This is a genomic window from Salinibacterium sp. NG22 (genome assembly GCF_015864925.1).
GTDB lineage: Bacteria > Actinomycetota > Actinomycetes > Actinomycetales > Microbacteriaceae > Rhodoglobus.
In genome coordinates this window covers 1,311,160-1,769,973 of record NZ_JADYWG010000001.1, presented here as the reverse complement: position 1 = coordinate 1,769,973, position 458,814 = coordinate 1,311,160, and the positions used below count along the sequence as shown (strand labels likewise).

Annotated in this window: 434 protein-coding genes, 7 tRNA genes and 2 pseudogenes (2 of these 443 cut by a window edge); 262 read left to right on the top strand and 181 right to left on the bottom strand. The window is 62.0% G+C overall.

The window, feature by feature from the left end:
• From I6E81_RS08635 to I6E81_RS08610, 6 genes are all read left to right on the top strand, one after another.
• A protein-coding gene (locus I6E81_RS08635; RefSeq protein ID WP_197106907.1) for a sugar ABC transporter substrate-binding protein crosses the window boundary here: on the top strand, positions 1 to 517 show its 3' portion. It extends 476 nt beyond the left edge of the window; the window shows 517 of its 993 coding nt (coding positions 477-993); its start codon lies beyond the left edge, outside the window; the stop codon is at positions 515 to 517.
• A 70-nt stretch (positions 518 to 587) separates the two neighbouring features.
• Entirely contained in the window at positions 588 to 2,054 is a 1,467-nt protein-coding gene (locus I6E81_RS08630; RefSeq protein ID WP_197106906.1) for an ATP-binding cassette domain-containing protein, read from the top strand.
• Positions 2,051 to 3,058, top strand: coding sequence for an ABC transporter permease (locus I6E81_RS08625; RefSeq protein ID WP_197106905.1), 1,008 nt, complete (start codon positions 2,051 to 2,053; stop codon positions 3,056 to 3,058). The genes I6E81_RS08630 and I6E81_RS08625 overlap by 4 nt, the downstream gene beginning before the upstream one ends.
• 68 nt (positions 3,059 to 3,126) lie before the next feature.
• Complete coding sequence (gene pdxY, locus I6E81_RS08620; RefSeq protein WP_197106904.1) at positions 3,127 to 3,978, top strand: pyridoxal kinase PdxY; 852 nt, start codon at positions 3,127 to 3,129, stop codon at positions 3,976 to 3,978.
• Between the two features lie 92 nt (positions 3,979 to 4,070).
• Complete coding sequence (locus I6E81_RS08615; RefSeq protein WP_197106903.1) at positions 4,071 to 5,678, top strand: amidohydrolase; 1,608 nt, start codon at positions 4,071 to 4,073, stop codon at positions 5,676 to 5,678.
• 67 nt (positions 5,679 to 5,745) lie between these two features.
• Positions 5,746 to 6,756, top strand: a complete 1,011-nt coding sequence (locus I6E81_RS08610; RefSeq protein WP_197106902.1) for a DUF389 domain-containing protein — start codon at positions 5,746 to 5,748, stop codon at positions 6,754 to 6,756.
• Positions 6,757 to 6,838: 82 nt separating this feature from the next.
• On the opposite strand, the gene I6E81_RS08605 is transcribed toward I6E81_RS08610, so the two are convergent.
• Positions 6,839 to 6,922, bottom strand: a tRNA-Leu gene (locus tag I6E81_RS08605).
• Positions 6,923 to 7,134: 212 nt separating this feature from the next.
• On the opposite strand from I6E81_RS08605, the gene I6E81_RS08600 reads away from it, so the two are divergent.
• The 8 genes from I6E81_RS08600 to pknB all read left to right on the top strand — a co-directional run bounded on the left by I6E81_RS08600 (position 7,135) and on the right by pknB (position 16,771).
• Positions 7,135 to 7,851, top strand: a complete 717-nt coding sequence (locus I6E81_RS08600) for a M23 family metallopeptidase (RefSeq protein WP_307784130.1) — start codon at positions 7,135 to 7,137, stop codon at positions 7,849 to 7,851.
• An 80-nt stretch (positions 7,852 to 7,931) separates the two neighbouring features.
• The gene (locus I6E81_RS08595; RefSeq protein WP_197106901.1) at positions 7,932 to 8,648 is read left to right on the top strand and encodes a DUF3662 and FHA domain-containing protein; all 717 of its coding nucleotides are present in this window, start codon (positions 7,932 to 7,934) and stop codon (positions 8,646 to 8,648) included.
• Positions 8,645 to 9,169 carry an FHA domain-containing protein gene (locus tag I6E81_RS08590; RefSeq protein ID WP_197106900.1) on the top strand — a complete coding sequence of 175 codons (525 nt, stop codon included), beginning with the start codon at positions 8,645 to 8,647 and terminating at the stop codon, positions 9,167 to 9,169. Before I6E81_RS08595 ends, I6E81_RS08590 begins: the two co-directional genes overlap by 4 nt.
• A gap of 4 nt (positions 9,170 to 9,173) precedes the next feature.
• Positions 9,174 to 10,418: a Stp1/IreP family PP2C-type Ser/Thr phosphatase gene (locus I6E81_RS08585; RefSeq protein WP_197106899.1), complete on the top strand. Its 1,245-nt coding sequence runs from the start codon at positions 9,174 to 9,176 to the stop codon at positions 10,416 to 10,418.
• Positions 10,402 to 11,847, top strand: a complete 1,446-nt coding sequence (locus tag I6E81_RS08580) for an FtsW/RodA/SpoVE family cell cycle protein (RefSeq protein ID WP_197106898.1) — start codon at positions 10,402 to 10,404, stop codon at positions 11,845 to 11,847. Before I6E81_RS08585 ends, I6E81_RS08580 begins: the two co-directional genes overlap by 17 nt.
• Positions 11,844 to 13,298: a penicillin-binding protein 2 gene (locus I6E81_RS08575; RefSeq protein ID WP_197106897.1), complete on the top strand. Its 1,455-nt coding sequence runs from the start codon at positions 11,844 to 11,846 to the stop codon at positions 13,296 to 13,298. The genes I6E81_RS08580 and I6E81_RS08575 overlap by 4 nt, the downstream gene beginning before the upstream one ends.
• Positions 13,295 to 14,977: a protein kinase gene (locus I6E81_RS08570; protein ID WP_197106896.1), complete on the top strand. Its 1,683-nt coding sequence runs from the start codon at positions 13,295 to 13,297 to the stop codon at positions 14,975 to 14,977. The genes I6E81_RS08575 and I6E81_RS08570 overlap by 4 nt, the downstream gene beginning before the upstream one ends.
• A 69-nt stretch (positions 14,978 to 15,046) precedes the next feature.
• Entirely contained in the window at positions 15,047 to 16,771 is a 1,725-nt protein-coding gene (gene pknB, locus I6E81_RS08565; RefSeq protein ID WP_197106895.1) for a Stk1 family PASTA domain-containing Ser/Thr kinase, read from the top strand.
• Positions 16,772 to 16,845: 74 nt separating this feature from the next.
• On the opposite strand, the gene I6E81_RS08560 is transcribed toward pknB, so the two are convergent.
• The 3 genes from I6E81_RS08560 to I6E81_RS08550 are packed head-to-tail and all read right to left on the bottom strand — an operon-like array spanning position 16,846 to position 18,409.
• Positions 16,846 to 17,481 carry a gamma-glutamyl-gamma-aminobutyrate hydrolase family protein gene (locus tag I6E81_RS08560; RefSeq protein WP_197106894.1) on the bottom strand — a complete coding sequence of 212 codons (636 nt, stop codon included), beginning with the start codon at positions 17,479 to 17,481 and terminating at the stop codon, positions 16,846 to 16,848.
• A complete protein-coding gene (locus I6E81_RS08555) occupies positions 17,478 to 17,636 on the bottom strand; it encodes a hypothetical protein (protein WP_197106893.1) in 159 nt (52 codons plus the stop codon). Before I6E81_RS08555 ends, I6E81_RS08560 begins: the two co-directional genes overlap by 4 nt.
• Entirely contained in the window at positions 17,636 to 18,409 is a 774-nt protein-coding gene (locus tag I6E81_RS08550; RefSeq protein WP_197106892.1) for a class E sortase, read from the bottom strand. The genes I6E81_RS08555 and I6E81_RS08550 overlap by 1 nt, the downstream gene beginning before the upstream one ends.
• 81 nt (positions 18,410 to 18,490) lie before the next feature.
• Here I6E81_RS08550 and I6E81_RS08545 point away from each other — a divergent pair, with 81 nt between their 5' ends.
• The gene (locus I6E81_RS08545) at positions 18,491 to 18,721 is read left to right on the top strand and encodes a cell division protein CrgA (protein WP_197106891.1); all 231 of its coding nucleotides are present in this window, start codon (positions 18,491 to 18,493) and stop codon (positions 18,719 to 18,721) included.
• A 59-nt stretch (positions 18,722 to 18,780) separates the two neighbouring features.
• On the opposite strand, the gene I6E81_RS08540 is transcribed toward I6E81_RS08545, so the two are convergent.
• Both I6E81_RS08540 and I6E81_RS08535 read right to left on the bottom strand, forming a co-directional pair.
• The gene (locus I6E81_RS08540; RefSeq protein WP_307784129.1) at positions 18,781 to 19,494 is read right to left on the bottom strand and encodes a rhomboid family intramembrane serine protease; all 714 of its coding nucleotides are present in this window, start codon (positions 19,492 to 19,494) and stop codon (positions 18,781 to 18,783) included.
• A 125-nt stretch (positions 19,495 to 19,619) separates the two neighbouring features.
• Positions 19,620 to 20,159, bottom strand: a complete 540-nt coding sequence (locus I6E81_RS08535; protein WP_197106889.1) for a peptidylprolyl isomerase — start codon at positions 20,157 to 20,159, stop codon at positions 19,620 to 19,622.
• Between the two features lie 133 nt (positions 20,160 to 20,292).
• On the opposite strand from I6E81_RS08535, the gene I6E81_RS08530 reads away from it, so the two are divergent.
• A complete protein-coding gene (locus I6E81_RS08530; RefSeq protein WP_197106888.1) occupies positions 20,293 to 20,844 on the top strand; it encodes a hypothetical protein in 552 nt (183 codons plus the stop codon).
• A 496-nt stretch (positions 20,845 to 21,340) separates the two neighbouring features.
• On the opposite strand, the gene I6E81_RS08525 is transcribed toward I6E81_RS08530, so the two are convergent.
• The 10 genes from I6E81_RS08525 to dnaA form a co-directional block, all read right to left on the bottom strand.
• Positions 21,341 to 21,413: transfer RNA gene (locus tag I6E81_RS08525), tRNA-Ala, on the bottom strand.
• Positions 21,414 to 21,443: 30 nt separating this feature from the next.
• Positions 21,444 to 21,517, bottom strand: a tRNA-Ile gene (locus tag I6E81_RS08520).
• A 48-nt stretch (positions 21,518 to 21,565) separates the two neighbouring features.
• Positions 21,566 to 21,973, bottom strand: coding sequence for a DUF3566 domain-containing protein (locus tag I6E81_RS08515; RefSeq protein ID WP_197106887.1), 408 nt, complete (start codon positions 21,971 to 21,973; stop codon positions 21,566 to 21,568).
• Positions 21,966 to 24,542 (bottom strand): DNA gyrase subunit A, encoded by a 2,577-nt coding sequence (gene gyrA / locus I6E81_RS08510; protein ID WP_197106886.1) that lies wholly within the window; start codon positions 24,540 to 24,542, stop codon positions 21,966 to 21,968. Before gyrA ends, I6E81_RS08515 begins: the two co-directional genes overlap by 8 nt.
• Before the next feature lie 59 nt (positions 24,543 to 24,601).
• Positions 24,602 to 26,596 carry a DNA topoisomerase (ATP-hydrolyzing) subunit B gene (gene gyrB / locus I6E81_RS08505; RefSeq protein ID WP_197106885.1) on the bottom strand — a complete coding sequence of 665 codons (1,995 nt, stop codon included), beginning with the start codon at positions 26,594 to 26,596 and terminating at the stop codon, positions 24,602 to 24,604.
• A 166-nt stretch (positions 26,597 to 26,762) separates the two neighbouring features.
• Positions 26,763 to 27,263 (bottom strand): DUF721 domain-containing protein, encoded by a 501-nt coding sequence (locus tag I6E81_RS08500; protein WP_197106884.1) that lies wholly within the window; start codon positions 27,261 to 27,263, stop codon positions 26,763 to 26,765.
• The gene (recF, locus tag I6E81_RS08495; protein WP_197106883.1) at positions 27,256 to 28,419 is read right to left on the bottom strand and encodes a DNA replication/repair protein RecF; all 1,164 of its coding nucleotides are present in this window, start codon (positions 28,417 to 28,419) and stop codon (positions 27,256 to 27,258) included. Before recF ends, I6E81_RS08500 begins: the two co-directional genes overlap by 8 nt.
• Before the next feature lie 11 nt (positions 28,420 to 28,430).
• Positions 28,431 to 29,315: a phosphogluconate dehydrogenase (NAD(+)-dependent, decarboxylating) gene (gene gnd / locus I6E81_RS08490; RefSeq protein ID WP_197107223.1), complete on the bottom strand. Its 885-nt coding sequence runs from the start codon at positions 29,313 to 29,315 to the stop codon at positions 28,431 to 28,433.
• A gap of 15 nt (positions 29,316 to 29,330) precedes the next feature.
• Positions 29,331 to 30,476, bottom strand: coding sequence for a DNA polymerase III subunit beta (gene dnaN / locus I6E81_RS08485; RefSeq protein ID WP_197106882.1), 1,146 nt, complete (start codon positions 30,474 to 30,476; stop codon positions 29,331 to 29,333).
• Positions 30,477 to 30,802: 326 nt separating this feature from the next.
• Entirely contained in the window at positions 30,803 to 32,218 is a 1,416-nt protein-coding gene (gene dnaA, locus I6E81_RS08480; RefSeq protein ID WP_197106881.1) for a chromosomal replication initiator protein DnaA, read from the bottom strand.
• A 287-nt stretch (positions 32,219 to 32,505) separates the two neighbouring features.
• On the opposite strand from dnaA, the gene rpmH reads away from it, so the two are divergent.
• From rpmH to I6E81_RS08440, 8 genes are all read left to right on the top strand, one after another.
• Positions 32,506 to 32,643 carry a 50S ribosomal protein L34 gene (gene rpmH / locus I6E81_RS08475; protein ID WP_055810406.1) on the top strand — a complete coding sequence of 46 codons (138 nt, stop codon included), beginning with the start codon at positions 32,506 to 32,508 and terminating at the stop codon, positions 32,641 to 32,643.
• A gap of 9 nt (positions 32,644 to 32,652) precedes the next feature.
• Positions 32,653 to 32,994 carry a ribonuclease P protein component gene (gene rnpA, locus I6E81_RS08470; RefSeq protein WP_307784128.1) on the top strand — a complete coding sequence of 114 codons (342 nt, stop codon included), beginning with the start codon at positions 32,653 to 32,655 and terminating at the stop codon, positions 32,992 to 32,994.
• Positions 32,991 to 33,302, top strand: a complete 312-nt coding sequence (gene yidD, locus I6E81_RS08465; protein WP_197106880.1) for a membrane protein insertion efficiency factor YidD — start codon at positions 32,991 to 32,993, stop codon at positions 33,300 to 33,302. The genes rnpA and yidD overlap by 4 nt, the downstream gene beginning before the upstream one ends.
• Before the next feature lie 7 nt (positions 33,303 to 33,309).
• Positions 33,310 to 34,293, top strand: a complete 984-nt coding sequence (yidC, locus tag I6E81_RS08460) for a membrane protein insertase YidC (protein WP_197106879.1) — start codon at positions 33,310 to 33,312, stop codon at positions 34,291 to 34,293.
• Positions 34,290 to 34,820 (top strand): R3H domain-containing nucleic acid-binding protein, encoded by a 531-nt coding sequence (locus I6E81_RS08455; RefSeq protein WP_197106878.1) that lies wholly within the window; start codon positions 34,290 to 34,292, stop codon positions 34,818 to 34,820. The genes yidC and I6E81_RS08455 overlap by 4 nt, the downstream gene beginning before the upstream one ends.
• Before the next feature lie 14 nt (positions 34,821 to 34,834).
• Positions 34,835 to 35,470: a 16S rRNA (guanine(527)-N(7))-methyltransferase RsmG gene (gene rsmG / locus I6E81_RS08450; protein WP_197106877.1), complete on the top strand. Its 636-nt coding sequence runs from the start codon at positions 34,835 to 34,837 to the stop codon at positions 35,468 to 35,470.
• Positions 35,471 to 35,534: 64 nt separating this feature from the next.
• On the top strand, positions 35,535 to 36,452 hold the full coding sequence (locus I6E81_RS08445) for a ParA family protein (protein WP_307783756.1): 918 nt from the start codon (positions 35,535 to 35,537) through the stop codon (positions 36,450 to 36,452).
• Positions 36,452 to 37,402, top strand: coding sequence for a ParB/RepB/Spo0J family partition protein (locus tag I6E81_RS08440; protein ID WP_197106876.1), 951 nt, complete (start codon positions 36,452 to 36,454; stop codon positions 37,400 to 37,402). The genes I6E81_RS08445 and I6E81_RS08440 overlap by 1 nt, the downstream gene beginning before the upstream one ends.
• A gap of 1,043 nt (positions 37,403 to 38,445) precedes the next feature.
• Here the strand turns inward: I6E81_RS08440 and I6E81_RS08435 are convergent.
• Entirely contained in the window at positions 38,446 to 39,396 is a 951-nt protein-coding gene (locus I6E81_RS08435; RefSeq protein WP_197106875.1) for a D-alanine--D-alanine ligase, read from the bottom strand.
• Positions 39,397 to 39,405: 9 nt separating this feature from the next.
• Positions 39,406 to 40,710: a PLP-dependent aminotransferase family protein gene (locus tag I6E81_RS08430; RefSeq protein WP_197106874.1), complete on the bottom strand. Its 1,305-nt coding sequence runs from the start codon at positions 40,708 to 40,710 to the stop codon at positions 39,406 to 39,408.
• 238 nt (positions 40,711 to 40,948) lie between these two features.
• Here I6E81_RS08430 and I6E81_RS08425 point away from each other — a divergent pair, with 238 nt between their 5' ends.
• Entirely contained in the window at positions 40,949 to 41,893 is a 945-nt protein-coding gene (locus I6E81_RS08425; RefSeq protein WP_197106873.1) for an oxidoreductase, read from the top strand.
• 33 nt (positions 41,894 to 41,926) lie between these two features.
• Here the strand turns inward: I6E81_RS08425 and trxA (I6E81_RS08420) are convergent, their stop codons facing one another.
• From trxA (I6E81_RS08420) to I6E81_RS08405, 4 genes are all read right to left on the bottom strand, one after another.
• Positions 41,927 to 42,253 carry a thioredoxin gene (trxA, locus tag I6E81_RS08420; RefSeq protein WP_197106872.1) on the bottom strand — a complete coding sequence of 109 codons (327 nt, stop codon included), beginning with the start codon at positions 42,251 to 42,253 and terminating at the stop codon, positions 41,927 to 41,929.
• 27 nt (positions 42,254 to 42,280) lie between these two features.
• Complete coding sequence (gene trxB, locus I6E81_RS08415; protein WP_197106871.1) at positions 42,281 to 43,267, bottom strand: thioredoxin-disulfide reductase; 987 nt, start codon at positions 43,265 to 43,267, stop codon at positions 42,281 to 42,283.
• Between the two features lie 158 nt (positions 43,268 to 43,425).
• A complete protein-coding gene (murJ, locus tag I6E81_RS08410) occupies positions 43,426 to 45,114 on the bottom strand; it encodes a murein biosynthesis integral membrane protein MurJ (RefSeq protein WP_197106870.1) in 1,689 nt (562 codons plus the stop codon).
• Positions 45,107 to 46,777 (bottom strand): DUF6049 family protein, encoded by a 1,671-nt coding sequence (locus I6E81_RS08405; protein WP_197106869.1) that lies wholly within the window; start codon positions 46,775 to 46,777, stop codon positions 45,107 to 45,109. Before I6E81_RS08405 ends, murJ begins: the two co-directional genes overlap by 8 nt.
• Before the next feature lie 124 nt (positions 46,778 to 46,901).
• On the opposite strand from I6E81_RS08405, the gene I6E81_RS08400 reads away from it, so the two are divergent.
• The 15 genes and pseudogenes from I6E81_RS08400 to I6E81_RS08330 all read left to right on the top strand — a co-directional run bounded on the left by I6E81_RS08400 (position 46,902) and on the right by I6E81_RS08330 (position 58,490).
• Positions 46,902 to 48,329 (top strand): CCA tRNA nucleotidyltransferase, encoded by a 1,428-nt coding sequence (locus I6E81_RS08400; protein ID WP_197106868.1) that lies wholly within the window; start codon positions 46,902 to 46,904, stop codon positions 48,327 to 48,329.
• 162 nt (positions 48,330 to 48,491) lie between these two features.
• Positions 48,492 to 48,854, top strand: a pseudogene (rpsF, locus tag I6E81_RS08395) (30S ribosomal protein S6); the annotation flags it as partial.
• A 113-nt stretch (positions 48,855 to 48,967) separates the two neighbouring features.
• On the top strand, positions 48,968 to 49,480 hold the full coding sequence (locus I6E81_RS08390; protein ID WP_197106866.1) for a single-stranded DNA-binding protein: 513 nt from the start codon (positions 48,968 to 48,970) through the stop codon (positions 49,478 to 49,480).
• Positions 49,481 to 49,522: 42 nt separating this feature from the next.
• Positions 49,523 to 49,786 carry a 30S ribosomal protein S18 gene (gene rpsR / locus I6E81_RS08385; protein WP_009773575.1) on the top strand — a complete coding sequence of 88 codons (264 nt, stop codon included), beginning with the start codon at positions 49,523 to 49,525 and terminating at the stop codon, positions 49,784 to 49,786.
• A 12-nt stretch (positions 49,787 to 49,798) separates the two neighbouring features.
• A complete protein-coding gene (gene rplI, locus I6E81_RS08380; protein WP_197106865.1) occupies positions 49,799 to 50,251 on the top strand; it encodes a 50S ribosomal protein L9 in 453 nt (150 codons plus the stop codon).
• 396 nt (positions 50,252 to 50,647) lie between these two features.
• The gene (gene dnaB / locus I6E81_RS08375) at positions 50,648 to 52,036 is read left to right on the top strand and encodes a replicative DNA helicase (protein ID WP_197106864.1); all 1,389 of its coding nucleotides are present in this window, start codon (positions 50,648 to 50,650) and stop codon (positions 52,034 to 52,036) included.
• Between the two features lie 87 nt (positions 52,037 to 52,123).
• A complete protein-coding gene (locus tag I6E81_RS08370) occupies positions 52,124 to 52,768 on the top strand; it encodes a hypothetical protein (RefSeq protein ID WP_197106863.1) in 645 nt (214 codons plus the stop codon).
• Positions 52,768 to 53,013 carry a hypothetical protein gene (locus tag I6E81_RS08365; RefSeq protein WP_197106862.1) on the top strand — a complete coding sequence of 82 codons (246 nt, stop codon included), beginning with the start codon at positions 52,768 to 52,770 and terminating at the stop codon, positions 53,011 to 53,013. Before I6E81_RS08370 ends, I6E81_RS08365 begins: the two co-directional genes overlap by 1 nt.
• A 223-nt stretch (positions 53,014 to 53,236) precedes the next feature.
• Positions 53,237 to 54,220 (top strand): siderophore ABC transporter substrate-binding protein, encoded by a 984-nt coding sequence (locus tag I6E81_RS08360; RefSeq protein ID WP_197106861.1) that lies wholly within the window; start codon positions 53,237 to 53,239, stop codon positions 54,218 to 54,220.
• A 91-nt stretch (positions 54,221 to 54,311) separates the two neighbouring features.
• Complete coding sequence (locus I6E81_RS08355) at positions 54,312 to 55,298, top strand: ABC transporter permease (protein ID WP_197106860.1); 987 nt, start codon at positions 54,312 to 54,314, stop codon at positions 55,296 to 55,298.
• 49 nt (positions 55,299 to 55,347) lie between these two features.
• Positions 55,348 to 56,343 (top strand): iron chelate uptake ABC transporter family permease subunit, encoded by a 996-nt coding sequence (locus I6E81_RS08350; RefSeq protein ID WP_197107219.1) that lies wholly within the window; start codon positions 55,348 to 55,350, stop codon positions 56,341 to 56,343.
• The gene (locus I6E81_RS08345; RefSeq protein WP_197106859.1) at positions 56,340 to 57,095 is read left to right on the top strand and encodes an ABC transporter ATP-binding protein; all 756 of its coding nucleotides are present in this window, start codon (positions 56,340 to 56,342) and stop codon (positions 57,093 to 57,095) included. Before I6E81_RS08350 ends, I6E81_RS08345 begins: the two co-directional genes overlap by 4 nt.
• 113 nt (positions 57,096 to 57,208) lie before the next feature.
• Complete coding sequence (locus I6E81_RS08340; protein ID WP_197106858.1) at positions 57,209 to 57,634, top strand: hypothetical protein; 426 nt, start codon at positions 57,209 to 57,211, stop codon at positions 57,632 to 57,634.
• Positions 57,635 to 57,723: 89 nt separating this feature from the next.
• A complete protein-coding gene (locus I6E81_RS08335; RefSeq protein WP_197106857.1) occupies positions 57,724 to 58,059 on the top strand; it encodes a hypothetical protein in 336 nt (111 codons plus the stop codon).
• An 89-nt stretch (positions 58,060 to 58,148) separates the two neighbouring features.
• Positions 58,149 to 58,490 carry a hypothetical protein gene (locus I6E81_RS08330; RefSeq protein WP_197106856.1) on the top strand — a complete coding sequence of 114 codons (342 nt, stop codon included), beginning with the start codon at positions 58,149 to 58,151 and terminating at the stop codon, positions 58,488 to 58,490.
• 55 nt (positions 58,491 to 58,545) lie between these two features.
• Here the strand turns inward: I6E81_RS08330 and purB are convergent, their stop codons facing one another.
• Together purB and I6E81_RS08320 are read right to left on the bottom strand one after the other, a co-directional pair.
• On the bottom strand, positions 58,546 to 59,937 hold the full coding sequence (gene purB, locus I6E81_RS08325; protein WP_197106855.1) for an adenylosuccinate lyase: 1,392 nt from the start codon (positions 59,935 to 59,937) through the stop codon (positions 58,546 to 58,548).
• 8 nt (positions 59,938 to 59,945) lie between these two features.
• Positions 59,946 to 60,476, bottom strand: a complete 531-nt coding sequence (locus I6E81_RS08320) for a low molecular weight protein-tyrosine-phosphatase (protein WP_197106854.1) — start codon at positions 60,474 to 60,476, stop codon at positions 59,946 to 59,948.
• Between the two features lie 125 nt (positions 60,477 to 60,601).
• On the opposite strand from I6E81_RS08320, the gene I6E81_RS08315 reads away from it, so the two are divergent.
• A complete protein-coding gene (locus I6E81_RS08315; protein ID WP_197106853.1) occupies positions 60,602 to 60,862 on the top strand; it encodes a hypothetical protein in 261 nt (86 codons plus the stop codon).
• Positions 60,852 to 62,279, top strand: a complete 1,428-nt coding sequence (locus I6E81_RS08310; RefSeq protein ID WP_197106852.1) for a hypothetical protein — start codon at positions 60,852 to 60,854, stop codon at positions 62,277 to 62,279. The genes I6E81_RS08315 and I6E81_RS08310 overlap by 11 nt, the downstream gene beginning before the upstream one ends.
• Here the strand turns inward: I6E81_RS08310 and I6E81_RS08305 are convergent.
• Positions 62,276 to 62,671, bottom strand: a complete 396-nt coding sequence (locus tag I6E81_RS08305) for a phage holin family protein (RefSeq protein WP_197106851.1) — start codon at positions 62,669 to 62,671, stop codon at positions 62,276 to 62,278. The two genes, I6E81_RS08310 and I6E81_RS08305, sit on opposite strands and share 4 nt — an antisense overlap.
• Positions 62,672 to 62,845: 174 nt before the next feature.
• Between I6E81_RS08305 and I6E81_RS08300 the strand changes: the two genes are divergently transcribed.
• The 5 genes from I6E81_RS08300 to I6E81_RS08280 all read left to right on the top strand — a co-directional run bounded on the left by I6E81_RS08300 (position 62,846) and on the right by I6E81_RS08280 (position 68,640).
• Positions 62,846 to 63,916, top strand: coding sequence for a histidinol-phosphate transaminase (locus I6E81_RS08300; RefSeq protein ID WP_197106850.1), 1,071 nt, complete (start codon positions 62,846 to 62,848; stop codon positions 63,914 to 63,916).
• Positions 63,917 to 63,940: 24 nt separating this feature from the next.
• Entirely contained in the window at positions 63,941 to 65,056 is a 1,116-nt protein-coding gene (locus I6E81_RS08295) for a thiamine pyrophosphate-dependent dehydrogenase E1 component subunit alpha (RefSeq protein ID WP_197106849.1), read from the top strand.
• A complete protein-coding gene (locus I6E81_RS08290; RefSeq protein ID WP_197106848.1) occupies positions 65,056 to 66,033 on the top strand; it encodes an alpha-ketoacid dehydrogenase subunit beta in 978 nt (325 codons plus the stop codon). Before I6E81_RS08295 ends, I6E81_RS08290 begins: the two co-directional genes overlap by 1 nt.
• 14 nt (positions 66,034 to 66,047) lie before the next feature.
• Positions 66,048 to 67,436, top strand: coding sequence for a dihydrolipoamide acetyltransferase family protein (locus tag I6E81_RS08285; RefSeq protein ID WP_197106847.1), 1,389 nt, complete (start codon positions 66,048 to 66,050; stop codon positions 67,434 to 67,436).
• A 70-nt stretch (positions 67,437 to 67,506) separates the two neighbouring features.
• Positions 67,507 to 68,640 carry an AI-2E family transporter gene (locus I6E81_RS08280; RefSeq protein WP_197106846.1) on the top strand — a complete coding sequence of 378 codons (1,134 nt, stop codon included), beginning with the start codon at positions 67,507 to 67,509 and terminating at the stop codon, positions 68,638 to 68,640.
• Positions 68,641 to 68,644: 4 nt separating this feature from the next.
• Here the strand turns inward: I6E81_RS08280 and I6E81_RS08275 are convergent, their stop codons facing one another.
• The gene (locus tag I6E81_RS08275) at positions 68,645 to 69,898 is read right to left on the bottom strand and encodes an FAD-binding protein (protein ID WP_197106845.1); all 1,254 of its coding nucleotides are present in this window, start codon (positions 69,896 to 69,898) and stop codon (positions 68,645 to 68,647) included.
• Positions 69,899 to 70,052: 154 nt separating this feature from the next.
• On the opposite strand from I6E81_RS08275, the gene I6E81_RS08270 reads away from it, so the two are divergent.
• From I6E81_RS08270 to I6E81_RS08230, 9 genes are all read left to right on the top strand, one after another.
• Complete coding sequence (locus tag I6E81_RS08270) at positions 70,053 to 71,054, top strand: metal ABC transporter solute-binding protein, Zn/Mn family (RefSeq protein ID WP_197106844.1); 1,002 nt, start codon at positions 70,053 to 70,055, stop codon at positions 71,052 to 71,054.
• Positions 71,029 to 71,907, top strand: a complete 879-nt coding sequence (locus I6E81_RS08265; RefSeq protein WP_197107218.1) for a metal ABC transporter ATP-binding protein — start codon at positions 71,029 to 71,031, stop codon at positions 71,905 to 71,907. Before I6E81_RS08270 ends, I6E81_RS08265 begins: the two co-directional genes overlap by 26 nt.
• Entirely contained in the window at positions 71,904 to 72,812 is a 909-nt protein-coding gene (locus tag I6E81_RS08260; RefSeq protein WP_197106843.1) for a metal ABC transporter permease, read from the top strand. The genes I6E81_RS08265 and I6E81_RS08260 overlap by 4 nt, the downstream gene beginning before the upstream one ends.
• 14 nt (positions 72,813 to 72,826) lie before the next feature.
• Entirely contained in the window at positions 72,827 to 73,210 is a 384-nt protein-coding gene (locus tag I6E81_RS08255) for a Fur family transcriptional regulator (protein WP_197106842.1), read from the top strand.
• 161 nt (positions 73,211 to 73,371) lie between these two features.
• On the top strand, positions 73,372 to 73,608 hold the full coding sequence (gene rpmB / locus I6E81_RS08250; protein ID WP_129072582.1) for a 50S ribosomal protein L28: 237 nt from the start codon (positions 73,372 to 73,374) through the stop codon (positions 73,606 to 73,608).
• Positions 73,608 to 73,775, top strand: coding sequence for a 50S ribosomal protein L33 (rpmG, locus tag I6E81_RS08245; protein ID WP_009773536.1), 168 nt, complete (start codon positions 73,608 to 73,610; stop codon positions 73,773 to 73,775). Before rpmB ends, rpmG begins: the two co-directional genes overlap by 1 nt.
• A 2-nt stretch (positions 73,776 to 73,777) precedes the next feature.
• The gene (gene rpsN / locus I6E81_RS08240) at positions 73,778 to 74,083 is read left to right on the top strand and encodes a 30S ribosomal protein S14 (protein ID WP_197106841.1); all 306 of its coding nucleotides are present in this window, start codon (positions 73,778 to 73,780) and stop codon (positions 74,081 to 74,083) included.
• Positions 74,084 to 74,155: 72 nt separating this feature from the next.
• Positions 74,156 to 74,446 (top strand): HU family DNA-binding protein, encoded by a 291-nt coding sequence (locus tag I6E81_RS08235; RefSeq protein WP_100387826.1) that lies wholly within the window; start codon positions 74,156 to 74,158, stop codon positions 74,444 to 74,446.
• Between the two features lie 117 nt (positions 74,447 to 74,563).
• Positions 74,564 to 76,525, top strand: coding sequence for a cytochrome c oxidase assembly protein (locus I6E81_RS08230; protein ID WP_307784127.1), 1,962 nt, complete (start codon positions 74,564 to 74,566; stop codon positions 76,523 to 76,525).
• 37 nt (positions 76,526 to 76,562) lie between these two features.
• Here the strand turns inward: I6E81_RS08230 and thrC are convergent, their stop codons facing one another.
• Both thrC and I6E81_RS08220 read right to left on the bottom strand, forming a co-directional pair.
• Complete coding sequence (thrC, locus tag I6E81_RS08225; protein WP_197106840.1) at positions 76,563 to 77,996, bottom strand: threonine synthase; 1,434 nt, start codon at positions 77,994 to 77,996, stop codon at positions 76,563 to 76,565.
• Positions 77,997 to 78,047: 51 nt separating this feature from the next.
• Positions 78,048 to 79,088 (bottom strand): hypothetical protein, encoded by a 1,041-nt coding sequence (locus I6E81_RS08220; protein ID WP_197106839.1) that lies wholly within the window; start codon positions 79,086 to 79,088, stop codon positions 78,048 to 78,050.
• A gap of 95 nt (positions 79,089 to 79,183) precedes the next feature.
• Here I6E81_RS08220 and I6E81_RS08215 point away from each other — a divergent pair, with 95 nt between their 5' ends.
• Positions 79,184 to 80,482, top strand: coding sequence for an ATP-dependent RecD-like DNA helicase (locus I6E81_RS08215; RefSeq protein WP_197106838.1), 1,299 nt, complete (start codon positions 79,184 to 79,186; stop codon positions 80,480 to 80,482).
• A 28-nt stretch (positions 80,483 to 80,510) separates the two neighbouring features.
• Here I6E81_RS08215 and I6E81_RS08210 read toward each other — a convergent pair whose 3' ends face one another.
• The 7 genes from I6E81_RS08210 to I6E81_RS08180 all read right to left on the bottom strand — a co-directional run bounded on the left by I6E81_RS08210 (position 80,511) and on the right by I6E81_RS08180 (position 87,487).
• Positions 80,511 to 81,407 (bottom strand): carbohydrate ABC transporter permease, encoded by an 897-nt coding sequence (locus I6E81_RS08210; RefSeq protein WP_231599617.1) that lies wholly within the window; start codon positions 81,405 to 81,407, stop codon positions 80,511 to 80,513.
• Positions 81,404 to 82,285: a carbohydrate ABC transporter permease gene (locus I6E81_RS08205; RefSeq protein ID WP_197106837.1), complete on the bottom strand. Its 882-nt coding sequence runs from the start codon at positions 82,283 to 82,285 to the stop codon at positions 81,404 to 81,406. Before I6E81_RS08205 ends, I6E81_RS08210 begins: the two co-directional genes overlap by 4 nt.
• Before the next feature lie 85 nt (positions 82,286 to 82,370).
• On the bottom strand, positions 82,371 to 83,639 hold the full coding sequence (locus I6E81_RS08200; RefSeq protein ID WP_197106836.1) for an ABC transporter substrate-binding protein: 1,269 nt from the start codon (positions 83,637 to 83,639) through the stop codon (positions 82,371 to 82,373).
• Between the two features lie 2 nt (positions 83,640 to 83,641).
• Positions 83,642 to 85,054: a protein O-GlcNAcase gene (locus tag I6E81_RS08195; protein WP_197106835.1), complete on the bottom strand. Its 1,413-nt coding sequence runs from the start codon at positions 85,052 to 85,054 to the stop codon at positions 83,642 to 83,644.
• Positions 85,051 to 85,809: an SIS domain-containing protein gene (locus tag I6E81_RS08190; RefSeq protein WP_197106834.1), complete on the bottom strand. Its 759-nt coding sequence runs from the start codon at positions 85,807 to 85,809 to the stop codon at positions 85,051 to 85,053. The genes I6E81_RS08195 and I6E81_RS08190 overlap by 4 nt, the downstream gene beginning before the upstream one ends.
• Positions 85,806 to 86,729: an N-acetylglucosamine kinase gene (locus I6E81_RS08185; protein WP_197106833.1), complete on the bottom strand. Its 924-nt coding sequence runs from the start codon at positions 86,727 to 86,729 to the stop codon at positions 85,806 to 85,808. Before I6E81_RS08185 ends, I6E81_RS08190 begins: the two co-directional genes overlap by 4 nt.
• Positions 86,729 to 87,487: a GntR family transcriptional regulator gene (locus I6E81_RS08180; protein WP_255529026.1), complete on the bottom strand. Its 759-nt coding sequence runs from the start codon at positions 87,485 to 87,487 to the stop codon at positions 86,729 to 86,731. The genes I6E81_RS08185 and I6E81_RS08180 overlap by 1 nt, the downstream gene beginning before the upstream one ends.
• Positions 87,488 to 87,678: 191 nt before the next feature.
• Here I6E81_RS08180 and I6E81_RS08175 point away from each other — a divergent pair, with 191 nt between their 5' ends.
• Genes I6E81_RS08175 through I6E81_RS08165 form a run of 3 tightly spaced genes read left to right on the top strand, consistent with a single transcriptional unit; the run spans position 87,679 to position 90,248 of the window.
• The gene (locus I6E81_RS08175; protein ID WP_197106832.1) at positions 87,679 to 88,272 is read left to right on the top strand and encodes an N-acetyltransferase; all 594 of its coding nucleotides are present in this window, start codon (positions 87,679 to 87,681) and stop codon (positions 88,270 to 88,272) included.
• Positions 88,269 to 89,285: a Gfo/Idh/MocA family protein gene (locus tag I6E81_RS08170; protein ID WP_197106831.1), complete on the top strand. Its 1,017-nt coding sequence runs from the start codon at positions 88,269 to 88,271 to the stop codon at positions 89,283 to 89,285. Before I6E81_RS08175 ends, I6E81_RS08170 begins: the two co-directional genes overlap by 4 nt.
• A 51-nt stretch (positions 89,286 to 89,336) precedes the next feature.
• Positions 89,337 to 90,248, top strand: coding sequence for a TerC family protein (locus I6E81_RS08165; protein ID WP_197106830.1), 912 nt, complete (start codon positions 89,337 to 89,339; stop codon positions 90,246 to 90,248).
• Positions 90,249 to 90,352: 104 nt separating this feature from the next.
• On the opposite strand, the gene I6E81_RS08160 is transcribed toward I6E81_RS08165, so the two are convergent.
• Entirely contained in the window at positions 90,353 to 91,000 is a 648-nt protein-coding gene (locus I6E81_RS08160; protein WP_197106829.1) for a heme oxygenase (biliverdin-producing), read from the bottom strand.
• Between the two features lie 132 nt (positions 91,001 to 91,132).
• On the opposite strand from I6E81_RS08160, the gene I6E81_RS08155 reads away from it, so the two are divergent.
• Positions 91,133 to 92,620: an MFS transporter gene (locus tag I6E81_RS08155; RefSeq protein ID WP_197107214.1), complete on the top strand. Its 1,488-nt coding sequence runs from the start codon at positions 91,133 to 91,135 to the stop codon at positions 92,618 to 92,620.
• Here I6E81_RS08155 and I6E81_RS08150 read toward each other — a convergent pair.
• The 3 genes from I6E81_RS08150 to I6E81_RS08140 form a co-directional block, all read right to left on the bottom strand.
• On the bottom strand, positions 92,617 to 93,216 hold the full coding sequence (locus I6E81_RS08150) for a hypothetical protein (protein WP_197106828.1): 600 nt from the start codon (positions 93,214 to 93,216) through the stop codon (positions 92,617 to 92,619). The two genes, I6E81_RS08155 and I6E81_RS08150, sit on opposite strands and share 4 nt — an antisense overlap.
• Before the next feature lie 44 nt (positions 93,217 to 93,260).
• Positions 93,261 to 93,668, bottom strand: coding sequence for a DUF4383 domain-containing protein (locus tag I6E81_RS08145; RefSeq protein ID WP_197106827.1), 408 nt, complete (start codon positions 93,666 to 93,668; stop codon positions 93,261 to 93,263).
• Between the two features lie 101 nt (positions 93,669 to 93,769).
• Complete coding sequence (locus tag I6E81_RS08140; RefSeq protein ID WP_197106826.1) at positions 93,770 to 94,177, bottom strand: DUF4383 domain-containing protein; 408 nt, start codon at positions 94,175 to 94,177, stop codon at positions 93,770 to 93,772.
• A 249-nt stretch (positions 94,178 to 94,426) separates the two neighbouring features.
• On the opposite strand from I6E81_RS08140, the gene I6E81_RS08135 reads away from it, so the two are divergent.
• Entirely contained in the window at positions 94,427 to 95,506 is a 1,080-nt protein-coding gene (locus I6E81_RS08135) for a mandelate racemase/muconate lactonizing enzyme family protein (RefSeq protein ID WP_307784126.1), read from the top strand.
• A gap of 65 nt (positions 95,507 to 95,571) precedes the next feature.
• On the top strand, positions 95,572 to 96,333 hold the full coding sequence (locus tag I6E81_RS08130) for a FadR/GntR family transcriptional regulator (protein WP_197106824.1): 762 nt from the start codon (positions 95,572 to 95,574) through the stop codon (positions 96,331 to 96,333).
• A 19-nt stretch (positions 96,334 to 96,352) separates the two neighbouring features.
• On the opposite strand, the gene I6E81_RS08125 is transcribed toward I6E81_RS08130, so the two are convergent.
• From I6E81_RS08125 to I6E81_RS08105, 5 genes are all read right to left on the bottom strand, one after another.
• Complete coding sequence (locus I6E81_RS08125) at positions 96,353 to 97,264, bottom strand: carbohydrate ABC transporter permease (protein ID WP_231603895.1); 912 nt, start codon at positions 97,262 to 97,264, stop codon at positions 96,353 to 96,355.
• Positions 97,251 to 98,207, bottom strand: a complete 957-nt coding sequence (locus I6E81_RS08120) for a carbohydrate ABC transporter permease (RefSeq protein WP_231603894.1) — start codon at positions 98,205 to 98,207, stop codon at positions 97,251 to 97,253. Before I6E81_RS08120 ends, I6E81_RS08125 begins: the two co-directional genes overlap by 14 nt.
• Positions 98,208 to 98,233: 26 nt before the next feature.
• Positions 98,234 to 99,616, bottom strand: coding sequence for an ABC transporter substrate-binding protein (locus I6E81_RS08115; protein ID WP_197106823.1), 1,383 nt, complete (start codon positions 99,614 to 99,616; stop codon positions 98,234 to 98,236).
• A gap of 68 nt (positions 99,617 to 99,684) precedes the next feature.
• Positions 99,685 to 100,599 carry an amidohydrolase gene (locus I6E81_RS08110; protein ID WP_197106822.1) on the bottom strand — a complete coding sequence of 305 codons (915 nt, stop codon included), beginning with the start codon at positions 100,597 to 100,599 and terminating at the stop codon, positions 99,685 to 99,687.
• 48 nt (positions 100,600 to 100,647) lie between these two features.
• A complete protein-coding gene (locus I6E81_RS08105; protein ID WP_197106821.1) occupies positions 100,648 to 100,947 on the bottom strand; it encodes a DUF2470 domain-containing protein in 300 nt (99 codons plus the stop codon).
• Positions 100,948 to 101,018: 71 nt separating this feature from the next.
• On the opposite strand from I6E81_RS08105, the gene I6E81_RS08100 reads away from it, so the two are divergent.
• The gene (locus I6E81_RS08100; protein ID WP_197106820.1) at positions 101,019 to 103,055 is read left to right on the top strand and encodes a heavy metal translocating P-type ATPase; all 2,037 of its coding nucleotides are present in this window, start codon (positions 101,019 to 101,021) and stop codon (positions 103,053 to 103,055) included.
• Positions 103,056 to 103,084: 29 nt separating this feature from the next.
• Here the strand turns inward: I6E81_RS08100 and I6E81_RS08095 are convergent, their stop codons facing one another.
• Complete coding sequence (locus tag I6E81_RS08095) at positions 103,085 to 103,363, bottom strand: hypothetical protein (RefSeq protein WP_197106819.1); 279 nt, start codon at positions 103,361 to 103,363, stop codon at positions 103,085 to 103,087.
• Positions 103,364 to 103,497: 134 nt separating this feature from the next.
• Entirely contained in the window at positions 103,498 to 104,256 is a 759-nt protein-coding gene (locus I6E81_RS08090) for an SDR family oxidoreductase (protein WP_197106818.1), read from the bottom strand.
• A 111-nt stretch (positions 104,257 to 104,367) separates the two neighbouring features.
• On the opposite strand from I6E81_RS08090, the gene I6E81_RS08085 reads away from it, so the two are divergent.
• The 5 genes from I6E81_RS08085 to I6E81_RS08065 all read left to right on the top strand — a co-directional run bounded on the left by I6E81_RS08085 (position 104,368) and on the right by I6E81_RS08065 (position 109,071).
• On the top strand, positions 104,368 to 105,381 hold the full coding sequence (locus tag I6E81_RS08085; protein WP_197106817.1) for a LacI family DNA-binding transcriptional regulator: 1,014 nt from the start codon (positions 104,368 to 104,370) through the stop codon (positions 105,379 to 105,381).
• A gap of 21 nt (positions 105,382 to 105,402) precedes the next feature.
• Positions 105,403 to 106,374 (top strand): aldo/keto reductase, encoded by a 972-nt coding sequence (locus tag I6E81_RS08080; RefSeq protein WP_197106816.1) that lies wholly within the window; start codon positions 105,403 to 105,405, stop codon positions 106,372 to 106,374.
• A gap of 28 nt (positions 106,375 to 106,402) precedes the next feature.
• Complete coding sequence (locus I6E81_RS08075; RefSeq protein ID WP_197106815.1) at positions 106,403 to 107,269, top strand: amidohydrolase; 867 nt, start codon at positions 106,403 to 106,405, stop codon at positions 107,267 to 107,269.
• Between the two features lie 125 nt (positions 107,270 to 107,394).
• Positions 107,395 to 107,718, top strand: coding sequence for an L-rhamnose mutarotase (locus I6E81_RS08070; RefSeq protein WP_197106814.1), 324 nt, complete (start codon positions 107,395 to 107,397; stop codon positions 107,716 to 107,718).
• A 36-nt stretch (positions 107,719 to 107,754) separates the two neighbouring features.
• The gene (locus I6E81_RS08065) at positions 107,755 to 109,071 is read left to right on the top strand and encodes an L-fuconate dehydratase (RefSeq protein ID WP_197106813.1); all 1,317 of its coding nucleotides are present in this window, start codon (positions 107,755 to 107,757) and stop codon (positions 109,069 to 109,071) included.
• Here I6E81_RS08065 and I6E81_RS08060 read toward each other — a convergent pair.
• From I6E81_RS08060 to I6E81_RS08045, 4 genes are all read right to left on the bottom strand, one after another.
• Entirely contained in the window at positions 109,035 to 109,418 is a 384-nt protein-coding gene (locus tag I6E81_RS08060) for a hypothetical protein (protein ID WP_197106812.1), read from the bottom strand. The genes I6E81_RS08065 and I6E81_RS08060 overlap by 37 nt on opposite strands.
• Positions 109,418 to 109,855 (bottom strand): hypothetical protein, encoded by a 438-nt coding sequence (locus tag I6E81_RS08055; protein WP_197106811.1) that lies wholly within the window; start codon positions 109,853 to 109,855, stop codon positions 109,418 to 109,420. The genes I6E81_RS08060 and I6E81_RS08055 overlap by 1 nt, the downstream gene beginning before the upstream one ends.
• A complete protein-coding gene (locus I6E81_RS08050) occupies positions 109,852 to 110,364 on the bottom strand; it encodes a hypothetical protein (RefSeq protein ID WP_197106810.1) in 513 nt (170 codons plus the stop codon). Before I6E81_RS08050 ends, I6E81_RS08055 begins: the two co-directional genes overlap by 4 nt.
• Before the next feature lie 163 nt (positions 110,365 to 110,527).
• A complete protein-coding gene (locus I6E81_RS08045) occupies positions 110,528 to 111,070 on the bottom strand; it encodes a hypothetical protein (protein ID WP_197106809.1) in 543 nt (180 codons plus the stop codon).
• A gap of 488 nt (positions 111,071 to 111,558) precedes the next feature.
• Here I6E81_RS08045 and I6E81_RS08040 point away from each other — a divergent pair, with 488 nt between their 5' ends.
• Complete coding sequence (locus I6E81_RS08040) at positions 111,559 to 113,097, top strand: sugar transferase (RefSeq protein ID WP_197106808.1); 1,539 nt, start codon at positions 111,559 to 111,561, stop codon at positions 113,095 to 113,097.
• A gap of 389 nt (positions 113,098 to 113,486) precedes the next feature.
• Here I6E81_RS08040 and I6E81_RS08035 read toward each other — a convergent pair whose 3' ends face one another.
• Positions 113,487 to 114,599: a glycosyltransferase family 1 protein gene (locus tag I6E81_RS08035; protein ID WP_197106807.1), complete on the bottom strand. Its 1,113-nt coding sequence runs from the start codon at positions 114,597 to 114,599 to the stop codon at positions 113,487 to 113,489.
• An 83-nt stretch (positions 114,600 to 114,682) separates the two neighbouring features.
• Here I6E81_RS08035 and I6E81_RS08030 point away from each other — a divergent pair, with 83 nt between their 5' ends.
• Positions 114,683 to 115,447 (top strand): CDP-alcohol phosphatidyltransferase family protein, encoded by a 765-nt coding sequence (locus I6E81_RS08030; RefSeq protein WP_197106806.1) that lies wholly within the window; start codon positions 114,683 to 114,685, stop codon positions 115,445 to 115,447.
• Here the strand turns inward: I6E81_RS08030 and I6E81_RS08025 are convergent.
• From I6E81_RS08025 to I6E81_RS08015, 3 genes are read right to left on the bottom strand one after another with little or no spacing between them, the layout of a single operon-like run.
• On the bottom strand, positions 115,444 to 116,370 hold the full coding sequence (locus I6E81_RS08025) for a hypothetical protein (protein WP_231603893.1): 927 nt from the start codon (positions 116,368 to 116,370) through the stop codon (positions 115,444 to 115,446). The genes I6E81_RS08030 and I6E81_RS08025 overlap by 4 nt on opposite strands.
• A complete protein-coding gene (locus tag I6E81_RS08020; protein WP_197106805.1) occupies positions 116,367 to 117,470 on the bottom strand; it encodes a Gfo/Idh/MocA family protein in 1,104 nt (367 codons plus the stop codon). Before I6E81_RS08020 ends, I6E81_RS08025 begins: the two co-directional genes overlap by 4 nt.
• Positions 117,467 to 118,657: a DUF1972 domain-containing protein gene (locus I6E81_RS08015; protein ID WP_197106804.1), complete on the bottom strand. Its 1,191-nt coding sequence runs from the start codon at positions 118,655 to 118,657 to the stop codon at positions 117,467 to 117,469. The genes I6E81_RS08020 and I6E81_RS08015 overlap by 4 nt, the downstream gene beginning before the upstream one ends.
• Before the next feature lie 170 nt (positions 118,658 to 118,827).
• Between I6E81_RS08015 and I6E81_RS08010 the strand changes: the two genes are divergently transcribed.
• From I6E81_RS08010 to I6E81_RS08000, 3 genes are all read left to right on the top strand, one after another.
• Positions 118,828 to 119,505, top strand: coding sequence for a hypothetical protein (locus tag I6E81_RS08010; protein WP_197106803.1), 678 nt, complete (start codon positions 118,828 to 118,830; stop codon positions 119,503 to 119,505).
• Positions 119,506 to 119,642: 137 nt separating this feature from the next.
• Positions 119,643 to 124,973, top strand: a complete 5,331-nt coding sequence (locus tag I6E81_RS08005) for a PKD domain-containing protein (protein WP_197106802.1) — start codon at positions 119,643 to 119,645, stop codon at positions 124,971 to 124,973.
• An 11-nt stretch (positions 124,974 to 124,984) separates the two neighbouring features.
• A complete protein-coding gene (locus tag I6E81_RS08000) occupies positions 124,985 to 126,190 on the top strand; it encodes a hypothetical protein (protein WP_197106801.1) in 1,206 nt (401 codons plus the stop codon).
• A 60-nt stretch (positions 126,191 to 126,250) separates the two neighbouring features.
• Here the strand turns inward: I6E81_RS08000 and I6E81_RS07995 are convergent, their stop codons facing one another.
• Entirely contained in the window at positions 126,251 to 128,002 is a 1,752-nt protein-coding gene (locus tag I6E81_RS07995; RefSeq protein ID WP_197106800.1) for a right-handed parallel beta-helix repeat-containing protein, read from the bottom strand.
• Between the two features lie 169 nt (positions 128,003 to 128,171).
• On the opposite strand from I6E81_RS07995, the gene I6E81_RS07990 reads away from it, so the two are divergent.
• From I6E81_RS07990 to I6E81_RS07960, 7 genes are all read left to right on the top strand, one after another.
• Positions 128,172 to 129,767 (top strand): Wzz/FepE/Etk N-terminal domain-containing protein, encoded by a 1,596-nt coding sequence (locus I6E81_RS07990; RefSeq protein WP_197106799.1) that lies wholly within the window; start codon positions 128,172 to 128,174, stop codon positions 129,765 to 129,767.
• Positions 129,768 to 129,811: 44 nt separating this feature from the next.
• Entirely contained in the window at positions 129,812 to 131,038 is a 1,227-nt protein-coding gene (locus tag I6E81_RS07985; RefSeq protein ID WP_197106798.1) for an O-antigen ligase, read from the top strand.
• A 4-nt stretch (positions 131,039 to 131,042) separates the two neighbouring features.
• Positions 131,043 to 131,486 carry an adenylyltransferase/cytidyltransferase family protein gene (locus tag I6E81_RS07980; RefSeq protein WP_197106797.1) on the top strand — a complete coding sequence of 148 codons (444 nt, stop codon included), beginning with the start codon at positions 131,043 to 131,045 and terminating at the stop codon, positions 131,484 to 131,486.
• Between the two features lie 109 nt (positions 131,487 to 131,595).
• Entirely contained in the window at positions 131,596 to 132,240 is a 645-nt protein-coding gene (locus I6E81_RS07975) for a peroxiredoxin-like family protein (protein ID WP_197106796.1), read from the top strand.
• A 67-nt stretch (positions 132,241 to 132,307) separates the two neighbouring features.
• Complete coding sequence (locus tag I6E81_RS07970; protein WP_197106795.1) at positions 132,308 to 132,496, top strand: hypothetical protein; 189 nt, start codon at positions 132,308 to 132,310, stop codon at positions 132,494 to 132,496.
• A gap of 6 nt (positions 132,497 to 132,502) precedes the next feature.
• Positions 132,503 to 133,267 carry an SGNH/GDSL hydrolase family protein gene (locus tag I6E81_RS07965; RefSeq protein WP_197106794.1) on the top strand — a complete coding sequence of 255 codons (765 nt, stop codon included), beginning with the start codon at positions 132,503 to 132,505 and terminating at the stop codon, positions 133,265 to 133,267.
• Between the two features lie 54 nt (positions 133,268 to 133,321).
• Positions 133,322 to 133,759: an OsmC family protein gene (locus I6E81_RS07960; RefSeq protein ID WP_197106793.1), complete on the top strand. Its 438-nt coding sequence runs from the start codon at positions 133,322 to 133,324 to the stop codon at positions 133,757 to 133,759.
• Positions 133,760 to 133,773: 14 nt separating this feature from the next.
• Here I6E81_RS07960 and I6E81_RS07955 read toward each other — a convergent pair whose 3' ends face one another.
• Positions 133,774 to 134,391, bottom strand: coding sequence for a bifunctional 4-hydroxy-2-oxoglutarate aldolase/2-dehydro-3-deoxy-phosphogluconate aldolase (locus tag I6E81_RS07955; protein ID WP_197106792.1), 618 nt, complete (start codon positions 134,389 to 134,391; stop codon positions 133,774 to 133,776).
• Positions 134,392 to 134,429: 38 nt separating this feature from the next.
• A complete protein-coding gene (locus tag I6E81_RS07950; protein ID WP_197106791.1) occupies positions 134,430 to 135,338 on the bottom strand; it encodes a sugar kinase in 909 nt (302 codons plus the stop codon).
• 89 nt (positions 135,339 to 135,427) lie between these two features.
• Between I6E81_RS07950 and I6E81_RS07945 the strand changes: the two genes are divergently transcribed.
• Positions 135,428 to 136,165 carry an IclR family transcriptional regulator gene (locus I6E81_RS07945; RefSeq protein ID WP_197106790.1) on the top strand — a complete coding sequence of 246 codons (738 nt, stop codon included), beginning with the start codon at positions 135,428 to 135,430 and terminating at the stop codon, positions 136,163 to 136,165.
• 37 nt (positions 136,166 to 136,202) lie between these two features.
• Positions 136,203 to 136,412 (top strand): hypothetical protein, encoded by a 210-nt coding sequence (locus I6E81_RS07940; RefSeq protein ID WP_197106789.1) that lies wholly within the window; start codon positions 136,203 to 136,205, stop codon positions 136,410 to 136,412.
• Here the strand turns inward: I6E81_RS07940 and I6E81_RS07935 are convergent.
• From I6E81_RS07935 to mgrA, 3 genes are all read right to left on the bottom strand, one after another.
• Entirely contained in the window at positions 136,409 to 137,176 is a 768-nt protein-coding gene (locus I6E81_RS07935) for a DNA alkylation repair protein (RefSeq protein WP_197106788.1), read from the bottom strand. The genes I6E81_RS07940 and I6E81_RS07935 overlap by 4 nt on opposite strands.
• An 86-nt stretch (positions 137,177 to 137,262) precedes the next feature.
• Entirely contained in the window at positions 137,263 to 138,288 is a 1,026-nt protein-coding gene (locus I6E81_RS07930) for a DUF3179 domain-containing protein (RefSeq protein ID WP_197106787.1), read from the bottom strand.
• A 128-nt stretch (positions 138,289 to 138,416) separates the two neighbouring features.
• The gene (gene mgrA / locus I6E81_RS07925; protein ID WP_197106786.1) at positions 138,417 to 139,445 is read right to left on the bottom strand and encodes an L-glyceraldehyde 3-phosphate reductase; all 1,029 of its coding nucleotides are present in this window, start codon (positions 139,443 to 139,445) and stop codon (positions 138,417 to 138,419) included.
• Between the two features lie 124 nt (positions 139,446 to 139,569).
• On the opposite strand from mgrA, the gene I6E81_RS07920 reads away from it, so the two are divergent.
• Positions 139,570 to 140,262, top strand: coding sequence for a TVP38/TMEM64 family protein (locus I6E81_RS07920; protein ID WP_197106785.1), 693 nt, complete (start codon positions 139,570 to 139,572; stop codon positions 140,260 to 140,262).
• Between the two features lie 46 nt (positions 140,263 to 140,308).
• On the opposite strand, the gene I6E81_RS07915 is transcribed toward I6E81_RS07920, so the two are convergent.
• Genes I6E81_RS07915 through I6E81_RS07900 form a run of 4 tightly spaced genes read right to left on the bottom strand, consistent with a single transcriptional unit; the run spans position 140,309 to position 144,448 of the window.
• Positions 140,309 to 141,430 carry an ABC transporter ATP-binding protein gene (locus I6E81_RS07915; protein WP_197106784.1) on the bottom strand — a complete coding sequence of 374 codons (1,122 nt, stop codon included), beginning with the start codon at positions 141,428 to 141,430 and terminating at the stop codon, positions 140,309 to 140,311.
• Entirely contained in the window at positions 141,427 to 142,314 is an 888-nt protein-coding gene (locus tag I6E81_RS07910; RefSeq protein WP_231603892.1) for an ABC transporter permease, read from the bottom strand. The genes I6E81_RS07915 and I6E81_RS07910 overlap by 4 nt, the downstream gene beginning before the upstream one ends.
• Entirely contained in the window at positions 142,311 to 143,171 is an 861-nt protein-coding gene (locus I6E81_RS07905; protein ID WP_231603891.1) for an ABC transporter permease subunit, read from the bottom strand. Before I6E81_RS07905 ends, I6E81_RS07910 begins: the two co-directional genes overlap by 4 nt.
• Complete coding sequence (locus I6E81_RS07900) at positions 143,171 to 144,448, bottom strand: ABC transporter substrate-binding protein (protein ID WP_197106782.1); 1,278 nt, start codon at positions 144,446 to 144,448, stop codon at positions 143,171 to 143,173. Before I6E81_RS07900 ends, I6E81_RS07905 begins: the two co-directional genes overlap by 1 nt.
• Positions 144,449 to 144,589: 141 nt before the next feature.
• Here I6E81_RS07900 and I6E81_RS07895 point away from each other — a divergent pair, with 141 nt between their 5' ends.
• Positions 144,590 to 145,321 (top strand): TVP38/TMEM64 family protein, encoded by a 732-nt coding sequence (locus tag I6E81_RS07895; protein ID WP_197106781.1) that lies wholly within the window; start codon positions 144,590 to 144,592, stop codon positions 145,319 to 145,321.
• Positions 145,322 to 145,371: 50 nt separating this feature from the next.
• Positions 145,372 to 145,968: a CDP-alcohol phosphatidyltransferase family protein gene (locus I6E81_RS07890; RefSeq protein WP_231603890.1), complete on the top strand. Its 597-nt coding sequence runs from the start codon at positions 145,372 to 145,374 to the stop codon at positions 145,966 to 145,968.
• A gap of 29 nt (positions 145,969 to 145,997) precedes the next feature.
• On the opposite strand, the gene I6E81_RS07885 is transcribed toward I6E81_RS07890, so the two are convergent.
• Entirely contained in the window at positions 145,998 to 147,437 is a 1,440-nt protein-coding gene (locus tag I6E81_RS07885) for an NAD(P)/FAD-dependent oxidoreductase (protein ID WP_197106779.1), read from the bottom strand.
• A gap of 113 nt (positions 147,438 to 147,550) precedes the next feature.
• On the opposite strand from I6E81_RS07885, the gene I6E81_RS07880 reads away from it, so the two are divergent.
• The 9 genes from I6E81_RS07880 to I6E81_RS07840 all read left to right on the top strand — a co-directional run bounded on the left by I6E81_RS07880 (position 147,551) and on the right by I6E81_RS07840 (position 155,758).
• On the top strand, positions 147,551 to 148,300 hold the full coding sequence (locus I6E81_RS07880; protein ID WP_197106778.1) for a flavodoxin family protein: 750 nt from the start codon (positions 147,551 to 147,553) through the stop codon (positions 148,298 to 148,300).
• A 9-nt stretch (positions 148,301 to 148,309) separates the two neighbouring features.
• On the top strand, positions 148,310 to 148,942 hold the full coding sequence (locus I6E81_RS07875; protein ID WP_197106777.1) for a class I SAM-dependent methyltransferase: 633 nt from the start codon (positions 148,310 to 148,312) through the stop codon (positions 148,940 to 148,942).
• Positions 148,943 to 149,039: 97 nt separating this feature from the next.
• Positions 149,040 to 149,735, top strand: coding sequence for a Crp/Fnr family transcriptional regulator (locus tag I6E81_RS07870; RefSeq protein ID WP_197106776.1), 696 nt, complete (start codon positions 149,040 to 149,042; stop codon positions 149,733 to 149,735).
• Between the two features lie 81 nt (positions 149,736 to 149,816).
• On the top strand, positions 149,817 to 150,494 hold the full coding sequence (locus I6E81_RS07865) for a hypothetical protein (protein WP_197106775.1): 678 nt from the start codon (positions 149,817 to 149,819) through the stop codon (positions 150,492 to 150,494).
• Between the two features lie 75 nt (positions 150,495 to 150,569).
• On the top strand, positions 150,570 to 151,232 hold the full coding sequence (locus I6E81_RS07860; RefSeq protein WP_197106774.1) for a hypothetical protein: 663 nt from the start codon (positions 150,570 to 150,572) through the stop codon (positions 151,230 to 151,232).
• A gap of 213 nt (positions 151,233 to 151,445) precedes the next feature.
• Positions 151,446 to 152,549: an ABC transporter substrate-binding protein gene (locus I6E81_RS07855; protein WP_307784125.1), complete on the top strand. Its 1,104-nt coding sequence runs from the start codon at positions 151,446 to 151,448 to the stop codon at positions 152,547 to 152,549.
• Between the two features lie 73 nt (positions 152,550 to 152,622).
• A complete protein-coding gene (locus I6E81_RS07850) occupies positions 152,623 to 153,423 on the top strand; it encodes an ABC transporter ATP-binding protein (protein WP_197106773.1) in 801 nt (266 codons plus the stop codon).
• A gap of 22 nt (positions 153,424 to 153,445) precedes the next feature.
• Positions 153,446 to 154,303 carry an ABC transporter permease gene (locus I6E81_RS07845; RefSeq protein ID WP_197106772.1) on the top strand — a complete coding sequence of 286 codons (858 nt, stop codon included), beginning with the start codon at positions 153,446 to 153,448 and terminating at the stop codon, positions 154,301 to 154,303.
• 87 nt (positions 154,304 to 154,390) lie between these two features.
• Positions 154,391 to 155,758, top strand: coding sequence for an NtaA/DmoA family FMN-dependent monooxygenase (locus I6E81_RS07840; protein WP_197106771.1), 1,368 nt, complete (start codon positions 154,391 to 154,393; stop codon positions 155,756 to 155,758).
• Here I6E81_RS07840 and I6E81_RS07835 read toward each other — a convergent pair.
• On the bottom strand, positions 155,755 to 156,354 hold the full coding sequence (locus I6E81_RS07835; RefSeq protein WP_197106770.1) for a PadR family transcriptional regulator: 600 nt from the start codon (positions 156,352 to 156,354) through the stop codon (positions 155,755 to 155,757). The genes I6E81_RS07840 and I6E81_RS07835 overlap by 4 nt on opposite strands.
• Positions 156,355 to 156,495: 141 nt before the next feature.
• On the opposite strand from I6E81_RS07835, the gene I6E81_RS07830 reads away from it, so the two are divergent.
• The 3 genes from I6E81_RS07830 (at position 156,496) to dcd (ending at position 158,112) form a co-directional block, all read left to right on the top strand.
• Positions 156,496 to 156,990 (top strand): flavin reductase family protein, encoded by a 495-nt coding sequence (locus I6E81_RS07830; protein ID WP_197106769.1) that lies wholly within the window; start codon positions 156,496 to 156,498, stop codon positions 156,988 to 156,990.
• Between the two features lie 42 nt (positions 156,991 to 157,032).
• Positions 157,033 to 157,440, top strand: a complete 408-nt coding sequence (locus I6E81_RS07825) for a riboflavin kinase (RefSeq protein ID WP_197106768.1) — start codon at positions 157,033 to 157,035, stop codon at positions 157,438 to 157,440.
• A gap of 66 nt (positions 157,441 to 157,506) precedes the next feature.
• On the top strand, positions 157,507 to 158,112 hold the full coding sequence (dcd, locus tag I6E81_RS07820) for a dCTP deaminase (protein WP_010204399.1): 606 nt from the start codon (positions 157,507 to 157,509) through the stop codon (positions 158,110 to 158,112).
• A gap of 50 nt (positions 158,113 to 158,162) precedes the next feature.
• On the opposite strand, the gene idi is transcribed toward dcd, so the two are convergent.
• Positions 158,163 to 158,693 (bottom strand): isopentenyl-diphosphate Delta-isomerase, encoded by a 531-nt coding sequence (gene idi, locus I6E81_RS07815; RefSeq protein ID WP_197106767.1) that lies wholly within the window; start codon positions 158,691 to 158,693, stop codon positions 158,163 to 158,165.
• A gap of 106 nt (positions 158,694 to 158,799) precedes the next feature.
• On the opposite strand from idi, the gene I6E81_RS07810 reads away from it, so the two are divergent.
• The 5 genes from I6E81_RS07810 to I6E81_RS07790 are packed head-to-tail and all read left to right on the top strand — an operon-like array spanning position 158,800 to position 162,739.
• The gene (locus tag I6E81_RS07810; protein WP_197106766.1) at positions 158,800 to 159,666 is read left to right on the top strand and encodes a squalene/phytoene synthase family protein; all 867 of its coding nucleotides are present in this window, start codon (positions 158,800 to 158,802) and stop codon (positions 159,664 to 159,666) included.
• Positions 159,663 to 161,252: a phytoene desaturase family protein gene (crtI, locus tag I6E81_RS07805; protein WP_197106765.1), complete on the top strand. Its 1,590-nt coding sequence runs from the start codon at positions 159,663 to 159,665 to the stop codon at positions 161,250 to 161,252. The genes I6E81_RS07810 and crtI overlap by 4 nt, the downstream gene beginning before the upstream one ends.
• On the top strand, positions 161,249 to 161,581 hold the full coding sequence (locus tag I6E81_RS07800; protein WP_197106764.1) for a lycopene cyclase domain-containing protein: 333 nt from the start codon (positions 161,249 to 161,251) through the stop codon (positions 161,579 to 161,581). The genes crtI and I6E81_RS07800 overlap by 4 nt, the downstream gene beginning before the upstream one ends.
• Entirely contained in the window at positions 161,578 to 161,889 is a 312-nt protein-coding gene (locus I6E81_RS07795; protein ID WP_197106763.1) for a lycopene cyclase domain-containing protein, read from the top strand. Before I6E81_RS07800 ends, I6E81_RS07795 begins: the two co-directional genes overlap by 4 nt.
• Positions 161,882 to 162,739: a prenyltransferase gene (locus I6E81_RS07790; RefSeq protein WP_197106762.1), complete on the top strand. Its 858-nt coding sequence runs from the start codon at positions 161,882 to 161,884 to the stop codon at positions 162,737 to 162,739. The genes I6E81_RS07795 and I6E81_RS07790 overlap by 8 nt, the downstream gene beginning before the upstream one ends.
• On the opposite strand, the gene I6E81_RS07785 is transcribed toward I6E81_RS07790, so the two are convergent.
• The 3 genes from I6E81_RS07785 to I6E81_RS07775 all read right to left on the bottom strand — a co-directional run bounded on the left by I6E81_RS07785 (position 162,736) and on the right by I6E81_RS07775 (position 165,579).
• The gene (locus I6E81_RS07785) at positions 162,736 to 163,197 is read right to left on the bottom strand and encodes a hypothetical protein (protein WP_197106761.1); all 462 of its coding nucleotides are present in this window, start codon (positions 163,195 to 163,197) and stop codon (positions 162,736 to 162,738) included. The genes I6E81_RS07790 and I6E81_RS07785 overlap by 4 nt on opposite strands.
• 28 nt (positions 163,198 to 163,225) lie before the next feature.
• Positions 163,226 to 164,029, bottom strand: coding sequence for an isocitrate lyase/phosphoenolpyruvate mutase family protein (locus tag I6E81_RS07780; RefSeq protein ID WP_197106760.1), 804 nt, complete (start codon positions 164,027 to 164,029; stop codon positions 163,226 to 163,228).
• 92 nt (positions 164,030 to 164,121) lie between these two features.
• Positions 164,122 to 165,579, bottom strand: coding sequence for an MFS transporter (locus tag I6E81_RS07775; RefSeq protein ID WP_231603889.1), 1,458 nt, complete (start codon positions 165,577 to 165,579; stop codon positions 164,122 to 164,124).
• A gap of 362 nt (positions 165,580 to 165,941) precedes the next feature.
• Between I6E81_RS07775 and I6E81_RS07770 the strand changes: the two genes are divergently transcribed.
• The 15 genes from I6E81_RS07770 (at position 165,942) to I6E81_RS07700 (ending at position 187,862) form a co-directional block, all read left to right on the top strand.
• A complete protein-coding gene (locus I6E81_RS07770) occupies positions 165,942 to 173,216 on the top strand; it encodes an SdrD B-like domain-containing protein (protein ID WP_197106759.1) in 7,275 nt (2,424 codons plus the stop codon).
• A 236-nt stretch (positions 173,217 to 173,452) separates the two neighbouring features.
• Positions 173,453 to 175,321: a molecular chaperone DnaK gene (dnaK, locus tag I6E81_RS07765; protein WP_197106758.1), complete on the top strand. Its 1,869-nt coding sequence runs from the start codon at positions 173,453 to 173,455 to the stop codon at positions 175,319 to 175,321.
• Entirely contained in the window at positions 175,322 to 175,972 is a 651-nt protein-coding gene (locus I6E81_RS07760) for a nucleotide exchange factor GrpE (RefSeq protein ID WP_231603888.1), read from the top strand.
• 17 nt (positions 175,973 to 175,989) lie between these two features.
• Positions 175,990 to 176,988, top strand: coding sequence for a DnaJ C-terminal domain-containing protein (locus I6E81_RS07755; RefSeq protein WP_197106757.1), 999 nt, complete (start codon positions 175,990 to 175,992; stop codon positions 176,986 to 176,988).
• 5 nt (positions 176,989 to 176,993) lie between these two features.
• Positions 176,994 to 177,428, top strand: coding sequence for a heat shock protein transcriptional repressor HspR (locus tag I6E81_RS07750; RefSeq protein ID WP_197106756.1), 435 nt, complete (start codon positions 176,994 to 176,996; stop codon positions 177,426 to 177,428).
• A 13-nt stretch (positions 177,429 to 177,441) separates the two neighbouring features.
• The gene (locus I6E81_RS07745) at positions 177,442 to 178,227 is read left to right on the top strand and encodes a YqjF family protein (protein ID WP_197106755.1); all 786 of its coding nucleotides are present in this window, start codon (positions 177,442 to 177,444) and stop codon (positions 178,225 to 178,227) included.
• A gap of 241 nt (positions 178,228 to 178,468) precedes the next feature.
• On the top strand, positions 178,469 to 179,314 hold the full coding sequence (locus I6E81_RS07740) for a nitrilase-related carbon-nitrogen hydrolase (protein ID WP_197106754.1): 846 nt from the start codon (positions 178,469 to 178,471) through the stop codon (positions 179,312 to 179,314).
• Between the two features lie 73 nt (positions 179,315 to 179,387).
• On the top strand, positions 179,388 to 180,851 hold the full coding sequence (gene hydA, locus I6E81_RS07735) for a dihydropyrimidinase (protein ID WP_197106753.1): 1,464 nt from the start codon (positions 179,388 to 179,390) through the stop codon (positions 180,849 to 180,851).
• 81 nt (positions 180,852 to 180,932) lie between these two features.
• Entirely contained in the window at positions 180,933 to 181,949 is a 1,017-nt protein-coding gene (locus I6E81_RS07730; RefSeq protein WP_197106752.1) for a TIGR03842 family LLM class F420-dependent oxidoreductase, read from the top strand.
• 4 nt (positions 181,950 to 181,953) lie between these two features.
• Positions 181,954 to 182,907: an ABC transporter permease gene (locus I6E81_RS07725; RefSeq protein WP_197106751.1), complete on the top strand. Its 954-nt coding sequence runs from the start codon at positions 181,954 to 181,956 to the stop codon at positions 182,905 to 182,907.
• Positions 182,904 to 183,794 (top strand): ABC transporter ATP-binding protein, encoded by an 891-nt coding sequence (locus tag I6E81_RS07720; protein WP_197106750.1) that lies wholly within the window; start codon positions 182,904 to 182,906, stop codon positions 183,792 to 183,794. The genes I6E81_RS07725 and I6E81_RS07720 overlap by 4 nt, the downstream gene beginning before the upstream one ends.
• The gene (locus I6E81_RS07715; RefSeq protein WP_197106749.1) at positions 183,791 to 184,636 is read left to right on the top strand and encodes an ABC transporter permease; all 846 of its coding nucleotides are present in this window, start codon (positions 183,791 to 183,793) and stop codon (positions 184,634 to 184,636) included. The genes I6E81_RS07720 and I6E81_RS07715 overlap by 4 nt, the downstream gene beginning before the upstream one ends.
• Before the next feature lie 90 nt (positions 184,637 to 184,726).
• On the top strand, positions 184,727 to 185,869 hold the full coding sequence (locus tag I6E81_RS07710) for an ABC transporter substrate-binding protein (RefSeq protein ID WP_197106748.1): 1,143 nt from the start codon (positions 184,727 to 184,729) through the stop codon (positions 185,867 to 185,869).
• A 138-nt stretch (positions 185,870 to 186,007) separates the two neighbouring features.
• Positions 186,008 to 187,333 (top strand): aspartate aminotransferase family protein, encoded by a 1,326-nt coding sequence (locus I6E81_RS07705; RefSeq protein WP_197106747.1) that lies wholly within the window; start codon positions 186,008 to 186,010, stop codon positions 187,331 to 187,333.
• 88 nt (positions 187,334 to 187,421) lie between these two features.
• Positions 187,422 to 187,862 (top strand): hypothetical protein, encoded by a 441-nt coding sequence (locus I6E81_RS07700; RefSeq protein ID WP_197106746.1) that lies wholly within the window; start codon positions 187,422 to 187,424, stop codon positions 187,860 to 187,862.
• Between the two features lie 9 nt (positions 187,863 to 187,871).
• On the opposite strand, the gene I6E81_RS07695 is transcribed toward I6E81_RS07700, so the two are convergent.
• The 4 genes from I6E81_RS07695 to I6E81_RS07680 form a co-directional block, all read right to left on the bottom strand.
• Positions 187,872 to 189,941: a YcaO-like family protein gene (locus I6E81_RS07695; RefSeq protein ID WP_197106745.1), complete on the bottom strand. Its 2,070-nt coding sequence runs from the start codon at positions 189,939 to 189,941 to the stop codon at positions 187,872 to 187,874.
• Positions 189,941 to 192,277 (bottom strand): YcaO-like family protein, encoded by a 2,337-nt coding sequence (locus I6E81_RS07690; RefSeq protein WP_197106744.1) that lies wholly within the window; start codon positions 192,275 to 192,277, stop codon positions 189,941 to 189,943. Before I6E81_RS07690 ends, I6E81_RS07695 begins: the two co-directional genes overlap by 1 nt.
• A gap of 261 nt (positions 192,278 to 192,538) precedes the next feature.
• Positions 192,539 to 194,431 carry an ABC transporter ATP-binding protein gene (locus tag I6E81_RS07685; protein WP_197106743.1) on the bottom strand — a complete coding sequence of 631 codons (1,893 nt, stop codon included), beginning with the start codon at positions 194,429 to 194,431 and terminating at the stop codon, positions 192,539 to 192,541.
• Positions 194,428 to 196,257, bottom strand: a complete 1,830-nt coding sequence (locus I6E81_RS07680) for an ABC transporter ATP-binding protein/permease (RefSeq protein ID WP_197106742.1) — start codon at positions 196,255 to 196,257, stop codon at positions 194,428 to 194,430. The genes I6E81_RS07685 and I6E81_RS07680 overlap by 4 nt, the downstream gene beginning before the upstream one ends.
• A gap of 89 nt (positions 196,258 to 196,346) precedes the next feature.
• On the opposite strand from I6E81_RS07680, the gene I6E81_RS07675 reads away from it, so the two are divergent.
• The 8 genes from I6E81_RS07675 (at position 196,347) to I6E81_RS07640 (ending at position 203,582) form a co-directional block, all read left to right on the top strand.
• Positions 196,347 to 197,501 carry an iron ABC transporter permease gene (locus tag I6E81_RS07675; protein ID WP_307784124.1) on the top strand — a complete coding sequence of 385 codons (1,155 nt, stop codon included), beginning with the start codon at positions 196,347 to 196,349 and terminating at the stop codon, positions 197,499 to 197,501.
• An 88-nt stretch (positions 197,502 to 197,589) separates the two neighbouring features.
• Positions 197,590 to 198,591 (top strand): ABC transporter substrate-binding protein, encoded by a 1,002-nt coding sequence (locus I6E81_RS07670; protein ID WP_197106741.1) that lies wholly within the window; start codon positions 197,590 to 197,592, stop codon positions 198,589 to 198,591.
• Positions 198,588 to 199,343, top strand: a complete 756-nt coding sequence (locus I6E81_RS07665; protein ID WP_197106740.1) for an ABC transporter ATP-binding protein — start codon at positions 198,588 to 198,590, stop codon at positions 199,341 to 199,343. The genes I6E81_RS07670 and I6E81_RS07665 overlap by 4 nt, the downstream gene beginning before the upstream one ends.
• A gap of 82 nt (positions 199,344 to 199,425) precedes the next feature.
• Positions 199,426 to 199,911, top strand: a complete 486-nt coding sequence (locus tag I6E81_RS07660) for a DUF6153 family protein (protein WP_197106739.1) — start codon at positions 199,426 to 199,428, stop codon at positions 199,909 to 199,911.
• 90 nt (positions 199,912 to 200,001) lie between these two features.
• Positions 200,002 to 200,592: a DUF305 domain-containing protein gene (locus I6E81_RS07655; protein ID WP_197106738.1), complete on the top strand. Its 591-nt coding sequence runs from the start codon at positions 200,002 to 200,004 to the stop codon at positions 200,590 to 200,592.
• An 83-nt stretch (positions 200,593 to 200,675) separates the two neighbouring features.
• Positions 200,676 to 201,959 (top strand): APC family permease, encoded by a 1,284-nt coding sequence (locus I6E81_RS07650; RefSeq protein WP_197106737.1) that lies wholly within the window; start codon positions 200,676 to 200,678, stop codon positions 201,957 to 201,959.
• Positions 201,960 to 201,990: 31 nt separating this feature from the next.
• Entirely contained in the window at positions 201,991 to 202,335 is a 345-nt protein-coding gene (locus I6E81_RS07645) for a metalloregulator ArsR/SmtB family transcription factor (protein ID WP_197106736.1), read from the top strand.
• Positions 202,332 to 203,582 carry an MFS transporter gene (locus I6E81_RS07640; protein WP_197106735.1) on the top strand — a complete coding sequence of 417 codons (1,251 nt, stop codon included), beginning with the start codon at positions 202,332 to 202,334 and terminating at the stop codon, positions 203,580 to 203,582. Before I6E81_RS07645 ends, I6E81_RS07640 begins: the two co-directional genes overlap by 4 nt.
• A gap of 46 nt (positions 203,583 to 203,628) precedes the next feature.
• On the opposite strand, the gene I6E81_RS07635 is transcribed toward I6E81_RS07640, so the two are convergent.
• From I6E81_RS07635 to I6E81_RS07620, 4 genes are all read right to left on the bottom strand, one after another.
• Positions 203,629 to 204,441: an ABC transporter permease gene (locus tag I6E81_RS07635; RefSeq protein ID WP_197106734.1), complete on the bottom strand. Its 813-nt coding sequence runs from the start codon at positions 204,439 to 204,441 to the stop codon at positions 203,629 to 203,631.
• 7 nt (positions 204,442 to 204,448) lie between these two features.
• Positions 204,449 to 205,276 carry an ABC transporter permease gene (locus I6E81_RS07630; RefSeq protein WP_197106733.1) on the bottom strand — a complete coding sequence of 276 codons (828 nt, stop codon included), beginning with the start codon at positions 205,274 to 205,276 and terminating at the stop codon, positions 204,449 to 204,451.
• Positions 205,277 to 205,404: 128 nt separating this feature from the next.
• Entirely contained in the window at positions 205,405 to 206,583 is a 1,179-nt protein-coding gene (locus tag I6E81_RS07625; protein WP_197106732.1) for an extracellular solute-binding protein, read from the bottom strand.
• A 111-nt stretch (positions 206,584 to 206,694) separates the two neighbouring features.
• The gene (locus tag I6E81_RS07620; RefSeq protein WP_197106731.1) at positions 206,695 to 207,753 is read right to left on the bottom strand and encodes an ABC transporter ATP-binding protein; all 1,059 of its coding nucleotides are present in this window, start codon (positions 207,751 to 207,753) and stop codon (positions 206,695 to 206,697) included.
• 131 nt (positions 207,754 to 207,884) lie between these two features.
• Between I6E81_RS07620 and I6E81_RS07615 the strand changes: the two genes are divergently transcribed.
• Positions 207,885 to 208,688, top strand: coding sequence for a FadR/GntR family transcriptional regulator (locus I6E81_RS07615; protein WP_197106730.1), 804 nt, complete (start codon positions 207,885 to 207,887; stop codon positions 208,686 to 208,688).
• A 97-nt stretch (positions 208,689 to 208,785) separates the two neighbouring features.
• Positions 208,786 to 209,490, top strand: a complete 705-nt coding sequence (locus I6E81_RS07610) for a cache domain-containing protein (protein WP_197106729.1) — start codon at positions 208,786 to 208,788, stop codon at positions 209,488 to 209,490.
• Here the strand turns inward: I6E81_RS07610 and I6E81_RS07605 are convergent.
• The 7 genes from I6E81_RS07605 to I6E81_RS07580 all read right to left on the bottom strand — a co-directional run bounded on the left by I6E81_RS07605 (position 209,477) and on the right by I6E81_RS07580 (position 213,239).
• Positions 209,477 to 209,728, bottom strand: a complete 252-nt coding sequence (locus I6E81_RS07605) for a hypothetical protein (protein WP_197106728.1) — start codon at positions 209,726 to 209,728, stop codon at positions 209,477 to 209,479. The genes I6E81_RS07610 and I6E81_RS07605 overlap by 14 nt on opposite strands.
• Complete coding sequence (locus tag I6E81_RS07600) at positions 209,725 to 210,288, bottom strand: GNAT family N-acetyltransferase (protein ID WP_197106727.1); 564 nt, start codon at positions 210,286 to 210,288, stop codon at positions 209,725 to 209,727. Before I6E81_RS07600 ends, I6E81_RS07605 begins: the two co-directional genes overlap by 4 nt.
• A gap of 43 nt (positions 210,289 to 210,331) precedes the next feature.
• Complete coding sequence (locus I6E81_RS07595) at positions 210,332 to 211,021, bottom strand: hypothetical protein (RefSeq protein ID WP_197106726.1); 690 nt, start codon at positions 211,019 to 211,021, stop codon at positions 210,332 to 210,334.
• A gap of 64 nt (positions 211,022 to 211,085) precedes the next feature.
• Positions 211,086 to 212,186: a CU044_5270 family protein gene (locus I6E81_RS07590; protein WP_197106725.1), complete on the bottom strand. Its 1,101-nt coding sequence runs from the start codon at positions 212,184 to 212,186 to the stop codon at positions 211,086 to 211,088.
• Positions 212,152 to 212,379, bottom strand: a complete 228-nt coding sequence (locus tag I6E81_RS14345) for an RNA polymerase sigma factor (protein ID WP_231603887.1) — start codon at positions 212,377 to 212,379, stop codon at positions 212,152 to 212,154. Before I6E81_RS14345 ends, I6E81_RS07590 begins: the two co-directional genes overlap by 35 nt.
• A complete protein-coding gene (locus I6E81_RS07585) occupies positions 212,280 to 212,732 on the bottom strand; it encodes a sigma factor (RefSeq protein ID WP_307784123.1) in 453 nt (150 codons plus the stop codon). The genes I6E81_RS14345 and I6E81_RS07585 overlap by 100 nt, the downstream gene beginning before the upstream one ends.
• 213 nt (positions 212,733 to 212,945) lie before the next feature.
• Positions 212,946 to 213,239 (bottom strand): hypothetical protein, encoded by a 294-nt coding sequence (locus I6E81_RS07580; protein ID WP_197106724.1) that lies wholly within the window; start codon positions 213,237 to 213,239, stop codon positions 212,946 to 212,948.
• 187 nt (positions 213,240 to 213,426) lie between these two features.
• Here I6E81_RS07580 and I6E81_RS07575 point away from each other — a divergent pair, with 187 nt between their 5' ends.
• The 3 genes from I6E81_RS07575 to I6E81_RS07565 are packed head-to-tail and all read left to right on the top strand — an operon-like array spanning position 213,427 to position 215,414.
• On the top strand, positions 213,427 to 214,239 hold the full coding sequence (locus tag I6E81_RS07575; protein ID WP_197106723.1) for a shikimate 5-dehydrogenase: 813 nt from the start codon (positions 213,427 to 213,429) through the stop codon (positions 214,237 to 214,239).
• A 10-nt stretch (positions 214,240 to 214,249) separates the two neighbouring features.
• The gene (locus I6E81_RS07570) at positions 214,250 to 214,522 is read left to right on the top strand and encodes a hypothetical protein (protein WP_197106722.1); all 273 of its coding nucleotides are present in this window, start codon (positions 214,250 to 214,252) and stop codon (positions 214,520 to 214,522) included.
• Between the two features lie 55 nt (positions 214,523 to 214,577).
• Positions 214,578 to 215,414, top strand: coding sequence for an alpha/beta fold hydrolase (locus tag I6E81_RS07565; protein ID WP_197106721.1), 837 nt, complete (start codon positions 214,578 to 214,580; stop codon positions 215,412 to 215,414).
• 160 nt (positions 215,415 to 215,574) lie between these two features.
• Here I6E81_RS07565 and I6E81_RS07560 read toward each other — a convergent pair whose 3' ends face one another.
• From I6E81_RS07560 to gabT, 5 genes are all read right to left on the bottom strand, one after another.
• The gene (locus tag I6E81_RS07560) at positions 215,575 to 216,123 is read right to left on the bottom strand and encodes a hypothetical protein (protein ID WP_197106720.1); all 549 of its coding nucleotides are present in this window, start codon (positions 216,121 to 216,123) and stop codon (positions 215,575 to 215,577) included.
• A 61-nt stretch (positions 216,124 to 216,184) separates the two neighbouring features.
• Positions 216,185 to 216,976, bottom strand: coding sequence for a CPBP family intramembrane glutamic endopeptidase (locus I6E81_RS14615; protein ID WP_197106719.1), 792 nt, complete (start codon positions 216,974 to 216,976; stop codon positions 216,185 to 216,187).
• A gap of 263 nt (positions 216,977 to 217,239) precedes the next feature.
• Complete coding sequence (locus I6E81_RS07550) at positions 217,240 to 218,376, bottom strand: methyltransferase (protein WP_197106718.1); 1,137 nt, start codon at positions 218,374 to 218,376, stop codon at positions 217,240 to 217,242.
• A 278-nt stretch (positions 218,377 to 218,654) separates the two neighbouring features.
• Positions 218,655 to 220,121, bottom strand: coding sequence for an NAD-dependent succinate-semialdehyde dehydrogenase (locus I6E81_RS07545; RefSeq protein WP_197106717.1), 1,467 nt, complete (start codon positions 220,119 to 220,121; stop codon positions 218,655 to 218,657).
• A gap of 120 nt (positions 220,122 to 220,241) precedes the next feature.
• Entirely contained in the window at positions 220,242 to 221,618 is a 1,377-nt protein-coding gene (gene gabT / locus I6E81_RS07540) for a 4-aminobutyrate--2-oxoglutarate transaminase (protein WP_197106716.1), read from the bottom strand.
• Between the two features lie 160 nt (positions 221,619 to 221,778).
• On the opposite strand from gabT, the gene I6E81_RS07535 reads away from it, so the two are divergent.
• Both I6E81_RS07535 and I6E81_RS07530 read left to right on the top strand, forming a co-directional pair.
• Complete coding sequence (locus tag I6E81_RS07535; RefSeq protein WP_197106715.1) at positions 221,779 to 223,350, top strand: PucR family transcriptional regulator; 1,572 nt, start codon at positions 221,779 to 221,781, stop codon at positions 223,348 to 223,350.
• Positions 223,351 to 223,435: 85 nt separating this feature from the next.
• Positions 223,436 to 224,800 carry an NAD-dependent succinate-semialdehyde dehydrogenase gene (locus I6E81_RS07530; protein WP_197106714.1) on the top strand — a complete coding sequence of 455 codons (1,365 nt, stop codon included), beginning with the start codon at positions 223,436 to 223,438 and terminating at the stop codon, positions 224,798 to 224,800.
• A 21-nt stretch (positions 224,801 to 224,821) separates the two neighbouring features.
• On the opposite strand, the gene I6E81_RS07525 is transcribed toward I6E81_RS07530, so the two are convergent.
• Together I6E81_RS07525 and I6E81_RS07520 are read right to left on the bottom strand one after the other, a co-directional pair.
• The gene (locus tag I6E81_RS07525; protein WP_197106713.1) at positions 224,822 to 227,623 is read right to left on the bottom strand and encodes a hypothetical protein; all 2,802 of its coding nucleotides are present in this window, start codon (positions 227,621 to 227,623) and stop codon (positions 224,822 to 224,824) included.
• Positions 227,620 to 229,479 carry an HSP90 family protein gene (locus I6E81_RS07520; RefSeq protein ID WP_197106712.1) on the bottom strand — a complete coding sequence of 620 codons (1,860 nt, stop codon included), beginning with the start codon at positions 229,477 to 229,479 and terminating at the stop codon, positions 227,620 to 227,622. Before I6E81_RS07520 ends, I6E81_RS07525 begins: the two co-directional genes overlap by 4 nt.
• 119 nt (positions 229,480 to 229,598) lie before the next feature.
• Here I6E81_RS07520 and I6E81_RS07515 point away from each other — a divergent pair, with 119 nt between their 5' ends.
• Entirely contained in the window at positions 229,599 to 231,761 is a 2,163-nt protein-coding gene (locus I6E81_RS07515) for an ATP-dependent Clp protease ATP-binding subunit (protein WP_197106711.1), read from the top strand.
• Between the two features lie 46 nt (positions 231,762 to 231,807).
• Here the strand turns inward: I6E81_RS07515 and I6E81_RS07510 are convergent, their stop codons facing one another.
• Entirely contained in the window at positions 231,808 to 232,644 is an 837-nt protein-coding gene (locus I6E81_RS07510; RefSeq protein ID WP_197106710.1) for an exodeoxyribonuclease III, read from the bottom strand.
• Between the two features lie 71 nt (positions 232,645 to 232,715).
• Between I6E81_RS07510 and I6E81_RS07505 the strand changes: the two genes are divergently transcribed.
• The 3 genes from I6E81_RS07505 to I6E81_RS07495 are packed head-to-tail and all read left to right on the top strand — an operon-like array spanning position 232,716 to position 234,916.
• The gene (locus I6E81_RS07505) at positions 232,716 to 232,859 is read left to right on the top strand and encodes a hypothetical protein (protein WP_197106709.1); all 144 of its coding nucleotides are present in this window, start codon (positions 232,716 to 232,718) and stop codon (positions 232,857 to 232,859) included.
• A gap of 30 nt (positions 232,860 to 232,889) precedes the next feature.
• Positions 232,890 to 233,441 (top strand): orotate phosphoribosyltransferase, encoded by a 552-nt coding sequence (pyrE, locus tag I6E81_RS07500; RefSeq protein WP_197106708.1) that lies wholly within the window; start codon positions 232,890 to 232,892, stop codon positions 233,439 to 233,441.
• On the top strand, positions 233,438 to 234,916 hold the full coding sequence (locus tag I6E81_RS07495) for a septum formation family protein (protein ID WP_307784122.1): 1,479 nt from the start codon (positions 233,438 to 233,440) through the stop codon (positions 234,914 to 234,916). The genes pyrE and I6E81_RS07495 overlap by 4 nt, the downstream gene beginning before the upstream one ends.
• Before the next feature lie 56 nt (positions 234,917 to 234,972).
• Here I6E81_RS07495 and I6E81_RS07490 read toward each other — a convergent pair whose 3' ends face one another.
• Together I6E81_RS07490 and I6E81_RS07485 are read right to left on the bottom strand one after the other, a co-directional pair.
• On the bottom strand, positions 234,973 to 235,746 hold the full coding sequence (locus I6E81_RS07490) for an HAD-IIA family hydrolase (protein ID WP_197106707.1): 774 nt from the start codon (positions 235,744 to 235,746) through the stop codon (positions 234,973 to 234,975).
• On the bottom strand, positions 235,743 to 236,603 hold the full coding sequence (locus I6E81_RS07485; protein ID WP_197106706.1) for a site-specific DNA-methyltransferase: 861 nt from the start codon (positions 236,601 to 236,603) through the stop codon (positions 235,743 to 235,745). The genes I6E81_RS07490 and I6E81_RS07485 overlap by 4 nt, the downstream gene beginning before the upstream one ends.
• Before the next feature lie 232 nt (positions 236,604 to 236,835).
• Between I6E81_RS07485 and I6E81_RS07480 the strand changes: the two genes are divergently transcribed.
• The 7 genes from I6E81_RS07480 (at position 236,836) to I6E81_RS07450 (ending at position 259,703) form a co-directional block, all read left to right on the top strand.
• Positions 236,836 to 255,063 (top strand): DUF11 domain-containing protein, encoded by an 18,228-nt coding sequence (locus tag I6E81_RS07480; protein ID WP_197106705.1) that lies wholly within the window; start codon positions 236,836 to 236,838, stop codon positions 255,061 to 255,063.
• Positions 255,060 to 255,509 (top strand): hypothetical protein, encoded by a 450-nt coding sequence (locus I6E81_RS07475; protein WP_197106704.1) that lies wholly within the window; start codon positions 255,060 to 255,062, stop codon positions 255,507 to 255,509. Before I6E81_RS07480 ends, I6E81_RS07475 begins: the two co-directional genes overlap by 4 nt.
• Positions 255,510 to 255,587: 78 nt before the next feature.
• On the top strand, positions 255,588 to 256,223 hold the full coding sequence (locus I6E81_RS07470) for a TrmH family RNA methyltransferase (protein WP_197106703.1): 636 nt from the start codon (positions 255,588 to 255,590) through the stop codon (positions 256,221 to 256,223).
• Between the two features lie 6 nt (positions 256,224 to 256,229).
• Positions 256,230 to 257,477, top strand: a complete 1,248-nt coding sequence (locus I6E81_RS07465; protein ID WP_197106702.1) for an FAD-binding oxidoreductase — start codon at positions 256,230 to 256,232, stop codon at positions 257,475 to 257,477.
• A gap of 170 nt (positions 257,478 to 257,647) precedes the next feature.
• Positions 257,648 to 258,226 (top strand): hypothetical protein, encoded by a 579-nt coding sequence (locus I6E81_RS07460; RefSeq protein WP_197106701.1) that lies wholly within the window; start codon positions 257,648 to 257,650, stop codon positions 258,224 to 258,226.
• Between the two features lie 8 nt (positions 258,227 to 258,234).
• Positions 258,235 to 258,798 carry a signal peptidase I gene (locus tag I6E81_RS07455; RefSeq protein WP_197106700.1) on the top strand — a complete coding sequence of 188 codons (564 nt, stop codon included), beginning with the start codon at positions 258,235 to 258,237 and terminating at the stop codon, positions 258,796 to 258,798.
• An 8-nt stretch (positions 258,799 to 258,806) separates the two neighbouring features.
• The gene (locus I6E81_RS07450; protein WP_197106699.1) at positions 258,807 to 259,703 is read left to right on the top strand and encodes a hypothetical protein; all 897 of its coding nucleotides are present in this window, start codon (positions 258,807 to 258,809) and stop codon (positions 259,701 to 259,703) included.
• A gap of 18 nt (positions 259,704 to 259,721) precedes the next feature.
• Here the strand turns inward: I6E81_RS07450 and I6E81_RS07445 are convergent, their stop codons facing one another.
• Complete coding sequence (locus I6E81_RS07445; RefSeq protein ID WP_231603886.1) at positions 259,722 to 260,078, bottom strand: protealysin inhibitor emfourin; 357 nt, start codon at positions 260,076 to 260,078, stop codon at positions 259,722 to 259,724.
• A gap of 112 nt (positions 260,079 to 260,190) precedes the next feature.
• Positions 260,191 to 261,294, bottom strand: a complete 1,104-nt coding sequence (locus I6E81_RS07440; protein WP_197106698.1) for a M4 family metallopeptidase — start codon at positions 261,292 to 261,294, stop codon at positions 260,191 to 260,193.
• Between the two features lie 168 nt (positions 261,295 to 261,462).
• Between I6E81_RS07440 and I6E81_RS07435 the strand changes: the two genes are divergently transcribed.
• From I6E81_RS07435 to I6E81_RS07420, 4 genes are all read left to right on the top strand, one after another.
• Complete coding sequence (locus I6E81_RS07435) at positions 261,463 to 262,749, top strand: adenylosuccinate synthase (protein ID WP_197106697.1); 1,287 nt, start codon at positions 261,463 to 261,465, stop codon at positions 262,747 to 262,749.
• A gap of 198 nt (positions 262,750 to 262,947) precedes the next feature.
• Positions 262,948 to 263,568 (top strand): GNAT family N-acetyltransferase, encoded by a 621-nt coding sequence (locus I6E81_RS07430; RefSeq protein WP_197106696.1) that lies wholly within the window; start codon positions 262,948 to 262,950, stop codon positions 263,566 to 263,568.
• Positions 263,565 to 264,518, top strand: coding sequence for a DMT family transporter (locus I6E81_RS07425; protein WP_197106695.1), 954 nt, complete (start codon positions 263,565 to 263,567; stop codon positions 264,516 to 264,518). The genes I6E81_RS07430 and I6E81_RS07425 overlap by 4 nt, the downstream gene beginning before the upstream one ends.
• A gap of 104 nt (positions 264,519 to 264,622) precedes the next feature.
• Positions 264,623 to 265,525 (top strand): amidase domain-containing protein, encoded by a 903-nt coding sequence (locus I6E81_RS07420; protein ID WP_197106694.1) that lies wholly within the window; start codon positions 264,623 to 264,625, stop codon positions 265,523 to 265,525.
• A 27-nt stretch (positions 265,526 to 265,552) separates the two neighbouring features.
• On the opposite strand, the gene pgm is transcribed toward I6E81_RS07420, so the two are convergent.
• Positions 265,553 to 267,187, bottom strand: a complete 1,635-nt coding sequence (gene pgm, locus I6E81_RS07415) for a phosphoglucomutase (alpha-D-glucose-1,6-bisphosphate-dependent) (RefSeq protein WP_197106693.1) — start codon at positions 267,185 to 267,187, stop codon at positions 265,553 to 265,555.
• An 82-nt stretch (positions 267,188 to 267,269) separates the two neighbouring features.
• On the opposite strand from pgm, the gene I6E81_RS07410 reads away from it, so the two are divergent.
• Positions 267,270 to 267,614 carry a chorismate mutase gene (locus I6E81_RS07410; protein WP_197106692.1) on the top strand — a complete coding sequence of 115 codons (345 nt, stop codon included), beginning with the start codon at positions 267,270 to 267,272 and terminating at the stop codon, positions 267,612 to 267,614.
• A gap of 23 nt (positions 267,615 to 267,637) precedes the next feature.
• Here the strand turns inward: I6E81_RS07410 and I6E81_RS07405 are convergent, their stop codons facing one another.
• The 6 genes from I6E81_RS07405 to I6E81_RS07380 are packed head-to-tail and all read right to left on the bottom strand — an operon-like array spanning position 267,638 to position 272,724.
• The gene (locus I6E81_RS07405) at positions 267,638 to 268,498 is read right to left on the bottom strand and encodes a MurR/RpiR family transcriptional regulator (protein WP_197106691.1); all 861 of its coding nucleotides are present in this window, start codon (positions 268,496 to 268,498) and stop codon (positions 267,638 to 267,640) included.
• Positions 268,495 to 269,292 (bottom strand): phosphonate ABC transporter, permease protein PhnE, encoded by a 798-nt coding sequence (gene phnE / locus I6E81_RS07400; protein ID WP_197106690.1) that lies wholly within the window; start codon positions 269,290 to 269,292, stop codon positions 268,495 to 268,497. Before phnE (I6E81_RS07400) ends, I6E81_RS07405 begins: the two co-directional genes overlap by 4 nt.
• Positions 269,289 to 270,155 carry a phosphonate ABC transporter, permease protein PhnE gene (gene phnE / locus I6E81_RS07395; protein WP_231603885.1) on the bottom strand — a complete coding sequence of 289 codons (867 nt, stop codon included), beginning with the start codon at positions 270,153 to 270,155 and terminating at the stop codon, positions 269,289 to 269,291. The genes phnE (I6E81_RS07400) and phnE (I6E81_RS07395) overlap by 4 nt, the downstream gene beginning before the upstream one ends.
• Entirely contained in the window at positions 270,152 to 270,976 is an 825-nt protein-coding gene (gene phnC, locus I6E81_RS07390) for a phosphonate ABC transporter ATP-binding protein (RefSeq protein WP_197106689.1), read from the bottom strand. The genes phnE (I6E81_RS07395) and phnC overlap by 4 nt, the downstream gene beginning before the upstream one ends.
• The gene (phnD, locus tag I6E81_RS07385) at positions 270,977 to 271,960 is read right to left on the bottom strand and encodes a phosphate/phosphite/phosphonate ABC transporter substrate-binding protein (RefSeq protein WP_197107203.1); all 984 of its coding nucleotides are present in this window, start codon (positions 271,958 to 271,960) and stop codon (positions 270,977 to 270,979) included.
• Between the two features lie 23 nt (positions 271,961 to 271,983).
• Positions 271,984 to 272,724 (bottom strand): HAD family hydrolase, encoded by a 741-nt coding sequence (locus tag I6E81_RS07380; RefSeq protein WP_197106688.1) that lies wholly within the window; start codon positions 272,722 to 272,724, stop codon positions 271,984 to 271,986.
• 101 nt (positions 272,725 to 272,825) lie between these two features.
• Here I6E81_RS07380 and I6E81_RS07375 point away from each other — a divergent pair, with 101 nt between their 5' ends.
• Positions 272,826 to 273,560, top strand: coding sequence for an amino acid deaminase (locus tag I6E81_RS07375; protein ID WP_197106687.1), 735 nt, complete (start codon positions 272,826 to 272,828; stop codon positions 273,558 to 273,560).
• 32 nt (positions 273,561 to 273,592) lie between these two features.
• Here the strand turns inward: I6E81_RS07375 and I6E81_RS07370 are convergent, their stop codons facing one another.
• The 6 genes from I6E81_RS07370 to I6E81_RS07345 all read right to left on the bottom strand — a co-directional run bounded on the left by I6E81_RS07370 (position 273,593) and on the right by I6E81_RS07345 (position 278,735).
• Positions 273,593 to 274,429 carry a peroxiredoxin gene (locus tag I6E81_RS07370; protein WP_197106686.1) on the bottom strand — a complete coding sequence of 279 codons (837 nt, stop codon included), beginning with the start codon at positions 274,427 to 274,429 and terminating at the stop codon, positions 273,593 to 273,595.
• A gap of 1 nt (position 274,430) precedes the next feature.
• Complete coding sequence (purL, locus tag I6E81_RS07365) at positions 274,431 to 276,740, bottom strand: phosphoribosylformylglycinamidine synthase subunit PurL (RefSeq protein ID WP_197107202.1); 2,310 nt, start codon at positions 276,738 to 276,740, stop codon at positions 274,431 to 274,433.
• 89 nt (positions 276,741 to 276,829) lie between these two features.
• Positions 276,830 to 277,225 (bottom strand): hypothetical protein, encoded by a 396-nt coding sequence (locus I6E81_RS07360; protein ID WP_231603884.1) that lies wholly within the window; start codon positions 277,223 to 277,225, stop codon positions 276,830 to 276,832.
• A 59-nt stretch (positions 277,226 to 277,284) separates the two neighbouring features.
• Entirely contained in the window at positions 277,285 to 277,932 is a 648-nt protein-coding gene (locus I6E81_RS07355; RefSeq protein ID WP_197106685.1) for a DUF6226 family protein, read from the bottom strand.
• A gap of 30 nt (positions 277,933 to 277,962) precedes the next feature.
• Complete coding sequence (locus tag I6E81_RS07350) at positions 277,963 to 278,115, bottom strand: hypothetical protein (RefSeq protein WP_197106684.1); 153 nt, start codon at positions 278,113 to 278,115, stop codon at positions 277,963 to 277,965.
• 98 nt (positions 278,116 to 278,213) lie between these two features.
• Positions 278,214 to 278,735 carry a GNAT family N-acetyltransferase gene (locus tag I6E81_RS07345; protein WP_197106683.1) on the bottom strand — a complete coding sequence of 174 codons (522 nt, stop codon included), beginning with the start codon at positions 278,733 to 278,735 and terminating at the stop codon, positions 278,214 to 278,216.
• Positions 278,736 to 278,926: 191 nt separating this feature from the next.
• On the opposite strand from I6E81_RS07345, the gene I6E81_RS07340 reads away from it, so the two are divergent.
• From I6E81_RS07340 to I6E81_RS07325, 4 genes are all read left to right on the top strand, one after another.
• Complete coding sequence (locus I6E81_RS07340; protein WP_197106682.1) at positions 278,927 to 279,283, top strand: GntR family transcriptional regulator; 357 nt, start codon at positions 278,927 to 278,929, stop codon at positions 279,281 to 279,283.
• A complete protein-coding gene (locus tag I6E81_RS07335) occupies positions 279,280 to 280,290 on the top strand; it encodes a hypothetical protein (protein WP_197106681.1) in 1,011 nt (336 codons plus the stop codon). The genes I6E81_RS07340 and I6E81_RS07335 overlap by 4 nt, the downstream gene beginning before the upstream one ends.
• 1 nt (position 280,291) lies before the next feature.
• The gene (locus I6E81_RS07330; RefSeq protein WP_197106680.1) at positions 280,292 to 281,125 is read left to right on the top strand and encodes a phosphotransferase family protein; all 834 of its coding nucleotides are present in this window, start codon (positions 280,292 to 280,294) and stop codon (positions 281,123 to 281,125) included.
• Between the two features lie 243 nt (positions 281,126 to 281,368).
• Positions 281,369 to 282,340: an Abi family protein gene (locus I6E81_RS07325; protein ID WP_197106679.1), complete on the top strand. Its 972-nt coding sequence runs from the start codon at positions 281,369 to 281,371 to the stop codon at positions 282,338 to 282,340.
• A 57-nt stretch (positions 282,341 to 282,397) separates the two neighbouring features.
• Here the strand turns inward: I6E81_RS07325 and I6E81_RS07320 are convergent, their stop codons facing one another.
• The 6 genes from I6E81_RS07320 to I6E81_RS07295 all read right to left on the bottom strand — a co-directional run bounded on the left by I6E81_RS07320 (position 282,398) and on the right by I6E81_RS07295 (position 286,618).
• Positions 282,398 to 282,781 carry a hypothetical protein gene (locus I6E81_RS07320; RefSeq protein WP_197106678.1) on the bottom strand — a complete coding sequence of 128 codons (384 nt, stop codon included), beginning with the start codon at positions 282,779 to 282,781 and terminating at the stop codon, positions 282,398 to 282,400.
• A 34-nt stretch (positions 282,782 to 282,815) separates the two neighbouring features.
• The gene (locus I6E81_RS07315) at positions 282,816 to 283,052 is read right to left on the bottom strand and encodes a hypothetical protein (protein WP_197106677.1); all 237 of its coding nucleotides are present in this window, start codon (positions 283,050 to 283,052) and stop codon (positions 282,816 to 282,818) included.
• Positions 283,053 to 283,118: 66 nt separating this feature from the next.
• Positions 283,119 to 283,700: a hypothetical protein gene (locus I6E81_RS07310; RefSeq protein ID WP_197106676.1), complete on the bottom strand. Its 582-nt coding sequence runs from the start codon at positions 283,698 to 283,700 to the stop codon at positions 283,119 to 283,121.
• A gap of 49 nt (positions 283,701 to 283,749) precedes the next feature.
• A complete protein-coding gene (locus tag I6E81_RS07305) occupies positions 283,750 to 284,586 on the bottom strand; it encodes an ABC transporter ATP-binding protein (RefSeq protein ID WP_197107200.1) in 837 nt (278 codons plus the stop codon).
• Between the two features lie 32 nt (positions 284,587 to 284,618).
• A complete protein-coding gene (locus I6E81_RS07300) occupies positions 284,619 to 285,290 on the bottom strand; it encodes a FadR/GntR family transcriptional regulator (RefSeq protein WP_197106675.1) in 672 nt (223 codons plus the stop codon).
• Positions 285,291 to 285,511: 221 nt separating this feature from the next.
• Entirely contained in the window at positions 285,512 to 286,618 is a 1,107-nt protein-coding gene (locus I6E81_RS07295; protein WP_197106674.1) for a hypothetical protein, read from the bottom strand.
• Positions 286,619 to 287,694: 1,076 nt separating this feature from the next.
• Here I6E81_RS07295 and I6E81_RS07290 point away from each other — a divergent pair.
• Positions 287,695 to 288,144 (top strand): Fur family transcriptional regulator, encoded by a 450-nt coding sequence (locus tag I6E81_RS07290; protein ID WP_197106673.1) that lies wholly within the window; start codon positions 287,695 to 287,697, stop codon positions 288,142 to 288,144.
• 78 nt (positions 288,145 to 288,222) lie between these two features.
• Positions 288,223 to 289,722, top strand: a complete 1,500-nt coding sequence (locus tag I6E81_RS07285) for a catalase (RefSeq protein WP_197106672.1) — start codon at positions 288,223 to 288,225, stop codon at positions 289,720 to 289,722.
• A gap of 169 nt (positions 289,723 to 289,891) precedes the next feature.
• Here I6E81_RS07285 and I6E81_RS07280 read toward each other — a convergent pair whose 3' ends face one another.
• The 3 genes from I6E81_RS07280 to I6E81_RS07270 form a co-directional block, all read right to left on the bottom strand.
• Positions 289,892 to 290,632, bottom strand: a complete 741-nt coding sequence (locus I6E81_RS07280) for a sulfite exporter TauE/SafE family protein (protein WP_197106671.1) — start codon at positions 290,630 to 290,632, stop codon at positions 289,892 to 289,894.
• A gap of 74 nt (positions 290,633 to 290,706) precedes the next feature.
• Positions 290,707 to 291,171 (bottom strand): GNAT family N-acetyltransferase, encoded by a 465-nt coding sequence (locus I6E81_RS07275; RefSeq protein ID WP_197106670.1) that lies wholly within the window; start codon positions 291,169 to 291,171, stop codon positions 290,707 to 290,709.
• Between the two features lie 54 nt (positions 291,172 to 291,225).
• The gene (locus I6E81_RS07270) at positions 291,226 to 292,146 is read right to left on the bottom strand and encodes a phage tail protein (RefSeq protein ID WP_197106669.1); all 921 of its coding nucleotides are present in this window, start codon (positions 292,144 to 292,146) and stop codon (positions 291,226 to 291,228) included.
• A 173-nt stretch (positions 292,147 to 292,319) separates the two neighbouring features.
• On the opposite strand from I6E81_RS07270, the gene I6E81_RS07265 reads away from it, so the two are divergent.
• Positions 292,320 to 294,548 carry a beta-glucosidase gene (locus I6E81_RS07265; protein WP_231603882.1) on the top strand — a complete coding sequence of 743 codons (2,229 nt, stop codon included), beginning with the start codon at positions 292,320 to 292,322 and terminating at the stop codon, positions 294,546 to 294,548.
• A gap of 47 nt (positions 294,549 to 294,595) precedes the next feature.
• Here I6E81_RS07265 and I6E81_RS07260 read toward each other — a convergent pair whose 3' ends face one another.
• Positions 294,596 to 296,056, bottom strand: coding sequence for a glycosyltransferase (locus tag I6E81_RS07260; RefSeq protein ID WP_197106668.1), 1,461 nt, complete (start codon positions 296,054 to 296,056; stop codon positions 294,596 to 294,598).
• Between the two features lie 63 nt (positions 296,057 to 296,119).
• Positions 296,120 to 297,502, bottom strand: a complete 1,383-nt coding sequence (locus I6E81_RS07255) for a DUF2254 domain-containing protein (RefSeq protein WP_197106667.1) — start codon at positions 297,500 to 297,502, stop codon at positions 296,120 to 296,122.
• Positions 297,503 to 297,598: 96 nt separating this feature from the next.
• Here I6E81_RS07255 and I6E81_RS07250 point away from each other — a divergent pair, with 96 nt between their 5' ends.
• The gene (locus I6E81_RS07250) at positions 297,599 to 298,834 is read left to right on the top strand and encodes a mechanosensitive ion channel family protein (protein ID WP_197106666.1); all 1,236 of its coding nucleotides are present in this window, start codon (positions 297,599 to 297,601) and stop codon (positions 298,832 to 298,834) included.
• A gap of 12 nt (positions 298,835 to 298,846) precedes the next feature.
• On the top strand, positions 298,847 to 299,689 hold the full coding sequence (locus tag I6E81_RS07245) for a CPBP family glutamic-type intramembrane protease (protein WP_197106665.1): 843 nt from the start codon (positions 298,847 to 298,849) through the stop codon (positions 299,687 to 299,689).
• A 7-nt stretch (positions 299,690 to 299,696) separates the two neighbouring features.
• Here I6E81_RS07245 and I6E81_RS07240 read toward each other — a convergent pair whose 3' ends face one another.
• The 3 genes from I6E81_RS07240 to purS are packed head-to-tail and all read right to left on the bottom strand — an operon-like array spanning position 299,697 to position 301,150.
• Entirely contained in the window at positions 299,697 to 300,161 is a 465-nt protein-coding gene (locus I6E81_RS07240; RefSeq protein WP_197106664.1) for a DUF3817 domain-containing protein, read from the bottom strand.
• Positions 300,162 to 300,179: 18 nt separating this feature from the next.
• Positions 300,180 to 300,878 carry a phosphoribosylformylglycinamidine synthase subunit PurQ gene (gene purQ / locus I6E81_RS07235; RefSeq protein WP_197106663.1) on the bottom strand — a complete coding sequence of 233 codons (699 nt, stop codon included), beginning with the start codon at positions 300,876 to 300,878 and terminating at the stop codon, positions 300,180 to 300,182.
• Positions 300,878 to 301,150 carry a phosphoribosylformylglycinamidine synthase subunit PurS gene (gene purS, locus I6E81_RS07230; protein ID WP_197106662.1) on the bottom strand — a complete coding sequence of 91 codons (273 nt, stop codon included), beginning with the start codon at positions 301,148 to 301,150 and terminating at the stop codon, positions 300,878 to 300,880. The genes purQ and purS overlap by 1 nt, the downstream gene beginning before the upstream one ends.
• 75 nt (positions 301,151 to 301,225) lie before the next feature.
• Between purS and I6E81_RS07225 the strand changes: the two genes are divergently transcribed.
• Positions 301,226 to 302,473, top strand: a complete 1,248-nt coding sequence (locus I6E81_RS07225) for an MFS transporter (protein ID WP_231603880.1) — start codon at positions 301,226 to 301,228, stop codon at positions 302,471 to 302,473.
• Positions 302,474 to 302,531: 58 nt separating this feature from the next.
• Here I6E81_RS07225 and I6E81_RS07220 read toward each other — a convergent pair whose 3' ends face one another.
• Entirely contained in the window at positions 302,532 to 303,089 is a 558-nt protein-coding gene (locus I6E81_RS07220) for a YceI family protein (RefSeq protein WP_197106660.1), read from the bottom strand.
• Between the two features lie 138 nt (positions 303,090 to 303,227).
• Here I6E81_RS07220 and I6E81_RS07215 point away from each other — a divergent pair, with 138 nt between their 5' ends.
• The 3 genes from I6E81_RS07215 (at position 303,228) to I6E81_RS07205 (ending at position 306,517) form a co-directional block, all read left to right on the top strand.
• Complete coding sequence (locus tag I6E81_RS07215; RefSeq protein WP_197106659.1) at positions 303,228 to 304,238, top strand: serine hydrolase; 1,011 nt, start codon at positions 303,228 to 303,230, stop codon at positions 304,236 to 304,238.
• 280 nt (positions 304,239 to 304,518) lie between these two features.
• Positions 304,519 to 305,487 (top strand): ABC transporter ATP-binding protein, encoded by a 969-nt coding sequence (locus tag I6E81_RS07210; protein WP_197106658.1) that lies wholly within the window; start codon positions 304,519 to 304,521, stop codon positions 305,485 to 305,487.
• Positions 305,474 to 306,517 carry an ABC transporter permease gene (locus I6E81_RS07205; RefSeq protein ID WP_197106657.1) on the top strand — a complete coding sequence of 348 codons (1,044 nt, stop codon included), beginning with the start codon at positions 305,474 to 305,476 and terminating at the stop codon, positions 306,515 to 306,517. The genes I6E81_RS07210 and I6E81_RS07205 overlap by 14 nt, the downstream gene beginning before the upstream one ends.
• A 44-nt stretch (positions 306,518 to 306,561) precedes the next feature.
• Here the strand turns inward: I6E81_RS07205 and I6E81_RS07200 are convergent, their stop codons facing one another.
• Positions 306,562 to 307,422 carry a VOC family protein gene (locus tag I6E81_RS07200; RefSeq protein WP_197106656.1) on the bottom strand — a complete coding sequence of 287 codons (861 nt, stop codon included), beginning with the start codon at positions 307,420 to 307,422 and terminating at the stop codon, positions 306,562 to 306,564.
• 82 nt (positions 307,423 to 307,504) lie between these two features.
• Here I6E81_RS07200 and I6E81_RS07195 point away from each other — a divergent pair, with 82 nt between their 5' ends.
• On the top strand, positions 307,505 to 308,488 hold the full coding sequence (locus I6E81_RS07195) for an oxidoreductase (protein ID WP_197106655.1): 984 nt from the start codon (positions 307,505 to 307,507) through the stop codon (positions 308,486 to 308,488).
• Positions 308,489 to 308,497: 9 nt separating this feature from the next.
• Here the strand turns inward: I6E81_RS07195 and I6E81_RS07190 are convergent, their stop codons facing one another.
• Together I6E81_RS07190 and I6E81_RS07185 are read right to left on the bottom strand one after the other, a co-directional pair.
• On the bottom strand, positions 308,498 to 308,863 hold the full coding sequence (locus tag I6E81_RS07190; protein WP_306790143.1) for a GntR family transcriptional regulator: 366 nt from the start codon (positions 308,861 to 308,863) through the stop codon (positions 308,498 to 308,500).
• On the bottom strand, positions 308,860 to 309,810 hold the full coding sequence (locus I6E81_RS07185; RefSeq protein WP_197106654.1) for a hypothetical protein: 951 nt from the start codon (positions 309,808 to 309,810) through the stop codon (positions 308,860 to 308,862). Before I6E81_RS07185 ends, I6E81_RS07190 begins: the two co-directional genes overlap by 4 nt.
• 548 nt (positions 309,811 to 310,358) lie before the next feature.
• Between I6E81_RS07185 and I6E81_RS07180 the strand changes: the two genes are divergently transcribed.
• The 3 genes from I6E81_RS07180 (at position 310,359) to I6E81_RS07170 (ending at position 312,928) form a co-directional block, all read left to right on the top strand.
• Positions 310,359 to 310,700 (top strand): PadR family transcriptional regulator, encoded by a 342-nt coding sequence (locus I6E81_RS07180; protein ID WP_231603878.1) that lies wholly within the window; start codon positions 310,359 to 310,361, stop codon positions 310,698 to 310,700.
• On the top strand, positions 310,697 to 311,650 hold the full coding sequence (locus I6E81_RS07175) for a hypothetical protein (RefSeq protein ID WP_197106653.1): 954 nt from the start codon (positions 310,697 to 310,699) through the stop codon (positions 311,648 to 311,650). Before I6E81_RS07180 ends, I6E81_RS07175 begins: the two co-directional genes overlap by 4 nt.
• Positions 311,651 to 311,956: 306 nt before the next feature.
• Entirely contained in the window at positions 311,957 to 312,928 is a 972-nt protein-coding gene (locus tag I6E81_RS07170) for a GlxA family transcriptional regulator (RefSeq protein ID WP_197106652.1), read from the top strand.
• A gap of 71 nt (positions 312,929 to 312,999) precedes the next feature.
• Here the strand turns inward: I6E81_RS07170 and I6E81_RS07165 are convergent, their stop codons facing one another.
• Positions 313,000 to 314,076 carry an alkene reductase gene (locus tag I6E81_RS07165; RefSeq protein ID WP_197106651.1) on the bottom strand — a complete coding sequence of 359 codons (1,077 nt, stop codon included), beginning with the start codon at positions 314,074 to 314,076 and terminating at the stop codon, positions 313,000 to 313,002.
• Positions 314,077 to 314,231: 155 nt separating this feature from the next.
• On the opposite strand from I6E81_RS07165, the gene I6E81_RS07160 reads away from it, so the two are divergent.
• A complete protein-coding gene (locus tag I6E81_RS07160) occupies positions 314,232 to 315,239 on the top strand; it encodes a hypothetical protein (protein ID WP_197106650.1) in 1,008 nt (335 codons plus the stop codon).
• Positions 315,240 to 315,332: 93 nt separating this feature from the next.
• Here I6E81_RS07160 and I6E81_RS07155 read toward each other — a convergent pair whose 3' ends face one another.
• The 3 genes from I6E81_RS07155 to I6E81_RS07145 all read right to left on the bottom strand — a co-directional run bounded on the left by I6E81_RS07155 (position 315,333) and on the right by I6E81_RS07145 (position 316,546).
• A complete protein-coding gene (locus tag I6E81_RS07155; RefSeq protein WP_231603877.1) occupies positions 315,333 to 315,791 on the bottom strand; it encodes a GNAT family N-acetyltransferase in 459 nt (152 codons plus the stop codon).
• A gap of 82 nt (positions 315,792 to 315,873) precedes the next feature.
• Positions 315,874 to 316,335 carry a Clp protease N-terminal domain-containing protein gene (locus tag I6E81_RS07150; protein ID WP_197106648.1) on the bottom strand — a complete coding sequence of 154 codons (462 nt, stop codon included), beginning with the start codon at positions 316,333 to 316,335 and terminating at the stop codon, positions 315,874 to 315,876.
• Positions 316,328 to 316,546 (bottom strand): helix-turn-helix domain-containing protein, encoded by a 219-nt coding sequence (locus I6E81_RS07145; protein ID WP_197107196.1) that lies wholly within the window; start codon positions 316,544 to 316,546, stop codon positions 316,328 to 316,330. Before I6E81_RS07145 ends, I6E81_RS07150 begins: the two co-directional genes overlap by 8 nt.
• Positions 316,547 to 316,761: 215 nt before the next feature.
• Here I6E81_RS07145 and I6E81_RS07140 point away from each other — a divergent pair, with 215 nt between their 5' ends.
• A complete protein-coding gene (locus tag I6E81_RS07140; protein ID WP_197106647.1) occupies positions 316,762 to 318,414 on the top strand; it encodes a molybdopterin-dependent oxidoreductase in 1,653 nt (550 codons plus the stop codon).
• A gap of 48 nt (positions 318,415 to 318,462) precedes the next feature.
• On the opposite strand, the gene I6E81_RS07135 is transcribed toward I6E81_RS07140, so the two are convergent.
• Complete coding sequence (locus tag I6E81_RS07135) at positions 318,463 to 318,831, bottom strand: VOC family protein (protein ID WP_197106646.1); 369 nt, start codon at positions 318,829 to 318,831, stop codon at positions 318,463 to 318,465.
• 62 nt (positions 318,832 to 318,893) lie between these two features.
• On the opposite strand from I6E81_RS07135, the pseudogene I6E81_RS07130 reads away from it, so the two are divergent.
• The 3 genes and pseudogenes from I6E81_RS07130 to I6E81_RS07120 all read left to right on the top strand — a co-directional run.
• Positions 318,894 to 319,289 (top strand): annotated as a pseudogene (locus tag I6E81_RS07130) (MarR family winged helix-turn-helix transcriptional regulator); the annotation flags it as partial.
• 149 nt (positions 319,290 to 319,438) lie between these two features.
• Positions 319,439 to 320,020 (top strand): DUF4166 domain-containing protein, encoded by a 582-nt coding sequence (locus tag I6E81_RS07125; RefSeq protein ID WP_197106644.1) that lies wholly within the window; start codon positions 319,439 to 319,441, stop codon positions 320,018 to 320,020.
• A 65-nt stretch (positions 320,021 to 320,085) separates the two neighbouring features.
• Positions 320,086 to 320,433 carry a hypothetical protein gene (locus I6E81_RS07120; RefSeq protein ID WP_197106643.1) on the top strand — a complete coding sequence of 116 codons (348 nt, stop codon included), beginning with the start codon at positions 320,086 to 320,088 and terminating at the stop codon, positions 320,431 to 320,433.
• Here the strand turns inward: I6E81_RS07120 and I6E81_RS07115 are convergent.
• Together I6E81_RS07115 and I6E81_RS07110 are read right to left on the bottom strand one after the other, a co-directional pair.
• Positions 320,430 to 321,074, bottom strand: a complete 645-nt coding sequence (locus tag I6E81_RS07115) for a DNA-binding response regulator (protein ID WP_197106642.1) — start codon at positions 321,072 to 321,074, stop codon at positions 320,430 to 320,432. The two genes, I6E81_RS07120 and I6E81_RS07115, sit on opposite strands and share 4 nt — an antisense overlap.
• Positions 321,071 to 322,303 carry a sensor histidine kinase gene (locus I6E81_RS07110; RefSeq protein WP_197106641.1) on the bottom strand — a complete coding sequence of 411 codons (1,233 nt, stop codon included), beginning with the start codon at positions 322,301 to 322,303 and terminating at the stop codon, positions 321,071 to 321,073. Before I6E81_RS07110 ends, I6E81_RS07115 begins: the two co-directional genes overlap by 4 nt.
• Before the next feature lie 177 nt (positions 322,304 to 322,480).
• On the opposite strand from I6E81_RS07110, the gene I6E81_RS07105 reads away from it, so the two are divergent.
• Positions 322,481 to 322,954, top strand: a complete 474-nt coding sequence (locus I6E81_RS07105; protein ID WP_197106640.1) for a hypothetical protein — start codon at positions 322,481 to 322,483, stop codon at positions 322,952 to 322,954.
• Between the two features lie 99 nt (positions 322,955 to 323,053).
• Here the strand turns inward: I6E81_RS07105 and I6E81_RS07100 are convergent, their stop codons facing one another.
• A complete protein-coding gene (locus tag I6E81_RS07100) occupies positions 323,054 to 323,548 on the bottom strand; it encodes a GNAT family N-acetyltransferase (protein ID WP_197106639.1) in 495 nt (164 codons plus the stop codon).
• Between the two features lie 88 nt (positions 323,549 to 323,636).
• Between I6E81_RS07100 and I6E81_RS07095 the strand changes: the two genes are divergently transcribed.
• From I6E81_RS07095 to I6E81_RS07085, 3 genes are all read left to right on the top strand, one after another.
• Positions 323,637 to 323,999: a PadR family transcriptional regulator gene (locus tag I6E81_RS07095; RefSeq protein WP_197106638.1), complete on the top strand. Its 363-nt coding sequence runs from the start codon at positions 323,637 to 323,639 to the stop codon at positions 323,997 to 323,999.
• Entirely contained in the window at positions 323,996 to 324,145 is a 150-nt protein-coding gene (locus tag I6E81_RS07090) for a hypothetical protein (RefSeq protein WP_197106637.1), read from the top strand. Before I6E81_RS07095 ends, I6E81_RS07090 begins: the two co-directional genes overlap by 4 nt.
• A 123-nt stretch (positions 324,146 to 324,268) precedes the next feature.
• Entirely contained in the window at positions 324,269 to 324,838 is a 570-nt protein-coding gene (locus I6E81_RS07085) for a hypothetical protein (RefSeq protein ID WP_197106636.1), read from the top strand.
• Here I6E81_RS07085 and I6E81_RS07080 read toward each other — a convergent pair.
• Positions 324,825 to 325,190 (bottom strand): hypothetical protein, encoded by a 366-nt coding sequence (locus I6E81_RS07080; RefSeq protein ID WP_197106635.1) that lies wholly within the window; start codon positions 325,188 to 325,190, stop codon positions 324,825 to 324,827. The genes I6E81_RS07085 and I6E81_RS07080 overlap by 14 nt on opposite strands.
• Positions 325,191 to 325,297: 107 nt before the next feature.
• On the opposite strand from I6E81_RS07080, the gene I6E81_RS07075 reads away from it, so the two are divergent.
• On the top strand, positions 325,298 to 325,780 hold the full coding sequence (locus I6E81_RS07075; protein WP_197106634.1) for a GNAT family N-acetyltransferase: 483 nt from the start codon (positions 325,298 to 325,300) through the stop codon (positions 325,778 to 325,780).
• Between the two features lie 125 nt (positions 325,781 to 325,905).
• Here I6E81_RS07075 and I6E81_RS07070 read toward each other — a convergent pair whose 3' ends face one another.
• The 3 genes from I6E81_RS07070 to purD form a co-directional block, all read right to left on the bottom strand.
• Positions 325,906 to 326,562 (bottom strand): NYN domain-containing protein, encoded by a 657-nt coding sequence (locus I6E81_RS07070; protein ID WP_197106633.1) that lies wholly within the window; start codon positions 326,560 to 326,562, stop codon positions 325,906 to 325,908.
• A 76-nt stretch (positions 326,563 to 326,638) separates the two neighbouring features.
• Positions 326,639 to 327,508 carry a phosphoribosylaminoimidazolesuccinocarboxamide synthase gene (locus I6E81_RS07065; protein WP_197107195.1) on the bottom strand — a complete coding sequence of 290 codons (870 nt, stop codon included), beginning with the start codon at positions 327,506 to 327,508 and terminating at the stop codon, positions 326,639 to 326,641.
• A gap of 35 nt (positions 327,509 to 327,543) precedes the next feature.
• Entirely contained in the window at positions 327,544 to 328,794 is a 1,251-nt protein-coding gene (purD, locus tag I6E81_RS07060; protein WP_197106632.1) for a phosphoribosylamine--glycine ligase, read from the bottom strand.
• 47 nt (positions 328,795 to 328,841) lie between these two features.
• Here purD and I6E81_RS07055 point away from each other — a divergent pair, with 47 nt between their 5' ends.
• On the top strand, positions 328,842 to 329,213 hold the full coding sequence (locus I6E81_RS07055; RefSeq protein ID WP_197106631.1) for a sterol carrier family protein: 372 nt from the start codon (positions 328,842 to 328,844) through the stop codon (positions 329,211 to 329,213).
• Positions 329,210 to 329,572, top strand: a complete 363-nt coding sequence (locus I6E81_RS07050; RefSeq protein ID WP_197106630.1) for a hypothetical protein — start codon at positions 329,210 to 329,212, stop codon at positions 329,570 to 329,572. Before I6E81_RS07055 ends, I6E81_RS07050 begins: the two co-directional genes overlap by 4 nt.
• A 46-nt stretch (positions 329,573 to 329,618) precedes the next feature.
• On the opposite strand, the gene purF is transcribed toward I6E81_RS07050, so the two are convergent.
• Positions 329,619 to 331,076 (bottom strand): amidophosphoribosyltransferase, encoded by a 1,458-nt coding sequence (purF, locus tag I6E81_RS07045; RefSeq protein ID WP_197106629.1) that lies wholly within the window; start codon positions 331,074 to 331,076, stop codon positions 329,619 to 329,621.
• A 140-nt stretch (positions 331,077 to 331,216) separates the two neighbouring features.
• On the opposite strand from purF, the gene purM reads away from it, so the two are divergent.
• Together purM and I6E81_RS07035 are read left to right on the top strand one after the other, a co-directional pair.
• Positions 331,217 to 332,323 carry a phosphoribosylformylglycinamidine cyclo-ligase gene (gene purM, locus I6E81_RS07040; RefSeq protein WP_197106628.1) on the top strand — a complete coding sequence of 369 codons (1,107 nt, stop codon included), beginning with the start codon at positions 331,217 to 331,219 and terminating at the stop codon, positions 332,321 to 332,323.
• A 102-nt stretch (positions 332,324 to 332,425) separates the two neighbouring features.
• Entirely contained in the window at positions 332,426 to 333,799 is a 1,374-nt protein-coding gene (locus I6E81_RS07035; protein ID WP_197106627.1) for an aminotransferase class V-fold PLP-dependent enzyme, read from the top strand.
• Between the two features lie 80 nt (positions 333,800 to 333,879).
• Here I6E81_RS07035 and I6E81_RS07030 read toward each other — a convergent pair whose 3' ends face one another.
• Positions 333,880 to 334,113 (bottom strand): DUF3073 domain-containing protein, encoded by a 234-nt coding sequence (locus I6E81_RS07030; protein WP_197106626.1) that lies wholly within the window; start codon positions 334,111 to 334,113, stop codon positions 333,880 to 333,882.
• 155 nt (positions 334,114 to 334,268) lie between these two features.
• Here I6E81_RS07030 and I6E81_RS07025 point away from each other — a divergent pair, with 155 nt between their 5' ends.
• A complete protein-coding gene (locus I6E81_RS07025) occupies positions 334,269 to 335,390 on the top strand; it encodes an NAD(P)-binding domain-containing protein (protein ID WP_197106625.1) in 1,122 nt (373 codons plus the stop codon).
• A 39-nt stretch (positions 335,391 to 335,429) separates the two neighbouring features.
• Here the strand turns inward: I6E81_RS07025 and I6E81_RS07020 are convergent, their stop codons facing one another.
• On the bottom strand, positions 335,430 to 336,323 hold the full coding sequence (locus I6E81_RS07020; protein ID WP_197106624.1) for a LysR family transcriptional regulator: 894 nt from the start codon (positions 336,321 to 336,323) through the stop codon (positions 335,430 to 335,432).
• Positions 336,324 to 336,450: 127 nt separating this feature from the next.
• Here I6E81_RS07020 and I6E81_RS07015 point away from each other — a divergent pair, with 127 nt between their 5' ends.
• Genes I6E81_RS07015 through I6E81_RS07005 form a run of 3 tightly spaced genes read left to right on the top strand, consistent with a single transcriptional unit; the run spans position 336,451 to position 338,886 of the window.
• Positions 336,451 to 337,362, top strand: coding sequence for a pseudouridine-5'-phosphate glycosidase (locus I6E81_RS07015; RefSeq protein WP_197106623.1), 912 nt, complete (start codon positions 336,451 to 336,453; stop codon positions 337,360 to 337,362).
• Between the two features lie 13 nt (positions 337,363 to 337,375).
• Positions 337,376 to 338,260, top strand: a complete 885-nt coding sequence (locus I6E81_RS07010) for a carbohydrate kinase family protein (RefSeq protein WP_197106622.1) — start codon at positions 337,376 to 337,378, stop codon at positions 338,258 to 338,260.
• Positions 338,257 to 338,886, top strand: coding sequence for a phosphoribosylanthranilate isomerase (locus tag I6E81_RS07005; RefSeq protein ID WP_197106621.1), 630 nt, complete (start codon positions 338,257 to 338,259; stop codon positions 338,884 to 338,886). Before I6E81_RS07010 ends, I6E81_RS07005 begins: the two co-directional genes overlap by 4 nt.
• A 31-nt stretch (positions 338,887 to 338,917) precedes the next feature.
• Here the strand turns inward: I6E81_RS07005 and I6E81_RS07000 are convergent, their stop codons facing one another.
• Together I6E81_RS07000 and I6E81_RS06995 are read right to left on the bottom strand one after the other, a co-directional pair.
• Positions 338,918 to 339,295 carry a CrcB family protein gene (locus I6E81_RS07000; protein WP_197106620.1) on the bottom strand — a complete coding sequence of 126 codons (378 nt, stop codon included), beginning with the start codon at positions 339,293 to 339,295 and terminating at the stop codon, positions 338,918 to 338,920.
• Positions 339,292 to 339,687 (bottom strand): CrcB family protein, encoded by a 396-nt coding sequence (locus I6E81_RS06995; protein ID WP_197106619.1) that lies wholly within the window; start codon positions 339,685 to 339,687, stop codon positions 339,292 to 339,294. Before I6E81_RS06995 ends, I6E81_RS07000 begins: the two co-directional genes overlap by 4 nt.
• Before the next feature lie 104 nt (positions 339,688 to 339,791).
• Here I6E81_RS06995 and I6E81_RS06990 point away from each other — a divergent pair, with 104 nt between their 5' ends.
• Together I6E81_RS06990 and I6E81_RS06985 are read left to right on the top strand one after the other, a co-directional pair.
• Positions 339,792 to 340,433, top strand: coding sequence for a hypothetical protein (locus I6E81_RS06990; protein ID WP_197106618.1), 642 nt, complete (start codon positions 339,792 to 339,794; stop codon positions 340,431 to 340,433).
• 97 nt (positions 340,434 to 340,530) lie between these two features.
• Positions 340,531 to 341,316, top strand: coding sequence for a MerR family transcriptional regulator (locus I6E81_RS06985; protein WP_197106617.1), 786 nt, complete (start codon positions 340,531 to 340,533; stop codon positions 341,314 to 341,316).
• Positions 341,317 to 341,395: 79 nt separating this feature from the next.
• On the opposite strand, the gene I6E81_RS06980 is transcribed toward I6E81_RS06985, so the two are convergent.
• Positions 341,396 to 342,046: a YitT family protein gene (locus tag I6E81_RS06980; protein WP_197106616.1), complete on the bottom strand. Its 651-nt coding sequence runs from the start codon at positions 342,044 to 342,046 to the stop codon at positions 341,396 to 341,398.
• A 61-nt stretch (positions 342,047 to 342,107) separates the two neighbouring features.
• Here I6E81_RS06980 and I6E81_RS06975 point away from each other — a divergent pair, with 61 nt between their 5' ends.
• The 7 genes from I6E81_RS06975 to I6E81_RS06945 all read left to right on the top strand — a co-directional run bounded on the left by I6E81_RS06975 (position 342,108) and on the right by I6E81_RS06945 (position 352,701).
• Positions 342,108 to 343,529, top strand: coding sequence for a PLP-dependent aminotransferase family protein (locus I6E81_RS06975; protein ID WP_197106615.1), 1,422 nt, complete (start codon positions 342,108 to 342,110; stop codon positions 343,527 to 343,529).
• Between the two features lie 165 nt (positions 343,530 to 343,694).
• Positions 343,695 to 346,850, top strand: a complete 3,156-nt coding sequence (locus I6E81_RS06970) for an efflux RND transporter permease subunit (protein ID WP_197106614.1) — start codon at positions 343,695 to 343,697, stop codon at positions 346,848 to 346,850.
• A gap of 103 nt (positions 346,851 to 346,953) precedes the next feature.
• The gene (locus I6E81_RS06965) at positions 346,954 to 347,163 is read left to right on the top strand and encodes a hypothetical protein (RefSeq protein ID WP_197106613.1); all 210 of its coding nucleotides are present in this window, start codon (positions 346,954 to 346,956) and stop codon (positions 347,161 to 347,163) included.
• A gap of 311 nt (positions 347,164 to 347,474) precedes the next feature.
• The gene (locus I6E81_RS06960) at positions 347,475 to 348,518 is read left to right on the top strand and encodes a TM2 domain-containing protein (RefSeq protein WP_197106612.1); all 1,044 of its coding nucleotides are present in this window, start codon (positions 347,475 to 347,477) and stop codon (positions 348,516 to 348,518) included.
• Between the two features lie 370 nt (positions 348,519 to 348,888).
• A complete protein-coding gene (locus I6E81_RS06955; RefSeq protein ID WP_197106611.1) occupies positions 348,889 to 351,246 on the top strand; it encodes a DEAD/DEAH box helicase in 2,358 nt (785 codons plus the stop codon).
• A gap of 177 nt (positions 351,247 to 351,423) precedes the next feature.
• A complete protein-coding gene (locus tag I6E81_RS06950; RefSeq protein WP_197106610.1) occupies positions 351,424 to 352,272 on the top strand; it encodes a hypothetical protein in 849 nt (282 codons plus the stop codon).
• A 24-nt stretch (positions 352,273 to 352,296) separates the two neighbouring features.
• Complete coding sequence (locus I6E81_RS06945; protein ID WP_197106609.1) at positions 352,297 to 352,701, top strand: PGPGW domain-containing protein; 405 nt, start codon at positions 352,297 to 352,299, stop codon at positions 352,699 to 352,701.
• Between the two features lie 77 nt (positions 352,702 to 352,778).
• Here the strand turns inward: I6E81_RS06945 and I6E81_RS06940 are convergent, their stop codons facing one another.
• Entirely contained in the window at positions 352,779 to 353,321 is a 543-nt protein-coding gene (locus I6E81_RS06940; protein ID WP_197106608.1) for an NUDIX hydrolase, read from the bottom strand.
• Positions 353,322 to 353,461: 140 nt separating this feature from the next.
• Between I6E81_RS06940 and kynA the strand changes: the two genes are divergently transcribed.
• The 9 genes from kynA to I6E81_RS06895 all read left to right on the top strand — a co-directional run bounded on the left by kynA (position 353,462) and on the right by I6E81_RS06895 (position 365,952).
• A complete protein-coding gene (kynA, locus tag I6E81_RS06935) occupies positions 353,462 to 354,319 on the top strand; it encodes a tryptophan 2,3-dioxygenase (RefSeq protein WP_197106607.1) in 858 nt (285 codons plus the stop codon).
• Positions 354,316 to 355,497 (top strand): amidohydrolase, encoded by a 1,182-nt coding sequence (locus tag I6E81_RS06930; RefSeq protein ID WP_197106606.1) that lies wholly within the window; start codon positions 354,316 to 354,318, stop codon positions 355,495 to 355,497. Before kynA ends, I6E81_RS06930 begins: the two co-directional genes overlap by 4 nt.
• Positions 355,494 to 356,780, top strand: a complete 1,287-nt coding sequence (locus I6E81_RS06925) for a kynureninase (RefSeq protein WP_197106605.1) — start codon at positions 355,494 to 355,496, stop codon at positions 356,778 to 356,780. The genes I6E81_RS06930 and I6E81_RS06925 overlap by 4 nt, the downstream gene beginning before the upstream one ends.
• 5 nt (positions 356,781 to 356,785) lie before the next feature.
• Positions 356,786 to 357,604: a PaaX family transcriptional regulator C-terminal domain-containing protein gene (locus I6E81_RS06920; RefSeq protein WP_197106604.1), complete on the top strand. Its 819-nt coding sequence runs from the start codon at positions 356,786 to 356,788 to the stop codon at positions 357,602 to 357,604.
• 197 nt (positions 357,605 to 357,801) lie between these two features.
• Positions 357,802 to 362,061 (top strand): ExeM/NucH family extracellular endonuclease, encoded by a 4,260-nt coding sequence (locus I6E81_RS06915; protein WP_197106603.1) that lies wholly within the window; start codon positions 357,802 to 357,804, stop codon positions 362,059 to 362,061.
• 168 nt (positions 362,062 to 362,229) lie between these two features.
• Positions 362,230 to 363,168, top strand: coding sequence for a cysteine synthase A (gene cysK, locus I6E81_RS06910; protein WP_197106602.1), 939 nt, complete (start codon positions 362,230 to 362,232; stop codon positions 363,166 to 363,168).
• Positions 363,169 to 363,238: 70 nt separating this feature from the next.
• Positions 363,239 to 363,808, top strand: a complete 570-nt coding sequence (gene cysE / locus I6E81_RS06905) for a serine O-acetyltransferase (RefSeq protein ID WP_197106601.1) — start codon at positions 363,239 to 363,241, stop codon at positions 363,806 to 363,808.
• A gap of 114 nt (positions 363,809 to 363,922) precedes the next feature.
• Positions 363,923 to 364,894: an ABC transporter ATP-binding protein gene (locus I6E81_RS06900; protein WP_197106600.1), complete on the top strand. Its 972-nt coding sequence runs from the start codon at positions 363,923 to 363,925 to the stop codon at positions 364,892 to 364,894.
• Positions 364,891 to 365,952 (top strand): ABC transporter permease, encoded by a 1,062-nt coding sequence (locus tag I6E81_RS06895; protein WP_197106599.1) that lies wholly within the window; start codon positions 364,891 to 364,893, stop codon positions 365,950 to 365,952. The genes I6E81_RS06900 and I6E81_RS06895 overlap by 4 nt, the downstream gene beginning before the upstream one ends.
• Positions 365,953 to 365,971: 19 nt before the next feature.
• Here I6E81_RS06895 and I6E81_RS06890 read toward each other — a convergent pair whose 3' ends face one another.
• On the bottom strand, positions 365,972 to 366,685 hold the full coding sequence (locus tag I6E81_RS06890) for a DUF981 domain-containing protein (RefSeq protein ID WP_231599634.1): 714 nt from the start codon (positions 366,683 to 366,685) through the stop codon (positions 365,972 to 365,974).
• Between the two features lie 263 nt (positions 366,686 to 366,948).
• Here I6E81_RS06890 and I6E81_RS06885 point away from each other — a divergent pair, with 263 nt between their 5' ends.
• The 3 genes from I6E81_RS06885 (at position 366,949) to I6E81_RS06875 (ending at position 370,526) form a co-directional block, all read left to right on the top strand.
• A complete protein-coding gene (locus I6E81_RS06885; RefSeq protein WP_197106598.1) occupies positions 366,949 to 368,280 on the top strand; it encodes an ABC transporter substrate-binding protein in 1,332 nt (443 codons plus the stop codon).
• A gap of 147 nt (positions 368,281 to 368,427) precedes the next feature.
• Positions 368,428 to 369,561, top strand: a complete 1,134-nt coding sequence (locus I6E81_RS06880; protein WP_197106597.1) for a carbohydrate ABC transporter permease — start codon at positions 368,428 to 368,430, stop codon at positions 369,559 to 369,561.
• Complete coding sequence (locus I6E81_RS06875; RefSeq protein WP_197106596.1) at positions 369,558 to 370,526, top strand: carbohydrate ABC transporter permease; 969 nt, start codon at positions 369,558 to 369,560, stop codon at positions 370,524 to 370,526. Before I6E81_RS06880 ends, I6E81_RS06875 begins: the two co-directional genes overlap by 4 nt.
• Positions 370,527 to 370,568: 42 nt before the next feature.
• On the opposite strand, the gene I6E81_RS06870 is transcribed toward I6E81_RS06875, so the two are convergent.
• Entirely contained in the window at positions 370,569 to 371,447 is an 879-nt protein-coding gene (locus I6E81_RS06870; RefSeq protein WP_197106595.1) for a DMT family transporter, read from the bottom strand.
• Between the two features lie 62 nt (positions 371,448 to 371,509).
• On the opposite strand from I6E81_RS06870, the gene recQ reads away from it, so the two are divergent.
• Entirely contained in the window at positions 371,510 to 373,588 is a 2,079-nt protein-coding gene (gene recQ, locus I6E81_RS06865; protein WP_197106594.1) for a DNA helicase RecQ, read from the top strand.
• Here the strand turns inward: recQ and I6E81_RS06860 are convergent.
• A complete protein-coding gene (locus I6E81_RS06860) occupies positions 373,585 to 374,946 on the bottom strand; it encodes a HAMP domain-containing sensor histidine kinase (protein ID WP_197106593.1) in 1,362 nt (453 codons plus the stop codon). The two genes, recQ and I6E81_RS06860, sit on opposite strands and share 4 nt — an antisense overlap.
• Complete coding sequence (locus tag I6E81_RS06855) at positions 374,943 to 375,635, bottom strand: response regulator transcription factor (protein ID WP_197106592.1); 693 nt, start codon at positions 375,633 to 375,635, stop codon at positions 374,943 to 374,945. The genes I6E81_RS06860 and I6E81_RS06855 overlap by 4 nt, the downstream gene beginning before the upstream one ends.
• A gap of 118 nt (positions 375,636 to 375,753) precedes the next feature.
• Here I6E81_RS06855 and I6E81_RS06850 point away from each other — a divergent pair, with 118 nt between their 5' ends.
• The 7 genes from I6E81_RS06850 (at position 375,754) to I6E81_RS06820 (ending at position 382,108) form a co-directional block, all read left to right on the top strand.
• Positions 375,754 to 376,443, top strand: coding sequence for a DUF2202 domain-containing protein (locus I6E81_RS06850; protein ID WP_197106591.1), 690 nt, complete (start codon positions 375,754 to 375,756; stop codon positions 376,441 to 376,443).
• Positions 376,444 to 376,539: 96 nt separating this feature from the next.
• Complete coding sequence (locus I6E81_RS06845; protein ID WP_197106590.1) at positions 376,540 to 377,034, top strand: helix-turn-helix domain-containing protein; 495 nt, start codon at positions 376,540 to 376,542, stop codon at positions 377,032 to 377,034.
• Positions 377,035 to 377,072: 38 nt separating this feature from the next.
• Positions 377,073 to 378,026, top strand: coding sequence for a siderophore-interacting protein (locus tag I6E81_RS06840; RefSeq protein WP_197106589.1), 954 nt, complete (start codon positions 377,073 to 377,075; stop codon positions 378,024 to 378,026).
• A 21-nt stretch (positions 378,027 to 378,047) separates the two neighbouring features.
• Complete coding sequence (locus tag I6E81_RS06835; protein WP_197106588.1) at positions 378,048 to 379,085, top strand: iron ABC transporter permease; 1,038 nt, start codon at positions 378,048 to 378,050, stop codon at positions 379,083 to 379,085.
• Between the two features lie 5 nt (positions 379,086 to 379,090).
• Positions 379,091 to 380,131 carry an iron chelate uptake ABC transporter family permease subunit gene (locus I6E81_RS06830; RefSeq protein ID WP_231599816.1) on the top strand — a complete coding sequence of 347 codons (1,041 nt, stop codon included), beginning with the start codon at positions 379,091 to 379,093 and terminating at the stop codon, positions 380,129 to 380,131.
• Complete coding sequence (locus I6E81_RS06825) at positions 380,128 to 380,964, top strand: ABC transporter ATP-binding protein (protein WP_307784118.1); 837 nt, start codon at positions 380,128 to 380,130, stop codon at positions 380,962 to 380,964. Before I6E81_RS06830 ends, I6E81_RS06825 begins: the two co-directional genes overlap by 4 nt.
• Before the next feature lie 133 nt (positions 380,965 to 381,097).
• A complete protein-coding gene (locus I6E81_RS06820) occupies positions 381,098 to 382,108 on the top strand; it encodes an iron-siderophore ABC transporter substrate-binding protein (protein ID WP_197106586.1) in 1,011 nt (336 codons plus the stop codon).
• 80 nt (positions 382,109 to 382,188) lie between these two features.
• Here the strand turns inward: I6E81_RS06820 and trxA (I6E81_RS06815) are convergent, their stop codons facing one another.
• Positions 382,189 to 382,590, bottom strand: a complete 402-nt coding sequence (trxA, locus tag I6E81_RS06815) for a thioredoxin (RefSeq protein WP_197106585.1) — start codon at positions 382,588 to 382,590, stop codon at positions 382,189 to 382,191.
• A gap of 230 nt (positions 382,591 to 382,820) precedes the next feature.
• Here trxA (I6E81_RS06815) and I6E81_RS06810 point away from each other — a divergent pair, with 230 nt between their 5' ends.
• Positions 382,821 to 384,947: an acyl-CoA dehydrogenase gene (locus I6E81_RS06810; protein ID WP_197106584.1), complete on the top strand. Its 2,127-nt coding sequence runs from the start codon at positions 382,821 to 382,823 to the stop codon at positions 384,945 to 384,947.
• A gap of 75 nt (positions 384,948 to 385,022) precedes the next feature.
• Here I6E81_RS06810 and I6E81_RS06805 read toward each other — a convergent pair whose 3' ends face one another.
• From I6E81_RS06805 to I6E81_RS14485, 3 genes are all read right to left on the bottom strand, one after another.
• Entirely contained in the window at positions 385,023 to 386,678 is a 1,656-nt protein-coding gene (locus I6E81_RS06805; RefSeq protein ID WP_197106583.1) for a DHA2 family efflux MFS transporter permease subunit, read from the bottom strand.
• The gene (locus I6E81_RS06800) at positions 386,675 to 387,472 is read right to left on the bottom strand and encodes a tryptophan-rich sensory protein (protein ID WP_197106582.1); all 798 of its coding nucleotides are present in this window, start codon (positions 387,470 to 387,472) and stop codon (positions 386,675 to 386,677) included. Before I6E81_RS06800 ends, I6E81_RS06805 begins: the two co-directional genes overlap by 4 nt.
• A 110-nt stretch (positions 387,473 to 387,582) precedes the next feature.
• Entirely contained in the window at positions 387,583 to 387,717 is a 135-nt protein-coding gene (locus tag I6E81_RS14485; RefSeq protein WP_255528431.1) for a hypothetical protein, read from the bottom strand.
• 58 nt (positions 387,718 to 387,775) lie between these two features.
• Here I6E81_RS14485 and I6E81_RS06795 point away from each other — a divergent pair, with 58 nt between their 5' ends.
• A complete protein-coding gene (locus tag I6E81_RS06795; protein WP_197106581.1) occupies positions 387,776 to 388,642 on the top strand; it encodes a neutral zinc metallopeptidase in 867 nt (288 codons plus the stop codon).
• A gap of 26 nt (positions 388,643 to 388,668) precedes the next feature.
• Here I6E81_RS06795 and I6E81_RS06790 read toward each other — a convergent pair whose 3' ends face one another.
• Positions 388,669 to 389,730 (bottom strand): formylglycine-generating enzyme family protein, encoded by a 1,062-nt coding sequence (locus I6E81_RS06790; RefSeq protein ID WP_255529022.1) that lies wholly within the window; start codon positions 389,728 to 389,730, stop codon positions 388,669 to 388,671.
• A 39-nt stretch (positions 389,731 to 389,769) separates the two neighbouring features.
• Positions 389,770 to 390,180, bottom strand: a complete 411-nt coding sequence (locus I6E81_RS06785) for a hypothetical protein (RefSeq protein ID WP_197106580.1) — start codon at positions 390,178 to 390,180, stop codon at positions 389,770 to 389,772.
• Between the two features lie 333 nt (positions 390,181 to 390,513).
• Between I6E81_RS06785 and I6E81_RS06780 the strand changes: the two genes are divergently transcribed.
• The gene (locus I6E81_RS06780) at positions 390,514 to 390,981 is read left to right on the top strand and encodes an isoprenylcysteine carboxylmethyltransferase family protein (RefSeq protein ID WP_197106579.1); all 468 of its coding nucleotides are present in this window, start codon (positions 390,514 to 390,516) and stop codon (positions 390,979 to 390,981) included.
• A 123-nt stretch (positions 390,982 to 391,104) separates the two neighbouring features.
• Here I6E81_RS06780 and I6E81_RS06775 read toward each other — a convergent pair whose 3' ends face one another.
• The 4 genes from I6E81_RS06775 to I6E81_RS06760 all read right to left on the bottom strand — a co-directional run bounded on the left by I6E81_RS06775 (position 391,105) and on the right by I6E81_RS06760 (position 392,164).
• On the bottom strand, positions 391,105 to 391,521 hold the full coding sequence (locus tag I6E81_RS06775; protein ID WP_197106578.1) for a hypothetical protein: 417 nt from the start codon (positions 391,519 to 391,521) through the stop codon (positions 391,105 to 391,107).
• A gap of 318 nt (positions 391,522 to 391,839) precedes the next feature.
• Positions 391,840 to 391,912: transfer RNA gene (locus I6E81_RS06770), tRNA-Phe, on the bottom strand.
• 78 nt (positions 391,913 to 391,990) lie between these two features.
• Positions 391,991 to 392,064 (bottom strand) — tRNA-Asp (locus tag I6E81_RS06765).
• Between the two features lie 24 nt (positions 392,065 to 392,088).
• Positions 392,089 to 392,164, bottom strand: a tRNA-Glu gene (locus tag I6E81_RS06760).
• Positions 392,165 to 392,420: 256 nt separating this feature from the next.
• On the opposite strand from I6E81_RS06760, the gene I6E81_RS06755 reads away from it, so the two are divergent.
• From I6E81_RS06755 to I6E81_RS06745, 3 genes are all read left to right on the top strand, one after another.
• Positions 392,421 to 393,695, top strand: a complete 1,275-nt coding sequence (locus tag I6E81_RS06755; RefSeq protein ID WP_197106577.1) for a M23 family metallopeptidase — start codon at positions 392,421 to 392,423, stop codon at positions 393,693 to 393,695.
• 247 nt (positions 393,696 to 393,942) lie between these two features.
• On the top strand, positions 393,943 to 395,253 hold the full coding sequence (locus tag I6E81_RS06750) for a M23 family metallopeptidase (protein ID WP_231599820.1): 1,311 nt from the start codon (positions 393,943 to 393,945) through the stop codon (positions 395,251 to 395,253).
• Between the two features lie 51 nt (positions 395,254 to 395,304).
• A complete protein-coding gene (locus I6E81_RS06745) occupies positions 395,305 to 396,123 on the top strand; it encodes an SDR family NAD(P)-dependent oxidoreductase (RefSeq protein ID WP_197106575.1) in 819 nt (272 codons plus the stop codon).
• Between the two features lie 83 nt (positions 396,124 to 396,206).
• On the opposite strand, the gene I6E81_RS06740 is transcribed toward I6E81_RS06745, so the two are convergent.
• A complete protein-coding gene (locus I6E81_RS06740) occupies positions 396,207 to 396,698 on the bottom strand; it encodes an inorganic diphosphatase (protein ID WP_197106574.1) in 492 nt (163 codons plus the stop codon).
• A 48-nt stretch (positions 396,699 to 396,746) separates the two neighbouring features.
• On the opposite strand from I6E81_RS06740, the gene tilS reads away from it, so the two are divergent.
• The 16 genes from tilS to I6E81_RS06660 all read left to right on the top strand — a co-directional run bounded on the left by tilS (position 396,747) and on the right by I6E81_RS06660 (position 410,569).
• Positions 396,747 to 397,790: a tRNA lysidine(34) synthetase TilS gene (tilS, locus tag I6E81_RS06735; RefSeq protein ID WP_197106573.1), complete on the top strand. Its 1,044-nt coding sequence runs from the start codon at positions 396,747 to 396,749 to the stop codon at positions 397,788 to 397,790.
• On the top strand, positions 397,780 to 398,331 hold the full coding sequence (gene hpt, locus I6E81_RS06730) for a hypoxanthine phosphoribosyltransferase (protein WP_197106572.1): 552 nt from the start codon (positions 397,780 to 397,782) through the stop codon (positions 398,329 to 398,331). Before tilS ends, hpt begins: the two co-directional genes overlap by 11 nt.
• 10 nt (positions 398,332 to 398,341) lie before the next feature.
• Positions 398,342 to 399,775, top strand: coding sequence for a serine hydrolase (locus I6E81_RS06725; RefSeq protein ID WP_197106571.1), 1,434 nt, complete (start codon positions 398,342 to 398,344; stop codon positions 399,773 to 399,775).
• Between the two features lie 127 nt (positions 399,776 to 399,902).
• A complete protein-coding gene (ftsH, locus tag I6E81_RS06720) occupies positions 399,903 to 401,903 on the top strand; it encodes an ATP-dependent zinc metalloprotease FtsH (RefSeq protein WP_197106570.1) in 2,001 nt (666 codons plus the stop codon).
• A 6-nt stretch (positions 401,904 to 401,909) separates the two neighbouring features.
• Entirely contained in the window at positions 401,910 to 402,494 is a 585-nt protein-coding gene (gene folE, locus I6E81_RS06715; protein WP_197106569.1) for a GTP cyclohydrolase I FolE, read from the top strand.
• A 10-nt stretch (positions 402,495 to 402,504) separates the two neighbouring features.
• Positions 402,505 to 403,314 carry a dihydropteroate synthase gene (folP, locus tag I6E81_RS06710; RefSeq protein ID WP_307784116.1) on the top strand — a complete coding sequence of 270 codons (810 nt, stop codon included), beginning with the start codon at positions 402,505 to 402,507 and terminating at the stop codon, positions 403,312 to 403,314.
• On the top strand, positions 403,311 to 403,730 hold the full coding sequence (folB, locus tag I6E81_RS06705; RefSeq protein WP_197106568.1) for a dihydroneopterin aldolase: 420 nt from the start codon (positions 403,311 to 403,313) through the stop codon (positions 403,728 to 403,730). Before folP ends, folB begins: the two co-directional genes overlap by 4 nt.
• The gene (gene folK / locus I6E81_RS06700; RefSeq protein ID WP_231603876.1) at positions 403,730 to 404,257 is read left to right on the top strand and encodes a 2-amino-4-hydroxy-6-hydroxymethyldihydropteridine diphosphokinase; all 528 of its coding nucleotides are present in this window, start codon (positions 403,730 to 403,732) and stop codon (positions 404,255 to 404,257) included. The genes folB and folK overlap by 1 nt, the downstream gene beginning before the upstream one ends.
• Positions 404,251 to 404,739, top strand: coding sequence for a DUF3180 domain-containing protein (locus I6E81_RS06695; protein ID WP_129072313.1), 489 nt, complete (start codon positions 404,251 to 404,253; stop codon positions 404,737 to 404,739). Before folK ends, I6E81_RS06695 begins: the two co-directional genes overlap by 7 nt.
• The gene (locus tag I6E81_RS06690; protein WP_129072312.1) at positions 404,736 to 405,221 is read left to right on the top strand and encodes a PH domain-containing protein; all 486 of its coding nucleotides are present in this window, start codon (positions 404,736 to 404,738) and stop codon (positions 405,219 to 405,221) included. Before I6E81_RS06695 ends, I6E81_RS06690 begins: the two co-directional genes overlap by 4 nt.
• The gene (locus tag I6E81_RS06685) at positions 405,218 to 406,930 is read left to right on the top strand and encodes a PH domain-containing protein (RefSeq protein WP_307784115.1); all 1,713 of its coding nucleotides are present in this window, start codon (positions 405,218 to 405,220) and stop codon (positions 406,928 to 406,930) included. Before I6E81_RS06690 ends, I6E81_RS06685 begins: the two co-directional genes overlap by 4 nt.
• Positions 406,930 to 407,679 (top strand): Rossmann-like and DUF2520 domain-containing protein, encoded by a 750-nt coding sequence (locus tag I6E81_RS06680; RefSeq protein WP_129072311.1) that lies wholly within the window; start codon positions 406,930 to 406,932, stop codon positions 407,677 to 407,679. The genes I6E81_RS06685 and I6E81_RS06680 overlap by 1 nt, the downstream gene beginning before the upstream one ends.
• Complete coding sequence (gene panC / locus I6E81_RS06675; protein ID WP_197106566.1) at positions 407,676 to 408,539, top strand: pantoate--beta-alanine ligase; 864 nt, start codon at positions 407,676 to 407,678, stop codon at positions 408,537 to 408,539. The genes I6E81_RS06680 and panC overlap by 4 nt, the downstream gene beginning before the upstream one ends.
• A 58-nt stretch (positions 408,540 to 408,597) precedes the next feature.
• Complete coding sequence (gene lysS, locus I6E81_RS06670) at positions 408,598 to 410,097, top strand: lysine--tRNA ligase (RefSeq protein WP_197106565.1); 1,500 nt, start codon at positions 408,598 to 408,600, stop codon at positions 410,095 to 410,097.
• An 8-nt stretch (positions 410,098 to 410,105) separates the two neighbouring features.
• Positions 410,106 to 410,282 (top strand): hypothetical protein, encoded by a 177-nt coding sequence (locus I6E81_RS06665; protein WP_197106564.1) that lies wholly within the window; start codon positions 410,106 to 410,108, stop codon positions 410,280 to 410,282.
• A gap of 98 nt (positions 410,283 to 410,380) precedes the next feature.
• On the top strand, positions 410,381 to 410,569 hold the full coding sequence (locus I6E81_RS06660; RefSeq protein WP_197106563.1) for a hypothetical protein: 189 nt from the start codon (positions 410,381 to 410,383) through the stop codon (positions 410,567 to 410,569).
• Positions 410,570 to 410,674: 105 nt separating this feature from the next.
• Here I6E81_RS06660 and I6E81_RS06655 read toward each other — a convergent pair whose 3' ends face one another.
• Complete coding sequence (locus I6E81_RS06655; protein ID WP_197106562.1) at positions 410,675 to 411,697, bottom strand: LacI family DNA-binding transcriptional regulator; 1,023 nt, start codon at positions 411,695 to 411,697, stop codon at positions 410,675 to 410,677.
• Positions 411,698 to 411,932: 235 nt separating this feature from the next.
• Between I6E81_RS06655 and I6E81_RS06650 the strand changes: the two genes are divergently transcribed.
• The 5 genes from I6E81_RS06650 to I6E81_RS06630 all read left to right on the top strand — a co-directional run bounded on the left by I6E81_RS06650 (position 411,933) and on the right by I6E81_RS06630 (position 419,354).
• Positions 411,933 to 413,972, top strand: coding sequence for a beta-galactosidase (locus I6E81_RS06650; protein ID WP_197106561.1), 2,040 nt, complete (start codon positions 411,933 to 411,935; stop codon positions 413,970 to 413,972).
• On the top strand, positions 413,969 to 414,901 hold the full coding sequence (locus I6E81_RS06645) for a carbohydrate ABC transporter permease (RefSeq protein WP_197106560.1): 933 nt from the start codon (positions 413,969 to 413,971) through the stop codon (positions 414,899 to 414,901). Before I6E81_RS06650 ends, I6E81_RS06645 begins: the two co-directional genes overlap by 4 nt.
• On the top strand, positions 414,901 to 415,779 hold the full coding sequence (locus I6E81_RS06640; protein WP_197106559.1) for a carbohydrate ABC transporter permease: 879 nt from the start codon (positions 414,901 to 414,903) through the stop codon (positions 415,777 to 415,779). The genes I6E81_RS06645 and I6E81_RS06640 overlap by 1 nt, the downstream gene beginning before the upstream one ends.
• A 79-nt stretch (positions 415,780 to 415,858) precedes the next feature.
• A complete protein-coding gene (locus I6E81_RS06635) occupies positions 415,859 to 417,190 on the top strand; it encodes an ABC transporter substrate-binding protein (protein ID WP_197106558.1) in 1,332 nt (443 codons plus the stop codon).
• Positions 417,174 to 419,354 (top strand): alpha-galactosidase, encoded by a 2,181-nt coding sequence (locus I6E81_RS06630; RefSeq protein WP_197106557.1) that lies wholly within the window; start codon positions 417,174 to 417,176, stop codon positions 419,352 to 419,354. The genes I6E81_RS06635 and I6E81_RS06630 overlap by 17 nt, the downstream gene beginning before the upstream one ends.
• 19 nt (positions 419,355 to 419,373) lie before the next feature.
• Here I6E81_RS06630 and I6E81_RS06625 read toward each other — a convergent pair whose 3' ends face one another.
• From I6E81_RS06625 to I6E81_RS06600, 6 genes are read right to left on the bottom strand one after another with little or no spacing between them, the layout of a single operon-like run.
• Positions 419,374 to 420,330: a pirin family protein gene (locus I6E81_RS06625; protein ID WP_197106556.1), complete on the bottom strand. Its 957-nt coding sequence runs from the start codon at positions 420,328 to 420,330 to the stop codon at positions 419,374 to 419,376.
• Between the two features lie 34 nt (positions 420,331 to 420,364).
• Complete coding sequence (locus tag I6E81_RS14335; protein ID WP_307784114.1) at positions 420,365 to 421,510, bottom strand: peptidase C39 family protein; 1,146 nt, start codon at positions 421,508 to 421,510, stop codon at positions 420,365 to 420,367.
• A 42-nt stretch (positions 421,511 to 421,552) separates the two neighbouring features.
• Entirely contained in the window at positions 421,553 to 423,190 is a 1,638-nt protein-coding gene (locus I6E81_RS06615; protein ID WP_231603875.1) for an ABC transporter ATP-binding protein, read from the bottom strand.
• Entirely contained in the window at positions 423,187 to 424,044 is an 858-nt protein-coding gene (locus I6E81_RS06610; RefSeq protein ID WP_197106555.1) for an ABC transporter permease, read from the bottom strand. The genes I6E81_RS06615 and I6E81_RS06610 overlap by 4 nt, the downstream gene beginning before the upstream one ends.
• The gene (locus I6E81_RS06605; protein WP_197106554.1) at positions 424,041 to 425,030 is read right to left on the bottom strand and encodes an ABC transporter permease; all 990 of its coding nucleotides are present in this window, start codon (positions 425,028 to 425,030) and stop codon (positions 424,041 to 424,043) included. Before I6E81_RS06605 ends, I6E81_RS06610 begins: the two co-directional genes overlap by 4 nt.
• 3 nt (positions 425,031 to 425,033) lie before the next feature.
• Complete coding sequence (locus tag I6E81_RS06600) at positions 425,034 to 427,706, bottom strand: ABC transporter substrate-binding protein (protein ID WP_197106553.1); 2,673 nt, start codon at positions 427,704 to 427,706, stop codon at positions 425,034 to 425,036.
• 123 nt (positions 427,707 to 427,829) lie between these two features.
• Here I6E81_RS06600 and I6E81_RS06595 point away from each other — a divergent pair, with 123 nt between their 5' ends.
• The 8 genes from I6E81_RS06595 to I6E81_RS06560 all read left to right on the top strand — a co-directional run bounded on the left by I6E81_RS06595 (position 427,830) and on the right by I6E81_RS06560 (position 437,000).
• Complete coding sequence (locus tag I6E81_RS06595; protein ID WP_197106552.1) at positions 427,830 to 428,897, top strand: hypothetical protein; 1,068 nt, start codon at positions 427,830 to 427,832, stop codon at positions 428,895 to 428,897.
• A gap of 53 nt (positions 428,898 to 428,950) precedes the next feature.
• Entirely contained in the window at positions 428,951 to 430,078 is a 1,128-nt protein-coding gene (locus I6E81_RS06590) for a hypothetical protein (RefSeq protein WP_197106551.1), read from the top strand.
• A 65-nt stretch (positions 430,079 to 430,143) separates the two neighbouring features.
• On the top strand, positions 430,144 to 431,256 hold the full coding sequence (locus tag I6E81_RS06585; protein ID WP_197106550.1) for a hypothetical protein: 1,113 nt from the start codon (positions 430,144 to 430,146) through the stop codon (positions 431,254 to 431,256).
• 164 nt (positions 431,257 to 431,420) lie between these two features.
• Positions 431,421 to 433,898, top strand: coding sequence for an ATP-dependent Clp protease ATP-binding subunit (locus I6E81_RS06580; RefSeq protein WP_197106549.1), 2,478 nt, complete (start codon positions 431,421 to 431,423; stop codon positions 433,896 to 433,898).
• Between the two features lie 191 nt (positions 433,899 to 434,089).
• Positions 434,090 to 434,593 (top strand): amino-acid N-acetyltransferase, encoded by a 504-nt coding sequence (locus I6E81_RS06575; protein WP_197106548.1) that lies wholly within the window; start codon positions 434,090 to 434,092, stop codon positions 434,591 to 434,593.
• A 26-nt stretch (positions 434,594 to 434,619) separates the two neighbouring features.
• Positions 434,620 to 435,246, top strand: a complete 627-nt coding sequence (locus I6E81_RS06570; protein ID WP_231599639.1) for a hypothetical protein — start codon at positions 434,620 to 434,622, stop codon at positions 435,244 to 435,246.
• Between the two features lie 12 nt (positions 435,247 to 435,258).
• Entirely contained in the window at positions 435,259 to 435,693 is a 435-nt protein-coding gene (locus tag I6E81_RS06565; protein WP_197106547.1) for an SseB family protein, read from the top strand.
• Positions 435,694 to 435,899: 206 nt separating this feature from the next.
• Positions 435,900 to 437,000, top strand: a complete 1,101-nt coding sequence (locus I6E81_RS06560) for a DUF2510 domain-containing protein (protein ID WP_197106546.1) — start codon at positions 435,900 to 435,902, stop codon at positions 436,998 to 437,000.
• 91 nt (positions 437,001 to 437,091) lie between these two features.
• Here I6E81_RS06560 and radA read toward each other — a convergent pair whose 3' ends face one another.
• From radA to I6E81_RS06540, 4 genes are read right to left on the bottom strand one after another with little or no spacing between them, the layout of a single operon-like run.
• A complete protein-coding gene (gene radA, locus I6E81_RS06555; RefSeq protein ID WP_197106545.1) occupies positions 437,092 to 438,447 on the bottom strand; it encodes a DNA repair protein RadA in 1,356 nt (451 codons plus the stop codon).
• A gap of 31 nt (positions 438,448 to 438,478) precedes the next feature.
• Positions 438,479 to 438,793 (bottom strand): metal-sensitive transcriptional regulator, encoded by a 315-nt coding sequence (locus I6E81_RS06550; RefSeq protein WP_197106544.1) that lies wholly within the window; start codon positions 438,791 to 438,793, stop codon positions 438,479 to 438,481.
• A gap of 2 nt (positions 438,794 to 438,795) precedes the next feature.
• A complete protein-coding gene (locus tag I6E81_RS06545) occupies positions 438,796 to 439,098 on the bottom strand; it encodes a rhodanese-like domain-containing protein (protein WP_197106543.1) in 303 nt (100 codons plus the stop codon).
• A gap of 52 nt (positions 439,099 to 439,150) precedes the next feature.
• A complete protein-coding gene (locus I6E81_RS06540; RefSeq protein WP_197106542.1) occupies positions 439,151 to 440,806 on the bottom strand; it encodes an FAD-dependent oxidoreductase in 1,656 nt (551 codons plus the stop codon).
• A 174-nt stretch (positions 440,807 to 440,980) separates the two neighbouring features.
• Between I6E81_RS06540 and I6E81_RS06535 the strand changes: the two genes are divergently transcribed.
• From I6E81_RS06535 to I6E81_RS14675, 3 genes are all read left to right on the top strand, one after another.
• Positions 440,981 to 441,559 (top strand): hypothetical protein, encoded by a 579-nt coding sequence (locus I6E81_RS06535; protein ID WP_197106541.1) that lies wholly within the window; start codon positions 440,981 to 440,983, stop codon positions 441,557 to 441,559.
• Positions 441,560 to 441,595: 36 nt separating this feature from the next.
• Positions 441,596 to 441,685 (top strand) — tRNA-Ser (locus tag I6E81_RS06530).
• 225 nt (positions 441,686 to 441,910) lie between these two features.
• Positions 441,911 to 441,997, top strand: coding sequence for a hypothetical protein (locus tag I6E81_RS14675; protein WP_368855406.1), 87 nt, complete (start codon positions 441,911 to 441,913; stop codon positions 441,995 to 441,997).
• A gap of 70 nt (positions 441,998 to 442,067) precedes the next feature.
• Here the strand turns inward: I6E81_RS14675 and I6E81_RS06525 are convergent, their stop codons facing one another.
• The 5 genes from I6E81_RS06525 to I6E81_RS06505 form a co-directional block, all read right to left on the bottom strand.
• Entirely contained in the window at positions 442,068 to 443,000 is a 933-nt protein-coding gene (locus tag I6E81_RS06525; protein ID WP_197106540.1) for an NAD-dependent epimerase/dehydratase family protein, read from the bottom strand.
• A gap of 319 nt (positions 443,001 to 443,319) precedes the next feature.
• Positions 443,320 to 443,592: a MerR family transcriptional regulator gene (locus I6E81_RS14670; RefSeq protein WP_368855405.1), complete on the bottom strand. Its 273-nt coding sequence runs from the start codon at positions 443,590 to 443,592 to the stop codon at positions 443,320 to 443,322.
• A 992-nt stretch (positions 443,593 to 444,584) separates the two neighbouring features.
• The gene (locus tag I6E81_RS06515; RefSeq protein ID WP_197106538.1) at positions 444,585 to 444,827 is read right to left on the bottom strand and encodes a hypothetical protein; all 243 of its coding nucleotides are present in this window, start codon (positions 444,825 to 444,827) and stop codon (positions 444,585 to 444,587) included.
• Complete coding sequence (locus I6E81_RS06510; RefSeq protein ID WP_197106537.1) at positions 444,824 to 445,822, bottom strand: TerC family protein; 999 nt, start codon at positions 445,820 to 445,822, stop codon at positions 444,824 to 444,826. Before I6E81_RS06510 ends, I6E81_RS06515 begins: the two co-directional genes overlap by 4 nt.
• Before the next feature lie 211 nt (positions 445,823 to 446,033).
• Positions 446,034 to 446,636 (bottom strand): TetR/AcrR family transcriptional regulator, encoded by a 603-nt coding sequence (locus I6E81_RS06505; protein WP_197106536.1) that lies wholly within the window; start codon positions 446,634 to 446,636, stop codon positions 446,034 to 446,036.
• A gap of 56 nt (positions 446,637 to 446,692) precedes the next feature.
• Here I6E81_RS06505 and I6E81_RS06500 point away from each other — a divergent pair, with 56 nt between their 5' ends.
• The 3 genes from I6E81_RS06500 to I6E81_RS06490 are packed head-to-tail and all read left to right on the top strand — an operon-like array spanning position 446,693 to position 450,854.
• Positions 446,693 to 448,054 carry an NAD(P)/FAD-dependent oxidoreductase gene (locus tag I6E81_RS06500; RefSeq protein WP_197106535.1) on the top strand — a complete coding sequence of 454 codons (1,362 nt, stop codon included), beginning with the start codon at positions 446,693 to 446,695 and terminating at the stop codon, positions 448,052 to 448,054.
• A 2-nt stretch (positions 448,055 to 448,056) separates the two neighbouring features.
• Positions 448,057 to 449,145: an agmatine/peptidylarginine deiminase gene (locus I6E81_RS06495; protein ID WP_197106534.1), complete on the top strand. Its 1,089-nt coding sequence runs from the start codon at positions 448,057 to 448,059 to the stop codon at positions 449,143 to 449,145.
• On the top strand, positions 449,142 to 450,854 hold the full coding sequence (locus I6E81_RS06490) for an amidase (RefSeq protein ID WP_197106533.1): 1,713 nt from the start codon (positions 449,142 to 449,144) through the stop codon (positions 450,852 to 450,854). The genes I6E81_RS06495 and I6E81_RS06490 overlap by 4 nt, the downstream gene beginning before the upstream one ends.
• Before the next feature lie 12 nt (positions 450,855 to 450,866).
• On the opposite strand, the gene I6E81_RS06485 is transcribed toward I6E81_RS06490, so the two are convergent.
• On the bottom strand, positions 450,867 to 451,376 hold the full coding sequence (locus tag I6E81_RS06485; protein WP_197106532.1) for an N-acetyltransferase: 510 nt from the start codon (positions 451,374 to 451,376) through the stop codon (positions 450,867 to 450,869).
• A gap of 53 nt (positions 451,377 to 451,429) precedes the next feature.
• Here I6E81_RS06485 and I6E81_RS06480 point away from each other — a divergent pair, with 53 nt between their 5' ends.
• Positions 451,430 to 451,939: a molybdenum cofactor biosynthesis protein B gene (locus I6E81_RS06480; RefSeq protein WP_197106531.1), complete on the top strand. Its 510-nt coding sequence runs from the start codon at positions 451,430 to 451,432 to the stop codon at positions 451,937 to 451,939.
• 72 nt (positions 451,940 to 452,011) lie between these two features.
• Here I6E81_RS06480 and moaC read toward each other — a convergent pair whose 3' ends face one another.
• Together moaC and glp are read right to left on the bottom strand one after the other, a co-directional pair.
• Positions 452,012 to 452,491: a cyclic pyranopterin monophosphate synthase MoaC gene (gene moaC / locus I6E81_RS06475; RefSeq protein WP_197106530.1), complete on the bottom strand. Its 480-nt coding sequence runs from the start codon at positions 452,489 to 452,491 to the stop codon at positions 452,012 to 452,014.
• Positions 452,488 to 453,810, bottom strand: a complete 1,323-nt coding sequence (gene glp, locus I6E81_RS06470) for a gephyrin-like molybdotransferase Glp (protein ID WP_197106529.1) — start codon at positions 453,808 to 453,810, stop codon at positions 452,488 to 452,490. Before glp ends, moaC begins: the two co-directional genes overlap by 4 nt.
• 96 nt (positions 453,811 to 453,906) lie before the next feature.
• On the opposite strand from glp, the gene I6E81_RS06465 reads away from it, so the two are divergent.
• The 6 genes from I6E81_RS06465 to moaA form a co-directional block, all read left to right on the top strand.
• Positions 453,907 to 454,320: a molybdopterin-binding protein gene (locus I6E81_RS06465; protein ID WP_197106528.1), complete on the top strand. Its 414-nt coding sequence runs from the start codon at positions 453,907 to 453,909 to the stop codon at positions 454,318 to 454,320.
• 68 nt (positions 454,321 to 454,388) lie between these two features.
• The gene (gene modA, locus I6E81_RS06460; RefSeq protein WP_307784112.1) at positions 454,389 to 455,165 is read left to right on the top strand and encodes a molybdate ABC transporter substrate-binding protein; all 777 of its coding nucleotides are present in this window, start codon (positions 454,389 to 454,391) and stop codon (positions 455,163 to 455,165) included.
• Positions 455,162 to 456,049, top strand: coding sequence for an ABC transporter permease (locus I6E81_RS06455; protein WP_231603874.1), 888 nt, complete (start codon positions 455,162 to 455,164; stop codon positions 456,047 to 456,049). Before modA ends, I6E81_RS06455 begins: the two co-directional genes overlap by 4 nt.
• Positions 456,050 to 456,052: 3 nt before the next feature.
• Positions 456,053 to 457,207 (top strand): ABC transporter ATP-binding protein, encoded by a 1,155-nt coding sequence (locus I6E81_RS06450; RefSeq protein WP_197106526.1) that lies wholly within the window; start codon positions 456,053 to 456,055, stop codon positions 457,205 to 457,207.
• A gap of 77 nt (positions 457,208 to 457,284) precedes the next feature.
• The gene (locus I6E81_RS06445) at positions 457,285 to 458,112 is read left to right on the top strand and encodes an MOSC N-terminal beta barrel domain-containing protein (RefSeq protein ID WP_197106525.1); all 828 of its coding nucleotides are present in this window, start codon (positions 457,285 to 457,287) and stop codon (positions 458,110 to 458,112) included.
• A gap of 9 nt (positions 458,113 to 458,121) precedes the next feature.
• Positions 458,122 to 458,814, top strand: partial view of a GTP 3',8-cyclase MoaA gene (gene moaA / locus I6E81_RS06440; RefSeq protein ID WP_231603873.1) — the 5' portion only. 372 nt of this gene lie beyond the right edge of the window; 693 of the gene's 1,065 nt are visible here — the first part of the coding sequence; it begins with the start codon at positions 458,122 to 458,124; its stop codon lies beyond the right edge, outside the window.

Genomic DNA, 458,814 nt, shown 5'->3' with positions numbered 1-458,814 from the left:
GTGGATCAACGAGAACATGGCTGACGAAGCTGAAGTAACGGTTGCTCTCATCGCCGACAAGACTTCGGACCTCGGAAAGGGTCGCACCGAGGGAATCGCAGATGCGCTCCTCGAGACCGCCTCCAACGCCGTAATTGACGAGCTCCCCGGCATCTCGCGCGCCGAAGGTAACGACAACGCCAAGAGCCAGCTCATCGCCGACCCCGACACCAAGATCTGGTTGGGCACAAGCAACGACAACACGGCCGGCGTTTACCAGGCCCTGCTCGACTCCGGCGTAGCAGCGGATGACGACAGCTACCTCGTCGGCTCGCTTGACGCCACCAACGAGACGCTCGACATCGTGAAGGATGCCAACAGCATGTGGCGTTTCGCCTTCATCCTGCCCGCTCAGCTGCTCGCAGAGAGCAACGCCTCGCTTCTGCTCAAGGCCGCGGCCGGCGAAGAACTCGAAGACACCGTGCTGACCTCGATTCAGGTCACTCCCGAGAACGCAGAATCTTTCTACGTTCAGTAAGCACGCAGCACTTGTCCCGCCGTCGACTCCATTGGGTGTCGGCGGCGGGACTTCTAAAAGAGAGCAAGTCATGACATCCACCACTGAGAGCGTTCGACTCCGCTTCGACAAGATCACGATGCGCTACGGCTCAACTCTCGCGGTTGATGGCATCGATCTCTCCATCAAAGCGGGTGAAATCGTCGGCCTGCTCGGCCACAACGGCGCAGGCAAGTCCACCCTGCTGAATGTGGCAACAGGGGCTGCCACAGCGACATCAGGTGCTCTCTGGCTCGACGGCGAAAAAATCCCTGCCGGATCTACACCAGGCGAGATTGCTCACAGCGGGATTACAGTCATCCACCAGGAGCCAGCACTTGCTTCTAACCTCTCGATCATCGACAACCTGTTCCTTGCTCGATCGAATGTGCCGGGCCGCGCAGAACGGTTGCGCCGCGGCCGCGAAGCACTTGACTCAGTCGGCGCGGAAGGACTCGCGCTTGACGTCCCCGTTGGTGCGCTGACTCTAGGCGAACGCCAACTCGTCGATCTGGCCAGAGGCTACCTCGCCGGTGAGATGAAAGTTCTCATGCTCGACGAACCGACGGCAGCCCTCGGCGCCGCCGAAACGGAAGCGCTGCACGACCTCATTCGCCGCCTCGCTAGTCAGGGAACCGCGATCATTTACGTTTCGCACCGTCTTCCCGACATCCTCGAAGTATGCGAACGCATTGTCGTTTTGCGTGGCGGAGAACTCGTCATGGATCACTCCGCCAGCGGCATGAGCCTCGCTGCACTTTCAGCAGCCCTTGCCCCCGAAGTCGACTTCGATTCCGAATGGCATCCCGAGGTCGGCGAAGAACGTCTCGTGGTCAATGACGACGATCGCCCATTAGTTTTCCGCGACGGCGAAATCGTGGGGCTCTTCGGCATGGCCGCCGGGGAACAGTTCGACCTCCTTGCCGAACTCTTCGGCCTCGGTAAGGCTGTCGACGCAACACTCTCCGGGCTACGATATCGAGCCCTGTCTCCCCAACATGCGATCAAAAGTGGTGTGCACCTTGTTCCCGCCGATCGTGAGGTCGACGGACTAGTCGTCGGCATGAGTGCAATCGACAACACGTTTCTTCCTTGGCGCGGCCGCCTAGGGCGCGCAGCAATGACGAAGCAGTACGCCACCATCCGGGACACCCTCAATGTCGTCGGCCCCGATGGCGACGCTCCCATTGCGAGCTTCAGCGGCGGAAACCGTCAGAAGCACCTCCTCGCCCGATGGATGTTCCCCGTTGCCCCCAAGGTGCTCCTGCTCGCTCAACCAACGCAGGGGGTCGACATCGGCGCAAAGCACGACATCAAGCTCGCCCTCCGGGCACTCGCCGCAACGGGAGTGAGCATCATCATCGCGTCAGCCGAAACCGACGAAATCGCTTCACTGTGCGACCGCAGCTACGTGCTGGCCCACGGCCGCCACCAGGAACTCCACCGCACTGGAGGCTACGAAGAGCGCCTCCTCAACACCCTTCTTGATCTCACTTCAGCCGAAAGAAGCCCCGCATGAACCGCATCAAAATCGCTCTCGCTCAGAACGGGACATTCATCGCTCTCCTCGTGATGATCATCTTCTTTGCGTCGATGAATCCGCGATTCCTCAGCCTTGCAAATGGCCAGACCATTCTTTTGCAGATCGCTGAGCTGGGAATCATCGCTCTGCCTCTGGCATTCCTCGTCATGTCGGGAACTCTCGACCTGTCCGTAGGTTCCGTCGCTAGCTTGAGCGCTGTCGTATCGGCCATGGTGATGCTCGAAACCAACTCTGCGCTGTGGGGCTTTGCGGCCGCAATTGTGGTCGGAGTGATCACCGGGGCGCTGAACGGACTTCTCGTTGCGTACCTCAAGCTCAATCCCCTCGTCATCACACTCGGGTTCCTCAGTGTGTGGGGCGGCTTAGCGTTGTTCCTCACGCAGGGTTCGACCCTGGTGGGATTCCCCGATTCCTTCAAAGCGCTCGGAACGATGACAATCGGGCCCGTGCCTCTTCAAATCATCATCCTTGCCGTCGGCGTTTTCTTGGCGTGGTACGTCCTGAATAGAAACTCGCTGGGCCGCAATGTGCTCGCAATCGGTGGTAACCCGCGGGCCGCTCACCTCATGGGCATCCGGGTTCCCCGCACGATCTTCTCGCTCTTCGTCGCTACCGGAGTTGCTGCCGCCATTTCAGGAACTCTGCTCGCCGCCAAACTACAGTCCGCCCCTCCTACGGTAGGCAACGGTATGGAGATTCAGGCCCTCACGGTAGTGCTGCTTGGTGGTGTCGCCCTTGAGGGAGGCATGGGCCGCATTACGGGCGTCGTGTCCGGTCTGCTCTTTGTGGGAGTGCTCCGCAACGGCCTCGTCATCATGGGCGTCTCGCAGTTCCTGCAGACCATCCTTATCGGTGCCACTCTGGTGGTCGCTGTGCTGCTCGACGGCTCAGTCCAGCGCCTGCTCAAGAAATCGTGGACGACGCTCGACGTCAAGAAGTCACCGAAGTCCGATACGGCGAAGACCGAGGTCACAGCCTGAGCGCTTCAACCGCGCGATAGCACCTGCCGTTGCAGCAGACACAGAGTGGAAGGTGGGAGAATTAGAGGATGAAGATCCTCTCGATTCAGTCAGCAGTCGCGTTCGGCCATGTCGGCAATTCAGCCGCGGTGTTCCCGCTGCAACGCATCGGCGTTGAGGTGTTGCCCGTTTATACGGTCAACTTCTCTAACCACACCGGCTACGGCGCGTGGCGCGGACCGATGATCGACCCGAGCGATGTGTCTGAAGTTATCGCCGGCATCGAGGATCGCGGCGTCTTCCCCCAGATCGATGTCGTGCTCTCCGGCTACCAGGGCGGCGAGGGCATCGGCGATGTCATCATCGACACGGTTGCACGCGTCAAGGCAGCGAACCCCCGCGCAATTTACTCGTGCGACCCGGTGATGGGCAATGCGAAATCCGGATGCTTCGTGGCCCCGGCCATCCCGATCCTGCTGCGTGAGCGCGTGGTCCCGGTCGCTGACATCATCACGCCTAACCAGTTCGAGCTGGGTTTTCTCACCGAAACCGAGCCCGACACCATTGAGTCGACGCTGGCATCCGCAGATCTCGCCCGCGCCATGGGCCCCAGCACGGTTCTCGTGACGAGCGTCGAGCGCCCCGACCGTGAGACCGACACCATCGAGATGATGGTCGTGACGGATGCCGGAGCCTGGATCGTGCAGACCCCGCAGCTTCCGATGAAGGCCAATGGTTCCGGTGACGTCACCGCCGCCCTCTTCACCGCCCACTTCACGCAGACCGGCGACGCTGCGGATGCCCTGGCTCGCACCGCGTCCAGCGTCTTCGACCTCCTCGCTAAGACTCTCGAGTCGGGCGAGCGCGAGCTGCAGCTCGTCGAGTCGCAAGAGTTCTACGCGAACCCGCAGATGCAATTCACCTCGCGCCAGGTTCGCTAAGGACTTCCCCGGCGAGGATGCCCCGGCCGCCAATCAAGCGCCGCTAGAGTTTTGGAGAGATCCTCACTCAGCGGCACCTGAAAGGAAACGGCATGTCTTCGACGCTATTCGTCGGTACGGTCCTCACCCTCAACGACGATGCTCCCCGCGCCAGCGCGGTTCTTGTAGAAGACGATCGGATAAGCGCCGTCGGAGAAGAAGGCGATCTTCGGTCACGGCTTTCCGCTGACACGACAATCGTTGACCTTGGCGAGGGCGTGCTCATGCCCGGCCTCATCGAGCCACACGGCCACCCGACATCGAGTGCCGTTTTGTTGAGTGAGAACGTGGTCGACATTCGGCCCGTAATCGTAACGGATCCCCACGAAGTGATGAAGCGCATTCGCGCTGCAGTCGCTAGCGACTCTGATGGGGTCTTAGCCAACGGCTGGGACCCGCTGCTTCAGGTGGGGCTCGTCGATCCCACGCGCGCAAGCCTCGATGAGCTCGCCGGCGATGTTCCCCTGGTGATCGTTCACAATTCGGGCCACAGCGCATTCTTCAATTCGGCAGCAGCAGCTATGGCCGGCATCACTCGTGAGACTCCCGATCCACCCGGGGCATCTTATGGCAGGGATGAAGACGGCGAGCTGGCGGGCGTGGCCCACGAGACGGCGGCTATTTTCACTGTCGCGGGGCCCTTCCTCAGTAAGTCGTATGCAGAGTTCGGTCGCCTTATTACCGCGGAGCTCACGCGCGCCAATACGGTCGGCGTGACGACCCTGTGCGATATGTCGTGGAATCCCGCTCAGACCGCTCTGCTCGACGCGGCCAGGGAGCACAGCGAGTTCACGGCGCGCCTTCGGTTGTACGAGATGTCGCATCCCGGCGGCACGAGCGCGGTAGCTCGAGTTAACGGCGATGACGTGGTTGCACAGGTCGGAATCAAAACGTGGGCCGACGGATCCCCCTGGGTCGGCAATATTGCGACCTCTTTTTCCTACCTCACGAATCCGACGACAGCGGCGATGGGTCTCAAGCCTCATCACCGGGGCGCCGCGAACTTCTCCCAAGAAGAACTTCGTGAAATCTCGCGAGCCTACGCAGCTCAAGGGTGGCAACTCGCCTGCCATGCGCACGGCGACCTCGCCATAGACAGTGTCCTCAACGCGTGGGAAGCCGTCATCACCGAACTCTCCCTCAGCGACCATCGTTTTCGTCTCGAGCACGTCGGTGCGATCACGCCGGCACAATGCGAACGTGCCGCCGCCTTGGGCGTTACCGTGAGCGTCTTCGTCGACCACATCCACTATTGGGGCGATGTTCTCGTAGACAAACTATTCGGTGGGCCAGGAACGAAATGGGCGGATGCTCAGAGCGCTGTTGCCGCCGGCATCCGCACCACGTTCCATAACGACGGCACCGTCACTCCGCTCGAGCCCTTTCGCAACATGGCCGTTGCGATGACCCGACGGAGCAACACGGGCAGAGTGTTGGATGGCGCCGAAGGAGTCACTCTCGACGCCGCGCTGAAGGCCCACACGACCTCCGCAGCCTGGCAGTTGCAGTCGGAGGACCAGATTGGCAGCATCGAGGTCGGAAAATACGCCGACCTGATTGTCATCGATCGAAATCCGCACGACGTAGACGCCGAAGCTCTGGCGCACACTCAAGTGCTTTCAACCTACTTCGCAGGCACCCTTGTCTACGAGAAGAACTGATTAAGCAGCACGATAATCCTCAGGATGCAGTTCGCAGGCAGGGGGCCTGATACCGATTATGGATGCAGTGACGAATGATCTTCCGCCAACAAACCGCAACGGCATCGAGCACATGCGAAACGCGGTTCTCTTTGAAGGAACGGATCGTGGGCAACGGCTGAGTAGATTCTGGATTTTGCTGATTCTGGCATCCACGATCGCCGCCGCCGGAATCGTGGCCGAATCGACCGCTGCCGTCATCGGCGCCATGATCGTAGCGCCCATGATGCTTCCCATCCAGGGAACGATGCTCTCTACTGTGCTGGGAGATCGCGTCAACCTTGTACGTTCCATTGCGCTCATGGCGACGGGTGCCGCCGTAGCGATCGGAATCGGCTTTATTGTCGGCCTGCTCGTGGCGAATGACGTAGTAGCGGCGACGAACAATCAAGTTGCAGGCCGCGTGCACCCCGGACTCATCGATCTACTTGCTGCGCTCGCTACCGGAGTTGTGGGCTCTTTCGCTCTCATCCGTCGCGATATCTCCGACACCCTGCCCGGAGTCGCTATTGCGATATCTCTCGTGCCACCGCTCGTCGTTTCGGGGCTAACTTTGGAATCAGGCGCCTTCGAAGAGTCATTGGGCGCACTGTTGCTCTTCGTCACTAATGTCGCCTCCATTCTTGCGACCGGTGTCGTCGTTATGGCGCTCTTCAAGGTCCAGCGCTCCCCCGCGCTCAACTCGGCGCCAGCGATGTCAATCATGCACAAGCACAAAGCGGGCATCGCGATCACGACGATGCTCGTGCTGGTCGCAATACCCCTCACTATCTCTTCGATTAACACGGGTGCCGCTACTGTTCGAGAAAACACGATCCGGGCCGCGGCTGAGCAGTGGGCTGACGAGGCCGGCTGGGATTTGGTGACCGTCAACACCGGTCTCAATCGGGTATTCCTGCGGGTGACGGGGCCTCTTCCGGCGCCTGACACCGATGAACTCGCCGCTCAGATCGCCGAGAGCGGGATCGACCCCAGCGTGGTTGAAGTCGAGCTTGTTCCGTCTCGGTTCGTCAACCTCGAGACGCCTTCGTCACCCTAGGCGCGTTTAAGCACATCGGCCGCAGAAATAAAATAGCCCTTGTTGTGGCATGAACTGCCACAACAAGAGCTATTTCTCACTGTGCGCGAGGGGGGACTTGAACCCCCACGTCCTTTCGAACACACGGACCTGAACCGTGCGCGTCTACCAATTCCGCCACTCACGCGTGGGTTGAGTTGAACACTCAACTGAGTGAGATTATCACAGCGCCCAGTGGTTCAGCGATTCCATGCCCAGAAGATCAACAGTGACGATTCCCAGCTTCGTCATATAGAATCGATAGCTGTCCGTGTGCCTAAAGCCACGGGTTCAACCAGACTTGATCCAAAATCTGTCCAACCAGACAGAACTACAGACCACACCCCTGGGGGTTACCGCGTGAAACGATTGCTGATCATCAGCACAATCATGGCTGTTGTCGTGAGTGTGACTGTTCCAGCCGCAGCACACATGGAGCCTTCGTCGCGCGATATCGAGTCGACTGCTTCTGCAGCGTCGGCATCCGCAATTTTGCAGCAGTCTGCTGCCGTCGCCACGACTGAGCCTGTTCAGAGTGTGCCGATCCAGTCCTTTGCTTCTTCAGTAGAAACCGAAATCAGCGCCGCAGAGCGCGACAAGCTCTCGATCAAAGAACCTGAGCCTGAGCCAGAGCCCGTTGCAGAGGTTTACTCCGCGGGCGCTTCCGGTTCATTTGCGGGAACCTACGACGGAGCCTTCGCTGGATTCCTTGCCGTCTGGCCCGCCAACGCTCCCGTCAACGACGGCTTCGGCTACCGCGGTTCAGAATTCCACGGCGGCATCGACATTATGACCGGCAGCGGGGCGACAATCGTTTCCGCTTCCCCCGGAGTTGTCACCCAAGTCACCTACGGTGGCGGCTGGGGCCAGTACGTCAAGATCGATCACGGCAGCGGAGTCTCAACCCTCTACTCGCACATGATTGCAGGATCGCAAATGGTCTCCCCCGGCCAAACTGTGGCAGCAGGCACCCCCATCGGCCTGAGCGGCAGCACCGGTTACGTCACCGTCGCCCACCTCCACTTCGAGACCTACGTCAACGGCACTCGTGTTGACCCGATGGGTCTCCTGCCCTAATTGCTCGACCGTGGGTAACGGGTTAGCCACAAGCACCGGCTAACATCGACGTACTACAACGAGCCACAACGAGGAGAGCTTTGGGTCTTCTGGACAACTTTGAACGAGGTCTCGAACGCGCCGTCAATGGCGCTTTCGCTAAGACCTTTAAAAGTGGTCTGCAACCCGTCGAAATCACGAGCGCCCTGCGCCGCGAACTCGACACGCAGGCCGCCGTTGTATCGCGAGAACGCATCCTCGTACCCAACAACTTCACCGTGCGCCTCGGCCAAAGCGACTATCAGCGCATGGCTGGCCTCGGCAGCACGCTCATCTCCGAACTGACCGAGTTGGTGCAGCGTCACGCTACCGCCCAGCACTATTCGTTCTCAGGCGGCATCTCTATCGTTCTTGCCCCCGATGACTCTCTCAGCCAGGGAATGATCGAAGTCGATTCCGTCAACGTGAAGGGCACCGTGGCCTGGACTCCGGTGCTCGACATCAACGGCACCCGTCACACCCTCAAACACGCCCGTACGATCATCGGTCGCGGCAGCGAAGCCGACATCACCGTCGACGACAATGGCATTTCCCGCAAGCATGTGGAGATCCTGTGGGATGGCAGCCGGGCTGAAGTTAACGACCTGAACTCCACAAATGGGTCAAAATTGAACGGATCTCCTGTTTCTCGTGCACCACTCGCGCCGGAATCCGTGATTGATATCGGTCGAACCCGTATCGTATTCCGTGTGCTTGCCCAATCTGCAGATGTCGACCAGCCCGCTGATCGTCGCGACGACGGGGGGTTCACCCTATGAGTGAACTAACCCTCCTTTTGTTGCGCGTCGCGTTCCTGGCCATCATGTGGGGCTTCATCTTCGCTATCGTCTACGCGCTGCGCTCCGATCTCTTCGGAGAAAAGGTGCGTCGGATGCCCGTACAGAGCGCAGCTCAGGCGCAACAAGCCGCCGCTCCCACCGCTCCTGCTCCCGCCGCAGCCCAGCCCACGCGCCCCGTACCGCCAGCTCCTGCCGACGGAAGCTCGCTTGATGCCACGCGCCTTGTAATTGTTTCTGGATCAAAAGAGGGGCTAGAGATTTCGCTCCCCGAAGAGCAGCTGACTATCGGCCGTTCAAGCGAGTCCGGCTTGGTTATCCGTGACGACTACACCTCAACCCATCACGCACGCTTGTTGCGTTGGGCCGATAGCTGGGTTGTTCAGGATCTGGATTCCACGAACGGCACTTTCTTGGCTGGCCAGCGGGTGAGCGTTCCGACGCCGATTCCGTTGAATACGCCGATCAAGATCGGCACTACTAGCTTCGAACTGCGACGGTAATTGAATGGCCACTTCGGGCAACAGTGCTGCCGCATCCCATGTGGGTAAGGTTCGGGCTAATAACCAGGACAGTGCGTACGCCGGCAGTCATTTATTTATTGTTGCGGACGGCATGGGTGGCCACGCCGGTGGTGATGTCGCCTCGGCGATAACGATCAAGCACGTTGCAGAAGCCGACCACGTTTTCGAGACAGCGGAAGAAGCTGCTCAGGTATTGCACGACACGCTACTCGCCGCCAACCGCATCCTGTCTGACACCGTCATCGAGCACAATGAGCTCACCGGTATGGGCACCACGGTCAGTGGAATGGTTCGTGTCGGCGACAAGATGGGCATGGCGCATATTGGCGACTCGCGCATCTATTTGCTGCGCAACGGCGCCATGAAGCAGATGACGCACGATCACACTTTCGTGCAGCGTCTGGTTGAGAGCGGTCGCATCACGCTTGAAGAAGCTGCCGTGCATCCGCGCCGCTCTGTCTTGATGCGCGTGTTGGGTGACGTTGATGCTTCGCCCGAGATCGATACGGACGTTTTTGACACGCAGGCCGGTGACCGTTGGTTGCTGTGCTCCGACGGGCTGAGCAGCTTTGTCACCGAAGAGAAGATCGCGGCAATCCTTCGTCGCGTAACCGATTCGCAGGTCGCGACCGAGCGTCTTGTTCAGGCGGCTCTCGATCAGGGCGCCCCCGACAATGTCACCGTCGTGTTGGTGGATGTCGGTGACGACGCGTCGTCAGCCCACGAGCCGCCGCTCATGGTTGGTTCCGCAGCTTCCCCGCTCTCATTCGAGCCGACGATCGTGAAGAAGCCGGTTCGTTTGCCGAACCTCTTGCTGCACCCGTTGAAAGCGACGCAGACCGACGACAGTCACTTCGAGCCAGAGTCTGACGAGTACTACCAGGCCATCATCCGCGAGGATCGCCGCCGCGTTCGCCGCCGCCGCATTTCGTGGATTACGTTCATCACTCTCACAATTGCAGCAATCGTGGCTGGTCTTGTTGTCGGCTACCAGTACACCCAGCAGCAGCACTTTGTGGGCACGGATGACGGCAAGGTCGCGATTTATCAGGGTGTGCAGCAGAGCATCGGCCCAATTTCGTTGTCGCACGTCTACCAAATCACCGACGTTCGCGTTGTCGATTTGCCCCTCTACTTGCGCACGAGCGTTGAGCACACCATCAACGCGAGCGACCTCCAGGATGCCCAACGCATCGTAGAAATGTTGTCTGATGCCCGTATCCCCTAGCGCTGATGCTCGGGCCTCGGCTGCAGCCGGCCCTCGAGCTATCACCGAAAACATCCGCCTCAAGCTGCGGGTTCCTGCCCGCCTGCGCAATCTTGAACTGCTGCTGATCATTGTGGCGATCGGCATCAACTTGGGTGCGATCGCGCTCGTGCAATTGGGCGCGCTTGGCCACCTTGGCTACACCGTCTTGGGACTCTCGGGACTGCTTGGTGTGCTCGTGTTCGCAATGCACATCACGCTGCGCAAAACAGCGCGGGATGCCGACCCTCTGATCTTGCCGATCATTACGGTGCTTAATGGCCTCGGTATTGCCATGATCTACCGCATCGACTTGGCTGATGAATCCACCGGCTGGGGCAGCGGCGGCGTTCGCCAGATTGTCTGGACCGGCATTGCCATCGTCATCGCCATGGCGGTGCTGATCATCATCAAGAATCACCGTGTCCTGCAGCGCTATCGCTACATTGCGATGTTCAGCGGTATCGCACTGTTGCTGCTGCCGCTCGCTCCCGTGATCGGTGACACACGTTTCGGCGCGCGCCTGTGGGTCCAAATCGGTGCGTTCTCGTTCCAGCCGGGCGAGCTCGCCAAGATCGCCCTCGCTGTGTTCTTCGCCGGCTATTTGGTGTCGGCGCGAGATTCCCTCTCCATGGTCGGCCGCAAATTTATGGGAATGACCTTCCCCCGTGCCCGCGATCTCGGCCCCATCATCGTTGTCTTCGTGGCATCCATGCTCGTGTTGATCTTCCAGCGCGATATGGGTACCGCCCTGCTTTACTTCGGTTTGTTCCTTGTGATGATCTATGTCGCCACGGGGCGTTCGAGTTGGATTCTGCTCGGAATGGCCATGTTCTTGGGCGGCGCTTTTGTTGCCAGCCGCTACCTCACCTACATTTCTGGGCGCATCGATGCATGGCTCGATCCGTTTAACCAGGAGGTCTACGAGGCAACCGGAGGAAGTTACCAGTTAGTCCAGGGCCTCTTCGGTTTCGCTGACGGTGGCCTTATAGGAACCGGCCTCGGACGCGGCAGTCCCGAGATCACGCCCCTCGCTGAGAGCGACTACATTGTGGCGTCGCTCGGCGAAGAACTGGGTCTTATCGGCATCTTCGCAATTCTGGCGTTGTACCTTCTGTTTGTGTCTCGTGGATTCCGCATCGGCTTTGCCGGTCAAGATGATTTCGGCCGCCTCTTAGGGGTCGGTCTCGCTTTCGTGATCGCTCTGCAGGTGTTTGTTGTTATCGGTGGTGTCACGCGAGTGATTCCGTTGACCGGTCTCACGACGCCGTTCTTAGCTGCCGGTGGATCGTCGCTGGTTGCTAACTGGATCATTGCAGCACTTTTGCTGCGTCTCTCTGACACTGTGCGTCATCAGCCGCAACTCGTTATTGAGCCTTCGATCGAAAACCGATTGGTGGTGGGACAGTGAACCGTGAACTTAAGCGAGTAAGCACCGTCGTGCTTCTCATGTTCGTGAGCCTATTCATCTCAAGTTCTGTCATTCAGGTCGTCACAGCCGACAGCCTGCAGGCGGATGGCCGCAATGTTCGAACGCTTTACGCAAGCTATTCGGCCGAGCGTGGCCCCATCCTCGTCAACGGCGAGCCGATCGCGTACTCCGAGCCTGTCGATGACGAATTCAAGTTCTTGCGGGTCTACCCGAAGGGTGAGTTGTACGCGCCCATCACCGGCTACCTCACTCTGAACCAGGGAAACACTGGTCTGGAGAATTCGCTCAACGACTATCTCAGTGGTTCTTCCAACGATCAGTTCTTTGATCAAGTGAACTCGATCCTCACCGGACAGAACCCTACGGGTGCTGCGGTCGAACTGACAATCGATCCTGTGATTCAGCAAGCGGCCTGGGATGCACTCGGAGATCTCAAGGGCGCAGTTGTCGCCATCAAGCCCGATACCGGCGAAATTTTGGCCATGGTGTCCAAGCCGTCGTATGACCCCAACGAGTTGGCCGTTCACAACACGAGCGAGGTCATCGATGCGTACGACCGTTTGCTCGCTGACCCCGACGACCCGTTCTTCAACCGCACGCTTGCCGGACCTTTGGACCCTCCCGGGTCGACGTTCAAGCTCGTTGTCGCGGCTGCCGCTCTCGAGAGCGGCGACTACACCGCAGAGAGCACGTTCCCCAACCCTGCAGAATTGCAGTTGCCGGAGAGCACCTTCGTCATCAGCAACTCCGACAGCGCGACGTGTGGCTCGGGCAGCACCGCGTCAATTGCTACGGCCATCCGCCTGTCGTGCAACATCCCCTTCGCTCAGCTGGGTGCAGAGCTCGGTTCCAACGCTATTCGCGAGCAAGCCAACCTCTTCGGCTTCAACGAGAGCGTCTCCGTGCCACTGGCATCAACCGAGAGCGTTTACCCGCGCGCTCTTGACGCTCCCCAGACGATGCTCTCGGCCTTCGGTCAATCCAGCGTTCGTGCTTCCCCGCTGCAGATGGCCATGGTGTCGATGGCGATCGCCAACAGCGGCACTCTGATGCAGCCCAATCTTGTTGAGAGCATCGTGTCTTCCGATCTCACAACCATCCAGTCCTTCGAGCCAACTCTGTTCAGTCAGGCACTCAGTCCGCAAACCGCCGCCGCACTCACCCAAATGATGGTGGATGGGGTCAGTAACGGTGCTGCGAACACTGCCAGTATTGATGGGGTTGAGGTTGCAGGAAAGACCGGTACAGCAGAAAACGGAGAAGGCGAGCCATACACGTTGTGGTTCACCGGATTCGCGCCGGCAAATGATCCAGAAGTTGTTGTCGCGGTAGTTGTCCAAGACGGTGGCGGGCTAGGACAGTCCGGCACATCGAGTGGGCTCTCCGCACCAATTGGGCGTCAAGTACTAGAGGCGGTGCTAAACAGATGAGACCAACTAGTGGACTCACATTCGGCGGTAGATACCAGCTTTCCAGTCGCGTAGCGATTGGCGGCATGGGTGAGGTCTGGCAAGCAACAGACCTCGTGATCGGCCGAACGGTTGCGATCAAAATCCTTAAGGATGAGTACCTCGGCGACCCCGGGTTCTTAGAGCGTTTTCGCGCCGAAGCGCGCCACGCTGCTCTCGTCAACCACGAGGGCATCGCCAACGTCTTCGATTACGGCGAAGAAGAGGGCAGCGCCTACCTCGTCATGGAACTCGTTCCTGGCGAAGCTCTCAGCGCCATTATTGAGCGCGAACGCGTGCTCGACCCCGACCGCGTTCTCGACATCGTGTCTCAGACTGCCGCCGCTCTTCAGGCTGCTCACGCCGCAGGTCTCGTGCACCGCGACATCAAGCCCGGAAACCTTCTCATCACGCCAGAAGGCCGCGTCAAGATCACCGACTTCGGCATCGCGCGCATTGCCGACCAAGTACCGCTGACCGCGACCGGTCAGGTCATGGGAACAGTGCAGTACCTCTCGCCCGAACAGGCCAGTGGTCACCCCGCCTCCCCCACGACTGACATTTACTCCCTCGGAATCGTCGCCTACGAAGCTCTTGCCGGGCGTCGCCCGTTCACGGGCGAATCGCAAGTCGCGATCGCTATGGCACAGATTAACGAGACTCCACCCGAGCTGCCGATGACGGTGTCCGAACCGGTGCGCAATCTTGTGTACGCGTGCTTGGCTAAGTCACCTGGCGACCGCCCGGCATCCGCTTCGCATCTGTCCCGTGCAGCGCAGTCGTTGCGCCGCGGGGATGTCGCTGCTGCGGCCACCGCTGTTCCCGGCATCTTGGGCGATAACTCTCATGCCGCCACGGTGGGCCTCAACTACGGCAACAACACACAGGCAACTCGAGTTCTCACGACCGCGAACCCGGCCGGTGCTGCCGTCACCACCGGTGAGGTCCTCGAGGAAACCAAGCGTCGCAATCCGTGGACCTGGCCAATCGTTGCGTTGATTTCGCTGCTTGCGGTTGTCTTGATCGGTGCGATCATCGCGCTGCTCGCCAGCCCGGGCGACGAAGAACCTGTCGCGACAAGCGCATCACCGAGCGCATCAGAGACCGTAGCTCCCGAGCCAGAACCCACGTCCACGCTAGTCGCGCTCAGTGAGGATGAGCTCTTGGACCGCAAGCAAGACGCGGTCGCGCAAATCTTGGAAGACAAGGAACTCGTGCTCGATGCTCAAATCGGCACCGAAGCGCCTTCGTCTGAGAAGGTCGGATTCTCCTACCAGGCAGCCCCGACCGGCAACGTCTCTAAGGGCGAAACCATCACGGTCTACTTCTACGACAAGATCGCGGTGACGCCGAATCCGACGCAACCTTCTGCAACGACCCTGACTCCACTCGGCCCGTACTACGGAGACGAGCCTGTCACTGTGAAGTGGACGTCCTATCAGGGTTGCCCCGCTGGTCATCCCCTCACCTCGTTCAACTTCCTCGTTGTCGGTGGGCCAAGCGCAGGAGCCTCCAGCTATGCCGCCGGCGTGAACCAGTTCGAAATCACGTTGCCGCCAAATGAGGGCGACACTACAAAGATCTCGTACACCGCCGTGTGCACCGATCTTGAATCGCCGTCATCCGAACCTGTAACGGTCACTATCGTTGCCAGTCCGTGAGGCAATATCACTACTCGCAACGGATAGACTGAGGCGGTACTAACCGCGACAACAAACAGGAGTGAACCAGTGAGCGAAGGCGTGGCACAGGGCGTACGCCAGCTCGCTGGGCGATACCAAATTGGCGAGCTTCTCGGCCACGGCGGTATGGCCGATGTTCATTTGGGAATGGATACGCGACTGGGGCGCCGGGTAGCAATCAAGCTACTCAAGCCCTCGCTCGCTAACGATCCCGCTTTCCGCACCCGTTTCCGTCGTGAGGCCCACGACGCAGCAAAGATGGCGCACCCCACTATCGTGCGAATTTTCGATGCCGGCGAAGAGTCCGTAATCGATGAAACGGGTCATGAGACCCTCATCCCGTTCATCATCATGGAATACGTCGACGGTCGGCTGCTGAAGGACATCGTCGCTGAAGGCCCGATTGCCCCCGACGAGTCGGCGCGCATTGTGTCGCAAGTACTCACCGCTCTCGAATACTCACACCGCGCTGGCGTCGTTCATCGCGATATTAAGCCCGGCAACATCATGGTCACCAAGAGTGGCCAAGTGAAGGTCATGGACTTCGGTATCGCCCGTGCGGTGTCGGATTCTGCTGCCACGATTGCCGAGTCGAGCGCTATTGTCGGCACCGCCCAATACTTCTCGCCGGAGCAAGCCCGCGGCGAAGGGGTGGATGCGCGTTCCGATCTCTACTCCACCGGCGTTGTTCTCTTCGAACTTCTCACCGGACAGCCTCCGTTCACGGGAGAGAACCCTGTTGCCGTGGCCTACCAGCACGTCAACTCCGAGCCTGTTCCCCCGAGCACGATGGTGGCCGCGGTCTCCCCCGCTCTTGATGCTGTCGTATTGCGGTCGCTCTCCAAGGATCGCTTCGACCGCTACCAAAGTGCTGCCGAGTTCCGCACCGATGTTGAGGCTGCTGCTGCCGGTTCCGTACCCGAACGCAAACAGCTCGCATCCACAGACTTCAATTCCACGCTCTTCGGTGTCAACCCGAACGCAACGGCCGGCAGTGACGCCACGTTCCGCCAGCTCGCGGTTGATGAGAATGACCGCACCCCGCGCACTCAGAACCGTCCTCCGGTTGCCTGGATCTGGGGCGGCATCGCCCTCATGGCCGTCATTATCGTCTCCGTTGTGGTCTGGGCGTTCAGCCTCACCCCTGCGCAGCTCAGCGGAACCAGCGCCGTAGATATCCCCGATGTTGCAAGTCTCACCTACGACGAGGGCGCCGCTCAGCTCACCGAGCTAGACCTCGTTCCCAAACGCGTCAACCAGGCCAGTGAAACCGTCGAAGAGGGCATCATTATCCGCACGGATCCTGGCCCCGGCCAGACTGTTCCGCTCGGTCTCGAGATCCAAGTTGTGGTGTCGCTGGGGCGCACCCCGGTGACTGTGCCCAATGTCAGCAATATGCAAGAAGACGCGGCGATCAAACTCCTTGAGTCTGCGGGGTTGGTCTACGGAACAAGTTCCCAAACCTATTCGCCGAACCTCAAAAAGGGCACCGTTATTAGCTCTGACCCGCGCGGCGATGCCGAGCGCAATGCAGACGGCGCGATCATCCGTGAAGGCGAGACAGTCAACTTGGTTGTCTCCAACGGACTCGTGCAGGTTCCCGACGTCACCGGCAAAGACATTGGCGAAGCCAACACCACGCTCACTGGCCTGCAACTTAGCGTGAAGCTAAATGCGGACTTCGGATGCTCGGGCAATACGGTCAGCTACCAATCGATCGTCGGCGACCAAGCTCAGAAGTCCGAGATCACGCTCCAATACTGCGCCGGCTAAAACGGCAACAACGAGCCGCCGCCTAACTGAGGGCGGCAAGGTTCGACCGTACGCCGCAGCGCGCGCCGACTCCTCTAATTGTGAACGAGTGGCGTAAGCGTCTTCGCAAGCGCGGGCGCTTCGGTCATCCCGACCCGAGATAACCAGTTGCCGAGCATCAAGTAGCCACCCTCGGTGAGCACAGACTCGGGATGGAACTGAACGCCGTACACCGGCTGTGTCGCGTGCTGCACGCCCATGATGATTCCATCGTGCGTGCGCGCCGTGACCACGAGCTCGTCTGGCACAGTGCCGTCAACGATCGCGAGCGAGTGATACCGCGTCGCCGTGAATGGCTGAGGAAGGTCACGGAAGATCAGGCTGTCGTCGTGTTCGATCTGCGACGTTTTGCCGTGCATGAGTTCGGCCGCGTGAGTGACCGTTGCGCCAAGCGCCTCGGCGATCGCCTGATGCCCGAGACACACTCCGAGCAACGGAATACCCGAGGCAAGAGCGGCGTGCACGATCGGGATGCTCACTCCAGCGTCGGCCGGCGTGCCCGGTCCAGGCGAGAGCAGCACGGCGTCGTAGTCAGCAAGAACAGCGGCTGCGTCATCCGCGCTAAAAGCGTCATTGCGCACGACCTCTGTTGTAGCGCCGAGTTCGAGCAAATACCCGTTGAGGGTGTAAACGAAGCTGTCGTAGTTATCAACGACAAGGATGCGGGTCACTGTTGCACCGTCGCATCCAACGGGGTGACGAGCGGCAACGCCCACGGGAAGACCCACATGAATAGCGCAGCCACGATGGCCGCAGTCAGCACCAACACGATCAGGATGCGGACAATTACGGGGCCAGGAAGCACCCGCCAGAGGGAAGCGTACATTAGCCAGCTCCTTCAAGATTGAGGGCGATCGCCGCGATCTCCGAAGGAGCTCCTTCGGAACGCGGGTACCACGTGTCGTAGACGCCGTACGCGATGATGCGTTCATCTGCGGTGTGAATGGGGTTGCAGCTCGTGAGCGTAATGATGCGATCGCTGGCCGCGGCGCCGCCAAACTGAGGCACGGGCTCAAGCACGCCAACGCCAGATGCCAGCACGTATTCGAGCGAGCGGTAGACGTAACGGTACCAACCTGCTTCAGTCTCGACATAGATGCTGTCGCCCAGCTGGAGCTTGTCGATGTCGAAGAAAGGGTCACCATATCCGGTGCGGTGAGCAGCAACCGCGAAGTTGCCAACCTCACCAGGCATTTGGGTGCCGGTGTAGTGGCCAACACCTTGAGAGTTGAGCACGCTGTAAAGGCTGACACTCTCGGCGATCGGAACCGCATAATCTTCGCCGAAACGCGGAACAATCAACGTGCCGAACGCAACTGCTTGCGCGGGAGCTTCGTCGACTACCGGAACACCGGGGTCGGCGCGCTCGTCGGGGGCCAGCGTGAGGGCTTCGCCCTTGTTCCACTCTTGGCTGAGCTCAAGCGCATCATCGCGTTGGGCGTTGCTGACGAAATAGCTGTTAACCCAGGTCTGCCAGACAAGAAACAGCAGCACAACGACGCCTGCTGTGATGAAGATTTCACCAAGCACTCCTATGAAGGAGATAGGGCGGCGGGCCTTCGCACTGCGCCGCACGCGGCGGCCGTCTTCGAGAACCATAAGCGCAATTCTATCCGCAGACTCTGCGTGGTTTCCGCGCGGCCGTTCGGCACTCAGGGCGTTCGCGCTAGAATCTCTCCCATGGCCCGTAACTCTGCAGAAAAATCATCGTCGCGTCCCGCTGAAGACGCTCCCAACGCGGTCTGGTTCAAGCCCGTCATGTTTGGCTTCATGCTGATTGGGCTCGCCTGGATCATTGTGTTCTATGTCAGCAACCAGCAGCTGCCCATTGCTTCGCTCGGAAGCTGGAACATCCTTGTTGGTTTCGGCATCCTCTTCATCGGATTCATGATGACTACGCGGTGGCGTTAGAAATTACACGCGTGTAGTTATACCCAGTGTTAATAACCCTGTGGATAACTTTTAGTCAGCTATAGAACGAAGATCCGCACCAGCGTCAGGCTGATCAAAGCCACGACAACGAGCGCCACTAAAGCGATCTCGGTATTCGTGCTTCGCTTGTTGCGTTGACGCAAAAAGATGAGTGCGAGAACGGCACCCGTGATGAGTCCACCCACGTGGGCCTGCCACGAGATGTTCAGTCCGGGGATAAAGCCGGCGACCAAGTTGATCACGAGCACGATCAACAGCACTCGGTTGTTCACGCCCATGCGGCGCTGAATGACGAAGAACGCGGCGACGATTCCGAAGATCGATCCGGATGCGCCCAACACGACCGAGGTCGGGGCTAGCAGCAGCACGGCGACCGAGCCACCCAGCGCGCTGATCAGGTAGAGCGCGATAAACCTCGCTCGCCCCAGCGGAATCTCCAAGGTGCGCCCAAAGATAAAGAGCGTGAACATGTTGAAGCCGAGATGGAAAATGCTGCTCGTCGAATGCAGGAACGCAGAGGTGATCATCCGCCACGGCTCAACCGCCGTCAGGGGCGGGTAATACACAAGCGCTTGAGTAACGCCGAGACCTGGAATGAGCTGCAGCAAGAAGATTGCGACAGTCAGGCCAATCAGCGTGTAGGTGACTACAGGCTTGCCTTGGGAGGCTCGAGCCGCGCGAACCAGAACAGGTTTACGTTTCGGCCCATTAGCGCGGGCTTCTTTAATGCACTCGGGGCAATGTACGCCCACAGCTGCCTGCGTTTGGCAGCTGGGGCATACGGTGCGCCCACATCGTTGGCAGAGTGTAAAACTTTGCCGGTCAGGATGCCGGTAGCAATAATTGCCGCTGGCATCCGGGGATGTGGTCACGAAGGTTAGACCTCGTCGATCGTGACGGACTCGATGACGATGTCGGTGAGGGGCTTGTCGCTGCCGTCGGTGTCAACAGCTTCGATTGCGTCGACTACCTTGCGGGACTCGTCGTCAGCAACAGCACCGAAGATGGTGTGCTTGCCCTGAAGCCACGGAGTAGCAACGGTGGTGATGAAGAACTGCGAACCGTTGGTTCCCTTACCGCCGCGCGTTCCGGCGTTCGCCATAGCGAGGATGTAGGGAGCGGAGAAGTCGAGCTCAGGGTGGATTTCGTCGTCGAAGTTGTAGCCGGGGCCACCGATGCCCTTACCCAGGGGGTCGCCACCCTGAAGCATGAACTGCTTGATGATGCGGTGGAAGATCACGCCATCGTAGAGAGGTGCGTTGGTCTTCTGACCGGTAGCGGGGTGGGTCCATTCGATGTCGCCCTTGGCGAGACCAACGAAGTTAGCAACGGTCTTCGGCGCGTGGTTGCCAAAGAGGTTGAGACGGATTTCTCCGAGGTTTGTCTTGATTGTGGCAACTGCGGTGTGTTGAGACATAAGGTCAATTCTTACATAGCCAACCTGAGCCTATGATCCGGGTTATTCAGCGTGCTCACAGCCAAAGCAGTGCGCACACAGAAGAGGCCATGGCAGTATGGACTCACCGATCGACCATCTTTGGAGGTTTCCCGTGGCACTAACTCGCAAACGCCGGAAAGAACTCAAGCGCTTGAAAGGTCAAGCTGAAGACCTGTGGGCCGACCAAAAGGAGCTGCTTGACCATGCTTCTGCGGTTGTCCGAGAGGCTAGCCACCAGGCTGCCAACTACGCCCGCGAAGAAGTCAGCCCCAAGATTCACAACACGATCGACTCCCGGGTGAAGCCCGTTGTGTCGTCATCCGTTGCTGGAGCCCGCTCAGTGGCCGAGAGCACGCGCTCCAAGGTCAAGGGTGATGTATTGCCTGCAGTCACGTCAGCGCTCGGCACAGCCCTTGCCGCTCTCGAGGTAGCTAAGAATCAGCAGGTTCGGGATGCGTTCGCTCGCGTTTCGGGTCTCGCTGCGACTGCCGGCGAGAAGACCGGGCTTATGAAGGCACAACCGCAACCCAAGTCGGCCGGCTTCGGTCGCTACATCCTCATCGGTATCGGCGTAGTCGCTGCAGTGGGCGTCGCGTACGCCGCGTGGCAGACACTTCGCGCGGATGATGACCTGTGGATCGACGACGAAGCAGAGACGGCGTAGCCTTCCGCTGCTTCACACCGCACACGGTGTAGCTCCAACCTCTAATAGTTCTGGCCCGGTTCCCAAGGAACCGGGCCAGAACTATTTTTGTGCGTGGAGTGATCGCTCGCGCTGACTAAGTCAGGCAAGTGCTCCGTTGGCGACAACAACTAGGCCGTCGACCCCTCGGGCGAGTCCAGGCGCCACAGCACTGACTGTGACGTCTTCGCCTCGCTATACGCGGGCAAGTGTCACCGTGAGACTTTCCACAGCCGCTTTGCTGCGCTGTACGGCCCATAGGAGGGGAATGGCGTGCACGCCACCGGGTGGAGAAGTTCACGCGTGCTCCGCCCTCCTGCACCCGTCTAGCGGCCTGCTGAGAAACCACGAACGTGCCGCGGATATTGGTGCGGTGCATCCGATCTCGTCGGCGACATCGCCGCTCACTGCGAGTGCCCCCCCCGGGGAACGCAAAAACCCCGGCCAGAAGACTGGCCGGGGTTTTTGTTTCTTGCTGTGGAGCCTAGGGGAATCGAACCCCTGACCTCCTGCTTGCAAAGCAGGCGCTCTACCAATTGAGCTAAGGCCCCAATTTAAGGAACCTCTTGTGGAGATTCCAGTGGGGGTACGTGGACTTGAACCACGGACCTCTTCGTTATCAGCGAAGCGCTCTAACCGCCTGAGCTATACCCCCGTTGGGCAGATACGAGAGTACCGCATTCTGACCGTTTGGCGTAATCGACTAGTTGTTAGTGAAACCCACGAGGATTCCGCCAGTAAGTCGAACGCTGAAGTTATAAAGCATACTCGAAATTGCACCGAGTGCAGTACCGATCAAAACGTTCAGGATCGCAACGACCAGCGAGAATCCGCCGACCTGTGCGAGCGAGAACGTTGTGGCCACACTAAAGGTTTCGTCGCTCAAAATATCGCGGAAGATCTCATCGAGTTTTCCGAAAATTCCGGTGGAGTTCAGCACGATCCACACCAGGAGCGATGCCACCACGAGAACGATTCCTAAGGACACTGCTACTAGGAATGAGAACTTAACAGCCGACCAGAAGTCGATGTACACCAGCTTCAGGCGAACCTGTTTCACTGATGTTTGGCGCTGCGACTTGCGCTGCAGCTTCTCTGCGACACTACTCATCTACCGACTCGTCCTTCCCAGCAGGGGCATCTTCGCTTGGAACACTATCGTTCCCAGCTTCAAGTTCTTTTTTCTCTAGATTTCGTTCGCTGTTTCGTGCGATTGCAATGATCTTGTCATCCGCCGCAAAGCGAGCAAAGACCACGCCCATAGTGTCACGGCCCTTGGCCGGAACCTCAGCGACAGATGAGCGTACCACCTTGCCACTGGCAAGGACCACAAGAACTTCGTCCTCATCCCCGACCATCAAAGCGCCCGCCAAGTCACCACGAGTGCCGTCAAGTTTGGCAACCTTGATGCCCAAACCACCACGACCCTGAACACGGTATTGGTCGGCAGCAGTGCGCTTTGCGAAGCCACCCTCAGTGACGACGAACACGAAGCCACTGTCGGGCACCACACTCGCGCTGAGCAGCTGGTCATCCTCACGGAAGCTCATACCCATCACACCCGACGTTGAACGACCCATGGGGCGCAACGCTTCATCGGATGCCGTGAAGCGAATCGACATTCCCTTGCGCGACACCAACAACACGTCGTCGGTGTTCTCCACCAGCAGGGCCGACACGAGTTCGTCACCTTCCCGCAAATTCACGGCGATGATGCCACCGCTGCGGTTGGTGTCGTATTCCGCGAGGGCCGTCTTCTTGACGAGACCGTTGAGCGTGGCCAGTACTAGGTAGGTGGACTGCTCGTAGTCGCGGATGTCGAGAATTTGAGCGATCTCTTCGCCGGGCTGCAGCGCCAAGAAGTTGGCAACGTGCTGCCCCTTGGCATCCCGACCACCCTCTTGCAACTCATAGGCCTTGGCGCGGTACACGCGGCCGGTGTTCGTGAAGAACAGCAACCAGTGGTGCGTCGTGGTGACGAACAAGTGGTCAACGATGTCATCGGCACGGAGTTGCGCGCCCTTGACTCCCTTGCCTCCGCGGTGCTGGCTGCGGTAGTTGTCGCTGCGGGTGCGCTTGACGTAACCGCCGCGCGTCACAGTAACCACCATCTCCTCTTCGGGGATGAGGTCTTCCATGCTCATGTCGCCATCGAAACCCATCATGATTTCGGTGCGGCGGTCGTCGCCGTACTTGGCAAGCAACTCCGTCAGTTCTTCACTGACGATGTTGCTCTGGCGTTCCTTGCTCGCAATGATCGCCTTGAATTCAACAATCTCGAGCTCGATAGCGTCGTGCTCGTCGATGATCTTCTGGCGCTCGAGGGCTGCGAGTCGACGCAGCTGCATGTCGAGAATTGCGCGAGCCTGAATTTCATCGATATCAAGAAGGTCGATCAGGCCGTTGCGGGCATCTTCAACGGTGGGCGAACGACGGATGAGCGCAATAACCTCATCGAGAGCATCCAGAGCCTTGAGGTAACCACGCAAGATGTGGGCACGTTCTTCAGCCTTACGCAGGCGGAATTCGGTGCGGCGAACGATCACTTCGATCTGGTGCGTAGCCCACTCGGTGATGAAGCCATCGATCGAGAGCGTGCGCGGAATGCCATCGACAATTGCGAGCATGTTCGCGCCGAAGTTTTCCTGCAGCTGCGTGTGCTTGTAGAGGTTGTTGAGAACAACCTTTGCCACAGCATCGCGCTTGAGCACGATGACGAGGCGCTGGCCCGTGCGGCCCGAAGTCTCATCGCGGATGTCGGCGATGCCGGCAAGCTTGCCGTCCTTGACGAGGTCGGCGATTTTCAGTGCCAGGTTGTCGGGATTCACCTGGTACGGGAGCTCGGTGACGACGAGGCACGTGCGACCCTGAAGTTCTTCGACATTAACTACGGCACGCATCGTGATCGAGCCACGACCCGTGCGGTACGCATCCTGAATTCCCTTGATACCCAGAATCTGCGCGCCGGTCGGGAAGTCAGGTCCCTTGATGCGCTGAATCAGTGCCTCGACGAGCTCTTCGTGAGAAGCATCCGGGTTGGCCAAGTGCCAGAGAGCACCCTCGCCAACTTCGCGGAGGTTGTGCGGCGGGATATTCGTGGCCATACCGACCGCGATACCCACTGAACCATTGACGAGCAGGTTCGGGAAGCGGCTCGGGAGAACCGTGGGCTCTTGAGTGCGACCGTCATAGTTGTCTTGGAAGTCGACGGTGTCTTCTTCAATGTCCCGCACCATTTCCATAGCGAGCGGGGCCATCTTGGTTTCCGTGTAACGGTGGGCAGCAGCACCATCGTTACCGGGAGATCCGAAGTTTCCTTGGCCTAGCGCCAGTGGATAACGAAGGCTCCACGGCTGAACCAAACGAACGAGCGCGTCGTAGACCGACGAGTCACCGTGCGGGTGGAACTGCCCCATGACATCACCGATGACACGGGTGCACTTGGAGAAACCCTTGTCTGGGCGGTAGCCACCGTCGTACATTGCGTAAATAACGCGACGGTGCACAGGCTTCAAACCATCGCGCACCTCGGGAAGCGCACGACCCACGATGACGCTCATCGCGTAGTCGAGGTAGGAGCGCTGCATCTCCAGTTGGAGATCGACCTGGTTAATCTTGTCGTGCCGGTCGTCTACGGGTGCATCTTTGAAGGTCTTCTTCGGAGTTTCTTCGTCAGCCATTAAGTGTCAATTCCAGTCTGTGTCAGTCGCGAGTGCGGGCGCCGTGTGCTCTGAGCGAGCTAGATGTCTAGGAAGCGGACGTCTTTGGCGTTGCGCTGGATGAAGTTTCGGCGAGACTCAACGTCTTCGCCCATGAGGGTTGAGAAGATTTCGTCTGCTGCGGCAGCGTCATCCAGGGTGACCTGAAGCAACGTGCGAGTGGCGGGGTCCATCGTGGTTTCCCACAGTTCCTTGTAGTCCATCTCACCAAGACCCTTGTAGCGCTGGATCCCGTTGTCCTTCGGCATGCGCTTGCCTTCGGCGAGTCCCATTTCGGTCAGGGCATCGCGCTCAGCATCGCTGTACACGTATTGGTGCTGCGCGTTGCTCCACTTGAGGCGGTAAAGCGGCGGCTGAGCCAAGTACACGTAACCCAAATCGATCAGCGGACGCATGTAGCGGAAGAGCAGAGTGAGAAGCAAGGTCGTGATGTGCTGACCATCGACATCAGCATCGGCCATCAAAACGATCTTGTGGTAGCGAGCCTTCTCGGGGTCGAAGTCTTCGCCGACACCCGCGCCGAACGCGGTGATCATTGCTTGGACTTCCGCGTTGCCGAGTGCGCGATCGAGGCGCGCCTTCTCGACGTTCAAAATCTTGCCTCGCAGCGGGAGAATCGCCTGGAACTCGGGGTTACGACCCTGAACGGCGGAACCGCCGGCCGAGTCACCCTCAACCATGAAGATTTCAGACAGCGACGGGTCTTTACTCGAGCAGTCGCGCAGCTTTCCGGGCATTCCACTCGACTCAAGCAAACCCTTACGACGAGTCTGCTCGCGCGCCTTGCGGGCAGCGAGTCGAGCTTGGGATGCCTGAATGGCCTTGCGAATAACGTCGCGTGCCTGAGTGGGGTTGCGATCGAACCAGTCACCGAGCTGCTGGCCGGCGATGCGCTGAACGAATGCCTTGGCTTCGGTGTTACCGAGCTTTGTCTTCGTCTGACCTTCGAACTGAGGTTCGCCGAGCTTGATCGAGATAACCGCGGTCAGTCCTTCACGAACGTCATCTCCCGAAAGGTTGTCATCCTTTTCTTTGATGATGTTCTTGTCGCGCGCATAACGGTTAACCAGAGTGGTGAGCGCAGCGCGGAAACCCTCTTCGTGGGTTCCACCCTCGTGAGTGTTGATGGTGTTGGCGTAGGTGTGAACACTTTCGGAGTATCCCGCCGTCCACTGCATCGCTACTTCGAGCGAAATCTTCTTCTCAGTGTCTTCCGATTCAAAGGCGATGACATCCGGGTGGATGAGTTCGTTCTTCTTCGTCTTGTTCAAGTACTCCACGTAGTCAACGAGTCCACGCTCGTACATGTAGCTCTCGGCGATTTCTTCTTCACCGCGCTCGTCAGTGATGGTGATGCGCAGTCCCTTGTTAAGGAAGGCCATCTGCTGGAAACGTGCGCGGAGCGTCTCAAAGTCGAACTCGACTGTCTCGAAAGTCTCTTTGCTCGGCCAGAAAGTCTGCTGGGTTCCTGTTTCGTCGGTGCTTTCCCCCTGGGCAAGGGGACCTGTCGGCACACCGTTAGCAAAGCTCATCCGCCAGACGTGTCCCTGACGACGAACCTCGGTATCGATTTCTGCGGAGAGTGCGTTCACGACGGAAATGCCCACACCGTGGAGTCCACCCGACACGGCATAACCGCCGCCGCCGAATTTTCCACCCGCGTGAAGGATGGTCATAACGACTTCTACAGTGGACTTCTGTTCTTGCTGGTTCAGATCGACCGGGATACCACGGCCGTTGTCGCGAACCCGAACCGAGCCGTCTTTGCGAAGCCAAATGTTGATCGTGTCGCAGTAACCCGCGAGAGCCTCATCCACAGAGTTATCCACAACCTCATACACAAGGTGATGGAGACCGCGGGGGCCGGTGGAACCGATGTACATACCGGGGCGCTTGCGCACGGCCTCAAGACCCTCAAGGATCTGGATCTGATCGGCACCGTAACTGTCAGCGGCAACATGACCGTTGGCAATGATATGGCTTTCGGGCACGTCGTTCTCGGGCGTCGATGTCATCTGAAGTTAGGCTCCTGCCGCTAGTTCACGCTGGCCATTCGGAGCGGATAACTCCCTGAGGAGGCGCGTCCGACGGCTTCTGAGATTCTACCAAATTCCGAGAGGCTGCGGCGCTCAAATTGCCTTCTGCGGGAGTTTCTTTAGTAGCGTGACCTATTTTGCCTTCCTAGCCGTAAGTATCTCGCGGACCCCTACCTGGAATTGATCTGGGGCCTCTTTTCCACGAAGGGGCGTTGGGCCCTTCAAAGCGCACCGATTCCACGCCAGCTTCTGGATGCTGTTGAGCAATCGTCGTCGTGATGTGTCCACGCATGAGTCGAAGCTGAGTTGCCCACGCTGTCGAATCGCACCGAATGGTGAGAACACCCTCTTCAATTCCGATCGGTTCAGAATGCTCCGCAGTCTCGGCGCCGACGATTGTTGTCCACGCTAAGAGCAATTCGGAGCGCGCCAGCGGAGAACTCCACCCCATACTCACGGTGAGGTTATCCATCACATCGCCTAATCCATGCGGATCGCGACCGGGAGCAAAAGGCACGCTTGTGCCGGGTTCTTTACGATTGCGCTTGCGCGCCATATAGGAACGTTTACTGGCATCACCAAAAACATCGCGGAATCTGAGGTAGACCGCTACGTGTTCATCCACAGCGGGATCGCGGTCATTCATTGCTGATTACCTCCCCGGCGCTGATGCGAACCACATTCGCGGCGAGCTCGGTCGGAACGTCTCCAAAGACTGCGGCCGTAATGAGCACCTGCTCGAATCCTGCGATCGACGTCGCCAATCGTTCGCGACGAGATTGATCGAGCTCAGCAAAGACATCATCCAAAATCAGCACGGGGTCTCCGGCTGAAGACTCACGACGCAACAGCTCGGCGGATGCCAATTTCAGTGCGAGGGCGAATGACCAGGATTCACCGTGGCTGGCATACCCTCGCGCCGGCAACCCATTGAGTCCGAAGATGAGGTCATCGCGGTGTGGCCCTACGAGAGTTATCGCCCGGTCTCGTTCTGCTTTTCTTACGGATGCCAAGGCGGCAGTAAACGATGCAGTCGCGTCAGCGACCGAAATTATTTCACCGACTGCACTGGTGGCCACGGGGTTCTCAGGGTCATCCTGCCGCGAAATGATGCTCAGCGAGTTTGCTAATGACGCACCGTGATCGGCACCGACAATGCGTTCGTACGCACTCGAAACCTCCGGGCTTAAGTCGGCGACCAGTGCGCTGCGGGCGCTTATGATTTCGGAACCAAATGCAACGAGCCGCTCATCCCACACATCAAGGGTGCTTAATTGGGTGTCCCTAACACCGGATGCGCGTGCCGACTTCAGCAGCATGTTGCGTTGTTTCACGACACGTTCGTAATCGCTCATCACGCCGCTAAAGCGCGGAGAGCGAAGCACGAGAAGTTCATCGATGAAGCGTCGACGACCCGAAGGTTCGCCGCGCACGAGCGCCAGATCTTCGGGCGCGAAGAGAACACTCGAGAAGTAGCGCGGAAGTTCGCGGGTGCGGATGACCGAACGATTGATCTGGGCACGGTTAGCCCCGGATCGATTGATCTGTACCTCAGCCAGAAATTTTCGTTCGTTGTGTTCGAGACGAACCCGAATAATCGCGGCATCCGTCGACTGGCGAACCATGGCGTGATCTGTAGAAACACGGTGTGAACCAAGGGTGCTCAAGAAGCCGAGCGCCTCGACCAAATTTGTTTTACCTTGACCATTCGAACCAACAATGAGGGTCGGTCCTGCCCCGAGTTCAAGAGTCAGACCCTTGTAATTACGAAAGTCCTTGAGCTCCACATGAGTTACACGCATCGCGGCGAAGCTTAACTCTTGCGGACGCTATGCCCGCCGAACTGATTGCGGAGAGCGGCGACCGCCTTCATGGAAGGGGAGTCTTCTTGGCGAGAAACAAAGCGCGCAAAAATGGCGGCACTAATAGTCGGAACCGCAACGGCCTGGTTGAGGGCTTCGTGCACGGTCCAACGGCCCTCCCCTGAATCCTCGACGTAGCCAGCAATGTCAGCAAATTCGGGATCTTCTTCGAGAGCTTTGACGAGAAGTTCAAGCAACCAGGAGCGAACGACTGTTCCTCGCTGCCAGGCTTTGAAGGTGCCGGGAACGTCTTCGATGAGATCCTTGCGGCTGTCGAGGAGTTCAAAACCTTCGGCCCAGGCCTGCATAAGGGCATATTCGATGCCATTGTGGACCATCTTGGCGTAGTGACCTGCACCAACGGGGCCAGCATGAACAAAACCCTCTTCGCGCGGGCCTTCGGGGCGCAGCGCGTCGAAGATCGGCATCGCTCGTTCGATATCCGTCTTGTCCCCACCGGCCATCAGCCCGTAGCCGTTTTCAAGTCCCCAGATTCCGCCAGACACTCCAACATCTACAAAGGAAAGTTTGAGTTCTGCGAGCTGATCACGGTGAAGTTGGTCATCGGTAAACCGGGTGTTTCCACCATCGATGACGAGATCGCCCGGTGTGAGCAATGCCGCAACATCGGTAATTACAGAATCTGTGATCGTGCCGGAAGGAACCATGACCCAAATAATTCGGGGCGAAGGCAGCGCCTCTACAAGATCCGACAACGCTGTGACATCACTCACCTCAGGATTGGGGTCGTAGCCCGTCACTGTGAGGCCATGAGCTCGCATGCGCTCGCGCATGTTGCCGCCCATTTTTCCTAGGCCAATAATTCCAACATGCATGGTTTCTGCCATGACCTACCTCAACAAAAGGTTGGGCTGCAGGAGGTACTTGTAGTTATCGCTGCCCGGCTGATCCTTCGACGACTGACTTGTAATGAGCACCGGGCCAGGCTTGTTCGGATTTTCGGTTTTGGTAAACGAAATTCGTACAAATTCTGAATGCACCGAACTCAAGCCATCAATCAAGAACTGAGGCTTGAGCGAAACGACCGTGTCATCGCCGGTCAAGAAGGCATCGATGGTCTCGGATGCCTGAGCTTGCTCGGATCCGATCGCTTCCAAAGTCACACCTTCAGTCGTGAAAGTGAAGCGCAACGCGGCTTCTCGCTCGAGCACGAGAGAGACTCGACGAACTGCCTCGATGAGCTCGCCCGTGTTCATGACAGCGAAGTTATCCACAGTCTCGGGAAACAGTCGGCGAACCGGTGGAAAGTTGCCCTTGATAAGCAACGACGTCACAGTTTTTCTGTCTGCTTGGAACGCGATGAGCTCGCGTTCGTCAGAACTCGTGATGGCGACGGAAATCTCTCCGCTGTTGCCGAAAGTCTTTCCCACTTCAACCAAAGTCTTGGCCGGCACCAGGGCTGTTGCTGCTTCGACTCCGGATGCTCCGGCATCCCATTCGATGTCACGAACTGCTACTCGGTAGCGGTCAGTGGCAACAAGCGAGATGTTATTTTCAGAAACTTCGAGCTGCACACCTGTAATGACCGGGGTGACGTCGTCACGCGATGCAGCGACGGCGACCTGAGAGATTGCGGCGGCAAAGAGGTCAGCCTTGAGCGTTCCCACCTTGTCGGAGATCTGAGGAAGTGAGGGATACTCTTCGACCGGCATGCTCGACAAGGTGAAATGACCGGTGCCACACGCAACAGTAATTTTGTTGTCTTCGGTGCTAAAACGCACCGGAGCATTGGGAAGTCGGCTGGCAATATCTGCCAAAAGCTTGCCAGAAACCAATACGCGACCGGGCTCTTCGACCTCGGCGATGATCTGTGTTCGAGCGGAAACTTCGTAGTCGAACGACGAAAGAGTGAGCCCTTCGTCGGTAGCTTCGATCAAGACACCGCTCAGAATCGGCAGCGTTGTTCGCTGCGGCAACAGTTTTACCGCGAACGAAACCGCCTCGCTGAAGACGTCACGATTGACTTGAAACTTCATGAACTACCCCTAACCGGATCACGCTCTGGCCGTTAATACTGGCACAGCCAATCCACTTGCGAACTACAGGTTATTTGGGATTCAAATTTCATTCTTTAAAGGTCACACTCTTAACCGTTGTGGATTCTGTGAATAACTCGACGGATTTCATGTAATTACTGGAAACTACATTCGTGTGACTTGTTGACGAGCAGTGGAGAACACTCGCACTCTTCGTGGAAACTCGAATCACAGGAATTCTTGATTCCACAGAAATTTTCTTGTGGTCAACAATCTTTCCGGCGAGTTGGGGAGGTTATCCCCAAGTTATCCCCAAGTAGGAAAACCTATTTTTGGCTGAAACGCTGGTTTTGTTTGATGCGGCTAGTGAGCTCGGTGACCTGGTTATAGATCGAGCGACGCTCTTTCATGAGCTCGGTGATCTTCTTGTTGGCGTACATCACGGTGGTGTGATCGCGGTTTCCGAACAGCTGACCAATCTTGGGCAAAGAGAGGTTCGTCATTTCTCGACAGAGGTACATCGCGATCTGACGTGCTGTGGCGATGGCTTGCGAACGAGAAGAGCCATAGAGGTCGTCAACCGAAAGCTTGAAGTAGTCAGCGGTGTGATTGATGATGTCGACTGGCGCGATGACGTTGTCTTCATCAAGAGTGATGAGATCTTTCAACACGGTCTGTACAAGAGCCATGTCGACTTCGGTGCGGTTGAGGCTCGCAAACGCGGTAACCCGAATCAACGTTCCTTCAAGCTCACGAATATTTGACGAGACCTTCGACGCCATGAATTCGAGGATGTCGTTGCCCACCTGCATCTTCTCGCTCTGGGCCTTTTTGCGAAGAATAGCGATTCGCGTTTCAAGGTCTGGCGCCTGGACGTCAGTAATCAGGCCCCACTCGAAGCGTGACCGCATCCGATCTTCAAAGCCGGTGAGGTGCTTCGGGGGCAGATCACTGGTGATGACCACTTGCTTGTTGTGATCGTGCAAGGTGTTGAAAGTGTGGAAGAAGGCCTCCTGAGTGGAGTCCTTACCCTGCAGGAACTGGATGTCATCGATAAGCAGAATGTCGATCTCACGGTAGCGAGACTGAAATACTGACGCCCGGTTATTAGCGATCGAGTTGATGAAGTCGTTCGTGAATTCTTCTGAGCTGACGTAACGCACTCGGATGCCGGGGTACAGGCTTTCGGCATAGTGCCCGATGGCGTGCAACAAGTGAGTTTTACCTAGACCCGACTCTCCATAAATAAAGAGGGGGTTGTAGGCCTTGGCCGGCGCTTCAGCTACGGCGACTGCCGCGGCGTGAGCGAAACGGTTGGATCCACCAATAACGAAATTGTCAAAGCTGTATTTGGGGTTGAGTCGCGAATCGCTGCGACGAGGTGTTGATGTTTCGACCGGCTTTTGTGGTGTCGGTTCGATGTAAGGCTGCTCGGTGCGCGGTATTTCTTGCGAAAGCGCATCTTGCTGGATTTCTGGGTTTACGACGGTGGCGAAGTTCGAAATGCCGTGTTCGTCGTCGAGAGCTGCAATCGCGTCGATGAATGGCTGGCGAAGTCGCTGCTCGAGCATCCCGCGCGTGAGCTCGTTGGGAACCTCGAGATAGAGGGTGCCGGCCATGACGCCTTTTGGTTCAACCAGGTTCACGAACCCCTGTAGTTGAGGGGTAATTCGCTCATCACCGTTGAGGTGTGTCAGAACTGTTTGCCACAGTCCTTTGGTCGGGTCGGGTGTTTCCGACATTCTTTTCCCATCCCTTGGCAGTATTTACTCACAGGCTTATCCACTGGTGAGTACAGCTATTCTCGCTGAAATACTGCGGTCTTTTGGCCGTTGTGCACTGATAGTCATCGTAGTTGTCCACAGCATGTCGTTACCAATAAGGATGTATTCTGTGTGGATAATGCGCCGTTGCACAAAGTGTGGTTTGACCGCACCCGTTTAACGCCGTAGTTTTAATCAGTTGACTTCTGGCCCTTGGGCCTACCAATTCTTCCCGGCTGCTAGAGCTGGGCCTTGGAGATATAGCTATGAGCAAGAGAACTTTTCAGCCCAACAACCGTCGCCGCGCGAAGGTTCACGGTTTCCGTCTGCGTATGCGCACCCGCGCGGGTCGCTCGATCCTGAGCGCTCGTCGCCGCAAGGGACGCACCGAACTCTCCGCGTAATCTCGTCCGGTGCTGTCTAAGGCAAACCGTGTGGCGCTTCCGAGTGATTTTCGCTTGGCGGTGCGTCGCGGTCGTCGTTTCACAGCACCGCACTGCGTTGTCCACATTGTGAACAATGAGCGGTCTCAGAGCGTTCGCTTTGGTTTCATTGTTTCTAAAGCGGTTGGCAATGCGGTTGTACGCAATCGAGTTCGGCGTCGGCTTCGCGCTGCTGCTGCTCAGCTTCTTCCTCACGTCCAGTCGAATGTAGACATTGTGGTTCGTGCTCTGGCAGGTTCTGAGCAAGCTGAGTGCACTACGCTTCAGGCTGAGATTGCAGAAGGGATCGACCGCATCGTGGTGAAGGTATGAGTTCCGTCGTTACGTTCGCGCTGCTCATCCCGCGAAACCTCTGTGTTCTCATTTTGCGCGTCTACCGTGCAGTCATATCTCCGCTGTATGGAGACGTCTGCCGGTATTACCCGTCGTGCTCTCACTACACTCTTCAAGCTATTCAGCAGCACGGTGTTTTCCGTGGTGTGTGGCTTGGCTCTCGTCGAATCCTTCGCTGCCACCCGTGGGCAGAGGGCGGTATCGACGACATCCCGGCTCGCCGGCATGACCGCTACCAGATCACCCGGTTCGGCTTTGTTATAGCCGCAAGCCACGAAAGGGGCTAACCACTTCATGGATCTTTTTGCTTTCTTTGGCAATCTGCTTTGGCCAATCAAGTGGGTAATCGAGGCAATCCTCGTCGCCTTTCACGAAATCCTTACCTTCTTCGGAATGGATGCGGATGCCGGCCTGACCTGGGTTCTTTCGATCGTTGGTCTCGTCTTGGTTGTGCGAGCAGCATTGATTCCGGTCTTTGTGCGCCAGATCAAGAGCCAGCGTCGCATGATGGAGGTCGCGCCTCAGCTCAAGAAGATCCAGGACAAGTACAAAGGTAAGAAGGATCAGTTCTCTCGTGAGGCGATGTCTCGCGAAACGATGGCGATGTACAAGAACGCGGGAACCAACCCGTTTAGTTCGTGCCTCCCTCTTCTTCTGCAGATGCCGATCTTCTTCGGACTCTTTTCGGTGCTGCGCAACGCACAGCTCGAGGGAAACGCTCCTGGTGTTGGCCTCCTCAACGCTGAGCTCTCAGAATCCTTCGGAACCTCGTCACTGTTCGACATCGCTCCCCTGCACCTCGCGATCAGCACTGCAGAGGGCAACGTAGCCGTCATCGTCACCGCCGTCATCATGGTCATCCTGATGACCGGCTCGCAGTTCATCACCCAGCTTCAGATCATGTCGAAGAACCAGTCGGCTGAGATGAAAGCTAGTCCCATGTACCGCCAACAGCGGATCATGTTGTACCTACTCCCCCTCGTCTTCGCCTTCTCCGGGTTCACTTTCCCCTTGGGCGTCATGTTCTACTGGCTCGTTTCCAACTTCTGGACAATGGGTCAGCAGTTCCTCGTTATTCGCAATATGCCGACTCCCGGTAGTGAGGCAGCGCTCGCACGCGAGGCTCGTCTAGCGAAGCGCAATCAGCGCAAGGGAATCATTGAAGAGGCTCCCGAATCTGATTCTGGAACCGCAGTAATTGAGGAACCCAAGAATCCGCAGCGGGATCAACCCGTAAGTAAGAACCGTGCAAAGAAGAAGCAGGGAAAGAAGAAATGACGAACGTTTCTGACGTCGATACAACCGCAGTCGAGTCCGCTCCTGTGGAAGATCGCGAAGATCGCACAACTGCTCAGCTCGAAGAGGAAGGCGACATTGCCGCCGACTACATTGAGGAGCTGCTCGATATTGCGGATCTCGATGGAGACATCGAGATTGACGCCCGTGCCGGCCGCTCCTACGTCTCAGTGACGTCGAGCGAAGACACAAACCTCCGCCTCCTGTCTAAGCCTGAAACCGTCACGGCACTTCAGGAACTCACTCGCATCGCTGTGCAGAACAAGACGGGAGCATTCTCGCGTCTCATCCTGGACATCGGAGGTTCGCGTGAAGCGCGTGCTGCTGAATTGTCGAAGCTTGTAGACACGGCCGTGGAGCGTATCGAGGCTGGTGCGGATTCTGCCGCACTTCCGGCGATGTCGTCATACGAGCGCAAGCTCGTTCATGATGTCGTTGCGGAGCGTGGGTTTGTTTCGCAGTCGAGTGGTGAAGGTCGCGACCGTCACACTGTCATCACGCGTTCATAGTTTCACGTGAAACATTGACTGACGAGTTAGGGCTTGAGCGCGAGCCGGAAATAGCTGCCGAGCTGTTTGGCGATCGCATTGATGTCGCGCGCGCCTATACGGAGAGCCTTGCTCTTCGAGGTGAGGAGCTTGGACTCATTGGTCCGTTTGAGGTCCCCCGTCTGTGGACGCGACACATCGTTAACTGTGTACTCGTCGCTCCCCTGCTCCGTCCAGGGCTTGTGGGAGACATAGGTAGTGGCGCCGGTCTTCCGGGTCTTGTTCTCGCAATTGCGCGGCCTGATGTCGAGTTCGTTTTGATTGAGCCGATGGAACGCCGGGTTGATTGGCTCAAGGCAGAGTCTGAACGTCTCGGCCTATCCAACGTTGTAGTCGATCGTTCTCGTTCACAAGATGCTCCGTATGCTGAGGCTTTAACCCAGATTACTGCTCGCGCGGTCACTGCTCTTTCTAAGCTCATCCCCTCAACCGAACACCTTCTTGCGCCCGGCGGCGAGATGGTCTTCATGAAGGGTGCCCGTATCGATGAAGAGATTGAAGCTGCTGCCAAGGCGATTCGCAAGGCTCGACTCAAGGATGTTGAGTCACTTGTTCTCGGTGAAGGGATTACCCCCGAGATCACTAGGGTCTTTCGGGCTAGAGTGGACTGATTCGGCCACGCTCTGAGCTGCCTCCAGTCCTACCTATTGTCACCACCCCGAGAGAAAGTTTCACGTGAAACATCCCGAAAGCGAAGTCAACGAACAAGGCAAGTCGTTCGATGAAACCACGCCGCTTGCGCGGGAGATCGCGGATCTGACTCGCCGTCGCGAGGCAGTAGCCTCTGCTTCACTCCCCCTCCCGGAGAAGCCCCGGGTATTTACCGTGGCAAACCAAAAGGGGGGCGTCGGAAAGACAACCTCTACGGTCAACCTTGCTGCTGCTCTCGCCCGCACCGGCGCTCGAGTCCTAGTGATCGACCTCGATCCGCAAGGAAACGCGTCTACTGCTGTCGGCGTTGAGCATCGTTCCGAGACTCCCAGCGTTTACGACGTCATGATCAACGACGTTCCGATGGCGGATGTCGTGCAGAAGAGCCCGGAATTCAACGCGCTTTACTGCGTTCCCGCCACGATTCATCTCGCCGGCGCGGAGATCGAGCTCGTCTCTCTCGTCGCTCGCGAACAACGCCTTCGTTCTGCGCTCGATGCTTTTCTTGCGGAGACGCCAGAACCGTTCCACTATGTGTTTATCGATTGTCCGCCGTCGCTTGGTCTGCTCACGATCAACGCTTTCGTGGCCGCGCAAGAGGTCCTCATTCCCATCCAGTGTGAGTACTACGCGCTTGAGGGTCTGAGTCAGTTGCTTAACAACATCAAGCTCATCGAGCGTCATTTGAACCCACGTCTTCGGGTCTCGACGATTCTGATGACGATGTACGACTCCCGCACTAATCTTGCCAACCAGGTGGTTGACGATGTGCGCCAACACTTCCCCAAGCAGGTGTTGACCACTGTTATCCCTCGCTCGGTGCGCATTTCTGAAGCACCCAGCTACGGGCAAAGCGTCATTAGTTATGACCAGAACTCCCCCGGATCGCTCTCCTATCTTGAAGCAGCGGCCGAGATTGCTTATCGAGGAGCACGCAAATAATGGCAGCACCAAAACGTACTGGTCTTGGTCGGGGTATCGGCGCGCTCATCCCCTCGTCGGATGAGAACGAAGAACGCCCCGTCGACGTGTTTTTCCCGGGTGGGGAACTGTCACCCGAAAAACTTCGGTCGGTTCCTGGCGCTCGGCTAGCGAGCCTCTCCCCTCTTGATATCGTTCCCAACTCTCGCCAACCGCGTACTGAGTTCCGTCAAGAGGAACTCGAAGAGCTGATCGTTTCGATCCGCGAAATCGGTGTTCTCCAACCGATCGTGGTGCGCCCCGTCGTTGGCGCCCTTGAGGGTCAGCCTCAGTACGAACTCATCATGGGTGAACGTCGACTTCGTGCGAGCAAGCACTTAGGCCTCGCCACAATTCCTGCTGTCATTAAGAGCACCGCCGACGAAGACATGCTTCGGGATGCGCTGCTCGAGAACTTGCATCGCGCTAACCTCAATCCTTTGGAAGAGGCGTCGGCTTACCAGCAACTTTTGGCCGACTTCGGCATCACGCAGGAGCAGTTGGGCGAACGCATTGGTCGCTCGCGCCCCCAAATCACTAACACTTTGCGTCTTTTGCGCCTTCCAGAAAGCGTTCAGCGCCGCGTTGCCGCCGGAGTGTTGTCCGCGGGACACGCTCGAGCGCTCCTATCGCTTCCTGACAACGCCGGAATGGAGCGTTTGGCAGAGAAAATCGTCAATGAAGAGCTCTCCGTTCGTGCTGCTGAAGCAGCTGCGGGCTCGCTCTCGACCAAACCGCCGCGCTCCAAGCCCTCCCGGGGTAAGAAGCAAGGCCATCTGGATGAGATCGCGGAGCGTCTGGGCGACCGTCTCAACACTCGTGTGAAGGTGTCGCTTGGTGCCAGCAAAGGCCAGGTCGTTATCGACTTCGCAACTGTGGCGGATCTAAATCGAATCCTCGAAGAACTCGGCGACACCGGCTTCAACTCTTAGCCAGCTCCTCGTCAGCCGACCCCGAACGCGAGGTCTTCTTGATCCGGGATTTTTTGGTTCCGGTTGCCTCAGTTTCGTGAGAACACTAGGTTCGCGGGCACAATCGCGAAACTTTTCTAGTTCTAGTTCTAGTTCTAGTTCTAGTTCTAGTTCTAGTTCTACGTCTAGTTCTAGTTCTACGTCTAGTTCTAGTTCTACGTCTAGTTCTAGTTCTACGTCTAGTTCTACGTCTAGTTCTACGTCTAGTTCTACGTCTAGTTCGGCTCCGAGTTTGAGCCCGCTGATGGCGCTCGCGCTGTAGAAGCTGATCCCTGCTCTGTGCCTCGGCACGAGCTGTGTGAATAGTCGTTGATCGAATCTAGGTTGCAGTGGGATTGCGTGTCGCCGCGCACAGCTGATGCGTGCGGTGTGGTCACTCCCCCGCAAACCATTGGACGCGCGGGAACTGGAGCGGGAGTCACGGCCTGCCCCTGATAGCCCTTGTGTGCCAAGGGTGGTTCTCGGGGCTTTCCGCTCGGGCCGCGCAAGTGGGACTGCCGGCCGCTGCGCCGCTGCGCCCCGTCGACGATTGGGCCCTCACCTCGGCTCAGGAACCCTATTGCTCTCGTTCGAAGGGCGAGCGCCTGAAAGGATCGCCCTCGCGCTGATTGGGAAGCGATTGTTCCACGTGAAACATTGACCGGGGCTTTGGCTCGCCCTGTCGTCGGGTCTCTATGTTTCACGTGAAACTGTCGCACTCGCACTCGCACTCGCACTCGCACTCGCACTGGCACTGGCTGCGGAAACGGAAACGGAAACGGAAACGGATCTGCAAAGCTAGGAACCCGAACCTGCTAGTTGCGGAGGTTCCACGTGAAACATTGGGCAACCCGGAGGCGGTTAGCGACGGAATCTTCCCCGCTGGGCCACCCGGTGCCCCAGCGGATCGTTGCTCCGCCGTTTGTTGGAGGGACGAATGATTGCCCGAAAACGGCGCGAACCAAGTCGACGACGCGTTGTACAGAAGGCGGGACCGCTCCCCCGGCGAAGACGAAAGCGGCTGCCTAGCCCTCCATCGCGATGTCGGCGAGAGCAGCGTAAACCCAGCCCAGATCATGTCCCGCAGCGACAAGGGCTTGGGGAAGGATGGAGGTCTCGGTGAGGCCGGGCAACACATTTGCCTCGAGGAACCAGGGCGTGCCTGCGCCATCTACGATGAGATCTACCCGTGACAGGTGACGAAGTCCGAGCGCGGAGTGGGCTGCGAGAGCGGCTTCGGCTGCACGATCGGCTTCACCATCGCTGATTCTGGCCGGGGTGTAAAAGCGCGTCTGACCAGCATTATAGCGAGCCTCGAAAGTGTAGGCGCCATCCACTGGTTCGATCTCGACGGCGGGCAGAGCAACTGGACCCATGCCACTGTCGAGAATTCCGATGGCAATCTCGACACCGGTAATGCGTTGCTCGATGAGAGCCACGTCGCAGTAGTTGTAGGCGTTGACCATCGCCTGCGGAAGGTCTGAACGGTCGGTCACGATCGAGACACCCTGAGCGGAACCACCCTGAGCGGGCTTCACGACGAGGTCACCCGAGAGTTCATCGGCGAGCTCATCGAGAATGCTGTGGGCTCCGAGTTCACGGAAGGAATCACGGGACAACGCAATCGAGAGCGGCGTGCGTACTCCGACACGGGAAACGAGTGCCTTGGCGGTCGGCTTGTCCCAGGCGAGGCGGGCGGCATCCGCGCGGGAGCCGACATACGGAATGCCGATGAGATCGAGAAGACCACGCAGAGCACCATCCTCACCGCTGGCGCCATGCAGGGCTGGCCACACGACATCCGGCTTCGATTCGCGAATGTAAGGGAGCAATGTGGCATCCGGGTCGCGCAGCTCAACGCTCTTGCCCTGAGCGCGCAATCCGTCGGCAACACGGCGACCGGACCGGAGGGAAACGTCGCGCTCGTGCGAGATTCCGCCGGCAAGAACGAGAACGCGGGTGGGTGAATCGTTCATGAGGGGGTCCTAGCTGAGGTTGGCTGGAGGGTTGATCATCGACGGTGTGGGAGGCACAACCGTGAGAGGGGCTGTCTGCGAGAACGTGCTGAGCAACTCAAGCTCTCCGTTGATCACAGTGGAGAGCCGACGAATACCCTCACGGATGAAGTCAGGGGTTGGATAACAGAACGACAAACGCATGTTGCTGCGCCCGTTTCCATCCGCGTAGAAGGCCGTACCCGGCGTGTAGGCCACTAACTCCTTGACCGCACGGGGCAACATCGACTTTGAGTCAAGGTTGTCGGGAAGCGTGACCCAGATGTAGAAGCCACCGTTGGGCACAGTCCACTCGAGGTCGGGTAGATAGTCGTCGAGAGCATCCAACATGGCATCGCGGCGTTCGCGGTAGACGCCACGGAAGGTATCGATCTGCCCCTTCCAGTCAGAGACATTCATGTATTCGCTAATGATGTTCTGAGTGAAGGAACTCGGTGACAACACAGCCGCCTCGTTCGCTAAGATGAGTTTCTCTCTAATTGCGTGCGGCGCGAGCACCCAACCAACCCGAAAACCGGGGGCGAGAGTCTTCGAGAACGTGCCCAAGTACACGACACCGTCTTCTTCGACGGAACGCATCGCATGCGGCGGCGGACCATCGAAATAGAGGAGACCGTAAGGATTGTCCTCGAGCACCAGAATGCCGTTTTCCCGGGCAATCTCCAACACTTCGAGGCGTCGCTCCCAGCTGAGAGTGACTCCAGCGGGGTTGCTGAAGGTCGGAACGGTGTACAAGAACTTGATGGTCTTGCCCGCGGCGCGCACCGAGGCAATATGAGCCCGCAGTGAATCGGGAACGAGCCCGAACTCATCCATCTCAACGTGCGTTATCTCTGCCTGGAATGATTTGAAAACGACCATTGCCGTGACATAGCTGGGGCCCTCGGCAATGACGACATCGCCGGGATTGATGAAGAGCTTCGTGACGAGCTCGAGGGCGTGCTGAGAACCGGTGGTGACGACAACGTCATCCACGCTGGCGCGGATGCCCTCGAGGGCCATCACTTCGAGGATTTGTTCGCGAAGCGCAGGCAATCCTTGGCCGGAACCATACTGAAGTGCCGCCGGACCGCGATCGCGCATGACGCGATCGATGGACTCGGTGATGAGGTCTTGAGGCAACGCTGAAACATAGGGCATACCGCCAGCGAGCGACACAACTTCGGGGCGCGAGGCCACGGCAAACAACGCTCGGACCTCAGAGGCGGCAAGGCCGGAGGCGCGATCTGCATAGTGGTCGAACCACTGGTCGAGGTTGTTTGGCTGTGTTGTCATGGGCAATCCCGTTCGGTTGACTTTAAACAATAGGCGTTTGACCCTTGGGACTCGAAACTGAGCAACGGTTATCGGGGTATCTCGGCCAAACCAGACTCGGCTTTGCTCCGAACAACGTTCAAAGGCGATGCATAGAAACCCATGCTGAACTCATGAGGTCTGCTATCGCAGTGTGCAGAATCCGTCACAACCGCCGCATCGCGCTGGCGGCCCTCGACCATGAAATTGAGAACAACTAGTGAACGCTCGCACCACATGGACCGAATCAGAGATCGGGGACCTCACCGGCACCGTTGCAATCGTGACGGGGGCAAATTCTGGGCTCGGATTCGAGACGAGCCGTGCCCTGTTGCAGGCTGGCGCGCACGTTGTCATGACGATGCGCAGCGCCGAGAAGGCCGACGCGGCCAAGCAGGCACTGCTTGACGACCTTGGTGCGGTGTCTCTCGAGACGATGCTTCTTGATCTCGCGGATCTAGAGTCCATTCGACGTTTCAGCGAGATGTTTCACGGGAAACATTCGCGCCTCGACCTCTTGGTCAACAACGCGGGAATCATGATGACGGATGCCCAACTCACGATCGATGGGTTCGAATCCCAACTTGGCACCAATCACCTGGGCCACTTCGCGTTGACTGGTCACCTGATGGATCTGATTGAGTCAACACCCGCAGCGCGCGTGGTGAGCCTTTCCAGCCTCGCTCATCGCTGGGGTTTCATGGAATTCGGCAACCTCATGTTCCACAATGGCTCGTACACTCCCCGGGCGGCCTACGGTCGCTCCAAACTGGCTAACCTTCTCTTCGCCTATGAGCTTCAACGCCGCTTCGACGCTGCTGGGGTCGATGCGATTTCTGTGGCAGCCCATCCGGGAACTGCCGGCACAGGCCTCGCAGATCATCTCTTCAACCGTTGGTACCTGCGACCACTGAAGGCGCTGGTGTTCCTGGGGCTGCAAACACCCAAGCAAGGCGCGAGGCCGTCTCTGCGGGCAGCAACTGACCCTACAGCGCAGGGCGCCGACTTCTTCGGCCCCAGCGGCCGCAACCAACATCGGGGCGCTCCTGTGCGCGTTGAATCGACTGCAGCCTCCCATTCCCAAGTCGACGCGGCGAAGCTCTGGGCCGAATCAGAACGCCTCACGGGTGTTAACTACGAAAGCCTCCGCACACCCACCAAATAGTGGATGCCGGAGGCTTTCGACAGAGACTGAGCTTTAGGCCAAGAACTCTGCGAGGTCTGCTTCAATCGCAGGCTTCGGCTTTGCGCCGATAACGGTCTTCACGACCTCGCCGCCCTTGAAGACCTTCATCGCGGGGATGGAGGTGATCTGGTACTTCATAGCCATCTGGGGGTTGTCGTCAACGTTGAGCTTGACGATCTTGATCTTGTCGGAGTTCTCGCTGGCGATCTGGTCAAGGATCGGGCCAACTGCGCGACAGGGACCACACCATTCAGCCCAGAAGTCCACCATGATGGTGTCCTTTGAGTTGATGACGAGTTCTTCAAAGTTGGCGTCGGTTACTTCTGTTGCTGCTGACATGACTAATTCCTTTGTTCGATGGGACGTTTAGGCGGAGACAGCTACGGGAGCTGCTGGTTCCGCGGGCTGGATTGCGCTGGCGACAAGTTCGCGGGGCAGTGATGCGAGGTAGTGCTCGGCATCGAGAGCAGCGACGGTGCCGGAGCCGGCGGCCGTTACTGCTTGGCGGTAGGTCGGGTCGATGACATCGCCGGCTGCGAAAACTCCGGTGATGTTGGTGCGAGAGGAACGACCATCCACTGCAACGGTTCCGTCGGCGTTGATGTCGAGTTGGCCGTGTACCAAGTGGGTGCGGGGGTCGGCGCCGATCGCGATGAACAACCCGCTGAGGTCAACGTGTGAGGTGGAACCATCGACGGTGTCCGTGAGATCAATGCCATCAACGAGGGTGGAACCAGTAATGCCGGTTACAGCCTTGTTCCAGAGGAACTCAATCTTCGGGTCGCTGAAAGCACGCTCCTGCATCGCCTTCGAGGCACGCAGCTCATCCTTGCGGTGAATCACGTAAACCTTTTCAGCAAACTTGGTGAGGAACGTCGCTTCTTCCATGGCCGAGTCTCCCCCACCAACGACAGCAATCGTCTTCTGGCGGAAGAAGAAACCGTCGCACGTAGCGCACCAAGAAACTCCATAGCCGCTGAGGCGTTCTTCGTCGGGAAGGCCGAGCTTGCGGTAGGCAGAACCAGTCGCAAAGACAACCGCGAGAGCTTCGTGCACTTCTCCGTTGCCGAGCGTGACCTTCTTGACCTGGCCCTCAAGTTGAAGGTCAGTGACGTCGTCGAGAACAATCTCGGCGCCGAAACGTTCAGCTTGCTTCTGCATTTCCATCATGAGCTCGGGGCCTTGGATGCCGTTGGCAAAGCCTGGGTAGTTCTCGATCTCGGTGGTCTTCATGAGCTCGCCACCGGCCTCAACAGAGCTCGCAATGACGAGTGGCGCAAGGTTTGCGCGCGCCGCGTAAATCGCAGCGGTGTACCCAGCTGGGCCGGATCCGATGATGATGAGTTGGCGCACTTTTCGTGTCTCCTTGGGATTGTGATTACCCGGTTCAACACATCCTAGCCACGGAGTATTCCGAGTGGCTGGGGCGGGCGGGGCTAACACCGAAGAGTTCGGAGTGCCGTCACTTTAAGTTCGCTTCGTGGCGAGAAAAGTGTGCAGGAGCGGAATGATTAGCGACGGCGTAGGCGGGCCATGATCGGGCCCACGAACGCGAGATACTCATCATTCTTGGTGAGAGCCAGAACGGTTGCGTACACCAGGAGCATGGCTGTGCCTGCCATCGCGATCGAAGCAAAACCACCAACGAAGCCCGAGACGACGAACGAGCCTTCACCGAATCCGCCCAGCAGCATCAGGATGCCGTAGCCGACGCCAGCGGCCGGAATCATGGCTGCAGCAAACCACAGGATGCGGAGCATCAGCGGAAGCAGCGCGAATCCCGGTACGCGTTTGCGGATCACGAAGAGTGCCACCGTGGTCTGGATCGTGCCGGAGATCGTAATCGCGGTCGCGAGACCCATCGCGATGCGATCTACGGGGAACGTGGAAACGAAGAGAGCGGCAGAGATGTAGAGAACTACTTGGAAACTCTGCAAGAAGAACGGGGTGCGGGTGTCTTCGAACGAATAGAACACCCGCTGCAACACGTACATCATGCTGAACGGCACGAGCCCGACCAGATAGATCATGAGTACACCCGACAGCGCGACGACTTGCTCGTGATCGTTGCCGAAGAGGGCACTAAAGGGAAAAGCGATGACGATGAGTCCTATTGCCGCGAATACCAGCAACATCAGGATGGAGCGCAGCGCGCCCGAGACATCGGTGCGCATTGAGACGAGGTCTTTGTCTCTCGCGTGACCACTCATCCGTGTGAAGTAGGCCATTCCGATCGAGACGGCGATTACCGAGTGCGGGAGCATGAAGATGAGCCAGGCGGTCCCCATGGCGAAGACGGAGGCGCTGCCGGAGGCTCGAGAGGCAACGTTCGTTTCTACGACCGCGCCGATCTGGGTGACCAAGATCATCCCAAAGGTCCACGCGGCGGCCTTACCTGCCGTTCCCAGGCCAACCCCGCGCCACTGGAACTCGGGACGATAACGCAACCCCGCGCGGTGCCAGAAATAGCCGAGCAGGGTCGCTTGCACGGCAATACCGAGTGTCGCGCTTCCAGCGAGCACGGCAATCATGTCCGGAGTCCACGCTGTGGAGGAAAGGCCGTCGGCTGTGCCAAACAAGAACTGGAAGATGAGGAGGCCCGAGACCATCACCACGTTGTTGGCGACAGGAGCCCACGTGAACGGCCCGAACTTGCCGCGAGCGTTCAACACCTCACCGAGGAGTGAATACAGCGCGTAGAAGAGAATCTGCGGCAGACACCAATAGGCGAATGCGGTAGCGAGGGCGACCTCGTCGGCCCCGAACTTCGCGGTCGTCTGCGTGTAGAGGTCGACCAAGAGAGGAGCGCTGAACGTTGCCGCAACCGTCACGGCGACAAAGATCACGATTCCGAGAGTCACGAGGCGGTTGATGAACTTTTGGCCGCCGTCTTTATGCACGGCAGCGCGAACGATCTGAGGCACGATGACTGCGCTGAGCATTCCACCGGCCACAATCGCGTAAACACTCTTGGGCAACTGATTGGCGATGGCATACGCGTCTGCACCGGAGCCGATGACGCCGAGGGTTTGAGCGAGCAGAATTGCGCTCAGAAAGCCCAGGATGCGTGACACGAAGGTTCCGGAGGCCAGAAGCGCACTCGCCCGACCGATACTCGATGTTTGGGGGGTGGGGAGCCCCAGCGAGGCGCTGGGAATGCCGGGCTCGGGCTCGGCTTCGGGACCGGGCTGGTTAGTCATTGACAGGCTTTCTGCGACGAACGATGCTGCGGACAAAGCCGACGGTAAAGATGACGACGACGACAGCGCCGAAGGCCAGCACGAGCGGGGTCTCCCAGCCAGCCTGCACGTTGATCTCGCTGACTGTTGTGGAGCCGACGCTGAGGCCGGTGCTGCTGGTGAGACTGATCTCGACATCCACAACACCGTTCGACAGCGACTGCACAGGAACCTCGCCCTTGGCTTGCGAGTTCGCTTCAATCGTCAGTTCTACGCGGCCGTCCCCCACGGCCAAGAGTCCGGTGCGCGGATCAACCGTGATGTAGACGGTGACGGCCTGGTCGAGGTTGTTGCTTACGGAGACGGGGAGGAAGCCGTTGTCGGCCACGAGGAGGAAATTGCTGGCTTCCACGACGGTCACCGAGGTGCGTAGGTCGCGGGAATCAACGAGGAAGCGGTTGACCTCGGTGAGCCAGTCAGCGGGATCCTCGGTTTCCACCGTGCCAAGTACATCGAGCAACTCGAGCCGGCGTTCGGCAACAAGGGCTTCAGGGTCAGCGGCGATAGAGAAGAAGGTGCGTTCCGCTCGTGCGGCCGTGAACACGCGAGAAACGTCAGTAATGCGCGATTCGGACTGAGGCATGTCGTTGATCGTTGCCGTGACCGCTGGTGTCGACGCGAGTTCGGTGAGCGTGACCATCGTGATTGACGGGCTTGCCGTCATGGTGGCGAGAGCAGCGTCTAACCTCGCCGAGCTCAGCTCTAGTGAGTGGTCGATAGCGATGAGAACGGATGCGGTGCCCGCCGTTTGTGCTGCTCCGGCGTTGAGCACCGCTTCGCTGAGGGCGGTATCGGCCGCGGTGACGTCGCGGTCGACGGTAGAGCCGAGGGCATCATCCATTGCTGCTGAGGCGGTTGCGTCGGCGACGAGAGCAGTAACACCATCGATGGTGGTTACTGAGCCAGCGCCGGCCGGTCGAGTCACATTCGTCGACGAGAGCACGATGGTGCTGTAGCCACGTTCAGTAAAGGCGGCGAGGTCGCTGGCAACAACAGTGTCAGTGCGGGGCCGAAGAAAACCATCGATCGCGTAGTCCCAGGAGAGCAGATTTTCTGTTGTTGGGTACGCGGGCACTGCGTTGGGGTCGTCGTCCATCGGATCAGACGTCTGCGTTGGCGCAGGGGTCGACTCTTCAACGGCGGCAAAGTTGGCCGCATTCAGTGCGAAATCGAATGAGATCGGCTCCAGAGTGGCGCCCACCTCCGACTGAGTCGCCAGCGTGACATCCGCGTTGGCATAGGGCAAAGGTACGAGCTCATTGCTGATGAGCGAAAGCCGCTCAAGCCATTCCCGCGCAGAGTCGGGGGCGCTCGTGCCCAGAACGCGAATGGAGGCCACAATCATGGGGTCAATGGCAATCGCGACGGGCTTGCCTGCCATGGCATCCAATTGGCGCGTGAGCAGACCGAGAGGTTCGGTGTAGTCGGCGAGAGTGTCGGCATCAAGAAGCCCGCCGTTGTCGCTGGGAACCGTTAGTGGTGCGATCACGGCAACATTGGTCGCAGCGGATGCCGTCGTCAGCGCCGGAGCATCGGTGACAGTGGGCGCGGCGCTGGCTCCGCTCGCGGCAAGAGTAAGCCCGAGACCGAGCGCCAGGGCGGCACTAAAGACTCTTATAGGCAAGGGACTACCCCGTACTCTCGCGTGGCCAGCATGGTGTGAGTTTATTCGTCCTTGTCTGAATGGTGGGTGCTTTGCGCGGTTGGGGACAAATTGCACTCGGCGCTCGTGCGAAACTAGTCGCATCATGGAGAGTGTTGCCCACGCGATCGAGAGTCTCGGACAGCTTGCCGACTCTAAACCCGTAGCCACCTTATCGGCGCGCTTCGCTGCCGAAGGATTCGAACTCGCCCTTGTGGGTGGTCCGGTGCGGGATGCGTTCTTGGGTCGCAAGGTCACGGACCTCGATTTTGCGACCAATGCCACCCCTGACGACATCATGCGCATGGTGAAGCCGATTTCCGAGGCCCAGTGGGATATCGGTCGGGACTTTGGCACGATCGCTGCCCGCATCGACGGTGAGACGGTTGAAATCACGACGTACCGTGCCGATAGTTATGACGGTGCAACTCGCAAGCCCGTTGTCGCGTTCGGTGATTCGCTCGAGAAAGATCTGGAGCGTCGCGACTTCAGCGTCAACGCGATGGCCCTTCGGCTGCCTGAGCGCGTGCTCGTTGACCCGTGGGGTGGTGTCGAACATCTGCTCAGCAAGACGCTGACCACTCCTGGCTCCCCCGAGGTTTCATTTGGTGATGACCCGCTGCGGATGATGCGTGCCGCCCGCTTTACGTCCCAGCTAGGTTTCACGGTCTCCCCCGCGACCGTCGAGGCGATGAAGCAGCTCGCTCCGCGCCTCGACATCGTGAGCGTTGAGCGGGTGAGCGATGAGCTGACAAAACTGTTGAAGACGGATGACCCGGTGCCGGGCATCCGCCTCATGGTCGAAACAGGTCTCGCCGACCAGGTGCTGCCTGAGGTCCCCGCCTTGAAGCTTGAAGTGGATGAGCATGCTCACCACAAGGACGTCTACGAACACTCCCTCACCGTGTTGCGTCAGGCGATCGATCTCGAGAAGAGTCGCCCCGGCATTGAAGGCCCCGACCTGATCCTGCGTCTTGCCGCGTTGCTGCACGACATTGGCAAGCCATCGACCCGCAAGATCGAGCGCGGTGGCGTCGTCACTTTCCACCACCACGATGTTGTGGGTGCGAAGCTCGCGACGAAGCGTCTGCGCGCACTGCGCTTTGACAAGGAGACCATCACCTCGGTGGCGCGCCTTATTGAATTGCATCTGCGGTTCTTTGGCTACACCGAGGGTGCCTGGACTGATTCGGCCGTGCGCCGTTACGTTCGGGATGCCGGTGACCAACTTGAGCGTCTTCACATCATTACGCGGGCGGATGTCACCACGCGCAATGTGCGCAAGGCCGACCGACTGTCATTTGCGTACGACGATCTCGAAGACCGCATTGCGGCTATCGCTGAGGCAGAGGGAGTCGCTGCAGTTCGTCCCGATCTCGATGGAGAGCAGATCATGGCGATCCTGGGCCTCAAACCCAGTCGCGATGTGGGCGAGGCGTACAAATTCTTGCTCGACCTGCGTCTTGATGAAGGACCGCTCGGCGATGAGGAAGCAGAAGAGCGTTTGCGAGCCTGGTGGGCTGCGCGCCAGTAGACGCCCGCTAGCGAAAGCGGCTTTTCTTCTCGCCTTGAGTATTGGGGCGCCAAGCAACTACACTGGGCAGGTTGTCTGACTGCCCTTAGGCAGTTCGATGAACGTCAACACCCTCCTGTTACAGACCGTCTGTAACCGTTTAAGTCCGAAGGAGGTGGGTTTGTGACGCATCAGTACGAACTCATGGTCATCCTCGATCCAGAGATCGACGAACGCACCGTGGCTCCCAGTCTCGACAAGTTCCTCAATGTCATCCGCAATGACGGTGGCACCATCGATAACATCGATATTTGGGGTCGCCGTCGTTTGGCCTACGAGATCAACAAGAAGACCGAAGGCATCTACGCCGTCGTCAACTTCACCGCAGAGAGCAAGTCAACAGACGAGCTCGACCGCCAACTCTCACTCAGCGAAGCTGTCATGCGCACCAAGGTGCTGCGTGCAGAAGCTGGGTTCGCTCAGGTAGCTGCTGCCAAGAAGGTTGCTGAAGAGAAGGCCGCCCGCAAGGCTGCTGCTCCAGCAAAGACTCCTGCAGCCGCAACCAAGGCTCCTGCTGACGAAGCTAAGGCTGCTCCGGCACCTGCCGCTCCTGCTGCTCCTGCTGACGAAGCCAAGGCTGAAGCGGAAGCTAAGTAACCGTGGCCGGCGAAACAGTCATTACGGTCGTGGGGAACCTCACGGCAGACCCCGAACTGCGTTACACGCAGGGCGGACTTGCCGTAGCTAACTTCACCATTGCCTCTACGCCGCGCACCTTCGATCGAGCATCCAACGAGTGGAAAGACGGAGAAGCACTTTTCCTCCGCGCTTCCTGCTGGCGTGAATTCGCCGAGCATGTTGCCAGCTCACTGACCAAGGGAACCCGCGTTGTTGCGCAGGGTCGTCTTCGTCAGCGTTCCTACGAAACCAAAGAGGGCGAAAAGCGCACGAGCATGGAACTGGAGATCGACGAAATCGGTCCCAGCCTCCGTTATGCAACGACGCAGATCACCCGCGCCCCCCGTGACAGCTCGGCCCCTCGTGGAGTCCAGCAGAACAACGGCGGCGGCGGCCAGGCAAAGGAAGAGCCGTGGGCAGCTAGCGCTCCCGCAGCCTCATCCGGCGATGTATGGAACACCCCTGGTAACTACTCCGACGAGACGCCTTTCTAGGCACTCGACGATCAGTCTTATTTACAGAAAGAAGTAACACTCATGGCAGGAAAGAGCAGCGGCGACCGCCGCAAGCCCATCCGCAAAGGCAAGGACGGCAAGAACGCCGCACCAGCCAAGTCGATCCGCGTAGGCGTTATCGACTACAAGGATGTCGCTACGCTTCGCAAGTTCATCTCCGAGCGTGGAAAGATCCGCGCTCGTCGTATCACCGGTGTTTCCGTTCAGGAGCAGCGTCTCATCGCCACGGCCGTCAAGAACGCCCGTGAGATGGCACTGCTGCCTTACGCCGGCGCGGGCCGTTAAGGAGCCACCGACATGTCAAAGCTCATCCTCACTCACGAAGTGACTGGTCTCGGCGCGCCTGGCGACGTTGTAGACGTAAAGAACGGCTTCGCTCGTAACTACCTCATCCCCCAGGGCTTTGCCGTGGCGTGGACTCGCGGTGGCGAAAAGCAGGTCGAGTCCATCAAGGCAGCACGCGCATCGCGCGAGCACGCCACTCTCGAAGAAGCTCAGGACCTGAAGGCTCGCCTTCAGGCAACCAAGGTGAAGCTCAGCGTTACCGCTGGTCGCGAAGGCCGTCTGTTCGGTTCAGTCAAGCCCGCTCACGTGGCTGACGCTGTTGCCGCTGCAGGACTTGGCGACATCGACAAGCGCAAGATCGAGATCTCGTCGGCAATCAAGACTGTTGGTGACCACGAAGCTACGATCCGTCTGCGTGACGACATCGTTGCGACGATCACTCTTCAGGTGGTTGCTAGCAAGTAACTGCTTTACAACAAGGACGGCGGGCCAATCGGCTCGTCGTCCTTGTGTTTTAAGGGCCGTTGTCAAGCCTTTTGTGCACAGGATTACGAAAAATACGGAACCCTCAATCTCCACTTTAGGCATGTTTTTACACATCGTGTGTGAAAACTAAAAGTGCAGGTCAGGACCCGCTAATTCGCTTTATCCCCCGTTGTTTCCACAGTTGTTTCCACAGGTTGTTCACACGGCGCCCGGCGTTTCGTCCGAGTTGTGCACAGGTTTATACACATCCCCAGTTGTGGGTAGTTGATTCTGCTTCGTAGGGTAAAGCAGCCTTGGAGCGGGTCCCAGTGTGGAGCCTGCCCGAGTGTCAGGGGTTACTCGTATAAATGGAGTTACCCCACTAGGAGGAAAACCATGTCGATCGCGCACCTAGGCCTCTCGGGCGACGAACGCCAGTCCGGCGAATCGCGAGGCAGCTCACGTGGCGACCGCGTACCTCCACACGACCTTCTTGCAGAACAGAGCGCCATCGGCGGAATGCTTCTGAGCAAGGATGCCGTTGCCGACGTCATCGAAACCGTGCGTGGTGTCGACTTCTACGTTCCGAAGCACGAAACCATCTTCAACGCAGTGCTCACCCTGTACTCGCACGGAGAACCCACCGACGTTATCGCCGTCACCGATGAGCTAACGAAAACGGGTGAACTCTCCCGAGCCGGTGGAGTCGAATACCTCCACACGCTCACCGGTCTTGTTCCCACTGCAGCCAACGCTGGCTTCTACGCCACCATCGTCACCGAGAAAGCGGTTCTTCGCCGCCTCGTTGAAGCGGGTACCCGCATCGTCCAAATGGGTTATGCCAGTGAGGGCGAAGTGCTCGACCTCGTGAACAACGCACAGGCCGAGATCTACTCCGTGACCGGTGGAGTCGAAACCGAAGACTACGTACCCCTCACGACGGCCGTCGAGAGCGCGATTGATGAAATCGAAGCAGCTCGCGGCCGCGACGGCCAGATGATCGGTGTTCCCACCGGATTCGCTGAGCTCGATGAACTCACCAACGGACTACACCCCGGGCAGCTCATCATTTTGGCCGCGCGACCAGCTATTGGTAAGTCGACTCTTGGTTTGGACTTCGCTCGCGCAGCATCCATCCACCATGATCTGCCGTCGATTGTGTTCTCGCTAGAAATGGGTCGAAGCGAAATCGCTATGCGACTGCTTTCGGCAGAAGCCAGCGTTCCGTTGCAGCACATGCGTAAGGGTTCGGTGCACGCCAACGACTGGACCACGATCGCTCAGACGCGTGGTCGCATCAATGATGCTCCGCTATATATCGATGACAGCCCCAACATGACTCTCGTTGAGATTCGCGCCAAGTGCCGCCGACTCAAGCAGAAGGTCGGCCTGCGCATGGTCATCATCGACTACCTGCAGCTCATGACGAGCGGTAAGAAAGTTGAATCGCGTCAGCAAGAGGTCAGTGAGTTCTCGCGTGCACTCAAGCTGCTTGCCAAAGAGCTTGAAGTTCCCGTCATTGCTATCTCCCAGCTGAACCGTGGACCTGAACAGCGCGCAGACAAGAAGCCGGCCCTTTCGGACCTTCGTGAATCGGGATCGCTCGAGCAAGACGCCGACATGGTGATTCTGCTGCACCGCGAAAGCGCGTACGAAGCAGACAGCCCCCGCGCCGGTGAGGCCGACCTGATCATTGCCAAGCACCGTAACGGACCGACTCGCACCGTCACCGTGGGATTCCACGGTCACTTCTCGCGCTTCGTCGATCTACCGCCAGGATCGTAGGCGAGTCTGTCGGGCCTCCGCCGACAGGGGAAAGCCACAAGCGGCCTACACTAGAAGCATCCGCTTGTTGAGAAAGAAGGCGATCGCTTGACTAGTGCTCACGCTGAGCCGCTGCCGGCATCCACTGCGTGGTACGTGCCGCTAGCCCGCGCTATTCCCGCCATCGCCTTGGCGATTGTGATTACCTTCTCGGCCGACCATTCGTCGCGCCTCGGTCTTGTTACCCTCGCCAGCTTCACGCTCATCGTCGGCGCCGTGCTTCTGACCGCGAGCATCATGTCGCCGCACCGGGGAATCGCCCGATCCTTTACGATCACGCAGGGCGTTGTTACGCTCGCCACCGCCGTCGCCGCGTTTGTTGCGACCGGCGGAGGTCAGGCCTACTTCGTCTTCTTGCTAACTGCGTTCGCCGCCATCACCGGCTTCCTTGAGCTCTACCTCGGGCTCCGCAGCCGCGGCCGCGATGCCTCATCCCGTGACTGGGTCTTCGTCGGCAGCCTCACCGCGCTGCTCGCGCTCGTCGTGTTGCTTGTACCGCCAGGATTCAGCCAGCCCTATACCGGCCCCGACGGAATCGACCGTGAGCTCACGGCATCCATTGTGGTGGTCGGTCTTCTCGGAGCTTATTGGGCCATTCTTGGGGTGTACCTCGTGATTGCGGCACTCTCGCTCAAGTGGAGCAGAACCGATCATGATGTTGTTACCGCAGTCGTGCAAGAGAAAGAAGAATAGTGGCCTCCCCAGACAAGCGTGATCGCACGCGCCCAGCCGAAATGCTCGGTCTTTCCGCAATTTTCGGGCTGTTCGCCGGTCTCGTCGTTTTCATGTCGACGCGTGAATTGATGCTTGCCCTGATCTTTGCCGGGGTTGCCTTCATCGTCTCGCTTATTGTTATCGCGATGCTCGTGCTCGCCGTGCGTCCAGACAAGGACGAACTTCTTGACATGGATGAGCAGGACCGCGACGCCTCGCACTAGTCTGCTCTGACGCGCGGCGGTAGTCGCTCACCGGACTGAAACGGCTGACTCAGGCCCCGATTGATGTCATTGGCGCGCCCGCAAATTGATGCGGCTGCTGACTGAAGCTCCTTTGACTCCCAGTCTTTATTAAGGTTAGGCTTACCTAAGCAACACTCGCTGCAGCGGGTGTTGCGTTTTTACGCCCGACCGCTTTCGGTCATCCGAAATAACTAAGGACATCATGAACTTTTCACGAACCCGGCACGGAGTACTCGTTGGAGTACTGGCTCTCGCGCTTGCTGCCTGCAGCACCGCGACGCCTGAAGCTGCAGATTCAGACGGAGCAGAAGCATCCGTTCAGTTCGAGGACAACAACGGCAGCCAGACGCTGGCGACGCCGTTCACCTCGGTAGTCGCCACCGACAACCGCACGTTCGAGACGCTCGCCTCCTGGGGTATCGAACTCAGCGCCGCCGCGGTAGCGCTGATGCCCAGCACGATTTCGTACACGCAAGACGACTCGATCATTGACCTCGGCAACCACGGTGAGCCCGACCTCGAGGCAGTCGTTGCGGCACAGCCCGACGTGATCATCAATGGGCAGCGCTTTGCGCAGTACCACGACGACTTCGCCAAGCTCGTGCCCGATGCCGTGATCGTTGAACTCGACCCGCGTGAGGGTGAGCCCTTCGACGCCGAGCTCAAGCGCCAGACCACCGTTCTTGGTGAGATCTTCGGCAAGCAGGCAGAGGCCGAAAAGATTAACGCTGACTTCGACGCCGCGATCGAACGCGTGAACGCGGCTTACAACGGCGAAGACTCCGTGATGGCCGTAATCACCTCGGGTGGAGAGATCGGATACTCGGCTCCGAGCGTCGGTCGCACCCTCGGCCCGCTCTTCGACATCTTCGACTTCACCGCCGCGCTGGATGTCGATGACAGCAGCGAAGACCACCAGGGTGACGACATCTCAGTAGAGGCAATCGCTGACTCGAACCCTGACTGGATTCTGGTCATGGACCGTGACGCCGCGATTCTCGCCGACGATCCCACCTACGTGCAGGGCAGCGAAGTTCTCGAGAACTCCGAAGCGCTCTCGGGCGTCACCGCGGTGCAGGAAAGCAACCTCGTGTACATGCCGGCTGACACGTACACGAACGAAGGCATCCAGACGTACACCGAGTTCTTCAACGCACTCGCTGACGCGCTAGAAGCCAAGAACTAGCGTTACTCACGCCGTCCGGTGCTGGAGCTTGCCCCCGGCGAGCTCCAGCACCGAACGGTTCTGGCCTTCAATCAGAAACCCTCACTCACGGATGACGTCAACACTGGCCCGACGGCGGCCCGCCACCACGACCACCCTCTTCGACTGGAAACTCCTGCTCGCGACGGTGGGTGTTGTTCTGCTGCTGATCGCCTCCCTCTTTACGGGTGTCTATGACATCTTTGGGGCGGATGACGGCCAAAGAATGTTCGGCATCACGCGCGTTCCCCGAACGATCGCCTTGGTGCTCGCGGGCGCAGCAATGGCGATGAGCGGGCTCGTCATGCAGCTACTGACGCAGAACCGGTTCGTGGAACCGACGACGACGGGCACCACCGAGTGGGCAGGTCTTGGACTGCTCACCGTCATGATCCTCTTTCCGGGAGCCAGCATCCTCGCCCGTATGAGCGGTGCGGTCGTAGCCGCGTTCATCGGCACCGGAATCTTCTTCCTCTTCTTGCGCCGCGTAACCCTGCGTTCCTCGCTGATCGTGCCGATCGTCGGCATCATGCTCGGCTCGGTGGTCGGCGCCATCTCCACCTACATCGCTCTCTCGACGGACATGCTTCAGAGCCTTTCCGTGTGGTTCGCCGGTAGCTTCACCTCAGTGATGCGCGGGCAATACGAACTGCTCTGGATCGTTGCGCTCGTCGTCGTCGTCATTTTCCTGTTCGCTGACCGACTCACCGTTGCGGGGCTCGGCCAAGACGTAGCGACGAACGTCGGCGTGAACTACAACCAGATCCTGCTGATCGGCACAGCGCTCATCGCCGTCGCGACCGGAGTCGTGACAGTTGTCGTGGGCAATCTGCCGTTCCTCGGCCTGATCGTGCCCAACATCGTGTCGATGTTCCGTGGCGACGACCTGCGCAGCAACCTGCCCTGGGTCTGCCTGCTGGGCATCGCGATCGTGACGGTGTGCGACATCGTCGGCCGCACAATCATCATGCCGTTCGAAGTTCCGGTGTCGCTCATCTTGGGTGTCGTGGGCGCGATCGTCTTCATTGCTCTCCTGTTGAAGCAGCGCCGTCGTGCATAGCCCCGTGGATGCGCGGGAGAAAGCGACTGTTAGCGTCGGGACGCCCGGCGTGACGGGGCCGTTCCCCACGGTGCGGGCGCGACGCCGCTACTGGACGCTGCTCAGCATCCTGAGTGTGCTCGCTGTGGCGATCGGGTTCGGCCTGCTCGCCTGGAACAACCCGATGCCGGTGGGCACCGAAGGGTTCTGGCTAATCGCAGAGCTGCGCGCCACCAACGTGATCGTGATTGCCGTCGTGGCTTTCTGTCAGGCGATTGCAACCGTGAGTTTTCAGACGGTGACAAATAACCGGATTCTCACGCCATCCATCATGGGTTTCGAGTCGCTGTACGTGGCCGTTCAAACCTCTGCGGTGTACTTCTTGGGCATCAGCGGCATCGTCGCCCTGCAGGGCCTCCCCCAGTTCTTGCTTCAGATCGCCCTGATGGTCGGGCTCTCGCTGCTGCTGTACGGCTGGTTGCTTTCTGGAAAGTACGGCAATCTGCAGATCATGCTGCTCGTGGGCATCATCATCGGGGGCGGGCTGGGAGCAGTGTCGACGTTCATGCAGCGCCTGCTCACGCCCAGTGAGTTCGACATCCTGACGGCCCGACTGTTCGGCTCCATCTCCAATGCGGATGCCAGCTACCTGCCTATCTCGCTCGTGCTCTGCCTGGTGGCCGGCACCGTGCTGCTCTCGCAGGGCCGGCGCCTCAACATCATTGCGCTGGGTTCAGACACCGCCACGAATCTAGGAATCAGCTACCGCTTCGAGATCATGCGCGTGCTGTTCTTCGTATCGATTCTGATGGCGGTCTCGACGTCGCTCGTCGGCCCGATGACCTTCTTCGGGTTCTTGGTCGCCACGCTCGCCTACCAATTCGCGGATACCTACGACCATCGCCACATCTTCCCGATCGCGGTATTGGCCGGGTTTGTAGTGCTGGGCGGAGCGTACTTCGTGATGAAGAACCTGTTCTACGCGCAAGGAGTGGTCTCGATCATCGTTGAACTTGTCGGAGGAACCGTCTTCCTCATCGTCATTCTGAGAAAGGGACGACTGTGATCACCCTGAGCAATGTGGGCAAAAGCTATGGTCACGACGTGACCATCGGGCCCGTCGACCTCACCATTCCCGAGGGAGGTATTACCGCGCTGGTGGGCCCGAACGGTGCGGGCAAATCCACGCTGCTGACCATGATCGGTCGCTTGCTCGGGATCGACTCTGGCCACATCGAAGTCGCAGGCTACGACGTCGCGAAGACCAAGTCGAAAGACCTCGCCAAGATCATCGCGATCCTGCGGCAAGAGAACCATTTCATCGCTCGCCTCACGGTGCGTCAGCTCGTGGGGTTCAGCCGCTTCCCGTATTCGCAAGGTCGACTGACCGAAGCGGATGAGGTGGCGATCAACAACTCCATCACCTTTCTGAATCTTGAAGGCCTGCAAGACCGCTATCTTGACGAGCTCTCAGGCGGACAGCGCCAACGCGCCTACGTTGCCATGGTGCTCGCGCAAGACACCGAATACGTGCTTCTGGATGAGCCCCTCAACAACCTCGACATGAAGCATTCGGTGCAGATGATGCGTCATCTGAAGCGCGCCGCTCAAGAACTTGGCCGCACCATCATCATCGTGCTTCACGACATCAACTTTGCCGGGCACTACGCCGACCACATTTGCGCCGTCAAGGATGGCCAAGTCACCGAATTCGGAACGCCCGCTGAGATACTGACCGACTCCGTGCTCACCCGGATCTTCGATACCCCTGTGCAGGTCATCGACGGCCCTAACGGTGCCCTCGCTGTGTACTACTAGCGCTGCCTCACGACGACACCGTTAGCCCCGGCGGCCGTCCCGTCCCAGCGGGCCGCACCCCTGCAGGTAATGTCGTGAGTATTCATCGCCTGCAACGACGATAAGGGGTTCCGATGTTTCAAACGAACGGTTCATCGACGGAAATGACAGACTCCGAGCGGGGGCTCAGTTGGCGGGTTGTCGGACGGATAGAGCAAGGCTTAGTGATAATCGTTGCAATCACCGTCAATGGGTTAGAGATTCCCTATGAGTACTCCGTGCGAGAGAAGCGAACGGAGTCCGGTTCTTGGTTCGATATAGAAATCGGAGCTTTCGGCACTAGTCCAATAGGTCAGCTCGAGATGGGTCTCAGCCCGGTCTACTTTGATTCTGCGCAAGATCGTGATCCGGTAGTTCTTCTTGCGATTGAAGCGGTTCTCGCTTGGGAGCCCCATGGAGCTGGCATGCGCAGGGGCGACGGTTATAACCGCTGCACGTTCAAAGGCGTGCAGTACCGATTGAGTGACTTTGGTCCGTATTTTGACGATGAGGGGCGCTGATGTTTCAGCTGAGCGAGTCAGATACGAGGATGACGGACCCTGATAGGGGAACCACCTGGCGCCATGTAGGCGACATAGAGCAGGGTTTGGTGAGTATTGCCGCGATAACGGTCAACGGAGTGGAGATTCCTTACGAATACCGGGTCGAGCAGGAGCTCGACAAATCTGACCCTTGGTACAACATTCAGCTTGGAGCTTTCGGCACTAGTCCGATAGGTCAGCTCGAGATGGGTCTCAGCCCGGTCTACTTTGATTCTGCGCAAGATCGTGATCCGGTAGTTCTTCTTGCGATTGAAGCGGTTCTCGCGTGGCGGCCACAGGGGCTAGGCGTGCGTCGCGGCGACGGTTACAACCGCTGCACGTTCAAGGGCGTGCAGTACCGATTGAGTGACTTTGGTTCGTACTTTGACGATGAGGGGCGCTGATGTTTCAGCTGAGCGAGTCAGATACGAGGATGACGGACCCTGATAGGGGAACCACCTGGCGCCATGTAGGCGACATAGAGCAGGGTTTGGTGAGTATTGCCGCGATAACGGTCAACGGAGTGGAGATTCCTTACGAATACCGGGTCGAGCAGGAGCTCGACAAATCTGACCCTTGGTACAACATTCAGCTTGGAGCTTTCGGAACCAGCCCGATAGGGCAACTCAAGATGGGCCTGAGCCCGGTCTACTTTGATTCTGCGAAAGACCGTGATCCGACAGTGCTTTTAGCAATTGAGGCGGTTCTCGCGTGGAGACCGTACGGGCTTGGCATGCGCAGGGGCGACGGTTACAACCGCTGCACGTTCAAGGGCGTGCAGTACCGATTGAGTGACTTTGGTCCGTACTTTTCAGAGGCGCCCGATGAGCTGTAGGGCATCCACCGCCTGAATAATATGGCCCAATCGCACCGGTCGAACAGAGCGTGAACTACTTGGTGTCGCCGAGGTAGTCGACGAGCGAGCTGGCAAGGCCGACATAGGTGGCGGGGGTCAGCGCCTGCAAACGTGCTTTGGCATCCGCACCAATGTCGAGCCCTGAGATGAACTCGGTGAGGTCGACAGAGTTGATGCGCTTGCCGCGCGTGAGTTCCTTGAGGATGGCGTAGGGGTCGCTGATGGTGCTGCGGCCCGCGGTGACCTCGGCGCGAATGACGGTCTGGATGGCCTCGCCGAGGATCTCCCAGTTGCTGTCGAGATCAGCGTCGAGAGCATCAGGGTTGAGGGCGATCTCCTTGAGGCCGCGCTCGATGTTGTCGAGAGCGAGCAGCGAGTGACCGTAGGCGACACCCACGTTGCGTTGCGTCGTGGAGTCGGTGAGGTCGCGCTGGAGTCGTGAGGTCACGAGAGTCTGAGCGAGCGACTCCAGAAGAGCGCTCGAGAGCTCAAGGTTGGCCTCAGCGTTCTCGAAGCGGATCGGGTTGATTTTGTGCGGCATTGTCGACGAACCCGTTGCGCCCGCCTGCGGAATCTGGCGGAAGTAGCCCATTGAAATGTACGACCACACGTCGGTGCAGAGGTTGTGCAGCACGCGGTTGGCGTGACTCGTGGCCTGGTACAGCTCCACTTGCCAGTCGTGCGATTCGATTTGCGTGGTCAGCGGGTTCCAGTCGAGCCCGAGGGACTCCACGAACTCCTTCGAGAGGGCTGGCCAGTTCTGTTCGGGGTCTGCAGCGAGGTGAGCGGCGAACGTGCCAGTTGCACCGCTGAACTTGCCGAGGTAGCTGATGCCCTCAATGCGAGTCAGGATGCGGTCGAGACGGTATACGAAGACCGCGAATTCCTTACCCATGGTGGTCGGCGTCGCCGGCTGACCGTGGGTGTGAGCGAGCATCGCGTTGTCGCGCATGAGCTCGGACTGCGCGCGAAGGGCAGCCAGCACGGTACGGAACTTGGGCAGCCAGACTTCGCGTACGGCATCCGAAATGGTGAGCGCGTAGGAGAGGTTGTTGATGTCTTCGCTCGTGGCGGCGAAGTGAGTGAGTTCAGCGATCGCGGTGAGACCGAGCTCGTCGAGCTTGGCGCGCACGAGGTACTCCACGGCCTTGACGTCGTGGCGAGTGGTGGCTTCGAGGCGAGCGAGTTCATCGATCTGCTCTTGGCCAAAATCAGTAGCGAAGGCGCGGAGGGCGGTGACCTGATCGGCGCTCATCGGGCTCGAACCAAACAGGCTCTTGCTCGTGAGAAAAATCAGCCATTCGACTTCAACGTGCACGCGGGCCCGGTTGAGGCCTGCCTCGGAGAGGTGCTCGCCCAGAGCCGAAACGGCGGGACGGTAGCGACCATCGAGGGGGCTCAGTGGTTGAACGGGCAACGGGCTCATGGGGCTCCCTAGTTGTTGGCGGTTGGTGCAGTGATGCCTGGTGTGATTTGACGAAATAGTGAGCCGCACGCTTTCTCGATCATGCCGAGGACATGATCAAAAAGTGCGGCGTCCGAATAGTAGGGGTCTGGCACGTCGATAAGAGGAGCGAGTTCGCTGTCGAAACTCAACATGGGTTGCACCTTCGATCGGTCTTGATCGTTGGGGGCCCACGTGCGCAGGATGCGTTCTTGTCCTCGATCGAACGCGACAATGAGGTCGAACTTGTCGAACCATTCGGGGTCGAACTGGCGGGCGCGATGCCCAGAACCATTGTAGCCGCGTGCTGCAAGGGCACTAATGGTGCGGTCGTCGGCTGCTTCGCCTACGTGCCAGTCGCCGGTGCCCGCTGAGGTCACCGCGATGCGGTCCTGGAGCCCAGCTTCAGCAACGAGTTCTCGGAACACGGTTTCGGCCATGGGCGACCGACAGATGTTGCCGGTGCACACGAAACAGACCCTGAAGGCGGTCGAGTCGGAGAGTGCTCGCTCGAAGGTCATGGTTCATTCTGTCGCAGTTTCAACTCCTCAACATCGCTGGCTCAGGGATTTCCTTCCCCGATGCGTGCTGGCAACCAGTGCGTGGGGCGGTGTTTGGCGAGAGTTGTGACATCGAAAGGCGATCAGTGAATACACCTCTGGATGCGACTGCCCGCGGCGCACTTGAATTTCAAGCCCAACAGCTCCGCATGATTATTGAACGGCTCAGCTCTGTGCGGGAGCTACTCCCCCGCGCAGGCATCGACTGGCGCGGCCCGGCCCAAGAGCTGTTCGATGCCGGGGTGCTTGAGCTGCACCGCGACCTAGCGCAAGCACGAACCTTGGTCGAGACGGCAGAACATCGAACGATGTTGGCGCTTCAGCAGATGGGCTCCTATGTCGGATGAACTCATCATCTCCGGTGGTGGCAGTGTTTCGGTATCTACGGAGGAAATGCTCGTTGCTGTCGGCGCACTCCAGCGCACGGCCGAAATGACGCGGGACATCGCTGGTGCCATTCAGATGGTGGATGCCCGGCTCACCATTAGCCAATTGGAGACGCTCGGCATCCCCACCGCTGCCGCCCGCGCCGAGGATGATCTCGACTTCGCTTTCTCTGACCTTCAGAGAGTCGCTCATCGTGCCGAGCACCTGAGTAATCTCGTGCGATTCGCTGCCGACAGCTACGGGTTGGCCGAAGCCTTCGCCGAGGGAGTCTCCCGCAAGATCATGGCCGATGCCGCGGCGTGGCTCGGTTTTTTGTTCCCGACGCATGCCGCAGTGTTGGCTTTGTCGGTGACAGCGGTGCCGATTCTATTGGGGATCACAGCAGCAGCTCTCGTCACGGGCCGCAATCCAGCAGAAGTGTTCGTCAGCGAAAAGTTCACTGCTGAACTCAATGAACTCATTAGCGATCCGGCGTATGTGCTCGCCGTTCGCTTCGGTGTGATGAATGCCGATGAGTTCTTGGCGGGAGCCGCAGGGTTACCGCCATCACTAGTGAGTGTCTTGAGCGCCGCGGGTGTTCTGGGGCTTCCCACCGCAGCCGGGGCGATCCAGCGGCTAGGAGGTGTCGCCGGGGTGCTGAAAGAAACGCCGGTGCAACTGGTCAGTAAGAGCGACACAACTCGCGTGGAGCCTGCTCATTCTGTCGAGGAACGCGCCAACCGAATTGCCCAACCGACCCCAGATTTGCCGTTTCAGATCCGAATAGAAAAGACATCATTTCCCGGAGAGGACGACTCATTCGAGGTGTACGTTTCCGGAACCGTTGATTTCGCTTTTTCTGACTCCGAGCAACCGTTCGATGGCACGAGCAATCTCAGCCTTGCTGCAGATCAGGAAGCAGCGGCGTATAGCGCTGTGGTTGCAGCGATGGCAGAAGCGGGTATTACCGCCGAAAGCGCGGTTGCTTTGACCGGGCATTCTCAGGGGGCAGCGATCGCCGCGCGGCTCGCAGAATCGGAAGACTACAACGTCACCGGTTTAGTCGGGTTCGGAGGCAACACGGGTCAAATTAAGATCCCACCAACGGTTCCCACGCTCCTCTTCGAACACAGCGATGACATCGTTCCGGCTGCTGGGGGGATTCAAGGAAATCAGCACGCGGTGATCGTGGAGCGAGAGGTCTTTGCTGGCCGTCCGCTACCCGACGGTGTTATGGCGCCAGCCCATCAGCTCGACGAGTATCGAGAAACAGCGCGCCTCCTGGACGGCACAGACAGTGAATTTCTTCGCGACACTGTGTCGAATCTAACGCCGACCGTTCACAAGGATGCTGTAACCACCGTCACTAGTTACGAGTACGAGCGGGTGCAGCCTTAGCGCTTGCGGCCTACGACGGGCCGAACAAGGATGCCGATGAACCAGCTGATGAGACCCAAGACGAGGGCGCCAAGCACTCCCCACCAGAATCCGTCAACAACGAGACCGAAACCGAAGAGGCCCGAGATCCAGCTCGTGAGCAACAGCAGCAGACCATTCACCACGAGAGCAAGCAGGCCCAGCGTCAGAACGTACAGCGGGAAAGCGACAATGCGGATCAGGTTGCCGAGCACCCCATTCACGATGCCGAAGACGGCAGCGACCAGCAGGAAGGTCACAATGACCTCAACCGTTCCGCCCGGAGCAAAAGGAATGATCTCGACCCCGGCAACAACCACCGTAGTCAGCCACAAAGCAAGAGCGTTGATCAGCAAGCGCACGATGATTCTCATACGACAACTATGCAGCACGCGTTTGTGCTGCCGCAATGACCATCCACTGAACTGCGCCAGAACCCGAGATGCGGTCCGAGACACGACCCGACGCATAACCGAACCTCCGATTCGACCGGCACATTGTCACAGGCGCGAAACGAACGTGCCCACTCACGGCCCTAGGCTGGTTAGGTGACCAGCAAACGAGTACAGCTTCGGCCCGAAATCGCCGCCATCGTGCCCTACCGCCAGGGTGCGCCTGCCGCCGCGGATGCCTTCAAGCTGTCCTCCAACGAAAACCCTTACGAGCCGCTGCCATCAGTGCTCGCGCAACTCTCCACCGACACCATCAACCGCTACCCCGACGCATCCGCCGCTGTATTGCGTGTGCAGATTGCTGAACGCTTCGGCGTAACCCCCGACAGCGTGCAGGTTGGGGCAGGTTCGGTAGCCGTTCTCGCGCAACTCGTGAGCGCCGCCGCAGCCGCCGGCGACGAGGTCATCTACGCCTGGCGCAGCTTCGAGGCGTACCCGCTGCTCGTATCTGCGGCCGGAGCCACAAGCGTGCAGATCGCGAACCAGGGCGACCACCGGCACGACTTGGCGGCAATGAGCGACGCCATCACGGCATCCACTCGCGTTGTTATTGTCTGCAGCCCCAACAACCCCACCAGCACTGTGGTGACGGATGCCGAATTCCGCGACTTCATGGCAACGGTTCCCGAGAACGTTCTTGTCGTTCTCGATGAGGCCTACCGCGAGTTCGTGACCGACGCCGATGCCGTGCGCGGAGAGACACTCGTCGGTACCTACCCCAACCTTGTATTGCTGCGCACCTTCTCCAAGGCTTACGGCCTTGCAGGCCTCCGCATCGGCTACGCGGTTGGCCCCGAATACGTGATGGATGCAGCGCGAGCGGTAGCGATTCCGCTTTCGGTAACGGAGATTGCGCAGAAAGCAGCTATCGCATCCCTCGAACATGAAGATGAATTGTTGGAGCGGGTGACCCGCATTAATGCGGTGCGCGACAGAATCGTTGCCGGCCTCAGCGAGCAAGGCTGGGACGTGCCCGCCCCCAACGGCAACTTCGTCTGGTTGCCCACCGGGTCAGTAACCGACTGGGCTGCAGAGGTATTCCGGTCACACGGGATCGTCGTTCGTGCACTCGGCGAAGGCCTTCGTGTGAGTGTCGGCGAAGAGGAATCTGTGGAGAAACTCCTAAGAGCAGCGCAAGAGGTTGTCGCTTCAAGGGAAACGATCTAACGCTGGCCGCGTTAGATTAGTCGAATGTCTTATACCGCCGCGACGGTTCAGCTGCTGTCTCCCGAGGGCACGCTCGTTCACAGCGATGCCAGCGAACAGTACCTCCCGTATGTCGACAAGCTCAGTGATGACGCTCTTCAGGAATTCCACCGCCACATGGTGGTGATGCGCCGCTTCGATATTGAGGCAGCAAACCTGCAGCGTCAGGGCCAGCTTGCCCTCTGGGTTCCGAGCCACGGCCAAGAGGCCGCTCAGGTCGGTTCAGCACTCGCCGCCAAACCTCAAGACCACCTCTTTCCCTCCTACCGGGAACACGTCATTGCGCTCATGCGCGGCGTTGACCCGATCACAATCCTGTCGATGTTCCGCGGCCTCAGCCATGGTGGCTGGGATCCGAAGGACCACGACAACTTCCACCTCTACACGCTCGTGATTGGTTCGCAGACCCTGCACGCCACCGGTTATGCCATGGGCATGAACCTCGAAGGTCGCTCGGGCACCGGCAACCCCGACACCGATGCGGCCGTCATGGTCTACTTCGGCGACGGTTCTACGAGCCAGGGTGACGTCAGCGAAGCAATGGTCTTCGCCGCCAGCTACCAAACCCCTCAAGTCTTCTTCTTGCAAAACAATCACTGGGCAATCTCGGTGCCCGTGTCACGCCAGTCGCGCACGCCGCTCTATCTGCGCGGCGAAGGCTTCGGCATCCCGAGCGTTCAAATCGACGGCAACGACGTTCTCGCAAGCTTCGCCGTGAGCAAAGCCAACCTGGATGCTGCCCGCGCTGGCGAAGGCCCCCGCTTCATCGAGGCCCTCACCTACCGCATGGGTGCCCACACCACGAGTGATGACCCCTCGAAGTACCGCGAGAACAGCGAACTCGAGTTTTGGGCCCAGCGCGACCCCATCACGCGCTTCGACACCTACCTGCGGAGCCGCGGCGCGAGCCAAGCGTTCTTCGACGAGATCGCGGCTGAAGGCGACGACCTCGCTGCCGACATCCGCAAGCGCATCACCGAATTGCCGGTGCCGGCCACGTCGACGCTCTTCGACCATGTCTATTCCGACCCGCATCCGGTGATGGATGCGCAGCGCGCAGCACTCGCCGACTTCGAGGCATCGTTTGAAGAGGGCAACTAATGACTGAGACGATGACAATGGCGAAGGCCCTCAACGAGGGATTGCGCGCCGCCATGGGCAGCGACAGCAAAGTACTTCTCATGGGTGAAGACATTGGGCCGCTCGGCGGAGTCTTTCGAGTCACCGAGGGTCTGCAGGCTGAGTTCGGAGACAAGCGGGTTCTCGATACTCCCCTGGCTGAGTCCGGCATCGTGGGTACCGCGATCGGGCTTGCCATGAGCGGATTCCGCCCGGTGTGCGAGATCCAGTTCGATGGTTTTATTTTTCCCGGCTTCGACCAGATCACTTCCCAACTGGCGAAGCTGACCGCGCGCCACGAAGGCACGCTTCAGATGCCTGTCGTGATTCGTGTTCCCTACGGCGGACACATTGGTGCCGTCGAGCATCACCAAGAGAGCCCCGAAGCCTACTTTGCGCACTCTGCCGGGTTGCGTCTGCTCAGCCCCGCTACGCCTCACGATGCGTATTGGATGATTCAAGAAGCTATTACGAGCAATGACCCCGTGATGTTCTTCGAGCCCAAGTCCCGCTACTGGCAGAAGGGCGAGGTTGACCGCGAGTCGGCCGGTATCGCCACTCACTCCAGCCGGGTAGTGCGTGACGGCACCGAAGTGACCCTCGTGGGTCACGGTGCGATCGTGTCGATGCTGCTGCAAGCAGCTGAGCTCGCCGCCGAGGAAGGCACGAGTGTCGAGGTTGTTGACCTTCGATCGCTCTCCCCCATCGACTACGACCCGATTGTGGCATCCGCCCAAAAAACGGGCCGCGTTGTTGTTGTTCAAGAGGCACCCGGGAATGTCAGCGTGGGCTCGGAGGTTGCGGCTACCGTGGCAGAGCGTGCGTTCTACTCACTCGAGGCACCTGTGCTGCGCGTGAGTGGTTACGACACCCCGTTCCCTCCTGCCAAGCTGGAATCCGTGTACTTGCCCAGTGTTGACCGCATCTTGGATGCTGTCGACCGGGCATTGGCCTACTGACGAAGGAGGCCCCCGTGGCCGTATCTGAATTTCCTCTCCCCGATGTGGGCGAGGGGCTTACTGAAGCCGAGATCGTCTCCTGGAAGGTTGCGCCCGGCGACGAAATCGTTGTGAACCAGGTTCTCGTGGAGATCGAGACGGCTAAGTCGCTCGTCGAACTCCCCTCGCCTTTCGCCGGTACCGTGCAGCAGCTGCTGGTCGAGGAGGGGTCGACCGTTGAGGTTGGCACCCCGATCATCAGCGTGCAATCCGTCGGCGGCTCAGTCGAGCTGACCGCACCCGGTTCCGGTGAAGACGAAAGCCACGGGATGATGTCCGACGTTGGGGCAGAGAGCAGCGCGGCCGACGACGCTGCCGCTGCCGTCGCTGACACGGCATCCACAATTGCCAACGACGATGACAAGCCCGGAGCGGTCCTTGTTGGTTACGGCACGGGCGGACATGTCAGTTCGCGCCGTCGCAAGGGTGGGCAGCCTGCGAAGGATGGCGCTGCCGCCGCAGCGGCAAAGCCTCGCCCGGCATCCGTGCCCGCGTCGTTCGCCAGCCCGATCATCGCGAAGCCGCCGATCCGCAAGCTCGCCAAAGACCTGGGTGTTGAACTCGCCGAGGTCGTAGCGACAGGGTTGGCCGGTGAAACCACTCGCGAAGACGTGATTCGTCACGCGTCGCAGGCGAGCGTCTTCCGCAACATCGAAACTCCCGAGTGGGGCGACGAGCGCGAAGAACGCATTCCCGTGAAGGGCGTGCGCAAGGCCATCGCGAAAGCCATGGTGCACAGTGCCTTCACGGCGCCGCACGTGAGCGTCTTTACTGACGTGGATGCCACGCGAACCATGGAGTTCGTGAAGCGTCTGAAGAACTCCACCGATTTTGCTGGTGTGCGCGTGAGCCCGCTGCTGATCATGGCGAAGGCCGTGAGCTGGGCTGTGCGCCGCAACCCCACGGTGAACTCAAGCTGGACCGATAAAGAGATCATCGTTCACCACTACGTGAACTTGGGCATTGCGGCAGCAACGCCTCGTGGGCTCATCGTTCCGAACGTCAAGGACGTTCAAGAGTTGAGCTTGCTCGAGCTCGCGAAATCCCTCGAACAGCTCACCCTCACCGCGCGTGATGGCAAGACGCAGCCCGCTGAAATGTCGAACGGCACGATCACGATCACCAACATCGGTTCGTATGGCATGGATACGGGAACGCCGATCATCAACCCGGGTGAGGCCGCGATCGTGGCTCTGGGTTCGATCAAGCAGAAGCCGTGGGTTGTCGACGGCGAAGTGCGGGCGCGCTACGTCACGACGGTCAGCGCAAGCTTCGACCACCGCATCGTTGATGGGGATGTCGCGAGCCGTTTCGTGGCCGACCTCGCGAGTGTGCTCGAAGAGCCTGCCCTCCTGCTCGACTAACAGCCGAGCATTCGACACTAACCACCCGGCGTTGCACTCAATTACCTGAAACGGTAGGTAATGTGGCCGCATGGTCACGAAGAAAAAGTCGTCTGCAGTAGCGCCAGCATCCGATTCGAAGCGCCCCGGAATTCACGAGCTGTGGACCGACCGCTTAGGAGCCTGGTCCATTCGGGCTCTGCAGGTGCTCTTGCTGCTCACGCTGGTTTCGGTGATCGTTTTTGCTCTCACGCAGCTCAAGCTCGTCGTCATCCCCGTGCTGATCGCCCTGATCTTCGCTGCTGCCGCGAGCCCGATTGTGGTGTGGATGCGGCGCCGCGGTGTCGGGCGTGCTCTGTCGACCTGGATCGCGTTGCTCGGCGGCATCGCGGTGTTCGGTGGCTTGGTCACCGCAGTCGTGTTTGCGGTGGAGGACCAGTGGTCTGAGCTCTCCGACTCGGCGGTTGAAGGATTCGAGCAGCTCAAGGACTTCGCGCTTGATGGTCCGTTCGCAATTGATCAGGCTGCCCTCGATGAGGCGTGGAACGCGGGTATCGACTTCGTGACGAGCGCGACCTTCGGCCTCGGCGCCATTCAGGGAGTGTCTGCGGCGGCGCAGATTGTCACCGGTATTCTGCTCGGCCTGGTCATCCTGTTCTTCTTCCTCAAAGACGGCGACCGCATTTGGGAGTTCTTCCTCAAGCCCATGTCAGGCGAACGTCTCGCACGAGGACACCGCATCGGCCACACCGCGGTTCGCACTCTCGGTGGCTACGTTCGAGGAACCGCAACGGTTGCCGCCGTCGACGCGCTCGGTATCGGTATTGGGCTCACGATCTTGCAGGTACCGCTCGCGCTGCCCCTCTCGGTGATCGTCTTCTTGGGAGCCTTTATCCCACTCGTCGGTGCCACCGTCGCCGGTATCCTTGCCGCGGTCGTCGCTCTCGTGACGAATGGCTGGGTTGTGGCACTCATCGTGCTGGGCATCGTCGTGCTGGTCAACCAGCTCGAGGGCAACTTCCTGCAGCCCGTCGTGATGGCGCAGTCCCTGAGCATCCACCCGCTCGTCATCTTGGTGGCGTTGACGGCCGGCACGATCCTCGGCGGCATCGTGGGCGCTGTGCTTGCCGTGCCGATCGCAGCGGTGGGTTGGGCGATTCTCAAGACCTGGAACGAAAATGGGCACAAGCCGAGCGTTGCTTCGGCTCCTGAGAAAAAGAAGTAGCGCGCTAGCGGGGCCCGAGGGTGCGTTCGAGGAAGGGATTCCAGAACTTGCCCTGCGGGTCATACTCGCGCTGCAGTGCAAGAAAGTCGCCGCTGCGGGGGAAGCGTTCGTGGATGACGTCGGCGCCATAATGGAACAACTTGCCCCAGTGCTGCCGCGGTGCGAAGGGCGCGAGAGCCTGTTCGATCACGGGGAGTAGCGCCGCGACCTCGGCCGGATGTTTAGCCCAGGTGAAGCCGATGCAGAGAACATCGCGCTCGTAGGCGGGGCTCATCCAGAGTGAGTCGGCGGCGGCGGTGCGGATTTCCGAGATCAGCAGGTGGGGCGAGATTTGGGTGCCCAGAGTTCGCAGCACCTCCAACGCTTCGACGCCGTGTTCGCGCGCGACGTAGTACTCGCTTTGGAGTTCGTCGCCGCCGTTAGACGGCTGACCGTCAAGGCGGAAGTGCGGCATCCGCTCTGACCACGGGCCGGGAACACTCGCGCGCGGGTTCACGTTTTCGGGCGTAAGTTCTTCGGAGTCGTCGTACCAAACCCCGCCGAACAGGGTGGATGCGACCTCGGGTTCCATTCCGTTGGCCAGACGGGTTTTCAACCAGATCTGCATGACGGTGGGGCTCGCGAAGTCCGCGAGGAGACTGACGCTGTAGGCGCTGGCCATCACGTCATCCAGTTGTTCGAGCACGGTTTCCCACGGCGCGAAGCGGTAGACGTCTTGGCGCACGCGGTAGCTCGGTTCGATGTCGAGGGTGACGCGCGTGATGATGCCAAAGGCTCCGAGCCCGACGGCCAGCGCGGGCAGGTGCGCGCTGGTGCGATCGACGGTCACCAGGGAGCCGTCTGCCGTCACCAATTCCACCGCGGCGATGGCCGTGGAGAGGATGCCGTTGCCGTCTCCTGAACCGTGAGTGCCGGTTGCGGTCGCGCCGGCCACCGAGATGTGCGGCAGCGATCCGGTGTTGTGGAGGGCGAAACCGTGTTCTTCGAGTTCGTTGATCAGGATGCCGAAGCTGGTGCCGCCGGCGACGCTGACGGTCATCGTTGCCGGGTCGATCTGGATCGCGGGATCGAGTTCAGCCAGAGAAATCAGCGCGCCAGGGGTGTCGGCGATGTCGGTGAAAGAATGCCGGGTGCCGAGCGCACGCACATGGGGCCACTGGGCGACGAGTTGTTGCACCTCAGTGGCGGACGTCGGGTGCAGGACTGTCTCGGCGCTGTAGGTGAGGTTGCCTGCCCAGTTTGTGGTGGTGGATGACACGGCGATCCTTTCGATAACGGCGAATTGCTCGCCACGATCGAGATTATCGGCGAGACACGTGTGTTGCCTGATTCGCCGACAGCAATTCATCATGTACTCTATTGATAACGAATCTCATTACCACGACTGGCTTCGGCCTTAGAAGGACATTCTGATGTCTCGCTTCACCACTTCCCGACCACGCGCCCTCACCGCGGGTGCCGTTCTCGCCGTCTCTGCCCTCACCCTTGCCGGGTGCGCGGCGGCCACACCCGTTGAGGATGACGGCACGATCACCGTCGTTGCCTCCACGATCGTCTATGGCGACCTTGTCTCCACTCTCGGCGGCGACGCTGTGACTGTCGCGAGCCTCATCGAAAGCGCAGCCCAAGACCCCCACAGCTACGAAGCCTCAGCGCGCGACCAGCTCGCTGTCTCGGAGGCAGAACTTGTGATCGTCAACGGCGGTGGCTATGACCCCTTCGCCGAAGCACTCTACGAAGCGGCCGGTGAGGGCGCGATTCTCGTGACCGCCGTTGACGAGTCAGGCCTCCTCGAGGACGACGACCATGCTGAAGACGAGCACGCTGAGGATGACCACGCCGAAGATGAGGCCGACGACCACACCACGGATGACGGCCACGATCACATCGAAGGCTTCAACGAGCACGTCTGGTACAGCTTCCACGCCATGGAACACATCGCCGAGCACATCACCGAAGAGTTGATTTCGCTCAGCCCCGACGATGCCGATCTGTTCAACACCAACTTGGACAGTTACCTCTCTGACCTTGAGGTTCTTGAGGCACAGGCCGACACGATCGCCGAGACCTCAGGCGACCGTGGTGCTGCGGTCACTGAGCCGGTAGCGGTCTACTTGCTTGAGGCTGTTGGGCTCCACAATGACACTCCCACCGACTTCACCGAGGCCATTGAAGAAGGATCTGATGTGCCGCCCTCGGCGCTGCTCGAGGTGCTTGCACTCGTCGAAGATGACCACATCGCCCTGCTCGCGTACAACGATCAGACCTCGAGCCCCGAAACGGAGCGCGTGCGTGAAGCCGCTGTCGAGGCGGGACTTCCGGTGGTGTCGTTCACCGAGACCCTGCCTGAGGGGTCAGACTATGTCGAATGGATGTCGTCAAACCTCGATGCACTCGCGGAGGCCCTTGCTTAATGAGCAGGGTGACCGCGTGACCAGCACCACAGCAGAGCCCGTGAACGGCACTGCACCTGCAACACCCGTGCTGAGCATCCGTGATGGGGTGCTCGGCTTCGGGTCGCGCACGCTCTGGTCCGGCCTCAATCTCGATGTCGCACCTGGCGAGTTTGTGGCGGTGCTCGGCTCGAACGGTTCCGGTAAGTCGAGTTTGTTGAAGGCGATCCTGGGGCAGCAGAAGCTGGATTCAGGCACGATTTCTTTGAACGGGCATCCGGTTCACCGCGGAGATCGTTGCATTGGCTACATTCCGCAGCAGAAACTTGCGGCCCCAGGCACTCCCCTGCGTGGTCGCGATCTCGTGACGCTCGGGGTGAACGGTCACCGCTTTGGTGTACCAACACTCCCCCACAGCGTTCGCCTGCGGGTAGATGAACTGATCGCTGACGTCGGCGCGACCGAGTATGCGGGTCAGCCCCTTGGTTCGCTGTCGGGCGGCGAGCAGCAACGATTGCGGGTCGCACAGTCGCTGGCAGCCGACCCCGTGTTGTTGCTCTGCGACGAGCCTTTGTTGAGCCTTGACCTGCAGCACCAGCGTGGTGTCTCTGAACTCATCGACCGTCGACGTCGCGAACACAACACTGCGGTCATTTTCGTGACGCACGATGTGAACCCGGTGCTCGGCATGGTCGACCGCATCCTGTATTTGGCTGGCGGAAAGTTCACGATTGGCACCCCAGACGAAGTGCTGCGCAGCGAAGTGCTCACTGAGCTCTATGGCACTCCCGTTGAGGTTGTGCGGGTGGGCGGCCGCGTGATTGTGGCCGGTATCCCCCAGGGCGATCACCACCACGAGGAGGAGATCGCGTGACCTTCGCAGACTTCTGGAGCCAGGTCGTCAATTTCAGCGACTATGGCGAATTGCTCAACCTCGTGCGGTTCTCGCTCATTGCCGCGGCAGTGCTCGGTATCGCCGGTGGGCTCATTGGCGTCTTCGTCATGCAGCGCGACATGGCTTTTGCTGTGCACGGCATCAGCGAACTCTCGTTTGCGGGAGCAGCAGCAGCCCTGTTGTTTGGTGCCAATGTGGTGGCGGGTTCCATTGCCGGCTCGCTTGTAGCCGCCATTCTGATCGGGATGCTCGGGGCGAAGGCTCGCGATCGAAACTCGATTATTGGCGTGCTCATGCCGTTTGGGATGGGTTTGGGCATCCTGTTTCTGGCGCTCTACCCCGGACGCAGTGGAAACAAGTTTGGGCTCCTCACCGGGCAAATTATTTCGGTCGATAGCGAGCAACTTGGCCTACTGATCGTGATCAGCGTTGTCGTGCTGGCCGCTCTGTTTGTTGTCTGGCGACCGCTCACGTTCGACAGCCTCGATCCCGAGGTTGCTGCGGCGCGCGGTGTTCCTTCGCGGATGCTTTCGCTCGGGTTCATGGTGCTGCTCGGCCTCATGGTGGCCGTTGCGGTGCAGATCATCGGTGCGTTGCTCGTGATGGCGTTGCTCGTGACGCCGGCGGCAGCAGCGATGCAGGTTTCGTCGTCGCCGCGTCTGGTTCCGGTGCTCAGCATGATCTTCGGCTTTGTCTCGGCCACCGGCGGTGTGCTGTTGGCGATCGGTGGCTCGCTGCCGATTAGTCCGTACATCACGACGATTTCGTTCCTGATTTACCTGGTCTGCCGGGTGGTGGGCGCTCGCCGTGCTCGTGGTGGTCGCCGCAGCACGAGCCGCGCATCCGGCGCTGAACTGATCACAGCAACCCCGGCGGGGAAATAGTTAGAATGACGACTATGAAGCGCAATACGTGGCAGCGAGAAGCGGTGCGGGATGCTCTGAGTCAGTCAGAGGGTTTCGTGAGCGCTCAATCGCTCCACGGTGCGCTGCGCGACGCCGGCAGCGCGATCGGCCTTGCCACCGTCTATCGGGCCCTGGCAGACCTTGCCGGAGCGGGTGACGCTGACTCGCTGCAGCAAGACGGCGAAAGCCTGTTTCGGGCCTGCACGCCCGACTCGCACCACCACCATTTGATCTGCCGCGAATGCGGAACAACCGTGGAAATCAAGGCGGATGCCGTCGAACAGTGGGCGAAAAATGTGGCCGCAGAACACGGCTTTACCGACCCTCACCACATTGTTGACGTTTTCGGGTTGTGCCCAGCGTGCTCTAGCACGTAACATATACCGTTGATCGAGCGGTATCTTCCGCTCTCGCAGACACATCCCACCCTGATTGAATTCGTGCGAAAACACGGGTTTGAGAAGAATGCAGTGTGTGTGCCGACAAGTGATCTTGGGTAAGGCTTTGTCCTTACGGTAACTAGAACAGGAGTATCACCATGGCAGCAACCTGCCAAGTGACCGGCGCCATTCCCGGCTTCGGACACGCAATCTCGCACTCGCACCGTCGCACCAAGCGTCGTTTCGACCCGAACATCCAGAAGAAGACGTACTACGTACCGTCGCTTCGCCGCAACGTAACTCTTCAGCTGTCCGCAAAGGGCATCAAGGTAATTGACGCTCGTGGCATCGAATCCGTTGTCAAGGACCTCCTTGCACGTGGGGAGAAAATCTAATGGCAAAGGCACAGGACGTACGTCCGATCATCAAGCTCCGTTCAACTGCTGGAACGGGCTACACCTATGTGACGCGCAAGAACCGTCGCAACAACCCCGACCGCCTCGTACTCAAGAAGTACGACCCGGTGGTTCGCAAGCACGTTGAATTCCGCGAGGAGCGCTAAACATGGCTAAGAAAAGCAAGATTGCAAAGAACGAACAGCGCAAAGTTATCGTTGCGCGTTACGCCGAGCGTCGTCTCGAGCTGAAGAAGGCTCTCGTCGACCCCGCCGGAACTGACGAGTCACGCGAGGCTGCACGCCTCGGACTTCAGAAGCTCCCCCGCGATGCTTCGCCGATCCGCGTACGCGGTCGCGACGCCATTGACGGACGTCCCCGTGGATACCTCAAGCAGTTCGGTGTTTCCCGTGTTCGCTTCCGTGAAATGGCTCACCGGGGCGAGTTGCCCGGAATTACCAAGTCAAGCTGGTAGATTCCAAGCGGTTCCGACGTTTTCTAACGTTTCGGAACAACTAACTGCACTACGTCCGAGGAGGACCACCTTATGGCTGACAAGTCGCTAAACCGTACTGAATTCGTAGCGGCGGTTGCCGCAGAGTCTGGCCAGAGCCAGGCTGCCGTTTCCGGCGTCGTTGACGCATTCTTCTCCGTACTCTCGAAGTCGGTCGGCGAAGGAACCAAGGTTTCGATCCCCGGATGGATGGCTGCAGAGCGTACCTTCCGCGAGGCTCGCACCGGCCGCAACCCGCAGACGGGTGAAGCTATCGAGATCAAGGCCAGCCACGGCGTAAAGCTCAGCGCAGGCAGCAAGCTCAAGGCAGCAGCCAAGGGCTAAGTAGCAACTTTAAAAGGGCGACATCCTTCGGGATGTCGCCCTTTTTGCGTTCCCGCCTACTCTCAGGCGAGTTCGGCGTCGGGCTAACTCCCGTTTAACCGCGAGTACTCTTGAGGGGTGCTAAGAATCAGCCGGATCGCCGGACCCGCCCTGCTGATCCTTGTGGCAGCAATCGCGGCTATCGTCGGTCTCCAGTTCGGTGGCGGCGCTGCGGTTCCGATCCTTCTTGACCCCGGTGCTGTTGTGCGCTGGGGATTACCGATCGCGAAACTCTTCGTCAACCTCGGGCTTGCGGCAACCATCGGCGGGCTTATGATCGCCGTCTTCGCGATGAGCCCCAAGCGCGACGAATTCGCGATCACTCTCGACTTTGCCGCCGCTGGCGCCGCTGTGTGGGCTGTGGCATCCGCTATTACGGGGTTTTTCACGTTTTTGGCGGTGCGCAACCAGCCCATTGACCTCTCCAGCGCCTTTGGTGACGTTCTCGCAAGTTTTCTGACCTCTACCGAACTGGGTCAGGCGTGGCTCGCCACGGTGCTCATAGCGGCCGTTGTGACCGTTTTGTGCTTCGCGGTGCGCAATATGAGCGCGTTGGTCTTCGTGCTCGTGCTCTCCGTTGCCGGACTCATCCCCATGGCCCTACAGGGCCACAGCGGCGGAACCGCCGACCACGATGCCGCCACGAGCGCCATCTTCTTGCACCTGATCTTCGCCGCACTCTGGCTCGGCGGACTCCTCGCGATTGCGATCGCCCGCCCCACCCTCACTAAAGACCGACTGAGTCTCGTGCTGCGACGCTACTCATCGGTGGCACTCGTGAGTTTCATCGTGGTGGCCGCCTCCGGCTATGTGAGTGCAGAAATTCGGGTCGAGAACCTGACGAACCTGCTGTCGCCCTACGGCATCCTCGTTCTCGTTAAAGTTTTTGCTCTGATCGTGTTGGGCCTCTTCGGCGCCGTGTACCGCAACTATGCGATCGGCCGGCTCGAAGCCAGCCCCCGCAAGAAGCGCGGATGGTTCTGGTGGATTGTCACCGCCGAGCTGGCCTTCATGGGGCTCGCTTCCGGCGCGGCCGCCGCTCTCGCGGCGACACCCACTCCGGTGCCAGAAATCGTGGCGGCTGACCTGCCCGACTCCTCCTCCGCGGCCTACCTCACCGGCTCCCCGCTGCCTCCGACCGTGACCGCAAGCAACCTGTTCACCCTGTGGAGCTTCGACCTCATCTGGGTGCTGATCTGCGCGTTCGCGATCTTCTTCTACCTTGCCGGTGTCTGGCGCCTTCACAAGCGAGGCGACTCCTGGCCCATCTACCGCACCGTGTTCTGGGTGCTGGGAATGCTGCTGCTGTTCTACATCACCAATGGCGGCGTAAATGTTTATGAGGGCTACCTGTTCTCGATGCACATGCTGGGGCACATGACCCTCGGCATGATGATCCCGGTGCTGCTCGTGCCCGGTGCTCCCGTCACGCTCGCAATGCGGGCAATTACCAAACGCACTGACGGCAGTCGCGGCGCGCGCGAATGGATTCTCAGGATCGTGCACTCGCGGTACATGGCCGCGATCGGGCATCCGGTAGTTGCGGCACTTATCTTCGTCGTCTCGCTGTGGGTTTTCTACTACACACCGCTGTTCCGTTGGGCTTCCACCGACCACGTCGGGCACGAGTGGATGATCATCCACTTCTTGGCCTCTGGCTACTTGTTCGTGCAGTCACTCATCGGTATCGACCCGTCGCCGCACCGCACCGCGTTCCCGATTCGCTTGCTCATCTTGCTCGCCACAATGGCGTTCCATGCCTTCTTCGGCTTGGGCCTCATGACCGGCACCGGGCTGCTGCTGGCGGACTGGTATGGCGCAATGGGCTGGGACAACGGGGTGACGGCGCTCGAGGATCAACGCATCGGTGGCGGCATCGCCTGGAGTGTTGGCGAGATCCCCACGATCGCGCTCGCCATCTCCGTGGCGATCATGTGGTCACGCAGCGACCGTCGTGCATCCGTGCGCTACGACCGCAAGGCCGACCGCGACGGAGATGCAGAGCTGGATGCCTACAACGAGATGCTCGCTAAGCGCTAAGCGCTAAGCGCTAAGCGCTAAGCGCTAAGCCTGCCGGCTAGGAGCGTGAGTGGAGTGCGTGTTCCGCTATGTAGGCGCGTAATTCGTTCGGATCCGCGGGCATATCGATCTGGTGCTGCGGAAGCTCGAGCATCTCGCGATAGGCCTCGTCGGTGGCGGGAATGCGGCCGAGTGCCTCAGCGATAACGTCGGGGAACTTGGCCGGCTTTGCCGTTTCCAGGACCAGCATCGGAATACCGGGCTCAATGTGGGCATGGGCGACAGCGACACCGTCCGCAGTGTGCGGATCGAGAAGCACCTGCGTGCTCTCGAAGACTGACCGGATGGTGTTGACCCGATCCTGGTGAGTGCTCGTGCCGCTGACGATTCCGAACTCTTCCAGGAAGCGTGGCTGCTCTGCGGTGAGGTCTACGAAACCGTCGTTGCCGAGGTGCTGCCAGAGGCCACGAAGGCGGTCCGCATCGTTGCCGAGTAGGTCGAAGAGAAAACGCTCGAGGTTGGATGCTTTAGACACGTCCATGGACGGGCTCGAGGTCGCGAGCGTATTTGCTGCGTTTCGGGGACGGTAGATACCAGTCCTGAAGAACTCGTCGAGGACATTGTTTTCGTTTGTCGCTACGACGAGTTTTCGAATGGGCAGACCCATCGTTCGCGCGTAGTGACCCGAAAGCACGTTGCCGAAATTGCCGGACGGTACCGAAAAGGAAACCTCAAAGTCTGCCCGGTCGTGCACGTCTACGGCATCGGTCACGCGCAGCCACGACCAGAAGTAGTAGACGATCTGCGCGGAGATTCGCCCAAAGTTGATGGAGTTCATCGCGCCCAAATTGTGCGCCTGCTTGAAGGCAGCATCACTCGAGAGTTCCTTGACGAGCTCTTGGCAATCGTCAAAAACACCGTCGACCACGAGGTTGTGGATGTTCGGCTCCTGCAGCGAATACATCTGCGCCCGCTGAAACTCACTCATGCGGCCGCGGGGCGACAGCATGAAGGCGCTGAGTCGTTCTCTGCCGCGGATCGCGTACTCGGCGGCTGAACCGGTGTCACCGGACGTAGCGCCCAGAATGTTGAGGACGCCGTCAGACTTCGCGAGAGCGAAATCCAGTGCCTCGCCAAGAAACTGCATGGCGATGTCTTTGAAGGCAAGCGTCGGGCCTTCGGACAAACCGACAAGCGTCAGACCGTTGCCGAGATCGCTGACGGGAACAATCTCACTCGTAGAAAACTTGGCCGGGTCGTACGCTGCGTGGCAAATGCGCGCGAGGTCGTCTTCTGCAATGTCGTTCGCGAACAGTGAGATGACCGCCGTCGCGAGTTCGGCAAAGTTCAGATCGCGCCACGACTCGAGCAGGGCTGAATCGACCTGCGGGAGTGGCCCGGGGACCGCCAACCCGCCGTCGCTCGCAAGACCTTCGAGGATGACATCGGTATACGAGCCGAGGGCGTGGCCTCGCGTAGAGGTGTACTGCAATCGGTCCTACCTTTCGTGACGCTGAGGCACCAGTTTATCGGCTGGGGAAGACTAGTACTGCGGTGTGATGAGCAACTGGTCGTCCGGCAAGAAGGTGACGAGGTAACTCGCGGTGAAATCAACGTCTTCATCGAAGCTGGAAATGGAGCCATCGAAAATGGAGCGGACATCGACCGTGAGGTGCGCTGCGGCATCCGTCTCCGGCATGAGCCAGCTTCCCGTCTCAGCACCGGGCACGAGCGAAACCTCGGGATAGCTCGCCAGGCTCCACTCCGGAGTGGTGATGATGCGGTTGGCCATGGGCTGGCCAAACGGACAGCCGGTTGGCAGCAGCACGACCTGGGTGGCGCACTCATCGAGGTAGTCGTTCACTTCGCGTTGCACCTGGGAAATCATGGTCTGGTTTGCGACGGCCTCAAGCCGCGCCCGGATAGTGCCGCCGGGGTCAGTGGCAGCCACGACGATTGGCTCGGCGGTAAGGAACGTGGATGAATGGCTGAGCTCGAAACTGCTGGGCGCCAACACTACGTAGGGCGCAGGAGTGTCTTGGGCTGGCGTGACAAATTCGGAGCCGTTGGCGGTGAACTCCTGAGTGTTCGAGACGGTGAGGCGCACGATCGTGAGGGGCGCGGTGACGAACTTCCAGTCGGCGAACACACCGAAACGGGTGCCGTCGCGTTCCACCGTGAACGTGGTGTGAGAGGTCTCGCCATCGAGTTCGAACACGAAGGTGACGGTTTCGGAGCCGTCGTCGTTGATCTCCCGCGAGACCAGCGCAACATCCTCAATCGTGCTGAGCGCTGAGGGCCGCAACAGATCGTGCGAGCCCGCAAGCAGCATCGAACCAGCGCCGGTCGTGTCGATGGGCGTCGCGCCCGAGCCATCGTCGGACGATGCCCCATGGTCTTCGGCCAGTTCGATGTCAGCAATCTGCAGAGCGGATGCCATGTCGTGGCGAGCGAGGGCGCCAAGATAACTGCGCACAAAGCCGCTCGCGCTGAACAGGGTCGCGTTCACAATGAGGACAGTCGTGATGAAGGCGACAACGATCAGCCCAAACACGATTGACCAGGTAACAAGCTCGCGACGCATTCACACATCCTAAACCGCTGAGGCGTGCCGGAGACGAACCACAGATTGTGGCGCGCGGGCACGAGACCAGCAGGCAGCAGCATTAGGGTGATTGGGTGTCCGAAATTACCCTGTCGCCCGAGCAAGCAGCCGTTTTCGCTGCCATCGAGACAACGCGGGAGAACCTCTTCGTCACGGGGCGAGCCGGCACCGGTAAATCCACTCTGCTCAACCACCTCGCGCACAACACGTCGAAGCAGATTGTGATCTGTGCTCCGACCGGTGTTGCGGCGCTTAATGTGGGCGGACAGACCATCCATTCGCTGTTCCGTTTGCCCATCGGAGTTATTGCCGACCACGAGCTCGAACAGACTGATCAACTCCGCAAGCTGCTCAACACCATCGAAACCCTCGTGATTGATGAAGTGTCGATGGTCAACGCCGACCTTCTCGATGCGATTGACCGCAGCCTGCGCCAGGCTCGTCAGCGCAAGAAGGAGCCTTTCGGTGGGGTGCAGGTCGTGTTGTTCGGTGATCCGTATCAATTGGCCCCGGTTCCGGGCGACCCGGATGAGCGGGCCTACTTCGAAGACCGCTACGAGTCGATCTGGTTCTTCGACGCTCTCGTGTGGCAACAGACCGACCTGACGATTTACGAACTCACGAGCATCCATCGCCAGCATGAGGATGAGTTCAAATACATGCTCAATGCCGTGCGCCACAACGGCGTCACCGCTGAAATCGCAGGCCGTCTCAACGCGGTGGGCGCGCGCCCCGCACCCAACGACGGCACGATTACCCTTGCGACCACGAACAGCACCGTCACGCGCATCAACGCGACAGCGCTCGCGCGACTCCCCGGTCGGGTACTGACGGCGAAGGCCGAGATTTCGGGAGAGTTCGGCGGTCGCGCCTACCCCGCCGATGAATCCCTTGAGCTCAAGGTGGGCGCGCAAGTGATGTTCTTGCGCAACGACACTCAAGAGGGTGGAACGCAACGCTGGGTCAATGGCAGCGTCGGCACTGTCGTTAAGATCGCTGACACCGTGTGGGTCGAGATCGACGGGCGCGATTACGAAGTGAAGCCCGTCGCCTGGGAGAAGTTCAAATACTCCTACTCGGCGCGCACGAAAGCGCTTCGCAAAGATGTCGTTGCCGAGTTCACGCAGTTTCCGCTGCGGCTCGCCTGGGCGGTCACGATTCACAAATCACAGGGCAAGACCTACGACAGCGCGATAGTGGATCTCGGGCCACGCTCCTTCGCTCCCGGCCAGACCTATGTTGCCCTCAGCCGCATCAGCAGGTTGGAGGGGCTCTACCTGACTCGGCCGCTTCGCCCGAGCGACATCATCGTCGACGAGAACGTCGTGCGGTTCATGTCCCGGGCCCAGCCCATCCCGGCTATTCAGGCCTGACTCCCCCGGGCTCGCATGAGCTGCTGAGCTACTTCACGCTGCCGGCGGTGATGCCTTCGACGATCTGCTTGTTGAAGACGATATAGATCACGATCATCGGCAGGGTCACGATCGAGAGCGCTGAGAACAGCAGGCCGTAGTCGGTTACATACCGGCTCGAGAATGCAAGGAGTCCGGTGGGGATTGTCTTGAGCGCATCATCCTGAATGTAGAGCAGGGCGAGCAAGAACTCGTTCCAGCTCGAGAGCGCGGAGAAGATTGCGACGGTGGCGAGCCCGGGGCGCAGCAGGGGCAGCGCGATCGAGCCGAAGATGCGAAGGTCGCTGGCGCCATCGATGCGGGCGGCCTCGAAGAGTTCGTCGGGCACGGCGTCCAGATAGACCTTGAGAAGGTAGACCGCGAGCGGCAGGCCCATCGCGGTATACGGAATGATCAAGGCCCAGCGGGTGTCGGTGATGGCCAGCTGAGTGAACATCGTGGACTGCGCGATGAAGTACGACTGCAGGGGAAGCAGCAAGCCGAGCGCCAGTAACCCCATAAACAGGTTACGACCGCGGAAGCGATAACGGCTGAAGGAAAAAGCCGCGGCTGCGCCCAGCAGCAGGATGGCGAGCACCGAAGCTCCGGTGACGATCACGCTGTTGAGCGCGTATTGGCCGATGTGGCCAACCTCGAACGCTTCGACCCAGCGGCCGAAGTCGATCTCGGTCGGGAGGGCGAAGGGGGTTGCGAAGATCGCGGAGTTCGATTTGAAACTGGAGAACACCATCCAGAGCATCGGAAAGAAGAACACGACAGCGATGACGATGAGCGCTGCGGTGAAGAGCACATCGGCGATCCGCAGGGGAGCGCGCCGGCCGGCGTGATGCTTCGCGGTGTGCGTGCGGGCTAACCCGGATGACTTCTTGCGAGAGTCGATACTCATGAGCGCACCTCCTCAGGTTTCTCGCGATTGATTCGCGTGAAGATCAGGCCAAGCCCCACAACGACGACGGTGAGCACGACAGCCATGGCCGATCCGTAGCCAACATTCTGGAAAGTGAATACCGACTTCACGAGATAGGTGGTGGGGATCTCGGTGGCACCGTACGGGCCGCCGTTCGTCATCACGTAGAAGAGGTCGAAGCCTTGGAAACCACCGGTGATGCACAGCAACAGCGCGACCGTGATCGCATTGCGGATCATCGGCACCTTGATGCTGCGGAATAGTTGCCATTCGCCGGCGCCATCGAGGCGAGCGGCCTCAATGACCTCGGTGGGCACCTGGTTGAACGCGGCGTAGAAGATAGTCATGTAGAAACCGGCATATACCCAACCGGACACGACACTCACGGCGATCAACGCAGTGGAGGTGTCACCAAGCCACACCCGCTGGAGGTCCTCAAGACCCAAGGATTGCAAGGCGGCATTGAGCAGACCGAAGTCGTTGTTGTAGACGAACGCCCACAGGACAGCCACGACGACCATGGGGAGCATCACGGGGGTGAAGATCGCAACCCGGAACCAGAGAGAACCGCGGCGGCGCACACTCACAAGCCCCGCGAGAACCAAACCGACAACGACCTCAAGCACGATCGTGATCGCGATGTAGATGAGCACGTGCACAAAGGAATCGCGGAACAGTACATCGTTGGCAGCCTTGACGTAGTTGTCGATGCCGACAAAAACCATGGCCCCGTAGCCGTTCCACTCCGTGAAACTGTAGGCAAACGTCATGATCACGGGGAACAACACGGCGAAGCCGAAGACGCCCATTGCGGGCACCAAGAACAGATACGGGGTTGCCGTGCGGTTCGGCTTCATGCGGTGGTTCCTTCGAAGGAGTGCTGGTCGTCCGCCTTCGGGTGACGGACGACCAGCACGGTTGGCTAACTAATGGGGGAGATGGTTAGCCAAGCTTTTGATCTATGCCGGCAACGGCATCCGCGGGGGACTTCTGACCACCCAGAACCTCTGCCAGTGCAGCGTAGAGAGCGTTCGCGGTCTCGAGGTCATAGCCGTTGTCGGGCGGCAGCACGATCGCCGGGGCGGTCTCAAGCAGAGCCGTGAGTGACGCAGTGCGCGAGTCGATGTCTTCGCCCGACGCGGCCGACAGAGTCATCGGAGTGAGCTCCGCACCGATGAACTGCTGAACATTCTCGTCGTTGTTGAGCAGGGCCAAGAACTCGGCGGCCTCATCCTGCTTGGTGCTCTTGGCGTTGACGACGTACCCGGTGACAACACCGATGACGCTCTCCTGGTTGCCTTCACCCGGCATGGCTGGCAGGTTTACGTAGTCGAAGTTGAGGTCGGGTGCCTCATCGATCGCCCAGCTCACGAGCCACGAACCAATCGCGTGCATGGCGGCCTTGCCCTGGAAGAAGAGCTGAGCACCCTCGTTGTCATCAACCGCGTTGACGCTTTCGTTGACGCAGTTGTGGTCAGCGAGCTCTTCGACGTAACCGAAGGCTTCGATCCACTCGGGAGTGTTGAAGTCGGCGTCGCCCGAGAGCGCTGCGCTGTAGGCCTCTTCCCCGACAACACGCGAGGTCAGGTGGGCGAGCCAGTTGCCAGCAGCCCACAGGTCCTTGTTGCCCGAGGCGATCGGGATGATTCCCTCGGCGTCGAGTGCGTCGCAGGTGGCGAGCAGTTCATCCCACGTCGTGGGAGGCGTGAGCCCGGCATCCGCGAAAATATCTTCGTTGAACCAGAGCACGTTGGTGACGTCAGCGGAATGAGGCACCATCACCACGGCACCATCGACGGTGAGCGAGGTGAAGACTTCGTCATCGAAGAGACCAGCAATGGGGCCGGATGTCACGGCTTCCGTGAGGTCGGCAGCAAATCCGTCAGCGGCACGCTGTTCCAGCCGCGCTCCCGCCCATTCAAAGTAGATGTCTGGAGCGTTGCGCCCGTTGAGCAGGTTAGGAAGCCCGATGGTTTGGTACAGATCGTCGTCTTGGTAGTTCATCTCGACGGTGACGTCGGGGTTGGCGGCTTCGTACTGTGCCGCTACGTCATCCCAGACGCGGATCTGAGCTTCTCCGGGGGAACCCATGGCGATGCGGAGCACGTTGTCGTCGGAGCTTCCGCCGTCGGCTGAACAACCGGTAAGGATCAGTGCTGTGGCGCTGAGGGCAGCGACAGCAGCGAGAGTCTTCTTTCTCGTGACGGGCATGATCATTCCTTTGCTGTAGGTGATGCAGTGTCGGGCGATGCAGTGCGGGGTGATGCAGGTGTTGCGGGTGGTGAGCCCCCGGCAGAAACGAGTTCTGCCAAAGTCATATCGAGCAGGTCGCCGAAGACGCGACGGTGGGCTGCGCGAAGGGTGTCGAGATAGGGGAGAAGCCGGCTGGGGCCAGCGGTGGCGAGGCGACCGGCGGCGGCGAGTTCTGCGATCTCCACAAGCGCACGCGCGCCCAATCGGAACGATTCAAGCCACGGCCGCACCTCGGCAATGAGTTGCGGGTTTGCCACGGGGCCGTCGAGCAACCGGTCTGCGGCGCCACGCATGGTCTGGGCAACCATGAGCAGATCGGCGGCAGCAGTCGCGGCATCACCGTACTCCGACTCAAAAGTGAAGCGCTCGAGGGCCTCGCCCAGTACCGGCGCATCGTCGGCCGAGAGACACGAGGAACGAACCGTGTCAGCAAACAGACTGAAATCGTCGAGGTTTTCTGGACCAACGACATCCAGCAGCGCTTGTTCCCAGCTGGCCTCGGGGTCGTAGTTTTCGGGGTCGCGCAGGTAGTCGGCGACGGTGGCGAAGGGAATCTTGGATGACTCGAAGAGTTCCATGCCGTTGGCAATGATGCCCGTGGAGAAGCGGTGCAAGTGCGGATCGCGACCCTGGTAGGGGCCGATGTGGAGCTCGTGGCCCATCGCGACATCGTTCACCGGGTAGTTATCCCAGTAGGTCGCGGGGCGGCCGGTTGCCCGGGCAAAGACGGCAGCGTCGGCAAGGTCGAGGGTGGCGGAACAAATGGCGCGGCCGGTCCAGAAGAGGTCGATGCGCGGATCAATGCCGCGCCCAAGGCGAGTGATGTAGTCCTCGTTGCCGTAGCCCCAGTACTGCGTGGGACACACCGTGAGGTGGGTGTCGGCGTCGAACTGCGAAAAGACATTCCCAATGAGCGATTGGTGGGCGGTAACGAGATCGGGGAATGCTGCCACGTCGGCCGGATGCTGCAGCCGGACCGGGATGTCATCCAGAAGCAGTCCAAAGCTGGTGACGCCCAATTCGCGCACGGCGCTGAACTTGGCGAGCAGCATCTCGATGTCGTCGCTGCTTGAGTACTTCATGGTGAGCCCGGGGGAGAGGCAGTACATGAAGGTCATGTCGTTGTCGTCACAGCGCGTGATGAGTTCGGCCATGCGGGCGAGCTCGGCGCCAGCGTAGGGGGTGCGCCATTCGTGACGAACGAGCGGGTCATCTTTGGGCGAGTACACAAAGGTGTTCATGCCGCGGTTGCCGAGGAAGTCGATGAGATCGAGGCGTTGTTCGTGGCTCCAGGGCGCGCCGTAGAACCCCTCGATGACGCCGCGAATGGCGAAAGCTGAGGAGTCGGAGCTGGCTCGGGAGCGTGGAGTCATGGTGTGGTTATCGTGGTGGTGAATTTGAGGTTGCTGGCATCGCCGCTGGTGGTGTTGCTGCTCTCGTAAATATCGGGAGTGACTCCGGCATTAACAGAGAGCTGGATAGCTTCAGCCATGACGGCGTTGAGAATGGCCGCTCCCACCACAGTAGAGGTGGCAGACACCCGGCTGCTCAACCCGGCGATGTCAACGGCCGCGTCGCCGACGGCGCCACCGTTATCGATCACGACGGTGGCGAGTTCGTGCAGTCGCGGCAGGGCTGTCGCTCGGGCCTCGGGGGAGGTGGCGTGCGTCAGGCTTGTGAGGGCAATGACGGGGGTGCCATTGGCCATCACCTGCTGCACGAGTTCAGACGTGACGGCGTTGCTGCCGGAGTTGGATGCCACGATCAGCACGTCATTCGCGGCGATGGGGTGATCGCGCAGCAGTGCCGCGGCGAGCCCGGGCAGTCGTTCGAGGGAGGTGCTGAGCGGGGCACTCGTGTGCAACATGAGGCCCTCGAAGAGCAGCGGCTGAACGTTGACGAGGCCGCCGGCGCGGTAGTAGAGCTCCTCGGCGAGCATGTGGGAGTGCCCGGTTCCAAAGATGTGAACCGTGCGGTGGTTGATAAGCACGTCAGCAACGAGGCGGGATGCCGCCACAATGTTGGGAGCTTCATCAGTGGTCAGTCGCTCGATGAGGTGCGTCGCGCGCGCCAAGTAGCGCGCAGCTGGCGACTGCACATCGAGAGTCGGGGGGCTCGTGAGAGTCATGCGGGTGTTCCTTTTTTCCACACGTGGATGAGATCGCGATAGAGATTGTCGGTGTCGCCAGTGCCGAGCAGCAGCGCTCCTTCGAGAGCGGACGCATCCGCCGGGCGGAATGACATGCCTTCACTGGCGAGATGCTCGACAAGGCGGGCGAAGAGGAGAGTGTTCGGTCCCAGCAGCTTTCCGCCAAGAGCCAGCGGGGCATCGTTGCCCACCCACCGAACTCCGACACGAGCGGTAAGGAAGAGCTCGTAAGCCGCTTCGATCACAATGGCGTCGGCGGCGGCATCCCCCTCAGCGGCTGAAGCGAGCACGCCACGGGCGAACTGGGCAATGCGGTTGACCGGGCGGTGGGCGCTATGGAGGCGTGCGGCGATATTCGTGAGGCCATCGAAGTGTTCTGCTGCTCGCGCTGTCAGAGTGGTGCGTGGTCCGCGGCCGTCGAGTTCCTTGAGCACCGCAGAAATGCCGCGACTGCCGATCCAGAACCCACCACCGGCATCCCCTAGGAGATAGCCGTCGCCATCAACCGCGTGGGATTCTCCCGTGGGGCGCAGAGCGAGACAGGCAACGCCGGTGCCGGTGATGAGCGAGACGCCAGATTCGATGGAGAGTGCTCCGGCGTGGGAGGTGACGGTGTCATCCGCGATCCAGACCTCGCTGGCTCCCGTGGTTGCTGCGACAAGGTCGGCGAGACGCGTGGAAGAGGCAGCATCCGCAGGGGACGTAGTGAGACCCATCACGACACGATCAACGGGCTCGAACTTGCCGTGTGCCCAGGCGCTCGCGACTGCGGCCGCTACCGTGCGCATGGTGTCGCCCTCAAGGCGGCTCACCCCATCGACTTCAACAGTGCCGGGCTGCGCACTGCTTTTGAGGCGGATTCCGGATTGGCCGCCATCGACAGCGAGAACCCGAAGCATTAGCTGTTCCGGGATTGTTCGGCCGAGAACGCGCCGCCTGAGACCTGGGCTGTGAGCTGGTACTTGTCGCCGCGATAGAAGCAATTGGCGATCATGATGATGTTTCCGCGGGCATCAGAGTCGACCATTCGGATGCGCAGGCAGGCCTGGTTTTCGGAGATCGTGAGCAGCTCGCGCACCCGCTCGTCGGGCAACACTGGCTCGATCGAAACATTGGCGGCACCGGGGGAGATGCGGTAACGGCTGCTGAGGAGTTCGTAGAGGGACCCGCCCAAGTCGCTGCCGTTGATGCCGGGAACGAGGGCTTGGGGAATCCAGACGGTCTCAACCGCCATCGCTTCGCCACTGCCCAAACGCAGGCGCGTGAAGCTGACGACAGGATCACCGGCAGCTATCCGCAATTGAGCGGAGATCGCGGCATCCGCTGGGGCCACCCGGTAAGCAAGAAGGCGGGCGCCCGGTTCAAGGCCGCGGTCACGCATATCTTGGGAGAACGAGGTGAGACCGAGCAAGCGCACGAACGGCTGTGGGGTCACGTAGGTGCCTGAACCATGGCGTCGCTCGACGAGGCCTTCGGCGACGAGAGCGTCGACGGCGCGACGAATCGTCATACGCGCGACACCCCAGCGTGCACTGAGATCGCGTTCGCTTGGCAGGCTCTTGCCCACCTCTGTCGACGCTACGAGTTCTCGTAAGCGTGCTCTCAGGGTGTGTCTGGTGGATTCCTCGACAACGGTCACGCTCTCATTAGAGCCCATTTTCGCTATCCCGGTAAAGAGGGAATTAGACCACTCCGGGGTACATTTGGCCGAAATGTGTTCGAAACATACAAGCAAATAGGCCCGGAAAGCCGGAGAGTACGCGGTCGACGCTGCCTCGTCTAGACCACTCCGTTGCCAACGTGAGACCTCGGAACTAGACCAGTTGACGCAGGCGATATGGTGAAACCATGAGTCACATTCGGCCTGCGGGTCTCTATGACCTCCCCGGCACCTACCGAGTCTGTCTTCAGACAGCGGATGCCGGGGCTGATGGGAGCGCTCTCTACGAGAATCCCGACCTCCTCGGCCACATCTACGTTGGCCCATATCTGGTCGGTGAGCCCGATCTCGCGTTCGTGATCGCGGACGAACTCGGAGTCGCCGGCTACGTTCTTGGCGCCGCAGACACCCGCCAGTTTGAGGCGTGGCAAGAACGTGAGTGGTGGCCGGTATTGCGCGCCCAGTACCCGGCGACGGCGGGCGATTCGCTCGACGATGAACTCATCTCGCACCTTCACTCTCCGGTGGAGGCACCTGCGGCTGTCGTGGCCGACAATCCAGCGCACCTGCACATCGATCTTCTGCCGCGCGCGCAGGGGCAGGGCCTGGGGCGAACGATGCTCGAGACGCTGTTCGAGGCGCTGCGCGCTCGCGGTGTGACCGGCGTCCATCTCGATGTGGGCGAAGATAATCACAATGCCATCGCGTTCTACCGCCATCTTGGTTTCACTGAACTTGCTCGGGGCGCTGACTCGATTTATCTGGGAATGGAACTGTCGTGATTCTGCCTGAACCGACTGCAACCCCGCTTCGGGGTGGACCAACGTTGCGCTGGGGCGTTCTTGCCCCGGGTGGGATTGCCACCGACTGGGTTGCCGCCATGCATGCCAACACCGATCAGCGAGTGGTGGCCGTCGCGTCGCGCTCTGCTGATCGTGCCGCAGAATTCGCCAGGAAGCACGGCATCGGGCGCAGCTATGGCAGCTATGACCAGCTGGTGGCCGACCCCGAGGTCGACATCATCTACGTTGCCGCGCCGAACATTTTTCACCGGCCGCTGGCGTTGCTCGCCATTTCGGCAGGCAAGCACGTGCTCATCGAGAAGCCGCTCGGTATCGATGCCGCTGATGCTCGCGTGATTGTGGATGCCGCCCGTGCCGCTGGCGTGTTCGCCATGGAAGCCATGTGGACGCGCTTCTTGCCGCAGACCACGATCATCGCGCAGCTCCTCGCCGAAGGGGAGCTTGGTGATCTGAAGGTCGTCACCGCCGACTTTGGGGCTAACTTTGGCGCCCCCGCCGGCCAGCCCGTGTTTGACCCGACTATGGGCGGTGGCTCGCTGCGCGACATCGGTATCTACCCGGTCTGGTTCTCTCGCTTCGCCCTCGGCGCCCCCACCGCGGCGTTCGCTCGGGGACGGATGCTCGACACGGGTGTTGATGGGCAGGCGGCCATGATTCTCGACCACGCCACCGGTGCCCAGGCTGTGTTGCACACGACCATGCAGGCCGACACCCCCACGGAGGCCCGCATCAACGGCACCCGTGCTCGCGTTGAGGTGCGCACACCTTTTTATGCGCCGAACGGGTTTGCGGTGGTGCGCGACGACGAGCGCACCGAGTTCACCGACGGCACCGGACTCCGCGGCCGCGAAGGGCTGTCGTTTCAGACGACGGCGATTGCCCAGCACATTGCGGATGGGCGCACCGAAGCCCCCGAGCATCCGTTGGATGTCTCACTAGAGATTCTGGAGACGCTCGACACGATGCGCGCCCAGATCGAAGCGATGGGCTAACTTTCTCAGGCGCACTCTCCCAATTGCGGCCCTCTAGTGGAGAATTGACGAATGGAATTCTCCTTCGCCTTCACGCCTGACCTCATCGCGGTCTTTCTCACACTCTTCGTCCTGGAAATTGTGCTCGGCGTCGACAACGTCATCTTCATTTCGATCCTCGCATCGAAACTGCCGAAAGATCAGCAGGCGAAGGCTCGCAACCTCGGCCTCACCCTCGCGATGCTCATGCGAATCGTTCTCGTGCTCTTTGCAGGCTGGATCATCACCTTGAAAGACGAAATTTTCGTCATCGGTGAGCTTGGCTTCTCGTGGAAAGACATCATCCTCATTGCGGGTGGCGTTTTCCTGGTCTACAAGGCCGTAACGGAAATACACCACAAACTTGAAGGCGACGAAGAGCACAGCTCTGGCGGAGGCAGGAAAGCGGTCACCTTCGGGTCAGTCATCGCGCAGATTCTGGTTCTCGACCTCGTCTTTTCGCTCGATTCCGTCATCACGGCAGTCGGTATGACAGAAAACCTCGTCATCATCATCACTGTGGTTGTGCTGTCGTTCGGCATCATGCTCTTCGCGGCCCGCTTTATCTTTACCTTCGTGAACCAGCATCCGACAGTGAAGATGCTGGCCCTCTCGTTCTTGCTCCTCATTGGAGTCTTCTTGATCGCCGAGGGATTCGGGGTCTACATCGACAAAGCTCTCATCTACGCGCCGATGGCGTTCGCGATTCTGGTCGAAGCTCTCAACTTGATAGTTGCGGCCCGGCGAGCGAAACGCGAGGAGCGTCGCCAGCGCCCCGTGGGCCTGCGCCCGCGGTACGCCGATGTCGACGAGTCGATCGCGGTGCACACTGCTCTCGAGGGCCGTTCCAGCGCCGGGTCGGTAGGGCTGTCAAAGAAGCCCGTTGAGGGATCCGTGGATTCCGAGACTGACGGCGTTCGCGATGAGCGCTCGGGTCTCGGATAGCGCTCAGGCCTCGGACAACGCTGCGGCCGCAAGTGCAGGCAGTAGGGGAGAACCCTGCCCCAAGCGGGCCATGCCGGTTCGGCGACACGGCCCGCGCGGCGGGGCTAGGCGGCCGCTTTTGCGCGCGACAGGTCGATGAACAAGTCCGTGTTGAACTTGTAGGCGGCGAGTACTTCGTTAATGACGCGGTCACGCTCGGCGTCATCCCACTCGACAGCATCGAGCTGGTCGCGATACGTGATTTTGAACTCTTTGGGCTTGGCGATCTGGTCGAAAAGGTAGAAGCCGACACCGTTGGTTTCGAACCCGAACTGGCGCTGCATGAGCGTGCGGATGACTTGGCCACCCGAGAGGTCGCCGAGGTAGCGCGTGTAGTGGTGGGCGATGAATCCGCCAGCCCAGTCCTGGGCAGCAACTTCGCGCACGCGGGCCGCATAGGCGGCGGCGGTGGGGAGGGGAGCGATCTGGTCGCGCCAGTCGGCGCCGATCAGAAACTCGAGGTCCGCTTCGATCGCGGGCAGGCGCGTGAGCTGCGAGGTGATGAAAGGCGCGGCAACGGGGTTGCTGGCGAAATGGTCAGCAGCGGCTTCAATGGCTTCGTAGATGAAGTAGTGCTGGGCCACCAACGCGATGTAGTCCTCGCGGGTTCCCTTTCCCGTCATGAGGTCTTTCATGAAGTCGGCGCCTTCGCTGTCTCCGTGGCTCGACCAGGTGCGCTCACGAAGTGCTTGCGAGAAAGGAATTACAGCCACGGGGTCTCCTAGAAGGGGGGTTAGGTTACCCTCACTCTAGCGAAGGCGAATTGGGCGAAACATCATCCGAAAGTTGGGTATTCGGCGGGACTGTATCGTGAGCACGTGAGTGCAACTGAACAACCCCGGGTGATGGCAACGACTAAGCAGTGGTTGGCGCTGGGGGTGCTGATGCTGCCGACTCTGTTGGTGTCGATCGACAACACCGTACTGAGCTTTGCCCTGCCGAGCATTGCCCGCGATCTACGCCCGAGCGCGGTTGTTCAACTCTGGATTGTTGACGTCTATCCGCTGGTGCTGGCCGCACTGTTGGTGGGGATGGGCAACCTTGGCGATCGCTTTGGCCGCCGTCGGCTGCTGCTCGTCGGCGCTTCGGGGTTCGGCATCGTTTCGGTGCTCGCGGCCTTCGCTCCCGACGCGACGTCGCTTGTTCTCGCTCGCATTCTGCTGGGCGTCTTCGGCGCGATGCTGATGCCCTCGACGCTGTCGTTGCTTCGTTCGCTGTTTGCAGATCGCCGTCAGCGGCGCCTCGCGATCGCGATTTGGGCCGCCGGGTTCTCGGCGGGTTCTGCCATCGGGCCACTCGTCGGGGGAGTGCTGCTGGAGAACTTCTGGTGGGGATCGGTGTTTCTCGTCGCCGTGCCGTTCCTGCTGCCGCTGCTGATCTTCGCGCCCGTTTTGATTCCCGAATCGAAGGATCCCACCCCCGGGCCGTTTGACCTGGGCAGCATCCTTTTGTCGATTCTCACGCTCGGCCCGGCGGTGTACGCGATCAAAGAACTCGCTACCGAGGGCGTGGGAGTGCTGCCCATTGCCCTGTTAGCAATTGCGGCGCTGTCCGGCGTCTTCTTTGTGCGCCGGCTGCTGGGGCAGGCCAACCCCATGCTCGATATGCAACTCTTTCGCGTGCCCTCCTTCAGTGGTGCCGTGCTCGTGAACCTCGTGAGCGTCTTCTCGTTGCTCGGTCTGCTTTTCTTCCTCACTCAGCACCTTCAGCTTGTGGAGGGATTGAGCCCGTTCGACGCTGCTCTCGCTCTGACGCCCGGCATTCTCGTGATCATTGTGGCGGGGCTCGTTGTGGTGCCGCTCGTGCGTTTCGTGCGGCCGGGCTATCTGATGGCGGGCGGCCTCACGCTGTCGCTGCTTGCGTACGGCTCCATCGCGCTGACCGGTAGTGATGCCACGGTGCTGAGCTACATCGTGGCGTTCTGTGTTCTCGGTGCCGGAATCGGTTCGGCCGAGACCCTCTCGAACGACCTCATCATTTCGAGCGTGACGCCAGACAAAGCGGGGGCGGCATCCGGAGTCTCAGAGACCGCCTATGAACTTGGCGCAGTGCTGGGAACCGCGGTATTAGGCAGCATTTTGACTGCGTCGTACCGTTCGACGATCGACGTTCCCCAGGGACTGAGTGCTGTGGATGCGACCGCCGCGCGTGAAACGTTGGGCGGTGCCGTAAAAGTTGCGTCCACGCTTCCCGGAGGGCTTGGCGAAGAACTGTTGGAGTCAGCGCGTCACGCCTTCGATTCAGGCGTAGTGGCCACATCGTGGGTTGCCGTCGGCCTCATGGCTGTTGCTATCACAATCACTCTGGTGACCTTGAGGTCAGTGCGGAGCTAGTGACCTTCGTGGCTGGGAAGGTCGAACATGTCGTCAACGCCTTCGTCAGTGCCCTCGTCAGTGGGAACATCGCGCTGCGGAGTGAATGAGCCATCGTGTTCGCCATGGGGCTGGGCATAGATTCCAGCCTCCGTGGCAGCAAGAGCAGGGGTCGTCAGGGCAGCGACTGCCAGGGCGCCAACCGTGAGAGCGATGAGGTAGCGTCCAGCACTGGGTGCTGACGTAGTGGCGTTCGAGCCTTCACGAGTTCGACGAGAGTGGAGCGCTAGGGTGCCCGCCACAAAAAGCTGGAACAGGGCGGCGATTCCCCACGGCACGACATCCAGGGACGCACCGAGCGCCGGATTCTGGAAGACGGATGCTGCGGTAAGCAGCAGGCCCCAGGCAACAAGCGGCGTCACCGCTACGACCATGGCGATGCGCACAAACGGCAGTGTGTCGCGGGTGAAGGCCAGAATGCCCCACCCGAACTCGACGACACCAAGAATGGCGAGAGGGATGCCCAGCGCGAGAGGGGAACCGATCACGAGTGCAACATGGATTAGGCCGGTGCCTACTGCGGCAAAAGCGATCCAGGTTCGGGTAATTGCGGACATGACGGTTCTCCTCTCGGTGCGTGATCTGGGACTAGTGGTGCGAGTTATGCGGTGACGCTAGATGCACGCTTGTCGGCACCGAGGCCAACTGCAAGCAGGACGACGGCGCTGGCAAAGTGCAGCACGTTGTCAGCAGCGTTCAGGGCCAAGATGTTTAGCGCAGAACCTACGAGAAAGAGACCGAGGAAGCCGAGCGCCAAGTAAGCAAAACCGACTACGGAGTTCACGGTTCGGGCAGCCTTCACGTTGGAGAGGCCAGCCAGCAGCAGGGCAGCTCCAATAAGGAGGTGGGCCACGTTGTGGAAGATGTTCACTTCGAACAGGCCCAGCAGCAGTCCGCCCTCAGTGGCGAAGAATCCGACACCGTTCGTGACGGTGAAGCCGAGCAGTCCGACGAGAATGTAGACCGCGCCGAAAACTGTTCCCAGCAGGCGGTTAGGTGATTTAGTCATTACGGTGCCTCCTTTGCGCAAACCTTGTGTTCGCGCGGTTGACTCTTATTCGTAGCCCTCGCCGAACTGGTTTGGAGCGCGAATTAGTGAGTCGGAGAGGATTACGCGCTCACGCCGGTCACACGGCTGTCGGCACCGATGCCAACGAGTAACAGCACGACGGCGGCCGCAAAGTGCAGAACGTTGTCGGCGGCATTGAGCGCCAGAACGTTGAATTCTGACCCGACGAGCAGCAGCCCGGCGAAGCCAAGGATGAGAAGGGCAAAGCCCAATCCGGAATTGACCGCGCGCGCCGCAGTCCGGTTCGAGAGCGCTGCCAGCACCAGAGCCGCGCCAACCACTAGGTGGATAACGTTGTGGAAAACGTTCACTTGGAACACGCTGGCGAGCATTCCGCCCTCGGTCGCGAAGAAGCCAGCTCCGCCGCTGACAGTGAAGCCGAGCAGACCAAAGAGAACAAAGAATGCTCCGACGATGGCTCCGAGCATGCGGTTGGGTGATCGGGTCATGATTGTTCCCCCTTGTGCGCACACTAGGTGAGTGCGCATCGTGTGCTCTCTATTCGTAGTCGCTTCGAGCAACGCGCGCTAGGGGGAGGGGGAGGTGAATTTTCTTCCCAGCCCCGCTAGAACATATGATGTATGCTGTTTACGTTCAGTGGTTCACTGCGCACACAGCGATCATCAAAGGCGAAGATGAAGATTACCGGCTACCGCTGCCTCAGCAGCGTCCACAACTGGGGGCGGCCAGTAGGCGACGTGAACGGATTCGTTGCCTCGGGCGTCACCGAGTTTCCGATCGTCTTGCTCGAAACTGACGTCGGCATCACCGGGGTCGGCACCGGTTCGCACCGCGACCTCGCCCACATCTTCCCCGCCATTGAAGGTCAAGACCCTCGCGCGGTATCGGCCTTGTATGACCGGATGCTCGCCCAAGTCTTCAAATCAGGTCACGGTGGAGCCACATTCGGCGGCATCGGCACCTTCGACATGGCGCTCTGGGACATCAAGGCCAAAGCTCTCGGCGAACCACTCTGGCGATTGCTCGGGGCGCGCGACAAATTCGTGCCCGGCTACGCCTCGGGTCTCGACATTGCGCTCGACGATGATGCTCTTTCTGGCTTCTACTCAATGATGGCCGAGCGAGGCTACACCGCTGGAAAGCTGAAGGGCGGCCGAGACCACGAGGATGACATCCGTCGCCTTAAGCTTGTCGAAGACGCACTGAGCGTCAATGCCCGCAAACCCGGTCTCATGCTTGATGCGAATGAATCGTGGAACCTCAAGCAGGCGGAACGATTCATGGCCAAGATCGAGAACGAACTTGATCTCGCGTGGATCGAAGAACCGTTGCGGCGCTGGGATGCCGCTGGTCACGCCCGCTTAAGTCGCTCCATCCGCGCCGCTGTTGCCACCGGCGAGAACCTCACGGGGCTTGAACAGTACTCGCCACTCTTCGACGAGGGCGGAATCGACATCGTGCAGGTCGGCAGCGTGTGGGGCATCACTCATTTCCTCCGCGTGGCGCACGCCGCGCACAGCCGCAACCTTCCGGTTAGCCCGGTAGGGCTGACCCTGAACCCCGCGTTGGCAGCCGCCGCCGCAGCCGTGCCCAACCACCTCACCGCTGAAGTGCAAGACGTGAACGCACCCTTCGGTGTCACGATCGATCAAGAGTTCATCGATGGCGGAATTGTCGTGGGGGATACTCCCGGCGTCGGAGTCTCCATCGACGAAGAGGCCATTGCTTCGCAGGCAACAACCCACGCAGGATGGTTGGCGCCCGGCGGCCCCCACGTGCGTTCCGAGCGAGCAGGACTGCGGCTCGTTGGCGAATAGTCCGGCGCAATGCCGGGCGGTGTGCCACAGACCGGAGCGAAGATACGCTCCCCTATGCTGGGTGAATGGATCCTGTGAGTGCCGATGACGCTGCGCCCAAGTGGCTGGCCAGTGGTGAGGTCGCCCGTGCGCCGGCTGCTCGCCTGGGAGTTGCCGTCGTTCGCGAGCTCGTAGATTCGATCGTCACCGAGAAGGTTCCCTCGGGCACCACCCTGCCTCCCGAAGGCACCCTGAGCTCACACTTCGGCGTGAGCCGCACGGTTATTCGTGAGTCTGTAAAGCGGGTTGAAGAAAAGGGTCTGGTGACCGTCGCACAGGGTCGCGGAACCACCGTCAACCCGGCAAGTGCGTGGAACATGCTTGACCCGGTCGTGCTGTCGTCGCTCGTCGACAATGACGACACTCTCGGAGTGCTCGACGAACTCGCGGTAGTGCGCGGAAGTCTTGAATCATCAATGGCCGGTGCTGCTGCCACGCGCCGCACTGACGACGACCTTGCTGCCCTTCGTGCCCTTGTGGAACGTATGGAAGCGACCCTCAGCGACGCCGAAGAGAACAACCAGGCAGACGCAGAATTTCATCGCCTCGTGATGGAGCAGTCGGGCATCCGCTTGGCCGCAAACATCACGGGAATCCTTTTCGACCGCGCGCTCTCAAGCAACCGATTTGTGGGTGAGCGCGCCGATGAAGGCTCACTGCGGGTCACGCTCGCCGAGCACGTTGCCGTCTTGGATGCCATCGAGAGCGGAGACAGCAAAGCCGCGTCTGAAGCGATGGCTACCCACATCTCGCGCGCGTGGCTGCGTCGCCGCCCCACCGCATCCTGACTTTCGGTCGCTGCAGGGCTTAGCCCTTGGTGCCGCCCGCGGTCATTCCGGTGACGAGGAAGCGCTGCGAGAACAGGAACAGGATCAACACGGGCGCCACCGACAGCAGTGTTCCCAGCGCCAAAACCGGCAGCTCAATCGTCGTTGAGCCCGCATTGGTGGGGTTGAACTGCGGCACGTTGGCGAGCATTTCTGCGAGCCCGACCTGAATCGGTGCACCCTTGCCCGGCACGGTCACGAAGGGCAGGAAGTAGTTGGTCCAGTTGGCCACGAAGCTGAAGAAGCCGACCAATGCGATCACGGGAACGGCAAGCGGCATCGCGACCTGGGTGAAGACCCGGAACTCTCCGGCACCATCGAGGCGGCCGGCATCCAAGAGGTCACGCGGCACCGTGGTGGAGAAGTAGATGTAGGTCAGATAGACGCCAAACGGAAAGAACGAGTACGGCAGGATGACGGCCAGCGGTGACCCAATGAGGTCGACTGCGCTGAGCTCGAGAAAGACCGGCAGCACGAGGGCGGTGTTGGGGATGAGCATCACGATGAGCGTGGTCGCGAGCAGGAGCTTGCGGCCCTTGAACTCGGTGAGCGCGAGCGCGTAGCCACACGGGATGCTGATCACGAGAGTGAGCACGAGGGCCGCTCCGGAGTAGAGCGCGGAGTTGCCGAGCCAGGTCCACACGAGCCCGTCTTGGTAGGCCACGAGACTTGCCCAGTTCTCGGCCAAGGTGCCAAAGCTGCCGAACGAGAACGGGAAGTCGAGCAGCAGCTGTCGGGCATCCTTCGTCGGGGCAAAGAGCAGCCAGACGATGGGGATCACAAAGAACGAGACGAAGATGACCGTGATGGACGCACCCAGCACTCGCCAGAGCCACTGGCCGGGGCTGCGTTCACTGCGACGTGCGGTGAGTGAACTGTTAGTCGCGCTCAAAGAGACCTCCACGGAAGACAAAGAAGCTGCTCAAGCCCAGGGCGACTGCGAGCAAGACGAGCGAAATCGCTGCCGAACCGTTGAAGTCGTTTTGCTTGAACGCATAAAGGAAAGCGAGTTGGTTGAGCGAGTAGTCCTGAGGCACAACGCCCTTGCTCGCGATGGAGAGAACGCGCGGCTCCACGAAGAGCTGGGTTCCTGCCGCGAGGGAGAGGATGGCCATGTAGGAGATCCATTTGCGCAGCAGCGGGATTTGGATGTGCCAGGCCATGTTGATGGGGCCAGCGCCGTCGATGCGGGCGGCTTCCATAATCTCCGAAGAGATGTTGTTGAGAGCGCCGTACATGATGACGATCCAGCCGCCGGCGCCGGTCCAGAACGCGATGATCGCGAAGATGACGGGGAGCTGATCGACACGTACAACCTGCACGAACGAGTCGAAGCCGAAGGCGTCGAGAATGAAGGAGACGGGGCTCACGGCGGGGTCGAGCACGAACAACCACAGCATGACGCTGGAGGCTCCGGCGAGGGCGCCCGGAATGTAGTAGAAGAAGCGGATGCTGGTCGAGAGCCAGCGGGTTTTGATGGCGTGGGTGATGATCGCGAGTAGAACGACGATGATCACGAGCCCCACAAGCCAGACGGCAACGAAGAGAGCAACGTGGCCGAGGGCGGGCAAGAAGCGGTAGTCGCTGAAGATTTTGGTGAAGTTGGAGACGCCCGCGAAGCTGCCGTTCTTCGTGAAAGCCAAGTAGATGGCGTAGATGGCTGGCAGCACACCAAACGCGATCAAGAAGAGGGTGTAGCCGCTGGAGAAGGCCGCCCCCACTTGCGCTTGTGAGCGCGAAAGTGAGGGTGAGGCCGAGCCGCGGGGGGACCGCTGCCGACTCGTGCGAGAGTCGGCAGCGGCCTTAGTCGTGGATGTCACGGTCGTGGATGTCACGTGTCTCCTGGGTAGAGGTGTGGCGGTTACTGAACTTGGTAGCCGACGACCTGCGCTTCATTCTGCATCTCTTGCTGCCAGGCATCCGACAGCTCTGCAATCGACTTGCCTTCGGCTAGACCCGGAACGATGATCTTGGCGTAGGAGGTTTCGATACTGAAGTCGGGGTAGCTCCACCCGCTCCAGACGGAGGTGGCGGCAGCGTTCATGGCTCCCGTGAAGTCTCCACCGAAGAAGCCACTTGATTCTTGGTCGGCGAGCCACGATTGAGCAGCGGCGTCGTAGGCGGGAAGTCCACCCGTGCCGGCTACCGCTGCATCGCTGGTGATGAATTCCATGAAGGTTTCCACCGCGTCGAGGTTCTCGGAGTGGCTCGAGGCGTACCAAACACCGCCGCCGATGTTGCCGGTGACTGCTTCTTCGCCTTCCCACACGAGTGGCGCAGCAGCTGCCCAATCGCCAGCAGCAGCGTTGATGTTGCTGGGATTCTGGATGAGCGCTCCGGCGTACCAAGCGGCTCCGGGCGTCGCGAGCAACTTGTCTGACTGCTCAACGAATTCGGCGCTGAAGAGGCTGTCGGAGATGAGCGAACCGTTGTCGTGCATCGTGTCGAGCATGGCCGTCACTCGCTGCGAGTTCGGGTCTTGCAAATCTGAATTGAAGGTGTCGCCATCGAGCTGGAAGATGGGAGCTTGGCCAGCCCAGTAGTAAACGTAGGGGCCAACGAAGGAGTCGCCGATGGAGCCGAGAAAGTAGCCCGGGTTCTCGTCAGCGAGTTGGGCGCCGAGAGCTTCGTAGTCTTCCCACGTGGTCGGAACGTCGTAGCCGAGTTCGTTGAAGAGGCTTTCGTTGTACCAGAACAGAACCGGGGCGAGGTCGTTACGCAGGCCGTACACGGTGCCATCGACGGTCACGGGGTCGAGCGCGCCGGCGGTGAAGCCGTCGAGGAAGTCTTGCTCGAGATAACCGTTGTTGAGGGGTGCAGCGAAAGCTTGGTTGCCGTTGGTCTCTTGCGCGGCCCACGAAGCGTCATTGGTTTGGCTGGAGAAGACGGCGTCTGGCCATCCTTCGCCGGCCTGATCGGCGAGCGAGATCTTGGTCTTCAAGGTTCCGGATGCTCCGGCCGAGCCATCGTCGATCACGAGGTCGACATCAATCTCGGGGTGAGCCTCAATGAAGGCTTCGACGGCGGACTGGCGGGCGGCATCCGCCCAGATGGTGATGGTGGAGTCGGCGACTTGTTCCGCGGCGGCGAAGCCGTACTCGTCGTTGAATTCTGCGGATTCGCTGCTGCAGCTAGCGAGGAGTCCGAGCGCTGCGAGGGTTGCTACGGCAGTAAGAAAGCGGCGTGATCGCTGGGGGCCAAAGTGCTGTGGTGCCATGTCGGTGGTGCCTTTCTGGGTCGACATCGTTGACGACTAGCCGCAGATTGCGGTGAGAACAGTAGATCATACGTGTGACGTTTGCGCAATAAGCTCTACCGGGGGAGAGAATCCCCGTTCTCTGAGCCGGGCTGGCCAAGGCGCGGGGCAAGCCGGTACACGGTCGAAGCGGTGCCGCCAGCGACAGCAGCGCGCCCCGCACTATCGAGGTCGGCGAAGATTTCGGAGAGGGCGCTCCACGTGCGGCTGTAGCCGCCCGCGAGAATCGACACAGGCCAATCGCCCCCAAACATCAGTCGGTCGGTGCCGAAAATCTCGAGCGCATCGTCAACAAAGGGGCGGATGAGGTCGACCGTCCACTGCTCCATGTCGCCCGCTGCGGGATAGAGCCCCGACACCTTCGCGGAGAGCAGAGGGTTCTCGGCAGCGCTCGCCAAGAGCGACCGCCACTCGCGGCGCTCAGCGGTGGTGCCACCGATGGGCGGTTTGCCGAGATGATCAAGCACGATGCGCAGTGTGGGGTGCCGTTCGCCGATGCCGGGCAGATGCATGAGGCTGGCTGGGCTGCCAGTGACGTAGTCGAAGGTGAGGCCGGCGGCTTCGATCAACGCGAGGGTCGCGTCTGGGGTGGGCTGCGTGATCCACGCGGGGTCGGGGCGCGTGTGCAGGAGCGAGCGAATGCCGACGATGCGGCGATCGGGCTCGTAGCTGGCCAGGAGTTGTGCCGCGGCATCCGCATCGTCGAGGGGAACCCAGCCAACGATGCCGGTGACGATCGGGTTTCGGTCAGCGACCGCGATCATGTTGGCGGTGTCTTCGGCGTTATCGGCAGCCTGAACCAGAATGATCTGGTTGATCCCCGCGGCGTTGAGCGCGGGGGCGATCTCGGGGACGTCGATTTCGCGGAACAGCGGGCCGTCGATTGGCCACGAGTATTCGGCCCGTTCGAGGTTCCAGACGTGCACGTGCGAATCGACGACAGGGCTGGTCGGTGCGCTGGGCAGAATCATTCGCACAGCATCCCACCTTGCGGGCAGATCACCAATCGCGAGGGCTGGCTAGTGGGGGCGAGCCGGCACGCCGAGCTTTTCACACGCAGCATCATAGAGCTTCACGATCTCGTGGCGGATCTCCGCGCGCTCGGTGATCTCCGTGCTCCACGGCACGGTCACGTGATGTTCGATGCCGTCGACATCCGAATACTGCCACGTTCCCTCGGTGCCATCGAGCGACACCATGGCCGCAGAAATGGCGGAGGATTCCGCGAAGGCTCGCACAATGAGCAAGTTGTCATCGTTGTGGTCGCTGTTCATATGGGCGAGTACTGCGGACACAATTTCTTCACTGAAAGTAGTCACGACTCTACGGTAGCTGGGAGTCGCCGGGTTTGGGGTTGCTCCATACCCTAGAGGGGTATAGCGTGGCGCCCATGGATGGAATGACCGAGCACGACACGCAGACCTCCCACAAGCAGCACTCTGGCCACTCTGGCCATAGCGATCATGTCGCGCAGTTCCGCCGCCTGTTCTGGATCATGCTGGTGATCGCGGTGCCCGTCACGGGTTTCAGCATGATGTTTTCCGAGATCATCGGCTACACGATCCCGGATGTCGCGGTGTTCCACTGGATCTCGCCAGTGCTCGGAACGGTCATGTACTTCTGGGGCGGAAAACCCTTCCTCACGGGCGGCTACTCTGAGCTGAAGTCGCGCAAGCCCGGAATGATGCTGCTGATCTCACTGGGCATCACGGTCGCGTATGTCGCCTCGCTCGCATCCACTCTTGGCCTCATCGACCAAGCCCTTGAGTTCTGGTGGGAGCTCGCGCTTCTGCTCGTCGTCATGTTGCTCGGCCACTGGGTCGAAATGCGGTCGCTGGCTCAGACCTCCAGCGCACTCGATTCTCTTGCCGCTTTGCTTCCGGATGAAGCGGAGAAGGTTGAGGGGGACGACTTCGTCACCGTGCCGCCGTCTGATCTCGTTGTGGGCGATGTCGTCATCGTGCGTCCCGGCGGACGAGTACCCGCCGACGGCGAAGTGATTGACGGTTCAGCCGAGGTTGATGAGTCGATGATCACGGGAGAGTCGCAGCCGGTTTCGCGCGGCGAGGGCGACCGCGTTGTGGCGGGAACCGTGGCTACCGATAACTCGATCCGAGTGAAGGTCACCGCGATTGGCGATGATACGGCGCTCGCGGGCATCACCAAGCTCGTTGAAACGGCGCAAAACTCCTCGTCGCCCGCCCAGCGCATTGCCGACACCGCCGCCGGCTGGTTGTTCTGGTTCGCTCTCGGTGCCGCAGCGATCACCGCGACCGTGTGGACTCTCGCGGGCAGCCCGGATGACGCGATCGTGCGCACCATCACGGTGCTTGTCATTGCGTGCCCGCACGCTCTTGGCCTTGCCATCCCGCTCGTTGTCTCGATCTCTACTGAGCGCGCGGCTCGTGCCGGAGTGCTCGTGAAAGACCGCATCGCCCTCGAAACAATGCGCAAGGTCGACACCGTTCTCTTCGACAAGACGGGAACGCTCACGAAGGGCGAGCCCGCCGTCACTCACGTCGCGGCGGTCGGGGATGCGAGTGAAGATGACGTTCTTCGACTCGCAGCCGCTGCTGAGAACGACAGTGAGCATCCGCTGGCTAAGGCGATTGTGACCGCCGCGAAGGAGCGCGAACTTGAACGAGTCGGAGCTTCGAACTTCAGCTCATCGAGCGGAGTTGGCGTCGAAGCTTCTGTCGATGGTGCGACGATCAGCGTTGGCGGGCCGAGCATGTTGCGCCAGCACGACCAGCAGCCAATCGATGTAACGACCGAGTGGGCGGCAGACGGCTCGATCATTCTGCACGTGCTCTCTGACGGTCACGTGATCGGGGCAATTGAGCTCGCGGATGAAGTGCGCGAAGACTCGCGCCAGGCGATCGATGCGCTGCACGCGCGGGGCGTCACGGTCGTGATGATCACGGGAGATGCGGATGCCGTGGCACAGTCGGTGGCCGCTGAACTCGGCATCGACCGGGTGTTCTCGGGCGTGCATCCGGAAGACAAAGCCAGCAAGGTTGCCGAACTGCAGAAGGCGGGCGGCACCGTCGCAATGGTCGGTGACGGCGTGAACGATGCGCCAGCGCTCGCCCAGGCGGATGTCGGAATCGCGATCGGCGCCGGAACAGACGTGGCCATCGCCTCGGCCGGTGTTGTGCTCGCCAGCGACGACCCGCGCTCGGTACTCGCCGTGTTCGAACTCTCGCGCCGCAGCTACGCCAAGATGCGCCAAAACCTGTGGTGGGCTGCCGGCTACAACCTGATCTCGGTTCCGCTCGCTGCAGGCGTGCTCGCCCCCATCGGGTTCGTGCTGCCGATCTCCGTCGGGGCGCTGCTCATGTCGGCTTCGACCGTGGTCGTTGCCGCGAACGCGCAACTCTTGCGTCGCCTCGACCTGCGGCCAGAAGCGGTTATCGCCAAGGACTGAGTCAGTGCTGCGCTAGGTCGACCGCGCTGTCAGACGAATATCGGCAAGCCCGGGGCTGCGTGGGCTATCGCGGTGAGAACGCCGAGGATGATCAGGAGTGCGCCCAGCATCCCAATGTAAAGCGGGGATGGCGCGAGCGGAGAGCGGGAGTTGTAGCTGGGGAGCCACTCCTCGGTGGCCAAAGTCCATAAAGCGAAGAGGGGGCGACGCGCGATGACAAGGACAATGCCGGCCACGATCAAGCCGATGATCAAGAGAATCTGATCCCACGTAAGACCATTCGTGTAGCTGGAAACCTTTCGCCGCATTCTCGAGTGGGACGTCGTGGCTCGCGAGCAGGCATCCGACCTCAGTAGTACCAGAAAACGAACCCGAGAGATACCCAGAAACAACTGTTGGCACCCACCGACGAGGATGGATGCCAACAGTCTGCGCGTGAGCTCTAGCGGCCCATCCACCCGCCATCCACGTTGAGGATGGCGCCCGAGACGTAGTCGGAGGAGCGCGATGCGAGGAACACGGTGGCACCCGCGAGGTCGCTTCCGACGCCCCAGCGACCGGCGGGGATGCGGTCGAGGATTGCCTTCGAGCGGTCGGGGTCGTCTTGCAACGCCTGGGTGTTGTCGGTCGCGATGTAGCCGGGGGCGATCGCGTTCACGGTGATGCCCTTGCCAGCCCACTCGTTGGAGAGTGCCTTGGTGAGACCGGCGATGCCGGACTTTGCTGCCGTGTAACCGGGCACGTTGATGCCGCCCTGGAAGCTCAGTAGCGATGCGGTGAAGATGATCTTGCCGCGGCCACGTTCGATCATCGAACGAGCGATGGCTTGCGTGAGCGTGAACTGGCTCGACAGGTTCACCTGAAGTACGCGATCCCACAGTTCAGTGGGGTGCTCGGCGGCGGGGGCGCGCTCGATGGTTCCGGCGTTGTTGACGAGGATGTCCACGTTGCGGGTCGAGAGTGTCTCGCCCAGCGCGGCTACGGCATCCGGGTTGGCAAAGTCGCACGCAATGCCCTCGAAGGTGCGGCCATACGAGGTGACCGCCTTTTCGGTGTCGCTGCCCGAGGCTTCGATGGAGGCGCTGACGCCGATGATGTTCGCGCCAGCAGCGGCGAGTGCCTCGGCCATGGCGAAGCCGATTCCGCGTCGTGCGCCCGTGACGACCGCGGTGGTTCCGGTGAGGTCAAACATGCCGTTCATGGGGTTGGCTCCGTTTTCGATCGTGATGCAGCGGGCGGCAGTGACCGGTAAGGGATTTGATCTGGTCAATCGACTTACCAAAGCCGGGGTGCACTAATACACTAGGCAACTATGGCCACTTTGAGTGATGTTGCAGCTCGTGCCGGGGTCTCCATCTCAGCGGTGTCTCGGGTATTGAGCGATAAGCCCGGCGTGCGCGTGAGCGTCGCAACGCGTCAGCGAATTCACGACGCGGCTAAAGAGCTCAACTATCGCCCCAACTTCACCGCCCGCGCCCTCAAGTCGTCGCGCACCCATGCGGTCGGTCTCGTCGTTCCCGGCGTCACGAACGCCATCTTCTCCGAACTTATGCGTGGGGTTGAAGAAGAAGCGAGGGCGAAGGACTACATGGTGCTGATTGCCAGCACCGAACGACTGCCCGAGGGCGAAGAGTCGATTCCGCGCCTCATGGGCGAGGGCCGGGTAGACGGGGTGATCGTGCAATTCGGCGATCATCTCAGTGGTGACGACCTGCGCACCGTGACCGAGAGCGGCCTGCCCGTCATTTCTGTCAACGCGATCAACCCGGGCAGCGGCGGCTCAGTTCGGCTCGACGACGAAGCAGGGATGCGGTTGGCAACGCAGCACCTCATCGAGCTGGGGCATACCCGCATCGGCTATGCCGGCGGCCTGCCCACCTCAGAGTCGGGCCAGCGGCGGCTCGCCGGTTTTCGTGACGCCATGGCCAGCGCATCCCTCGCTATCGACCCCGAACTGGTCACCGATTTCGGCTACTACCCGAAGGATGGAGTGCAGGCCCTCACCGCGATGGCTGAGGCTCCAGCGTGCCCGACGGCGGTCGTTGTCGCTAACATCAACGCAGCGCACGGTGTGCTTTCCGAAGCACGACGGCTGGGCATCCGCGTTCCCGAAGAGCTGTCAATCGTTGCGATGCACGACACCTGGACTGCGGAGATTGCCTGGCCGCCCCTGACCTGTGTGCGCATGCCGTTGTACGAACTTGGCCGCAACGCCATGGCAAACCTGTGGGACTACATCAACTCAGGAACCGCCGAAAACCGAGTAATCGCCGATCCAGCACCGCAGCTGATCGTGCGCGAATCCACTGCGCCGCCCGCGCACTAACACTCCACGGAGGAGCCAACAGTGAAAACCAGATCAACTCAGCGTGGACTTGAACTGACCGAGATTGGCCTCGGTGCCGCCCAGCTCGGCAACCTATACCGCGAAACCACTGGCGTCGAAGTGAAGGAGGGCGTCGCTGCAGCGTGGAATGCCGGCGTGCGCTATTTCGACACAGCGCCGCACTACGGGCTTGGCCTGTCTGAGCGCCGCCTTGGCGAACAACTCCGCGCCCATCCGCGCGACGAATATGTGATTTCAAGCAAGGTAGGAAAGCTGCTGGTCGACAATCCCGGCGGCGAAACCCAGATGGATGACGAAGGCTACGCCGTGCCGGCCAGCATCAAGCGGCAGTGGGATTTCAGTCGCGATGGCATCCTGCGCTCGGTTGAATCCTCGCTCGCCCGCACCGGACTCGACCATTTCGATGTGCTCTACCTCCACGACGCCGAGAATCACTTCGAACAGGCATCAACCGAGGGAATCGGCGCCCTTATCGAACTGCGAGAGCAGGGGATGGTGAAGGCTGTCGGTGCCGGCATGAACTACGCCGAGCCCCTCGCCGAACTCATTCGTCGCGCCGATATCGACCTTGTCATGTGTGCCGGTCGTTTCACTCTTATCGATGACAGCGCGCTCGCCGATTTGATGCCTCTTGCTCTCGAACGCCGCGTCGGCGTCGTCGTTGCTGGCGTCTACAACTCGGGGCTTCTTGGTCGCAATCGTCCAAGCCCTGATGCGACCTTCGACTACGGTCCCGTTCCGCCGGCGATTCTTGAGCAGGCCAATCGCGTCGCCGACGCGTGCGAAGCCCACGGCGTCACGCTTCCCGAAGCGGCTATTGCTTACGTGCTGCGGCATCCGGCGGTCGTCTCCGTTGTTGTGGGAGCCCGTGGCGGCGCACAAACGCAGTCGAACATCGATCGCTACGCGGCCACCATGCCCGAGGGGCTGTGGGCTGACCTTGAAGACGCCGGCTTGATCGCCGCGCTCTAGAACTGACGACGACAGGGAGCGAATTGCCGTGACATTTCCCATCATCGACGCCCACCAGCATGTGTGGGACCCCAACCGTGCGCACTACGACTGGATGGGCGATTCGCTCGAGCCGATCAACAAGAAGATGACCCTCGCCGACCTTCTTCCTGAGTTGCGCACTGCCGGGATTGACTACACGGTGCAAGTGCAGTCTGCCGACAATTCGGATGACACCCGGTTGATGATGGAGTCCGCCGCCGCCCACAATGAAGTGGCAGCGATTGTGGGATACGTGCCACTCGAGCGGCCGGAGCAGGCAGCACGCATTGTTGAATCCTGGAAAGACGACACTCGCATGGTGGGAGTGCGCTGCCTCGTGCACAACCAACCTGACCCCGAGTGGTTGCTGCGGCCCAACGTCGACGAGGGGCTCACGGTGCTTGAAAAAGCAGGGCTGACCTTTGATGTGGTCGCTGAGTCGCCCGAGCTTCTCGCCCTGTTGCCCGAACTGTCGCGGCGGCATCCGGAACTCAAAATGGTTGTTGACCATTTGGGCAAGCCGCCCATCGACCTTGATGAGCGCGAGCCGTGGTGGACTGCGATCGCAGAGGCGGCCGAGAACCCCAACGTGTTCGCGAAGGTGAGCGGTTTGTATTCCGCGAGCGGTGATCTTGCCGCGTGGACGGCCGACAGCGTGCGCCCGTTCTACGAGCGCGCACTCGAAGTCTTTGGGCCGTCACGGTTGATGTATGGCGGAGACTGGCCGATCTCCATATTGGCCGGCGGGTACCGGCGTGTGTGGGCCGGAGTTTCTGCGCTTCTTGAAGGTGTGGATGCTGCCGACCGAGAAGCGATTCTTGGGCGCACTGCTGCGGACTTCTATTCGATCGATAGCGCCAGAATCGGCTTCTAGCGCTCGTTAGCTGACGGCCAATTTCGTTGCGCTGGCCGGGTGGTCCTCGCAATGCTTGCACATGACCGCCCCTAGGTATAACGTTTGATCAAGCATCGAACGACGCTGTGGGAAGAGGGAAAACTGTGAAACGAGTAGCTCAGGTGATCGGTCTTCCGCCCGAGAGCCGCGAGGAGTACGAGCGGTACCATGCCGCCGTGTGGCCGACGATTCTCGACCGTCTCGCTTCCAGCAACATCCACAACTATTCGATCTACCGGCACGGCGATCTGCTGTTTTCATACTTCGAGTACACCGGCGACGATTATGACGCTGACATGGCGGCCATCGCGGCCGACCCTGAGACGCAACGCTGGTGGGCGATTCAGGAGCCCCTTCAGCGACCCGTGGATGACCGCGCCGAGGGCGAGTGGTGGAAAAAGCTCCCCGAAGTTTTCCACACCGACTAATTCGATTTTGGTTCTGATCAAGGAGCACCTTTCACGATGACCGCCATCACCAGCGTCGACGTCTATGACGTGCGTTTTCCGACGTCGCTCACCGCCGATGGCTCAGACGCCATGAACAAAGATGGCGACTACTCGGCCGCCTATGTTGTACTCCGCACCGACGAAGAGGGCGTCGCGGGCTACGGCTTCACCTTCACTATTGGTCGAGGCAATGACATCTGTGCGCTCACTGCTGAACAGCGGGCTGCACCGCTTGTTGGCCGGGATGTCGATGAGATTGTCGGTGACCTCGGCGGCATTTACCGCGAGCTGAAGTCTGATTCGCAACTGCGCTGGCTTGGACCAGAAAAGGGTGTCGAGCACTTGGCGATGGCCGCCGTGATGAACGCCGTCTGGGATCTTGCTGCGCGTCGCGCGGGTAAGCCGCTGTGGCGTTTGCTTGCCGATATGACTCCCGAGCAACTCGTCGACACCGCCGACTTTCAGTACCTCACCGACGCCCTCACTAAAGAGGAAGCGATCGCGATGCTGCACGAACTCGCTCCTACCAAAGAGCAGCGCATTGTCGCGCTCACCGAGTCGGGCTACCCCTGCTACACGACGAGTGCCGGCTGGTTGGGTTACTCCGACGAGAAGCTTCGCCGTCTCTGCCAGGAGGCCGTGGATGCTGGCTACCGCCACATCAAACTGAAGGTCGGCGCGAACCTCGACGAGGACATCCGTCGCTGCGGTATCGCCCGCGAAGTGATCGGTGCCGACGCGAAGCTCATGATCGACGCCAACCAGGTGTGGGACGTCAACGAGGCTATCGACTGGGTGAAGGCCCTCGCCGAATTCGACCCGCTCTGGATCGAAGAGCCGACGAGCCCGGATGACGTGCTCGGCCACGCAGCAATCCGCAAGGCCGTCGCCCCGATCGGTGTCGCCACGGGAGAGCACGGCATGAACCGTGTGCTCTTCAAGCAGATGTTCCAGGCCGAAGCCATCGACTTCTGCCAGCTCGACTCTGCCCGCCTTGCCGGCCCGAACGAGATCATTGCCGTGTACTTGATGGCCAAGAAGTTTGGCGTTCCGGTCTGCCCGCACGCTGGTGGCGTTGGCCTCTGCGAGCTTGTGCAGCACCTCTCGATCTTTGACTACGTCGCCGTGTCAGGCACGCTCGAGAACCGGGTAACCGAGTTCGTCGACCACCTGCACGAACACTTCGTTGACCCCTGCATCGTCGAGAACGGCGCCTACCGGGTGCCGATGGCTCCGGGCTACTCGGCCCAAATGCACGAGTCGTCGGTCGCCGAGTTCTCGTTCCCGGCAGGGAGCTACTGGGCGGGGGTCGCCGCGTCCGTCGCGTCGTAGGCGCGGGGGCGGGGGCGCCGCAGGATCACGCCGGTCTCATCGTGCACGAGCGGGAGTTCGTACCGTCGGCTGCTGATCGTGTTGTAGCCCGCACCAGCTTCTAGCTTCCCTCGGGCCTCTACTCGGTTATAGCCGTAAAGCTGCATCCACCCGAGAGCGAGTCCACTCACTATTGCAAGCGTGACTCCGACGGGATACGCAACGGGAACGCCTTGCGTGCCGACGACAGTCAGAGTGAGCCCGACGGCGGAGAGAGCAACGCACACTGTGATGAATTGAACCGCGCGTCGATGAAGGCGCCGCGCGCTTGTTCCGGGCACGAGTGGCATCCGTCGAGCTTTAAGCATCACACCCACGCTTTCCACGTGCGGATCACGCGAGAGGTGCGGCGCGCCATCCACTTGTCGAGCTCGGGCTCGGCGCCGGGCGCTCCGAGCAGCGTGGGGGAGAGGAAGCCGAGATACGGGCGCGTCTGGAGTTTCACCACTCCGAGCTGCCCGAAGGTTTCAATCTGCTCCGCAATCTCGGCCACCTGGGCGTCGATGCCGCCGGGTTCGGTGTTGCTTTCGAAGACGAGATCGGGGCCGGCCTCAAGAACGTAGCCGCCGTCAGAAACCACGGTCACAGAGATGTCGACAGCGTCGGGCGTGGGCGGAGTGAAGTCAACCGTCGCCGTAAATGTGTTGAGAAATTGCGGATGCACGACGACCTCAATTGTCGGAAAGCGGGCGGCAATCCGCTCGGCCACCTTCTCGGCAACGGGTGCGGCAATGTTCGTGGTCACTTCGGCAGCTCCGGTCCGTTAGGGATCAACTCGATTCGGCCGCGACCCTGATGGCGGTTCCACGGAAGCCACGTCGCTGAAATGCGAAGCACGCCCCGCCCACCATGACGCTCCCACCCCACTCGGGTTTTTAGGCCGCGCAGGTTCTGGGTCCCGTAACCCGCCGGTCCGCCGACGCCATACTGGTACCTCATTAGGGCGTTCACGAGTTCCGGCAGTGTTGCATCGGCCGAAATTTCTATTCCGCGTTGCCTCACCCCGTCGTCGTTCAGGTAGGTGCGCAGACGCTGCGCGAGTTCGGATGGTTTCGACTCACCGCTGACGTCCACTTCGATCGAGACGCGTTCTCCGTGGGCGGTGATGGTCAGCGTGCGGCCGAGTGCATCAAACCCCTCGTACTCTTCGTTGACAACGTCGATCGCTTCAACGGCAAGACAGGCAGCTTCGATGGTGAGAAACATCGAAAGGTCACCGTTCTCATCGAGAACGATCGGGAGCGTTGCATCCATCACGACACGTTCTCTTGAGACTGCAGATCTTTCACGTACCCGTCAGCTCCCTCGCAATTCCTGCGCGGTACAGGACACTGTCACGCTAGCGGTTGAGCGCGGTCAATCGCTAGGAAAACTGAGCATTAGTGGGCGCTTGTGCCTCTATTGGGGTGCGGGCTCGTTATCGCAGCTCCCGGGCGCCGAGGGAGCGTCGTGGTGGCACGAGTCCGGAGGGCTCGGGCTTGCGTTCGGGAGGGAGGGCGCGCAGTCGCACCGAGGAGTTGATGAAGTAACCAGCGGTGAGCATGAACTGCAGCAGAGAGAGAATGTGCGCTACCCAAGCGATCATTCCCACTGCGGGCTCAGTGACGAGAAGCCATATTCCGTAACCGGCAACCCAAATCTCGAGCGCTCCGAGAACGAACCCGGCGGTGGGGCGCGCAGTCGCGCGCCACCAGGGCCGAGGAGGAGTGATGGGCTCGGCGCGGCCGCGAAAGGTGCGCACCGCCACTACGAACGCAAGCGACGTGAAAGCGACGCCGAACAAGAGTGAGACGGCCGATGATGCTCCGACGGCATCCAGCAGAAGATAGCAAAGTTGAAGCAACGCTATTGCCGTGACAAAGAAGAGCAGCTTTGCCCACCACGCCATGAATCGCAGGGGATCGGTCGTGAAGCCGCTCATGCGTTTTCGGGCCTCCCGCTCGGTGAATGTTGAGTTCACTTCGAAAGCTACACCAGCCGATGCACCTGGGGCACGTGCTCAACACCGTCAAGCGGGTAGACCACTTGGCGGTACTGGCCCGGGGCGTTTGCGGCGAGCACAACTCTGAAGTGGGGCTGCATCCCTGTAGTTCCGCTGGATTTGGCGGGCGAAAACGGTCGTGTCACCTAGCCGACACGCCGCGTACCCCCCAAAATGGGGGTACGCACCCACGGGGAGGGGGAGTATCTTCACCACTACCCCCTTTGGGGGGTCAGAACGATCAGAGCAGTTTAACCAACCCGCCCCCGCAGTGCGTGCCGATTGGCACGCCATCCCGCAGCGCGCCCCCGCAGCGCTCCTATTAGCGTCCCCTCTATGCCGACACCCGAAATGTCGTGATCCCGATGCAAGCCATGATCGAATCTCCCCTGTCATCCGCCCAGCAGCTGCACCAACTTTCTGTGCAACGCCCGGAAATTCAGGCGTGCCAGATCGGGAGTTGACCGATGAGTCAGCTCCGAAAGTTTCCTGAAGCAGAGCCCAGCGACAACGAACGTGCACGACTTCGACTGGTCGATGGCGTTGAATTCGAACCCCATGCTCCGAGCAATCCCCACCCTGACTCTGGGGTGGCGTGGGCTCGTGCCTACCAAACGCGACTGCTCATTTCGGATGCCGCCATCATTGTCGTCACGATGATCGCAGCGGTATTTACCCGGGCGGTCGTCGATAGCACCCCCGGTTTCATCTCAGAGTTGCCGCCAATCGTGTGGCTGGGGTTGGGCGCGATTGCGCTCGTGTGGATTCTGGTGCTTGAGGCATTTCACACCCGGGATTGGCGCATCATCGGTTCTGGTCCCAATGAATATAAGCGCGTAATCACGGCATGCATGACCGCGTTCGGGCTGCTGTCGGTCACAGTGTTGGTGATTGAGGTCGGCTTCCCCGGCAAAGCCACTGTGGTGACTATGGCGTTGGGCGTCGTTGGCCTGCTCGTCAGTAGGTGGGCGTGGCGTCGGTGGCTCACGACGCAGCGTCGGTACGGGCACGCGCTCTCGCGCGTGGTGGTGGTGGGCACTCGCTCCGAGATCGATTACGTGGTGTCCCGCATTAAGGGAAACCTGAGCACTGCGTTCAAACTTGTCGGGGTTCTCACCGACCCAGAAATCAGCGCCCCCAGGACCGCTGGCGCTCCCCACCCCTACAGCTTCACGCCCGAAGAGGTAGTGGAGGCCGCAGCGGATCTCGGGGCTGACGCCGTGATCGTCGCCGGCGATCACGGCTTTGGCAATGACTTCATCCGCAATCTCGCCTGGAGATTGGAAGGCACCGCGGCTGAGCTGATCTTGGCTTCGTGCCTTGCCAATGTGGCTGGACCCCGCATCCACTTTCGGCCAGTGGAAGGTCTGCCGCTCATCCACGTAGAAATTCCGCAGTTTGATGGTGGCAAGCATGTAGTGAAGCGAGGGCTCGACATTGCGGTCTCTGCGATTGCCCTCATCGTGCTGGCGCCGCTGTTTCTGCTTCTGGCGCTCGTCATCCGTGCCGAAAGCCCGGGTGGCGCGTTTTACAGCCAAGTGCGGGTAGGTCGAGATCTCGAGACATTCCGCATGTTCAAATTCCGTTCCATGGTCTCGGATGCCGACGCCAAGTTGGCCGAACTGCAAACGGAGAACGAGGGCTCCGGTGTGCTCTTCAAGCTGAAGAACGACCCCCGGGTGACCAGAGTGGGACGCTTCATCCGCAAGTACTCTCTCGACGAACTGCCGCAGATCTGGAACGTACTCAAGGGGGACATGAGCCTTGTCGGCCCCCGACCGCCCCTACCCAGCGAAGTGCGCGCCTATAAGGGCAAAGTAAACCGTCGCCTCTACATCAAGCCAGGCCTGACCGGAATGTGGCAGATCAACGGCCGCTCCGACCTGAACTGGGAAGACAGCATGCGCCTCGACCTCTACTACGTCGAGAACTGGTCCGTCGTCGGTGATCTTGTCATCATGTGGCGCACCTTCAAAGTGCTCGTCAAGCCGGTCGGAGCCTACTGACGATGTGCGCGCACCGCTATTCACCTCAACCAGCATGTCTCCCCCCAGACGCCCTCACCGTTGTCATCGGGAGATCGGTGAGGGCAAAACCCGTCGCTGATATGCGCCACGAGAAGTGGGATTTTCGTGTACCCGTGCAGGCCGACATGAGAGGAGCTGTCGTGAACGGAACCGATGGCACGCTCGGGAGGCCTCGGCGCCCTCCGACACTCACTCATCACCGCCGCACGGCAAGTCCACCAGCTCACGCGAAGCGGACTGCGCAGTCAGCGGCGGGCGCCCGATCATGAGCCACAAAGGCCACCCCATTAAGAGGAATGAAGCCGCGTCGGGAAGGCCGTGCGCGCGCGCCTCCATTAAGAGGAGTAGCTCTGTTCGAAATGGAGCGGTTAGAGTGAGGCCCGGTGTGGGTCGTCGACGATGCGCGCGCGGAGGGCGCGAACGCTGGCAGCCCAGGAATAGCGGGTGCTTTCTGCTGACTGTGGAGCGGCATCCGAGGCTAGCGTCACGCCGTCCGTGGACGGATGCTCGCGCGCGGGCGCCGAACGGATTGCCGCAGCGATAGCCGCCACATCATCAGGGTCGGCGAATGTCGCCTGCGCTCCGGCTAGTTCGTGAAAGACAACGATGTCGCTCACGACAACCGGTGCGCCGAACGAGAGCGCCTCGATGACGGGAAGCCCGAAGCCTTCGTCACGAGTGAGAAAGAGCAGCAGCGCCGTGTGGGCGTAGAGCCATGCCAATTCGTCGTCGTCGATGAAGCCGAGAAATCGGATGGCGCCGCGCTCCGCGGCGGCGTTTACCGCAGCCGGCAGCTCAGCGCTGCGCCCTTGCGGTTCGCCGACGATCACGAGCGGAGTGCGCTCGGTGGCGCGACCTGAGGCGAGGGCTGCCTCGATGGTGTTCGCCAGATTCTTGCGGGCATTGAGTCGGCCAACACAGAGCAGAAAATCGCCTGCTAGGTCGTCGAGCCCCGGCGGCTTTCGTGGAGCGGACTCCGTGAGCCCGCGCCCCACGGCCAGCCCAATGGGCGTGACGGGGCGACCCTGGCTCAGACGACTGATGCGCGCGGCCTCCGTTGCCGACGATGTGAACAGCCATGTCGCCCGCCGAGAACTCAAGGGCATTAGCGCAAAGTACGCACGTTCCTTGAGCGTGAACCACTCGGGCGATGTGAGAAACATGTAGTCGTGGATGAAGACCGCCGACCGCCCGAATGCTGGCGTGAAATTGTGGGTGATGGTGACATCCGCGTGCAGTCGTTTCGCGATGAAGGGCAGCTCGACGATCGCACTGACGCCCTGAGGTCGGAGGCGGGTGCCGACAACGTCCGCGCTCGCGGGCAGCTCTGAACGCGCAGTATCGATGGATGCTCGGGGCACCGCCACGGTGACCTCGTCAGCGGGGAACTCGCGCAGCCAGGCCCACACGAACTCGCGCAGCACTTGACGGTTCGAGGCCGGACCTCGAACCCACCAGAACCCGTCAAAGAGAACGCGCATGACCCCCATGCTAGACCCGGTGGTTTCGCTGCCCACCGGGGAGAACCCTCGACCCAGCCCGGAGCCTGGGGCTATGGTGAAACATGACCGCCACAGGGGAACGCCCAGAAGTGCCGGAAACATTCGGTGCGATTGTCCGCTCGCTCGCGTCCGCTCAAAAGCCTGGGCGAGGTGCTCCGCCGTATTCGCGGTGGATCAACCGCCGCCTTGGCCGCCTGCTCGCCGCCGCGGCCTATCTCGCCGGGCGCACGCCCAATCAGGTCACCGGCCTCAGCGCGCTCATGACGGCGATCGCGCTTGTGCTCGTGGCCACCGTGCAGCCGAGCTGGTGGCTCGGCATCCTCGTGGCATTCCTGCTGCTGCTCGGATACGCCCTCGACTCTGCTGACGGCCAACTGGCGCGCTTGCGTGGCGGCGGTACGAAAGCGGGAGAGTGGCTCGACCACGTTGTCGACGCGTTCAAGATCGTGATTTTTCACGGTGTCATCCTGATCTCGCTGTACCGTTTCGACACTGGATGGCCCGACAGCATCTTGCTGATTCCGCTCGGCTTCATCGTGGTGTCGTCGGTGTTCTTCTTCGCGATGATTCTCACCGATCAGTTGCGCCGCATAGCCTCCGCCGAGCGCGGGCGCAGCTACGCCAAGCCCAGCGGTGGCGGCGGTTGGCTGCAGACGATTGTCGCGATCCCCACTGACTACGCCGTGCTCTGCCTCAGCTTTGTGCTCTTTGGCTGGATTGACGGCTTCGTAGTGTTCTACGGGCTGCTGTTTCTCGCCAACGCGCTCATTCTGCTCGCTGTGCTTGGGCGCTGGTTTCGGCAGCTGCGCGCTATCGACGCGAGCTAGTTCTCGAACTCGCGCACGAGCGCAACGGTGCTTTCGATGTGAGAGCGACTGGATGCTCCGAACACGATTGATTCGATTCCGGGCTGCGCATAGATCCACTCCAGTGCCTCTCGCGGGGGGATCGCTCCCGACGCAAACACCGACATCGCGACAGCACGGAACGGCCGCTTCGCCAGCGCATCCTGATACGCCTCGACGCCACCCGACATCCGGAACCCGATCTTGTTGATGTTGGAACACACGAGCGGATTCTCGATGCCGGCCTGATCGAGGTGATCGAGCAGCATCGGCAGGTTCATCGTGATGAAGCCGGGCTCGGCGCCGTAGCGGGTGCGCACGTGATTCGCGAAGATCGCAAAGGCATCGGTAAAGCCGAGCCCCAGCAGCAGATCGACGACGACGTTCTGCAACCAGACCACCGGGGTGCGCACGCCAGCGAAGCCGGCCATCTCGGCATCCACGAGCAGGGTGATGATGCCCTCGATGTCTTTCTTGGCCAGCGAACGGCCGCCGCGCATCATTGCGTTGAGCATGCCTTCGTCGGGCATGAAGCGATTGAGGGCCCCCAGGATTCCGTTCTCGGTGACCGCGTCGGCGTACTTGTGCGCATAGGGCATGCAGGGGAAAAACGAGAACCCGTCGTAGCGCTCAGGGTCAGCGCGCACCCGCTCCACAACATCGGCAATGCGGTCGTGCGTTGTGCACATGAGAGTGCGGATGCCGCTGGCGTAGGCATCGTCGATGACCGCCATGATCGCATCCAGATCCTGAAAGCGCATGGCCTGCTCGCGCGCTTTCTCCTCGGAGCGATGGTTGATGCCAAAGAACTGGTTATCGCCAAACAGCACCGGGTCGAGTTTCGACGAACCGGGAGTGCTGAGCGGGCCGCCCGAGTCGGCGGTGCGCGGGGCGGTGGTGCTCATGAGCGTCTCCCTAGAAGGCTTCCGCGGCGGGCTTTGGGCGCGGTCGAAGCCGTGGTCTCGCCGACGAGGGTGGTCGTGGCGGGCCCGGCAGCGGCATCCGCTGTCAGCCGTTCGATGATGCGGTCGGTGATGGCAGCACTCGCGAAGTCGTTGGTGGCGGGCAGCGAGGGGTCACCGATGCGCTGCACGAAGTGATCGAGTTGAGCGCTGTATTCCTCGCCGCGGAGGTAGAACCACACCTCATCGGTGAGCTCGGTGGTCGACTTGATCGTCCAGCCGGGTTCGTAGCCCTCGAGCTCGGGGGCGGTGCTGCGCAGGTAGACCTGAATCTCTTGGCGGTCGGCAATGATCTTGCCCTGAGTGCCGAAGATGCTCACCCGGGTGGTCATCTTGCGGTACGACTCATCCGACCAGTTCACCGACAGCTGACCACTGACTCCGTCGGGAAAGTAGATCGTGCTGTACACCTCGTCTTCGGTGTTCTCTGAAAAGACGCTGCCCAGAATGGTGCCGCCGACGCCTGTCGCGTTGCCGACAAACCACGTCGCGAGGTCGAGCGGATGCGCGGCATAGTCATAGAGACAGCCGCCGCCCTCGGTGCGCTTGCTGCGCCACGTCGTGCCCTTCGCCTTGAGCACGACCGGGCCATACGACTCGGCCTGCAGGTGGGTGACCCGGCCGATCGCGCCTGCCTCCAACAGTCGCTTAGCCTCGCGGAAGGTGCCGACGAAACGGTTGTGATAACCGACTTGTGTGACGAGGCCACGGACGGCTGCCACTCCCGCAAGCTCGGCGGATTCGGCGGCGGTGAGCGTGAGGGGCTTCTCGCAAAACACGTGAAGCCCGCGGTCGAGAGCCGTGCGCACCATCGCCGCATGAAAGCGGGTCGGGGTCGCGATGAGCACCGCATCGAGTTCAACGCTGTCGAGCATCTTCTCGAAATCGGTGAAGGTCTTTAGGCCCGTGTACTTTGAGAGCACCCCGAGAATGTAGCCAGCCGAATCGACAACCGCCTCCACCGAGACGTCCGGATGCGCGCGAATCATCGACAAGTGCGAGAGCCCCATTTTGCCTAGGCCAACCACTCCCACGCGGATCATGCGTTCGCTCCGGGTCGCGGCGACGGGGTCGAGCGCGGAGCCGAGACGGGAGCCGTGCCAGCGGGGAGCTGCTCGGCGAGGAGCTCCGCGTATTGCCCCGCGACGCGCTCCCACGTGAACTCGGCGGCATGCCTGGCGCGGCTGGCGGCCGCGAGCGAAGCCCGGCGATCGGGCGACGAGAGCAGCGTCGTGATGTGGGCGGCTGCGTCATCCACGCCCGAAAAATAGAGCGCACCGTCACCGGCTACCCAGCGGTTGTAGGGATTGTCGTGGGCGATCACCGCGTTGCCGGCGGCCATTGCTTCCACGAGAGAAGGGTTGGTGCCACCAACGGTGTGGCCGTGCAGGTAGCCAACGGAATGGAATCTCAACGAAGACACCTCATCGGGTTCGTAAATCGGGCCGACGAACAGCACCTCATCGCTGGCGGCTTCGCGCACCGCCCGCGCATAGGGATCGCTGTCGTCGTAGGTGCCGAAGATCGCCAACTGGTGATCGCGGCGTTCTCGGGAAAACGCGGTGACAAGTTCGAGAATCGTGTTTTCGGGAATCGGGCGGCAAATGAGCGTGAGATAGCGGCCTGGCGTGAGGCCGCGACTGGTTACCGGCAGAGTGTCAGCGGCTTCGACAGCGTGGGCGCCGTACGTGATCGTGACGAGTTTCGAGCGTCGAGCGCGTGTGGCCAGATAAGTTTCGATGACCGGATGATCGGCGATGAGTCGATTGCCCACCCAACACGCGATCCGTTCGTTTATCCACAGAATTGCCTGCCGACCCTTGCCCCAGCGCGAACGAGACCACTCGATGCCATCCATGTTGATGACATTCGGGATGCGCTTGAGGCGCTGCAGGATGTTGAACACGGCCGTGTTGTACCCAAAGGTGAGGCAGATATCCGGGTGTCGAATCGCATGCCGGATCGAGGTGAGGTCGAAGCGTGCGGTGCCCAACCATCCTTCGCGTTGTTCCGGAATCAGCACCCGTTCGATGCCGTGCCACAGGTCTGTCGTGATGGCGCCGGTGCCCGGAACTTGGCAGTAGACAACAGGGCGCCAGCCGTGGTCACGCAGAAAAATGGCGACGTTCTCGGCGGCAGTTTCAAAGCCACCGTAGGCGGCAGGAATGCCGTGGGTTCCGAGGAGGCGAACGATCGGTTCGCGCTCGGCAGGGGGGCGTGGGCCGTTCAACTTTCCCTCCTCCGTTGACGGACTCAAGAACTTCGACCAGACTCCCCACTGTCTGGCTTGGAAGTGTACGCCGCTCACGTTTCTCGCTGTGGCCCCAGAACAGGGGGTACGGTGCTGAAGGGCGCGGGTGTACCGTCCAGTACCGACCACTCCCGAGGCACGGAGCTGCCATGACTATGTCGAAGCACCCAGGAACCGAATTCGAGCCTGAAGCTGTAGCGGCCACGCCGTCGTGGCTAGGCACCCGCCCCCGTCGCATGATTGCGGGCGGTATCGTCGTTGCGCTCCTCGTCGTGCTCGGGGTGGTGCTGTTTGGGCAGTTCGCGCCGACCGCGAATCCCGGCGTTTCTCCCGGGGCGACGCCGAGTTCAGGGGCAGCGACTGAGTCGCCAGCAGCACCTGCGACGGCGACAGCGGCACCGGTCGACGGGCCAGCCGTGCCCGATGTCACACCCGTTCCGATCGAGGAGCCAGCGGATGTCACCCCCGGCCTCGTGGCAAAAGTCACCAAGGTTGAGGAGGTCGATGGCACCGCTCGCGGCCCCGGTGAAGTCGCTGGTCCGTCGTTGCGCGTGACGGTCACGATGACAAACTCGACCTCGTCAGTGGTCTCGTTGCGCACAACCGTGATCAGTTGTTACTTTGGCGCCGACCGCACGCCGGCGCCCGAACTTCGTGAGCCGGGCGGCTCACCACTGCCGGCATCCCTCGCGGCAAATTCGGCGATCGATGGCGTATACATTTTCACTGTTCCTGCTGATCAGCGTGGCAATGTCACCCTTCTCGTCGACTACTCCGTCGACGTGCAACCGGTTGTTTTCCAAGGGGATATCGCGGACCTGCTGTAACGATCGGTCTACCCACCTCGGCGGGCGACCCCCGAAACGTGACCCCCTTTTGGGGGGCACCCAAACGGGGCGGAGGGGGAGTATGGTGACCCACCAAGTGGAACCTGAATAGCCACAAACCCCCGAGAAGGCACATCATGCGCTTAACCCGCCAGATGCCACCGAACCCGCTGAGACTTGTTTCCGCCGCAGCGGCGATGACATTAATTGCGACTTTGCTCACCGTAACGCTGCCCACCGCAGCTGTTGCCGACACTGCGGCTGCCCCGCCTGTGCCCACGACTGTGTCTACTGATCCCTTACCCACGCCCCAAATCAATGGTGTGGTCTGGGACCAGGTCATCGTGGGCAACACCGTCTACGCGTCTGGCGATTTCAGTTCGGCCCGACCGTATGGTTCGCCCGCGGGCACCAACGAGCAGAGCCGCTCGTACGTGCTCGCGTACAACCTCACGACCGGCGCCCTGCTGTCGTGGGCTCCGACGTTCAACGGGCAAGTTCGTGCTCTGGCCGCATCTCCTGACGGAAGCCGGCTCTATGCGGTCGGCGACTTCACGTCGGTGAACGGTGTCTCCAAAAGTCGCATCGTTGCGTTCAACACCGCCACGGGAGCCATCTACGGTGGCTTCGATGCTGGCGCCAACTATCGCGTTTATGCAGTCGTGGCCACGAATACGCAGGTCTTCTTCTCGGGACCATTCACTTCGGTGAGCGGAAACACTCGGCTGGGTGGCGCTGCCGCCCTCGCCTCGAACGGTGCGGTGACCTCGTGGGCTCCCGAGCTCGCCGGCGGTCGTGCCTTCGGCATCGTTGTCTCGCCGGATGAATCCAAAGTCGTGATTGGCGGAGACTTCACGACCGTGAACGGATCGAGCAATCCCGGCTACGGCCTTGCCATGGTCGATGCCACTGGGGGCGCGCTCATCACGCCCTTCGCCACCAACAATCAGGTGCGTAACGCCGGCCTCAACGCCGCCATTTTCTCGCTCTCGTCTGACGCTGACAGCTTCTACGGCACCGGCTATGTCTACGGCTCCGGCGGCAACCTTGAGGGCGTCTTCCGGTCGAACTGGTCGGATGGCGAACTCGTCTGGGTGAACGACTGCCACGGTGATACCTACTCGGTTTCTCCCGCGCCCAACGGAGCCATCTATGCCGCAGGGCACTCGCACTACTGCGGCAATATCGATGCCTTCCCGCAGACGAACCCGTGGTCGTTCAACCGCGGAATCGCCTTCTCAAAAGACGCCACCGGAAGCATCTCCCGTGACCCTTACGGCTACCACGACTGGTCGGGCAACTCGAGCCCGTCGCTGCTGAACTTCTTTCCCGACATCAACCTCGGAACCTTCACTGGCCAGTACCAGGGCCCATGGGATGTCACGTCTAACGCTGAGTACGCCGTGTTCGGCGGCGAATTCACGCGCGTCAACGGGCAGAACCAGCAGGGACTGCTGAGATTCGCGATCCCGGCGATCGCTCCCAATGCGGATGGCCCGCGCCTGACGGGTGCCGACTTGACCCCGACGATGAGCTCTCCCGCTCCCGGCACGATTGCGTTGAGCTGGACCGCCGACTGGGATCGTGACAACGAAAACCTGACGTACCACCTCATCCGTGATGGCAAGAGTGGATCACCCATTTACGTGACCGAGCAGGCCTCGCGGTTCTATGACCGCCCGACCATGACCTACGTGGATACCGGCCTGACGCCCGGCCAGACCTACACCTATCGACTACGCGCCATCGACCCCTATGGCAACAACGGCTGGGGTTCGACGGTGTCGTTCACCGCCGGCGCCACCGGTCAGTTGAGCGATTATGCGGCAGCCGTGATGGAGGATCAGCCCTCCAACTATTGGCGCCTCGGCGAGAGCGGAAACACCGTGGTCGACAGCGTGGCTCGCGACAACGCGACCGCCACCAACAACGTGGGCTTCGGAACATCCGGAGCAATCATCGGCGACAGCAATACCGCCGCGACCTTCACGGGAAGCTCGAACAGCTACGCCGGATCGAACACCCAAATCTGGCGCGACAACACCTTCTCGGTCGAAGCCTGGTTCAAGACGAGTACAACCTCGGGCGGCAAGATCGTCGGCTTCGGTAACCGTCAAACCGGCAACTCGAGCAACTACGACCGCCATGTGTACATGGACAGTTCGGGCCGCCTGAACTTCGGCGTGTACACCGGAAGCACTCGCATCGTGCAAAGCGCGAAGGCGTACAACGACAACGAGTGGCATCAGGTCGTCGCCAGCATGGGCGCCGACGGAATGGAACTCTTCGTTGACGGAGTGCGCGTTGGCGTGAATCCCGACGTGGTGTGGGGCCAGAACTATTGGGGCTACTGGCGCATCGGTGGAGACCGCAGTTGGAGTGGCTCTGACTACTTCAACGGTGCCATCGACGAAGTAGCGGTGTACCCGACCCCCCTCACCGCGAGCCAAATCCAGAACCACTTCGAGCTCTCGGGCCGGTCGCTCTCCGGACCGCCCGCACCGACCGACGCCTACGGTGCTGCGGTCTACAACGCGAGCCCGCAGCTGTACTGGCGACTGGGGGAAGCCTCCGGTGCCGTCGTGAACGACTCCGGTCTGCAGGGACTCAACGGAAACCTCAGCGGCACCTACACGCGCAACGTGCCCGGTGCCCTCGGGGGAACAACAGACTCGGCAACGCAGTTCACGCAGGCGCTCGCGGCGACAACAACTTCGCTGCCGAACCCCTCGACGTTCTCGAGTGAAGTGTGGTTCAGAACCACGAGCAGCACGGGCGGAAAGCTCGTGGAGTTCGGATCCTCCGCCACCGGCACCGCCAGCAACTATGGCGACAACGTGATCATGCGCAACGACGGAACGCTCGTGTTCGGCACGGGCAGCACCACCGTCTCGAGCACGGCCTCCTACAACGATGGCAATTGGCATCAGGCGGTAGCGACCCAGGGATCAGCAGGGCTGCAGTTGTTCGTCGATGGTGCGGTGGTGGCATCGAGTGCTGCAACACCGACCCAGACGTTCTCGGGCTACTGGCGACTTGGCCGCGGCAACACCGTGGGAGTGGCATCGTCGAACTACTTCGACGGTGACCTTGACGAGTTCGCGGTGTACCAGACGGTGCTGACCCCGAGCGAAGTCAGCTCGCACTTCCTCATCGGTACGGCGAACGAAGCACCGGTTGCGGAGTTCACGCACTCGGAGAGCGATCTCGTCGCGAGCTTCGACGCGACCGGATCGTCCGACCCCGACGGCACTATCGACGCCTACGCGTGGGACTTTGGTGATGGTGCGTCGAGCACGGATGCCGTGGTCGATCACACGTATGCCGCCGCGGGAACCTACGACGTCGCCCTCACCGTGACCGACAACAAGGGAGCCTCGGCAACCGCCTCCGCCACAGTGACGGTCTTGGCTCCGAATGTGGCGCCCACCGCAGCCTTCACGAGTGAAACCACCGACAACGTGGTGAGCTTCGACGCGAGTGGCTCGGCCGACAGCGACGGCACGATCAGCTCGTATGCGTGGGACTTCGGCGACGGAGCATCCGCTAGTGGAGAGAGCACATCGCATCTCTACACGGCGGCCGGCACCTACGCCGTCACCCTCACCGTGACCGACAACCAGGGGGCAACGGGAACGGTCAGTCATGACGTGATCGCTCTCGATCCGCCCGTCGTAACCGTGCTGGCTCGCGACGAATTCGCTCGCTCCGAAAACTCCGGCTGGGGCACAGCTCTCGTCGGTGGTGATTGGTCGACGAACAGCAACGGCAACTTCTCGGTCGAATCGGATGCCGGAGTCGTGAACCACAGTTCGTCGGGCACTACCCGGCATGCGTGGTTGCCGAGCGTCTCCACGGACGACGTGACGGTCAGCGCGAGCATCTCCGTCGACAAAGCAATCACGGGTGGTGGCGCCTACACGGGCATCACGATGCGCGAAGTGGGCAACGGCTTCTACCAAGCCCGCGTGCGCTACTTCTCCAACGGCACCCTCGCCTTCCAGCTACTGAGTGGCAGCTCGACCAACATTGCGTACACGGATGTTGCGGGCCTCACTTTCAGTCCAGGCGACGTGCTGCTCGTGAAAGCGCAAACCTTCGGAACCTCACCGACGACCATTCGCGGCAAGGTCTGGAAGCAGGGAACAAGTGAACCCAGCGACTGGACCCTCACCGCAACCTCGTCGGTTGCCAATCTGCAAACCGCGGGTGCCGTCGGTCAGTACAGCTACCTGTCTGGGTCGGCCACCAATGCTCCCGTGCACGTGAGCTACGACTCGTTCGTAGCGACTGCAGGCCACGCCGAGGAGCCCGTGACGCCGACGAATTTGCTACCAACGGCATCCTTCACCAGTGCGGTGAACCTGTTGACCGCGAGCTTCGACTCGAGTGCGTCAAGTGACCCCGATGGCAGCATCGCTTCTCGATCGTGGGACTTCGGTGATGGTCAGTCGAGCACCGCAACGAGCCCCGATCACAGCTACGCGACCGCGGGTACCTATTCGGTAGTTCTGACGGTGACGGATGATCAGGGCGCCACGGCTACCGTGACGCACCCCGTCACCGTCAGCTCGACTCCGGCGAACCAGGCACCCACTGCCGCATTCACGTCGTCGGCGACCGAGCTCGCCGTGGCGTTCGATGCAACAGGATCGACGGATGCCGATGGCAGCGTCGCAAGCTACGCCTGGGACTTCGGAGATGGTGCGAGCGACACCGGCGCAACGCCCTCGCACACGTATGCCAGCGCGGGCACCTACGCGGTCGTGCTCACGGTGACGGACAACGAGTCGGCGACCGGAACGGTCAGTCACGACGTCGTCGTGTCGGCGCCGCCGGGCGCAGCCTTCGCCGAAGACACCTTTGAGCGCACGGTTGCCGCTGGCTGGGGCTCCGCCAACACGGGAGGTGCCTGGTCGTCAAATACGAACTCGACCTACACCGTCGGTAGCGGCGAGGGTGCTTTCGTGCACACGAGCTCGGGTACTACTCGCCGGGCGTTACTGGCGGGCGTGAGCGAAACCTCGGTAGAAGCTCACGTGGAGATCACCACCGATAAGGCTGCCGAATCCGGCCACATTGTCGTGGGCGTGATTGGTCGTCAGGTCGGGTCGGCGTTCTACCAAGCGCGCCTGCGCCTGCAAACTGGCGGAGTCGTCGGACTGCAGATCATGTCGGGCTCCACGGTGGTGCTCGCCAACATGAACGTGCCGGGAATGACCTACGCGGCTGGGGATACCTTCATCCTGAAGACCACGGTGGAGGGCACGAGCCCGACCACGATTTCGGCCAAGTTGTGGAAGGAGGGTGACACCGAGCCGGCCGCCTGGCAGCTCGTGACTACCGATTCCACGGCAGCGTTGCAGGCGGCAGGTTCGGTCGGATTTGAGAGTTACCTCTCGGGCTCGGCACCCAACGCTCCCGTCACCGTGAGGTTCGACAACTTCAGCGCGCGACCCGTGCAGTAGGCAGCCTGAGCGTGTCAGGCACACGGTCGGCCCTCGGAGCAATCGGCTCTCAGGGAATGCAGGCTCTCTCGAGCTTCACGATTCAGGTGCTTGTCGCGCGCACGCTCGGCTTTGACGGCCTCGGCGCTTTTGCCATCGCGTATGGCGTAATGGTGCTCGTCGCCGGACTTGCGAGTGGGATGGTCGGCGACTCGCTCGTCGTACTGGAACGGCGTGCTCCGGCCGTGCGCTCGGCGCTGCAGCAGTTCGCTCTCGGTATTGCCGTGGGGGCCGGAGTGCTGTCTGCTGCGCTCGCGGGAGCATCCGGACTTCTGGATGCCTCCACCGCCGTCATGTTCGGAGCCGGCGTCGCCCTCTTCGCGCTCGAAGAACTCATGCGTCGCCTGCTCATGGCCGGGTTCGGATTTTGGCGCGTCATGCTGATCGACTTCGCGTCGTTCGCGGTCGCGCTCGCCGTGATCGGGCTGAGTGCGCTCGTCGGCACCCTCAGCCTCTTCGTGTTTCTCGGTGCCGTCGCGGCCGGTCAACTCGCCGCTATCGGGCTCGGCGCAGTGCTGCTGCCGCGGGAAGAACGCTTCGTCGTGGGCTTCGTGCGCGGGGGCGTTGGCACCGTCTTTCGCTACGGCATCTGGCGGGCTGGTCAACAGTTTCTGCGGCCTGCACTTCTCACCGTCGTGCGCACTCTCGTGACCGTGCTCGCGAGCCTCGCCGCCACCGGACTCCTCGAAGCGGGTCGCGTCTTCGTCGCCCCAGCCACTCTCGCGGTCAGCGGCCTCAGCTCGTATCTCTTCGTCTCGTTCGCCCGCGACAACAGCAAGCCTCTGGCCGAGAAACTGCGGCGAGCGGATCGTGCCGTCAGCACTCTGGTCAGCCTCACCGTGGTCGTCGGCGCGCTACTCGTCGCGCTGCTGCCGTGGGGAGGTGCACTACTTTTTGGCACCGCACCCGACCTGCTCGCCGTGATTGGCTGGATCGCCTACACCGCGTCTATTGCCGCCGTGACTCCGTATGGTGCGCTCGCGGCGGTCGGCGGAAAACAAGCGGCCGTGTTCGCTATTCGGGCGGCCGATACCGTTCTCGCCATCGGATTCGTGAGCGCGGTGTTGCTGGCCGGGGGAGATGTGCAGTGGGTGCCGGCGGCGCTTGCTGCGGCATCCATTCTCGGCGGTCTCGGTATTCGGTGGCTGATTCTGGTTCCGCTGGTGCGGGCGACCTAGCGCTCGGGCTGAACGTTGCGCTGCGGTGCGGTCGGCGAAACGCTCGGCCCAGCGACCGGCCTAGCGCTCGATCACGCTGCCGCCGAGGTGCTCGAGCCCGGTCTGCTCTTGCCCGGTGCCGCGTGCAAAGTCGGCGAGCGAGCTAAACGGGGTCACCCCGATCGCGTTGGTCGGCCAGGCAATGAGCGTGCGCGGCTCGAGTTCGGTCGCGCGCACGTAGAGGTTGTTGTCGACGGTGATGCCGAAGTCGCGGGCGCTGCGGGTGCGGGAGTAGTCCTCGATCCAGATGAGAGCTTCACTGCTGCCGACGAGAGTGTTGCCGACGATGCTCACGTCGGTGCCGACCCAGGTCATCTCGGCGTCATCCAAATACCGTTCGTCGTGACCGGCTTCGTTCTCGTCGCTCTTGAGGCGGTTGTCTTGCAGCACCGCGATGGCGTTGCGGCTGCCCACGACGACGTTGTCGCGAATCTCGACGCTGCTCGTGTCATTGATCTTCATACCGAAGATGCCATTGTCGGCGAGGTAGTTGTCGGCCACGAGCGCGCGGGCCGAGATTTCGAGAAAGAGCCCGTGGCCAGCATTGCCCACGAAGGTGTTGCCGGTGATGGTCAGGTCGCGGCAGGACTGATCGAACCACAGGGCCGTCGCGTTGTTGTCGGAGAAGTCAGAGTTGCGGATCTCCGCAGTGCGCGAGCGCGTGAGTTTTAGCCCGCCCGCGACGGGTGCGCGGTTGAACCACTCCGTGTTGTTGCCGGATGCTTTCAGCCCGTCGATCAGGAGGTTATCGGCGTAGTTGGCGGCCACTCCGATCATCCCGCTTTCGGTAACCGTCACCTGGCGGATCGTCGTGTTGGCCGCCGTGATGAACAGGCCCGTTGTAGCCGACTCGGTGATCACCACGTTCTCGATTGTCACGTCGGATCGCTCGACCGTGACTGCGCCAAAGTCGGGCACCGAGGGCGCAAAGCGACGAATGCCGATGCCGCGAATCGTCGATCCTTCTGCCCGGATGCTCAGGGCCCGCTGAAGCGTGCTTGCCCTCACGGTGTGGCCGCTGGGGTTCTCGCCGAGGTACAGCACGCCTGCGCTCTCGTCGTGGAAGAAGCTCGACACCGTCACCTCGTCTCGCGAGCCGACCTGCGTGAGTGGGGCGTCATCCAGCCACAGTTGGTCCGGATGGGCGGCAAGCGGATGCCCGGCAGTCACGAAGTTCCAGTACTGCTCGGTGTTGTCGGGGGCGCCCCGTTCGTAGGTGGGGCTCGAGTCGAAGACGGTGCCCCACGCCACCGACCAGAGCTCGCCATCAGCCTGCTCCCCGTCGGCCTGCCAGCCATCGACCACTTCGCTGCCGTCGAGCCAGACGACCTCTCCCGGGTGCGACTGCACCGTCACCGGGGTGCCCTCGGCGATCGTGAACGCCTCGTGATACTCGCCACCCCGCAGCACGATCATGCCGCCGGCAGTCACCCGCGCCAGCGCCGCCTTGATCGTACGGAGCGGTGACTCGAGGCTGCCGTCCGCGTCGTTGTCGCCGGTGGGCGAGACGAAGAGAGCGCCAGCCTGGATGTCGTAGCTGGTGGTTCCGAGCGTGGCCGCTCCGGCATCCGCAGCGCTCGCCGCAACATCGTCGGGGGCGCCGACGCCCTCGACAACAGGAACGTTCGGTCGAGCGGTGCTGTTGGCGCTGCCGCCGAGAGACGAGACCACTAGAGCACTCGCAGCGATGGCGAGAGCGAGCACGATTGCGACCGCAGCGAAGACCTGTCGGCGTCGAAAACGCCGATTCGTCGTGCCTGTCGCAACGCTCACTAGCGCTCCTTATGGCGTGAAAACCGCAGCAATCGGGGGTGCGCTGCGGAATCGATCCGGTATCTATTCTCCCAGAATCGTGGGAAAGCTACTAGGGTAATGAAACCTGCAACGCTTGTTCGGCACACTGTTGTGTCGATTGTTACCCATCCCGATTGGGGTTCAACGCGTGGAAAGTTTGAGCTATCTCGAAATTTTCCGGCAGCGATGGCGTGCGATCCTTATTGCTGTCGTGGTCGGAGTGGGTTCCGCTGCGCTTATTGCGTTCAGCATCGCGCCGACCTACACGTCGACCGCCACTCTCTTCTTGTCGGTGAAAGACGTCAACGCCACGCTCGCGGAGCGTTCACAATTCTCCCTCGCTCGGGTCAACTCATACACCGACCTCGTGCGGAGCTCGGAGGTTCTAGAGCCGGTCATTTCTGACCTCGGCCTCGACCTCACGGTGCAAGAGTTGCGCAGCCAGGTCTCGGCAAGCAACCCCAACAGCACCGTCAACATCAACATCGCTGCTCAGGCCAGTAGCGCTCAGGATGCCGCCCGCATTGCCAACGCGGTTGCTGACAGTTTGTCGCGCCTTGTTTCCCGCGTCGAAAATTTCGGCACGTTCTCGGTCTCGCTTGAGCGACTCATCCCGGCGCTGCCGCCAGCGGCTCCGAGCGCTCCGCAGAAGACGGTCATTCTGGGTCTCGGTCTGGTTGCGGGGCTCGCCGCCGGCGCTGTACTCGCCCTGCTTTTGGCGCGCTTCGACCACCGGATGCGTCAACCCAGTGATGTGCGCCGCGTTACAGGATTGCCCGTGCTCGCGGCCGTTCCGCGAGGGCATCGTCGCTCGCGAGGCAACGGTGCTGACCCCGAGTCGACAGTAGAGGCTGCGTACACAGAAGCTCTCGCCCGCATCACCCAGGCCAACGGTGGCACGGTGCCGCGCATCCTGTTGCTCGCGCCGGCCGGAGCCACAGCCAATCACGCTTCGGTCTCGTTGGGCGTTGTCGCTGCAGTTTCTGCAACCGGCAGGCAAGCGCTCTTTGTCGAAGCGGAAGTTTCTGGGGGCGATGACACCGCCCTTGGCCACTTCGCCGGCACCGCAGGCCTCGCTGAACTGCTCAATGAGTCGACGACTCTGCCTGAAGTCACGCGCACACTCGACGGTTCGGAGGCACTATTCGTTTCCGCCGGGGTTGCCGAAACGACCGAAGTGGCCGCCGACAAGACCCTGCGATCGGTGCTTACCCGGCTCATTTCGCGAGCGGATGTTGTGATCACGCAGGCGACATCCGAGAGTCGCCCGCTGAGCATTCCCCTCATCGCCCCATTCGTGGAGGTGGCCATGATCGTGGTTCGCTACAACCACACCTCCGAGGCAGAACTTGCGCAGACCGTCAGCCAGCTTCGTATTGCTGGTGTTCGCCCGCTCGGTGTCGTGCTGACGGATGTGCCGAATGCTCGCCACCTCGAACTGATGGCGACGTGGACTCCGGATGACTTCGCAGGCGGCCCCGCGAAAGCGCACGTGCATTTGCGGCGCAAGGCCAGCAAGCCCGCGGCGCCCACAGCGACCGCTACTGCCACCGCGGGCCCTTCAACGGACACCAAGGTTGGCCCCGACAGGAAGAAGAGCATGGCATCCGAATCCTCACCTTCGCCGACGCCCGTGCCGAAGCCCTCACCGCCTAAGCCTGCCCCGCCCTCAGGGCGCACCGAGCCTGCTGACGCCTCAGCCGCCGAGCGCTCAAGCGAGAATGAACGAGTGGTCGTGGACTGATGTTCGCGACAGAACAGCGGGGGCGCAGTACCGTCTCACGTTCCTTGATCGGAACGTGGCTCCTCGTTGTTCTGAGCGTCGTCTCGTGGCGACCCGATGCCCTTTTTGATGGTGGCTTCGATGTCGTGGTTATTGCGAAAGCCCTTGTCGCGTTTACTGCTTTTCTGGGCGCGGTAGCGATTCATTCGCGCGCTCGCGTTCACGCGCGAGTGGGTGTGCGATCGGTCATCCTGCTCTTCATCGTTGTGGGCCTCTCGTGTGTTGGCGCACTAGCGGCAGACAGCCCGATGCCGTCGCTCGTGCTCGCCGTACGCATCGTGCTGCTCGCCGCTACGGTCTACGTGCTGGCGAGTAGTGCTGCACCGCTCGAGGTGTTGACGTCCCTGTTCATTGCGATGGGCATCCTGACTCTTATCGGTGCCGCGAGCGGGCTGCCCGACTTTCTGAGCGACGGCCGGCTGCCGAGTGGCATCCCCGCCATGAAACCCAACGAGCTCGCCGGGCTTGCCGCGCCGCCCCTGCTCGCTATTGCGATTGATATCGCGCAGCGAGGGCTCACCCCGCGCAAGTCGGTGCTGCTCGTCACCTTTGCCGCGATCCTGTTGGCGACCGGATCCCGCACCACCCTGATTGTCGTCGTCATCGCGATGGTGCTGGCGGTCGTGCTGGCGTGGCCGGTTCCGCATTCCACGGGCATCGCCCTCATCCTGCTCGTGCCCGTCTCCTATGCCATGGTGGCGTTCACAAATGTGGTGTCTGAGGTCGCTATTCGCGGTCAGGATGTCAGTGAACTCGCGACTCTCAGTTCCCGCACGATTGCGTGGCAAGCGGTGTTCAGCATCCCGATGGACACCTGGCACAAGTGGATCGGTGTCGGCCTCGCGGCCAAGACCATCGAGGTGGATCAGCGCTGGTGGGATGTTCAAGTGCTCGACAGCAGTTGGATCTCCATCTTGTCGCAGGCCGGCATCCTCGGTCTGATCGCGGTCGGAATCTGGGTGCTCTTCACCCTGAGGGACAGTCTCAAGAATCGCGAACTGCGCACCCTCACGCTTCCCCTGCTCGTTCTGCTTCTCGTGCGTAGTGCGCTCGAGAACGGGCTTATCGAGTCGAGCGTGATCTTCACGCTCTTCTTCCTCACGTCGCTCGTCCTTGAGCGAGGGCACCGTTACCCCTTCGAACGCAACCACTCTGTGCGGTTCGCGCTCGCTGTGGCACCAGCGCCCATCCCCCTCGAAGAACTCACACCTCCCCCGACCCGAACCCGGTGAGCACATGTCTCAAAGAATTGGATACGCCGCAGGAGCCTACGACCTCTTTCACGTTGGCCACCTCAACATTCTCAAACGCGCAAAAGAAGAGTGCGACTACCTGATCGCCGGCGTTGTTTCCGACGAAATGCTGGAGCAGACCAAGAAGCTGCGACCCACAGTTCCTCTTGAGGAGCGCTTAGAAATCGTGCGCAGCATCTGCTACGTGGATGAGGCGGTCGCCGAAACGGTGCCAGACAAGTTGGAGATGTGGCGTCGCTTGCAGTTCACGACGTTCTTCAAAGGTGACGATTGGCGCGGCACCGAAAAGGGGCTGAAGTTGGAGCGCGAGTTCGCCGCCGTCGGCGTCGAGGTTGTGTACTTTCCGTACACGGCCAACACGTCGAGCACCGGCCTGCGGCGGGCGTTGGAGTTGATCGAAGAGATGTCAGCCCGCGCACGGGCGTAGCGGAGCAAGCGCACCCGATTCACGCGGCAACCATTCAGACACCCGGAATAGCGTGGCGTTGCGGGCGGTTCTCCCCTGCAACGACATTTTCCCCAATTTTTGGAGCGCCATGAATCTCACCCAGCAGCTCAAAGAACGTGCCGACAACAGTGCGGCCACAAAGTCTGCCGAAGACAGCGCGACCCTCACGAACTCGGTGACCGAAGTCGAAAAGGCTGGCATCGTCAACAACGCGCTCAAGGTCGGCGACACCGCCCCTGACTTCTCGCTGCCGGATGCCGAAGGCAACACGGTGCGCCTCAGCGAACTGCTCGAAAAGGGCCCCGTTGCGATCGCGTTCTACCGCGGCTCCTGGTGCCCCTACTGCAACATCGAACTCAAGGCGCTGCAGGACATGCTTCCCGAGTTCCGTGCCGTTGGAGCAACGCTCGTGGCGATCTCCCCTCAAACCCCCGACGAGTCCCTCTCTCTCGAAGAGAAGCACAACCTCGAATTCCCAGTGCTCTCCGACGGCGAGCTCGAAGCGATCAACGGCTTCGGACTCCTTCACCCCGTGGATGACCGCACTAAGGCGTTCTACGAAAAGTCCGGCTACGACCTCGTGAAGTCCAACGGTGCGACCGGCTGGCAGCTGCCGCTTCCCGCAACCTACGTGATCGCGCAAGACGGCACTATCGCGTTCGCGTTCGTGCAGGCCGACTACAAGTTGCGTGCCGAGCCCGCCGACGTTGTTGAGGCGATCAAGGCTCTTTAGTCCCTCGGCCGCGTACCGATTTTTAGTACGCGGCCGCCGCCCTCCGGCTCAGGCGTAGGCTGGCGGGATGATTGAAACTCAGACACTTCTCGATGGCAGTTGGGCGTGGATTGCCCTCGCTATTGTCACCGCCGGCCTTGCGGAAATGAAGCATCGTCGGCGCTGGGTGTGGTTTCTTCTCGCCCTCATCTTCGGGCCGATCGCCACTGCGCTCGTCGTGATCTGGCGCCGCCCCGATTCCCCCTTCGGAAGGTAACGCAGTATGTCTCACCAGTTCGCTAGCTACGTCGCCATTGGTGACAGTTTCACCGAGGGCGTCGGAGATGAACTGCCGGATGGTCGGGTGCGCGGTTGGGCAGACCAAGTTGCTCTCGGTCTTGCGCTCGCATCGCCTGAGCCAGTCACCTATGCCAACCTCGCCATCCGTGGGCGGCTCCTCGCACCCATCGCGGGGGAGCAGCTGAAGGCTGCCGTTGCCCTCCGGCCTCAGCTGATGAGCCTCAATGGTGGCGGAAACGACATCATGCGCCCCAAAGTGTCGCTGGAATCGATCACAGACCAGCTGCTGGCCGCAGTCGACACGGCCACGGCCAGCGGCATCCACGTTCTGCTGCTGAGTGGTGGCAACCCCAGCAAGCACTTGCCGTTCGGTTCGGTGATGGCCACGCGCGGTGATCGTTTAGCTCAGGAGGTCATGTCGCGCGCGTCGAAGGACAACGTGACTTTCGTCAACAACTGGGCCGATGCCGAACTCACCAAGCTGCAGTACTGGTCGGTCGACAAACTGCACCTCAACGCGCGCGGGCATGCCCGCGTGGCGAGCAACGTCTTGTCGGCGCTCGAGATTGCGGTGCCCGACTTTGGCGCTGATGAGGGGCCAGCGGATGACGCTCGCCCCCGCACCGCGGCCTACTGGCGTGAATACGTGCTCCCCTGGATCGGTCGCCGTCTCACCGGGCGTTCCTCGGGCGACAACCGCGAACCGAAGAGTGCAACCCTGCAGCCGGTGGAGATCGCGGGGCGCTAGGTTTTTCCGGCGGCGTTGGCGAGGCTGGCGCCGCACAACGATGAAGGAGCTCTCATGACAACGGCACCGACGACGTACGAAGTTCATGGGCGAAGCGTTGCCCGTCACGAGGCGTCAATTCAGGCCGGGAATCAGACGATTCCGATTGATGCGCTGTGGGGTGCCTCAGAGTCTTCTGCGCTGCCAGGGCCAGCGGATCTACTCGCGTCAGCGTTGGCCGCATGCATGCTCAAGAACCTCGAGCGATCCGGTGCGCTCATTCCGTTCAGCTACGAGAGTGCTGAAATTGATGTTCGCGCCCGCCGCCAAGATGCGCCGCCGAAATTCGTCGAGTTTGAATACGAAATTCGCCTTGTCACGAACGAAGACGAACGACGGGTTGATATGTTGCACCGGAACCTCAGCCACTACGGCACCGTGTACAACACGCTCGCGGCGGTGGCCGACGTGCACGGCACCATTGTTGTGGTCAAGCCCTCCGCCGAGATCTAGGCGCGCGCGGCGAGCTAGTTGCGCGCGGCGAGCAGTTCCGCGAGACGCGGCAACTGGGTCTCATCGGCGAGTGCCGAACCGACCGCAACAACCTTTGCGCCCGCGGTGAGGTACTCGCCGGCGTTGCCGGCATCCATTCCGCCGGTGGCGACGAATCGCATCGCGGGGAACGGTCCGCGCATTGCGCCGAACCAGCTGGTGCCCAAGAGGGATGCCGGGAAGGCCTTCACCCAGGTGAGGCCAGCGGCTTGTGCGGTCTGAACCTCGGTCGCGGAGGCAACGCCCGGCAGCGGGGGCATGCCCGCTTCGAACGAGGCGCGAACGACATCAAGGTCGAAGCCGGGGCTGACGGTGAACGCTGCTCCGGCATCCGCAGCTTGGCGCACGTGTTCGAGGGTGACGACGGTTCCCGCGCCGACGGACTTGCCGAGCTCCTTGCCTGCAGCAACGACGGCGCGCAGTGCTTCAACATCTTCGTCGCTCTGGATCGGCACCTCTACGGAGTCGATGCCGAGCTCCCACGCGGTGCGCGCGAGGGCAACACTGCGTTCGACGCCGAAGCCGCGAAGGATCGCCATGAGGGGCTGACCATCGAAGAGCTGGTCGAGCGATGCGTTAGAGATCTGAGCCATGAGAGTGAGCCTTTCAGCGGTGTGGGGGAGGAGAAAAGTTAGAGCGTGGGGAGGTCGGTGGTCGATTGCAGAACGAGAGCAGCGCGGTCGTGGCCGAGGCTCAAGCGCTGCTCGGGGGAGAGCCCGGTGAGGTAGCCGCTGAGGTAGCCGGCAGCGAACGCGTCGCCCGCTCCGACGGCTTCAACGACGTCGACCTTGTGGGCGGGCACGAAGACGCTGCCCTCGGCGCTGAACTCTGTCGCGCCGACGTCGCCGTCTTTGATCACGAGGATGCCGGGGGCGTCGAGCAGCGCCCGCACTTCTTCCGGCGTGGTCGTGCCCCACAGCACTTCGGCCTCATCGAGACCGACGAGCACGATGTCGGCGCGGCGGGCGAGAGCGAGAAGGGTAGGGCCTGCCTCTTCGACCGGCCACAGCGCGGCGCGGTAGTTCACGTCGAAGCTGACGACACTGTCGCTGAGCGTGGCGCGGTCGAGAACCGCCTCGATCAGTGCGGTGCAGCTAGCGGAGAGGGAGGGCGTGATCCCTGAGATGTGAGTGATGGCCGCCTGCTCGAACGGAACGGTGGCGAGATCATCCGGTGTCATTGTCGAGGCCGCAGAGCCCGCGCGATAGTAGGTCACACCGTTGCCGGGATCCTTGAAGTAGAAGCCGGTGGGGGCATCCGGAGTAAATTTCACGAGACTCGTATCAACACCGCGCTCGCGCAATTGGCGTTCAACGCGACGACCGAAAGCATCGGTGCCGAGGTGGCTTGCCCACGCGGCGTGATGGCCGAGAGCGGAGAGGTGCACGGCAACGTTCGACTCGGCGCCACCTGTTTCGAGGTGGAACAGTTCGGCGGTTTCGATGGGCTCGGCGACCGTGGGTGCGATGAGCACCATGGTCTCGCCGATCGTAATGATCTCCGGCTTCGTTGTCGTTTGCACAGTCTTACTATCGACCATGTGCGCATTCTGTGCAACACTGTTGCATATACTGCAACACGCGCGTGAGGCGAGTCAGCCGACCTGCGCGGCAATCAGAGGGAGCCCGCATGTCGCAAAGCGTTCGTCGAGCAGCGCGCATCATCGACTCGGTTGCCCTTCGCCCGGCTAGCGTGAGTGAGCTCGCCGAAGAGTTCGGCGTGCACCGCTCCACGATGTTCCGCGAAGTGCAATCTCTCGAAGAGGTCGGCTACCTGCGTAAGCGAAAGAATGGCGAGTACGTGCTCGGCCTTCACCTCATTGCTTTGGCTCATCAGGCATCCGACAGTCTCGACCTGCGGGAAATCGCGCACGATCGACTCGCGAAACTTCACCGCACGGTCGGCAACACCATCCATCTCGCCGCCATGGTTGACCACAGCATTTTCTACGTCGACAAGATCGAAGACACCAGCGGCGTGCGCATGTATTCGCGCATCGGCAGCCCAGCCCGGCCGTACTGTAGTGGCGTTGGCAAGGCGATCCTCGCGGAACTTGCTGCCTCTGACCGGGATGCCGTGCTGCGAAACGTGGTGTGGGAGAAGTTCACGCCCAAGACGCTCACGACGCGCCCCGAGCTCGATGCTGAACTCGCGATCGTCTCCGCCCGCGGCTGGGCGGTCGACGACGGCGAGTTTGAGGACTTTGTGAACTGCGTCGCCGTGCCGATCTATGGCCCTGCCGGTGTCGTAGGCGCACTCTCGAACACGGCCATCCGGATGGTCGCCGACCTCAACGCCCTCAAAGCCAACCTGCCGCTGCTGCAGAGCGTGGCGCGCGAGATCTCGACGGAGCTCGGCGCGGCCTGAACAGAATTTTTCTCGCGTATTCGCCTAGGGTTGCAGCATGGCCAACTTCACCGCGTTCCTCTATCGCCTCGGCGCGACGGCGGCGAACATCGCGCAGAGCGTTCTGCAAGCCAACGGCGGCGGTAACGGTGATCCCCAGGTTTTCGACGAAACGTCGAAGCGTAAGCGTGACTCGGCGGCTGAAGCCAGCCCCAACGTTAAGCCCGACGCGGGGCCCAACGCTGAGCCCGAAGCCGACCCGAGCTAAGCAAGCGACGCGCGAACGCGGTCCCGCTGTGGCTGCGGCAAGCGCTCCGTCGCGCGACGAATTGCGGGCCGCGGCAGGCGCTCCGCGTGCGTCTCAAGAAACGCGAGTACGGCATCCGGATGCACGGCCAGCAGTTCGCGCAACACCCAACCGAGCGCGCTCGAGACGGTTTCGCGCCGGTCGTCTACGCAGTTCGCGAGCAGGCTAAGGCAGGGCTCGATCGGCATGAAGACGGCATTTTTGCCGCTGTAGTGGATGAGGCTCACCATTGCGATGCGGCGCTGCCATTCGCTGTCGGCGCGGCTCCACTCCTCGAGCGTCGGATACACGAGTTCTGGCCGGTCGGCTAGCGCGAACGAATACAGCCGAGCCAGGTCGTCGGCGTGGGCCCAGTTGTCGATGCGCTCGATCCAGCCGACGGTGGTGCTCCAGAGTTTGGCGCTGTCGTCAGCAGTCCAGGAGCGCGAACCGATCCGGCGCCGATAGAAATCGAGTGCCGCGAACATCACGTCGCCGTTGTTGGTCAGGTTCCAGATCTGATCCCACGCAGCGAGTACGGATGCAGAATCTTGGTCGGTGAACGAAAAGCCAGCCTCAACCCGGCGGCGTCGGTCGGGCGTTCGGAGTCCGAGGTACTCATAGTCGGAGCGCCGGTCGGCCCGCACGAGATCGCCTCGTTCGGGCGAGATGCCGGTCTCGGTGGCGAGCGCGGAAAGCGCGCCGAGTACTTCGGCGAGGTGCTGATGCGTGTCGGAAGAACTCACGCCCAACCTTCCCACAGCACACTCCGCGCGGCGAGGCGGATGCGCGGCCCAGTGCGCACCCAGGGCAGTGCGCACGCAGGTGACCCCTACCGCGTGGGGTCGAAAACTTCGCCGTCGTCGTTTTGCACAGCCCAGCTGAACCACATCTCGAAGTAGAACGGAATCTCAGCTCCGTCTGGCCCGATGATCTGCAGCTCGCCATCAGTCTTAGTGAGCGAGACCGTGCCCTCAGCGACAGTGGTTTCGTAACTGATGCCGTCGTCGAGCGTCAGCCACGGGGCTGCCACGTGGGTGTCGCCCACCGTGAACGCCACGAAGATTTCTTTGGACGGGTAGCGGTCATCCACTCGGCTGGGCACGAAGTAGAAGCTGTCGCTGTCGTCATAGCCGGCGTAGGGATTGTTGGAGTAGTCGCGCGTATGGCCGGTAGCTTCGCTGAGCACCACGGCATCCGGGTGGCGCTGCTTGATTTCACCCAGACTGAGCAACTGGAAGCTGTGCAGCTGGAGTTCGCTCGGGTAGTGCGTGCCAGCCAAGGCGTTGCCGGTGCTCTGCTGCCAGAGCGTCTCAGTCTCGCGGTCGAACATAATCATGTTGCTCTCGAGAAGTCCGCCGCTCACTCCGAAAGTAGTGACGGTTCCGTCGGGCAGCACGCTGTCGTACACGGCTGCGCTGCCGCAGAGCGGGCAGAAGCTCACAGCGATCGGTGCACCATCGATCGTGTCGTTCACAATTTCGTGCCACACCAGAATGTTGTAGGGGTACACCTTCGTTTCGGTGTCGCCCTGCACCACAATGGCGAGAACGTCATCCGGATGCTCGAAGTCGGCTACTGGCTCAAAGCGGGGCTCATCGATCGCCGGGATGCCATCTTTGGGCGGCCCGCCGCTGAGCGCTTGGCTGATTGCCGGGTCGGCCTGCGACCAGTCGGTGGCGGCAAAGCCTTGCTCAAGGAAAGGCGGGATATCAACCGCGCTGGATGACGAACCTGTCGTTCCCGCGGAACCGCTCGGCGAGGTGAGGTTACTGCCGCTCAATGCAATGCCCGCGACGATGGCGGTGATTCCCGCGACGGCGGCGGCAATCACGATTGCGGTTGTTCGCTTCTTCATGAGCTGGCTCCCGGTCGTGGCGCGTGGTGTTCGCCCAGACTAAGAGGAGCCTGCTATTCGTGTCTGTGACATGGCGCACAGAGCGGTCGATAGTGCGCTATCGACCGCTCTGCCGCTAAGAATTTGGTTTAGGAAACCGCGCTCGACGCCGCCCACAGGTTGATGCCGGCATCCTTGGCGTGCTCGTCGATCGCAGCCAGTTCAGCATCCTCGAACGAGAGGTTCTGAACCGCAGCAAGGTTCTGCTCAAGCTGCGTCACGCTCGAGGCGCCGATGAGGGCCGACGTGACGCGGTCGTTGCGCAGCGCCCACGAGATGGCGAGCTGCGCGAGCGACTGGCCGCGTCCGGAAGCGATGTCGTTGAGCGCCTTTACGCGACCGAGCGTTTCGTCGTTGAGCATTCCCGACTTGAGCGAGCCACCCTTGGCTGCGCGCGAGTCTGCGGGAACTTCGCCGAGGTAGCGGTCAGTGAGAAGACCCTGGGCGAGCGGCGAGAAGGCGATAGTGCCCAAGCCGAGCTCTTCCACGGTGTCGAGCAGACCGTCTTCGATCCACCGGTTGAACATGGAGTACGAGGGCTGGTGGATGACCAGAGGCGTTCCGAGGTCGTTCATGATGCGCACGGCTTCGCGCGTGAGTTCGGGGGAGTAGCTCGAAATTCCCGCATAGAGCGCCCGGCCCGAGGTGACGGCGGTGTGCAGCGCACCCATCGTCTCCTCCAGAGGAGTGTCGGGGTCGGCGCGGTGGGAGTAGAAGATGTCGACGTAGTCGAGACCGAGTCGGTTGAGGGACTGGTCGAGGCTCGCGAGCAAGTACTTGCGTGATCCCATCACACCGTAGGGGCCCGGCCACATGTCGTAGCCGGCCTTGCTCGAGATGATCATCTCGTCGCGGTACGGGCGGAAGTCTTCGCGCAGAATCTGGCCGAAGTTCGACTCGGCAGAACCGGCGGGAGGGCCATAGTTGTTGGCGAGGTCGAAGTGGGTGACGCCGAGATCGAAAGCGCGGCGCAGAATGGCGCGCTGATTCGCGATCGGTTTGTCATCTCCAAAGTTCTGCCAGAGGCCGAGAGACACGGCCGGCAATTTCAGGCCACTACGCCCAACACGGCGGTAGGGCATCGGTTCGTAACGGGCATCATCAGCGACATAGACCATTCGCTAATGCTGCCATAAGTTTCCTCACTACAGCAGGGAACGGGAGTTCCTCATCGGGACCAGTCTGCTGCTGAGTAAGTCACATCACACTTCCGGCCAGTGCGGGAGCCGTAGCATTGGCCTAATGACAAAGCCCCGCACCTCAACTCTGTGGCGCGCTGGCGTGCTTCTTGTCATTTTTGTGGCAATTGTGGTCGTTGCGTTGACGGTGCAACTTCCTTCCGTGGATGAGATCCACGAGTGGACCCAGAGCGCCGGAAGTCTCGGGATTGCCCTTTTTGTGATCGGCTACGCGCTCCTCACGCTGACTCCCATTCCCAAGAGCGTGCTGAGCATGGCTGGTGGTGTCGCGTGGGGACTCTGGGTAGGCACTCTTATTGTGCTGATCGGCGCCTTGATCGGTGCGACCCTCTCGTTCTGGCTGGGCAGAGTATTAGGGCGGGATGCTGTCGAACACTTCACGGGAGGGCGAGTGCGCGCCGTCGATGAGATGTTGCAGCGCCGCGGACTGCTCTCGGTGATTGCGTTGCGACTCATCCCTGTGCTCCCGTTCACGCTCATCAACTACGCGGCAGGACTGACTGCTGTACGCATCCGGGATTACGCCCTGGGCACTGTCATCGGGATCATCCCGGGAACCTTCGCGTATGTCGCCGTTGGGGCGTACGGGGCAGAGCTCAACAGCGGGTTCTACATCGCGGTGGGAGCACTTGGCGTGCTCGCCCTAGGCGGTGTGATTATTGCGCACCGCATCCGCAAAGATGACTCGGCGCCAGAAGAAGTTGTGCCAGAGCAGGCTGCTCCAGAGCAGGCATAGTCCTGCAGGGGCGGATGATCGCCCCAAGGTCGCCGCGTCTGTCCCGCTAAGCGGGCACCGTCCACAGCGCTTCGCAGGGCAGGCTCACGGTGACGGGGTCGCCGACCGAGAGTAGATTGCCGGGAGCTGCCTCAGTGTGAACATCCGCATCTCCGACCCGCACGACAAGTTCGCGGCGCGGGCCACGTTGAACGGCAGCCGTGACGGTGCCGCGAAGCTCGCGCGGGCCTAATCTTTGGCAGGCCGCAGCATCAGGGTGGGCAGCGGTAAGCCCCGCATCGCTGGAAGGGCTGCCCGTGAGACGCAGGGACGCTGTTACTGCTTCGTGGCGGAAGACCAGCGTGGCGGGGCCCGAAGCAACGTGCGCGTCGATGGCGACGGCACCGATTGCGGAATGGTGCACGCCGTTGTCGACCACGCCCGCAAAAGCATTCTTGCCGCCAAGCAACCGGGCGACGGCAAGCGACGCAGGCTGATGAAAAACATGATCAACGGTGTCGTGCTGCAGCAGTTGACCGTTCTCCAACACGACGATCCGTTCGGCCATCGCGCTCGCTTCGTCGCGGTCGTGAGTAACGAAGAGAATAGTCGGATTCACGGCCGCACGAATGCTCGCAATCATCGCGTGCATTTCATCCTTCAGCCCGGGATCGAGGGCGCTGAATGGCTCATCGAGCAACAGCACCGAGGGCTTCGCTGCGAGAGCGCGCGCCACGGCAACGCGCTGCTGCTGACCGCCCGAAAGCGACTGCGGCGAGCGGGAAGCGAAAGTGCCCATCTGCACCATCTCAAGATGTTCGCGGGCCTGTTCCCGCGCCTGCGCACGGCTGACGCCCGCAGCGCGATCGGCGAACGCGACATTGTCGAGCACCGTCAAATGCGGAAACAGCAGCGGGCGCTGGAACACCATCGAGATACCGCGCTGCTCCGGGAGAAGCGCGGTGACATCCCGGCCGCTGAGGCGCACACGGCCACCATTGGCATCCTCAAGACCAGCAATAATGCGCAGAATCGTGCTCTTGCCTGAGCCACTCGGCCCGACAATGGCGGTGCTCGTGCCCGGCAGAATGTCAAGGTTCACGCCGTGCAGCGCGGCTGGCGCGGTGGTCGAATAGCTCTTCGTGACAGACGTGAGCGTGATCGCAGAGGTCATCAATTCAGTGGTCATCGTTGTCTCCCTGGGTCAAGATTACGGCTGCGAGCGATGAGGCCAAGCAGAATGAGCGGCGGAATCACCGCAGACAACGACAGCACCGCCACACTTGATTCGTTGCCGACCCCGGATGCGCTTGACGCAATAATCAGCGGCAGTGTCACCAGGTGGCCACCTCCCACCACCAAGGTGATGAGGTAATCGCTCCACCCGACGAGGAACGCGAGAAACGCGGACCGTGCCAGCGCCGGAGCAATCAGCGGCAGGTGGATGCGCCACAACGTCAGCCGCGAACTCGCCCCGAGCGTGCGGGCGGCTTCATCGTACCCATCGTCGTAGGCGGCGTAGGCGGCACGCATCGAGAAGGTCGTATACGGAATCGCGACGGCCACCAGCACGAGAACCACGCCAACAACGGGAGGAACCCACGCCCGCAACAGCAGCACATTGAGACCGAGTACCGCAGCAAAGGGCGGCAGCATCACCGGCGAGAAAAGCAGAACGCTGATCGCCTTGCCGAAACGCACCTGACCGCGAGAAAGGGCGCGGGCGGCCATCGCACCGAGCGGGGTTGCGATCGCGGCCACGACAAGTGAGAGCGCAAGCGAATGGAGGAAAGCGCGCCCGCCCCCGTTGGCGATAGCGGCGGTGAGGCCGTCGGTGCCGGTCTCCATCGGAAACGCTGCGGGGTGCATCCATTGGTCAGCAAACGACCACAGCACGAGCGGTAAGAAAGGTAACGCGAACCACAGCGCAATCAGCACGGTCGACAGGATGCGCAGGGCACGGGCGAGCCCGCGAGACTGGGTCAGGGGCCGACCGTGATCTCCGGGCATCCGCCGCTGCTGCTGGTTGCTGCGCGCTGTGTCGAGGTCGACGCTCGTGGTGGTGACGGTCATTGCCACGCTCGCATCCGGCGGAGTCCGAGCATGGCGAGCACGACAACGGCGGCAGTGAGAAGCAGAGTTATCACGGCAACGGCGGCCGCTTCTGGTCGCGCGGTGAGGCTAGCCGAGTTGAAGAGGCGCAGCGCCATCACCGAGAGCGGCTCGGGGTAGGTCTTGCCGAGCAGCCATGCGACCTCATAGGAACCGAGCGTGTAAGCGAAAGCGATAGTGGATGCCACGAGCAGCGACGGGGCGGCCAGCGGCAAAACGACGAAGCGCAGCCGTGCTCCGCGGTGAGCGCCGAGCACCGCGGCAGTTTCGTCGTAGGACGTGATGCGGGTGGCGAGGGTGCCGACAATGATGAGCGCGATGAACGCTGACTCTTTCCACGCGTACTCCGCGATCACGGCAAACCAGGTGGGGCCGGCGACGAGCGCGGGCCATGACTCTGGCGGGATGCCGAAAATGCGTGCGAGCACACCAGAGTCGGAGAGGAGGAGTCCAACGCTCGCGGCGCCGACGAGGTGGGGCACGGTAACGGCGGCAGCGCTGAGCGCCCCCACGATGCGGCCGCCCCAGTTTCCGGAGATGATCAGCACGGCGGTGAAGAAGCCGACGACGGCAGCGATCGCGGTTGAGACGACGGCGATCCCGAGGGAGAGCAGCGCCGAGCTGAGGAGATCGTCGGTGCCTTCGAAGGCCTCAACGCTCAACGCGGGCGTGCCCACGAGGGGCATGAGGCCGAGACTTTGCACCACTGTGGTGCCGATGCCACCGATCACCACAATCGCGACCGGGATCACCGCCGGCAGCACGAGAAGGGTGGCGCGCACCCCTCGGCGTCGCGGCCGGCTCAGCATCGCTGTCATCAGCGAGCAGCGATCCTCGTGCGCCAGGCGTCATCGAGAGCGGGGACCCATTCGGCCGAAAGTTCGGGGTTGGCGTTCTGCGAAAGGATGTCAAAACTCGGCACGACGGGCGATTGCGGCAGCGCATCGAAGAGGGCGCGGTCATCGGCGGAGAGAGCATCCAGATCAAGAACCGTGAATTGGCCCCACACGGCCGGGTCAGCTTTCGCGACCTGCTGCTCGACCGACAGGGCCTCGTTGGCGACGACCATGGCGCCGGCAATGTTGCCGGAGTTGCTGGGGATGCCGAAGAAGCTGGCGTTGCCGAGCGTTCCGTCGTCGACGGTCAGCACTCGCGTCGTGTCGGGCAGGGTGCCGTTCTCGACGAGGGCGGTAAGGGTGGCTGGCCCGTAGGTCATCATCATGTCGATCTCACCATCGGCAAAGAGCTTGGTGAGTTGTTCGGATGTTGCGGGGTACGTGCTGCCTTCACGCCACAGCGACGGAGCGAGGGCATCGAGGCGGTCGAACAGCGCCGGCGAGAGTTCGTCGAAAGCCTCATCGCTGAAGGTGGATGGGACGTTCTCATAGCCACCGGACTCGCTGTAGAGCACCGACCGCAAGAAAGCGGAGCCGGTGAAGTCGGGGGCGGCCGGATACGTGAAGCGACCAGGGTTGGCTTCAGCCCACTCGAGGATGCCTTCGATCGTGGTTGGCGGGTTCGGCACGGTCGCCGAGTTGTAGACGAACGAGAACTGCGCTTTGTGCCAGGGCGCCTCGCAGCCGTCGACGGGGGTGCCGAAGTCTTCCGTGAGCAGCGGGTCGGTGGCGGAAACTGCCGTCATGTTGGGCAGGAGGTCTGTCCACTCGCAGAACCAGGCATCCGCCTGTTTGCCGGTGCGGAAGTTGTCGCCGTTGATCCACACGAGGTCGACAGCGCCATCCGTATTGCGGCCAGCCTGCAGCTCAGTGAAAACGCGGTTGAGCGCATCCTTGGTGTCGGCAATCGGTACGCGTTCGAGCGTGACGCCCTGCGCAGCCGCGGCCGGAGCTAGTACGTCGTCGACGTAGGCGTTGCCCTGATCGTCGCCGCCCCACATCCACAACTTCACGGTCTGGCCGTCAGCAGCAACCTGTACGTCAGACCAATCGAAGAACTCAGGACCGCTCGGAGCGGTCGTCGGCGCCGAGCACGCGCTCAGGGCCAATGCGGTCACTGCTGCCGTAGCAAGCACGGGAAGGATGCGGCGGCGTGCGGTCGTGCAGTGTTGAGGGCGAAACGGATTGCGAATCGGCACGCACGTGCTCCTTGACGGTCGACGGAAGAGGAAGCGCCAGACACCCAGCGCAGCGAACTCTAAGACTAAGTGCGAACTTCTTCATTGCTCAGTAAGCCACATCACATACGCAGCGCGGAGCCTCGACATAACATTGGCCAAATGAAAAAGAACCGGTCCTCTTCCCTGTGGAAAGCTGGCGCGTTTGTCGTCTTCCTCATCGCAATTGTGATCGTGGCGTTCACGATCGAAATCCCGTCCGTTGACGAGATTCAAGGATGGGCGGAAGGCACCGGACTGCTGGGTGCTGTGATCTTCATCGTCGCCTACGCCGTGCTTACCCTCACTCCAGCGCCGAAAGCCGTGATCAGCATTGCGGCCGGGCTCGCCTGGGGATTGTGGATCGGCACGCTGCTGGTGCTCGTGGGCGCCGTTATCGGCGCAGCCCTCTCCTTCTGGATTGGCCGCCTTCTCGGCCGCGATGCCGTTGAGCAGTACACCGGCGGCAAGGTTCGCGCCGTCGACGAGATGCTGCAGAAGCGCGGACTGCTCTCCATGATCGCGCTGCGCCTCATCCCGCTCATCCCCTTCACTGTTATCAATTACGCCGCTGGCCTCACCGCCGTGCGAGTGCGCGACTACATGATCGGCACCGCCGTTGGCATCATCCCCGGCACCATGGCCTTCGTCGCCGTCGGCGCCTACGGGGCCGAACTCAACAGCGGCTTCTTCATCGCCCTCGGAGCGCTCGGCGTGCTCACTATCGGCGGCGGCATTGTTGCTGGCCGGCTGCGCAAAAAAGATGCTGCGGCCGCAGCGGCTGCCGGTGAGAGCCCGGTGCTCGCGACAACCGACGACGTCACAACCGGCGACGCGGCTGCGGAGAACAACTAACGATGCTGGATGTCCAGCTGCGTCGGGCGGTCAGCAAACCTCTCAACGCAATGGCTTCCGCGCTCGACGTGCCCTGGATCACGCCCGACCGGCTCACCATCGCCGGACTCGTGATCGGGTTGAGCAGTGCGGCGCTCGCCGCAACGCAGCTCTGGGCGCTGGCCCTCGTGGCGTGGTTGCTCTCGCGAGTGCTCGACGGGCTCGACGGAACGCTGGCTCGCCGCCGGCGCGCTGCGGCATCCGTTCCCCGGCCCGCCACGGCGAGCGAAGCGGGCGGTTTTCTCGATATCGTCGCCGACTTCGTGGTTTACGGCGCGACGGTTCTGGGCGTCGCAATCGGCGCCACGACCGCTTTCGATGCGCCGTGGTGGCCGTTCTTGGTCGTGCTGTTCGCGTACTACATCAATGGCGCTGCGTTCTTGGCGTTCTCATCGATCGCTGAACGCACCGGCCGCACGCTTTCAGACGACGACAATCGCTCGCTGTTCTTTCTCGGACGCATCGCCGAGGGCGGCGAAACAGTCTTCGTTCACACCCTGTGGCTCGCGCTGCCGTTCATTGCCTGGCAGATCGCACTCGTCTGGAGCGTAGTTGTTCTCGTCAGCGCTGCCCAGCGGATGATCGTCGGCTACCGCATACTGCGCTAGCGCCGCCTTCTCGCTGGGCCGCCTCACCTCTAGTCGCGGGGCGTGCCCAATAGTGCACGCCGCACTCGAGCCAGCAGCTGGATGCCCGACTTCACGACTCCGCTCTTCAAGCGGAATTGCACGTCGGCGATCGCGGCATTCCACAGCGCATCGGTGAACGTCGGGTAGGCGTGAGTGGCGCTGGCCAGAGTGCTCGTGGAGAGTTTTGCGCTCACGGCAACCGTCAGCTCGCCGAGGCTTTCTCCGGCACGGGGGCCGACGATTGTTCCGCCGAGCACGCGCCCGCCGGAGTTCACAACGATCTGCGCGAAGCCGTCGTCGTCGCCTTCAGCGATGGCGCGATCAGTGGCACTGTGTTCGCCGGTAAAGACGCGGTGCTTTCCTTCGACGGCATCCGCTGCGGTGAGGCCAACCGCGGCAATTTCGGGCGAGGTGAACGTCACACGCGGCACGACTGCGTCGTTGAATTTGCGGCGCAATCCGAGGATGGCGTTGGTGCCGGCAGTGCTGCCGCTCACGCCAGCAACGTGACTGAACTTCGGCAGCCCGGCAACGTCTCCCGCCGACCAAATGTGCTTGTTTGTGGTGCGCAGCGAGGCATCCACGTCAACGTAGCCCTGATCGGTGACGGCAACGCCGGCCGTTTCGGGGGAGAGAGTGTCGAGGTTGGGGGTGCGGCCGATAGCGGCGAGCAGGCGATCGAAGGGAACGCGGGTTCCATCATCGAGCACGAGTTCGCCACTGAGGCCATCGCTCGAGACGACCTCAACGGCGCTGCGGTTGTGCAGCATGGTGATGCCGTCGCGCTCGAACGTGGCGTGAAGCACCGCGCTCGCGCGCTCTTCTTCGCCGGGGAGGATGCGGCTGCTGCGGTTCACGATCGTGACGTCAGAACCGAGCCGTGCCATTGCTTGGCCGAGCTCGCTGCCGATTGCGCCGCCACCGAGAACCACTAAGCGTTGAGGGAGTTCGTCGAGTTCCCAGATGGTGTCGCTCGTGAGTATCTGAACGCTGTCCGCGCCGGGGAAAGAGGGAACGCGCGGCACGGTGCCGGTCGCGATGACGGCCTGCACGAAGGTGTGGCGAGTGCCGTCGATCTCGAGAGAGTGGCGCCCCGTGAAGCGAGCATCGCCGTGGGCGACTTCGATGCCGAACTCGGCAAAGGCTTCAACCGAGTCGTGTGGTTCGATCGTGGCTACCGCATCCTGAACGTGGCCCATCGCGCGAGCGAAATCGACCGTCACGTTCTCGGCGATGACGCCAAAGCGTTCCGAGGTGCGCGCAACGTGCGCGGCATGAGCGGCAGCAATCAGTGACTTGGAGGGCACGCAGCCGGTCCATAAGCAGTCCCCACCGAGGCGGTGTCGTTCGACAAGCAGCACGCGTGCTCCAAAACGGGCGGCGGTCTTGCTGGCGACAATTCCGGCGCTGCCGGAGCCGATGACGATGAGATCCCACTGAGCGGGCATGCGTGTTCCTTTCGAGAGGGCGTTTGCCCCCAGTCATGTTTAGCAGCGCATTGTTCAGCGAACCGTACGCTAGATCACAGTTCGCAGGGAGGGCTCGCCCGTAACATCGGGTCATGGCTACCGAAACTAACGCGAACACCGTTCCTGCTGACGCTCCCCGCTACGACGGGCTCAAGGCCGTCTTCATTAACTGCACGCTCAAGAAGAGCCCCGAGATGAGCCACACCCAGGGGCTCATGGATTCCAGCATCCAGCTGATGCGCAGTGCCGGAGTGCACGTCGACAACGTGCGCTTCATTGACCACGACATCGCGATCGGCGTCTACCCCGACATGCGCGAACACGGCTGGGAGAAGGACGCCTGGATGGACGAAGTCTGGCCCCTCATCGAAGCGGCAGACATCCTCGTCATCGGCGGACCAATCTGGCTGGGCGACAACTCCTCTGTCACCCGGATGCTCATCGAGCGCCTCTACGCGATGAGTGGCGAGTTCAACGACAAGGGCCAGTACGTCTTCTATGGCAAGGTTGGCGGCGCGCTCTTCACCGGTAACGAGGATGGCGTGAAGCACTCCGCCATGTCGGTTCTCTACAGCCTTCAGCACATTGGTTACGTCATCCCGCCCGCAGCGGATGCCGGCTGGCTCGGCGAAATCGGCCCCGGCCCCAGCTACCTCGACGAGGGTTCAGGCGGCCTCGAGAACGACTTCACGAACCGCAACACGACTTTCATGTCGTGGAACCTCATGCACATGGCCTCGATTCTCAAGAACGCCGGCGGCATCCCCGCTTACGGAAACACACGTAAAGCGTGGAACGACGGCGAGCACTTCGGCTTCGAAGCCAACCCCGAATACCGCTAGGCGCACGACATGGCTTGGAAGAAATACCGCTTCGGCACGCAATTTTACGATGCGATGTCTGGCGAATGGGCGGTCTATCGTTCAGGCCGTGTTGCCGGTATCGAGCTCATGGGGCTGCGCCCGGGAGACACTGTTGTGGATCTCGGCTGCGGCACCGGGCTCAGCTTTGAGTTGCTCGTCGATGCGGTTGGCCCAACGGGCCAGGTGATTGGCGTCGATGCGAGTGCCCAGATGTTGCAGGTCGCGGCCAAGCGGGCGGCCCGCAAAGGCTGGTCGAACGTGCGTGTCGTACAGGCGGATGCCACGAAAATGTCGGCAGAAGATCTTGCGATAGATGGTTTAGCACCCACCATCGATGCCGTCTTCTCGGCTTACGCGCTCAGTGTGATGGGGAGCCACCCCGAAGTGCTGGCAGAAGCAGAACGGCTGCTCACCCCTGGTGGTCGAGTCGGCATCGTCGACATGCAGCGACCTGTGGGGATGGCGAAAGTGTTCACCCCGCTCGCGCGCCTCGCGTGCCGAATGGGTGGCGCCGATATCGAAGCGCATCCGTGGAAGTGGCTAACCGAGCGTGCCGACGACGTGCTGCAGGCAAGCCGTCGCGGCGGTCACATTCAAGCCGTCACGGGAACACTCAAGTGAGCATGTCATGATGGATCCGTGTGGCGAGAGAGTGGCGTCAGCCCCTGTGGCGGGCGAACGCCCGTGGTCGCCTCAGCGAAGGGATCCTGAACCACTCATGCCGATCGACAACGGTTCATTTAGTTGCCTCAGCGAAGTCGACCTGTTCGCCGACCTCTCGCCTGCCGAGATCGAGCAGATGGATCGCATGGCGCCCTCGCGCTCGTATTCGCTCGGCGAAATGGTCTTCAGCCAAAGCCAGCCCGTCACGGCACTCTTCATTCTGAAGAAGGGCCGCATCCGCATCTTCCGGGTCACCGAAGACGGCAAGGCGCTGACGATGGCCATTCTTGAGCCCGGCGCAGTCTTTGGCGAAATGATGATGGTCGGCCAGCGCATGTACGACAACTACGCCGAAGCGATCGACAACGTCGAAATCTGTCTCCTCAATACGGCGGATGTCGAACGGTACCTTCTTGCCGACCCACGCATCGCGATCCGCATTTCGCGCCACCTTGGCGAGCAAGTAGTTCGGCTCGAAGAGCGCCTCACCGATCTTGCGTTGCGCCCGCTGCAATCGCGCGTGTGCAGCACCCTGGTGCGCTTGGCGGAAACCTCGCGCACCCCACGCTTCGCGAACCCCACGATTCGACTCAGTCACGACCAGCTCGCTGGGCTCCTCGGCGCGACCCGCGAATCCACGAGCAAGGCCATGTCTGATCTGGCCAGCCGCGGCATCATCCGGCAGGGCCGCGCCCGCGTCGTCATTCTCGATGCGGATGCCCTCGGCCAGCTTGCGCGTCAGTCCAGCTAAGGCGCTCGCGAACGTCCCGCTCGCGCGATGAAGTAATTCTTACTCACGCGCAGGGTAGAGCGGTTGTTCTACCTTGCTGTTATGGATGTTCTACAGGGCCCAAAAACAGGGGTGGCGAGTTCACCCGTTCGCGCGATCGTGGCGTCAGCCGGAGCGTTTCTCGTTGCGCTTTCGCTGGCTGGGTGCACGCCAGCTAGCCCTGATGGGGGAGCGCCGTTGCCATCGCAGCCGCCAACCACGGCTGAACCAGGGCCGTCAGTGTCGTCAGAGCCCGAGGTTGACCCACTGTCTCTTCCGGAATGCGACACGTTGTATCCGATCGCTGATGCACGGGCCCTGTGGGGTGCAGCAACCGAGCTCTACTTCGAGGGAGACGGGTCAGATGCCGCGCACTTCACTGCCGAGCCCATCGCGGCTATCGATACTGCGGGGGCGAACGCGACGGTAGGGCGCACCTGCTTTTGGGGCCTCCCCAACTCGGGTGCGATTTTCGGACTCACCGTTGCCGATATCGCGCCGACAGACGCCGACCTGCTCTCGGCGGCTCTGATGGGGGCTGGGTATTTCAGCTTTGAAAGCCGCGGCGCAACGTCCCTCATGCTCGAAGCAGATGGTCCGATAGAGGCCAGTGGCCGAACGCATTATCTGATCGATGACCTCTGGGTTTACGCCGCAGGCACCAGCTTCAGCATTACGGTTCCCGTCGCGAATAGCGCGCTTGAGCAGGTTCGCGCAGCCAACCCGACTCGTGACTACTAGAGGCCTGAGAGCGGCGCGCGCATCAGCCGGAGTTGCCGTCTTCCGGTGCGAGCCGTACGGGGTTACTCTTCAATCATGAACAGTGGGTGGGGCGAAAAATTGGTACTCGGGCGTCGACAACAGACGCGGATGATGGTGGCTGCGGCATCCGCACTGCTCGTAAGTGGGGTGCTTGCCGGGTGCGTTCCCGCGGCGCCAGAAAGCTCAACGACATCGAGCGCGCCTTCGGCCACTGCCTCACCGAGCTCCACTCCGATTCCGACGCCGGATCCGCTGATCCTTCCCGGCTGCGACACTTTGCTGCCGTTGAGCGACGCGAAGAGTCTGTTCTCTCCCTCAACCGTTGTCTTGGGCGCTGACGACACGATTCCGATTCGCGGCGATGAACTGCCCGAAATCGAGACCGCGGCAGGCAACGCCTCGATCGCCAAGAATTGCATTTGGGGTGTTCCGAACTCCGATGGTGGCTTCACCGTGATCGTCACCGATATTTCAGAGGCGGATGCCACGAACCTCCAAGACGCGCTGCTCGCAACGGGATTCACCGGTGCAAGCGCGGGAACGGTGACGACTCTGGAGAAAGAGTTCGAAACCGCGGTGGGCTGGAGCGCTCAGACTCACTACTTCGTGAGCGACCTCTGGGTGTACGTCTCCGGCACGAGCACCGAGCTCACGGTTAACGTCGCTGACGCGGTGCTCGACGAAGTGCGAATGGCGAACCCCACGCGCACCTATTGACTCTCGCTGCCCTCCGCTAACGTCAATAGCAACCATCCGTGTGCCGTCGGGCACACGATTTGTCTACCCGCGACACAATTATTGGCGCGCACTGTCGGCGCGTGGTGGCAGTCAAAGCGACCGTAAATCAAGTTTGCACAGTCAATCTTGATCATGTACGTTTTGTATAGCCATCCAATGACGGATACGGCCTAGGAAGGAACCTGGATCCAAGTGACTACACCTCTTGATTCCAAGAAATTGCGAGGCCTCGGCATCGCATCGCTCTTGGTAGCAGCACTCACGCTCTCCGCCTGCACAGCCCCCGCAGAAGAATCCACGCCCGACGCCGGCGACCTCCTGATTTCTCAGGAAGCCTGCGACCGCAACGCCGCGGTGGGCACCATCACCTACATCTCCGGCTACGGATACTCGGCCAGCGCTGGCCAGCTCGACGTATTCCTCGCCGAAGAGCTCGGCTACTTCAAGGACCTGTGCCTTGACGTAGAGATCAATGCCTCCGGTGCGAACGGACAACAGCTCGTTTCCTCCGGCCAGGCCGAATTCACCGCCCTCGGTTCGGCATCCGATGTCATGCTTGCCGCCGCCAACAGCAAGAACCTCACCGCGGTAGCGACCTACGGCAACACCCCGCCGTTCTCGATCTTCGCCAACGAAAAGATCGAGAGCCTCAAGGATCTCGAAGGTGGTTCGCTCGGCTATTTCATCAACCTCACCCCGATCGCATCCGCCATGTTGGATGCCGCTGACGTCGATGTCAGCAAGGTCGAACTGATCAAGATGACCAACTACGACCCCACCGTGGTCACCCGCGGACAGGTCGACGCGATCGTCGGCTATGCCTCAAACCAGCCCGAGAACCTTCGCGCTCAGGGTCTGCCGTTTAGCGAGTTCTTCCCCTCTGATTTGGGTGTCGAAGGCACCTACAACGTCATGGAGATCAACTCCGAGTTCCTCGCCGACAACCGCGAAGTCGCCGCTGACTTCATGCGCGCATCGCTGCACGCCCTGCAGTTCTGCCTCGACAGCTCCGACGAGTGCCTCGACATGATCGCCCAGCTTGCCGAAGACAACGGTCAAGGCTCTGCTTTCCCGCGCGAACAGCTCGAGCGCACCTGGAATGTGGAATCGCAGTGGGTCGAGGACAGCAACAGTGGGCTCCCCGGAACCCAGACTGCTGCTGACTGGGAGGCCGAGTACGAACTCGTGAAGAAGTTCGGCAACGTCGACACCCTTCCCGCTATCACCGACATGATGGATGAAACGCTTGTCGCTGATCTCTATGCAGACGGCGAACTGATCTGGCCGGGCAACTAACCCGACCACCCCGCTCGGATGCCGCACCAACCCACCCGGTGCGGCATCCGGCTTCACAACTCAGGGAGTAACTGTGGAAACCGCACAGCCACACACGGGCGTTCATATCGAGAACGTCTCTAAGAGCTTCGGCCCCGATGGGGCTCGCACGCTCGTGCTCAATCAGGTGAGCCTCTCGATCAAGATGGGCGAGTTTGTCTCCGTGATCGGACCAAGCGGTTGCGGCAAGTCGACACTGCTCAAGACGGTCGCTGGCCTCATCGACGCCGACAGCGGCACCGTCATGGTCGACGGGATGACGGTGAAAGCCGCGACGAAGAACAAGATGATTGGTCTTGTTCCCCAGTCCCCAGCGCTGCTCCCGTGGCGCACTGTGCTCGACAATGTGCGGCTGCCGATGACGGTGAACCCGAAAGCGAATGCGAACCGCAACCTGCGAGACCCTCGCGAGATTCTGGAGTCGTTCGGGTTGGGTGCCGCGCTCGACAAGTACCCCGGTCAGCTCTCGGGCGGAATGCAGCAGCGGGTCGCTATTGCCCGCGCGTTCGTGTTCGACCCGAGTGTGTTGCTCATGGACGAGCCCTTCTCGGCACTCGATGAGATGAACCGTGACGCTCAACGTTTGGGGCTGCTCGATTTTTGGCAGTCCAACCGCAAGGCCGTCATGTTCGTGACCCACTCGGTGCCGGAGGCAATCATGCTCTCTGACCGCATCGTCGTGATGGGAGCCCACCCGGGCCACATCGCCGAGATCATCGATGTTCCCCTGCCGCGCCCTCGCACGATCGACGTGTACGCGACCGACGAATTCCGTGACCTTGAAGGCCAAGTTCGTGGCACGCTGCGCGAAGTGATGGGACAAAAGAGTGCCTAAGTCACGCAAGAACGAGGACACCATGTCAACAACCGACACGTCAGCGCTCGCCGTTCAGGCGGCCACGAGCGCTACCGGCCGACGCTTCTCACCGTTGGCCTCGGCCAAGTTCAAACAGAATCTGCGCTGGAGCAACTGGGCTCCCGCCGTCATCACCTTTGTGATTGCTGCTGCGCTCTGGCAGATCACCGCGATCGCGAACCCGTACGTGATTCCGACCATCGACCAGGTGTGGGTGAGCCTCATCAAAGATGCCGACACTTACTGGGCGAACATGCTCGTGACGGGGCTTGAGGTTCTGGTCGGTGCCAGCTCCGGCATCATCGCCGGGTTCATTTTGGCGATCATCATGGCTGAGTTTCAGGTCATGGAACGCGCGGTCATGCCGCTTGTCGTTGTCGTCATGGTTACTCCAATCGTGGCCATCGCGCCGGCCCTGGTCGTGGCCTTCGGCTTCGGCATGACGCCCAAGTTCATCGTGACCGCCCTGGTCGTGTTCTTCCCGATGCTCGTCAACTCGCTTGCCGGGCTGCGAGATGTGGATGACCGAGCTCTCGACGTGATGAAGACACTGCATGCCAGCCGCTGGGAGATCTTCCGCGACCTGCGTTTCACCGGGTCAATGCCCTACGTGTTCGCGGGACTGCGCATTGCGCTTCCCCTCGCGATCGTCGGTGCGGCCGTTGCCGAGTTCGTCGCCGCCGGCCAACAGGCAGGGCTCGGATCCCTCGTGACGATCGCCGCAGCCCAAGCCAACTTGCCCGTCACCTGGGCCAGCATCACCTTGCTCTGCTTCATGGGCGTCGTGCTCATTTCACTGCTCGCTCTCGTGCGCAAGCGAGTGCTGTGGTGGAGCGATGGAGCCGCCGTCGGCCGCTAGTTTTCGGCTCCGCCCACCTTTTCCCGCCACCACTCTGACTTTTTTCACCACCACCTGACTTTTTTCACCACCACGAAAGGTTTCACCATGAAGAAGCTTCGCTTCGGTCTATTCGAAAACCCCCAGGCCAACGACTCGGGAACGTCCACGTGGCGTCACCCCGACAACAAGCGCGACATGTTTGACCGCCTCGACTACTGGCGCGAAATCACCACCATCTGCGAAGAAGCCGGCTTCGACTTCATGTTCTTGGCGGATGCCTGGGGCTGGGCTGACGTCAACGGCGAGCGTCCCGAGATCTGCTCGGTCGAGGGCCTCGACCTGCCGCGCCTCGATCCGGCGATTCTGGCTGCTGCCCTCATCTCGACCACCACGAACCTCGGACTCGTGCTCACGGGATCCACTCTTCTTGAACAGCCCTACGCTTTTGCTCGCCGCATTGCGAGCCTCGACCACCTTTCGGGTGGGCGCATCGGGTGGAACGTCGTGACGACGGGAACGGCCGAGACGGCATCGCAGGCCTTTGGTGTCCCGATGGTCGCGCACGACGAGCGCTACGACATGGCCGATGACTTCATGGAGGTCGTCTACAAGTTGTGGGAGGGCGCCTGGGAGCGTGACGCGCTTGAGCGTGACAAGAACGGTCGCTTCGCTGACCCCGCCAAGGTTCACCGCATCGAGCACGATGGTCCGTACTTCACGTCGCACGGCTACGGAAATTCCTCGTACTCGCCGCAGGGCACCCCGGTGCTCTTCCAGGCCGGCACCTCACCGCGCGGTCGCGAGTTTGGCGGCAAGCACGGTGAAGCTGTTTTCCTCGGTGGCGGAGCCGTGGAGAAGGTGGCCGAGCAGGTCGCATCCATTCGTGAAGAAGCGGTGAAGAACGGTCGCGCCGCCGACTCGGTCAAGATCATGTCGGCGTTCACGTGCGTCATCGGCGACACGGCCGACGAAGCGAAGGCCAAGCTGCAAGCGGTGCTGGATGCCGAGAGCCCCGACGTTGCTGTCGCCTCCTACGCGTGGTTCACGGGCCTCGATCTCTCATCCTTCGACCCGGCAACCCCGATGAAGGAGCTCCACACTGAGCTGTCGCAGACTCAGGTCACCCGCTTCGGCGACCAGACCGTTGGCGATGTTCTCGCTCAGTGGCACGGCAACGGTGTGCGCAGCAAGCCTTTCGTGGGCACTGCTGAGCAGATCGCTGACGAGATGATCGCTCTCGCTGAGGGTGCTGACCTCGACGGCTTCTTGCTGACGCCGATGATCCAGCCCAGCTCGACGGTCGAGTTCATTGAGAAGGTGCTGCCGATTCTGCGCGAGCGGGGAGTTGCTGGCGAAGGCTATGACGCTCCGACGCTGCGCGAGCGTCTGCTCGGCACCGACGATTCGATCTTGCGCGACGACCACCCGGGTGCCGCCTACCGGGCGACAGCCGCGGTCGAAGCGACGAGCTAGCTAGTAGCGCGTCGAGCGGGACGGTCGCCATCTTCTCCGGCAAAGACATAGTCGCCGGAACGGATGCGACCGATCACGTCTCGAGCCCACTGCTGTTCTCCGCGCAAGCGAGATGTCGCAAGTTCGAAGATTTCGCGAACGTAGGCGGGAGTGGAAGTCGAGGTCGCAACATCGCCGATGTGGTACGCGTTGCTGGCAATGCGGGCATCAATTTCGGTGACGCGATGCTCAAGGCCGGCGAGCACTTCTTCGCGCTGCAGGGCGTACATAAACGAGGTGAGCACCATGACGGGTTTGGTGTCGAAGACCTCGACCGTCCAGAGGGCATCGCGCAGCATCCGGAGCAGTTCAACTTCGCCGGCTTCGGTGACGCGGTAGGTCGTGCGCTCGGGTCGGTTGCCAGCAGACTCGGTGCCGTTCTCTGCGAGGTAACCGTCGTTGGTAAGCGATCGCAGCGCGTTGTAGATCGAGCCGGGTTGGATGTTGGCCCATTCGTCGATGTGCCAGGTCATGAGTTCGCGGCGCAGGAAGTAGCCGTGAACTGGCTGGAACTGGTTTACAGCTCCCAGCACGACCAAGCGAGTTGTAGTCGACATGCCCCCAATCGTAGGCCAAGCGGTGTGCGTGCAGGGCAGAAAGTCAGTTGTTTACATGATCAAAAATGACTAACATGTAGTCATATGTTCAAACTTGACTAGCAGTCGCTGGTTGAACATTTCAAGCAAAGGAGTCCGCCCATGTCGCATCAGACCACCGCGGAAGAAGTTCCCCCACAGGTTGCTCTTCGCCGAGCACTCTCGCTCTTTCCCACCGGCGTCGTCGCTCTCGCGGCCGTCGTTGACGGCGCGCCAACCGGCATCGCGGTCAATTCGTTCACCTCCGTGTCCCTCGACCCACCCCTCGTGGCCGTGTGCCCTGCGCGCACCTCCACCACGTGGCCGGTGCTCGCTCGCGCCACTCGCATTGGTCTGAGCGTGCTCGGCGCCGATCAAGAGAGCACTGCCCGCAGTCTGGCGTCCCGCACCGGCGACCGCTTCGCCGACATCGCGTGGCGTGCCACCGAAGGTGGAGCAATACATATGGATGGCGCCGCGCTCTGGCTTGAGTGCGAGATCCGCAACAGCTTTGATGGCGGCGACCACGAGATCGTGACTCTCGAAGTCATCCACTCCGAGGCATTCCCTGAAGTCACCCCTCTTGTCTTTCACCTCAGCCAGTTCCGCGGGCTGTAGGCCGCGAGCGTGCTCGGCAGGCCCGCCGCTAGGGTTGGGCTAATGGAGAATCCACCGACGCTGAGCTTTCGTGGCATCGTGGTGCACGGCGATAAGCGTGGTCGCGAACTGGGATTTCCCACCGCGAATATTGCGGTCACCGACCACGCGGCGTTGCCTGTCGACGGTGTGTACGCGTGCTGGGTGACATTCCCGCCAGCTGCCTCCCGTCACGGCGCGACCATCAGCATCGGTGACAACCCCACTTTTGACGACGTGACCGAGCGTCGAGTTGAAGCCTTTATCCATGATTTCGACAGCGACCTTTATGGCGCTGAGGTCGAGTTCACGGTGCACGCCTGGTTGCGGGGAATGTTCCGTTACGAGAGCCTCGACGAACTCATCGAGAAGACGGCGGCGGATGTCGCGGCCTCCCGCATCGCTCTCGCTCTCCCGGCGCAGCGCCCGTAACTTTCGCGGCTCCCCAGATTTGCTCATCTGAGCACTACGCAGCCGGGATTTCGTTAGTCTTAGGCCATGCTTCTCAGTGATCGTGACATCCGGGCCGAACTTGCCACTGGCCGCATCGGCCTTGACCCTCTCGATCTCGACATGGTGCAACCGTCGAGTGTTGATGTGCGGCTCGATCGCTTCTTCCGCCTGTTCGATAACCACAAATACCCATTCATTGACCCGGCCGTAGATCAGCCAGACCTCACTCACCTCATGGAGGTGGATGCCGACCAGCCGTTCATCCTTCACCCCGGTGAGTTTGTGCTCGGTTCCACATTCGAACTCGTGACTTTGCCCGACGACGTTGCGGCTCGCCTCGAGGGCAAGAGTTCACTCGGGCGCCTCGGTCTGCTCACGCACTCGACTGCTGGCTTCGTTGACCCTGGCTTCTCGGGTCACGTCACCCTCGAACTCAGCAATGTGGCCACCTTGCCGATCAAGCTCTGGCCAGGCATGAAAATTGGGCAGCTGTGCTTCATCAAGACCACGTCGCCGGTTGAGTCGCCTTACGGCTCGGGGCAATACGGTTCGCGCTATCAGGGCCAGCGTGGTCCAACGGCTAGTCGCAGCTTCCAGAACTTTCACCGCACCGACGTGCGCGCGAATGACGCGGGTTCGCTCGGGGGCTAGCGCGCGATTACTCGTCGTGCGAGCTCCGCGTGGTTCACTTGACGCGGCTACTAGTCGCGCTGAGCGTCCAGCTGCTCCAACTGCCAGCCGAGCCACGGGCTAAACGCGAACGGAGTTGCGGCCACCGCGGTGTGCAGCGATTGAGGGTCGACCCAGTCGAATCCGTCGACCTCGGCCGGGTTGGGGGCTGCGGCATCCGTCGTCACTGCACGGTAGACGGGGCAGATCTCGTTCTCGACGATGCCGGAGGAATCAACGGCGCGGTAACGAAAATCGGGCAGTACGAGTTGCACGTCGCTGACGGTAATTCCGAGCTCGTACTTGGCCCGGCGGATGATCGCAGCGGCCATGTCCTCGCCGGGAGCCGGATGCCCGCAAAACGAGTTTGTCCAGACGCCAGGCCAGGTGAGCTTGGAGAGTGCGCGACGAGTGACAAGTACTTTGCCGTCGGCGTTGTAGACGTGGCACGAGAACGCGAGGTGCAGGGCGGTGTCGGTCGTGTGAACGAGGGCCTTGTCAGCGACGCCAATGTGCTCGCCGGACTCGGAGAGAAGTACAACCTGCTCAGGGATTTCACTCATGATCGCGATAGTCTGCCTAGGTGGAACGAATCGAAATGCCGCACCCCATGTGTCGGCCTGCACTCAGCCTAACTAATGTGCCTGAGCATGCTGAAGGCGGGCGCGCGTGAGCTCACGCCTCAAGTTGTATGACCGTGTCGCCGAAGACGCGGCCGGTATCGTCATCCGCAGCTATTCCACGTCATTTTCCGCGGCATCCCGCCTTCTCGGCGCGGATGTTCGCCAGCACGTTGAGAACATTTATGCGCTCGTGAGGGTTGCCGACGAAATCGTCGACGGTGGGGCTGAAGAGGCCGGACTCGACCTGATCGCCACCGGGCGCCAGTTGAACGAGCTCGAGCGAGAAACCGAAAATGCGATCGAGAGCGGTTTCAGCTCGAACCTCATCGTGCACGCCTTCGCCCTCACCGCGCGTGAGGTGTCGTTCGGCGCAGAACTTACAGCTCCCTTCTTCGAGTCGATGCGCATGGATCTCAGCCAAAAAGAGCACGACCAGGCCAGCTTTGACCGCTACGTCTACGGCTCCGCTGAGGTTGTTGGTCTCATGTGCCTGTGTGCCTTCTTGCATGGCCACGATGTCAGCGACGAGCAGCGCGCCAAGTTTGAGCACGGCGCACAAGCGCTCGGCGCTGCCTTTCAAAAGGTCAACTTCTTGCGTGACCTCGCCGACGACTTCGAGACTCTCGGGCGCAGCTACTTCCCCGGAATTAATGTCGCGTCGTTCACTGAAGCGGAGAAGATTCGTCTGCTCGACGATCTCGACTCCGATCTGCGGGATGCCGCGATCGGTGCCGAGCTGCCGGCGAGCAGCAAGAAAGCGGTTGCGCTCGCGCATTCCCTTTTTGCCCAACTTTCCAAGCGCATCCGGGCAACTCCGGCGAGTGAATTGGTGAAGACCCGGGTGCGGGTTCCAGATGTTGTGAAACTGCGGTTGGCTGCGGCTGCCGCGATGGGAGTTACCCCTCGATCATGAGTGACGTTGTTGTTATTGGTGGCGGAATTGCCGGGCTCGCGAGTGCGGCGCTATTGGCCAAAGAGGGCCATTCGGTCACGCTGCTCGAGGGCCGCCCCGAGGTGGGTGGCCGTGCTGGCTCGTGGGAGCACGACGGGTTCCGTTTCGACACGGGGCCATCCTGGTATTTGATGCCCGAGGTCTTCGACCACTTCTACAAGCTCATGGGCACGAGTGCCGCCGAGCAACTCTCGCTTGTCACCCTCGACCCCGGTTACCGGGTCTACTTTGAGGGCGAGAAAGAATCCCTCGACATCTCGACCGACCTCGAAGAGAACTTGGCTTTGTTCGAGAGCATCGAGCGCGGTTCGGGTGCCCGCATGCGCAAGTACTTGGCCTCGGCCGAAGACACGTACGAGCTCGCCAAGAAGTACTTTCTCTATACGAGCTTCGCCGATCTGCGCACGAGCGCGACGAAAGAGGTGCTCGCGAAGGCGGCACGCTTCATCCGGTTGCTCATTGAACCTCTGTCAAAGCTGGTCGCTCGCACCGTCAAGGACGATCGCTTGCGCAAGGTGCTCGGCTACCCGGCGGTTTTCCTCGGTTCCTCGCCGTACCTCACGCCCAGCATGTACCACCTCATGAGCCACCTCGATCTGTCGGATGGCGTGCTTTACCCCATGGGCGGTTTCACCCGGGTGATCGAGAGTATTGCCGACATCGCCCGGGCTGCTGGCGTCGACATCCGCACCGGTTCGGCGGTCACCCGCATCGTGACGGTCGATGGCGTTGCCACCGGCGTTGAGTACACGGATGCCGCGGGCAAGCGTCACACTCTGAACGCCGACACCGTGGTTTCTGCGGCCGACCTCCACCACACTGAGACCACGATGCTCGAGTCAAGCGAGCAAACCTATCCCGCGGAGTACTGGGAGAAGAAGGTTCCTGGCCCCAGCGCGCTCCTGTTGTATCTGGGTGTGAAGGGTGAGCTGCCTGAGCTCGAGCACCACACGCTGTTGTTCATGAAGGATTGGCAAGAGGGCTTCGAGGCCATCTTCGGCGACGAGCCCAAGGTGCCCGAGCCGGCATCGCTCTACATTTGCAAGCCCAGTGGCGTTGACCCGAATGTGGCGCCCGAGGGATACGAGAATGTGTTTGTGCTCGTGCCGATTCCAGCCGACCCCGCCATTGGTCACGGTCAACTGGCGGGCGCTGGAGCTGGCGATGAGCGCATCGAAAAGCTCGCCGATTCGGTGATCTCACAGATCAGTGAGTGGACCGGCATCCCCGACCTCGCCGACCGCATCATCGTGCGCCGCACGGTAGGCCCTGGCGACTTCGCCGACGATCTCAACGCGTGGCGTGGCACCGCACTGGGGCCGGCTCACACGCTCAAGCAGAGTGCGTTTTTCCGCGCGGGCAATGTGAGTAAGAAGGTCAAGGGGCTCTACTACGTTGGTGGGTCTACCATCCCCGGCATTGGTCTTCCCATGTGTCTGATCAGCGCCGAAGTGCTCGTCAAGCGACTGCGCGGCGACACCTCTGCCGGCCCGCTTGCTGAGCCGCTGACGCCCGTGGTTGCGCCCCAACCGAGGCCCTGGCCGTGATCGTTCTCTACCTTCTTGCTCTGCTGATTTCGCTCACCGGGATGGTCGTGCTTGATCGACGTTTCTCGCTGTTCTTCTGGCGGGATGCCCGGCGTGCACGCATCGTGCTGCCGGTCGGGGTGCTGTTCTTCCTCGTGTGGGATCTCTTCGGAGTGGGGCTCGGCATCTTCTTTCGGGGAGAGACCGACTTCATGACCGGGCTGCTCGTCGCGCCCGAAGTTCCGCTCGAAGAAGTGTTCTTCCTCACGCTGCTCTGCTACCTCACGATGAACGCCTACGGGGCACTCTCCCGTGAGCGTTCGGCGGCGATCGAGGAGAGCGCAGCATGACCTACTGGCTCCTGAACGCCGTGTTCTTGGCGCTCGTCGCCGCTCTCGTGATTGCGGTCGTCGTGCGTCGTCGCTCGCCGCAGTGGCGCGCCATCGCTATCACGATGGGCATTTTGCTCGTGATGACCGCGGTCTTCGACAACGTGATGATCTCGGTCGGGCTGGTCGGGTACAGCGCGGATGCCATCAGTGGTGCGTTCATCGGCGTCGCCCCGCTCGAAGACTTTGCGTACACGATCGCAGCCGTCGTCGGTCTACCGTGCTTGTGGATGCTGCTGGGTTCGCGCCGAAAGGACTCCAATGCTTAAGGATCTGTTCCTCTCCTCGCGTCCGCTCAGTTGGGTCAATACGGCGTTCCCGTTTGCGGCCGCGTATTACCTGACCGCGGGTGCGATCGATCTCACGTTCGTGCTCGGCACGATCTTCTTCCTCGTGCCCTACAACTTGGCGATGTATGGTATCAACGACGTGTTCGACTACGAATCCGACCTGCGCAATCCGCGCAAGGGCGGCGTCGAGGGTGCCCTTCTTGACCCGCGGATGCACCGGCCAACGCTCATCGCCGCCGCCGTCACGACCATCCCGTTCCTGATCTATCTCGTGATCGTCGGCAACCCACTCTCGTGGCTCGTGCTGCTGATCAGCATGTTTGCCGTCGTCGCTTATTCGGCGAAGGGTTTGCGTTTCAAGGAGCGCCCGTTCCTCGACTCGCTGACCTCAAGCACGCACTTTGTCTCGCCGGCAATCTACGCGCTCGTGCTGACAGCAGCCTCGTTCACTCCGCAGCTCTGGGCTGTTCTCGGCGCATTCTTCCTCTGGGGAATCGCCTCGCACGCCTTCGGCGCGGTGCAAGATGTGCTGGCCGATCGTGCCGCCGACATCTCGTCGATTGCGACCGTCATCGGAGCGCGAGCCACCACTCGCTTCGCCGTTGTGGCTTACGCGACCGGCGGCATCCTCTTGCTCTTCTCTGCCTGGCCAGGCCCACTCGCCGCCATTCTCGTGCTGCCCTATGCGGCCATGTGTGCGCCATTCTGGAACATCACGGATGCCACAGCCGAGTCAGCAAACCGCGGCTGGAAGAACTTCCTAGCCCTCAATTTCGTCACCGGGTTCTTCGTGACGATGCTGCTCATCTGGTGGGCGTTTATCCGCTAAACGGGTCGGCCGGTGAGGTGCGGGGTGAGGTTTCTCGCCATGGTTTCGAGCACCGTGACCGTCGTGTCGTACTGCTCAGGCGTGACGCCCTCGGTCGCTTTCTGGCGACCATCGGCAATCACGATGGTGAGGCGGTCGACAACAACACGGCCGCGATCAGTGAGTTCATACAGTGCACCATCGGTGGTGAGCCAGTCGCTTTCGACGAGTTCGGTGAGCGACTCGAGCGACGTGGTGTGCAAACCCTGGGTCGGAGGAACCGCACCATTCGGGCGGTCTAAGAAGGGCGCGATTTCGATGTCGAGAAGCTCGACACCGGCAGCGCCTTTCGACAGCACGGTGAGCAGTTGCCATTGGCGGCGGGTGATTCCGTGCTCTTCGAGGGTGGTGGCGAAGAGCTCATCAACGATGCGATCGACGAGCTTCACCCAGTAGCTGATGGGTTGTTGCGTGTCCATAATCCGACAGTACTCCTCACCCCGCGAATTAGTAGACGAAACCGAGTTCTTTGGGGTAGTCGCCCAGAGCGGTGAGCTGAGTGGCAGCCTGCTGTAGGTGGGACAGCGTGAGACCCAGCGTGCGCGGTCCAAAGCTCACGCGGGCGACCCCGAGCTCGGCGAGAGTCTTCAGCGGCACATATCCTGCTCCGCCAATCACTGAAATGGGCCCATCGATCTGAGCGATCGCTTGGGCGACCATGTGCTCGTCGGCGAGACCGAGAACGAAAATGCAGTCGGCGCCAGCGGCAAGGTAGGCGCTCGCTCGGGCGACCATGTCATCCCATTCCCCGCCACCGGCCAGCACATCAACGCGGGCATTGATGGCAATCGGCACGCCGGTAGCCTCGCCTGCTGCGCGGACCGCAGCAACGCGGGCGGCCGCATGCTCGAGGTCAAAGAGGGGCGCCTTGGCCGGGCCAGAGCTGTCTTCGATGTTCAGCCCAGCAGCGCCGGCCGCGATCAATCGTTCGACGTTTGCTTGCACGCCGGCGGCATCCGAAGAATAGCCCTTCTCGAAGTCCACAGAGACAGGAATCTCGACGGCGTTGCACATGATGGATGCAGCGTTGATCGCCTGGTCAACCGTCAGGCCTTCGCCGTCGGAAACTCCGTGCGCGAAGCTCACGGCGTGGCTCGCGGTGGCGAGGGCACGCACTCCGGGGGCTTCGGCAACGATGCGGGCGGTGATGGCGTCCCACACGTTGGAGACGATCACGGGCGTGCCAGGGATGTGGAGTGAGCGGAGAAGTTCCGCGCGCGCGGCGGGGGAGCTGGGGGCGATTTCAGTCATGAACCAAGCATCCTCCGCGTGCGCGCTCGGCGCCAGCGAATTTCAGACGTGACCAGCACACTCTCGCAAACGAGAACTCTCGGATACCCGGACTAGTCGATCACTGACTGCTTCGCCTTCACCGGCAGCATGAGCGCGAGGCCGGCGAGCAGCACGATCACGATTCCGATGAGGCCGTAGCGAGTGTCGCCCGTCATCGCGACGAAGAGAGTGAAGAGGCCGGGAGCGAGGAAGCTCACGGCACGACCCGTTGTGGCATACAGGCCGAAGATCTCGCCTTCACGCCCGACCGGTGTGATGCGAGCGAGGAAGCTGCGGCTTGCTGCTTGAACTGGTCCGACGAAGAGGGTCAAGAAGAGGCCCGCGATCCAGAACCCGGTTTTGGCGTCGCCGACGAAGAGCACTGCCAAGCCGGCGAGTACGAGACCGATCAGTGAGCCGATGATCACGTTCTTGGCGCCGAGCGTGTCGTCGAGCCATCCGCCAATAAAGGTTCCGATACCGGCGACCAAGTTGGCGGCCACCGCGAAGTAGATGACCTCGCTCGGGCTGAAGCCGAAGACCTGGGCCGCGATGATCGCGCCGAAAGTGAAGACGGCGGCGAGACCATCACGGAAGACCGCGCTGGCGAGCAAGAACATGAGAACCTGCGGGCTCTTCTTGGCGAGCGTCTTGATGGTGCCAAAAAGCTTGGCGTAGCTGGCCAAGAAACTCACGCGGTTTTCACGAGCTCCCGCAGGAATCTCGGGAACTGCAATCAGTACCGGAATAGCGAAGATCGCGAACCACGCTGCCGAGGCCAGCACGGCATAACGGATGTCGAGAGCCCCGCCCTCGGTGCCAAACGGAACGTTCAGGAGGCCGTTGCCGGTGTCGCTTCCGAAGTTCTGGATGAACAGCACGAGCAGGATGATCAGCAGCACGATTCCGCCGATGTAGCCCATGCCCCAACCGAACCCGGAGACCCGACCGACTGTCTTGGGCGTGGAGACCTGCACGAGCATCGCGTTGTAGTTGACGCTGGCGAACTCGAAGAAGATGTTGCCGGCGGCCAGAAGGGCAGCGCCGAGGTAAATGTAGGAGGGCACCGGGGCGACGAAGAACATCGCGCCCATCGCGACCACGACAAGGCCAGTGTTGATCGCGAGCCAGAGCTTGCGACGCCCCGACCCGTCGGAACGCTGACCAAGAATCGGAGCCAAGAGCGCAACGAGGATGCCGGCGATAGTGAGGGCACCGGAGATGACTGTGGTGTTGTTGGCCTTCGCGAGCACGAGCGCGGGATTCTTTTCGTCATCACCTGCGGCGGCAATGATCTCAGGATCGATGAATAGACCACTCGCCAGGTAGGTGCTGAACACAAAAGTGGTGACGACGGCGTTGAACGCGGCGGAGCCCCAATCCCAGAGCGCCCACGCGCGAACGCGGCTCTTGGGGATCGTGGCATCCGTGATGAGGCCTTGCCCGACAGTGCCGATCGCGCGGGTATTCGAGACGCGCGGAACAGCCGGGGTGCTGGGGGCTTCGTTGTCGCCAGTGTTGTCCGTCATGCGAACAGGCTAGTGGTGTGCGGTTAACAATGGGGGCCGCGCGGGCAGCAATCTGCGTGTTATCAAAAAGTTGTTTCGAAGGCGGGGCTCGTGCGCGGGACGAAAATTCGCGCACATCCCCGCGTTTCCGGGCTTGTCAGCGCTTGGGGGGACAAATCGGGGGACGTAGACAGACCGTTTCACCCACCTACTAGGGCTACAAGCGATCATGGGCCCTCACGTACCGTGGTGCACGGTGTTACAAATCTGTCCTCCATAGGGGGGACTCATCCCGAATAACACCAACCCGACACCACCCGAGTTATCTATGGCCTACACCCGAATCTAGGTAGGCCCTAGGTCAATCTTTAAGGCTCTTACCCGTGAAGTTTCTGCTGCGCTCATTACTCATTGCTGCCCTGCTAGCCGCCGGAATTACCGTGCCCGCCGCAGTGGCAACTGCCGCCGAGGCAACTATCGCCGTCGACCTCCAGCGCCAGGTGAGCGCGTCGACGTTGTTTGGCGACGATGTCTCCGTGACGCTCACAGCACAGCAAACCTCGGGCACTAACGCTTACAACCTAACGTTCACCGACATTCTGCCCGCGGGAGCAACGCTGGTTACGAACTCCAACTACGGCGCACCGCAGCGGATTCCGCTCGCCGATGGCAGCACCAAGCTCATCTGGAACAATGTTGCCGACCTCTCGTCAGGCGCCGTCGTTTCATTGACCTATTCGTTCTCGTACCCGACGACGGGCACCTACAAGGTCGGCGACACATTCACGGGTGCCGCTGAAGCGCTGGCCAACACCAACGAGCGCACGCTGGTGAAGTTCGATGCCAACACCGGTGATGTCATCGAAGACTCACGCGATGTCGGCGGAGCCGCAGAATCAAGCACCACGCTCGTTCCCTTCGTACTCGATAAGGCCGAGCTGAACACCGCTGAATCTGAACTGCTGCGCGGTGTGCACGATCACCAGACGGTCTACGAACTCACCATCACCAACAACGGTGTGAACCCCAGCTCCGACTTCACCATCACCGACTACCTACCCGCGGGCCTAGAGTTCCTCGGGTGTGAGGCCGCCGATAACAGCGCAGCCGATACTGAGGAATACGCCGGGTCTGGTCGCATCGTTAACTTCCCCAGTGCGGTTGATTGTGACGGCTTGGTCCCAACCACGAGCACCGTTGTGGTTGACCCTGATGGAGCTGGCCCGCTCGCCGAGGCCGTCTACACAAAGGTTGTGTGGACTATCGATCGCGAGCTCGCGGCCGGCGAAGTAGTGACCATTGCCTATGCCGCTGCGATCCCGCTGCGCGAAAATGTTGCGTTCGATGGCGAAGCGACCGCGAACCTCGACAACAACACGGGTGACCTCACTCATGACGAGCAAGTGCTTACCAACTACGCCGCAACGAGCGGCACCTACTCCGGCGACGGCGAGAGCTACACCGACGACGCCACAGCAACTGTCTCGGCTGAAGATGTCGCCATCCAGAAAACAGTCGACGTGGATGCCATCACTCAGGGTTCCGACAGCGTCTGGACGCTCGACTACCAGTCGTCTGAATATGCGCTTTCCACCGACACGATCGTGATCACCGACACGATTCCCGACGGACTCGAATTCGAAAGCAGCATTCCTGATCCGACCTCTGGCCCCACTTACAACGACGACGGAACCATCACCGTGTCGTGGGATGCCGCAGCATTTGACGAAGCATCCGACAGTGGAGAAATCAAGGTCTTCACGACCGCGCTCGCCTCGTACCGCGTCACAGGCTCTGGTGACGTGGAACGCCCCGTCAGCTCGAATGACTCGTGGACGAACACCGTTGACCTAGCGACATCCACCACCATCATCACCGACAACGAGGCCACGACTTCAGTTTTCGAGATTCTTGATACCTCAAGTGCCAGCCAGCAGGCTGAAGGCATCACGCTCACCAAAAAGGTAGCTGAACCAGTTGCCGCGATGACGGGCACATGCGACACAATCAGCGGTCTTGATTTCAAGGATGAGCTTGCCGTGGGTGCGTTCCACCCGGGCGATTGGGTTTGCTACGAGCTGACCGTCACGTTCCCGAGCCAACTCGACACGCTCGACAATGTCGTGAATGACTTCTTGCCGGCCGGCTTCACTTTCGTTGACTACACCGAAACCGCGCTCAACAACGTTGCCTCCACGTTCGTGCCGGAAGATCCCGCCGACCCGTCACGTCTGCTCACGTGGAATATCGGAAATGTCGACAAGGGAACGACGTTCCAGGTTCTCGTCACCGCCGAAATCACCAATCCTGCGGCCATTACAGATGGCGACATCACATCGAACCTCATGAAGATGACGTACCAGAACACAGCTGGCGATGTCTTTCAGCTGCGGGACAGCGCAGACACGCTCGTCGAGAAGCCGATCGTGACCCTCAGCAAGGGCATCACTCACCTCAACACTGACGCTGTTACCAATGGCCCGCTCAACACTCTTAAGGTGCAGGCGACTGATCGCGTCACGTACGCGGTTGTCGTGACCAACAGTGGCGGCCAGGATTCCGAAAACGTCTCCATCCGTGACAACCTCCCGGGCCTCTTGGAGTGCTCGGATGTCGAGAACATCAGCGATGCGGGCGTCTGTGGCAGTGACCCGCTACTCCCGCGCTCAATCGAGTGGACGATTCCTTCGCTGGATGCTGGCGACTCCTACACGGTCACCTACGACGTCATCACTCCGGCAGATTCGTCTGCCGGCGACACCTTCCTCAACACTGCCGGTGTTCGCAACTACGAAGGCGTCACAAACACGGGTGACCAGCAGGTCTACGTTCCGGTCAACAACATCGACCCCACGCTTGAGGACGATGCGAACAGTGTCGAGGCGAAGGACACCGCCAGCACGAGCGTGCGCCTGCCTACGATCCTGAAGACTGCGACGACCTCGATCACTGAGTCCACCTACAACACCCTGAGTGAAGCGACCATCGGTGAGGAAATCACCTACACGGTCACGACGACGATCCCCGAGGGTTCGTCGGTCTACCAAAAGCCTGTGGTCTCTGACACGATCGACAGCCGGTTTGTGATCGTCGGTACGCCTACCTTCACTGTCGAGGGCGGTGCCAGCCAGAATGCAACCGTCACAGGGCAAAAGGTTGAGGCGCCCTTGGGGGAAACCTACGAGAACCTTCCGAATAGTGGCGATGATGCGGTAGTTCTGACAATCACCGTACGCGTGCTGGATGCTTCGGGGCCGGTGCGTAACAACAACGTCAACAACACGGCCAGATTTACGTGGAAGCCGGTCAACGGCGACGCGAAGACGATCTCGAGTTCTGCAGCTATCCGCATTGTGGAGCCAGTGATTTCAGTCGCTAAGACCAGTGACGCCGTTGCTGGCCGCGTCATTGCTGACCAGGTTGTGGAATACACACTTGCTGTGCGCAACAGCAGCACAGCCACCGCTTCAGTTGCTCATGACACCACCGTTGTGGACCACGTCCCCGACACCATCCAGCCCGTTGATGCGAGCAATAACCCGGTGACTACGAGTCAGATTTTGCCCGGTGGAGGCGCGTGGGACCAAACAGCGCGCACCATTACTTTCACGGTCACCAGCATCAACCCCGGTGCCGGCCCCAACCTCAAGTACAAGGCCCGCGTGATCGACCCGCTGTTGAGTGGAACTGAAATCGTGAACACGGTTGATGTCACCACGACATCACTTGCGGGCACCGATCCCAACGAACGAACCTCAACGTCAACGACGGGTTCTGCAGCGTACAAAGACGACGATGTGCTGACACTGCGGGCGCCAGACTTGGGCGTTAGTAAGTCAGCATCGCCCGGAACCCGCACCATTGGTGAGGTCGTGACGTACACGATCGACGTAACAATTCCGAAGAACGTCGTTGCGTACGACGCGACAATCCTCGACACGATGCCGACCAACGTTCGCTTCGGTCAGTTCCTCGACTCGACGTGTGACCAAAATGGCACGCCGTGTGCTGCCGCGGCCACACTCATCGGATCGCCGTCAGTGACCGACCGCACCATCGGCTACTTCATCGGCGACCTCGACCCGGCCGAGGCCGAAGCTCGCACCGTCACGATCACCTACACCGGCATCGTGACGACTGCTGCAGCATCCGGAAACACTCTCGTCAACACGGTTCGCCCGTACTGGAACAGCGTTAACACCATCACGGGAACCCCCACAACGGTGCCGGCACCCGGCGACTTCGACAAGGTGGGAACGCCGTCGACCGCCAACGTTTCGGTTATCGAACCGCGACTGACTATCGATAAGGATGTTGCTGGCCAGGTTGGCGACAGCGACACTCGCCGTGCCAAGCCCGGTGAGCCGCTCGAGTACACGATTGTTGTGCGCAACGCGGGCAACTCGCCTGCGTATGACGTGACAGTCACCGACACTCCTGACGTTCGCGTCACGGACTTCACCTCCGCGGGAGTTGTGGGAGTTTCCCCGACCGATATCGATCCGTCAGACGGAACGCTCGGCTGGACGATTGCTGGTCCGATTGCGGCTGGCGCATCCGTGACGATCAAGTACACGGTCACGATGCCTGTCGTCGACGAAACGAGTGAAATCGTTGCGTCGCAGGAAGTCATCAACACGGCTGACGTGCCGCACTACTTCGGTGTTGCTCCTAGCGCGCAGGTCGATGACATCGACTACAAGGACTACGACAATGTGACCCCGGATGTGGTGAGCGTCGAACTCGACCTCGCCTCCATCGGTGACTTCATCTGGTTCGACGTCAACAACGACGGCGTGCAGGATGCCACCGAGCCCGCTCTTGAAGGAGTCGGCGTCACGGTTCTCTACGCGGGAGCAGACGGAGTCTTCGGCAACGCCGACGATGAGACGTTCACTCGAACGACTGACAGCGATGGCGAATACCTCGTCAACCAGCTGCCCGGTGGTCTCTACCGCGTGACAGTGGATGCCTCCACGCTCCCCGCCGGTATGACTCCGAGCTACGACCTCGATGGCACCACCGCCACGCCTAACGGCATCTGGCAGGGCACCCTCGCCGAGAACGACAAGAAGCGCGACGTCGACTTCGGCTACACGGGAACCGGCTCGATCGGTGACTTCATCTGGTTCGACCAAGACAAGGATGGCGTTCAAGACACGAACGAGCCCGGCCTGCCCGGCGCGACCGTCACGGTTGTCTTCGGCGGCCTCGACGGGGATCTCTCCACGACTGACGACAACATCACGTACACAACGTCGACGGATGCCGATGGCGAGTACACGGTTGGCCTACTGCCTGCTGGTCCGTACACCGTCACGGTGAGCGACCTGCCCGCAGGTTACGCCGTTGTCTCCGACCCCAATGGCGGAACGAGCACGAGCTCGACAACCGCATTGACGGCCGGCCAGAACCGTGTTGACCAAGACTTTGGCTACGCCGGTACGGCATCCATCGGTGACTTCGTGTGGATCGACCGCAACGGCGATGGTGTTCAAGATGACGCCGAGCCCGGAATCTTTGGCGCTCAGGTTGAACTGACCTGGTTTGGCGAAGACGGTGTTCTTGGCGGCGGTGACGACGGAGTCTTCACTACGACAACCGACGGCGACGGCCTCTACAGCTTCCCGAACCTGCTCCCGGGCAACTTCTCGGTAGCGGTAACGGGTGGCCTGCCGGCCGGCGCTACGAACAGCTTCGACCTCGATGCCGACAACGACTCCGAGGCGCCTGTGACGCTCGAGAACGGCGACGCTGTCACCAACGTTGACTTCGGCTACGACGTGACCTCCGTTATCGGAGATCGCGTGTGGTGGGACCGCAACAAGGATGGCGTTCAAGACAGCAACGAGCCTGGGTTGGCTGGCGTGAAGATTCTCGTCACCTACCTCGGTACCGATGGTGTTCTTGGCGGCTCAGGCGCTGCTGGTGACCTCGAGTTCGAGGCAACGACGGACAGCAATGGTGACTGGACTGTCACCGAGATCCCCGACGGTAACTTCATCGTCGAGGTTGTCAGTGGCGTGCCTGCTGGCTTCAGCCCCACCTTCGACAACGACAGCGGCACGACGTCACCTGACGAAGAGTCGGCTGTAACGCTCGTCGGCTCTGATCTCAAGCAGGACTTCGGTTATGCCGGCAACTCCAGCATCTCCGACACCGTGTGGCTCGACCTCAACAAGGATGGCGTCAAGGATGCTGGCGAGCCCGGCTTGCCCGACGCCGAGGTCACCCTCGTCTGGTTCGGTGCGGATGGCGTAGCGGGTGGCGGCGATGACGTCACGTTCGTTGAAACCACCGACTCCAACGGCAAGTACCTCTTCGACGGTCTGCCCGAGGGCAACTACACCGCCACGGTTGACACGACGACGCTGCCTTCTGGCGTGACGCCGACGTTCGATGCGGATGCTGGACCCAACCAGCCGACGGCAGCCACGGTTGCTTCCGGTGTTGGCCCCAACTCCACGACCGCCGTTGCGCTGCCTGCAGCGACCGATCTCGACAACATAGACTTCGGTTATGTCGGCACCGGCAAGATTGGCGACACTGTCTGGCTTGACCAGAACGGTGACGGCATTGTTGACGCGACTGAGCCCGGCATCGCCGAGGTAGTCGTCACGCTCACTTGGGCTGGCCTCGACGGCGTACTCGGCAATGCCGACGATGTGGTCTCGACGACGAAGACGGATGCCAACGGCAACTACCTCTTCGAAGACCTTCCTTCGGGACTCTTCACCGTCGAACTCTTGAACCTGCCTGCAGGGCTGACCTCAACGGTTGACCCCGATGGTGGAGCCGACGACGCTTCTGAGCTTCCGCTCCGTGGCGGCGAAGAGAACCTCGATCAGGACTTCGGTTACCGCGGTGACGCGGGAGTCGGCGACCTGCTCTGGCTCGACGTCGACAACGACGGAGTTCAGGACACCAACGAGCCCGGACTTTCCGGAATCGTCATGACGGTGACGAGCCCCGGTTCCGACGGAATCTTCGGTAACGAAGACGACCTCGTCATCACCACCACGACGGATGAGAACGGCAACTACCTCGTTGAGGGACTGCCGGCTGGCGAAGTGAAGGTCTCCTATGACCCCACGACGTTGACCGAAGGTTACGTGCCGAGCTCGGACCTCGACGGCGACGTGTTCTCCGAGACCACGGCAACGCTCGTCTCGGGTGAAACTCGCCTCGACGTTGACTTCATCGTGGTCGGTAGCGCAACGCTCAACGGCATTGTGTTCGATGACCCGAACGGCAATGGCGTCCGCGACAGTGGCGACAAGGGCATCCCGAACGCGGAGTTGGATGTCGTGTGGGATGGCCCGAATGGTCCGGTAACCGTGCGCGTCACCACCGACGCGAATGGAGCGTGGGAACTCACGAACCTGCCTGCCGGTACCTACACGGCAACGGTCGACCTCGCGTCGGTTGACGCCGAGTACCGCCCGTCGACGGGAACTACTTCAACGGTCGAGCTGCCTGCCTTTGGCACACGCTCGGTCATCCAGGGACTCACAACGTTGATGCTCGCCTTCACGGGTTCGAACATCGCGTTAGGAGGATCGCTCGCAGGGCTGCTCCTGCTCGGCGGACTGTTCCTTCTCTTGCCAGCACGTCGGGTGCGTGGCGGAGAAAAGCAGAAGCAGATAACAAGTAGCTAGCAGCGCTAGCGAGTTGGCGCGGTGAGCGTGTGGGGCGTCGGGCCCTGTGCATGCTCACCGCGCCATTTGCTTGTGCCCTCGTGGCTCGTCAGTCATTGATTGAGCCAACGACGTTACCTTGAGTCACTCCCACTCAACTTTCAGCTACGCGGCTTGACTCTCGGCGCGAGCAGGCGCAAACTTGATACAGCGCGACTCAAGTTCGTGCTTCACGAGACTTAAAGGAGTAAGAGCACATGGCTCGAGCAGTAGGTATTGACCTCGGAACCACCAACTCGGTAGTTGCCGTACTCGAAGGTGGAGAACCCACCGTCATTGCAAACGCCGAAGGAATGCGCACCACGCCATCCGTCGTCGCATTCACCAAGGATGGCGAAGTCCTCGTTGGTGAAACCGCAAAGCGCCAGGCCGTCACTAACGTCGACCGCACCATCGCATCCGTCAAGCGCCACATCGGTACTGACTGGACCGTCGCGATCGACGACAAGAAGTACACCCCGCAGGAAATTTCCGCTCGCACGCTTGCCAAGCTCAAGCGCGATGCCGAACAGTACCTGGGTGAAGACGTCACTGACGCAGTAATCACCGTTCCCGCCTACTTCAACGACGCTGAGCGTCAGGCAACGAAGGAAGCCGGTGAGATCGCGGGCCTCAACGTTCTGCGCATCATCAACGAGCCCACCGCTGCTGCACTGGCCTACGGCCTCGACAAGGGTAAAGAAGACGAACTCATTCTGGTCTTCGACCTCGGTGGCGGAACGTTCGACGTCTCGCTGCTCGAAGTGGGCAAAGACGACGACTTCTCCACCATCCAGGTCAAGTCGACCTCTGGTGACAACCGCCTCGGTGGTGACGACTGGGACGCCCGCGTCGTTGACTACCTGATCAAGCGCTTCAAGGACTCGACCGGTGTTGACGTTTCTGGCGACAAGATTGCCAAGCAGCGCCTCAAGGAAGCTGCCGAGCAGGCCAAGAAGGAACTCTCCTCGCAGATGACGGCAAGCATCCAGCTCCCGTATCTCTCGCTCACCGAGAGTGGCCCAGCCAACCTCGACGAGACCCTCTCGCGCGCCAAGTTCGAAGAGCTCACCGCCGACCTGCTCGAGCGCGTTCAGAAGCCCTTCAACGATGTCATCAAGGAAGCCGGCGTCAAGCTGAGCGACGTTGCACACGTTGTACTCGTGGGTGGATCGACTCGTATGCCCGCCGTCGTTGAGCTCGTCAAGAAGCTCACCGGTGGCAAGGAACCCAACAAGGGCGTTAACCCCGATGAGGTCGTAGCCGTTGGTGCTGCACTCCAGGCTGGTGTGTTGAAGGGTGAGCGCAAGGACGTTCTGCTTATCGACGTCACCCCGCTGAGCCTCGGCATCGAGACCAAGGGCGGAATGATGACCAAGCTCATCGACCGCAACACGGCAATCCCGACCAAGCGCAGCGAGACCTTCACCACGGCGGATGACAACCAGCCTTCCGTGTCGATTCAGGTCTTCCAGGGTGAGCGTGAGTTCACTCGCGACAACAAGAACCTCGGAACCTTCGAGCTCACCGGTATCGCACCGGCGCCTCGTGGAATCCCGCAGGTTGAGGTCACTTTCGACATCGACGCTAACGGCATCGTGCACGTGTCCGCTAAGGACAAGGGCACCGGCAAGGAGCAGTCGATGGTCATCACGGGCGGTTCAAGCCTGTCGAAGGACGACATCGAGCGTATGGTTCGCGAGGGCGAAGAGCACGCTGCAGAAGACAAGGCCCGCCGCGAGGCAGCCGAGGTTCGCAACAACGCAGAGCAGCTCGCGTACTCCACCGGAAAGCTCATCACCGACAACGCTGAGAAGCTCCCGGAAGACGTCAAGACTGAGGTTCAGGCCGACGTTGACGCACTCAACACTGCGCTCGCCGGAGACGACGAAGCAGAGGTCAAGACCGCGTTCGACAAGCTCACCGAGAGCCAGCAGAAGCTGGGCGAAGCAATCTACAAGCACCAGGAAGAAAACCCTGAGGCCGCTGCAGAGGGCGAAAGCGCTGCCGCTGACGAAAGCTCCGACGAGGACATCGTCGACGCTGAAGTTGTCGACGAAGACGAAGCTGACACGGACAAGAAGTAGATGTCTGACAAAAACACGGACCACGACGACAACCAAGAGCCGGTGAACGACGACGAAAGTCGTGTTGATCCGGAAACTGGCGACGTGAGTGCGGCCGACTCGGCTGCTGCAGAGGAATCTGCGGCAGCCGAGGGGCAGCCTTCCTCTGACGAGGAGCCTGCCGAGGACGCCACGAAGGCCCCCGATGAGCTGAGTGAAGAAGACAAGCGTCTTCTTGAGGAAGCTAGTCGGGACCTCGTCGCTGAGATGCGTGATCAGATGTTGCGTGCTCAGGCTGAGTTGGTGAACTTCCGCACTCGCGTTGAGCGGGATCGGGTCGCGAACCGCGAAGCCGTAATCGCCGACGTCATCCGTTCACTGCTTCCCGCCCTTGATGACCTCGATCGTGCCGACAAGCACGGCGACATCCTTGAGGGAACCCCCATCGCGCTTGTCGCACAGAAGATCAACTCAAGTTTTGAGCGGTTCGGACTGCGCAAGATCGGTGAAAAGGGCGAAGTCTTTGATCCTGCGTTCCACGAGGCTGTTGTTCATTTGAACGATCCTGAGGCGACCGAAAACACGATCGCTGATGTCGTTGAGCCGGGCTACATTCTTGGTGAGCGCGTTGTGCGTGCCGCGAAGGTTGCTGTCTCCGGCCCCGCTGATTAGGTCGGGGGTGGCGTGTAGTGGCTAGCCAAGATTGGTTCGATAAGGACTTTTACAAGGTGCTCGGGGTGTCGAAAGACATCTCCGAGGCCGAGTTGAAGAAGACCTATCGCAAACTCGCGCGCCAGTTTCACCCGGATTCGAACCCGGGAGATCCGAAGGCCGAAGAGCGCTTCAAAGAAATCAGTGAAGCGCACTCCGTGCTTTCTGATGCCGAGACGCGCAAAGAATACGATCAGGTTCGTGCCATGGGCTCGGGCGCTCGCTTCCAAGCGGGTGGCCAAGGTGGTCAGGCCGGCGGCTTCGAGGATGTCTTCGGTGGCATGTTCGGTGGCGGTGGCCAGAGTTATGGTGGCGGTCAGAGCTACGGCGGAGGGCAATCAAGCGCAAGCTTCGAAGACCTTCTCGGTGGCATGTTCGGTGGCCAAGCCGGCCCCGGCGGTGGCCCCGGATTCCGTGGTGGCCCCGCAAAGGGCCGCGATCTGGCAGCAAACACGACACTCGATTTTGCAACCGCGATAAACGGCGAAACGATCAAACTCCAGCCTGCTGGCGGTCGTCCGATGAACGTCAAGATTCCTGCGGGCGTCAGCGACGGTCAGAAGATCCGCCTCAAGGGCAAAGGCGAGGCGAGCCCCAATGGTGGCCCCGCTGGCGACCTGGTGCTCACGGTCTCTGTGCGCAAGCATCCGGTGTTCGAGCGTGACGGCAGCAACCTTCGTGTTGTTGTTCCTGTGACGTTTGCGGAAGCTGTGCTCGGCGCCACTATCGAGGTGCCGACCCTGGGCGGTGCACCGGTGAAACTGAAGGTTGCGCCGGGAACCCCGAGCGGACGAGTATTGCGAGTAAAGGGTCGCGGAGTGGCGACAGCGAAAGCAACCGGAGACCTGCTTGCTGAAGTGCAAGTGGCGGTGCCTAACCGCATCCCAGAAGCTGCGCTCAAGCACCTCGAGGCCTTTGCTGAAGCGATGCCCGCGGAAAATCCGCGGGAAGAACTGATTGCCAGAGCCAGGAGCTAATAGTCATGGATGAGCTGAGTCCCGCCTTTGCTATCGCCGTTGCGGCGGAGTTGGCGGGCATGCATCCGCAGACACTGCGACAGTACGACCGTCTGGGTCTCGTGTCTCCCACGAGAACCAGCGGTCGTTCGCGGCGCTACTCCATGCGCGACGTGATGCAGTTGCGTGAGATCGCAGCGCTCAGCGCTGAAGGTCTCAACCTTGAGGGCATTAAACGGATCCTCGATCTTGAAAATCAAGTGTCCGAACTCAGCACGCGCGTGCGCGAACTCGAAGCGGCGCTTGCCGATGAACTGCTGTCAAAACCGGGCCGACGCGTCTTCGCGGCCGGTTCTGCTGGTGAGGTGATCTCGCTCAAAGCGGGAACCCGCACCGAGCGCGCCAATCAGGTCGAACTGTGGCGCCCCTTCGTGAGGCGCGATAACCAACTTCCCCGGTGATTGCGGGCATCTGATGATGTTTCGGCAAGCCCCACCGCTCGGCGGCTCCGCTATTCTGCGGCAGCGCTGGAGCGAAGTTACGTTCCTGCACTGGCGGGTTGATCCTGCGGTCGTGGCTCCGTTGCTGCCCGCGGGATGCCGCCCCGATACGCTCAATGGCAGCACGTGGGTGGGGCTCATCGCCTTTCAGATGTCGCAAAGCTCCTTCTTTGGCGGGCCAAGCATCCCGTGGCTCGGTGACTTTCCCGAAGTGAACGTTCGGCTGTACTCCGTTGATGAGCACGGGCGGCGCGGAGTGGTCTTCCTCTCGCTCGAAGCGTCGCACCTGATTCCGGTGCTCACCGCGCGGCTCGCTTTTGGGCTGCCGTACCAGTGGGCGTCGATGAAGATCGGGCAGCGAGACGGGCAGATTGCCTACAAAACGAAACGGCACGGTCAGCCGGATGCCGCATCCCACATCATTGTGAAACCGGTGGATGATCCGGCGGCGAGTGTTGCGCTCGCGGCTGACCCCTTGGCTACGTTCCTGACCGCTCGGTGGGGGTTTCACGAAACTCATCGTGGACGCACGATCTACTCGCGCAACCACCACGAACCGTGGCCGTTGCAATCGGCTGAATTGGTCTACCTCGAGGATGGCTTGCTCGCTGCGGCTGGTTTTGAGGGTCTGGCCGACCGTGTTCCGGATTCGGTGATGTACGCGAGCGAGGTGACGACGGTGTTTGCGGCGCCTCGCCAGCCTGCTCTTGCGCGTCAGCCTCGAGCGAGCGCAATCTGGACATTCGCGCCGACTTCGTAAGTATTTCGAGAAATATTGTGGAATTGTATAGACAATTTTGCACAACATGGTCTCATCAGCACAAATGAGCATTGCCTCTTACGCTGGAGAGGGACATGATGAGTAACCACACCGTCACATAGGCACAACACGATTGAAACGATGAACCTAGAGAATGGGTGAACGGGGATAGTTCCCGTTCGCGTGTCATTTTCCCGGTTCATCGCCGCAGGCAATGACGCCGAATAACGCAGGAGGCACAATGACAACGGTTCGCGCAGCAATCACTCAGACCACTTGGACAGGCGACAAGGAGTCGATGATTCAGAAGCACGAGCAGTTCGCTCGGGATGCGAAGGCGCAAGGCGCCCAGATCATCTGCTTCCAAGAGCTTTTCTACGGTCCCTATTTCGGGATCACTCAGGACAAGAAGTATTACCGCTACGCCGAGCCTGTTGATGGCCCGATCGTGACGCGCTTCCAAGCCCTGGCTAAAGAGCTCGATATGGTCATGATTCTGCCGATCTACGAAGAAGCGATGACGGGCCTGTATTACAACACCGCCGTCGTTGTTGACTCCGATGGCACCAACCTTGGTTCGTACCGCAAGCACCACATTCCTCACCTCGACAAGTTCTGGGAGAAGTTCTACTTCACGCCCGGCAACTTGGGTTTCCCGATGTTCAACACCGCCGTCGGCAAGGTGGGCGTTCACATTTGTTACGACCGCCACTTCCCCGAGGGATGGCGCGAACTCGGGCTCAACGGCGCCGAGATCGTCTTCAACCCGAATGCCACGAAGCCCGGACTCTCCAACCGCCTCTGGGAGGTTGAAGGTCCAGCAGCAGCAGTGGCCAACGGCTACTTTGTGCTTCAGCCCAACCGTGTCGGCCTCGAAGACAACGAGTACGGCGACGAAGCTGTCGACTTCTACGGCACCAGCCAGGTCATCGACCCCCGCGGAAACTTCGTGGGCGAACGCGGCTCAGGAACCGATGAAGAGATCATGATTCGCGATCTCGACATGGATCTCGTGCAGGAAATGCGCGACGACTGGCAGTTCTACCGTGACCGTCGCCCCGACGCCTACCTGTCGATCCCTAAGTAAGCCATAACTTCAGCCCCCGGTTGTTTTGGCGCCCGGGGAACAGTAGGCACACGACATCGCAGAGGAGCGAATCATGGCCACCACTCTCATTTCCGGCGGTACGGTCGTCAGCTCGACGGGGCGCGCCCCAGCAGACGTCCTGATCGACGGCGAAGTAATCAAAGCTGTGTTGTCTCCCGGCAGCACACTTTTTGGAACCGACATTGCGGCATCCGTCGACAAGGTCATTGATGCCACGGGAAAGTACGTCATTCCCGGTGGCATCGACGCCCACACGCACATGGAGCTGCCCTTCGGCGGTACCGCGGCAATCGATACCTTCGAGACGGGCACTCGCGCTGCGGCGTGGGGCGGCACGACCTCGATCATCGACTTTGCGGTGCAGACCTTTGGAGAGCGCATCCAGGATTCGCTCGCTGCGTGGCACGGCAAAGCGGCGGGCAACTGCGCCATCGACTACGGCTTTCACCAGATCGTTGGCGACGTCACTCCCGAGTCGCTCAAGGCGATGGAGAAGCTGCCAGACGAGGGCATCACGAGCTTCAAGATGTTCATGGCGTACCCCGGAGTTTTCTACTCGGATGACGCACAAATCCTCAAGGCAATGCAGGTGTCTCGCGACACCGGCTTGATGACGATGATGCACGCCGAGAATGGGCCGGTCATCGACGTTCTCGCCGAGCAGCTCGTGGAGCAGGGCAAGACTGACCCGTATTATCACGGTGTCGCTCGTGCCTGGGAGATGGAAGAGGAAGCGACGCATCGAGCGATCATGCTCGCGAAGCTCACCGGCGCCCCGCTCTACATCGTTCACGTGAGTGCGAAGCAGGCGGTCGAACAGATCGCCACCGCTCGTGACCGCGGCCAGAACGTCTTTGCTGAGACCTGCCCGCAGTACCTCTACTTGAGCCTCGAAGAACAACTCGGTGCGCAGAGTGAGCAGTACGGCCACTTCGAAGGCGCTAAGTGGGTGTGCTCGACTCCGCTTCGTTCACGCGAAGAAGGTCATCAGGATGCCATGTGGCAGTCGCTGCGTACGAACGATGTGCAGATGGTCTCCACCGACCACTGCCCGTTCTGCATGAAGGACCAAAAAGAGTTGGGCCTTGCGGACTTCCGCAAGATCCCCAACGGCATGGGAACCGTCGAACACCGCATGGACCTCATGTATCAAGGTGTTGTCACCGGCGAGCTCACGCTCGAGCGTTGGGTCGAACTGACGAGCACCACCCCCGCTCGTATGTTCGGAATCTACGGACGAAAGGGTGTCATCCAGCCCGGCGCCGACGCCGACATCGTGGTCTACGACCCCAATGGTCACACCTCGATCGGTATGCCGGTCGACGAAAACGGCAACCCCACCGGCAAGAAGCACCACATGAACATGGACCACGCTGCCTGGGAGGGCTTCGAGATCGATGGTCACGTTGACACTGTTATCTCGCGCGGCAAGGTCATCGTCGATGACGACCAATACCTCGGCACCAAGGGTGACGGTCGCTTCATGAAGCGCGGCCTCACTCAGTACCTGACCTAAACGGTTTCGCTGCAGCATCCGCTGGCTACCACCAGCGGATGCTGCACTTTAAACGACCTTCCACCACGAATGAGGAGCCCCATGGACTTCGGAGCAGTACTTCAGACCAACCCGCCGTCGGCACGAACCGTTCAACTCGCGAAGCTTGCAGAGGCGCACGGCTTCACCTACGTCTGGACCTTTGACTCGCACATCCTGTGGCAAGAGCCCTATGTGATCTATAGCCAGATCTTGGCCGAGACCCGCAAGGTGATCGTCGGACCGATGGTGACCAACCCGGCCACGCGCGACTGGACCGTCACGGCGTCAACCTACGCCACGCTCAACGAGATGTACGGCAACCGCACCGTCTGTGGCATCGGCCGCGGCGACTCGGCTGTGCGCGTGACCAATGGCAAGCCCACGACCCTCAAGGATCTGCGGGAGTCGATTCACGTCATCCGCGAACTCGCGAACTCGCGTTCGGTCGAATATGGCGGAGCGCAGTTGCAGCTGCCATGGAGCAAGGGCTCTGAGCTCGAGATGTGGGTTGCGGCCTATGGCCCGCTCGCGCTCAAGCTCACCGGTGAAGTCGGAGACGGCTTCATCTTGCAGCTCGCTGACCTCGACATTGCCGCCTGGATGATCAAGAAGGTGCGCGACGCTGCTGAAGCTGCGGGACGCGACCCGATGTCGATCAAGTTCTGCGTTGCAGCGCCCATGTACATCGGTGATGACTGGGAGCACATGCGCGACCAGTGCCGCTGGTTCGGAGGCATGGTGGGAAACCACGTGGCCGACATCGTGAAGAAGTACGGCTCTGACGGAGACGTGCCGAAGGCTCTCACCGACTACATCGAGAAGCGTGAAGGCTACGACTACAACCAGCACGGTCAAGCGGGCAATACGCACGCGGCGTTTGTGCCCGACGAGATCGTCGATCGATTCTGCGTCATGGGAACCGCTGAGGAGCACATCGAGAAGCTCGAGAAGCTGCGCGAGCTCGGTGTCGATCAGTTCGCCGGCTACCTGCAGCACGACAACAAAGAAGAGACCATGCGGGTCTACGGCGAGACGGTAATCCCGGCCCTCACCGAAACAGTGACGGCGAAGGTCTAACCCGATGACGGCAACCCGAAACGATAAGCGTGGGGAGGTTGCCGTCCGCCCTGCGAGTTCGCCGGGTGCGGTGGCTAACCCCGCGCGCACTCGGCTGCTCGGCGGCTTCCTCTGGGGCATCGCTGGCGTAGCGCTCATCGCACTCATCTGGGAGGGCTACAAGTTCTTCGGTCCCGACAACGGCGTGCTCATCGGCGAACTTCGCGTGCTTCCGCGCACGACCGACCTCGCTATGCCTCACCTGTGGGACATGATGACGCGGCTCGCGGAGCCCGTCACGCGAGCAGATGGTGCGCTTCCGCTCTGGGCAGTCGTGGCGCTTGCCTCGCTCATGACGCTCGGAATCGCTGCTGCTGGCTGGGCTGTCGGAGTGATTGTGGGAGTCGTTTTTGCGCTCCTCATGCAACGCTGGCGTCTCGCCGAATTCGGCCTCCTGCCCTGGATCGTCATCAGCCAAACCGTGCCGCTCATCGCCTTTGCGCCGATCGTCAAGAGCTGGGGCTCGCGCGTCGAGATCGGCTCCTTCGAGTGGCAAGACTGGATGTCGGTCGCACTCATTGCGAGCTATCTGGCGTTCTTCCCGATCACCGTTGGTGCGCTCAAGGGGCTGCAGTCTCCCGACCGCATCCACGTTGAGCTCTTCGACACGTATGCCGCTGGCTACTGGCCGACGCTCGTGCGACTGCGCTTGCCCGCAGCCGTTCCATACCTTCTGCCTGCGCTGCGACTCGGAGCAGCGAACGCTGTCATCGGCGCGGTTGTCGCGGAAGTATCGACCGGACTTCAAGGCGGCATCGGACGCCTACTCATTCAATTTGCCGGTCAAGCATCGGGCGACCCCTCGAAGGCGTGGGGCCCCATCTTCGGCGCAATCGTGCTCGGCCTTGTGGCGGCCGGTTCCGTTGCACTGCTCGGCATCATTCTCAAGGACTACCGACGAACCGAGGAGGCCGCATGAGCGACCAGATCCCGACCACCACTCCCGCCGCAGAAACGGTGACGACCGATGTTTCGGATGCTGCTGTTGCCGTTCGCGGTCTCAACAAACAGTTCCAGACTGCCTCGGGCATCGTTCACGCGCTTGAAGGAATCGACCTCACCGTTGAGGCCGGCGAGTTCGTCTCCCTCATCGGCCCGTCGGGCTGTGGCAAGTCAACGCTCATGAGACTCATTGCTGACCTCGATGTTCCGACTTCGGGGGAGCTGACGGTGTTCGGTAAGACGGCGACGCAGGCTCGCCTCGACCAGGACTACGGCATCGCTTTTCAGCAGGCCGGGCTTTTACCGTGGCGCACGGTGGCAGCGAACGTTGCGCTTCCGCTGGAACTGCACGGGGTGGCATCCGCTGCTCGGCGCACTCGCGTTGCTGACCTGCTCGAGATGGTTGGCCTCACCGAGTTCGCTGATCGTTTTCCTGACCAGCTCTCGGGCGGAATGCAGCAGCGTGTGGCGATTGCCCGCTCGCTGGCAGAGCAACCGCGACTGTTGCTGATGGATGAGCCGTTCGGCGCCCTCGACGAGATGACGCGCGAGAAGATGCAGACCGACCTCGTGCGCATCGCCGCCGACACCGGAGCTGCTGTCGTATTCGTGACGCACTCGATTCCTGAAGCCGTGTTCCTCTCCGACCGCGTTGTGGTCATGTCGCCGCGGCCCGGTCGCATCAGCGACATCATCCCGATGCGATTGGATGCTGCTGACGGCCGCGAAGAACGTGACGACGACCTGCGCGAAGCATCCTCGTTCTTCGAGATGGTGACCGAAGTGCGTGAAGCACTGCACGGCGGAGCCTCGGATGCGGAAAACCCCGCACCGCGCGCCGCCAGGGGAGTGGACACCCGATGACGACAAACACGACAGCCAACGCGATCATTGGCGCCGGAACCGGAGCCACCCGCAGCAAAGACTGGAGCCCGCGCACGGAGTCGATCCTTCGCGTGGTTGCGCCCGTCACGCTCGGAATCATCGTGCTCGCCATCTGGCAGTTTCTCGTCACCGTTGGTGGCGTCTCCGACTACCTGCTGCCGAGCCCGACATCGATCATGGCGGAACTGGTCGCGTACTGGCCAGCCGTCGTCTCGGCAACGGTGCTCACCGGCACGAACAGCCTCCTGGGTTTGCTCGTCGGTTCGCTGCTCGGGATCGTTCTCGCGGCGGTCGCCGCCCGGTGGCGCATCGCCGACCAGATGAGTGCACCGATCATTGCCGCGCTCGCGGTTGTTCCGATCGTGGCTCTCGCCCCTGTGCTCAACTCCATGTTTGGGGCCGACAGCCAGTTCGGTCGCCAAGCGATTGCCGCTATCGCGTCGTTCGTTCCCATCTTCATCAACACCCTGCGCGGGTTCCGCCAAACGCGGCCAGTGCACCGTGACCTGATGAAGGCTTACGCGGCAAGCTCCGGACAGATGTTGCGCTCGCTCACCCTGCCGACAGCCCGCCCCTTTATCCTCACTGGCATCCGCATCGCTTCGTCGCTCGCCGTCATCTCTGCCCTCGTGGCGGAATACTTCGGTGGACCACGCGGCGGACTCGGCAGCCTGATTGCGACCTCGGCAGCCTCAAGCGCGTATTCCCGCGCGTGGGCCTATGTCGGGGCATCCATCGCTCTCGGTCTGCTCTTCTACCTCGCGACGCTCGCACTCGAACGACTAGTGCTGCGCCGTGTACCGACCGGGGGCTCCCGATGACAGCACCCCGCAGAGAGAAGGAAAGGAGATAACCGCTCCACCAGCTCTACCAGCAGTATCCACTTGCACCGTGAATCTGGAAGGTCTGACATGAAGTTCACCAAACGCCGCGCACTCGCGGCTGGAGCGTTCGCCGTAACGGCAGCGGTCCTCCTCGCAGCATGCTCCACCGCCGAAGAGCCCACCAGCGAATCTGGTGAAGCCCTCACCGAAGTGAAGCTCCAACTCCAGTGGCTCCCTCAGGGACAGTTCGCTGGCTACTTCGCCGCAGCCGATCAGGGCTATTTTGAAGAAGAAGGCCTCAGCGTCGAAATCATCCCGTCGGGTGGCGACATCGTTCCGCAAGACGCTCTCGCCAACGGCGACGTTGACTACGCCGTAGCTTGGGTTCCCAAGGTTCTCGGCTCCATCGAGCAGGGCGCCAACCTCACCGACATTGCTCAGATTTTCCAGAAGTCGGGCACCCTTCAGGTGTCGTGGGCTGACTCGGGCATTGACTCCGTCGCTGACTTCGAGGGCAAGAAGATTGGCTCGTGGGGCTTCGGAAACGAGTGGGAGATCTTCGCAGCAATGGCTGCTGAAGGACTCGACTCCTCGACCGTGCAGATCATCACGCAGGACTTCAACATGAACGCGTTCCTGCAGGGCGACATCGATGCCGCACAGGCCATGACGTACAACGAGTACGCTCAGCTGCTTGAGTCGACCGACCCCGACACCGGAGAGCTGTACCAGCCTGAAGACTTCAACGTCATCAGCTACGAAGACACCGTAGGCGCCATGCTCCAGGATGCAATCTGGGCTGACACCGACCGTCTCGACAGCGACGAGGACTACCAGGAGACCACGGTCAAGTTCCTCAAGGCCGTTGTTAAGGGCTGGATCTACTCGGCTGAGAACCCTGAAGATGCTGCCGAAGGCACCGTCGCTGCTGGTTCCGGTTGGGGCCCCAGCCACGAACTGTGGATGGTCAACGAGACCAACAAGCTGATCTGGCCGGCCGAGAACGGCATCGGCGTCATCGATGAAGCCGCTTGGGACCGCACCGTTGAAGGTGCCATCAGTGCCGTCAACGAGACGGGCGCAAGCCCCATCACCACGGCACCGCCGGCAACAGCATGGTCGAACGACTGGATCATGCAGGCACTTGAAGAGCTCGAAGCCGAGGGTGTAGACACCACCGGTTCCAGCTTCGCACCGATCGACGTCACCCTGCTCGAGGGCGGCAACTAGTCACACTGAATAACCGCTAGTCGGATGCCGCCCTTACTCTGGTGAGGGCGGCATTCGTTGCGTTCACGGCGTCACACCAGCGCCCCGCACCACCATCTCACCATCTCCTTGCCACCCCGGATCGAAAGGCCTCGCGCCATGACCGAGCAGAACACCCCCGACCTCGATGCCTACGCGCTCGAGCTCGATCAGGCGCACATTTTTCATTCGTGGTCGGCGCAGACTCCCGCCCATGCTGCGGCCGTGAGCATCAAGAGTGGGCTCGGCACCCGCGTGTGGGATCACGCCGGAAACGAATATCTCGACTTTTCTAGCCAGCACGTCAATGTGAATCTGGGGCACCAGCATCCGGCCCTGCTCGAAGCTATCCGGGTGCAGTCTCAGCTGCTCGCAACGATCTCACCGCCGACGGCCAACATCACCCGTGGCGAGGCGGCAAAGCGATTGGCTGCCATTGCGCCCGAGGGATTCAACCGCGTGTTCTTTACGAATGGCGGCTCTGACGCCAACGAGAATGCAATGCGGATGGCGCGGCTCTACACCGGGCGCGACAAGATTCTCTCGGCGTACCGCTCGTATCACGGCAACACCGGCAGCAGCATTGTGGCCACGGGCGACCCGCGTCGCATCCCCAACGAGTTCGCGCGCGGCCACGTGCACTTCTTCGGCCCTTACCTGTATCGCTCCGAGTTCTGGGCGACGACGCCCGAGCAAGAAAGCGAACGTGCGCTGCAGCATTTGCGACGCGTGATCGAGGCCGAGGGCGCAGAGACGATCGCCGCAGTGCTGCTCGAACCCGTGCCGGGGACTCCGGGCATCATGCTTCCGCCGCCCGGCTACCTTGCCGGCGTGCGCGAACTGTGTGATCAGCACGGCATCCTGCTGATCTTCGACGAAGTGATGTGCGGCTTCGGGCGCACCGGCGAGTGGTTCGCGTTCGACGCCTTCGATGCGCGACCCGACCTCATTACCTTCGCCAAGGGAGTGAACTCGGGCTACGTTCCCATCGGCGGTGTGATCATCGACGACCCGATTGCGGCGCACTTCAACGACCGGGTGTTCCCCGGCGGGTTGACGTATTCGGGGCATCCGCTGGCTGCCGCCACCGTCGTAGCCTCACTCGACACGATCGCCTCCGAAGGCATTCTTGAGCACGTGCGCGATATCTCGGAGAACCACCTCGGGCCGGCGCTTGAGGCTCTGGCCGAACGGCATCCGTCGATCGGTGAAGTGCGCGGTCGCGGAGTGTTCTGGGCTCTCGAGCTCGTGACCGATCGGGCGACCCGTGAACCCGTGCCGGCCGCAACGATGGGGCGCATTCGGGCTGGCCTCGTGGAGCGCGGTCTGCTGCCCTTTGTGGCGGAGAACCGCATCCATGTGTTGCCGCCGTGTGTCGTCACGCCTGCCGAAATCGCTGAGGCGATGGAGATCTACGATGCGGTGCTGACGCTCGAATTGGGGTAACGCGGGAGCTGTGACGCACGGTTCAATCGCGCCGCCGATTCATATAATTGGGTGAAACTCAATTTATGGGTTCGGTGAGGGGATGGCAATGGTCGAAATGAGCGGCACGCCTGGAGGGTCGGAAGATCCGCAGGAATTGACCAAGGATTACGCGGAGCTCGAAGAGTCAGAATTCATGCTCGCCCCGCGCCGGTACGACCCCGACAACCTTGCCGCGGGAAAGAAACTCAACGTAGCAAAACTGCACAAAGCTCTCCTCGCCATGGACGAATCCCTCGGTGGTGGTGGCACGATCACCGACCCTGCCGAGTGGGTCACTCAAGAAACCACGGATCTGGCGCTCAGTGATTTCGCCGGCGTGACGATCTTTGCTGAGGACGGTGCGGTGCGGGCCGTCGCGATCGAATTGGGCTCGCCGACCAAGCAGCAGTGGAGCACGCTGTACCCTCAGCTGCGCCGTCTTGCGAGAACTCTCTGGGTGCACTTCGCGCATGATCAGTCTGAAACCTGGGCAGCGAACCGCGAGTAGCAGGGTGCCTCACCAGCCGGGGTAAGGGCCCGGGGCGAGAGCGGCGTCCCAGCCGAGCGATTCGCGAGCCTCGGTCAGGCGGCCGAGTGGATCAAGTGGAAAAGCTGCCGGCTGCAAGCGAGCGAATCCGGGGATGATGGCTCGCACCGCGTGGAAGCCTGCCGCGCGCACGCGCTCGGTCGTGACATCCACGGTGATGAGGGTGGCGGAGACAGCGGCGGTGACCGAGGTCGGTGCGGCTGGTGGTGCTGCGGAACTGGAGGCATCGGGGGCTGCGCTGCCGGTGGTTGACGACAAGCCCTGCTGTGTTTGCAGACGGGGTTGCGTGCGTTGACGGGCATGCTCGACGACAGTGGGATCGAGACCGTATTGCACGTGCGCCATTGGATCGATGAGGCCGCGATGCTCTGAGCCGAACGCGTGAGCGTAGCGACGCTGCGGGTCCCACGACACTAGCCCGGCAATCGCTCCATTGCCGAGCGCGGCGGAGTCGCGAATGAGACTGTTCTCCTGCGCGAGATCCTGTGCGGAAGCGTGCTGAATGAGCGCTTCCACGATGGCGAGTTCGCTCGCGGTGTCGTCGTCGGTGTGTGCCGCGAACCCGAGCGAGAGGATGGTGTTGTTCACGTCATCCACCACGGCGAGACGCACGGGAATGCCCGTGGTCGACGGGATGGCGAGGATGCGAACCTTCAGTTCGGACTCCGCGAAAACGGTCGCGACCGATTGCGGTAATGGCACCGCGCTCGCGGCGGCGGTCGATGACCACCACACCGCCACAGCGTCGTGGGCCACGGCATGGGCGGCGGCTCGTTCGACGGCATCGGCCTGAGTGCGCCCGGCCTGTTGCCCCACAAGGTTGTTGGTGTTCGTGGCGAGTGCTGAGTTGCGACTGCCGCGCAGGTAATCGGCGAACACCAAACTCTGCGGCACCCAGATGTCGCCCGCCGCATCCTGACCTCGAACCCAATCGATGCGGGTGTCGGAGCGCAGCTCCACGAAGGGGAACCCGGGCAGCGCGTGCAAGGTGGGATCGTGTGGCGGCCACGACGCGAGCTCGAACGCTCGCTCGCCGCTGTGTTGCAGTTCAGCGAGCGAAGCGCGCGTGCGGATGCCCTGCTCAAGGTCAGCACCGCAATAGTGCGCGACGCCCGAGAGCAACGCAGGTTCGAGCAACTCGGCCTCAGAGCGCCGACCGTCGTCGAGCGCTCCGGCGGGAGCCAGAGCATCCGGAGTGAACGTGGCCTTGACGCTCTGCAGGTGGGGCAATTCGGCGTGCAAGTGCACAAACCCGGCGGGGAGCGGCGCGAGGGCGGGCCGTCGTCGCACTCGGTGCAGGATGCCCGTCACCGGGTCAACGAGCGGCGACGGGGTGAGGGCGTGGCTGACCCAGCGGCTATCGGTCCAGCGTTCGAGGATGCCGGCGAGGGGAGCGGGAATGGAGTCGTCGTTGAGGTCGAGAGCCGCACTGCGGGTAGCGGGGGATGCCGTGTCCGCCGGCACCATCAGGGCCGCTGCCGTGGCGGGGTCGGCGATGGTTGCCGCGAGACAGTCGACGGCGAACTGGGCGGTCGCTACCGCGCTCCCGGCTTCGAGGAGGAGTCGATGCCAGTGCCCAGCGAAGGGGAAGAGGGCGCCGAGCGACATCGCGGGCTCGTCGCTGTCGCTACCCGTGTTGCTGTCGGTGTCGCTGTCATCACTGCCGCAGTCACAGGAGCAGCCGCCGGCACTCTTGTCGAGGAGTCGCGCAAGGCCGAGCATTTCCTGCACCGAATCGAACCGGACATCTAAGGGCGACGCTCGCGGGAGGTGTGTCGGCTGCACGGCGGCGCGGAGCAGTTCCCGAACATCGGCGGTCACCGTGCTCGCCGCCACCGTTAGATGCCACAATTGGCCATCGCTGCCGACGGCGAGGCATGAGTCTGTTGTGAGCGTGGAGAGCGCGATGCGCTGCTCGAGCTCCCGCTCGGCGGTGGCGACCGTCGCCGCCACCGCCACCGCCGCTGTCTCCGCCGACGTGGTGTCCGCTACGGCTGCTGCGCCACTTTCGTCAGCGGTGTCCCGGGTCGTCCCCGCCATTAGGCGTGCGGAAGCGGGAAGTAGTTGAGGTCGGCCTCGGCGAGGGGTGTGTCGCGCCATCCGAGTTCCACCGCGAGATCTTGCACGCGACGCTTGCCCAGGAACGGGAAAGCGGCTGGCGCGTTACCCACCGTTCCGGGAACGATGACGCGCACCGCAGCCATGCCCGTGCTCGCGACATCCGCCGACGTAATGTCTACGACGATCACTTCGTGACCCTGTGCTTCGATGGCAGCCTGGTAACCCGCGACTGAGCGGTCGGGCAAGCCGGGGATGTCACCGATGGGGCGGCGCGCGGGGCGATCAACGAGCGGTGCAACGCGGTCAACCGCACGGGGGTCGAGCAACACTTGCTGCTGCACCATGAGGTCGTCGCAGTCCCGCATGTCGTCACGGTAGGAGTCGAGGTAGGCGCGGTCGGCACGCCACGGCTTGAAGGAACGGCTGTTGAGTTCGCCGCGCGCCATCGCATCCCAGTGGGCACCATCGGTGCGCAGCAGATCGCGGCTGCCCTCCTGCAGCGTGCACGCTTCGGTCCAGGCCTTCAACGCGGCAGCCTCGGCCGTGTTGCGGCAGGCGAACCCGACGTTCACGAGAGTGTCGACATCGTTGTGCAGGATGCCTGCCGCTACCGGAACGCCGAACTCGTTGTCGAGCATGACAATCGAGGGGCGCTGGCCGTAGGAGTCCGGAACGTCAGCCCAGAGAGCATCCATTTCGGGCGTGGGAACAATCGCATCGTGCTGGTGTCCATTGAGCCACCACACCATGGTGACGTGGCGTTCGATGATTTCTTCGAGCGCGGAGGCGACCGCGTACTCCATGTTCGGCCCGGCGGCGATTCCGGCGAAGGGGCAGAAGTTGGTGACGGGGGCCGCCGAGTAGCCGGCCGTGAACCAGTTCACGTAGACCATGCTTGCGGGCACCAGAATGTCTTCGTTGGTCGTGAGCGAGCGACCGGGAACCCAATGGATGGGCAGGTCCGCCGTCATGCGCACGAAGGGGAAACCGGGGGTGTCGTATTGCTCGTCGGAGTACAGAACGAGCGAGTCGGGATCGAGCATCCGCACCGCTGACTTCGTGGAAAGTTCGCGGTAGCTGCCGAAGGTGACGGGCAGAGTGTCGAGCAGGTTGCCGCAGTAACGTTCGACCGCTTCGCCCACCGCGCTTGCCGCTGCCTGTTCGGGATCGTTGAATGCCGAGCCCTGGCACGAAGTGTTGTTTGCCCAGCGCGAGACTCGGCGCATGTTGCAGACATCGCTCTGCGCGGTGGCGAGGGAGGCCGGGATGCTCGGGTGGTGGGTCACAGCGCGAGTGCGCTGAACGAGGCCAGTCACGGGATCAACAAGGTCGCTCACCGAGTGCGGCAAGGAGTGCGAAATGACGCTCGCGGGCAGCGGGAGGACGGGGTGTTCGATTGCCGTCGCGGTGGTTCCAGTGGTTGCGCCCCCGGCGTCATCGGTGGCGCCGCCCGTTGTGGCGATTTCGAGCACGACGTCGCCGCGCTGAGCCGCGGTGTCAGCCAGAGTGCGCGCTGCTGTCTCGAACACTGACGGCAAGAACTGTGGGGCGGCACCGCTGTCGCCGCCGACGGCGGGCGTGCGCAACGCACGGTGAGCGATCGGATCGAACGCGGCAGCGAGTCGGCGGGCCGCGAAGTCTTCGTAGTTGGCACCGGTGCCGGGGCTCACGAACGGGCCGAGCCAGAGAGTCTCGCGAGTGAGCTCGAGGGCAACCCAGGGCGTGCGGGCATCGGAGCACAGGCGGTCGAAGGTGATCAGCGTCGCATCGTCGCCGCCGCGAAGGCAGTGCACGAGCAGTTCGCCCGTGCGGAAGGCGCGGTGGATGACACGCTGCCAGTCATCCGCCGGAACAACACGTACTGCGGGCACCGAGTCGGCGTCGGCAGAGCCACGGAGCGCGTCCATGGCTCGGACGAGAGCGGAACCCGTCGCGCGATCTCCCATCACCAAGAGGTCACTCGGCTTCGCGGTCGCGCCATCGCTGTCGTCGAAGGCGACCAGATCGTTCGACGGGGCTGCGGCATCCGCTGCGTCGGAGGTGGTGCTGTTCCCGCTGATCGAGTCGTCGCCGTTCGCGTTCGCAAATACGTCTTCGGCCGTGAGGAGTTCCCGCAGGGCGGCGGCGTTCGTCTCCCAATCGGCGGGTAACTTCGGCGAGACGGTGCCGCTCGAAAGCGCCTCCACAAGGGCGACGACGGTGTCGGCGGGGAGATCGAGAGCGAAGGAGTTGCCCCGCGGGGTCGTGATGAGGGTGCGGTCGCTGGGGAGAGCGCGAATCTCGAGGCGAGGCGTGGTGGTGACGGTGCTGGGCATGATGCCTTCCTGCGGGCGGGGAGCGAAAACTGGAGGGAGAACAGGGGGAATAAAGCTGATGTAGTGCCCCTGTGGAGGAGAAGTGGGGGCGTTTTCGGGTGCCCCGCCGCCGAGCAGCGGGGCACCCTCTGTTAAACGCGGGGGCTTAGGCCCAAGCGAATGCGGTGGACACGTGTCCGTGGTTGTTCGCGTTCGGAGCGAGGATCTGGTCCTCGTTGCGCTCGGTGGCGATCGGCGTAATGGCGATGGTCTGCATAGTTGTCACCTCCTCTCTGCGGTTGCGGTGGAACTCGACAGGACCGTCGAGTGGTCGGGAGAGGCTGCAGTCGGTTGGCCGAGCAGCGATCGATAGTCCTCGCTCGTGGCCAGTAGCTCCTGGTGGCTGCCGTCGGCGAGGATGCTGCCGTTGTTCAGGAGCACTACGCGCGGGGCGCGAGCAATCGTCGCGATGCGGTGGGCAATGATGATCGTGGTTTTGCCCGCGCGGAGGCGAGTGACGGTGTTGCCGACCTCGGCTTCGCTCACGGCATCCAAGTGGGCGGAAGTTTCGTCGAGAACGAGAACGGCGGGGTCACGCAAGAACGCCTGAGCGAGGGCGAGCCTCTGGCGTTGGCCGCCCGATAGCGTCGCTCCGGCCTCGCCGATCGTGTGGTCGAGGCCTTCGGGCCACGCGCGAATCGTGGCGCCGAGCGCTGCATCGTCGAGAGCGGTCCACAGCTCGTCGTCGGTGGCATCCGGTTGTGCCAGCAGCAGGTTCGAGCGCACGCTGCCACGGAAGAGGTACGGATGCTGGCCAACAATGAGCACGTCGTCGCGCACGCGTTCGCCCGCGAGCGATCGCAGCGGCACTCCGTCGAGCAGGATGTCGCCTTGAGTGGGATCCCAGAAGCGCACGAGCAGCGATCCCATGGTCGACTTTCCTGAACCGGAGGCGCCGACGATGGCGACGGTTTCGCCCGCGGCCACCTGCAGGTTGATTCCGTTGAGCACGGGTTCGGTGGCGGTGGCAGCGTCGGTGTAGCTGAAGTGCACGTGGGCGAAGGTGATTGCGCCGGGGGTTCGAGCGTTGCCGGAGTCACCAGCAGCACCGGCACCGCCGGCATCCGCTGCAGCAGAGTCAGCCTCCGCCGCGACGGGGTCAGCGACGACGCTCGGCGCGTGGATAACGTCGAGGACTCGTTCAGCCGCCGCAGAGACATCACCTAGCTTTTGCGCGACGGCAAAAATGGCGACAGCGGGGGCAAACGTGGCGGCGGTCAGCACGAGCACGACCGGGAACAAGCTCGCCGAGAGTTCGCCTGACGTGACACGTTCGGCCTGCACGACCAGGGTGGTGATGGTCGTGACGGCGACAACAAGATCCGCCAGCGCCGTCTCGATGCCCGAGCGCAGAGCGAAGGAACGCTTGCGGCGTTGCAGGCGGCGGGTAGCGGTGCGCACTTCGTCGACGTGGCGAGCACTCAGGCCGAGGGCGAGGATCTCGCGCAGGCTCTCGGCGCCCTCGAACGAGATGGCGGTCAGGCGGCCCAGCTCGGTGCGAACAGCGCGCCCTTGGCGAGCCTGAAGCGAGGCGAATAGCCACGGGATGGAAACGAGCACGAGCGCGCCACCGAGGGCGATGAAGCCGGTGGGCCCGACGAGCGCAACCAGCGTTGCGGTCACAATGAGTGGCCCGACCACGGCATTCGCGGCGGAACCGAGCGTGTGAGCGTAGAACCATTCGAGTGCTTCAACATCAGCCATTGCTGAGCCAGCGACCTCGCCGGCGCGGCGCCGTTTCATGCCGGCGGGAGTGATGCGTTCGATGGCATCGTGCACTTTCAGGCGCAGTGTTTCGATCACGCGGTACGCAAGCACGTGGCTCAACCACGACTCAATCCAGGTGAAGAGCCCGTTCGCGACGACCGCGATGATGAGGCCGATGGCGAGCACCGCAACAAGTCCGGAGCCGAGGTCGACGTCCGTGGATTGTGTCGTCACGGCGGCGGCCAGACCAACACTGAGGGCACCGGTCGCGGCTGCGAACAGCTGGAACGCGGTCATGCTGAGCGTCGACCGCAGCAACAGCATCCGCTGGGTTTCCAGCACCGAGAGCAATTGGATGATCGGGCCCAGCAACCGCACGGGCGTCGAGTTCAGCAGCAGGCGTTTCATGCCAGAACCCCCGAAGTTTGGGCGGCGTGCAGTCGAGTGAGAACGCCGTCGCGCGCGAGTAGGTCGTTGTAGGTGCCCGACTCGGCGAGGCATCCGTTCTCAAAAACGAGTACGAGGTCGGCGCTGCGGATGGGCGCAAGACGGTGAGCAATCACGATCACGGTGCGAGCAGAACCGTCTGCCCGTCGGGTCTCGCGCAGTCGCTCGAGAATCGCGTTCTCGCGGCGGGCATCGAGCGCACTCGAGGCCTCATCGAGCAGCAGGATGGGGCTGTCGCGCAGGAGCGCGCGAGTTATCGCGAGGCGCTGGCGCTGGCCGCCCGAGAGTAGGCCGCCGTTGTCGCCGACCGGAGCGTCGAGACCGCCGCGGGTCGGATCGAGCAGCTCTTCGGCACCCGCATCGAAGAGTGCGCGCGAGAGATCGCTATCGCTGGCCTGCGGGGCGACGAGCTGCAGGTTGTGGCGGATGCTGCCGGTAAAGAGCACGGGATCTTGCGCCACGAGCGATACCAGCGGCGAGCATCCTTCGTGCCCGAGGGTCGCCGTGGACGTGCCGTTGATCAGCAGGTCGCCGGCGGTGGGCTGCGCGAAACCGAGAACAGCCGAAGCGAACGTGGACTTTCCTGAACCGGATTCGCCGACAATCGCGACCGTCGATGCCGTCGGAATGCTGACGCTTAGGTTGTGCAGGGCATCGCTCTCCGCCCCGCGGTAGCGGAAGCTCACCTTGTCGGCGTGCACGGCGATAGGGGCGGAATGGGCGGTGGAGTGGGCGGCCGGATGCTGGAGGCTCTGAGCCTCGCGAGGTACAGCCGACTGTGTTGTGTCCTTCGCCTTAGCGCTGGCCGCCTGGGCACCGTCGCCCGTGCTCGCAACAGTCTCGGCGTTCGCGAGCAGGGCCGAAATGCGGTTGCCCGCCGAAACTCCGGCGTAGCCCGCATGCCAGTACTGCGAAAGATCGCGGAACGGCCGGAATACCTCGAACGACAGCATCGTCACGAGAAAGAGAGTGGTGGGGGCGAGCTCGCCACTGCTGACGCGGGCCGCGCCGACGAGCAAAGCGACGGCCGGCCCGGCGACGAGAAAGAAGCTCGTGAGGCCCGATTCGACCAGCGAGAGCTTGAGTTGAGAGAGCGTCGCGGCGAGCAGCGAGTCCCCGGCAGCGGAGAGTTGCTGGCGGCGAAGGTGCACGGCGCCGAGCGCTTTGAGAGTGGGCATTCCGCGGATCGAGTCCACGACATCCGCATGGAGCGAGGAGTACGCGGCCCAGTGTTGCTCCCCGCGGCCGGCGAGGGCGGCATCCCAGAAGCGCGGGATGAACGGCACGGCTAGGGCGATAGCACCGATGGTGACTCCCACGACGGGGTCGACGATGATGAGCGCGATCACGAGCGATACACCGGTGACGAAGGTGACGGCCAGCTGCGGCAGGTAGCGCCCGAAGTAAGGTTCGAGGTTTTCGACCGCATCGACGAGGAGAGATTGGCGTTCGCCACTGCGGGAGGTGCTGCTCGCGAGCGGGCCTGCTGCAATTTCGGCGTTGAGGATGCGGCTGCGCAATTGCACTTTGATGCGACCGGCAACCGCGTGCACGGTCAATTCGCGTGCCATCGAGAGCACGGGCCGTACCAGTAGCGCACCCGCGAAAACGATGGTCGCCCCGGTGAGGCTCTGCAAGGCGGCGCCGGTGACGATGCCGGTGAAGAGCTCGGCGGTGGCTATCGCCTGGCCGACAGCTACGGCGCTCAAAGCAATGCCGGCGAGAACTACGGCGCTCAGTAGTGCGGTGGAATTTCCGGCGAGCCGGAGAAGGCGGAGGTGGATCACGGAGCCTCGGTCTAATTTGACTTATTAATGAGAATGGTTATCAATTAAGTATCACAGTCCCCGAGCGAAACGAAACCGTGACAGCAATAGTGCGAACCCCGCGTGGTGCCTCCACCACCCCGGCTGCCCCGGAATCATCAGGCATTCCGTCGTTGCCACCCGCGCCGCGCTCGCCGCAAGAAAAATCTGAACCGGGCCGCTCACCGGGCCGCGCACCTCGTCGCTCGCTGCGTCGCGGAGCAGCCTGGATCGTCGCGCTGAGCGTCGTCCTCCTCGCCTCGGCCATCGTCACGGTGGGCATCGGGCCCGTCGCCATTCGCCCCGATATCGTCACCCGCGTCATTGCGTTTCATGCTTTTGGAATCGGCGAACAGACTCCCGGATCAGACGACAACATCGTGTGGCTCATCCGCGTGCCGCGCGTTGTTTTGGGAATTCTCGTTGGCGCTGCTCTCGCAATGACCGGCGTCGCGGTGCAATCGCTCGTGCGCAACCCTCTCGCCGACCCATACCTCTTGGGCATCTCCTCGGGAGCCTCTACGGGCGCCGCGGCCAGCATCCTCTTCGGTTTTGGGGCTGGCGCCGGTGCTCTCGCCCTGACGGGCAGTGCCTTCCTCGGAGCCGCAGCCGCCATCGTTCTCGTCTTCTCGATCGCCCGCCTCGGTGGACGCCTCATCCCGACCCGCCTCGTCTTTGCCGGCATCGCGGTGAGCTTCGCCCTTGCAGCCCTCACTAACTTTTTGGTGTTCGCGAGCGACTCCCGCGATGGCACCCGTGCGGTGCTGTTCTGGATGCTCGGCTCGCTCGGTCAGGCCCGTTGGCAGTCGCTGCCCATCGCCCTAGCCGGGGTCGCGATCGCCGCGTTCTTCTTGATGCTGTGGTCGCGAAAGCTCGACGCGATCGCCATCGGTGATGACACCGCACGGGCTCTCGGCACCAACCCCACCCGTTTTCGGGCTCTCGCCGCGCTTATCGTCAGCGTGGCGATTGCTGCTGCGGTCTCGGTCTCCGGCGCGATCGGTTTCGTGGGACTCGTTGTTCCCCACATCGCCCGGCGCCTCGTCGGCTCGACCCACCGAGTCTCGTTGCCGGTCGCGGGGTTGCTCGGCGGCATCCTGCTGATCTGGGCAGACGCTCTCGCCCGCACCGCTTTTGCCCCGCGCGAATTGCCGCTCGGCGTGCTCACCGCCCTCATCGGCACGCCGCTCCTGATCGCCCTCGTTCGTCGGCTCAACGCCCGCTAGCCCGCGATCGCGAACCATCTTCACCACCCCGGTCACCCGACCACACACCGCACCCAACAAGAAAGAACCACCTGCTATGACCCTGACCATGACCCGACGAACCACGGCACGACTGCCGCTGATTTCGGTCGCCACCGCTGCCATCGTGTTCGGTGTTGCCGGCTGCGCGACCTCCACCGAGACCGTGGCTGATGACTCCGCAACCACAGCGAGCTACCCAATCACGATCGACAACTGTGGGGCTGACCTCACGATTGAGAGCGAGCCGCAGAGCATTCTCACCATCGGAACGTCGGCACTGTCGTTGCTCGACGCTGCTGGCGCGGCTGACCTGATCGTTGCCCGCTCGGGCGAGTTCGGCGCAGCGCTTCCCGAGGGAATGTCGGTCGACCTCTCCGACGTCGAGATCGTCGACCCCTCTGACCCGACCACCGAGAAAATTGTCGGGGCCAACGCCGACGTTGTTGTCGGTTATGGACTCTTCAACTCCACCGATGAAGACCTCGCTGCTTCGGGAATCACCAACATTGTGATCGATGGCGAGTGCAGCCACGACGCTGGGCTCACGTCAGCGACCGACTTCGACGCGATCTTCGCCGACATCGAACGCCTCGGCACTGTCTTCGACACGAGCGATGTTGCGGCCGGGAACGTCGCCGCGCTGCAGTCCGAACTCGACGAGCTTGAAGCGGATGCCAGCGCAGCAGCAGACCAGTCTGCAGCCGTCATCTACTACTTCTCGCCCGCATCCACGCTCTCCGCTCGCGGTGGTCTCGGTATCGCGAATGACATTCTTGCTCGCGCGGGAATGAGCAACGTCTACGCCGCAGAGGAATCTGTTTACCTCGAAACGAATATCGAAACGCTGCTGGATGCTGACCCCGAGGTCATCGTGATTGCTTACGGACTCTACGGCGAAGACCTCGACACCGCGAAGGAACTGTTCTTTGCGGAGCCCGGAACGAGCGACCTTACGGCCGTGAAGAACGGTGCCGTGATCGGCGTTTTGGCGTCAGATCTGGCTCCTGACCCCGACGCCATTCGCGGGCTGCGCACCGTCATCGACAGCGCCGCAACTCTCTCCGAATGATCACTGTCGGCGACCTGTCCGTGAAGTACGGGCAGGTCGCCGCCGTGGCGGGAGTCTCCCTCTCGGCGCTGGATGGCGGAACCTTAGGGCTGATCGGCCCCAACGGTTCTGGCAAATCTACGGTGCTGCGTGCAATTTTGGGGGCTCTCGATTCTTCGGCGGGAGCGATCATGATTGATGGGGATGACGCCCGCGCTCTAACCGCGCGCGAGCGTTCACGCCGGCTGGCGATTGTTGCTCAAGAAGAGCCATCAGGTCTTCCGCTCACGGCGTGGGATTCGGTGATCCTGGGCCGGTCGGTACACATCTCGGGGTGGCAAAGCTACCGCGATGAAGACGAGCGTGCCGCCGAGCAAGCCATGGTCGACACGGGAACGCTGCACTTGCGTGACCGCTCCATGGACGAACTCTCGGGCGGCGAACGTCAGCGCGTTCTCATCGCCCGGGCTCTTGCGCAAGCTGCGTCTCATCTGCTGCTCGACGAACCCACCAACCACCTCGATGTGCGCTACCAGCACGAGCTGCTCACGGTGGTTGCTGCACTGCCTCTCTGCACCGTGGTGGTGCTTCACGACCTCAACCTGGCGGCCCGCTACTGCGATCAACTCGTGTTGCTCGCAGGCGGCAAGGTCATGGCCGCGGGGGACCCGGCGACCGTCTTGACGCCCGAAAACCTTGAGCCGGTTTACGGGATCGATGTCACTCGCACCGACCTCGACGGGGTGCCGCAGCTGCTCTTCACTCCGCGCTAGAAAACTCGGGCATCGCTCAGGATGATAGAACAGAATCTCTGGAAGGTAGCCGAAATCCCAGACCTTGAAAAGAGTACGAGCAATGACACAACTCAGCGCGAAGCGAGCACTTCGTCGCGCTGATGTTGCACCGCGCCAGCGCCCGCGGCCGACGCTGTCCGCTTTCTTTTCCGGGGCGTGGAAGTTTGTTGCGATGGCGGGACTCACCTTGACGCTGATCGCTGGCATCGTGGCAATGCACTCGCTCGTCTCATCCACATCGCATTCGGACATGGCGATGTCGTCCACGATGGCGATGGGCAGTAGTGCTGTCGATCAGTCAACCTCGAACGGCTCGGCTCTCTCGAGCGTGGATTGTGCGGGCTGCGGAGTCGAGGCTTCGACCATCGTCATGTGGTGCGTGCTCGCGCTGCTCACCGTTTCCCTGCTCCTTGCCGCACCCACACTCATTCGAGGATGGGGTCAGCGTCGTGAGCTGCGGTGGACTCCTGATGCGCTCTTTACGGGATGGGCTCGCACAGCGCCGCCGCGCCCCGATCTCACCACTCTCTGCATTAGTCGCACTTAAGAGGAGCACTGTCGACTCAGTGTCGGCGCGCCTTGCGCTGGACCGTTCTGGTCCCGCGCCTATTTGTGACCTATTTGGAGAACTTGAGAAATGAAAACTCGTTTCGCGGCGACCGCCGCAATCGCCCTAACCGCACTGCTGACGCTCTCGGGGTGTGCGAACGCTATGGAGGAAGTAGCGTCAAACCCTGACTCGTCGCCCACAGAATCGGTAGTGGTCGCCGACGCGAACAGCGCGGATGTCATGTTCACGGCCATGATGATTCCGCACCACGAACAGGCGGTTGAGATGGCCGACATGGTGTTGGAGAAAGACGGCATCGACGAGCGCGTGGTGACGCTCGCCCAAGAGATCAAGGCAGCTCAAGGCCCCGAGATCGAGCTCATGACCTCGTGGCTAGAGGGCTGGGGTGTCGGGATGACAGACGGTATGGACGGCATGGGTCACGGTGACGGGATGATGAGTGACTCCGACATGGCCGACCTCGAAGCAGCGAACGGAGACGATGCGTCTCGCTTGTTCCTCGAGCAGATGATTGTGCATCACGAGGGCGCGATCGACATGGCTGAGCTGGAGATTGATTCGGGACAGAATGAGGATGTCCTTGCTCTTGCCCAAGAGGTCATGGATGCGCAGACCGTTGAAATTTCGCTCATGCGGAACATCATTAGTTCGCTGTAGCGACGCAGGGTCCGCCGTTTTCGGGCGGCGGGCCATTGCTGTCGTGCAAGGCTCAATTGGCTTCGCAACAGATAGGTACTCGCATGGCTACACGTACAGACAAAATTTCGCTCATGGGCTCAGTGTCGTTAGGCACGGGGGTGATGATCGGCGCGGGAATTTTCGCTCTCGTCGGCCAGGTCGCGGAGTTCGCTGGAGACTTCTTCCCGCTCGCGTTCTTGCTCGGCGCGATAGTCGCCGCTATCAGCTCCTACTCCTACGTTCGCTACTCCAGCGTGAATCCCTCATCGGGCGGGATCGCGATGTTGCTGAAGGATGCCTACGGGCCGGGAGTCGCCGCCGGCTCGTTCTCGCTATTCATGTACGTCTCGATGGTGGTGGCTGAGAGCCTGTTGGCGCGAACCTTCGGCACCTACCTGCTGCGGCCGTTTGGGCTGCAAGATTCTGTGATTCTGGTTCCCATCTTGGGCGTTGCCGCAATCGTCACTGCCGCGATTGTGAGCTTCATCGGCAACACCATGGTCGAACGCTCGGCGACAATCACCGCAGTCGCCAAGATCATCGGGATCGCAGTTCTCGCTATTGCGGGTCTGATTGGCGTCGCGGCGGTAGGTGACGGATTTTCGGCGAAATCTTCTGGCGACCCCATCAATATCGTCGGGGTCTTGGCCGGAACAACGCTGTGCGTTCTCGCCTATAAGGGCTTCACGACGATCACCAATCAGGGTGACGACATCCGAGATCCGAAGCGAAACATTGCTCGCTCCATCCTTATTTCGCTGGCAATCTGCACCTTCCTGTACTTGCTCATCACGGTGTCCGTGAGTTCGAGCATCGGTGCGAGCGGCGCTGTGGATGCTCGCAACTACGCATTGGCGCAAGCTGCGGAACCGTTCTTCGGCGCTTGGGGTGTCGGAATCACCGTTGCGATTGCCGTGGTGGCGACGCTCTCGGGGCTGCTCGCGAGTTTGTACTCAGTGTCGCGGCTCTACGGGATGCTGCAGGAGATGAAGCAGGCTCCGTCGTTGCCGAAGTCGGTTCCGCATCAGCCCATGGTCATCACGGCGGGGCTCGCTATTCTCGTCACCGTTTTTCTCGATCTCAGCCAGATCGCGTCGATGGGAGTCTTTCTCTATCTGACGATGGATATGGCGGTGCAGTGGGGAGTTATCCGCCGACTGCGGGCCAAGATTGAGGCGCGAATCTGGCTTCCGGTGCTGACCATCGTGCTGGATCTCGCCATCCTGATCCCGTTCGCGGTTCTCAAGGTTCAGAGCGATCTCTTTACAGTGATCGTGGCCGCTGTGGTCGCGGCCGCCATTGTCGCGGCTCAGGTCGTGACGGTTCGCACGCGTTCGAGTCGGTAGGGGTAGAGGTGTGCTGGCGTAGTATCTAAGCATGCATGCGGATACGAAGATAGAGAAAATTCAACCGGATAACGACTATGTGGAGATCGCGGTTGAGGTATTTCGGCTATTGGCAGATGCCACAAGAATTCGCATCGTGTTGGCGCTGCAAGATGACGAGCTGTCGGTGAACCATCTCGCCGACATCGTGGACCGCAGTCCGGCCTCGGTGTCTCAACATTTAGCAAAGTTGCGGTGGGGCAAACTCGTGCAGGTGCGCAAGCACGGCAATCGTGTGTTTTATCGGTTGACCGACGAGCACGCGAAACGGTTAGTAATCGAGGCCATCCTTCAAGCCGAGCACACAGTGGATGAATCGCCCGCGCACCACGCATGATCGAGGTTCTGCGCAACAGGACCTACCGAGCACTGTTCAGCGCGCAAGTGATTGCCCTTTTCGGGACAGGGTTACTCACGGTCGCCTTGGGGCTACTGGCGTTCGATCTTGCCGGGGATGCCGCTGGCCGAGTGCTGGGAACGGCTCTCACTATCAAGATGGTCGCCTATGTGGGTGTTGCACCTGTGGTCGCGGCGCTGGTCGACCGGATTCCGAAAAAGGCTGTCCTAGTCGGGGCCGACATCGTGCGCATCGCAATCGCGCTGATGCTGCCCTTCGTCACGGAAGCGTGGCACATCTATGTGTTGGTTTTCATACTGCAGTCCGCGTCGGCAACCTTTACTCCAGCGTTCCAGTCGCTAATCCCTGCCGTGGTGCCCGAGGCACGTGACTATACGCGGGCCTTATCGCTATCGAGGATGGCTTACGACCTTGAGGCCTTGCTGAGCCCAACGATCGCCGCAGTGTTGCTGACCGTTGTCAGCTACAACAACTTGTTTGTTGGCACTGCGATTGGTTTCGCTGGGTCTGCGATGCTGGTCGTGGCGACTGCACTTCCGCGGCATCCATTGGATCAGGAATCCGGCACCTTCTGGCAGCGGCTTCCGGCTGGCGCATTGGTGTTCTTTCGGACCCCGAGCTTGCGGTTTCTGATGCTGACAAATGTTGTTGTCGCAGCGGGAACTGCGCTGGTTCTCGTGAACTCCGTTGTCTATGCCAAGGGAATCTTCGAGCTAAACGATGCTGCGTTGGCAATTGCTCTCGGTGCCTATGGCGTCGGCTCGCTTATTGTCGCGGTGAACGTACCGAGGCTTGCCGATCGCATCGGCGTGACGCGCACGATGCTCGCCGGAGTCGTCGTCGTCGTTGGTGGGCTGATTGCTGCCATCGCCGTCACCATTCTCGCTGTCACCACCTCGACCGGATGGTGGGCACTGCTCGCGACCTGGCTGGTCCTCGGCATGGGGAGCTCCCTCATCAGCACGCCATCGTCGAGGTTGCTTGCCGACGCGTCCACGCCTGCTAACCGCAATCTTGTTTATACCGCGCAGTTCGCGCTCTCGCACTCGTGCTTCCTAGTGACCTATCCGGTGGCGGGATGGCTGGGAGCCGTTAGCCTTCCGATCGCCACGGCCAGCCTCGCCCTCGTTGCGCTGGCGGGTGCTGTCGGCGCGTTTCGTATTCGCCGGCGCGCGATAGTTCTCTCACAGTATTGGGGAAACACGGAATCACGTACTGGTCGCTAAGGACTCGGTGCCGGATGCGAGCCGGCCATCCGCTAGTCGCGCCTCGCTATTCGCGCTCGTCGGCTCCGCGGGCGAGGCGTTGCGAGACCCACACGGGAATGAACGACGCGAGAATCACGACGGTTGCCACGACGTTGACGAGGGATGCCTCGTTGGGTCGTGCCATCTGGTTCATGATCCAGAGCGGCAGGGTGTCGACTCCGGGCGGGGCCGTGAAGATCGTGACCACAACTTCGTCGAAGCTCAGCGCGAAAGCGAGAATCGCGCCGGCAACGAAGGCGCTGCGGAACTGCGGGAACGTCACGAGCCGGAACGTCTGCAGCGGGGTCGCTCCGAGGTCGCGGGAGGCTTCTTCGATGCTGGGGTTGATGCGGCGCAAGCGGGCGAGCACGTTGTTGAAGACCATGACAATGCAGAAGGTGCCGTGGGCGATGATCATGCCGAAGTATCCGACCTCAATGCCGATCGGCTCGAGCACCTGGTTATAGGTGTTGTTGAGGGCGACACCGGTCACGATGCCGGGTAGGGCGATTGGTAGCACGACGAGCAGGTTCACGGTCTGCTTGCCGAAGAAGGTGTAGCGCTGCAGGGCGAAGGCCACGAGCGTGCCGAGGATGAGGGCGATTGTCGTTGCGCCGAGGCCCACGATTACCGAGTTGAGCAGGGCGGCCCGGATGGGTTCGCTCACGAACGCCTTCTCCCACCAGATGGTGGAGAACTCGGCGATCGGCCAGCTCGATAGGCGCGCGGCGCTGAAGGAGTTGATCACGACGAGGAACAGCGGGATGTACATGAACGCGAGGGCAATCGCGACGATAGTGCCGAGGGTGAACTTGGCGCCGAGGGAGAGTCTCAACATGGCGGCATCACATCCGTTCCAGTGCGCCGGTGCGCTGCACGCTGACGAGGTAGATGACAACAAAGGCGATCGGCACGAGCGAGAACGCGGCGGCGATCGGAGGGTTCAGGTTGATGTTCGAGGCGATGATGCTGCCGATCATCTGGGTTGACCCACCGACAAATTTGGCGGCGATGTAGTCGCCGAGGCTGAGCGAGAACGTGAAGATGGAGCCGGCAATGATCGCGGGCTTAATAAGAGGAAGAACCACGGTGCGGATCGTGAACCCAGCCCCAGCGCCCAGGTCAGACGAGGCGTCGAACAGGTTTGGTGGCAGCTGGCGGATCGCGGTGTACACCGGCACCGCCATATAAGGGAGCCACAGATAGGTGAGCGTAAGCACGACCGTGACAATGCTGAAGCCAGGGCCACTGATGCCGAGCGGTCCAAGCATTGAGTTGAAGAAGCCTTCTTCGGTGAAGGTGATGCGCATGGCCAGAATCTTCACGAGATAGCCGGCCCAGAGCGGGAGGGTGATCGCGACGGCCAGAATGGCGCGCAGCTTGGGCGAGGCGACCTTCGCCATGAAGATTCCGAGCGGAACCGAGATCAGGATGCTCAACACCGTGACCGCGAGGGCGATGCCGAGAGTGCGCAGCGAGGTGGTGGCATACGCGGGGTTCGCGATGATCTGCTCAAAGTTGCGGAGAGTGAAGCCCGGTTTCACTTTGGAGGTGAACGGGTCGGTCACCCAGAACGCCGTCACAAGGAGCATGACGAGCGAGAAAATGTAGATGCCGATGAGCCACAGCATGGGCAGCGCCAGCAAGGCCGAGAGTTGCGCGCGGCGATTCATGGGAGTCCGATCGGTTGGTGCGTGTTGAGGTGCGTGTTGAGGTGCGTGTCGAGAAGTCGAGCTCGTGAGCTGCTGGTCGAGCGAGGGATGAGGGGTGAGCGAGCGAGGCCGCCCACCCCTCGGGCTAGCTAGCTCTTGACGGAGAGCCAGGCATCCGTCCACTGCTGGAAGTTCGTGCAGGTGACGTCAGTGCGACCATCGATGCACTGCTCGATGGGAGTGGTCCAGAACCACACGTTGCTGAAGTACTCTTCGTCGGTTGCGTTGAAGTACTCGCAGTGTGCTGCGGCCTCGTCGCTCGTGTCGCAGAAAGCAGCGTTGGCGGGAGCCATACCGAAGTTGGTAGCGATAGCACCGTTCACTTCGGCGGAGCTCGTGTAGTCAACCCAGGCGTAAGCACAGTTGGGCGATTCTGATTCGGCGGCGATCATCCAGGCATCCGACCAACCGGTCGAACCCTCTTCAGGAAGAACACTCTTGAACTTGTCGTCGTCGGTGAGCTTGCGCAGGATCTCCCACGAGGTGCCGAGCGCAGTGGTGCCGCCGGCGAATGAGGTGATCTGAGCGGCAGGGTCGGCCCAGTACTCGGAGACGATCGAGTTCTGCTGCTTGAGCAGATCGATCGCAGCGTCGAGCTGCTCCTGGTCGAGGGCGTACGGGTTGGTGATGCCGAGGTCAGGCTCGTGAGCCATCAGGTACACGGCAGCGTCAGCGATGTAAATCGGTGCGTCATACGCGATGATCTGGCCGGCGTAGGGGCTGTCAGCTTCCCACGCAACATCCCAGCTCGTGGGCTCTTCGGTCACAACATCGCTGTTGTACTGCAGGATGTTGGCGCCGCGGCCGATCGGAACACCGTACGACTGGCCGTTGATGGTGTCATAAATCTGACCCTTCATGCCCTCAACGATGTCGTCACCGAAGTTGGGAACCAGGTCGAGGTTGATCGGCTGAACGTCGCCACCGGCGATGAGACGAAGGCTCGCATCACCCGAAGCGGAGACGATGTCGTAGTCGCCGGTGCGCATGAGCTGAACCATCTCGTCACTCGTGCCGGCAACGCGACGGTTGACCGTGCATCCGGTTTCTTCAGTGAATTCGTCGGACCATGCCGGCTCAACGAAGCCGCTCCACGCGACGATGTTGACTTCGCTTTCCATCTCGCCCAACTCTTCGAGCATGGGGATATCTGGTACGTCGATGGAAAGCCCACCGGTTGCGGTGCTGTCGGTTGCAGCCGAACAGCCCGTGAGGGCGAGAGCGGCAACAGCGATGAACGCTGCGCCGGTCATGATTTTAGATCTCATGATTACTCCTTGATGTGATGAATGGGTGCTGTGCTGTGCTGTGCTGTGCTGCTGGTGTGGATGTGGCTGGCCCGGTTGTGCCGGAATCGCCGGTATTGCAGGGGTGATCTGTTAGCCGATGCGCGAAGCGTGATCGGTGGTCCATTCGACGCGCACCCGGTCGCCGCGTGCGAAGGCGGATTCGGCGGAGGGGTGATGGTCGTTGGCTCGTTCGGCAATCACGCGAACACCCGATTCGGTGTCGACGAGAAAGCGCGTGGTTGGTCCGGTGTAGACGGTTTCTGACACCGTGCCGAGGAGGGAGACGGCTCCGGCGCTCGCCGCGGTGTCGGCGGTGAGCAGGCGCACACGTTCGGGGCGCACGCTCGATTGCACGCCATCCGCAGAGAGTTCGGCGGGGATGAGATTGGAGAGTCCCAAGAAGCGGGCGACGAATTCGGTAGCCGGGAATTCGTAGACTTCGCGGGCGGTGCCGACCTGTTCGACGCGGCCGTTGTTGAAGACGGCGACGCGGTCGCTCAGGGTGAGAGCTTCTTCTTGGTCGTGCGTAACGAAGATGAACGTGATGCCGACTTCGCGCTGAATCTGCTTGAGCTCGATCTGCATTTCTTCGCGCAACTGCTTGTCGAGCGCACCGAGCGGTTCGTCGAGCAACAACACTTGGGGGCGCAGGATGAGCGCGCGAGCCAGAGCGATGCGCTGGCGTTGGCCGCCCGAGAGCTGGTGGGGCAGGCGGTCGGCCACGGCCGAGAGGCGAACCTGCTCGAGCGCGACGCCTACCTGGGTTGCCCGTTCGGCCCGGCTGACGCCGGCAACCCGGAGGCCGTACCCGACGTTCTCGGCGATCGTGAAATGCGGGAACAGCGCGTAGTCCTGAAACACCGTGTTGACCTGGCGCGCGTGGGGCGGAACCTGAGTGACGTCGACACCGCTGAGGTGGATGCTGCCGCTCGTGACGTTCTCGAAGCCAGCGATCATCCGCAGCACGGTGGTCTTGCCCGAGCCGGAGGGGCCGAGCATCGAGAGGAACTCGCCGGGCTTCACGTCGAGGTCAAGCGATTCGACGGCGGTGAATTCACCGAATGTCTTGGAGACACCGGCGAGGCTGACGGCGCCGGGCGCAGGAGTGACATCCGTGGTGGACGGGGCTTGCTGGGCGGACGCATGCACGAGTGACTCCTTGGAACGACGGTGATCTCTGAGTGAGAGTAAACCTATAGAACCAGAGTTCATATTTCAAGCGTGTGTCCGAATCGTCACAAAAGGGCAACGGCTCAGGTGATCGGTGCGAGAATTGGCCAATGCACTCGACCGACTCGGCAGACGCGCCGCGAAAAAGTGCGGTGGTCGCCGATGACACCGCACGCTCTCGCGATGCCTCGAGGCCCGGCCGCTTGCAGGGTGCGCTCTTTCAGTCGATCGGTGATGCCGGTCGCGCCGAGCTCGTGGAACGCCGTCTCGCCAGCGCAATTACGGGCGGCCATCTGCGGGCAGGGGAGCGTCTTCCCTCCGAAAACGACCTCGCTCGAAGCTTCGGCGTAGCACCGACTACCGTGCGCGAATCGCTGCTGGCTCTGCGCAGCCAGGGCCTGGTGGTGACTCGTCGCGGTCGCAATGGCGGCAGCTTCGTGGCGGACTCAGCCGATCCGGTTGCCCACGCGCGCACCGCCTTGTCGGCAACATCCCGCGTCGCACTTCGCGATTTGGGCGCCCACTATGCGGCCATTACCGCCGCCTGCGTTCGTTTGGCAGCGCGCCGAGCGGTGCCCTCGGAGGTGCAGCAAGTGCGCTCGCGCCTGGCCCGCCTCGACGAGTCAGATCTCGAACAGTGGCGCAGCACCCTCGACGATGCGCAGATCGAACTCGTCGCGCTGAGCCAGTCGGCCCGTCTCACTCGTGAACAGATGCGATTGCAGGCCGAAATGTCACCGATGCTTCGCCTGATTGACGTGGATGAGACATCCCGTCAGGCCCAACCTGCGCTGTTGGCGAGTGTCGTGGATGCGGTGGAAGCCGGCGACGACCACGAAGCCGTTGCGGCCACCGAACGCATGGTGGATGCCGTGATCAACGCCCTCATCGATTTGCAGTCGCAATCACGCTGAACTAGCGGTGCAGGGCATCTGGTGCATAAGATGCCACGAACAGGATCAGTCAGAGTAGGCGGCACCCGATGATTACCAGCCATAACGCGGCGCAGCGATGACGACAGCAACGAGCACGAGCACAGCAGCTCGCGCGGCGGCCATCGTCTCGCAGTATTTCAGCGCCCCGATCGCCAGTCTCGAAGCCACCGCACTTCTGCTCGGCACCGAGCTAGCGGCATCCGGAAACCTCGGCCCGCTTTCGTCTCAGCAGATTGACGCGCTAGTGGAACCGCACGCTCTCGCGACGGTTGCGCTGCCCGATGTTCACATCTACGGTGCCGGGTTCATCGCCGCCGTTGGACTGCTGACGGATGAGCGAAACCACCTCTCGTGGTGGCAGGGCGATGACCCCAAACGCCTGCTTTTGGCCGCGCAATCGGTGAACAAAGAGCACATCGATTACAGCGAACTCGAGTGGTTCCGTGTGCCGATGGAGACCGGTCGCGGTCACGTTGCCGGGCCCTATGTCGACTACCTCTGCAGTGATGAATACACGATCACGATCGCCGCGCCCGTGCACATCGACGGCACCTTCGTCGGGGTCGCTGGCCTCGATCTCCTCATCGATTCGGTCGAACGGCAGCTGCTGCCCAAGCTCGCCGAACTCGGCGACAAAGTGACCCTCGTCAACAGCGTCGGCCGCGTCGTTATCTCGACGGATCCGCGTCACGCGACCGGCGACGCCGTGCGCGGTGGCGCACTTGCCGAACTCGAGCGCACTGCCTGCGAGGGCGTCGCGCTGGAGATTATCGCGGAGTAGTCGGGTCGCCAGTTTTCTCGGCGGGGCTCACGGCGATCGCGAGCAGAACAATCGCGGAGATGGCGAAGAGCCCGATGCCGACGATGGTAGTGGTGCTTACCCAGGGCGAAGCCCAGGCCGGGTCGAGGCCCTGTTGTTCGCGAAGGCGGTAGTTCATGCCCTCGATTACGGTGAGGGTGATGGCGGTGATCAGGCCGAGGCCGCCGACGACAGAGAACCACACAACGATGCGCTTCATGAGACGTTTTCCAATCCTGCGCTGCGAGAGGAGTTCGCGAGCGTCTTCGTAAGAACTTCGAACTGCAAGTCATCGCGCCTCGGAGTGCCGACGCGCTCATCCCCGTAGGGAAACGGTTTAGTGATGCCGGTGCGCACGTAGCCGCGGCGTTCGTAAAACGCGATGAGTTCTTCCCGCACATCGATCACGGTCATCTGCATCACGGTGACTCCCCACTCCCGAGCCGCGTAGTTCTCAGCCTCGGCGAGCACGATGGATCCGAGTCCGCTGCCCTGCTGAGTGGGATCGACCGCGAACATCCCGAAGTAGCCCGCGCCGTTGACATCCGCCACATGCGCGCACGCCACGAGTTGGTCGCCACGTTCGGCGAGCAAGATTATTGAACGCGTGCGAGTGAGATCCGCTTCGAGCGCCGCGGCGTCGATGCGCTCGCCATCGATCAAGTCGGCTTCGCTCGTCCATCCGGTGCGGCTGGCTTCGCCGCGGTACGCCGACGTGACCAGCGCAACCAGGGCGGGGATGTCGTCGGTCGTTGCTGCGCGGAAGGTCAGGGTCGTCATGGCAGCAGCTTAGGCGCGAGTCTGCTGCGGAACTTCATGCTTCTCATTTCTGCTGATCGCGAGTGGCGAACTCAAGCGTGATGAACGGGAGATGCTCGCGGGCAACTACGGCGGTGAGTGTGCCGCCGCTCGCGAGTTTCGCCCCCACCGCGTACACAAAAGGATCCGTGTCCATCTCGACGCCACGCACCATGTCTCCGTCGATCGCGACGTCAATGGGCCGCGTAGCTCTGCGCTCTGGCAAGAGTGTCGGCGCCTCCCCATCGTGCGCGCTGAGTCCGAGTTCTTCGCGGAATTGATTCATGAGGATGTAATTGGTGTGCTGGTTGAGGAGGAGGCCGAGCTCGTTGAGCTCTGATTCCTCGCGGTGCCAATGCGTCTGGACCACCTCCCACAGCGACGGGTATCGCATCATTTCGACCCGCTCAATCAACCACTCTGGTCGAGGCCATGGTGGCACCTCTTCAATCGCGCGGCGAGTGCTGTCATCCATCTCAGCAAGGTTCGCGGGGTCAGCCTTGTTGTCAGGATTTCGCCACAGGATGGCTGAGATGCTGGCGGTCATGGAGGAATAACCGTCGCTGTCGGTGGCGAAGTTGATGCCGACATCCGTCTCGTCGAGCGCGCTCTGCCCGGCGAACCCCATCACCGGGATGGGCATGTGGTGCAGCAATTCAGCGTGGTGCATCCGTGGGTCAGGCGCGTCTTCGGGGAGAACTCCGGTGAAATCCATGTTCTCATCGTGCGCTGGCACGAAAGAAATGACAAGTACTCGATACGAGGACCTTGGTCAAAAGTCAGTCGGTCTGTGGCCTATCGGGGTCAGTGCACTGGCCGCTGCCAAGACCTTTGAGCGGTTCGCCGCCATTGCCGCAGAGGGTGCCACCTGTCGGCGCCTCGTCGACCACAGTTGTGGTGATAGCTGTCCACCCAACAATTTCTCCGGCAAACACCGAGACAAGCTTGCTGTCGACTAGCTGGACGGTGCGCTCACCGATGAGGAGCCCAGTATCCGGCTCGATGATGATTTCATGGAGAAATCCATCGCTTTCTTCTCGGCCGAAGGCGACTCCGGTTCGGCCGTTCAAGGTCGCAGCCTCATCGGTAATCTCGACGCCAGGTATTCCGGCTGCAGCCAGGTAGAGCGCCGCACGAAGCTCGGCGGGAACCACACCTGTTCGCAGCGTTGTGGAGATAAAATCGAACGCCTGCCCGTCGGCGCTCACGCCGTGACCTGCAGTCACTCGATAGACATAGTTGAGCAGCCGCTGGGGGTCGCGCGGCAACTCATCCAATCTCCAGTCTCGAGGTTTCGAATTGTCGAATCCGCCGTACGGCGCCCGGCTGATTTCCTCCTTATCGAAGGTTGCCCGAGCAGCCTCCTGCGCTTCCTCTTCGAAGCCTTCGCCAAAGACCTTGATCGCTGCACGCGGTTCGGTTACAAGAACCCACTCGTCTGAGTGGTCGGCAGGAATATACAGTTGTGAGTTTTGGGTTCCGAGATAGGCAAAGTTCTCCCAATCTGCGGTCTGCCCGCCTCCTTCGAAGACCGCCTCGGTGTCGACTTTCAAATACTGGCCGGGGCCCACAACTGGATCGGAATTCTCAATGGCGGCGGCCGCAGCGTCGCTGAGTGCGGATGCGGCAGCAGCATCCGCCCCACCTTGCCAGCTGGCCAAGCCGAGCACGTCGGTGAATACAAGAGTCGCCACGAGTGCGCCAGCGGTGAGGGCGGTGGTGCCGCCGAAGAACGCAAAGCGCTTCTTCGAGTTGGGCTTAGCGATTGCTGGCTGTAGCCCGATGTGTTCCACGAGACCTCTGCGGCCTCGGCTGAGAGCGTCTGCTGACGGATCGGCAACATTCTTACCGAATGCTCGGAGCTGTTGAAGTTCGTCCACGATCCACCTCCTGTGCTGGCGCGATGCCAGCGGATAGGCGCAGCACTCGCCGCGCGCGATTGAGACGTGACCGAACAGTCCCAACGGGAATGTTCAAGGCGAGTGCAACGCCCTCATAGTCGAGGTCGCCCCACGCATACAGCAGCAGTGCATCCCGGTCGCGAGCAGGCAGCTTGCGAATCGCTCCCGCCAAAGCGCGAACGGAGAGGTCTGCGTCGAGGCGATCATCGTGATTCTCAACGACCGTCGCGGTGGCCCAGAAGCCACAACCGCCCGCAAGAACCGCGCTTCAGAACCCCGATGTTTGCGGATCAGCACTGTCGCGATTCCGAGCAACCACGGCAGAGCACTCTCGAAGGCGCTATCGAAGCGGTTTCGCCGCTCGAACGCCACCAGAAAAGTTTCGGCCATGATGTCATCCGCTGTGTCAACGCCCGCTCGCCGTGCCGCATACCGATAGACGGATGTCGCATGGCGGTCGTACATCTCCGCAAAGACCGCAGGGTTATCCCACGACCTCCGGATGATCTCGTTATCGCTAGTCACACTAGGTATTGCTCCCTAGCTTGAATTAAGTTCACGATTGGCTCCTCGGGCGAGCGTACCGCAGCCATCTTTCCTGCGGAGCGTGCTCCACTAATGCCAGAGAGGTATCAGTTGTGCGCTCTAACTGATGCTTCTCTGGCATTACTGCGACGTCTCGTGACGCACAGCGTGAGACGAAGTGCGTGATGCGTTGGTAACGCTGACTTGGTGCGCTCAGGCGTTGTCATTCACATGAATGACTATTCTGCCGTCGGCGAGATCGGGCAGTGCGTTGTCGTCGTCGCTGTCAGGGGCGGGAGCAGGGATCGATTGTTCGGCCTCCCACAGGAGATGTGCGGAGTATGCCGTGGGATGAAAAACTTCGTCGAACGGGGCGATGAATCCACCCGACATCCGCTTTCGGGGACTCGTTTCGCGTTCTCGAGATATCTCCCATTTTCGCCACAGCGGCCAGAGAAAGGGCAGGACGACAACTGCTACACCGATGATTGCTAGCGTGATCCCCATGACTTCACGATAGTGCGGTAGTCCGCAGTTTGCGCTGATGGTGAGAAAAAATCTGGGATTGGGTTGAAGCCGTCGGGTGTGGGCGGGTCGAGGTTTCGCAGTCGCCGCTGGCAACCTAAACCCGTCCCCGTCCCCGCCGCCGTGCTGAGCACGGGATACTCGTTTGCGCCGCGGCCATAATGGGTCAATGCCGATCCTCAATAAAGACATGACCCTGTGCATTTCGCTGGCCGCACGCCCCTCCAATCTGGGCACGCGCTTTCATAACTATCTGTACGAAGAACTCGGCCTGAACTTCATCTACAAGGCGTTCACGACCAGCAACATTGAGGATGCCATCGCCGGGGTCAGGGGCCTGGGCATCCGGGGCTGTTCCGTCTCGATGCCGTTCAAAGAGGCAGTGCTTGAGCTTGTGGATGTTGTCGAGCACTCCGCCGCAGCGATCGAGTCGGTGAACACGATCGTGAACAATGACGGCGTGCTCACGGCATCCAACACTGACTATGAGGCTGTCGCCGACCTGATCGCACGCCACCAGCTCGACCCGTCATTGTCGGTACTGGTTCGCGGATCGGGTGGCATGGCCAAAGCGGTCGTCGCCGCCTTCCACGGTGCCGGTTTCGCTGACCTGACCGTGCTCGCTCGCAACGTCGAGGCTGGCGAAGCGCTCGCCACGGAGTATGGCTACCGCGCCGTGAGCGTCGACCCGCAACCCGGCCACGCGGTGATCGTCAACGTCACCCCACTCGGGATGGCGGGAGACTCTGCCGACGAACTCGCGTTCACGCCCGACCACATTCGCGCAGCGCAAACGGTGTTCGACGTGGTGGCGTTCCCGGCCGAGACCCCGCTCATTCGGGCCGCTCGGGATGCCGGAAAGCTCGTCATCACGGGCGCCGAAGTCATCGCGCTCCAGGCCGCAGCGCAGTTCGTTCGCTACACCGGCGTCACGCCGACGCCCGAGCAGATCGCGCGTGCTTCGGCGTTCTCGCGGGAGTAAGCTGCCGAGTATGGCTCAAGTCTTTCGGCGTGCCAAGAGCACGCACGTCCTTGTCGCAGCGGCGGGTCTCCTGCTGACGCTCGCCGTCGTTCTCTTTGGGCCATACTTTTTGCGCCATGGCGCGGCTACTGCGGAGTGCGGCCAGCAGCTGGGCGGAGCAGCGGGCGGTGGCGGTAGCTACTCAGTAGCGTGGATGCCCGTTCCGGTGCCGGGGTGGGAGTGCAGCTTCCGCCCGGGCGGTGCTGCGAACGACACCGTCGAATTTCTTCCGTGGTGGACGTGATTCGGTTCTCGAGGGAGCAGTTCTCTCCTTCGGTGGCGCCGTGTAGCTTCAAGTAATGCCAAGCTACGAAGGTTCCGACGGGGCGACGCTTCATTACGATGTCGTGGGCGGCGACAGTGACCCGATTATTTTGCTTGCCGGGGGAGCCGCGCGCCATCCCAGTTATCTAGGCGATCTCGCCGGGCTCAGCGAAAGTCACCAACTTATCGTTCCCCACCTCAGAGGTGTGGGTCGCTCGCCGATGCGAGTCGTCGAAGAGCGTGGCTCGTACTGGAGTCAAGCTGACGACATCGAACGCCTACGTATCGACCTAGGTCTCGATCGCGTGGTTGTTGTGGCGCATTCCGCTGGCACCAGGCTGGCCATTGCGTACGCCGCCCAGTTCACGAAATCTCTTGCCCGGATGGTGCTGATCACCCCTCCGGCGACATATCTCGTCGGCGAAGCATCCGATGCCGACATTCTGAGCCAGAAACGACAGGGAGACCTGGTTTTCGAATCAGCTTTCGCCGCACTAGCTGCAGGTCCACTCGTAACGGACGATGCCGGTTACAACGCGTGGCAGCAGCAAACAGCGCCCGCAGGCTACGCACAGTGGGGCGCGAAGGAGCAATCCCACGCCCAGATCGGCAACTGGAGTCTGGCCGCGACGAAGGCATATTTCAGCGTCAGCCCGCCAACTAACCTTGCCCTGCGGTTGGAAGATATCTCAGCGCCCGTGCTTGTACTCGCCGGCGCCGAGGACTGCCTCACTGGCCTCGCCCCAGTGGTCGCGCTCGCAGGCCTTTTTCCGTCTGGGGTCGCCGAAGTGATTGAGCGCAGCGGGCACTATCCTTGGGTCGAGCAACCCCTCGCGTTTAGGCGAGCGATCGATGCTTTTCTGGAAGCTTAGAGGGCCCGGACTGACGGGCCCGCACCATTGTTCCAATCGAAGAGCGTGAGATGCCACAGTCCCGGCCGCTTTCGTGAAGGGTCGATGAGGCCGTGAGCGCCGAGCTCAATGAGCTTGTTCCAGATGCCCAGCGACGCTGGCCCTCGTCCGCGCTCGACGCTTAGTCGCCTCGGGGTTCAACTAGGAGTGCCGCTTTGAACAGGATCGGCACAAAGATCGCGAAGAGGCCCGCTCCGATCCAGCCGCTAATCGGCGCAATCGCGGGGACGAAGAACAGGGCGATGGTTCCCACGAGAACGAGCGCGCCGGCAAGTGCCGCGAATGCCCTCATCCCGTACAGCGAGATGAAAGTGAGGTAGTGGGCGCCGACGATGATCAGTGAGGCTGGGAAGAACAACTCGGGGGCGTAGGCACCTAGGGCAATCGCGACAAGAAGCCCCAGGGGGATTGTGAAGGCGGACTGCATCGCGAGGCCAATCGAGGGATGACCCTTCGGAAGTGCGCTCTCGCCCGGCATGAGTTTGAGGATGACAGCGGAGAGCGGAAAAATCAGCATGCCTCCGAAAAAGAGGGCGAGCATCGCGACCCCCGGTGACGCAAGGAAGTAAAGCGCGTTTGCGACGGCCCACAGGATCGCCGACACGAGCGGACCGCTGTAGCCGCCTCGGTAGATTCGGCGAACATCCGCTTGTGCCTGAGTTATCGTCATGCTCTATTGAAGCAGGTAATCTCGTCATTCTGCCGGCGGATGACTCCTCTCTACCCATTACTCACGAAGGGATGATGCCTGCCAATTGCAGAGCAGGAAAGATGACGGCGGGCGAGCTCGTCATCAGATTCACCACGAAGTGTGAGATCGCGATGGGCATGAGCCGTTTCTGTTTCTGAGCGATCAGCGATGAGCCGATGCCCCAGACCGTGAAGGCCACGACGTAGACGATCATGGCGTCAACGGTGGGTGCGAAGAACGCGTGCTGCAATCCGAACGCAACGGAGCAGGCGGTGACCGCGAGCGCTCTTGGCCAGGCTCCGCTGAGCCGAGAGAGCGCGTAGCCGCGATACACAGCCTCCTCGGCAGGAGCGTTCAGCGGTGCGAAGGTGATCACGGCGACGAGCCCGAGCACGAGTGCCCAGACCGGTGTTGTGACGGATGCGGCATCCGGGTTGACGAATACGGTTTCGAAGGCGGTGAACATGTTCGCCCCGTACAGAAGCCACATCGTGCCGATGATCGTTGCCACGAAGGGGATGTAGAGCACGGCAATCCAAAGCAGAGCCCACCCGATGTCGGCGACGAGCCCGACTCCGCGCCGAGGCGCGAACAGGCCGCGGAGTGTTTGACCGTCTACGCGCAGCAGGCGGATCACGAGCCACAGTGAGAGCAGGTTGACGGGCAATAACGAGAGCGAAAGCAGCATCGGTGAGGGCGGGAACTCCGCACCCGGATCGAAGCCGCGGGCGAGCATCCAGACCAGCACGGCTGCGAGGCCGACGAGCATTAGCCGCGCGCCGAGTAGCCCGAGGGCGCGTGTGGCGGAAGCTGAGATCGTGTCGGATTTCACGGGTCGAGCTTAGCAATCGCTCCGGTTTCGAGACCGATACGGGTGAGAGTGACGTCAGCGGGATTGTGCTTGTGATAGTTGAGCGGTGTACGGCTTGCCTTTAGTGTTGTATTCAACACCCCGGATCCGTCCCTGTAGTCCTCGTTTGAGGACCGGTCACACGGCCGGGGTTTTGCTTTTAACGATCCTGCCACTCCAGCGCTCTTTGCCGCCGGAGTATCCACATCGCTTCTTCCCGGTAAGGCGACACAGCGATTGAGTAGCTACTCCCGCACCGACACCGTCACCGTGAACTTGCTGTTGCGCCCGGCCTGGCGGGTGGGGCCGACGGTGCGGTTCAGGTAGTCGCGATACCCGAGGTGGGTGTTGAAGACGACCCACAGTTCGCCGCCGGGTTTGAGCACGCGGCGGGCGTCAGCCAGCATCCGCAACGCAACGCCGGCATGCACTGTCGCGCCGGTGTGGAAGGGCGGATTGCAGACAATCAGATCAGCACTGGCCGTCGGCCGTTCGGTGAGAGCATCTTCGCGCGCGGCCTCAACTCGCGCTCCGACACCGTTAGCGTCGGCCGTTTCTCGGGTCGATGCCACGGCGGCACTGGACTGGTCAACGGCAACCACGTTCAGCCCGGGGCGGGCGAGGGCGAGCGACACGGCGAGCACGCCGGTGCCGCTGCCGAGGTCAACGGCGGTGGCGGCATCCGGTTTCATGTCGGGCAAGAACGTCAACAAGAATCGCGTGCCCATGTCGAGGGCTGCGCCGGCGAAAGCTCCACCGTGGGCGCTGACTGTTAGCTCATCAACGGGAAGTTCTGGTTCGCGCAAGACCGACGTGACCGGGTAGCGAGCTTCTACGGCGTCGCGCTTTGCGCCCAACGAGGTGAGCGTGCGCGACTTCTGACGTCCACGGCCCGCATTCACATCATCGAACGAGCGACCGAGCACTTCATTCATCGCCAAGGTCATGTGCTTAATGCGCCCACCCGAAATCACCGTCACGTCAGGCGACGCGTAGCGGGCTATGGCTTGGGCCCATTCATCCAACTCGGCCAGGCTGCGCGGCAACTGCATCAACACCAGCCGTGCGCCCTCGAGCAACTCGGCGCCCAAAGAGTGCGAGCTGTAGTGCGGGGCGAGGTCGCCGGCGTTCTCGGCCAGAGCAAGCTCCGACACCAGAGAATCCTGAAACACGCGGATGCCGCGGCAGTCGTGCAAGGTGGCCGCCCCGAGGGTGAGCGCTCCATAGTTGTCGCCCATCACCACCAATTCCCCCGGCTGGGTGTCGGCCAACTGCGGAGCAGCTTCATCAAGAATGAGGCGATCGCTGGCATCCACCGCAAAAAGGTTGGGGGCTTCCACGTCGGGCCAACGTCGCAGAGTGGCGAACAGGTGCTCAGACATGGGGACTCTTTCGGTGGCGCGGCACCGCACACAGCGCGTGCGGCGGAGTCTCAAGCGTAACCGAGCGCCCTGAACCAGCCCGGCGTACAGAACCGAGCGACCCCGGCGCACCGCAGGCCGAACGCGTCAACCCAGCCGGTTAACCCAGAAAGCGAGCAGCCCCGGCACTAGGTGGGGCCACTCGCTCACGGGAATCTAGTTGTAGCCGCGCGTGATGTGGGGCTCGTCAATGCACAGAGGGCATTCCTCTAGATGCGCCGACGGGATGCAATCGCACATTAGCTATTGGGAACGAGCGTGTACTTAGTAGAGAGGTACTCGTGGATGCCTTCCGAGCCGCCTTCGCGACCGATGCCGGACTGCTTGACTCCGCCGAAGGGGGCGGCCGCGTTGGAGAGTACGCCAACGTTGAGGCCCATCATTCCGGTGTCGAGGGCGTCGATCATCCGGTTTCCGCGGGCAAGGCTTTCGGTGAACACATACGAGACGAGACCGTATTCGGTGTCGTTCGCGAGGCGTACGCCTTCGGCTTCGTCGGTGAACTCAACGATCGAGACGACCGGTCCGAAGATTTCTTCCCGCAGGATGTCGCTGTCGGCGGGAACGCTCGACACGATCGTGGGCTCATAGAAGCTTCCTTCGCCGTCAACGCGCTTGCCGCCGGCGACGAGGGTCGCGCCGCGCTTCACGGCATCCTGAACCAGTTCGTCGGCCTTGTCGACAGCCTTGTCATTGATGAGCGGACCAATGTTGACGCCGTCTTCGGTGCCGCGACCGATCTTCATGTCGGCGACGCGAGCAGCGATCTTTTCCGCGAACTCGGCAGCAACTGAGCTGTGCACGATGAAGCGGTTGGCGGCGGTGCAGGCCTGGCCGATGTTGCGGAACTTAGCCGCAATCGCACCGTCTACTGCCTTGTCGAGATCGGCGTCGTCGAAGACAACGAACGGGGCGTTGCCGCCGAGTTCCATCGAGGTGCGCAGAACGTTTTCGGAGGCCTGCTTGATGAGCGCCTTGCCCACCGGGGTGGAGCCGGTGAACGAGAGCTTGCGCAGGCGAGAGTCGGCAATGATCGGCTCCGACACTTCGGAGGAGCTCGAGGTCGTGACGATGTTGAGCACGCCAGCGGGCAGGCCAGCCTCTTCGAACAGCTTCGCCAAGAACAGGGTGCTGAGCGGGGTGAGCGCGGCGGGCTTCACCACGACCGTGCAACCGGCGGCCAGTGCAGGCGCAATCTTGCGGGTCGCCATTGCGAGCGGGAAGTTCCACGGCGTAATAAGGAAGCACGGACCAACCGGACGCTGCGAAACGATCATGCGACCGGTGCCCTCAGGGGTGTTGCCGAAGCGACCCGAAATGCGCACGGCCTCTTCGCTGAACCAGCGCAAGAACTCGCCGCCGTAGGTGACTTCACCGTTGGCCTCGGCAAGCGGCTTGCCCATCTCGAGCGTCATGAGCAGGGCGATCTCGTCGCGGTGCTCCTGCACGAGGTCGAAGGTGCGACGCAGAATCTCGCCACGCTCCCGAGCTGGCGTCGCGGCCCAGGAATCCTGAGCGGCCACTGCTGCGTCGAGTGCCCGCATGCCGTCCTCTGCCGAGGCATCCGAAATGGTGCGGATGACCTTGCCAGTAGCCGGGTCAGTCACGTCGAGCGTCTTGCTGCCTGTTGCGGCAACCCACTCACCGCCGATGAACAACTGGTTCGGCACGGCTTCAAGAAGCTGGGTTTCGGTGGAGTTCGTCATTCGGTGTGCACCTTTCGTGGTGGGGAAATCTGCAAGTCAGTCAAACAGCGCTAGCTGAACTTCGGCTTGGCGCCGCGTGGGCGGGCACTGAGCGCGCGCCCAGTGCCCGCTGGCCGCGAGCTAGGCCTTGGCTAGAGCGTCGCGAACGACGTCGAGGCCGTCAGCGATGAGCTCGTCAGAGATCGAGAGCGGCGGGAGGAAGCGGATGACGTTGCCATAGGTTCCACAGGTCAGCACGACAACACCGGCGGCGTGCGCTGCAGCCGCGACCTTCGACGTGAGGGCGGCGTCGGGCTCTTTCGTGGTGGGGTCGACGAGTTCCATGGCGATCATGGCGCCACGGCCACGAACATCTCCGATGCGGGGGTCGCCGGCGCGGAGTCCGTTGAGGCGGCCACGGAAGGTGGTTCCAATTTCGCGGGCACGCTCGATGGCGCCGGACTCTTCGAAGGTGCGGATGGTGGCGAGCGCTGCGGCACAGGCGATGGGGTTTCCACCGTACGTTCCGCCGAGTCCGCCGACGTGGGCAGCATCCATGACATCGGCGCGACCGGTGACGGCCGAAAGCGGGAGGCCGCCGGCGATGCCCTTGGCGGTCACCATGATGTCGGGAACGAGGTTCTCGTGGTTCGAGGCGAACAGGTCACCCGTGCGAGCGAAGCCGGTCTGCACTTCGTCAGCGATGAAGATCACGTTGTTGGCGGTGGCCCACTCGCTGAGGGCTGGCAGGAATCCGGGGGCTGGCTCGATGAAGCCACCTTCGCCCTGGATGGGCTCGATGATGATCGCGGCGAGGTTGCTGGCGCCGACCTGCTTCTCGATCTGCAGGATGGCGCGGGCGGCGGCATCCTCTCCACTGATTCCGCCATCGCGGAACGGATACGACATCGGTGCGCGGTAGATCTCGGGCGCGAAGGGTCCGAAGCCGCTCTTGTAGGGCATCGACTTGGCGGTGAGACCCATCGTGAGGTTGGTGCGACCGTGGTACGCGTGGTCGAAGGCCACCACGGCCTGCTTGCCGGTGAAGTAGCGGGCGATCTTGATCGCGTTCTCAACAGCTTCGGAGCCCGAGTTGAAAAGAGCGGTGCGCTTCTCGTGGGTGCCGGGGGTGATTTCGTTGAGCTTCTCGGCGACCTCGACGTAGCTTTCGTAGCCGTTGATCATGAAGCACGTGTGGGTGAACTGGGCGACCTGCGCGGTGACAGCTTCGACAACGGCGGGTGCCGCGTTGCCCACACCGGTCACGGCGATGCCGGAACCAAAGTCGATGAGGGTGTTGCCATCAACGTCGAGAAGCACGCCACCACCGGCAGCTTCAACGAAGACGGGGAGAGTGATGCCGATAGCGGAAGGAACCGCCTGCTTCTTGCGCTCGAGCAGTTCCTGCGAGCGGGGCCCGGGAATCGCGGTGACGAGGTTGCGCTTCTGCGGAAGCGAGGGGCCGCCGACCGGGGCCGGGGCCGCGGGAGCCGTGGAGGTGGAAGAAGAAGTAGACATGGCCACCGGTATCCAATCTGTGTAGACGATGTTCGTTCGTGCAGGCGAGCTGCGGCGTGCAAACGTTTGGTTCAACTTAGTTCGCGGATGCCCGGCACAACAGGCACAGAGTGGCACTCTTTGCGGCAATAACTGACAGAATGGCAGCAGGAGGATTGCCATGCCCACACCCCTCGCCGACGTGATCGCGACTGAGCGTCTCGCGCTGCGTCCGCTCACCGCCGCTGACACCTTCGAGCGCACCGTCACGTGGGTGCACAACTCCGACCTCGACGATCCAACGCCCTTCGTCACCGAGGGCCAATTGCTACTCACGACCGGGCGCCAATTCGTCGACAACGCCGCCCCGGATGCCGAGCCCGACTTCGATTCCTACGTCGCCAGGCTCACGAGCGCTGGCGTCGCGGCGATCGGTTTCGGTACCGAAGTGATCACCCACGGAGTGCCAGCCGGCCTCGTCGCCGCGTGCTCTGCCGCCGGACTCCCGCTCTTCGAAGTGCCGTACCGCATCCCGTTCATCGCCATCAGCCGCCTCGTCGCCGACAACGAAGCCGAGCAAGCGCGCGCCGGCTTCGACCGCGCCCTCGCCGCCCAAAACGACATCGCCAGCGCCGCCGTTGGCAAAGGCCGCCTGCCTGCTGCGGCTGCCCGCGCCGCTGAGCACCTCGACTGTGGCGTCTGGATTTTTGATGCCGACGGTGAGCTCGTGAGCGACAGCTCCGAACCTCCGCGCGGCGGCCCAAGCGGGCGCGGAGTCGCCGGCCGTGCATCCGCCAGCCGACCCGCGGATGCCGCCCCCGCCATCCGCAGTTCGGTCACGACCTTGCTGGGTCGGGCTCGTCGCGCGCGCGTCGTTGAGCAGTTGCCGGGTGAGTACCGCGTGGTGCAAACGCTGGGCCCAAGCGGACGCTTGTGCGGGGCCATCGCGTGGTCGCGCGACACCGAATTTGGGGCACTCGACAATTCGGTGATGACGGTGTTGGCGGCGCTCGCCGAGGTGTCGCTCGAGCAGACCGAGAATTTGCGGGTGGGCCATCGGGCGATTTTGGAGCAGCTGTTTCAGTTGCTGAAGGATGGTCGGGTCGACAGTGTGCGGCGTGCGGTGCGGGTGGCGGGCATCGAGTTGCCGGCGGAACGTTTTGCGGTCGCGGCGCTGGAGTTGAGCCAGACCACGGCGAGCGTTCGCGATGTGCTCGAGCGTCGCGCCGCTCGCGCCGAGAGCACGTTTTTTGCGGTGGCCGATGGCCGGCACTTGCTGGTGCTGATCGATGCGAGCCAGTTGCGTGCCGAGAAACGATTCTTTGCCGCCAACGAACTCACCGTTGGGCTCTCGGCGGTGCTCGGGTGGAGCGAGCTGAACGTCGCGATCACTCAGGCGGTTCGCTCGCTTGAGGCGGCGCCGGCCGGAACAATCACTGAATTCGACAGCCTCGTGGGCGAGAGCTTTTTCGGCCTGCTCGCCTCCAGCTCGGTGGCCGATATCGCTCACGCCCGCCTCGCTAGTGTCATCGAATCGGCCGACGGCCTCGCGCTGCTGCGGGCGGCGCAAGTGTGGCTGCGACACAACGGTCAGTGGGATCCCGCGGCACGCGAGTTGGGCATCCATCGGCACGGGTTGAAGTCGCGGATGCAGCGGCTCGCCGACCTCACCAATCTGAGTCTCGACACCTTCCAGGGCCGTGCCGAGTTGTGGGCGATGTTGGCTGCGATCGACCTCGGCGAAAAACCCTAACTTCCAATTTTCAGGATTTCGCCTGTAGCCTACGAACAAATCTCGGCGGCGTCGCCGGTCATTTTCGAGCAGCGAGGAGCCTCTCATGAAGACCTTTCAAGTGATCAATCCCTACACCGGCGAAGAGGGCACGGCCCACCCCGCTGTCAGCGACGAAGTGATCGAGCAGATCGTCGCCGCAGCCCACTCTGAATACAACGGCGGAATGAACCGTGATCAGGTAAAAGAGCGTGCAGCGATCGTCACGCGCATCGCCGATCTTCTCACCGAACGCTCGGCTGAATTCGGTGAAATTATCGTGCGCGAAATGGGCAAGCCACTAGCCCAAGCAGTGGGTGAAGTTGAGTTCTCCGCCGACATTTTCCGCTACTTCGCCGACAACGCTGAAGCGTTCCTTGCCGACGAACAAATTCCTGCCGGATCGGGCACTGCGTGGATTCGCAAGAGCCCCATCGGCCCAGTTCTGGGCATCATGCCGTGGAACTTTCCGATCTACCAGATCGCTCGTTTCGCCGGCCCGAGCATCGTTCTCGGCAACCCTGTTTTGGTCAAACCAGCCCAGCAGTGTCCCGAATCATCGGCGGCGCTTGAAGCCCTCATTCACGAGGCCGGTTTGCCGATCGGCGGCTACCAAAATGTGCTCGCCGACAACGACCAAATCGCCGCGATGATCGACGACCCCCGCATCCAGGGAGTCTCGCTCACGGGCTCCGAGCGTGCCGGTGCGATCGTCGGTGCTGCGGCCGGAACCAACCTCAAGAAGAGCGTGCTCGAACTGGGCGGCTCCGACCCGTTCATCCTCATGTCGACGGACGACATGGATGCCACAGTCGAGGCTGCAGTTGCGGCTCGCGTCGACAACAACGGCCAGGCCTGCAACGGCGCCAAGCGCTTCGTCATCATCGACTCGCTCTACGAAGAGTTCGCCGAGAAGTTCAGCGCCGCGATGGGTGCCATCACGGTCGGTGACCCCATGGACGAAAGCACTGAGCTCGGACCGCTGTGTTCCGTAGCGGCCGCCGAAAACCTCGAAGAGCAGGTCGCGGAAGCAGTCGCGGCCGGCGCCACCTTGCGCGTCGGAACCGGCAAGCGCGACGGCACCAAGTTTGCGCCAGCCGTGCTCGAAAACATCAGCCCCGAGAACCCCGCCTACACGGTCGAGTTCTTCGGACCCGTTGCTCAACTGCACCGCGTAGCCAGCGAAGAAGAGGCCATCGTGCTCGCCAACGCGACGCCGTTCGGTCTCGGTTCGTACGTCTTCACGACGGATGCCGAGCAGGCCGACCGCATCGCTGACGGCATCGACGCCGGCATGGTTTACATCAACGAGGTGGGTGCGGATGCTCCCGAGCTGCCCTTCGGTGGAGTCAAGAACTCCGGCACCGGTCGCGAACTTGGTTCGCACGGCATCGACGAGTTCATGAACCGCAAGCTGGTCAAGCGCCCGTAAGTGCCGGGGCGCCTCGGCGCCCTACGCGTCTTCAGCGAGAGCTCGGGCGGCCGCTGCTTCAGCGGTTCGTCCGAGCTTGTCGAGGCTCTCGGCCAAGTCGAATGCGGTGATCTGACGCAGGCGCTCGTGGTCGGCAGCTTGCTCCATCACTGACTGCAGCACCGCCACAGCTTCGTCGTGACGGCCCTCTCCGGCCAAGACGTTGGCAACGAAGCGTTCGCAGTTCGCACCCGCAACGGGATCGCCTGCCGCGCGGTATTCATCCGCCGCCGTGAGTGCGAGTGCCACCGACTCCTTCGGCTTGCCGAGGCTCGCGAGAGAGCGTGCCTTCGAGTCGGTCACGTCGGCGTGCAACCAATCGGCGTTGTGTTCGGCGGCCAACGCCAGCACCTCATCCAGTGCCTCAAGGCCGGCGGCGTTGCCCTCTTCGGCGTGAGCGCGCCCCGACTGGTGCAGCACGCGCACAAGCAGGTTGAGGTCGTCCGGTGTAGCGCGAGCATGCGTCACAGCATTCTCAAGCAACGTTGCGGCCGTCTCGTGGTCGCCGTGTTGCGCGTGCACACTCGCGCTGTCAGCAAGAGTCCGTGCTGCGCTTTGGGTGTCTCCGGACTCAAGGTACAGCTCCGTTGCGGTCTCCCAGGTGCCAACAGCAGAACCCGGTTCGCCAGAGTCAGCGAAACCGTGCCCGAGCCAAAACAGAGTTTCGCCGCGGCTGCCGGGCGCGGCCTGCGCAGCAGTCTCTTCTTCGAACAGCGAGAGCAAAAGCTCGATGGCTTCTGCCGACTCTCCGCCGCGCACGAGCGCTCGGCCGAGGGCGTAGCGCGCCCCTACGGTCTCGATCTCGAGGCGTTCGGCATAGCGGATTCCGAGACGGAAGCGACCGGCGGCATCCGTGAACTGTTCGGCTTCGTCATAGAGGCGTCCGGCCAGAATGGTGGTGTCGTGCAGCGGGCCAGCAGCATCGATTGCATTGGCGCATTCAGCGGCCGCATCCGCGCTAGCGGCACCGGCAGCGAACTGGCCGCCACTGCCCAAAATGCGGGCACGAAGCGCGTGAGCGTGGGCCAAAACACCGCGGTTGGATGTCGCCCCCAGCAGATCATCAAGGTGCGCGAGTGCGCGATCAGTGTCGCCAGCGGTGGCCGCCAGGTCGGAAAGATGCCGCAGCGCGTGGGCGCGCAGCAGGGGCATCTCGCCAGCCTCGGCGTGCACGAGCGCACTCGCCGCAAGCTTCGTCACCGCCTCGAGGTCGGGCTCCTCGCCGCGCAGCAGCACGCTCAGCAGAGACAGCTCGATGTCGGCGATCTGGGCGGGAGCCAACTCCTCCGAGACGCCAACAGCGACGCTCAGTTTGTCGAAATCGTCTTGCTCGGCGCGACCAAACAGAGAGAGGCCGAGCAGGTCTTCGAGCGACGCTTGCGCCTCGTTGCCGTGCTCACGGAGAGCCGGGATGCGTTCGGCGAGAGCAGCCTCGGCTGCAGCGAGATCGCCGGTAGCCACGAGTCCGGCAACCAACGTGCTGAGGGCAGCCGTGCGCTCCGTGCCCGTTGCCAATTCCGCAGCCTTACGCGCGGCGGGCAATGCGGTGGGAAGCCAACCGATTGCGGTCAGCTCTTCTGCTCGCAGCAGCCAGCCGGCGGCATCCGTTGGTTCGGCGTCGGCGGGAGTGGGGGCGGCAAGAGTTTCACTCGTGAGGCTCAGGGGATAGTTCTCGTTAGCGAGATTCTTGGCCTTCTGGATGCGCGTGGCGCGGTAGTTGTTGTCGGCGCGTTCGTCGAATTGGTCGCCGATCCGGCGCGCGGCAGCCCACGTGGCGGTGGCAAGTTCGTCGGCGGTCCAGGTGCCGTCGTGCTCTCCGAAGAGTGCCGTGAGTTCGTTGCTTTCGGCGCCGCGAACAACTTGCTCGCCGAAGCCGGCGGCGGTCACGGCGTCGAGCAGCACACCAGCGGCGACGAGACCGGAGAACTGGCCGTCGGCGTTGAGCTGGTCGTGCACAAACCACGAGAGGTGGCGTTCGAGCATGGCGAGGCCACGGGCTTCATTGCCGGTGACGGCGCAGAAGATGAAGTGATTGGCGATGATGCTGAGGTTGTCAGCGTTGTCGCGGGCGAGGTTGTAGCTGCGAAAGTGGGCGGCGCGAGCATCATCGAGGCGGCCGGCGCGCAGGTAAGGGAGTAGGGCGCGCGAGAGGGCGGCTTCTGGCTCGTCGCCGCAGCTGTAGCCACCTTCGATGAGTTCGTCGAAGAGCACGATGGCTTCGGCGTCGCGCCCGGTTTCTGTGAGGAAGCCGCTGGCATCGCTGCGCACACAGGCGTCACAGTGGCTGTAATCGTCGCGGGGCGTCACGGCGAGTTGGGCGCGCAATTCTTCGGCGCGGTCGAGCTGGCCGAGACGCCAGGCCGTGGCGAACTGGGAGGTCAGCACGCCGCTCTGGCCGATTCCGGCGTCGCGGTAGTGGCTCTCCATGTCGGCGAGAGCGCCGGAGATGTCGTCGGTGCCGAAGATGGGTGAGCTCGCGAGGGTCGTGGCGATCCACTTGAACTGCCACATGAGCCCGGCACCGCCTTCGACCACGTCGTCGGGAAAGCGCACGGGGTCAGCGTCGTGCTTGGCGAGGCACCACGCGAATGAGGAGAGCAGAGCTTCGGTGTCGCCAAGCTGATTGGCGGATGCCGTCAGCCGAATGCGCGCTCGGTACTCCAACTCTTCGTCGCCGAGTTCGACCGCGAGCGCAATCGCCTCATCGACGCGAGCTCGTTCCTCGGGGCCGAAGGCCATCGTGTCGATCTCGCTGAACAGTTCGGTGATGCGGGCGACGCTCATAGGGAAGAACTTTCTGGGAGGGAATCACCGAGTGCGACACTCATGGCGATCAGATCTGACATGGAATTGGTCATCATGGCGCGGTCGCGCACGCTGAGGGGGCGTTGGCTGGTGAGTAGGGCTTGAACGTAGAGCAGTTCGATGGTGCGGGAAAAGACGGCATCGTCGCGCAGGGTGGAGAGGGTGACGACGACGGGGTTGTTCCAGTTGAGGCACAGGCGGGCGAGAGACTTGCTGGTGCCGTCGCTGGCAAGTCGCTCCTCGGCAAACGCATCCATTTTGCCGAGCACGTCTTTCCACAGCCCGGGACGACTGATTTCGCGGGCCGCCCGACGGTCGATGGAGCGCAGGACTTCGGGGTCGGCGAGGTAGAGGCCCGTGACATCGGTGGCGGGAACGCCGCGCACAATCACAGCGCAGCCGGCATCCGCGAGCACAGCGCTGGCACGGTCTTCGAGCTTCGCCACAAGGCTGCGTGCGTCAAGCGGTGGCACCTCGAGAAAGTCGAGTTCGTCGAGCACGCTCACGCGGTCGACGGTGAGTCCGTTGACAAGAGTGGGGAGCAGGCGGGCGATCTCGGTGTCGTAGATGTAGCCACCGTTGATCACCGGACGGTCGGGGCTCGCGATGCTCGCGATCTGCCGAAATTCGTCCACCGTTTCGGCATAACGCAACTGCGTGTGATCCCGCGTGAGGCTCTCGATCGTCATGCGCCCCAGCGTGGTTTCGACGCTCAGCCAGGGAGTGATGAACTTCGCGAGTTCTTCGTCGTGGATCACGAGCGACTTGAGGGCGAGTGAATGAATCTGCACAAAGTCGTTGAGTTGGGCCGGATGCCGGGCCGCCATCTCCAGCACCCACTGTCGCAGCACCGTGCCGATTGCTGCCCGCGTGTGCTCGAGGATGTCGTCGTCCACGAGCGATTCGCGGCTTGCCGTCGGGGTGAGCGAGGTGCTGTTCAGCACGACGCGCACGAAGAACGCCCAGTCGGGCAGCAGCGCATCCACGTTCTCGCTCAGCAGCATCCGGCCCAGATACACGCGGTTCGCTTGGCGCGCTCCTGGCGGTGGCGAGTGGGGCAACACATAGGCGACACCCGTGGTGCTGGTGCCGGGCACACTCAACGGAATAGCGGCGAAGGGATCTACGCCGAGCAACTCGCGACCGTAGGTCAGCAGCTCGGATGCCGTAGCCGTGTGAGCATCAAGGAACGGAGCATCGTGCGTGACCGTGTCAACACCGCCGCCGGGCAGGTCAACCCGAACCCCCACCGGCAGAAACTCGGCGAAGGTCTTAGCCAGGGCGAGCACCGTCGAAGTGCCGAGCAAGTCGTGCTGATCGAAGCGAGGCTTGAGCGAGACGGTGGTGCCGATGGGGAGGTCGCCCTCTAACTCGCGCACGCTGAACGTGCCGTCGCTATTGCCGATCCACTCCACTGGGGCTGAGCCGCGAGCGGAGCGGGACTGAATCACAATCTGGTCGGCCACCATGAAGCAGCTCAATAATCCGATGCCGAACTGCCCGAGGTAGTCGCTGCGCGGCAGATCGAAGATGTCGCGTTTCGAGGAGCGCCCGACGGTCGAGAGCAGCTCGGTCATTTCGTCGGCGGTGAGCCCGATGCCGTCATCCTGAAACCGGAATGTGTCGTTGTGCTCGCTGAGGGGAGTGATGCGGATGCCGCGGCTCGCGTCAGCGCCGTCGAGCTCAACCCGGGCGGCGAGAGCGTCGCGCCCGTTCTGCAGTAGCTCGCGCAAATACACTCGCGGGCTCGAGTAGATGTGCTTGCTCAGGAGGTCAACGACTCCCGTGAGGTTCACTTGAAAGGAGTGGAGATCGTCTCGGGAATCGGCGTTCACCCCAAAAGTCTCTCATCTGTTGGCCGATCTCTCGAAGTACACAGCGTTCACCTAGCCACGAGTGACCGCGCGGGTATAAAGTTGAGTCATCTCAACTCAAGTTTGTGGAGGGTTTGTAAATGGCGAACATGCAGGGTGCCCCAAGTACCGATGAAGAGCAAAAAAGTGCTCTCGAAAAGTACGGGGTAAATCTCACCGAGATTGCACGCAGTGGCAAACTCGACCCCGTGATCGGGCGTGACGCCGAAATTCGTCGTGTCAGTCAAGTGCTGACGCGACGCACGAAGAACAACCCTGTACTCATTGGTGAGCCCGGCGTCGGAAAGACGGCTGTTGTTGAAGGCCTCGCTCAGCGCATCATTGCCGGAGACGTTGCCGACTCCCTCAAAGACAAGCAGCTCATCTCTCTCGACCTCGCTGCTCTCGTCGCCGGTGCCAAGTACCGCGGCGAGTTCGAAGAGCGCCTCAAGGCTGTGCTCAAGGAGATCAAAGACTCCGACGGCCAAGTCATCACGTTCATTGACGAACTTCACACCCTGATGGGCGCTGGCGGTGGCGACGGCTCGGTCGCGGCATCCAACATGCTCAAGCCCATGTTGGCCCGTGGTGAACTGCGACTGATCGGTGCCACAACGCTCGACGAGTATCGCCAATACATCGAGAAGGATGCCGCACTTGAGCGCCGCTTCCAGCAAGTATTCGTCGGCGAACCTTCTGTCGAAGACACCGTCGCGATTTTGCGTGGCCTCAAGGAGCGTTACGAAGCCCACCACAAGGTGACCATCGCGGACTCCGCGCTGGTGGCGGCCGCAGCGCTCAGCAATCGCTACATCTCGGGTCGCAAACTGCCCGACAAAGCGATCGACCTCATCGACGAGGCGGCAAGCCACCTCAAGATGGAGATCGATTCCTCGCCCGTTGAAATCGACAAGCTCAAGCGTGCTGTTGACCGCCTGCGCATCGAAGAGCACGCTCTCAAGAAGGAAAAAGACGAGGCCTCGAAGGCGCGACTCGCGAAACTCCGCGAAGATCTCGCCAGCCAGAGCAAGTTGCTGAACGAGTTGGAAGGGCGCTGGAAGCTCGAAAAGGCGAGCCTGACCGACGTCGGTGAGCTGAAGACTCGCCTCAACGATGCTCGTATTGCCTCCGAGCGCGCGATGCGTGACGGCGATTACCAAAAGGTGTCGAAGCTCGAGTACGAGACGATCCCATCAATCCAACGCGCCCTCGTCACCGCCGAAAGCAACGAGCCAACCGGCCCCCGCATGGTCAATGACCAGGTGACCGAAGAAGACATTGCTGCCGTTGTGGCCGCGTGGACGGGCATCCCTGTCGATCGCCTCACCGAGGGCGAGACTGAGAAGCTCTTGCACCTCGAAGCGGAACTCGGCAAGCGTCTCATCGGTCAAAAGGAAGCCGTGCAAGCGGTCTCCGAAGCGGTTCGCCGTACGCGGGCCGGAATCTCCGACCCTGACCGCCCCACCGGCTCGTTCCTCTTCCTCGGCCCCACCGGCGTCGGAAAGACCGAACTCGCGAAGGCGCTCGCGCAATACCTCTTCAACGACGAGAAAGCTCTCGTGCGCATCGACATGAGTGAGTACGGCGAGAAGTTCTCCGTCTCGCGCCTTGTCGGTGCCCCTCCCGGCTACATCGGCTTCGAACAGGGCGGTCAGCTGACTGAGGCTGTTCGCCGTCGCCCCTACTCGGTGATTCTGCTCGACGAGGTCGAAAAGGCGCACCCTGAGGTCTTCGACATTCTCCTGCAGGTGCTCGATGATGGTCGTCTCACCGATGGTCAGGGCCGCACTGTCGACTTCCGCAACGTCATCCTGATTCTCACCAGCAACTTGGGCAGCCAGTTCATCACTGACCAAGAGCTGCCGTGGGATGCCCGCAAGGCCGCCGTTGACGACCTTGTGCGCAAGTCGTTCAAGCCGGAGTTCATCAACCGTCTCGACGACATCGTGGTGTTCCAGCCGCTCTCGACCGATGACCTCAGCCAGATCGTTGAGCTCGACATCGACCGTTTGGGCAAGCGCCTCACCGATCGTCGCCTGCAGCTTGCTGTGACCCCGGATGCTCGCACCTGGCTTTCGGAGCGTGGCTACGACCCCATCTACGGCGCACGACCGCTCCGCCGACTCATGCAGCGCGAGATCGACGACAAGCTCGCCAAGGCGTTGCTCGCTGGCGAGATTCGCGATGGTGACACCGTGCTCGTGGGGCTCGCCGAGAACGGCGAAGGCCTCGAGGTGTCTCGGTCGGAGCCTGACGCCGGCTAACCCGCGCGCTTAGCCAACCGCTAAGGCAACCGCTGAGACGAACTGCTTAGAGGAACATGGGCCGATCGTCGTCGTTCTCGGTGTCAATCGCGAGTTCGACGACGACGGGAACGTGGTCGCTTGGGCCATCGCCCTTGCGCTCTTCGCGGTCAATCGATGCGCCCGTCACGAGTTCGTCGAATGCGGGCGAACCGAGCACAAAGTCGATGCGCATTCCCTCATCGCGAGGGAACCGCAGGCGCTGGTAGTCCCAGTAGGTATAACCCTCGATGTTGCGGCTGCGGAGAGTATCGATCATCCCTGCCTCTTCAAAGGCCCGGAAGGCTGCGCGTTCGGCGTCGCTCACGTGAGTCTTGCCCTCGAAGGCTGCGATGTCCCAGACGTCGTGATCGAAGGGGGCAATGTTGAAATCACCCATCAGGGCGAGGGGCTGTTCCGGATTGTCGCGCATCCATTGAGCAGCTTGCGTCTTGAGGTTGGCGAGCCACTCGAGCTTGTACGGGTAGTGCGGGTTGTCGAGCTCGCGGCCATTGGGCACGTAGAGGCTCCACAGCCGGGCGCCCTCAACGGTGACACCAAGAGCGCGCGCTTCGATCGGCACTGTGCCGTCATCGAGCGCTTTGCCGAACCCTGGCTGGGTCTCGAAGCCGACCGAGACATCCTCCATGGGAAGGCGGCTCGCGAAGGCCACGCCATTCCACTGGTTGAGGCCGTGAAGTTCGACCTCGTAGCCCGCCTCGGTGAACGCTTCGAGAGGAAATTGCTCGGGCTTGCACTTGATTTCTTGCATCGCCAGCACGTCAATATCTTCGCGGAGCAGCCAGTCAACGACGCGGCTGACTCGGGTTCTGATGGAGTTCACGTTCCAGGTGGCAATGAGCATGCTTCAACGGTAATAGGTCTACCCCCGCATTGGGCGACGACAGGGGCCGCTCCGCCCCGTAAAGTCATCGTATGCAGCAAGATATCCTTCTCGACGAAGCTGCGGCAAAGGCTGACCGTCTCGACCGCCGCAATGCGACAATCGTCGCCATCTTGGGCTTCGTGGGCGTCACCATCTCGGGTGCTTTGCTGGTTTTCGGCGAGACCATCCTCTAGGAGGTCCGCGACAATGGGTATTCTGTACTCGTGACCGACGCCAAGCAACAGCTCATTGAGCACATTTCCGCCGATGCCGTGTTCCACGGTGATTTCACTCTGACGAGCGGAAAGAAGGCCACCTACTACGTCGACATGCGTCGCGTAAGCCTCGACCACCGCGTCGCTCCGCTCATCGGTCAGGTCATGATTGACCTCATCGCCGATGTGCCAGACATCGTTGCTGTCGGAGGGATGACGATGGGGGCCGACCCGATCGCCGCCGCGATTCTTCACCAGGGTGCGGCCCGCGGCCTCACCTACGACGCTTTCGTCGTGCGCAAGGAGCCCAAGGATCACGGCCGTGGTCGTCAGGTCGAAGGGCCTGAGCTCGAGGGCAAGCGCGTCATTGTTCTCGAAGACACCTCAACGACCGGCGGTTCACCGCTCGCCGCTATCGAGGCGCTCGAGAAGGTCGGCGCGATCATTGCCGGCGTTGCCGTTGTCGTTGATCGTGACACTGGCGCCAAGGAGCGCATCGAGGCCGCCGGCTACCCCTACTTTTCAGCGATCGGGCTTGGTGATTTGGGGCTTACTCCGTGACCTCTGGCGACAACGGCTCGGGCGCTGGTGACAACCAGGAACCTCGCGAGTCCTCCTTCAACTGGGGACTCACTCCGACCGAGCCCGAATCGCCACCCAAGCCCACCCGGGCAACTCCTGTAGACCCGGAACAACCCGACGATTCTGACGTTCCGGCGAGCTCACCGGCACCCGAACACCCCCAGGCTCCTGCGGCTCCCCAGGCGCCCACACCTCCGCCGGTTCCCGAGCATCCCGAAACGTTCGTTGCCCCCGCTGTTCCGCAGCCGACCGCGCTTGAAGTTCCTTTGCCGCCCATGACCCCATCGCCAGGCACGCCGCCGCCGGCAACGCCCGAGGTTCCTGGGCTTCTCAAGCTCCCGCCGATGCCGGGCGAACAGCCTCCCGCGCAGCCGCCAGCATCCCCTGCCGCGTCACCAGCGGCCGCCCACTCTGCCGATCCTGCGCAGCCCGCCGATCCTGTTGTTCCTCCGCGCGAGCCTCTCATCGAGCCGCCGCCGACCGAAGCAATCAACGTCGCTGACCTGCCAACCGGCGCCATGGATATCTCTGATCTCCCCACCGGGGCGATGGACATTTCTGATCTCCCGACCGGCGCGATGGATATCGCCGACCTGCCGACCGCCGCGATCAGTTCGGCTGATCTGCCGACAGCTGCAATGGATGCCGCCACTCGGCGACAGGCTCAGCTGCCGGCTTCGGTTGACCAATCGCTGGAAGGCGCGACCGAAGTCATGGGAGCGCAGTCGCTCGAAGGCATCTCGGCAGAGTCGGAATCCGTCGAGCACGACGCCGTGAGCGACCTCTTCGGCGAAGACAAATTCGTGGAGTACGAAGATCAGGCGCTCGTCGCGCAGGTGCCAGCGGTCATTTCACGACCGCGGGTTCCCCAGCCTCCTCGACCGCCGATTCCGCGCGGCCAATTGATCGGGCTGGCTATCGCCGGAGGTCTGGTCGCGGCGCTCGCCTTGGTCGCACTGTTCTTGGCGGGTACTCGCCTCGGCCCCTCCGTAGTGCCTGCTGCGGTTGCCTCGCCGACCCCGTCGGCGACGGCTACTGCCGTTGTTCCCGTTGTGGGCCCTCTAGCGCCGGGAACCTATCAGTGGAATGAGCTCGCCGGCGGCGAGTGCCTTGACCCCTTCGCTTCTGCCTGGGAGCAGGAGTACACCGTGATCGATTGCACGCAGCCTCACGCCGCGCAGTTGCTCACGATCGGCCTGTTCGAGGATGCAGCGTCGGATCCTTATCCAGAAGCAGAAGAGCTCGCATCACGCACAGCAACAGCCTGCTCTACGGACGCTGTGATCGACTTCGCGGCGGCGCAATCATTCTCTAACCTCGAAATCGTGGCGAGCTTCGCTGCAAACGCGAGCGACTGGGATGCCGGAAACCGCGACTACTACTGCTTCGCGACGCGCTCCGGTGATGCCGCTCTCACGACATCCGTTGCTCAACCGCAAACGCCCTCCGAATAGCGGGCTGGCCGGGACTGGCCGGGGCTGCCGGTTCAGAGTGATCGGTGCGTGGCCAACTAGTTCAGCAGGTCCGCGACGCTGTCGAGAACTTCGTTGGGGCGGAACGGGTAGCGGTCGATTTCTTTCTGATCGCTGATTCCGGTGAGCACGAGAACAGTGTGGAGACCTGCCTCGATGCCGGCGACGATGTCGGTGTCCATGCGGTCACCAATCATGCCGGTGGTTTCGCTGTGGGCGCCGATCTTGTTGAGCGCCGAGCGGAACATCATCGGGTTCGGCTTGCCGACGATGTAGGGCTCCCGACCAGTGGCCTTGGTGATGAGAGCGGCGACCGCGCCCGTTGCGGGCAAGGGGCCGTCAGCACTCGGGCCGGTGGCATCCGGGTTGGTCACAATAAAGCGGCTGCCGTTGCCGATGAGGCGGATGGCCTTGGTGATGGCTTCGAACGAGTAGTTGCGGGTTTCGCCAATCACGACATAGTCGGGGTTGGTTTCCGTCATGATGAAACCGGCTTCGTGAAGGGCGGTCGTGATGCCAGACTCGCCGATGACGAACGCGCTGCCGCCCGGAATCTGCTCTTTCAGGAAGTCAGCCGTCGCGAGCGCAGAAGTCCAAATTGCCGACTCGGGAACATCGAGACCCGATGCCTTGAGCCGGGCGCTCAGATCGCGCGGGGTGAAGATCGAGTTGTTGGTGAGCACCAAGTAGGGCTTCTTCTCATCGCGCCACTGCTTCAGCAGCTCTGAGGCGCCGGGAACGGGATGGTTCTCATGAACGAGAACACCATCCATGTCGGTGAGCCAGCATTCGATTTCGTCACGATTCCTCATGCGCTCATGTTAGCGAACACCGTCTCCTCTGACAGCCGTTTGGTGATGATGGCGATCGCGTCGGGATTCTGTTCGACGAGCACCACGCGACGCTTGAGGGCTTGGGCGACGGCACCGGTTGTGCCGCTTCCAGCGAAGAAATCGAGCACCCAATCGCCGGGCTGGCTGGATGCCTGAACGATGCGTCGCAGTATGCCTTCCGGCTTCTGCGTGGCGTAGCCCGTTTTCTCTTTACCGGTAGGGGACACGATGGTGTGCCACCAGACATCCGTCGGCAGTTTGCCGCGGGCTGCCTTTTCTGGCGTCACAAGACCGGGCGCCATGTAGGGCTCGCGGTCGACTTCTTCGTTATTGAAGTAGTAGTTCTTCGGGTTCTTTACATAGACAAGGATCGTGTCGTGCTTCGAGGGCCACTTCTTGGTGGCACGGGCGCCATAGTCGTAGGCCCAGATGATCTCGTTGAGGAAGCTCTCGCGCCCAAAGAGAGCGTCGAGAGCGACTTTGGCGTAGTGCACTTCGCGGTAGTCGAGGTGGAGGTAAAGGGTGCCGCGGTCGTCGAGCAGGCGCCAGGCCTCCTGCAACCGTGGCTCTAAGAATTCCCAATAATCGGCGAACGTGTCGTCGTAGGAATACAACACTCCCTTAATCGTGTCGTAACTGTTGCCTCCGAAGCCGACGCGCGTACCTTCGGTCGAGCGTTGAGTGGTTAAGGCTTGACGGCGCTGCGTCCGCCCAGTGTTGAACGGGGGATCGATGTAGATCAGCCGGAAGCTTTCGTCAGGCAAAGTGCTGATCACGGGCAGGTTATCGCCGTGCACAACAAGGTCGGGTCCAGCGGAGGTCCAAGGCAGCTGCATCCCTTGAGATTAACAGCCGGTGGCGCGCTCGGGTCACACCGGCACGAAGCACCCTATGAGGTCGCTAAGAATCAGAGTTCTAGCCCCAGTGCGGGGCGGCTTCGGCTGGTTAGGCTGTCCAAAACTTCGACCAACGGTTTATGGTTGGAGGAGATGCGCTCACCCGAAGGGCTATTCGTTGACGATGCGATGACCCGCAAAGTCAGGGATTTTGACTCGGGGGAGAGAAATAGTGCGGCACAACAGCATCAACGTGGAGCGCACGCAGCGTCGTGCTCGAAGCGCGTTCATGCGTGGCGTTGCATCTGTCGTCGCCTTCGGTCTTCTCGTGGCCGGACTGACTGTCATGCCGTCGTCGCCCGCCGAAGCTGCCGTCGTGCAGTGGGGAACCAACGCCGGTACGTCGCCGAGCTACCAAACCACCGTCAACGGTGACTTCCTCATGGCCGGTAACGGCGTTCTCGCCTGTAACCGACCGCTCTACACGCAAGCCCAAATTGGCTCCTGCACCGACTTGCATTCTGCCTCCGGCGGAAACGGCAATACGGCCAACGACAACTTCTACCTCGAAAACTCGAACACGGTAGCCGGCTTCACCACGAACTCAAGCTCAGCGAACATCACCATTCCGGCCGGCGCAGCCGTCAAGAAAGCTTTTCTGAGCTGGAGCGCTAACACTGGTGCTTTCACTGGTACCACTGCCAATGCGTGCACCACTGTTAACGCCACACGCGGCACCGCGCTGATGCCTGCCGGTTCGGCAACCGGTTACCGCACTGCGCCCGCCAAGCTCAAGGTGGGCACTGGCGCCGTCACTACTGTGGCGCCGACGACAATGCTGGAAGACCCGGTCGGCACGACCTCAGCGATTTACTACAGCGCAAGCGCTGACGTCACCACAGCTTTCGCTGGAGCGGTCACGGGAACCCCGCTCACGGTATCCGCTGGTGACCTGTGGGCGCCGCAGGGTGCTGGTTGCTACGCCGGCTGGACCCTGACGGTCGTTTACGACTACGGCATTTACATTCCGAGCCAACCGCTTTCGCAGCCGCACCGCATCATTTTCTACGAAGGTCACGTTCGCATGACCGCCGCTGAGGCACCGCTGACGGTTGCCTTCAACGGTTTCAGCGCGATTGCCACCGGAACTCGCGCTGGATTCTCGCTCTACGAGGGTGACCGCATCATCCAGGGCGACATCGCCGAGTATTCGCGCGGCAACGGCGGTTACACCCAGATAGCCAACAGCGCGGGCGACAACAACAACATCGGAATCGGTCGAGGAGAGGGCTCTGTTCGCTACACGGCACCCACCGATATCGGCCCCTTCACTAACCAGAGTGTGGATGTCGCGACCGTCAACCTAGCCAACGTGCAGTCTGGCGACACTTCCGTCAACCTCCGCATGAGCACGAGTGGCGACTCGTACTTGCTGCAAAACGCGATCCTGTCCGTGCCCAGCGCCGGAATCAATATCTCCAAGAGCTATGACGGAACGCTCGACCAGCAATCGCGCACGGCAACAGAACCGGCAACCTTCACGATCACCGTGACCAACTCGGGCGTCGGGGTTCTGCAGAACATTGTCGTCGCAGACGACCAGACCAACTGTGCACGCACATTGACCGGCGTGACGCTTGCCCCGCTTGAGTCGTATACGTACACGTGTGTTGCGAATGGTCCAACGACCGCCAGCTACGACTCGACTGCCTCAGTGACAGCGAGCACTGTGGTGGGAAACAGTCCGGCGACAGGGAGCGACTCCACTCGCGTGCTGCTTTCCTCTCTCTCGCTCGCCAAGACGAGCGCGCTCGCCGGTGGAGCAACCGGTCGCGCCGGCGACACCCTCAACTACACCTTCACCGTTAAGAACAACGGCGACTCGCCCCTTACCGGAGTAGCGGTCACTGACCCGCTGCCCGGGCTTTCCGCCATCACCTACTCCTGGCCGACAGGAACCGCTGGCGCCCTCGCCGCTGGTGCCTCCGCGACGGGAACGGCAACGTACACGCTGACGCAGGCAGATGTCGATGCCGGTTCGATCGCGAACACGGCGAGCGCCACCGGCACGGATGCCGACGGCGGTATCAAGCCCGTCGCGACGGCCAACCGCACCACGCCCATCCCGGTGAATGCTGTTCTCGAAACCAAGAAGACTGCAGCGTATGCCGGTGCTGGCGTCGGCAATGTTGGCGATACCGTCAACTACTCGTTCTCTGTGAAGAACACCGGTAACGTCACGCTCACTTCGGTGACGCTGACTGACCCGCTCACCGGCCTCTCGGCGATCGCCGTCACATGGCCGGGCACCGCGGGTCGCCTCGCACCGGGCCAGACCGCCACGGGAACCGCGACCTATACGGTCAAGCAGGCGGATGTGAACGCCGGCAAGATCGTGAACCAGGCGAGCTCCACCGCGCGAACTCCCCAAAACGTTGCCGTCACGGGCGTCAGTAATGAAGTGACGCTAGCCACCGCGCCTGCCTCTCCCGCGCTCACCACGACAAAGTCGGGAACAGTAGCCAACCCCAAGGGTGTCGGCAGTGTCGTTACCTACAACTTCAGCGCGAAGAACACCGGAAACGTCACCCTCACCGGCGTCGCGATCACTGACCCGCTCGCCGGGCTTTCTGCTCTGACCTACTCCTGGCCGGGCACCGCCGGCACCCTGGCTCCTGGCGAGACCGTCACTGCCACGGCGACCTACACCGTCAAACAGTCGGATGTCGATGCTGGCCTCGTGCGCAACACAGCCTCCAGCTCGGGAACATCACCCGGCGGCACGACCGTCACTGCGGCATCCCCTCGAGTGGATGTTGCGCTTCAGACTCGCACCCCCGCCGTTTCGCTGACAAAGTCGGGCGCGCTCGCGGGCGGTTCAACTGCTGGCAGCACCGTGAACTACTCCTTCGTCCTGACGAACTCGGGCAACGTGACGCTGACCAATGCGGGCATCACCGACCCGCTCTCGGGCCTCTCTTCGATCACGTACGGCACGTGGCCGGGCACCGCAGGCACTCTCGCGCCCGGTCAGTCCGTCACAGCAACCGCGACCTACACCGTGAAGCAATCGGATGTCGATGCCGGTGCGGTCGTGAACAGTGCGACGGCGAAGGCCACACCTCCGACCGGTGCTGACGTGACGCGGACGACTCCCGCGACGGTTCCGATCACGGCTGACGCCAAGATGGTTGTCACCAAGTCGGGCGCGTACACGACAGGATCCGGCGCTGTCGGCTCGGTTGTGACCTACACCTTCAGCGTGAAGAACGACGGAAACGTCACCCTCAGCCAGGTTGCTTTGGCCGACCCGCTCTCGGGACTCAGCCCCATCGCGGTGACCTGGCCCGGAGCATCCGGAGTATTGGCTCCCGGTCAGACGGCTACGGGAACCGCGACGTACACGGTGAAGCAATCCGACGTGGATGCGGGTTCGGTCAAGAACACGGCAACGGCTACGGCGAAGACTCCCACCGGCGGCACGGTGACACAGGCCTCCACGCAGTCCGTAGTGCCCACGGTCGCACCGACTCGACTCATCACGACCACGAAGTCGGCAACGATTGCCGGCGGCGCAACGGGCAAGGTCGGCGACGTCATCAGCTACTCGTTCAGCGCGAAGAACGACGGTAACGTCACACTCTCCGGTGTCACGATTGCTGACCCGCACACTGGCCTCTCGGCGCTGACCTACACGTGGCCCGGCGCCACTGGCGTGCTCGCACCCGGCCAGACCGTCACCGCGGTCGCGACTTACACCATCAAGCAATCCGATGTGGATGCCGGCTCGGTCAAGAACATCGCCACCGGTAGTGGAACTCACGCCGGCACTACCGTGAGCAACCCCTCGTCTGAAATTACCGTTCCGACCGTCACGGCGAACCCCGTTGTCACGACCCTCAAGTCGGGTGCGCTTGCCGCCGGTTCGACCGGCCGCGCTGGCGACGCCGTGAACTTCTCGATCAAGCTCACCAACTCGGGCAACGTCACCCTGACCTCGGTCTCGGCCACCGACACGCTCCCCGGTCTCTCGGCGCTCACCTACGGCACGTGGACCTCGGGCACCGCCGGAACGCTCGCGCCCGGACAGTCGGTTACGGCCACCGCTACCTACACGCTCAAGCAGTCAGACGTGGATGCCGGCTCGGTATCGAACACCGCCACCGGTTCCGGCACCCCGCCCACCGGCGCCGCCGTCACCAGCGTCAGCCCCGCTACGGTTCCGATCACTGCCGGCCCCGCGCTCAGCGTCTCGAAGTCGGGCGCGATCACGACCGGAAACGGTTCCGTGGGCGATACCGTCACCTTCTCCTTCGTGGTGCGCAACACCGGTAACGTCACCGCCACTGGCGTTGGCATCTCCGACAGCCTCGTCGACCTCTCCGCCGTGACCTTCGGCACCTGGCCGAGCGGCACAGCAGGCACGCTTGCTCCCAACACTCAGGTGACCGCTACGGCCACCTATCTGATCAAGCAGGCTGACGTTAACGCTGGCTCTGTGAAGAACACGGCCACGGCATCCGGAAGCACGCCGTCGGGCGGAACCGTGACGGCAACGTCCCCGCAGGCTGTCGTGCCAACCGTCGCATCATCACCGGCAATCGACACTCAAAAGTCGGCAAGTATTGCCGGCACGGGTGCTGTCGGCGATGTCATCACGTACACGTTCACCGCGAAGAACATCGGTAACGTCACGCTCACTGGCGTCTCGATCGCGGACCCACTGACCGGGCTTTCGGCTCTGACCTATGGCACCTGGCCCGGCGGAGTTTCCGGAACGCTTGCGCCCAACGCGCAGGTCACGGCCACGGCGACCTACACAATCGCTCAGTCGGATGTCGACGCGGGTTCTGTCAAGAACACGGCGACCTCGCAGGGCTCGTTCGGGGCGACGACGGTCACTGACCCGTCACCTCAGATCACGACGCCCACGATCGCCTCGGTTCGCACCATATCGCTGACCAAGAACGCGGTCCTCGCGGCGGGCGCAACCGGCGTCGCTGGCGATGCCGTCAACTACAGCTTCGTCGTGCGCAACACCGGTAACGTCACGCTCACGGGCGTTGGCATCACCGATCCGTTGCCCGACCTTTCGGCCGTCACGTTCGGCACCTGGCCGAGCGGAACAGCCGGTCGTCTCCTGCCGCAAACACAGGTCACGGCTACTGCCACCTACATTTTGAAACAGTCGGATATTGACGCCGGCTCAGTCGCGAACACTGCGACGACCCGCGGCACCCCTCCCACCGGTGCCGTCGTGTCGGCGACCGCTCCCGCTACCGTTGTCGTCGCCTCGAATGGTGCCCTTGCGGTAACGAAGACGGGTGCGGTCACCTCAGGCACCGGCGGTGTCGGCAGCACGATGACCTTCTCGTTCTCGATCACGAACCCCGGAAACGTCACGATGACGGGTGTCGCGATTGTGGATTCCCTCGTGGGCCTTTCCGCGCCGGTATACACCTGGCCGACCGCGACGGCCGGGCGACTTGCTCCGGGCCAGACGGCGACCGCGACCGCGACGTATACGGTCAAGCAGGCCGATGTAAACGCGGGCTCGGTAGCGAACACGGCAACAGTGTCGGGCAAGACTCCGACGAACGCAACGGTCACTTCTGCACCGTCGACCGCGAACGTGCCCACGATCACGGGTGCCCCTGAGCTCACCACCACAAAGTCGGCGAACGTCACTTCGGGAGCCAAAGTCGGCGACTCGATCACCTACTCCATCGCGATCTCGAACACGGGTAACCAGACCATCACCGGCGTCGCTCTGACGGACTCGCTCGTCGGTCTCTCCACTCCTGTTGTCACGTGGCCGGGTGTGGCGGGAACCCTGGCTCCAGGCCAGACGGCTACAGCCCTCGCAAGCTACACCGTGAAGCAGTCGGATGTTGATGCTGGCTCGATCGCCAACACGGCATCAGCAGCGGGAACGGCTCCGGGCGCGACTCCCGTCAGCGATGACTCCAACCCCGTGGTGACGACCACCGTTACTCCGGCGCCGACTCTCTCGCTCGTGAAGTCCGGCACGCTGCCGGCGGGTTCCACATCCGTTGCTGGCGAGGTAGTGACCTACAGCTTCGTCATCCGCAACACCGGTAACGTCACGATCACGGGTGCCGCGGTCAGCGACCCACTCTCTGGTCTTTCGTCGATCACGTATGGCACTTGGCCGTCGGGCACTACCGGAACGTTAGCGCCGAACACTCAAGTGACGGCCACCGCTACCTACACGGTGAAGCAGACGGATGTCGACGCGGGTTCGATCGCGAACACCGCGACCGCAACGGGAACGGGCGTCATCGGCGGTGCTGCTGCTCCGGCGACGAGCAACGCTACGGTTCCGCTCGCCTCGACTGCCAAGCTCACCGTCTCTAAGACGGGTGCGGTTGCTGCTGGTGCGAACAAGCTCGGCGACACCGTCACTTTCTCGTTCGTCGTCAAGAACACCGGAAACGTCACGCTCTCGAGCGTCGGCATCACTGACACTCTGGCGGACCTCTCGGCTGTCACCTTCGGCACCTGGCCGGGCGGCACGACCGGAGTTCTCGCTCCGAACGCGCAGGTCACCGCTACCGCGACGTACACAATCAAGCAGTCTGACGTGAACGCTGGCTCCGTCAAGAACACGGCTACGGCATCCGGAACGCCGCCATCGGGCCCCGTTGCTACGGCATCCTCGACCCAGGCTGTCGTGCCGACTGTTGCCGCTTCGCCTGCGCTCGTCACGACCAAGAGCGCTGTTGTCGGCGGCACGGGAACCGGCGCGATCGGCGACACCGTCACGTACACCTTCACAGCGCGCAACTCCGGTAACGTCACGCTCACCGGCGTCACGCTGACCGACCCGTTGAGCGGGCTCTCCACCCCCACCTACGCGTGGTCGGGTGGCGTTAGCGGCCAGCTCAACCCGAGCGGAACCGTCACCGGAACCGCCACCTACACAATCACGCAGGCGGATGTTGACGCCGGCTCGGTCAAGAACATTGCGACAGCAACGGGCACGCCTCCCACGGGCGCTGCCGTGACTGCTCCGTCGCCGCAGCTCGTCACACCGACGATCGCGTCTGCACCGAAGATCGGTGTGACCAAGTCGGGCGCTCTCGCGCCGGGCGCGCAGGGCGTTGCTGGTGACGTTGTCACGTGGAGCCTTTCGCTCACTAACTCGGGCAATGTGACGCTCACCTCGGTAGCGGTCACTGACTCGCTTCCCGGCGTCTCCGCCGTGACCTATGGCACGTGGCCCTCGACGGCAGGAACCTTGGCTCCGGGCCAGAGCGTGTCAGCCACGGCAACGTACGTTCTCACGCAGGCCGACATCGACGCCGGCGCTGTCTCGAACACCGCTAATGGTTCGGGTACTCCGCCGCGCGGTTCACCCGCGACGGCCACTGCTCCCTCAACCCTTCCGCTCGCATCGAACTCCAGCATCACGCTCGATAAGACCGCAGCCATTGTGTCTCCCGGCACGGGCGTGGTGGGCGACACCATCCGCTACACGTTCACCGCCGAGAACACGGGTAACGTCACCCTGACCAACGTGATCATCGCCGACCCGCGTCCCGGACTCAGCGCACTCACCTACGGCACCTGGACCAGCGGCACTGTTGGCCGCCTCGCTCCGGGTCAGACGATTACGGCAACGGCTGACTATGTCATCCGCCAGGCCGACCAGAACGCTGGCGTTGTGAACAACACGGCGTCCGTTTCGGGCAAGCCTCCCGCAGGCGCGAACGCCACGGCGTCGTCTGCTGCGGTAGCTACTCCGACCGCAACGCGCGTTCCCGGCATCCTCACCACCAAGACCTCGAGCGTGGCCGGAACCGGCGCCGTCGGCGATGTCATCACGTACACGATCACCGTGCGCAATACGGGAAACACAACTCTCACGTCGGTATCGGCGAGCGACCCGCTCTCGGGACTCAGCACGCTCACCTACGGCGCTTGGCCTGGCGGCGTGACGGGAACGCTACAGCCCAATACGCAGGTTGTCGCCACCGCGAAGTACACGATCAAGCAGTCCGATGTGAACACGGGTTCGGTCACCAATACAGCAACAGGTCAGGGCACGTCGCCCTCCGCCGGAGTCATCACTGACCCCTCGGATGAAGTCATCACTCCGACCGTTGCGGCGAACCCCGTGGCGACCTTCGCGAAGTCTGGCGCGCTCGCCCCCGGTTCCGTTGGTGTTGCCGGCGACGTCATCACCTACACCTTCACCACGAAGAACACCGGAAACGTCACACTCACGGGTGTCTCCGTCGCCGACCCGCTGGCTGATCTCGGCGCCATTTCGTACACGTGGCCAGGTGCCACAGGTGTGCTCACCCCGGGTCAAACCGTCACCGCTACCGCCAACTACACGGTGAAGCAGTCGGATGTGGATGCTGGCTCTGTCAGTAACGCCGCGACGGCCACCGTCACTCCGCCTTCCGGCACGCCCTTCAGCGAGACGGACTCAGAGACGGTCTCGATCACGCCTGCTCCCGGAATCTCGGTCAGCAAGGTTGCCTCCGTCGGTGGAACCGGTGCAGAAAACGACGTCATCACCTACACGATGACGATTCGCAACACGGGTAACCAGACACTCACCGTCGTGACGCTCATCGACAACCTGCCTGGTTTGAGCGCTCCGACCTTCGTCTGGCCGGGAGCGGACAATGAGCTTGCGCCAGGCCAGACAGCCACGGCGACCGCAACGTACACGATCGATCAAGACGACCTCAACGCCGGCGAGGTAACCAACACCGCCAACGTGACCGCGCAAACTCCGGGCGGCGGCCCCGAGGTGGCGGCAAGCTCTGGCGCCGTCGTTGTCGCGACCGGTGCCCAGCGTCCCGAGCTCACGACAACGAAGACCGCCAGTGTCGTGCCGAGCCCGGCCGCTGAAGGAACCACGATCACGTACTCGTTCCTGGTGGAGAACACGGGAAACGTGACCATCGAGAACCTCGTTCTCAACGACCCGCTCCTGGGTGCAGCAACACCGACGTTGTCCGCGACATCACTCGACCCGGGTGAATCCGCCACAGCAACGGCGACCTACACGATCACTCAGGCCGATGTCGACGCCGGTTCGGTGACGAACACGGCGAAGGCTGCCGGTGCCACTACAGCAGATCCCGCCGTGCCGGTTGAAAGCCCGGTCTCTTCGGTGACGACTCCGACCGCGCCCGCCGCCCCCGGTATCTCGGTCACGAAAACAGGCACCGCCGCTCAAGACGCCGGCGACCTGATCGACTGGAGCTTCACTGTTACCAACACCGGAAACGTCACCCTCAGTGGCGTGACCCTCAACGATGCTCTCGCCGGCGTGACGCCCGTCTTCGGAACCTTCCCCAGCGGCATCTCTGGTCAGCTGAACCCCGGCGATAGCGTCTTGGCCACCGCTGACGACTACGTCGTGACGCAGGCGGATGTCGACGCGGGCTCCGTCGTGAACACCGTGACCGCATCCGGTACTCCGTCGCGTGGTGCCGTCGCCAATTCGACCACCGCCGCGACCGTGCCGCTGGCGCCGGACGCTGGCATCACGATCGTCAAGTCAGAAGACGCCACTCCGGCCGCCCGCGGTCTCGGTAATCCCGTAAACTTCACGTTCACCGTGACCAACACCGGTAACGTCACGCTGAGCTCGATCAGCATCATCGACGAACTCGATGGTGTCTCGGCGATCTCGTATGACTGGACAGGCAACCCCTCCCAGACTCTCGCTCCCAATGCTGTGCTGACCGCGACCGCGACGTACGCCCTCACGCAGGAAGACATCGACCGCGGCTTCGTCGATAACGACTCAAGCGTGCTCGCCTCGACTCCAGCTGGAGCAATCCTCGATGAGGATTCCACCACCGTTACGGTCACCACTGAAGCGTCCGCCCCGGTTCTCGTGACGACCAAGAACGCCGTGCTCAACGGCACGGGTGTCGTTGGCGACACGATCAGCTACACGATCACGATGCTGAACGACGGAAACGTCACCGTGACGGATGCCGCAATCACCGACTCTCTCGCAGGGCTGAGCGCTCTCGTCTACGGCGAGTGGCTTTCTGGTGTGGACGGCGAGTTGGCTCCCGGCGAGTCCGTCTCGGCCACGGCGAACTACACCATCACTCAGGCTGATGTCGACGCTGGCTCGGTCAGCAACGTCGCGACCGGCGATGCCGAGTCCGCCCGCGATGGCGCCGCGGTTACTGATGATTCGCCTGCCGCGGTCACGCCTCTCGTTGCTCAGGCCCCCGCCATTTCGGCGACAAAGAGTGGCGCACTTGAGTCGGGTGCTGAGGGCGAAGCTAACGACACTGTCGAGTTCTCGTTCACCATCACGAACGACGGAAACGTCACGCTGACCGGCGTGACGTTGGCTGACCCGCTCGCTGATCTTTCGACCATCACGTACACGTGGCCTACGGCGACCGATGGTGTGCTGGCTCCTGGCGCCACGGCAACCGCTGTCGCGACCTACGAACTCAAGCAGAGCGATGTGGACTCCGGTTCAGTAGTCAACCTCGCGACGCCGTCAGGTATCGACCCCGGTGCCGTCACGGTTGATGGCTCCGAAGTAGCGGCAACCGTTGTCGTCGAGCCCGATGCGAGCCTCAGCGCGAGCAAGTCGGGCGAGCTCCGCGCTGGCGGAATCGGTCAAGTCGGCGACATCGTCGACTACGTGCTGATCGCGACGAACACGGGAAACGTGACACTCCACGACGGAGAACTGCTCGACCCGCTGCCCGGAATCACGCCTCCGGTCATCACGTGGCCGAACCCGGCAGAACCTGGCGTGCTCAAGGTTGGCGAGTCCGTCACGGGAACCGCGTCGTACGCGCTCACTCAAGACGACGTTGACCGCGGATTCCGGGACAACACGGCGCGCGTTCAAGCCCTCACGCCGAATAACGTCCTTGTTCCCGCGATCACGAACACCGTCATCATTCCGACCGTTCGCCCCGCTCCTCTCCTCACCGTTGACAAGTCAGCGGTCGTTGCTGACGCTGGCGAACTCGGCGATGAGATCGCCTACTCCTTCACGATCACCAACGACGGAAACATCACCGTGGCTGGCATCACCTTGGCCGACCCTCTGCCAGGCCTCACCGATCTCACCGTCAACTGGCCTGCCGCCAACACCACGCAGTCACTCGCCCCCGGTGAAAGCGTCGGAGCAACCGCAACCTACGAAATCACTCAGGGCGACGTCAACAACGGTGACGTCACCAACACGGCAACCGCGAGTGGAACCGACGCGCAGGGCACAGCGGTCACCGGTGACTCGCCTGAGGTCGTCACCGAGATCGTCGCCGCCGCTCCCTCGCTCAGCGCGACCAAGAGCGCGGCCCTTGCTGCGGGAGCAACGGGAGTCGCGGGCGACACTGTTGAATACAGCTTCACCGTCACCAACAACGGAAACGTCTCCCTGACATCCGTCAACCTCATCGATCAGCTGCCGGGACTCACTGGTGTGACGTTCGGCACGTGGCCGACGGCGACTGACGGCCTGCTCAATCCAGGCGACGATGTCTCCGCAACCGCAACGTACACACTGCTGCAGAGCGATATCGATGCTGGTTCTCTCGCGAACAGCGTCAACGCGATGGGCGTTCCGCCGACCGGATCTGCTGTGACACAGCCGGCTTCCGCAACGCTTCCGCTCACCCCAGCCCCCGACTTCACGATCGTGAAGACCGGAGACCTCGGCGCGCAGCTTGGCGAAGTCGGCGACGTTGTTGACTACGCCTTCAGTATTACTAACTCGGGCAACGTGACGCTCTCGGGTGTTGTGCTCATCGACTCCATGCCTGGTGTCAGCGCTCCGGTCATCGTGTGGCCAGGGGCTGAACGAGTTCTTGCTCCCGGTGAAACAGCCACAGCCACTGCCGAATATACGATCACTCAAGACGATGTCGACGCGGGTTCTGTAACCAACATCGCTGAAGCCTTGGGCGCGACCCCCGACGGTAGCGAGTACTTCGAATTCTCCGATCCTGCGGTGAACCCCACCATTGAGCGCACGGCATCCGTCACGATCGACAAGGTCGGTACAACTCCGGATGGCGCGGCTCTTGGCGACCTCGTTCACTACAGCTTCACCGTGGAGAACACCGGAAACACGACCCTCACCGATGTTGCGATTGACGACCCGCTCGTCGGACTGTCGACCATCGTCTATTCCTGGCCCGGTGCCGACGGCGAGCTCGCCCCCTCTGAGACCGCAACGGCGACCGCAACGTACGCGATCACGCAGGCTGACATCGACCGCGGCTACGTGCGCAACTCGGCGGATGTCGACGCAACGTCACCGCTGGGTGCCGTTGACGATTCAGTCGGCCCCATCGATGTGCCGACCGTCATTGCTGCTGCAGCGATTGAGACCACCAAGAACGGTGCGCTCGAGGCTGGTTCGACCGGCTTCGCTGGCGACATCATCGACTACTCGTTTACCGTGCGAAACAGCGGAAACGTCACGCTCACGGGCGTCACGCTGACTGACCCGCTCACGGGTCTCAGCGCGCTAACCTACACGTGGCCGACCGCGACGGATGGCACACTCGAGCCCGGCCAGAGTGCAACCGCGGTTGCCACTTACGAGCTCACGCAGGCTGATGTTGATGCGGGCAAGGTTGACAACACGGTGACGGCCGAGGGAACAACTCCTGCGGCAGGCACCGTCGACGACGCTGCCGATGAGACAGTGACGATCACGCCAGCACCCGTGCTCACGCCCTTCAAGTCGGGAACGATTCTGAATGGTGGCGTCGGTGCTGTGGGTGACACCGTGCAGTACACGCTCACCGTGACCAACGACGGAAACGTCACCCTCTATGAGGGCCAGTTGCTCGACCCGTTGCCCGGACTCTCGGTTCCGGTTATCACGTGGCCAGATAGCGAAAAGCCTGGTGAGATTCCGGTTGGCGAATCTGTCATCGGTATTGCGACGTATGTAATCACGCAGGCAGACGTCGACCTCGGCTATATCCCCAACACGGCAGACATGTCGGCGACGACCCCGCAGGGTGTCGTCATTGTTGAAGCCTCGAACGAAGTTATTGTGCCGATGGTGTTGCCGGCTCCGAACATCACGGTCACGAAGTCTGGTGCTCCTCAGGGCTCGGCTGACCTCGGCGACACAATCGACTACTCGTTCGAGATTCTCAACTCGGGTAACGTCACCCTCGATTCCGTCACCCTGACGGACCCACTGCCGAGCCTCTCGGCGATCACGATCACGTGGCCAACTCCGACAAGCCCTGGCGTGCTCGCTCCCGGTGAGATCGCTACCGCCACGGCGGACTACGAGATCACTCAGGATGACGTGGATGCTGGCGCTGTTCTGAACATCGCGACGGCTGATGGCGTTGACCCCAACGGCACCGACGTCACCGATGACTCTGAGGCGAACACGGTTCCGACAGAGACGATTCGCGCCGAGGTTGAACTCACCAAGAGCGGTGTTCTCGCTGACCCGGCTCGCGCCGACGAGGGCGACACCGTTAACTGGTCGTTCGAGCTCAGCAACACCGGCAACGTCACGCTCACCGGTGTGGAGATCGTCGATTCCCTCGCGGACATCTCGGCTCTGACGTACACGTGGCCCGGAGCCGACGGCACGCTCAAGGTGGGCGAATCGGTCACCGCAACGGCGACATCCACGCTCACCCAGGAGCAGATCAACGCCGGAACTGTGGCCAACGACGCAGTCGGTTCGGGCACGCCTCCACGCGGCGATGCCGTGAGCGACCCCGCGACGGCAGCGGTTGCGCTCGCGTCGCAGGCTGGCATGGGCGTGACGAAGGTCGGAACCGTGGATGGCGTCGGCAATGCTGGCGACACGATCGATTACGACTTCGGCATCACAAACTCCGGAAATGTCACCCTCACGCTCGTCGACCTTGTTGACGCTCTTGCTGGTGTCAGCAACCCGGTCTTCACTTGGCCAGGAACCGCCGGCGAGCTGCAACCGGGTGAGACGGTTACGGCCACTGCTGACTACACGATCACTCAGGATGACGTCGACCGCGGCTCTGTCTCCAACGTGGCGACCGCCAGCGGAAAGCCGCCCATCGGTGACACGATCACGGTGAGCACGACGGTCACCGAAACGACCGTCGCTCCGGCCGCTGCTTCGCTGCTGCTGAGCAAGTCATCGAGCACGGGTGCCAGCGCCGGTGTCAACGACATCATCACCTACACGTTCGAGGTTGAGAACACCGGAAACGTCACGGTCGACGCGATTGTTATCACCGACCCGCTTCCCGGCCTCAGCACCCCCGTGGTGAACTGGCCGGGCGACAACGGCGTTCTTGCGCCGGGGGAGACTGCCACAGCGACCGCAACCTATGCGATCACCCAAGCTGATGTGGATGCCGGCTCAGTAGATAACACTGCTGTCGCCAACGGCACCTCACCGACCGATGCTGCGGTGCCGAGCAACACGGCTCTCGAGTCGACGCCGACGGATGCTGCTGCGCCCGACATCCTCGTCACCAAGAGCGGTGCCCTCGCTCCCGGTTCGACCGGCTTCGAGGGTGACCTCGTGGAGTACGAGTTCTCGCTGACAAACAACGGAAACCAGACCCTCACGGCGGTCTCGCTGGCTGACCCGCTGCCAAACATTTCGGCTCTGGACTACTCGTGGCCGACCGCGACGGCGGGAACTCTCGCGCCGGGCGCTGTCGTCACCGCGACGGCAACGTACGAGCTGACTCAGGCTGATATTGACTCGGGCTCCGTGGCGAACGTGGTGACCGGTAGCGCGACACCGCCGTCTGGCGTCGCCTTCACCGAGGATGCTCCGGCTGCAGTAGCGATCGCGGCCAATGGCGAGCTTGACGCTAAGAAGTGGGGTGAATTGCGTGCTGGTGGAATCGGACAGGTCGGCGACTGGGTTGACTACCGTCTCGAAGCGATAAACATCGGCAACGTAACGCTCCACGATGGCGAACTGCGCGACCCTCTTCCGGGTCTTAGCGTTCCGACCATTACGTGGCCGAACCCGGCTCAGCCCGGTGTTATCTTGCCCGGTGAAAGCGTGATTGGTGAGGCTTCAGTTCAGCTCACGCAGGCTGACATCGACCGTGGTTACATCTCCAACATCGCGGATGTGGGAGCTACTGACCCGAACGACATCGATGTTCCGGCAACCACCAACGAGGTCATCATCACTACGGTTCAGCCGCAGCCGAGTATGACGGTTGTGAAGTCGGGCGAGATCGCTGTGACGGGCGAGAACGGCGTCGGCGACACCGTTGACTTCGAGTTCGAAGTTCGCAACACCGGTAATGTCACGATCGGTTCGATCGTGGTCACTGATCCGCTTCCCGGAATGACCACGCCCACCGTGCAGTGGCCGACCGCGGTAGAAACTCTTGCCCCGAACGCGACGGTGACCGCAACGGCCAGCTACGACATCCGTCAGTCGGATGTTGACCGCGGCTACGTCGAAAACACGGCGAGTGCTACGGCCGTTCCGGTGCGCGGCGACCCCATCGCTGCGGTATCGAACACGACCCAGGTGCCTACCGTGGCTCCGAGCGTGGTGGTTTCGGTGACCAACGTTGGTGCTTTAACCGATCCAGGCCCGGCTGAGGCTGGCGACACTGTCACGTGGAACTACAGCTTCACGAGCACGAGCAACGTGACGCTCTCGGGCGTTGAGCTGAGCGACTTTATTGGCTCGCTGCCCGCCGGCGATTACACTTGGCCCGGCGTCGTGGGCGTTCTCGCTCCCGGCGACACGGTCACGGCAGTTCGCGTGCAAACGCTGACTCAGGCCGATATCGACTCGGGTGCTGTGTCGAGCGTTGTCACCGGTGAGGGAACTCCTCCGGTGGGCGCTGCGGCAAGCGCCACTGCTCCGGCGACCGTCACTCTCGCGGCTGATGGCCTGCTGCAGGTGACGAAGTCGAGCGAGCTGGCTGTTGCGGGCGAGAACGGTCCTGGCGACACGATCGATTACACGATTGTGGTTAGCAACATCGGAAACGTCACGCTGCGCACGGTGACCATCACCGACAGCATCGACAACGTTTCGATCAACTCGATCGTCTGGCCCGCCAACAGCGGCGTGCTGGCTCCGGGTGAGTCGGCGACGGCGAGCGCCACGTACGTTCTCGAACAGGATGACGTTGACCGTGGCTACGTCGACAACACGGCATCCGTCCGTGGCGTCACGCCGGGTGGCGCTGCCGTCACGGCGAACTCGAGCGTTGACCGCGAGCTCACGGCGGCATCCGACCCCAGCATCACAGCCGAGAAGTCGGGCGTAATGACCTCGGGTTCGGGTGAAGTCGGTTCTGAAATCACGTACAGCTTCATCGTGAAGAACACCGGAAACGTGACCCTGCGCCTCGTAGGAGTTCTCGACCCACTGATCGATGTTGTTCCCTCCGACCTCACCTTCCCGTCGGCCACCGGTATTCTCGGCCCGAACGAGCAGGCTGTTGGCTCCGTCGTGTACACCGTCACGCAGGCAGATGTCGACAGCGGCACCGTGGAGAACACGGCGACCGCGATCGGGACTGCGCCCGACGGCAGCGAAGTTCAGGGCGTCTCGAACACGGTATTCAACCCGACCGAGGATGCTGAACCTTCCATCGTCACGACCCACACTGCTGCTCTCGCTGCGGGAGCAACGGGTGTGCTCGGCGACGGCATGGACTACACGTTCACCATCACGAATGACGGAAACGTCACGCTCGATGGTGTGACGCTCTCGAACACGATCCCGGGCCTCACCGGCTTCGTCTACACCTGGCCAGACCCGGCCGCTCCTGGCGTTCTCGCACCGGGCGAAAGTGTCACCGTCACGGCGACCCGTCTTGTTGATCAGGCGGATGTCGACGCTGGTGAAGTACGCAACGTCGCGACCGGCGAGGGCAACTCTCCCGCCGCAACCGCCGTTGATGCTGATTCTGCGGTGACTATCGTTCCGCTCATCGAGGCGCTGTCGAGCGTTGACATTGCCAAGGCTGGCGAACCGCGCGACACGGTGAACCCCGTCGTCGTTGGTTCGTGGATCGACTACACCTTCACCGTCGAGAACACGGGCGAAACCACACTGAGTGGTGTCACTGTTGCTGACCCGAAGGCCGGAACGACTGCGGTTGTGTACGGCACGTGGCCGGCAACAGCGGGCGTATTGGCTCCGGGGGAGTCGGTTACGGCAACCGCGAGCTACCAGGTCACGCAGGCTGAGTTCGATGCCGGTTCGGCATCCAACACCGCCAACGTGACATCGACGAACCCGGCGGGCGACACCGTGATCGACACCTCCAACACTGTTGTGGTGCCGACCGCTGCTGGCGACCCCGACATCCAAATCACGAAGACTCAGGTGCTGGCCGCTGGCGCGACCGGCAACGCGGGAGACACCGTGGAGTTCACCTTCGAGGTCACTAACAACGGTGATGTCACGCTGAACGGTGTCACGATCGCTGACGACCAGATCGATCTCAGCACGCTGACGATCACCTGGCCGGGTACTCCGGGCGTTCTCGCTCCGGGCCAGTCGGCCACGGCAACCGCAACGTACGTGCTCACTCAGGATGACGTGGACGCTGGCTCGATCAGCTCCGACGCCTCCACGGCGGGAACGCCGGTAGTGGGCGCAGTGGTGACGGATACGGCCACCGGCTCAACGCCGATTGTCGAAGACCCGTCGATGACCATCACGAAGACGAGCTCGTTCGCGACCTTCGCTCAACAGGGTGCAACCGTGAACTACGTCATCGAGGTCGTCAACACGGGTAACGTCACGCTCACCGCAGTGGTGATCAGTGATCCCAAGCCGGGCGTCTCCGCGCTCACCTACAACTGGCCGGGTACTCCGGGCGAGTTGGCTCCGGGGGAGTCGGTTACTGCAACGGCAACCTATGTGATCACTCAGGATGATGTGGATGTCGAACAGACCACGAACGTGGCCACGGTCGACGCGAACGCGCCCTCGGGTGCCATCGCGCCGGAAGAAGCAACCGACGTTCTCGCGATCCCGAACGTGCCGAACATCGCACTGACGATTTCGGGTGTGCTCGGTGCGGGCCAGCAGGGCTACCCCGGCGATGTTGTGACGTTCACCTACGTGGCGACGAACACGGGAACGCTGCCGCTGACGAATGTCACGATCGCCGACCCGCGGTCGGGACTGTCAGCCATGCGCTATGGCACCTGGCCGGGAGCGATTGGTTCGCTCGCACCGGGCGAATCGATCACCGCAACGGCAACCTACGTCATCCGTGAAAGCGATGCCGGAACGACCCTGTACGAAACGGCAACGGTCACGAGCACCGAGATCAACTCGGGAGACCCCGTGGTCGCAACCGCACAGACAAGTTTGCAGCTACCTACCAAGGCACTCTCTTACACTGGGTCAGACCCCCGAGGAACCCTCGCAACCGGGTTGGGCACACTGCTCGCCGGCCTCGCTCTGATCCTGCTCGCCCGCAGAAGACAACGACAGGAAAATTCATGAAACTCCGCACACGACTGACCGCTACCGCTGTTCCTTTTGCGATTCTCGCGCTCACGCTGGCGGGATGCACCAACGGCACTGAGGAACAGCCTGACGCCACCGAAAGCTCGGCAGCGGCAGAGCAGGCCCCCGGGGTAACTGACATCACGGATGCTCCTGGCACCGGCGAGAACCTTGAAGGTGCTCTTGCTGATTCCACCGTTGAACAGTGCGAGCGCGATGGCGACGACTGGGTCGTGAACGGGTCTGTCACGAACTCCACCGATGCCAGCGCCACGTACCGCATCTACGTCTCGCTCCTCAATGGAGCCAATGACACCCGCGCTCTCACTCAGGTGGATGTCGAGGCAACCGAGCCCGGTGCGACCACCGACTGGGAGACTGTCATTCCTGTCGCCGAAGACGAGCTCACCTGCGTGCTGCGCGTCGAGCGCTACGAAGGCTAGTCGCGAACGGTCGCCCCGCACAGGGATGCCGTCACGAGGCGGTACTCAGGCTAGGCCGCTGACGACTATCGTGGAATAGTGACTGAACCGAACCCCAGCGTCGAGCTGTCGACCAACGGCGTGGGGCCCTGGCAGGGCGAATGGCCCACTGACGCCCACTACGATCCTGCGCTGCTCGAACGCGGGGATAGCCGCAACGTCATTGACCGGTATCGCTACTGGAACATGGAAGCGATCATTGCCGATCTTGACGTGACGCGGCATCCATTCCACGTTGCCATCGAGAACTGGCAGCACGACATGAACATCGGTTCCATCGTGCGCAGCGCCAACGCGTTCGGCGCCGACACTGTGCACATCATTGGGCGGCGGCGCTGGAACAAACGCGGCGCAATGGTCACTGACCGGTACCAGCACGTGTTGCATCATCCGGATGTCGCGGCCTTCGTCGAGTGGACTGAAGCCAACGACCTGCCGATCATCGCGATCGACAACGTGCCCGGCAGCGTCATCATCGAAACTTTTGACATCCCGAAGCGCTGCGTGCTGCTGTTCGGCCAAGAGGGCCCCGGGCTCTCTCCCGAAGCAATCGACGCTGCCACGGATGTCGTGGAGATCAGCCAGTTCGGTTCAACCCGATCCATCAATGCGTCAGCCGCGGCTGCCGTAGCGATGCATAACTGGATTACCCAGCACGTCAGCTTCACGAAGTAGGGAACTATGACACAGCCCGCGAAAGTCACCATTATTGGCGCCGGAATCGTAGGGCTGTCAACGGCCTGGTTCTTGCAGGAGCGTGGCGTGGAGGTCACCGTGCTCGACCGCACGGGCGTTGCCGCTGGTGCTTCGCTCGGTAACGCCGGCTGGGTTGCTCCCGCACTGACACTTCCGCTGCCGGAGCCCTCGATCTTCAAGGTCGGTATCAAAGCGGTTATCGACCCCACCTCGCCCGTGTACGTTCCGGTCGCCGCCAACTCGACGCTGCTGCGCTTCCTCGCTGGCTTTGCGCGTCACTCGACGCCCAAGATGTGGCGCCGCAATATGGTCACGTTCGCCGAAATCAACAAGTGGAGTCTCGAATCCTTCGACCGAATGGAAGACGGCGGAGTCTCTGCAGCCCTCAAGCACGCCGACCCCTTCCTTGCTGCTTTCACTAATGAATCCGACCGCCAGGTCATCACCCACGAATTCGATGAGGTCGCGGCCGGCGGCGGTCACGTGAGCTTTGAGAAGATCACCGGCGACGAGCTGCGCGAGTTCGAGCCGAGCGTCTCCAAGCTCGTGACTCATGGACTGCGCGTGGATGGCCAGCGCTTCATCAACCCTCCCTCGTTCATGGAGGTGCTCGCGGCATCAGTGCGCGCTCGCGGAGCCACGATCGTGGAAGGCGCGAAAGCGACCGGCATCCGCGACCTCGGTGCTGCCGGTGTCGCCGTTGATGTCGAAGGTCAGAACGCGGTGCTCAGCAACGAAGTCGTTATTGCTACCGGAACGTGGCTCGGCGACCTCGCCCGTCAGTTCGGCGTGCGCCAAGTCGTGCAGTCCGGCCGCGGTTACAGCTTCAGCGTGAAGCCGCCCGTGATTCCCACGCACCCGATCTACCTGCCCGCCCAGCGCGTAGCCTGCACACCCCTCGGGGATCGGCTGCGCGTGGGAGGCATGATGGAATTCCGGTCGGTTGACGCGCCGGCCGATTCTCGCCGCATCCAAACCATCGTCAACGCGGCCAGCCCGATGTTCGACGGCGTCGACTGGGATGCCCGCGAAGAAGAGTGGGTCGGCTCGCGCCCTTGCACTCCCGACGGCCTGCCGCTCGTCGGAGGTACGCGCTCGCCGCGCGTTCACGTCGCTGGCGGTCACGGCATGTGGGGCGTCACCCTCGGTCCCTTGACGGGGCGGATTCTCGCCGAGTCCATCACCGGTGGCGACAAGCACCCGCTGCTGACCGCCTTCGACCCGCTGCGCTAAGACATTTCGACGATGGATGAAGGAGGGGAGGCGCTCCGTGAGGGAATTCGTGCCACCCCCAGTTCGCGCTTGAAACGCTGACGCATTATCGTTTTTCCCGCGCGCGGGATAGCGTCGCAGTGCGACCATAAATCGGAAGAGTGGTTGCTCGCAGTCTCTGGGGGGAGATTATGTCTGTGCTGCCCGGGAGCAAATCCCGAAAGACTTCAACGATCATCCGACTGGCGCTGGCCAGCGTGGCTCTGGTCGGTATTGGTGCTGCCGCCACGAGCGCCGCGTGGACTGCCCAGACGACCCTTTCTGCCAGCGCGAAAGCGGCATCCATCGAGCTCTACGGAGCCCTGGCGGTCAACGGCACCTGCCCGACCACTCAAGGGTCGGCCTATGTCGAAGCAGACACGAGCGCGGGTGCCGTTGCCATCACTCTCGCGTCGGGAGAGTTTTCTGCCCTTGTGCCTAATCAACAGCGCACAGTCGCTATCTGTGTGCGCAACGGCGGTGACCTGCCCCTTAACGTTTCGCTGAACCCCCTTGCCGTCAGCAGCAACAGCATCTTCGGTGGGTCTGCGCCGGCCACGATCGAGGTTCGCACGAGTGCCGCCGCATTCACCTCGACAGTTCTCGCTGCTAACGCGACCCTTCCGCTGAACGTTGTCGTCACGACGCCGACGAGCTGGCCCACTTCATATCAGGGCCTCTCCTCCGGCGCGGTCGAGATTGTCTTCAGCGGCTCTACGGATGTGCCCTAGTGCGCGCGATGAAGGTAATCCGGGCTGCCGGTGATGGGCTGCTGTGGGTCATGGCCGTCATTGGCGCGCTCACCGGAGTGCTCTGGATCGCTCACGCGTTCGGCCTGATTCAGCCGCTCGTGGTGGTGTCGGAGTCGATGCAGCCGGCGATTCGAACCGGTGACCTGCTCGTCGCGTTCCCCGTTCCCGTCGAAGATCTTGCCGTGGGAGATATCGCTAGCCTGCCTTCCACGATCACTGGCAATCTCATCACGCACCGCATTATTGATGTCGCGACCGATGGTGACGCTGTGTACTTCGAAATGCAGGGTGACGACAATGATGCTCCGGATGCTGAAACCTACGAGTATGCGCTCGGTGACACTGCGCTGCATCCGATGCTCACTATCCCCCGAGCAGGCTCCGTGCTGACTGCGCTTGGCTCGCCGATGATTGGCATCCCGCTCTTCGTCGCGATTGTTGCGTCGATTCTCTTGACGGTGCTCCCGTCGAACCCTCGCAAGCTCGACGAGAGCGGCGAAGCTGACGACCAGTTGGCGCTCTCCGGCGCTGCCGCTGTGACGGAGGAATGAACAGGCTGATGAAACGCATTCTTGTGACAATCGTTGCGCTAGCAGCGACCGTGGCACTCTTTGCTGGCGCGACCACTGCCACGCCGAACACGACGGTGGCGGCCTGGACTGACCCCGCTGTGTTCGTCGCTGAAGCGTCGACCGGCACATGGGGCAGCTCCACCCCCACCCCGAGCTCTATCGTGATCGTTGCGGGAAACACCTCAACCTCGCTCGACTCGACCGCCTGGGATATCCCGGCCTCCGCGACAAGTTCCAGCTTCTGCGTCGACGTGACCGTGCGAGGAACGGATGCCACTCCGCGCGCGTGGGAACTGCATGCCGACATGACCTTGCCGCCGTTCAACGGCCGCACGGGATCCGGCGGAATCTACTCGCGGGGTTCGACGCAGGCGTCATTCTCGACCAGCTCTGCTAGTCCAACCACTCTTGTGATTACGGGTGCCGGCTCGGGCGGTTCGAACTGGAATGAGTCCTATAACAACCGACTCCTCACCGATACTCAGCAGCTGATCATCACGATCTGTGTGAGCAGTGTGCCCATTGCTGCTCCGGGTGCCAGCAGCTACTACTCGGTGACGCAGGCGCACGCTACCTGGACAGACACGCAGGCCTGTGTCGCCGTCACCGCTACGGGCAAGGTGAGCGACCTGCAAGCCAACCCCTTCTACTTTGGGTGGGAGGCAACAGTGAACCTCGCCGCAGCGAAGAACCGCATCCTGAGTGCAGGCAAGACGGTGAACTACGTGGGTTGGTCGCCGTCACCCTCTTCTGGCTATCAATACACGACGGTGCCGACGACCTACTACCCACCCGCCGATTCCTACGCGATCACCTCCGGCCGCGCCACCGCCATCAAGGCCACCCAGTCGAGCACTATTGCGGCGTGTGTATACGGCTACTAGTAGGTGCGCTGCGGAGCGCTAGTCGCATTCGATTTCGGGCTCGGGCTCGGGCTCGGGCTTGGGCTTGGGTTGAGGCGAAGGTGCGGGCTGCGGCTCGGGCGCAGGGCGTGAGGGCTGTGAAGCCTCCCGCACGCGATCAACGAGTTCACGCCACGGACCAACCAGCTGCTGCTCGGGGATGACTGCTTCGTGCGGTTCACAGTGAATTTCGTAGATGTAGCGGTCGGGCATCGTGTTTTCGACCGGATGCTCGTGCCACGGCAGTTCTGCAATCAGCACGTACCACCGCTCGGGGTCGGGCTGCTCATCGACGACGACATCCCATTCGATGCGGCGACCGAGAAGCCCACCGCTGCGCCACACCTGTACCTTCACACGTGCATGCTATCCCGTCGCCGTGCGGGCGAACAGGGTGCAGGTGAACAGGGTACGACGAACAAGGTGCGAACCAACGCAGCACCTCCGAGCGAGGTTCTCGGTCACGGCGTCACGCTTCGGCGGGAATCACTCCAACTAACGCCCAGCCGGCTTCGACCGCGCGCTGCTCGGCGGAACCGTCACCGAAGCGCGCTACCGCAGCCACGATGGTGGCGGCAGCGAACTCGGAGAACTCGCTGCGGGGTGTGAGCGAACCGTTGGTGAGGGTGTCGTACCAAATCTGCCCGGCGCGCTCCCACGCGAAGCCGCCAAGAGTGTCGGCGGTGCTCCAGAAGGCGCGGTTGGGGATTCCCGAGTTGAGGTGCACACCGCCGTTGTCGTCTCGCGTGACGATGAAGTCATCCCAGTGGGCGGGTTGAGGGTCTTTGCCGAGCACATCGTCGTCGTAGGCGGTGCCGGGCGCTTTGAGAGACCGCAGAGCATTGCCCTCGACCTCATCGGTGAAGATGCCTTCGCCGACTAACCACGATGCTTCGGCCGCGGTCTGGCGCCAGGCGTGCTGCTCGACGAGTGCCCCAAACACGTCGGAGACGTGCTCGTTGAGGGCGCCGCTCTGGCCGCGGTAAACAAGGCCCGCGGTGAATTCGGTGACTCCGTGCGCAAGCTCGTGGCCGATGACGCTGAGCGAGCGAGTGAAGCCGGTGAAAATTTCACCGTCACCATCGCCGAAGACCATGCGGCTGCCATCCCAAAAGGCATTGTCGTAGAGCGAGCCGAAGTGCACGGTCGCTTCGAGCGGCGACGAACGATCGTCGATCGAGTCACGCTCAAACACTTCCCAGAACAACGCGAACGTGTAGCCGAGGCCGTCATAGGCCTCCGTCACCGAAGCGTCGTCTGTCTCGGGCCCTCCTTCTGAGCGCACGAGGATGCCGGGCAGAGTCTCCCCGGTCTGGGCGTCCGAAATGGCGCGGCTCACAATGCCGCGCTCCGCTGGCTCGTCTGGGCGAAGTGACCGCGGTGGAAGTGTGTGTTCGTGGCGCCCATGATCGAGGTGGTCATGCCCGATGTCGATGAGGGATCGCTGCGCGGCATGGGCTGCTCGCTCAAAGCGGGGGTCGTCGAGCGTCGCGATTCGCGACAACAAAAACGGGGGAACGATCGCGCACAGGGCGCGGGGCGATTCGGCGGGGGAAACGTGTTGCAGTGGCATCCGGAACATGATTCATGCTGACACGAACCACTGACGCTGGCGACGATGGCTCACGATTCTCACGGAGTCCCCAGCAACGCCGCCACGCAAGAAATCGCTACGACAAGCAAAAGACTGCTCTCGGGTAGACTGAGGTGTAATCCCCCCACTTCTTCGAAGGGATCCACCATGCCAGCAATCGTCATTATCGGCGCCCAATGGGGCGACGAGGGCAAGGGTAAAGCAACCGACCTCCTCGGTAGCCGCATCGACTATGTCGTCAAATTCAACGGCGGAAACAACGCCGGACACACGGTCGTTATCGGCGACGAAAAGTACGCGCTCCACCTTCTGCCATCTGGCATCCTCACCGAAGGTGTCACCCCGATCATCTCCAACGGTGTCGTCATCGACCCCGAGGTGCTTTTCGAGGAGCTCGACGCTCTCATCGCCCGCGGAGTCGACGTCTCCAAGCTGCTGGTGAGTGCCAACGCGCACATCATCACTAACTACCACCGCACCCTCGACAAGGTGACGGAACGCTTCCTCGGCAAGCGTCAGATCGGCACAACCGGTCGCGGAATTGGTCCGGCGTATGCCGACAAGATCAACCGCGTCGGCATCCGAGTTCAAGACCTTTTTGACGAGAACATTCTTCGCCAAAAGGTTGAGGGCGCTCTCGACCAGAAGAACCACCTGCTCGTGAAGGTCTACAACCGTCGCGCAATCGAGGTTGAAGAGATCGTCACCGAGCTGCTCAGCTATGCCGACCGTCTGCGCCCCATGGTCGCCGACACCGGTCTGCTGCTGAACAAGGCACTTGACGATGGCGAGATTGTGCTCTTCGAGGGCGGCCAGGCCACGATGCTGGATGTTGACCACGGCACGTACCCGTTCGTCACGTCCTCCAACTCCACCTCGGGTGGCGCGGCTACCGGTTCGGGTGTTGCCCCCAACCGCCTCGAGCGCATCATTGGAATCGTCAAGGCCTACACAACTCGCGTTGGTGCCGGCCCGTTCCCGACTGAACTGCACGACGAGTCGGGCGAGTTCTTGCGCGCCAACGGTTTCGAGTTCGGAACCACCACCGGGCGCCCGCGTCGCTGTGGTTGGTACGACGCCCCCATCGCCCGCTACACGGCGCGCGTCAACGGCGTCACCGACTTCGTGCTCACCAAGCTCGACGTGCTCACCGGCCTCAAGACGATCCCCGTCTGCGTCGCGTATGACGTTGACGGTGTGCGCTTCGACGAGATGCCTGTCTCACAGTCCGACTTCCACCACTCGGTGCCGATCTACGAAGAGTTCCCCGGCTGGGACGAAGACATCACCGGCGCTCGCACCTTCGAAGACCTGCCCAAGAACGCGCAAGACTACGTGCTCGCCATTGAAGCAATGAGCGGCGCCCGCATGTCAGCCATCGGCGTTGGCCCCGGCCGCGACGAAATCATCGTTCGTCACGACCTCGTCGACTAAGCACTTCTGCAGTTAGCTCGCCGCCAAGCGGCACGCACCGGAGAGATCCGGGGCGTGCCGCTTCTGCGTTGGCGGGCGGAGCGTATGACGTGCCGATGGGGAGCCAATCGGGGATTGCTGGACTGAACGGCCGTAATCGGTGGGTGAAAGTCCGAAAAGCGCGGGTGTGGGGACTCCGCAGGGTGGGAGTATTTGTGAGTGACCGTAACGCGCCCGCAGCCCCGCATCCTTCAGGGAACCTTCGTCTCCGTTGAACCCCTGACCGAAGCGCACCTCGCTGAGCTCTGGCATGCACTCGGTGTGCCCGCGGTCTTTGCCGGTGGCTACGGTGGCGGCCCTGCCGGGCTGCCCGCCGACGAAGCATCCTTCATCGAATGGATGCGCGCTGGCTACCTCGGTTACGCCGACCGGCTGCCGTTCGCGGTGCGCCTGAGCTCTGGCCCCGACGCCGGACGTCTTGTCGGCGTGAGCACCCTCGGTGACCTCGACGAGAAGAATTCCAACGCTCACCTTGGCTGGACCGCCTACGCGCCGAGCGTGTGGGGCACTGCGGTGAACCCTGAAACGAAACTCCTGCTGCTCGGCTTCGCCTTCGATAACGGCTACAACCGAGTGCGGCTTCAAGCAGACTCCATCAACGAGCGCTCGCGCGCCGCCATCCTTAAGCTCGGTGCGACCTTCGAGGGCATCCAGCGCCAGCACCTGCTGCGGGTCGACGGCTCGTGGCGCGACACCGCCGTGTACTCCGTAATCGACTCAGACTGGCCGGGCGTGAAGGCCGGACTGCTCGCCCGTCTCGAGCAGGAGCCGCGCGCGTGAGCCGCCCCGTTGCTCCCGCTGGCCGGGTCGAAAAGCATGACACGGCATCCCCGCTCGGAACCTGGTTGCGGTTTGCCGCAGCCGGACTGGTCTGGGGCTCCAGCTTTCTCTTCATGAAAGTGGCGCTGGATGGCGTGAGCTTTGGCCAGGTCGCCTGGAGCCGGGCGGTACTCGGTGCTCTCGCGCTCGTCGTCGTGTTTGCGGTCAGCCGCCGTAAGCTGCCGCGCCAGCCCATCGTCTGGGCGCACTTCACAGTGCTCGCGTTCCTCTTCGCCGTGTTCCCGTACCTGCTCTTCGCGTGGGCTGAGCAGTACGTGAGCTCGGGCCTCGCCAGCATTTACAACGCCACAACGCCCATCATGACCGCGATCTTTGCGACCCTCGTGTTTCGGGTCGAGAAGCTCACGCGCTCGCAGATCGCGGGCGTCACTCTCGGCATCTTTGGGGTGCTCGTGATCATCGCGCCGTGGCAAGCCGGCGACATCAGCGGCAGTCTGCTGGGGCAACTTGCGTGCCTCGGCGCAGCGCTTTGCTACGGCGCCGCGATGAGTTACCAGCGCAAATTCGTGGCGCCGTACAAGGTGCCCGGCGTCACCTCCGCGACCATGAATATCGGCATTGCCGCCGTCATCTACCTTCTGCTGACTCCGCTCGTCGCGACCGGCCCGGTGAACCTCACCCTCCCCGTGGTGGCCAGCCTGCTCGCCCTCGGGGTGCTCGGCACCGGCATGGCCTACGTCTGGAACTACCGGGTGCTCGCCGAATGGGGACCGACCCGCACCTCGACCGTCACCTACATCACGCCCGTGATCGGCGTCATCCTCGGCTTCGTCATCCTCAACGAAACGATGTCGTGGCATGAGCCCGTCGGCGCCGTGATCGTGCTGGTCGGAGTGCTGTTGGCGCAGGGGCGGATCGCGCTGCCCGGGGCGCGAGCTCGCGCGGTATAGAGCGCGGGGAGGGCGGGCGGCCGCGCATAAAGCTTTCCTATGAATCCGGTAGGCAAGGGCTGTTTCAGCGCGGTCTGGCAGTGGGGGTCTGGGAAACTTGAGCCGTGTCTTCCCCCTATCTCGTGCGCCGTATCGGCGTCGGTGCAGCAGCCCTCGGCGTTGTAGCGGCCATCACCGCGTTCGTCATCATGGCCTCCCCGGTAGCCGAAACAGCTTCGTCGGCCGCTGAGGATGTCGCTGCCGCCGTCGCAGAAACCCCCGAGGTTCACGCGGTCAGTGCCACTAGCGGCACTCTCGTTGGTGGGGAATCGATCACCATCACGGGGGCAGCCCTCGACGATGTCACCGACGTTACCTTTGGCGGAGTCGCCGCCACCGACGTCGTGGTCACCGACAGCGGAACTCTCACCGCGACAGTGCCCTCGGCTGTCGACTTTCAGCCCACGACAGTCGCCATCGAAGTAGTGGCGGATACCGTGCCGGTTGCCGCTGCAGCCGCCCTCGACTACACCTACGAAGCATCCACCCCGGTCGACAACCAGATGCAGTACTTGATGGAGCACTGGGAAGACTACAACGTCGACGAATACGGCGACCTCAACTCGGTCGGTGGTGACTGCGCCAACTTCGCGAGCCAATCCTTGCTGATGCGCGGGTGGACCATGACCGCCGACTGGTTCAACTACGACGCCGCTGCCGACTGGAGCGGAGCCTGGGGTTATGTGCCCACGATGGAGAACTGGTTGATCTCCAACCCCGAGCTCGGGGCAACCCAGTTGAGCTTCGACGAGCGCGACCAAGTGAAGGTCGGAGATCTCGTTGTCTTCGACTGGAACGACAATGACTTCCTCGACCACATTCAGGTCGTTTCCTCAGTGGAGACCGTCGACGGCGAAATCGTCATCAAGATGGTCGGCCACAACCTCGACACCAACTACCGCGACCTCGACGAAACCATCACCGTGGACCACCCCGGCGCTACCGGACACTTCTGGAGCATCCCGTAACGAGCGGTGGTTTAGCGTTCCTGCTCGCTACCCGTTCAGGGCAGCGTCGACGATCGCTTTGGCTTCGGCCTGCACGAGCCGCAAGTGCTCGGCGCCCTTGAACGATTCGCCGTAGATCTTGTAGACGTCTTCGGTACCGCTCGGGCGGGCGGCGAACCACGCAAACTCCGTCGTCACCTTCACCCCGCCGATCGCGGCGCCATTACCCGGAGCCTCCGAGAGTGTGGCCGTGATCGGGTCACCCGCGAGTTCGGTGGCCGTGATTGCAGCCCCACTCAGCTTGCCCAGCTTGGCCTTCTGCTCTTTGGTCGCCACGGCATCCACACGTTCGTAGGCCGGGTCGCCAAATTCTTCGACCAGCTCGGCGTACAGAACGGATGGCGTCTTGCCGGTGACTGCCAGAATCTCGGCGGCCAGCAGGGCTAGCAAGATGCCGTCTTTGTCAGTCGTCCAGACGGAGCCGTCTTTGCGCAGGAAGCTCGCGCCAGCGCTCTCCTCGCCACCGAACGCGACCGAGCCATCAACGAGTCCGGGAACAAACCACTTGAAGCCGACCGGCACCTCGATGAGGTCGCGGCCCATGGCGGCCGCAACCCGGTCGATCATGGAACTCGAGACGAGGGTCTTGCCGACTGCGGCATCCGGGTTCCAGCCTTCGCGGTGCGTGTAGAGGTACTGGATGGCAACGGCCAAGTAGTGGTTGGGGTTCATGAGGCCGCCGTCGGGCGTGACGATGCCGTGGCGGTCGGCGTCGGCGTCGTTGCCGGTGAGGATGTCGAACTCGTCACGGCGGGCGACGACCGAGGCCATGGCCGACTTCGATGACGGATCCATGCGAATCTTGCCGTCCCAGTCGAGCGTCATGAAGGCCCACGTGGGGTCGACGTCGGGATTCACGACCGTGAGGGTGAGGTCGTACTTCTCCGCGATGAGCTTCCAATAGTTGACGCTCGCACCGCCCAGCGGGTCTGCGCCGATGCGGATGCCGGCCGTGCGGATCGCGTCGATGTCGATGATGTTCTCGAGGTCGTCAACGTAGCGCCCGCGGAAGTCGTAGCTGCCCGCCGTCGTGTTCTCAGCCCCGGCGTCGCCCACATGTTGCACGGCCGTGTTGCCGTCGGCGATGATCGCATTCGCGCGGTCAGCAATCCAGCCGGTCGCATCGCTGTCGGCGGGGCCACCGTGCGGCGGGTTGTACTTGAAGCCACCATCGCGGGGCGGGTTGTGGCTCGGGGTGATGATGATGCCGTCGGCCTCATCGCCGTTGTCGGCAGCGTTGTACGCAATGATTGCGTGGCTCAGCGCGGGCGTCGGGACGAAGTCATCGAACTCGTCTTTTAGCGCGAGCACACCGTTGGCGGCAAGCACATCGAGCGCAGTGGTCTCGGCGGGCTGCGAGAGTGCGTGGGTGTCCCGCCCAATAAACAGCGGCCCCGTGATGCCCTGGCTGGCACGATATTCCACGATCGCCTGCGTGATGGCAGCGATGTGCACTTCATTGAACGCGGTGTCGAGCGCGGAGCCACGATGGCCGCTCGTGCCGAACACGACGCGCTGCTCGGCGATCGAGACATCCGGAACCAGCGCGTAATACGCCGCCACCAACTCGGTCACATCAATGAGGTCGGATGCCTGGGCTGTCGTGCCTGCGCGATCGTTCATGCGATCTAGTCTCGCACCCCCGAGCGGGGGTCGGCGCGTCATCTGGCAAACACGCAGCATCCGTACGCTCTAAAGTCGTTGTATGGCAGCAGCAGATCAGGCCCACAACGACAACGTCGACCCCGAAGTGCGCGAGCAACTTTTGGGCGCTCGCCGCAGCATTGACAACATTGATGCGGCCCTCATCCATTTGCTGGCCGAGCGCTTCAAATACACACAGCAGGTTGGTCGTCTCAAGGCCACCAAGGGCCTGCCCGCATCTGATCCCAACCGTGAGCGCGACCAGATCGCCCGCCTTAAGTCGCTCGCCGAAGAGTCGCACCTCGACCCGGCATTCGCCGAGAAGTGGTTCAACTTCGTCGTTGCCGAGGTCATTCACCACCACGAACAGCTGGCCTCGGGCAGCGAGCCCGACTCGAGCAAGTAGCGCGCCTGAGGCGAGCGGCCCAGCTACTCGCTGAGGTTATCGCTCAGCACATCAAGCACGAGCGCTCGCGTCTGATCGGCCGTCTCGCCCAGCTCTGAGGCGACAAGCCCGACGAGCGACTCCAGCAGAATCGTGTGCGACACCCGTGAGGTGTGCTCCAACTCGTGACGGAACGACCCCGTCGCCGGCGCAATCACGATCGCGTTGTCGGCGAGTTCCACGAGCGGTGAATGCGCAAACGACGTCACCGCAATCAGGTGTGCTCCCGAGGCGCGAACGGCGCGAGCGGAACGCAGCGTCGCCTCATTGGCGCCACTACCGCTGATCACCACACAGGCATCCTCGGAGGCAAGGCCGCGGGCGGCAATCTGCTGGCCAATGGCATCCGCCACATACTCCGACGGTCGACCAACCGCCGTCAGCCGCATGGCCAAGTCGCTGGCTTGGGCAGACGAGAGTCCGTTGGCGATCACGAGCAGGCGTCGAGCGGTGGCGATGCGGGTGATCGCCGCATCGAGGCCGTCACTATCCAACGCGGCCGTGATGTGCGGCAGGGAGGCGGCGAGAGCATCGACTTCGGCTCGGATGCGGCCAAGCGCACCTTTCTCGTAGGTGACATCGCGGGCTTCGGTTTGGGCAAGCTCGCGCGTGAGGGCAACCCGCAACTGCGGGTACCCCCGGTAGCCAAGACGCTGGCAGGCACGGATGACAGTGGAACGAGCAACACCGGCCCGGTCCGCGATCTCTTGAGCCGTGTTTTCGACCGCGGCTGCCGGATCATCGAGCAACAGTTGAATGAACTTGTCTTCACTCGGAACGAGCGCGTTACGCACCGTCGCGATGCGCGCGGTGGGCGATGCGTCAGAGTTTCCTGTCCAATTCATGCCAGGCGTGCTCCTTCGGTGATGCGGCGGCGGATGCGACCCGAAATGGCGTCGATGGTCATCGTGACGACCACGACAACAATCAACAGCATCCCGACAGTCGACCATTCTCGGTACTGAGTGTAGGAGGTAAGCATGTCACCGATGCCGCCGACACCAATCAAACCGAGCACGGCTGACGAGCGAACATTGATCTCGAAGCGGTAGAGCCAGAACGACATGAACTCGGGGCTGGCTGATGGCCACACTCCCCAGCGCACCACCTGTGCCCACGAACCACCCGCAGCGCGAGTTGATTCGATCGGGCCGCGCGGCACGCCTTCGATGGATTCGTAACCCCACTTGCCGAGGGTGCCGATGCCGTTGATGCCGAGGGCGATTGCCCCGGTGAGGGGAGTAAGGCCTGTGACCGACAGGATCACAATCGCGATGATGATCTCGGGCACCGCACGAATGAGGGAGAACCCGACGCGCAGCACGGCGCGCACGGGCGCTGGCCCGAAGTCGCGGGCGGCCACAAAGCTCAGGGGGGTGGCGAGCAGGATGCCGATGACCGTACCGACCCAGGCCATCGCGACCGAACGCCACGTTTGAAAGAGCGCCTCGGGCAGCTTCGTCCAGTCGGGGCTTGCGAACATTAGCCACGTGTAGCGCGCGATCTCGGCGGGCAGGTCGAGCAGGCGATCCCATTGGATTTCGACCGACCAGAAGGCGGCAACCACAATTGCGGTCGTCACTAGCCAGAGCGCGTTGCGCAGGGTGCGGCGGGGCCGCGGGGGAGCAGCGAGGGTCATACGAGCCTCTTTCGAATCGATGACGACACCACGTCGATGACGACGACCACCACCAGGATTTCCAGAATGATGAGCGACAGTTGGTCGTAGCGGTAGAAGGTGCGCACGGCGTCAATCAGCAGGCCAAGACCGCCGGCGCCCACAAGGCCGAGAACCGTGGATGCTCGCACATTGAGTTCGAGCACATACAGGCTCTGATTGGCGAAGGCCGGCCACACATCGGGCAAGGCTGCTGCCCGGTTCACTTGCGCTCCCGTGCCTCCGGCGGCGCGCGCGGCTTCGAGCGGGCCAGCATCGTTGCTTTCGATCGCTTCAGACACCAGCTTGACGATGATGCCGACGTTGAACAGCACGAGCGCGATGATGCCGGGCAGGGCGCCGACGCCGACCATCGCGACAAGAATGGCGGCATAGAGCAGTTCGGGCACCGCTCGGATGACGTTCAAGATTGTGCGCACAATCCCGCGCAACACCGGGTGCGGGTTCGTGAGCCGCGCCGCCCACAGGCTCAGCGGGAGCGAGATCAAGGCGCCCACGGCGGTCGCGATCACCGCCATCTGCAGGGTTTCGAGCAGCGGCGCGAGAGTGCGCGGAAAGAACGACCAGTCAGGAACGAGCAACTGGGCAATCTTGCCTGCACCGTTCTGCCAATTGCGAGCAATCGCATCAAAGGAGAAGGCGACTCCCCACTGCGGGCTGAAGGTAATGATCGTGATCACGAACACGACAGCCACGGCAACCCAGGGCTTCCAGCGGCCCCGCGGGCGCGGCGGCACGGTCAACGCGGCGTGCGCTGAGCCTGCTGCGGGTGGTGCGGGAACGGATGCCGCGATCGGGCCGGGCGGGGGCGTTGCGGTTGTCATTCGCCGAGCACATCCTCCGGCGCGATGCTGCGCCCGTAGATGGCCTCGAAGTCGGCGTCGGTGGCGCTCGCCGCTGGGCCGTCGTAGACAACCTCGCCGGCACGGAGGCCGATCATCCGCGTCGTATAAGTGCGGGCAAGATCCATGAGGTGCACGTTCGTGATGACGGTGATGCCGAGGGTGCGGTTGATGCGCCGCAGGTCGTTCATCACAGCGTGAGCCGTTGGCGGGTCAAGGCTCGCGACCGGTTCATCGGCCAACATGAGGTGCGGTTGCTGGGTGAGGGCGCGCGCAATGGCAACCCGCTGCTGCTGACCGCCAGAGAGACTGGATGCCCGATCCCAACACTTGCCCAGAATGCCGACGCTCTCGAGCGCTTCGAACGCGAGCTGCTTGTCGGAGGCGTGATGCAAGCCGAGCAGGGTGCGCCAAGTCGGAGTGTGAGCGAGCCGCCCGACAAGAACATTGTCGAGAACACTTGCGCGACCGGCCAAGTTGAAGCTCTGGAAGATCATGCCGATTCCGCCGCGCAGGGCGCGCAAGTCGCGACCACGAGTCGTCGCGAGGTCGCGGTCGCCGACCGTGAGGCTGCCCGATGTGACGGGGACCAGCCCGTTGATGGTGCGGATCAGGCTCGACTTGCCCGAACCCGACAGGCCAACGACAGAGACCATTTCGCCGGCGGCAATATCGAGGGAGACATTCTTGAGCGCGGTCACACCGTTGCCGTAGCGCACGGTGAGATCGCGCATGCTGATTGCCCACGACGCAGCGGCCGGAGTGGTGGCTCCGGCCGCTGCGCTGGGTGCGGGAATGCTCAATTACTGAAGACCAAGCTTCTCGGCGGCACGAGCCACAACATCAAGCGAGGCCGGGTCAGCCGGAGCAAGCTTGGTGATCGAGTAGATCGACTGCAGAACTTCCGAACCCTCTTCGGTGTTCGAGTAGTCCGCAAGCGCATCCGTGATCTTCTGCTGAAGCTCAGGGGAGAGGCTGCTCGTGAGAGCGACACCATCGTTGGGGATCTCCTCGCTCAGGGCGAAGACAACGACCTCTTGGCCGACATCCGGAACATCACTCGTGACGATGTCGCGGGCATCCCAGAAGCTGAAGCCCACTTCGGCGTCACCGTTGTAGACGGCGAGAACGCTCGCATCGTTGGCGGTTACCGGCACCTGCTCGATGTCGGTGTCGGTGTTGATGCCGGCCTCTTGCAGAGCAAGAATGGGGTAGATGTAGCCAGCGGGCGAGCCGGGGCCGAGAAGGGCAACGGTGGTTCCCACGTCGATCTTGGTGATGCTGTCGAGACCGGCAGGGCCAACGAGAGCGTCGGCGCCGTTGCAGAACAACTTGCCATCGCGCTCAACGGGCTCGTCGTCGCAGTATTTGTCTGGATTGTTCGTCATGAACTGAGCCGGGTAGCTGATGTTGCCATTACGTTCGGTCTGCAACACAACGCTCGCGCCATACATGTCGTTGGCCTGCCAGAGCTGCAGCGACGGCAAGAAACCGATCTGCGCCTGATCGGCACCCATTGCTTCGACGGCGGCCTGGTAGTCCTTCGAGACAACACCAGTGACCTCCATGCCGAGGGCTTCGGTCAAGTAGTCGGTGAGGGGTTCGGCGGTGGTGACAAGCTCGCCCTGGTCTTGCGAGGGAACGAGAGCGAGCACGAGCGACGTCGGGTCGTTGGCTTCAGTGCCTTCGGCACTGTCGGCACTCGTGCTGCACGCGGACAGTGTGAGAGCAGTTGCGGTGAGAGCAACGCCGGCAACCAGTGCGCGAGATCTTTTGCTGAGGGTAATCACGGGTGTTTCCTTTCGAATGGCTAGTTGAGAACTGCGGGTGGTGCGGTGGTGGTGGGTGGTGCGGCCTGCGGTTCACGGTGGGTTCCGTGAAGCCAGGAGTTGAGGGCCTCGTACAGTTCGCCGAGGGTCGCAGCCGTGAAGTCGGCGTGCGGGTGAGGGGTGTCAGAGAGGAAGGCGGTAGTGGCTCCGCGGCGGTAGGCGGGCTCAAGGTCGTTGGCCCAGATATCGCCGATGCTGAGAAGCGGGCCGGCGGGCATCCATTCGTCGAGAACTGCGTCGAGGCCAGCTGGTTTGCCGACGCTCGTGTAGATGTGGTCGAAGTAGTCGGCGAGGCCGAGGCTATCGAGCGTCTCAGCGATGCGGATGTCGGGGGCGTTCGTGGCGAGCACGATGGTGGCGTGCTCGCGGGCAGTGCGGAGAAAGTCAGCGAGACCTTCGGGGGCAGTGACCGGCGCAGCGTCAGTGGCGAGCAATTCGCGGCTCGCGAGGTAGGCCGCGTTGTGGGTGTCGGGGGCGACGGGCAACGACTCTGAGGCGAGGCGAACGAGTTCGTAACCGTCAGATGCTTCGGCGAGAGGATGCCCGGGCTCGCGCAGAAGCGCGGTGCTGACGGCGCTCAGAAACTCATCGGCCGCAGCGGGAGTGAGGCTCGAGGCGATAGCGCGGGCGTAGGCGATGATCGGGCCATCGCCGAGGGCGATGGTGCCATCGAAGTCGAAAACGATGGTGTGTGTGCGGGGGTGAATGGCTGCGGTGGACATTGCGTCCAAGATATAAGACGCTCAGTGACGATTGGGCCATTTCAGGTGAACGGGAGGTAAATCATTCCCGGGACACGCCCCGACGAGCCTACGATCAAGGAGTGGACGAACAGCACCTCACCCTCGCCGAACTCGATGCGAGCGCTCGCCGCATCGCCGCCGTGACCGGTGAGCGGGCGGCATCTCGAGCGCGCATTCACACGATCATTACCGGGGAAATACCGTGGCTTGCTGACCAGATCTGGGCCGACCGTGCCGAGGGGCGATTCGCCGAATGGGCGCTGTCGACGGCGATCGACGAAAACACCGGCGAGGCCGTCGTCTCCCGCGAACTGTTCGAGGTGCTGCACGATCTCGCCGGGCTTGAGGCACAGTGGCCGATCGGCAACGCCGGCCTGCTGCACTGCTACGGCTACCTGCTTTCGACGGCATCCACCCCTTATGGGCTCAAGCGCGACCGCTGGGTCACGAGCGAGTTGGCCACCGCGTTCGGTCTCGCACCCGACGCATTCAGTCCGTGGACGGGCAGCGAATCGTTGCTGAGCCGGGTCGCGCACGTGATTGTTCCCGTGCTCACTAACCCGCCTGCCGACGCGCTTGCCGTGCATACTGCGATCACCCAACCGGATGCCGCAGGCGTCTCCCACGCGACGCGAACGGTGGTCGTGCAGCGGCACGGTGTCGCAGCTCTGGCCTATGGATTCGTGGTGCAGCACGCAGGGGTTCGCGTGCTTCGGCCTGTGACGGTGTTCCCGGTTTCGGCATCCTCCGACTGGCTCGCGGAGCTCGCCGCCGACGTCTCTCAGTTGCGCTTCAACGCCGTGGGGGCGGGCTAGCGCGCGGCAAGCAGTAAGCAGCAGGCAGCAGGCTAGACCGCGCGGATGCCGTGCTGGTCGAGCACGTCAAGGAAGGTGGTCGGTTCTGGCCGCACCCGGTGGTTGTCGGTGTGTTCAGCCCAGAGCACTGTTCCGGTGGCGTCGGTGATGATGACGGTCGGTACGACGGTGTCGCCGTTGGCTGGGGCTCCGGCGCTGAACATGACCGGGGTTCCGCCGGACTGCACGATGTCGAGCACAGCGGCGGCCGAGGCATCCGCGTCGATGTAATAAGTGACCGGGATGTCGAAGCGTTCGGAAAGTTCGACGGTGTCTTCGGGCTTTTGCGGGCTGATGATCGCGACGGCGACTCCGCGGCGGTCGAGCTCGCGATACTGGTCGGCGATCTGCGCGACCTGGGCCATGCAGAACGGGCACCAGTTGCCGCGAATGAACATGATCACGTGCGGTTGCTGGGTGAGCACGCTGCTGTCGACGACAGTGCCATCCACGGTGGTGAGCGGGAACGACGGCAGTGGTTGCCCGACCGTTACGGGGCCTGCGGAGGTGTGCTGCACCGAGTACCAGTAGTTGTAGCCGAGAATCACGGCGAGCCCGAGAACGGCCACGAGTACGGCGAGCGGCCCGGCGAGGATGGCGGCAAATATTGCCACCGCGGAGACAGCAAGCTGAACCCACGGATGCCGGCGCTGCACCACGACGACGCGCGTCATCAACAGTGCCAAATAGAGCGCGTACGCAACCCACGGCAGGGCAGCGGCGAGCCACCACGGTTGTGCTTCCGTGATGGCGCGCAGGATGACGAGCGTGATCACCCCGAGGGCGAGCGCGGCGGTGACTTCTCCGTAAACCCTCTTGATGGTCTGCACGCTAGGCGCCGAAAGCCTTCGCAAGCGTTCCTTGGTGAGCGGTGAGCAGTTCTTCGAGGGTCAGGGTGAACTGGTCCTGGATTTCGAGGGCGGGGGAGGCGGCATCCGTGACTCCGATGCGCACGGCAGGGTAGCCGCGGCCTTCGCAGAGTCCGCGGAACTTCACGTCGTCTTCGCGCGGGATCGAGACGACCATGCGGCCGGTTGATTCGCTGAAGAGGGCGGTGGCAGCGTCGATGTCGTCGCGCTCGAGCAGTTCGCCCAACCAGACGCGAGCGCCAACGCCGAAGCGCATGACGGATTCGGCGAGAGTTTGAGCGAGTCCGCCGTCGGCGAGGTCGTGGGCGCTGGCGATGATGTTTTGCTCGTTGCCGGCCTTGATGAGGTCGGCGAGGCGACGCTCGGCGGCGAGATCAACCTTGGGCGGCAGACCACCGAGGTGGTCGTGAATAGTGCCAGCCCAGGCCGAGCCGTCGAGCTCGAGCGAGGTCGTGCCGAGCAGGTAGATGTTGTTGCCTTCGTCTTGCCAGCCGCTCGGGATGCGCTCAGCAACGTCACGGATCAGGCCGAGCACCGCGACCACGGGGGTCGGATGGATGGGCACATCGCCGGTCTGGTTGTAGAAGGAGACGTTTCCGCCGGTGACAGGAATTTCCATCTCGAGGCAACCGTCGGCGAGACCTTCAACGGCGCGGCTGAACTGCCACATCACTTCGGGGTTCTCGGGGCTACCAAAGTTGAGGCAGTCACTGACGGCGACAGGGTTGGCGCCGGTCGCGGCAACGTTGCGGAAGGCTTCGGCGAGAGCGATCTGGGCTCCGGCGTAGGGGTCGAGCTGGCAGAAGCGGCCATTGGCGTCGGTCGCGACAGAGAAGCCGAGACCACTCTCTTCGTCGATGCGCACCATGCCGGCGTCATCCGGGAAGCTCAAAGCAGTGTTGCCGAGCACGTAGCGGTCGTACTGGTCGGTGATCCAGCTCTTGTCGGCCAGGTTGGGGCTCGCAAGGAGCTGCAGCATCTGGTCCCGCAGTTCGATGCCGTCCTTGGGGCGGGCGAGGCCGGATGCGGTGTCGGCCTGAAGCTTGTCGATCCACTTGGGGTAGACAACGGGGCGGTCGTAGACGGGGCCATCGATGGCGACGGTGCGGGGCTCGACGTTCACGATTTCTTCGTCGTGCCAGTTGATGATGAGGCGGCCGGTGTCGGTAACTTCACCGAGCACACTGGTTTCGACATCCCACTTCTCAACAACCTTGAGGAAGCCTTCGAGCTTCTCGGGCTTCACGATCGCCATCATGCGTTCTTGGCTCTCGGACATCAGAATTTCTTCTGCCGTGAGGGTGGGGTCGCGCAGCAGCACCTTCTCGAGTTCGATGAACATGCCACCGTCACCATTGGAGGCGAGCTCGCTTGTTGCACAGCTGATGCCGGCGGCGCCGAGGTCTTGGATGCCCTCAACGAGGTCGCCCTGGAAGAGTTCGAGGCAGCACTCGATGAGTACCTTTTCGGCGAAGGGGTCGCCGACCTGAACGGCTGGACGCTTGGTCGGGCCGCCCTCTGAGAAGGAATCGGAGGCGAGGATGGATGCTCCGCCGATGCCATCGCCACCGGTGCGGGCACCGAACAGCACAACCTTGTTGCCCACGCCGCGAGCGTTAGCCAGGTGCAGGTCTTCGTGGCGCAGCACTCCAACGGCCAGCGCGTTGACGAGCGGGTTGGCTTGATAGACGGAGTCGAAGTAAGTTTCGCCACCGATGTTGGGAAGGCCGAGGCAGTTGCCGTAGAAGCTGATGCCCGAAACGACACCCTTGGCGACGCGAGCGGTGTCTGGATTGTCGATGGCGCCGAAGCGGAGAGCATCCATAACGGCAACGGGGCGGGCACCCATGGAGATGATGTCGCGGACGATTCCGCCAACGCCAGTTGCTGCGCCCTGGAAGGGTTCGATGTAGCTGGGGTGGTTGTGGCTTTCGATCTTGAAGGTCACGGCCCAACCTTCACCAACATCGATGACGCCAGCGTTTTCGCCCATGCCGACCATGAGGTTCTTGGTCATGTTCTCGCTGACCTTCTTGCCAAACTGGCGAAGGTAGTTCTTGGAGGACTTGTAGGAGCAGTGCTCGCTCCACATGACGGAGTACATGGCGAGCTCACCGCTGGTGGGGCGGCGGCCCAGAATCTCGCGAATCTTCGCGTACTCGTCGTCTTTCAACCCAAGCGCGCCATAGGGCTGCACTTTCTCGGGAGTTGCGGCGGCGTTCGAGACCGTGTCGGCAACATGCTGGCGGGAATTGGTTGAGACGTCAGTCACGAGGGGCTTCTCCCAGAAGATTATGGATGCCGGGGTGCTCACGCCGGCCGCCTCCAGTCTACCTAGGTGCGCGGGCGCACTTCAGCGCGTCACCATGCCATCAGAACGAAGCCCGCAACGACGCTCAGCACGCCGATTCCGGTGAGTATCGAGCCGATGAGGATGGCGGCGTTCGTGCGGCGGGGCCGCGTGAGACTCCATCGAGAGGGATGGCACTGGTCGTAGTACAGCCCTACTCGGGCGCCCACATCCATCAGCGGAACTTCGGATGGTTCGTGAAGGATGGAGTACTGCCTGCCATCGCCATCGGACCAGCGAAAGCCCTGAAAGCCGCCGGCCTCGAAAACCTCGGCAGTGGTCGCGATCCACTTGCATGCCCGCAGAGCGAGAATCCAGCCGAAAAGGAGCAGCGGGATGCCGGGAACGAGGCCGACCCACGACATCGTTTCGAGCACCACTCCTAAAGCGCCCTCAGGTCCGGTCATTTGGCAATATTATCTGCTGCCCAGATCACGGATCGTGTCACGGGGGGGGGGTATGGGGATCACAGTGCGCGGGGCCACGCGGTCCAGCCTTCGGGGAGATTGCGAAGGGTGGGCTTCGCGGCTCTGATCCGCTCCGCCGGGAAGCCGTTCGGGAGGCCACCTCCGCTCGCCTCGCCACCGTCCGCGTAGGTGAAGCTGTACCTGATCCAAGGGCCGTGGAGCCTGCGCTCAACGCCCTCGCGATAGTGGCCGGTGACGAAGGCGAGCACTTGTCGCTCAAGATCGTCGGACTCCGCATCCCACGTGGAGTCGCACGCGTCACAGCCGCAGACCGGGTACTGAAAGTCGTTGAGTAATCCAGCGTGCAGGTAGACGGCAGGATATGCCGTCAACACGAAGGTCAGAGTTGCGCACGAGGGGTCGTTCGATCGGATTCGCACTGCTCGCACCACGTCGTTAAATGGCGGATGCATGAGGTCGGCCGCTACCTCCTTGCTGTCCTCGACGACGACGTCGAAGGTGCCGCAGAGGTGGTCGATGAGGGCGTCGGCAACGGTGTGGAGTGGTGCGAACCGCTCCGGATGCGTCTCTACCGAGTAGGTATCGTCCGGTGGTCCCGCAGTCCAGCGGTTGCCGTACGTGATTGCTCGTCCTTCGCCGTCGAGGAACACGGGCGCATCGATCGATGGCCTTTGATAGTCACCCATGTCTCTAGCCTTCCGAGCAATGCGAGCAGGTTACTTTTCGGCCGGGTTGTCGGCAGCTTGCGCCTCCAACAGAGCCAGAGTCTTTTCGCTTGCGTCGCGGATTCGATGCAGCGCTCCGACGATGCTGATGCTCGCGAACAACACGATGAGAACGAGGGCCACAAGCAAGATGCTGAAATCCATAGTAGACAGTCTCTCAACTTCTCGGTTCCTCGGCCACAGGTCTCTGAGGGCGTTGAGCCCCGCGAGAGGCGAATCGCCGTTCGATCGCGAGTTGCCCTCTATGACCCACGGCTCGAAGGCTCAATGCAGTCCTTTTTCATTACGAAGTTCGTGAGCCCAACGCCACGTTTCACCGGATGCTGCTCTGCAGTGACGACGAATCCGAAACGTTCGAAGAACGGCCGGGCTGTGATGCTCACGTCGGCTGTCAATGCGCGTGCTCCGGCTTTGCGCGCCAAGGTCTCTCCGTGTTCGAGAAGTCGCCGCGCAACACCTCGTCGCAGAAATCGCGGCGCGACGAACATCATGTCGACGTATCCGGTGGCGCTCACATCGGAGAACCCTGCGACCTCTTCATCTATGGTGGCGACGAAACTGTTCCGCGCCGCCATCGCGCGGCCCCACGGCTGCAGGTCCCGCGCATCGATATCCGCCCAGGCTTCCGTCTGCTCGGCGGTGTAGTCAGCGGATGCCGTTTCACTCACTGCCGCGATGAAAATGGCCAACGTGCTGGCGGCATCCAGCTCGGTGTAAGGGCGGACCTCAATCGCGGTTTGCTCACGATTCGCGGATGCACTCACGCGACTAGCATCTCACTCGGTCTCGCGACGTGACCCGAGGCTCGGCGGATGCGACATTCGAGCAACTATGGGAGCGCGTCTGGCATCGGTCGAACCTACGCGTACTGCTCCCGTCATTCCGTCGGTGCCCACCGTGCCTCATTCTGTAAAGACATAGGAAATCGAGCAGATTGTTCTATTACAATGCTCTTATGTTGTTTCGAGTCGACCGCGCATTGCTGCTGCCGTTGACTCAGCAGATTGCGCAACAGGTTCGTTCGAGCGTCGCCGATGGCGAATTGGCTCCCGGTGAGCGGTTGCCTCCAGCTCGAGACCTCGCAAAGGCGCTGCAAGTGAACATGCACACCGTGTTGCGCGCCTACACGGAGTTGCGCAATGAAGGCCTTCTCGAGATGCGTCAGGGCAGAGGGGCCTTCATTCGAAAGGATGCCCTGACCGGTTTTTCGCGCGTCACGGAGCTCGCCGAGCAGCTCATGACAGAAGCACGGAATCTGGGAATGAGCCAGACCGAAGTCATCCAATTGATCAACCGATCGGAACCACAATGACCGAGATAACCATTTCACGCTCAACTGCGCGCAGAGTCGTCGCTGTTGTCATTATGTTCGTCCCTCTCGCGGCTATTCTCGGTTCGTTTGCCCTGTGGCGGGATCGGCTACCGCCCGAGCTTGCGTCTCATTGGTCCGGCACGGGCCCCGCCGATGACGTGATGGCGGTGGCACAATTCTTGACTTTGGCAGTAGCGCTGACCGGCTCCGCTGCAGTAGCCAGCGTGGTTCTTGGCGTCTGGCCGGGGCTTCTGGCATCCACGCGGCGCTATGGTTTCTTGATTGCCGGACTCCCCGCGGGCATCGGAGCGCAAACGTGGCTGGTGTCTGCATACCTCACGATGCAAGCCGGCGACCCCTACGAAGTTGTGCAAGGACCGTGGCTGATTCTCGGGTTCGTATCGTACGTCTACGGCCTCATCCCCTTCTTGATCCTTCCCAAGTCGCGCCTCACATCGAGCGACGTGGCAGAGCGGATAACGCTAGGCCCCGACGAGGGCGGCGCATGGTCTCGCGTTGTCACCGCACGGCTCTTCTTATGGGTTGCCGTTGCGCTGACTGCGTCGGGAATCGTTTTCTTCTGGATCGCGGCAGCTGCCAATGACATCGCCGACTCGGCTGTCGTGCTCGTTGCAATCGCGGTCACCGTTGTGGTGCTGCTTTCACTGAGCCGCTACCGAGTAACCGCAGACTGGCGGGGATTGCGAGTCGTTTCAGCGCTGCTCCGGGTGCCGCTGAAACGCATTCGTCTTGACGAAATCGACACCGTTGATGCTGCCGAGATCACTCCGAAAGAGTGGGGCGGATGGGGGTACCGGGTCTTGCCCGGAAAGTCTGCACTCATTCTCCGCACGGGTCCCGGCTTAGTCGTGACCACGGTAGGTGGGAATCAGTTCGCCATCACCGTGGATGACCCCGGCGTGCCGGCCGCTCTTCTAGCAACGCTCCGCGACCAGCGCCGGGCCACTGCACTTTCTGCCCCCAGCTCCGAATTCGAGCAGGACTAACGTGACGGTCGTGGAATGCGACGGCGTTATCGCCGCCGTGTCAGATGCGCTGGGCCGCACGATCACGCTCGTGCGCCCGCTGTCTGGCGGACAGCACGCGAAGACGCTTGTCGTCGCAGACTCGACCACTGAGTACGTCGTCAGAGTGTTTCCGCCATTGGATGATGCGGTCGGGCACGAGCCACAGATCCTCGACCGGGTCGCCGCTCTGGGCGATCGTGTGCCGCGGCTCGTCGCTACGGGCCAATTCGGCGACTTCCCGTTCATTGTCACTTCGCTGGTCGTTGGCGGCCCGCCCTCCCCCGACTTGCCGCTGCGCAGGGTCGCCGAGCAAATGGCGGCCGTGTTGGCGCAGATTCACCAACTCGACAGTGTCGGGCTTCGAACCCTGTCCTGGGAGACCCCGCGCGGTGACAGCACGATAGAGGCGCTCGGACGCAGAGCGTGGCAGCAACTTGATCTGGCCGACCATGTTCTCACTCACTACGATTTCTGGTGCGGAAACGCGATGTGGGAGGGTGAAACGCTCACCGGTGTCGTCGACTGGTCCGGTGCTCGAGGTGCCCCACGCGGCTTGGATGTGTCATGGTGCCGCCTTGATCTGGTGCTCCTCGGCTCCATTGATGCAGCAGATCATTTTCTCGCCGAATACGAGCGCGAATCGGGGCACTCCCTTCCCGACATCCATTCGTGGGACCTGGTGGCTGCCGCGCGATCGGCCTCTCGTGTTGAAACCTGGGCCTCGAACTATCTCGGTGTCGGATACAGCGACCTCACTGAGAGCACCCTCCGCGCGCGGATGGACGACTGGACCTCGCGTCTCTGCGCCAGCTGACTGTGCGTTCTCGGCATCCGTTCGACGTCGACCTGAATGCAGCGATGAGCGTGGGCCTCTGTTGTTACGGCCGACAGCAGGCGCCTATGCGGATGTCCGTAAGGGGCTCCGGTTGCGAAACATTCTTTGTCGCGGAACCTCACTGCCCACTTGTCGGAGGGGCATGGTAGTTTGTATGTAATCGTTCAGCCCGCCCGGTATTCCGGTGTGGGCTGGATTTCTTTAACATGGCAGAATCAGGCTGTGGCCGCCCCTTCTAAGAAGTATCAGACGATCGATCAGCAGGTCGATCTACTGAGAACTCGTGGCCTCGAACTTGATGGAGAACCGGAACGTTGGCTCCGCTCCGTGAACTACTACCGGCTCAGCGGCTACTGGTATATCTACCGGCAAATAGCCGTATTGAAAGACGGCAAAGTCAGCCGCTCGGATCAGTTTGAAGCCGGAACAACGTTTTCGTCAATCACAGACCTATACGAATTTGATCGCAAGCTTCGCACCCTTCTGCACGATGGTGTCGAACGTGTAGAAGTGGCGCTCCGCAGCCAAGTCAGTTACGTGCTCGGCGCTCACGGGCCACTCTCCTGCGAAATCCCATCCACTTTTCGAGACACCTTCGATCATCAAGGCTGGCTTTCGGATGTGGATAGACGCGTGACCCGGGCTTCCAGACGGTCCCCCTCCATTCAGCATCACCAAAACCAGCGCAGCGGTGTAATCCCCATCTGGGTTCTGGTCGACATTCTCGATTTCTCCGATGTCTCTAAACTTTTTGAGGGCATGAAGGTTAGCGATCAGTACGCGGTAGCCGACGGGCTAGGTTTACACATCGACTTGGACAAAGTCACCGGGAATCAGCGGAACAAATCTCTCAAGAACCATCCGCTGGCTCGCTGGCTCGAACAACTGTCAGTCGTCCGTAATATTGCAGCACACCATGGGAGACTCTGGAACCGAACGGTCGTCCCAGCCCCAACCGCCGCCATGAAAACAATTGAGGGCCTCGAGGGCCTGCCAAAGGGACAGAGCGAGAGCATCTTCGGCGCTCTCGCCGTCATCGCGAAGATTCTCCAGACGACATCACCGGGCTCGACTTGGGTCCACAAGGTGGGCGCGCTAGCGGGCCAGTCGCTCGACGAAATGCCTAGGCGTTCAACTCGGGAGATGGGCTTCCCCGACGACTGGCGCACAACGAAACCTTGGGTTAGCGGGTAGGGGAGGGACCACTAGTTCCAGTGCGTACCTTTAGCTATCCATTCCCGCACCCAGCGTTCACCATCTGACGTCCGCTACGCACAGACCGTCTTCGATCTCGCGGTAGAAGACGAAACTTGGGCTGACATCGCTAGTCTCGCTCCATCCTTCGAGGTTGATGCTCCAGGAGGCGTCGAGCGCGGGTCGGTCGAAAGAGGTGTCGGCATCGAACTGTTCGGGCTCTCCGGCACGCAATCCGTTCCAGGCTTGCGCGTCACCAAAGTCCGCTGCGAAGTCTTCGCACGCGAGCGCGTCTTGATCACCTGAGGGGGCAGCGTGGATGAGCTGCCTCGTCGTGTCGATGACGCGAGCACCGTCGGCGCCCCAGATGGCGGTGTCTATCCAACGACCCGAAAGGATCGCCAAGGCCACGACCGCAAGAATCACGCCAACGATTGGCATTAGCCTTCGCGTCTTCGTGGGGCCACCATAAGCGTCAGGCATCGAAGGACGACTCGGTGTTGAGCCCAGACAAGCTGACCGCGAAGCCCCCGATCATGAGGATTCCGGCGATGCCGCCAATCGCAAAGGGGAGTAGGAACGTCGGTGGTGAGGTCGTGAGCGGCCCCGCTTCGTCGATCCACGTGCCGTACTCAATGCCGTAGAAGAACAGCAGCACCAGAATGGCGGCGCCCAGTAGTCCGCTCGTCACTGCCCAGATTCGGTTTCGCATGTTTGTGTTCTCCACGAGTGGATGAAAGTAGATGAGGGTCGAAGGGTGCCTGCGCCGCTGGCGCAGTTAGCCCTGCCCGGGCCCGCCCCAGCGCCCACCGTCGGGAGGCTCTGGGCAGACGGTGTCCTCGGTGAAGACGCCGATCTCCGCGCGCACGGCGACTCCGTCCGCGGTGCGGTTCACTGTGAAGGCGATGCCTTCGAGGGAATCTTGCTCAGGAACGTTGCCGAAGGTCGCGCTGTCTACTTCTGGCCCGCCGGAAAGCGGTAGCGCCCCGGGGTCAATTAGCCCCGCGGTCGGGTGCTCCTTGAGCCAGTTCGCAGTGTCGATTACGTCCGCACCCGCGATGATCCAATATCCCGTCCGCGTCTCCATAGATGAGCACGGCCACGCATAGTACGAGTATGCGAACGGTGGTGTGGTTGCCGGGATGCTCTCGGAGAGCACGGCATCGGGCGGCAGGATCGCGCCTTCGAGCCACGAGTCGGCCTTTGCGACAGCAGCAGAATCCACCTTCGTGGCGGCGGGAGAAGGGGAAGTGGATAGCGATGGTTCCGGAGCGGCAGCGCTGTCATCCGCTACCGCTGCGCATCCCGCCAGAAGTGCGGCGCTAACCGACAAGACGAAGACACTGCGTAGACGTGGCATTTACTCACCTTACGCTTCGAGGGTGATTCTGACCAGATGGTCGCCGGGATTAGACCGCGGCGAGATCGAGCGAATTCTTGCGAGCAGGCAGCGCGAACCAGCGGCCGTCGTGTTGCCCGACGCGGATCGGATGCGCGAAGGCGGTCGTCACGTTCTCGGTGGTCAGCACCTGTTCGGCTGGCCCGGCCTGAGAGATCCGACCATTCGCAATTAGCGCGGCATGGGATGTCGTGGAGGGCAGTTCTTCGAGGTGATGCGTCACGAGAATTGAGGCCAGTCGCGGAAAGCTGTGGGTGAGCGCGTCGACCGTTTCGAGGAGTTGCTCGCGTGCCGCGACATCCAGCCCGGTGCTGGGTTCGTCGAGAAGGAGTAGGTCTGGTTCGGCGATCAGTGCGCGGGCGATGAGTGCTCTGCCGCGTTCTCCTTGCGACAGCGTCGGCCAGCGGTGGGCATCCTTGCCTGCCAGCCCCATCTGTTCGATGAGTTCTGACGCGCGTTGGGTCTGCTGCGCGCTGGGGTCCCATCGTGGGGGAGTCTCGAGGGATCCGGTGAGGCCGGTGAGTACGACATCCCGAATCGTGAGGGGTGCGTGAAGCGGATGACGCGGGTTGACGTGCCCGATCGAGCGACGCAGTGCCTGCAGTTCGACCCGGCCGAGGCGTTGCCCCAGGATGTCCACTGTTCCGGAGGTCGGGTGCGCTGAGGCGCCAACGAAACCGAGGATGGTGCTCTTGCCGGCGCCGTTGGGCCCGAGGAGCGCCCAGTGTTCGCCCGCGCGCACGGTGAGGTCGACCTCGTTCAGGATGGTGCGCTCGCCGCGGCGAAAGGTGACGCCGCGCAGCTCGACGACGGTGGGGTTGCTGTTCACGGAGGTGCTTTCGTTCATGAAGGTGCTGTCGTTCGTGGTGGTGCCGTCGCTCACGAGAGGGCTCGGTGCACGCCGGTGAGGTGCGCCCGGCTGCACTCTGCAGCGGCGGCTGGGTTTCGTTCGGCGATCGCTTCGACGAGAGCGGCGTGGGCGGCTTGGTCTGCCTCGTAGTCGTGGATCGGGCGCAGCTTCAGCATTTCGATCATCGCTACCCGCACTCGCGGCACGAACCCGTTGAACAGTTCGAGCAGCACTTCATTGTGGGATGCCGCGACGACTTCCTGATGAAGCGCCATGTCGACGTCAGCGAACTCTTCGGCAGAGTGGTGCGAGCCCGAGCGGCGGGCGAGTGCTCGACGCATCGCCCGCAGGTCTGATGGGGTGCGCCGATGCGCTGCGAGTGCGGCAGCTTCGGCCTCGATTGCGACCCGAGCCTCGATGACGGATGCGACGGAGACTCGGCGCAGCACGACATCCCAGTCCTCGGCGATGTTGGTCGAGATCACGAAGACGCCCGAGCCTTGACGGCTTTCGAGCACGCCTTGACCGGCGAGTTCACGGATGGCCTCCCGCAGTGTAGAGCGCCCGACCCCGATCTCGGCGGCCAGTGTCGTCTCGCCCGGCAGCTTGTGCCCCAGGGGCCACTCGCCGGCACGGATGCGCTCAAGCAGGACTTCGGCCGCTTGCGCTGCGAGCCGACCTTGTTGCACTGCTGGCGTCATGCAGGTGCTCCGATCACTGTGTTTGTCTGCCTCGCAACTCTACACCTCAGACAAGTTGGGTTCGCGGAGGTCCGACCCACCACGTATGGAGTGACCACAATCTGACGTGCTGACGTAGGTGCGACCGCACCATGGCTGCGACGCAACCCGGAGTGTAGTTTTCCGCACGGACTTCGAGTGCTTCCCTCTTGCTCAATTCCTCACGTCGATGAGGGCCACTTTCACGGAGCCTCATCGGCAGAATGACCCAAGCTGAGACGCCGAACAGTTTCCATCAGAGAGGCCATTAGCATTACCGCAATAAGACAGTTGTGCTCGTCTAGGTGAACATCGGTCACTCGGTGGGACACCATATTGCGGGCAAGTCCTCGTGGTTCAGGCTTTCCCGATTTCGGGTGCCATTCCACGTAGAACGACACAAACGGCGCTCGAGTGGACCGTTCGATTAATTCTTCGAGCGTTGAAGCTGTGGCAAACCCATGGTTCTTCACTAACCCTTGTGGATTCGTTGACCACTCGAGATTTTCAACGACGGCGTGGACGATCACAACTGCGGATACTGCCGCGACGCGCCAATGCCCGTCGCGACAAGCGGAGATAACGTCTTGCGCGAGTGGAATTTGGGCTGCCATGAAATCGTTTTCGAGGTTTTCAATGATCGTCGCGCAATCCTGCAACACTTCGTCGCGGTGATCTCGCAAAATCTGAAGACGTTCTTCAGCGGACGTCGCGTTCACCAGCATTAGAAAAAGTGCTTGCCGGGGCACCCAGGCGAGCGGCAACCCTTCCGTGTTCAGAATTTGCTCGATCGCGGGAAGGTGATCCTCGAAGTCCATTGGCCAGTTCGCGGGCAGCAATGTTCGGCGCCGAAGGTAGTCCCAGTCGAGTCCGGATAGAACTCCGCTGATCTGTGTTGTGACGATCTCGCCGAGGTCTGCAAACCACGCAGGCAAGGAGAAATTTGTCAGTGAATCGAGATCGGCTATCGGCAATGCTGGCTGAATCGACGCGAGCCAGCGCGTGTTCTGAAGCGCTAGGTCCTGCGAAATCTCCGCGAGCTGGTCGAAGCTCGAGCCAAAAACGTCCGGTAGCTGTATGTGAATCGAATTGAACCATGCAGTGCTCTCCGAGAAATGTCCTATCTCGGTTTCTGCGAGGCCTGTAATGGTGGGCACATCTAGTTTGGGAATCATTCCAACGATCGAATCTACGATTCGGCTCTGTTCGCTGAGAATCGACGAGAGTGATTCGAGCGCCGGCCAAGCGGCTGACTCAATATGCGGAGGAACTGAACTGTCAGGAATTGTCGGTTCAGGTAACTTTGACACTTGGCTCCCTTCCTTTCGGCTGTGAACGGCCAAGCCTATTTATACGCGCGCCACACCGGCTTCCATTAGAGCATTGCCCGGCGACACCAGCTCTGTGGTGCTTTTCATCACTTCGACCCTCGGCGTATCACCAGACAGTTGGATTGAGTGCGCCCGCGTTGCTCGTCCTAGGGACGCCGCCCAATGTTGGAGCCCGTGTGGGGCGGGTCAGCGTTGGATTCTCAATCGAGGACCGAATCTTCTGATGCCACTTTAGGCCTCGGGCCAAGCGTTGCTCGAACATGCCCAGCTTGGGTGGACGAGAGGGGATCCCACGAGTGGCCCGCAGGGTGCTCAGGAAAGCCAGAGCGAAGAATGGCGCGGACCATGCGACCTTGATCGGTCCGCTCGTATTCGGCGGTCAGTTGTCCTACCGTCGTAGCGCTGTCGGGGGCACTCGTTTGGAAATTGGGCGACCTTCCTTGTCTCGCCTTAGCTGCGACCCGGTTCCAAATTCCGTGAGCGCTGAGGAGAGCGACCGCAGCATCCTCCAAGCTATCTGCTTCAGCTCCAGTCGTACACTCGGCCCAGCGCACCTCGACTTCAAGTAGCGCGATGGCATCACGGGCCCAACCCGACGTGCGGGAGGGTTGACCATTGCGCACTGCTGCAAGGTGTTCTTCGATAAAAGTGGAATCGGCGAGCGCACGATCCAGGGCGGCCTCCCCGAAGCCACTCACTGCTCCTTTTCCGCGTCGGTAAATCGAAAGCCGCCCGCGAATTCCCTGCCCGCGTCTCTCGCCGGCCATGCCGACGTAGACGATAGTCCCGTCTGGAATGCGCATTTGATATACCCCGGGCGTTCGTGGCGCGAGCGCGGCAACGTCTGCGAATGGTGCCCATTCAGACCAAGTCGCAAGTTGATTCACGGAGTCGTAGGCGCCGTCGCGGTTGTTCGACATGTGCCCATCATTGCGTAGACCGCGCCGTGGTGGGTGACGGTGTTCGCTCTCCTCTGCTCGGTGTTCGGGGAGCCCGATGCAAAATTCACCACAAGTTGTCTTGAGTTACTCAAAACAACTGATACGGTCGTAGCCATGGAAACAGTGACGGATGCGGCGCTCGCCGACACTCTGCGAGAGGCCGGTCTGAAAGTGACCGAGCCCCGCGTCGCTGTGCTCAGCGCCCTCACTGACATCCCGCACTCGGATGCCGACACAGTGTTCGGGGCTGTGCTGCCGAGTTTGCCCGGCACCTCCCTCCAAGCTGTGTACGGAGTGCTGGCGGCGCTGACGACGGCGGGCTTGCTGCGCAAGATCGAACCGGCAGGGTCATCCGCTCTCTATGAACGCCGTATTGGCGACAACCACCACCACATCGTGTGCACCGAATGCAGTGCTGTGCGCGACGTCGACTGTGTTGTTGGTCACGCGCCGTGCCTCACGCCATCCGATGCTGGAGGCTTCTCCGTGCAGGTTGCCGAAGTGAATTTTTGGGGCGTTTGCCCCGATTGCCAGAGCGCTCTCAACCAAAAGAGCGCAGACTAAAGAACACAGACAGAGCTGTCTACGCTGTCGACCGACTTTCCATTTCGCCCCTAATAATCCCCACACAAAGGAGACATCGTGACAGAACCCACGACAACCCAGGCCGGCGCACCAATTGGGAGCGACGAACATTCGCTCACGACAGGTCCTGATGGCGTAATCGCGCTGCACGATCGTTTTCTGGTCGAGAAGCTTGCCGCGTTCAACCGCGAGCGGGTGCCGGAGCGCAACCCCCACGCCAAGGGTGCTGGAGCATTTGGTGAGTTCGTCGTCACAGAAGACGTCTCTCGTTTCACCAAGGCTGCCGTCTTCCAGAAGGGTGCAACGAGCGAAACCATTCTGCGTTTCTCGTCCGTAGCAGGAGAACAAGGTTCGCCCGATACTTGGCGCGACGTGCGCGGCTTCGCACTGCGTTTCTACACCACCGAGGGAAACCTCGACATCGTCGGAAACAACACTCCCGTCTTCTTCATTCGTGACGGCATGAAGTTCCCCGACTTCATCCACTCGCAGAAGCGCCTCGGCGACTCCGGCCTTCGCGACGGCGACATGCAGTGGGACTTCTGGACCCTCTCGCCCGAAAGCGCCCACCAGGTCACGTACCTCATGGGCGACCGCGGCCTCTCCAAGTCATGGCGCCACCTCAATGGCTACAGCTCGCACACCTACCAGTGGATCAACGCCGAAGGCGAACGCTTCTGGGTGCAGTACCACTTCAAGTCCCGCCAGGGCGTTGAACTGATGGAAGCTGCCGAAGCCGAGCGCATCGCCGGAGAAGACGCTGACTACTACCGTCGCGACCTCTTCAACGCCATCGCCGACGGCGACTACCCCACCTGGGATGTCTCCGTGCAGGTCATGCCGTACGAAGAAGCCAAGACCTACCGCTTCAACCCCTTCGACCTCACCAAGACGTGGTCGCACAAGGACTACCCGCTGATTCCGGTTGGCCACTTCACGCTCAACCGCAACCCGGAGAACTTCTTCGCCCAGATCGAGCAGTCAGCGTTCTCGCCGTCGAACATGGTTCCCGGCACCGACATCAGCCCAGACAAAATGCTGATGGCCCGTGTGTTCTCCTACCCGGATGCCCAGCGCAACCGCATCGGAACCAACTACAACCAGCTGCCGGTGAACCAGCCGCACGCCTCCGAAGCGCGCAACTACCAGCACGAAGGTTCCATGAACTACAAGATCGGTGACGCTGCAGCACGCACGTACACGCCGAACTCGTATGGCGGACCCGCAGCTCAGCCCGAGCTTGCCGGCGAAGGTGGCTGGGCAACTGACGGCGAGCTCCTTCGCGCCGCAGCAACCCTGCACTCCGAAGACGACGACTTCGGCCAGGCCGGAACGCTCTACCGCGACGTCTTCTCCGCAGAGTCGAAGGCACGCTTCATCGAAACCCTCACCGGACAGGGCCGCGGCATCACCGTTCCCGAGATCCTCGAGCGTTTCTACTGGTACTGGACAAGTGTGGATGCCGGCCTCGGCGCCACACTGCGCCAGACCGTTCCCGGCAACGGCGACACCCCCAACGAGGAAGCTGACCCCGTAGGAGTCGGCCCCGCCGAATAACACTGAGGTGAATCGCCTGCGCTAACGCGAAGTCGAACACCGGATGCCCGGTCCCCGAAAGTTGGGGGCCGGGCATCCGTTGGTTAACGCTGCAGGTGTCGCCTGTGCTGGAGGTGTCGCAGGTGCCGCGCAACAGAGCGAGCGCCGCCGAGAGCGAGTCCGGTGCTGGCTAGGCCGCGAGCCCCAGGCCCCCATCGATGACAGCGACCGTGCCACCGACGTACGCGATAATGATGACCGCGATTCGCGCAGCGCGGTGGCTGACGTGCCGATTGAGCACCTCGCCAAATACGAGCCCGACCAGCAGTGAGCTGATGATGATGACCCAGCTGAGAGCATCCAACTCAGGAAGCATGCCGCCAGAAAAGAGAGCCTTCGTAACGAGTGAAGTGACGCCGACAATCACAAAGTAGGGCTGAAGTGTGGCCGCAAAGTTCACTTGTGGCCAGCGCATGATCACCGCATAAATACTGATCGCCGGACCGCCGACGCCCGCCGCTGTATTCATAAAACCGGATGCCGCCCCGGCAAGGATCGCGGCCGGTCGCGCCGGCACCACGCGCTCCGAGCGCCTAATGAGCAGCGTCGCGGTGAGGGCAACGAGCACCAGGATGCCAATGCTGAGCTGAGTGATCGGACCAGGTAGTCGTGTCACAAGAAACGACGCGGGCACGATCGTGACAACAGCCGGAATCGCCAACCATGCGAGCGTGCGCCATTCGATGTGTCGCCACACCCGCGGGATGATGAGCGCTGCCGATATGACACCGCAGAGGTTCACCACCAGCACACCGTCGAAGGGGCCGAGCAAGATCACGATCAGCGGCGATGCGACGAGTGCGAAGCCCATCCCGGTGATCCGTTGCGAGAGTGCTCCGATGAGAACAGAGAGCGCGACGAGAGCAAGCACTGACCAAGACTAGAGCGCTGCCGCGCGCATGCTTGCCATCCGGCGAGAAACAGGTGCCGAGCTGGGGTTCTGCGTTAGAGCGTTTTGGAGTAACAGACGCTCAGAGGCTCGCCCACGTAGGCGCCGAAGTTCTCGATGCGCGTGTAGCCCTCGCGCTCGTAGAAACGCATCGCATCGGGCTGGGCCGTTCCCGATTCGAGAACGAGTTCGGTGGCCGACTGAGCGCGAGCCCACTCTTCGAGGCCCTTGAGCACTGCGATGGCGATGCCGGTGCCGCGCTGAGCAGGCGTGACATACATGCGCTTCACTTCGAAGTTGCCATTGTCGAGCTCGCGGAGCCCACCACAACCGGCAGGAACGCCATCGACATAGGCGATCAAGAAGACGACAACCGAGTCAGATGTCGGCTTCGCGCCGGGTTCGCTGTCTTCGGTCCCATAACGCGCCGTTAGTTCCGCACGCTGCGCTGAACGCAGCATTACCGAGTCGGCGTGCTCAAAGGGAACGCTACGGAGTTCGAGTTCGTAAGTGTCTTCCACGTCAGAATCCTAGTCTGCGTGTTGCCGAGAACCTGCCGAGAGCGTTCCAGAACGCTAGAGCGGGCTGGGGAAGATGCCCTGATGGCAGATCATCCAGGTCATGTCGTTGGGCGTGATGTCGCTCATATCGGGGAGCCCAAAAGTCTCGTAACCATCGCCGCCGTAGGTGGTGCCGATGAGTGAGAAGAGCGCTGGGTTGGAGGAAGTATTGAGAAGGCGGCCATCTGCGACCAGACCATTGCCGGCGTATGCCGATGCCGTCAGGGACAGAGTGCCGAGAGTGCACGAATTACCGGGACTGTCTCGTGCTGCGCCCGTACGGGTGCCAAACTCTGCGGCAAGGAGCGAGTTGCCGGCGGGTCCGGTTGCTCCCGTTGCGCCGGTAAGGCCCTGGACGCCTTGTGCTCCGACTGCGCCGGTATCGCCCACCGGACCTCGCAGTCCCATGGGGCCGACTGCACCATCTGCACCATCTGCACCATCAGCGCCCGGTGCGCCTAGGGGGCCGGTGTCGCCCCGGTCGCCGGCGTCGCCCTTAGGGCCCTGCGCTCCGTTGGCTCCGGTGAGGCCCGCAGCGCCGTCCGCGCCGGTCGCCCCGTCGGCACCGTCAAGTCCGTCGGCACCGTCAAGTCCGTCGGCACCCTTAAGTCCATTAGTGCCGTCGGCACCGTTGAGCCCGTTGGCACCAGCCGCGCCGTCACTTCCGTCGGTGCCGTTCGTACCATCGACGCCATCGGCGCCGGCGATCCCGGTTGACGCAGCTTCCGTCGTGAACACTGCCTCAACGAATCCGGCACCGCACGAGTCGGCGGCATCAATGAGCTTGATTGCCGAGGCGGTCGTGTCGACGCAGGCCTTCTGTAGCGCATCCGCAGAACTGGCTTGGGTGGTGCAGCCGGCGAGCATCACGGCGGCAATGGCTGCCCCGGCAAACAATCGAAGCGAACGTGACGGTGTGCGGGGCGCTAAAGACAAAGAGGGGATCCAGACGTGGAAGAGGTGCGACGATCAGCCAAGGGTTGATACAAACATAACGAAGTTCTCTCAGTTAACTCAAGTGGTCTCGGCCCCCAGTGTGGGGGTGCGACGGACGGTCTACCTGCCTGCCATGGTGGGTGGGCACAGCTACAGGGTGCAGAATTCGAATCATGGAGAATGCGACCGACGACCTGCAGAGCGTGGGCAGAGTGCCGATGAGGGATGCAGCCGTGCCAGTGGCATTGGCAGCCTCGGTTCACGCCTTCGACGACGCGATCCGCGCTGTTCGCACCGGCACGATCGATGCCGATACAGCCTCCGCTCAGCTCGTCAGCCTGTTGACCGATAAAGAACTGCTCGGTCTGCTCGACGGTGACTCTCCGCGACGTCTCTTGCCCTTCATCCCTGCCCTTCTCGGGCGGCGACCATTCGTGGCCGGAGCAGTAGCGCGGCTCGGCATCCCCGGCATCCGGTTCAGTGACGGTGCTCGCGGTGTCGTTATCGGTGCCGCTACAGCGTTCCCCGTGACGATGGCGCGGGCAGCAACCTGGGATCCGGAGCTTGAGCAACGGGTCGGGGTGGCGATTGGCGCCGAGACGCGCGCGCGGGGTGCCAACTACTCTGCCTCGGTGTGTGTGAACTTGCTGCGGCATCCCGCCTGGGGGCGTGCGCAGGAATGCTACGGCGAAGACCCGGTTCTCGTCGGTCAGATGGGGGCAGCCCTTACCCGCGGTGTTCGGGTGCACACGATGGCGTGCGTGAAGCATTTCGCGCTCAACTCAATGGAGAACGAGCGCTTCGAAGTGGATGTCGCTGTTGACGACCACGCGCTGCACGAGGTGTATTTGCCCCACTTCAAAGCGGTGGTGGATGCCGGAGCCGACTCGGTCATGAGCGCCTATAACCGGGTGCGCGGCGAATACATGGATGTCAATCGTGCCCTGCTCACGGATGTGCTGCGAGACGAGTGGGGATTCACCGGTTTCGTCACGAGCGACTGGGTGTTCGGTACTCACGATGCTGTCGTCAGCTTGCAAGCGGGAATGGATGTCGAGATGCCCCTGCGGATGCTGCGGGCGCGCGCTCTGCCTGCCGCCCTGCGCAGCGGGGAGCTTGACCGCGCGACCGTGCTCGAGTCTGCTCACCGCATTCTGCGCACCAGCATTCTGCATGTGGCAACGCGCGAACAGCAGGAGCCGGATGTCGCTGTCATCGCCTCTGCCGCGCACCGGGCCCTTGCCCTTCAGGCCGCAGCAGAGTCGATCGTGTTGCTCAAGAACGATGCCGTCGCTGAGGCACCGCTACTGCCATTGGCGCCCAGCACGCGTCGGCTCGCCGTCATCGGGCGACTCGCCGACCAAGCGAACCTGGGCGATCATGGCTCTTCTCGCGTTCGGCCGCCATCCACTGTCTCTCCGCTGCAAGGATTGCGCGACGCGTTCTCCGCGGCACTGATCACGACCGCCACAGGCAAAGACGAGAGTGCTGCGGCGGCGCTCGCGGCTCAGGCAGAGATCGCCGTCGTTGTCGTGGGGCTTGACCAACACGACGAGGGCGAGTCGGTCGTTACCGGGGGAGTCGATGTGGGGATCCTCGGTCGCGCTTTCAACTCTGGTCTGTCTCGTCGTATCTTCATCGGGCTTGCGCACCTCGCAGCACGCTTCGTGCGCGGCGGCGACCGGAGCTCGCTCGAGCTTCGACCCGCCGATGTGAGTCTCATCCGTGCCGTTACCGCGGCCAATCCGCGCACCGTCGTGGTGCTGATCGGCGGCAGCGCGATCCTGACCGATGACTGGCGGGATCGCGTTCCGGCGCTTGTTCTTGCCTGGTACGGCGGCATGGAGGGCGGGCACGCGCTCGCGAGTATGCTCACGGGAGAGACCGAACCCGGAGGTCGGTTGCCGTTTGTCATCCCGCGCGACGCGGCGCATCTGCCCCCGTTCGATAGCGCAGCTAAGGCAGTCGTGTACGACGACCGATGGGGCCAGCGCCACCTTGACGGCCAAGGCATTGCTCCCGCGTTCCCCCTCGGATTCGGGCTGGGCTACACGACCATGACGCACAAGCTGCTCGACCACACCTTCGCTGACGAGGGCGGCACCGCTCGCGTTCTCGTGACCAATACCGGCGACCGCGACGGATCCACCGTCGTTCAGCTGTACGCCGGTGATCTGGCGGACGAGCATCCGATCGCTCAGCTTCTCGGATTTCAGAAGGTCACCCTGCCGAGCGGCGCAGAGACAACCGTGCAGGTTGCGTTGGATGCGGGGCCGACGTTGCAGCGTGATCCGAGCACCCGGCAGTGGCACCCGCGAGCGGGCGAGTGGGCGCTGATCGCCGCTCACCACAGCCCCTCACGCTGGGCTGGAGCAGTGCCGTTGCGGCCCGCCGCGAACTAGCGGCCTACCGCCTGCGCCTGCGCCTGCGCCTGCGCCTGCGCCTGCGCCTACGCCTGCGACCGCGACTGCGCGTGCGGAAGTGCGTCGATGCGAACACGCAGCGCCTCGTCGTTGCGAAGCACTGCCCGAATCAGTCGGCGGCCCTCCCAGCGCACCGAGGCGAGCCTCTGGTCGGGCCTCAGCACGAGCTCTCCCTCAGAAGACGCGTACCGCTTCTGCAGGTCTTCCAGCTCATCTGCTTTCAGAAGCGCCACCGTGCTGTTGTCTGTGGGATCAGTCAATCGAACGAGGGCGGAGTCTCCTCTGAGATCGCTCGCCACCATTTGTCGTTCGCTGGCGGCAAGAATAGCTTTTTGAGCAGCGCGAGTTACGACTATCGGCCGGGCCGGGCCATCAAGCAGGCCAGTGAGAACGTCTGCCGCGGCATCCGGTCGGCCAGTGCTCTTCGCTGCCGCTTGCATCCGTTCGAGGCGACCGGGTTCGCGCACGATCTGGTCGATCTTCCAGCCGAGCGTGGTGACGTCGTTGCAACGAACAGCGGCACCCTGTTCCATCAGGTAGTCGCCGTTGCGAACCTCTTGCCCCGGGATGGGGTTCACCAGCACCATAGGCAACCCTGCCGCCATGCATTCGGAGGCCGATAACCCACCCGGTTTGCCCACGAACAGGTCGGCGCTTCTGAGCAATGCGGGCATCTCTGTCGTAAACCCCAGCACGTTAAAGCGATCGTCAGCCCCGACGAGTTTCTCAATGCCCGTGCGAGTCTCCTCATTGTGCCCGCACACGACGGTCGCTCTAAAAGCCGAGCGCATATGCAGTGTCTGCCGCACCACCGCGATGGCGTAGTCCCCGCCCGCTGCACCAGCAGAAATCAAGATATGGGGGATGTCGTGGGCGACGCGGTCGGGTTCGGCATCCGAATACGAACTGATCGGGATGCCGGTTGCTGCCACACGGTCGGCCGGCAGGCCGAGCGCCATCAGCTCGATTTTGCCTTCCTCGCGCGCCACATTAAACGAGTGGAATGCGCTGGTCAGCCAGAGGCCTTGAGGGTCGTAGTCGGTCGTGACCACCGCTGTTTTGGCGTCGATGACTCCGCGCATGAGGAGCGTGGCCATGAGTTGGGCGGGAAGAAAGTGTGTGCTGACGATGGCGGTCGGCTGAAAGCGTTTGATCGCCCGAATCACGGGAAGAGAGTTGGCCTGGGTCCAGGGGTCGATCGGTCCGCGGCGCCAAAACGGGGCGTCGCTGACGTCGTAAGCCCACTCGAGCAGCCAGGGCAAGCCTTTCGCCAGCACGAAATAACCCTTGCCCAACACGTCGCGGTAGAGGGCACTGCTGACCTGCAAGACGTCGAGCACCTGCACTTCAGCGACATCGGTGCGCGCATCGCAGGCTTGGCGCACTGCTGCTGCGGCACTGTTGTGGCCCGATCCGACGCCGGCAGAGAGAATCAGTACCCGTTCCCCGGAGTCAGCGTCGGGGCGGGCAGTCGGGGTGCGGGGCATGGAGAAATGATAGTCGAGCAGGGGGTGGCTCAGCAGGCTGTGTCTCAGCCGGCTCCGTGCGACTCAGAGCCAGCGGTGATCGACGGTCGCAGCACGCGCCGCCTCAGCAAAGCGGGCGAACCGTTCGCGCTCCACAGCGTCATACGTTTCGGCGGCAACGGATGCTTCGAGCCGGTCAATTTGCACAGCCACTGCCGCGGACTGCTCGGTGCGTTGCGCGCGGTAGCCGACCTCCTGCAGCAGTTGGAACAAACGCTCAACCACCCCGGGGTCGCTCGCGCCATAGCGTCGCGGTTGGGTCATCGCGATATCGAGCAGGCTCACAAAGTCGTGGGGCTTGATGATGACGCGCACAATGTTGTCGTCATCGGTGAGTCCGCGTGACTGAATCTCCAGATCGGCAATTGAGCAGAGAGTCGCCGAAATGTGCCCGAGCGTGTGTACGGCCGTCGTCGGGTCGTTGACTCCGGGGGAGAGAGCGCGGGCGGTGATATCGACGAGCTGGCGGATGCCGAAACCGATATCTTGGCTAGCCGTGCGCTCGTAGGCGAGGCTGACGGCGCCGACCAACGCACTGTTAATAGTGGCGCGGTCGTCGTCATCCACATGTCGTAGCGGGTCACGCGGCCACCAGCGCAGCACCGGGGTGCCGCTGACCACGTGATGACCGACGGTGTGTTCTTCGCGTGCCACGATGTCGTTCTTGATCGCGATCGTGAGCAGCCGGGAACGGTCACTGGAACGAATAAAACCGGAGCGCTTCGCGAGACTCAACTCAATGCGCTCGGCGGGCGGCCACTCGGGCAGTTCCGTTTCGCCGGTCGCCATTGTGGATGCCACGAGCTCAATAGTCTTGCTGGTTTCGAGGTAAACCTGCCGCATCGTCGTCTCAATGCGCAGCTGCCGCGCGAGGTGCGCCAAGAACAGCGTGAGCATGACAACACTCGCCAAGGTCAGGAGCGACGCCAACGTCACCGCAAGGCGCGGCACGATCGGGTCGATGGTGTCATCGCCATCCTGAACCGTGCGCAACACCGTGAGGGCATAGGCGAAGGTTCCGACGAACACCGAGAGAGTCCAGTGCACGGTCTGGTCTTTGAGGAAGGTGCGCAGTACGCGCGGCGATGCCTGGCTGCTCGCCAGCTGCAGGGCAACGACAGTGAGGGAGAAGGTGAGGGAGGTCGCCGTGATCAGCGAACCTGAGATGGCGGAGAGCACGGCACGCGCGCTTTCGGGGCCGCCGGCAAACAGGAATCGCTCAACGCCGACCGGCAACGATGAGTCGACGGCGCGGTCGATGAGGGGGAGCACGATGCCCAAGATCACGGCAATGATGATCGACATAGTAGGCAACGGCCACAGCTCAGCGGCGATGCCTTCGCGCACGGTGGCGATCCACCGGCGCAGGGAATTGCGGCGTGCACTCTGTGTTGCTAGCTCGCTCATGACTTCCCTCTCGAATCGCCCTAGTTAATCACGTCAGCCTTTGTTGTGGTGCGTGCCCCTAGGCTGGAGCAACGCCAATGAAAGGAAATCACTCGATTGTTTGAATGGGTATCGTGGCTGGGTCTTGCTCTTGCCGTCGTGATTGCGCTTGTCGCAGTCGTCATCGCCATCGGGGTGCTCTCCCTCATCGTGCGGGGTATCGCACGCCTGCGACCCGGGGTGTACGCAACCTTGGCTCCGACTCGCCGCCGCCTTCGCGTGCTCATGGCCTTGCTTGCCGTGTGGGCTGCTATCTCGATCACTCTTCCGGTGGAGAGCATGCGCGACGTTATCGATGGTGTTCTGCTCGTGCTGGTGATTGCCACTAGCGGGTGGGTGCTGATCGCCGTCATCAACCTTTTGCTCAATCGCACCCTCACTCGATACCCCACTGACGTTCCCGACAACCGGGCCGCTCGCCGCATCCGCACCCAGATTCAACTGATTCGCCGCATCCTCGGAGCGGTCATCATCATCGTCACGATCGGCGCCATCCTGTTGACGCTCCCCGGTGCCGAAGCACTCGGCGCCAGTGTGCTCGCCTCTGCTGGTCTCGTCAGCGTTGTGGCCGGTATCGCCGCGCAGTCCGCTCTCGCCAATGTCTTTGCCGGAATGCAGCTCGCCTTCAGCGACGCCATCCGAGTGGATGACGTTGTTATTGCCGACGGCGAATGGGGTCGCATCGAAGAGATCACCCTCACCTACATCGTCGTGAGCATCTGGGATCAGCGCCGCCTCGTGCTGCCCTCTACGTACTTCACGACAACGCCATTCCAGAACTGGACGCGTAACGCCACCGAACTTCTCGGCGAGATCAACTTCGATCTCGACTGGCGCGTCAACATCGACCAGATGCGCGTGCACCTCAAGAAGATCGTCGCCGAATCCGACCTGTGGGACGGCCGCACCGCTAACATCCAAGTCGTGGATGCCACGGGTGGCTTCGTGCGCGTTCGTGTGCTGATTAGCGCCGCTGACTCTGGCGCGCAATGGGACCTCCGCACCCACGTGCGCGAAGAGATGGTCGGATGGCTGCAGCAGAAAGACTCCGCCGCCTTGCCGCGCACTCGCGTGCTCATGGTCGACAACGAAGCCCGCGGTCGCACCAAGGGCTCGGTTGAACCCCAAGAGCGCGGCCTGTTCAGCGGTAGCGCTGAGGCCGACGCTCGTCGTCAAGAGTTCACGGGAGCGATTCCGGTTCAAGACAACGTGCCCGAGAACCTGGTTGGCCCAGAAGAGACCGATGCCGATGAGGCTCAGACTTCCACCGCCAAGCGCGTCACCAACGACTAGGAGTCATTCAGGATGCCCGGCCTCGACAACGCTGTCAGTTCCCCGCCACTCAGTTCACGCAGCTGGGGGTTGGTGCCGGCAGCGCTGCTGAGTGGATCGGCGGTGCTGATGTTCTCGCTTCGGCTTCCGCTGCTGGGCTATGTCGTGGTGGCATTGGCGCTCGCCGCCGCGTGGTTCACCGACAGCCGCAAGCTCACTGAGGGTCTCGCGAAAGACCTGCTGCTGATCGCGGTCGGTATGATCATCGTCTCCACGGTGTCGGTCGAAGCCGACATCAGCTGGGGCAACTTCTTTCTGCTGGGGTTTGTGCTGGCTGCGGCCGTTGCCGTGCCCTACGCACTGTCACGGTTTGTGTTCAAAGACCGCCTCATCCGCTTTCCGTGGCGGGGCGGATGGCCGTGGAACCGTGTTCAGTGGGGTTACCTGTTTCTCGTGCTCTTTCTCGGCTGGCTCATCTTGCCGTTCTACTTCATCACGAGTGGGGTCTACCTCAACTGGCCGATCGTCACGACGCCCGACGAGATCGGTCGGCTCTTTGTCGGAGTGAACGCGGTGGGCACGTGGGATGAGCTGTTCTTCATCCTCACCGTCTTCGTGCTCTTCCGCCGGCACTTCCCGGTGTGGCAGGCGAACCTGCTGCAGATGGTGATTTTCGTAGCGTTCCTGTGGGAACTTGGCTACCAGTCATGGGGCCCACTGCTGACGATCCCGTTCGCCCTGCTGCAGGGCTGGATCTACTCGACCACCAAGTCGCTCGTCTACGTGCTGAGCGTGCACCTACTATTTGACGCGGTGGTCTTCCTCGTCATTGTGCACGCCAGAAACCCGGGAGTGATCGGGTTCTTCCTGCTCTAGCGCGAAGCTACTCTTTGCCGCCGGGAGGGCCCGCGATGAGCAGAACGACGTAGAGCAGAATGACGGCGCCCGCGATGAGGGCCACCAAGATGTACGGGTGGTTCAAGAACCACCGCATCGTGCGGTCGATCCAGCCAGCATCACGCGGATGATCGGATGCTTCCTTGCGCCAGTCGCCCTTCAAGCGACCCGTGCGTGCAAGCCACAGCTCCACCGGAATGGTCGCGTACGGAATCACGGCGCTACCGATGGTGAGAACGGCGGTGCCGACGCTCCAACGCTGGTTCACCGTCAACAACACGGCCGTGGCACCGTAGGCGAGGAAGACGAAACCGTGGATGGCCCCACCGATCGACACCGCGACATCCAGCCCCGCCGTAGCGCGCAAGATGAGGCCGGTGATGAGCAGAGTCCAGGTGACCGCCTCAGCGAACGCAAGGACGCGGAACAGTGACTTGGGGGTCGCAAACATGGAGCCGAGCTTTCAGTATTAGGCGTTGGCCATCAACGAGCTGATCGCGCTCGTGAAGAACGTGAGGCCGTCGGTGCCCGAACGCATTGCCGCGCGAGTGTCTGGGCCAAAGCCAGGCTCGGTCGCGTGCTCGGGATGAGGCATCAGGCCCACAACGTTGCCACGGGCATTCGAGATGCCGGCAATGTCATTCGCCGACCCGTTGGGGTTGACCTCGAGGTAGCGGAACACAACCTGGCCTTCACCCTCAAGGCGGTCAAGAGTGTTCTGGTCGGCAATGTAGCCGCCCTCACCGTTCTTGAGCGGGATGATGATCTCTTCGTCTTCTTTGAAGCCGTTGCTCCAGGCAGTGTCGATGTTCTCGACGCGCAGCTTCTGGTCGCGGCAGACAAAGTCACCGTGGTCGTTGCGCACAAGACCACCGGGCAGAAGGTGCGATTCCACCAAAATCTGGAAACCGTTGCAGATGCCCAGTACAGGCATTCCGGCGTTAGCGGCCGTGATGACTTCGCTCATGATGGGCGAGTGGGCTGCGATTGCGCCGGCACGCAGGTAGTCGCCGTAGCTGAACCCACCGGGCAGAACGATGGCATCCACGTTCTTGAGGTCGTGGTCACCGTGCCACAGGGCTACCGGCTCACCGCCACCCAGCTTGACCGCACGCTGAGCGTCACGATCATCGAGCGAACCCGGAAAGGTGATGACTCCGACGCGCACTATGCGCCCTGAGCGTCGTCGGCACCGCGAGCCTCGCCGACATAAATCACGTCTTCGATCACCGTGTTGGCAAGAAGATCGTTGGCGATCTCGCGGGCCTCAGCCAGCAGCTCGTCAGTGATCGGGCCCTCAACGGTGAGCTCAAAACGCTTACCGATGCGCACCGCGCTGAACTCGCTCTTGTCGAGACGGACGAGGGCGCCGGCTACGGCCTTACCCTGAGGATCGAGGATTTCAGCCTTAGGCATTACCTCGACGACAATAATTGGCACCGAATCACTCCATGATTTCGCGCGGGCGGATTGCACCAAGTCTAGCGGAGGCTGGTGGTGCGCCAGACTGTACCCATGGACATTGACCGCGCAGTGCAATCTCGCATCGTTCGTACGCTCGTCGCGGGGCAAGTGCTCGCCGGGCTGGGTCTCGGAGCAACCGTTGCCGTCGGTGCGATTCTGGCTGCCGATCTGGGTGGCGAGACGCTCTCGGGCGCGGCAGCGACATCCAGCACTTTGGGTGCAGCACTCGTGTCGATTCCGCTGGCACGACTTGCTCAGCGTTGGGGGCGGCGGCCTGCGCTGGCTCTGGGCGCGGGCGTTGCGGCCGGCGGTTCGCTCATCACCGTGATCGCGGTGGGCGTCGCGTTCTTCCCGCTCCTCATTCTTGGATTTGCGATGCTCGGTGTCGGAACGGCGGTCGGCCTGCAGGCGCGCTTTGCGGCGACGGATGTCGCGGCTCCGGCACATCGTGGTCGTGACCTCTCGCTCGTTGTCTGGTCGACCACGATCGGTGCCGTCGCCGGCCCGAACCTCATCGGCCCGGGCGAAGCGATTGCGCAGTGGCTGTCCTTGCCCACCAACACCGGATCGTTTGTCTTCGCGATCGCCGCGCAGCTCGCAGCGATGGCGCTCTATCTTGTGGCGCTGCGACCCGATCCGCTCACTCTCGCCCGCAACCGTCCGGTGGATGCCACCGTTGCGGCGGATGCCGGAATCGTGCGCGGTCGTGGCCCGTTGGTTTTCGCTATCGCTGCTATCGCGATCAGCCATGCGGTGATGGTCTCGATCATGGCAATGACGCCCGTGCACTTGAGCCACCACGGAGCGAGCCTCACGATCATCGGCTTCACCATCAGCCTGCACATCGCCGGTATGTACGCACTCTCGCCCGTGTTCGGTTGGGCGAGTGACCGTTTCGGGCGCATCCCGACAATTCTTATCGGGCAAGGGTTCTTCGCGGCATCCGTCGTGGTCGTTGCTCTGGGAGAACTCAGCAACACGGCTGTCACCGTCGGGCTTGTGTTGCTAGGGCTCGGCTGGAGCGCGTCAACCGTTGCGGGCTCGGCTCTCGTCGCCGACCTTGCGACCGGAAAAACGAAGCTCCGCATTCAGGGTCGCAGTGACACCATCATGAGTCTCGCCGGTGCCTTTGGCGGAGGGTTTGCGGGGCCCATCCTCACTCAGGTTGGCTACGCCGGTCTCGCCTGGGGTGCCGGAATCCTGGTGCTGGTCGTTACGGTGGCCGCGCTCGTCGTCTGGCGAAGCGCTGCTGTTGCCGCAGCCGAAGAAGTATTGCTCGACGACAAAGTCACCTCATAACAAAGGCCTCTCCGCGCAGTGCGCAGAGAGGCCTCGTCAGGAAATCACGAGAGCGCGACTACTGCTGGAGTGCAGCCTGAAGGTCGAAGGTGAGGGTCACGTCTTCGCCGAGAAGAACGCCGCCGGTTTCGAGAGCTGCGTTGTAGTTCACGCCGAAGTCGGTGCGGTTGATCACAGTGCTGGCGCTTGCCGCCGCAATGGTCTGGCCGTAGGGGTTCTGGGCGATGCCGCCGAACTCGCCCTTCAGGGTGACAGGCTTCGTGACGCCACGGAGGGTGAGGTCACCCTCGATGGTGAGGTCATCACCGTTGATTGCGACCGAGGTCGACGTGAAGGTGGCGGTGGGGAACTGCTCAACGTTGAAGAAGTCGTTGGTGCGCAGGTGACCGTCGCGGTCAGCCTGGTTGGTGTTGATCGTCGCCATGGCGATCTCTGCCGTCACCGAATTCTCGGCGGGCGTTTCGGAGGTGACGATCGTGCCCGAGAAACCATCGAAAGTTCCGCGAACCTTGCTGATCATGAGGTGCTTGACGGTGAAAGAAACCGTCGAGTGAGCGGCATCAATCTGCCAGGTGCCGGTAGTGAAACTGGGGTGTTCAACGAGAGAAGTAGTCATGTAAATCGGCAACTCTCGGTAGGGTCGATTCATTCCGCGAACGCGGGTCTGTTCGCTGGGAGCGTTACTCGGTAATCATCGAGGCCACCCACAGCATCCGCTGCCCAATTGACGAGCGACAGTAGGTAGGCTCGCACTATGGACACCACGGGACTCGACGAATTTCTTGAGCACAACGACTTCTCTGGCACGGTCCTCATCAAGCGAGGCAACGCCACTATTTACGAGGCTGTCGCCGGCAAGGCCAGCCAGCGCTGGGATGTGCTGAATACGCCAGATACTCGCTTCGACTCGAGCTCGATCACGAAACTCTTCACGAGCGTGGCGGCGCTGCAGCAGGTCTCGAAGAATGACCTCGATCTTGAGACATCCATCCACCACTATGTGGACTTGGCTGACACGGAAATCGACCCTGCGGTCACGCTGCTTCACCTGCTCACCCACACGAGTGGCATTGCGGATGACGTGGATGAGGAGGAGGGCGAAAGCTACGCCGACCTCTGGGCAGAGTTCCCGACCTACACAATTCTTGAGCCCGCCGACCAGCTCCCCACCTTTGTAAACAAGGAGTCGCTGGCCGAGCCCGGTGTTGAGTGTGTCTACACCAACGCAGGTTACGTGCTCGCTGGCCTTGCGCTCGAGAAGGTCACGAAGACCGACTACCGCCAGTACATTTTCGACGAGGTCTTCACGCCAGCCAGCATGGTCGACTCGGGGTTCTATGACCGCCGGGATGCCGCCCCTCGCGTAGCTGAAGGCTGGGACTACATCGACGGCCGGTGGGTTTCCAATATCTACAGCGCCCCGCCCATTGGCCTGCCCGATGGCGGAGCCCACGTCACCGCCGCTGACCTGATTCGCTTCATTCAGGCTGTGCGCAACGGCGACCTTCTCGACACCGAATTCACGGAAGAGTTTCTCACCCCGCAAGTGCAGTACGACGAAGAGACCTGGTACGGCTTCGGGCTCGAGTTCGACATGAACGAAGATGGCACCGTGCGCAGCTACTTCGCTGACGGAGTAAGCCCCGGCGCCTCCGGAATCGTTCGCCACTACCTCGAGAACGGTCTCGACGTTGTCGTGCTCTCGAACTCTGAAGAGGGTGCCTGGCCGGTCATCCGCGAGATCGACGAACGCCTCGGCGGGTAACGTCACGCTTCACGCTTCACGCTTCACGCTTCACGCTTCACGCTTCACGCTTCACGCTTCACGCTTTCGGGTGCGGGACGTCGCGAAGCCGCGCTGTGGCCTGATACCAAGAACTGGTGCGGAAGTACCTGTCCCCTGCCTCCCGCGAGATGCTACTCTTGGCGGTAACAAATAATTCCTCGCCTATGCGAACGTGCCTCGGCTCCGGGAATAGATCGTCGGTGACGGAGGAGGATGACCTCTAACCGCACGCGAGAATTCCGGCGAAGGGGTCGAGGTCATGGTTGATGGCGGGAGTGTTCCGCTTGGGTCCGTTTCGCGAGAAATTGTGGTTCGTGTTCAGCATTTGGTCAAGCGCTACGGCACCGATGTTGTCGCGGTTGACGGGGTCGATCTCGAGGTCGCGCACGGTGAAATTGTCGGTCTGCTCGGCCCTAATGGTGCGGGCAAGACAACAACAATCGAGTGCATCGTCGGGCTACGCCAGCCGACAGAGGGCACTATTTTTGTTCTCGGGGTAGATCCTGCCAAGGAGCGAGATGTGATTACGTCCCGCGTTGCGGTGCAGCCCCAGTCGGCAAGCCTCCTCGAGTTTCAAACTGTGCGTGAGACTGTGGAGTTGTTCGCTTCCTTTCACCCCACTCCCCTTTCTATCGAGAGCGTTCTCGCTGATACCGGCTTGAGTGATGTTTCGAAGCGGCGGGTGAGGAAGCTCTCTGGCGGCGAGCGGCGCCGGCTTTTGCTTGCAGTAGCGCTCATCGGTGACCCGGATCTGTTGGTGCTTGATGAGCCTTCAGCTGGCCTCGACCCGTCTGCACGCCAGTCGCTTTGGGCGCTCATCGAGTCCCTCAAAGTGCGAGGGAAGACGGTACTTTTGTCGACCCATCACATGGATGAAGCGACCAAACTGTGTGATCGAGTCATCATCATTGTCAAAGGCCGTGTCGCCGCTGAGGGCACCCCAAGCGAACTAGTGCGACGCCACTCCAGCGTCAGCTACGTCGAATTCACCGTGCAGGAGAGTGCGAGTTCCGAAGACCTTGAAAACATCGTAGGGAGCCCGTACGAACTTCACCATGTCTCTGGCGGGGTGAGGATAGCGGCAGAAACCACCGACCCGGATGGTCTCATTCGACGCGCAACTTTCAACGTGCGTGTGCAGTCGCGCGATTTCGCTGTTCGCGCTAGCTCGCTCGAAGACGTTTTCCTCGACATTGCCGTTAACGGAGGCCCGAATGCTGGCAACTAAACGTTTTCAGCGCTCTGCCTTTGCGGAGCTGTCGAAGGCGAGCGCACGGGAACTTTTTCGGAATGTAAAAGTCGTCCTCAGCTTGTCGGTACTCTTTCTCTTTTTCCTCCTGTTGACGATTGCAATAAATACGATGGTCAACGGCGGACCCAAGCCAGCTGTCGCCGTCGTTGCTGACAACGTTTACGGCTCAGATCTTGTGACGGAGCTCACGCATCGAGGGATCGAGGCCGAGGAAGTCGCGGAAGCTGCCGCGCCGGCGGAGGGCGGATATACCGCTGTCGTCCGATTCGCGAACGGCGAGGCGGCGGTTACTCTCGCCGCTAAGGGGACGCCGGCCTGGATTGAGCTTGCAGATGCGGTGCATCAGGTAGGTATTCCGAGCGCGGACATCCGAGTGGTGGATACCAACGGCTTCGAATCGATCGACTTTCTCCGGCAGAACTTGGCAACCGTTCTCGTGATGGGCTTTCTAGGGCTCGCGCTTCTCGGGACAGCGGTGCCCTTGGTCACGATGAGAAGGCAGGGCACTCTTCGCCTCTTCGGCACTACACCGGTGCGACGGCTCACATTCTTAGTCGCCCAAACTCCGGTTCAGTTTGGGTTGGGCGTGCTGCAGAGTGGAATCGTGATCGCGATTGCGGCCGCCAGCGGGTACATCGAGTCGTTCAATGGCGTGAGGCTATTTGTCACGCTCCTCCTCGGGCTCGCAATGTTCTTCGCGTTTGGATACCTCTTAGCTGCGCGCTCGAAGAACCCTGAGGTGGTGCAACAACTGGCCGGAATCTTTCCTATCCTCATTGCGCTTTCGTCAGGAATCATGTTCCCGTTGCAGTTGCTGCCCGAGGTGTTTCAGCAGCTGCCCAAGTTTCTCCCGACGACTTGGTTTATGCAGGCTGTCAGCACAGATATCGCCGGGGTGCAGCCATTCTTGAGCGTCTATATTCTGTGGGCGATGATGGCGGCGACTACTGCGCTTATGGCCGTGATCGGGGCGCGTTTGTTCCGCTGGGATCAGGGTGATCTGTGACGACCGTCGCCTGAAGCCTTCGGGGCCAGAGGGGTGTGCTCGCCCTAGTTCGCGGTTGTCACACGAATCGTGTTGGCCCACGGGTCATCGAAGCTGAGGGTCTGACCATCGTGGCGTAACGGGATGCCGTGGTGCGTCATCCGTTCGCCGAGCGCTCCGAGGTCGTCGGCGCTCGGCACCGCGATGTCGACTTGGGCGAGGCCGAGGGCGGGCAGGCGCGGGCCAGCGCCGCTTGAGTTCCACGTGTTCATGGCCATGTGGTGGTGGTAGCCGCCCGCGCTCACGAACACGGCGCTGCCGGGGATCTCGGTGGTCGCTTCGAAGCCGAGTTGTTTGACGTAAAACTCGCGAGCGGTTGCGACGTCACCGACTTGCAGGTGCACATGGCCGACACGGGCGCCGCCGATCACGGGCTGCTCAACGGCGGCCGCGGTGAGGTTCTCCTGCAGAAAGCCGTTGGGGTCGAGAAAGAGGGTGGCCATTTCGACGGCTCCGTGGGTCCAGCTCCACTGGGTGCGGTCGCGATCCCAATACAGCTCAACGCCGTTACCTTCGGGGTCGGTGAAGTAGAAGGCTTTGCTCACGAGGTGATCGGCGCTGCCGGTGAATGTCTTCGGATAGCGAGTGGCAACCGAGTAGACGGATCCCGCCAGCGCCGCTTCGGTGTCGAACAGGATGGCCGTGTGGAAGAGTCCGGCATCGCGGGGGCTCGCATGCTTGAGCGCTGGCGAGTGCTTGAGGATAACGACGGGTGTGGTGCCGCGACCGAGAATGACCGTGTCGGCAGACTCGCTGAGCACGGTGAGGGCTACGGCATCCCGGTAATACGCGGTGAGGGCGTCGAGGTTGGCGACGCTGAGCGTCACCGCGCCCATGGCGGTGTCGGGGGCGAGCAGATCGGTCATGGGTGGTACAACCGTGCGATTGTCTGCGCTATTCCGCAAGCGGCTTGACCTAGAGCGCACTCCAACTCTTAGAGTCCTAAACATGATCTCCCTCGAAGAAATGACCGCCCGCCAACAACCCCTCGAATCCAAGTTCGGCTACCGCAGCACAGCATCCGAAGTAATTGCCGGCTTCGACCTCGCCGGCAAGACCGCTGTCGTCACCGGCGGCTACTCGGGCCTCGGCTTCGAAACGGTGAAGGCGCTCGCCGAAGCCGGCGTCACTGTGATCGTTCCCGCCCGTCGCCCTGAGAAGGCTGCCGAAGTGCTCGCCGGTGTTGACGGCGTTCAGATCGAAGCAATGGATCTCGGCGACCTCGACTCCGTTGCCGCATTCACCGCCAGCATGCGCGATGCGGGCACGCCCGTTGACCTCATGATCAACGCCGCCGCCGTTATGGCCACGCCTGAATTGCGCACGCCGCAGGGCTGGGACCTGCAGTTCGGCACCAACCTCCTCGGACACTTCGCACTCGTCGCTGGCCTCGAACCCCTGCTTCAGGATGGCGCGCGAATCGTGTCGTACTCCTCGGTTGGCCACTGGCGCTCGCCCGTGAACTTCGACGACATCAACTTCGACACCACCGACTACGAGCCGTGGGTTGCCTACGGCCAATCGAAGACAGCGGATGCCCTGCTCGCTGTTGCTCTGGATGCTCGTCTGGCCGGCCGCGGCATCCACGCGTTCTCGGTGCACCCCGGTGGCATCATGACCGACCTGCAGCGCAACATGCCCCGCGAAGAACTGCTCGCACGCAAGTGGATCGACGAAGACGGCAACCCCAACCCGCTCTTCAAGACGCCAGCCGAAGGCGCATCGACCGGGCTCTGGGCGGCGACCGCTCCCGAGCTCGCCGACCGTGGGGGCGCGTACTGCGAAGACTGCTCCATCAAGGGCATCGTTGCGGATGACCACGCCGACATGACGACCGGTGGCGCCAAGCAGTGGGCTGTTGACCCCGAAGCCGCCGAGAAGCTCTGGGTGGTCGCAGTGAAGGCGACAGGGTTGGATCCGTTCAGTCGCTAGCGGACGAACCTAGTTGTCTTTTCGCTGCGAGGCCCAGATCGCACGCAGGACCCGCGTGGTTTCTTCGAGGTCTGCGCCGGCGCGAATGCTGGTATCGGCGAGGATGCGGGCAGCTTCGACAACGGCGAGGGGTGTGGCCGACGCCGTTGCGCTGACGCGGGTTCCTCCTCCGGTGTGGGTACGAAGGTGTCCTTCAGATTCGAGAGCTTTGTAGGCTTTCGCGACCGTTCCGGGGGCAACGCCGAGGTCTTTTGCGAGTTGCCGAACTGAGGGGATTCTTTCACCCGCTGCCAGAGTTCCGGCGGCAATGAGGCCGCGAATTTGGTCCCGAATTTGTTCGGCGGCGGGGGCTGACCCCGCCAAACTAATCATCATGATCGAACGGTGCCGGTGCCGGTGCCGGTGCCGGTGCCGGTGCTTGTGCGACGCATGAACACCGCGGAAAGCAGCACTCCGAACCAGAGTGCATAGCCGAGGGCGGCTATGCCTAGGCCAACATAGAGAAGAGCTGGCTGCATCGCGGCGAAGGGGGTCGTCCACGAGCCCCAGCCGCTTTCGCCGATGGCGGCCCCGCCCCGCAGCATTGCTGTGTTCGACAGTGACGTGAATATTGAGCCGAGGTGAATCAGGAGAGTTCCGCTCGCGATAGCGAGGATATTCCAGGTTCTGAGGTGACGCATCCGCACATCATCGTCATGGTCGGTGCTGAGCGAAGGTCGGGCGATGAGCCAGAGCACAATGATAGTGACCGCGATAAGGGCGGCAAGGAGTATCAACGCGGGAACCGAGTAGTACCACCCGTAGATGCGGGTTCCGAACGAGATTGAGCTCCCGGCATCTACGGTGTAGTTCCGCCAGAGGCCATCTTCGTCTGGTTCGGATGCCAAGCCGGCCAGTATTGACACGGTGACGATCGTGCCGACAATTGTGGTGATGCCAGCGAACCACCACCGATGGCCAAAGCTGAACGGTGTTCGCCGAGTGAGGCTTGCATGGCCACGCGGGGTGTGAGCGCCGATAGGGATGGCGAGGAGCGCGACGGCGAGGATCCCGATCCCGAGAGCCCAGAGGACGCGCATCTCGAATACCCACAGCGGAAGATGCTCGGACAGCGGGGGCCGGAGTAAGGGGAATCCGATGGCCGCATTCAAATAAATGAGGCAGGCCAGAGCAAGGGAAGTCGCTGCCACCGTGGCGACAGCGGTCAGTCCGGCAGGCAGTCGGCCTTTGCGCCCTCGTGCCAGCCGCCACACCACTGCTAGTGCCAGACCAATGATTGTGGAGCGGAAACTGAACCAGATGAGTACGACGAAATCGGGCATTGAGGCGGCTCCGTAAACATTGAATGTACTAGTGGTGAAGCACATTCAATGTAGCACGCACTTGGTACATTTACGCCGACGGGTGGGAGACAGGGACGCGCTGAATCAGGATGAAACGAAAGTGGCGAAGGGCTGAGCGATCACAAGAAACGCAACCCATAACGCGATGATGATCGTCAGGCTGGTGACCAGTCGATGAGCAGAGAGCGCGAGCCAGTGGGGTTGGCTATCGCTAGCGCGACGAGGGATATTGCGGGCAGTTAGAGCGGCATCCCGCGAAGATCCCCAACGCGAGCGTAGCTAAGCAGCCCTCGAAGCGTCATCTATATCCGTGCTGATCGAGGTTCAGTCACCTGGTGATACCAAACAACCACATGCGACCTTGTTCGGGCTCGATGGGCATCCGTCGAATTGCGGATGGTTCGCTGACGGACCGTCGAATTGGATTCTGCAATCCGCGATCGTTGACTATATGCGCCCGTCGATGAATACCCTCAACCCGTGGAACCTTGTTGCGCAAGTCTTGTTATGCAAGGTATAGTTCGAGCATGGAGACCATGAGCGAGCGGATCGCCACGAACATCCGCAAAGGCGTGCTCGAGTATTGCGTGCTCGCACTGCTGTCGGAACGTGACAGGTATGGGCTGGAACTGGCGGGCGAGCTCGTCGAGCGCGGACTGACAGCCAGTGAAGGCAGTCTCTACCCGCTTCTGGCTCGGATGCTTGCTTCCGGCCTCGTCGATACCCGTTGGGAGACCATCGACGGTGGTCGACCGCGCAAGTATTACGCCGTAACCACCGCCGGCCGCGAGGGGCTGCAGCGATTCGCAGAGGTGTGGCGGTCAATCAGTCCTGAAGTCAACGAACTCGTCAAGGAGCACAAGCGATGAACGACACCACCACCACAGCCAACACCGAGGACTACGTGAACGCGCTCGATAAGGCGCTCACTGCAGTTGATCCCGCGGTGCGCGCGACGATCCTCGAGGACGTGCGTGGCCACATCGCTGACGCCCTTGATGGCGGCCAGACGGAAACAGTCGTGCTCAACCGGCTCGGCTCACCCGACGAAATGGCCCTCTCTGTGCTGGCCGAACTCGGCGTCGCGACACCATCCGCAGCAGGGGCGATGGGTGCCGATTCCTCGCGGAGCATTTTGCTGCTGACAGCGACCGCGGTGGCCGTGCTCACCGCGGCGGTGCTCAGCCATATACTTCCCCACCGCTCGACGACGACGGCGCTGGGAGACGGCGTCACGCAGACGGGCCCCGCGGGCCTTGCGCTCGTACTGCTGACCCTTGTACCCGTGATCGCTGCCGTATTGCCGCTGATCCTGCCGACGCGGATGCGGGCTGGCTTCACACTGGCCGCTGCGATCGCAGGCACCGTGCTGTCGGCGATCACATTGTCCTTCATCGGTTCGCTCTACCTGCCGCTGGTTTTCCTATTGTGGGCCGCGGTGACCGGGCCGTGGCTACGCGGTCACGCCAACGGCCATGGAATCCGAAGAATCTTGCGGATCGCATTCACCATCGCCATCGTCGTGCCACCCGTAATCTTCGGCACCAATATGATCATTCATACGTTCGAAGTCACTTGGGTCACCTGGGCAGGTGTCCTGCTGAGCTTGCTGCTAGTCGGGCTCTTCGCGGGCGGAGCGCGGGCTGGTTATCTGATGGCCGCTGCACTCGGCGTCGGCATGATGATCTTCGCGGTGATCGACTTCGGAATGCTTTCCAATGACATCTGGCTGGCAGGCGGCCTCTACCTGACAATCGGACTCAGTGCCTTCCTCGCGAACATGAAGCGGTGGAACGGGAAGCGGACGAGCTTGGCGTAGCGAGGGACGGTCAAGGTCTCCAGCAAGAACGGGCGACAACATTTTGACAGCGTATTGCGAACCGTTGCATTGTCTAGGGGAGCCTCCTCCAGTTGGTGGGAACTCTGCGATAGCCGTCCCGAGGGAGCTCGAAGGCAGTGGCAGCAATGGCGAGAACGGAGACTATGGCGATGATGATTGTGAGGAACATGGCATTAACACTAAGATCGTCTAATAGCTGCCAACAGTGGCAGTTATGCCACATATCGTAGAAAAACTGCCAATTTTTGGGTGTGCGGTTTGCTCAACAGAAAGTCGAGACCTCTCATGGAACGCGTTGCAGTCATCGTTCAAGACGGCTTCACTCCATTCGAGTTCGGGCTTGCTTGTGAGGCATTCGGCCTTGATCGAACGGATGACGGTATCGAGCCGTTTGATTTTCGTGTGCTCACCGCCGACCCCGGCGCAATTCGAAGCAGCATCGGCTACACAATGAATGTCGAAGCCGACCTCTCTTTCGCCGATAAAGCCGATCTCATCGTGCTCACCCCTATCCCTCGTGCCCAGTGGGGAACCATCGATCCTCGAGTGGCGGAGGTACTCAAACGAGCAGTTGCGCGCGGGGCCTGGGTCATGGCCATCTGCAGCGGATCGTTCCTCCTCGCGGCATCCGGCCTGCTCGATGGCCGTCGAGCAACCACACACTGGATGTACTCCGACGCGTTTGCTGACATGTACCCGCTTATTGATGTGGACCCCGACGTTCTCTATGTGCAAGATGAACGCATCATCACGAGTGCGGGAACAGCCGCCGGAATTGATGCGTGCCTGCACCTGCTGAGACAAGAACTCGGCGCCGAAATTGCCAATCGCATCGCCCGCCGTATGGTCGTCGCCCCTCAACGCGATGGCGGCCAAGCGCAGTTCATCAACAAGCCGCTTCCCGCAGTGCAGTCGCTCTCGTTCTCTGCCGTTACTGACTGGATGCTGCAGAACCTTCGCGAAGATCTGCCCGTCGAAGAGCTCGCCAGGCGAGCCCAAATGTCGCCGCGAACTTTCGCCAGACGTTTCAAAACGGATCTCGGAACGACTCCCGGCGCGTGGCTCGGACGGCAGCGACTGATGCATGCCCAACTGCTGTTGGAACAAACCGATCTGGGGCTTGAGCAGGTCGCGTGGGAGAGCGGATTCGGTTCCGCCGCGGTGCTTCGGCAAAACTTTGTACGCAAACTGGGCGTTGCCCCCACCGCATACCGTGGCAATTTCAGCTGCACCACGCCTATTCCAGCCTCCGCCTAGCGCTCCACCTTCCGCTTGAAAGTCGAAGTGCTCGAACAGGGCGCGTTGCAGCCGGCCGCTCTAGCGACGCGCTAGCTTGGCTCGAAGGTCGGATAGTCCGTGTAACCCTCGGGGCCGGCACCGTAGAAGGTGGCGGCGTCAGGGGTGTTCAACGGCAGGTTTTCTTGCCAGCGGTAGGCCAGATCAGGGTTTGCGATGGCCGGACGGCCCACGACAACTCCTTCGGCATGACCGTCGCGCACCAGGCTGAGGGCTTCATCGCGAGTCGTCATCTGTTGGAAGCCACTGTTGAGCAGCACCGGTCCGCCGAAGCGGGCGCGCAGCTCTTGCACGAAGGCGCCGGTGGGGTCGGCGTTCAGCACGCTGAGGTAGGCAAGTCCGAGAGGGGCGAGGCCGTCGACCAGCGCGCCGTAGGTCGCGAGGGCATCAGCATCGTCTGTTTCTAGGGCGTCTTGGATGTTGTGTTGCGGCGAGATGCGTAGGCCAACGCGGCCAGCACCGATCGCCTCCGCTACCGCGGTCGCGACCTCGATCACGAAGCGAGCGCGGTTTTCGGGGGAACCGCCGTACTGGCCCTCGCGTTGGTTGGAGGCAGGGGAGAGGAACTCGTGCAGCAGGTAGCCGTTGGCGGAGTGAATCTCCACGCCGTCGAAGCCCGCCGCGATGGCGTTGCGCGAGGAAGTCACGAACTCGTCAATCACGCCGGTGAGCTCACTGTCGGTGAGCGCATGCGGAACCGGGTAAGGCTGTTTGCCATCGTAGGTACGAGTTTCGCCGTTGATCGCGATTGCGCTCGGGCCGACCACGGTGTGTCCGCCATTGGTGGCTTCGTGGGTTACTCGCCCCGCGTGCATCACTTGCGCGACGATCTGGCCGCCCGCCGCGTGCACCGCATCGGTGACGTGCGTCCAACCCTCGAGCTGCTCGGGCTCGACCAGTCCGGGCTGACCAAGGAAGCCTTGCCCGGCGTGGCTCGGGTAGGTGCCTTCGGAAACGATCAGACCGAGCGAAGCGCGCTGGGCGTAATGCTCAGCAACCATGGGGCCGGGAACGCCGCTTTGTCCTGAGCGGGTGCGCGTGAGCGGTGCCATCACCAAGCGGTTGGTCAGGTTCAGCTCGCCGAGGGTCGTGGGGGAAAACAAGTTCACAGCAGATCTCTTTCTGTCGGTCGTAACAAGTTCAACATCGACCGGCGCGAACTATTCCTCCCTGAGAATATGCTCGGTTTGCCACCCACCGCTGTATCGAAGATTTCTCATCGATACCCTTCCGTCTTGCCGCACACGTTCATAGACTGGCCGCTGTGGACGACAATGCGAGCGACATTCCTGCCGAGCAGCCAGACACGATGACGACGGATGCGGATGTGGAGCGCTCTGCAGCAACGGCGAGCGTGGCATCCGCTGGTCATCCATTGACCGTGTGGATGAGCGCCCTCCTCGGTGTGGGCGCTGCGGTGATCGGCCTGCTGCCGTGGCTGCTTCAGGGCTTGCGTCTGCCGTTGCAAAACTTGTGGGCGGCCGAGACTGCGCCAGACGAAATGCCGCTCGTGCTGCTGCCGTTTAGCCAATATGCGTTGACCACCGAGATTGGGCTGATGGTGGTTGGCGCTGCGGTCGCCGGGATTCTTGCCCGCCTGTTGCGGTCGCGGATGCCGCGGCGCGGTGTGATGGTGATGTTCCTTGCGCTCATCATGGTGCAACTTGGCGCGATCGTGCAAACCTTTGTTGTCGTGCAGAGTGGGCTGCAAGATCGCAGTGCGGCGACGTTCTACCTCGCGGCGGTTACCGGGGTTGCGGTGCTCGCGATGCTGGTGGGGATTGCCGTGTTTTGGTTGATCGCTCGGGCTCCCCGTGCGGGCGCGCTGATCGGATTCGCGATGGCCGCGGTCGCGTTGGCGCCGTGGTTGGGGGAGCTCGTGCATCCGCTCCTCAAGCCTCAGTACGGCACGATAGAAGACTTTTGGCGCTGGTCGGCGAGTGTGCTGCTGTGGGTTCCGGCCATCCTGGTCGGGCTTGCGGCGGGTTGGTGCGGCATCCGCTCGGTGGGGCGCGTAATTGCGGTGCTCGTCAGCTTCGGATTGCTCTGGATTGTGCCGGCCCTATCCACGGCGATCAGCTATGCCGCCGGGAGTCGGGTGTATGCGAACGACCTCCCCGAGATGGCCAGCGCCGGGTTCGGAGTATTTCGGCAAGCAGCGACGATGCCAGAAATTGTCGTGCCGCCGCTCATGGTCGCGGCCGTGGTTGCTGTGCTGGTTGGTGTGGTCGTGCACTACCTTCGTGGCCGCTCAACTACAACGCTTTCCTGACTGTGGCTCGCACCCTGGCTTCGCGGCCGGCGACGATGGTCATTCTTGTCCAGGGCGGCCCCGTAAAGCGACCGGGTCGAACAGGTTCGCCGGTTAGGGGCGGAGGGTCTTGCGCATTTGCTGCGTGGTGACGGAGTAGCCCGAAGCGCCATACAGCGAGACTGCCGGGGTGTTGTGCCCGAATACGTTCAGCTCGAGCGCTGGCACACCAGCCTCCAAGACAGCAGCTTCGACCGCAGCGAGAAGAGCGCGACCAAAGCCCGCTCCTCGGCGCTCTTCCACCACGTGGATGTCGAACAGAAACGCCAAGTCGGGTGACCCTTGCGGGTGGTCGAGACTGACCCAGGCGTGCCCGACTGTTGCGCCGTCGGCATCCGTTGCCTGCAGGAACAGCATGCGCGGAGTGTTGATGCCCTGCGGCAGGCGTGAGGCGTTGTCGGCGACAGCCCGCTCAACCGAGCCTTCGAGCGGCCAGCGCCCGATCGCGACTTGCTCCGCGGCGAACTCTGCCGTCGTTGCGTGTTGCCACGCGTCAAACTCGTTCGCGGTCATAGGTCGGACACTCACTGAAGTCATTGTGAAATGATCGCAGGATTCTCCTCGTGCGTTGGGTACGCCACTCATCGCCCTCTTCCTATCGGGACGCGGCTAAGGATTCGCGCACTGCAGCTCTATCAACCGCAAGCGCGGTGAGGAGGACGGCGGCGGAGTCTGGCTCGCGGCGGTCGAGCAGTGCGAGCAGAATGTGTCGCGACGTCACCGTTCGCGCCTTTTCGGTGGCAGCACTGACGAGAGTGTGTTGGAGGGTGGCCTTAGCGCCGGCAGTCAATGGAACTCGTTTCGATGCGGCGGCGTGTGCCGTCGGGTTGAAGCTGCCGAGGTCGACCCCGATCGCTGTAAGGGCGTCGCGGTCGAGTTGCTGGGCGGCTTCGGCAGCGGTCGCAGCATCGACGCCGACAGCCTGAGCGAGTTCTTCTTCGTGCAGGAGCGCGAGCAGTAGGTGGTCGGTGCCGAGCCTCCGGTCGCCCCGCCGCGCTGCCTCGTGCCGGGCATCCTCGACGACGGTTCTCGCAGATTGCGCCAACTTCTCAAACATTATTTCCCTGCTTTCCGTATTTCAGATGGACGGATTGTCGGGTGACGCCGAGTGCATCACCAATCTGCTCCCATGACCAGCCATCGCGCCGTGCCTGCGCGACATGCGTCGCTTCGACGTGTTCTGCGAGGCGGTGCAGGGCACCGACCGCACGCAGCCCGGTGGCGGGAGTGGCGGTGCGGAGCTGTTCGCCCAAGTTCACTGATTCCATGGTGTCAGTTTCACTTGACACCCGCGATTTGTCAAGTAAAACTGACACATCTTACGGTTTTGACTCATCTCAAACCCAGCCGCCGTCCACACAGGCACCCGATCTAGAGTTGGTTGTGCCTCCCGCTTCGGCGGTTCTGGAAGAGGATGTTCGAAGTCCAGCCCGGCGTCTAGACCTACGGTCTCTCGTCATACTTAGGAAGAAGCGATTCGCCTGTGACCTCCACGACGAAGACTGCCCCGCCCGCCGAACTGAGCGTGAAACGCATCCGCGCTTGGTCGGCACTTCTTGGCGTGCTCAGCGCCGCCGTTGTGCTCGCCGTAGCCGAATTCTTCGCCGTCTTCATCTCGCCCGCCAGCAGCCCCGTGCTTGCTGTCGGCTCCCTCGTCATCGACCTCGCACCGTCATGGTTGAAAGACCTCACCATTGCGCTGTTCGGAACCAACGACAAGATCGTGCTGCTGCTGTGTGTTGGGCTGCTCGTGCTGGTTCTCGCTGTGGTAATTGGTCTCATTGAGTACGCGCGGCCCAGCTGGGGTGTCATCCTGCTCGTCTTCGTCGGAGTGGTCGCGACGATCGCCGTCACGACCCGTGCCCAAGCTTCCGCAAGCTGGCCGATGCCCACCGTTCTCGGCGTTGTTGCCGGTGTGCTGGTGTTGCGCCTCACCATGATTCGGTTGCGCCGCTGGGTGAGTTCTGCGCCGGCCGCGCCTGCCGCGACGCCCGCCGGTACCGCAGCGGCAGCGCGCGCTGCCAGTGCTCAGCGGTCCTCCGCTACGCCCAATCGTGTGCCGGCCGCGTCGCGCCGCGACTTTCTTCGCATCGTCGGTGTGACATCCATCGGTGCCGTTCTTGTGGGTGCCGGCGCTCGCGTCGTCAACGCCAGTGCCAGTGTCGTGGATGCCGTACGCACGGCTCTCACGTTGCCCGCTGCGGCGTTCCCGGCTCCGGCAATCCCCGCCGGGGCGAGTCTCGACGTCGCTGGCATTTCGCCGATCATCACCCCCAACGCTGACTTCTATCGCATCGACACGGCGCTCGTTGTGCCCAACATTGATGCGGATGAGTGGAGCCTCAAGATCACGGGAATGGTCGAGAACGAGATCGAAATCACGTTCGCCGAACTACTCGCGCTGCCCTTGGTCGAGACAGCCGCAACGCTCTCGTGCGTGTCGAATGTGGTGGGTGGCGATCTCGTCGACAACGCCATGTGGCTTGGCTACCCCATCCGTGAACTGCTCGCCCGGGCCAAGCCACTCGCCGGAGCTGACATGGTGCTGTCGCGCAGCATCGACGGCTTTACCGCGAGCACCCCGATCGAGGCGTTGCAAGAAGAGTCTCGCGAAAGCATCCTTGCCGTCGGGATGAACGGCGAACCGCTTCCGCGCGAACACGGCTTTCCGGTGCGGATGGTGGTGCCCGGACTCTACGGCTACGTTTCGGCAACCAAGTGGGTTGTTGAGATGCAAGTCACGCGCTTCGCAGACGCGACCGCGTACTGGACCGATCGCGGATGGTCGGCGAAGGGCCCCGTCAAAGTGCAGTCGCGTATTGATGTGCCCGCCTCAAACGCATCGATTGAGGCAGGCACTCTCGCGGTCGCCGGAGTTGCCTGGGCGCCGAACACGGGTGTGACCGGCGTCGAGGTGCGCGTCGACAGCGGCACCTGGGAACCTGCAGAACTCGCCACCGCCATCTCGGTCGACACCTGGGTTCAGTGGGTTTACGAATGGGAAGCCACGAGCGGCAACCACATCATTGAGGTGCGGGCCACGGATGCTGACGGCACAACTCAGTCGGGTGACCCCGTGCCGGTCGTGCCCGATGGCGCCGAGGGCTGGCACCGCATCGGCGTGCAGGTTTCGTAGTCGCCAAATTTCAAGGCTATTCAGCTCTAATCGAGGTGTGCTCGCACGCTACGCGCGATCGTGGAGCGTGATCGGGTAGCCGTCGAAGTCGGCGAAGGTGAAGGTGCGGCCGAAGGGGCCATCGACGGGCGCCGAGGTGATCGTGATGCCGTCGGCGGCGAGGGTGTCGTGGATGCCCTGGGCGTCGGGAGCGTGCATCCAGATGCCGACGCCGAGCCCGAGTTGCGAGACCGAGTCGAGGTCAACGCCGGGAGCTGCGGAGCGCACCGCGAATGCCGCCGGGGTCGTGCCGAAAACGATCGCGTGGGGTGGACCTGGCTGGCGGGTCAAGCCGAGGTACTTTTCGTAGAAGGCGCCTGCGGCGTCGAGGTCGCGAACTTGCAGTGAGATGAAGCCGGGGCCGGATGCTGGGGTCATGATGTCTCCTAGATTCTGATGTCAATTAGTTGACATAGAGCACTCTATGTCAGAATGTTGACATGCAGCAACAGTCATCCGGAATCGATTTGGAAACCTCGGTGGGATACCTCCTGAAGGAAGCCTCCAGCGCGCTCCGATCTGCGATGGAAGCGGTGCTGCGCCCGCTCGGGATGAGCATCACGCACTACTCGTGCCTCGAACTTTTGGCGCAGCGGCCCGGCCTCTCGAACTCTGAGCTTGCCCGCGGAGCCTTCGTTACGCGCCAAGCCATGAACGTGCTGCTGCAATCCCTCGAGCGCGACGGACTCATCACCCGACCAGAACAGCCGGTTGCCGGGCGCGTTCTGCCGGCCGAACTCACGGCGAAGGGTCGTCGCCAGTTGGCCACCGCCAGTGCATCCGTCAAAGATGTTGAAGACAGGATGAAGTCCACCCTGAGCGCCGCCGAGCAAGCGATGCTCGGCGATCTGCTGGCGCGGTGCGTGACGTCACTGCGCGAGCCGAGTGCTGGGGCTGGTGCCGCTGCTGGTGGTGCGGAGCCTAGTTTGCCGGCGGACCGGCATGCGGCATCCACACGTCAGCAATCGCAAGAGCAGGCGCAATTGTGAGCGCATCGGTCTACCGGCGCGTGTTCGGCGCCGAACTCGACGAGCTAGCGCCTGAGCTTCGCCCCTACTTCGACGGTGGGCAACAAGTCGGTGTCGGCAGCGGAGTGTTCGACGTTGCTGGGTCGCCGCTGCGCATCCTAAAACCGGTGCTGGCGTTTATGGCGTGGCAACGCATCCTCTTTCCGGAATACGCGCGCAACGTACCTTTCGATGTCATCAACACACCCACAGCGGACGGCGGCCTTGGCGCCGTGCGCACCTTCCACTTTCCGGGTCGAGATCGCTTCCTGCAGGATGAGATGCGCGTCGTCGACGGCCGCCTGCACGACTTCTTGGGCAGGCGCGGCGGCTTCGAGGTGCGCATGACGCTTACCGTCACGGATGGACGCATGCGGTTGCGCTCCGACCGCCAATGGCTGCATCTGGCTGGCCTCCGCCTCCGCATCCCCGCGCTCGCCACAGTCACCGTCGACGAGTCGTGGGCCGACGGACGACAGCACGTGGACGTTCGGCTCCACACTCCGCTACTCGGCGACTGGTTCCGCTACGTCGGGTACTTCGCTTACGGCTACAACTAGCTCCGCCGCAGGGTTCCCCTGACGACCCGTTTACAACGGCGCGCTTGAGGCGCACTATGGGACGCATGAACGCACAACGCGAGTTGCTCCGTATCGAAGTCGAAGACGTCGAAATCTCAAAACTGGCGAGATTGCTTACCTCGTACACAACAGGAGTGTTCAACCGAACGCTGCGCTTTGTCGGCAAGGTAGATGGCGACACTCGCTACGAAAGTGGAACCTTCTCGTCAAATCACATGTTCGATCCGATGAATCCGGATGAAGCGTACGCGCCGCGCATGGCCGAGCACCTTGCGAAGATCCGCCACGACATCGAAGCGGATGGCTGGGTCGAGACCGAACAGGGAGCCCAGTCGTGGGCGCTCACTTTCGCTCGGCCCGCGGGCGCTTCTGCAAGCGAAGCCGCCCGCTAAATCCACCCCTGCTGCCACGCCTTATCGGCGGCATCGTGCCGCGAGCGAGCGTCGAGCTTGGTCATCGCCGATGACAGGTAGTTGCGCACGGTTCCGGGCGCGAGGTGTAGAGCATCAGCGATTTCTTGCACGCTCATCGTGGAGCGGCTGAACCGCAGCGCGTCGAGCTCGCGATCAGTGAGAGGGCAGCGGTCGGCGGTGAGAGCCGTCGCCGCAATCTCGGGATCAATGTAGCGTTTGCCTGCCACGACATCCCGAATCACAGCAGCCAAGTCTTCGGCGGGCGTCGACTTGGGCACGAAGCCCGAGACGCGGGCGGCGAGTGCCCGGCGCAGCACGCCCGGTCGAGCGTGGCGAGTCACAATGACGACCTTCGTCGCAACGGTCGAGAGGATGCGCGTGGCCGCCTCGATGCCATCTGCCTGCGGCATTTCGAGGTCGAGCAGACACACATCCGGCTGCAGCTCGAGCGCTTGCTCCGCCGCCGCAACACCGTTGTCGACGCTCGCGATGACCTCGATATCGGCTTCCAGGTTGAGCAGCGCACTCAGGGCCCCGCGAATGAGATGCTCGTCGTCAGCGATGAGAAGGCGGATGACGCGCGGCGCTTCGCCGGCTGCACTCACGCCAGCCTCGCTCACGCTGTCACTCTCGCTCGCGCCGGAACTCGCACGCTCAGCTCGAAGCGATCTCCGGCGTCATCGACGGCGGTATCAAGTGTTCCGCCGAGGGCGGCGACGCGGCTTCGGAGCCCCACTAGCCCACTACCGGGAACTTCGCTCGCCGAGGCTGAGCTTCGCAGTTCGTTGTTGCTGATCACCAGCGTGCTCTCGGTGTCGTTGCTGGCGAGCTGGATCGACACTTGGGTTGCTTCGCTGTGTCGCAAGATATTCGTCGTGGCCTCGCGCACGGCGAGCCCCAATGCACGACGCACCTCAGCGTCGGCGGGCATCGTGCCGACGGCCAGATCACACTGAGCACCAGCAGCCGCGAGCACTTCGCGGGCGTTCTCGAGTTCGTTGTCCAACTCAACTTCGCGATACCCGGCCACGAGTGACCGGGTCTCTTCGAGGGCCTGCTTGGCGATCATCCGAGTTTCGTGGATGTGTTCACGGGCTGCCTCGGGGTCGATGGCGAGCATCCGCTCGGCCAGCTCAGATTTGAGAGCAATCACTTGCAGGTGGTGCCCCTGAATGTCGTGCAGGTCAGACGCGAAACGCAGGCGTTCTTCGGTGACAGCGAGTTCGGCGGCGCTCGAACGCAGACGGTCGAGGGTGACGACAATGTCCCACCACCACAGGGCTGAAAGCACCATGAGCGGCAGCAGAATTCCATAAAACAACACCAGCCAGGCGTCGGCAATCGCCGCAGGGCTGATGGGGTTGCCGAAGATCATGGTCGCGAGCACAGGGTGGGCGATGGACGCCGCAAGCCCGACGGCCAGCAGTGTCCAGAGTTGGCGACGCGGAAAGAGGGGAGCAACCACACACACGGCCATCCACAGCGGAACAGCAGAAAGAAATCCCACCTCGGGCCTGAAAAGTCCGATCACCCAGACCGCAATGGCGGGGGCGAGAAGCGCGATGAGCCAGGCGACGTTCGGGATGCCCTGCCCTCGCTCCGTGCGAAGGAACCAGCATCCGCGCACTTGGGCTGCAGCCGCAATCGCCGTCAGCGCGATGAGAAGGCCATCAAGTGGCGAGCCTGATGCGGCGAAAACAGCGAGCATATTCAGAATCACAACCGCGTTCAGCACGATGTAGAAGAACACGATGGAGCCGAGCGTGTAATTCCAGGTGGCGCGCACTCCGCGAACGCCGCGAGCCTGTTCGCCGTCGCGGGGCGTCGCAGGCGTAGTGGATTCGAGCATGGCCTCCAGCGTAGAGCAGTGACATTTGTCACGGTCGCGGGTGCGAAAGTTCACCGGATGCCGTGACGCGGCGGCACTGCCCAGCGCGATTATCCGCGGCGAAGATTGATTCATCGCCGGAACCTCAGCCGCTGACAAGCCGGACGATTCACGTCATCCTCATTAGAAAGGCACACCATGTACGACGCTTTCACTTCCTTCACTTCCGGGTTGCCCGAACTGCTGCAGTGGGTTGGTGTGATCCTGATCGCGGCGATTCCCTATGTGGAGTCGTACGGCGGCTCGGTGATCGGGGTTATTGCCGGTGTCAATCCGGTGGTCGCGATCATCGCTGCGATTGTGGGTAACGTCATCTCGATGCTGATCTTCGTGTTCGTGGCCCACCGGGTTCGTGCCAAGGTTGCCGCGGGCCGCGAGCCCAAGCCGGAAACAGCTCGTCGCCAGAAGCTCCGCGAACGGTTTGATCGCTACGGAGTCGCCGGCGTCAGCCTCCTCGGCCAAACCCTCCTGCCCAGCCAGATCACTTCGGCCGCGATGGTGTCGTTCGGCGCTTCGCGCAACGCCGTGATCGTGTGGCAGATCATCTCGATCATCATCTGGGGTGTTCTGTTCGGTGTGCTTGCCACGTTCGGAACCACCGCCCTGCGTTGATGCGGATGCCCGGGTGGCCGGGCATCTCCCCGCCGGAGCTGCGCACTACGTCTGTACGCAGCTTCGGTAGCGGCGGCAGGTCACTGGCCACACAGACTGTCAGCGCACCATCCGCGCGTCAACGAGTTGGGGAGTCGCAGGGTCGATGTCTTCGGTGCCGTCGAACTCGAAGCCATTGCGGCGGTAGAAGGCCACAGCCCGGGGATTGTCCTTGGCGACCCATAGCGCAGCAGGCGAGTCGCCTAGGGTCGCGTCGAGCAATGCCTGACCGATACCGGTGCCATGGTGCGCCGCCACAACATAAATCGCTTCGAGTTGGGCGTGCGCAGGCACGGTAGTTTCTTTGACGGTGGCCTCCCGCCCAACCGAAGCAAATCCAACGATTGTGCCGGCGAGGTCAGCGACTTGGATGCACCGCTCCGCTCGCGGATGGTTAAGGATGTGATTCCACATCTTCTGGCGTCCGGCCACATACTCGGCCGTGAAAAAGTCCTCCGGCAGCAGGTGCGAATAGGCTTCCCGCCAGCTCGCGACATGCAATTGAGCGAGAGCGTCGGCGTCGGCCGGCACTGGGTCGCGAAGAATGGTGGTCATCTGATTATCGTGCCAGTCGCTTCGGCGGAAGGGAAGATGTGACCGTTTCTCTTGTTTAACTCTTGCGACACAAGGTATCGTCGACGGCATGGTCGAAAGCGCAGCAAGCACCCAACTCCGGCGAGGGGTCGTTGGGCCGTGCATCCTCGCGTTGCTCTCGACCGGCCCGCGCTTCGGGCTACAAATCGTTCGCGAACTGAATGACGTCGGTCAGTTGCTGACGAGCCAGGGCACCGTGTACCCGCTGCTGAGCCGCCTCCAAGAAGCGGGTCAAGTCAGCAGCCACTGGGAAGTGAGCGACACCGAGCGACCGCGACGCTATTACAGCCTCACGGATGTCGGTCGTCGCGACCTTGAACTCTTCCGTGAAGATTGGCGCCAGTTCTCCGGCTCCGTCGGAACACTTCTGCAGACCATCCCTTCCGCATCTAGTGAGAGTGAGCAGTCATGACTACCGCTGCCGAGCATCCGACCGTCACGGCCTACCTTCGCGAGTTCGATGCGGCGTCGGGCTCACTCACTGCACCTCGTCGTCTCGAGTTGCGGGAAGAAATCGCTAGCCACTTGCACGAGACCATCCCTCCCTCGTCATCGTAGGCCGACGCGACTGCGGCCATCGCAGCCTTCGGCTCGCCGGCTGAAATTCTGGGGCAGGAAGGCACCCCCGATGACGGCTCTTCTTCTGCCGATCCCGCCGATACATCTCGATCGGGTGTGCGGATGGCCCTCGGCGCAGTGGTGATTGTGGCCGCAGCTATCTCTGCGGCGTTCTTCTTGTGGCCGGGCAGCCCTGCGGACACGGGCGTCGGGCCTGACCCCACGCAACCCGATGTTGATCCTTCGTTCGTCGTGAACGAAACCCCAGAGGGACCGGTCCGCGTGACCGAAGGCACCGCCTACTTCGAGTATCTCGCCGCAATCGAAACGATGGGCGAGCCACTGCCCAGCGGTGCGGCATACCCCACCGGCGTGCCTGAGGGCCTGGACCTCGGATCAACGGATGACGGAGTGCTGCAATCTGGTGCCGGCGCGACCGTCGCGCACTTCACCTGGCTGTGTGCGTGGGAGGCCGAGTACCTGACCGCGGCTGGCGACGAGGATGCCGAACGACTAGTCGCCGCTGAGGCGATGCTCACGCAATGGCCTAGCTACGACTTCGTCTCCGACCCTGATGGCGGGTGGGCTGCGAATGTTCTCGAGCCGCTGAGCTTCGGTGACACCACCGGTCTGCAGAAAGACTTTCCGCAGACGTGCGCTCAGGCGGGCATCCTCAACGTCACGGCCCGCTAAGCGCCCGGTGACTGAGAATCGCACCGCTCGCAATCACTCCGCCGCCGATCCACGTGAGCGCGATGCCGAAGATCGCGGGAACAGTCCCTTGGTCGAGAAAGACGTTAACGGGCTCTTCGGAAGCGCTGTAGGACGAGTACTCGCAGTTGAAGCCGAGGGGGAACAACGAGAATGATGCAACGATCCGGTATTCGCCGGCTCCGCTCAGCGCTTCAGGTCGAGATGTGTGGTCGGTGCAACTCCTCCATTGCCCCTCGTAATTGTTCGCGCCAAGGTTCAGCAGCACGCCGCCCGACACCAACATGCCCAGGGCGATGAGCACAAAGCCTTCGACCCAGGTAGCCCGCTTCATGATCCCCCGATCCTTGAGCGGCAAGCGGCCGACTCGTAGCTGAAGATTACTTCACAAACGGTGGTTGGCTCACGAGTTGCTAACTCAATCCGTCTTAGAGTTGGCGCATGTCGATTCGTTTGCTCACCGCATCTGATCGGCCCCTTCTGAGGGCAGCAACGTTGGCCAACATGAACTGGTGCGGGCTTCGTTTCACCTTCGACGATCTCGATCAGTCCGAGGAACTCGCGCACTACTATTCCGATTTCCCTCGTGGCGAAGACTTCGGAATGCTGGACGAAGCCATCGGCGACGTCCGCGCAGTCGCCTGGCTGGTCTTGTTTCCCGCAAAGCACCCCGGCTATGGATTCGTTGAAGAAACGATCCCTGAACTGAGTATCACGACGTTCGACGGCTTTCGCGGTCAAGGGATTGGAGAGCGTCTCCTGCGGGAGGTGATCGCGGCGGCGGCCGAGCGAGGGATGCCCGGCATCAGTCTGAGCGTCGAGGACGGAAACCGCGCCCGCTCGCTGTACTCTCGGCTCGGATTTCAGGTTGTCGGTCGTTCCGGTAACTCCGACACGATGCTGGTGCGGTTCTCGACTAGTTGAACCCACGAAGCAGCGGTGAGAAATCTTAGGAAACTATTGGCCGAGTGCGCTAACATCTACTTATAACCACCCGGATGCTTCGGCTACCGGGCGCGGCCCTCGAGAGATCGGGGGCCTGCTTTATTTCATGGCCAAGTCGGCGGTTTTCGAATAGTTCGTCCCTCCGCATCTCGCAAAGCCGCAGGGAACTGTGATGACGCGAGAGCGCCACGGCGTATTTGGCGGATCGTCTGAAGCCCAGCAGTGTCGAATGCCTTGTTGTATTTCTCGTTCGCGACGGACACGAGTGTGAGGTCTTTCCCGCGTGCACTGAGCAGCTGCAGTGGCGGAACGAGGTCCGAGTCGTTGGTAATCAGTGCGTATGAGTCCGCCCGGTTTTCCAGCGCATCCACGATGAGATGAGATGCAAGCGCCACATCGCTGCCCTTCTCCTCCGGCCGCTTAATCAGCACGGTCCTGACACGACCCGCTTCGTCTAACTCTTCAGGATGCAGCGGCAAGTACTGCTTCGAAAAATTGAACTTACCCTCGACAATTTCTACGCGTGTCGTCTGCAGAGCACGCCAGTAAACCTGCTGGCGCTGCCCAACACCGGGGTCGTTCGTAAGAGGCTTAAGCGGTGCCGTGAAAAACTTGACGCCCGCGACGCTGCGACGGGGAAGGAGCCGTGCGGCCAGCGCTTCGAGGTCAAGCCACTTATATTCGGGAAAGCTGCGTTGAAGCATCCCCTTGTATAGCGAGAACCCATCGATGTAAACCATGACAGTTTTGCGCGGGTTCATCTCTGGAGCGTACTCATCCGAGAGCTCTCGATAGTTCGCTTTCCACAGCGGATCGCGGAAACTGATCAATCCAAAGCTACACGGTAAGCCGCTCAATTAGCTCGCGATACCGCGCAGCAGTCTGCTCCACGATGTCAGCGGGAAGCTCGGGCGGTACGCCCTGCTTGTCCCAGTTCCCGGAAAGCCAGTTGCGCACGATCTGCTTGTCGAAGCTCGCGAGACGGCCCGGGCCACCGGCGGCATAAAGTTCAGCATCCCAGTAACGACTTGAGTCGCTCGTCAGAACTTCGTCGGCGAGCACGAGAGCACCGGTCTCCGGGTCGGCGCCGAATTCGAACTTGGTGTCAGCGAGAATCACGCCACGAGTTTCCGCGATGGCGGAGGCTCGGGCGAAGACGTCGAGCGAAGCATCCCGAAGCGCCGTCGCAACCTCAGCACCCACGAGTTCGACGGTGCGCTCAAAGCTGATGTTTTCGTCGTGCTCACCCATCGGCGCTTTCCACGCCGGGGTGTAAATCGGTTCGGGCAGGCGGTCGCCATCGCTCAAACCAGCAGGCAGCGCAATGCCGCACACGCTCTGCGACTCCTGATATTCAAGCCAGCCGCTGCCCGACAGGTAGCCGCGAACGACACACTCCACCGGATACATTTCCAAGCGCTTCACGATCATCGATCGGTCAGCAAGCTCAGCGGGCGCATCAACGCCAGCGGCATCCGCCAAATGGTTCGGCATGTCAGCCAGCTGCGCGAACCACCACTTGCTCAGTTGCGTCAGCAGCGCGCCCTTGCTCGGGATGCCCGGCTCTAGCACGTGGTCAAACGCACTCACGCGATCACTGGCAACCATGAGCACAAGCTGTGGCTCGTCGGCCCGTACATACAGGTCGCGGACTTTGCCGGAATACGTCAGCGTCCACGCGCCAGCAGCAGCATCCGCCCCGGCAATAGCATCCGCGCCAGCAGCGTCGTTCACAACGTCGCTCACTTCGCGACGCGCAAAGCGATATCGCTGCGGAAGTGTGAGCCCTCAAGGTGAATATGCCCGAGAGCTTCGTAGGCACGTTCGCGGGCGACCGCAAAGGTTTCGCCGGTCGCGACAACGCTGAGCACGCGTCCGCCGGTGGCGACAAACTCGTCACCCTTTTTGGCGGTGGCCGCGTGGGCGATGGTGATTCCGGGAACGGCGAGGGCGGCATCCAGTCCGGTAATTGGGCGACCGATCTTGGGGTTCTCGGGGTAGCCCTCGCTCGCGAGAACAACCGTCACGGCAACGTCGTCGCTGAAGATGGGCGCTGCGTGGTCGGCAAGGCCGCCAGTTGCTGCGGCGTAGAGCAGCGAGCTGAGCGGGGTGACCAAGCGGGGGAGCACAACTTGCGTCTCGGGGTCACCGAAGCGAGCGTTGAATTCGATGACGCGGATGCCGTCCCGAGTGACAATGAGCCCACAGTAGAGCAGTCCGATAAATGGTGTCTGTTCTTCAGCGAGCTGGCGGATCGTGGGCAGCGCGATGGTGTTGATCACTTCGTCAACGAATCCGTCGGGGAGCCAGTTGAGCGGCGAGTACGCACCCATGCCGCCCGTGTTGGGTCCGTCATCGCCGTCGTAGGCGCGTTTGTAGTCCTGCGCCGGCGAGAGCGGAACAACGTTGTGGCCATCGCTCAGCAGGAAGAGGGAAACTTCTTCGCCGGCGAGGTATTCCTCGACGAGCACGCTGCCGTAGGTGAGCCAGTGCTTGGCGTGATCGACGGCGGCGTTGCGGTCGCCCGTGACAAGAACGCCCTTGCCAGCTGCGAGGCCGTCGGCCTTCACTACGTAAGGGGCGCCGAACTCGTCGAGAGCCGCAGTGGCTTCTTCGAGAGAGCCGGCGCGGTGGGCGCGACCGGTGGGCACGTTGGCGGCATCCATGATGCGCTTGGCGAAAGTTTTGCTGCCCTCAAGAGCAGCGGCAGCCTTGCCGGGGCCGAACACGGCGATGCCGCGGCGGCGAAGAGCATCAGCGACGCCCTCAACCAGGGGAGCCTCGGGCCCGATGATGACCAGTTCGATGTCATTATCGAGGGCGTATTCGGTAACGACGCTTCCCCGAGTAGGGTCGAGCGCGACCGTCTCCACGACCGATGCAATACCGGCATTGCCGGGCGCAGCCGTGATTTCGTGCGTCTCCTCCTCACTGAGAAGTGACGTCACAATGGCGTGCTCGCGGGCACCGGATCCAAGAACAAGAATTCGCACAAGCACAGCCTAACCAAGCCCACAGGCACTGTTGTTAGCGTTAAGGCATGGCACAGCTGAAAATAGCCCCCATTGCTGGTGAAGCGAGCATCCGGATGGTGCGCGACGGTCGAGCAGACCGCGACGCCACCGCAACCGCAGTGCGCTACCTCTTGCAGGTGCTCGCGAAGAATGCCGAAGGCAACTCGGTTGAAGTGCGAGTGCCGCCGTTCGGTGCCGTTCAAGCCATCGAAGGCCCCAACCACACGCGCGGCACTCCGCCCAATGTTGTTGAGATGGATGCCGCGACCTGGATTGCCCTTGCCACGGGAACACGAGAGTGGGCCGAAGCCCTCGACTCCGGCGACATCAGTGCCTCAGGGTCGCGTGCCGACCTCAGCGAATACCTCCCAGTTGTGTGGGAGAGAATAGTGCCGTGAGTATTACGCCAGAACACGAGCCCGCGGCATCCGCCCCGCAGCAGCCTGCGATGAAGACCACGGTCGAATCAACGGGCGTGAGCATCCGCCGTGCGCCTAAGTACGGCGCGTTCATGATTGTCGGTGGTGGGCTCGGTGCCGCCGCCACGTTCATTCTCACGATGTCGTTCCCCGCTGACCCTTCGGTCGGATTCGGGGCTCTCTTTGGCTACTTCAGTCTCTTTGGTATTCCTGCCGGTGTCGCAGTCGGAGCTCTCGTTGCGCTGATCGCCGACCGTTCCTCGCGCCGTCGTGCCAAGATCGGCACGGCCGAGCACGAGATCTCAGAACCAGAAGCGTACGAGGGCACGCTCGAGTAACAACGAGCTGCACCCCGCGGAAGTTCACCCCGAGAAACGCGCCGCGCTAGCTCAGTTGTGTGAGCTCAAGCCAGTCGAGGTATTCGGGCGTGATGTTGCCCGAAACGTATTCGCCCGTGAAGCAGCTCATTTCGAGAGCTGAGACGTCGGATCCTTCAGTGATCGCGGCCTGCATGTCGGCGACCTCTTGGTAGATGAGAGCGTCAGCGCCCATCTCCAGAGCGATCTCGGGAATCTTGCGCCCGTGGGCAACGAGTTCAGCGCGCGTCGGCATGTTGATGCCGTACACGTGTGGGTAGCGCACGGGAGGTGCAGCGGAGGTGAAGGTGACCTTGTTGGCGCCGGCTTCACGAGCCATCTGCACGATCTCTTTCGAGGTGGTGCCACGCACGATGGAGTCATCCACGATCAGGATGTTCTTGCCCTTGAACTCGGTGCCCATGGCGTTCAGCTTCTGCTTGACGCTCTTCTTGCGCTCGGCCTGGCCGGGCATGATGAAGGTGCGGCCAACGTAGCGGTTCTTGTAGAAACCTTCGCGGTATTCGACGCCAAGCTTCTGGGCGACCTGCATTGCGGCGGGGCGCGAGGAGTCGGGGATGGGCATCACAACGTCGATGTCGCCCATGGGGGTGAACTTCGAGATGGTGTCGGCCAGTTTGTCGCCCAAGCGCAGGCGAGCTTCATAAACCGAGATGCCGTTCATGATCGAGTCCGGTCGGGCCAGATAGACATATTCGAACGAGCATGGGATCAGCACTGGTGCTTTGGCGCACTGCTTGGAGAACATTTCGCCGTCGGGTGTGATGAAGATCGCTTCGCCGGGGGCAACATCCCGCACCAGTTCGTATCCGGCGCTTTCCAGCACGAGAGATTCGGATGCCACGATCCACTCGTAGCCGACGAGACCAGTTTGACGGCGGCCCAAAACTAAGGGGCGGATGCCGTAGGGGTCGCGGAACGCGAGCAAGCCGTGACCAGCGATCAGCGCGATCGCGGCGTAGGAGCCCTCAACGCGGTCGTGCACGCGCTCGATGGCGGTGAAAACTTGCTCGGGGTCGAGGTCGAGCCCCGACACCTGCTCTTGAAGTTCGTTGGCCAACACGTTGACGAGCAGTTCAGTGTCGCTCGTGGTGTTGAGGTGGCGACGGTCGATGCGGAACAGCTCATCGGTGAGCTGCTGCGTGTTCGTCAAGTTGCCGTTGTGAACGAGGATGATGCCGTAGGGCGCGTTCACATAGAACGGCTGGGCTTCATTTTCATTGAAAGCGTTGCCTTTGGTGGCGTAGCGCACGTGGCCGAGGCCGGAGGTGCCGACAAGGTTGCGCATGTCGCGAGTGCGGTATGCCTCACGCACTTGCCCGTTGGCTTTCTGCAAGTGCAGAGTGCTGCCGTCGGCGGTGGCGATTCCTGTGGAGTCTTGACCGCGGTGCTGCAGGAGCAGCAGGGCGTCATAAACCTGCTGGTTGACGGGCTGAGAAGAGACGATACCGACAATGCCGCACATGCTTTCGCGTGGCTCCCTGAGGTCGTAGAGCGCGTACCCGGTGTGAGTACGGTCTAGCTTCTCACATCTGGCAGTGCTGTTGCTGCGGGGAAGCGGGGGTGCTGCTGCGTGTAAAACCCGCAGACCGGTACGCTTGAGCCGTGACCGAGAACTCTTCTTCCAGCTATGCCGCAGCCGGTGTCGATACCGCTGCTGGTGACCGCGCCGTCGAACTCATGAAGGCGGCCGTCAGTGCCACTCATGGGCCCAACGTGGTCGGAGGTTTTGGCGGTTTCGCTGGCCTCTATGACGCCTCGTTCTTCAAGGACTACAAGCACCCTCTGATGGCAACATCGACGGATGGCGTGGGCACGAAGGTCGCGATCGCTCAGGCTCTCGACAAGCACGACACCATCGGTCAAGATCTCGTCGGCATGGTTGTTGACGACATCATCGTCGTGGGCGCCAAGCCCCTCTTTATGACCGACTACATCGCGTGCGGCAAGGTCGTTCCCTCGCGTATCGCCGACATCGTTGCCGGTATTGCTCGTGGATGCTCGGCTACCGGCACCGCGCTCGTCGGCGGCGAAACGGCAGAACACCCCGGTCTTCTCGGGCCCGACGACTACGACGTTGCCGGTGCAGCAACCGGTGTGGTTGAAGCCGGATCCCAGCTCGGCCCGCACCTTGTTGCCGATGGCGATGTTGTGATCGCGATGGAGTCCTCGGGCATCCACTCGAACGGTTTCTCGCTTGTTCGCCACATTCTGGCCAACAACAAGGTCGGCTACAGCGACCACCTCAACGAACTCGGCGGAGTCGTCGGTGAAGTTCTCCTCGAGCCGACTCGCCTCTACACAATGCCGCTGCTCAACCTGCTTGACGCTCAGCCCGGCGCCGTGCATTCGCTCAGTCACGTCACCGGTGGTGGCATCGCCGCTAACCTCGCGCGCGTGCTGCCTGTCGGCTCGTGGGTTGAAGTTGAGCGCTCGACCTGGTCGCCGCCCACCGTATTCCGCGTGCTGTCTGACCTGGCTGGTTCCAGCCTCGAAAGTGCCGAAGGAACCTGGAACCTCGGCATCGGCATGATCGCGATTGTGGCGGCGGATGCTGCCGACGCGACAATCGCCGCCCTCACTGCCGACGGCATCCCCTCGTGGGAAGTCGGTCGTGTTTCGATGGCCGCCCATGATCTTTCTGGCTTCGAACAGGGAGCCAAGGGTGTCAATGGTGGCGCTGTGCGCTTGAGCGGTTCGTACGCGAATTAACTGCTCGCGATGTCGTCGACAGGAGACGAAGCGCAACCTCATTTTGTGAGTGACCGGGTGCCACGAAGGCGAATGGTCGTGCCGTGCGCTTGAATGGGCGCTATGGCAACTAAGCAGCCCGATAACTCGGTTGACGTCGACAACGACGTGCAATCAGCAGAACCCGAAGAAGTACCCACACCCGTGGACGAGCAGCACGACGGCGACGACGTCGTGACCGTGAACGAAGCTGACTCGGATGACGGCCACGACGACGCGGATCAGGTAGACGGCACACAACGCCCCGAACCGCTGCTGACCCGCGATGGTTCCCCGGCCGCCGCGCTCTGGAGTCTGAACTCCCGCTGGCGCCACATCAATCACGGCTCCTTCGGTGCGGTCCCCGTCTTTGCCCAACTGCGTCGCCTCGCGTACCTCCAAGAAACCGAGAGCGCACCGCAGCGTTGGTTCATGGCCGCACCCGAGCGTCTCGCTCAGGCTCGCGAAGGTCTCGCCGATTTCCTTGGCGTGGATGCCGACCGTTTCGGTTTCGTCCCCAACGCCAGTGCCGGAATGACGGCCGCCATCCGCGCCCTCATGCTCAACGCCGGTGACGAGCTGCTCATCACCGACCACGCCTACGGAGCGGTCGCGTTCTCGGCTCGTCGCGAGGCCCGCCAGCGCGGAGCCAAACTGCGCACCGTGCCCATCGAACTCGATGCCACGCCCGAGCAGATCCTTACGGTTCTCGGCAAAGCACTTGCCAAGAAGCCTGCTGGCCTCATCATCGACGCCTCGACCTCCGCCACCGCGCGCGAGTTCCCGGTCGCGGCGCTCGCCGAGTTGGCCACGAAGCACGGGGTTCCTCTGCTCGTGGATGCAGCCCACGCCCCGGGAATTCAGTACCGCCCGGCCGAGGGCATTGCGGCATCCGCCTGGGTTGGCAATTTGCACAAATTTGCCTGCGGTTTTCGGGGCAGCGCAGTGCTCGTGGCCGAAAAGAAGTTCGCCAAAAACCTGTACCCGGTAATCGATTCGTGGGGAATGGATGAGCCCTTCCCCGGTCGATTCGACCACCAGGGCACATTCGACTACACGCCGTACCTCGCTAGCGTCGACGCCATCACGGGGCTCGAAGCCCGCATCGGCTGGGATTCCATTCGTGGCTACATCGAGTCACTGCTCGACTACTCGACCGACGTTGTCGCCGATGCGCTCGATGCTGCGTCTGGTGAAGAGTCGCGAGTGGATGTCGCAGCCCCCGCTCCGGGAATGCGCCTCTTGCGGCTCCCCGGCGCTCTCGGCGCAAGCCATGACGATGCGCAAGCTGTTCGCCAACGCATCACGGACGAACTCGGATTCGAAACCCAAGTCACGAGCTTCCGTGACACCGGCTATCTGCGGCTTTCGGCGCACGCCTACAACACTGCCGACGACTATGAGCGCTTTGCCGAAGACGCTGTGCCGACTCTCGTGGAGTGGTCGCGCGAGCGCTAGCCCGGCACCGCGTTAACGCACGAAGCGAGCATCCGACCCCGGAGGGTCTGGTGCTCGCCTTGTGTGCAGAAGGTGCGTTATTAGGCGCTACGAGTTTCCTCGTCGTCCTCGTCATCTTCTTCAACGTCGTATTCGTCGCTGTATGAACTACCAGCGGAGTACTCCGGCCACTTTTCGCTGTCTTCCGACACCGGAGCAGCGCTTTCTGACCCGCTCAACTCGCGAGCGAGTGCACCATAGTTGGTGTCTGGGCTGAAGTACTTCAAATCCCGAGCAACCTTGGTGTGCTTTGCCTTTTGACGGCCGCGTCCCATTCGAGACCCCCTCATGCTTCTGTCCCGGTGCACTGACGGTGGCCAGCGAACGAGCGAACAGGGATGGATGAAAACTAACCTGAAGTTTAGCACGATGGACAGAAAGGTCTTCGTGGGCGGTGCACAGGTGGGGTGTTCACGGGTAACGTTAGCCCGTGACATCCACCACTGAAACCGACACCTCTGTTGTCGTTATTGGTGCTGGCCAAGCGGGCCTCTCTGTTGCCTACTATTTGCGGCGACTTGGCCTCGACCCCGGCAACGACTTCGTGCTCCTCGACCGCGGCCCCAATACGGGGGGCGCGTGGCAATTCCGTTGGGAAGCGTTGCGCATTGGTTCCGCCCACCGCATCAATGATCTTCCCGGTCTCGACGAGCTGGGGCTCAGCTTTGAGACTGCCGACAAACATATGCCGGCCAAGAAAGTTGTCGCCGACTACTACCGCGCCTACGAAGAGCACTATGGCCTTCAGGTCGTGCGCAATGCGGATGTTATCGCCGTCGATAACCTCGGCGAACATCTGAACGTGACTTTCACCCTCGATGGCGAAGAAACAAAAACTGTCAGCACGATGCTCGTCATCAACGCCACGGGCACCTGGGGTGCACCGTTTATTCCGTGGTACCCGGGGCTCAAGTCGTTTGAGGGCCGCCACCTTCACACGAGCGAATACCGCAGCGCCCGCGAGTTCACCGACCAGAGTGTTGTCGTGGTCGGCGGAGGAACGTCAGCGATCGGGTTCCTGCTCGAACTCGAAAACATCGCCAGCAACCTCACCTGGGTGAGCCGCCGGCCCATCGACTTCCTCGAAGATGGCGGCCTCAACCTTGAAGCGCGCAAAGAAGCTGTGCTGGTGCAGGATGAGGCGGCGCGGGCAGGCCGAGCCCTCCCCAGCATCGTCAGCGGCACGGGCGTTCCGCGCACCCGCCGCATCCAAGCCGGCATCGAGCGAGGCGTTTTGACGCCGCGGCCCATGTTCTCCAGCATCGAACCCGGTGGGGTGCGCTGGAAAGATGGTGCCTTCCAGCAGGCGGATGCCATCATCTGGTCCACCGGTTTCCGCCCAGAACTGCGCCACCTTGCTCCGCTGAAACTGCGCGAGAAAGAGGGCGGCGTGGCCGTCGGGCAGGGCGTCGCCTGGAAAGACCCCCGTGTCTTCTTCGCCGGGTACGGGCCGCAGGCATCCACTATCGGTGCCAACCGTGCGGGGCGGATGATCGCCCGCCAAGCCATCGCCACCCTCAGCAAAATTCAAGCCATGAAGAACGGGCGCTAGCGCTTTCGCAACCGCGAGCTGTCGGGAACGCGGGCGTCGCTAGCCGGCGGATGCCACATCGCGAATCAGTGCGCGAAGTGCGGCAAGCTGGGGCCGGCTGTCGCTCGTGCGCCACTGCATTTCGAGAGGCAGAGTTGCCGGTCGGGCCAGCGGAATGGCAACGAGATCCTCGGGCAGGTGGCCGATGAGGGCGGCGGAGACGAGCGAGAATGCGCGCGACTCCGAGAGTAGATAGAGCCGCGAACCCACGATTCGGGGCGGGCTCACCAGAAGCAGCGGGCTCAGCCCGCGTGAGGTGCAGATCTCGAGCAAGTAGTCGAAGTAGGCGGGATTCTGTTCGCGCGGCCACAGCAACAGGGGAAGATCGCCGAGCTCCGGGAGTTCGAGGTGGGCGGCATCCGCCAGGGGGTGTTTGCGGCTGATCGCGACAAAGACTTGTTCTTCGGCGAGCACCTCAACGCTGTAGCCGTCGAGGTCGTCAAGGAAGCGGCCAAGCCCGATATCGGCCTGTTCGGTGACGAGGTGGGCCGACACTCCTCCGGTGTCTACAGGAATGTCTTCGATGCGAGTCGAGGCCAGGGACTGCTCCGCTTTGCTGATCACGGCGGGGAGCAGCCGGTTCACGACGCTCGGCGAGGCAACGACGCGCACGGTGCGCAGGCGGCTCGGCTCGTGCAGCTTCACATCAAGCACGACCTGAGTTGCGTGAGCGAGCAAACTTTTACCCTCGAGGGCCATCGCCTCGCCTGCCGGGGTGAGCGTGGCTGATCGCCCAGACCGATCGAGCAGTGCGATGTCGAGAGCGCGTTCCAGCCGACTGACTTCTTGGCTCACCGTCGGTTGAGAGATGTGGAGCGCTTCGGCTGCGCGACCGAAATGCCCGAACTCGGCAACGGCGACAAAGATCTCCACTTGCCGCAGTGTGATTTGCATAGGTTAAACCTATCGAAACTCTCGTGACTCTTTCTGGATTCTTGGTAATCGACTGGTTACGGTGGGGAGAGAGGTACGCCTCCGGCCGAGCATCAGTGAAGAAGCACAGCGAAGAAAGAGATTGACTATGTCTGAACCCGTCATCCACGTTTCCCAAGAAGTGCAAGACGCTGTGCGTGAAAACCGCCCCGTTGTCGCTCTCGAATCCACAATCTTCACCCACGGGCTTCCTCGCCCGCGCAACCTCGATGTTGCTCTTGAAGCCGAAGCCGGTCTTCGCGCGCAGGGCGTCACGCCCGCCACGATCGGTGTCTTCAACGGTGTGCCAACTGTCGGCCTCAGCACCGAACAGATCACTGAACTTTCCAACACTGACAATATTGCCAAGGCCAGCCTTCGCGACCTTCCTGTTGTTCGCGCGCTCGGCATCCACGGTGGCACCACCGTCGCAGCGACCGCGTTCCTCGCGCACCACGCAGGCGTCAAGGTCTTCTCCACCGGCGGTCTCGGTGGCGTTCACCACGGTGCCTCCGAAACTTTCGACGAGTCGGCCGACATGACCACGTTGGCGCAGATCCCCATCCTCGTCATCAGCGCCGGAGTGAAGTCGATTCTCGACATCCCCGCAACCCTCGAACGCTTCGAGACCCTCAACATCCCCGTCATCGGCTACGGCACCACCAAGTACCCGGGCTTCTATGTCACTGACTCAGGCTTCAGCATCGGCTACTCGGTCGACACTCCCGAAGAGGTCGCCGCCGTTGTCACCGCCCGCGATGAACTCGGACTCCCGCAGTCGGTATTGCTGGCCAACCCCGTCGCCGCCGACAAGCAGCTTCCGCCGGAACAGCTCGACGACATCCTCGCTCGTGCCTGGGCTGAGGCCGAGAAGCAGGGCATCAGCGGCAACGCCTCAACCCCGTTCCTGCTCGACTTCATCCAGAAGGACACCAAGGGCGTCAGCCTCGACGTCAACGTCGAGGTCTACCGCGGCAACGTCTCGCTCGGTGGACTCGTCGCCACGGCGCTCACGCGCTAGCGGCAGTCGACACGTGCTCGGAATCATCGGCGACCTCGTTGAAGACGTTGTCGTCTGGCTGGCTGAACCGCTGAGGCATGGCACCGATACGGCGGCGGAGATCTTCCACACCCGCGGCGGTAGCGGTGCGAACGTTGCCAGCTTCGCCGGCCGCCTCGGCCCCACGCGCTTCATCGGCTGTGTCGGCAACGACCACCTCGGCTCCCTGCTTGTTGAGGGTCTCGAGGCGGAAGGTGTTGATGTACGCGTGCAGCGCAAACACGTCACCGGCACCGTCATCATCCTGATCGACCAAGACGGCGAACGCAGCATGGTGCCGAACCGGGCGGCAGCAACAATGCTCGATGAGGTTCCGGATGAGTGGCTCGACGGCCTCGAGCTGCTGCACGTCTCGGCCTATTCCTTCAACGGAGCGCCCGTTGGCGAAACCGTGATTGATGTGATTCGTCGTGCCAAGCAGCGCGGGATTCTCGTGTCGATCGACGTCTCCTCCACGGGGATGCTCGCCCAGTACGGCATCGACCGTTTCCTTGATCTCATGGCTGACCTCAGCCCCGACTTCTTGATCGGCAACGCGAGCGAGATGGAATGTCTCGGAGTCGTCGTCGATGGGCAGCCGGGTGCTGTCGCTGCGAGACTCGCCAACACCATCATCGTGACGAAGGCGGGAGCGGATCCCACCCTCGTTCACGAGCCTGGTCGGGAGCCGCTGACGGTTGCGGTGCCACCGGTTCCCGAGGTCCGAGACCTCACCGGTGCCGGTGATGCCTTCGCTGCAGGATTCCTGACGTCGTACTTGGCTAGCCGCGACCTGCAGAAGGCGTGCGTGGGCGGTCACGCCTCCGCGGCGCTCGTGCTGGCATCCCCGGGAGCATCGTCCGGAGCCGCAACGAAATGACTCGCCTCTTTGTGAAAATCTGTGGCATCAGTACTGCGGATGCCGCAGCGGCGGTAGCCGACAGCGGCGCCGACGCGATCGGGTTCGTTTTCGCTCCCGGCAGCCCCCGTGAGGTCAGTGCCGAGCACGCGCGTTCCCTCATCGCGGGCCTTCCGTCCGCGTTGGAAACGGTGGGCGTTTTTCGCAACCAGTCGATCGATACGGTGCTCCGCACCGCGAGCGCTGCCGGTGTCGCGACAGTGCAGTTGCACGGTGATGAAACTGAGGCAGAATTTGACCGGCTGCGGGCAGAAGGCTTCGGCACCATCCGCGCCCTGTCGATTGATGATTACCGCCGGCTCAGTCGTGACGGAGCATTGCGCGCCGACGACCGGTTGTTGATCGACGCGGTTACGCCGGGTGGGGGAGCAGCGTTCGACCCCAGCCTGCTGTCGGATGCTGCGCCTGATGACTTCTGGATTCTGGCCGGCGGCCTCACCCCGCAGAATGTGGCGGAGCTTGTCGGCATCATGCAGCCGGGTGGTGTTGACGTCTCAAGCGGCGTCGAGGTGAGTCGCGGAGTGAAAGATCCGGCCCTCATCCGAGCTTTCGTGGAAGCCGTTCGCGCCGTCTCAGCGGCGGGGTAAACCCCACAGGCGACGCAGCCGAACGACGAGGCTAAGTCGCGAGCGCGATGAGGCCGAAGTAGGTCGCGGCGGCGACGCCGATGCCGAGCACGAGGTTGGCGGCAACGCTAGCGACGGCGGTCTGGAGTCGCTTCATAGTGGCGATCTGCATTGTTTCAACGCTGAGAGTACTGAAGGTGGTGAGTCCACCGCAGAGTCCGGTGAGCAGCACGAGCTCGAGGTTAGGGTCGATCGTGCCAATGTGCGCCATGCCAGCCAAGGTGCCGCCGAGGGCAGAGCCGATGACGTTGACGACGAGCACGGCCCACGGAAACCGCTTGTTCGGAACAAACGCGCGTGCGGTGAGGTAGCGCAAGACGGCCCCGGCGGCTCCGGCGCCCAGGATCGCAAACACCACGCCCGCGGTCATTCGTTCACCAGGTCAGGGCGGCGTGCGCGAGCGAAACCGAGGCGCAGGCCCAGTGCGGCTGCGGCGAGTCCGAGCACCATGGTGGCCGCGAGGTAAATGAGGGCGGGGATGAGCTGGTCGGCACCAATGAGTTGCACGACGGCGACGGCCAAAGCGGAGAACGTCGTGAAGGAACCGAGAAGACCGGCGCCTAAGCCGGCGCGGGCCCAGACCGGAGCGGGTGTCCATAGCTCGGCGACGACGAGCGCCAGCACGAAACTCCCGACGATATTGGCGATCAGAGTGGAGAGGGGAAACAGCCCATCGTCGGTGGCAAAGGCAAGATCGAGAGCGAACCGCATTCCGGTGCCGATAGCACCGCCAATGGCAACGGCAGCGAGTTCACGGATCATGCGCTGCCTTTCAGATGCCAGTTCTGGGGGCTGTACTGCCTACCAGTCACCTTATGGCAACCGGGCGCGGACCTGTGCCACGCGCGCAGTCCTAGACTGAAGCCATGACCCGAACTGCTGCGCGCCGCCGCCGTTGGCCGTGGATCGTGCTCGCCGTAGTTGTGGTGTTGCTCGTGCCCATCGCCATCATCGTCGTGCCGATTCTCACGCACGAGAGCGCGGGCCAGTCGAGCCAGCAGCTCGTCGATGGAGAATGGCCGCTCTCGGTCACCGCCGAGGGGGATGACGGTCGCACCCGCACGCTCAGCCTCGCCGGTGAAAACGGCGAACCCATCGACACCGAAGCACTCGTTCGTGACGAACGGGTGGTCGTGACGGGAACCGGCTACGACGGCACGCAGGGTGTGTACGTTGCCGTGTGCGTCATCCCAGAAACACCCGCAGACAAGCCAGGGCCCTGCATCGGCGGAGTGCCGTCGCAGCAGCAAGAAAACGTGGCCGAAGGCACCGTGCAGTGGGCCCCGAGCAACTGGATCAACGCCGATTGGGCGTGGCGGCTCTTCGGCGCTCGCAGTTATGACGACACCGCCACCGGCACCTTTACGGCCTACCTCGAGCTCGGTGACCCGCTCGGCGAGGACGCTGACTGCATCACCAACGAGTGCGGCATCTTCACCCGCAACGACCACACGGCGCTCAATGACCGGGTGCAGGATGTCTACGTTCCGGTGAAATTCACCGAATAGCCCGGTTGCCCGAATAGCCCGGTTGCCCGGATAGTGGGGTTCGCCGGAAAAGGCGCATGCTTGACATTGACGTAACGTCAACCTCTACTGTCGAGGTATGGCCCACGACACCCCACCACTCGCCGACCGCTCGATCAACGATGTCGCCCGCATCACCGGAACGACATCGCGCACGCTGCGGCACTACGACGACACCGGGCTGCTGAAACCGAGCCGAGTGGGCACCAACGGCTACCGCTATTACGACGCGGATGCTCTCGCTCGCCTTCAGCGCATTCTGCTGTTGCGCGAACTCGGGCTCGGCCTTCCGGCCATTGCCGAGGTTCTCGCCGGGCAGCGGGATGACACCGCCGCGCTCAGAGACCACGTGCACCTGCTCGAAAGTGAGAAGCAGCGCATCGATCGGCTCATTGCTTCGGTGACCAGCACCATCCATAAACTCGCAGAAGGAGAGCCACTCATGGCTGAAGAAATGTTCGACGGATTCGACCACACCGCTCACAAAGACGAAGTGGAGCAGCGCTGGGGTTCCGACTCTTACGCCGCGAGCAACACCTGGTGGAAGGCAATGAGCGCCGCCGAACGCGCCGAGTTCACTGCGCGCCAGAATCAGTTGGCGGCCGACTGGGCCGCTGCTGCCGAGCGCGGCGACGACCCCGAGAGCGACGCCGCTCAGGTGCTCGCACGGCGTCAGTTCGATGCGCTTGTCGGTATCCCCGGCACTCCGAGCGAAGCAAAAGCGGGGCCGCCCCGGGAGTATTACCTGGGGCTTGCCGACCTGTATGTCGCTGATCCCCGCTTCGCTCGTAACTACGGCGGGCAGGCGGGCGCCGAGTTCGTGCGCGCGGCCATGGTTGCATTTGCGGCCACACGCTGGAGCTAGTTCGCGCCGCTGATCTGTCGCACGCGGGCGGGTTGCGGCCGGTTGCGGCGGTTGCTCGTGCTGCGAGGGTGCGGCGCCGCTACGGGACGGTGACGTCGGGGCTCGGCTCCGGCGTCTCCACGCTCTCGCCAGAGACGGCGGCCGGCACCATGAGGCGCGGAATCGTGAAGTGCACAATCGGGCCGATCAAGAGCGCGAACGCGAGCGTGCCCCAGCCGAGGTTTCCGCCGAGGATCGCGCCGATCGTCAGTACGACGAGTTCGATACTGCTGCGCACGATCCAAATCTTGCCGCCATAGCGGTGGTGGATGCCGGTCATGAGGCCATCGCGCGGGCCGGGCCCAAAGCGTGCTCCGAGGTAGAGGCCGGTCGCAATTCCGAGCAGCAGCAGGCCAGCGACGAAGACGAGGATGCGCAGGGCAAGTCCCTCAATCTCGGGCAGCATCCACAATCCAAGTTGGGCGCTGGGGCCGACGAGCGCCACGTTGAAGACGGTTCCGATGCCGGGCTTCTGGCGGATCGGGATCCACAGCAGTAACACGATGAGGCCAATGATGTTGGTGACGAAGCCAAAGGGGATGCCGGTGCTGAGCGAGACGCCCTGCCCGAGGACGTCCCACGGGGCGACCCCGACCTCCGCACGAATCATCAGCGCGATGGCGAAGCCGTAGAGGAAGAGGCCGGTGCCGAGCTGAACGATTCGTCGTGTCATGGTGAGGCGGGGAGTCATGTAAGTATCCAATTACGGAATTGGACTCGGAACAAGAGTCCAATCACGGTATTCTGGCCTCATGAATAGCCTTTCTGCCCGTGCATTGGTCGTGATGATGGGCGAGTGGCGTGCGAGTGGATCGAACGCTGCCTATCTGGCCGTCTCTGACCGCATCCGACTTCTCATCATGGATGGCCGCATTCTGACCTCGACGCGCCTGCCCGCCGAGCGCGAGTTGGCGCTCGCTCTCGGGGTGAGCCGCACCACGGTGACGGCGGCCTATTCGGCGCTCCGCGAGGGCGGTTACGTCGAGAGCACGCGGGGGTCGGGCAGTGTTGCCCAGTTGCCGCATCGCGCAAGCCTGATCCCCGATTCGGCTGCCCCGCAGATGCTCGATTTCAGCAAGTCGACCATTTCGGCCGCTCCCGAGGTGATTGAGGCATCCCGTCGTGCTGCCGAACAACTGCCGGCCTACCTGGGGGAGTCGGGCTTCGACCCGGTAGGGATCCCGGTGCTACGTGAGGCAATCGCCCAGCGCTATGCCGACCGCGGTCTGCCGACGAGCCCCGACCAAATCATGGTGACGCTCGGCGCCCAGCACGCCATAGCGCTGATTTCTCGCACCCTCATGTCACGCGGTGACCGTGCCCTCATGGAAAACCCGAGCTACCCGCACGCCCTCGACGCGCTCCGGGCAGCTGGCGCGCGACTCGTGCCGGTGGGAGTCTCGACCGAAACCGGCTGGGATGCCATCGCTGTTGAGCAGGCAATCCAACGCACGAGCCCCTCGCTCGCGTACCTCATGCCTGACTTCCACAACCCGACCGGTCAGTCGATGCCCGAAGAGTTGCGCGAAAAAATACTGACCCTCGCGGAACGCCACGGCACCGCAGTCATCGCCGACGAGACAATGGCCGAACTCGATCTGGACGGCAACGGCATCCGACTGCCCTTCGCCGCTCATGGCAACGCGATCTCGGTGGGTTCGGTTGGCAAGACAGTGTGGGGCGGGCTGCGCACAGGCTGGATCCGCGCCGACCACGCCACCATCCGCCAACTCGTTCGTGCTCGCTCCGCCGGTGACCTCGGCACGCCCCTGCTCGAACAACTTGTGGTCACGAACATCCTTGAAACCTTCCCGTCGATTCTGGATGCTCGCCGCACCTCCCTGCGCGCTGGCCGCGAGCACCTCTCCGCTCTGCTCGCCGAGCAACTGCCGTCCTGGCAGGTGCCGCACACCCCCGGCGGAATGACCGCGTGGATCGGCCTCGGCCAACCTGTCAGCTCGCAACTCGTGCTCGCCGCCCGCAACGAAGGGCTCGTGATCGCGGCCGGTCCGCGGTTCGGTATGGATGGCGCCTTCGAACGCTTCCTGCGCATCCCCTTCAGCGGGGGCGCCGCCGACCTGGAACAGGGCGTCTCGGCGCTCGCCGCAGCGTGGTCGACGGTGATGCGGCATCCGTTCTCGCCAGCGAGCAGTGAATTCGCGAACGTCGTCTAAACCGCGCTGCGGAGAACGCGCCGACCGCGGTTGCAGCGCTGCGGGTTTAACGCAGATGTAATCTCGCGAGAGTACGCGGAATACTCAGCGTGCTGAGAGAATTGACCTAACCAAGAAGTGGTTTTTGCGACCGCGCCCGCGTTTAACAGCAACGAAAGTTCCCTCGTGCATCTGCTTTCTGTCTTCTCCCTGCGTAACCGAGCGCTCATCGCCCTCGTGACAATTGTCATCGGAATCTTCGGTGGCGTTGCGCTGACATCGCTCAAGCAAGAACTCATTCCGTCGCTGTCGCTGCCGCAGATCTTCATCGTCTCTACCTACCCGGGCGCATCGCCGGCGGTTGTCGATAAGGACTTGGCTGGCCCGCTTGAGGCAGCCATCCAGGGCGTCGAGGGGCTTGAGTCGACGACCGCAACCTCGAACTCGAACTTCGCCAACATTTCGGCTTCCTTCGCATACGGCACCAACATCGCCACAGCTGAGCAGAAGATTCAGCTCGCCATCAACCGCATCTCTGGCCAGCTTCCCGACTCCGCCGACACTCAAGTGTTCACCTTCAACTTCACCGATCTTCCGGTCGTGCAGATCGCGGTCTCGAGCGACCTCGACCCTCTCGAGCTCTCCAGCAAGCTCGAAGCATCCACTCTCGTTGAGCTCAATAAGTTGGATGGCGTCAGTGACGCAAGCCTGCTGGGCACGTCTACTCAGCGCCTGGTTATCACTCCCGACCAAGACGAACTGTTCCTCAACGGTCTGAACAACCAGGACATCATTTCTGCGCTCGACGACAACGGCGTGCTGTTGCCGGCCGGTGAGATCACCGAAGATGGCCAGACCCTCACGGTGCAGGCGGGTCAGCGCATCACGACGGCAGACGGCATTGCCGAACTGCCGTTGCTCGGCGGTTCGAACACCGACGTCGTCACCATCTCAGACGTAGCGACAGTCGACGTCATCGACGATCCCGCCACCGGAATCTCGCGCGTTGACGGTGAGCCTTCGCTCACGATCGCGATCACGAAGAGCCCCGCGGGCAACACCGTCGCTGTGTCCCAAGCCGTTCTCGAAGCGATCCCTGACCTCGAGAGTGCCCTCGGCAACAACACCAAGTTCACGGTTGTCTTCGACCAGGCCCCCTTCATCCAAGAATCAATCGACAGCCTCACCACCGAGGGATTGCTCGGTCTCGTCTTCGCCGTGATCGTGATTCTGGTGTTCTTGCTGTCGATTCGATCGACGCTGGTGACCGCGATCTCGATTCCGGCATCCGTGCTCATCACCTTTATCGGTATGCAGGTATCGGGTTATACCCTCAACATCATCACCCTCGGAGCCCTCACGATCTCGATTGGTCGAGTGGTGGATGACTCGATTGTGGTCATCGAGAACATCAAGAGACACGTCTCGATGGGGGAGCCCAAGCTTCAGGCCATCCAGACCGCGGTGAAGGAAGTTGCGGGAGCCATCACGGCCTCCACCGTGACGACCATCGCGGTGTTCTTGCCTCTGGCCCTTGTCGGCGACATCACGGGAGAGTTGTTCCGCCCGTTCGCGTTGACGACCGCCATCGCGCTCGCCGCATCTCTCTTCGTGTCGCTCACGATCGTGCCGGTGCTCGCCTACTGGTTCCTCGGCAACAAGGCTGTGCCGCGCCACACCGAAGACGCTGTCGAGCACGCGCACGCAGCGGGTATGCCTCAGGAAGAGAAGACCAACGCCCTGCAGCGTGGCTACCTGCCCGTAATCAAGTGGACGCTCAAGCGCCCCGTTGCCACACTCATGACTGCTGTTCTCCTGCTCGGTGGAACCGTGGCACTCGTGCCGTTCATGAAGACCAACTTCATTGGCGACAGCGGACAAAACACTCTGACCGTCAACCAGTCGCTGCCACTCGGTGCAAGCCTCGAAGCTCGTGACGAAGCCGCCAAGAAGGTTGAAGCGGTTCTCATGGACCTCGACGGCATCGAGACCGTGCAGCTCTCCATCGGTTCCAGCGGCGGCTCGCTGCGGGCCGCGTTCACCGGCAGCGGAGCGAACGCGTTCTCGCTCACCACCGACCCCGACCTCGATCAGACCGAGCTGCAAGAAGACGTGCGCGAGGCTGTTGCCGACATCGAGGATGCGGGCGAGATCACGCTTGCCGCGGCATCGAGTGGCTTCGCTTCGAGCGACATCGAGATCAACCTCACCGCCACCAGCGATTCTGAACTGCGCGAAGCATCGGATGCCCTGCTCGAGCAGGTGCGCGACCTCGACGTCGTCGCCGAAGCCACGAGCAACCTGTCTGAACAGCAGCCATTCATCTCGATCGTTGTTGACCGTGACAAGGCCGCGAAGGTCGGACTGAGCGAAATTGCAGTTGGCGGAATCGTCACCGGTGCGATGAACCCGAATGCGGTCGGTAGCGCCGTCATCGACGAATCGACGCTCTCGATTTACATTCTCAATGACCTTGCGCCCACCACGATTGAAGAGTTGGAAGACTTCGAGATCCCGGGTGCCACCGGGCTCATCCCGCTGACGGATGTCGCCACAGTGTCCGTCGATGACGGCCCCGCGAGCATCACCTCGGTTAAGGGCGTACGCAGTGCGACCTTGAGCGTGACGCCGAGCAGTGACGACGTGGGAACGGCATCCGCCCTGGTTGCTGCCGCTGTTGATGAAGCAGAATTGCCCGCGGGCGCTTCTGCCGAACTGGGTGGTGTCGCTACGGAGCAGACGGATGCGTTCCAGCAGCTCGGCCTCGCGCTCCTGGTCGCAATCCTCATCGTGTACGTCGTGATGGTGGCAACCTTCAAGAGCCTGCGCCAGCCGTTGCTGCTGCTGGTCTCGGTGCCCTTCGCGGCAACCGGTGCCATTGCGCTTCAGGTGATCTCGGGCATCCCACTCGGTGTCGCCTCGCTCATCGGTGTGCTCATGCTCATCGGTATCGTCGTGACGAACGCGATCGTGCTCGTCGACCTCATCAACCAGTACCGCGTGAAGGGCATGCGCGCTCGCGAAGCCATCATCGAGGGTGCATCGCGTCGACTTCGCCCCATCCTGATGACCGCTGCGGCCACGATCTTCGCGCTCCTTCCGCTGGGCATTGGTGTCACCGGCCAGGGCGGATTCATCTCCCAGCCGCTCGCCATCATCGTGATCGGTGGACTCGTCTCCTCGACGGTTCTCACCCTCGTGGTGCTTCCCGTTCTCTACTACCTCGTTGAGGGCGCCAAGGAACGTCGCGAAGACAAGAAGGCGGCCGGCACCGATCGCAAGAGTCGTCGTGCGGCCAAGAAGGCCGGTCGCGAGACTCCGGTGGTTGCCACCGCAGAGTAATCCCTGAATGGTCTAGTTTCCCCACGCCGGTTCAGCTGCCGTGGGGAAACAGAATTTCTGTCACTATTGTGGAAGACATTCTGCAGACCGAATCGGAGAACTCATGTACGGCAATATGGGGTACTTCCCTTTCGCAATCGCACTGATCCTCTTGGCGATAGTCGTGGGTGCCATGCTTGTCTATTGGCTGATCCGTCTGGCGGTTGGTCGGGCGATGCGCGATCACCACAAGTGGCTTGAGCTTCGTGCTGAAAAGACAGTTCCGCCCGAGCCGCGCCCCAACGGCGATCTTCCCTACGACCACAACGTTTAGTCACCGACGTGGGCGAGGGCGGGCTGGGATCTGCCTGCGTGCCTCGCGCGACCGCATCGCTGCATTCGCTTAGCGTTTCACGCCGTCCGGTAGACCACTTGGCCTGATCTGCTCGTTCAATTGAACAAATGTCAGTGCCGTCCGACAGGGTGAGTAAGTAACCACGCGGGGGCGTCTAGGCGATACCGGCCAGATGAGATCACTCATCACTCGGCCAGTTGTCGTGTGCCTCGGCGTGCGCGCACAACAACGTGCGCGGCGTGAATCACAGTGCGCGCGTTTCTCTTCATTACCCGAACGAAAGAGGCTCAATGTCAGACGCCACACCTACACCCGAATCGAACGCGCAAGACATTCCGGATAGTGCACCTCCTGCAGCTCCGACTGCGCCCCCAGTACCTCCGATCGCTGGCAAGTCGTTTGTCATCACGTGGCTTTTCGCTCTCCTGCTTGGTTTCTTCGCCGTCGACCGTTTCTACCTCGGCAAAGTCGGTACCGGAATTCTGAAGCTCATCACTTTCGGTGGTGCAGGAATCTGGGTCCTAGTTGACATCATCCTCACGCTCAGCGGGGCTCAGCGCGACAAGGCAGGCAATGCGCTTGTCGGGTACAACGAGAACAAGAAGGTTGCTTGGATCGTTACCGGCGCACTCATCGTTCTCTCGATCGTCACGTCGAGCCTCAACGGAGGCAACGCCGAGACAACTGATTCGAGTGACACGAGCGCTATTTCGGAGAGCGCTGACGTAGAAGAGTCGGACGCTGCTGAGGAAGAGGCTGCTGAACCAGAAGTACCGGCAGTGCAGGGCTGGGCGGATGACGCCTTCGGCACATTCGAAGCCATCACCGAGACTGGCACGGGCGACAGCATTGTCGACCTGCCTATCGGCGCGACAGCAGGAATCGTTACCGCTACACATGCCGGAGCGTCGAACTTCGCAGTCTCAGTACTCAACGAAGATAACGAGAGCACTGGCGAACTGTTGGTGAATACGATCGGAGACTACGCGGGCACAACGTCGTATGGATTCAATGCGCTCTCAGACGGCGTTACGCTTCAGATCAAGGCGGATGGTGCGTGGTCGTTGCTTATTGCTCCTGTTTCGGCAGCCCCCCTGCTGGCCGAATCCGGCACCGGCGACGCAGTGTTCCTGTACAACGGCGATGCAGCTAAGCTCACGGCTACCCACTCGGGCGACAGCAACTTCTCCATTATTGAAGAAACCGACAAGGCGTTCGCGTTTGGCCTCCTCGTTAACGAAATCGGCTCCTACAATGGCACCGTTGCACTGAGCACGGGTCCGTCGGCGATCACGGTAGGCGCTGACGGCGCCTGGACGCTCGCAGTCGAGTAATTGATCGCTGGGGTCGAGCGGCTGTGTCGCTTGACCCCGGCATCCGCTCGGCCCTCGCTATTGAGGGCTCGATCGAGTAACGTAGTCAAGTCGGCTCAAGACAGCGCGAAATCTCGCGTATGGGTTTGTAAGTCTTGCGGGCCGGTTTGCCAGTCCATCCAACTGGTGACAATCACACGAATGTATGTGACGGCCTCGGTCAAAGACTGCCCGGGTTCAGTAGTGCAGCGTACGAATACTCAAGCTAATTAGAAGACAGCCAATCGGTTTCTAACCAATCGGTGTCTCGCTAACTAAATGGTGAGTGTTGGCGTGCGCGCGTGCTCCACGCACTAGATGTGTTCCATCTAAGAACAACCCGGAAAGAACAATGCCTAATTTCAATAAGCCTGCCACTGGTCGTGGCAACAAAAACTTCAACTCTGGAGCGCCCAAACGTGGCGGTTCACGCAGCGAAGGTCACCGCGGATTCCGTGCCGATGAGGGCGATGCCCCCAAGCGTCGCTGGAGCGCGGATGACCGTGCCGCTCGCACCGGAGACCGCAAGCCCGGAGCCGCTCGTGGCGGACGCGACGAGCGTCGCCCCGACTGGACTCCTCGCGAAAAGCCTGCCCGTGGTGGACGCCCCGAGGCCGGCGGCCGCGGAGATCGCCCCTCGTATGGTGACCGCCCGCAGCGCAACGAACGTGGCGCCTACGGCGACCGTCCCCAGCGCAGCAACGATCGTCCCTCGTCGGGTGACCGCCCCGAGCGCGGTGGACGCCCCACGTATGGCGACCGCAACGAGCGCCCGCAGCGTAGCAACGATCGCCCGTCATACGGCGACCGTCCTGACCGTGGTGGACGTCCGTCGTACAACGACCGCAATGACCGCAATGACCGCAACGAGCGCCCGCAGCGCAGCAATGACCGTCCTTCGTATGGTGACCGCCCCGACCGTGGCGGCAACGCCGGTCGCAGTGAGCGTCCGTCGTACAACGACCGCAACTCGAGCGGCCGTAACGAGCGTCCCTCGTACAACGACCGCAATGCTGGTGGCCGTTCAGAGCGTCCCTCCTACGGTGACCGCCCCGACCGCGGTGGCCGTCCCTCCTACAACGACCGCACCGAGCGTCCGTCGTACAACGACCGCAACGCTGGCCGCACTGAGCGTCCCTCGTACAACGACCGCAACGCTGGCCGCACTGAGCGTCCCTCGTACGGTGACCGTGGCGCATCCGCTGGTCGCACCGAGCGTCCGTCGTACAACGACCGTGCTCAGCGCACCGAGCGCCCCGCGTACGGTGACCGTCCCGACCGCGGTGCACGCCCCGAGCGTTCCGAGCGTCCCGCCTACAACGAGCGCCCGCAGCGTTCCGAGCGTCCCTCATATGGCGACCGCCCCGACCGTGGTTCGCGCCCGTCGTACAACGACCGCAATGACCGCAACGATCGTCCGCAGCGTTCCGAGCCGCGCGAAAGCGCCTACTACCCGGCCCGCGATGGCAAGTCGTCGCACTCGCAGCAAGAAGACGTTGTACTTGAGCGTCTCGTAGCCAAGACCGTTACCGCCAGCGATGTTGAAGGCAAGTCCTTCATCGACCTAGGCATCGGCTCGAACATTTCGCGTCAGCTCGCATCCATGGGTGCAGAGTCGCCGTTCCCCATCCAGGCAGCAACCATCCCCGACGTTCTCGCCGGCAAGGATGTTCTTGGCCGCGGAAAGACCGGATCGGGCAAGACCATTGCTTTCGGTGCGCCCCTCGTTGAGCGCCTCATGGAAAACAACGGTGGCAAGGACCGTCAGATGGGCCGCAAGCCGCGCGCCCTCATCCTCGCTCCGACTCGTGAGCTTGCTCAGCAGATCGACCGCACCATCCAGCCCATCGCTCGCAGCGTTGGCCTGTTCACGACGACCATCGTGGGTGGCGTTCCTCAGTACAAGCAGGTTGCAGCTCTCACCCGTGGCGTCGATGTCATCATCGCGACCCCCGGCCGTGTTGAAGACCTCATCGAGCAGGGTCGTCTCGACCTCAGCCAGGTGAAGGTTACTGTTCTCGACGAAGCAGACCACATGTGCGACCTCGGGTTCCTTGAGCCTGTTCAGCGCATCCTGCGTGAGACCAGCGAGGGTGGCCAGAAGCTGCTGTTCTCGGCAACCCTCGACAAGGGTGTTGCCACTCTCGTCAAGGAATTCTTGGTTGACCCGGCCGTGCACGAGGTTGCTGGTGAAGACCAGGCTTCTTCCACGATCGACCACAAGGTTCTGCTCATCGAACAGCGCGACAAGCGTGCGATCATCAAGCAGCTTTCCGCCGGCACGGGCAAGACTCTCGTCTTCACCCGCACGCGTGCGTTTGCTGAAGAGATGGCTGAATTCTTGAGCATGGGTGGAACCCCAGCCACGAGCCTTCACGGTGACCTTAACCAGTCGCGTCGTACCCGCAACCTGCAGATGCTCACGAGCGGCAAGGTCAACGTGCTTGTCGCGACAGACGTTGCAGCCCGCGGCATCCACGTAGATGACATCAGCCTCGTTATTCAGGCCGATGCCCCCGAGGAGTACAAGACGTACCTGCACCGCGCTGGCCGTACCGGTCGCGCAGGCAAGGCCGGAACTGTTGTCACGCTCATCCCGCGCAACCGTCGTCGCAAGATGGACGAACTCCTCGGCCGCGCCGAGATCGATGCAGAGTCGGTCGACGTAGCGCCTGGCGATTCGTTCGTCGACAAGCTGGCTGCGCTCTAACAAGCACCCCGCTCACTCGAGCATAAGAAAGCCCCGGATGCCCCACTCATGTGGTCGGCAGCCGGGGCTTTCTGCATGTGTCCGCTGTGGTTGACGGACATGACATCCCGTGGTTCTATGGAGCGCACGCGTTGTTGCGATTAAACCTCAAATAACAAGATTGTTGGGTAACCACAGATGAGTATTCGATCGCAACACACCTCTCGGATCGCGACTCCGGCGGGCGTTCTGCTCATCGCCGCCAGTTTTCTGCTGTCGTCATGCTCGACCGGCACTGTCGGGTTGGAATCTTCAGGCGTCGACATCGAGCCCTACGCCCACGTGACCGCCACCCTCGACTTCGAGGCGGGCACCGTTGTTCTGCCGGTGGATGCCATTAATCGGAATGCGCCGCAGGTCGATGAACTCCGGCGTGAAGCGTGGCAGGTGTTGACTGACGCGTGTCTTGCTGAGAGCGGGCTGCCTGGTTACAGCCGGTCAGAGACGGTGTCGAGCGAAGAGGATCGGCTCTTTGGGCTGTGGAGTGTTCCGCTCGCTCAGAAGTACGGTTTCGAGATTGCCGCCCTCATTGACCAGGTGCCCCCGACTCCGAGCGATGAGGAGCTGCGCTGCCTCGATGAATCTAAAGAAGAAATGAGAACACGCTTCAATCTGGATGACGGCTACTCCTTTGATGCGCAGGTCGCGGACGCTGCCTACGATGCCGCCTTCGCTTCGGAGCCAGGCCAAGCAGCGCTCGCTGTGGCCAAGGAGTGCATGGTTGAGCAGGGGCTCGAATTCGATGCCGAGTCACCTATGCCTCAGTTCGACTACGAGTCAGATGGCGACAGCGCCGAGAACCGACGAATCGCCGTGATCGAGGCCACCTGCAATGTTGAGACCGGCGCTATCCAGACGCTGTACGACCTCACTGCTCGCTACCAATCCGCGCTGATGGACGCCAACGAAGCCGAGGCCAAGGAAGCTGCTGAGGTTGTCGCGACGCGCATCGCCGGTTTCGAAGGCGTGATCTCAGCTAGCGAGTAGAGAACCCACTCGTAGAATCAGCCTATGAACCAGAAACGAACAGTCGCCGCGCGTGCAGGTGTGGCGGTAGGGCACGCGGCAAGTTCCGCCGCTCATGGAACGCGCGAGGCGATCCGCAAGAACCCCAAGGCAGACCGCGTCTATCGCACGACCGTTGGTGTTGTTGGCGGCACGACCGTCGCTCTTGGTGTGGTGCTCATCCCATTGCCCGGGCCGGGATCTCTCGTAGCGATCGGTGGGCTCGCGCTTCTGGGCACCGAGTTTGAAATGGCAAAGAAGGCCAGCGGCAAAGCGAATGCCCTCGCCCGTAAGGCGCTTGCCGCGGCCAACGAGAAGCGTAAACGGCGGGCGGCTGTGCGGGCTGCCGCCGCTGCCGATACCGATGCTGCTGTTGCTGGCGTCGGCGACCACGACGCTTCCGGAGACTGAGCGCTCTCGTTCAGCGATCTCCGTGGCGTGTTCGAAGCGCTGCGGACACCGCAGTCACGGCTCTAATCGGCGCTTGGCTAGTTGGCGGCATCGTCAATGACCGCTTTCAGTACAGCCGCAATTCTCGCGGGGAAGCTGTCGGGAGCATTCTCGGGGAGGGCGTTCGTGGCGAACCAGCGCACGTCTTCGCTTTCGTCGCTGGCTGCGAAGTCGACATCAGCGGCGGCAATGGCAACGAATCCCACATCCCAGTGCGCGGCGCAGGCGAAACCGCCGTGCAGCTCGTGCCGGTCAAGATCAACGATCGAGTCCGAGTGGAGGGCGAGGGCGGCAATGCCCGACTCCTCGCGAGCTTCGCGTAGTGCGGCATCCGCGACGGAAGCATCCTGCGGCTCAATGTGGCCACCGAACTGCACCCAAAACTGTCCTTTGCGGTGAAAGCACAACAGCACGCGCTCGAAGTCAGGCGAGAAGACGAAACAGGATGCCGTCACATGCTCGGGCCCACCATCGCGCGTGAGCGCATCCGACCCACCCGCCGTGACAAAGGAGAGGTAGGACTCGCGGGCGGGTGAAGCCGGGAGTGCGGCAAGGCTGGTCAGGAAGTCGTCGACGTTCACTTGGCCATTATCCGATACGAGGGTCTCGGCGTCGGAGTGGCGACCGCGGGAGACGTCATATGCACTCCTGCAGAGTAGTTGTGCAGAAACACGCGAACATAAGTGTGGCGGCCGTCGCAAAAGTGCAATAGGGTATCGGCATGTCTGATAACCACAGCGAACGTGCCCTGGAAGACGAGATTGTCACCGACTTTAGTAAGCGGATGTCGTACGGCTCGTATCTGGAACTCGACACGCTGCTGAGTGCGCAGACTCCGCAAAGCACCCCTGAGCATCACGACGAGATGTTGTTCATCATCCAGCATCAGACCACCGAGCTGTGGCTCAAGCTCGTGATCCACGAACTCACCTCGGCCCGCGATCTCATTGCGAGCGACAACCTCCCTATTGCGCTCAAGCGCATTGCACGCGTCAAGCACATCCAGCGCACCCTCACCGAGCAGTGGTCAGTGCTCGCAACGCTGACGCCGAGCGAGTATTCGCAGTTTCGCGACTACTTGGGCAGCTCATCCGGATTCCAGTCGTACCAGTACCGTGCTGTCGAGTTTTTGCTCGGCAACAAGAACGCCGGCATGCTGAAAGTGTTCGAATCGCAGCCTGAAGCCCACGCCCTGCTCAGCAAGCTGCTCGCCGAGCCCAGCGTCTACGACGAGTTCTTGCGCTACCTCAACCGCCACGGCTACGAGATTCCCGATGCCGTACTCAATCGCGATGTCACGCGCGGTTACGAGCAAAACGACGAGCTCATCGACACTTTCCGCCACATCTACGACAACGAAGGCGAACACTGGCTTGCCTACGAAGCCTGCGAAGAGTTCGTCGACCTCGAAGACAACTTCCAACTGTGGCGTTTCCGCCACATGAAAACAGTCATGCGCATCATCGGCACGAAACGCGGTACCGGCGGCTCAAGCGGCGTCGGCTTTCTCCAGAAGGCGCTCGACCTCACCTTCTTCCCGGAACTCTTTGCCGTGCGCACTGAGATCGGCCGCTCGTGACCGAACGACCGAACCCAGCTCCGCAGCTCCCTGCGGCGACCGGACCAACCACTGAGTCAGCCCTCACCGTCGACTACGCCGTCGACGGCTATTGGCTGCGCGAATGGCACGGCCCCGCCACAGTGCGCGTCAGCCCCCACGGCATCCGAGCGATAGCGGATGCCGCAATCCCGACCGCGGTGCGTCTTCCGGGAGTGCTGCTGCCGGGCTTTCGCGACGCGCACGTGCATCTCGGATTGACGGAGCCGCGCGCTCTCGTGGCTGGCGGGCTCGCTGCGGTCGACGATTTGGGCGGGCATCCTGAGCGTCTGCGCGAGTGGGCGATTGACGATGCGGTTCCCGCGCTGAACCACGCGGGCGCTTTCATTACCGCGCCTCATGCTTACCCGGCGAATCGTGCGTGGGCGGCGACGCTTGCGGTTACTGAAGTGGAGACGGGTGAGCAGGCGATGGCGGCGGTCGCGCAGCAGCTCGCCGCTGGTGCGACCTTTGTGAAGGTTGCGCTGAATGCCGAGGATGGCCCGGTCATTGACGATGAAACCTTGTGCGCACTGGTGGAGTACGCGCACAGTCGCGGCGCCGAAGTTGTCGTTCATGTGCAGGGGCCAGGGCAAGCGCAGCGGGCGTTTTCTGCGGGGGCCGATCGCCTGGCGCACACACCATGGACCGAGAAACTCAGTGATGCCCTGATTGCTGAAATGGCGCAGCCGAACTCCCGCTTTCTTGCCGGACGTCACTCGTGGATCAGCACCCTCGACATCCACGGCTATGGCCAGCGTGGTCGCGACTTCGAGACTGCGAGCGACAACCTGCGACGCTTTCACGCCGCGGGCGGCACCGTTCGTTACGGCACCGACATGGGCAATGGCGATCTTCCTCCCGGCCTCAACCAGCGCGAACTGACCGCACTGCAGGATGCCGGGGTGCGCTACGACGCCCTGTTGCGGGCGTTGTGCTTGCCCGGTTTCGGCAGCACCGTGAGCTACTTGCCGACGGTACCGACCGCGGACGCTGACCTCGCGTCGTGGCTCATGACCGCCACCGTGGTCACGGCCCGTGAGCTGCTTCACCCTGACTTTGCCGTGAGCGCGACCCGCGCGCACGCGGCTTGGCGCAGCGACAGCGCTGTTCCCACCGCAACAACCCCCATCCCGACCACATGGAGGATCGACCTATGACCGACACCCACGCGCCGACTGCTGCGCACGATGACGCGTCGGCTGCGCCCACCGAGGCCAGCGCGCCACTCGACACGAGTGCCGAGGCTGCAGCAGCACTCGACGCCGCTGACCCGCTGAAGCAATACCCGGCCAAATTCGTGCGATCCGCTGAAGTGCGTGCCTACCTCGACGGCAACTCGCTCGGGCGACCCACGACCGCGAGTGCGGCTCGCCTCGCCGAGTTCGTTGACGAGCAGTGGGGCGGTCGTCTCATCCGTGGCTGGGATGAAGCGTGGTACGAACTGCCTCTCACCCTCGGCGATCGTCTCGGCGCTGCAACGCTCGGTGCTGCACCCGGCCAAACGTTCATCGGCGACTCGACCACGGTCGTGCTCTACAAACTGATTCGCGCCGGCCTGAGCGCGCGCCCCGAACGCACCGAGATCGTGATTGATACCGGCAACTTTCCGACCGACCGCTATCTTGTCGAGGGCATCGCCGCCGAACTCGGCAAGACACTGCGCTGGATCGATCCCGCCAGCGATGGGGGAGTCACCGCCGCCGAAGTAAAGGCCGCGCTCAACGAAAACACCGCTCTCGTCGTGATCAGTCACGTCGCCTACCGCTCTGGTCACCTCGCCGATATGCCCGGCATCACCGCCCTCGCCCACGAGGCCGGAGCGCTCGTGCTCTGGGATCTCTGTCACTCCGCCGGCGTCGTTGAAACCGAACTCGATGCCTGGGGCGTCGACCTTGCCGCCGGCTGCACGTATAAATACCTCAACGGAGGCCCGGGTTCCCCTGCCTTCGGCTACGTGCGCGCCGAGCATATCGAGGCCATGACGCAGCCGATTCAAGGCTGGATGGGCAGCAACAACCCCTTCGAAATGGGCCCAGGCTATGCACCGCACGAGGGCATCCGTCGCTTCATCAGTGGCACACCATCGGTCGTCGGCTCGCTCGCGATGCAAGACATGCTCGGCCTTATCGAAGAGGCGGGGATCCCCGCGATCCGCGCCAAGTCGGTCGCTCTCACCGAGTACGCCCTCGCGCTCGTTGACGAACTGCTCGTGCCGCTCGGCGTCACCGTCAGCTCGCCGCGGGATGCCGCCGAACGGGGCAGCCACGTCACGATCGACCACGAGAGCTTCGCCGCCGTGAATGCCGAACTCTGGAAACAGGGGATCATTCCTGACTTCCGCCGGCCTCACGGCATCCGCCTCGGGTTGTCGCCGCTCAGCACAACCTTCGCCGAAGTGCAGCTCGGCATCGAGGTCATTCACGCACAGCTCACCAAGTAACCGCCATGATTCTGGATGACTTCGACTCCCGCCCCGGGAGTGCAACAGCCCTGCTCCGCACCTTTGTGGGCTCGCAGCTGCGTCAGCTGGGTGGCTGGATCTCGTCGGCGCATCTCGTGCGCATCATGGAAGCGCTGGGAGTCTCTGCCAATGGCGCCCGCAGCGCCATTGCACGCGTTAAATCAAAGGGCCTTCTCGTGCCTGAAATGGTCGATGGCCAACAGGGCTACCGTGTGAACGCGGATGCCGTGCCGATGCTCGAGAGCGGCGATCGTCGTGTCTTCAGCTTTCGCCAGCAGCGCGAAGATGACCCGTGGTGTCTGATCTCGTTTTCGATCCCCGAATCACGCCGCGATGAACGCCACCAGCTTCGTCGCAGGCTCGGCTGGATCGGGTGCGGCACCGTCGCCACCGGCCTCTGGATTTGCCCGGCGCACCTCAAGCCAGGAGTGTTGCGCATTCTGGAACACCTCGAACTGAGTGAGTGCGCAACGCTCTTTATTGCGGGGCGGCCCGAGACGACTCAGTCGTTCGCGGATGCCGTAGCCCAGTGGTGGGATCTCGACCGCTTGCGTGAATTGCACGACAGTTTTCTCGCCCAGCACTCCGCCCTAGTGGGCCCGGCGTCGACCGATGCCGAAGCGTTCGCGTGCTACATCCATGCTCTCGATCAGTGGCGTGTGATCCCGTACGTCGATCCGGGGTTGCCGGATTCTGCGTTGCCCGAGGATTGGCCGGGGCGGGCAAGCGTCGATCTTTTCGGTCGCCTTTCGCGTTCGTTGGCGGCGCGGGCGCACGCTTTTGTGCGCAATTCGGCCCAGTAACGGCGTCGCAGACCGACGCACGGAGCGGGTAGCTGGCCGAGTCGCGAGGCCGCACGCTTCGCACAATAACAACGGGTTACGCGCACATGAGCAATTCGTTTAAAACCTTGGAATGAGCTGTGGGCAGGGCTATCGTCTGACATACCCCCATTGGGGGTAGACCGTTGATTTCACAATTCATAAGGGGACTGCCCGCTATGTATCCACGAAGCAGCAGGCCAACGCGGCTCACGATCGGGGCTCTTGCCACGTCGTGCGCCATCGCGTTGACCGCGATCACCGCTCCGGCCGCCCTAGCGGCCGAAGCAACAGCAACTATTGCCGACGTTCAAGGCACTTCAGCCTCGAGCACCATGGTCGGCACCACCGTCACCGTCGAGGGTGTTGTCACCGCTGACTACCGTGGGGCCTCCGGCTACCGTGGCATTGTCATCCAGACTCCCGGATCGGGTGGGGCGAACGATGCTACGCCCGGCGCCTCCGACGGAATCTTCATCTTCCTGGGCAGTGCGAACCCCGCAGTGTCAATCGGAGACAAGGTCACCGCAACCGGCCCCGTCGCTGAATACTTCGGGCTGACCCAGCTCGGTTCGGGCACGGCCGTCGAACTCGTGACGTCGGCCGCCGACCTTGACCCGGCTGACCGTGTCGAGGCATCCGCCCTCGATGCGAGCGTTGTTGGTGCCGACCGGGAGCCTCTCGAGTCGATGCTCGTTGCTCCCACGGGCGACTACCTCGTGAGCTCCAGCCACCAGCTCTACAACTTCGGCACCCTCTGGCTCAGCCCAGAAGAGCTCGCCGTCAAGAGCACCGAGACTACGGATGCCGGAGCCGACGCCGCCGCGATCGCCGCTGCTAACCGTGCCAGCCGCATCTTCCTCGATGATGGCTACAGCATCCAAATCTCTAACGGTTCTCACCCCGGGGAGCAGCCGTATTTCTCAGCAGACACTGTTGTGCGCAACGGTGACACTGTGGAGTTCCCGGCGAACCCTTACGTTCTGAGCTACGGCTTCGATGACTGGCGTTTGCAGCCGACCATCGCGATCAACGATGCGAGCCCGGCGGAGTACCTGCCCACGTTCGAGTCGACGAACCCGCGTGAAGATTCAGCCCCCGTTGTCGGTGGAGACTTTAAGGTCTCAGCCTTCAACGTCTACAACTACTTCACGACACTCACGAGTGAAGACTCGGATGCTCGTGGTGCAGACACCGCTGAAGAGTTCGCTATCCAGCAGTCGAAGATCGTTGCCGCTATCAACTCGCTCGATGCGGATGTTGTGGGTCTCATGGAGATCGAAAACTCCATCAAGTTGGGTGGCGACCTTGACGAAGCACTCATGGATCTCGTCGGTGCTCTCAATGCCGCCGCCGGCGCCGGAACGTGGGACTACGTTCGCACGCCAGCAGACCTGAACGATGCAGCCATCACTGACTTCATCACGAACGCGATCATCTTCAAGCCAGCAGCAGCCACTCCGGTTGGCGACAGCTTCACTGCTGTTGACGAGTCGGTCTGGGACATCGCGCGTGAACCGATCGCTCAAACCTTTGAGTCGAACGGTGAGCTCATCACGGTGATCGCTAACCACTTCAAGTCAAAGGGCGGTTCGGGAACCGAGCCGACTGACGGCCAGGGTTTCTTCAACACTGAGCGTGTGGAGCAGGCCAACGCTGTCAAGGATCTCGTTGACTCGATCTCGGCTGACGAAGCCAAGAGCGACAAGGTCGTTCTCGTCGGTGACTTCAACGCCTATTCCGAAGAAGACCCGATTCAGGTCTTCACCGAAGCTGGATTTGTCGACACCCTCGCCGCTGAAGGCGACAACGAGTACACCTACACCTTCGATGGTGAACTGGGATCGCTCGACCACATCATCGTCTCGCCCTCGCTCGCCGAGCACGTGACCGATGCTGCCGTCTGGAACATCAACTCGCCCGAGTGGGGCGATCGCGGCTACGCCTTCGGAGCAACCGAAGCGGGAAGCGTGTTCCGGTCGAGCGACCACGACCCGATCAGCATTGGCCTCAGCACTGAGGCTGCGCCGGTCGAGATCGAGATTCTCACCACGAACGACTTCCATGGTCGTATCGAAGTTGACCGCGGCATCCCGGGCGCAGCAATGCTCGCCGGAATGGTTCGGTCGTGGGAATCACAGAACCCCAACACCACGTTCGTCGGTGCCGGTGACTTCGTCGGAGCCACGACGTTCACCTCGTTCATCCAGAACGACCAGCCCACGATCGACGTGCTCAACGAAATCGGACTCGACACGAGTTCTTTCGGTAACCACGAATTCGATCAGGGCCGTGCCGACGTTGACGACCGCATCGTGGATGCTGCCGATTGGCCTTACCTCGCCGCGAACCTCTACGACCGGGACACCAACGCTCCGGCCTACGACGAGTACTTCTTGCAGGAGTTCGATGGCGTGACCGTCGGATTCATCGGTGCTGTTACTGAAGATCTGAACGAGTTGGTCAGCCCCGCTGGCATCGAGTCGCTCGAGATCCGCAGCATCGTGACCGAGGTTGACCGTGTTGCGGACTACCTCACCGATGGAAGTGACGCCAACGGCGAAGCAGACGTTCTCGTTCTGCTCGTTCACGAAGGTGCGGCATCCACCGACATCGCAGCATCGACCGACGACTCGGCCTTTGGCCAGATCGTCATGGGCCTGAGCCCGAAGGTCGAAGCGATCGTGTCGGGTCACACTCACCTCGCGTACGACCACGAGGTCACCGTTCCTGGCATGGACCGCCCACGTTTGGTGGTTTCGGCCGGACAGTACGGTGCCAACTACGGCCACTTCGACCTCAATGTCGACCCGGCAACGAAGGAGATCATCGACTTCGAGGCTGAGGTTCTACCGATTGAGGGCTTCGAGCCGGATGCCGCTGTTCAGGCGATTGTCGACGAGGCTACCGCAGCGGCCGCCGAGCTCGGCAACGCCAAGGTCGGAGAAATTTCCGACAGCATGTACCGTGCGGTGCAGACTCCGGTTGATGGAACTCCGTTCCCCGAGAACCGTGGTGGCGAGTCGACCATCGGTAACTTCGTCGCCGACGTTCAGCTGTGGGCAGCTTCCGATTCGGGCGCAGAGATTGCGTTCATGAACCCGGGTGGTTTGCGTACCGACCTCGTCTACGAAGCATCAGGTGCTGGCGACGGTGACGGTGAAGTGACGTACCGCGAGGCTGCGAACGTGCAGCCCTTCGGCAACACGCTCACGACGATGTCGCTGACCGGTGCTCAGATCAAGTCAGTTCTCGAAGAGCAGTGGCAACCCGAGGGTGCGCAGCGTCCGTTCCTCAAGCTCGGAGTTTCGGAAGGGTTGACGTACTCGTATGACCCCACCGCGGCTCAGGGTGAGCGAGTAACCGCGATGTACCTCAACGGTGTTCCGGTGGATGTCGCAGCCAGCTACACGGTGGTTGCTAACTCCTTCCTCGCGGCCGGTGGCGACAACTTCGCTACTCTCGCCGAGGGAACCGACCGCGCCGACAGCGGGCGCGTCGACCTGCAGTCCATGGTCGAGTGGTTCGAAGAGAACACGATCGCTGACCCGCCGCTCGAACAGCGCGCCATTGGTGCTGTTGTTTCGGCTCCGGATGCTGACGGCTACAACCCCGGAGATGACGTCACGCTCGACCTCTCGTCGCTCACCTTCAGCCGCGGCGGCTCAGACGCCACCACGGTCGAGGTTTCGGTTGATGGAGACGTGCTCGGTTCGGCAACGATCGACCGCACCATCGTCGACACCACGGATGAGCAGGGCCGCGCTAGCGTGACCGTTACGATCCCCGCCGGCGCACCTTCGGGCACGCTCGCGCTGACCGTCATGGTTGCGGGAACCGACACTGCGGTCGTAGTGCCCATCGAGGTCGCGACGACTGCTGAAGCCATCGAGAACACGAAGGCACCGAGCATCCGCGGCAAGGTCGAGGTTGGTAAGACAGTCAAGGCCGTGCACGGTAACTGGAGTGTGGCTTCGGCCGATTACAGCTACCAGTGGCTGCGCGATGGTGCACCGATCGCTGATGCGACCGACAGCCGGTACCGCATCACGACCGACGACATCGGAACCGAGCTGAGCGTGCAGGTCACGGCCAGCAAGGATGGTTACTCGGATGGTGTTGCAGAATCGGACGCACAATCGGTGGAGAAGATCTCCTCGAGTGTTCGCTCGAGTCTCTCCTCCTGGTTCGTCTGGGGCAACCGCTCCGTCACGGCGGATGCCAGCGTCTCGGTCGGCAAGGATGGCACGACCGCAGGCGAGGTGACCTTCTATGACGGTCGCACCGCTGTCGGCACGAGCACGGTAGACAAGCGCGGCAATGCCTCGCTGAAGCTGCCGAAGCTCAGCCGCGGCATCCATTGGATCTCGGTCGAGTACTCCGGTAACGACCTCGTGGAGTCCAGCACAAGCTGGCCGCGACTGGTCTTCGTCTTCTAGGCGAAAGCTGGCAGCTAGCTGCATTACGCGAAGAGGGTCCCGCACAACGCGGGGCCCTCTTTTCGTACTTTTACCCAGATTGATGAAATAAATTTGGCCTGCTGATTGCTACTAACTATGGTGAGCAAGCTCCCATCGATCTCCAACCTGCAAAGGAACCCCTGAATCATGGCTAGTCGTATCTATAAGAACATCACCGAACTTGTCGGTAACACCCCGTTGGTTCAGCTCAACTCCGTCACAGACGGTGCTGGCGCTACGGTGCTGGCGAAGCTCGAATTCCAGAACCCCTCGGCCAGTGTGAAGGACCGCATCGGTGTTGCGATCATCGACGCCGCTGAGAAGGCCGGGGCCCTGAAGCCCGGCGGAACCATCGTTGAGGGCACCAGTGGCAACACCGGCATCGCCCTCGCCATGGTCGGGGCAGCCCGCGGCTACCGCGTTGTTCTCACCATGCCGGAGAGCATGAGCAAGGAACGCCGCATGTTGCTTCGCGCGTTCGGTGCAGAACTCGTCTTGACCCCTGCCGGCGAAGGAATGCGTGGCGCCGTTGAGAAGGCTGCCGAAATCGTTGCTGCTACTGAAGGCGCCGTTGCCGCACAGCAGTTCGCTAACGCTGCAAACCCCGCTATTCACCGTGCAACCACGGGCCCAGAAATCTGGAATGACACCGACGGTGCCGTCGACATCTTCGTTGCGGGAATCGGAACCGGTGGAACGATCACGGGTGCTGGCGGTTACCTCAAGGAACAGAACCCTGAGATCAAGGTTGTCGCTGTTGAGCCCGAAGAGTCCGCGATCCTCAATGGTGGAGCTCCTGGCCCCCACAAGATTCAGGGAATCGGCGCCAACTTTGTGCCTGAGATTCTCGACCGCGATGTCTACGACGAGGTTCTCGACGTCAACATCACTCAGTCGGTCACGATGGCTCGTCGCCTCGCTGCTGAAGAGGGCATCCTCGCTGGCATCTCCTCGGGAGCAACCGTTCACGCGGCTCTCGAATTGGCCAAGCGCCCCGAGAACGCGGGAAAGACCATCGTTGTCATCATTGCGAGCTTCGGCGAGCGTTACCTGTCGACTCTTCTCTACGAAGACCTCGTCGACTAGGGGCTTGTCGACTAAGACCGAGTCACCTCAACTCAACGCCGCTAACCACCACTAACGACGGATCCCTCTATTGTTTGCTCGAACTCGTGAAGACATCGCTGCCGTGCGCGAACGCGACCCCGCAGCCCGTGGTGCCTTCGAGATTTGGCTGACCTATTCGGGGATGCACGCCGTGTGGGGTTACCGCTTGAGCCACAGGCTGTGGACTGCGCGGGCATTCTTTCTTGCCCGCGTGGTCTCCCAGTTCGTGCGCTTCTTGACCGGCGTTGAGATTCACCCTGGCGCGCAGATCGGCCGCCGCGTCATTATCGACCACGGCTCCGGAGTCGTCATTGGCGAGACCGCCATCGTGGGCGACGACGTCTTGATTTACCATGGCGTCACACTGGGCGGCACGAGCTCACAGGGCGGCAAACGTCACCCCACGCTCGGCAACGACATTGTCGTGGGCGCTGGGGCTGCCGTTCTTGGCAACATCACGATCGGCTCTGGCTCGGTCGTCGGTGCTGGTGCCGTAGTGGTGGCGGATGCTCCCGCCGATTCTCTTCTCGTCGGGGCTCCCGCCGTGGCGCGCCCCAAGGGCCGCACTAAGGCCCCCAAAGACGGCTTCAACTACATCGATCCCGCCATCTACATCTAGTCACTCGCGCTCGGCGGAGAGCCACTCGCGTTCAGGCGGCCTCACGTAGTGCCCCCTGAGCGCACCGTTCTCCCTGCACCCTCAGGATCGGTTTCGTCAGTTATGCTCAGCATTATGACGTCAGTTGAGGCAGCGCCCATCGAGCCCGAACGAAGCGAACTAGCGCCCGGCGGGATCGTCGTCGAAAATGTCGCACGATCGTTTGGCGAAGTCCATGCGGTGCGCGACGCCAGTTTCGTCGCGACTCCCGGAACCGTCACCGGCCTCATCGGGCCCAATGGTTCCGGCAAGACCACGCTCATGCTCATGCTGGCATCCCTGCTTCAACCGGATGCCGGCAGCATCCGCATTGCCGGTCACGATCCCGTCACCGAGACGGCAGCGGTCCGCTCGCAGCTCGGGTGGATGCCTGATGTGCTCGGTTCGTGGCCCACGCTCAGCGTGCGCGATACGCTCAGCTACACCGCGCGCATGTACGCGATGGATAAGACGGCCGCGGCCGCACGCGCAAGCGAACTCATTGCGCTCGTCGACCTCACCGAGCTTGCCGACAGCCCCACTCGCGTTCTTTCGCGCGGGCAGAAGCAGCGCCTGAGCCTTGCTCGCGCGCTCGTGCACGACCCCAGCGTCCTGCTGCTCGATGAACCCGCCTCGGGTCTTGATCCGGTTGCCCGCGGTCATTTGCGCACGCTTGTTCGCCGACTTGCTTCCGAAGGCAAAACGCTCCTCGTCTCCAGCCACGTGCTCTCGGAGCTCGACGAAATGGCCGATGGCGCGGTGTACCTATCGAAGGGCGTCACGGCGTCCGCGGAGGCCTTGGCGCGCAGTCGCGCCACTGCTCGTCCCTGGCGCATCCGCTCGAGCGACGTCGTGGCCCTGCGTGCGGCACTCGTCGCGGAGGGAATCGAGGAGGCTGCGATAGCGACCGATCGCACGGAACTCCTTGTTGCGCTTGAGGGGGAGGCTGCGGCATCCGCGCTGCTTGCTCGACTGGTGGGTGCTGGCATTGCGATCAGCACTTTTGCCCCGGCGGTGGGCGACCTCGAACATGCCTTTATCGACCTGAGCTCGGAGGAAAGTAAATGAGCGCGTTCTTCGCCGGTGTCGGAGTAATTCTTTCGCTCGAACTGCGCCAGCGCGTGCGCACTACGAGCTGGTATATCTTGCTCGGTGTCTTCGTAGCGCTGATCCTCATGGTGACGGTGCTGTTGTCATTCGCGCTGAATGGTTTTGGCACTGACGACAATGGTGCTGCCGGGGTCTACTCCACCGTCATCTATTTCGTGCTGCTGCTCGGCACACTGGTGGCGCCCGCCCTGAGCGGCAACGCCATCAATGGCGACCGGGATGCCGGAACCCTGGCAACCACGCAAGTGACGCTCATCACAACCGGCCAACTGATCGTTGGCAAGTTTCTCTCGGCGTGGATCACGGCGCTCGCGTTTTTGGTGGCCGCTATTCCGTTCCTCGTTTATGCGGCTATCGCCGGCCAGCTTCCGGTGAGCACTATCGTCGTGTCGATCGTGGTGCTCGCGCTTGAACTGGGCGTCGTTGCTGCGGTCGGGGTGGGGCTTTCGGGCCTCATGTCGCGCCCGCTGTTCTCCATCGTGGTGACCTACTTGGTGGTCGCTGCTCTCAGCGTCGGCACCATCATCGCGTTCACTCTTGGGGGGCTGGCGCTGCAGACGACGGCAACTCAGACCTCAAGCTACGCGCTTGAATACGACAGCGCCGGAGCGCCGACGGCGTGCTCGGCGCCCGAAGAGTATGAGTACCAGACGCCACGCTTCGATCTGTTCTGGGGCGCATTGGCGGCAAACCCGTACGTGATTCTGGCGGATGCCGTGCCGACAGCGTACGACTCGAACGATCAACCGACCGACCTCTTCGGCTACTTCAAACTGTCGACTCGTATGGCCCAACTTCCGCAGGACGCGGGGTACAGCTACGGCGAGTGCGTCGTTGGTGAGAGTGAGCAATACCCGGACGTCCCGAGTGCTCGCAGCGTGATCGAATCCACGACTCCGAGCTGGGCTGTGGGGTTAGCGATTCACCTCGTCCTTGCGGGGGCGTTGCTTGCTGGGGCCTGGGCTCGCACCAAGACCCCAGCGGCAAAGCTAAGTCGCGGCAGCCGCATCGCTTAGGGAGACGGCTTTCGCGGCGTTAGCCCATCGTGTTGACGATGAGCCCAATGTGAGTGAAGAAGTTGAGTGCGCCGAAGAGGAGGAACGCGGTGCCGCCGAGAGCGAGAGCGACCCCGGTAACCCACTGAACCTTGGTCGGCGTGCTGCGAACCGCAAAGCTGCGGGTGGCGAACGGGAAGAGCAGCGCTCCGAGGCCTACGAGCGCGAAGAGGCCTGACATGAAGATCGCTTCGACCCAGGGCCATTCGGCGAAGGCGCCAGAGATGGGCTCCTCGGGAGGGGCGGCGAAGAGCTGGAAGATGACTCCGGCGAAAGCAATCGCGATGAGAGCGAGGCCGAGACCGAAGATGAGCACGCCAAGGGGTTCAGCAGTACGGGCGACGGCGCGGGCGGCATCCTTGGATTCTTCGAGCACGGATGCGCGGCGCCAGAGCACGAAGCTCGCGGCGAGCAGCAGCACGCCGAAGGCCAGGCTCGGCTCGCCGAAGATGATGTTGTCGAAGGGGAAGTAGGCCGCGAAGGGCCAGGTCAGCGTCATGTGTGCGCCAGTGACGGTGAGGATCAGGCCCAGCACTCCGAAGTTCACGGCGTGACCGCGGAACTCCACGTCAGCTCCCGCCATGAGCTTGCGAGCAAACAACACGAGACTGAGCAGTCCCGCACCGGCGGCCACCGCCATGATCGTGTTGTAGGTGGGCATTTGTGTCCAGTCGATGACTAATCCTTGATCCATCTCGTCAGTCAACACCCCGCGGCAGCGATACTCAAATTTGCCTAAATCGCGTATAGCTGCGCCGAGATGGTGCACGGTCATGTCTCATTCGTGTTGCGGTAGACAACTCAGTTGCGCAAGCGCTTGCACAAACCGTTGATCGTCACCTAGCGTGAGTCATGAACACGCTCTCTTGAGCTGCAATGAGCGAGCGAGTTCAGAGCTGCAGTTGTTCCCCCGCACGCTGCTCGGCCTGCGGGCAAACCTCGACGAGGAGGATTTGTATGATTTCCCACAACTTTCGACGGGCCATGCTGCCCATCGCCACCCTTGGCGTCGCAAGCATGGTTCTTACGGGCTGCGCCTCCGGTTCCGGTGGCACGGGTGGCCCCGGCGATTCTGGTGAAGCGGATGGCGTAGTCACCATCTACGGCACCATCGCTGACACTGAGGCTGAACTTCTCGAAGAATCCTGGGCGGACTGGGAAGAAGCGAATGACATCGACATTCAGTACGAATCGAGCAAAGAGTTCGAAGCGCAGATCAGCATCCGCGCTCAGGGCGGCAACGCCCCTGACATCGCAATCTTCCCGCAGCCAGGTCTTCTCGCCGACCTCGCTTCGCGCGATTACATTCAGCCGGCGCCCGAGAGCGTTCAGGCCAATGTCGACGAGTACTGGTCTGCAGACTGGGCCGCGTATGCCACCACCGGTGACACCCTCTACGGTGCGCCGCTCATGGCCAGCGTCAAGGGCTTCGTCTGGTACTCGCCTTCAGACTTCAGCGACTGGGGCGTAGAAGTACCCGAGACCTGGGACGAACTGCTCACGCTCACCCAGACGATCGCCGACGAAACCGGAACCGCACCGTGGTGTGCCGGGTTCGGTTCGGATGCCGCAACCGGTTGGCCAGGAACCGACTGGGTAGAAGACCTCGTGCTTCGCGAAGCGGGACCAGACGTCTACGACCAGTGGGTCTCGCACGAGATTCCGTTCAGCGATCCTGCGATCGTCTCGGCGTTCGACTCCGTCGGGGACATTCTCCTCAACCCTGAGTTCGTGAATGCTGGATTCGGCGACGTGAAGTCGATCAACTCCACGCCGTTCGGTGACCCGGCACGCGCGCTCGGCGACGGCACGTGTGCCCTCCACCACCAGGCATCCTTCTTCGACGGGTTCATTCAGGACCCCAAGAACGGAAACGCTACGGTCGGACCGGATGCTGACATCTGGGCCTTCGTGACGCCGTCTGCTGAAGCGGGTGGCAACGCAGTCACCGGTGGTGGCGAGATTGTCGGAGCCTTCTCCAACGATGAAGACACGATCGCTGTGCAGGAATACCTGTCGAGCGCGGAGTGGGCAAACTCTCGGGTGAAGCTGGGCGGTGTCATTAGCGCTAACAATGGCCTTGACCCGGCAAGCGCGAGCAGCCCCATCCTGCAGGAAGCCATCACGATTCTGCAGGACCCCGACACCACGTTCCGCTTCGATGCTTCCGACCTCATGCCGGGTGTTGTTGGCGCTGGATCGTTCTGGACCGGAATGGTCGACTGGGTCAACGGCAAGTCAACAGAAGACGTGCTCTCAACCATCGACGCATCATGGCCGTCTGAGTAACATCGTTCAACAGTGAGCGTGGGCTGGACCCTTGTGCTTCCAGCCCACGCTTACTTTTCTCCCACTCGGGCCGACTCCTCGGTAGAGTCGAAACAGCAGCAATGCCAGTGAAGTGAAGAGTCCAGTGATGCACTCGAAAGGTCGCTAATGTCAGCTTTTCTCGCGTGGATTTCCACGCTTCCCGCTCTCGCTCAAATACCGCTTGTGCTCCTGGCATTCTTCGCGGTGATCGCCCTGCTGATCTTCTTCATTGAGATCGCTCCACGCAGTGGCCGCAAGTACACGATCATCCGCGCCGTGGCGTGTGTGCTCATCCCCACCCTCATCTTCTTAGCGCTGGGTTCGGTGTACTGGGCAGCCGGCGCAGCAGCCGTCTTCGGGGGGCTCTTCTTCCTCCTCGACTACCGCTCTAAGCAGGGTGCTGGCTACCTCTTCCAGCTCGTCGGCTTCATGAGCCCGGCGATTTTCTTGCTCGCTATCGGTCTCATCTACCCGACGATTCAGACCACGATCCAGGCCTTCATGAACAGCCGCGGAACACGTTTCGTTGGCCTCGAAAACTTCATCTGGATCTTCACTCAAGACACCGGCATCCGCACCGTTCTCAACACCGTCGTGTGGGTGCTGATTGTTCCCACGGTCTCTACGATTTTCGGCCTCGCCTATGCGGTCTTCATCGACAAGTCGCGCGGCGAGAAAGTGTTCAAAGTGCTCGTCTTCATGCCGATGGCTATCTCGTTCGTGGGCGCGAGCATCATCTGGCGCTTCGTGTACGCGGTGCGCCCGGCCGACCAAGAGCAGATCGGTTTGCTCAACCAGATTGTGGTCTGGATGGGCGGGCAACCGGTCGACTGGATCTCGAACTCTCCGTGGAACACCTTCTTTCTCATCGTCGTGCTGATCTGGATCCAGACCGGTTTCGCGATGGTGATTCTCTCGGCCGCGATCAAGGGTGTTCCCGCCGAGCAGCTTGAGGCTGCGGAACTAGACGGAACGAACGCGTGGCAGAGCTTTATCAATGTGACCGTGCCGGGCATCCGCAGCTCACTGGTTGTTGTGCTCACCACGATCTCGATTGCCTCGCTGAAAGTCTTCGACATTGTGCGCACGATGACTGCCGGCGCGAACGAAACGAGTGTGATCGCGAACGAAATGTACTCGCAGTGGCAAGGCTTTGAGGTCGGCAGGTCTGCCGCCTTCGCGGTCGTGCTGTTCGTGATGGTGCTGCCGATTGTTGTGTACAACGCGAGACAGATTGCTAAGCAGAGGGAGATCCGATGACCGCGACAGTGCCCGCGAAGCTTCCACTCGGCAAGAAAACCAAGAAGCAACTGGCCCGGGGCGAAAAGCAGTCAGCCGCCAAGCGCACCAAGAAACGCCTCACGAGCCGTGGCGCGACGATCGCCGCGCTGGTAATCGCGGTGTTGTGGACGACGCCAACCTTCGGACTCTTCGTCTCATCGCTGCGGCCGCCCGAGGAAATTCTGCGCAACGGTTGGTGGACGATCTTCCAGAACCCTGGCTTCACGCTCAACAACTACACCGAGGTATTGGCGGCGGGAAACAGCACGCTCAACCTCGCTGGCGCCTTCATCAACTCGATCGCCATTACCTTGCCGGCCACGATTTTCCCGCTCGTCATTGCGAGCCTGGCGGCCTACGCCTTCGCCTGGATCAAGTTCCCCGGCCGCAACTGGATGTTCATCGGCGTTTTCGCGCTGCAGATCGTTCCCCTGCAGATGGCGCTTGTTCCGCTACTGAGCCTGTTCTCCCGGGGACTTTCGATCGGTGACATCGAAATCTTCTCGAGCCTCAACGCCTCCAACTCGTATTCGCAAGTCTGGATTGCGCACACGATCTTCGCGCTGCCTCTGGCCATCTTCTTGCTGCACAACTTCGTCTCCGAGATTCCCTCCGAGCTCATCGAAGCGGCGAGAGTGGATGGCGCGGGGCACGGCCAAGTCTTCTTCCGCATCGTGCTTCCGCTCACGATGCCGGCCATTGCGTCGTTCGCGATCTTCCAATTCTTGTGGGTCTGGAACGACCTCCTCGTGGCGCTGGTGTTTGCCGACGGACGAGTAGCGCCCATGACGAAACTCTTGGCAGAGATCACCGGTAGCCGGGGTCAAGACTGGAACCTGCTCACCGCCGGTGCCTTCATCTCGATCCTCGTGCCGCTCATCGTGTTCTTCGCGCTGCAGCGCTACTTCGTGCGCGGACTGCTCGCCGGTTCGACGAAGGGATAGCGCCAGTCGCACGGACGAGCGCGCCAACGTCTCGGTGAGGCACTAGCCGCCGACCACGAGCAGGACGCTCGCGGTGATGCCCAACGCAATGCCCAGGTATTGCACGGGCGCAATTCGCTCACGCAAAACGATGGCCGCGAGCAGCACAGTGCCCGCCGGGTAAAGGGCGGTAAGCACGGCAATGACCGAGAGGTCGCCGATGCGCACCCCCGTGATGATCGCCATGTTGGCGATCACGTCGAGGGTGCCGCCGATCATGGCGAAATAGAGTCCGCGACGCCAGAGGGACGAGCGGGCAGGGGCTGGTGCTCCGGCTCGTTTGCGCTTGGCCAACGCCGCCATCACAAAGAACAGCGAGAACATGAGGAGCGCATTGACGACGCGGTTTCCCACGACCGGGATGATGCCAGAGTCGTCGGGGGCGGCATCCAAGATCACAAAGAACAGCCCGATCGCACTGCCCGCACCAACCGCCATGAGCAGTGCCTTGGCGCTCGGTCGCACGGCACCCTTTTCGGGAACGAACCCGACGAGCACGACGGCAATGAGCGCGATCGGGATCGCGACGAACCCAAACGCCCCGAGAGATTCTCCACGCAGCAAGCCGACCGTCACGGGGACGATTGCCGACATGACCGCGGTCACGGGCGAGAGGATGCTCATCGGCCCGATCGCGAGGCAGGCGTACAGCAGGCCGATTGCCACCGCGCTATTGACGCCAGCGATCGCGCCATAGAGCACGGCCTCGGTTGACCACACGTTCGAGACGAACGGGAAGATCAGCAGCAGCACAGCGAGGCCAGCAACGGCACCGACGGCGGTGGCCAAAATGGGGCTAATTCGCTTGGCTGCGATACCGCCGAAAAAGTCTGCGGCGCCGAATGTGAGCGCGCTAGAAAGCCCAAGAAATACGGTGAACATGGCGCCTGTCGCTATGGGGACTAATCATGCCAATGGTAGTGGCTGCGCCTAGACTTCTCGGCATGGTGTCTGCCCAGTCTGTTCTTGAGTCCACGTTCGGTTACGACTCTTTCCGGGGGCAGCAAGGCGAAATCATCGACACCATCGTCGGCGGTGGTGATGCGCTTGTTCTCATGCCTACCGGTGGCGGCAAGTCGCTGTGTTATCAAATCCCCGCGCTTGTTCGTGAGGGCACCGGCGTTGTTATTTCCCCGCTGATCGCTTTGATGCAAGATCAAGTGGATGCCCTGGCCGCCGTTGGCGCCCGTGCAGAGTTTCTCAACTCCACCCAGTCCGCCGACGAGCGCACTCGCGTCGAAAACGCGTACCGGGCTGGCGAGCTGGATCTTCTCTACCTCGCGCCCGAGCGCCTCCGCGTCTCGTCCACCGTGTCACTTCTCAAGCAGGGCCAGATCGGGCTCTTCGCCATCGACGAGGCGCACTGTGTGTCGCAGTGGGGCCACGACTTTCGCCCCGACTACCTGCAGCTCGATGTGTTGCATGACCTGTGGCCGAGCGTCCCGCGCATTGCGCTCACCGCGACCGCGACTGAGGCCACGCGCAAAGAGATCGCCCAGCGACTGAAGCTCGCTGACGCTACGCAGTATGTTTCTAGTTTTGACCGGCCCAACATCCAGTACCGCATTGAATCCAAGGCGCAGCCGCTGCAGCAATTGCTCACGCTGCTGAACACCGAGCACTCGGGCGACGCCGGCATCGTGTACTGCTTGTCTCGCGCCTCGGTCGAGAAGACGGCGCAGTTCTTGGTGGAGAACGGTATCCCCGCGTTGCCGTACCACGCGGGTCTCGACTCGCGAGTGCGCGCCAGCAACCAGAGCCGTTTCTTGCGCGAAGAGGGCATGGTGATGGTTGCGACGATCGCGTTCGGCATGGGCATCGACAAGCCTGATGTGCGTTTTGTCGCTCACCTCGACCTACCCAAGAGCGTCGAGGGTTATTACCAAGAGACCGGTCGTGCCGGTCGTGACGGTCTGCCCGCGACGGCATGGCTCGCCTACGGACTGCAGGATGTCATGCAGCAGCGCCGCATGATCGATCAGTCGGGTGGCGACCTGGCCCACCGTCGCAACCTGAGCGCGCACCTCGATGCGATGCTCGCGCTCTGCGAAACCGTGGAATGTCGCCGCGTGCAGCTGCTCGGTTACTTCGGTCAAGAGTCGACCGCGTGCGGCAATTGCGACACCTGCCTGTCTCCGCCCGAGTCGTGGGATGGCACTGTCGCGGCCCAAAAGCTGATGTCCACCATTGTGCGGTTGGAGCGCGAGCGCAACCAGAAGTTTGGCGCCGGCCATCTGGTCGACATCCTCATCGGCAAGACCACGCCGCGCGTGACGCAGCAACGTCACGACGATCTGGCCACGTTCGGAATCGGTTCGGATGTCTCGGAGCAAGACTGGCGCTCGGTCGTGCGGCAGTTGCTCGCGCAGTCATTGCTCACGGTGCAGGGGGAGTACGGCACGCTCGCGATCACGCCCGAGAGCGCCTCGGTGCTGAGCGGCGGGCGCACGGTGAAACTGCGCAAGGAAGCGCCTCGCAAGGCTCGTGGTTCCGGTGCAGCGGGCGGTGCGGCGAAGCGCAAGGTTATGACCGACCTGCCCGCCTCGGCAACCGATCTGTTTGAGAATTTGCGCACCTGGCGTTCGGGAGTCGCGCGCGACAACGGTGTGCCCGCGTACGTCGTGTTCGCGGATGCCACCCTGCGCGGCATTGCCGTCACCAAACCAGAGTCGTTGGCTGAGCTGTCGGAAATCAGCGGTGTGGGCGAGAAGAAACTCGAGACGTATGGCGCTGCGGTGCTTGCGGTCGTTGCGGGGGAGTCGCCGGAAGCCGCTGTTGCGCCACCGGTGGCGGCTGCCGCTTCGCCCGCCTTTGCCGCGGCGCCTGCTGTCAGCGCGTCGACTTCCGCGCCGTCACGCCAATCTCGCCCCGCGGCATCTCGCCCAGCGGCATCCAAGTTGGCTCCTTCACGACCGGCTCAGCGCCAAGCGCCCGCCCCGGCAGCATCCGTTCCCGGCGACGAAAACGACATCCCGTTCTACTCGGATGATGACGCCCCCTATGACGGGCCGCCTGAGTTTTAGGCAGTTGCGAGGGGGAGCCGGATGATGATCCGGGTTCCCTCTCCGACAGCAGACTCGACTTCGGCGCTGCCTCCGTGCTGGTCGACAACCTCGCGCACGACCGCGAGACCGATACCGGAACCGGAGATGTCGCGGGCTGCGGTGCCCCGCCAGAGCCGATCGAAAACGTAGGGCAGATCGTCCACGGGGATGCCGGGGCCGGTATCAGAAATCGTGAGTACCGCATCGTCGCCCTGCACGGCCAGCGCAACCGTCAGTGAGTCGTCGTCGCGGCAATAGCGCACAGCATTGGCGATAACGTTGCCGACCGCCTGATGAAGCCGGTCGGCATCGCCCTGCACAAACACTGGCTCGGGAAGATTGGTGATGACGTGAAGCCCGGCCGCTCGAAGTTGGGCGTCATGCAGCGCTACCTCTTCCTGGGAAATCTGAGCCAGATCCACACGGCTCTCGTGGGGCAGAGCCCCGGCGGTTTCGGCGGCAGCTAGTTCGGCCAGGTCGGCGACGATGCGACCGAGCCGCAACGACTGATCGTGCAGTGCAGCAAGTCGTTCAGCATCGGGAACGACCAAGCCATCGCGAAGCTCTTCGAGACCTGCTTGAAGCGCAGCAAGCGGGGTGCGCAATTCGTGAGCGACATCGGCGGTGAGATTGCGACGGTCGCGTTCAGAGCGCGCAACCTCGTCGGCCATCCCGTTGAACGCGACGGCAAGTTCTCCGAGCTCGCCGGGCGCGCGGCCATCTACTCGTGACGTGCGATCTCCCGCAGTGAATGCGCGGGCAGCATCCGTCACCCGGTGCAACGGGCCAACAAGAAAACGGGTGACAACCCAGCTTGCCGTGAACGCGATAGCAAGCGCGGCGAAGGCGGCGATCACAATCCACGCCCACGCTATGTCGAGCACGCGGGACGAGCTGGCCGTCGATAAAGCCACTCGCACGGTACCGACGACCGCATCGTCGACTGTCACGTCTGCGACGCTGGCCGAGGAACTCAGTGCGCCTCCACCACCGGGCGAGTTTTCATTAGGAATGCCGCTTGAGACAACCGTTGTGCCCGCCAAATCGAGGATCACGAGTCGAGCGGATGCTGCTTCGCCGATGCGCACGGCGCGCGACAGATCAGCCGCATCCCAGCTTCCCGCACGCTGAAAAGATTCAGCGGCGGTGGCGGCGATGGCGTCGGCAACCTCCTGTCGATCGGCTTGTTCCCCCGCTTGCACCCCGCGGTCGACACCGATGAGGGCGGCTCCGGCCAGCACCAACACTGTGGAGATTGCGACCGCGAGAAACGCGAGGAGGATGCGTGTGCCCAAGGCTCCAAAGCCCCACAGGTTAAGCCCGGAGGTGCGCGTCATCGTCCTGCCTCATCCTTAGCGAACCCGAGGCGGTACCCCACACCGAGCACTGTTTCGACGACGTGCGTTCCCTCTGTTCCGAGCTTGCGGCGCAGGTTCTTGATGTGGGAATCGATTGTGCGCTCGTAGCCCTCATATTCGTAGCCGCGCACCCGATTCACTAACTCATAGCGTGAATAGACCCGGCCGGCGGCAGCGGCGATTGCAGACAGAAGCCCCCACTCGGTGGGGGTGAGGTCGAGCTCCACGTCATCCAACCACGCGCGATGGGAATGGTCATCGATTCGAAGGCGGCCGCTGCCGTAGGTAGTGACCTCATTCTCGGTCGTGCTGCCACCGTGGCGATTCAGTACGGCTTGGACACGCAGTACAACCTCGTGGGGGCTGAAGGGCTTCGTGACATAGTCATCGGCGCCGAGTTCGAGGCCGCGAATGCGTTCCTCGGTTGTGCTCCGAGCGGTCAAGACGATGACCGGGAGGCTGCCCAGAGTTTTGATCTCGCGAAGAAGGTCGGATCCCTCAATATCGGGCAAGCCAAGATCGAGCAGAACGAGATCTGCCGAAGCGAACAGTTTGAATGCCTCGGCACCCGAACCGGTCGTGAGCACCGAAAATCCGGCGCGTTCAAGGTAGCGACGGAGCACCTCGCGGATGTCCCGCTCATCTTCGACGACCAGCACGGTTGGCATACCTCACCTTATTCCACGGCGCGAAAATGCAGTCTCCACACGATCTCCACACGGCTGCATCTCCCTCTGCACATCGGGAGCGCACTGTGTGCCTATACACAAGGAACAGGAGCATCACATGCGCAAGGCAACCATCATCACCACCTCAATCGTCGGCGGCGTACTCGCTGTCACTCTCGTCGCGGGAGCCAGTTTCGCTGTCGGTACCGGCCTCGGCCGTATCTCAGCCGGTGCTGGGTCAAGCCAGAGCGGCTTCTCGCACGGAAACTCGGGCCACTCAGCAGGAGAGGGGCAGGATTCATCGAACATGGAACGCGAGGGCCGGAATGGTCATGACTCGAATGACAGCTCGATGGGCGAAAATCTCACTCTCGAAAGTGGCACGCTTACGGGCGCTGAAGAAGCGACGCTCTCCCTCATGGCTGAAGAGGAAAAAGTAGCTCACGACCTGTATGTCGCATTCGGCGACCTCTATGGCGACAAGGTGTTTGACCGTGTTTCGAACTCGGAAAGTAGCCATCTTTCCGCGGTGCAAACCCTGCTCGAGCGCTACGGTCTGGCCGACCCCACCGTCGGACAACCCGTCGGCGAATTCGAGTCCGAGAGCATGCAGGAGCTCTACGACTCATTGCTCGCCCAGGGATCGGTTAGCCGCGATGACGCCTACGAGGCGGCTCGCACCGTCGAAAAGACCGACATCCGTGACCTGGCGGCAGCCGCGGATGAGTTCACGGCACCTGACGTTATCGCTGTGTTCGAACGGTTGCTCGCCGCATCCGAAAAGCACCTGGCTGCGTTCGGCGGTTGATGTTGGGAGGCTGGCGGGCTACCGGCGGCGAGGTGGCGTGCCTTTGGCGCGTTACTGGCGTAGCCCGCATCCACCGCATCGTGGAGTATTGGTCACATGAACGAGACACGCATAGTTGATCTGCGCCGTGAGCGCGGCTGGACCCAAGAGAAGCTCGCCACTGAGTGTGGTGTCGGCATCCGCACCATCCAACGGTTAGAAGCGGGGAGTGACGCCAGCCTCGAAACGCTGTCGCTGGTCGCGGATGCACTCGGGGTGCCGGTTCGGGATCTCTTCGCCAGCATCGAGAGCGATGAGTTGAGCGGCCGGGTCGATTCATTCGAGTCGCGCGCTCAGGATCAGCAGTCGTCACGCAACCGGGTGGCAGGTGCTTGGGTGTGGCTATTCGTCGGTGTGGGCGTGGTGATCAGCATGTTCAGCTTTGCGATCAATACGCAGTTGTCGAGCATGGGTTTCGTCGCCTATTGGCTCGGCGGCAGTCTCATTTTCATTGCTCTGAAGCGACTTGTTCTCGAGCCATATCTCGAACGCACATTCCCGCTGTCGCGCAGCAAACGTGACCGTCGACTGCAGAAGAGCCGCGAGATCTGACCCTTTTCGCTTCAGGTTAGGTATGCCATACTTAGGCAATGCTTACCTTGGAGCGCGAGATCGCGAAGGACGCCCGCCCGGGCTATCGACCATTCGCTGCCCGCGTGGAAAGCATCCGCGAACTTTCGCCTCACTTTAAGCGGGTTACCTTCGCGGGCGCTGAGTTTGAGACCTTCGGCACTGATGGTTTCGACCAGCGCATCAAGATCGTTTTTCCGCTGCCGGGCATCGGCCTGAGCGACATCGGCGCGAACGATCCGCAGACCATCGCCGATGGCACGTGGTACGCCCGCTGGCGTGCGCTGCCCGACGAGGCCCGCAACCCGTTCCGCACGTACACGATCCGTGCCGTGCGTCCCGAGCTCCGCGAGATCGACGTCGACATGGTGTTCCACGGCGCCAATGGTCCCGCCGGGCGCTGGCTTTCGAGCGCAGCAGCCGGTGACGAAGTCATCATTGTCGGGCCCGACGCCGCGAGCATCCACTCGGGCATCGGCATCGACTGGCACCCCGGCCCCGCCCGCACCGTTCTTCTCGCCGGTGACGAAACCTCGGCGCCCGCTATCTGCAGCATCCTCGAACGCCTCGACTCCAGCGTTCAGGCTCACGCTTTCATCGAGATTCCGGATGCCGCAGACCAGCCGCCGCTGAACCTTCCGAGCAACTGCCACGTCACGTGGCTACCGCGGGGCACGCAGCCCGCAGGTTCCGTGCTCGACCCCGCCGTCCGGGCGTGGACGCAAGCTAACGCCTCACTCGTGTTGCCTGCGCTCTCGCCGGCCGCGCAACCACTCGGTGATATCGATGTCGATACCGAGCTCCTCTGGGATTCGCCGGGCGAAGCATCCGGAACGCACTTCTACGCGTGGCTTGCCGCGGAGGCCTGCGTCATCAAAATGCTGCGCCGTTTTCTCGTGAGCGAGACGGGCGTTGACCGCAAGCAGGTTGCGTTCATGGGGTACTGGCGTCTCGGCAAGTCCGAAGCGCAGTAGCTCGCACCACCGCCCCCGACCATGACCCAGACTGCCTCGGCTTCGCGCGCACGACTGAGCCTCCGCACCCAGCGCTGGCTCACTCTCGGCTCAGCTCTTGGTTTGCTCGCGATTGTGCTCGTGCTGAGTCTCGCGCTCGGCGCTCGCGGCGTCGAGTTTTCACAAATTGGGCAAGCACTCTTCGACCCGGAGGCAGGCAACAACGACCAGCTCGTGATTCGTGAACTGCGCTTGCCGCGCACGATCGTCGGCTTGCTCGCTGGGCTCTCTCTCGGAGTCGCAGGAGCGGTCATGCAGGGCGTCACCCGCAACCCGCTCGCCGACCCCGGGCTGCTCGGCGTCAACGCCGGTGCCTCGCTCGCGGTCGTCTTCGCGATCAGTGTTCTCTCGATCACGAATCCCACCGGCTACATCTGGTTCGCCTTCGCAGGAGCCGCGGGCGCTGCTGCCATCGTCTACGCGATCGGCTCTCTGGGCCGCGAAGGTGCCACCCCGGTCAAGCTCGTGCTTGCCGGAACCGCCGTCACCGCCGGCATCACCTCCGTGATTTCCCTGGTTTTGATCTCCGACACCGACACCCTCAACACCTTCCGGTTCTGGTCCGTCGGGTCGCTCGCCAGCCGCGACCTCGAAGCCGTGCGCCTCACGATCGGTTTCGTTGTCGCCGGTGCACTCCTCGCGATCATTTCGGGGCGGATGCTCAACCTTGTCGCCCTCGGAGATGACCTCGCTCGCGGCCTCGGCCAGCGGGTCTATGTTGCGCGTGCCGTTGCTGCCGGAGCCATCGTTCTCCTGTGCGGCTCCGCCACCGCGCTTGCCGGCCCCATCGTCTTCGTCGGTCTCGTTGTTCCCCACATCGTGCGCCCCTTCACTGGCCCCGACTACCGCTGGATTATCGCTGTCTCCGCCGTCGTCGGCCCCAGCCTGCTTCTGATCGCCGACATCGTGGGCCGTCTCGTGGTCGCGCCTTCCGAGCTCGAGGCGGGGCTCGTCGTCGCCGTCATCGGTGCGCCGGTCATGATCGCCCTCGTGCGCCGAGTGAAGTTGGCCGGGCTGTGACCGCCATGCGGGGCGCAACCGTGAGCGCCAGCCGAGCCTCTCGAGTCCCGTTGACGGCCCGTACTCTCCGCATCACCATCGGGCTCATCGTTGCCGCAGTGGCGCTCGCTCTCGTCAGTATTGCCGTTGGGGCATATACGCTCACGCTGCCCGATCTGCTCGCAACTCTCTTCGGCGGCGGCACCTCATCCGACCAGTTCATTGTCTTCAAGTTGCGGCTACCGCGCGTGCTGCTTGCCATCCTGGTGGCGATCGCGTTCGGCCTCGCGGGGGCTCTCTTCCAAAGCCTCCTGCGCAATGCGTTGGCGAGTCCCGACATCATCGGCATCAGTGGTGGCGCCAGCGTCGCCGCCGTGCTGAGCTTGCTCGTGTTCGGCGCGACAGGCCTCATCGTCTCGCTCTCCGCGCTCGTCGGTGCGCTTCTCGTCGCGTTCACGATCTACTTGCTCTCGTGGCGCTCCGGCATGAACGGCATGCGCTTCGTGCTCATCGGCGTCGGTATTGCGTTCATGGCGCAATCCGTGCTCGGGTACCTCATCACGCGCGGTGATGTGCGCGATGCGCAACAAGCTCTCGTCTGGATGGTGGGCGGGCTTGGCGGTGCCAGCTGGGACGACATCCTCATCATGGCCGTTAGCCTTGCCATCTTGCTCCCCGCGGTGGCCGTTCTCGCCTCCAAACTCCGGATGCTGCAGCTCGGCGATGATCTTGCTGCGGGTCTTGGGGTCTCCGTGCAACGGTCGCGGCTTGCCCTCATCGTCGTTGCCGTCGCTCTCGTCGCCATCGCGACAGCACTCGTGGGCCCCCTCGCCTTTGTCGCCTTTGTCTCCGCCCCGATCGCTCGTCGCCTGGTGCGCGGGGGAGGCCTCGCGCTGGTGCCGAGTGCCCTGGTCGCGATTGTGCTCGTGCTCGGTGCCGATTTCGTCGCTCAACATTTGCTCACTGCCGGAACCCAGGTGCCGACCGGAATTGTCACCGGCATCGTGGGCGCCCCGTATCTGCTGTGGCTCATCTCCACCACCAACCGCGAAGGACGTGCCTCGTGACCCAGGCTGACGCACCCCAGAACCACGCGCCCCAACGCCCCGCGCACTCGTTGCGCGCCGACAACGTCACCCTCAACTATGGCGGCCGCGACATTGTGTCGAAGTTGAGCGTGGAGATCCCCGACGGCAAGGTCACCGTGATTGTGGGCGCCAACGCCTGCGGCAAGTCGACGCTGCTGCGCGGGCTGTCACGGTTGCTGCGACCGGCTTCGGGTCACGTGATGCTCGATGGGCGCGACATCCACTCGGTGCCGTCGAAAGAGATCGCGCAGGTGGTGGGCATTTTGCCTCAGTCGCCAATCGCGCCGGAGGGCATCACCGTTCGCGACCTCGTGGCTCGCGGACGCTACCCGCATCAGGGCTGGTTTCAGCAGTGGTCGGCGGCGGATGAAGCGGCTGTCGAGCACGCGCTCGAAGCGACCGACACGGCCCAGTTGGCGTCGCGGCGCATCGAGGAGCTCTCGGGTGGGCAGCGCCAGCGGGTGTGGATCGCGATGGCTCTGAGCCAGGATCCCGACGTTCTGCTGCTCGACGAGCCCACCACGTTCCTCGACGTGCGCCACCAGCTTGATGCGCTCGACGTTCTCGCTGATCTCAATCGTGAACGTGGCACCACGATCGTGATGGTGCTGCACGAACTCACCCTTGCCGCCCGCTACGCCGACCATATGATCCTCATGTGCGAGGGGCAGATCATCGCCGAGGGAACACCTTCCGAGGTTGTTACAGCAGAGCGGATGCGGGAGGCGTTTGGGCTCGAGGCTCAGATCATGGCCGATCCGGTTTCTGGCTCACCGATGGTCATCCCGCTGGGGCGTCGCTCGGGGCGCTAGTGGCACTGTCGTCGGACGCCGGCGCCGCCTGTGCCCCAGCGCCCTGCCGGCATGTTCGCCCGCACGCTGCTTGCGCAACTCACTAAGGTAAGCCTATCCTTACTGTGCACCTATCGTCCGATTGAGGAGATCAATGTCACGCCGTTCCCGCCTTGCAGCCTTCGCTGCGGCCACCGCCGCTCTCATCGCGTTGAGCGGTTGCGCCGCCTCAACGTCCGAAGGCGAAACGGATGCGCCCGCAGCATCCGACGCATTCCCTGTCACGATCGAGCACGCCTTCGGTGAAACAGTCATCGAGAGCGAACCGCAGCGCGTCCTCACCCTGGGTTGGGGCAGCGGCGACGCGGTTCTCGCTCTCGGCGTCGTGCCGGTGGGCATGGAAGCCCAGAACTACGGTGGCGATGAGAACGGCGTTCTGCCGTGGGCGGCGGATGCTCTCGCCGAGATGGGCGCAGAGACCCCGCTCATCTTCCCCGCGACCACGGATGCTCCCGCTTATGAGGAGATCGCGGAAGCCGCTCCTGACTTGATCCTCGCAACCTACTCCGGAATCACCGAGGAACAGTACGATCTCCTCAGCGAGATCGCACCTGTCGTTGCGTACCCCGAGCTGCCGTGGTCGACTCCGTGGCGCGACGTCATCAGCATCACGGGCAGCGCCCTCGGCAAGACTGCTGCCGCGGATGACGTGCTCGCCAACATCGACGCTCTCGTCGCCGAGAAGGCGGCCGAGCATCCCGAGTTCGAAGGCAAGACCGTTGCGGCCACCTTCGACGTGGGCGGAACTTTCTACGTCTACAAGCCCGCCGACCCCCGCGTGGAGTTCTTGCTCGACCTCGGTCTCGAGAACGCGCCCGCCGTCGACGCTCTCTCGAATGGCGACTCCACGTTCTTCTATACGCTCAGCTACGAGAAGCTCGATGAGCTCGACAGCGATCTGTTGATCGCCTATGCCGAGACCGAAGAAGTCGGCGACATCTTCGCCGCGCAGCCTTACGCGCAGAGCATCCCGGCTGTCGCCAACGGTGGCCTCGTTGCCGTCAATGGCGCATCGCTCGTCGCTTCGGTATCGCCTCCCACGGCGCTCTCGCTGCCCTGGGGAATCGACAGCTTCGTGGATGCAATCGCTGGCGCGCTGAAATAACGCACCACCTGCATTACGCAGAAAAGGCCCCGCCGACATTGCGTCGGCGGGGCCTTTGTGGTCTGCGGTGGTGCTTCTGGTTAGTGAGAGTGCTCAGCCGGCGCTTCGCCAGCTTCAGCGGCAGCCTGCTGTTCAGCAACCTGCTTGTGAACCTCGACCATGTCGAGGTTCTTGGCGCCCTCAATGACCTGCTCGAGAGCAGGAGCGGGGAGTGCTCCGGGCTGCGAGAAGACGAGTACGCCTTCACGGAAAACCATGAGCGTCGGAATCGAGGTGATTCCTGCTGCGCCAGCGAGTTCCTGCTGGTCTTCGGTGTCTACCTTGCCGAACGTGATGTCCGGGTGGGCTTCGCTTGCAGCTTCATAAATGGGCCCGAACTGCTTACAGGGGCCACACCATTCGGCCCAGAAATCCACGAGGAGGATTCCGTCTTTAGTGACCGCCTGGCCAAAGTCTTCTGAGGTGAGAGTGATTGTCGACATAGTTACATCCTTTCACGGAGGCCAACAACAGCACCTGAACAAAGATTCCCGAGGTATCAGGAGCGATATTCGCACTAGTTCCCACAACGCTACGGCGGCTGTTTTGCGGTTTTGCACAAAGGGATGCGGTGGGTCCGGCATCCACTTGGTTGACCGTGAACGAGACACTTTGCACCCGCTCGCACCAGTCGTACGTTGTGATTACCGAACTTTGACGAATCGAGATAGCCATGACCCAGGTTCACGACCACACGGCGACCGAGTCGGCGCCGGAGTCATCCACCCCCGCCAACAACGCCGCACCTTCCTCTGCTGCAGCGACGACAGATAGTGCCGCCGCTGCCCCCACCATCGATGTCGAATGGTTGGGCGAATACCTTCTTGGCAAGTGGGCGAAGGAGCGCAAAGAGTCCCGTACGCTCATGTCGAACCCCGAGTTCCACCGCGTCGACGGGCTCTCGATGCAAGACCACCGCGAGCGTGTTCTGCACCAGTTGTCGCTCCTCGTCGAGAACAAAGCTGTTCACCGCGCGTTCCCGGTTGACCTTGGCGGCAACGACGACCACGGCGGAAACATCGCCGCGTTCGAAGAGACCGTGTTGGCTGATCCGTCGCTGCAGATCAAGTCGGGCGTGCAGTGGGGACTCTTCGGTTCCGCCGTCGTCCACCTCGGCACGAAAGAGCACCACGACAAGTGGCTGCCCGACATTATGAGCCTCAAGACTCCCGGCGCGTTCGCGATGACCGAGATCGGTCACGGATCGGATGTCGCGAGCATCGCCACCACGGCGACCTACGACCCCGACACCGATGAGTTCGTCATCAACACCCCGTTCCGCGCGGCGTGGAAGGAATACCTCGGCAACGCGGCCCTGCACGGCAAGGCAGCAACTGTCTTCGCTCAGCTCATCACTAAGGACGTCAACCACGGCGTGCACGCGTTCTACGTTCCGCTGCGCGACGACAACGGCCCGCTCCCCGGAGTCTCCACCGAAGACGATGGTCTCAAGGGCGGCCTGAACGGTATCGACAACGGTCGCCTTCACTTTGACCACGTTCGCGTTCCCCGCACCAACCTCCTCAACCGCTACGGCAACGTTGACGAGAACGGCGACTACGCCTCCGACATCGACAGCCCCGGTCGTCGCTTCTTCACGATGCTCGGCACGCTCGTGCAGGGTCGCGTTTCGCTCGATGGTGCCGCAGTGCTCGCGAGCAAAATGGCCCTCACGATTGCTATCAAGTACGGCTCAGAGCGTCGACAGTTCACGGCATCCAGCAACACCAACGAAGAAGTAATTCTGGACTACCAGCGTCACCAGCGTCGCCTGCTGCCGCGCTTGGCGCAGACCTACGCAATGTCATTTGCCCACGAGGAGTTCCTCGACAAGTTCGATGGCGTTTTCTCGGGTCGCACTGACACCGATGCTGACCGTCAAGACCTCGAGACTATTGCGGCCGCACTGAAGCCGCTCAGCACGTGGGCTGCGCTCGACATCCTGCAAGAGTCTCGCGAGGCTTGTGGTGGTTCTGGCTTCATGGCCGAAAACCGCCTCACGCAAATGCGCGCCGACATGGACGTTTATGTCACTTTCGAGGGCGACAACAACGTGCTGCTGCAGTTGGTTGCTAAGCGCCTGCTCACCGACTACTCGCGCAAATTTGCGGGAGCGGATGTTGGCGCCATGGCGCACTACGTTGCCGACCAAGTCAACGAGGCCGCCGTCAACCGCACGGGTCTTCGCCGCTTCGCCCAGAACGTGGTGGACTTCGGTTCAACCGCTCGTTCCATCGGCTACGTTCGCGACACCGACTCCCAGCGCCAGCTGCTCACTGACCGTGTCGAGACGATGGTGGCGGATGTCGCGGGCAAGTTGCGTCCAGCAAGCAAGCTTCCGCAGGCTGAGGCTGCCGCTCTCTTCAACAGCCACCAGAACCAGCTCATCATGACTGCGTACGCGCATGCCGAGCTGCTCCAGTGGGAGGCGTTCACTCGCGCCATCGAGAAGATCGAAGATAAGGACACCGCTCAGGTCATGACCTGGTTGCGTGACCTCTTCGGTTTCTCGCTCATCGAGAAGAACCTCGCGTGGTACCTCATGCACGGTCGAATCTCCACGAACCGCGCGCAAGCGATCACCGACTACATCGACGACCGTCTGCTGCCGCGTCTGCGTCCGCAAGCTCTGGATCTCGTGGCCGCGTTCGGCCTGACCGACGAGTTGGTGCGCGCACCGATCGCCTCCGGCATCGAAGCTCAGCGCCAGAACGAAGCTCGTGATTACTACGCAGCGCGTCGCGCGAGCGGCGAAGAGCCCGTGCACGAAAAGGATCTCAAGCAGAAGAAGCCCCGCTAACAGCACTGATCTACAGAGAAGGCTGCCGCCCCACATAGCGTGGGGCGGCAGCCTTTGTGTATCTCTACCCGGCGGTTATTCTCGCGCGGACTCGTCAGTTGACTCTGCAGCGTAGCGTGCACCAGCGCCGTCACTCTCGTCATCGCCGGCACCCTCGGCGTCATCGTCGCCGCGGCGTCCAGCGTCGAGACGAAGGCTGGCGAGGAATCCAAACGCAAGGAAACCGGCAGCCGCGAGCGCGGAATACCGTGTCGAATCGGTGAACGCTTGACGGGCGTCGGCTGCGGCATCCGGCGACTGAGCATCGAGCGCGCTGATGCCGGTGCCGGCGGAGTCGACGACGAGATCCACGATCTGGGTGCGGGCTTCGGCGGGGATGTCCGCGCGCTCCGCAAGCTTGGCGTCGAGCCCGGTGCCGAGGCTCGCGAAGAGCACGGTTCCCAAGATTGCGATTCCGAGCGCAGAGCCGATCTGGCGAGCGGTGCTCTGGGTTCCGGAGCCCTGACCCGACTGGCTGAGAGGCACGTCCTTGAGCACAACGCTCGTGAGTTGGGCGGTGGCGAGACCGACTCCGAAGCCGTAGATGAAGAGGCCGGGCGCGATGTGCCACCAGGCGGCATCTGGGCTCAGGACGAACGCGACGATCAGCACCCCCACGATCTCGGCGCCGATTCCGACGCGCACGATCGTGACAGGAGTCACCTTGTTGCCGAACGCACCGGCGAAGCCACTCGCGACGAACGAACCAATAGCGAGGGCGAGGATGACGAAACCAGTCTGCAGGGCGTCATAGCCGAGCACGTTCTGCAGCCACAGCGGTAGCGACAGGATGATGCCGAACTCACCGAGAGAGACGATCATCGCAGCAATATTTCCATTGCGGAACGACGGAATCTTCAGCAGTCCAAACGCGAGCATCGTCGATTTGCCCGCGCGCTCGCGAGCGAAACCCCAGCGCACAAACACGATGCCGCTCACGAGGGCGAGGGCAAAGGCGAAGGGGATAGGGGAGACGTCCCACGTCCAGAAGGCGGGAGGGGTGTCGCTGAAGAACCAGCCATAGCTGCGGCCCTCAATGAGAGCGAAGACCAGTGACGCAAACAGCACGACAGAGAGAACCGCGCCCACGACATCCACTCGTCGTTGGGCCGAGGGCTCCTTCGATTCGATCGTGAAGATCAGGATGCCGATAACGATGATGACGCCGAGCGGCACGTTGATGCCAAAGGCCCAGCGCCAGGAGTAATACGTCGTGAGCCAGCCGCCGAGGAGCGGGCCGACAGCCGCCATGCCGCCGATGGTGGAGCCCCAGACGGCGAAGGCGATAGCGCGCTCGCGGCCGCGGAAGGTTGCGTTGATCGTCGAGAGTGACGACGGAAGGATCATTGCCCCGCCGACGCCCTGCACCAGGCGGGAAGCGATCAGCAGTTCGCCCGTCGCGGCAGTGGCGGCAAGAATCGAGGAGAGAGCGAAAATCGCCACACCGATGAGCAGAACCTTGCGACGACCGTAGCGGTCAGCGAGGGTGCCAAACACGAGCAGTAGTGCAGCGAAAACAAGGGTGTAGCTTTCCTGCACCCACTGCACTTGAGTGGAATTAAGGTCGAGGTCTTCGACAACCGACGGGATGGCAACGTTAACAATCGTCGAGTCAACGATGATGAGCGCCACGGCAATGCTGATGAAGAGGAGGCCTAACCAGCGTTTGCGTGAGGCGCGTCGATCGTTCATTGAGCGGTCTGTTCAGCCCTCAGGCGTGCGGCGGTGAACACCGCGGCACTGGCGAGTACGGCGACGAGAGCAACGATCGCAGCGACCGCGGTGGGCTGCGAGATGAGGTCGCCGGTGAGGCGTCCAACGGCAACCCATGCGAGCCCCCAGCTCAGCGAAAGCGATGGCGCAAAGTGCGCGCGGCCACGGGCAGCGAGGGCGATACCGACGGCGCCAGCAACGAAGACAACAGCGACGCCCCACACATCCTGCGAGATGCCGAAGCCCGTAAAGCCGATGGCAGTGAGCCACGCGGCGATATTGGCTGCGGTGGCGACGCAGACCCAACCGAGGTAGAGACCGATGGTGCCGTCGGTGATGATGGTGTCGATTGCGCCGGCAGCGGGCAGCTTGACGGTGATGAGGTAGGCCCGGATGAGCACGATGAGCAAGAGGATGATCACCGGAACACTCAGAGCGAGCATGTCGAACTGAATCGAGAGAATCCAGGCCGCATTCAACACGAGAGAGGCAGCAACCCAGTACCCCACGCGACGGTGCAGCTCGGTGCTGGTCTGTTTCGGCAGCATCTGCCACACGGCGTAGGCGACGAGGCCGAAGTAGATGATGCTCCAGATGGTGAATGCTGCACCGGCCGGGGCGATGACGGTAGCATCGGCGCTCAGCGCACCGCCTGCAACTTCCTCTACGGGGGTGCCGCCATAGGCGCCAGATCCCACGAAGGCCCCGATGAGGGCAAAGGTCGCGCTCGCAGCGACGGTGATCTGGCGGACTACATCTTTGGACTCGCGCATCACGTTCTCCTTCGGTAGGCCTTTAGCCTAGAACTCCCGTGTCGGAGTTGTCCGAAGAATCGCTGAAATGTGGGTGTCGCTCAGCTAACGCGTCCGTCGAGGTGACGCATTTAGTGCGTGAAGCCGGCGAGCAAGCTCGGAACGGCCAGGTTCACGAGCAAGATGATGCCCGTGAGCGCAACAATCGCACCCATAACGACGAGCACTGCCTTGCCGAGAACGGTGATTACGGAGATGAAATTCATTCCTCAAGGATATCTGAGTAGATCGGGATGTGGTCCCGGTGCATAGTAAATTCCCTCTATGACGTTCAACGACAATGCCCGCATCAATCCAGACAAAGTCTCCCGGCGCGGGCGCAACACCGGAATCGCGGTCGGCGGCGGCAGCACACTGCTGGTCATTGGGCTCTTCATCGCGTCTCAAGTTCTCGGCGTCGATTTGACCGGGCTTGTGGGCGGCGGTGCACCGAGCGGAGAGCAAGAACAGGGCCAAGCGCTCACGGAATGCACTACGGCAGAGAAAGCCAATAGCGGCATCGATTGCCGTATCGCCGGAGCAGCAGATTCGCTCGATACCTATTGGGAGGGGCAGGTCGACGGCTACCGCACCACCAACGTTGTTCTTTTCACTGATCAGGTCAACACCGGATGCGGTGGCGCGACGAGCGCGACGGGGCCGTTCTATTGCCCTGCCGACGAGAAGATCTACGTCGACACCGCTTTCTACGATGACCTGCGCAGCCGGTTCGGTTCCTCCGGCGGGCCTCTGGCCGAGATGTATGTCATTGTGCATGAGTGGGGCCACCACATTCAGAATTCCACAGGAATTATGGAGGGCCTCGATCGTCAAACAACGGGCCCGTCATCCGACTCGGTGCGACTCGAGTTGCAGGCAGACTGTTTCGCGGGAGCGTGGGTGGGGGCGGCATCCACCATCACTAACGATGACGGGGTGGTCTTTCTTGACCCCGTCACGGATGCCCAAATTGCGGATGCTCTGAGCGCAGCTTCGGCTGTAGGCGACGACCGCATCCAAGAGTCGACCCAGGGTCAGGTAACTCCCGAGTCGTGGACGCACGGCTCGAGCGATAAGCGTCAGCAGTGGTTTACGACCGGGCTCAACGGCGGTCCGAGCGCGTGCAACACCTTTGAGGTGGCAACGCCCTAGCGCTCGCTCGCGAGTCGACGGGCTAGCTACAGTGCGACAGTGCGGAACCCGGCGTTGCCCATCGAGGAATCGGGAGTGTTCTGCGAGCGGGCCGAGTTGCGATAACGGTTGCAGTACGAGATGTGGCATAGGTAACTGCCGCCGCGCAGCACCCGAACGGTTCCCCCGCTGGGGCCGGCCGGGTTGTCGGTGGGCGCATCGGCGGCGAGTGTCGAATAGTAGTTCGCGTCGTACCAGTCAGAGCACCACTCCCACACGTTGCCGACGGTTTGGAAGAGTCCGTAGCCGTTGGGCTCGAAGCTGCGCACGGGCGCGGTGGTCAGGTAACCATCATCGAGAGTGTTGGTGCGGGGAAAGTCACCTTGGAAGATGTTGGTGCGCCAGCCGCTGGCATCCATTTCGTCGTCGCCCCACGGGTACTTGGACTGGTCGAGACCGCCGCGAGAGGCATATTCCCACTCGGCCTCGGTGGGAAGTCGTCGGCCCGCCCAGGCGCAGTATGCTTCGGCGTCGTTGAAGCTGATGTGCACGACCGGATGATCGCCCAAACCTTCGAGGGAAGAATTGCGCCCGCCGGGGTGCTGCCAGTCGGCACCAGTCACGCCGAACCACCACGGAGCTCCTGCGGCCCGCCCCATAATGTCTTCCTTGGGGGCGTCGACAGCGAGATGGAAGACTGCCGAATTTCCGAACGTTTCTGCCTCGGTGAGGTAGCCCGTGGCATCCACGAATCGTGCGAAGTCGTCGTTCGTCACACTCGTGACGTCGATGGAGAAAGCGCTCAGAGAGACTGGATGTTGCGGCAGTTCGCCATCGGCGGCGTTGCGGTCGCCTGACGAGTCGCCCATCACGAAGGTGCCCGCGGGAATCGCAGCCTGCTCGACACGGTGGTCGCCGGTTCCGGCGGTCGGTGGCGCGGATGTTGCTGCTGAGGATGACGCGGATCCGGATGCGGCGGGCGGGTCGGCGGTTAATGCTGAGGATGACGCGGGCGGTGCTGCCAGTGGCATGCCGAGAGGGGCTGCGGAACTGCGCTGGGGAGTGCAGGTGCAGCTGTCTCCGCAGCCTGAATTCGAAGCGTCATCCATCGTTCCAGCCTACGCCGGTGGTGTTGCTTCGCCCGCGAGCTATTCGGGAGCGGGAGCGGGAGCCGCCGGGCGAGCGGTGGGGGCGAGTTGCGCAAGTTTGAGCACCGCGTAGACCGCGATGCCGCTCAGGCACATATTCACCCAGTTGATCTCGTATTCCGCCTTCGGAAAGTACTGTGCTGCGAAGGCGACAAGCCCTCGAAGCACGAGTGCCCACATGTTGATCGCGAGAAAACCTTTGCGGGCCCATTCGCTCCCGCGGCCCACTTGGATAAGCAGTAAAAGCCCGATCACACCAGAGGTGATCAATCCGGCTTCGGGATCGTTGAGGGGAAAGAAGCCCCACACAATCGCGACAACTTGGGTGGCGATCGCGACTCGCAGCCACGGAAACGTGGTCTCGTCATCCGCGGCTATCTCCGAAGCTGATTCGGGAGTCGTGTCAGTCACGTTCGAATCTTTCCATGTGCTGACTCTGTCGACTATCTCTAGCGTCGCGCCAAGTCGAGGGGCATGGGACAGCCTCGAGCCTCGCCCCTCACGTCGCGCGCCGCTGTGATGCTCGCCCCTCGCCGTCGGAAATTCAGGAAAATCTCGCGGGGTGGCAATGCGAGCCCTGTTAGCTTGGCGGGTCGCAGGAACGCATCCTCGGATTTCCTGAGTTTCCAACAGGGTGGGTGCTGCGCGCGCTACTCACGGGGCGAAGTCGCCCCGCTACCTTTCTCGACGTACCTAACGACAGGTCGTAGCCTCTAGTCAGGACGTCACGAGGAAGAGGCGCTAATGAACAGACGCGTGATCGGGCTCGCACTTGTTGCGCTCCAATTTGTGCTGATCGCTGCGTTGGTGCTTGTGCCGTGGACTGATCCGCTGTGGCACAGAGACGCAATCGCTTTCAGCGTCGCTGGCGTGCTCGCGCTCGCCGGAGCGGTCGTCGCGGTCCTCGGGGTGCGCGGGCTTGGCCGTTCCCTCACTGCCAACCCGGTGCCGCTCGCGAGCTCAGAGCTGGTAACGGATGGCCTCTACGGCTGGGTTCGCCATCCGATCTATAGCGGCCTCTTGGTTGGTTCCCTCGGTGTCGCGTTGGCCGGCGCATCCTGGTGGCACCTCGGAACATGGTTGGCGCTCGTGGCGCTGCTCATGGCCAAAGCACGCTGGGAGGAGCGCATGCTCGTCGAACGCTACGTCGACTACGCCGAATACGCGATGCGCGTCGGCCGTTTCATCCCCGGTGTCGGACGCATCGGTTGAACCCGATGTGCCATTGACCTAGGAAGCACGACCCGGCCGGAGCGGCGCCGCGATTCGCGCGCCACGATGCGCCTGGCTGGAAACGATGTTCTTGTTGGCTTGGAGCGTCGCTGCCGTGTTTTCTTAAGCGCGTTGCCGCTCAGGAAAGAGCAGCGCAAGCACTTCGCTTGAGAGGTGCTTGGGGAAGGCCCAGAACAGGTCACCATCGCGTGTCGAGATGACAAAGTGAGCGGAGTCTGCCCAGGCTGCAGGGACCCCAAACTCTGGTTCTCCCGCAACAGCGGTAGCGCTGAGCACGGGAATAGTGCGATCGCCCACAATTCCGAGTTCGGGAACGAAGGTGAGGCGGCCGTCGGCGATTTCACACACGCCGACGCTCCATTCAGTGCCAATGTTGAGAACCCGGCCGTCCAACGCCCGGATGGCGCAGGCCACTTTGTTGGCGTCAAAGAGTCGTCGATCACGTGCTCGGTGATTTGTCGGATCCCACGGGATGAGCGCAGCGAAGACCATGACGAGGAACTCGAAGAGCGCGCTCACTGTGCAGGTGCTCCTCGTTCTGATTGTCCTCGGCAAACGCTGCCCACTGCCGCTACAGAAGAGCATAGTCAGGCGTGGCTGAGGTCGATCGAGCCACTCACGTATGCAATTGGAGACTCGGGAGAATAGGGGAGGCCAGCGTGCACAGCTTGAGGAAAGCAAGGCTTCGTCGAGTGCCTGTTGCGAATTCTCCTGAATTGCCGTGATGGCAATGGCGATGGCAAACGTGAAGACAGAAGTTCAATGGCGAGCTACGCGAGAAGGCCCAGAGGGCAAAAAAATGACCCTCGCCCGGTAGAAGCCCGGGAAAGGGTCAAGTGGCTCCGACGGGCGTCGATCCCGTGACCTCACAATTTTCAGTCGTGCGCTCTACCAACTGAGCTACAGAGCCGTAAGAGTTTCCTCCTACTCGTGAAGGTTTCCCTCCACTACAGAAAAAGCCCCTCCTTTCGAAGAGGCATTCTGTTTGCGACCCTGACCGGACTTGAACCGGCGACCTCCGCCGTGACAGGGCGGCGCGCTAACCAACTGCGCTACAGGGCCAAGCTATTAAATTCTGTGTGTGTCTGGTGACCCCAACGGGATTCGAACCCGTGCTGCCGCCGTGAAAGGGCGGTGTCCTAGGCCACTAAACGATGGGGCCTCGAAGTCACAGAACTTCTTAGCTACCGAGGGAAAAGCATACGGTGCGTTTCGTGATTTACCAAACTGAGAAGCAAACTGACTGATATTTCATGAAGCGCTTTTTCCAACAGGCTCAAATGTACCCGACTTTTGCGGCGCCGGATACTACGTTCAGTGAGAGGTTGAGACTTTTGCGCCAAGTGTCGTTGGCGCGGGTGATCTTTCCCGCGTGGCTACGTGCTCTAAGCCAACGCCCGATAACGCTGAGGGGAATAATGAAGGTCATGCATGCGAGTCGGGGAACCACGGCAACGCGAGCGCTCCGCTCTCTCGCCTTCCGCGTCATTGGCTTCACCGCCGCGCTTAGCCTTGTCGTTGGCGTGAGCGTCGTTGCCGGTACCAGCCAGGCAGCATTCGCCGATGACTACCCCACGTGGAGTGACGTCACCGAAGCCCGCAATGACGAAGCCGCAACCAAAAAAGTTGTCGAGCGCATTGAGGCGGCACTCGTTCAGCTCGAGGCTGATGCCGCAGCCGCCCAGAAAGAGGCCGAAGAAAAGGGCAACATCTGGCAAGAGGCTGACACGAAGTACCAAGCGAAGGCCACCCAGACGGCAACTTTGCAAGAGCAAGCGGATGCCGCAAGCGCCGAAGCTGACGAAGCTGAGACACGCATCGGTGAGCTTGCCGCGCGGCTCGTGCGTGCCGGTGGTGGCGACGTCACCACTAGCCTCCTCGCCAACTCGCAGGACGCAGACGCGCTGCTCTACAACCTGGGCATGTCGTCAAAGATTTCGCAGCAGACATCCTCCCTGTTTGATCGCGCTGTTCAAGCTCGCAATACGGCGCAGTCGCTGAGCGATGCTGCCGAAGTTGCTCGCGCCGAACTTGAAGTTCTCAAGATCGCGGCTGAAAAGGCTTTCGCTGAGGCTCAGGCCGCCGCTCAGGCCGCCGAAGAAGCTCTCGCCGAGCAGCAGGAGCGCAAGATCGAGTTCGACGCTCAGCTCGCCGCACTGACTTCTGCTCGCAAGGCAACTGAAGACAGCTATCTAGAGGGCGTGCGTGAGCGCGAAGCCGCTCGCGCTGCTGCAGAAGCTGCCGCACAGGTTCCGAATTTGGACGCTGGCGAAATCAGCCTGAGTGGTTGGGCCCGCCCCGCCGGGGGATACATCACTTCGGTGTATGGCTACAGCTCGAATTACGGCTCCAGCTTCCATAAGGGCACCGATATCGGTGCTGCTTGTGGTGCTGGCATTTATGCGGCGTCGAGCGGAACCGTTGTCTATGCCGGTTATGGCTGGAATGGCGGCTACGGAAACTACATCATCATTGAGCACAGCGGTGGATTGCGCACCGCGTATGGCCACATCGTTGACGGCGGTATTCGGGTTTCTTCTGGACAGAGTGTGGCCGTCGGAACGAAGATCGCCAGCGTCGGCTCGACCGGAAACTCCACCGGATGCCACCTTCACTTTGAGGTGCGCCCCAACGGCTGGGACACGACAAACCCGGTGCCGTTCATGGCGGGCCAAGGCATTCAACTCGGCTAAAGCCTCAGAACGTGCTCCTGCTGAAGGGAAATGCTCGCGAATCAGCACCGCAGTCTTTCCATGGCATCCTGATGGGCCGGGATCGGCCGGGGAGATGCGTTGCGGCGTGCACTAATGCACGCGAAACCCGCATTCAACAAAAGGTTGAGACTTTTGGGTCGCATGTTGTTAGTGTGGTCAATGTTATTCGTGTGACTAATGGCCATTAGTCGACGCTGAACAATGTTTAGGGGAACAATTGAAGGTCATGCATGCGAGTCGGGGGACCGCAGCAAAGCACAAGCTTCGCTCACACTCTTTTCGGGCAATCAGTTTCGTCGCGGCGCTCAGCCTCGTCGTCGGGGTCAGCGTTGTTGCGGGAAGTAGCCAGGCTGCTTTCGCCGATGACTACCCCACGTGGAGCGAAGTCACTGAGGCCCGCAACAACGAAGCGGCGACTCAAAAGGTAGTCGACCGCATCAAGGCCGCACTGGTAGAACTCGAAGCTCAAGCCGTCGCCACTCAAAAGGATGCCGAAGAAAAAGGCAACATTTGGCAAGAGGCCGACACGAAGTACCAAGCGAAGTCTGCACAGACCGAAACTTTGCAAGAGCAAGCGGATGTCGCAAGCGCCGAAGCCGATGAAGCTGAGAAGCGCATTGGTGAGCTTGCTGCGCGGCTCGTGCGTGCTGGCGGCGGAGACGTCACCACGAACCTCCTCGCCAATTCTCAAGACGCCGACGCCTTGCTTTACAACTTGGGCATGTCATCGAAGATTTCCCAGCAGACATCCGCTCTGTTCGATCGCGCCGTTCAGGCTCGCAACACCGCGCAGTCGCTGAGCGATGCTGCCGAAGTGGCTCGCGCCGAACTTGAAGTTCTGAAGATCGCCGCCGAGAAAGCGTTTGAGGAAGCTCAAGCAGCAGCGGCTGCAGCGGAAATCGCAGTAGCGGAGCAGCAGGAACGCAAGGTTGAGTTCGACGCCCAGCTTGCTGCTCTCACTGCCGAGCGCGTCGTCACCGAAGCTGACTACCAGGCTGGGGTCAAGCAGCGCGAAGCGGAGCGCATTGCACGCGAGAAGCGGGCTGCTGCGGCAGCCGCGGCTGCCGCTGCTGCTGCCGCCGCTCAAAACGGTGGCTCCAGTGGCGGTTCAGGCTCCTCGAGCGCCAACGGCTGGACTAAGCCTGCCTATGGCTACATCACGTCGGTGTACGGCTACAGCTCGAACTACGGCTCAAGCTTCCACAAGGGAACTGACATTGGCGCTGGCTGTGGTGCCCCGATCTACGCCGCATCAAGCGGAACTGTTGTGTACGCCGGTTATGGCTGGAATGGCGGCTACGGCAACTACATCATCATCGAACACGCTGGTGGAGTGCGCACCGCTTACGGTCACATTATTGCCGGCGGCATCAACGTCTCCTACGGTCAGAGCGTGGGTGTCGGAACCAGAATTGCCAGCGTCGGCACGACCGGAAACTCCACCGGCTGCCACTTGCACTTCGAGGTTCGCCCCAACGGGTGGGACACCACCAACCCCGTGTCATTCATGTCAGGTAAGGGCGTTGGCCTCGGCTAAAGTCTGAGCACAGGCTTGAGGCAACGACGTCTCTGGCAGAGGGAGCACGCCATGCACTCAGTTGCCGGACTCGTTGTTGTGATTACGGGCGCTGCCCGCGGAATGGGCGAGATTTATGCTCAGCGCGCTGTCGCTGAGGGTGCCGCGAAAGTAGTGCTGCTTGACGTCGATGCCACGGCTCTGGATGTCGCAGCAGCCGCTCTGAGTGTTGCGGGCGGTTCCGTCACCAGCTACGTTGTCGATCTCTCGTCACGCACCGCGATCGAGTCTGTCGCCGAACGCATCCGCACCGAAGTGGGAACCCCCCACGTGCTCATCAACAACGCGGGCATTGTGCGCAGTGGCTACTTCTGGGAGCACGACGCGGTTCGCGATATCGAAGCGACCATGCAGATCAACACGCTTGCGGCTATGTATCTCTCGCGCGAACTGCTGCCCGCGATGATCGAGGGCGGAGCGCCCAGCCGCATCCTGAATATCGCGTCGGCAGCGGGCACTCTCTCGAATCCGAATATGAGTGTCTACGCGGCATCCAAGTGGGCCATGATCGGCTGGAGCGATTCGCTGCGGCTCGAACTGAACAAAGCAGGCCACGCCCATATCGCGGTGACCACTTTTGCGCCCAGCTACATCAGCACCGGGATGTTCGCCGGCGTGCGGGGGCCGCTGTTGACCCCCATCATGACTCCCGAGATCGCGACCTCGGCAGCGTGGTCGGCAATGCTCCGCGGCAAGCCGCTACTCATGAAGCCCTGGACAGTCGGGCTGGCCCGCGGGCTCAAAGGCGTGCTGCCGACGCGCGCTTGGGATTTTGTGGCAGGGCGAGTCTTCAAGGTCTACAACTCGATGGATGAGTTCACGGGGCGCTGAGCCGCTCTCGCCACTTAAACGCCAATGGCGAATGCCGAAGCATCCGCCATTGATCGTGTAGCGCGGTGTGCGCCGTGAACTGCCTAGTGGCCTTCGGCCTTGAGCTTCTCGAAGCCAGCCTGAACGATCGCGTCAGCTTCTGCTGCGTCGCCCCAACCGTCGATCTTGACCCACTTGCCGGGCTCGAGGTCTTTGTAGTGCTCGAAGAAGTGCTCGATCTCCTTGCGCGTGAACTCAGGAACATCGTTGATGTCCTGAATGTGCGACCAGCGCGGGTCTTTCGCCTGAACGCAGATGACCTTGGAGTCGATGCCGCCGTCGTCGCTCATGTTGAGCACAGCAACCGGACGAACCGAAATACCCACACCGGGGAAGGTCGGAGCATCGAGCAGAATCAGAGCGTCTACGGGGTCACCGTCGAGGCCGAGAGTGTTCTCGAAGAAGCCGTAGTCGGTGGGGTAGGCGAAGGTGGTGAAGAGAAAACGGTCGAGAAATACGCGACCGGTTTCGTGGTCAACTTCGTACTTGTTCCGGCTTCCGCGCGGAATCTCAACGACAACGTCGTATGCGGCCATGTAGCTGCTCCTAAGAAAAATGTGGGGTTGCTGCAATAACGTTACTGGATGCACTCCGACAGACGCCCCCGTCTTACTCCCGCAATCGCTGATGTGAGGCGTGCTGTGCGCACTGCGTTGAGCTCATTACCGGTGCCCGCGGGTTCGGCGGCGGTGCCTGCAGGCTCAGAACCGCTCGTTCTTGTCGCCCTCAGCGGAGGCCCCGATTCGCTTGCGCTGGCGGCCGCAACGGCCTTCGAAGCGTCCAAGGCCGGCATGCGGGCCGGTGCCGTGATCGTGAATCACAACCTTCAAGACGGGTCAGCGGATGTCGCCGCCGCCGCCGCACAGCAGGCTCGCGACCTCGGGCTTGAGCCCGTCGACATCCGCTCGGTTCTCGTCGGTGACGCCGGAGGCCCCGAGTCTGCCGCCCGTGACGCGCGCTACGCGGCGCTCGCCGAAGCCGCCGCCGAGCACGGTGCGATCCGCGTGCTGCTCGGCCACACCCTCGACGACCAGGCCGAAACAGTGCTGCTTGGCCTCGCCCGCGGCAGCGGGGCTGGCAGCCTCAAAGGCATGGCGGCCGACACCGGCCAGTACTTCCGGCCACTACTGGCAGTGCCGCGAACCACGACCGTTCAATGCTGCGAAGACTCCGGAATCGCGGCGTGGAATGACCCGCACAACCTCGATACCTCGTACACGCGAGTGCGGGTTCGGCAGACTGTTTTGCCGCTGCTGGAAAGCGAACTGGGGCCCGGCATCCGCGACGCTTTAGTGCGAACCGCCGACCAAGCGCGCGAAGATGCCGAAGCACTCGACCATTTTGCCGAAGAAATGGCCGAAGATTTGGCTGAGATTTCGGAGGCCGGAATCTCGTTGCCGGTGCGTGCGCTTGCGGCTAATCCTGCCGCTCTTCGCCAACGTTTGATTAGGTTGGCGGTGGCCAGCGAGTTCCATGTCTCACTCAGCCGCACCCACACTCTGGAGATCGCGCGCCTCGTCACCGACTGGAGGGGGCAGGGACCGATCGACGTTCCCGGCGTTAGGGTTGAACGACGAGAGAACCTACTCCACTTTTCGGCCCACAGTGAGGAACGCGATGCAGTTTAGCGATGTCGAAGGAGACCTCAGCGAGGTCCTTCTGACCCAGGAAGAAATCCACGAGAAGATCGCCGTGATGGCGCGTCAGATCGAGGCAGACTACGCCGGCGAAAAGCTGCTGCTGGTTGGTGTGCTGCGCGGTGCTGTCATGGTGATGGCCGACCTCGCACGTGAACTTGCTCTTCCCATCGAGATGGACTGGATGGCCGTCTCTTCGTATGGCGCCGGCACGCAGTCCTCGGGTGTCGTTCGTATCCTCAAAGACCTCGACAGCGACCTTGAGGGCCGCAAGGTGCTCATCGTTGAAGACATCATCGACTCAGGCCTCACGCTCTCGTGGTTGCTCGGCAACCTGCGCAGCCGTGGCGCTGCCTCGGTGGAGATCTGCACCCTGCTGCGTAAGCCGGATGCCGCCAAGGTCGAAGTTGACGTCAAGTACGTCGGCTTCGACATCCCCAACGCCTTCGTGATCGGCTACGGCCTCGACTACGCCGAGAAATACCGCAACCTGCGCGGCGTCGCAGTGCTCGCACCCCACGTTTACGCGTAGGGCCGGCTGAATGCGGGCGAAGGCAGCAATCGATCAGGCGACCGACGAGATCGTTGGTCTGTTTGAGAATCGGGTAGCCGAGCAGAAGGCTCCAGCCTCGTTCTTCGCGGTCTTTGGGCCCGATGGCATTGTGCTGGAGGGCGGCTACGGCGAGAAGGTTCTTGGCGAAGGCAACGCTCCCGACCGCGACACGGTGTTCCGCATCGCGTCGTGCACGAAGAGCTTCACGTGCACGCTGCTGCTGATGCTGCGCGATCGTGGCCAGCTCAGCCTCGATGCGCCGATCACTGACTTTGTTCCTGCGTTCACCGCTCTCGAGCCAGCGGCTGCTCCCGTGACTCCGAGTGTGCGTCAACTCATGACGATGTCGGCGGGGTTCCCCACCGATAACCCGTGGGGTGACCGCGTGGAGGAGATGACGCGGGCCGAACTCGACGATTTCATGGCGGCGGGCATCCGCTATTCGAGCACGCCAGGCACTCGCTTTGAGTACTCGAATCTCGGCTACGCCCTGCTGGGTGAAGTCATCGCCGAAATTACGGGCCGCCCCTACATCGAGGCGATTGCTGCCGAAATTCTCGAACCGCTCGGCCTTACCTCGACACGCTTCGAGGAGGACCCGGATGCCGATGTCGCCCTCGGCTACCGGCTCGCCAATGGGCAGTGGCAGGTTCAGCCGTTCACCGGGCCCGGAGTCTTTTCTTCCATGGGTGGTTTGTTTTCTAGCGCGACCGACCTGGTGCGTTGGTCACTGTGGCTCGCTGGTGCCCTCGATTCAGACGGCACTTCAGACGGACCCCTGTCTGCCGCCAGCCGCCGCGAACTTCAGCAGATTCAGCGCGCCGTGCCCGAGGGCATGTCGAAGGCTGCCGAGTTTTCCGAGCCGACAGCCCACGGTTATGGCTACGGCCTGTTCATCGATGAGGGCACGACGAAGATCGTGTCGCACTCGGGCGGTTACCCCGGAGTGAGTGCCCACATGCGCTGGCACGCCCCAACCGGCCTCGGCATTGTGGCGTTCGAGAATGGCACGTTTGCGGCATCCTCGATCCCGGCAACTCAGGCTTTGCAGGCTGCGTTGAATGCGTACGGCGAGCTGACGACGCCAGCTCCGGCCTGGCCCGAAACTCTGGCCGCTCGCGACGTGTTTGATGGCCTCGTTCGCGAGTGGGATACCCCCACCGCGGATGCGCTCGCCGCCGTGAACTTGGCGCTCGATGTTCCGTGGGAAGAGCGCATCGCTGGCGTTGCGAAAGCGATTGCTGAGGTGGGGCCACTCACCGATGCGCCGCTGACCGAAGTACCGCGCACCCTCAGCGACACTCCTGCCGTGACCAACTGGACGATCGACGGCAAACGCGGTCGCATCAAGTGCCACATCCTGATGAGCCCCGAACTGCCACCCCGCGTGCAAACCTTCGCGGTGACAACCGAAAGCCACTAGCCGCAGCGAGCCCGCTCGGAACGCATTACGCCGAGGGCAAACATGCAGTGGTCTTGCAGCGCGATAACGGTAACCTTGCAGCACGTTTCTTCAGAGAGAGGCACTGGGTCGCCCGACCCGGAACATCATGAATTTTAAGCGCATTTTCCGCGGCCCCGTTCCGTACATCATCATCGGTATCGCCGCCGTCTCGATCGCCGCGAGCCTTCTCCTCGGCGAGGGCTACAAAGAGATCACCACTCAAGAGGGCCTCGACCTTCTTCAGGGATCGACGGTGTCATCAGCCACCATCATTGACGGTGAGCAGCGCGTTGACCTCGAGCTCTCCAAAGCCGACGGCGACAACGGAACGAAGGTGCAGTTCTACTACGTAGCACCGCGTGGCACCGAGATCGTTTCTGCTGTCAACGGCGCCGACGTCAAGGAGTTCAACGACCAGGTTCCGCAGGAAAACTTCTTCGTCTCCTTCCTCTCGATCATGCTGCCGTTCCTCATCATCGGCATCATCTTCTTCTTCATCTTCAGCCGCATGCAGGGTGGCGGCGGCAAGGTCATGCAGTTCGGCAAGTCGAAGGCCAAGCTCGTGGGTAAAGACACCCCGCAGGCCACTTTTGCGGATGTCGCTGGTGCTGACGAGGCCATCGAAGAGCTCGAAGAAATCAAAGACTTCCTGAAAGAACCGGCCAAGTTCTTGGCTGTTGGCGCCCGCATCCCGAAGGGCGTACTGCTGTACGGCCCTCCCGGAACCGGTAAGACCCTGCTGGCCAAGGCCACCGCGGGTGAAGCTGGCGTGCCGTTCTACACAATCTCTGGCTCTGACTTCGTCGAAATGTTCGTGGGTGTCGGTGCAAGCCGTGTTCGCGACCTCTTCGAGCAGGCCAAGCAGAATGCTCCCGCAATCATCTTCATCGACGAGATCGATGCTGTTGGTCGTCACCGTGGTGCCGGAATCGGTGGCGGTAACGATGAGCGCGAGCAGACTCTCAACCAGTTGCTGGTCGAGATGGATGGCTTCGACGTCAATGCCAACGTGATCCTCATCGCCGCAACGAACCGCCCTGATGTTCTCGACCCCGCGCTTCTGCGCCCTGGTCGTTTCGACCGCCAGATCGGTGTGGATGCTCCCGACAAGATCGGTCGCAAGCAGATTCTCGAAGTGCACGCCAAGGGCAAGCCCATGGCCGAGGGCGTTGACCTCGAAGTGCTCGCTCGCAAAACACCCGGCTTCACCGGTGCTGACCTGGCGAACGTGCTCAACGAAGCAGCCTTGCTGACCGCGCGCTCCAACGCGCAGCTCATCGACAACCGTGCTCTCGACGAGGCCGTTGACCGTGTCATGGCCGGCCCGCAGCGTCGTTCGCGCCTCATGAACGACAAAGAGAAGCTCGTCACGGCGTACCACGAGGGTGGTCACGCGGTGGCTGCTGCCTCGATGCGCAACACCGACCCCGTCACGAAGATCACCATTCTTCCTCGCGGTCGTGCCCTCGGTTACACGATGGTGATGCCGCTCGAAGACAAGTACTCCGTTTCGCGTAACGAGCTGCTCGATCAGCTCGCCTACGCGATGGGTGGTCGTGTTGCGGAAGAAATCGTGTTCCACGACCCGACGACCGGGGCATCCAACGACATCGAGAAGGCCACCTCGATTGCTCGCCGCATGGTCACCGAATACGGCATGAGTGCCCGAATCGGTTCCGTGAAGCTGGGCAGTGCCTCAAGCGAACCCTTCATGGGTCGCGACATGAGTTCGAGCCGCGAATACTCCGAAGAGCTCGCCAAGATCATTGACGAAGAAGTTCGACTGTTGATCGAGAAAGCTCACGACGAGGCATGGCAGATGCTCAACGAGAACCGCAAGGTGCTCGACAAGATCGCCCTCGAGTTGATGGAGAAAGAGACCCTCGACCACGTCGAGCTCGACAAGATCTTCAAGGGAATCGCCAAGCTTCCCGAGCGTCCCCAGTGGCTCTCGAGCGACGCGCGCCCCGTGTCGCAGTTGCCTCCCATCAAGGTTCCCAAGAAGAAGGTGCCGAAGGCTGACGCAAGCGACAGCGACGAAAGCACCCCTTCGAAGCCGGCACGCACCCCACGGCCACGCAAGTCGCCCGGGGTAGCAACGGCCTAGGACACCATGTCGATCGACCTCGCACGCATTGAAGCTGCGGTAGCCGAGATTCTGGATGCCGTCGGCGAAGACCCGAAGCGGGCAGGCCTCACCGCCACCCCGCGTCGGGTCGCCGAGGCGTACTCCGAGTTCTTCGCAGGCAACACGATCGACCCTCTCGTGCACCTCTCCGACAGCATCGAGTTCACCGCTAAGGCGGATCAGACGGGCGAGCTGGTGCTCGTGCGTGACATCGAGTTTCGGTCCATGTGTGAGCATCACCTGTTGCCGTTCTTGGGCGTCGCGCATGTCGCCTATGTCCCGGATGAGCGCATCATCGGCCTGGGCAATATTGCGCGGGTCGTGGAGACGATTGCCGCGCGCGCGCAACTGCAGGAGCGACTGACCGAGGAGATCACCGAGGCGATCAACACGGGGCTGTCGCCGCGTGGAGTGCTCGTTGTTATTGATGCTGTTCACGGCTGTGTTTCGGCTCGCGGACCCCGCCAGACCGCCAGCTCCACTGTGACTTTGGCGTCTCGTGGAGTTCTCAGCGATCCAGTGGAACGCGCTGAAGTGATGGCGCTCATCGGCCGAGGTGGCGATGCGTAGAAACCCCCGCGTGGCGGTTCCCCAAATCATGGGCATCCTCAATGTCACGCCTGATTCTTTTAGCGACGGCGGCCAGTTCGAACATGTGGACGCCGCCATTGCGCGAGGCATCGAATTGCGCAACCAAGGCGCGGATGTCGTCGATGTCGGTGGCGAATCGACTCGCCCCGGTGCCGAACGGGTCTCAGCCGCGGCGGAGCAGCAGCGGGTAATCCCGGTGATCAAGGCGCTCACGGCTGAAGGCGTGACCGTGAGCATCGACACCATGAATGCCGAGACAGCACTGGCCGCGGCGAATGCGGGAGCATCCATCATCAATGATGTCTCTGGTGGGCTTGCTGACCCCGAGATGTACCGCACCGTTGCCGAAACAGATCTGCTTTATATTGCGATGCACTGGCGTGGGCACAGCACCACGATGGGGCAACTCGCGCACTATGACGACGTGGTTGACGACGTGCGCAGCGAGCTGAAGGCGCGTCTGGCAGAAATGATGGTGTGGGGAGTGAAGTCGAATCGGGTGGTGCTCGATCCCGGCCTGGGCTTTGCCAAAGACGCCCGCCACAACTGGGCGCTGCTCGCGCGTATCGACGAGATTGCGTCGCTGGGGCATCCGGTGCTGATCGGGGCGTCACGCAAACGCTTTCTCGCAAAAATGCTTCCGGCCGATGCGCCGCCAGCCGAACGCGACCTGGCTACCGCAGTGATCAGCAATGTCGCCGCCGAGGCGGGCATGTGGGCCGTTCGGGTGCACGATGTTCCGTCAACGCACATTGCACTTTCCGTGTATCGAGCTATGCAGAAGGGCAAGAAACGATGAATCCCGCACTGGACGAAATCACCCTCACCGGCTTGCGCGCCACCGCCTTTCATGGCGTCTTCGACCACGAGCGTCGCGATGGTCAAGTCTTCGTAATCGACGCGACCGTGTATCTCGACTTTGCAGCCGCTGCCCGCACCGACGACCTTGACCGCACCATTCACTACGGCGTCTTGGCCGAAGAGATCGTCGCCGCCGTCGAGAGCAACCCGGTCGATCTCATCGAGACGGTTGCCGAACGCATCGCCGCTGTAGTGCTCGCACACGAGGCTGCCGTGAGCACCAAGATCACGCTCCACAAACCAGAAGCACCCATCACTGTGCCGTTCACCGATGTCTCGGTCACCATCACTCGTCAGCGTGCAGCCCGCGCCCAGACCGCCGGCTTCAGCGCAGAACCGCAGCCGCTGCCGTGATGCGACAGCAACGACTGCACGTCGAGTTGCCGGTGATGCTTGCCATCGGCAGCAATCTTGGCGACCGCGAAACCACCCTGCGCGATGCCGTGCACGCCATCAACCGCATCGACGGTGTGACCGTGGATGCCGCCTCCAGCATTGTGCAGACTCCGGCCCTGAAACTCTCCGGCATCGACCACTCTGCTCCCGCGTATCTCAACGCGGTCGTGTTAGCGAGCAGTTCGCTGGAGCCCCACGCCCTCCTCGCTGAGCTGCAGCGCGTCGAGGCTGAGCATGGTCGCGTGCGCGACGAACGCTGGGGCGATCGCACGCTCGACATCGACATCATTTCTTTCGCGCACCTGCAAGTGGATGACGAACTTCTGACGATTCCGCATCCGCGGGCCGCCGAACGATCGTTCGTGCTCGTGCCGCTGCTGCAGCTCGACCCCCACGCGCAGCTCGCCGGAATCGGAAGCGCGGCGGAGGCCCTTGCCGGCATCGAGAACGACGCCGCTGAGTTTGAGGCGGAACCCCTGTGGTAGCCCGCACGTCAGCCGTGCACTTGGTCACCATTGCCGCGGCGGGAGCAGCCGTCGGCTGGTTGCTCGAAGTGTTGTTGACGGCATCCGGAAACCCGATTGTGACCCCCTCGGTCGCCTTGGCGGTCTCGCTCTTCTTGATCGCCGTGATCGTGGTCGTGCTGGCAGTGCCCATCTACCGCTCATCACGCGGGCTGCGCAAAGAACGCGTGAATCCCTTCTTCGCGCTGCGCGTTGTCGTGCTCGCGAAAGCATCGAGCTTCGCCGGGGCTCTCCTTGGCGGAACCGCCCTTGGCATCGCGGTCTACCTGCTGAGCCGCACCGTTTCTCCCGAAACCGGCGCCATCGGCACGAGCTTCGTCGTTTCGGCTGGCGCGATAGTGTTGCTGATCGCAGGATTGGTCGCTGAATATTTGTGCACCATCCCGCCTGATGATGACGACCCGTCGTCGCAGAACCCGATGGACCCCCAAGGAGCAGCGTGACCGAGCGACTTGATCTCCCCGACGCCGAGTGGCGCGGCGTCTCCCGCAAGTACACCATCGTAGAAGCGGTCGGGCTGCTCATTACGGGCATTATCCTCACGGTGGGAACGTCGATCCCGACCTTCATCACCGGCATCCAGTGGCTTGCCGTAATTCCGATTTCGCTCGGCATCATCTTCGTCATCAACATCGCGCTCACCCCGCGGCGAGTGCGCGCGATCGGCTACATGCTGCGCGAGGATGACTTGGTCTTTCGTCGCGGACTGATGTTCCGCCGCGTGGTTGCTGTGCCCTATGGCCGCATGCAGCTCGTCGACATCAACCGCGGACCCCTCGATCGCGCCGTTGGCCTCAGCGAACTCAAGTTTGTGACGGCCGCGGCATCCACCGGTGTGGTGATTCCTGGCCTTCCTGAGCAGGATGCTGAGGAGTTGAGAGACACGCTCGTCGCCCTGGCCGAGAGCCGCAGGGCCGGACTGTGAGCGACCCGCGCGAGCCCGCCGAGCCGCTGGAGCCTCGAGAACCGCTGGAGCCTCGCGAGCCAGTGGAACCGCTGGAGTCCGTGAACGCAACTGAGCCTGCGAACCTGAACGCTGCCGAGCCTGCTGCTCCCGCCGTGGCGCTCACGGTGCCCGAGAGCGCTCGTCGCCTTGCCGACGGTGAGTGGCATCGACTGCACCCGGCAACGCCGTTCTTGCGCGGCGGCATCGCGTTCGTGGCAATCATCGGTGTCATCATCGTCAACGCCCGCGACGTCTTTCTCGACACCATTTTTGGCGGCGGCAGCCGAGAACTGCGTTTCTTGGAGCGTTTTGCCGAGTCAAGCCTGATCATTTTGGCGATTCTCGCCGTGCTCGTCATCCTGATTCTGAGCGTCGGTGGTTTTTATCTGTCGTGGCGGATGCACACCTTCCGCATTACGGACGAGCTTGTTGAGGTGCGCAGCGGCATCCTGTTCCGCACCAACCGTCGTGGACGACTTGATCGCATCCAGGGCATCAATATTTCGCGGCCATTCTTGGCACGCCTGTTTGGGGCCGCCAAGCTCGAAGTGAATGTGGCAGGTCAAGACGCCAACGTTGAGCTGGCCTATCTCGGCTCCGCTGGCGCCGACGATTTACGAGTCGCGATCTTGCAGCTCGCCTCGGGCACTCGCGCGGCTGAAGCAGCGGCCGATGCAGCCGCACAAGCCCCGACCGGTGTCACGGGTGTGGTGGAGTCGCGCGTCAACGAATTCTTGGCCCCAGAGTTCGACCCCCATGCCGCGCCGCCAGAGTCGATCGTGCGCATCAGCATCCCGCGGCTCATCGGTTCTCTCGTGCTCAGCGAAGCGACCATCATCGCGATTCTGGTGGGCATCGGCATCATCACGACGATCATCGTTACTGGCGACTACGGCTGGATCTTTGCGCTCCTCCCGGGCTTTCTCGGTCTCGGCGGTTATTTGGCATCCAGACTGACGCGCTCGCTTCGGTACTCCATCGCGGCAACGGATGACGGCATCCGGGTCGGTTATGGCCTGTTGTCGACGACCAATGAGACGCTCCCGCCCGGCCGCATTCACGCGGTTGAGGTATCGCAGCCGCTGTTATGGCGCGCTGCCGGCTGGTGGGAAATCAAGATCAACACCGCCTCGCAAGCAACAAGCTCAAGCGGTGCGACCGCGAAGACAACGCTGCTCCCGGTCGGAGATATGGCCGATGTGCACCGCGTGCTGCAACTCATTCTGCCGAGCCTCGCTGACGCCAAGTCGCGGGAACTGCTCGAGTGCGGTCTTGCCGCTGGAGCCCACGATGACGACTACGTCACCTCGCCCAAGCGGGCGGCCTGGCTGCGCTGGTTCTCCTGGCGCCGCAATGGTTTCGTGCTGATTTCGGATGCCGTAGCGCTGCGCAAGGGAGCCATCTGGCGTTCCCTCGTGCTTGTGCCTCAAGCCCGCATGCAGAGCGTCAGCATGAACGAGGGTCCGCTGCTGCGTCGCATGGGTCTTGCTGAGCTGCGAATTCACACTGTTGCGGGGCCGATTTCGGCCACCATCGGTGCGCTCGACCGCAACGATGTTGTGCGCTTCTTCGATGAGGTTGAGCACGCGGCTGTGCATGCCGCAGGCGTCGACACGAGTCACCGCTGGCGCAGTGCTGGCGTGGACGCCGAGTCCCCGGCACCAACACCACGTGAGGACAACGCGTAATGGCGCAGGCAGCTGGCCGACTCGGAATCGGCATCATTGGCGCGGGAAAGGTCGGCCCGATTCTTGGCGCAGCCCTCGCCGGCGCGGGCCATGCAATCGTCGGAATCGCGGCGACGTCAGAGCGCAACCTTGAGCGTGCAAGCGCGATCCTTCCCGACGTTCCCGTGCTCGACATCCCGACTCTGGTTGAACGCAGCGAGCTTGTGATTCTGGCGATTCCCGAGAGCGAGATTGAGTCCTTCGCGAAGGGTCTCGCCGATGCTGGAGTGTGGCAACCGGGGCAACTCGTGCTGCACACTGCGCCGGGGCTCGGCTATCAGGCGTTGGCGCCGGCACTTGCTGTTGGAGCGATTCCACTCGCCGTACATCCGGCCATGGTGTTCACGGGAACAAGCCTTGACCTCACGCGCCTGCACGAAACCTATTGCGCCGTCAGTGCCCCCACTCCGGTATTGCCGATTGCGCAAGCTCTCGTCGTGGAGATGGGCGCCGAGCCGATCGTGATCTCCGAAGACGAGCGTGCTGCGTGGGCCGAAGCGGTGAGCACCGCGACTAGTTTTTCGGCCGCGATTGTCCGTCAATCTTTAGATTTGCTCGGCAGCGTCGGGGTGGATGCCCCCGCGCGTGTTTTAGGGCCGCTTCTGCGGTCCTCGGTCGAGAGTGCGCTTGCGCGTGCAACTGCGACTAGCATCGATGTTTCCTTGCTCGACCCCGAGCCGAGGCCCCATTCACAGGAGGACCCCTCGTGAGTTCACACCCCCGCCCGCAAGTTATTGAGACCGTCGCGGGTATGCGCGATGTGGTTGCGCACGAGCGAGCCGCTGGCCGCACTATTGCTTTGACGCCCACGCTGGGTGCGCTTCACCAGGGTCACCTCGCTCATGTTGAGCGCGCCGCCGAGCTCGCCGATGTGCGCATCGTTTCGATCTTTGTGAATCCCACCCAGTTCGGTGCCACCGAAGATCTCGACAAGTATCCGCGCACGATGGATGACGATCTCGACATGCTTGGCGAGCTGGGGGTTCCCTACGTCTTCGCCCCCAGCGTGGAGGAAATGTACCCGAAGGGGCCAACCTCCACCACGATCTCGGCCGGCCAGATCGGCACCATGTTCGAGGGCAAAACGCGCCCCGGCCACTTCGACGGTGTGCTCACCGTTGTCGCCAAACTGCTCGCCATCACAAGCCCGCAGTTCGTCACCTTTGGCCAGAAAGATGGCCAGCAACTCTTTCTCGTTCGCCGCATGATCACCGACCTCAACATCCCGGTGCAGCTCGAGATCATCGAAACCGTGCGCGAAGAAGACGGCCTCGCCCTCTCCAGCCGCAACCAGTTCTTGGATGCTCACCAGCGCGAAGCAGCATCCATCCTGTCGACAGCATTGAACGCGGCAACCTCGGCCGCCGACAGCGGCCTTGACGCCGTGATCGCCGCCGCGCAGGGTGCACTCATGGGGGCATCGGGTGTGGAGCTCGACTACTTCACTGTCGTTGACACCGACACCTTCATGCCGGTGCCCGATGGGTACCGTGGGCCCGCTGCTGCCCTCGTCGCTGCCCGCGTGGGGGAGACCCGTTTGATCGACAACGCGACCCTCTACGTCGGCTAGTTCTCGGGCGCATTCTTGGGCGCGGCAGTGTTGCCTTATCCCGGCTACGATTGAGGGCGTGAATGACGCCGCTAACGCCCCCGAGCCCACCGAAGCTGAAGTTTCTGAGCAAAAAGCCGTTCGGTTAGAGAAGCGTCAGCGACTCATCGATTCGGGCGCTGAGGCCTACCCGGTCGGCGTCGCTATCACCACGAGCATTCCGGCCGTGCGCGAGAAGTACCCGTCGCTTGAAGCGGATGACACCACCGGCGATGTCGTCGGTCTCGCGGGTCGCATCGTGCACCTCCGCAACACGGGCAAGCTGTGCTTTGCCTCGCTGCAGTCCGGTGACGGCCAGCGTATCCAGGTCATGGTTTCTCTCGGCGAAGTGGGCGACGAGTCGCTCGCGCTGTGGAAAGAACTCGTTGACCTCGGTGACCACCTCTTCGTGAGTGGAGAAGTCATTTCGAGCCGCCGCGGCGAGCTTTCGGTCATGGTCAAGGAATGGAAGATTGCGGCCAAGGCTGTGCTTCCCTTGCCCAACCTGCACTCCGAGTTGAGCGACGAACAGCGCGTTCGTAGTCGCTACCTCGACCTCATCGTTCGCGACCAGGCCCGCTTCACGGTGCGCGCTCGCGCCAAGGTCAACGCGAGCCTGCGCGCCACGTTCGCCGCGCACGATTACCTCGAAGTCGAAACGCCGATGCTGCAGACGATGCACGGGGGAGCATCCGCTCGCCCCTTCGTCACGCACTCCAACGCGTTCGACACCGAGCTGTACTTGCGCATTGCGCCCGAGCTGTTCTTGAAGCGTGCCGTCGTCGGTGGCATCGAGCGTGCCTTCGAGATCAACCGCAACTTCCGTAACGAGGGCGCTGACTCCACGCACTCGCCCGAGTTCGCGATGGTCGAGGCGTACCAGGCTTATGGCGATTACAACCAGATGGCAGACCTCACGCAGGAGCTCGTGCAGAACTCCGCGCTCGCCGTGACGGGCTCCACGCTCGTCACTCTCTCCGACGGCACCGAGTATGACCTCGGCGGCGAGTGGGCGCGTATCTCAATGTACGACTCCCTCAACGAAGCAGCTGGCCTGAGCGTCACGCCGCAGACTCCCGCCGACGAACTGAAGGTGTTGGCGGATGCCGTTGGCATCGAGGTCACTCAGCCCACCCACGGCAAGTACGTGGAAGAGCTGTGGGAGCACTACGTCAAGCCGGGCCTCGACCACCCGACCTTCGTCATGGACTTCCCCGTCGACACGAGCCCGCTCGTGCGCGACCACCGCAGCATCGAAGGTGTTGTTGAAAAGTGGGACCTCTACGTTCGCGGCTTCGAATTGGCGACCGGCTACTCCGAGCTCGTTGACCCCGTCATTCAGCGCGAACGCTTCGTAGAGCAGGCTCTCCTCGCGAGCCAGGGCGACGTTGAAGCCATGCGCCTCGACGAAGACTTCATCCGCGCTCTCGAGCACGGTATGCCCCCTACCGGTGGAATCGGTGTCGGTGTCGACCGTTTGCTGATGGCCATCACGGGCCTCGGCATCCGCGAAACCATCCTGTTCCCGCTGGTCAAGTAAGCACGACAATGACTGACCCAGTTCCCCACGAGACTCCGGATGCGGCTGAGACGCCGGATGCGGCTGAGACGCCGAAGAAGTCGACAATCACCCCCATGCGCATTGCGCTCTGGGTACTCGTGGCGGGCGCTGGACTCTTCATGGTGCTTACCGGCCTCGTTGGCGTATTAGTAAAGGCTCAGTAGTGGATCGCAAATCTTCACGGCTCATCATGACTGTGACTCTCGTGGGACTTGTCGTTCTCATCGCCATAGTCACCTTCGTCAACGGTTAGGCTAGAAACGTGCCTCAAGAATTCTGGTCGAACGCCATCTTCTCCGTCATCCCGACGATTGCTATTGGCGCCATTTTCTGGATCGTCATGTCGGCCATTATTCGTTCTGACCGCACCGAACGTGACAGCTACGCCAAGATCGAAGCTGAAGAGCGCGCCAAGGTTGCCGCTCAGGCCGAGTCAACACCTACCGCGTAGTTACCGCCGACCGCCTAATCACTACCGACCGCCTAATCACTACCGACCGCCTAGGCACCAGTTGGTCGCTGCAGTAGTTTCCTGCTGAGCACCAGAGGTTGGGTTTTAGGCCGAGCCACGCAGTTTGATTTCGGTGGGCAGAATGCGACCGGGAGTTTCCGGTGTGATGCCGTTGACGAGTTCTAACACCATGGATGCCGCTTCTCGGCCCAAGAGATCGGCTGGCTGACGCACTGTCGTGAGTTGGGGTTGGCACCGCATCGCCCAGTCGCTGTCATCGAAACCAACGATGCCGATGTCTCCGGGCACTGAGCGCCCGCGTTCGCGCAGCACATCCATGGCGCCGGCAGCGAGAGCATCGGATGCTGCAAAGACTCCGTCGATGTCTCCGGCGCGGTCGAGGAGGGCTTTCATTCCCTCAACGCCGCTGTTGCGCGAGTAAAGCGGAAAGTCGACAACCAGGTTCTCGTCGAACTGGTCGCCCAGGGCATCCCGAAAACCGGCTAGTCGTTCGCTACCGGAGTCGCGGTCGAGGGCGGCGGCAATCATGCCGACTTTCTTGCGCCCGGTGGAGAGGAGCTCGCGAGTGATATCGCGGGCTGCGCCGCGGTTGTCGATGCCGACGTAGGGCATGTCGGGCGCACTCATGGGGTGACCGACGAAGACGGCGGGGAGTCCAATGTGGGCGATGGCGTCGGCAATGGGGTCGTGTTCGCGGGCCGAGACGATGACGGCGCCGTCGACGAATCCACCGCGGAGGTAGTCGGCAATGCGAGCACTGTCGCGGTCGGAACCGATGATCAGGCAGACGAGTTGGTAGTCCGCTTCGGAGAGGCGTTCGTTGGTGCCGAGAAGAATCGCGCCGATGTTGGGGTCTTCGAGAAAGACCGAGTGGGGCTCGTGCACGATGAGCGCGATTGCCTTGGAACGCTGGGTTGCGAGGTTGCGAGCCGCCATATTGCGCACGTAGCCGACTTTGGCGATGGCCTTCTCGATGGCCTCCCGAGCCGAGTCAGAAACGTACGGTTCGCCGTTGAGCATGCGGGAGACGGTGCCACGGGAGACGTTGGCCTCGGCCGCTACGTCGAAAATTGTCGCGCGGCGTGGTCGTGCCCCAGGTGTTGCCATAACCCCATGCTAGCGCTCTCACGGGTGAGGCACTGGCCCCGTTTCGCGGGACTGTTCACGCTCACAGACACGCCGAATGCTTGACAGAGCGAATAAGGCTCGCTTAGTCTGTGAACGCTCCCAGAGATTGTCGCCAATTTTTGTGGGTCAGGTTCTGTGCACGTTCACAGAATCCGAACAATTGTGAGCAGAACTGCTGACTCAGCAGCTGCGCCCATCGCCAAAGGAGGCACGCGTGACCACACCCCGCGCAGATCGCGTCGCGAGCTGGTCACCCGATTCCCTCGTGCTCGGTTGTGACTACAACCCCGAGCAGTGGTCCGAAGAAGTGTGGCAGCAGGATGTGGCCCTCATGCGTGAGGCCGGGGTCACTCTCGTCGCGATCAACATCTTCGGCTGGGCTGAGATTGAGCCGCGAGCGGGGGAGTGCAACTTCACTCGCCTCGACGCGATCATGGATCTGCTGCACTCTGCCGGCATCCGCGTAAACCTCGGCACCGGCACTTCATCGCCGCCCGCGTGGCTCACGACAGCGCACCCCGAAATCTTGCCCACCGCGGCCGACGGCACCCGCCGTTGGCAGGGTGGCCGCCAAGGCTGGTGCCCGAGCTCTCCCGAGTTCCGCTCGGCAGCTCTCGGCCTTGTCGAGAAAGTAGCCGAGCGCTACAGCAGCCACCCAGCGCTCGCGATGTGGCACGTCTCCAACGAACTCGGATGCCACAACGCGCACTGCTACTGCGACACGTCCGCTGCCGCGTTCCGCGTGTGGTTGCAGTCGCGCTACGAGACCATCGATGGCCTCAACGCAGCCTGGGGCACGACCTTCTGGAGCCAGCGCTACAGCGACTGGAATGAAGTTCTCCCGCCCCGGATCACGCTCTCGTCGGCAAACCCTGCGCAACGACTCGACTTCAACCGCTTCAGCTCCGACGAACTTCTCGGCTACTACAAGGCCGAAGCGTCGCTGTTGCGCTCTAAGAGCAGCATCCCGGTGACCACGAACTTCATGGTGACCGCGCACATCCGCAGCCAGAACTACTGGCAGTGGGCGAGCGAAATGGATGTCATCGCCAACGATCACTACCTCGATCACCGGCTGCCGCATCCGAATAATGAACTCTCGTTCGCCGCTGACCTGACTCGTGGGCTTGCCCAGGGCGAGCCGTGGATGCTCATGGAGCAGGCCAGCAGCGCGGTGAGCTGGCAGCCATACAACTTGGCGAAGCAGCCGGGTGAAATGCTTCGCAACACGTTGACGCACGTTGCTCGGGGAGCAGACACCGTCTGCTTCTTCCAGTGGCGAGCGTCGCGACAAGGCGCCGAGAAATTTCATTCGGCCCTGCTCCCTCACGCTGGTACTGACACTGCTGTGTGGCGCGAGACCCTCGACCTGGGTGAGAAACTCCACTCCCTCGAGACTCTCGCGGGCACTCGGGTCGAGGCGTCCGTTGCACTCGTCTTCAGCTGGGAATCCTGGTGGGCGGCCGAGGGCGACTCGCAGCCATCGTCTGCCGTGCGCTACCTCGAGCAGGTTCATGCGGCCTACAACGCTGCAAGCGCGAATGGCGTCACGGTCGACATCGTCGCACCCGGTGCTGCGCTCGACGCCTACACACTCGTCATCGTTCCTAGCCTCTACCTCGTCGACGACGCGAGTGCGGCCGTCATCAGCGACTACGTTGCGGGCGGTGGCAACGCGGTTGTCACGTTCTTCTCCGGCATCGTGGACGAAACCGACGGCATCCGCCTGGATGTCACCGGCGAGACCCCTCCCGGTGCGTTCAGCGACATGCTTGGCGTCTGGACCGAACAGTTCATGCCCGTGAAGCCCGAAACACGTCTGCTGCTGAACGATGGCGGTCAGGCGAGCATCTGGGCTGAGCACGTCCGCCCCACCACAGCGGATGTCGTTGCCGAGTTCGCGTCCGGCCCCATTCCTGGTGGGCCGGCCGTCACTCGCAATCGCTTCGGTTCGGGAACTGCGTGGTACGTGGCAACCGCGCTCGACGCTCCGAGTTTTGCCGACCTGATGGGCCGCGCACTCAACGAGGCTGGCGTCGAGGCGCTCGATCTGCCCGCCGGTGTTGAAGTCGTGACGCGTTCAAACGACACCGACCGCTTCCGCTTTGTGATTAACCACAGCGCGCATGAAATTTCTTTCCCCGCCGACGGCGCAGAATTGTTGACGGAAACTACGGTCACAGGTTCGGTGGCTGTTCCCGCAGGTGGCGTTCGCGTCATCCGCCTGACTGTCGAAGAAGGAGCAACGCGATGACTACAGACATTGCTACGCCCGCCACACCAAAGAAGGCGGTGACGAAGAAGGTTCGCCGCGCTACCAAAGCCACGAAGAACCGTGGAGCGGTGCTGTTCTTTATCGCCCCGTTCTCGGTGCTGTTTGCCCTGTTCTACATCTTGCCGATCCTGGTCGCGATCTATCAGTCGCTGCTGACGGTTGAACGAGAAGGAACGTTCGGTAAGCCCACCGAGGTGTTTGGTGGCTTCGTGCAGTACGCGCGAGTGTTCCAGGACGACGCTTTCTGGTCATCCATTCTTCGGGTGCTCACCTTCGGTGTCGTGCAGGTGCCGATCATGCTCGGCCTCGCGTTGTTGCTTGCGCTGCTGCTGGACTCCCCGCTCGTCAGAGGCAAGCGCTTCTTCCGCCTCGCGTTCTTCGCGCCGTATGCCGTTCCCGGTGTTATCGCGGCGGTCATGTGGGGCTTCCTCTACTCGCCCAAGCTGTCGCCGTTCACCGCGATCACGAGCGAGATCAACTTCCTCGGTGCCGACCTCGTGCTGTGGGCCATCGCGAACGTTGTGACGTGGGTGTTCGTGGGCTACAACATGATCATCATCTACTCGGCGCTGCTCGCGATCCCCAGCGAGATCTACGAAGCCGCTCGCCTCGATGGTGCGTCGCAGGCTCGCATCGCCTGGTCGATCAAGATTCCGTTGATCACCCCCGCGATTACGCTCACCGCCATTTTCTCGATCATCGGAACGCTGCAGCTGCTCGCTGAACCTCAGGTCTTCAAGAGCTTCACCTCGGCCGTGACCAGCACGTTCACGCCCAACTTGCTCATTTACTCGACAGCCTCGGTGCCGAACGTGAACCTCGCCGCCGCTTTCTCGGTCGTGCTCGCGCTCTTCACCTTCGCGCTCTCGTTCACCGTGCTCAAGTTCACCCAGCGAAAGGCTGACTGATGAGTGCCACGACAACTCCCGTGAAGAAGCACAACGGTCCTCGCGAAAGCCTGTTCTCTCGGGCCGGCGCCATGCTCGTCATGGCTATCTGCACCTTCTACTTCTTGGTGCCGATCTGGTGGCTCTTCGTGGCCGCGACGAAAGACCGCGCCGATTTCACGACAAGCGCACCGCTCTGGTTCGCTGACTTCAACCTCATCGAGAACATCGGCAACTTGGCGGCCTACCGCGACGGCGTTTTCTTCCGCTGGATGCTCAACAGCGTGCTCTACGCCGGTGCGGGTGCTGCCATCGCAACACTCTTCGCGACGATGATGGGCTACGCGCTGGCGAAGTACAGCTTCCGCGGCCGCGAAACCCTCTTCAACGTGGTGCTCGGTGGCGTGCTGGTTCCGGCAACGGCTCTCGCGCTTCCGCTGTTCTTGGTCTTCAGCCAGGTGGGCGCCACCAACACGTTCTGGTCGGTGTTCTTGCCGAGCATCGTGAGCCCGTTTGGTGTGTACCTTGCCCGGATTTATGCGACCTCGAGCGTGCCAGACGAGCTTGTTGAAGCTGCCCGTATCGACGGCTCGGGCGAGGTGCGTACCTTCTTTACGGTTGCCACTCGACTGATGACGCCGGCAATGGTCACGATTTTCCTCTTCCAATTCGTCACGATCTGGAACAACTTCTTCCTGCCGCTCATCATGCTGCGCGACGAGAAGCTATTCCCCGTCACGCTTGGCCTCTATATCTGGAACAGCCAAGTCAGCCAGATTCCCGAAATTCGGGCGTACGTGATCATCGGTGCCCTGCTGTCGATCATCCCGCTCATCATTGCTTTCCTCAGCCTGCAGCGCTTCTGGCGCAGCGGGCTGGGAACGGGCGCAATCAAGTAGTCGCCCTCTCGACCACTCGGCTTACCCCGAGGGAAACCCCGCACCACACCACAATCACAATCGCAAGGAAGGTAATCGCATGGCTAATCGCATAGCTCGCGCTGGAGGAGCATTGGTGCTCGTCTCCGCGCTCGCACTCACAGCATGCTCAACCGGAGCCAGCACAGACGGTGGCACTGACGCCGCCGCGTGCGCCCCGTCAGATGGACCCGTAACGCTCAACTTCACCACTTGGTTGCCCGGCATGGAAGACGCCGTCGCTATCTGGAACGAAGCCAACCCCGACATCCAGGTTGAAGTTCAGACTGGACCGAACGGTAACGGCGGAACGTACAACAACTTCTTCAACCAGATCGAAGCAGGCAACGCGCCTGACCTCGGTCAGATCGAATACGACGCACTGCCCAACTTCCGCGTACAAGACGGCGTCGTCAACATCGCCGACTGTGCCGGAGTTCTGGATGCTCAGGACCAGTTCATTGACTGGACCTGGAGCCAGGTCACATTCGGTGAAGAAAACGCTGTGTACGCAGTGCCGCAGGACACCGGCCCCGAGGGTCTCTTCTACCGTGCCGACCTGTTCGAGGAAGCCGGAATTGACATTCCGACCACCTGGGCAGAATTCGAAGAAGCAGCCAAGGCCGTTCGCGCAGAGGGTGGCTACATCACCAACTTCTCACAGAGCGACATCAACGCCTTCGCCGGTCTCGTTTGGCAGGCAGATGGCCAGTGGTTCGAGAACGACGGTGAAGCGTGGGACGTAACCCTCGACTCGCCCGAATCGATCATGGTCGCTGAGTACTGGCAGAACCTGATTGACCAGGACCTCGTTGCTGTTCTCCCGCCGTGGACCGACGAGTGGAACAACGGCTACAACTCGGGTGACGTCTGGAGCTGGGTTTCCGCAGTCTGGGGAGCAAACACCATCACGAGTGGCGCTCCTGACACCGCAGGCAACTGGGCTGTAGCTCAGATGCCGCAGTGGAACGAAGGCGAATCCGCTGCCGGCAACTGGGGCGGATCGAGCACCGCAGTTCTCAAGGGAAGCGAACACCCCTACGAGGCTGCACAGTTCGCACTCTGGTTGAACACTGACCCTGAGGCACTGTCGAGCATGAACAAGACGGCAAACATCTACCCGGCAACGAAGACTGGTGGCGACCTGCCCGCATTCTCCGAAGGCCTGGACTTCTACGGCGGACAGAACATCTACGACGTGTTCGCTGCTGCCGGCGCCGAGGTTAACCCCAACTTCACGTGGGGCCCGACCATGACGCAGACCTACACGGATGTTGCTGACGGATTCTCCGCCGCAATCTCCGGTTCGGGCACCCTCTCGGAGGCCCTGACCAACGGTCAGCAGAAGACAATCGACGCCATGAAGGCTGCCGCGATTGCTGTCAACGAATAACACGAACGATCTCGTTCACCTCCGTGCCGCGGGCACCAGCTTCGTGCTGGATGCTCGCGGCACGGGCGTGCCGTCGATCACGCACTGGGGCGCAGACCTCGGAGAACTTGACCGCGACCAGCTCGCGGCGCTCGCAGATTCGCGCGAGCGTGCCATCGGGCCCAGTTCCATCGACGAACCTTTCCGGCTGAGCATCGTTCCCTTGCTCGCCGAGGGCTGGACCGGGTTGCCCGGTCTTGAGGGCCGCCACGATCGGGCCGCCGGAGCAAGCGGTGGGCGTGTGCGCCGGCCGTCTCTGCAGACCGCGAGCATCGAGCATCCGACCCCTGACCGTGTCTCGGTCACACTGGTCGACGACGATGCCCTCAGTCTCACCATTGACTTTGAACTGTCTGCCGCCGGAGTGCTGCGCAGCCGTTCACGCGTGACCAATACAGCCACCGAGGCTTTCGAGCTATCGTCGTTGGCCACTGTTCTTCCGCTCCCGCCTGTTGCGCGCGAGCGACTCGACTTCAGCGGAATCTGGGCGGCCGAACGCCAACCCCAGCGCTCCGCCATCGACTACGGAACCTGGCTGCGCGAGTCGCGCCATGGTCGCCGCGGTCACAACGATTCCTTCCTCACGGTGTCGGGAACACCCGGCTTTGGTTTCCGCCACGGTGAGGTGTGGGCGGTGCATGCCGGCACCAGCGGCGATACCCGCGTCTGGATTGATCGCCTCGCGCTCGGCTACACGACGGTGGGCATCGCCGAACTGCTCTCTCCCGGCGAAGTGCGTCTCGCGACCGGTGACACGCACGAAACTCCGTGGGCCTACGCCGCGTGGTCGAATGCTGGTCTCGACGGGCTGAGCGACCGTTTCCACGACTGGTTCCGGAGCCTGCCCGCGCATCCGTCGACACCGCGCCCGCTCACCCTCAACACGTGGGAGGCCGTCTACTTCGACCACAACTTTGACCAGCTCGCAGCACTTGCGGATGCCGCAGCCGACGTCGGCGTTGAGCGTTTCGTTCTCGACGATGGCTGGATGACCGGCCGCACCGACGACAAGCGTGCGCTCGGCGACTGGACGGTGGATGCCACGTCATGGCCCGAGGGTCTCGCTCCACTCGTTGATCGAGTGACAGCCAGCGGGATGCAGTTTGGCTTGTGGGTAGAGCCCGAGATGGTGTCTCTCGACTCAGAACTTGCGCGCGAGCATCCGGAATGGATTCTGCGCGACGACGACCGACCGCTGCCGAAGTCGTGGCGCAACCAGCACGTGCTCGATCTTGATAACCCTGCCGCGCGTGAGCATGTGCGCGATGCGATTGCGGCGCTGCTCGACGAGTACGCGATCAGCTACCTCAAGTGGGACATGAACCGCGACCTGCTCGGTGGTTCGGTGCATCGTCATGTCGCGGCAACGTACCTCCTCATGGATGAGCTGCGCGAGCGCTACCCGCACGTCGAGATTGAGTCGTGCGCCTCTGGCGGTGCGCGGGTGGATGCCGGAGTGCTCGAGCGCGTGCAGCGAGTGTGGCCATCCGACACCAACGATGCGCATGACCGTTTCTCGATCATGCGCTGGACCAACCTGCTCGTGCCGTTCGAATACTTGGGCTCGCACGTGGGGTCTTCGCCCGCGCACACGTCGGGGCGTTCGCTCTCTCTCGGCTTCCGTCTCGCGACCGCGCTCATGGGGCACTCGGGCATCGAATGGGATCTCACGACGACAACCGCTGAGGAGCAGGATGCGTTGCGCACCTGGGCGAGCGCCTACCGCTCGCTTCGCGGTCTCATTCATTCGGGGCGGGTGGTGCGCAGCGAACTCAGCGCCGACCCCATCATCACCGGCGTTGTGGCGGAGGACATCAACGGCGTTGTGGCTGACGCCCTGTACTGGGTGACGAGCCTCACCACCCCCACCGATTCTGTAACCACCGCCCGGCGTTTGCCCGGGCTTGACCCGCACCGTCTGTACCGCGTCACCCCCGTCGATGTGGGTGCGGAAGCGGCAACCTACCCGGGCACTGCGCCAGCGTGGTGGCACGACGGCGAGCTCACGCTGTCGGGCTCAGCGCTCGGGTCGGTTGGACTCACTCTGCCGATTCTGCATCCAGATGAGGCACTTGTGTTGCGGGTGACGGCTGTGGGCGGCGAAGACTCGAGCGGCGCGCTCTAACGCGGTCACCGGAGCACAGCTATTCGCGCGGCTTGAGTCGCACTGTGGGAAGCTCTGGCGCGGGCAATGGCGCTTCGTCGCACCCTGCGACGGTGCCGAAACGACCGTCGGGGTTTCCGCCGTTGATCACATCGGCCTGCCACTGCGCGCGGAACTCTACAATCTCGTCGTGGCTGCGCCCGATGAAGTTCCACCACATGACGATGGATTCGCCGAGTGGCTCACCTCCGAGCAGCAGGAGCCGCGCATCCGTCGACGCGGTAATCACGAGCTCGGTCGCACCGGGAGCGAGATAGGCAAGGTGATCGGGCGGGGTCGCAACATTTGCGACGGTCACAGCACCGGCATCCACGAGCACGCCGTGTTCGAAGGTGGAATTGACGGGCAGCGTCACGGTCGTGCCGGCGGGGATGTCGAGTTGGGCCCCGAGAAGTGGCGAGAAGACGGTCGCGGGAGAGGCGACGCCCGCAAGCTCTCCGATGAAGACGCTGACGGTTGCGCCCTGAAGATCGAAAGGGGTGGGCACGACGCTCTCGAAGCTCGGAGCGGTGTGCCGGTGGGCGTCCGGCAACGCGACCCACAGTTGTGCACCGTGCAGCAGCGTGGGGGATGCGGGCGAGATTTCGGAGTGAGAAATGCCGCTGCCAGCCGTCATCAGGTTCAGCTCGCCGGGGCGAACCGCAGCGAGACTGCCGACGCTATCGCGGTGCTCGATGTCGCCAGCGAAGAGCCAACTGACCGTCTGCAAGCCAGTGTGCGGATGCGGGGGCACGAGCATCCGCGTCGTGTCAGGTCCGTAGTGGTCGACGAAGCACCACCCGCCGATGAGGGATCGTGACCGCTGCGGAAGAGTGCGCCGCACGTTCATCGCGCGTGGGCCACCGAGCGGGACTTCGCGAGGCTCAAGTAGTTGCACGCCTGCCGCTGGCTGCGTTTCGCACAGCACTTCGGCTGGGTTCTTCTCCGGGTTGCTCACGGCGGCTCCTCACCCATCGTCACCTCAGTGAGTGCTAGCGTGCCACAAAAATTACTCCGCGATAAGTGGGGTCGCCGAACGCGACCATCTGGTCGAGCACCGCGATCGAGACGGGCAGATCGTGGGAGTCAACCCAGGTCTCGCCCTGCTCGGCGGTTATCCACGGATCGTTCAGCAGAACCGTGTCGCCCTTCACCGAGTGCGCTACGACCCAGTGCGGGGTCGAGGCATCGTGCATGGGTTCTTCTTCGATCAACAGAATCGCGAGCTCGCCGCTGGCAACGCGCTCGGTGATCTGCTCAATCGACAGCGGGGCGGTGTGCTGCTGGATGCCGCGGCTCGCCGCTTCGGCCCGCGACTGTTCTTGCAGCTGCTCGCGGAACGTGCGCTCTTCGCCCTCGTAGGTTTCGAGGAGCGTCGGTTCGGTCGTGTCGAGGTGCAGTTCGAGGCTGATGCCGGATGCGGACTGCGCGATCACGTCGTGAACCGCCACCGCGAGACCGAGAGGTTCGCACGCGGGGAAGTTCGTGGCCGAACGCCAGAAAGCGAGTTCGCGCTCGCGGGCATCCTCGTCTTCGGTGTCGGCGAAGGGTTCGAGGCCGAGGTGACTGAGGGCTGTCATTGCGGCTACAGCGCCACAGGTGAAGAGCGTGGTCTGGCCGTAATAGCGCAGTTGCTCGTGCGGCCAGGCGTCGTGCCACAGCACGAAGCCGCGAACGCCCTGCGTGCCATCAGCCGAGGAGATCGGGGTGCGCAGCTCGGTGAAGCCGGGGGCGGCGGCGAAGGTGGGGAGCTCAGCGTCGAGCGGGAGCTGCCACTTGAGAGCGGCGTCGCCACGCTCCGCGGAAGCCGCAATCAGTTCGCCGAGAAGACTCTGGGCGGCAGCATCGCTGTCGGCCCAGAGGTCAACGAGCTTCATGTAGCGCGTATTGGGGCGACCCGAGGTGAGGGCCGCCGCACTGCCGGTGGGGGAGTCGAGCATCCACACCCGCGGGTTATAGGGCTCGCGATCGCGTTGCCACTGAGCGGCACGGTCGGTGCCGAGAGCCTCGATGAGATGCGTGGGAAGCTCGGCGGGCGCGAGCTGAACGAGAGCAGTGCCGATGGTCGCGCCGACGACAGCAACGTCAGCGTCGGTTGTGTTTGTCGCGGCAGAGTCAGCAGGAGTGGAGGTGTCCACGGGGTCCTTTCGGGGCGAGGTCGGGCGCTTGTGGCGCCGAGCTCAGTGAGTGGGTGCTTCGTGAATCGACGCTGCGACGAGCGCCTGAGTGTAGGGATGAGTCGGGGCGTTGAGGACGTCGTGGCACTGACCAGATTCGACGACTTCGCCGTGTCGCAGCACGTACACGCGGTCGGCAAGCTGGCGCACCACGGCGAGGTCGTGCGAGATGAACAGGATCGAGAGACCGAGTTCCACGCGCAGTTTGGCGAGCAGATCGAGAATCTGCTTCTGCACCGACACATCGAGCGCCGAGACTGATTCGTCGCAAATGAGTAGCTGCGGTTGAACAGCCAAAGCGCGAGCAATTGCGACGCGCTGGCGTTGACCACCCGACAGTTCTGCCGGTCGCTTGCTCGCGAAGTCGGTGGGCAGTTCGACCAACTGCAGCAGGCCATTGAGGTCGGATGCCGGACGCCCCGCCACCCGCAACGCCAACTTCAGCGACCGACCAACGCTGATCATCGGGTTGAGCGAGGAGTACGGATCCTGGAATACGATCTGCATTTGCTTGGGCGTGCGTGAAGCGCGGCCGGCGGCGAGGGCGACACCGTCAAACTCGATCACCCCGCTGGTCTCGTGCTCGAGCCCCGCGACGCAGCGGGCGATTGTGGTCTTGCCCGAGCCGCTCTCGCCGACGATGCCCACGGTCTCGCCGCGGCCCACCGTGACGCTCACTCCGTGCAGCACGGTCTTATCGCCGAAGCTCTTGGCGATGTCGGTGGCGGTGACCAAGTCACCAGCGCTCGTAGTGGCATCGCCGCCAGCATCCGCCCCGGATGCCGTACGCACCACCCCGGCGGAGCGATCGGTGAGCGAGGGGTCGGCTTCGATCAGCGCCCGAGTGTAGGGGTGGCTTGGTGCATTGAGCACGGAGCTCGTGACACCGCGCTCAACAATCTCGCCGTGGCGCATCACGAGTACGTGTTCGGCTCGCCCACGCACCATTCCGAGGTCGTGCGAAATGAGTAGGGCAGCCATGCCGCGCTTCTCTTGCAGGCCCCGAAGGAGGTCGAGAATCTCGCCCTGGTTGCTCGCATCGAGTGCCGTAGTCGGCTCGTCGGCAATGAGCAGTTCGGGGTCAGTGGCGAGGGCCGCCGCGATAGCAACCCGCTGCCGCATTCCACCGGAGAGTTCGTGCGGGTAGGCGCGGGCGACATCCGCGGGCAGGTTCACTTCGGCCAGGCTTCGCGTGATGCGAGCGGTGCGTTCCTCGCGGCTGAGGCGCGTCGCGCTCGCGGCATCGATCGTCATCCCGATTTGGGTGCCGCAGCGGTGCACGGGGCTCAGGCTCGTGAACGGATCTTGCAGCAGCAGCGAGATGCGGCGACCTCGAGTGGCTCGCCACACGGCATCCGTGGACGGCAGTTCGATGGTGGCACTCGACAGCGCGATGGTGCCGCGGGCGCTGAAGCCAGCGGGCAGGAGCCCGGCGATTGCTTTGGCGGAGAGCGTCTTGCCCGAGCCCGATTCGCCGATGAGCGCAAGGGTTTCGCCTGGCGCGATGGAGAAGTCGAAGGGGGCGACAACAACGCCAGCCGGCCCGTCGATCGTGAGCCCGGTAACGGCCACCTGAGCGGTCGAGCCGATGCCCGATCCGGAGCCCGACACGGGCACGTTTGTCATGCTGGTCTCGGTCATGAGCGTCCCGTTCTGGTCAAGTTTTGGCCGAGCCAGTCGCCCACAAGGTTTGCCGCCGAAGCGACGCCGATGATGAGCAGTGCCGGCACGAGAACGGCTGCCGGGTTGTCGATCATGATGGCGCGACCATCGGTGAGCTGGCGGCCCCAATCGGCCGTGCCGGGGGCAACGCCGACGCCCAAGAACGACAGCGACGAGAACGCCACGAGCGCGAAGGCCACGTTGAGCATCGAGTTGGTGATGATGAGCGACCACACGTTCGGCAACACCTGCGTGAACATGATGCGGGTCTTGGAGAGCGACAGCATTTGGGCTGCCTCCACGAAGGGGCGCGCGGCCTGCTCCATAACGCCGGCGCGCACAATGCGGATGTCCGAGGGCGAGAACAGCAAGATCAACAGCAGCACGGTCATCCAGTAGCCAGCGCCGAAGACACCCGCGACCACGATCGCCGCCAGCAGCAGCGGAAGCGAGAACAGCAGGTCGGTCCAGCGGCCAATGATGAAGTCGATCGGACCGCGAAGGTAACCCGACACGGTGCCGAGCAGAATGCCGAGAATCATCGACCCGAGTGCAACACACACCGGACCAACGAGGGCGGATGCCGCTCCCGCGATCGTCAGAGCAAGCACGTCTCGACCGAGTTCGTCGGTGCCGAGAAGGTGACCAGGGCTGCCCGGGGGCAGCAAGGAATCGAGGATCGACTGGGCTGTGGCATCCGGGGCAATCAGGTTGCCGAAGAGCACCAAGAAGGCGACGACTCCGAGCAGGGCGAGTGACAACCACACGGCAACCGGGTGCCGACGGCGCGACCGCGGAAGTTTCGCTAAGACGATAGCTTCGGTGCTGCTCACTGAGCACTCTCCTTGGCGCGGATGCGGGGGTCGAGAAAGATGTAGGCCAGGTCGGCCAGCAGCGCGATGGTTGCAATCGTCACGGCCACCAGCAGGGTGAGCGCTTGCACGACGGCGATGTCTTTGAACAGCACGGAGCCTTGCAACAGGGTGCCGAGTCCGGGCAGTGCGAAGGTCGTTTCGGCGAGTACGGTGCCGCCGACCAGGAAGGTCAGTACGAGGCTGGCGCCGGTCACGATCGGGATGGCGGCGTTGCGCAGGGCGATCAAGTGCACTTGGCGGTCGGGTAGGCCCCGCGCGCGACCAAAGGTTACGTAGTCACTTTCGAGTTCGCGCAGCATGGCGGTGCGCGTGAGCTTGAGGATAATCGCGCCGAGCCCCAGAGCCAGCGTGATGGCGGGCAGTACGAGGTGCCAGAGAGTGTCGAGGCCACCGTCGCCCGATCCATAGACCGGGAAGATCGGTAGGTAGAACGCGAACACATAGAGGAGGAGGAGGCCGACGGCGAAGGTGGGGGCGCTGAGGCCGACGATTCCGAAGCCGGTTGCGAAGCGGTCGATCCAACTTCCCGAACGAACGGCGCTCTGCACGCCGAGCGGAACGGCGACGATCACGGCGAGCAGGAAAGCGAGTCCGCTGAGGGCGGCGGTGATGCCGAGGCGCGAGCCAATGACATTCGACACCGAATCTTGCAGGCGGATGGACTGCCCAAAGTCACCGGTGAGGGTGTTGCCCAACCAGATCAGGTACTGCATATACAGCGGCTGATCGAGGTTGTATTGCGCACGGATGGCGGCGATGGCTTCCGGCGATGATGCCCGGTTGCCGAGCAGGTTCTTAACGATGTCGCCGGGGGCGAGATGCAGCATCGAGAACACGATGATGGACAGCACCAGCAGGATGCCGATGGTGCCGAGCACGCGCACCACAAGCATGCGGCCCAAGGACCGTGCTTGTGATGCGCGTGCAATCGGGGTGGTTGTCACAGATTATCCAGCGGGGGTGAGCAGGGTCGGCCACGCGGAGATGAACGCGAATGAGCTGTAGCTACTCATGTCGATGTCCTTGGAGAACGCGGTTGCGGACTGTCCCCACCAGAGTGGAACGCTGATGATGTCTTCTGCCTGCAGCGTTTCGGCCTCGATGAGGAGGTCGATGCGGGCAGAGGGGTCGGTCTCAGCGCCGACACGTTCGAACAGCGAGAGAACTTCGGGGTTCTCGTAGTTCGAGATGTTGTAGTCGCCGAGCATGTACGTCGACACTTCAGCAGGGTCGCCCAGCGTGGAGAAGTACCACATGAGGCCAACGCCGTAGCTGCTGTCTTGTTCGAGGCTCGCGAGCCATTCCTCGATGGGAACTTCACGCACGTTCAGCGTGATGCCGATCTTGGAGAGGTTCTCGGCGAGCGACTGAGCGGCGGTGCCGAGCTGCGGTCCCGTGGAGGGGAACAGAATGTCGGTCTCGAAGCCATCCGGGTGGTCCGAGGCGGCCAGTGCTGCAGCAGCCGCATCGAGGTCGAAGTCGTACTGCGGGATGGTCGCGAGCAGGTCGCGCGCATCGTCGGCACTGTAGACACTTCCGAGGGATTCGGGAGTCGCGATGGCAGTCGCTACTTCGCCGTGGCCGCGCAGCAGTTTGTCGACGATCGTGGTGCGGTCAACACTGTGGGCGAATGCTTCGCGCACCTTCGGGTCGTTGAACGGCTCGAGGGCGGTGTTGAAATACATACCGACGTAAGAGAGGTCGTTGACGTAGTCGACGCGCATGTTGTTGAGGTCTTCCCACTGGGTCGACTGCGCGAGTGGCACGTTGAACGCCACATCGATGTCGCCAGACTGGGCGGCAAGAAGACGAGTTCCCTCATCCGGGATGAACTTCACGTTGATGTTCTTCACCTCGGGAAGGTCGCCCCACCAGCTGTCAACGCGTTCGAAGTTAACGTGCGAGTCGGGCACGAACTCGGTGACCTTGTAGGGGCCCGAGCCCAGAAGCAGGGCGCTGCTGGTGCCGACTTCGCCGTTGTTCTCTTCCCAGAACTTTTGCGAAGTGATGAAGGCCGCGCCACCCGTGCTCATGTTGGCGGCGAATGCTGCATCAGGGGCCGAGAGGGTCACGGTGACTTCGAGGTCGCCGGTCTTCTCGACGCTCTCCACGCCACCCAGGTAGTACGAAAGGCCGGGCGAGCTGGTTTCGTCGCGCGCCTGCTCGAGGCTGAACACAACGTCGTCGGCGGTCACCGGGGTGCCGTCTTGGAACATCGCATCGTCGCGCAGCTCGTAAACGTAGGTCACGTCGTCCGGCTGGTCCCACGATTCGGCGAGGCCGGGCTGCAGGGCCCCGTCGGCGTCGATCGAGACAAGACCTTCTTGAGTGATGGAGGCAATGTAGTAGTTGAGGATGCCGCTCTCGGCGCCCACATAGAGGCTCGAGAGGGATCCGGGCAGGGCAACCGTGATGGTGTCAATGTTGCCGTCGCCGGTCGGAGTGCTCGACGTGGCGCAGCCAGCGAGCAACAGGGCCGAGGCAGCGACGGCGACTGTGGACGCCCGAGCCCCCTTAGCCAAGGTGGAGTTAGTCGATCTCATGCGAAGTTCGTGCCTTTCGGTGAGCGTTACAGGAGGTGAAAAAGGAGAGGATGCAAATTTCGCGCGTTGGAGGTGCGAGTGCTGTGACAGTGCCGCGCGGTCACTGTTGGTTTTCCGGGCCACCTCTCGCATGGCCAGCAGCCGAAGGGCCACTGCGATGCTTGGAGTGTCGGCGGAGTCGTCGAGCGTTGTCGCATAGATGCGTCGACGAAGCTTGGGTTGCAATTCGAGGGCCACGACGCCGTCGGGCAAGGCGGTAGTGGCTAAGGCGAGTTCTGAGAGGAACGTCACACCGATGCCGGATGCCACGAGCGCGAGTGCTGCGCCGGTGGTCGTCACATCGTGCCGCAGGGTGGGGTTTTCGCCGAGGGCGGTCGCGACGGCAACAAGCTGCTCGGTGCAGGTAGCCGGGCCGCCGATCCACGTAAACGGAAGAAGCCCCGCAACGCTGGCTGACGCCCCGAGCTGATCGGCGGTGGCCCGAGGCACAATCGCGAGCACGTTTTCGGAGAGCAGGAAGCGCGATCGCAGTCCCTCCGGGCTCGTGTGCGAGCTCGATGCGATGGTGTGGTCGCTCGCGTAGCGGTAGTCGAGGGCGATGTCAGCGCGACCTTCGGCGACGGCGCTGAGGGCGGCATCCGGTGCTGCTTCGCTGAATTCAACGTGGATGCCCGGAAACTCGCGATCGAGCCGCGAGAGTAGTGGCGCGATGATGCTGGCGACGGCGGCGGGGAACGCGGCGAGACGCACAGCGCCCCGGTCGAGTCCGAGGTGAGCGGTGAGGTCGCTGGCTGCGGCCGTGATGGCGGCATCGATGCGCGGAGCGTGGCGGGCGAGCAGGGCGCCGGCTTCGGTGAGTTCCATGCCACGCGGAGTGCGCGCGACGAGGGCGATGTTCAGGCGAGCTTCGCTGCGCTTGAGATGTTGGGTGATGGCGGGCTGGCTGAAGCCGAGGCGCCGTGCGGCGGCCGAAACGCTGCCGGTCTCTTGGATGGCGACGAGGCTGCGCAGCATGTGAAGGTCGAGCGCGCGCGTCAGTTCGTCAAGGGTGGCGGATTCGTGCGGTGCGTCCTGCATAACGACACCTTATGGGTAAACACCACCCGCATAACGTTACAGAATGATTAACTTTGGTTATGAAGCGCGCCGCAACCCTTTCGGGGGCAGGCCGAATCGCGACCGGAAAAGTACTCTTAAATCATGACAAGTTCTCGACGCCTGCCCGCACTCATCTCGGGCGCCGTTGCTCTTTCCTTCGTTTTGGGCGGTTGCTCACTGATCGAGCAGGCCGTGACCTCGGCCGGGGAAGGTGTCATTGCTCACGCCGCGCTGTCTCGGATGGTTTCTGAACTGGCGGAACTAGAGGGTGTGGACGAGGCGTCGTACGACTACACGAGTGATCCCGTGGTGGGGGATTCCGGCGACGTGAGCGTGATTGCGGCGTCGGCGATCGAAGGCGCCGAATTGGAGCGAATTGCCGAACAATTTCGAGAGGGATACACCGATTTTGAGCGAGCTGCGTTCTTACCGAGTTTCACACTTGCGCTCGCCGACGATTCCGCTGGGGTTCTAGAAACGTCGGGTCTCCCCGAGTCGACGGAGACATTCGTTGAGAGTTTTGAGTTTTGGCGAGCGGCATCTGCGGCGGCAGGGACCGAACTCAGTGTGAATCTGCAAAACGTTGACGGTTTCGGCGGCAGTTTTCGCTCGGTTTTTATCCCAGAGGAATCAGATTTCGATGCAGCGGCAGACCGCGTGGTCGAAAATTACACAGCTCTGCAACAGCTCGCGAGCGAATCAGAGCAGAACCACACGAGCTGGTCTGTGGCCGGCATTTATTCGCCAGACGAACTTGCTCCGCTGGAGTTCGTGGAGCTCGTCACTGATCTTCGCGCAGTGATCCCTTTGCGGGACAACTCGAAGGTTGGCGACTCGAGCCTTGGAGATGCCGACTATCCCGAAGGGTTCCAGGCGACGTGGGCAACACCAGGAGTGCTCGACGGGATTTCCGAGATCTCTGTGGTGAGCAACGAGGACACCGACGAGACGTGGAAAGCGGCACTTCAAGCTGCGACTCGCACTGGCCAAATGGAGAACATCAACTTCCTGTTTCGCGCCGGCGATCGAGGATTTAGTTTCCATACCTCCGCGTGCAGCGGATCGGTCGAGGCCACCGCCAATGACGACACTTTCTTCCAGGCTGTTTCTTCTTCCGGAGCACAGCTTGCTCCCGGCGCTGGCGCTGGCATGTGCTTCCCCGAGCAGTGATGCCGATAGCGGTCCTTGGTGGCTTCGCGGGCGATGGAAGATGAGGGCGAATAATGAATTTTCGGCGGCGGATTGTGAGTGCGCTGGCGGCGCTGTCGTTGCTTGCGCCCGCGCTGGCGGGGTGCTCGTCCTTGAGCGATGACGCAGCCGATCTCGACGGTGCCGGGCTGGTCGCTTCGTACGAGGAGTTCCTTGCCGAGAGCACCACTGAACTAAAGGAAATTGAGGGCATCGGGGAAGTCTCGCAAGCCCCGATCTCCGGTGTGATGTGGGAGAGCCCCGTCATGATCGATGTCGAGGTGAGCGAAGAGTTCGCTGAGGCCCAAACGGTTGCCGTCGTCGAAACGTTGCGCCGTGTATCCGACGGCTATCCCTCGTACGGCATCCCGGTAGCGTTCACGATTCGGGTGGCGGGAGAATCCGCCGGTCGTTTTCGGGTGGCCGGCCTTGGACTTTACCCAGACTTCGTCATCAGCAACTTCAACTATTGGCGAGCGCTTGAGCAAGCGTTCGGCGCTGAGCTGACGATGGTGCTGTTGACCGACGCCTACGACGAGGCTTCGTACTCGCGAATCATAGGCCCGGGCAACGGCGCGGTCTCGCGAGAAACTATCGCTCACATGCTGATCAAGTACGACGCGCTCGCGACAGTGTCTTCGGAGCAGAGCAGTGGTGGCATCGGCGTGGCTGCAGCGCAGGGTCGCAAGTACGAGATGTGGGCACTCCCCGGGCTCAATGCCTCTAACCACCTACCGCCGAGGGATGTCATCGAACTCGTTGCCGCCCTCGGCCGCTCTTTTCCGTTGCAAGAGAATGCGTGGCTCGGCCTCGACTACGACTATCCAGCCGCTCTCGCCGCGGCTGGCGCGCTGGTGCAGTGGATTGACAACGAAGCTGCACTGCACGGCCGAGAGGTAGCAGTCAATAGCGCTGAGTACCGCGATGACGAGTGGCCGGCAATCGTCGCCGCTGCCGCAGGCACTGCTCAAGTCACCGGCTTTGACTTCGGCTATGCCTCGCCCGAGCGCGAGTTTCGTTTTCACACTTCCCCCTGCGAAGGCACGATCGAGCAGACAGCCGACGACGAACTGCTCTTCGCTGCGTTGCGCGAGGGCGGTCTTGCCTCATTGGAGGATCTGGCGCCGGGGCGCTGTGTCCCCAACTATCCGCAGTCGCGATAATGGGGCGACGGCCCAGCATTTAGCGATGGGCCCTCAGCGGCACCGGTGAAACGTAAGCTTGAGTCATGAATTTTCCTCGGCGCGTGACGAGCATGGTGATGGCCGTCGTTTTGCTCGCGCTCGGTGGGTGCACTGCGCTCGGTGATGAGGCATCCGACCTCCGCATCGAGGGGTTCTCCGAATCGCAGCAGCGCGATTTCATGGAAAGCCTCGTCGAGCTCAGGAGGATCCCGGGGGTGAGCAAGGTGTCGTGGACGGCAACTCCGAACCCCTTCTGGGAGAGCTTCGCGACGATCGAGGTGGGTGTGAGCGAGGCTTTCGCGGAGCAGCAATTGGGGGTCATCGCCTCGACCATGAATCAGTACGACGGCAACGGTGAAGGCCCTGGGCTGCCGATCTCGTTCAGCATCCGGCTCGACGGCGACGACGATGCCGGGTTCACTGTGTCGGGCCTCGGCCTTCCTCGCGATGAAGTCGTCGAGAACTATCGTTATTGGCGCGAAATTACAGCCGTGATGGAACTCGATATGAGGATGAATCTCCAAACGACCGTCTTTTTCAGGGATGATTACATGCGCGTGATTTCGGCTCCGACCGACACTCACCCGCTGCAGCCGCTACGCCACGTGATCGACCACTACGACGCGCTTGCGGCCCTTACTTCTCCTGAAGGCAATCCCGCTGGTGCGCTCTCCGCAGCGGGCAACGGAGTGTTTGAGTTCTGGTCCATTCCGGGCTTGCAGTCGTCGGGTTCGCTTCCACCGCGCGAGGTGCTTAATCTTGCGGAGCGGCTCAGCGGCCTATTTTCGTTGCGCACCAATGCGTGGCTCACTGCTGAGCCTGACGACGGCGATAGTTTCCCCGAAGGAGCCGGGATTCGCTGGGATGCCGACCCCACAGCGCAGCAGGGCCGCCAAGTGGATCTACTGTTCTCGGAATACCACGAGGAAGATTGGCCCGCGATTGTCGCTGCTGCCGCAGCCTCCTCTCAACTCGCCGGGTTCCATTTCCAGCACTTCTCCTTCGACCGAGACTTCTCCTTCCACACCTCGACCTGCGAGGGAACAGTCCAAAAGTCAGCTGACGACCAAGCACTCTTTGACGCGATCCAGGCGAGCGGCGTCACACTGCTGGAAGGCGCAGCGCCGGGGCAGTGCATCCCCGACTTTTATGAGTGAAGGGGTGACATCCGTGCATCGGCTTGCTGGCCCCGGCGCGTGCATTCCTGAGCAGCAACCCAGCACAGTCACGCCTAGGGCGAACAGGGGCCTATTTCGCGATTTCTCTGGTTAGTCTCTTTACATCGGTACCGAATCTGTAGCGGTATCTAAGGAGTGAAGAGATGTTTGAGAGATTTACCGACCGCGCCCGTCGTGTAGTCGTTTTGGCCCAAGAAGAGGCCAAGATGCTCAACCACAACTACATCGGCACAGAGCACATTTTGCTTGGCCTCATCCACGAGGGTGAAGGCGTTGCCGCAAAGGCGCTTGAGTCTTTGGGTATTTCGCTCGACTCCGTGCGCGAGCAAGTGCAAGACATTATTGGCCAGGGTCAGCAGCAGCCGACCGGCCACATCCCCTTTACGCCGCGTGCCAAGAAGGTACTTGAGCTGAGCCTGCGCGAAGCGCTTCAGCTCGGTCACAACTACATCGGCACCGAGCACATCCTGTTGGGCCTCATCCGCGAGGGTGAAGGCGTTGCCGCTCAGGTGCTCGTGAAGCTCGGCGCTGACCTCAACAAGGTTCGCCAGCAGGTCATCCAGCTCCTCGGTAGCTTCCAGGGCAAAGAGGCGGTTGCCGTTGGTGGCAACGAGTCTGCGCCCGACAAGGGATCGCAGGTTCTTGACCAGTTCGGCCGCAACCTCACTCAGGCGGCTCGCGATGGCAAGCTCGACCCCGTTATTGGTCGCGAGAAGGAGATGGAACGCGTTATGCAGATCCTCTCCCGCCGCACCAAGAACAACCCCGTCCTCATCGGTGAACCCGGTGTCGGTAAGACGGCTGTTGTTGAAGGCCTCGCCAACGCGATCGTTGCTGGCGACGTTCCCGAGACGCTGAAAGACAAGCAGCTCTACTCGCTCGACCTCGGAAGCCTCATCGCTGGTAGCCGCTACCGCGGTGACTTCGAAGAGCGACTCAAGAAGGTCACCAAGGAGATCCGCACCCGCGGCGACATCATCGTCTTTATTGACGAGATCCACAGCCTCGTGGGTGCCGGCGCTGCTGAAGGTGCCATCGACGCAGCCTCTATCCTCAAGCCGCTTTTGGCTCGTGGCGAGCTCCAGACCATTGGTGCGACGACCCTCGACGAATACCGCAAGCACTTTGAGAAGGATGCCGCGCTTGAGCGCCGCTTCCAGTCCGTGCAGGTGCACGAACCTAACCTGCCGCACACCATCAACATCCTTAAGGGACTGCGCGACAAGTACGAGTCGTTCCACAAGGTATCCATCACCGACGGTGCCATTGTTGCCGCAGCGAACCTCGCCGACCGTTACGTCGCCGACCGTTTCCTGCCAGACAAGGCCATCGACCTGCTCGACGAGGCCGGCGCACGTCTGCGTCTGTCGATCCTGTCGGCACCTCCTGAGCTGCGCGAATTCGACGACAAGATCGCCGACGTTCGCTCGCGTAAGGAAGGCGCCATCGAAGACCAAGACTTCGAGAAGGCCGCTAGCCTGCGCGACGAAGAGAAGAAGCTCCTCGGCGAGCGTCTTCGCCTCGAGAAGCAGTGGAAGTCGGGCGACGTTGGCGCGAGCGGAATCGTGGATGAAGGTCTGATTGCCGAAGTTCTGGCAGCAGCAACCGGCATCCCCGTCTTCAAGCTCACCGAAGAAGAGTCCAGCCGCCTTATCTTCATGGAGAAGGCACTTCACATGCGCGTCATTGGTCAAGAGGAAGCCATCTCGGTTCTCTCCAAGACCATCCGCCGCACGCGTGCAGGCCTCAAGGACCCCAACCGTCCAAGTGGTTCGTTCATCTTCGCCGGTCCGACCGGTGTCGGTAAGACTGAGCTCGCGAAGGCTCTTGCAGAGTTCCTGTTCGACGATGAGTCGGCCATGATCTCGCTCGACATGAGTGAGTACGGCGAAAAGCACACCGTTTCACGTTTGTTCGGTGCCCCTCCCGGATTCGTTGGATTCGAAGAGGGTGGCCAGCTCACCGAGAAGGTGCGCCGCAAGCCATTCAGTGTTGTGCTGTTCGACGAGATCGAGAAGGCTCACCCCGACATCTTCAACTCGCTCCTGCAGATCCTCGAAGAGGGTCGCTTGACCGACGGTCAGGGTCGCGTGATCGACTTCAAGAACACCGTCATCATCATGACCACCAACCTCGGCACGAAGGACATCACCGCTGGCCCCATGGGCTTCCAGGTGGAAGGTGACTCGGCAACAAGCTACGACCGCATGCGCGGCAAGGTTGTTGAAGAACTCAAGAAGCACTTCAAGCCTGAGTTCCTCAACCGTGTTGACGAGACCATCGTCTTCCCGCAGCTGAGCAAGCCAGAACTGTTGCAGATCGTTGACCTCTTCATCAAGCGTCTCTCTGAGCGCATGATGGATCGCGACCTCACCGTCGAGATCACTGTTCCTGCCAAGGAGCGTCTCATCGAAGTTGGGTTCGACCCCACTCTCGGTGCACGACCGCTTCGCCGCGCAGTGCAGCACGAAGTCGAAGACGCGCTCAGCGAGAAGATCCTTCACGGCGAGCTCAACGCCGGCGACCACGTACACGTTGACTTCGTTGACAACAAGTTCGTGTTCGTCACGAGCCGCCAGCCTGGTCTCCCCGAAAAGGAGCCGGCTGAGGTCGAGGCCTAAGCCTCCGACCTTGCCACCGCGGCACTAGCCACACGACAGCGGCTGCACGACACCTTCTGGTGCCGGGCAGCCGCTTCGTCGTTAACGGAACCAGCCACCTGGCAATCGCCCCGCTGCCGGCGGGAGCAGGTGTTCGGCGAAACTCGTCGCGCGGTGTGGGGCTGTGCGCCCCTGAGCGGTACCGTTACTGCGTGACCACCTTCAGCATCCGCCCGGCACGAACGCATGATGTGCGGGCCATCCAGAGCCTTATCGAGCCCTTGGTGAACGAGCGCATCCTGCTCGGTAAAGACCTTGTCGTCTTTTACGAGGCAGTCCAAGAGTTTCGGGTGGCCGTCGCGCCCGACGGCTCCGTTGTCGGATGCGGTGCCCTCCACGTGATGTGGCACGACCTGGCCGAAGTGCGCACCCTCGCTGTCGCCTCCGAATGGCTGGGAAAGGGCGTCGGCCATGCGCTCATGGATCAGATTGAAGCGGATGCTCGCGCGCTGGGTCTTGACCGGTTGTTCTGCCTGACCTTCGAAACCGGTTTCTTTCAGCGCCATGGCTTTGAGCCGGTTGAGGAAGAAATCGTCGATCCGACCGTATTTGCGCAGTTAGCGCTCTCGCCTGACGAGGGTGTGGCCGAATTTCTGGATCTTTCCCGTGTAAAACCCAACACCCTCGGCAACACGCGCATGCTGAAGCACCTTTAGTGGCCTCAGACGTTTAGCCTTGCGGTATGTCGACGTTTAGGAACCCTGTCGGCCCGCAGTCAAGCAGCGTCTACTGGCGCCGGCGCTTGATCGTCGGGCTAGGACTCCTTGCCGTCATCGCCATCATCTTGTTGATTGTCTTCGGCCCTAAGGCCTCATCGGACCCCGCATCCACGTCTACAACGACGTCGACGACGGATCCCTCAGCCGCCGAATCCAGCACGCCAGCCGCCACTGATGCCTCTGGCTCGCTTGTCTGCGATCCCGCGAAGCTCACCCTTGAGGCGATCACCGACGAATCAAGCTACGCCGAGGGCCAGAACCCGCAGCTGTCGTTCTCTATCAAGAGCACCATGACAGAGCCGTGCGCTATCGAGGCCGGCAGCGACATCCAAGAGTTTGTTGTCACCAGTGGTAGCGATGAAATTTGGAACTCAAAGCACTGCCAGACCGAAGGCGAGCCGGGCACGGTCGTGTTGCAGCCTGGTGTGCCGGTGCAGTCGAGTTCGATCGAGTGGGATCGCACCCGGTCCGCCACCGACACCTGCGAGTCAGACCGCCCCGTTGTTACCGCGGGTGGCGCCAGCTACCACCTTGAGGTCTCGCTTGGTGATATCGCGTCTGACAGCACCAAACAGTTCTTGCTGAACTAACCCGGATAGGCCATGGCTTCCTCAACCTCCGCGGCGCAGAGCGCCGAATTCAGTTCCCCCTTGCTCGCTCAAGCTCTCGAAGCTGGCGACCCCGTAGCGGTTGCTCTGGCGCTGCGCAACGACCGAGTCATGGTGCCGTTGCTGACGGATGCGACGGATGCGACGGATGACGCCGCAGCGTCGAGCGAGAACGAAGCGCAAGTGCGAGTGTTCCGGCGCGGTGAAGCAGACAAATACATGCTCTTGCTGTTCTCGTCGGTTGAGGCCTATGTGGCCATGCTGCCGGAGGAGACTGACCATCAGGTCGTCGCCTATCGTGCAGATGATTTGCGCGCGTTCCTTGAGACCAATCGAGGCGTTCTGGAGTCGGTCTGGTTCGACGTAGCGGGCCCCCACACGATGCAAGCATCGCCCGATGACATCTTGGATGCCCTCACTCTTTCCTAGACCGACTGCTTGTTGACGGGCTTGGGGCAAATATTTGCCTTCCGGGAGGAATCAGGCTTCTGACCCAGTTCAGGGGACAAACACCCCAAAATAGACCATTTAAGGCCCATTTCGGCACTCTTTAGGGTTACATCCAGACTCGCAGCGGCATCAATGTTATAAACAGGCCTTTCTATCCCTTGTCTGTGACGGTTACTCTGTTCAACGTGGAAGACAACAGTTTCGGTGTGCCAGCGGGATGGTACCCAGACCCTCTCGGCTTGCCCCAGTTGCGCTGGTGGGATGCCCAAGCCTGGACTGAGCACACCTCAGATGCACGTGCCCCTATCGTTGTGCAGCCAGCTACCAAGCTGGCGTTCGCCGACGATGACTATGACGACGACGTAGACGAGCTTCCGTCGCGGCGCGAACAGCGCGATCGTGAACGTCATGACACCGGTGACTACCTCAGGACCGAGACTCGTAGCGAGCCGGAGCCCGAGACTGCAGCAGTTCACGACGAACTGAGTGCTCAGCCGCTTCTCGCAATGACATTGCGTGAGCTCGAGGCACCCATTGACGACGCGCAACAGGCCGATGAGCCAATGCTGCTGCCGAAGTCGGCTAACGCCCACGCGAACTCGATGCCTGGTGCATCCACCCTCAGCGCTTACGCCGAGGAAGAAGAGGCACCCGAGCGCGAGATCCGCCAACACCGCACGTACAACGCGGCTGTCTGGCTCATCGCGATCCTTCCACTTGTTCAGCTTCTGACCAGCATGTTCCTGATTGCAGGCGCCGGCCTCGGTAGCAACTTGCCGCTGCTGCTCGTCGTCTGGATTGCTCCGTACATCGTCGTTCTTGGCCTCGCCGCCTACGACAACCTGCTGCTGCAGGTGTGGGGTCACGAAAAACCAGCAAACGCTGCGTGGGCATTCCTGACCGCACCGGTTTACCTAGTGGTTCGTGGTCTGCGCACCATGAAGGAGACGGGCAAGGGCATCGCGCCGATCGCCACGTGGGCCGGTACGATCGTTTCGCTGGTTATCGGAATGTTGATCCTTCCTGGACTCCTCATCTCCTTGATTCCGCAGACGTTCAGCAACCAGATCGAGAGTTCGATTCAGGCTCAGGCTGCGACGCTCGGCGCAAACATCGAGCTTTCTTGCCCCGCAACTCCGCCGGTTCTCATGGGCGACACGTTCACGTGTCGTGCAGTGAAGCCCGCCAATGGCCAGAGCGACTCGATCCTGGTCAGCTTGCAGCGTGAGAACGGCTGGATCAGCTGGCGCGTAGAGGACTGGGGTCTCTGGACCCTGTTCGGCTAGCCAACAGTTCACCACCTAGCGTCGCAACGGCGGCTCATCTTCGGATGGGCCGCCGTTGCTGCGTTCTGGGGGAGGAGCGTGACTCGTCGGCTCAGAACTCGGGGATGTGCACGCGTTCTTCGGTCGCCCCGGCGAAGGCCAAGCGGAGGGCTTCGCGAACGTGGGCAGCGTCGGCATCAATGACTGTGTCGAAGCCCAGCCGTGCCGCTTCTGCCAGTCGCTGTTTCGCTGACGATGCTGGCCGAATTTCGCCGGCCAAACTGATTTCGCCGACAACGGCCATCGTGGCGGAGAACGCTTTGTCTTTGTAGGCACTGGCGATTGCCAGTGCAATCGCGAGATCCGCTCCGGGCTCGGTGACGCGGATGCCGCCCACCGTCGACACATAGACATCGAATGTCGATAGGGGAATACCCGCTCGCCGCTCAAGCACCGCGAGCAACATGGCCACTCGTGAGGCATCGACGCCGTTGACGACGCGACGCGGTTGGGGAGCTTGAGACTTCACGATGAGCGCCTGCACCTCAACAGGCAGGGCGCGCCTGCCCTCGAGGGCGATCGTGACACACGTGCCACTCACGGGTTGGCGGGCGTGGGAGAGGAAGAGCCCGCTGGGATCGGAGACTTCGGCGATTCCTTCGCCGGTCATCTCGAAGCAGCCGACTTCTTCGGTGGAGCCAAAACGGTTCTTGTGGGCGCGGACAAAGCGCAGCGCCGTCTGGCGGTCGCCTTCGAACTGGAGCACGACATCCACGAGGTGTTCGAGCAGTCGTGGGCCCGCAATGGTGCCGTCTTTGGTGACATGGCCAACGAGCAGAATGGGCAGGTTCTGGTCTTTGCTAACCCGGATGAGTGTGGAGGCGACTTCGCGCACTTGCGATGGCCCGCCGGCGATACCTTCGGTCGCGGCGGAGGCAACAGTTTGCACGGAGTCGACGATCACGAGTTGTGGCTTGACGTGATCGATCTGACCGAGGATCGTGCCGAGATCGGTTTCGGCGGCCAAGAACAGCGAAGGGTGCAGGGCGTTGGTGCGTTCGGCGCGCAAGCGAACTTGGCTGACCGACTCTTCGGCCGTGACGTAGAGAACACGCTGACCGGATGCCGCAGCCCGCGATGCCACTTCGAGCAGCAGTGTTGACTTGCCGACGCCGGGTTCACCACTCAACAGAATGGCAGCGCCGGGCACGACACCGCCGCCGAGCACGCGGTCGAACTCCGCGATGCCGCTCGGCCAGTGCGCAACGGACTCGGCACCGATCTCGGTGATGGAGCGTGCGCCGCTCGTGTCAGAGACGGCAACGGTGGCCACACGCTTGGTGATGCCTGTTGCTGCGCCCGCATCGGTCACGGTGCCCCACTGCTGGCATTCGCCGCAGCGGCCAACCCATTTGATGCTCGTCCAGCCGCACTCAGTGCAGCGAAAATTACTTACAGCTCGGGCCATGTTTCAACCCTAGGCGGCACGACCGACACTGTTAGGCGAGAGTGAGGAACAGCTTCTCGATATCTGCCGGGGACATTCCATCGTGGCTGCCCTCGCCATCCGCATCATCCGTCGAGCATGATTGCAGGGCGTTCGCGATGATCATGAAGCCAGCGCGATCGAGTGCCTTGCTGACGGCAGCGAGTTGCGTCACGACGTCTTTGCAGTTCGACTCGGCTCCCATCGACTGGATGAGGGCGTGCAGTTGACCTTCGGCGCGCTTGAGGCGGTTCATCACCTTGCGCATCGCTTCGGGGTCGTGCCCGGTAGCGGCATCCGTGGAGGCAGCGATTTCAGAGGTGGTCATGACTAATTGCCTTTCGTAACGGGTAGACCAGCGGTACGCCAGGCGGAGGTTCCGCCCTCGATGTTGACGGCGTCGAAGCCCTGGGCGTTGAGCCATTCGACGGCCTGAGCACTGCGGCCGCCGCTTTCGCAGATGACGTAGACGGTCTCGTCGCGGTCGAGTTCTTCGACGCGAGCAACGAGTTCTCCGAGCGGAATACTGGCGGCCTTTGGCGCATGCCCCGAAACGTATTCGACGGGTTCGCGCACGTCAATAACGACAGGGTTGGTGAGTTCGGAGAGGGTCTGGGGTGTAACGGTGTTCATGGGGGATTCCTTGGGAGTGACGTGGATCAGGTGGGTACGGGGGAGGGGTAAGTTACGCGTTCGCGGCGAGCCACGTGCGGTAGCCGCCATCGAGGTTGACGGCGTCGATGCCGTGCTGCGTCAGGATGCGCACGGCGGTGTGGCCGCGCTGTCCGACCTGGCAGTGCACGATCACGCGGCGGTCATCGAGCTCACCAAAGCGGGCGCGCAGATCGTCGAGCGGGATATTGACGGCGTGCGGGATGGCGCCGCGCTCGAATTCGGCGGGGGTGCGAACATCCACCAGCACAGTGCCGGCCTCAAGCTCGGCAGCGATTTCGTGCCACTGGATCGAGGCACTCAGGTCATCACGGAGGTTCTTGGCGACATAGCCGAGGTGGTTGATCGGGTCTTTCGCTGAACCATACTGCGGCGCATAGGCGAGTTCGAGGTCGGCGAGAGCACTCGCGGTGAGGCCGACGCTCGTGGCGGTGGCAATCACATCCATTCGCTTATCGACACCCTCGCGACCGACAACTTGGGCTCCCAAGATGAGATCGGTGTTGGCGTCGACGATGAGCTTGAGTGACAACGATTGAGCGCCCGGGTAGTAGCCAGCGTGAGAAACCGGGTGGGTGTGAATCACGCGAATGTCGCGACCGGCAGCACGAAGCGCGCGTTCGGTCGAACCGAGGCTGGCGGCAGTGAGATCGAAAACGCCGACGATGGCGGTGCCCAGTGCTGGCTTCGAGTGCACGTTATCCCCGGCGAGAGTGTCGGCAAGGTAGCGGCCGTCACGGTTGGCCGGCCCGGCGAGCGCAACGAGTTCGTGCTCGCCAGTGATGGCCCCGACCTTCTCGGCAACATCGCCGATCGCATAGATATGGGGTGCGCTGGTCTGATACCCCGCACTGACTCGGATGCCGCCCGTTGGCCCCGTAGCGAGGCCAGCGTGCACGGCGAGCCCGTTGTCGGGTCGCACCCCAACGGCCGCAACGACGAGGTCTGCGGCAAGGCTGGAGCCGTCGCTGAGCTGGACGGAGGTGTCATCCATCGCGATCGCTTCCGTGCCGAGGTGGAGGGCAACACCGTTCTCGCGCAGGTGCGCTTCAATCGGGGTCACCATCTCGGAATCGAAGGTTGCCAGAACGTGGGCGGGGCGCTGCACGAGCGTGACGCTAAGCCCGCGCTTGGCGAGGTTCTCGGCCATCTCGATGCCGATGTAGCCGGCACCCAAGACGACGACGTTCGCAGTCGCCGGGTCGAGGGCGTCGAGGGAGGACTGGAGCAGGTCGACGTCTTCGATATTGCGCAGCACGAGCATCCGCTCACTGCCGGCGATAGCGGGGATGACCGCGCTCGCGCCCGTTGCAATGACGAGCTCGTCGTAGCTTTCGGTGCTGATGGTGTCGTCGACGTGGTTGTGCACGGTGATGCTGCGTTGGGTGGGGTCGATAGCGGTGACGTTGTGGTTCACGCGCACGTCGAGGCCAAAACGGCTGCCGAGGCTGGCGGGGGTCTGCAGGAGAAGTTCGTCGCGGTCGGTGATGACGCCGCCGAGGTAGTAGGCAAGGCCGCAGTTGGCGAACGACACGTGACCGCTGCGCTCAAAGATGACGATCTCGGCGTGTTCATCGCGACGGCGCATGCGGGTGGCGAAGGACATGCCGGCGGCAACTCCGCCAATGACGAGGATGCGGCGGGTGCGGTGCGTGGGGGAAGTGCTCATCAACCAAGCATACCTAGGGGGGTATGCGGGCCCCAATCTATCGGGGCAACTAGAGATCCGCTGAGCGCGAAATGCGTGCGGGAGAGGGCGCGCCGCACTCCTCGATCTTTTTTGAGGAATGCGCGACTTATGGATGCTTCCCGCCTACGATGAGGGAGCGAACAAGGGAGCACCGTGGCGAAAGACAAAAACATTGACCCCCGATTCGACCCCGTTTTTCAGCGAGGTTACGCAGCAGGGGAGGGCGGCCAGCGCGAAGAAAACACCCGCGCCGCCCGCAACGTCGACAGCTACCGTCAACCTGGTCCCGCCAGTGTCGCGCCGTCGACTCCGCGAGTCCCCGCCGACGATCGCGCCACAGCAGCGGCAGCGACCGCCACCCTCTCCGCCCGGGAACGTGGCCCTTCGCCGGCCAGCGGCGACACTCATCCCTCGGCGGCGCCGCAGTCGCAGTATCTGGATGACGCGGCCGCATCCGTAGACCCTGTCGCGACCCCCACGCCGACAAGTCTCGCCCGCAACCCCTGGATCTACGTTCTCTGGGCGGTGGGCGGTGGTCTCATGGCGAGCGGCGTCGGAGGGCTGTGGTGGGCGTTCAAGGGGCTCTATGGTCGTGGCACCATCAACGAAAACAGCTGGGAGCTGTTCAACCTCGCTCAGGTCGCAGCACCGATCTGCATCACCGCTGGCGCATTCTGCGTAGCAAGTGCCCTGCTCGTGCACTGCCTCAACTGGATGCGCCGCAACCCGTGAACGCACGTCACCGATATCTGTACTAAACTCTCTCCCGGTACCGTGTCCGAGCGGCCGAAGGTGCAACTCTCGAAAAGTTGTGTGCGTGAAAGCGCACCGTGGGTTCAAATCCCACCGGTACCGCCAAAGAAAAGCCCCCTACTTCCTGGTGTTTACAAGGAAGTTAGGGGGCTTTTGCTTTCCGCATGTCGCCATTTGGCAACAAACTGGCAGCACATCGCAGGTGTCCTAGCGTGATCCGGTGCCGCAGGTCGTGAGCCGCGACCCGCTCGAAAGCTTTGTCAGTAGTCGCGCTTGCGGATATCCGCCAGAGCAATCAGGAACATCTATCGGCTCCGTCGCTGCAGTGTTGTGATCTGCGATGAAGTTGGATACATCCCCTTTGACCCAGACGCCGCGAACTTGTTCCTCCAGCCCGCCGCCGATGCGGCATCGTAGAAAATACGAATAGTGGTCCTGTTTTCAAACGGCACTAGTGGCCCTATTTGGGTCGGCGTGACTATGGTGCTCATGAGGAGGCCCTTTCGGCTGCAAATGACGTGGTGATGCCAGCTGTGATGGGTGTTGGTGAGATGCCGAAGACGGTTTCAAAGGCCGTGGAGTCAAAGAGATACGGTGCGGTGTATTGGTAGCTCATCTCGAGGGTTTCGCGCGCTGCAGTGTTGAAGAGAGCTCCGATTCGCAGGGTCGTTGCAGACGTCACGTTGATGCGTGAGTCGGGTGCTCCGGCGAGGTGCAGGTATTCGCGGCCGGTGAGCGCCGGCGCCGTCGGGACGTGCCAGGTGCTCCCGCTGTCCGCGGGGTGGGTGCCGAGGATTGCGAGGGACTCGCCGATATCGGGTGTGTAGGTGAGCGAGTGCGGTTGGTCTGCATCGAAAAGCCAGCTTGCGGGTTTGCCGGCCGCGATCTTGGCGAGGGCAAAAGTGTTGAAGGCGCTGGTTGTCGCCTCGGGGCCGTAAAAGTCGGCGCTGCGCGCGACAGTGAAGGAAAGCCCGCGTTCTTCTTTCGCCGTGTGGAGGGCCGTGAGCGCGTCTGCTCGAATGCGACCTTTCTTGCTGACGGGGCGGAGTGCGCTCAGTTCCGTCATGGGGCCGTCGACGAGCCCATACGCGTAAACATTGTCGAAGTAGATGAGATGGGTGTTGTTGGCGATCGCGGCGTCGATGCTGTTGCGAAGAATGATCGGCCACTGCTGCGCCCAAATGGTGGACGAGTAGGCCAGGCCCGCAGTGAGATACGCGACCTGCGCGCCGGTGAGGGCATGTGCCACGTCCGCGGCGGTCAGGAGGTTCGCAGTGATGGATGACACGCCGTCGATGGTGGACGGCCGGCGGCCAACTGAGGCTATCTTTTCGCCGCGGCGGAGGAGGGCTCGGACGGTCTCACGCCCGATAACCCCGTTCCCGCCGAGGACGACGTGTAGCTGCTGGGTAGTGGTCATGACTTGTCTCGATTCTGGTTGGTATGGAAAAACTTGTGGGTAGCATCTTCCTGGGCGATGCGACGCAGTCCGGCAAAAAGTGGATCTCCGAGAACGGTTCCGACGACCATAAATTCCGCTATCTGGTGCGGGTCCGACAGCATGGTCAGGGCGTGACGGTCCGCAGCTGCCGCGGTCGCTGCAGCTGATGCATACGCGCCCAAATACTCGCTCGGAGCGTCTAAGTCGATCGCGTCTAATCCGTCTAGGGCTCGCACCGAGCGGTCAATCCCGGGACTATCGTCGGTGAACTTCCAACCCTGTGAGCGGGCAAGGCGCATCACGTGCCCCGCGAGGTGTCACGGGGAAGAGACCCTACAACCCGCGGTGTGCCCATCGCGTACGATGCGACGCTGAATATCTCGGCAAACGGCGCACCCTTAGTATTCGGCGCCCGAATGATGTCCTTCGTCGCGGCGATCGAAGGGCCAGCCGTTTCCAGCAACGCACGGGTAAGTCGAACACGTTCGGCATGCAGCTCCTCGTATTCGACCTGATTGGGGGCAGATCGAACTCCTTCAGGAAATAACCCCTCGCGTTGGTAATACTTCACCGCAGAAAGAGGAGCGACGGCTTGCCAGGAAGGTTTGGATATTTGCACTATCGGATAGTATCACTATCTATTGACGGGTCAAAACTCTGTCCAACTACGACCGTCCATGAGGCACATCCGGCACCCAAGGTGGAGATGTGGCTTTCTGAATTTTGTGGCGGGGTTCCTCCTACTTCTAATGGCGGGATTAGTTCACACCGACTACGAGGTCGTCGGAAGTTGGTGCTGCAACGAGGGCGACCGCAGCGATTTCCTGACCGTCGGCAGAGTCCTCGAAACTGTCCGCTAATTACCTCTATGGAACTGGACGCCTGCTCATCGGGCCGCGGGAGCGACACAGGCAAGAGCGAGAGCGACGGCTCCATGCTCAGCCCCCGGGTGGGCGCCTCAACCATTCTCCGAGTGCCATCGCTGATGCAAGCCCGCATCAAGTGAATTGCTGCGCACACGATACGAGCGGGGCGTCCGTCGCGGCATACGCCGGCTGCGGCGAACCCATCACCACTCGCACACACCAAGCATTGCTCGTGTTACGCAGGAACCCTAACGATGCCACTCGCGGTCGAGCACGAGGCATGCAGAACTGCCGAAAGCGCCAAAATCGTGCTTCGTTGATCCCGCCATGTTGGTGCGCTGCGCGGACAGGGTTCTATGACGATGCCGGTTTGGCGATGGGAGATGAGTTCTCGGAATACGTGGAAAACCATTACTGCGCGGTAGAGCTGCATCACATGGCTTCGCTCGCCGCTTCCGCGCCCAAACACGTCTACGCAGCGCGTGATGAAAAGTGGCAACACTTGGTACAAAACCGCAATGTCTCAAGTGCGACGACATGATCGAAATGCCGGAAATGCGGAGAATTTGAGGACGATAACCCTGTGCACAGGGAGGGAATGAGGGTTCACAGCCCACCGGAACCGCCAGCAAAAGCCCCGCATTCCTTGTGAATGCGGGGCTTTTTCGTGCGGGGGCGCTGGCGCCGTGGTGCAGCTCTAGAACTGAGGCTTGTTGCTTGGACGGTTGGGGTCGTCATCGCGGAAGGGCAGCGCGGCAACTACCAATGCCGGAATAAGGAACCCCATGGCGAACGATAGCCAGAAAAACGATCCGAAGCTGCGATCTTTGCGCTTAGCTGAGCCGGCGACCAAGAACGAGATGAAGAGGTTCAGCAGAAAAAAGCCGCCAAGAAATAGGGAGTAAACGAGGTCATAGGTTGCCGGAAGTAATGGGTTCACGTGGCCACACTATCGACCTCGGCGAGTTCGTCTTCGGTCGCCATCCGGAATCCGCCGCCCGCGGGGGTCTCGATCGCGTGGCGGGGCTGGCCGCGCGTGGCCCACAGGCTCGCGCCGATCGACGTGGCCAGGATGACGAAAATCACACCGAGCGACAGAGTCGTCGAGATGTAATACACGTCGAGCAGGAGCATCTTGATTCCGACCCAGACGAGCAAGAGAGCCAGGCCGATCTTCAGATAGATGAAACGGTGCATGAGGTCAGCGAGCAGAAAGTACATTGCTCGTAGGCCGAGGATCGCGAAGGCATTGGCGGTGAACACAAGGAACGCTTCGTCGGTGACGGCGAAGATGGCCGGGATCGAGTCAACGGCGAACACGATGTCGGTGATCTCGACAAGAACCAGCACGGCCAGCAGCGGGGTAGCGAGCAGCACGCCCGCCTTGCGCACGACGAACTTCTGACCGTAGAAAGCATCCGTCATGGGGACGCGGCGACGGAAGATCTTGAGCACGACGGATTTCTCGGGGTCGTAGTGCTCGTTTCGTTTGCGCAGCATCTGGACGCCCGTGAAGACCAAGAAGGCACCGAATACGTACAGCACCCACGCGAAGCTACTGAGCAGGGCTGCACCGGCGGCGATGAAGATGCCACGAAACACGAGAGCACCGATGACCCCGAGGAACAGCACGCGGTGCTGAAACTGTGGGGGTACGGCGAAGGCGGAGAAGATGATTGCCCAGACGAAGACGTTGTCAACGGCAAGCGACTTCTCGATAACGAAGCCGGCAAAGTACTGCTGGCCGAATTCCGCACCAAACAGCCACCAGATAATGCCACCGAAGGTCACGCCGGACGCGACCCAGATCACGGACCACGCTGCGGCTTCGCGCACGCTAATGACATGAGCGGTGTGATGCGCGACCAGGTCGATCGCGAGCATCACGAGGATGACGCCGATAACGGCGAGCCAAGCCCACAGAGGGACGTTCATGAAACAACTCCAGAATGTTAGAAATTCTGGAGGTCTCGTCGAGCACTTTCGGGCCCTAGCTGCACCGGGTCATGATGACACGACCGTAATGACGATGAGCTTCGCGGGGACTACTCCCCTCCGTGCTGATAACTCAAACACACTTCGGGATTCCGCTCAATGAATCGAACTCGGAACTCGGGTTTTTCGCAGCTTGGACCGGTTCGTACAATTAGCCCAACGGGATGTCGAGCATGTCTTCGAGGGTTTCGCGCACGAGCGACTCTCGGGTTTCGCGGGTGCGGAAGTTCACAAGTTGGTACGCCGAGGTGGCATCAACGAGGGCGAAGAGCACGAGGGCGGCGCGCTCCGGGTTGACTGGGGCGAACTGCCCGGCATCCTGACCGGCGCGGATGATCCTGATGGCGAGCGCATGCCAGGAATCCATTGACTGGCGAGCGGCTTCGGCGAGCGAGTCGTTGCGGCGGCCGAGGCTCCACGCATCGGTCCAGACTTCGCCGACGTTATCGCGCGCCGGGTCTGCGATGGCCTCAATGAGCGCTCGAATCTGATCGAGGGGTTCGGCTGGCGCGAGAGCGTAGCGCTCGACTTCGGCGATCTCTTTTTCGGCGATCGACGCGAAGGTCGAAGCCACTAGGGCTTCCATGTTGGGTTCGTAGTGCGTGATGAGCGGGGCGGTTACTCCGCAGTGGGCGGCGAGGTTGCGCAAGGAGATCGCGGCAAGTCCCCGGGCGAGGGCGATGGCCTGAGCCGCGTCACGAATTTCGGATGCTCGCTCGGTGGCGTTTCGTCGTCGAGTTGTGCCTGCTGCCATCCTCGAAGTGTAGCCGTTCTTGACTCTTATTGAACAGGTGGTAAATAATGGAGGGTATGAACACCTTTAACCGCGACGTTGTCATCGTCGGAGCCGGCGCCACAGGCCTTACCGCAGCACGGGCTCTCGTTCGCGCGGGCAAGAGCGTGATCGTTCTTGAAGCGCGTGACCGCATTGGTGGTCGTCTCTGGACGAACGACATCGACGGGCAGATGTATGAGATCGGCGGCCAGTGGGTTTCGCCTGACCAAACCGCACTCATCGACATGCTCGCCGAACTCGGCCTCGAAACCTACTCCCGCTACCGCGAAGGCGAGAGCGTCTACGTGTCGCGCGATGGTGTTGCGCGTCGCTTCACCGGAGACATCTTCCCCGCCGGCGAAGCAACCGAAGCCGAGATCACCCGACTGATTACGGTGCTTGACGCCCTCGTGGCTGAGCTCGACCTTCAGGCTCCGTGGGAGCATCCGCTGGCCGCAGAATTCGACCGCATCTCGTACCGCAGCTGGCTAGAAAGCCAGAGTGCGGATGCCGAAGCTGTCGACAACATTGCGCTCTACGTTGCCGAGGCGATGCTCACGAAGCCTGCCCACTCGTTCTCGCTGTTGCAGGCGTTGCTCATGGCCGCCAGTGCTGGCAGCTTCAGCAACCTCGTGGATGCCGACTTCATTCTCGATAAGCGCGTGGTCGGTGGGCTTCAGCAGGTTCCGCTGCTCATGGCCGACGCCCTGGGTGGCGACGTTGTTCGCCTTTCGCAGCCCGTTCGCCGAATCGAATGGGATGCCACGGGCGCGACCGTCACGAGCGACGAGCTAGCGGTGCGTGCCGAGCACGTGATTGTTGCCGTGCCACCGAACCTCTACGACCGCATTGACTACGTTCCTGCCCTTCCTCGGATGCGCCAGCAAATGCAGCAGCACTCCTCCCTCGGTCTCGTCATTAAGGTGCACGCGACCTATGCGACCCCGTTCTGGCGCGCGGCCGGGCTTTCCGGTACAGCCTTTAGCCCGTACCAAATCGTGCACGAGGCGTACGACAACACCAACCACGGCGAAGAGCGCGGCACCCTCGTGGGCTTTGTGTCGGGGGAGAAGGCCGACGAACTGTTCGCGCTTGATCCGGTCGAACGCAAGCAGCGCATCCTCGAATCGCTCGCGACCTACTACGGCGACGAAGCACTCACTCCGGCCGTGTATTACGAAAGCGACTGGGCCTCCGAAGAGTGGACCCGCGGTGCGTATGCCGCGAGCTTCGACCTCGGCGGGCTCACGCGGTACGGCGCTCTGCAGCTTGAGCCGGTGGGACCAATTCAGTTCGGCTCCAGCGACCTCGCGGCGGAAGGGTACCAACACGTTGACGGTGCTATTCGCGTGGGACAGCGGCTCGCGGCATCCATTATTGAAGCGTCGAAAGGCTAGTCATGAGCTGGAGAATGCCATCCGAAACCGCTGAACATGAGCGCACGTGGATGGCGTTCCCGCGCGTCGGCGAAACGCTCGGTGCGACCGATGCCGAACGAGAACTCGGCTATGCCGCGTGGGCCGATGTGGCCAACGTCGTCGCCCAGTTTGAGCCTGTGTCAATGGTGGTTGACCCCACCGAAATGCTTCGTGCTCGGCGGATGCTCGCCAGCAGTATTGAGCTGTTCGAGGCCCCGCTCGACGAGTTCTGGATGCGCGACATCGGGCCCACGTTCGTGCTCGACGATGAGCGGCCGGGCGTGCTCGGCGCTGTCGACTGGATCTTCAACGGTTGGGGTGCTCCCGCGTGGGCGGAGTGGGCTAAGTCGGCTGAGATCGGTGGTTTCGTCGCGGAAGCTGCGGGTGCCGAACTCGTTAGCTCGCTTCTCGTTGCCGAGGGCGGCGGACTACACGTGGATGGCGAAGGCACCGTCTTGCTGACCGACACGGTGCAGCTCGACCCGCGCCGTAATCCGCTCGCTGATCGAGCACGCGTTGAGCAGGAGATGCTGCGCACGATTGGCGCGACTCATGCAGTCTGGCTGCCGCGCGGGCTCACCCGCGACTATGACGATTTCGGCACCAACGGGCACGTCGATATCGTGGCGACAATCGCATCGCCGGGGCGCGTGCTGCTGCACGCCCAACCCAACCCCGAGCATCCGGACCATCAGGTGATGGCCGAAATTCGGGCGGCTCTCGAAGGCCAGCGCGATGCTGCCGGGCGCGAGTTCGAGATCGTCGAGTTACCTGCCCCTTCCACCCTTCGCGACGACCATGGCTTCGTCGATTACAGCTACGTCAACCACCTCGTCGTCAACGGTGGAGTCATCGGTTGTGGCTTCGCCGATGAAGTCGCGGATGCGCGAGCCGCCGAAATTCTGGCCGACGCGTATCCCGGCCGTACCGTGCAGATGGTCGACTCCCGCGAAATCTTCGCGCGGGGTGGCGGCATCCACTGCATCACCCAACAGCAGCCGAAAGTGCCCGGAGTTAGTGTGAGCGCAGACGGCGCTGCTGCCGCGCAAGAACCGGGAGCGATCGTATGAGTACCTTCGACGTCGTTGAAGCCTCGATAGCCGAACTGCAAGCGGCGCTCGCGGCAGGAACTCTCACGAGCGAAGAACTCGTCACCGCCTACCTCGCGCGCATCGACCGCTATAACCGCAGCGGGCCAAAACTCAACGCCGTCGTTGTGCCGAACCCGGAAGCGCTCGCCGAAGCGCGGGAGTCGGATGCTCGGCGCGCCGCTGGCCAGTTGCGAGGACCACTCGACGGCATCCCGTACACGGCGAAAGACAGCTATTTGCACCGTGGGCTCACGGCAGCAGCGGGTAGCCCGGCCTTCGCCGACCTCATGGCGATGCGGGATGCGGCCACCATCGGGGCACTGCGCGAGGGCGGCGCGATCTGCCTCGGCCTCACCAACATGCCCCCGATGGCCAACGGCGGAATGCAGCCCGGCGTGTATGGCCGTGCCGAGAGCCCCTACAACGCCGAGTACCTCACCGCGGCGTACGGATCGGGATCGTCAAACGGATCGGGCACGGCAACCGCGGCGAGTTTTGCGGCCTTCGGCCTCGGTGAGGAGACCTGGTCGAGCGGCCGGGCACCGGCCTCGAACAATGCCCTCTGCGCCTACACGCCGTCGCGCGGCGTGATCTCGGTGCGCGGCAACTGGCCCCTCGTGCCCACGATGGATGTCGTCGTGCCGCACACCCGCACCATGGCCGACCTGCTCGCCGTGCTCGACGTCATCGTGTTCGACGACGAAGATGCCCGTGGTGACTTCTGGCGCTCGCAGCCGTGGGTGGAGATCCCGGCGGCGTCTAGCCTGCGACCGGAAACGTATCTGTCGCTCGCGCCTGAAGGTGTGGAGCTGCCGCTGGCGGGCAAGCGCTTCGGCGTTCCCCGGATGTACATCAACCGCGATACCGAGGCGGGCTCGGGCACGCGCGGAGTCGGTGGTCCGACAGGAACCGCGATTGACACCCGCCCGAGCATCCTGACCCTGTTTGACCAAGCGCGTCGCGACCTCGAAGCAGCCGGCGCCACCGTGGTGGAGGTCGACTTTCCGATCGTCTCGAACTACGAAGCCGACCGGGCTGGTGCCCCCACGATCGCGACCCGCGGTCTGGTGAGCCCCGAGTTCCTCAAGCGCGAAATCGTCGACCTCTCGGCGTGGGCGTGGGAAGACTTTCTCCAGGCCAACGGCGACCCGAACTTCGACACCATCGTGGGTGTCGACGGAAGCACAATCTTCCCGACGACACCGGGCACCCCGCATGATCGCTACGACGGCTTCGAAGACGACATCGCCGTCTATCCGACTCAGGTGCGCGACCATCCCTACGACACCTTCACCGACATCCCCGAGCTCGAAGCGGGCGTGCGCGGCCTCGAAGAAACCCGCCGCATCGACCTTGAAGAGTGGATGCGGGCCAACGAGCTCGACGCCGTAGCTTTCCCCGCGGTCGCCGACGTGGGCGCCGCCGATATGGGAACGAACCCCGCCACGGCGGCAGCAGGCTGGCGAAACGGTGTCTGGGTCGCGAACGGCAACCTCGCGATTCGGCACCTGGGCATCCCGACCGTCACGGTGCCCATGGGACTCATGGGCGACATCCGGATGCCCGTGGGAATCACTTTCGCCGGTGCCGCGTATTCCGACCTCGACCTGCTGCGTATTGGTGTCGCGTACGAAGCGGTGTCGCAGCGTCGGGTCGCGCCGCCGCGAACACCCCCGCTGGTCGGCTAAGCGGGTCGTGCCCTACAGCTGCTTGATCATTTCGAGTTCGCGGCGGGACTTATCGAGAATGTACGGAACCGTGTGCCGTGTCAGGGTGAAGCCGCGATTTTCGTACGCGGCGCGCGCCCGAGCGTTGTCTTCGTGCACGCCGAGGGTGAGGGTGCTGCCGTACTGGAACGCCCACTGCTCGATGGTCGTGAGCAGGGCATCCGTCACGCCAGCTTTCCGGCCACGAAAATCGGGAGTGACGTAGACACCCACAAGGAGCGGGCCCGTTTTTGCGTCAGGGATATAGCACCCCATCGTGCCGATCCACCTGCCTTCGGTGGTGATGGCGGCGACAGCAATGGCTAACGAGCTCTGCCCGCGAACAGCCCGAAGCTGCCACTCTGCGTCCGTGGCGTGCTGAGCATCCTCTAGGTGCTCGGCGAACCCCATCGGGGTATCGGCCAGCATCTCCAACCTCAGATCGCGGACCTCGCGCCAGTCGGCGGCATCCGTTCGTCGGATCGAAAACTGTGGCTCGCGCATGATCTGAATCTTAGTTGTGGGCCGGGCACGCAGCCTGCCGTACCGTTGCAGACATGGTTCACACTCACAGCGGCACGGGCGGCGACGTTGAGGCAGTGCTCGCCGCCGTCATCACGGTCTCGGATCGCAGCTTCCGCGGGGAGCAGGCCGATACCTCGGGGCCGCGCGCGGTCGAACTGCTCACAGAGCAGGGCTATGCGGTGTCGTTGACGGTGATTCCGGATGGCGCGGAATCAGTCACTGCTGCGATTCGGGCGGCGCTCGCCGCTGGTGCCCGCATCGTGATCACGAGCGGCGGAACGGGAGTGGCTCCCCGGGATCTCACACCCGAAGGAACCAAGCCCGTGCTCACACGCGAGATTCCGGGCATTGCCGAAGAGCTGCGCCGCGAGGGGGCTCGCCACACAAAGATGGCGGTACTCAGTCGCGGCTTGGTCGGCATCGCGGGCACTGCTCTCGTGGTGAACCTGCCCGGGTCAACGAAAGCGGTTGAAGAAGGCCTTGCGGTGGTCGCGCCGTTGATCGGCCACATCCTGGAGCAGCTTGATGGCGGAGACCACTAGCGAGATTGCAGGCTGAGGAGCCCGAGCCCGAGCCCGACGGTAAAAGCCAGACGGCTCGCCGCTCACCGCACGCTATTCCGGCCGACGCCAGTCGCCCGAACGACCGCCCGACTTCGCGAGCAGTCGCACGTTCTCAATCTGCACGGTCTTGTCCATGCCCTTGACCATGTCGACGATCGCGAGAGCCGCAACAGACACCGCTGTCATGGCTTCCATCTCGACGCCGGTGCGATCGGCGGTGCGTACGGTCGCGGTCACGGCGACTCCGTCATCCGTCACCTCAAGATCGACCGTCGCACCGTGCACGCCGATGATGTGGGCGAGTGGCAAGAGTTCGGCCGTGCGCTTCGCGGCTTGGATGCCAGCGATGCGTGCGACAGCCAGAACGTCACCCTTGGGAGCGTTGCCCGAGCGCAGCGCCTCAATGATCACGGGGGAGCAGCGAACGAAACCCTCCGCCGTTGCTTCGCGCACGGTCGGGGTCTTGGCGGTGACATCCACCATCCGGGCTTGGCCAGCGGAATTGAGGTGGCTGAAAGGCTGATCGCTCATGAGACCAGTGTGACAGTCAGGGTGTCACCGTTGAGCACATCGGTCGTGTCTTCGGGTACGAAAGCCAGGGCGTTGGCGCTGGCCAGGCTCGCGACGAGATACGAACCGGCACCACCAGCGCTCGCGGGACGAACGGATGCCGCACCCTGCCCATCCTCTTCGACAACAGCGGGCATGTATTGCGCGCGCCCCGCGGGGCTGCGCCAGCCCGTCGTGACCGTGGCGGTGAGCGTCGGCCGCACGATCGGCGTCCGGCCCGCCAGCGTGAGAAGGGCGGGGCGAACAAAAGTCTCGAACGAGACGAAGACGCTCACGGGATTGCCGGGGAGGGCGAAGAGGAGGGGGCCGCTGTCGGGAGCGGTTGCGGTGGCGGTCGTGGCGGTGCTGTTGTCGCTGCTGCCGTCGGTGGCGGCGCTGGTGTTGACGACCGGGAACCGGCCGAAGCCCTGGGGCTTGCCCGGCTGCATCCGCACCGGTCCGAACCAGATGCCGAGCGGGGCGAGCACGGCCTTCACGACGTCGTAGGCGCCGACGCTCACTCCACCCGAGGTGATGATGGCATCCAGGTCGGGGGCGTGCGTGTCGAGGATCGCACGCAGAGCGTCGTCATCGTCAGGCACAGAACCCAGCAGCACCGGGATGCCGCCGCACTCGGTAATGAGCGCTTCGAGCAATAGCGAATTCGAGTCATGGATCTGGCCCCGGGCGAGAGGCTCGCCGGGCTGGCGCAGTTCGCTGCCGGTCGAGAGCACGCCAACGCGCGGTGCCGGAATCACCGAAAGAGTTCCGACTCCAGCGGCGGCAGCGGCGGCAAGATCGCGCGGGCCGAGAACGCGCCCGGCGGGCAGCACCGCAGCATCGGTGCGCACGTCGGTGCCCTGGGAGCGAATGAACGCAGCCTCGCTCGGGGCCCGAAAAATGAGCACCGTCGCGGTGCCCTCATCAGTGTCTTCGATGGGAACGATGCAATCGGCGTCGTCGGGAACGGGAGCGCCGGTCATGATGCGCGCGGCCTCGCCGGGTTGAAGTCGGGGGTTCTCTGCGGACCCGGCGGGGAGGTCGGCAACCACAGTGAGGGCAACCGGGGTTTCGGCGGTGGCCGTTGCGGCATCCGCTCGACGAAGCGCGTAGCCATCCATCGCCGAGTTGTCGAAGCCGGGCACATCCGCGGCGGCCCGAACGTCGGCGGCGAGCGTGCGGTGCAGGGCCTGAGCGATCGGAACAGTGATCGCGGGCAGCGTGGCAGTGGTCGTCAGAATACTCGCGAGGTGCTGCTCAATACTGATTGATGCCGGTAGCGGCGTTGCGTCGAGGGCCATAGGTTCACTCTAACGAAAACGGTTCACGCTCGACTGGGTGCGGGCGTCGCGAAAATCGCCCTTTTTCTCCGCAGGTGCGGTGCTAAACTCCGATTTATGACGCACTATCGGATTAGCGAAGCCGCAGGGCTCCTCGGAGTCAGCGACGACACCGTGCGACGGTGGATCGCCTCCGACGGCCTGCCTGTCTCTCTCGATGACGCCGGGCGCCAAGTCATCGACGGCGCGGACCTGGCCCAGCGGGCTCAAGAACGGGCGCAGCACGCTCAGCAGTCGGCAGCGGCATCCGAGTCAACGAGCAGCGCTCGTAACCGGATGGTTGGGCTCGTCACGGGCATCCTGAGCGACACCGTCATGTCGCAGGTCGAGCTGCAGTGCGGCCCGCATCGCATCGTGTCGCTCATGTCGACCGAAGCCGTGCGCGACTTGAAACTCGAAATTGGGTCGCTCGCGGTCGCCGTCGTGAAAGCGACGATGGTGGTTGTTGAGGCTCCGAAAGACAACTCCTAGTGATGCTTCCGGTGCGGAAGCAGGGGCAGCCGCGGCAGCGGGGCGGTCACGGGCGACGACGGGTTCGCGTGCTGACGACGGTCGCCGCCGTCGCGATGGCAGGTCTGGTGGGGCTTGGCGGATGCTCGGCAGCAGACCCGGCACCGGCATCCACGTCTGCTGACGGTGCGCTGCAGGGTGAGCTCACGATCTTCGCCGCAGCCTCGCTGACGGCCTCGTTCACCGAATTGGCTGACGCCTTCAGCGCCGAGAACCCCGGCGTCACAATCGCTCCGATTTCCTTCGACGGCTCCTCTACTCTCGCGACTCAAATCAGTGAAGGCGCCCCGGCCGATGTCTTTGCCTCCGCGGATGACGCGACAATGCAGCAGGTCAGCGCCGAGCTCGCGACTGCTCCCGTCTCGTTCGCGAGCAACGAATTGCAGATTGCAGTGCAACCCGACAACCCGCTGGACATCACGGCACTGAGTGATCTGGCGGCGCCCGACGTGCAGGTTGCCCTGTGCGCTCCCGCGGTTCCGTGTGGGGCCGCTTCGCGCATCCTGCTCGACGTTGCAGACGTCGAACTCACGCCCGTAACCGAAGAACAGAACGTGACGGCCGTGTTGACCAAGGTCGAGCTGGGCGAAGTGGATGCCGGGCTCGTCTATGTCACGGACGTTCTGAACGCGGCGGGAGCGGTCGACGGCATCGAAATTGCCGACGCTGCAACCGCACGCAACACGTACCCGATCGCCGTGCTGAACGAGGCTGCGCAACCGGCCATCGCGGCCGCGTTCGTGGAGTTCGTACTCTCGCCGCCGGGGCAGAACATTCTCGCGAGCTACGGATTTGTGAAGCCATGAGTGTCTCCTCGCGCAGCGCGCTGACCACCGGCACCGCAGCCAGCCGAAGCACGGCCAGCCGAAGCGCAGCCTCCCGCACCACGGCAGCAGCCGGCTCTGGCATCCCGCGCCTGCTCTACCTGCCCGCCGCCCTTGGCTTCGCCCTGCTGATCTTGCCCCTCGTCGGGCTGTTTCTCCGTGCCAATTGGCCCAGCGTGCCGGCCGCGATCGTCTCGGAGGAGGCACAGTCGGCACTCTGGCTGTCGCTGCAGACCGCCCTCGCCGCGACGGTGTTGTGCCTCATCGTTGGCATTCCGCTCGCGCTCGTGATCGCTCGCTCGGGCAATCGGCTGGCCGGTCTGCTGCGTGCGCTCACGACGCTCCCGCTCGTGATGCCGCCCCTGGTCGGAGGCATCGCCCTGCTCTACCTTCTCGGACGCAACGGGCTCGTCGGCAGTGTGCTCGAACTGTGGTTCGGCATCCGGATTCCGTTCACGACGGGCGCTGTCGTAATCGCCCAATCGTTCGTGGCTCTGCCTTTCTTGGTGATCTCGGTCGAGGGTGCACTGCGCACCGCGGGCACTCGGTACGAGGCGGTCGCGGCAACCCTCGGTGCCGGCCGCTGGACGGTCTTTCGCCGAGTCACCCTGCCGCTCATCATGCCGGGCGTCATCGCCGGAACCGTGCTCTGCTTCGCCCGCGCGCTCGGCGAATTCGGCGCCACTGCCCTCTTCGCCGGCAACGCCGCCGGCACCACCCGCACGATGCCCCTCGCGATCTACACCGCGTTCAACGGCGCCGGCGTGAGTCAAGATTCGGCCATCGCTCTGTCGCTGCTGCTCGTGGTCGTCGGCATCGTCATCCTGCTTCTGCTGCGCAGCTGGCGCACAACCCCGGAGCGCTGACCCATGACGCTGGATGCCACCATGCTGGTGAACCGCGGCTCGTTCACCCTCGACGCGAGTGTCTCGGTCGCGCCCGGAGAAACGCTCGCGCTGCTGGGCCCGAACGGCTCAGGAAAGTCGACCATGCTCGCGGTGATCGCGGGCCTGCTCGCTCCCGACCAGGGCTCCGTCTCGGTCGACGGTCGCGTGCTCACCGAGGTTCCGCAGTCGGGTGGCGGGCGGTCGGGCGGCGGCCGGATGACCGTGGTGCCCGCTCATCGTCGTCGCATCGGGTTGCTCGGACAAGACCCCCTGCTATTCCCACACCTCAACGCCCTCGAGAACGTAGCTTTCGGGCTGCGTTCGCACGGCCGGCTGCGCTCGCACGGAATGAAGGCGGCGGAGGCCCGCGAACGTGCTTCCGAATGGTTGGCGGCCGTCGGCATGAGCGAGTTCGCCGCTCGCAAACCCGCCGAGCTCTCGGGAGGTCAGCAGCAGCGCGTAGCGATTGCCCGCGTGCTGGCCACCGAACCCGATGTGCTGCTCTTCGACGAACCGATGGCCGCCCTCGATGTGCAAAACGCTTCCCTCGTGCGCACCCTGCTGCGCGAGTGTCTGGCTTCCCGGATCTCCGCCACTCACACCGGAATCGATGGCCGCCCGCCGACCGCGCCCGCCACCATCGTCGTCACTCACGATGTGGTGGATGCCATGGTGCTGGCCGACCGCGTCGCCATCATGGATGCGGGCCGCATCATCGACAGCGGCGACGTTGCCCGAGTGCTCGGCGAGCCCGTCAACCAGTTCGCCGCTACGCTCGTCGGCCTCAATGTGCTGCACGGAATCGTCGAAACCCGTGAACTCGTGCGACTTGCGGATGGGCGTGGTCTCGCCGTCGAGGGTGTCGTGCCGGAGGTCGGTGCGGAAGTTTCGGTCGCGTTCCCGCCGTCCGCGGTGAAGCTCCGCCGGGAGGTATCCGCCCCCTCGCACCCCAACGAATGGCACGCCACCGTCGATCTTCTCGAGCCCGGCCTCAGGGGAATCCGCGTCACGCTGCTGGGCGACACGGTCGTGGCCGAGACAGCGGCGGCCGATCTGCTCGCGCACGACATCACGCCGGGGGACCGCATCGTGGCATCCGTCGCAGCATCCCAGATCACGGTGTATCCGCGCCGCTAAAACGCACCGCCAATTCGCATCGCGAATCCTCGGGACACTCCCGTCGTTCTTGGGGCGCACGTTGCTAGGATTCGCCCATGCGCGTGACACGACTCAGAGTGTATCCAGTGAAGTCTTTTGCCGGCGAAGATGTCGATTCGGCGGCCGTCAATCCATGGGGCCTTGACCAGGATCGCCGCTGGGCGCTTGTCGATAGCGACGGCAAAGCCCTGACCGCGCGTCAGCACAACCACCTTCTCGGCCTCACCGCTCACGCGCTGAGCGAGACGGCCGTGCGGCTTTCTGACCGAGACGGCTCCAGCGTGACCGTCGATATGGCGGAGGGCGGAGACACGATCGAAGTCACTCACAGCGGGCAGGGCACTGCGCTCGCCGCTCGGGGCGAAGTGAACCGTTGGCTGACCGAACGGGTCGGCCTCGACGCGCGACTCGTCTGGCAGTCCGACCCCACTGTGCGCGCGATCGACCCCGAAGACGGCGGCCAGCCGGGCGAAGTCGTGTCTCTCGCCGACGGCGGCCCGCTGCTGCTCGCAAGTGAAGCGTCGCTGCGTCAGCTCGACGAGTGGACCGACGCGGATGACGCGCCCCTCGACATGATCCGGTTCCGTCCCAACGTGATCATCGACGACCTCGAACCGTTCGTCGAAGAAAGCTGGACCAGCGTCACCATCGGTGACGTGCGCTTCCGCGTCACCATGATCTGCGACCGCTGCGTCATGACCACGATCGAACCCTCCACTCTCGAGCGCGGTAAGGAACCGATTCGCACCCTGGCGCAACACCGCCAGCGGGATCACAAGACGTGGTTCGGCATCCGCCTCACTCCGCTTGATGGCGGCAGTATTCACGTGGGCGATGCGATCGAGGCGGCGGCCTCGGAGGTTTCGCAGCCTGCCGCGGGTTAGTCTGACGCTATGAGTTCCTCCGCGATCGGCACCCCCATCGTGGACACCCTCGGCAGGCCGCTGCACGACATTCGCTTCTCGGTGACCGACCGCTGCAATTTTCGGTGCGTCTACTGCATGCCCAAGGAAGTCTTCGGCGCCGACTACGCGTTCATGCCGCGTGACGAACTTTTGAGCTTCGAAGAAATCACTCGCCTCGCTCGCATTGCTGCGCTTCACGGTGTGGAGAAGATTCGCCTCACCGGCGGCGAACCGCTGCTGCGCAAAGGCCTCCCTGAACTGGTCGGGATGCTCTCGAAGCTGACGACTCCGGCGGGCGCGCCCCTCGACCTCGCCATCACCACCAACGGCTCAGCGCTCGGCCACCTTGCCCCCGCGCTGAAGGAAGCTGGCCTGAAGCGGGTTACCGTGTCGCTCGATTCGCTCGACGATGCGACCTTCCAGTCGATGAATGACGTTAAGTTTCCGGTGAAGAAGATCCTGGACGGCCTCGACGCAGCGCACGCCGCCGGGCTCGGCCCCATCAAGATCAACATGGTCGTCAAGAAGGGCCACAACGACAAAGACATCGTCGCGATGGCCCGCCACTTCAAAGACACTCCGTTCATCCTGCGCTTCATTGAATACATGGATGTCGGCACCACCAACGGCTGGCAACTCGGCGAAGTAGTGCCCTCGGCCGAGGTTGTCGCCCGTATCAAC

Bases quoted from the DNA above. Each gene is read 5' to 3' on its own strand.
- I6E81_RS08630 (WP_197106906.1), top strand. From the start codon at position 588: ATGACATCCACCACTGAGAGCGTTCGACTCCGCTTCGACAAGATCACG.
- I6E81_RS08625 (WP_197106905.1), top strand. From the start codon at position 2,051: ATGAACCGCATCAAAATCGCTCTCGCTCAGAACGGGACATTCATCGCT.
- pdxY (WP_197106904.1), top strand. From the start codon at position 3,127: ATGAAGATCCTCTCGATTCAGTCAGCAGTCGCGTTCGGCCATGTCGGC.
- I6E81_RS08615 (WP_197106903.1), top strand. From the start codon at position 4,071: ATGTCTTCGACGCTATTCGTCGGTACGGTCCTCACCCTCAACGACGAT.
- I6E81_RS08590 (WP_197106900.1), top strand. From the start codon at position 8,645: ATGAGTGAACTAACCCTCCTTTTGTTGCGCGTCGCGTTCCTGGCCATC.
- I6E81_RS08585 (WP_197106899.1), top strand. From the start codon at position 9,174: ATGGCCACTTCGGGCAACAGTGCTGCCGCATCCCATGTGGGTAAGGTT.
- I6E81_RS08580 (WP_197106898.1), top strand. From the start codon at position 10,402: ATGCCCGTATCCCCTAGCGCTGATGCTCGGGCCTCGGCTGCAGCCGGC.
- I6E81_RS08570 (WP_197106896.1), top strand. From the start codon at position 13,295: ATGAGACCAACTAGTGGACTCACATTCGGCGGTAGATACCAGCTTTCC.
- I6E81_RS08555 (WP_197106893.1), bottom strand. From the start codon at position 17,636: ATGTACGCTTCCCTCTGGCGGGTGCTTCCTGGCCCCGTAATTGTCCGC.
- I6E81_RS08550 (WP_197106892.1), bottom strand. From the start codon at position 18,409: ATGGTTCTCGAAGACGGCCGCCGCGTGCGGCGCAGTGCGAAGGCCCGC.
- I6E81_RS08545 (WP_197106891.1), top strand. From the start codon at position 18,491: ATGGCCCGTAACTCTGCAGAAAAATCATCGTCGCGTCCCGCTGAAGAC.
- I6E81_RS08535 (WP_197106889.1), bottom strand. From the start codon at position 20,159: ATGTCTCAACACACCGCAGTTGCCACAATCAAGACAAACCTCGGAGAA.
- I6E81_RS08515 (WP_197106887.1), bottom strand. From the start codon at position 21,973: ATGAGTAGTGTCGCAGAGAAGCTGCAGCGCAAGTCGCAGCGCCAAACA.
- gyrA (WP_197106886.1), bottom strand. From the start codon at position 24,542: ATGGCTGACGAAGAAACTCCGAAGAAGACCTTCAAAGATGCACCCGTA.
- gyrB (WP_197106885.1), bottom strand. From the start codon at position 26,596: ATGACATCGACGCCCGAGAACGACGTGCCCGAAAGCCATATCATTGCC.
- I6E81_RS08500 (WP_197106884.1), bottom strand. From the start codon at position 27,263: ATGAATGACCGCGATCCCGCTGTGGATGAACACGTAGCGGTCTACCTC.
- recF (WP_197106883.1), bottom strand. From the start codon at position 28,419: ATGCGTGTAACTCATGTGGAGCTCAAGGACTTTCGTAATTACAAGGGT.
- gnd (WP_197107223.1), bottom strand. From the start codon at position 29,315: ATGCATGTTGGAATTATTGGCCTAGGAAAAATGGGCGGCAACATGCGC.
- dnaN (WP_197106882.1), bottom strand. From the start codon at position 30,476: ATGAAGTTTCAAGTCAATCGTGACGTCTTCAGCGAGGCGGTTTCGTTC.
- dnaA (WP_197106881.1), bottom strand. From the start codon at position 32,218: ATGTCGGAAACACCCGACCCGACCAAAGGACTGTGGCAAACAGTTCTG.
- rpmH (WP_055810406.1), top strand. From the start codon at position 32,506: ATGAGCAAGAGAACTTTTCAGCCCAACAACCGTCGCCGCGCGAAGGTT.
- yidD (WP_197106880.1), top strand. From the start codon at position 32,991: ATGAGTTCCGTCGTTACGTTCGCGCTGCTCATCCCGCGAAACCTCTGT.
- yidC (WP_197106879.1), top strand. From the start codon at position 33,310: ATGGATCTTTTTGCTTTCTTTGGCAATCTGCTTTGGCCAATCAAGTGG.
- I6E81_RS08455 (WP_197106878.1), top strand. From the start codon at position 34,290: ATGACGAACGTTTCTGACGTCGATACAACCGCAGTCGAGTCCGCTCCT.
- I6E81_RS08440 (WP_197106876.1), top strand. From the start codon at position 36,452: ATGGCAGCACCAAAACGTACTGGTCTTGGTCGGGGTATCGGCGCGCTC.
- I6E81_RS08435 (WP_197106875.1), bottom strand. From the start codon at position 39,396: ATGAACGATTCACCCACCCGCGTTCTCGTTCTTGCCGGCGGAATCTCG.
- I6E81_RS08430 (WP_197106874.1), bottom strand. From the start codon at position 40,710: ATGACAACACAGCCAAACAACCTCGACCAGTGGTTCGACCACTATGCA.
- trxA (WP_197106872.1), bottom strand. From the start codon at position 42,253: ATGTCAGCAGCAACAGAAGTAACCGACGCCAACTTTGAAGAACTCGTC.
- murJ (WP_197106870.1), bottom strand. From the start codon at position 45,114: ATGACTAACCAGCCCGGTCCCGAAGCCGAGCCCGAGCCCGGCATTCCC.
- I6E81_RS08400 (WP_197106868.1), top strand. From the start codon at position 46,902: ATGGAGAGTGTTGCCCACGCGATCGAGAGTCTCGGACAGCTTGCCGAC.
- rpsR (WP_009773575.1), top strand. From the start codon at position 49,523: ATGGCAGGAAAGAGCAGCGGCGACCGCCGCAAGCCCATCCGCAAAGGC.
- rplI (WP_197106865.1), top strand. From the start codon at position 49,799: ATGTCAAAGCTCATCCTCACTCACGAAGTGACTGGTCTCGGCGCGCCT.
- dnaB (WP_197106864.1), top strand. From the start codon at position 50,648: ATGTCGATCGCGCACCTAGGCCTCTCGGGCGACGAACGCCAGTCCGGC.
- I6E81_RS08360 (WP_197106861.1), top strand. From the start codon at position 53,237: ATGAACTTTTCACGAACCCGGCACGGAGTACTCGTTGGAGTACTGGCT.
- I6E81_RS08355 (WP_197106860.1), top strand. From the start codon at position 54,312: ATGACGTCAACACTGGCCCGACGGCGGCCCGCCACCACGACCACCCTC.
- I6E81_RS08340 (WP_197106858.1), top strand. From the start codon at position 57,209: ATGTTTCAAACGAACGGTTCATCGACGGAAATGACAGACTCCGAGCGG.
- purB (WP_197106855.1), bottom strand. From the start codon at position 59,937: ATGAGCCCGTTGCCCGTTCAACCACTGAGCCCCCTCGATGGTCGCTAC.
- I6E81_RS08320 (WP_197106854.1), bottom strand. From the start codon at position 60,476: ATGACCTTCGAGCGAGCACTCTCCGACTCGACCGCCTTCAGGGTCTGT.
- I6E81_RS08310 (WP_197106852.1), top strand. From the start codon at position 60,852: ATGTCGGATGAACTCATCATCTCCGGTGGTGGCAGTGTTTCGGTATCT.
- I6E81_RS08305 (WP_197106851.1), bottom strand. From the start codon at position 62,671: ATGAGAATCATCGTGCGCTTGCTGATCAACGCTCTTGCTTTGTGGCTG.
- I6E81_RS08295 (WP_197106849.1), top strand. From the start codon at position 63,941: ATGTCTTATACCGCCGCGACGGTTCAGCTGCTGTCTCCCGAGGGCACG.
- I6E81_RS08290 (WP_197106848.1), top strand. From the start codon at position 65,056: ATGACTGAGACGATGACAATGGCGAAGGCCCTCAACGAGGGATTGCGC.
- I6E81_RS08280 (WP_197106846.1), top strand. From the start codon at position 67,507: ATGGTCACGAAGAAAAAGTCGTCTGCAGTAGCGCCAGCATCCGATTCG.
- I6E81_RS08270 (WP_197106844.1), top strand. From the start codon at position 70,053: ATGTCTCGCTTCACCACTTCCCGACCACGCGCCCTCACCGCGGGTGCC.
- I6E81_RS08265 (WP_197107218.1), top strand. From the start codon at position 71,029: ATGCACTCGCGGAGGCCCTTGCTTAATGAGCAGGGTGACCGCGTGACC.
- I6E81_RS08255 (WP_197106842.1), top strand. From the start codon at position 72,827: ATGAAGCGCAATACGTGGCAGCGAGAAGCGGTGCGGGATGCTCTGAGT.
- rpmB (WP_129072582.1), top strand. From the start codon at position 73,372: ATGGCAGCAACCTGCCAAGTGACCGGCGCCATTCCCGGCTTCGGACAC.
- rpmG (WP_009773536.1), top strand. From the start codon at position 73,608: ATGGCAAAGGCACAGGACGTACGTCCGATCATCAAGCTCCGTTCAACT.
- rpsN (WP_197106841.1), top strand. From the start codon at position 73,778: ATGGCTAAGAAAAGCAAGATTGCAAAGAACGAACAGCGCAAAGTTATC.
- I6E81_RS08235 (WP_100387826.1), top strand. From the start codon at position 74,156: ATGGCTGACAAGTCGCTAAACCGTACTGAATTCGTAGCGGCGGTTGCC.
- I6E81_RS08220 (WP_197106839.1), bottom strand. From the start codon at position 79,088: ATGCGTCGCGAGCTTGTTACCTGGTCAATCGTGTTTGGGCTGATCGTT.
- I6E81_RS08210 (WP_231599617.1), bottom strand. From the start codon at position 81,407: ATGAGTATCGACTCTCGCAAGAAGTCATCCGGGTTAGCCCGCACGCAC.
- I6E81_RS08205 (WP_197106837.1), bottom strand. From the start codon at position 82,285: ATGAAGCCGAACCGCACGGCAACCCCGTATCTGTTCTTGGTGCCCGCA.
- I6E81_RS08200 (WP_197106836.1), bottom strand. From the start codon at position 83,639: ATGCCCGTCACGAGAAAGAAGACTCTCGCTGCTGTCGCTGCCCTCAGC.
- I6E81_RS08195 (WP_197106835.1), bottom strand. From the start codon at position 85,054: ATGACTCCACGCTCCCGAGCCAGCTCCGACTCCTCAGCTTTCGCCATT.
- I6E81_RS08190 (WP_197106834.1), bottom strand. From the start codon at position 85,809: ATGACTCTCACGAGCCCCCCGACTCTCGATGTGCAGTCGCCAGCTGCG.
- I6E81_RS08185 (WP_197106833.1), bottom strand. From the start codon at position 86,729: ATGCTTCGGGTTCTCGCTGTCGATGGCGGCCAATCCGGAATCCGCCTC.
- I6E81_RS08180 (WP_255529026.1), bottom strand. From the start codon at position 87,487: ATGGGCTCTAATGAGAGCGTGACCGTTGTCGAGGAATCCACCAGACAC.
- I6E81_RS08175 (WP_197106832.1), top strand. From the start codon at position 87,679: ATGAGTCACATTCGGCCTGCGGGTCTCTATGACCTCCCCGGCACCTAC.
- I6E81_RS08165 (WP_197106830.1), top strand. From the start codon at position 89,337: ATGGAATTCTCCTTCGCCTTCACGCCTGACCTCATCGCGGTCTTTCTC.
- I6E81_RS08155 (WP_197107214.1), top strand. From the start codon at position 91,133: ATGGCAACGACTAAGCAGTGGTTGGCGCTGGGGGTGCTGATGCTGCCG.
- I6E81_RS08150 (WP_197106828.1), bottom strand. From the start codon at position 93,216: ATGTCCGCAATTACCCGAACCTGGATCGCTTTTGCCGCAGTAGGCACC.
- I6E81_RS08145 (WP_197106827.1), bottom strand. From the start codon at position 93,668: ATGACTAAATCACCTAACCGCCTGCTGGGAACAGTTTTCGGCGCGGTC.
- I6E81_RS08140 (WP_197106826.1), bottom strand. From the start codon at position 94,177: ATGACCCGATCACCCAACCGCATGCTCGGAGCCATCGTCGGAGCATTC.
- I6E81_RS08130 (WP_197106824.1), top strand. From the start codon at position 95,572: ATGGATCCTGTGAGTGCCGATGACGCTGCGCCCAAGTGGCTGGCCAGT.
- I6E81_RS08115 (WP_197106823.1), bottom strand. From the start codon at position 99,616: ATGTCGACCCAGAAAGGCACCACCGACATGGCACCACAGCACTTTGGC.
- I6E81_RS08110 (WP_197106822.1), bottom strand. From the start codon at position 100,599: ATGATTCTGCCCAGCGCACCGACCAGCCCTGTCGTCGATTCGCACGTG.
- I6E81_RS08100 (WP_197106820.1), top strand. From the start codon at position 101,019: ATGGATGGAATGACCGAGCACGACACGCAGACCTCCCACAAGCAGCAC.
- I6E81_RS08095 (WP_197106819.1), bottom strand. From the start codon at position 103,363: ATGCGGCGAAAGGTTTCCAGCTACACGAATGGTCTTACGTGGGATCAG.
- I6E81_RS08090 (WP_197106818.1), bottom strand. From the start codon at position 104,256: ATGAACGGCATGTTTGACCTCACCGGAACCACCGCGGTCGTCACGGGC.
- I6E81_RS08085 (WP_197106817.1), top strand. From the start codon at position 104,368: ATGGCCACTTTGAGTGATGTTGCAGCTCGTGCCGGGGTCTCCATCTCA.
- I6E81_RS08065 (WP_197106813.1), top strand. From the start codon at position 107,755: ATGACCGCCATCACCAGCGTCGACGTCTATGACGTGCGTTTTCCGACG.
- I6E81_RS08060 (WP_197106812.1), bottom strand. From the start codon at position 109,418: ATGCTTAAAGCTCGACGGATGCCACTCGTGCCCGGAACAAGCGCGCGG.
- I6E81_RS08050 (WP_197106810.1), bottom strand. From the start codon at position 110,364: ATGGATGCAACGCTCCCGATCGTTCTCGATGAGAACGGTGACCTTTCG.
- I6E81_RS08040 (WP_197106808.1), top strand. From the start codon at position 111,559: ATGAGTCAGCTCCGAAAGTTTCCTGAAGCAGAGCCCAGCGACAACGAA.
- I6E81_RS08035 (WP_197106807.1), bottom strand. From the start codon at position 114,599: ATGCGCGTTCTCTTTGACGGGTTCTGGTGGGTTCGAGGTCCGGCCTCG.
- I6E81_RS08030 (WP_197106806.1), top strand. From the start codon at position 114,683: ATGACCGCCACAGGGGAACGCCCAGAAGTGCCGGAAACATTCGGTGCG.
- I6E81_RS08025 (WP_231603893.1), bottom strand. From the start codon at position 116,370: ATGAGCACCACCGCCCCGCGCACCGCCGACTCGGGCGGCCCGCTCAGC.
- I6E81_RS08020 (WP_197106805.1), bottom strand. From the start codon at position 117,470: ATGATCCGCGTGGGAGTGGTTGGCCTAGGCAAAATGGGGCTCTCGCAC.
- I6E81_RS08010 (WP_197106803.1), top strand. From the start codon at position 118,828: ATGACTATGTCGAAGCACCCAGGAACCGAATTCGAGCCTGAAGCTGTA.
- I6E81_RS08005 (WP_197106802.1), top strand. From the start codon at position 119,643: ATGCGCTTAACCCGCCAGATGCCACCGAACCCGCTGAGACTTGTTTCC.
- I6E81_RS07980 (WP_197106797.1), top strand. From the start codon at position 131,043: ATGTCTCAAAGAATTGGATACGCCGCAGGAGCCTACGACCTCTTTCAC.
- I6E81_RS07975 (WP_197106796.1), top strand. From the start codon at position 131,596: ATGAATCTCACCCAGCAGCTCAAAGAACGTGCCGACAACAGTGCGGCC.
- I6E81_RS07970 (WP_197106795.1), top strand. From the start codon at position 132,308: ATGATTGAAACTCAGACACTTCTCGATGGCAGTTGGGCGTGGATTGCC.
- I6E81_RS07965 (WP_197106794.1), top strand. From the start codon at position 132,503: ATGTCTCACCAGTTCGCTAGCTACGTCGCCATTGGTGACAGTTTCACC.
- I6E81_RS07960 (WP_197106793.1), top strand. From the start codon at position 133,322: ATGACAACGGCACCGACGACGTACGAAGTTCATGGGCGAAGCGTTGCC.
- I6E81_RS07955 (WP_197106792.1), bottom strand. From the start codon at position 134,391: ATGGCTCAGATCTCTAACGCATCGCTCGACCAGCTCTTCGATGGTCAG.
- I6E81_RS07950 (WP_197106791.1), bottom strand. From the start codon at position 135,338: ATGGTCGATAGTAAGACTGTGCAAACGACAACGAAGCCGGAGATCATT.
- I6E81_RS07945 (WP_197106790.1), top strand. From the start codon at position 135,428: ATGTCGCAAAGCGTTCGTCGAGCAGCGCGCATCATCGACTCGGTTGCC.
- I6E81_RS07940 (WP_197106789.1), top strand. From the start codon at position 136,203: ATGGCCAACTTCACCGCGTTCCTCTATCGCCTCGGCGCGACGGCGGCG.
- I6E81_RS07930 (WP_197106787.1), bottom strand. From the start codon at position 138,288: ATGAAGAAGCGAACAACCGCAATCGTGATTGCCGCCGCCGTCGCGGGA.
- mgrA (WP_197106786.1), bottom strand. From the start codon at position 139,445: ATGGTCTATGTCGCTGATGATGCCCGTTACGAACCGATGCCCTACCGC.
- I6E81_RS07920 (WP_197106785.1), top strand. From the start codon at position 139,570: ATGACAAAGCCCCGCACCTCAACTCTGTGGCGCGCTGGCGTGCTTCTT.
- I6E81_RS07915 (WP_197106784.1), bottom strand. From the start codon at position 141,430: ATGACCACTGAATTGATGACCTCTGCGATCACGCTCACGTCTGTCACG.
- I6E81_RS07910 (WP_231603892.1), bottom strand. From the start codon at position 142,314: ATGACCGTCACCACCACGAGCGTCGACCTCGACACAGCGCGCAGCAAC.
- I6E81_RS07905 (WP_231603891.1), bottom strand. From the start codon at position 143,171: ATGACAGCGATGCTGAGCCGGCCGCGACGCCGAGGGGTGCGCGCCACC.
- I6E81_RS07895 (WP_197106781.1), top strand. From the start codon at position 144,590: ATGAAAAAGAACCGGTCCTCTTCCCTGTGGAAAGCTGGCGCGTTTGTC.
- I6E81_RS07890 (WP_231603890.1), top strand. From the start codon at position 145,372: ATGGCTTCCGCGCTCGACGTGCCCTGGATCACGCCCGACCGGCTCACC.
- I6E81_RS07885 (WP_197106779.1), bottom strand. From the start codon at position 147,437: ATGCCCGCTCAGTGGGATCTCATCGTCATCGGCTCCGGCAGCGCCGGA.
- I6E81_RS07880 (WP_197106778.1), top strand. From the start codon at position 147,551: ATGGCTACCGAAACTAACGCGAACACCGTTCCTGCTGACGCTCCCCGC.
- I6E81_RS07875 (WP_197106777.1), top strand. From the start codon at position 148,310: ATGGCTTGGAAGAAATACCGCTTCGGCACGCAATTTTACGATGCGATG.
- I6E81_RS07870 (WP_197106776.1), top strand. From the start codon at position 149,040: ATGCCGATCGACAACGGTTCATTTAGTTGCCTCAGCGAAGTCGACCTG.
- I6E81_RS07865 (WP_197106775.1), top strand. From the start codon at position 149,817: ATGGATGTTCTACAGGGCCCAAAAACAGGGGTGGCGAGTTCACCCGTT.
- I6E81_RS07860 (WP_197106774.1), top strand. From the start codon at position 150,570: ATGAACAGTGGGTGGGGCGAAAAATTGGTACTCGGGCGTCGACAACAG.
- I6E81_RS07845 (WP_197106772.1), top strand. From the start codon at position 153,446: ATGTCAACAACCGACACGTCAGCGCTCGCCGTTCAGGCGGCCACGAGC.
- I6E81_RS07840 (WP_197106771.1), top strand. From the start codon at position 154,391: ATGAAGAAGCTTCGCTTCGGTCTATTCGAAAACCCCCAGGCCAACGAC.
- I6E81_RS07835 (WP_197106770.1), bottom strand. From the start codon at position 156,354: ATGTCGACTACAACTCGCTTGGTCGTGCTGGGAGCTGTAAACCAGTTC.
- I6E81_RS07830 (WP_197106769.1), top strand. From the start codon at position 156,496: ATGTCGCATCAGACCACCGCGGAAGAAGTTCCCCCACAGGTTGCTCTT.
- I6E81_RS07825 (WP_197106768.1), top strand. From the start codon at position 157,033: ATGGAGAATCCACCGACGCTGAGCTTTCGTGGCATCGTGGTGCACGGC.
- dcd (WP_010204399.1), top strand. From the start codon at position 157,507: ATGCTTCTCAGTGATCGTGACATCCGGGCCGAACTTGCCACTGGCCGC.
- idi (WP_197106767.1), bottom strand. From the start codon at position 158,693: ATGAGTGAAATCCCTGAGCAGGTTGTACTTCTCTCCGAGTCCGGCGAG.
- crtI (WP_197106765.1), top strand. From the start codon at position 159,663: ATGAGTGACGTTGTTGTTATTGGTGGCGGAATTGCCGGGCTCGCGAGT.
- I6E81_RS07795 (WP_197106763.1), top strand. From the start codon at position 161,578: ATGACCTACTGGCTCCTGAACGCCGTGTTCTTGGCGCTCGTCGCCGCT.
- I6E81_RS07790 (WP_197106762.1), top strand. From the start codon at position 161,882: ATGCTTAAGGATCTGTTCCTCTCCTCGCGTCCGCTCAGTTGGGTCAAT.
- I6E81_RS07785 (WP_197106761.1), bottom strand. From the start codon at position 163,197: ATGGACACGCAACAACCCATCAGCTACTGGGTGAAGCTCGTCGATCGC.
- I6E81_RS07780 (WP_197106760.1), bottom strand. From the start codon at position 164,029: ATGACTGAAATCGCCCCCAGCTCCCCCGCCGCGCGCGCGGAACTTCTC.
- I6E81_RS07775 (WP_231603889.1), bottom strand. From the start codon at position 165,579: ATGACGGACAACACTGGCGACAACGAAGCCCCCAGCACCCCGGCTGTT.
- dnaK (WP_197106758.1), top strand. From the start codon at position 173,453: ATGGCTCGAGCAGTAGGTATTGACCTCGGAACCACCAACTCGGTAGTT.
- I6E81_RS07760 (WP_231603888.1), top strand. From the start codon at position 175,322: ATGTCTGACAAAAACACGGACCACGACGACAACCAAGAGCCGGTGAAC.
- I6E81_RS07750 (WP_197106756.1), top strand. From the start codon at position 176,994: ATGGATGAGCTGAGTCCCGCCTTTGCTATCGCCGTTGCGGCGGAGTTG.
- I6E81_RS07745 (WP_197106755.1), top strand. From the start codon at position 177,442: ATGATGTTTCGGCAAGCCCCACCGCTCGGCGGCTCCGCTATTCTGCGG.
- I6E81_RS07740 (WP_197106754.1), top strand. From the start codon at position 178,469: ATGACAACGGTTCGCGCAGCAATCACTCAGACCACTTGGACAGGCGAC.
- hydA (WP_197106753.1), top strand. From the start codon at position 179,388: ATGGCCACCACTCTCATTTCCGGCGGTACGGTCGTCAGCTCGACGGGG.
- I6E81_RS07730 (WP_197106752.1), top strand. From the start codon at position 180,933: ATGGACTTCGGAGCAGTACTTCAGACCAACCCGCCGTCGGCACGAACC.
- I6E81_RS07725 (WP_197106751.1), top strand. From the start codon at position 181,954: ATGACGGCAACCCGAAACGATAAGCGTGGGGAGGTTGCCGTCCGCCCT.
- I6E81_RS07720 (WP_197106750.1), top strand. From the start codon at position 182,904: ATGAGCGACCAGATCCCGACCACCACTCCCGCCGCAGAAACGGTGACG.
- I6E81_RS07715 (WP_197106749.1), top strand. From the start codon at position 183,791: ATGACGACAAACACGACAGCCAACGCGATCATTGGCGCCGGAACCGGA.
- I6E81_RS07710 (WP_197106748.1), top strand. From the start codon at position 184,727: ATGAAGTTCACCAAACGCCGCGCACTCGCGGCTGGAGCGTTCGCCGTA.
- I6E81_RS07705 (WP_197106747.1), top strand. From the start codon at position 186,008: ATGACCGAGCAGAACACCCCCGACCTCGATGCCTACGCGCTCGAGCTC.
- I6E81_RS07700 (WP_197106746.1), top strand. From the start codon at position 187,422: ATGGTCGAAATGAGCGGCACGCCTGGAGGGTCGGAAGATCCGCAGGAA.
- I6E81_RS07695 (WP_197106745.1), bottom strand. From the start codon at position 189,941: ATGGCGGGGACGACCCGGGACACCGCTGACGAAAGTGGCGCAGCAGCC.
- I6E81_RS07690 (WP_197106744.1), bottom strand. From the start codon at position 192,277: ATGCCCAGCACCGTCACCACCACGCCTCGCCTCGAGATTCGCGCTCTC.
- I6E81_RS07685 (WP_197106743.1), bottom strand. From the start codon at position 194,431: ATGAAACGCCTGCTGCTGAACTCGACGCCCGTGCGGTTGCTGGGCCCG.
- I6E81_RS07670 (WP_197106741.1), top strand. From the start codon at position 197,590: ATGACCCGACGAACCACGGCACGACTGCCGCTGATTTCGGTCGCCACC.
- I6E81_RS07665 (WP_197106740.1), top strand. From the start codon at position 198,588: ATGATCACTGTCGGCGACCTGTCCGTGAAGTACGGGCAGGTCGCCGCC.
- I6E81_RS07660 (WP_197106739.1), top strand. From the start codon at position 199,426: ATGACACAACTCAGCGCGAAGCGAGCACTTCGTCGCGCTGATGTTGCA.
- I6E81_RS07655 (WP_197106738.1), top strand. From the start codon at position 200,002: ATGAAAACTCGTTTCGCGGCGACCGCCGCAATCGCCCTAACCGCACTG.
- I6E81_RS07650 (WP_197106737.1), top strand. From the start codon at position 200,676: ATGGCTACACGTACAGACAAAATTTCGCTCATGGGCTCAGTGTCGTTA.
- I6E81_RS07645 (WP_197106736.1), top strand. From the start codon at position 201,991: ATGCATGCGGATACGAAGATAGAGAAAATTCAACCGGATAACGACTAT.
- I6E81_RS07640 (WP_197106735.1), top strand. From the start codon at position 202,332: ATGATCGAGGTTCTGCGCAACAGGACCTACCGAGCACTGTTCAGCGCG.
- I6E81_RS07635 (WP_197106734.1), bottom strand. From the start codon at position 204,441: ATGTTGAGACTCTCCCTCGGCGCCAAGTTCACCCTCGGCACTATCGTC.
- I6E81_RS07630 (WP_197106733.1), bottom strand. From the start codon at position 205,276: ATGAATCGCCGCGCGCAACTCTCGGCCTTGCTGGCGCTGCCCATGCTG.
- I6E81_RS07625 (WP_197106732.1), bottom strand. From the start codon at position 206,583: ATGAGATCTAAAATCATGACCGGCGCAGCGTTCATCGCTGTTGCCGCT.
- I6E81_RS07615 (WP_197106730.1), top strand. From the start codon at position 207,885: ATGCACTCGACCGACTCGGCAGACGCGCCGCGAAAAAGTGCGGTGGTC.
- I6E81_RS07610 (WP_197106729.1), top strand. From the start codon at position 208,786: ATGACGACAGCAACGAGCACGAGCACAGCAGCTCGCGCGGCGGCCATC.
- I6E81_RS07605 (WP_197106728.1), bottom strand. From the start codon at position 209,728: ATGAAGCGCATCGTTGTGTGGTTCTCTGTCGTCGGCGGCCTCGGCCTG.
- I6E81_RS07600 (WP_197106727.1), bottom strand. From the start codon at position 210,288: ATGACGACCCTGACCTTCCGCGCAGCAACGACCGACGACATCCCCGCC.
- I6E81_RS07595 (WP_197106726.1), bottom strand. From the start codon at position 211,021: ATGGATTTCACCGGAGTTCTCCCCGAAGACGCGCCTGACCCACGGATG.
- I6E81_RS07580 (WP_197106724.1), bottom strand. From the start codon at position 213,239: ATGGGGATCACGCTAGCAATCATCGGTGTAGCAGTTGTCGTCCTGCCC.
- I6E81_RS07575 (WP_197106723.1), top strand. From the start codon at position 213,427: ATGCCGATCCTCAATAAAGACATGACCCTGTGCATTTCGCTGGCCGCA.
- I6E81_RS07570 (WP_197106722.1), top strand. From the start codon at position 214,250: ATGGCTCAAGTCTTTCGGCGTGCCAAGAGCACGCACGTCCTTGTCGCA.
- I6E81_RS07565 (WP_197106721.1), top strand. From the start codon at position 214,578: ATGCCAAGCTACGAAGGTTCCGACGGGGCGACGCTTCATTACGATGTC.
- I6E81_RS07560 (WP_197106720.1), bottom strand. From the start codon at position 216,123: ATGACGATAACTCAGGCACAAGCGGATGTTCGCCGAATCTACCGAGGC.
- I6E81_RS07550 (WP_197106718.1), bottom strand. From the start codon at position 218,376: ATGTCTGAGCACCTGTTCGCCACTCTGCGACGTTGGCCCGACGTGGAA.
- I6E81_RS07545 (WP_197106717.1), bottom strand. From the start codon at position 220,121: ATGACGAACTCCACCGAAACCCAGCTTCTTGAAGCCGTGCCGAACCAG.
- gabT (WP_197106716.1), bottom strand. From the start codon at position 221,618: ATGTCTACTTCTTCTTCCACCTCCACGGCTCCCGCGGCCCCGGCCCCG.
- I6E81_RS07535 (WP_197106715.1), top strand. From the start codon at position 221,779: ATGCCCACACCCCTCGCCGACGTGATCGCGACTGAGCGTCTCGCGCTG.
- I6E81_RS07530 (WP_197106714.1), top strand. From the start codon at position 223,436: ATGAAGACCTTTCAAGTGATCAATCCCTACACCGGCGAAGAGGGCACG.
- I6E81_RS07525 (WP_197106713.1), bottom strand. From the start codon at position 227,623: ATGAGCGTCGCCCGCATCACCGAACTGTTCAGCGAGATCGACACGATG.
- I6E81_RS07515 (WP_197106711.1), top strand. From the start codon at position 229,599: ATGGCGAACATGCAGGGTGCCCCAAGTACCGATGAAGAGCAAAAAAGT.
- I6E81_RS07510 (WP_197106710.1), bottom strand. From the start codon at position 232,644: ATGCTCATTGCCACCTGGAACGTGAACTCCATCAGAACCCGAGTCAGC.
- I6E81_RS07505 (WP_197106709.1), top strand. From the start codon at position 232,716: ATGCAGCAAGATATCCTTCTCGACGAAGCTGCGGCAAAGGCTGACCGT.
- I6E81_RS07490 (WP_197106707.1), bottom strand. From the start codon at position 235,746: ATGAGGAATCGTGACGAAATCGAATGCTGGCTCACCGACATGGATGGT.
- I6E81_RS07485 (WP_197106706.1), bottom strand. From the start codon at position 236,603: ATGCAGCTGCCTTGGACCTCCGCTGGACCCGACCTTGTTGTGCACGGC.
- I6E81_RS07475 (WP_197106704.1), top strand. From the start codon at position 255,060: ATGAAACTCCGCACACGACTGACCGCTACCGCTGTTCCTTTTGCGATT.
- I6E81_RS07465 (WP_197106702.1), top strand. From the start codon at position 256,230: ATGACACAGCCCGCGAAAGTCACCATTATTGGCGCCGGAATCGTAGGG.
- I6E81_RS07460 (WP_197106701.1), top strand. From the start codon at position 257,648: ATGTCTGTGCTGCCCGGGAGCAAATCCCGAAAGACTTCAACGATCATC.
- I6E81_RS07455 (WP_197106700.1), top strand. From the start codon at position 258,235: ATGAAGGTAATCCGGGCTGCCGGTGATGGGCTGCTGTGGGTCATGGCC.
- I6E81_RS07450 (WP_197106699.1), top strand. From the start codon at position 258,807: ATGAAACGCATTCTTGTGACAATCGTTGCGCTAGCAGCGACCGTGGCA.
- I6E81_RS07440 (WP_197106698.1), bottom strand. From the start codon at position 261,294: ATGCCACTGCAACACGTTTCCCCCGCCGAATCGCCCCGCGCCCTGTGC.
- I6E81_RS07435 (WP_197106697.1), top strand. From the start codon at position 261,463: ATGCCAGCAATCGTCATTATCGGCGCCCAATGGGGCGACGAGGGCAAG.
- pgm (WP_197106693.1), bottom strand. From the start codon at position 267,187: ATGAACGATCGCGCAGGCACGACAGCCCAGGCATCCGACCTCATTGAT.
- I6E81_RS07410 (WP_197106692.1), top strand. From the start codon at position 267,270: ATGGCAGCAGCAGATCAGGCCCACAACGACAACGTCGACCCCGAAGTG.
- I6E81_RS07405 (WP_197106691.1), bottom strand. From the start codon at position 268,498: ATGAATTGGACAGGAAACTCTGACGCATCGCCCACCGCGCGCATCGCG.
- phnE (WP_197106690.1), bottom strand. From the start codon at position 269,292: ATGACCCTCGCTGCTCCCCCGCGGCCCCGCCGCACCCTGCGCAACGCG.
- phnE (WP_231603885.1), bottom strand. From the start codon at position 270,155: ATGACAACCGCAACGCCCCCGCCCGGCCCGATCGCGGCATCCGTTCCC.
- I6E81_RS07380 (WP_197106688.1), bottom strand. From the start codon at position 272,724: ATGTCCACCGCAGCCATTCACCCCCGCACACACACCATCGTTTTCGAC.
- I6E81_RS07360 (WP_231603884.1), bottom strand. From the start codon at position 277,225: ATGACCGGACCTGAGGGCGCTTTAGGAGTGGTGCTCGAAACGATGTCG.
- I6E81_RS07355 (WP_197106685.1), bottom strand. From the start codon at position 277,932: ATGGGTGACTATCAAAGGCCATCGATCGATGCGCCCGTGTTCCTCGAC.
- I6E81_RS07350 (WP_197106684.1), bottom strand. From the start codon at position 278,115: ATGGATTTCAGCATCTTGCTTGTGGCCCTCGTTCTCATCGTGTTGTTC.
- I6E81_RS07340 (WP_197106682.1), top strand. From the start codon at position 278,927: ATGTTGTTTCGAGTCGACCGCGCATTGCTGCTGCCGTTGACTCAGCAG.
- I6E81_RS07335 (WP_197106681.1), top strand. From the start codon at position 279,280: ATGACCGAGATAACCATTTCACGCTCAACTGCGCGCAGAGTCGTCGCT.
- I6E81_RS07320 (WP_197106678.1), bottom strand. From the start codon at position 282,781: ATGCCAATCGTTGGCGTGATTCTTGCGGTCGTGGCCTTGGCGATCCTT.
- I6E81_RS07315 (WP_197106677.1), bottom strand. From the start codon at position 283,052: ATGCGAAACCGAATCTGGGCAGTGACGAGCGGACTACTGGGCGCCGCC.
- I6E81_RS07310 (WP_197106676.1), bottom strand. From the start codon at position 283,700: ATGCCACGTCTACGCAGTGTCTTCGTCTTGTCGGTTAGCGCCGCACTT.
- I6E81_RS07305 (WP_197107200.1), bottom strand. From the start codon at position 284,586: ATGAACGAAAGCACCTCCGTGAACAGCAACCCCACCGTCGTCGAGCTG.
- I6E81_RS07300 (WP_197106675.1), bottom strand. From the start codon at position 285,290: ATGACGCCAGCAGTGCAACAAGGTCGGCTCGCAGCGCAAGCGGCCGAA.
- I6E81_RS07290 (WP_197106673.1), top strand. From the start codon at position 287,695: ATGGAAACAGTGACGGATGCGGCGCTCGCCGACACTCTGCGAGAGGCC.
- I6E81_RS07265 (WP_231603882.1), top strand. From the start codon at position 292,320: ATGGAGAATGCGACCGACGACCTGCAGAGCGTGGGCAGAGTGCCGATG.
- I6E81_RS07260 (WP_197106668.1), bottom strand. From the start codon at position 296,056: ATGCCCCGCACCCCGACTGCCCGCCCCGACGCTGACTCCGGGGAACGG.
- I6E81_RS07255 (WP_197106667.1), bottom strand. From the start codon at position 297,502: ATGAGCGAGCTAGCAACACAGAGTGCACGCCGCAATTCCCTGCGCCGG.
- I6E81_RS07245 (WP_197106665.1), top strand. From the start codon at position 298,847: ATGCCCGGCCTCGACAACGCTGTCAGTTCCCCGCCACTCAGTTCACGC.
- I6E81_RS07240 (WP_197106664.1), bottom strand. From the start codon at position 300,161: ATGTTTGCGACCCCCAAGTCACTGTTCCGCGTCCTTGCGTTCGCTGAG.
- I6E81_RS07225 (WP_231603880.1), top strand. From the start codon at position 301,226: ATGGACATTGACCGCGCAGTGCAATCTCGCATCGTTCGTACGCTCGTC.
- I6E81_RS07220 (WP_197106660.1), bottom strand. From the start codon at position 303,089: ATGACTACTTCTCTCGTTGAACACCCCAGTTTCACTACCGGCACCTGG.
- I6E81_RS07215 (WP_197106659.1), top strand. From the start codon at position 303,228: ATGGACACCACGGGACTCGACGAATTTCTTGAGCACAACGACTTCTCT.
- I6E81_RS07210 (WP_197106658.1), top strand. From the start codon at position 304,519: ATGGTTGATGGCGGGAGTGTTCCGCTTGGGTCCGTTTCGCGAGAAATT.
- I6E81_RS07205 (WP_197106657.1), top strand. From the start codon at position 305,474: ATGCTGGCAACTAAACGTTTTCAGCGCTCTGCCTTTGCGGAGCTGTCG.
- I6E81_RS07200 (WP_197106656.1), bottom strand. From the start codon at position 307,422: ATGACCGATCTGCTCGCCCCCGACACCGCCATGGGCGCGGTGACGCTC.
- I6E81_RS07195 (WP_197106655.1), top strand. From the start codon at position 307,505: ATGATCTCCCTCGAAGAAATGACCGCCCGCCAACAACCCCTCGAATCC.
- I6E81_RS07190 (WP_306790143.1), bottom strand. From the start codon at position 308,863: ATGATGATTAGTTTGGCGGGGTCAGCCCCCGCCGCCGAACAAATTCGG.
- I6E81_RS07185 (WP_197106654.1), bottom strand. From the start codon at position 309,810: ATGCCCGATTTCGTCGTACTCATCTGGTTCAGTTTCCGCTCCACAATC.
- I6E81_RS07180 (WP_231603878.1), top strand. From the start codon at position 310,359: ATGGAGACCATGAGCGAGCGGATCGCCACGAACATCCGCAAAGGCGTG.
- I6E81_RS07175 (WP_197106653.1), top strand. From the start codon at position 310,697: ATGAACGACACCACCACCACAGCCAACACCGAGGACTACGTGAACGCG.
- I6E81_RS07170 (WP_197106652.1), top strand. From the start codon at position 311,957: ATGGAACGCGTTGCAGTCATCGTTCAAGACGGCTTCACTCCATTCGAG.
- I6E81_RS07155 (WP_231603877.1), bottom strand. From the start codon at position 315,791: ATGACCGCGAACGAGTTTGACGCGTGGCAACACGCAACGACGGCAGAG.
- I6E81_RS07150 (WP_197106648.1), bottom strand. From the start codon at position 316,335: ATGTTTGAGAAGTTGGCGCAATCTGCGAGAACCGTCGTCGAGGATGCC.
- I6E81_RS07145 (WP_197107196.1), bottom strand. From the start codon at position 316,546: ATGGAATCAGTGAACTTGGGCGAACAGCTCCGCACCGCCACTCCCGCC.
- I6E81_RS07135 (WP_197106646.1), bottom strand. From the start codon at position 318,831: ATGACCCCAGCATCCGGCCCCGGCTTCATCTCACTGCAAGTTCGCGAC.
- I6E81_RS07120 (WP_197106643.1), top strand. From the start codon at position 320,086: ATGAACGCACAACGCGAGTTGCTCCGTATCGAAGTCGAAGACGTCGAA.
- I6E81_RS07110 (WP_197106641.1), bottom strand. From the start codon at position 322,303: ATGCTCGAATCCACTACGCCTGCGACGCCCCGCGACGGCGAACAGGCT.
- I6E81_RS07105 (WP_197106640.1), top strand. From the start codon at position 322,481: ATGTACGACGCTTTCACTTCCTTCACTTCCGGGTTGCCCGAACTGCTG.
- I6E81_RS07100 (WP_197106639.1), bottom strand. From the start codon at position 323,548: ATGACCACCATTCTTCGCGACCCAGTGCCGGCCGACGCCGACGCTCTC.
- I6E81_RS07095 (WP_197106638.1), top strand. From the start codon at position 323,637: ATGGTCGAAAGCGCAGCAAGCACCCAACTCCGGCGAGGGGTCGTTGGG.
- I6E81_RS07090 (WP_197106637.1), top strand. From the start codon at position 323,996: ATGACTACCGCTGCCGAGCATCCGACCGTCACGGCCTACCTTCGCGAG.
- I6E81_RS07085 (WP_197106636.1), top strand. From the start codon at position 324,269: ATGGCCCTCGGCGCAGTGGTGATTGTGGCCGCAGCTATCTCTGCGGCG.
- I6E81_RS07080 (WP_197106635.1), bottom strand. From the start codon at position 325,190: ATGAAGCGGGCTACCTGGGTCGAAGGCTTTGTGCTCATCGCCCTGGGC.
- I6E81_RS07075 (WP_197106634.1), top strand. From the start codon at position 325,298: ATGTCGATTCGTTTGCTCACCGCATCTGATCGGCCCCTTCTGAGGGCA.
- I6E81_RS07070 (WP_197106633.1), bottom strand. From the start codon at position 326,562: ATGAACCCGCGCAAAACTGTCATGGTTTACATCGATGGGTTCTCGCTA.
- I6E81_RS07055 (WP_197106631.1), top strand. From the start codon at position 328,842: ATGGCACAGCTGAAAATAGCCCCCATTGCTGGTGAAGCGAGCATCCGG.
- purF (WP_197106629.1), bottom strand. From the start codon at position 331,076: ATGTGCGGCATTGTCGGTATCGTCTCTTCTCAGCCCGTCAACCAGCAG.
- I6E81_RS07035 (WP_197106627.1), top strand. From the start codon at position 332,426: ATGGCAACTAAGCAGCCCGATAACTCGGTTGACGTCGACAACGACGTG.
- I6E81_RS07030 (WP_197106626.1), bottom strand. From the start codon at position 334,113: ATGGGACGCGGCCGTCAAAAGGCAAAGCACACCAAGGTTGCTCGGGAT.
- I6E81_RS07020 (WP_197106624.1), bottom strand. From the start codon at position 336,323: ATGCAAATCACACTGCGGCAAGTGGAGATCTTTGTCGCCGTTGCCGAG.
- I6E81_RS07015 (WP_197106623.1), top strand. From the start codon at position 336,451: ATGTCTGAACCCGTCATCCACGTTTCCCAAGAAGTGCAAGACGCTGTG.
- I6E81_RS07005 (WP_197106621.1), top strand. From the start codon at position 338,257: ATGACTCGCCTCTTTGTGAAAATCTGTGGCATCAGTACTGCGGATGCC.
- I6E81_RS07000 (WP_197106620.1), bottom strand. From the start codon at position 339,295: ATGACCGCGGGCGTGGTGTTTGCGATCCTGGGCGCCGGAGCCGCCGGG.
- I6E81_RS06995 (WP_197106619.1), bottom strand. From the start codon at position 339,687: ATGATCCGTGAACTCGCTGCCGTTGCCATTGGCGGTGCTATCGGCACC.
- I6E81_RS06990 (WP_197106618.1), top strand. From the start codon at position 339,792: ATGACCCGAACTGCTGCGCGCCGCCGCCGTTGGCCGTGGATCGTGCTC.
- I6E81_RS06985 (WP_197106617.1), top strand. From the start codon at position 340,531: ATGGCCCACGACACCCCACCACTCGCCGACCGCTCGATCAACGATGTC.
- I6E81_RS06980 (WP_197106616.1), bottom strand. From the start codon at position 342,046: ATGACTCCCCGCCTCACCATGACACGACGAATCGTTCAGCTCGGCACC.
- I6E81_RS06975 (WP_197106615.1), top strand. From the start codon at position 342,108: ATGAATAGCCTTTCTGCCCGTGCATTGGTCGTGATGATGGGCGAGTGG.
- I6E81_RS06965 (WP_197106613.1), top strand. From the start codon at position 346,954: ATGTACGGCAATATGGGGTACTTCCCTTTCGCAATCGCACTGATCCTC.
- I6E81_RS06960 (WP_197106612.1), top strand. From the start codon at position 347,475: ATGTCAGACGCCACACCTACACCCGAATCGAACGCGCAAGACATTCCG.
- I6E81_RS06955 (WP_197106611.1), top strand. From the start codon at position 348,889: ATGCCTAATTTCAATAAGCCTGCCACTGGTCGTGGCAACAAAAACTTC.
- I6E81_RS06950 (WP_197106610.1), top strand. From the start codon at position 351,424: ATGAGTATTCGATCGCAACACACCTCTCGGATCGCGACTCCGGCGGGC.
- I6E81_RS06945 (WP_197106609.1), top strand. From the start codon at position 352,297: ATGAACCAGAAACGAACAGTCGCCGCGCGTGCAGGTGTGGCGGTAGGG.
- kynA (WP_197106607.1), top strand. From the start codon at position 353,462: ATGTCTGATAACCACAGCGAACGTGCCCTGGAAGACGAGATTGTCACC.
- I6E81_RS06925 (WP_197106605.1), top strand. From the start codon at position 355,494: ATGACCGACACCCACGCGCCGACTGCTGCGCACGATGACGCGTCGGCT.
- I6E81_RS06920 (WP_197106604.1), top strand. From the start codon at position 356,786: ATGATTCTGGATGACTTCGACTCCCGCCCCGGGAGTGCAACAGCCCTG.
- I6E81_RS06915 (WP_197106603.1), top strand. From the start codon at position 357,802: ATGTATCCACGAAGCAGCAGGCCAACGCGGCTCACGATCGGGGCTCTT.
- cysK (WP_197106602.1), top strand. From the start codon at position 362,230: ATGGCTAGTCGTATCTATAAGAACATCACCGAACTTGTCGGTAACACC.
- I6E81_RS06900 (WP_197106600.1), top strand. From the start codon at position 363,923: ATGACGTCAGTTGAGGCAGCGCCCATCGAGCCCGAACGAAGCGAACTA.
- I6E81_RS06895 (WP_197106599.1), top strand. From the start codon at position 364,891: ATGAGCGCGTTCTTCGCCGGTGTCGGAGTAATTCTTTCGCTCGAACTG.
- I6E81_RS06890 (WP_231599634.1), bottom strand. From the start codon at position 366,685: ATGGATCAAGGATTAGTCATCGACTGGACACAAATGCCCACCTACAAC.
- I6E81_RS06885 (WP_197106598.1), top strand. From the start codon at position 366,949: ATGATTTCCCACAACTTTCGACGGGCCATGCTGCCCATCGCCACCCTT.
- I6E81_RS06880 (WP_197106597.1), top strand. From the start codon at position 368,428: ATGTCAGCTTTTCTCGCGTGGATTTCCACGCTTCCCGCTCTCGCTCAA.
- I6E81_RS06875 (WP_197106596.1), top strand. From the start codon at position 369,558: ATGACCGCGACAGTGCCCGCGAAGCTTCCACTCGGCAAGAAAACCAAG.
- I6E81_RS06870 (WP_197106595.1), bottom strand. From the start codon at position 371,447: ATGTTCACCGTATTTCTTGGGCTTTCTAGCGCGCTCACATTCGGCGCC.
- recQ (WP_197106594.1), top strand. From the start codon at position 371,510: ATGGTGTCTGCCCAGTCTGTTCTTGAGTCCACGTTCGGTTACGACTCT.
- I6E81_RS06860 (WP_197106593.1), bottom strand. From the start codon at position 374,946: ATGACGCGCACCTCCGGGCTTAACCTGTGGGGCTTTGGAGCCTTGGGC.
- I6E81_RS06855 (WP_197106592.1), bottom strand. From the start codon at position 375,635: ATGCCAACCGTGCTGGTCGTCGAAGATGAGCGGGACATCCGCGAGGTG.
- I6E81_RS06850 (WP_197106591.1), top strand. From the start codon at position 375,754: ATGCGCAAGGCAACCATCATCACCACCTCAATCGTCGGCGGCGTACTC.
- I6E81_RS06845 (WP_197106590.1), top strand. From the start codon at position 376,540: ATGAACGAGACACGCATAGTTGATCTGCGCCGTGAGCGCGGCTGGACC.
- I6E81_RS06840 (WP_197106589.1), top strand. From the start codon at position 377,073: ATGCTTACCTTGGAGCGCGAGATCGCGAAGGACGCCCGCCCGGGCTAT.
- I6E81_RS06835 (WP_197106588.1), top strand. From the start codon at position 378,048: ATGACCCAGACTGCCTCGGCTTCGCGCGCACGACTGAGCCTCCGCACC.
- I6E81_RS06830 (WP_231599816.1), top strand. From the start codon at position 379,091: ATGCGGGGCGCAACCGTGAGCGCCAGCCGAGCCTCTCGAGTCCCGTTG.
- I6E81_RS06820 (WP_197106586.1), top strand. From the start codon at position 381,098: ATGTCACGCCGTTCCCGCCTTGCAGCCTTCGCTGCGGCCACCGCCGCT.
- trxA (WP_197106585.1), bottom strand. From the start codon at position 382,590: ATGTCGACAATCACTCTCACCTCAGAAGACTTTGGCCAGGCGGTCACT.
- I6E81_RS06810 (WP_197106584.1), top strand. From the start codon at position 382,821: ATGACCCAGGTTCACGACCACACGGCGACCGAGTCGGCGCCGGAGTCA.
- I6E81_RS06805 (WP_197106583.1), bottom strand. From the start codon at position 386,678: ATGAACGATCGACGCGCCTCACGCAAACGCTGGTTAGGCCTCCTCTTC.
- I6E81_RS06800 (WP_197106582.1), bottom strand. From the start codon at position 387,472: ATGCGCGAGTCCAAAGATGTAGTCCGCCAGATCACCGTCGCTGCGAGC.
- I6E81_RS14485 (WP_255528431.1), bottom strand. From the start codon at position 387,717: ATGAATTTCATCTCCGTAATCACCGTTCTCGGCAAGGCAGTGCTCGTC.
- I6E81_RS06795 (WP_197106581.1), top strand. From the start codon at position 387,776: ATGACGTTCAACGACAATGCCCGCATCAATCCAGACAAAGTCTCCCGG.
- I6E81_RS06790 (WP_255529022.1), bottom strand. From the start codon at position 389,730: ATGGATGACGCTTCGAATTCAGGCTGCGGAGACAGCTGCACCTGCACT.
- I6E81_RS06780 (WP_197106579.1), top strand. From the start codon at position 390,514: ATGAACAGACGCGTGATCGGGCTCGCACTTGTTGCGCTCCAATTTGTG.
- I6E81_RS06755 (WP_197106577.1), top strand. From the start codon at position 392,421: ATGAAGGTCATGCATGCGAGTCGGGGAACCACGGCAACGCGAGCGCTC.
- I6E81_RS06750 (WP_231599820.1), top strand. From the start codon at position 393,943: ATGCATGCGAGTCGGGGGACCGCAGCAAAGCACAAGCTTCGCTCACAC.
- I6E81_RS06745 (WP_197106575.1), top strand. From the start codon at position 395,305: ATGCACTCAGTTGCCGGACTCGTTGTTGTGATTACGGGCGCTGCCCGC.
- I6E81_RS06740 (WP_197106574.1), bottom strand. From the start codon at position 396,698: ATGGCCGCATACGACGTTGTCGTTGAGATTCCGCGCGGAAGCCGGAAC.
- tilS (WP_197106573.1), top strand. From the start codon at position 396,747: ATGCACTCCGACAGACGCCCCCGTCTTACTCCCGCAATCGCTGATGTG.
- hpt (WP_197106572.1), top strand. From the start codon at position 397,780: ATGCAGTTTAGCGATGTCGAAGGAGACCTCAGCGAGGTCCTTCTGACC.
- I6E81_RS06725 (WP_197106571.1), top strand. From the start codon at position 398,342: ATGCGGGCGAAGGCAGCAATCGATCAGGCGACCGACGAGATCGTTGGT.
- ftsH (WP_197106570.1), top strand. From the start codon at position 399,903: ATGAATTTTAAGCGCATTTTCCGCGGCCCCGTTCCGTACATCATCATC.
- folE (WP_197106569.1), top strand. From the start codon at position 401,910: ATGTCGATCGACCTCGCACGCATTGAAGCTGCGGTAGCCGAGATTCTG.
- folB (WP_197106568.1), top strand. From the start codon at position 403,311: ATGAATCCCGCACTGGACGAAATCACCCTCACCGGCTTGCGCGCCACC.
- folK (WP_231603876.1), top strand. From the start codon at position 403,730: ATGCGACAGCAACGACTGCACGTCGAGTTGCCGGTGATGCTTGCCATC.
- I6E81_RS06680 (WP_129072311.1), top strand. From the start codon at position 406,930: ATGGCGCAGGCAGCTGGCCGACTCGGAATCGGCATCATTGGCGCGGGA.
- I6E81_RS06665 (WP_197106564.1), top strand. From the start codon at position 410,106: ATGACTGACCCAGTTCCCCACGAGACTCCGGATGCGGCTGAGACGCCG.
- I6E81_RS06655 (WP_197106562.1), bottom strand. From the start codon at position 411,697: ATGGCAACACCTGGGGCACGACCACGCCGCGCGACAATTTTCGACGTA.
- I6E81_RS06645 (WP_197106560.1), top strand. From the start codon at position 413,969: ATGACTACAGACATTGCTACGCCCGCCACACCAAAGAAGGCGGTGACG.
- I6E81_RS06640 (WP_197106559.1), top strand. From the start codon at position 414,901: ATGAGTGCCACGACAACTCCCGTGAAGAAGCACAACGGTCCTCGCGAA.
- I6E81_RS06635 (WP_197106558.1), top strand. From the start codon at position 415,859: ATGGCTAATCGCATAGCTCGCGCTGGAGGAGCATTGGTGCTCGTCTCC.
- I6E81_RS06615 (WP_231603875.1), bottom strand. From the start codon at position 423,190: ATGACCGAGACCAGCATGACAAACGTGCCCGTGTCGGGCTCCGGATCG.
- I6E81_RS06600 (WP_197106553.1), bottom strand. From the start codon at position 427,706: ATGCAGGACGCACCGCACGAATCCGCCACCCTTGACGAACTGACGCGC.
- I6E81_RS06595 (WP_197106552.1), top strand. From the start codon at position 427,830: ATGACAAGTTCTCGACGCCTGCCCGCACTCATCTCGGGCGCCGTTGCT.
- I6E81_RS06590 (WP_197106551.1), top strand. From the start codon at position 428,951: ATGAATTTTCGGCGGCGGATTGTGAGTGCGCTGGCGGCGCTGTCGTTG.
- I6E81_RS06585 (WP_197106550.1), top strand. From the start codon at position 430,144: ATGAATTTTCCTCGGCGCGTGACGAGCATGGTGATGGCCGTCGTTTTG.
- I6E81_RS06580 (WP_197106549.1), top strand. From the start codon at position 431,421: ATGTTTGAGAGATTTACCGACCGCGCCCGTCGTGTAGTCGTTTTGGCC.
- I6E81_RS06570 (WP_231599639.1), top strand. From the start codon at position 434,620: ATGTCGACGTTTAGGAACCCTGTCGGCCCGCAGTCAAGCAGCGTCTAC.
- I6E81_RS06565 (WP_197106547.1), top strand. From the start codon at position 435,259: ATGGCTTCCTCAACCTCCGCGGCGCAGAGCGCCGAATTCAGTTCCCCC.
- radA (WP_197106545.1), bottom strand. From the start codon at position 438,447: ATGGCCCGAGCTGTAAGTAATTTTCGCTGCACTGAGTGCGGCTGGACG.
- I6E81_RS06550 (WP_197106544.1), bottom strand. From the start codon at position 438,793: ATGACCACCTCTGAAATCGCTGCCTCCACGGATGCCGCTACCGGGCAC.
- I6E81_RS06545 (WP_197106543.1), bottom strand. From the start codon at position 439,098: ATGAACACCGTTACACCCCAGACCCTCTCCGAACTCACCAACCCTGTC.
- I6E81_RS06540 (WP_197106542.1), bottom strand. From the start codon at position 440,806: ATGAGCACTTCCCCCACGCACCGCACCCGCCGCATCCTCGTCATTGGC.
- I6E81_RS06525 (WP_197106540.1), bottom strand. From the start codon at position 443,000: ATGACCACTACCCAGCAGCTACACGTCGTCCTCGGCGGGAACGGGGTT.
- I6E81_RS06510 (WP_197106537.1), bottom strand. From the start codon at position 445,822: ATGAACGTCCCTCTGTGGGCTTGGCTCGCCGTTATCGGCGTCATCCTC.
- I6E81_RS06505 (WP_197106536.1), bottom strand. From the start codon at position 446,636: ATGGCAGCAGGCACAACTCGACGACGAAACGCCACCGAGCGAGCATCC.
- I6E81_RS06500 (WP_197106535.1), top strand. From the start codon at position 446,693: ATGAACACCTTTAACCGCGACGTTGTCATCGTCGGAGCCGGCGCCACA.
- I6E81_RS06495 (WP_197106534.1), top strand. From the start codon at position 448,057: ATGAGCTGGAGAATGCCATCCGAAACCGCTGAACATGAGCGCACGTGG.
- I6E81_RS06490 (WP_197106533.1), top strand. From the start codon at position 449,142: ATGAGTACCTTCGACGTCGTTGAAGCCTCGATAGCCGAACTGCAAGCG.
- I6E81_RS06485 (WP_197106532.1), bottom strand. From the start codon at position 451,376: ATGCGCGAGCCACAGTTTTCGATCCGACGAACGGATGCCGCCGACTGG.
- I6E81_RS06480 (WP_197106531.1), top strand. From the start codon at position 451,430: ATGGTTCACACTCACAGCGGCACGGGCGGCGACGTTGAGGCAGTGCTC.
- moaC (WP_197106530.1), bottom strand. From the start codon at position 452,491: ATGAGCGATCAGCCTTTCAGCCACCTCAATTCCGCTGGCCAAGCCCGG.
- glp (WP_197106529.1), bottom strand. From the start codon at position 453,810: ATGGCCCTCGACGCAACGCCGCTACCGGCATCAATCAGTATTGAGCAG.
- I6E81_RS06465 (WP_197106528.1), top strand. From the start codon at position 453,907: ATGACGCACTATCGGATTAGCGAAGCCGCAGGGCTCCTCGGAGTCAGC.
- I6E81_RS06455 (WP_231603874.1), top strand. From the start codon at position 455,162: ATGAGTGTCTCCTCGCGCAGCGCGCTGACCACCGGCACCGCAGCCAGC.
- I6E81_RS06450 (WP_197106526.1), top strand. From the start codon at position 456,053: ATGACGCTGGATGCCACCATGCTGGTGAACCGCGGCTCGTTCACCCTC.
- I6E81_RS06445 (WP_197106525.1), top strand. From the start codon at position 457,285: ATGCGCGTGACACGACTCAGAGTGTATCCAGTGAAGTCTTTTGCCGGC.